This is a genomic window from Stenotrophomonas pavanii, from assembly GCF_900101175.1.
GTDB classification, from domain to species: domain Bacteria; phylum Pseudomonadota; class Gammaproteobacteria; order Xanthomonadales; family Xanthomonadaceae; genus Stenotrophomonas; species Stenotrophomonas pavanii.
Window position 1 is genome coordinate 279418 of sequence record NZ_FNFQ01000001.1, and the last position, 458860, is coordinate 738277.

At 67.6% G+C, this 458860-nt stretch carries 394 protein-coding genes, 6 tRNA genes, 3 pseudogenes and 2 riboswitches (2 of these 405 running past the window's edge); of the genes and pseudogenes, 162 read left to right on the forward strand and 241 right to left on the reverse strand.

Annotation, left to right across the window (positions count from 1 at the left end; translation table 11 throughout):
* The 6 genes from pheT to thrS all read right to left on the reverse strand — a co-directional run.
* On the reverse strand, positions 1-789 hold the 5' end (the start) of the coding sequence (gene pheT, locus BLS66_RS01380; RefSeq protein ID WP_064239672.1) for a phenylalanine--tRNA ligase subunit beta. The gene continues 1608 nt to the left of window position 1, outside the view; 789 of the gene's 2397 nt are visible here — the first part of the coding sequence; the start codon lies at positions 787-789; its stop codon lies beyond the left edge, outside the window.
* Between the two features lie 102 nt (positions 790-891).
* Positions 892-1887, reverse strand: coding sequence for a phenylalanine--tRNA ligase subunit alpha (locus BLS66_RS01385; protein ID WP_049466965.1), 996 nt, complete (start codon positions 1885-1887; stop codon positions 892-894).
* Positions 1888-2080: 193 nt separating this feature from the next.
* On the reverse strand, positions 2081-2440 hold the full coding sequence (gene rplT / locus BLS66_RS01390; protein ID WP_005410435.1) for a 50S ribosomal protein L20: 360 nt from the start codon (positions 2438-2440) through the stop codon (positions 2081-2083).
* 11 nt (positions 2441-2451) lie between these two features.
* Positions 2452-2649 (reverse strand): 50S ribosomal protein L35, encoded by a 198-nt coding sequence (gene rpmI, locus BLS66_RS01395; RefSeq protein ID WP_005410436.1) that lies wholly within the window; start codon positions 2647-2649, stop codon positions 2452-2454.
* Positions 2650-2914: 265 nt separating this feature from the next.
* Positions 2915-3457: a translation initiation factor IF-3 gene (gene infC, locus BLS66_RS01400; RefSeq protein ID WP_005410437.1), complete on the reverse strand. Its 543-nt coding sequence runs from the start codon at positions 3455-3457 to the stop codon at positions 2915-2917.
* A gap of 48 nt (positions 3458-3505) precedes the next feature.
* Positions 3506-5407 (reverse strand): threonine--tRNA ligase, encoded by a 1902-nt coding sequence (thrS, locus tag BLS66_RS01405; protein ID WP_049466967.1) that lies wholly within the window; start codon positions 5405-5407, stop codon positions 3506-3508.
* Between the two features lie 428 nt (positions 5408-5835).
* On the opposite strand from thrS, the gene BLS66_RS01410 reads away from it, so the two are divergent.
* Genes BLS66_RS01410 through BLS66_RS01420 form a run of 3 tightly spaced genes read left to right on the forward strand, consistent with a single transcriptional unit; the run spans position 5836 to position 7965 of the window.
* Positions 5836-6132: a hypothetical protein gene (locus BLS66_RS01410; protein ID WP_064238922.1), complete on the forward strand. Its 297-nt coding sequence runs from the start codon at positions 5836-5838 to the stop codon at positions 6130-6132.
* Positions 6132-6395 carry a hypothetical protein gene (locus tag BLS66_RS01415; protein WP_049469462.1) on the forward strand — a complete coding sequence of 88 codons (264 nt, stop codon included), beginning with the start codon at positions 6132-6134 and terminating at the stop codon, positions 6393-6395. The genes BLS66_RS01410 and BLS66_RS01415 overlap by 1 nt, the downstream gene beginning before the upstream one ends.
* A 10-nt stretch (positions 6396-6405) precedes the next feature.
* A complete protein-coding gene (locus BLS66_RS01420) occupies positions 6406-7965 on the forward strand; it encodes a PepSY-associated TM helix domain-containing protein (RefSeq protein WP_074724926.1) in 1560 nt (519 codons plus the stop codon).
* A gap of 24 nt (positions 7966-7989) precedes the next feature.
* Here BLS66_RS01420 and BLS66_RS01425 read toward each other — a convergent pair whose 3' ends face one another.
* Complete coding sequence (locus BLS66_RS01425; RefSeq protein WP_074724927.1) at positions 7990-8394, reverse strand: VOC family protein; 405 nt, start codon at positions 8392-8394, stop codon at positions 7990-7992.
* Positions 8395-8488: 94 nt separating this feature from the next.
* Entirely contained in the window at positions 8489-9679 is a 1191-nt protein-coding gene (locus BLS66_RS01430) for a glycoside hydrolase family 18 protein (RefSeq protein WP_074724928.1), read from the reverse strand.
* Positions 9680-10078: 399 nt separating this feature from the next.
* Between BLS66_RS01430 and BLS66_RS01435 the strand changes: the two genes are divergently transcribed.
* Complete coding sequence (locus BLS66_RS01435) at positions 10079-11146, forward strand: serine hydrolase domain-containing protein (RefSeq protein WP_083348126.1); 1068 nt, start codon at positions 10079-10081, stop codon at positions 11144-11146.
* Here BLS66_RS01435 and BLS66_RS01440 read toward each other — a convergent pair.
* The 28 genes from BLS66_RS01440 to BLS66_RS01575 all read right to left on the reverse strand — a co-directional run bounded on the left by BLS66_RS01440 (position 11115) and on the right by BLS66_RS01575 (position 40290).
* Positions 11115-12677, reverse strand: a complete 1563-nt coding sequence (locus BLS66_RS01440; protein ID WP_074724929.1) for a winged helix-turn-helix domain-containing protein — start codon at positions 12675-12677, stop codon at positions 11115-11117. The genes BLS66_RS01435 and BLS66_RS01440 overlap by 32 nt on opposite strands.
* 128 nt (positions 12678-12805) lie before the next feature.
* The gene (gene pnp / locus BLS66_RS01445; protein ID WP_049469447.1) at positions 12806-14914 is read right to left on the reverse strand and encodes a polyribonucleotide nucleotidyltransferase; all 2109 of its coding nucleotides are present in this window, start codon (positions 14912-14914) and stop codon (positions 12806-12808) included.
* 151 nt (positions 14915-15065) lie between these two features.
* Positions 15066-15326: a 30S ribosomal protein S15 gene (rpsO, locus tag BLS66_RS01450; RefSeq protein WP_005417886.1), complete on the reverse strand. Its 261-nt coding sequence runs from the start codon at positions 15324-15326 to the stop codon at positions 15066-15068.
* Positions 15327-15500: 174 nt separating this feature from the next.
* Complete coding sequence (gene truB, locus BLS66_RS01455) at positions 15501-16409, reverse strand: tRNA pseudouridine(55) synthase TruB (protein WP_074724930.1); 909 nt, start codon at positions 16407-16409, stop codon at positions 15501-15503.
* 91 nt (positions 16410-16500) lie between these two features.
* Positions 16501-16884 (reverse strand): 30S ribosome-binding factor RbfA, encoded by a 384-nt coding sequence (rbfA, locus tag BLS66_RS01460; protein WP_049469441.1) that lies wholly within the window; start codon positions 16882-16884, stop codon positions 16501-16503.
* Between the two features lie 150 nt (positions 16885-17034).
* Complete coding sequence (gene infB / locus BLS66_RS01465; RefSeq protein WP_053460943.1) at positions 17035-19680, reverse strand: translation initiation factor IF-2; 2646 nt, start codon at positions 19678-19680, stop codon at positions 17035-17037.
* 92 nt (positions 19681-19772) lie between these two features.
* Positions 19773-21284, reverse strand: a complete 1512-nt coding sequence (nusA, locus tag BLS66_RS01470; protein WP_014647859.1) for a transcription termination factor NusA — start codon at positions 21282-21284, stop codon at positions 19773-19775.
* Positions 21285-21288: 4 nt separating this feature from the next.
* Positions 21289-21879, reverse strand: a complete 591-nt coding sequence (rimP, locus tag BLS66_RS01475; protein WP_019660578.1) for a ribosome maturation factor RimP — start codon at positions 21877-21879, stop codon at positions 21289-21291.
* A 367-nt stretch (positions 21880-22246) separates the two neighbouring features.
* A tRNA-Met gene (locus BLS66_RS01480) sits at positions 22247-22323 on the reverse strand.
* Between the two features lie 82 nt (positions 22324-22405).
* Positions 22406-22482, reverse strand: a tRNA-Met gene (locus tag BLS66_RS01485).
* 127 nt (positions 22483-22609) lie between these two features.
* Positions 22610-24070, reverse strand: a complete 1461-nt coding sequence (nuoN, locus tag BLS66_RS01490) for an NADH-quinone oxidoreductase subunit NuoN (RefSeq protein ID WP_032957446.1) — start codon at positions 24068-24070, stop codon at positions 22610-22612.
* A gap of 15 nt (positions 24071-24085) precedes the next feature.
* Positions 24086-25594 (reverse strand): NADH-quinone oxidoreductase subunit M, encoded by a 1509-nt coding sequence (locus BLS66_RS01495; RefSeq protein WP_019660580.1) that lies wholly within the window; start codon positions 25592-25594, stop codon positions 24086-24088.
* Positions 25595-25617: 23 nt separating this feature from the next.
* Positions 25618-27786, reverse strand: a complete 2169-nt coding sequence (gene nuoL, locus BLS66_RS01500) for an NADH-quinone oxidoreductase subunit L (RefSeq protein WP_032957444.1) — start codon at positions 27784-27786, stop codon at positions 25618-25620.
* A 7-nt stretch (positions 27787-27793) separates the two neighbouring features.
* Positions 27794-28099 carry an NADH-quinone oxidoreductase subunit NuoK gene (gene nuoK, locus BLS66_RS01505; RefSeq protein WP_074724931.1) on the reverse strand — a complete coding sequence of 102 codons (306 nt, stop codon included), beginning with the start codon at positions 28097-28099 and terminating at the stop codon, positions 27794-27796.
* Positions 28096-28752, reverse strand: coding sequence for an NADH-quinone oxidoreductase subunit J (locus BLS66_RS01510; protein WP_049470676.1), 657 nt, complete (start codon positions 28750-28752; stop codon positions 28096-28098). Before BLS66_RS01510 ends, nuoK begins: the two co-directional genes overlap by 4 nt.
* Positions 28753-28761: 9 nt before the next feature.
* Entirely contained in the window at positions 28762-29250 is a 489-nt protein-coding gene (gene nuoI / locus BLS66_RS01515; protein ID WP_005417924.1) for an NADH-quinone oxidoreductase subunit NuoI, read from the reverse strand.
* A gap of 4 nt (positions 29251-29254) precedes the next feature.
* Complete coding sequence (gene nuoH, locus BLS66_RS01520; protein WP_074724932.1) at positions 29255-30349, reverse strand: NADH-quinone oxidoreductase subunit NuoH; 1095 nt, start codon at positions 30347-30349, stop codon at positions 29255-29257.
* The gene (gene nuoG / locus BLS66_RS01525) at positions 30346-32580 is read right to left on the reverse strand and encodes an NADH-quinone oxidoreductase subunit NuoG (protein WP_074724933.1); all 2235 of its coding nucleotides are present in this window, start codon (positions 32578-32580) and stop codon (positions 30346-30348) included. Before nuoG ends, nuoH begins: the two co-directional genes overlap by 4 nt.
* On the reverse strand, positions 32577-33917 hold the full coding sequence (gene nuoF / locus BLS66_RS01530) for an NADH-quinone oxidoreductase subunit NuoF (RefSeq protein WP_005417934.1): 1341 nt from the start codon (positions 33915-33917) through the stop codon (positions 32577-32579). The genes nuoG and nuoF overlap by 4 nt, the downstream gene beginning before the upstream one ends.
* Positions 33918-33921: 4 nt before the next feature.
* Positions 33922-34449: an NADH-quinone oxidoreductase subunit NuoE gene (nuoE, locus tag BLS66_RS01535; protein ID WP_014647867.1), complete on the reverse strand. Its 528-nt coding sequence runs from the start codon at positions 34447-34449 to the stop codon at positions 33922-33924.
* Between the two features lie 97 nt (positions 34450-34546).
* Positions 34547-35854, reverse strand: coding sequence for an NADH-quinone oxidoreductase subunit D (locus BLS66_RS01540; protein WP_049470672.1), 1308 nt, complete (start codon positions 35852-35854; stop codon positions 34547-34549).
* Positions 35851-36600, reverse strand: coding sequence for an NADH-quinone oxidoreductase subunit C (locus BLS66_RS01545; protein WP_014647869.1), 750 nt, complete (start codon positions 36598-36600; stop codon positions 35851-35853). Before BLS66_RS01545 ends, BLS66_RS01540 begins: the two co-directional genes overlap by 4 nt.
* A 33-nt stretch (positions 36601-36633) precedes the next feature.
* Entirely contained in the window at positions 36634-37188 is a 555-nt protein-coding gene (locus BLS66_RS01550; RefSeq protein WP_005417936.1) for a NuoB/complex I 20 kDa subunit family protein, read from the reverse strand.
* Positions 37179-37535 (reverse strand): NADH-quinone oxidoreductase subunit A, encoded by a 357-nt coding sequence (locus BLS66_RS01555; protein WP_005417937.1) that lies wholly within the window; start codon positions 37533-37535, stop codon positions 37179-37181. Before BLS66_RS01555 ends, BLS66_RS01550 begins: the two co-directional genes overlap by 10 nt.
* A gap of 111 nt (positions 37536-37646) precedes the next feature.
* Positions 37647-37731: transfer RNA gene (locus BLS66_RS01560), tRNA-Leu, on the reverse strand.
* 51 nt (positions 37732-37782) lie between these two features.
* The gene (gene secG / locus BLS66_RS01565) at positions 37783-38220 is read right to left on the reverse strand and encodes a preprotein translocase subunit SecG (RefSeq protein WP_014647871.1); all 438 of its coding nucleotides are present in this window, start codon (positions 38218-38220) and stop codon (positions 37783-37785) included.
* Positions 38221-38251: 31 nt separating this feature from the next.
* Positions 38252-39007 carry a triose-phosphate isomerase gene (tpiA, locus tag BLS66_RS01570; protein ID WP_053460948.1) on the reverse strand — a complete coding sequence of 252 codons (756 nt, stop codon included), beginning with the start codon at positions 39005-39007 and terminating at the stop codon, positions 38252-38254.
* Between the two features lie 305 nt (positions 39008-39312).
* Complete coding sequence (locus BLS66_RS01575) at positions 39313-40290, reverse strand: isopenicillin N synthase family dioxygenase (RefSeq protein ID WP_049470666.1); 978 nt, start codon at positions 40288-40290, stop codon at positions 39313-39315.
* Positions 40291-40443: 153 nt separating this feature from the next.
* On the opposite strand from BLS66_RS01575, the gene BLS66_RS01580 reads away from it, so the two are divergent.
* The 3 genes from BLS66_RS01580 to BLS66_RS01590 are packed head-to-tail and all read left to right on the forward strand — an operon-like array spanning position 40444 to position 44337.
* Positions 40444-42321 (forward strand): DUF3413 domain-containing protein, encoded by a 1878-nt coding sequence (locus BLS66_RS01580; protein ID WP_074724934.1) that lies wholly within the window; start codon positions 40444-40446, stop codon positions 42319-42321.
* Between the two features lie 20 nt (positions 42322-42341).
* Complete coding sequence (locus BLS66_RS01585) at positions 42342-43487, forward strand: glycosyltransferase family 4 protein (protein WP_049470661.1); 1146 nt, start codon at positions 42342-42344, stop codon at positions 43485-43487.
* Positions 43480-44337, forward strand: a complete 858-nt coding sequence (locus BLS66_RS01590; RefSeq protein WP_064238930.1) for a polysaccharide deacetylase family protein — start codon at positions 43480-43482, stop codon at positions 44335-44337. Before BLS66_RS01585 ends, BLS66_RS01590 begins: the two co-directional genes overlap by 8 nt.
* Positions 44338-44417: 80 nt before the next feature.
* On the opposite strand, the gene glmM is transcribed toward BLS66_RS01590, so the two are convergent.
* From glmM to trpB, 5 genes are all read right to left on the reverse strand, one after another.
* On the reverse strand, positions 44418-45779 hold the full coding sequence (glmM, locus tag BLS66_RS01595; RefSeq protein ID WP_049470657.1) for a phosphoglucosamine mutase: 1362 nt from the start codon (positions 45777-45779) through the stop codon (positions 44418-44420).
* Positions 45779-46654, reverse strand: a complete 876-nt coding sequence (gene accD, locus BLS66_RS01600) for an acetyl-CoA carboxylase, carboxyltransferase subunit beta (RefSeq protein ID WP_005410473.1) — start codon at positions 46652-46654, stop codon at positions 45779-45781. Before accD ends, glmM begins: the two co-directional genes overlap by 1 nt.
* A gap of 215 nt (positions 46655-46869) precedes the next feature.
* Positions 46870-47679, reverse strand: a complete 810-nt coding sequence (gene trpA, locus BLS66_RS01605; RefSeq protein WP_074724935.1) for a tryptophan synthase subunit alpha — start codon at positions 47677-47679, stop codon at positions 46870-46872.
* 1 nt (position 47680) lies between these two features.
* On the reverse strand, positions 47681-48361 hold the full coding sequence (locus tag BLS66_RS01610; protein WP_074724936.1) for a hypothetical protein: 681 nt from the start codon (positions 48359-48361) through the stop codon (positions 47681-47683).
* A complete protein-coding gene (gene trpB / locus BLS66_RS01615; RefSeq protein ID WP_053460952.1) occupies positions 48358-49575 on the reverse strand; it encodes a tryptophan synthase subunit beta in 1218 nt (405 codons plus the stop codon). The genes BLS66_RS01610 and trpB overlap by 4 nt, the downstream gene beginning before the upstream one ends.
* A gap of 97 nt (positions 49576-49672) precedes the next feature.
* Here trpB and BLS66_RS01620 point away from each other — a divergent pair, with 97 nt between their 5' ends.
* Entirely contained in the window at positions 49673-50560 is an 888-nt protein-coding gene (locus BLS66_RS01620) for a LysR family transcriptional regulator (RefSeq protein WP_074724937.1), read from the forward strand.
* A gap of 296 nt (positions 50561-50856) precedes the next feature.
* Positions 50857-50994, forward strand: coding sequence for a hypothetical protein (locus tag BLS66_RS20705; protein WP_167357697.1), 138 nt, complete (start codon positions 50857-50859; stop codon positions 50992-50994).
* A 277-nt stretch (positions 50995-51271) separates the two neighbouring features.
* Here BLS66_RS20705 and BLS66_RS01625 read toward each other — a convergent pair whose 3' ends face one another.
* The 8 genes from BLS66_RS01625 to prmB all read right to left on the reverse strand — a co-directional run bounded on the left by BLS66_RS01625 (position 51272) and on the right by prmB (position 59467).
* Positions 51272-51928 (reverse strand): phosphoribosylanthranilate isomerase, encoded by a 657-nt coding sequence (locus tag BLS66_RS01625; RefSeq protein WP_049414718.1) that lies wholly within the window; start codon positions 51926-51928, stop codon positions 51272-51274.
* Positions 51925-52695: a tRNA pseudouridine(38-40) synthase TruA gene (gene truA, locus BLS66_RS01630; protein WP_064238937.1), complete on the reverse strand. Its 771-nt coding sequence runs from the start codon at positions 52693-52695 to the stop codon at positions 51925-51927. The genes BLS66_RS01625 and truA overlap by 4 nt, the downstream gene beginning before the upstream one ends.
* Positions 52696-52727: 32 nt before the next feature.
* A complete protein-coding gene (locus tag BLS66_RS01635) occupies positions 52728-53090 on the reverse strand; it encodes a VOC family protein (RefSeq protein WP_074724938.1) in 363 nt (120 codons plus the stop codon).
* Between the two features lie 26 nt (positions 53091-53116).
* Positions 53117-55141: a FimV/HubP family polar landmark protein gene (locus tag BLS66_RS01640; RefSeq protein WP_074724939.1), complete on the reverse strand. Its 2025-nt coding sequence runs from the start codon at positions 55139-55141 to the stop codon at positions 53117-53119.
* A 147-nt stretch (positions 55142-55288) separates the two neighbouring features.
* On the reverse strand, positions 55289-56317 hold the full coding sequence (locus BLS66_RS01645) for an aspartate-semialdehyde dehydrogenase (RefSeq protein ID WP_053460962.1): 1029 nt from the start codon (positions 56315-56317) through the stop codon (positions 55289-55291).
* A 90-nt stretch (positions 56318-56407) separates the two neighbouring features.
* Positions 56408-57445 (reverse strand): 2-hydroxyacid dehydrogenase, encoded by a 1038-nt coding sequence (locus BLS66_RS01650; RefSeq protein WP_074724940.1) that lies wholly within the window; start codon positions 57443-57445, stop codon positions 56408-56410.
* A complete protein-coding gene (gene aroC, locus BLS66_RS01655) occupies positions 57438-58541 on the reverse strand; it encodes a chorismate synthase (protein WP_074724941.1) in 1104 nt (367 codons plus the stop codon). The genes BLS66_RS01650 and aroC overlap by 8 nt, the downstream gene beginning before the upstream one ends.
* The gene (prmB, locus tag BLS66_RS01660) at positions 58538-59467 is read right to left on the reverse strand and encodes a 50S ribosomal protein L3 N(5)-glutamine methyltransferase (protein WP_049470635.1); all 930 of its coding nucleotides are present in this window, start codon (positions 59465-59467) and stop codon (positions 58538-58540) included. Before prmB ends, aroC begins: the two co-directional genes overlap by 4 nt.
* 122 nt (positions 59468-59589) lie before the next feature.
* On the opposite strand from prmB, the gene BLS66_RS01665 reads away from it, so the two are divergent.
* On the forward strand, positions 59590-60240 hold the full coding sequence (locus BLS66_RS01665; protein WP_053504827.1) for an SCO family protein: 651 nt from the start codon (positions 59590-59592) through the stop codon (positions 60238-60240).
* Positions 60237-61079 (forward strand): archaetidylserine decarboxylase, encoded by an 843-nt coding sequence (gene asd / locus BLS66_RS01670; RefSeq protein ID WP_064238940.1) that lies wholly within the window; start codon positions 60237-60239, stop codon positions 61077-61079. Before BLS66_RS01665 ends, asd begins: the two co-directional genes overlap by 4 nt.
* A 91-nt stretch (positions 61080-61170) precedes the next feature.
* On the opposite strand, the gene BLS66_RS01675 is transcribed toward asd, so the two are convergent.
* Positions 61171-61518 (reverse strand): ribonuclease E inhibitor RraB, encoded by a 348-nt coding sequence (locus BLS66_RS01675; RefSeq protein ID WP_053460967.1) that lies wholly within the window; start codon positions 61516-61518, stop codon positions 61171-61173.
* 23 nt (positions 61519-61541) lie between these two features.
* On the reverse strand, positions 61542-63152 hold the full coding sequence (locus BLS66_RS01680; RefSeq protein WP_049470625.1) for a transglycosylase SLT domain-containing protein: 1611 nt from the start codon (positions 63150-63152) through the stop codon (positions 61542-61544).
* Between the two features lie 122 nt (positions 63153-63274).
* Here BLS66_RS01680 and BLS66_RS01685 point away from each other — a divergent pair, with 122 nt between their 5' ends.
* Both BLS66_RS01685 and greB read left to right on the forward strand, forming a co-directional pair.
* Positions 63275-64780: a helicase HerA-like domain-containing protein gene (locus BLS66_RS01685; protein WP_074724942.1), complete on the forward strand. Its 1506-nt coding sequence runs from the start codon at positions 63275-63277 to the stop codon at positions 64778-64780.
* Between the two features lie 88 nt (positions 64781-64868).
* On the forward strand, positions 64869-65375 hold the full coding sequence (gene greB / locus BLS66_RS01690) for a transcription elongation factor GreB (protein ID WP_049470619.1): 507 nt from the start codon (positions 64869-64871) through the stop codon (positions 65373-65375).
* Positions 65376-65532: 157 nt separating this feature from the next.
* On the opposite strand, the gene BLS66_RS01695 is transcribed toward greB, so the two are convergent.
* Positions 65533-66369 (reverse strand): DUF3025 domain-containing protein, encoded by an 837-nt coding sequence (locus BLS66_RS01695; RefSeq protein ID WP_074724943.1) that lies wholly within the window; start codon positions 66367-66369, stop codon positions 65533-65535.
* A complete protein-coding gene (gene rimO, locus BLS66_RS01700; protein ID WP_074724944.1) occupies positions 66366-67727 on the reverse strand; it encodes a 30S ribosomal protein S12 methylthiotransferase RimO in 1362 nt (453 codons plus the stop codon). Before rimO ends, BLS66_RS01695 begins: the two co-directional genes overlap by 4 nt.
* Before the next feature lie 204 nt (positions 67728-67931).
* On the opposite strand from rimO, the gene BLS66_RS01705 reads away from it, so the two are divergent.
* Genes BLS66_RS01705 through BLS66_RS20710 form a run of 3 tightly spaced genes read left to right on the forward strand, consistent with a single transcriptional unit; the run spans position 67932 to position 69205 of the window.
* A complete protein-coding gene (locus BLS66_RS01705; RefSeq protein WP_074724945.1) occupies positions 67932-68603 on the forward strand; it encodes a dienelactone hydrolase family protein in 672 nt (223 codons plus the stop codon).
* Positions 68600-69022, forward strand: coding sequence for an HIT domain-containing protein (locus BLS66_RS01710; RefSeq protein ID WP_014037994.1), 423 nt, complete (start codon positions 68600-68602; stop codon positions 69020-69022). The genes BLS66_RS01705 and BLS66_RS01710 overlap by 4 nt, the downstream gene beginning before the upstream one ends.
* Before the next feature lie 15 nt (positions 69023-69037).
* On the forward strand, positions 69038-69205 hold the full coding sequence (locus BLS66_RS20710) for a LiaI-LiaF-like domain-containing protein (protein ID WP_005418011.1): 168 nt from the start codon (positions 69038-69040) through the stop codon (positions 69203-69205).
* Between the two features lie 68 nt (positions 69206-69273).
* On the opposite strand, the gene dcd is transcribed toward BLS66_RS20710, so the two are convergent.
* Both dcd and apbC read right to left on the reverse strand, forming a co-directional pair.
* On the reverse strand, positions 69274-69846 hold the full coding sequence (gene dcd, locus BLS66_RS01715; protein WP_014037995.1) for a dCTP deaminase: 573 nt from the start codon (positions 69844-69846) through the stop codon (positions 69274-69276).
* Positions 69847-69924: 78 nt separating this feature from the next.
* Positions 69925-70779: an iron-sulfur cluster carrier protein ApbC gene (gene apbC, locus BLS66_RS01720; protein WP_057493244.1), complete on the reverse strand. Its 855-nt coding sequence runs from the start codon at positions 70777-70779 to the stop codon at positions 69925-69927.
* Between the two features lie 214 nt (positions 70780-70993).
* Between apbC and BLS66_RS01725 the strand changes: the two genes are divergently transcribed.
* From BLS66_RS01725 to BLS66_RS01760, 8 genes are all read left to right on the forward strand, one after another.
* Positions 70994-73783 (forward strand): TonB-dependent receptor plug domain-containing protein, encoded by a 2790-nt coding sequence (locus BLS66_RS01725; RefSeq protein ID WP_074724946.1) that lies wholly within the window; start codon positions 70994-70996, stop codon positions 73781-73783.
* 401 nt (positions 73784-74184) lie between these two features.
* On the forward strand, positions 74185-77091 hold the full coding sequence (locus tag BLS66_RS01730) for a TonB-dependent receptor domain-containing protein (protein ID WP_049470608.1): 2907 nt from the start codon (positions 74185-74187) through the stop codon (positions 77089-77091).
* Positions 77092-77198: 107 nt separating this feature from the next.
* A complete protein-coding gene (locus BLS66_RS01735; RefSeq protein ID WP_064238945.1) occupies positions 77199-79193 on the forward strand; it encodes an alpha/beta hydrolase family protein in 1995 nt (664 codons plus the stop codon).
* 129 nt (positions 79194-79322) lie between these two features.
* A complete protein-coding gene (locus tag BLS66_RS01740; protein ID WP_057493235.1) occupies positions 79323-80150 on the forward strand; it encodes an SEL1-like repeat protein in 828 nt (275 codons plus the stop codon).
* 188 nt (positions 80151-80338) lie between these two features.
* Positions 80339-82441: a M13 family metallopeptidase gene (locus tag BLS66_RS01745; RefSeq protein WP_049470601.1), complete on the forward strand. Its 2103-nt coding sequence runs from the start codon at positions 80339-80341 to the stop codon at positions 82439-82441.
* Between the two features lie 255 nt (positions 82442-82696).
* Positions 82697-84706 (forward strand): M13 family metallopeptidase, encoded by a 2010-nt coding sequence (locus tag BLS66_RS01750; RefSeq protein ID WP_049470597.1) that lies wholly within the window; start codon positions 82697-82699, stop codon positions 84704-84706.
* Positions 84707-84831: 125 nt separating this feature from the next.
* Positions 84832-85326 (forward strand): VOC family protein, encoded by a 495-nt coding sequence (locus tag BLS66_RS01755; RefSeq protein WP_074724948.1) that lies wholly within the window; start codon positions 84832-84834, stop codon positions 85324-85326.
* Positions 85327-85401: 75 nt separating this feature from the next.
* Positions 85402-86985, forward strand: coding sequence for a phytoene desaturase family protein (locus tag BLS66_RS01760; protein ID WP_074725078.1), 1584 nt, complete (start codon positions 85402-85404; stop codon positions 86983-86985).
* 50 nt (positions 86986-87035) lie between these two features.
* On the opposite strand, the gene BLS66_RS01765 is transcribed toward BLS66_RS01760, so the two are convergent.
* The 7 genes and pseudogenes from BLS66_RS01765 to BLS66_RS01795 all read right to left on the reverse strand — a co-directional run bounded on the left by BLS66_RS01765 (position 87036) and on the right by BLS66_RS01795 (position 92525).
* On the reverse strand, positions 87036-87707 hold the full coding sequence (locus BLS66_RS01765; protein ID WP_014647919.1) for a rhomboid family intramembrane serine protease: 672 nt from the start codon (positions 87705-87707) through the stop codon (positions 87036-87038).
* A 93-nt stretch (positions 87708-87800) separates the two neighbouring features.
* Positions 87801-88229 (reverse strand): MGMT family protein, encoded by a 429-nt coding sequence (locus tag BLS66_RS01770; protein WP_244152936.1) that lies wholly within the window; start codon positions 88227-88229, stop codon positions 87801-87803.
* A complete protein-coding gene (locus BLS66_RS01775; protein WP_019660628.1) occupies positions 88136-89056 on the reverse strand; it encodes a DMT family transporter in 921 nt (306 codons plus the stop codon). Before BLS66_RS01775 ends, BLS66_RS01770 begins: the two co-directional genes overlap by 94 nt.
* A 100-nt stretch (positions 89057-89156) precedes the next feature.
* The gene (gene gorA, locus BLS66_RS01780) at positions 89157-90515 is read right to left on the reverse strand and encodes a glutathione-disulfide reductase (RefSeq protein ID WP_057493247.1); all 1359 of its coding nucleotides are present in this window, start codon (positions 90513-90515) and stop codon (positions 89157-89159) included.
* An 18-nt stretch (positions 90516-90533) separates the two neighbouring features.
* A pseudogene (locus tag BLS66_RS20860) lies at positions 90534-90660 on the reverse strand (amino acid dehydrogenase); the annotation flags it as partial.
* Between the two features lie 38 nt (positions 90661-90698).
* Positions 90699-91943, reverse strand: coding sequence for a DUF418 domain-containing protein (locus BLS66_RS01790; protein WP_074724949.1), 1245 nt, complete (start codon positions 91941-91943; stop codon positions 90699-90701).
* A gap of 99 nt (positions 91944-92042) precedes the next feature.
* Positions 92043-92525, reverse strand: a complete 483-nt coding sequence (locus tag BLS66_RS01795) for an FKBP-type peptidyl-prolyl cis-trans isomerase (RefSeq protein WP_014647924.1) — start codon at positions 92523-92525, stop codon at positions 92043-92045.
* A 111-nt stretch (positions 92526-92636) separates the two neighbouring features.
* Between BLS66_RS01795 and BLS66_RS01800 the strand changes: the two genes are divergently transcribed.
* Both BLS66_RS01800 and BLS66_RS01805 read left to right on the forward strand, forming a co-directional pair.
* Positions 92637-93176 (forward strand): C40 family peptidase, encoded by a 540-nt coding sequence (locus BLS66_RS01800; protein ID WP_014038010.1) that lies wholly within the window; start codon positions 92637-92639, stop codon positions 93174-93176.
* 131 nt (positions 93177-93307) lie between these two features.
* Positions 93308-94081, forward strand: a complete 774-nt coding sequence (locus tag BLS66_RS01805) for a C40 family peptidase (RefSeq protein WP_053091670.1) — start codon at positions 93308-93310, stop codon at positions 94079-94081.
* A gap of 306 nt (positions 94082-94387) precedes the next feature.
* Here BLS66_RS01805 and BLS66_RS01810 read toward each other — a convergent pair whose 3' ends face one another.
* Complete coding sequence (locus BLS66_RS01810; protein WP_005410518.1) at positions 94388-95722, reverse strand: dicarboxylate/amino acid:cation symporter; 1335 nt, start codon at positions 95720-95722, stop codon at positions 94388-94390.
* 153 nt (positions 95723-95875) lie between these two features.
* Here BLS66_RS01810 and BLS66_RS01815 point away from each other — a divergent pair, with 153 nt between their 5' ends.
* The 5 genes from BLS66_RS01815 (at position 95876) to BLS66_RS01835 (ending at position 101123) form a co-directional block, all read left to right on the forward strand.
* Positions 95876-97582 carry an alkaline phosphatase gene (locus BLS66_RS01815; RefSeq protein ID WP_053460981.1) on the forward strand — a complete coding sequence of 569 codons (1707 nt, stop codon included), beginning with the start codon at positions 95876-95878 and terminating at the stop codon, positions 97580-97582.
* Positions 97579-98124: a WG repeat-containing protein gene (locus BLS66_RS01820; protein WP_074724950.1), complete on the forward strand. Its 546-nt coding sequence runs from the start codon at positions 97579-97581 to the stop codon at positions 98122-98124. Before BLS66_RS01815 ends, BLS66_RS01820 begins: the two co-directional genes overlap by 4 nt.
* Positions 98125-98671: 547 nt before the next feature.
* Entirely contained in the window at positions 98672-99958 is a 1287-nt protein-coding gene (gene tilS / locus BLS66_RS01825; RefSeq protein WP_208596504.1) for a tRNA lysidine(34) synthetase TilS, read from the forward strand.
* Positions 99959-99994: 36 nt separating this feature from the next.
* On the forward strand, positions 99995-100255 hold the full coding sequence (locus BLS66_RS01830) for an exodeoxyribonuclease VII small subunit (protein WP_005410522.1): 261 nt from the start codon (positions 99995-99997) through the stop codon (positions 100253-100255).
* On the forward strand, positions 100245-101123 hold the full coding sequence (locus BLS66_RS01835) for a polyprenyl synthetase family protein (RefSeq protein WP_074724952.1): 879 nt from the start codon (positions 100245-100247) through the stop codon (positions 101121-101123). The genes BLS66_RS01830 and BLS66_RS01835 overlap by 11 nt, the downstream gene beginning before the upstream one ends.
* A gap of 91 nt (positions 101124-101214) precedes the next feature.
* Here the strand turns inward: BLS66_RS01835 and BLS66_RS01840 are convergent, their stop codons facing one another.
* The gene (locus BLS66_RS01840) at positions 101215-101586 is read right to left on the reverse strand and encodes a DUF4870 domain-containing protein (protein ID WP_049467833.1); all 372 of its coding nucleotides are present in this window, start codon (positions 101584-101586) and stop codon (positions 101215-101217) included.
* Between the two features lie 87 nt (positions 101587-101673).
* Entirely contained in the window at positions 101674-103041 is a 1368-nt protein-coding gene (gene pmbA, locus BLS66_RS01845; RefSeq protein WP_053460986.1) for a metalloprotease PmbA, read from the reverse strand.
* Positions 103042-103109: 68 nt separating this feature from the next.
* Between pmbA and yjgA the strand changes: the two genes are divergently transcribed.
* A complete protein-coding gene (yjgA, locus tag BLS66_RS01850; protein WP_074724953.1) occupies positions 103110-103697 on the forward strand; it encodes a ribosome biogenesis factor YjgA in 588 nt (195 codons plus the stop codon).
* A 41-nt stretch (positions 103698-103738) separates the two neighbouring features.
* Here yjgA and tldD read toward each other — a convergent pair whose 3' ends face one another.
* Genes tldD through BLS66_RS01870 form a run of 4 tightly spaced genes read right to left on the reverse strand, consistent with a single transcriptional unit; the run spans position 103739 to position 111219 of the window.
* Positions 103739-105184 carry a metalloprotease TldD gene (gene tldD, locus BLS66_RS01855; RefSeq protein WP_049467842.1) on the reverse strand — a complete coding sequence of 482 codons (1446 nt, stop codon included), beginning with the start codon at positions 105182-105184 and terminating at the stop codon, positions 103739-103741.
* A 58-nt stretch (positions 105185-105242) separates the two neighbouring features.
* Positions 105243-109100, reverse strand: coding sequence for a YhdP family protein (locus BLS66_RS01860; RefSeq protein WP_074724954.1), 3858 nt, complete (start codon positions 109098-109100; stop codon positions 105243-105245).
* A gap of 30 nt (positions 109101-109130) precedes the next feature.
* Positions 109131-110618: a ribonuclease G gene (gene rng, locus BLS66_RS01865; RefSeq protein WP_019662105.1), complete on the reverse strand. Its 1488-nt coding sequence runs from the start codon at positions 110616-110618 to the stop codon at positions 109131-109133.
* Positions 110611-111219: a Maf family nucleotide pyrophosphatase gene (locus tag BLS66_RS01870; protein ID WP_074724955.1), complete on the reverse strand. Its 609-nt coding sequence runs from the start codon at positions 111217-111219 to the stop codon at positions 110611-110613. Before BLS66_RS01870 ends, rng begins: the two co-directional genes overlap by 8 nt.
* A 130-nt stretch (positions 111220-111349) precedes the next feature.
* On the opposite strand from BLS66_RS01870, the gene BLS66_RS01875 reads away from it, so the two are divergent.
* The 4 genes from BLS66_RS01875 to arcD all read left to right on the forward strand — a co-directional run bounded on the left by BLS66_RS01875 (position 111350) and on the right by arcD (position 117528).
* The gene (locus BLS66_RS01875) at positions 111350-112087 is read left to right on the forward strand and encodes an SIMPL domain-containing protein (protein WP_049412455.1); all 738 of its coding nucleotides are present in this window, start codon (positions 111350-111352) and stop codon (positions 112085-112087) included.
* Between the two features lie 215 nt (positions 112088-112302).
* Positions 112303-112953: an energy transducer TonB gene (locus BLS66_RS01880; RefSeq protein ID WP_057494615.1), complete on the forward strand. Its 651-nt coding sequence runs from the start codon at positions 112303-112305 to the stop codon at positions 112951-112953.
* 200 nt (positions 112954-113153) lie between these two features.
* Positions 113154-115949, forward strand: a complete 2796-nt coding sequence (locus BLS66_RS01885; protein ID WP_053460991.1) for a TonB-dependent receptor — start codon at positions 113154-113156, stop codon at positions 115947-115949.
* Between the two features lie 157 nt (positions 115950-116106).
* Positions 116107-117528, forward strand: coding sequence for an arginine-ornithine antiporter (arcD, locus tag BLS66_RS01890; protein ID WP_057494616.1), 1422 nt, complete (start codon positions 116107-116109; stop codon positions 117526-117528).
* Between the two features lie 49 nt (positions 117529-117577).
* Here arcD and BLS66_RS01895 read toward each other — a convergent pair whose 3' ends face one another.
* The 9 genes from BLS66_RS01895 to BLS66_RS01935 form a co-directional block, all read right to left on the reverse strand.
* Positions 117578-118504, reverse strand: a complete 927-nt coding sequence (locus tag BLS66_RS01895) for an alpha/beta hydrolase (RefSeq protein WP_425513285.1) — start codon at positions 118502-118504, stop codon at positions 117578-117580.
* A gap of 174 nt (positions 118505-118678) precedes the next feature.
* A tRNA-Asn gene (locus BLS66_RS01900) sits at positions 118679-118755 on the reverse strand.
* 22 nt (positions 118756-118777) lie between these two features.
* Positions 118778-119248, reverse strand: a complete 471-nt coding sequence (rlmH, locus tag BLS66_RS01905; protein WP_014647944.1) for a 23S rRNA (pseudouridine(1915)-N(3))-methyltransferase RlmH — start codon at positions 119246-119248, stop codon at positions 118778-118780.
* Between the two features lie 64 nt (positions 119249-119312).
* Positions 119313-119723, reverse strand: coding sequence for a ribosome silencing factor (gene rsfS, locus BLS66_RS01910; protein WP_005410536.1), 411 nt, complete (start codon positions 119721-119723; stop codon positions 119313-119315).
* 58 nt (positions 119724-119781) lie between these two features.
* Positions 119782-120447 carry a nicotinate-nucleotide adenylyltransferase gene (nadD, locus tag BLS66_RS01915; protein ID WP_049468604.1) on the reverse strand — a complete coding sequence of 222 codons (666 nt, stop codon included), beginning with the start codon at positions 120445-120447 and terminating at the stop codon, positions 119782-119784.
* Between the two features lie 3 nt (positions 120448-120450).
* A complete protein-coding gene (gene holA / locus BLS66_RS01920) occupies positions 120451-121488 on the reverse strand; it encodes a DNA polymerase III subunit delta (RefSeq protein ID WP_074724956.1) in 1038 nt (345 codons plus the stop codon).
* 12 nt (positions 121489-121500) lie between these two features.
* On the reverse strand, positions 121501-122079 hold the full coding sequence (locus BLS66_RS01925; RefSeq protein ID WP_074724957.1) for an LPS-assembly lipoprotein LptE: 579 nt from the start codon (positions 122077-122079) through the stop codon (positions 121501-121503).
* 136 nt (positions 122080-122215) lie between these two features.
* A complete protein-coding gene (gene leuS / locus BLS66_RS01930; protein WP_074725081.1) occupies positions 122216-124957 on the reverse strand; it encodes a leucine--tRNA ligase in 2742 nt (913 codons plus the stop codon).
* Between the two features lie 105 nt (positions 124958-125062).
* Entirely contained in the window at positions 125063-125662 is a 600-nt protein-coding gene (locus BLS66_RS01935) for a DUF998 domain-containing protein (RefSeq protein ID WP_064238957.1), read from the reverse strand.
* A gap of 251 nt (positions 125663-125913) precedes the next feature.
* On the opposite strand from BLS66_RS01935, the gene trxA reads away from it, so the two are divergent.
* From trxA to BLS66_RS01960, 5 genes are all read left to right on the forward strand, one after another.
* Entirely contained in the window at positions 125914-126771 is an 858-nt protein-coding gene (trxA, locus tag BLS66_RS01940) for a thioredoxin (protein WP_064238958.1), read from the forward strand.
* Positions 126772-126878: 107 nt separating this feature from the next.
* Complete coding sequence (locus tag BLS66_RS01945; RefSeq protein ID WP_074724958.1) at positions 126879-128579, forward strand: FecR family protein; 1701 nt, start codon at positions 126879-126881, stop codon at positions 128577-128579.
* The gene (locus BLS66_RS01950; protein ID WP_049468592.1) at positions 128576-130201 is read left to right on the forward strand and encodes a CHASE2 domain-containing protein; all 1626 of its coding nucleotides are present in this window, start codon (positions 128576-128578) and stop codon (positions 130199-130201) included. Before BLS66_RS01945 ends, BLS66_RS01950 begins: the two co-directional genes overlap by 4 nt.
* A 75-nt stretch (positions 130202-130276) precedes the next feature.
* Positions 130277-130729 carry a DUF4442 domain-containing protein gene (locus BLS66_RS01955; protein WP_049468590.1) on the forward strand — a complete coding sequence of 151 codons (453 nt, stop codon included), beginning with the start codon at positions 130277-130279 and terminating at the stop codon, positions 130727-130729.
* Between the two features lie 47 nt (positions 130730-130776).
* Complete coding sequence (locus BLS66_RS01960) at positions 130777-131493, forward strand: hypothetical protein (RefSeq protein ID WP_074724959.1); 717 nt, start codon at positions 130777-130779, stop codon at positions 131491-131493.
* A gap of 8 nt (positions 131494-131501) precedes the next feature.
* Here BLS66_RS01960 and BLS66_RS01965 read toward each other — a convergent pair whose 3' ends face one another.
* The gene (locus BLS66_RS01965) at positions 131502-132818 is read right to left on the reverse strand and encodes a hypothetical protein (protein WP_074724960.1); all 1317 of its coding nucleotides are present in this window, start codon (positions 132816-132818) and stop codon (positions 131502-131504) included.
* Positions 132819-132894: 76 nt separating this feature from the next.
* Between BLS66_RS01965 and BLS66_RS01970 the strand changes: the two genes are divergently transcribed.
* From BLS66_RS01970 to rnfB, 9 genes are all read left to right on the forward strand, one after another.
* Positions 132895-133578 (forward strand): DUF502 domain-containing protein, encoded by a 684-nt coding sequence (locus tag BLS66_RS01970; protein ID WP_049427719.1) that lies wholly within the window; start codon positions 132895-132897, stop codon positions 133576-133578.
* The gene (locus tag BLS66_RS01975; RefSeq protein WP_053461001.1) at positions 133575-134360 is read left to right on the forward strand and encodes a queuosine precursor transporter; all 786 of its coding nucleotides are present in this window, start codon (positions 133575-133577) and stop codon (positions 134358-134360) included. The genes BLS66_RS01970 and BLS66_RS01975 overlap by 4 nt, the downstream gene beginning before the upstream one ends.
* 94 nt (positions 134361-134454) lie before the next feature.
* Positions 134455-136395 (forward strand): DUF885 domain-containing protein, encoded by a 1941-nt coding sequence (locus BLS66_RS01980; protein WP_074724961.1) that lies wholly within the window; start codon positions 134455-134457, stop codon positions 136393-136395.
* 16 nt (positions 136396-136411) lie between these two features.
* Positions 136412-137482 (forward strand): serine hydrolase domain-containing protein, encoded by a 1071-nt coding sequence (locus BLS66_RS01985; protein WP_074724962.1) that lies wholly within the window; start codon positions 136412-136414, stop codon positions 137480-137482.
* An 8-nt stretch (positions 137483-137490) separates the two neighbouring features.
* On the forward strand, positions 137491-137895 hold the full coding sequence (gene gloA2 / locus BLS66_RS01990) for an SMU1112c/YaeR family gloxylase I-like metalloprotein (protein ID WP_057494626.1): 405 nt from the start codon (positions 137491-137493) through the stop codon (positions 137893-137895).
* Positions 137896-138327: 432 nt separating this feature from the next.
* Positions 138328-138771 carry a DUF2147 domain-containing protein gene (locus BLS66_RS01995; RefSeq protein WP_049465074.1) on the forward strand — a complete coding sequence of 148 codons (444 nt, stop codon included), beginning with the start codon at positions 138328-138330 and terminating at the stop codon, positions 138769-138771.
* Between the two features lie 100 nt (positions 138772-138871).
* Positions 138872-140953: a methionine--tRNA ligase gene (gene metG / locus BLS66_RS02000; RefSeq protein ID WP_064238965.1), complete on the forward strand. Its 2082-nt coding sequence runs from the start codon at positions 138872-138874 to the stop codon at positions 140951-140953.
* A gap of 78 nt (positions 140954-141031) precedes the next feature.
* Positions 141032-141622 (forward strand): HAD family hydrolase, encoded by a 591-nt coding sequence (locus BLS66_RS02005; protein ID WP_049465076.1) that lies wholly within the window; start codon positions 141032-141034, stop codon positions 141620-141622.
* A gap of 26 nt (positions 141623-141648) precedes the next feature.
* The gene (rnfB, locus tag BLS66_RS02010; RefSeq protein WP_049465097.1) at positions 141649-142062 is read left to right on the forward strand and encodes an Rnf electron transport complex subunit RnfB; all 414 of its coding nucleotides are present in this window, start codon (positions 141649-141651) and stop codon (positions 142060-142062) included.
* Between the two features lie 50 nt (positions 142063-142112).
* Here the strand turns inward: rnfB and BLS66_RS02015 are convergent, their stop codons facing one another.
* Entirely contained in the window at positions 142113-142460 is a 348-nt protein-coding gene (locus BLS66_RS02015; protein ID WP_049465077.1) for a RidA family protein, read from the reverse strand.
* 194 nt (positions 142461-142654) lie between these two features.
* Between BLS66_RS02015 and mprF the strand changes: the two genes are divergently transcribed.
* Entirely contained in the window at positions 142655-145219 is a 2565-nt protein-coding gene (gene mprF, locus BLS66_RS02020) for a bifunctional lysylphosphatidylglycerol flippase/synthetase MprF (RefSeq protein WP_053506551.1), read from the forward strand.
* A gap of 96 nt (positions 145220-145315) precedes the next feature.
* Here mprF and BLS66_RS02025 read toward each other — a convergent pair whose 3' ends face one another.
* The 4 genes from BLS66_RS02025 to BLS66_RS02040 all read right to left on the reverse strand — a co-directional run bounded on the left by BLS66_RS02025 (position 145316) and on the right by BLS66_RS02040 (position 148178).
* Positions 145316-146662 (reverse strand): virulence factor family protein, encoded by a 1347-nt coding sequence (locus BLS66_RS02025; RefSeq protein ID WP_074724963.1) that lies wholly within the window; start codon positions 146660-146662, stop codon positions 145316-145318.
* A gap of 78 nt (positions 146663-146740) precedes the next feature.
* Positions 146741-147358: a DUF998 domain-containing protein gene (locus BLS66_RS02030; protein WP_074724964.1), complete on the reverse strand. Its 618-nt coding sequence runs from the start codon at positions 147356-147358 to the stop codon at positions 146741-146743.
* Positions 147355-147528, reverse strand: coding sequence for an oxidoreductase-like domain-containing protein (locus BLS66_RS02035; protein ID WP_074724965.1), 174 nt, complete (start codon positions 147526-147528; stop codon positions 147355-147357). Before BLS66_RS02035 ends, BLS66_RS02030 begins: the two co-directional genes overlap by 4 nt.
* Positions 147529-147575: 47 nt before the next feature.
* Positions 147576-148178, reverse strand: a complete 603-nt coding sequence (locus BLS66_RS02040; RefSeq protein WP_053461010.1) for an HD domain-containing protein — start codon at positions 148176-148178, stop codon at positions 147576-147578.
* Positions 148179-148408: 230 nt separating this feature from the next.
* Between BLS66_RS02040 and BLS66_RS02045 the strand changes: the two genes are divergently transcribed.
* On the forward strand, positions 148409-149569 hold the full coding sequence (locus BLS66_RS02045) for a transglutaminase domain-containing protein (protein ID WP_074724966.1): 1161 nt from the start codon (positions 148409-148411) through the stop codon (positions 149567-149569).
* Between the two features lie 7 nt (positions 149570-149576).
* Here BLS66_RS02045 and BLS66_RS02050 read toward each other — a convergent pair whose 3' ends face one another.
* Positions 149577-149912: a zinc ribbon domain-containing protein YjdM gene (locus BLS66_RS02050; protein WP_010482882.1), complete on the reverse strand. Its 336-nt coding sequence runs from the start codon at positions 149910-149912 to the stop codon at positions 149577-149579.
* 175 nt (positions 149913-150087) lie between these two features.
* On the opposite strand from BLS66_RS02050, the gene BLS66_RS02055 reads away from it, so the two are divergent.
* The 3 genes from BLS66_RS02055 (at position 150088) to BLS66_RS02065 (ending at position 152167) form a co-directional block, all read left to right on the forward strand.
* Positions 150088-151449: an Hsp70 family protein gene (locus BLS66_RS02055; RefSeq protein ID WP_074724967.1), complete on the forward strand. Its 1362-nt coding sequence runs from the start codon at positions 150088-150090 to the stop codon at positions 151447-151449.
* A gap of 230 nt (positions 151450-151679) precedes the next feature.
* Positions 151680-151973 carry a YkgJ family cysteine cluster protein gene (locus BLS66_RS02060; RefSeq protein ID WP_053462562.1) on the forward strand — a complete coding sequence of 98 codons (294 nt, stop codon included), beginning with the start codon at positions 151680-151682 and terminating at the stop codon, positions 151971-151973.
* An 11-nt stretch (positions 151974-151984) separates the two neighbouring features.
* A complete protein-coding gene (locus BLS66_RS02065) occupies positions 151985-152167 on the forward strand; it encodes a hypothetical protein (RefSeq protein WP_005410566.1) in 183 nt (60 codons plus the stop codon).
* Positions 152168-152216: 49 nt separating this feature from the next.
* Here BLS66_RS02065 and BLS66_RS02070 read toward each other — a convergent pair whose 3' ends face one another.
* From BLS66_RS02070 to BLS66_RS02080, 3 genes are read right to left on the reverse strand one after another with little or no spacing between them, the layout of a single operon-like run.
* A complete protein-coding gene (locus BLS66_RS02070) occupies positions 152217-153098 on the reverse strand; it encodes a DUF4097 family beta strand repeat-containing protein (protein WP_049465089.1) in 882 nt (293 codons plus the stop codon).
* Positions 153099-153108: 10 nt separating this feature from the next.
* Complete coding sequence (locus tag BLS66_RS02075) at positions 153109-153642, reverse strand: hypothetical protein (protein ID WP_074724968.1); 534 nt, start codon at positions 153640-153642, stop codon at positions 153109-153111.
* Complete coding sequence (locus BLS66_RS02080) at positions 153639-154217, reverse strand: RNA polymerase sigma factor (RefSeq protein WP_053506545.1); 579 nt, start codon at positions 154215-154217, stop codon at positions 153639-153641. Before BLS66_RS02080 ends, BLS66_RS02075 begins: the two co-directional genes overlap by 4 nt.
* A 126-nt stretch (positions 154218-154343) precedes the next feature.
* On the opposite strand from BLS66_RS02080, the gene BLS66_RS02085 reads away from it, so the two are divergent.
* On the forward strand, positions 154344-154523 hold the full coding sequence (locus BLS66_RS02085) for a hypothetical protein (protein ID WP_049465095.1): 180 nt from the start codon (positions 154344-154346) through the stop codon (positions 154521-154523).
* A gap of 34 nt (positions 154524-154557) precedes the next feature.
* Positions 154558-155151: a mechanosensitive ion channel domain-containing protein gene (locus BLS66_RS02090; RefSeq protein ID WP_080355517.1), complete on the forward strand. Its 594-nt coding sequence runs from the start codon at positions 154558-154560 to the stop codon at positions 155149-155151.
* A gap of 517 nt (positions 155152-155668) precedes the next feature.
* On the opposite strand, the gene BLS66_RS02095 is transcribed toward BLS66_RS02090, so the two are convergent.
* Both BLS66_RS02095 and BLS66_RS02100 read right to left on the reverse strand, forming a co-directional pair.
* Positions 155669-155935 carry a DksA/TraR family C4-type zinc finger protein gene (locus BLS66_RS02095; protein ID WP_074724969.1) on the reverse strand — a complete coding sequence of 89 codons (267 nt, stop codon included), beginning with the start codon at positions 155933-155935 and terminating at the stop codon, positions 155669-155671.
* 170 nt (positions 155936-156105) lie between these two features.
* Positions 156106-156663, reverse strand: coding sequence for a DUF2058 domain-containing protein (locus tag BLS66_RS02100; RefSeq protein ID WP_057493167.1), 558 nt, complete (start codon positions 156661-156663; stop codon positions 156106-156108).
* A gap of 62 nt (positions 156664-156725) precedes the next feature.
* Between BLS66_RS02100 and BLS66_RS02105 the strand changes: the two genes are divergently transcribed.
* The 3 genes from BLS66_RS02105 to BLS66_RS02115 all read left to right on the forward strand — a co-directional run bounded on the left by BLS66_RS02105 (position 156726) and on the right by BLS66_RS02115 (position 159639).
* Positions 156726-157226, forward strand: a complete 501-nt coding sequence (locus tag BLS66_RS02105) for a M48 metallopeptidase family protein (protein WP_043035443.1) — start codon at positions 156726-156728, stop codon at positions 157224-157226.
* Positions 157227-157273: 47 nt separating this feature from the next.
* The gene (locus tag BLS66_RS02110) at positions 157274-157972 is read left to right on the forward strand and encodes an RNA pseudouridine synthase (RefSeq protein ID WP_057493166.1); all 699 of its coding nucleotides are present in this window, start codon (positions 157274-157276) and stop codon (positions 157970-157972) included.
* Between the two features lie 98 nt (positions 157973-158070).
* Positions 158071-159639, forward strand: coding sequence for a phospholipase D family protein (locus BLS66_RS02115; RefSeq protein ID WP_049467913.1), 1569 nt, complete (start codon positions 158071-158073; stop codon positions 159637-159639).
* A gap of 3 nt (positions 159640-159642) precedes the next feature.
* Here BLS66_RS02115 and BLS66_RS02120 read toward each other — a convergent pair whose 3' ends face one another.
* Entirely contained in the window at positions 159643-160719 is a 1077-nt protein-coding gene (locus BLS66_RS02120; RefSeq protein WP_074724970.1) for an HDOD domain-containing protein, read from the reverse strand.
* Between the two features lie 277 nt (positions 160720-160996).
* Between BLS66_RS02120 and BLS66_RS02125 the strand changes: the two genes are divergently transcribed.
* Positions 160997-162094: a Glu/Leu/Phe/Val dehydrogenase dimerization domain-containing protein gene (locus tag BLS66_RS02125; protein WP_049467908.1), complete on the forward strand. Its 1098-nt coding sequence runs from the start codon at positions 160997-160999 to the stop codon at positions 162092-162094.
* Between the two features lie 46 nt (positions 162095-162140).
* Here BLS66_RS02125 and BLS66_RS02130 read toward each other — a convergent pair whose 3' ends face one another.
* On the reverse strand, positions 162141-164984 hold the full coding sequence (locus tag BLS66_RS02130) for an autotransporter serine protease (RefSeq protein ID WP_074724971.1): 2844 nt from the start codon (positions 164982-164984) through the stop codon (positions 162141-162143).
* Positions 164985-165166: 182 nt separating this feature from the next.
* Here BLS66_RS02130 and BLS66_RS02135 point away from each other — a divergent pair, with 182 nt between their 5' ends.
* From BLS66_RS02135 to BLS66_RS02145, 3 genes are all read left to right on the forward strand, one after another.
* Complete coding sequence (locus BLS66_RS02135; protein ID WP_057493162.1) at positions 165167-166342, forward strand: thiolase family protein; 1176 nt, start codon at positions 165167-165169, stop codon at positions 166340-166342.
* 122 nt (positions 166343-166464) lie between these two features.
* Positions 166465-166806 carry a hypothetical protein gene (locus BLS66_RS02140; RefSeq protein ID WP_049467903.1) on the forward strand — a complete coding sequence of 114 codons (342 nt, stop codon included), beginning with the start codon at positions 166465-166467 and terminating at the stop codon, positions 166804-166806.
* Positions 166807-166963: 157 nt separating this feature from the next.
* Positions 166964-167374: a hypothetical protein gene (locus BLS66_RS02145; RefSeq protein ID WP_074724972.1), complete on the forward strand. Its 411-nt coding sequence runs from the start codon at positions 166964-166966 to the stop codon at positions 167372-167374.
* 168 nt (positions 167375-167542) lie between these two features.
* Here BLS66_RS02145 and BLS66_RS02150 read toward each other — a convergent pair whose 3' ends face one another.
* Positions 167543-169180, reverse strand: a complete 1638-nt coding sequence (locus tag BLS66_RS02150; RefSeq protein ID WP_074724973.1) for an acyl-CoA dehydrogenase family protein — start codon at positions 169178-169180, stop codon at positions 167543-167545.
* Between the two features lie 113 nt (positions 169181-169293).
* Between BLS66_RS02150 and BLS66_RS02155 the strand changes: the two genes are divergently transcribed.
* The 4 genes from BLS66_RS02155 to pdeM are packed head-to-tail and all read left to right on the forward strand — an operon-like array spanning position 169294 to position 174983.
* Positions 169294-170292 carry a ligase-associated DNA damage response exonuclease gene (locus tag BLS66_RS02155; RefSeq protein WP_053506374.1) on the forward strand — a complete coding sequence of 333 codons (999 nt, stop codon included), beginning with the start codon at positions 169294-169296 and terminating at the stop codon, positions 170290-170292.
* A complete protein-coding gene (locus BLS66_RS02160) occupies positions 170289-171896 on the forward strand; it encodes an ATP-dependent DNA ligase (protein ID WP_074724974.1) in 1608 nt (535 codons plus the stop codon). Before BLS66_RS02155 ends, BLS66_RS02160 begins: the two co-directional genes overlap by 4 nt.
* The gene (locus BLS66_RS02165) at positions 171893-174352 is read left to right on the forward strand and encodes a ligase-associated DNA damage response DEXH box helicase (RefSeq protein ID WP_074724975.1); all 2460 of its coding nucleotides are present in this window, start codon (positions 171893-171895) and stop codon (positions 174350-174352) included. Before BLS66_RS02160 ends, BLS66_RS02165 begins: the two co-directional genes overlap by 4 nt.
* Positions 174342-174983: a ligase-associated DNA damage response endonuclease PdeM gene (gene pdeM, locus BLS66_RS02170; protein ID WP_074724976.1), complete on the forward strand. Its 642-nt coding sequence runs from the start codon at positions 174342-174344 to the stop codon at positions 174981-174983. Before BLS66_RS02165 ends, pdeM begins: the two co-directional genes overlap by 11 nt.
* A 1-nt stretch (position 174984) precedes the next feature.
* Here the strand turns inward: pdeM and BLS66_RS02175 are convergent, their stop codons facing one another.
* The 9 genes from BLS66_RS02175 to rlmD form a co-directional block, all read right to left on the reverse strand.
* Positions 174985-175254: a hypothetical protein gene (locus BLS66_RS02175; RefSeq protein ID WP_049467888.1), complete on the reverse strand. Its 270-nt coding sequence runs from the start codon at positions 175252-175254 to the stop codon at positions 174985-174987.
* 180 nt (positions 175255-175434) lie between these two features.
* The gene (locus BLS66_RS02180) at positions 175435-176703 is read right to left on the reverse strand and encodes an FAD-dependent oxidoreductase (protein WP_074724977.1); all 1269 of its coding nucleotides are present in this window, start codon (positions 176701-176703) and stop codon (positions 175435-175437) included.
* 101 nt (positions 176704-176804) lie between these two features.
* Positions 176805-177011: a cold-shock protein gene (locus tag BLS66_RS02185; protein ID WP_005410590.1), complete on the reverse strand. Its 207-nt coding sequence runs from the start codon at positions 177009-177011 to the stop codon at positions 176805-176807.
* An 88-nt stretch (positions 177012-177099) separates the two neighbouring features.
* A complete protein-coding gene (locus BLS66_RS02190) occupies positions 177100-177846 on the reverse strand; it encodes an S-methyl-5'-thioinosine phosphorylase (RefSeq protein ID WP_049467884.1) in 747 nt (248 codons plus the stop codon).
* Between the two features lie 82 nt (positions 177847-177928).
* A complete protein-coding gene (locus BLS66_RS02195; protein ID WP_005418223.1) occupies positions 177929-178483 on the reverse strand; it encodes a hypoxanthine-guanine phosphoribosyltransferase in 555 nt (184 codons plus the stop codon).
* Entirely contained in the window at positions 178483-179490 is a 1008-nt protein-coding gene (gene nagZ / locus BLS66_RS02200; RefSeq protein ID WP_053506378.1) for a beta-N-acetylhexosaminidase, read from the reverse strand. The genes BLS66_RS02195 and nagZ overlap by 1 nt, the downstream gene beginning before the upstream one ends.
* Before the next feature lie 163 nt (positions 179491-179653).
* A complete protein-coding gene (locus tag BLS66_RS02205) occupies positions 179654-180349 on the reverse strand; it encodes a DsbA family oxidoreductase (protein ID WP_074724978.1) in 696 nt (231 codons plus the stop codon).
* A gap of 113 nt (positions 180350-180462) precedes the next feature.
* Complete coding sequence (locus tag BLS66_RS02210; protein ID WP_074724979.1) at positions 180463-180948, reverse strand: CYTH domain-containing protein; 486 nt, start codon at positions 180946-180948, stop codon at positions 180463-180465.
* Positions 180949-180982: 34 nt separating this feature from the next.
* Positions 180983-182317, reverse strand: a complete 1335-nt coding sequence (rlmD, locus tag BLS66_RS02215; protein ID WP_053461033.1) for a 23S rRNA (uracil(1939)-C(5))-methyltransferase RlmD — start codon at positions 182315-182317, stop codon at positions 180983-180985.
* 127 nt (positions 182318-182444) lie between these two features.
* On the opposite strand from rlmD, the gene BLS66_RS02220 reads away from it, so the two are divergent.
* Complete coding sequence (locus tag BLS66_RS02220) at positions 182445-183173, forward strand: response regulator (RefSeq protein WP_074725082.1); 729 nt, start codon at positions 182445-182447, stop codon at positions 183171-183173.
* A 540-nt stretch (positions 183174-183713) separates the two neighbouring features.
* Here BLS66_RS02220 and recO read toward each other — a convergent pair.
* The 9 genes from recO to rpoE all read right to left on the reverse strand — a co-directional run bounded on the left by recO (position 183714) and on the right by rpoE (position 192362).
* Positions 183714-184433, reverse strand: coding sequence for a DNA repair protein RecO (gene recO, locus BLS66_RS02225; protein WP_074724980.1), 720 nt, complete (start codon positions 184431-184433; stop codon positions 183714-183716).
* An 18-nt stretch (positions 184434-184451) separates the two neighbouring features.
* Positions 184452-185348: a GTPase Era gene (gene era, locus BLS66_RS02230; RefSeq protein WP_005410599.1), complete on the reverse strand. Its 897-nt coding sequence runs from the start codon at positions 185346-185348 to the stop codon at positions 184452-184454.
* Entirely contained in the window at positions 185345-186025 is a 681-nt protein-coding gene (gene rnc / locus BLS66_RS02235; RefSeq protein ID WP_074724981.1) for a ribonuclease III, read from the reverse strand. The genes era and rnc overlap by 4 nt, the downstream gene beginning before the upstream one ends.
* On the reverse strand, positions 186015-186398 hold the full coding sequence (locus tag BLS66_RS02240) for a DUF4845 domain-containing protein (RefSeq protein ID WP_049464366.1): 384 nt from the start codon (positions 186396-186398) through the stop codon (positions 186015-186017). Before BLS66_RS02240 ends, rnc begins: the two co-directional genes overlap by 11 nt.
* Before the next feature lie 37 nt (positions 186399-186435).
* The gene (gene lepB / locus BLS66_RS02245; RefSeq protein ID WP_049464368.1) at positions 186436-187230 is read right to left on the reverse strand and encodes a signal peptidase I; all 795 of its coding nucleotides are present in this window, start codon (positions 187228-187230) and stop codon (positions 186436-186438) included.
* Between the two features lie 55 nt (positions 187231-187285).
* Positions 187286-189079: a translation elongation factor 4 gene (gene lepA, locus BLS66_RS02250; protein WP_049435304.1), complete on the reverse strand. Its 1794-nt coding sequence runs from the start codon at positions 189077-189079 to the stop codon at positions 187286-187288.
* Between the two features lie 179 nt (positions 189080-189258).
* Complete coding sequence (locus tag BLS66_RS02255; RefSeq protein WP_064238984.1) at positions 189259-190791, reverse strand: DegQ family serine endoprotease; 1533 nt, start codon at positions 190789-190791, stop codon at positions 189259-189261.
* Between the two features lie 72 nt (positions 190792-190863).
* Positions 190864-191745: a sigma-E factor negative regulatory protein gene (locus BLS66_RS02260; protein WP_057493447.1), complete on the reverse strand. Its 882-nt coding sequence runs from the start codon at positions 191743-191745 to the stop codon at positions 190864-190866.
* Positions 191742-192362, reverse strand: a complete 621-nt coding sequence (gene rpoE / locus BLS66_RS02265; RefSeq protein WP_014038091.1) for an RNA polymerase sigma factor RpoE — start codon at positions 192360-192362, stop codon at positions 191742-191744. The genes BLS66_RS02260 and rpoE overlap by 4 nt, the downstream gene beginning before the upstream one ends.
* A 235-nt stretch (positions 192363-192597) precedes the next feature.
* Between rpoE and BLS66_RS02270 the strand changes: the two genes are divergently transcribed.
* The 4 genes from BLS66_RS02270 to BLS66_RS02285 all read left to right on the forward strand — a co-directional run bounded on the left by BLS66_RS02270 (position 192598) and on the right by BLS66_RS02285 (position 197748).
* On the forward strand, positions 192598-194661 hold the full coding sequence (locus tag BLS66_RS02270) for a 3-hydroxyacyl-CoA dehydrogenase NAD-binding domain-containing protein (RefSeq protein ID WP_049466844.1): 2064 nt from the start codon (positions 192598-192600) through the stop codon (positions 194659-194661).
* Between the two features lie 727 nt (positions 194662-195388).
* Positions 195389-196252 carry a pirin family protein gene (locus BLS66_RS02275; RefSeq protein ID WP_049427674.1) on the forward strand — a complete coding sequence of 288 codons (864 nt, stop codon included), beginning with the start codon at positions 195389-195391 and terminating at the stop codon, positions 196250-196252.
* Between the two features lie 121 nt (positions 196253-196373).
* Positions 196374-197093 (forward strand): aquaporin Z, encoded by a 720-nt coding sequence (aqpZ, locus tag BLS66_RS02280; RefSeq protein ID WP_057493448.1) that lies wholly within the window; start codon positions 196374-196376, stop codon positions 197091-197093.
* A 196-nt stretch (positions 197094-197289) separates the two neighbouring features.
* Positions 197290-197748, forward strand: coding sequence for a hypothetical protein (locus BLS66_RS02285; RefSeq protein ID WP_049467474.1), 459 nt, complete (start codon positions 197290-197292; stop codon positions 197746-197748).
* Between the two features lie 128 nt (positions 197749-197876).
* Here BLS66_RS02285 and BLS66_RS02290 read toward each other — a convergent pair whose 3' ends face one another.
* Positions 197877-198728, reverse strand: coding sequence for a pirin family protein (locus BLS66_RS02290; protein ID WP_049467476.1), 852 nt, complete (start codon positions 198726-198728; stop codon positions 197877-197879).
* 215 nt (positions 198729-198943) lie between these two features.
* On the opposite strand from BLS66_RS02290, the gene BLS66_RS02300 reads away from it, so the two are divergent.
* Both BLS66_RS02300 and BLS66_RS02305 read left to right on the forward strand, forming a co-directional pair.
* Positions 198944-201025, forward strand: a complete 2082-nt coding sequence (locus BLS66_RS02300) for a carbon starvation CstA family protein (RefSeq protein ID WP_074724983.1) — start codon at positions 198944-198946, stop codon at positions 201023-201025.
* A complete protein-coding gene (locus tag BLS66_RS02305; RefSeq protein WP_049467479.1) occupies positions 201025-201249 on the forward strand; it encodes a YbdD/YjiX family protein in 225 nt (74 codons plus the stop codon). The genes BLS66_RS02300 and BLS66_RS02305 overlap by 1 nt, the downstream gene beginning before the upstream one ends.
* 203 nt (positions 201250-201452) lie before the next feature.
* Here BLS66_RS02305 and BLS66_RS02310 read toward each other — a convergent pair whose 3' ends face one another.
* From BLS66_RS02310 to BLS66_RS02320, 3 genes are all read right to left on the reverse strand, one after another.
* The gene (locus BLS66_RS02310) at positions 201453-202703 is read right to left on the reverse strand and encodes a DUF819 family protein (RefSeq protein ID WP_057493449.1); all 1251 of its coding nucleotides are present in this window, start codon (positions 202701-202703) and stop codon (positions 201453-201455) included.
* A 113-nt stretch (positions 202704-202816) separates the two neighbouring features.
* On the reverse strand, positions 202817-204103 hold the full coding sequence (locus tag BLS66_RS02315; protein WP_049467484.1) for a sensor histidine kinase: 1287 nt from the start codon (positions 204101-204103) through the stop codon (positions 202817-202819).
* A complete protein-coding gene (locus BLS66_RS02320; RefSeq protein WP_053461045.1) occupies positions 204090-204803 on the reverse strand; it encodes a response regulator transcription factor in 714 nt (237 codons plus the stop codon). The genes BLS66_RS02315 and BLS66_RS02320 overlap by 14 nt, the downstream gene beginning before the upstream one ends.
* Before the next feature lie 113 nt (positions 204804-204916).
* Here BLS66_RS02320 and BLS66_RS02325 point away from each other — a divergent pair, with 113 nt between their 5' ends.
* The 4 genes from BLS66_RS02325 (at position 204917) to BLS66_RS02340 (ending at position 211816) form a co-directional block, all read left to right on the forward strand.
* A complete protein-coding gene (locus tag BLS66_RS02325; RefSeq protein WP_414615309.1) occupies positions 204917-206638 on the forward strand; it encodes an ArnT family glycosyltransferase in 1722 nt (573 codons plus the stop codon).
* Between the two features lie 111 nt (positions 206639-206749).
* Positions 206750-207517: a phosphatase PAP2 family protein gene (locus BLS66_RS02330; RefSeq protein ID WP_074724985.1), complete on the forward strand. Its 768-nt coding sequence runs from the start codon at positions 206750-206752 to the stop codon at positions 207515-207517.
* On the forward strand, positions 207514-209163 hold the full coding sequence (locus BLS66_RS02335) for a phosphoethanolamine transferase (protein WP_074724986.1): 1650 nt from the start codon (positions 207514-207516) through the stop codon (positions 209161-209163). Before BLS66_RS02330 ends, BLS66_RS02335 begins: the two co-directional genes overlap by 4 nt.
* Positions 209164-209851: 688 nt before the next feature.
* Positions 209852-211816, forward strand: a complete 1965-nt coding sequence (locus BLS66_RS02340; RefSeq protein ID WP_074724987.1) for a M2 family metallopeptidase — start codon at positions 209852-209854, stop codon at positions 211814-211816.
* 119 nt (positions 211817-211935) lie between these two features.
* On the opposite strand, the gene BLS66_RS02345 is transcribed toward BLS66_RS02340, so the two are convergent.
* The 3 genes from BLS66_RS02345 to BLS66_RS02355 form a co-directional block, all read right to left on the reverse strand.
* Entirely contained in the window at positions 211936-212328 is a 393-nt protein-coding gene (locus BLS66_RS02345) for a hypothetical protein (RefSeq protein ID WP_074724988.1), read from the reverse strand.
* A gap of 82 nt (positions 212329-212410) precedes the next feature.
* Positions 212411-213307 (reverse strand): siderophore-interacting protein, encoded by an 897-nt coding sequence (locus tag BLS66_RS02350; protein ID WP_049468831.1) that lies wholly within the window; start codon positions 213305-213307, stop codon positions 212411-212413.
* 141 nt (positions 213308-213448) lie between these two features.
* The gene (locus BLS66_RS02355; protein WP_074725083.1) at positions 213449-214675 is read right to left on the reverse strand and encodes a multidrug effflux MFS transporter; all 1227 of its coding nucleotides are present in this window, start codon (positions 214673-214675) and stop codon (positions 213449-213451) included.
* Between the two features lie 300 nt (positions 214676-214975).
* Positions 214976-215078, forward strand: a riboswitch (glycine riboswitch).
* A gap of 62 nt (positions 215079-215140) precedes the next feature.
* Here BLS66_RS02355 and gcvP point away from each other — a divergent pair.
* Positions 215141-218008 carry an aminomethyl-transferring glycine dehydrogenase gene (gcvP, locus tag BLS66_RS02360; RefSeq protein WP_074724989.1) on the forward strand — a complete coding sequence of 956 codons (2868 nt, stop codon included), beginning with the start codon at positions 215141-215143 and terminating at the stop codon, positions 218006-218008.
* 88 nt (positions 218009-218096) lie between these two features.
* On the opposite strand, the gene BLS66_RS02365 is transcribed toward gcvP, so the two are convergent.
* The 3 genes from BLS66_RS02365 to BLS66_RS02375 form a co-directional block, all read right to left on the reverse strand.
* Complete coding sequence (locus BLS66_RS02365) at positions 218097-218507, reverse strand: VOC family protein (RefSeq protein WP_053461053.1); 411 nt, start codon at positions 218505-218507, stop codon at positions 218097-218099.
* A gap of 103 nt (positions 218508-218610) precedes the next feature.
* Positions 218611-219978: an amino acid permease gene (locus BLS66_RS02370; protein ID WP_049468828.1), complete on the reverse strand. Its 1368-nt coding sequence runs from the start codon at positions 219976-219978 to the stop codon at positions 218611-218613.
* A gap of 82 nt (positions 219979-220060) precedes the next feature.
* Positions 220061-220783 (reverse strand): helix-turn-helix transcriptional regulator, encoded by a 723-nt coding sequence (locus BLS66_RS02375; RefSeq protein WP_074724990.1) that lies wholly within the window; start codon positions 220781-220783, stop codon positions 220061-220063.
* Between the two features lie 114 nt (positions 220784-220897).
* Between BLS66_RS02375 and BLS66_RS02380 the strand changes: the two genes are divergently transcribed.
* Positions 220898-222988, forward strand: a complete 2091-nt coding sequence (locus BLS66_RS02380) for a catalase (RefSeq protein ID WP_049468823.1) — start codon at positions 220898-220900, stop codon at positions 222986-222988.
* A 22-nt stretch (positions 222989-223010) separates the two neighbouring features.
* Positions 223011-223514 carry a hypothetical protein gene (locus tag BLS66_RS02385; RefSeq protein ID WP_074724991.1) on the forward strand — a complete coding sequence of 168 codons (504 nt, stop codon included), beginning with the start codon at positions 223011-223013 and terminating at the stop codon, positions 223512-223514.
* Positions 223515-223522: 8 nt separating this feature from the next.
* On the opposite strand, the gene BLS66_RS02390 is transcribed toward BLS66_RS02385, so the two are convergent.
* Positions 223523-224224: an alpha/beta fold hydrolase gene (locus tag BLS66_RS02390; RefSeq protein WP_049468820.1), complete on the reverse strand. Its 702-nt coding sequence runs from the start codon at positions 224222-224224 to the stop codon at positions 223523-223525.
* Between the two features lie 134 nt (positions 224225-224358).
* Here BLS66_RS02390 and BLS66_RS02395 point away from each other — a divergent pair, with 134 nt between their 5' ends.
* Positions 224359-224646, forward strand: coding sequence for a hypothetical protein (locus BLS66_RS02395; RefSeq protein WP_074724992.1), 288 nt, complete (start codon positions 224359-224361; stop codon positions 224644-224646).
* A gap of 86 nt (positions 224647-224732) precedes the next feature.
* Here BLS66_RS02395 and BLS66_RS02400 read toward each other — a convergent pair whose 3' ends face one another.
* Complete coding sequence (locus tag BLS66_RS02400) at positions 224733-226856, reverse strand: methyl-accepting chemotaxis protein (RefSeq protein WP_074724993.1); 2124 nt, start codon at positions 226854-226856, stop codon at positions 224733-224735.
* Positions 226857-227072: 216 nt separating this feature from the next.
* On the opposite strand from BLS66_RS02400, the gene BLS66_RS02405 reads away from it, so the two are divergent.
* The 4 genes from BLS66_RS02405 to BLS66_RS02420 all read left to right on the forward strand — a co-directional run bounded on the left by BLS66_RS02405 (position 227073) and on the right by BLS66_RS02420 (position 231526).
* Positions 227073-228422 (forward strand): McrB family protein, encoded by a 1350-nt coding sequence (locus BLS66_RS02405; protein ID WP_074724994.1) that lies wholly within the window; start codon positions 227073-227075, stop codon positions 228420-228422.
* Positions 228409-229791: a hypothetical protein gene (locus tag BLS66_RS02410; RefSeq protein WP_057493460.1), complete on the forward strand. Its 1383-nt coding sequence runs from the start codon at positions 228409-228411 to the stop codon at positions 229789-229791. The genes BLS66_RS02405 and BLS66_RS02410 overlap by 14 nt, the downstream gene beginning before the upstream one ends.
* A 90-nt stretch (positions 229792-229881) precedes the next feature.
* Positions 229882-230838 carry a L,D-transpeptidase family protein gene (locus BLS66_RS02415; RefSeq protein WP_074724995.1) on the forward strand — a complete coding sequence of 319 codons (957 nt, stop codon included), beginning with the start codon at positions 229882-229884 and terminating at the stop codon, positions 230836-230838.
* A gap of 4 nt (positions 230839-230842) precedes the next feature.
* The gene (locus BLS66_RS02420) at positions 230843-231526 is read left to right on the forward strand and encodes a M23 family metallopeptidase (RefSeq protein WP_074724996.1); all 684 of its coding nucleotides are present in this window, start codon (positions 230843-230845) and stop codon (positions 231524-231526) included.
* A gap of 404 nt (positions 231527-231930) precedes the next feature.
* On the opposite strand, the gene BLS66_RS02430 is transcribed toward BLS66_RS02420, so the two are convergent.
* The 4 genes from BLS66_RS02430 to hflK form a co-directional block, all read right to left on the reverse strand.
* The gene (locus BLS66_RS02430) at positions 231931-233223 is read right to left on the reverse strand and encodes an adenylosuccinate synthase (RefSeq protein WP_049468806.1); all 1293 of its coding nucleotides are present in this window, start codon (positions 233221-233223) and stop codon (positions 231931-231933) included.
* 321 nt (positions 233224-233544) lie between these two features.
* Positions 233545-233730, reverse strand: coding sequence for a DUF2065 domain-containing protein (locus tag BLS66_RS02435; protein ID WP_005410640.1), 186 nt, complete (start codon positions 233728-233730; stop codon positions 233545-233547).
* Between the two features lie 68 nt (positions 233731-233798).
* Complete coding sequence (gene hflC, locus BLS66_RS02440; protein WP_014648031.1) at positions 233799-234662, reverse strand: protease modulator HflC; 864 nt, start codon at positions 234660-234662, stop codon at positions 233799-233801.
* Positions 234659-235792, reverse strand: coding sequence for an FtsH protease activity modulator HflK (hflK, locus tag BLS66_RS02445; RefSeq protein ID WP_057493463.1), 1134 nt, complete (start codon positions 235790-235792; stop codon positions 234659-234661). The genes hflC and hflK overlap by 4 nt, the downstream gene beginning before the upstream one ends.
* Before the next feature lie 153 nt (positions 235793-235945).
* Here hflK and BLS66_RS02450 point away from each other — a divergent pair, with 153 nt between their 5' ends.
* On the forward strand, positions 235946-236941 hold the full coding sequence (locus tag BLS66_RS02450; RefSeq protein ID WP_057493464.1) for a YhdH/YhfP family quinone oxidoreductase: 996 nt from the start codon (positions 235946-235948) through the stop codon (positions 236939-236941).
* 88 nt (positions 236942-237029) lie between these two features.
* Positions 237030-237401 (forward strand): twitching motility response regulator PilH, encoded by a 372-nt coding sequence (gene pilH, locus BLS66_RS02455; RefSeq protein ID WP_005410644.1) that lies wholly within the window; start codon positions 237030-237032, stop codon positions 237399-237401.
* 85 nt (positions 237402-237486) lie between these two features.
* Here the strand turns inward: pilH and BLS66_RS02460 are convergent, their stop codons facing one another.
* Positions 237487-238374, reverse strand: coding sequence for a DnaJ C-terminal domain-containing protein (locus BLS66_RS02460; RefSeq protein ID WP_057493465.1), 888 nt, complete (start codon positions 238372-238374; stop codon positions 237487-237489).
* A gap of 262 nt (positions 238375-238636) precedes the next feature.
* Between BLS66_RS02460 and BLS66_RS02465 the strand changes: the two genes are divergently transcribed.
* Positions 238637-239119, forward strand: a complete 483-nt coding sequence (locus tag BLS66_RS02465) for a peroxiredoxin (RefSeq protein WP_049468797.1) — start codon at positions 238637-238639, stop codon at positions 239117-239119.
* Positions 239120-239148: 29 nt separating this feature from the next.
* Positions 239149-239724: a ferritin-like domain-containing protein gene (locus tag BLS66_RS02470; RefSeq protein ID WP_049468795.1), complete on the forward strand. Its 576-nt coding sequence runs from the start codon at positions 239149-239151 to the stop codon at positions 239722-239724.
* Positions 239725-239801: 77 nt separating this feature from the next.
* Here the strand turns inward: BLS66_RS02470 and pbpC are convergent, their stop codons facing one another.
* The 9 genes from pbpC to prpB form a co-directional block, all read right to left on the reverse strand.
* A complete protein-coding gene (pbpC, locus tag BLS66_RS02475) occupies positions 239802-242183 on the reverse strand; it encodes a penicillin-binding protein 1C (RefSeq protein WP_074724997.1) in 2382 nt (793 codons plus the stop codon).
* 49 nt (positions 242184-242232) lie between these two features.
* A complete protein-coding gene (locus tag BLS66_RS02480) occupies positions 242233-247140 on the reverse strand; it encodes an alpha-2-macroglobulin family protein (RefSeq protein WP_074724998.1) in 4908 nt (1635 codons plus the stop codon).
* A 162-nt stretch (positions 247141-247302) separates the two neighbouring features.
* Positions 247303-248763, reverse strand: coding sequence for a bifunctional 2-methylcitrate dehydratase/aconitate hydratase (locus tag BLS66_RS02485; RefSeq protein ID WP_074724999.1), 1461 nt, complete (start codon positions 248761-248763; stop codon positions 247303-247305).
* A gap of 71 nt (positions 248764-248834) precedes the next feature.
* On the reverse strand, positions 248835-250013 hold the full coding sequence (prpF, locus tag BLS66_RS02490; protein ID WP_074725000.1) for a 2-methylaconitate cis-trans isomerase PrpF: 1179 nt from the start codon (positions 250011-250013) through the stop codon (positions 248835-248837).
* A 23-nt stretch (positions 250014-250036) separates the two neighbouring features.
* A complete protein-coding gene (locus BLS66_RS02495; RefSeq protein WP_064239011.1) occupies positions 250037-250363 on the reverse strand; it encodes a type II toxin-antitoxin system RelE/ParE family toxin in 327 nt (108 codons plus the stop codon).
* Positions 250350-250607, reverse strand: a complete 258-nt coding sequence (locus tag BLS66_RS02500; protein WP_019338677.1) for a type II toxin-antitoxin system ParD family antitoxin — start codon at positions 250605-250607, stop codon at positions 250350-250352. The genes BLS66_RS02495 and BLS66_RS02500 overlap by 14 nt, the downstream gene beginning before the upstream one ends.
* 100 nt (positions 250608-250707) lie before the next feature.
* Entirely contained in the window at positions 250708-253326 is a 2619-nt protein-coding gene (acnD, locus tag BLS66_RS02505; RefSeq protein ID WP_074725001.1) for a Fe/S-dependent 2-methylisocitrate dehydratase AcnD, read from the reverse strand.
* Positions 253327-253423: 97 nt separating this feature from the next.
* On the reverse strand, positions 253424-254581 hold the full coding sequence (gene prpC / locus BLS66_RS02510) for a bifunctional 2-methylcitrate synthase/citrate synthase (protein ID WP_005418357.1): 1158 nt from the start codon (positions 254579-254581) through the stop codon (positions 253424-253426).
* A 35-nt stretch (positions 254582-254616) separates the two neighbouring features.
* Positions 254617-255510, reverse strand: a complete 894-nt coding sequence (gene prpB, locus BLS66_RS02515; RefSeq protein WP_074725002.1) for a methylisocitrate lyase — start codon at positions 255508-255510, stop codon at positions 254617-254619.
* Positions 255511-255664: 154 nt separating this feature from the next.
* Here prpB and prpR point away from each other — a divergent pair, with 154 nt between their 5' ends.
* Positions 255665-257248, forward strand: coding sequence for a propionate catabolism operon regulatory protein PrpR (gene prpR, locus BLS66_RS02520; RefSeq protein ID WP_074725084.1), 1584 nt, complete (start codon positions 255665-255667; stop codon positions 257246-257248).
* A gap of 56 nt (positions 257249-257304) precedes the next feature.
* On the opposite strand, the gene BLS66_RS02525 is transcribed toward prpR, so the two are convergent.
* From BLS66_RS02525 to pdxH, 3 genes are read right to left on the reverse strand one after another with little or no spacing between them, the layout of a single operon-like run.
* Positions 257305-257664, reverse strand: coding sequence for a YqfO family protein (locus tag BLS66_RS02525; protein ID WP_049468786.1), 360 nt, complete (start codon positions 257662-257664; stop codon positions 257305-257307).
* Entirely contained in the window at positions 257661-258122 is a 462-nt protein-coding gene (aac(6')-Iak, locus tag BLS66_RS02530; RefSeq protein ID WP_074725003.1) for an aminoglycoside N-acetyltransferase AAC(6')-Iak, read from the reverse strand. Before aac(6')-Iak ends, BLS66_RS02525 begins: the two co-directional genes overlap by 4 nt.
* Complete coding sequence (pdxH, locus tag BLS66_RS02535) at positions 258119-258718, reverse strand: pyridoxamine 5'-phosphate oxidase (protein ID WP_049468783.1); 600 nt, start codon at positions 258716-258718, stop codon at positions 258119-258121. The genes aac(6')-Iak and pdxH overlap by 4 nt, the downstream gene beginning before the upstream one ends.
* 40 nt (positions 258719-258758) lie before the next feature.
* Here pdxH and BLS66_RS02540 point away from each other — a divergent pair, with 40 nt between their 5' ends.
* Positions 258759-259586 carry a kinase gene (locus BLS66_RS02540; protein ID WP_074725004.1) on the forward strand — a complete coding sequence of 276 codons (828 nt, stop codon included), beginning with the start codon at positions 258759-258761 and terminating at the stop codon, positions 259584-259586.
* A gap of 6 nt (positions 259587-259592) precedes the next feature.
* Here the strand turns inward: BLS66_RS02540 and BLS66_RS02545 are convergent, their stop codons facing one another.
* On the reverse strand, positions 259593-259796 hold the full coding sequence (locus tag BLS66_RS02545) for a dodecin family protein (RefSeq protein WP_005410663.1): 204 nt from the start codon (positions 259794-259796) through the stop codon (positions 259593-259595).
* 98 nt (positions 259797-259894) lie between these two features.
* On the opposite strand from BLS66_RS02545, the gene BLS66_RS02550 reads away from it, so the two are divergent.
* The 5 genes from BLS66_RS02550 to mdtD all read left to right on the forward strand — a co-directional run bounded on the left by BLS66_RS02550 (position 259895) and on the right by mdtD (position 264484).
* Positions 259895-260437, forward strand: coding sequence for a shikimate kinase (locus BLS66_RS02550; protein ID WP_049468779.1), 543 nt, complete (start codon positions 259895-259897; stop codon positions 260435-260437).
* A complete protein-coding gene (gene aroB, locus BLS66_RS02555) occupies positions 260434-261546 on the forward strand; it encodes a 3-dehydroquinate synthase (RefSeq protein WP_074725005.1) in 1113 nt (370 codons plus the stop codon). The genes BLS66_RS02550 and aroB overlap by 4 nt, the downstream gene beginning before the upstream one ends.
* A gap of 87 nt (positions 261547-261633) precedes the next feature.
* Complete coding sequence (locus tag BLS66_RS02560; protein WP_049468776.1) at positions 261634-261873, forward strand: WGR domain-containing protein; 240 nt, start codon at positions 261634-261636, stop codon at positions 261871-261873.
* 26 nt (positions 261874-261899) lie between these two features.
* Positions 261900-262982, forward strand: coding sequence for a uroporphyrinogen decarboxylase (gene hemE / locus BLS66_RS02565; RefSeq protein WP_049468774.1), 1083 nt, complete (start codon positions 261900-261902; stop codon positions 262980-262982).
* A gap of 92 nt (positions 262983-263074) precedes the next feature.
* A complete protein-coding gene (gene mdtD / locus BLS66_RS02570; protein WP_143025120.1) occupies positions 263075-264484 on the forward strand; it encodes a multidrug transporter subunit MdtD in 1410 nt (469 codons plus the stop codon).
* Positions 264485-265135: 651 nt separating this feature from the next.
* Here the strand turns inward: mdtD and BLS66_RS02575 are convergent.
* Together BLS66_RS02575 and BLS66_RS02580 are read right to left on the reverse strand one after the other, a co-directional pair.
* Positions 265136-268663 carry a hybrid sensor histidine kinase/response regulator gene (locus BLS66_RS02575; protein ID WP_057493478.1) on the reverse strand — a complete coding sequence of 1176 codons (3528 nt, stop codon included), beginning with the start codon at positions 268661-268663 and terminating at the stop codon, positions 265136-265138.
* A gap of 96 nt (positions 268664-268759) precedes the next feature.
* Complete coding sequence (locus BLS66_RS02580; RefSeq protein ID WP_074725007.1) at positions 268760-272302, reverse strand: sensor histidine kinase; 3543 nt, start codon at positions 272300-272302, stop codon at positions 268760-268762.
* Between the two features lie 164 nt (positions 272303-272466).
* Between BLS66_RS02580 and BLS66_RS02585 the strand changes: the two genes are divergently transcribed.
* The 3 genes from BLS66_RS02585 to BLS66_RS02595 are packed head-to-tail and all read left to right on the forward strand — an operon-like array spanning position 272467 to position 274256.
* Complete coding sequence (locus BLS66_RS02585) at positions 272467-273111, forward strand: YceI family protein (RefSeq protein WP_053506781.1); 645 nt, start codon at positions 272467-272469, stop codon at positions 273109-273111.
* Positions 273108-273680, forward strand: a complete 573-nt coding sequence (locus tag BLS66_RS02590) for a cytochrome b (protein ID WP_074725008.1) — start codon at positions 273108-273110, stop codon at positions 273678-273680. Before BLS66_RS02585 ends, BLS66_RS02590 begins: the two co-directional genes overlap by 4 nt.
* A gap of 3 nt (positions 273681-273683) precedes the next feature.
* On the forward strand, positions 273684-274256 hold the full coding sequence (locus tag BLS66_RS02595; RefSeq protein WP_021202032.1) for a YceI family protein: 573 nt from the start codon (positions 273684-273686) through the stop codon (positions 274254-274256).
* A 141-nt stretch (positions 274257-274397) separates the two neighbouring features.
* On the opposite strand, the gene BLS66_RS02600 is transcribed toward BLS66_RS02595, so the two are convergent.
* A complete protein-coding gene (locus BLS66_RS02600; protein WP_049465668.1) occupies positions 274398-274628 on the reverse strand; it encodes a glutaredoxin family protein in 231 nt (76 codons plus the stop codon).
* A 100-nt stretch (positions 274629-274728) separates the two neighbouring features.
* On the opposite strand from BLS66_RS02600, the gene BLS66_RS02605 reads away from it, so the two are divergent.
* Together BLS66_RS02605 and BLS66_RS02610 are read left to right on the forward strand one after the other, a co-directional pair.
* Positions 274729-276111 carry an L-serine ammonia-lyase gene (locus BLS66_RS02605; protein WP_074725009.1) on the forward strand — a complete coding sequence of 461 codons (1383 nt, stop codon included), beginning with the start codon at positions 274729-274731 and terminating at the stop codon, positions 276109-276111.
* 211 nt (positions 276112-276322) lie between these two features.
* Positions 276323-277318 carry an alpha/beta fold hydrolase gene (locus BLS66_RS02610; RefSeq protein WP_074725010.1) on the forward strand — a complete coding sequence of 332 codons (996 nt, stop codon included), beginning with the start codon at positions 276323-276325 and terminating at the stop codon, positions 277316-277318.
* A gap of 55 nt (positions 277319-277373) precedes the next feature.
* Here BLS66_RS02610 and BLS66_RS02615 read toward each other — a convergent pair whose 3' ends face one another.
* Genes BLS66_RS02615 through metX form a run of 3 tightly spaced genes read right to left on the reverse strand, consistent with a single transcriptional unit; the run spans position 277374 to position 280701 of the window.
* Positions 277374-278441: a homoserine dehydrogenase family protein gene (locus BLS66_RS02615; RefSeq protein ID WP_057493482.1), complete on the reverse strand. Its 1068-nt coding sequence runs from the start codon at positions 278439-278441 to the stop codon at positions 277374-277376.
* Positions 278438-279673 (reverse strand): O-succinylhomoserine (thiol)-lyase, encoded by a 1236-nt coding sequence (locus tag BLS66_RS02620; RefSeq protein WP_057493483.1) that lies wholly within the window; start codon positions 279671-279673, stop codon positions 278438-278440. The genes BLS66_RS02615 and BLS66_RS02620 overlap by 4 nt, the downstream gene beginning before the upstream one ends.
* Positions 279670-280701: a homoserine O-succinyltransferase MetX gene (gene metX / locus BLS66_RS02625; RefSeq protein ID WP_049465649.1), complete on the reverse strand. Its 1032-nt coding sequence runs from the start codon at positions 280699-280701 to the stop codon at positions 279670-279672. The genes BLS66_RS02620 and metX overlap by 4 nt, the downstream gene beginning before the upstream one ends.
* Positions 280702-280778: 77 nt before the next feature.
* Positions 280779-280897, reverse strand: a riboswitch (SAM riboswitch).
* 148 nt (positions 280898-281045) lie between these two features.
* Here metX and BLS66_RS02630 point away from each other — a divergent pair.
* The 4 genes from BLS66_RS02630 to BLS66_RS02645 all read left to right on the forward strand — a co-directional run bounded on the left by BLS66_RS02630 (position 281046) and on the right by BLS66_RS02645 (position 286455).
* Positions 281046-281930 (forward strand): M23 family metallopeptidase, encoded by an 885-nt coding sequence (locus BLS66_RS02630; RefSeq protein ID WP_074725011.1) that lies wholly within the window; start codon positions 281046-281048, stop codon positions 281928-281930.
* 66 nt (positions 281931-281996) lie between these two features.
* A complete protein-coding gene (locus BLS66_RS02635; protein WP_074725012.1) occupies positions 281997-283601 on the forward strand; it encodes a peptide chain release factor 3 in 1605 nt (534 codons plus the stop codon).
* 160 nt (positions 283602-283761) lie between these two features.
* Positions 283762-284400, forward strand: a complete 639-nt coding sequence (trhA, locus tag BLS66_RS02640) for a PAQR family membrane homeostasis protein TrhA (RefSeq protein WP_049465643.1) — start codon at positions 283762-283764, stop codon at positions 284398-284400.
* Positions 284401-284481: 81 nt separating this feature from the next.
* Positions 284482-286455, forward strand: a complete 1974-nt coding sequence (locus BLS66_RS02645; RefSeq protein ID WP_074725013.1) for an AsmA family protein — start codon at positions 284482-284484, stop codon at positions 286453-286455.
* Positions 286456-286941: 486 nt separating this feature from the next.
* Here BLS66_RS02645 and BLS66_RS02650 read toward each other — a convergent pair whose 3' ends face one another.
* The 3 genes from BLS66_RS02650 to mtgA form a co-directional block, all read right to left on the reverse strand.
* Entirely contained in the window at positions 286942-287373 is a 432-nt protein-coding gene (locus tag BLS66_RS02650; protein WP_049469311.1) for a CBS domain-containing protein, read from the reverse strand.
* Positions 287333-288352, reverse strand: a complete 1020-nt coding sequence (locus BLS66_RS02655; protein ID WP_074725085.1) for a glycosyltransferase family 2 protein — start codon at positions 288350-288352, stop codon at positions 287333-287335. Before BLS66_RS02655 ends, BLS66_RS02650 begins: the two co-directional genes overlap by 41 nt.
* A 63-nt stretch (positions 288353-288415) precedes the next feature.
* Positions 288416-289165 carry a monofunctional biosynthetic peptidoglycan transglycosylase gene (gene mtgA, locus BLS66_RS02660; protein ID WP_049469305.1) on the reverse strand — a complete coding sequence of 250 codons (750 nt, stop codon included), beginning with the start codon at positions 289163-289165 and terminating at the stop codon, positions 288416-288418.
* Between the two features lie 77 nt (positions 289166-289242).
* On the opposite strand from mtgA, the gene hslO reads away from it, so the two are divergent.
* The 3 genes from hslO to BLS66_RS02675 all read left to right on the forward strand — a co-directional run bounded on the left by hslO (position 289243) and on the right by BLS66_RS02675 (position 294367).
* Positions 289243-290136 (forward strand): Hsp33 family molecular chaperone HslO, encoded by an 894-nt coding sequence (gene hslO / locus BLS66_RS02665; protein ID WP_049469301.1) that lies wholly within the window; start codon positions 289243-289245, stop codon positions 290134-290136.
* Between the two features lie 116 nt (positions 290137-290252).
* A complete protein-coding gene (locus BLS66_RS02670) occupies positions 290253-291101 on the forward strand; it encodes an XOO1806 family protein (protein WP_057493486.1) in 849 nt (282 codons plus the stop codon).
* A 383-nt stretch (positions 291102-291484) separates the two neighbouring features.
* A complete protein-coding gene (locus BLS66_RS02675) occupies positions 291485-294367 on the forward strand; it encodes a TonB-dependent receptor (protein ID WP_074725014.1) in 2883 nt (960 codons plus the stop codon).
* A gap of 138 nt (positions 294368-294505) precedes the next feature.
* On the opposite strand, the gene BLS66_RS02680 is transcribed toward BLS66_RS02675, so the two are convergent.
* Entirely contained in the window at positions 294506-295108 is a 603-nt protein-coding gene (locus BLS66_RS02680; protein ID WP_005418411.1) for a TetR/AcrR family transcriptional regulator, read from the reverse strand.
* A 152-nt stretch (positions 295109-295260) separates the two neighbouring features.
* Between BLS66_RS02680 and BLS66_RS02685 the strand changes: the two genes are divergently transcribed.
* The 3 genes from BLS66_RS02685 (at position 295261) to BLS66_RS02695 (ending at position 299195) form a co-directional block, all read left to right on the forward strand.
* Entirely contained in the window at positions 295261-296178 is a 918-nt protein-coding gene (locus BLS66_RS02685) for an alpha/beta fold hydrolase (RefSeq protein WP_074725015.1), read from the forward strand.
* Entirely contained in the window at positions 296175-298652 is a 2478-nt protein-coding gene (locus tag BLS66_RS02690; RefSeq protein WP_053506718.1) for an acyl-CoA dehydrogenase, read from the forward strand. The genes BLS66_RS02685 and BLS66_RS02690 overlap by 4 nt, the downstream gene beginning before the upstream one ends.
* A 75-nt stretch (positions 298653-298727) precedes the next feature.
* A complete protein-coding gene (locus tag BLS66_RS02695; RefSeq protein ID WP_064239027.1) occupies positions 298728-299195 on the forward strand; it encodes a hotdog fold domain-containing protein in 468 nt (155 codons plus the stop codon).
* A 490-nt stretch (positions 299196-299685) separates the two neighbouring features.
* Here BLS66_RS02695 and BLS66_RS02700 read toward each other — a convergent pair whose 3' ends face one another.
* Positions 299686-300036, reverse strand: a complete 351-nt coding sequence (locus BLS66_RS02700; protein WP_049469749.1) for a DUF1304 domain-containing protein — start codon at positions 300034-300036, stop codon at positions 299686-299688.
* Between the two features lie 76 nt (positions 300037-300112).
* Entirely contained in the window at positions 300113-301441 is a 1329-nt protein-coding gene (locus tag BLS66_RS02705; protein WP_049469753.1) for an NTP/NDP exchange transporter, read from the reverse strand.
* A gap of 284 nt (positions 301442-301725) precedes the next feature.
* Here BLS66_RS02705 and BLS66_RS02710 point away from each other — a divergent pair, with 284 nt between their 5' ends.
* Positions 301726-303126: a serine hydrolase domain-containing protein gene (locus BLS66_RS02710; protein ID WP_049469759.1), complete on the forward strand. Its 1401-nt coding sequence runs from the start codon at positions 301726-301728 to the stop codon at positions 303124-303126.
* 141 nt (positions 303127-303267) lie between these two features.
* Here BLS66_RS02710 and BLS66_RS02715 read toward each other — a convergent pair whose 3' ends face one another.
* Complete coding sequence (locus tag BLS66_RS02715) at positions 303268-304026, reverse strand: SDR family NAD(P)-dependent oxidoreductase (RefSeq protein ID WP_074725016.1); 759 nt, start codon at positions 304024-304026, stop codon at positions 303268-303270.
* Between the two features lie 114 nt (positions 304027-304140).
* Here BLS66_RS02715 and BLS66_RS02720 point away from each other — a divergent pair, with 114 nt between their 5' ends.
* Entirely contained in the window at positions 304141-305064 is a 924-nt protein-coding gene (locus BLS66_RS02720; RefSeq protein WP_074725017.1) for a LysR family transcriptional regulator, read from the forward strand.
* A gap of 119 nt (positions 305065-305183) precedes the next feature.
* Here the strand turns inward: BLS66_RS02720 and BLS66_RS02725 are convergent, their stop codons facing one another.
* The 10 genes from BLS66_RS02725 to nudE all read right to left on the reverse strand — a co-directional run bounded on the left by BLS66_RS02725 (position 305184) and on the right by nudE (position 312630).
* Positions 305184-305678 carry a hypothetical protein gene (locus BLS66_RS02725; RefSeq protein ID WP_049469766.1) on the reverse strand — a complete coding sequence of 165 codons (495 nt, stop codon included), beginning with the start codon at positions 305676-305678 and terminating at the stop codon, positions 305184-305186.
* 775 nt (positions 305679-306453) lie between these two features.
* Positions 306454-306849: a glycine cleavage system protein GcvH gene (gene gcvH / locus BLS66_RS02730; protein ID WP_049469771.1), complete on the reverse strand. Its 396-nt coding sequence runs from the start codon at positions 306847-306849 to the stop codon at positions 306454-306456.
* Between the two features lie 94 nt (positions 306850-306943).
* A complete protein-coding gene (gcvT, locus tag BLS66_RS02735) occupies positions 306944-308056 on the reverse strand; it encodes a glycine cleavage system aminomethyltransferase GcvT (RefSeq protein WP_074725018.1) in 1113 nt (370 codons plus the stop codon).
* A 131-nt stretch (positions 308057-308187) separates the two neighbouring features.
* Complete coding sequence (locus tag BLS66_RS02740; protein WP_064239032.1) at positions 308188-308631, reverse strand: NfeD family protein; 444 nt, start codon at positions 308629-308631, stop codon at positions 308188-308190.
* 1 nt (position 308632) lies between these two features.
* On the reverse strand, positions 308633-309592 hold the full coding sequence (locus BLS66_RS02745; RefSeq protein WP_049469781.1) for an SPFH domain-containing protein: 960 nt from the start codon (positions 309590-309592) through the stop codon (positions 308633-308635).
* A gap of 66 nt (positions 309593-309658) precedes the next feature.
* Positions 309659-309961: an Mpo1-like protein gene (locus BLS66_RS02750; protein WP_049469782.1), complete on the reverse strand. Its 303-nt coding sequence runs from the start codon at positions 309959-309961 to the stop codon at positions 309659-309661.
* Between the two features lie 125 nt (positions 309962-310086).
* Positions 310087-310416, reverse strand: coding sequence for a YnfA family protein (locus BLS66_RS02755; RefSeq protein ID WP_049395784.1), 330 nt, complete (start codon positions 310414-310416; stop codon positions 310087-310089).
* The gene (gene mazG / locus BLS66_RS02760) at positions 310413-311252 is read right to left on the reverse strand and encodes a nucleoside triphosphate pyrophosphohydrolase (protein ID WP_064239034.1); all 840 of its coding nucleotides are present in this window, start codon (positions 311250-311252) and stop codon (positions 310413-310415) included. The genes BLS66_RS02755 and mazG overlap by 4 nt, the downstream gene beginning before the upstream one ends.
* Positions 311253-311266: 14 nt before the next feature.
* Positions 311267-312070, reverse strand: coding sequence for a 3'(2'),5'-bisphosphate nucleotidase CysQ (gene cysQ, locus BLS66_RS02765; protein WP_049469789.1), 804 nt, complete (start codon positions 312068-312070; stop codon positions 311267-311269).
* On the reverse strand, positions 312067-312630 hold the full coding sequence (nudE, locus tag BLS66_RS02770; RefSeq protein ID WP_053506078.1) for an ADP compounds hydrolase NudE: 564 nt from the start codon (positions 312628-312630) through the stop codon (positions 312067-312069). Before nudE ends, cysQ begins: the two co-directional genes overlap by 4 nt.
* Before the next feature lie 77 nt (positions 312631-312707).
* Between nudE and bioA the strand changes: the two genes are divergently transcribed.
* From bioA to BLS66_RS02790, 4 genes and pseudogenes are all read left to right on the forward strand, one after another.
* Complete coding sequence (bioA, locus tag BLS66_RS02775) at positions 312708-314099, forward strand: adenosylmethionine--8-amino-7-oxononanoate transaminase (RefSeq protein WP_244152939.1); 1392 nt, start codon at positions 312708-312710, stop codon at positions 314097-314099.
* A complete protein-coding gene (locus BLS66_RS02780) occupies positions 314090-314827 on the forward strand; it encodes a 16S rRNA (uracil(1498)-N(3))-methyltransferase (RefSeq protein WP_074725020.1) in 738 nt (245 codons plus the stop codon). The genes bioA and BLS66_RS02780 overlap by 10 nt, the downstream gene beginning before the upstream one ends.
* Before the next feature lie 157 nt (positions 314828-314984).
* Positions 314985-315098, forward strand: a pseudogene (locus BLS66_RS02785) (16S rRNA (uracil(1498)-N(3))-methyltransferase); the annotation flags it as partial.
* Positions 315099-315252: 154 nt separating this feature from the next.
* Positions 315253-315366 (forward strand): annotated as a pseudogene (locus BLS66_RS02790) (16S rRNA (uracil(1498)-N(3))-methyltransferase); the annotation flags it as partial.
* Positions 315367-315467: 101 nt separating this feature from the next.
* Here BLS66_RS02790 and BLS66_RS02795 read toward each other — a convergent pair.
* From BLS66_RS02795 to pilG, 7 genes are all read right to left on the reverse strand, one after another.
* A complete protein-coding gene (locus tag BLS66_RS02795; RefSeq protein WP_049468090.1) occupies positions 315468-315932 on the reverse strand; it encodes a chemotaxis protein CheW in 465 nt (154 codons plus the stop codon).
* Positions 315929-317254, reverse strand: a complete 1326-nt coding sequence (locus BLS66_RS02800; protein ID WP_074725021.1) for a chemotaxis protein CheB — start codon at positions 317252-317254, stop codon at positions 315929-315931. The genes BLS66_RS02795 and BLS66_RS02800 overlap by 4 nt, the downstream gene beginning before the upstream one ends.
* Positions 317241-323969, reverse strand: coding sequence for an Hpt domain-containing protein (locus BLS66_RS02805; RefSeq protein ID WP_074725022.1), 6729 nt, complete (start codon positions 323967-323969; stop codon positions 317241-317243). Before BLS66_RS02805 ends, BLS66_RS02800 begins: the two co-directional genes overlap by 14 nt.
* A 100-nt stretch (positions 323970-324069) precedes the next feature.
* Positions 324070-326106 carry a methyl-accepting chemotaxis protein gene (locus BLS66_RS02810; RefSeq protein WP_049468083.1) on the reverse strand — a complete coding sequence of 679 codons (2037 nt, stop codon included), beginning with the start codon at positions 326104-326106 and terminating at the stop codon, positions 324070-324072.
* A gap of 41 nt (positions 326107-326147) precedes the next feature.
* Complete coding sequence (locus BLS66_RS02815; protein ID WP_057494963.1) at positions 326148-326678, reverse strand: chemotaxis protein CheW; 531 nt, start codon at positions 326676-326678, stop codon at positions 326148-326150.
* Complete coding sequence (locus BLS66_RS02820) at positions 326678-327040, reverse strand: response regulator (RefSeq protein WP_005410717.1); 363 nt, start codon at positions 327038-327040, stop codon at positions 326678-326680. Before BLS66_RS02820 ends, BLS66_RS02815 begins: the two co-directional genes overlap by 1 nt.
* Positions 327041-327058: 18 nt before the next feature.
* The gene (pilG, locus tag BLS66_RS02825) at positions 327059-327460 is read right to left on the reverse strand and encodes a twitching motility response regulator PilG (RefSeq protein ID WP_005418455.1); all 402 of its coding nucleotides are present in this window, start codon (positions 327458-327460) and stop codon (positions 327059-327061) included.
* A gap of 240 nt (positions 327461-327700) precedes the next feature.
* On the opposite strand from pilG, the gene gshB reads away from it, so the two are divergent.
* Together gshB and BLS66_RS02835 are read left to right on the forward strand one after the other, a co-directional pair.
* Complete coding sequence (gshB, locus tag BLS66_RS02830; protein WP_057494962.1) at positions 327701-328648, forward strand: glutathione synthase; 948 nt, start codon at positions 327701-327703, stop codon at positions 328646-328648.
* The gene (locus tag BLS66_RS02835) at positions 328648-329532 is read left to right on the forward strand and encodes an energy transducer TonB family protein (protein ID WP_049468077.1); all 885 of its coding nucleotides are present in this window, start codon (positions 328648-328650) and stop codon (positions 329530-329532) included. Before gshB ends, BLS66_RS02835 begins: the two co-directional genes overlap by 1 nt.
* A 214-nt stretch (positions 329533-329746) precedes the next feature.
* On the opposite strand, the gene tsaB is transcribed toward BLS66_RS02835, so the two are convergent.
* From tsaB to mrcB, 4 genes are all read right to left on the reverse strand, one after another.
* A complete protein-coding gene (gene tsaB, locus BLS66_RS02840; protein ID WP_074725023.1) occupies positions 329747-330460 on the reverse strand; it encodes a tRNA (adenosine(37)-N6)-threonylcarbamoyltransferase complex dimerization subunit type 1 TsaB in 714 nt (237 codons plus the stop codon).
* Between the two features lie 9 nt (positions 330461-330469).
* Positions 330470-332518 (reverse strand): DNA repair helicase YoaA, encoded by a 2049-nt coding sequence (yoaA, locus tag BLS66_RS02845; protein WP_057495230.1) that lies wholly within the window; start codon positions 332516-332518, stop codon positions 330470-330472.
* A gap of 559 nt (positions 332519-333077) precedes the next feature.
* The gene (locus tag BLS66_RS02850; RefSeq protein ID WP_080355539.1) at positions 333078-333614 is read right to left on the reverse strand and encodes a hypothetical protein; all 537 of its coding nucleotides are present in this window, start codon (positions 333612-333614) and stop codon (positions 333078-333080) included.
* Positions 333611-336037: a penicillin-binding protein 1B gene (mrcB, locus tag BLS66_RS02855; protein WP_064239043.1), complete on the reverse strand. Its 2427-nt coding sequence runs from the start codon at positions 336035-336037 to the stop codon at positions 333611-333613. Before mrcB ends, BLS66_RS02850 begins: the two co-directional genes overlap by 4 nt.
* A 96-nt stretch (positions 336038-336133) precedes the next feature.
* On the opposite strand from mrcB, the gene BLS66_RS02860 reads away from it, so the two are divergent.
* Positions 336134-338233 carry a glycosyltransferase gene (locus BLS66_RS02860; protein ID WP_074725024.1) on the forward strand — a complete coding sequence of 700 codons (2100 nt, stop codon included), beginning with the start codon at positions 336134-336136 and terminating at the stop codon, positions 338231-338233.
* On the opposite strand, the gene BLS66_RS02865 is transcribed toward BLS66_RS02860, so the two are convergent.
* On the reverse strand, positions 338230-339795 hold the full coding sequence (locus BLS66_RS02865) for a hypothetical protein (protein WP_074725025.1): 1566 nt from the start codon (positions 339793-339795) through the stop codon (positions 338230-338232). The two genes, BLS66_RS02860 and BLS66_RS02865, sit on opposite strands and share 4 nt — an antisense overlap.
* Positions 339796-339826: 31 nt before the next feature.
* Positions 339827-341983 (reverse strand): RelA/SpoT family protein, encoded by a 2157-nt coding sequence (locus BLS66_RS02870; protein ID WP_049466499.1) that lies wholly within the window; start codon positions 341981-341983, stop codon positions 339827-339829.
* Positions 341984-342113: 130 nt separating this feature from the next.
* Between BLS66_RS02870 and BLS66_RS02875 the strand changes: the two genes are divergently transcribed.
* Entirely contained in the window at positions 342114-342638 is a 525-nt protein-coding gene (locus BLS66_RS02875) for a hypothetical protein (RefSeq protein WP_049466497.1), read from the forward strand.
* A gap of 74 nt (positions 342639-342712) precedes the next feature.
* Here BLS66_RS02875 and hrpA read toward each other — a convergent pair whose 3' ends face one another.
* Positions 342713-346795: an ATP-dependent RNA helicase HrpA gene (hrpA, locus tag BLS66_RS02880; RefSeq protein ID WP_074725026.1), complete on the reverse strand. Its 4083-nt coding sequence runs from the start codon at positions 346793-346795 to the stop codon at positions 342713-342715.
* Positions 346796-346881: 86 nt separating this feature from the next.
* Between hrpA and BLS66_RS02885 the strand changes: the two genes are divergently transcribed.
* From BLS66_RS02885 to BLS66_RS02910, 6 genes are all read left to right on the forward strand, one after another.
* Positions 346882-347430, forward strand: coding sequence for a Dps family protein (locus BLS66_RS02885; protein WP_005410730.1), 549 nt, complete (start codon positions 346882-346884; stop codon positions 347428-347430).
* Positions 347431-347945: 515 nt separating this feature from the next.
* On the forward strand, positions 347946-349748 hold the full coding sequence (recQ, locus tag BLS66_RS02890; protein WP_074725027.1) for a DNA helicase RecQ: 1803 nt from the start codon (positions 347946-347948) through the stop codon (positions 349746-349748).
* A 154-nt stretch (positions 349749-349902) separates the two neighbouring features.
* Positions 349903-350286, forward strand: a complete 384-nt coding sequence (locus tag BLS66_RS02895; protein WP_074725028.1) for a CopL family metal-binding regulatory protein — start codon at positions 349903-349905, stop codon at positions 350284-350286.
* Positions 350287-350361: 75 nt separating this feature from the next.
* Positions 350362-352173 carry a copper resistance system multicopper oxidase gene (locus tag BLS66_RS02900; protein ID WP_074725029.1) on the forward strand — a complete coding sequence of 604 codons (1812 nt, stop codon included), beginning with the start codon at positions 350362-350364 and terminating at the stop codon, positions 352171-352173.
* On the forward strand, positions 352170-353156 hold the full coding sequence (locus BLS66_RS02905; protein WP_074725030.1) for a copper resistance protein B: 987 nt from the start codon (positions 352170-352172) through the stop codon (positions 353154-353156). Before BLS66_RS02900 ends, BLS66_RS02905 begins: the two co-directional genes overlap by 4 nt.
* 81 nt (positions 353157-353237) lie before the next feature.
* A complete protein-coding gene (locus BLS66_RS02910) occupies positions 353238-353750 on the forward strand; it encodes a GNAT family N-acetyltransferase (RefSeq protein WP_074725031.1) in 513 nt (170 codons plus the stop codon).
* 75 nt (positions 353751-353825) lie between these two features.
* On the opposite strand, the gene BLS66_RS02915 is transcribed toward BLS66_RS02910, so the two are convergent.
* Complete coding sequence (locus tag BLS66_RS02915) at positions 353826-354134, reverse strand: TFIIB-type zinc ribbon-containing protein (protein WP_074725032.1); 309 nt, start codon at positions 354132-354134, stop codon at positions 353826-353828.
* A 149-nt stretch (positions 354135-354283) separates the two neighbouring features.
* On the opposite strand from BLS66_RS02915, the gene BLS66_RS02920 reads away from it, so the two are divergent.
* Together BLS66_RS02920 and BLS66_RS02925 are read left to right on the forward strand one after the other, a co-directional pair.
* Positions 354284-355051, forward strand: coding sequence for a CPBP family glutamic-type intramembrane protease (locus BLS66_RS02920; protein ID WP_074725033.1), 768 nt, complete (start codon positions 354284-354286; stop codon positions 355049-355051).
* Between the two features lie 94 nt (positions 355052-355145).
* Positions 355146-355568, forward strand: a complete 423-nt coding sequence (locus BLS66_RS02925; RefSeq protein ID WP_049469893.1) for a response regulator — start codon at positions 355146-355148, stop codon at positions 355566-355568.
* Between the two features lie 56 nt (positions 355569-355624).
* On the opposite strand, the gene BLS66_RS02930 is transcribed toward BLS66_RS02925, so the two are convergent.
* Positions 355625-356563 carry an alpha/beta hydrolase gene (locus BLS66_RS02930; RefSeq protein ID WP_074725034.1) on the reverse strand — a complete coding sequence of 313 codons (939 nt, stop codon included), beginning with the start codon at positions 356561-356563 and terminating at the stop codon, positions 355625-355627.
* 86 nt (positions 356564-356649) lie between these two features.
* Positions 356650-357498 carry an alpha/beta hydrolase gene (locus tag BLS66_RS02935; protein WP_074725035.1) on the reverse strand — a complete coding sequence of 283 codons (849 nt, stop codon included), beginning with the start codon at positions 357496-357498 and terminating at the stop codon, positions 356650-356652.
* Positions 357499-357972: 474 nt separating this feature from the next.
* Between BLS66_RS02935 and BLS66_RS02940 the strand changes: the two genes are divergently transcribed.
* Together BLS66_RS02940 and BLS66_RS02945 are read left to right on the forward strand one after the other, a co-directional pair.
* Positions 357973-359052, forward strand: coding sequence for an acyltransferase family protein (locus BLS66_RS02940; protein WP_074725086.1), 1080 nt, complete (start codon positions 357973-357975; stop codon positions 359050-359052).
* A 310-nt stretch (positions 359053-359362) separates the two neighbouring features.
* Positions 359363-359671 carry a hypothetical protein gene (locus tag BLS66_RS02945; protein ID WP_049469885.1) on the forward strand — a complete coding sequence of 103 codons (309 nt, stop codon included), beginning with the start codon at positions 359363-359365 and terminating at the stop codon, positions 359669-359671.
* Positions 359672-359744: 73 nt separating this feature from the next.
* Here the strand turns inward: BLS66_RS02945 and BLS66_RS02950 are convergent.
* A tRNA-Lys gene (locus BLS66_RS02950) sits at positions 359745-359820 on the reverse strand.
* A 167-nt stretch (positions 359821-359987) separates the two neighbouring features.
* On the opposite strand from BLS66_RS02950, the gene BLS66_RS02955 reads away from it, so the two are divergent.
* Positions 359988-360941: a DUF2268 domain-containing putative Zn-dependent protease gene (locus BLS66_RS02955; protein WP_074725036.1), complete on the forward strand. Its 954-nt coding sequence runs from the start codon at positions 359988-359990 to the stop codon at positions 360939-360941.
* Positions 360942-361011: 70 nt separating this feature from the next.
* Here the strand turns inward: BLS66_RS02955 and queC are convergent, their stop codons facing one another.
* From queC to aspS, 18 genes are all read right to left on the reverse strand, one after another.
* Positions 361012-361677, reverse strand: coding sequence for a 7-cyano-7-deazaguanine synthase QueC (gene queC / locus BLS66_RS02960; RefSeq protein ID WP_049465521.1), 666 nt, complete (start codon positions 361675-361677; stop codon positions 361012-361014).
* Positions 361678-361754: 77 nt separating this feature from the next.
* Entirely contained in the window at positions 361755-362456 is a 702-nt protein-coding gene (gene queE / locus BLS66_RS02965) for a 7-carboxy-7-deazaguanine synthase QueE (RefSeq protein WP_049465524.1), read from the reverse strand.
* A 109-nt stretch (positions 362457-362565) separates the two neighbouring features.
* Entirely contained in the window at positions 362566-363384 is an 819-nt protein-coding gene (gene ybgF, locus BLS66_RS02970) for a tol-pal system protein YbgF (RefSeq protein WP_049465527.1), read from the reverse strand.
* Between the two features lie 3 nt (positions 363385-363387).
* Entirely contained in the window at positions 363388-363906 is a 519-nt protein-coding gene (gene pal, locus BLS66_RS02975) for a peptidoglycan-associated lipoprotein Pal (protein WP_049465529.1), read from the reverse strand.
* 64 nt (positions 363907-363970) lie between these two features.
* A complete protein-coding gene (tolB, locus tag BLS66_RS02980) occupies positions 363971-365290 on the reverse strand; it encodes a Tol-Pal system beta propeller repeat protein TolB (RefSeq protein WP_074725037.1) in 1320 nt (439 codons plus the stop codon).
* Positions 365291-365572: 282 nt separating this feature from the next.
* Complete coding sequence (tolA, locus tag BLS66_RS02985; protein ID WP_053461156.1) at positions 365573-366628, reverse strand: cell envelope integrity protein TolA; 1056 nt, start codon at positions 366626-366628, stop codon at positions 365573-365575.
* Entirely contained in the window at positions 366618-367046 is a 429-nt protein-coding gene (gene tolR / locus BLS66_RS02990) for a protein TolR (RefSeq protein WP_005410751.1), read from the reverse strand. Before tolR ends, tolA begins: the two co-directional genes overlap by 11 nt.
* Positions 367047-367070: 24 nt before the next feature.
* Positions 367071-367850, reverse strand: a complete 780-nt coding sequence (tolQ, locus tag BLS66_RS02995; RefSeq protein ID WP_005410752.1) for a protein TolQ — start codon at positions 367848-367850, stop codon at positions 367071-367073.
* A gap of 10 nt (positions 367851-367860) precedes the next feature.
* Positions 367861-368292: a tol-pal system-associated acyl-CoA thioesterase gene (gene ybgC / locus BLS66_RS03000; protein ID WP_049465537.1), complete on the reverse strand. Its 432-nt coding sequence runs from the start codon at positions 368290-368292 to the stop codon at positions 367861-367863.
* A complete protein-coding gene (gene ruvB, locus BLS66_RS03005) occupies positions 368282-369322 on the reverse strand; it encodes a Holliday junction branch migration DNA helicase RuvB (protein ID WP_049465540.1) in 1041 nt (346 codons plus the stop codon). The genes ybgC and ruvB overlap by 11 nt, the downstream gene beginning before the upstream one ends.
* A 126-nt stretch (positions 369323-369448) precedes the next feature.
* Entirely contained in the window at positions 369449-371368 is a 1920-nt protein-coding gene (locus BLS66_RS03010; protein WP_049465542.1) for a potassium transporter Kup, read from the reverse strand.
* A 49-nt stretch (positions 371369-371417) separates the two neighbouring features.
* On the reverse strand, positions 371418-372011 hold the full coding sequence (ruvA, locus tag BLS66_RS03015; RefSeq protein ID WP_005418517.1) for a Holliday junction branch migration protein RuvA: 594 nt from the start codon (positions 372009-372011) through the stop codon (positions 371418-371420).
* 13 nt (positions 372012-372024) lie between these two features.
* On the reverse strand, positions 372025-372546 hold the full coding sequence (gene ruvC / locus BLS66_RS03020; RefSeq protein ID WP_049465546.1) for a crossover junction endodeoxyribonuclease RuvC: 522 nt from the start codon (positions 372544-372546) through the stop codon (positions 372025-372027).
* Positions 372547-372651: 105 nt separating this feature from the next.
* On the reverse strand, positions 372652-373383 hold the full coding sequence (locus BLS66_RS03025) for a YebC/PmpR family DNA-binding transcriptional regulator (RefSeq protein ID WP_074725038.1): 732 nt from the start codon (positions 373381-373383) through the stop codon (positions 372652-372654).
* A 177-nt stretch (positions 373384-373560) separates the two neighbouring features.
* Positions 373561-374193 carry an esterase/lipase family protein gene (locus tag BLS66_RS03030; RefSeq protein WP_074725039.1) on the reverse strand — a complete coding sequence of 211 codons (633 nt, stop codon included), beginning with the start codon at positions 374191-374193 and terminating at the stop codon, positions 373561-373563.
* Between the two features lie 75 nt (positions 374194-374268).
* Positions 374269-374790, reverse strand: a complete 522-nt coding sequence (locus tag BLS66_RS03035; RefSeq protein ID WP_049465553.1) for a GNAT family N-acetyltransferase — start codon at positions 374788-374790, stop codon at positions 374269-374271.
* 31 nt (positions 374791-374821) lie between these two features.
* A complete protein-coding gene (locus BLS66_RS03040) occupies positions 374822-375142 on the reverse strand; it encodes a hypothetical protein (RefSeq protein ID WP_049465555.1) in 321 nt (106 codons plus the stop codon).
* A 16-nt stretch (positions 375143-375158) separates the two neighbouring features.
* Positions 375159-376910 carry an aspartate--tRNA ligase gene (gene aspS, locus BLS66_RS03045; protein WP_053505063.1) on the reverse strand — a complete coding sequence of 584 codons (1752 nt, stop codon included), beginning with the start codon at positions 376908-376910 and terminating at the stop codon, positions 375159-375161.
* Between the two features lie 158 nt (positions 376911-377068).
* Here aspS and BLS66_RS03050 point away from each other — a divergent pair, with 158 nt between their 5' ends.
* Complete coding sequence (locus BLS66_RS03050; protein ID WP_053461161.1) at positions 377069-377806, forward strand: DUF3011 domain-containing protein; 738 nt, start codon at positions 377069-377071, stop codon at positions 377804-377806.
* A 100-nt stretch (positions 377807-377906) separates the two neighbouring features.
* On the opposite strand, the gene BLS66_RS03055 is transcribed toward BLS66_RS03050, so the two are convergent.
* The 4 genes from BLS66_RS03055 to blaL2 all read right to left on the reverse strand — a co-directional run bounded on the left by BLS66_RS03055 (position 377907) and on the right by blaL2 (position 382489).
* Positions 377907-378548 (reverse strand): hypothetical protein, encoded by a 642-nt coding sequence (locus tag BLS66_RS03055; protein WP_064239061.1) that lies wholly within the window; start codon positions 378546-378548, stop codon positions 377907-377909.
* Between the two features lie 60 nt (positions 378549-378608).
* The gene (locus BLS66_RS03060) at positions 378609-380165 is read right to left on the reverse strand and encodes an ArnT family glycosyltransferase (protein WP_074725040.1); all 1557 of its coding nucleotides are present in this window, start codon (positions 380163-380165) and stop codon (positions 378609-378611) included.
* Between the two features lie 104 nt (positions 380166-380269).
* Positions 380270-381499, reverse strand: coding sequence for a cation:proton antiporter (locus BLS66_RS03065; protein WP_064239063.1), 1230 nt, complete (start codon positions 381497-381499; stop codon positions 380270-380272).
* Positions 381500-381583: 84 nt separating this feature from the next.
* Positions 381584-382489: a L2 family extended-spectrum class A beta-lactamase gene (blaL2, locus tag BLS66_RS03070; protein WP_074725041.1), complete on the reverse strand. Its 906-nt coding sequence runs from the start codon at positions 382487-382489 to the stop codon at positions 381584-381586.
* 175 nt (positions 382490-382664) lie between these two features.
* Here blaL2 and ampR point away from each other — a divergent pair, with 175 nt between their 5' ends.
* Positions 382665-383531 (forward strand): LysR family transcriptional regulator AmpR, encoded by an 867-nt coding sequence (gene ampR, locus BLS66_RS03075; protein ID WP_049465574.1) that lies wholly within the window; start codon positions 382665-382667, stop codon positions 383529-383531.
* Positions 383532-383690: 159 nt separating this feature from the next.
* Here the strand turns inward: ampR and BLS66_RS03080 are convergent, their stop codons facing one another.
* Positions 383691-385556 carry an ABC-F family ATP-binding cassette domain-containing protein gene (locus BLS66_RS03080; protein WP_032958937.1) on the reverse strand — a complete coding sequence of 622 codons (1866 nt, stop codon included), beginning with the start codon at positions 385554-385556 and terminating at the stop codon, positions 383691-383693.
* A gap of 334 nt (positions 385557-385890) precedes the next feature.
* On the opposite strand from BLS66_RS03080, the gene BLS66_RS03085 reads away from it, so the two are divergent.
* Together BLS66_RS03085 and ybaL are read left to right on the forward strand one after the other, a co-directional pair.
* The gene (locus BLS66_RS03085; RefSeq protein WP_049467960.1) at positions 385891-388278 is read left to right on the forward strand and encodes a TonB-dependent receptor plug domain-containing protein; all 2388 of its coding nucleotides are present in this window, start codon (positions 385891-385893) and stop codon (positions 388276-388278) included.
* Between the two features lie 200 nt (positions 388279-388478).
* Positions 388479-390176 (forward strand): YbaL family putative K(+) efflux transporter, encoded by a 1698-nt coding sequence (gene ybaL / locus BLS66_RS03090; RefSeq protein WP_049467962.1) that lies wholly within the window; start codon positions 388479-388481, stop codon positions 390174-390176.
* A 411-nt stretch (positions 390177-390587) separates the two neighbouring features.
* On the opposite strand, the gene BLS66_RS03095 is transcribed toward ybaL, so the two are convergent.
* Positions 390588-391874 carry an O-acetylhomoserine aminocarboxypropyltransferase/cysteine synthase family protein gene (locus BLS66_RS03095; protein WP_074725042.1) on the reverse strand — a complete coding sequence of 429 codons (1287 nt, stop codon included), beginning with the start codon at positions 391872-391874 and terminating at the stop codon, positions 390588-390590.
* A 180-nt stretch (positions 391875-392054) separates the two neighbouring features.
* Between BLS66_RS03095 and BLS66_RS03100 the strand changes: the two genes are divergently transcribed.
* From BLS66_RS03100 to BLS66_RS03110, 3 genes are all read left to right on the forward strand, one after another.
* Entirely contained in the window at positions 392055-392792 is a 738-nt protein-coding gene (locus BLS66_RS03100; RefSeq protein WP_057494719.1) for a winged helix-turn-helix domain-containing protein, read from the forward strand.
* A complete protein-coding gene (locus tag BLS66_RS03105) occupies positions 392789-394078 on the forward strand; it encodes an ATP-binding protein (RefSeq protein ID WP_074725043.1) in 1290 nt (429 codons plus the stop codon). The genes BLS66_RS03100 and BLS66_RS03105 overlap by 4 nt, the downstream gene beginning before the upstream one ends.
* 140 nt (positions 394079-394218) lie before the next feature.
* Positions 394219-395019, forward strand: coding sequence for a MipA/OmpV family protein (locus BLS66_RS03110; RefSeq protein WP_053506521.1), 801 nt, complete (start codon positions 394219-394221; stop codon positions 395017-395019).
* A gap of 39 nt (positions 395020-395058) precedes the next feature.
* Here the strand turns inward: BLS66_RS03110 and BLS66_RS03115 are convergent, their stop codons facing one another.
* The 3 genes from BLS66_RS03115 to BLS66_RS03125 form a co-directional block, all read right to left on the reverse strand.
* Complete coding sequence (locus BLS66_RS03115) at positions 395059-395604, reverse strand: hypothetical protein (protein WP_210240849.1); 546 nt, start codon at positions 395602-395604, stop codon at positions 395059-395061.
* 93 nt (positions 395605-395697) lie between these two features.
* On the reverse strand, positions 395698-398283 hold the full coding sequence (gene clpB, locus BLS66_RS03120; protein WP_012481080.1) for an ATP-dependent chaperone ClpB: 2586 nt from the start codon (positions 398281-398283) through the stop codon (positions 395698-395700).
* 181 nt (positions 398284-398464) lie between these two features.
* Entirely contained in the window at positions 398465-399286 is an 822-nt protein-coding gene (locus BLS66_RS03125) for a DUF3014 domain-containing protein (RefSeq protein ID WP_074725044.1), read from the reverse strand.
* 168 nt (positions 399287-399454) lie between these two features.
* Here BLS66_RS03125 and BLS66_RS03130 point away from each other — a divergent pair, with 168 nt between their 5' ends.
* Positions 399455-400165, forward strand: coding sequence for a glutathione S-transferase (locus BLS66_RS03130; RefSeq protein ID WP_074725045.1), 711 nt, complete (start codon positions 399455-399457; stop codon positions 400163-400165).
* A gap of 79 nt (positions 400166-400244) precedes the next feature.
* Here BLS66_RS03130 and BLS66_RS03135 read toward each other — a convergent pair whose 3' ends face one another.
* The 4 genes from BLS66_RS03135 to BLS66_RS03150 form a co-directional block, all read right to left on the reverse strand.
* Positions 400245-401849, reverse strand: a complete 1605-nt coding sequence (locus BLS66_RS03135) for a SulP family inorganic anion transporter (protein WP_049467574.1) — start codon at positions 401847-401849, stop codon at positions 400245-400247.
* A gap of 554 nt (positions 401850-402403) precedes the next feature.
* The gene (locus BLS66_RS03140; protein ID WP_057494714.1) at positions 402404-404122 is read right to left on the reverse strand and encodes a thiamine pyrophosphate-dependent enzyme; all 1719 of its coding nucleotides are present in this window, start codon (positions 404120-404122) and stop codon (positions 402404-402406) included.
* A gap of 108 nt (positions 404123-404230) precedes the next feature.
* Positions 404231-405088, reverse strand: coding sequence for an SH3 domain-containing protein (locus BLS66_RS03145; protein ID WP_074725046.1), 858 nt, complete (start codon positions 405086-405088; stop codon positions 404231-404233).
* A 36-nt stretch (positions 405089-405124) separates the two neighbouring features.
* Entirely contained in the window at positions 405125-405607 is a 483-nt protein-coding gene (locus BLS66_RS03150) for a DUF3574 domain-containing protein (protein ID WP_053461179.1), read from the reverse strand.
* Positions 405608-405822: 215 nt separating this feature from the next.
* On the opposite strand from BLS66_RS03150, the gene BLS66_RS03155 reads away from it, so the two are divergent.
* The 4 genes from BLS66_RS03155 (at position 405823) to otsA (ending at position 412331) form a co-directional block, all read left to right on the forward strand.
* Positions 405823-408258, forward strand: coding sequence for a TonB-dependent receptor plug domain-containing protein (locus tag BLS66_RS03155; protein WP_074725047.1), 2436 nt, complete (start codon positions 405823-405825; stop codon positions 408256-408258).
* A gap of 130 nt (positions 408259-408388) precedes the next feature.
* The gene (otsB, locus tag BLS66_RS03160) at positions 408389-409147 is read left to right on the forward strand and encodes a trehalose-phosphatase (protein WP_053461181.1); all 759 of its coding nucleotides are present in this window, start codon (positions 408389-408391) and stop codon (positions 409145-409147) included.
* Between the two features lie 41 nt (positions 409148-409188).
* Positions 409189-410970, forward strand: a complete 1782-nt coding sequence (locus BLS66_RS03165) for a glycoside hydrolase family 15 protein (protein ID WP_074725087.1) — start codon at positions 409189-409191, stop codon at positions 410968-410970.
* Positions 410967-412331 (forward strand): alpha,alpha-trehalose-phosphate synthase (UDP-forming), encoded by a 1365-nt coding sequence (gene otsA / locus BLS66_RS03170; protein WP_074725048.1) that lies wholly within the window; start codon positions 410967-410969, stop codon positions 412329-412331. Before BLS66_RS03165 ends, otsA begins: the two co-directional genes overlap by 4 nt.
* 72 nt (positions 412332-412403) lie before the next feature.
* On the opposite strand, the gene BLS66_RS03175 is transcribed toward otsA, so the two are convergent.
* Genes BLS66_RS03175 through rluD form a run of 4 tightly spaced genes read right to left on the reverse strand, consistent with a single transcriptional unit; the run spans position 412404 to position 415102 of the window.
* Positions 412404-412841 (reverse strand): thiol-disulfide oxidoreductase DCC family protein, encoded by a 438-nt coding sequence (locus BLS66_RS03175; protein WP_053461182.1) that lies wholly within the window; start codon positions 412839-412841, stop codon positions 412404-412406.
* On the reverse strand, positions 412816-413322 hold the full coding sequence (locus BLS66_RS03180; protein WP_083348124.1) for a DUF4166 domain-containing protein: 507 nt from the start codon (positions 413320-413322) through the stop codon (positions 412816-412818). Before BLS66_RS03180 ends, BLS66_RS03175 begins: the two co-directional genes overlap by 26 nt.
* A gap of 20 nt (positions 413323-413342) precedes the next feature.
* The gene (pgeF, locus tag BLS66_RS03185) at positions 413343-414113 is read right to left on the reverse strand and encodes a peptidoglycan editing factor PgeF (protein ID WP_049437910.1); all 771 of its coding nucleotides are present in this window, start codon (positions 414111-414113) and stop codon (positions 413343-413345) included.
* Complete coding sequence (gene rluD, locus BLS66_RS03190) at positions 414113-415102, reverse strand: 23S rRNA pseudouridine(1911/1915/1917) synthase RluD (protein WP_053461185.1); 990 nt, start codon at positions 415100-415102, stop codon at positions 414113-414115. The genes pgeF and rluD overlap by 1 nt, the downstream gene beginning before the upstream one ends.
* A gap of 113 nt (positions 415103-415215) precedes the next feature.
* Here rluD and BLS66_RS03195 point away from each other — a divergent pair, with 113 nt between their 5' ends.
* Positions 415216-416103 (forward strand): outer membrane protein assembly factor BamD, encoded by an 888-nt coding sequence (locus BLS66_RS03195; RefSeq protein WP_032960726.1) that lies wholly within the window; start codon positions 415216-415218, stop codon positions 416101-416103.
* Between the two features lie 171 nt (positions 416104-416274).
* Positions 416275-417477, forward strand: coding sequence for a lipase family protein (locus BLS66_RS03200; RefSeq protein WP_074725050.1), 1203 nt, complete (start codon positions 416275-416277; stop codon positions 417475-417477).
* A 210-nt stretch (positions 417478-417687) separates the two neighbouring features.
* Here BLS66_RS03200 and BLS66_RS03205 read toward each other — a convergent pair whose 3' ends face one another.
* The 3 genes from BLS66_RS03205 to sucC form a co-directional block, all read right to left on the reverse strand.
* Complete coding sequence (locus BLS66_RS03205) at positions 417688-419322, reverse strand: NAD+ synthase (protein WP_074725051.1); 1635 nt, start codon at positions 419320-419322, stop codon at positions 417688-417690.
* Positions 419323-419462: 140 nt separating this feature from the next.
* A complete protein-coding gene (gene sucD, locus BLS66_RS03210) occupies positions 419463-420338 on the reverse strand; it encodes a succinate--CoA ligase subunit alpha (RefSeq protein WP_005418610.1) in 876 nt (291 codons plus the stop codon).
* A 24-nt stretch (positions 420339-420362) separates the two neighbouring features.
* Entirely contained in the window at positions 420363-421532 is a 1170-nt protein-coding gene (gene sucC, locus BLS66_RS03215; RefSeq protein ID WP_005418614.1) for an ADP-forming succinate--CoA ligase subunit beta, read from the reverse strand.
* Positions 421533-421937: 405 nt separating this feature from the next.
* On the opposite strand from sucC, the gene BLS66_RS03220 reads away from it, so the two are divergent.
* Both BLS66_RS03220 and BLS66_RS03225 read left to right on the forward strand, forming a co-directional pair.
* Complete coding sequence (locus tag BLS66_RS03220; protein ID WP_049471427.1) at positions 421938-423551, forward strand: sensor histidine kinase; 1614 nt, start codon at positions 421938-421940, stop codon at positions 423549-423551.
* Between the two features lie 54 nt (positions 423552-423605).
* On the forward strand, positions 423606-424979 hold the full coding sequence (locus tag BLS66_RS03225; RefSeq protein ID WP_074725052.1) for a sigma-54-dependent transcriptional regulator: 1374 nt from the start codon (positions 423606-423608) through the stop codon (positions 424977-424979).
* Between the two features lie 240 nt (positions 424980-425219).
* Here the strand turns inward: BLS66_RS03225 and pilB are convergent, their stop codons facing one another.
* The 3 genes from pilB to BLS66_RS03240 all read right to left on the reverse strand — a co-directional run bounded on the left by pilB (position 425220) and on the right by BLS66_RS03240 (position 428092).
* Positions 425220-426950 carry a type IV-A pilus assembly ATPase PilB gene (pilB, locus tag BLS66_RS03230; protein ID WP_074725053.1) on the reverse strand — a complete coding sequence of 577 codons (1731 nt, stop codon included), beginning with the start codon at positions 426948-426950 and terminating at the stop codon, positions 425220-425222.
* Positions 426951-427174: 224 nt separating this feature from the next.
* Entirely contained in the window at positions 427175-427582 is a 408-nt protein-coding gene (locus BLS66_RS03235) for a pilin (protein ID WP_074725054.1), read from the reverse strand.
* Positions 427583-427684: 102 nt separating this feature from the next.
* Positions 427685-428092, reverse strand: a complete 408-nt coding sequence (locus BLS66_RS03240) for a pilin (protein ID WP_074725055.1) — start codon at positions 428090-428092, stop codon at positions 427685-427687.
* Positions 428093-428448: 356 nt separating this feature from the next.
* Between BLS66_RS03240 and BLS66_RS03245 the strand changes: the two genes are divergently transcribed.
* Genes BLS66_RS03245 through coaE form a run of 3 tightly spaced genes read left to right on the forward strand, consistent with a single transcriptional unit; the run spans position 428449 to position 431202 of the window.
* Entirely contained in the window at positions 428449-429708 is a 1260-nt protein-coding gene (locus tag BLS66_RS03245) for a type II secretion system F family protein (protein ID WP_074725056.1), read from the forward strand.
* A 7-nt stretch (positions 429709-429715) separates the two neighbouring features.
* Positions 429716-430579, forward strand: coding sequence for a prepilin peptidase (locus BLS66_RS03250; protein WP_049416956.1), 864 nt, complete (start codon positions 429716-429718; stop codon positions 430577-430579).
* 11 nt (positions 430580-430590) lie between these two features.
* Positions 430591-431202: a dephospho-CoA kinase gene (gene coaE, locus BLS66_RS03255; protein ID WP_074725057.1), complete on the forward strand. Its 612-nt coding sequence runs from the start codon at positions 430591-430593 to the stop codon at positions 431200-431202.
* A gap of 815 nt (positions 431203-432017) precedes the next feature.
* Here the strand turns inward: coaE and BLS66_RS20465 are convergent.
* From BLS66_RS20465 to BLS66_RS03310, 9 genes are all read right to left on the reverse strand, one after another.
* A complete protein-coding gene (locus BLS66_RS20465; RefSeq protein ID WP_143025121.1) occupies positions 432018-432662 on the reverse strand; it encodes a hypothetical protein in 645 nt (214 codons plus the stop codon).
* A 1417-nt stretch (positions 432663-434079) separates the two neighbouring features.
* A complete protein-coding gene (locus BLS66_RS03275) occupies positions 434080-434466 on the reverse strand; it encodes a hypothetical protein (RefSeq protein ID WP_074725059.1) in 387 nt (128 codons plus the stop codon).
* Between the two features lie 539 nt (positions 434467-435005).
* On the reverse strand, positions 435006-436376 hold the full coding sequence (locus tag BLS66_RS03280; protein WP_049466038.1) for a sensor histidine kinase: 1371 nt from the start codon (positions 436374-436376) through the stop codon (positions 435006-435008).
* Positions 436339-437016: a response regulator transcription factor gene (locus tag BLS66_RS03285; RefSeq protein ID WP_005410804.1), complete on the reverse strand. Its 678-nt coding sequence runs from the start codon at positions 437014-437016 to the stop codon at positions 436339-436341. Before BLS66_RS03285 ends, BLS66_RS03280 begins: the two co-directional genes overlap by 38 nt.
* 162 nt (positions 437017-437178) lie before the next feature.
* Positions 437179-437640: a hypothetical protein gene (locus BLS66_RS03290; protein WP_049466036.1), complete on the reverse strand. Its 462-nt coding sequence runs from the start codon at positions 437638-437640 to the stop codon at positions 437179-437181.
* 115 nt (positions 437641-437755) lie between these two features.
* Entirely contained in the window at positions 437756-438226 is a 471-nt protein-coding gene (locus BLS66_RS03295) for a hypothetical protein (RefSeq protein ID WP_049466034.1), read from the reverse strand.
* Between the two features lie 97 nt (positions 438227-438323).
* A complete protein-coding gene (locus BLS66_RS03300; protein ID WP_049466032.1) occupies positions 438324-438803 on the reverse strand; it encodes a hypothetical protein in 480 nt (159 codons plus the stop codon).
* 258 nt (positions 438804-439061) lie between these two features.
* Positions 439062-439940 (reverse strand): 30S ribosomal protein S6--L-glutamate ligase, encoded by an 879-nt coding sequence (rimK, locus tag BLS66_RS03305; protein WP_005418651.1) that lies wholly within the window; start codon positions 439938-439940, stop codon positions 439062-439064.
* 97 nt (positions 439941-440037) lie between these two features.
* A complete protein-coding gene (locus BLS66_RS03310; protein ID WP_049466030.1) occupies positions 440038-440280 on the reverse strand; it encodes a hypothetical protein in 243 nt (80 codons plus the stop codon).
* A gap of 146 nt (positions 440281-440426) precedes the next feature.
* On the opposite strand from BLS66_RS03310, the gene BLS66_RS03315 reads away from it, so the two are divergent.
* Positions 440427-440930 (forward strand): hypothetical protein, encoded by a 504-nt coding sequence (locus BLS66_RS03315; protein WP_143025122.1) that lies wholly within the window; start codon positions 440427-440429, stop codon positions 440928-440930.
* Positions 440931-440979: 49 nt separating this feature from the next.
* Here BLS66_RS03315 and BLS66_RS03320 read toward each other — a convergent pair.
* Together BLS66_RS03320 and BLS66_RS03325 are read right to left on the reverse strand one after the other, a co-directional pair.
* A tRNA-Gly gene (locus BLS66_RS03320) sits at positions 440980-441053 on the reverse strand.
* Between the two features lie 161 nt (positions 441054-441214).
* Positions 441215-443050: an autotransporter domain-containing esterase gene (locus BLS66_RS03325; protein ID WP_074725060.1), complete on the reverse strand. Its 1836-nt coding sequence runs from the start codon at positions 443048-443050 to the stop codon at positions 441215-441217.
* Positions 443051-443257: 207 nt separating this feature from the next.
* Between BLS66_RS03325 and thiS the strand changes: the two genes are divergently transcribed.
* The 4 genes from thiS to BLS66_RS03345 all read left to right on the forward strand — a co-directional run bounded on the left by thiS (position 443258) and on the right by BLS66_RS03345 (position 447014).
* Positions 443258-443458 (forward strand): sulfur carrier protein ThiS, encoded by a 201-nt coding sequence (thiS, locus tag BLS66_RS03330; RefSeq protein ID WP_074725088.1) that lies wholly within the window; start codon positions 443258-443260, stop codon positions 443456-443458.
* 152 nt (positions 443459-443610) lie between these two features.
* Positions 443611-444405: a thiazole synthase gene (locus BLS66_RS03335; protein ID WP_074725061.1), complete on the forward strand. Its 795-nt coding sequence runs from the start codon at positions 443611-443613 to the stop codon at positions 444403-444405.
* Positions 444405-445139 carry a tRNA (guanosine(46)-N7)-methyltransferase TrmB gene (gene trmB / locus BLS66_RS03340; RefSeq protein WP_005410814.1) on the forward strand — a complete coding sequence of 245 codons (735 nt, stop codon included), beginning with the start codon at positions 444405-444407 and terminating at the stop codon, positions 445137-445139. The genes BLS66_RS03335 and trmB overlap by 1 nt, the downstream gene beginning before the upstream one ends.
* A gap of 27 nt (positions 445140-445166) precedes the next feature.
* A complete protein-coding gene (locus BLS66_RS03345; protein ID WP_049466020.1) occupies positions 445167-447014 on the forward strand; it encodes an SLC13 family permease in 1848 nt (615 codons plus the stop codon).
* A gap of 194 nt (positions 447015-447208) precedes the next feature.
* On the opposite strand, the gene BLS66_RS03350 is transcribed toward BLS66_RS03345, so the two are convergent.
* Positions 447209-447544: a Rieske (2Fe-2S) protein gene (locus BLS66_RS03350; protein WP_049466019.1), complete on the reverse strand. Its 336-nt coding sequence runs from the start codon at positions 447542-447544 to the stop codon at positions 447209-447211.
* Between the two features lie 178 nt (positions 447545-447722).
* On the opposite strand from BLS66_RS03350, the gene BLS66_RS03355 reads away from it, so the two are divergent.
* The 4 genes from BLS66_RS03355 (at position 447723) to BLS66_RS03370 (ending at position 450850) form a co-directional block, all read left to right on the forward strand.
* A complete protein-coding gene (locus BLS66_RS03355; protein ID WP_049466016.1) occupies positions 447723-448004 on the forward strand; it encodes a hypothetical protein in 282 nt (93 codons plus the stop codon).
* Positions 448005-448079: 75 nt separating this feature from the next.
* The gene (locus BLS66_RS03360) at positions 448080-448796 is read left to right on the forward strand and encodes a fumarylacetoacetate hydrolase family protein (RefSeq protein WP_074725062.1); all 717 of its coding nucleotides are present in this window, start codon (positions 448080-448082) and stop codon (positions 448794-448796) included.
* A 54-nt stretch (positions 448797-448850) separates the two neighbouring features.
* Entirely contained in the window at positions 448851-449255 is a 405-nt protein-coding gene (gene mscL, locus BLS66_RS03365) for a large-conductance mechanosensitive channel protein MscL (RefSeq protein WP_049412700.1), read from the forward strand.
* A gap of 173 nt (positions 449256-449428) precedes the next feature.
* Complete coding sequence (locus BLS66_RS03370) at positions 449429-450850, forward strand: M28 family peptidase (RefSeq protein WP_049466012.1); 1422 nt, start codon at positions 449429-449431, stop codon at positions 450848-450850.
* A gap of 126 nt (positions 450851-450976) precedes the next feature.
* On the opposite strand, the gene BLS66_RS03375 is transcribed toward BLS66_RS03370, so the two are convergent.
* The 6 genes from BLS66_RS03375 to BLS66_RS03400 form a co-directional block, all read right to left on the reverse strand.
* Positions 450977-452428 carry an alanine/glycine:cation symporter family protein gene (locus BLS66_RS03375; protein WP_074725063.1) on the reverse strand — a complete coding sequence of 484 codons (1452 nt, stop codon included), beginning with the start codon at positions 452426-452428 and terminating at the stop codon, positions 450977-450979.
* A gap of 10 nt (positions 452429-452438) precedes the next feature.
* Positions 452439-453425 carry a hypothetical protein gene (locus BLS66_RS03380; RefSeq protein WP_074725064.1) on the reverse strand — a complete coding sequence of 329 codons (987 nt, stop codon included), beginning with the start codon at positions 453423-453425 and terminating at the stop codon, positions 452439-452441.
* A 166-nt stretch (positions 453426-453591) separates the two neighbouring features.
* Positions 453592-454425 (reverse strand): TrmH family RNA methyltransferase, encoded by an 834-nt coding sequence (locus BLS66_RS03385; protein WP_049404371.1) that lies wholly within the window; start codon positions 454423-454425, stop codon positions 453592-453594.
* A complete protein-coding gene (locus BLS66_RS03390; protein WP_057494690.1) occupies positions 454426-455937 on the reverse strand; it encodes an alanine/glycine:cation symporter family protein in 1512 nt (503 codons plus the stop codon).
* 210 nt (positions 455938-456147) lie between these two features.
* Complete coding sequence (locus BLS66_RS03395) at positions 456148-456744, reverse strand: GNAT family N-acetyltransferase (protein WP_074725065.1); 597 nt, start codon at positions 456742-456744, stop codon at positions 456148-456150.
* A protein-coding gene (locus BLS66_RS03400; RefSeq protein ID WP_074725066.1) for an efflux RND transporter permease subunit crosses the window boundary here: on the reverse strand, positions 456737-458860 show its 3' portion. The gene runs 1002 nt beyond the window's last position; the window shows 2124 of its 3126 coding nt (coding positions 1003-3126); its start codon lies off the right edge, out of view; the stop codon is at positions 456737-456739. The genes BLS66_RS03395 and BLS66_RS03400 overlap by 8 nt, the downstream gene beginning before the upstream one ends.

The window sequence follows — 458860 nt, forward strand, 5'->3', positions numbered from 1 at the left end:
CATCGGCTGGCCGAGTTCGAGCATCACGTACTGGGTGATGTCGACCAGCAGCGAGACCGGGCGCACGCCGCTGCGGCGCAGGCGTTCGGCCATCCACAACGGGGTCCTGGCCGCGGCGTTGACGCCTTCGATGACGCGCCCCAGGTAACGCGGCGCCTCGGCGCCCGCGTCGAGCTGGATGCTCAGCTCGCGGCTGCCGACCGCCGGAATGGCATCGGCGGCGAAGTCCAGCACTTCACTGCGGGTAGCGGCGGCGACATCGTAGGCAATGCCGCGCAGGCTGAAGCAGTCGGCGCGGTTCGGGGTCAGCTTGATCTCGATGCTGGCGTCCGGCAGGCCGAGGTAGGCGACCAGGGCCTGGCCGACCGGGGCGTCATCGGGCAGCTCCAGCAGGCCGGAGGCATCGTTGTCCAGGCCCAGTTCCTTGGCCGAGCACAGCATGCCGTTGGACTCGACGCCGCGCAGCTTGGCCGGCTTGATCTTCAACTCGCCGATCTGCGCACCGACCATCGCCAGTGGCGCGACCAGGCCCGGGCGGGCGTTCGGCGCACCACAGACGATCTGCAGCAGCTCGCCCTGCCCGGCATCGACCCTGCACACCTGCAGGCGGTCGGCTTCCGGATGGCGCACGGCCTCGACGATGCGTGCCACGACCACGTGATCGAGGCCTTCGCCCAGCGCGGTCACGTCTTCCACTTCCAGGCCGATGGCGGTCAGCACCGCACTCAGCTCATCACGCGAAGCGCGGGTCGGGACGTGGCTGCGCAGCCAGTTTTCGGAGAATTTCATGGTGTCATCCTGGTGGGCCCGGCGCATGCGCCTGGGCCTGCGAATTTGGGAGCAGTCGTTTCAGGAGCAGCCGGGCATGGCCCGGCTCTACAGGGTTGCGGCTTACGCGAACTGTTTCAGGAACCGCACATCGTTCTCGAAGAACGCGCGCAGGTCGTTGACGCCGTAGCGCAGCATTGCAAAGCGCTCCACGCCCATGCCGAAGGCGAAGCCGGTATAGCGCTCCGGATCGATGCCAACGTTGCGCAGCACGTTCGGATGGACCATGCCGCAGCCCAGCACTTCCAGCCAGCGGGTGCTGCCATCGGGCTGCTGCCAGGCGATGTCCACTTCCGCGCCCGGTTCAACGAACGGGAAATAGCTGGGGCGGAAGCGCATCTCGAAATCGCGCTCGAAGAAGGCACGCACGAACTCGGCCAGCGTGCCCTTCAGGTCGGCGAAGGTCGAATGCTCGTCCACCAGCAGGCCTTCGACCTGGTGGAACATCGGCGAGTGGGTCTGGTCGCTGTCGCTGCGGTACACCTTGCCGGCGGCGATCATGCGCAGCGGCGGCGCGTGGTCACCCATGTAGCGCACCTGCACGCCGGAGGTATGCGTGCGCAGCAGGCGGCCATCGCCGAAGTAGAAAGTGTCGTGCATGGCGCGCGCCGGATGGTGCGGCGGGAAGTTCAGCGCCTCGAAGTTGTGCCAGTCGTCCTCGATCTCCGGCCCTTCCGACAGCTCGTAGCCCAGCCGGCCGAAGATGCCGGTGATGCGCTCCAGGGTGCGGGTGATCGGGTGCAGGCCGGCGCGCTCGCCGTTGCGGCCCGGCAGGGTGATGTCGATGGCTTCGGCCGCCAGGCGCGCATCCAGGGCCGCGTCTTCCAGCAGCGCCTTGCGCTCGCCCAGCGCGCGGGTCAGCGCGTCGCGGGCCTGGTTGATCGCTTCACCGGCGGCCTTGCGCTCGTCGGCCGGCAGGGCGCCGAGCTGCTTGAGCTGCGAGGTGATGCTGCCGCTCTTGCCAAGCAGGGCCACGCGCAGCTGTTCCAGCGCATCGGGGCTCTGTGCGGCGGCCACATCGGCCAGCGCCTGGGTGGTGAGGGATTGGATGTCGCTCATGGGGGGCCGGAACTCCAGTCGATCTGCCATCGCGATGCGCGAAGGGCCGACCCCTGTCGCCACCGCCGTCCCCGCGCTGCCGCTGTGGCCGCGCCGGGACCCAAAAAAGAATGGGGAAGGACTTGCGCCCTTCCCCATGCATTGCCTTGACCTGACACCGTTCCGAGTGAACGGTTACGGCATCGGGAAGGACTTATGCCGCCAGCGCGCCCTTGGCCTTTTCGGCCAGCGCGGCAAAACCGGCTGCGTCGTGCACGGCGATGTCAGCCAGGACCTTGCGATCCAGGGTGATGCCGGCCTTCAGCAGGCCGTTCATGAAGCGGCTGTAGCTCAGGCCGTTGATGCGGGCAGCCGCATTGATGCGGGTGATCCACAGCGAACGGAAGTTGCGCTTCTTCTGCTTACGGCCGATGTAGGCGTACTGCTGTGCCTTGATGACCGCCTGCTTGGCAACGCGGAAGACCTTGCGACGGGCGTTGTAATAGCCCTTGGCGAGATCCAGAATCTTCTTGTGGCGGCGACGCGCCTGTACGCCACGCTTAACTCGTGCCATTTTTCAGTTCCTCAGAGGTAAGGGAGCATGCGGTCCAGACGGCCTGCGTCTTCTGCACGGACATGGCCCGTCTGACGCAGATTACGCTTACGCTTGGTCGCTTTCTTCGTGAGGATGTGGCTACGGTTGGCGTGGCCGCACTTGTACTTGCCCGAGGCGGTCTTGCGGAAACGCTTGGCCGCTGCCCGGTTGGTCTTGATCTTGGGCATTGCAATGTCCTTGATGGGATTTGACCCTGGTTTCTGACTGATCTGGCGGCGGCCTGGGCCGCTCTTTCCGTCCTGCCATGATCGGCGTACGACCCGTCCTGGGTGGGTCGAGCCAGGCATGATACAGGCAAAACCGCCCTGCTGCCAGCCCCTGCCCCGCTTTCACCGGCAACCCGCGGCCTGCCGGAAAAGCAAAGGGACGCCAGCGGCGTCCCCTTACCCTGAACCATTCAGCCAGGCGCCCCGGAAGGCGGCCCGTCAGGCCTCAGGTCTTCTTCTTCGGCGCGATCATCATGACCATCTGACGCCCTTCCAGGCGCGGACGGGATTCAATGACGATGTCCTCGCCCAGATCGGTCTCGATCCGGTTGGCCATTTCACGACCCAGTTCCTGGTGGCTCATTTCGCGGCCACGGAAGCGGATGTTGACCTTGATCTTGTCACCATCCTCGAGGAACCCACGCATCTTGCGCAGCTTGATCTGGTAGTCGCCCTCGTCCGTGACCGGACGGAACTTCACTTCCTTGATCTCGACCTGCTTGGTCTTCTTCTTGGCCTCGCTGGCCTTCTTCTGCGCTTCGAACTTGAACTTGCCGAAGTCCATGATCTTGCAGACCGGCGGGTCGGCCTGCGGCTGGATCTCGACCAGGTCCAGGCCTTCATCTTCGGCCATGGACAGCGCTTCGTCGCGCGACAACACGCCGATCATTTCTCCGTCACTGCCGATCACGCGGACGCGCGGCACACGGATTTCCTGATTCTTGCGGTTCTGTTTGTTGTCAGGGGTGCTGATATTACGTTCTCCCAAGGGTATCGAACCGGCCCGGGTGCCTGTGCCCCCGGACCGGACCTTTGCTTACGCGCCCTCGGCGTGGAGCCGCTCGATGAAGGCCTGCAGGCTCATGCTGCCCAGGTCTTCGCCAGAACGCGTACGCACCGCCACAGCCCCATTCTCCTTCTCGCGGTCACCGATGACCAGCAGGTAGGGCACGCGCTGCAACGTATGCTCGCGGATTTTATAGCCGATCTTCTCGTTACGCAAATCCGAGCTGACGCGGAAGCCTTGCTCCGCAAGGGTTTTGGTCACGCCCGAGACGTAATCGGCCTGGGCGTCGGTGATGTTGGCCACCACCACCTGGGTCGGCGCCAGCCAGGTCGGGAACTGGCCGGCATGGTGCTCGATCAGGATGCCCAGGAAGCGCTCCATCGAGCCGACGATGGCGCGGTGCAGCATGACCGGGTGCTTCTTCTGGCTGTTCTCGTCCACGTACTCGGCGCCGAGGCGGCCCGGCATCATGAAGTCGACCTGCATGGTGCCCAGCTGCCAGGTGCGGCCGATGGCGTCCTTCAGGTGGTACTCGATCTTCGGGCCGTAGAAGGCGCCCTCGCCCGGCAGCTCCTGCCATTCCACGCCACAGCTGGACAGCGCCGAGCGCAGGGCGCCTTCGGCCTTGTCCCAGGTGGCGTCATCGCCAAGGCGCGATTCCGGGCGCAGCGCGATCTTGATCTGGATCTCGTCAAAGCCGAAGTGCTTGTAGACCGCCAGCGCCTGCTGGTGGAACGCGGTCACTTCCGACTCGATCTGGCTCTCGGTGCAGAACACATGGCCGTCGTCCTGGGTGAAGCCGCGCACGCGCAGGATGCCGTGCAGCGCGCCGGACGGCTCGTTGCGGTGGCAGGAACCGAACTCGCCGTAACGGATCGGCAGGTCGCGGTAGCTGTGCAGGCCCTGGTTGAACACCTGCACATGGCCAGGGCAGTTCATCGGCTTGACCGCGTAGGTGCGCTTCTCCGACTCGGTGAAGAACATGTTGTCCTGGTAGTTGTCCCAGTGGCCGGACTTCTTCCACAGGCTCACGTCCAGGATCTGCGGGCAACGCACTTCGCCGTAGCCGCTGCTGCGGTAGACCTTGCGCATGTACTGCTCGACCACCTGCCACAGTGCCCAGCCCTTCGGGTGCCAGAACACCAGGCCCGGCGCCTCTTCCTGCAGGTGGAACAGGTCCTGCTGCTTGCCGATGCGGCGGTGGTCGCGCATCTCGGCTTCCTCGATGCGCTTGATGTACGCCTCGAGCTGCTTCTTGTCGGCCCAGGCAGTGCCGTAGATGCGCTGCAGCTGTTCGTTCTGCGCATCGCCGCGCCAGTAGGCACCGGAAATGCGGGTCAGCTTGAAGGCCTTCAGGAAGCGGGTATTCGGCACGTGCGGGCCGCGGCACATGTCCACGTATTCCTGGTGGTAGTACATGCCCATCGCCTGGATGTCATCGGACATGTCCTCGATCAGGCGCAGCTTGTAGTCCTCGCCACGGGCCTTGAAGATCTCGATCACTTCGGCGCGCGGGGTCATCTTCTTGATGACGTCGTAGTCCTGGGCGATCAGTTCACCCATGCGCTTCTCGATCGCGGCCATGTCGTCCGGGGTGAACGGGCGCTCGGAGTAGATGTCGTAGTAGAAGCCTTCGGCGATTACCGGGCCGATGACCATCTTCACATCCGGGTACAGCTGCTTGACGGCATGGCCGACCAAGTGGGCGCAGGAGTGGCGGATGATCTCCACGCCCTCCTCGTCCTTGGCGGTGATGATGCGCAGGCTGGCATCGTGATCGATGACGTCGCTGGCATCGACCAGCACGCCATCGACCGAACCGGCGATGGTGGCCTTGGCCAGGCCGGCGCCGATCGACTGGGCGACGTCCATGACGCTGACGGGGTTTTCGAACTCGCGGCGGCTGCCGTCGGGAAGGGTAATGTTGATCATCGCAGTGGCTTCGTGCGGGGCCCGCGGGGCGGGCTGGAAAGCGTTCCCGGGCCGTTGCCCGGGCAATAAAAAAGCGCCGCGAGGGCGCCTGCAACACAGGGCCTTCGGGGGCAGGTCAACAGTGGGCGGGGGTAGTGCTCATGTCGCACGCTCGGCCGGCGCTGGGCGCGGGCCACCTTGTTCCGGTCAGGGTTCTGCGGTGATCTTAAACCAGCGCACGGGAAAGCCCAAGGGCTGCCGTACGGTCCGCTGAATGGCGAGTGCTGGCGGCGTGAAAACGCAATGATTACCATGTCCGCGCAGCCCGCCCCGTGCCAGCCTGCCCGCTTTCCCCAGGACCTCGTGATGCGCCACCCGCTCCGACCGGCCCCCGCCGGCCCCGCCCGTGCCCCGCGTTCGCCGGCCCGCTGCCACGGCGGCCGCCCGCGATGATCACCGTCGGCCTCTCCACGCTGGGCTTCTGCAGCCTGGGCATGCTGGCGGCGATGTTCTCGGCACTGGCCTTCTATGCCGCCTCGCCGCACTGCCGCTGGCCCCGCCTGCGCCGCGCCGGCCGGCTCGGCCGCCAGATCGGCGTGGTCGCCGCTGCGGCCGCATTGTGGTTGTGGATGGCCGAGCTCGGCGTGGCCGCGGGCCTGGTGGCGATGCTGTGCACCTGGATGCTGGCCGCGATGCTGCTGCCGGCGCTGGCCGCCTGGCATCGCCCGGGCACGGAGTCACCCTGATGTGGCCGCGCGCCTTTGCCGGCATCATCGCCGGCTTCCTGCTCGCAGCCGCCGTCACCGGCCTGCTGGCCTGGCTGCCACCGGGCCCGTGGCAGCGTGCGCTGGTGCCGACCCTGATTGCCTTCATCCCGCTGTGGATGCTGGCCGCCCTGTGGGCGTTCAGCTTCCGCAGCGCACTGCGCGCCTGGCTGGTGCTGGGCGGCAGCGCCGCCGTTGGCTTCGCCGTGCTCGCGCTGCTGCGCCTGACCGGCGCGGTGCAATGAGATCCCTGCCATGAAGTTCAGTTCGCAGACCCTGCGCACGTTCACCACCCTGCACACCTGGGTCGGCCTGGTCGCCGGCTTCGGCCTGTTCGTGGCCTTCTACGCAGGTGCGCTGACCCTGTTCCATCACGACCTGCCGCTGTGGCAGACCCCGGGCGCAGCCACGGCGTTGCCGGCCGGCCTGGATGACGCGCAGTACCTGCTGGAAGACGTGCTGGCGGCCCATCCGGAAGCGCGCCGCCACGTGGGCATGACGTTCCCCGGCGCCGAGCACCCGCAGCCACTGGCGTACTGGCAGGCCGACGACGGCAGCTGGCGCTATGCCTGGCCGGGCCAGATCGCCGGCAGCCCGGCCCCGCCGCAGACCGGACTGGCAGAACTGGTCAACGAACTGCACTACAGCCTCGGCCTGCCGGTGGCCGGCGTCTACGGGATGGGTATCGTCAGCCTGCTGTATGGCATGGCGCTGCTGAGCGGGCTGGTGATCCATCTGCCGAAGCTGTTCGGCGACCTGTTCGCGCTGCGGCCGGGCCGCAACCTGAAGCAGTTGTGGCAGGACGCGCACAATGTGATCGGCGTGCTCAGCCTGCCCTTCCACCTGATGTTCGCGGTCACGGGCGCCCTGCTCTGCCTGGTGTTCGTGCAGATGGCCCTGCTCAATCCGCTGATCTACGACGGCAAGGCCCTGCAGGCGGTACCGACGGCGATGGACACCGCGCCGGTGCGCGAGGCCAGTGGCATTCCGGCGCCGCCGGGCAGCCTGCGCGTGCTGCATGCGCGCGCACTTGAAGTCGCCCGCGCACAGGGCGTGGCCAACTTCGAGCCGGCCTACCTGAAGCTGGCCAACGCCGGCGACGCCAACGCCACCATCGAGATCACCGGCGAGGCCAGTGGCACCCTCGGCCCGCTTGGCGCCGTGGCGTTGGATGTGGCCAGCGGCGACCTGCTGGCTTCCCAGCTGCCGGGCCAGCGCGATGCCAACCACGCCACCCTCAGTGCCGCCTATGCACTGCACTTCGGTGAGTTCGGCAACGGCGTGGTGGTCTGGCTGTACTTCCTGCTCGGCCTCGGCGGTGCGTTCCTGTTCTACTCCGGCAACCTGCTGTGGATCGAGTCGCGGCGCAAGCGTCGCCAGCCGCACCAGCCGCGTGCCGGTGTGAACATGGCGCGGGCCACGGTCGGCGTCTGCATCGGCCTGTGCGTGGCGATCTCGGTCGCGTTCGTCACCGCACTGGTGCTGGAGCGGCTGGCACCGTCGGCCGTCGACCACGGCATCCGCTGGGCCTGCTTCGGCAGCTGGGCGGCCTGTGCGCTGTGGGCCGCGCTGCGTCGCCCGGCGCAGGCCGCACGCGAACTGCTGTGGGCCGCGGCGATCAGCACCGCGCTGGTGCCGGTGCTGCACGGCGCGCTCAATGGCGACTGGCTGTGGCGCGCGGCCGCGCGGGGGCACTGGCCCCTGTTCTGGGTCGATGCCATCGCGCTGGCGATGGCCTTCGGCTTCGCCCGCCTGGCCGTGGCCAGCCAGCGGCGCGCCCGCAACGGCGACCCCAACAGCGTCTGGGCCAACTAAGCTTTCGCCGGGTATGGCCCGGCGCTACCGCTGCGGGTGTTCTTCGCCCGGGTAACGACTTATTTCGATCAGGTTGCCATCCGGGTCGCGGACGTACACCGATTCGATCGGCCCCAACGCACCGGTGCGTGCGACCGGCCCCTGCTCCACCGCCACGGCATGCGCCCGCAGGTGTGCCAGCACATCGGCCGTCGCTGTGCGCGTGACCAGGCACAGGTCGGCACTGCCCGGCGTCGGCCGCAGCGCGTGCGGTTGCAGCGGTGCGCTGGCCGGATGCAGGTTGATTTTCTGCTGGCCGAACTGCAGCGCGGTGCGACCGGCACCGAAGCGCACGATCTGCATGCCGAGCACGCGCTGGTAGAAATCACAGCTGCGTTCGATGTCGGCGACGGTGAGGACCAGGTGGTCCAGGCGTTCGAGAGGGATCATGCGCAAAGCGTAGCGCCGCCGGCGTCGTCGCAATGTGCGGTGTCGGGCCGGTGGCGTTGCCGCACGGCGCCGGGCGTGACCCGGCGCCGCCGACTCAATCGCCGATGCGCGCTTTCTGCCACGGGCCGAGCATGGCGTTGAGCAGGCTGGCCTGCCCGTCGTCGCCGGTCAGTTCCCACATGAACACCCCGGCCAGGCCCTGCTCGCGGGCGAACCGGGCACGCAGGCCGATCGAGCGCGGGTCTTCATAGCTGATGAAGATCTTCTGCCCGGCGTTGTACAGCCACGGGCTCTGCGCCTGCGGTTGCCAGTGCTTGGTCCAACCCGGCTGGTCGAGATAACGCGCTTTGATCACCCGCCAGTCGCCGGCATCGGCGGGTGCGCTGTAGGGCTGATACAGGCCATCCGGCGCATCACCGGTAACCTTGAAGCCGCGCCCGTAGAAAGGCACGCCCAGCACCAGCTTGTCGGCCGGCACGCCGTGCTCGCGGTAGTACTGCACCGCACCGGCCACGTTGTTCCAGCGCCGCAGTTCCGGCGCCAGCGGATCGGCCGGCACTTCATGCAAGGGCGCATTGAAGGTCGACACCGAAGAGAAGCCGGTGCCCATGTCGTAGCTCATCAGGTTGATGAAATCCAACACCTTGGCCAGCGCCGGCAGGTCGTAACTCGCGGCCGGATCGTAAGGACCGTCGGTCTGCAGGCGTCCGGCGGCCAGCGCGGCAGTCAGTAGCATCGGCTGTCCCGCCTTGCGGCCGCGCGCGTCGAGTGCCTGGCGGAACGCCTGCGCGAGCAGGGTCAGGTTGGCGCGATCCTGCGGGCGGTGCGCCAGCTCCTTCGGCCCGCCACTGACCGGAAATTCCCAGTCGATGTCGACGCCGTCGAAACTGCCCGCGTGGCGATCGAAGAACAGCGCCATGCACGAGTCGACCATGCGCCTGCGGCTGGCCTCGGTCAGTGCCGCATCGGAGAACCCGCCTGCGCCCCAGCCCCCAATCGAGATCAGCGTGCGCAGGTGCGGATGCGCCCTCTTGAGCTCGGCCAACGCGGCGAAGTTCCTCGGCGCTTCCGCGCCGACCGTGCAGCGCCCGTCCTCGAGGGTGGAGAACGCATAGAACAGGTGCGTCAGCCGCTCGGCCGGAATGCTCGAGACCGGATAGCGCTCGGCCGAACCGCCCGGGTAGTAAGCGCCGAAGATCGGCGGCTGTGCGGGCCGCGCATGCGCGGCGATGGGCAAGGCACCGGCAATCAGCACGGCAAGGACGGCCACGGTCTGGCGGAACATGGGATCTCCCGGTTCGAAGGCGCAGCCACGTTAGCAAACGGATGGGGCGTCGGGACGCATGTCGCGACATGTCGTCCCATGGACAGGCGGCCACCCATGAAAGCTGTCACAGGCCTGGCCAGCCAGCGGCAAACGCCGGTCACGACAGGACAACAGTGCGACCCGCGCAGGCGGTCAGGGCACGGGTTCTCACCGGCTCACGGTCACCCCCCCCCCACCTGCACTACGCGCACCGGGGCCGTGGAGCCGAACCAACCTGGCGTTGGCGGTCCCGTCAGGCGTGTAACCCTCCGGTCGACGAGCCTTGTGGCACAAGGGCTTCAGAATTCTTCAGGCCGGCTTCCAGCACTTCAGATGGTCCGCAGGCCCAATCGGGGCCCCTTTCGGTGGAGCCCGATGATGCGTTCGATCCTGTCCGTCCTGACCCTGCTGCTCTGCGTCACCTGTGGCGCGCCCCTCGCCGCCCGCGCCACGCCACCGGACCCGGCCCGGCTGGTGGCGCTGGAGCGTGCGATCGCCAGCAACGAGCTCAAGCAGATCCGCAGCGTGCTGCTGCAGGTCGATGGCAAAGTGGCCTATGAAGGCTACTTCAACGGCGCAGACGCCGAGACCCTGCATGACGTGCGTTCGGCCAGCAAGAGCGTGACCGCGCTGCTGGTCGGCGCCGCCATTGGCGAAGGGCGATTGGCCGGGGTCCAGGCCAAGGTCTACGACTCGTTCCCAGACTTCACCGCACGCCACCAGGTCGACCCGCGCCTGCGTGCCACCACCGTGCAGGACCTGCTGACCATGAGCAGCCTGTGGGAATGCGATGACGAGAATCCATTCTCGGCTGGCCACGAAGAACGCATGTACGTCAGTGAGAAGTGGCTGGACTTCGCGCTGGCGCTGCCGGTGAAGGGCTTTGCGCCGTGGATGCAACGGCCGGAGAACAGCCCGCATTGCCGTGCGTTCGCCTACTGCACCGCCAATTCGTTCGTGCTCGGCGCCGTGCTTGAGCGGGCCACTGGCCAGCCCCTGGCCGACTACGCCGCGCGTGTGCTGGAGCAGCCGCTGGGCATCACCCGGAGCCAGTGGAATCGTTCGCCGGAGGGAATCGGCATGGGGGGCGGTGGCACGCGCTATCGCACGCGCGACCTCGCGCGCATTGGGCAGCTGGTGCTCGACGGTGGCCGCTGGCAGGGGCGGCAGCTGGTACCGAAGGACTACATCGAGGCAATGATTCGGGCGCAGGCAACTACTGCGGATGGCAGTGACTACGGCTACCAGTGGTGGGGCCTGAAGCTGGACGTCCAGGGCTCAGCCCGCACGGTGTGGGCGATGTCCGGCAATGGCGGCAACTATGTGTTCGTGATGCCGGAGCAGCGCGTGGTCGCGGTGGTCACCAGCCAGGCATTCAACCGCAGCATTGCGCATCCGCAGTCACGACGGATCCTCACCGAGTTCCTGCTACCGGCGTTGCACTGAGGGCGGCCAGGTCGGCGGGGCGCCAGTCCGCGGCCAGCACCTGCGCGCGCTGGCGGGCAATGTCGGCATCAAGTCGGTCAAGGAGCGCCGCCCAGCCCGGGGTGTCATGCAGCAACACGAACAGTGGCGTGGCGCGCAGCCACGCCACATCGCGGAAGCCGTCATCAGCGGCCCGGTGCAGAGCTGCAACGGCATCGTTGGCGCGCCCGTCGGCCTGCAGCAGCAATGCCTGCTCCAGCGCAGCGTCGGGCCAGCCATCGCCGTCGTCGGCGGCGAGCCTTTGAAGTCGCTCAGCAATCCATGCAGGGTCCACCGGCTGCGGCCCGTGCAACACCGCCAGCACCTGGCCCAGCGACTGCCGGGGACGCAGCTGGCGGCCACGCTCGAAAGCCTCGCCGGCGGCAGCGTGGTCGCCGGCCAGCAGCGCCAGTTCGCCCTGCAGGCGCAGCAGCTGCGGATGCGGCGTGCCACGTGCGAGCGCTTCGTCCAGCACCTGTCGCGCCTGTTGCGGTGCCCCCGCCACGTACAGGCTGCGCGGCCAGGCGATGTTGGAGAAAACGTTGTCCGGGTAAAGCTGGAAGTTGCGCGCATGGCGTTGCGCAGCCACCTGGGTGAAGCCCAGCAGCTCCAGTTCGCGCGCAACCTGCACCTCCCGGAACCGCACGCGCTCGGGCGCTTTCAGCGACAGGTTTCCGCGCAGCGCGGTCACCAGCTGTCCGCGCTCCTGCTGCAGGTAAGCCAGCGACGCGCGGCTGCGCTCGTCGTCCGGGTCCAGTTCGATGGCACGCACGTAGCCGTCGATGGCCAGGCGCATGTTGCCCGCGCAGTCCTGCGCATAGCCCCACAACGCATGGGCGGCCGCATCGCGCGGCGCGCGCTGGCGCTCGTGCTCGGCCAGGGACATCGCTTCGCTCAGCTGCCCGGCCGTACCGTTGAACAGGCACCCCTGCGCCGACAGTGCCCGTGACAGGCCACGCCGCGCCGCCGTGGAATCGGGGTCGGCCTGCAATGCCTGCCGATACAGCTGGATGGCCCGTTCGTTGTTGCTGGCCTGGCCGATACCGGCGTAGTAATCGGCGCGCTGCAGGAACGACTGTCCACCGGCCTGCGGCGGCGGCGGTGACCACGGCAGCAGCGCCGACGCCAGGCCCAGCGCCACGACAGCCGCTGCGCCCCAGCCGAAGCGGTGATACCCGCCTGGTCGTGCCGCCGGTAAGGCGGCGGGCAGCGGCGGTGCGCACAGCTGATAGCCACGGCCGCGAACCGAACGGATGTAGCGCGGGCGCCGGCTGTCATCGCCCAAGGCCTGCCGCAACAGCTTGACCCGCTGGCTGACCGCATCTTCGCCGACCACCGCCGGTGCCCAGACCTGCGCCGCCAGCATGTCGAAATCCACGACGTCGGTGCCATGTGCAAGCAGCACGTCCAGCAGGGTCCAGCTGAGGCCGCTGACCGGCAACGTCTCACCGTTGCGGCTGACGCGCTGCGCCGGGCGATCGATGTCCAGGTCGAGCAGGCGCAGGGTATCCATGGCCGAAGCATAGCGGTTGGAAAGCGCCGGCGGACAGGCAAAGAAAAAGCGGGCCGGAGCCCGCTTTTTCATTTTGCGAAAGCGTGAGGACCAACGGTCCTCACCCACCGCACAATCCGCCGTACCGATTACTCGGCGCTGACGGCGTCGCCTTCTTCCACGGCCTTCATCGACAGGCGGATACGGCCCTGCTTGTCGACTTCCAGCACCTTGACCTTGACCACATCGCCTTCCTTCAGCACGTCGCCGACCTTCTCGACGCGATCGCTGGAGATCTGCGACACGTGGACCAGGCCGTCCTTGCCCGGCAGGATCGTGACGAACGCACCGAAGTCCATGATCTTGGCGACCTTGCCTTCGTAGATGCGGCCCGGCTCGACGTCCGAGGTGATCTGCTCGATGCGGGCCTTGGCGGCCTGGGCAGCGATGGCATTGACCGAAGCGATGACGATGGTGCCGTCATCCTGGATGTCGATCTGGGTGCCGGTTTCCTTGGTGATGGCCTGGATGGTCGAACCGCCCTTGCCGATCACTTCGCGGATCTTGTCCGGGTGGATCTTGATGGTCAGCAGGCGCGGCGCGTAGTCCGACAGCTCTTCACGCGGCGCGGTCAGGCCGTGGGCCATTTCGCCCAGGATGTGCAGGCGGCCAGCCTTGGCCTGCTGCAGGGCCTGCTTCATGATCTCTTCGGTGATGCCTTCGATCTTGATGTCCATCTGCAGGGCGGAGATGCCCTCAGCGGTACCGGCCACCTTGAAGTCCATGTCGCCCAGGTGATCTTCGTCACCCAGGATGTCGGACAGGACGACGAAGCGCTCGCCTTCCTTGACCAGGCCCATGGCAATACCGGCCACCGGTGCCTTCACCGGCACGCCGGCGTCCATCAGGGCCAGCGACGAGCCGCAGACCGACGCCATCGACGAAGAACCGTTCGACTCGGTGATTTCCGAGACGACGCGGATGGTGTACGGGAACGATTCCAGCGACGGCATGACAGCCAGCACGCCACGCTTGGCCAGGCGACCGTGGCCGATTTCGCGGCGCTTCGGGCCCATCATGCGGCCGCACTCACCCACCGAGAACGGAGGGAAGTTGTAGTGGAACAGGAAGTTTTCCTTGTACTCACCGGCAACGGCGTCGATGACCTGGCCGTCACGGGCGGTGCCCAGCGTGATGGTCACGATGGCCTGGGTTTCGCCACGGGTGAACAGCGAGGAGCCGTGGGTACGCGGCAGCACGCCGGTCTTCACGGTGATCGGGCGGACGGTGTCCAGCGCACGGCCGTCGATGCGGACCTTGGTGTCCAGCACCGAGTCACGCATGGTGCGGTATTCCAGTTCGCCGAATTCCTTCGACAGCTCGGCCGGGTTCCAGCCTTCGGCGGCCACGCGGCCGGCCAGGGCTTCGAACACGTCCTTCTTGATCGCCGAGATGGCGTCACGGCGCTGCAGCTTGTCACGCACCTGGAAGGCTTCGCCCAGGCGCGGGCCGATGGCCTCCTTCAGGGCGGAGATCAGCGCGTCGTTCTTGGCCGGGGCTTCCCAGGTCGACGGCTTGGTGCCGGCTTCGACGGTCAGTTCGTTGATCGCGTTGATGACCTTCTGCATTTCGCGGTGACCGAAGGTCACGGCGCCCAGCATCACTTCTTCGGACAGCAGCGCGGCTTCGGATTCGACCATCAGCACGGCGTTGGAGGTACCGGCGACGACCAGTTCCAGCTGCGAGTCAGCCAGTTCGCTGACGGTCGGGTTGAGGATGTACTCGCCGTTCTTGTAACCGACCTTGGCAGCGCCGATCGGACCCATGAACGGGGTGCCGGCCAGGGCCAGGGCAGCCGAGGCACCGATCAGGGCCGGAATGTCACCGTCCACGTCCGGGTTCAGCGACATCACCGTGGCGATGATCTGCACTTCGTTCTTGTAGTCTTCCGGGAACAGCGGGCGGATCGGACGGTCGATCAGACGCGAGATCAGGGTTTCCTTCTCGGTCGCACGGCCTTCACGCTTGAAGAAACCACCCGGGATACGGCCGCCGGCGTAGAACTTTTCCTGATAATCGACGGTCAGCGGGAAGAAGTCCTGGCCTTCGCGCGCGCTCTTGGCGGCGACGGCGGTGACCAGCAGTACGGTGTCGTCCATCTTGACGATGACGGCGCCGCTGGCCTGACGGGCGACTTCGCCGGTCTCAAGCGTGACGGTGTGCTTGCCGTACTGGAAGGTTTTGGTGATTTTTGCCACGGAGGGTGTCCTTGGGGATGCTGTCTGCGAATTTGGACCGTCGGCGACCCTTGCCGCCAGCGGGTGGCCGGATCGTTCCGGCCTGAATCGGGGATTGCGGTACTACAAAACAAAACCGCGGCGCATCGCTGCGCCGCGGGGGATTCGTTGCTTAGCGACGCAGGCCAAGCTTCTCGATCAGGGCCTTGTAGCGCTCGACGTCCTTCTTCTTCAGGTAGTCGAGCAGGCTGCGACGGCGGTTGACCATCTGCAGCAGGCCGCGGCGGCTGTGGTGGTCCTTCTTGTGGGTCTTGAAGTGGCCGGTCAGCAGTTCGATGCGGGCGGTCAGCAGGGCCACCTGGACTTCCGGGGAGCCGGTGTCAGCGGCGCTGCGCTTGTTGTCTTCAATGACCTTCTGGGTGTCGATCGACATTTTCTTTTTTCTCTGTGATGCGTGGCCGGCAGGAACGCGCTTCGCGCACCGCCAGGCTCGCCGTGGACTACAAGGATGAAACCTGCGCGGGGCAGGCTGCCGGAAAACGGCCGCGAAATTGTAACGGCCGGGGGCTTCCGGGACAAGGACCGGGGCTGAACCGGCAGGCCCGGGTCAGAGGTTGAAACGACGCTGCGGGGCCAGCAGGCCACTCTCATCGACCTGGCCCAGGCCCTGGACAGCATCGTCCGGTCCAAACACGGCCACCAGGCCACGGGGCCAGGACAGGTCGCGCTGGCGCTGGCCGACGCAGAACCGGTGGGCCTGCTCGGCATCGAGGTCGACCCGGGGGTATTCCGCCAGGCCGGCCGCCAGCGGCAGCAGCAGCGCGTCCATGCCTGCCTCGTCCCCAGCCTCGGCCATCGCCCGCAGCTGGTCCAGGGTGACCATGGCCGGCCCGCGGAACGGCTCGACCCACAGCCGGCGCAGCGCACTGATATGGGCGCCACAGCCCAGGCGTTCGCCGAGGTCGCGGGCCAGGCTGCGGATGTAGGTACCGGAGCCACAGGTCACGCGCAGCCGCAGCCGTTCCGGCTGCTGCTCGAGTACGTCGATGGCGTGCACCTGCACCTCGCGTTCGGGCGCCTCGATGACGTCACCGCGGCGGGCCTTCACATACAGCGGTTCACCGCCCTGCTTCAGCGCCGAATAGATCGGGGCACGCTGGCGGATGTTGCCGGTCAAAGGCGCCAGCGCCGCCTGCAGGGCTTCGGCGCTGATTGCCGGCACCGGGCGCTGCAGCAGCACCTGGCCTTCGGCATCGTCGGTATCGGTGGTCTGGCCGAGCACGATCTCGGCATCGTAGGCCTTGGCCGACCCCAGCAGCAGGCCAGCGATCTTGGTCGCCTCGCCGAAGCACAGCGGCAGCAGGCCGGTGGCGAGCGGGTCGAGGCTGCCGGTGTGGCCGCCCTTCTCGGCGCGGAACAGGCGGCGCGCCACCTGCAGGGCGGCGTTGGAGCTCATGCCGGTCGACTTGTCGAGCAGCAGGATGCCATCCAGGCGGCGGAACTGAATTCGGGTCATGACAGGATTGTGTAGCGCCGAGCCATGCTCGGCTTCCGCAGCGATGCGCGAGATCAAAAGCAGCCGAGCATGGCCCGGCGCTACAGGAACATTATTCGTCGTCGCTCTCGCGACGCTTCTCGGCGGCCAGCGTATCGGGCAGGTCGCGCAGGATGTTGTCGATGTGCTCACCACGGTCGACCGAGTCGTCGTAGTGGAAGTGCAGTTCCGGCACGTGGCGCAGCTTCATCGCACGCGCCAGGTCCATGCGCAGTCGGTAGCCCAGCTCCTTCAGCCCGGCCACGGCCTCGGCGGAGCGCTCGGGCATCAGCGCGGTGACGAACACCTTGGCATGGGCCATGTCACGGGTGATTTCCACGTCGGACACGCTCACCGAGGGCAACCCATGCTCGCGCACGGCGTTGTGCACCAGGGTGCCGAGTTCACGGCGCAGCTGGGCGGAGACACGGTCGGTTCGATGGAAAGTCTTGGGCACGAGGGGCTCTTGGTTCAGTTGTCGCCCGACCAACGGTCGGGCGCTACATCTACATGGTACCCGACCGTGGGTCGGGTTCTACAGCATGGCAGGGCCCCACCGGGCTCTACCAGGGCAGGGCCCGACCGCTGGTCGGGCCACCGTGCAGCATTACAGGGTGCGCGGCACTTCGATGCGCTCGAAGCACTCGATCTGGTCGCCCGGCTTGACGTCGTTGTAGGCCTTCACCGCGATACCGCATTCGGTACCGTTGCGGACTTCCTCGACGTTCTCCTTGAAGCGGCGCAGCGATTCCAGTTCGCCCTCGAAGATCACCACGCTGTCGCGCAGGACGCGGATCGGCTTGTTGCGCTTGACCACACCCTCGATGACCATGCAGCCGGCGACGGCACCCAGCTTCGAGCTGCGGAAGACGTCGCGGACCTCGGCGATACCGATGATCTCTTCGCGGATTTCCACGCCCAGCAGACCGGAAGCCACCTGCTTCACCTGGTCGATCACGTCATAGATGATCGAGAAGTAACGCAGGTCGACACCGTTGGATTCGATGATGCGACGCGCCGAAGCGTCCGCACGCACGTTGAAGCCGATGACGGTGGCCTTCGACGCGGCTGCCGAGTTGGCGTCCGACTCGGTGATGCCGCCCACGCCGGAGTGGATCACGTTGATGCGGATGTCGTCGTTGGACAGCGCGACCAGTGCCTGGCTCAGGGCCTGCACCGAACCCTGCACGTCGGCCTTGATGACCAGGTTGAGGACCTGCTGGCCCTCGCCCTTGCCCAGGGTCGCCATGATGTCTTCCATGCGGCTGCCGGCAGTAGCGACCAGGCGCGATTCACGGCGCTTGGTCTCACGCTGCTGGGCCACGTCCTTGGCCAGACGCTCGTCCTCGACCACCACGAAGTCGTCACCCGCTTCGGGCACGCCGGACAGGCCCAGGACCTGCACCGGAATGGACGGGCCGGCGAACTCCGGCTGCTTGCCGGTCTCGTCGAACAGCGCACGCACGCGGCCGTACTGGATGCCGCACACCAGGTAGTCGCCCTTCTTCAGGCGGCCCTGCTGCACCAGCACCGTCGCGACCGGGCCGCGGCCCTTGTCCAGCGACGATTCGATCACCACGCCCGAGGCGCGGCCTTCATCGACCGCCTTCAGTTCCAGCAGTTCGGCCTGGATCGAGATGGCGTCCAGCAGGTCGTCGATGCCCAGGCCGGTCTTGGCCGAGATCTCCACCATCTGGGTGTCACCACCGAAGTCTTCGGCCACGACCTGCTCGGACAGCAGTTCGTTCTTGACCCGCATCGGATCGGCGTCGGACTTGTCGATCTTGTTGATCGCCACGATCAGCGGCACACCCGCCGAACGGGCGTGCTGGATCGCTTCCTTGGTCTGCGGCATGACGCCGTCATCGGCGGCCACGACCAGCACCACGATGTCGGTCAGCTTGGCGCCGCGCGCACGCATCGAGGTGAAGGCGGCGTGGCCCGGGGTGTCCAGGAAGCTGATTACGCCCTTGGGCGTGTCCACGTGGTAGGCACCGATGTGCTGGGTGATGCCGCCCGCTTCGCCGGTGGCGACCTTGGTGCGGCGGATGTAATCCAGCAGCGAGGTCTTGCCGTGGTCGACGTGGCCCATGATGGTGACCACCGGCGGACGCTGGGTGGCCTCGCCCTGGTTTTCACCGGCGGAGGCCAGCAGTGCGTCTTCGGCGTCGTTGTCGTTGGCACGGATCGCCTTGTGGCCGAGTTCTTCGGTCACCAGTGCGGCGGTGTCGTGGTCGATGGACTGGGTGATGGTCGCCATCACGCCCATCTTGAACAGCGCCTTGACCACCTCGCCGCCCTTCAGCGCCAGCTTCTGCGCCAGGTCGGCCACGGTGATGGTGTCGCCGATCGCCACTTCACGCACCACCGGTGCGGTCGGACGCTCGAAGGCGTGCGGACCGGCATTGTTGCCACCGCGCGACATGTCGCGACGGCCACCGGCCTGGTTGCGGCCGCCCGGACGACCCCGGGTGTTGCTGTTGTTGCTGTTGCCACGACGCGCACGATCGGCGGCCGACAGGTGCATCTGGCCGGCGAAACGGTCACCCGGGCCACGCTCGTTGCGCGGCGCGCTGCGGTTGTTGCGGTCGTCGTTGCGCGGCGGCGGCGGTGCACCACGCGGCGCAGCCGGGGCTGCGGCCGGGGTACGCGGCGGGCGCGGCGCGGTTTCGTCGATCGGAGCACGCTTGGGCTTGCTGGCAGCCAGCGTCTCGGCCGCCTTGGCGGCAGCCGCAGCTTCCTCGGCGGCCTTCTTCTCGGCCTCGGCGCGTTCCTTGGCGGCGGCCTCTTCTTCACGGGCACGGACGATGGCTTCGTCGCGCAGACGATCCTTTTCGGCCAGGGCCTGCTGTTCGGCGAGGTTGCGCGCGCGCGACTCTTCCAGCTTGCGCAGGATGTCGGCGCGCTCTTCGTCCGGCGTCATGGCGCGAGCACCATCCTTGACGTAGGTCCGCTTCTGGCGCACCTCTACATTCACGGTCGTCTTGCTGCGACCGGAATTGACCGTCACTTCCTGCTGCTTCCGGCGGTTGAGCGTGATCTTCTTTGCAGACTGATCGGTCTCTTCCGGGGCCTGCTCGGGCTTGCCGTGCGAACGACGAAGGAAGCCCAGGAGCTTCACCTTCTCGGAGCTGGTCACGACCTGGTCGGGACCGCTGAACTTCATGCCGGCACCGGCCAGCTGTTCCAGCAGTTTTTCGACCGGCGTGTTGACCAGTTCGGCAAGCTTGCGGATGGTGGTTTGCTGCGACATTCGGATCCTATGATCTTGTGGGCGCCCCCCCGCATCTGGAGGTGGCGCGGATTCTACGCCCTGAGCGGCTCAGGGCCCTGTTCATTGCCGGCTCATTCGCCGCGTTCCAGTCGGGCGATCTCCTCGGCACGGGCGGCCAGGATCAGCGCAGCGGCGCGCGCCTGATCCAGTCCTTCGATGCCGAAGTCCATGACCTCGTCGGCGGCCAGGTCGGACAGATCCTCGCTGGTACGCACGCCGTGGCCGGCCAGCGCGTATGCGGTGGCTTCGTCCATGCCCTTCAGGGACAGCAGGTCCTGCGCCGGCTGGCCGTCTTCAAGGCCTTCTTCGACTGCCAGGGCCTCATTGAGCAGCGCATCGCGGGCACGAGCGCGCAGCTCTTCGACGATGTCCTCGTCGAAACCTTCCACGGCCAGCAGTTCGCCGACCGGGACATATGCGATTTCCTCGACGGTGCCGAAGCCTTCGCTGACCAGGATGCCGGCGATTTCCTCGTCCACTTCCAGCTTGTCCATGAACAGCTGGCGGGCGGCAGCCTGCTCGGCCTCCGACTTGGCGGTGACCTGGTCCTGGGTCATCACGTTGAGCTGCCAGCCGGTCAGGCGGCTGGCCAGGCGCACGTTCTGGCCGCCCTTGCCGATCGCCTGGGCCAGGCGGTCTTCGGCAACGGCCAGGTCCATCGAGTGCTTGTCTTCATCGACGATGATCGACTGCACTTCGGCCGGTGCCATCGCGTTGATGACGAAGTTGGCCGGGTTGTCGTTCCACAGCACGATGTCCACGCGCTCGCCATTGAGCTCGTTGGACACGGCCTGCACGCGCGAACCGCGCATGCCGATGCAGGCACCGATCGGATCGGTGCGCTGGTCGTGGGCCAGCACGGCGATCTTGGCGCGGTCGCCCGGGTCACGTGCACAGGCCTTGATTTCCACCAGGCCCTGGCCGACTTCCGGCACTTCCAGCTTGAACAGCTCGATCATGAATTCCGGCGCGGCGCGGCTGATGAACAGCTGCGGGCCACGCGGCTCGGAACGCACTTCGGCCAGGTAACCACGCACGCGGTCACCGGCGCGCAGCACGTCGCGCGGGATGCCCTTGTCCTTCGGAATGAAGCCTTCGGCGTTGCCACCCAGGTCGACATAGATGTTGCCGCGCTCGGCGCGCTTGACCACGCCGGTGATCAGTTCACCCACGCGGTCCTTCCACGCATCCACGACCTGCTGGCGCTCGGCTTCGCGCACGCGCTGGACGATGACCTGCTTGGCCGCCTGGGCAGCGATGCGGCCGAAATCCGGGTTCTCGATCTGCTCTTCGATGTAGTCGCCGACCTCGACGCCCTCGGCTTCGTCGACGGCGTCCATCAGGCGGATCTGGCGGTCGGGCGATTCCATGACCACGTCATCGGCCACCACTTCCCAGCGGCGGAAGGTCTCGTAGCTGCCATCCTTGTGGTCGATGACCACGCGGGTCAGCACTTCCTCGTCGGGATAGCGCTTCTTCGCTGCCGAGGCCAGGGCGGCCTCGATGGCATCGAAGATCACTTCACGCGGCACGCCCTTCTCGTTGGCGACTGCGTCGACTACCAGCAACAGTTCCTTGCTCATTGGCTCACTCCGCGCGCGGCTTCTTTGCCGCCGGCTCGTTGGAAGAAGAATTCGTGTTCGGCTTCGGACGCTTCGGTGCCGGACCGGTCGGCTTGCTCGGGGCCAGCCCCAGCGCCACCCAGTCGGGCATGATCCGTGCCTTGTCGATGTTGTCGGCCGACACGACCACTTCGGCCTTGTCGACGATGAACGTGATGGTCCCCGCCGCCTCGTCGGTCGCCTCGATACGACCCTGCAGGCGACGACGGTTGTCCTGCGGCAGCTTCAGCGTGACCTTGGCCGATTCGCCCTGGTGGCGGGCAAACTGCTCCAGGTTGAACAGCGGCCGGTCCACGCCCGGCGAGGACACTTCCAGCGTGTAATTGCCGCTGATCGGGTCCTCGACGTCCAGCTGCGCCGACACTTCGCGGCTGACCCGCTCGCAGTCGTCGACATTGATGATGCGCTCGGGCTGTTCAGCCAGCGGCACGTCGATGTAAAGGCGCAGGGTCGCACCGCCGGGGGCCGGCAGATACTCAACGCCCAGCAGCTCCAGGCCCAGCGACACAACGGTCGGGGCGAGCAGATTCGCGATGTCGGTTGCCTTGTCGCTCACAGCCTGCCTTGATCTCTATGGTTGGGTGCCGGCCTTGGCCGGCGTGGAAACATGACGCCCCGGAAACGACAAAGGGCCCGCTGGGCCCCTTTTCCGGAAAGACTCCGGTGACTGGATTCCGGTTGCAACCTGCATGGCCTGCCGGTTGCGGCCCTCCTTCCGGATCTGGACTCCCGCCGGGAGACCGCCTTCAGGGGTACTGCTAGGCCGCTGATGATAGCGGCTGCACCGCGCTGGTGCAAGGTGCGGACCCGGGGTCAGATCCCTTTTGCCGTGGAAGAGGGATCTGACCCCGATCACGCGGAAACGACGCAGACCCCAAAGAAAAACGCCTCCGAAGCAGGGCTTCGAAGGCGATTCCTTTACTTGGTAGCGGGGGCAGGATTTGAACCTGCGACCTTCGGGTTATGAGCCCGACGAGCTGCCAGACTGCTCCACCCCGCATCAGAAGCGGAATTATGAGCGATTGCTTCGAAACATGCAAGCGATCCCTCATTCATCAAACCGGTTGGCGCCGATCCGACGTTGGTAGCGGGGGCAGGATTTGAACCTGCGACCTTCGGGTTATGAGCCCGACGAGCTGCCAGACTGCTCCACCCCGCACCGGAAGTACTTGAACTGCTGCCCCACCCTTTCGAGGGAGGCTGCCGCAACGATGTTCTGGCTGAACCGCTGCAGTGACAACTCAGGCTGCGCATATTACACGAATCGCGCAGCTTTGTGTCAACTTTTATGCAAGATGCGCAAATGCCTGCTGGCACCAGACCATGATCGGGTTCCAGGCAAGGCCCAGCGCGAGCAGCGCCAGGGCATTCACGCCCAGCACCACGCCCAGCACGCGGTCGTTGCTGCGCGGCATGGCCTCGCCCACCGGCTCATCGAAGTACATGACCTTGATGACGCGCAGGTAGTAGAAGCAGCCGACCACGGCGCAGAGCACGCCGAGGATGGCCAGCCACAGCAGGCCGCCGTTGACGGCCGCGCCCAGCACCGCCAGCTTGGTCCAGAAGCCCAGGAACGGCGGGATGCCGGCCAGCGACGCCATGATGCACAGCACCAGGCCGGCCATCCACGGGTTGCGGGCGTTCAGGCCCTTGAAGTCCTCGATGTTCTCGGCTTCAAAGCCGGCACGCGACAGCGCGATGATCGCGCCGAAAGCCGCGGTGGACATGATCGCGTAGGCCAGTGCGTAGAACAGCGCGGCGGCGTAGCCCTGCGAACCGCCACCGGCGATGCCCATCAGCAGGAAGCCGATGTGCGAGACAGTGGAGAACGCCAGCATGCGCTTGAGGTTGCTCTGCGCGATGGCCATCAGGTTGCCGATGACCAGCGATACCGCGGCCAGGCCGGCGATCAGCAGCTGCAGTTCGGTCGACAGCGGACCCACGCCCATTTCCAGCAGGCGGTAGGCCATGCCGAACGCGGCCAGCTTCGGCGCCGAGCTGATGAACAGTGCGATCGGTGCCGGGGCACCCTGGTACACGTCCGGCAGCCACATGTGGAACGGCGCGGCACCCAGCTTGAAGGCGACGCCGGCGATCATGAACACCGCACCGGTGATCAGCAGCACGCGCTCTTCCGAGTGCGGGATGGCCTCACGGATCACATCCAGGTGCAGGCTGCCGGTGGCGCCGTAGATCAGCGACATGCCGTACAGCAGCAGGCCCGAGGCCAGCGAACCCAGCACGATGTACTTCATCGCCGCTTCCGAGGCCAGGCCGCTTTCGCGGTTGCTGGCGACCAGGGCGTAGGAGCACAGCGCCAGCAGTTCCAGGCCCAGGTAGACCATCAGCAGGCTGCCGGCCGAGACCAGGATCATCATGCCGGCGGTGCCGAACAGGATCAGCACCGGGATCTCGCCCTGGAACAGGTCGCGGTCACGCAGGTAGCGCCAGCCGTAGACCAGGGTCAGGCCGCTGAGCAGCACGATCCCGGTCTTCATCACGTCCGCGGCGGTATCGCGCACGAACATGCCATGGAAGACCTCGCCCTGCCCGCCCACGCCGGTGGCCAGCATGAACAGCACCACGGCCAGCGCTGCGAGCGAGAACAGGTGGGTGACGATCTTGTTCCGGTTGCTGACGAACAGGTCGAGGATCATCAGGGCGAAGGCGCTGCCGATCAGCACCAGCTCGGGAGCGAGCGGTGGCAGGTCAGCGGCGGTCAATGGCAGCAGCGGCGAGGTGGTCATCATCAAATCCTGGAATTACAGCAGCTTGCTGGATGCGATCTGCATCGCCAGCTTCGCGATCGAGGGCTCCATCAGGTCGGTCAGCGGCTTGGGGTAGATGCCCAGGGCCAGCACGCCGATGGCGAACACGCCCAGCACCAGCCATTCGCGGCCGTTGATGTCCTTCAGTTCGGCAACATGGCTGTTGGCCACTTCACCGAAGAAGATGCGCTTGTACAGCCACAGGGTGTAGGCGGCGCCGATGATCAGGGTGGTGGCCGCGCCCAGGGCGATCCACGGATTACGCTGGAAGGCCGACAGGATGACCATGAACTCGCCAACGAAGCCGCTGGTACCCGGCAGGCCCGCGTTGGCCATGAAGAACAGCATCGCGAAGGTGGCGAACCACGGCATCACGTTGACCACGCCGCCGTAGTCGGCGATGCGGCGGCTGTGCATGCGGTCGTACAGCACGCCGACGCAGGAGAACATCGCGCCGGACACGAAGCCGTGCGAGATCATCTGCACCATGGCGCCCTGCAGGCCCAGGCGCGCGGCATCGGCGTTGCCGGCTTCACGCACCAGCCACAGCGCGATGAAGGTGCCCAGGGTGACAAAGCCCATGTGCGCGATCGACGAATAGGCGATCAGCTTCTTCATGTCGTCCTGCACCAGGGCGACCAGGCCGACGTAGATCACCGCGATCAGCGACAGTGCGATCACCAGCCAGGCCCATTCCTGCGACGCGTCCGGGACGATCGGCAGGTTGAAGCGCAGGAAGCCGTAGCCACCGATCTTCAGGGCGATCGCGGCCAGGATCACCGAACCGGCGGTCGGCGCTTCCACGTGGGCGTCCGGCAGCCAGGTGTGGACCGGGAACATCGGCACCTTGACCGCGAAGGCGATCAGGAAGGCGAAGAAGATCCAGGTCTGCTCCTTGGCCGACAGCGGCAGCGCGTACAGGTCGGCCAGCTGGAAGCTGCCGCCCTTCATGTACAGGTAGATCAGCGCCACCAGCATCAGCACCGAGCCGAGGAAGGTGTACAGGAAGAACTTCAGCGCGGCGTAGATGCGGCGCGGACCGCCCCAGACACCGATGATCAGGAACATCGGGATCAGCATCGCTTCGAAGAACACGTAGAACAGCATCGCGTCCGTCGCGGCGAAGATGCCGACGGTGACGCCTTCCAGGATCAGGAAGGCCGCCACGTACTGGTTGACGCGCTTGTCGATGGCGCTCCAGGCGCCGATCAGGGCAAGCACGCTGACCAGGGTGGTCAGCAGGATCAGCGCCACGGCAATGCCGTCCACGCCCAGGTTGTAGCCGATCTTGTACGCCGGGATCCAGGCATGGGTCTCGACGAACTGCAGACCATCGACGCCTGCGTTGTAGCCGCTCAGCAGCGAGAGGCTCGCCACGAACGTCAGCACCGCTACGCCCAGCGACGCCCAGCGGGCGGTCTGCGCATCACGGATCGCAAGGATCAGGGCACCACCGATGATCGGCAGCCAGATGAGGACACTGAGTAGAGGCCAGTTCGACACGTCTTCTTATTCCGTACAGGTCATCAACGCAGGTAATGCATCAGCACGCCCAGCAGGGCAATCAGGCCGATGATCATCGCGAAGGCGTAGTGATAGAGGAAACCGGATTGGGTACGACGCAGCACGCCGGCTGCGACGTCCACAACACGTGCCGAGAGATTGACCACGCCGTCGACGATGTTGCTGTCGATCCAGCGCGAGACCTTGCCCAGCTTGACGCTGCCACCAGCAAAGCCATCGATCCACAGCTTGTCGAAGCCGTACTTGTTTTCCAGTACCGACACCAGCGGAGCGAAGGTCTTGCGGGCCTTGCCCGACAGGTCCGGCTTCCACAGGTAGAACAGCGCGGCCAGCAGGAAGCCCGCAACGGTCAGCATGAACGCCGGAGCCATCATGCCGTGCAGCGCGAAGGCGACCGGGCCATGGAACTCCTCGCCCAGGAAGCCGATGGTGTTCTTGGCCGGATCGTAGAAGTCGACGATGCCGGTGAAGAACGTGTGCGCCTGGCCCTTGATGGCATCGTGCGCGTGGTTGCCGGCCCAGTCGGTGCCGTACAGCATCGGGCCGATGCTGAAGAAACCGATGGCGATCGACGGGATGGCCAGCAGGATCAGCGGGAGGGTCACCACCCACGGGGTTTCGTGCGGCTCGTGCGGACCGTGGCCATGGCCGTGGTCGTCATGATGCGCATCGCCGTGGTGGGCGTCGGCGGCGTGGTGATCGTCATGGCCGTGGCCATGGGCGTGGTCATCATGCGCGTCGCGGAAACGCTCCTTGCCGTGGAAAGTCAGGAACAGCAGGCGGAAGCTGTAGAAGCTGGTGACGATCACGCCACCCAGCACCGCCCAGTAGCCATAGGTGGCCACCCAGCTGTTGGACAGGTGCGCGTGCAGCTCGGCGGCCTCGATGATGGTGTCCTTCGAGTAGAAGCCGGAGAAGAACGGCGTGCCGACCAGCGCCAGGGTACCGATCCACATGGTGATGAAGGTGATCGGCATGTACTTGCGCAGGCCGCCCATCTTGCGCATGTCCTGCTCGTGGTGCATCGCGATGATGACCGAGCCGGCGCCCAGGAACAGCAGGGCCTTGAAGAAGGCGTGGGTCATCAGGTGGAACACGGCGGCCGAATAGGCCGACACGCCCAGCGCAACCGTCATGTAGCCCAGCTGCGACAGGGTCGAGTACGCGACCACGCGCTTGATGTCGTTCTGCACGATGCCGATCAGGCCGGTGAAGAACGCGGTGGTGGCACCGATGAACAGCACGAAGTTCAGCGCGGTCTGCGACAGCTCGAACAGCGGCGACATGCGGGTGACCATGAAGATACCGGCGGTCACCATCGTCGCGGCGTGGATCAGTGCCGAGATCGGGGTCGGGCCTTCCATCGAGTCCGGCAGCCACACATGCAGCGGGACCTGGGCCGACTTGCCCATGGCACCGATGAACAGGCAGATGCAGATGACGGTGGCGATCGACCAGATCACCGGCTCGTTCAGCAGCTGCATGCCCAGGATCGTGCCGTCCCAGATCTGCAGCTGGGCGCGCGGGTCAGCCAGCATGCCGGCCTGCGAGAACACCTGCGAGTAGTCCAGGGTGCCGAACACCCACAGCACGCCGGCGATGCCCAGCAGGAAGCCGAAGTCACCGACGCGGTTGACCAGGAACGCCTTCATGTTGGCGAAGATCGCGGTCGGGCGCTTGAACCAGAAGCCGATCAGCAGGTACGACACCAGGCCCACCGCTTCCCAGCCGAAGAACAGCTGCAGGAAGTTGTTGCTCATCACCAGGGTGAGCATCGAGAAGGTGAACAGCGAGATGTAGCTGAAGAACCGCTGGTAGCCCGGATCGTCCTGCATGTAGCCGATCGTGTAGATGTGGACCAGCAGCGACACGAAGGTCACCACCACCATCATCATCGCGGTCAGCTTGTCGACCATGAAGCCGACGTGCGCCGAATACTGGCCCACTTCGAAGAACGTGTAGATGTTCTGGTTGAACGGCTGCGCACCGCCCCACAGCAGCTGGTAGAGCGTGTACATCGACAGGCCGCAGGCCACCGCGACGCCGAGGATGGTGATGGTCTGCGCGCCGAAGCGCTTGACCTGGCGACCGAACAGGCCGGCGATGATGCTGCCGAACAGCGGTGCGAGCACCACTGCGATCAACAGACTCTTGGAGAGAGTGATTTCCATCTGTGGATCAGCCCTTCAACGAATCGACTTCGCCGACATTGATCGTGCGGCGTGTACGGAACAGGGTCACCAGGATCGCCAGGCCGATGGCGGCTTCCGCGGCGGCGACGGTCAGGATGAAGAACACGAACAGCTGGCCGGACGGATCGCCCAGCTGACGCGAGAAGCCGACGAAATTGATGTTCACCGACAGCAGCATCAGTTCGATCGACATCAGCAGGACGATGACGTTCTTCCGGTTGAGGAAGATGCCGGCCAGGCTGATGGCGAACAGCGCCGCGCCCAGCGCGAGGATATGGCCAAGGGTGATCACGGCTGGGTCTCCTCGCCGGCGACCGGCTTGCTGTTGCTGTGCACGACCGGTGCTTCGGCACCCATCTTGACCATGCGCAGGCGCTGGCCGGCCTTGACCATGGTCTGCTCGCCCGGGTTCTGGCTCTTCACGCCGGTACGGCGACGCAGGGTCAGCATCACGGCGGCAACCACGGCCACGGTCAGGATGACGGCGGCGAACTCGAACGGCAGCAGGTACTCGGTGAACAGCGTGCGTGCCAGCCAGGTGATGTTGGAGCTGTCGGCGGCGACCGCAGCGGCGTTGTCGGCCGGGAACGGCGTGACCGAACGCGCCTTGACCCCGATCAGGATCAGCATCTGCGCCAGCATCGCGACCGCGACAATCAGGCCGACCGGCAGGTAGCGCACCCAGCCCTCACGCAGCTTGGTGGGGTCGATGTCCAGCATCATCACCACGAACAGGAACAGCACCATCACCGCGCCGACGTAGACCAGCACCAGCGCCACACCGAGGAACTCGGCGCCCACCAGCAGCCACACGCAGGCGATGGAGAAGAAGGTCAGCACCAGGCAGAGCACGGCGTGAACCGGGTTGCGCACGCTGATCACCGCACCGGCCGAAACCGTTGCCGCGATGGCGAACACCCAGAAAGCGATATTTACCCAATCCATCTCTCGACCTCAGCGGTAAGCGGCATCGGCGGCGCGACGCTCGGCGATCTCGGATTCGAGACGGTCGCCCAGGGCCAGCAGCTGCGGCTTGGTAACGATGTTTTCGCCACGATTCTCGAAGTGGTACTCGAGGATGTGGGTTTCGACGATCGAGTCCACCGGGCAGCTCTCTTCACAGAAGCCGCAGAAGATGCACTTGAACAGGTCGATGTCATAGCGCGTGGTGCGGCGGGTGCCGTCCTCGCGCTTGGCCGAGTCGATGGTGATGGCCAGCGCCGGGCACACCGCTTCGCACAGCTTGCAGGCGATGCAGCGCTCTTCGCCGTTGGGATAACGGCGCAGCGCGTGCAGGCCACGGAAGCGCGGCGACTGCGGGAACTTCTCCATCGGGTACATCATCGTGTACTTCGGCTTGAAGCTGTACTTCAGCGTCAGCCAGAGGCCCGCCAGCAGTTCGAGCAGCAGCAGGCTCTTGAAGTAATGGGTAATCCTGTTCATCACTTTAGACGCCCTTTTGAATCACGCCGAAGAACACCATGACGGCGGTAACCGCGATCCACAGAATGGCCAGCGGGATGAAGACCTTCCAGCCCAGGCGCATGATCTGGTCGTAGCGGAAGCGCGGGAAGCTGGCACGGAACCAGATGTAGGCACTGGCGAAGAAGAACACCTTGACGAACAGCCACGGCGCGCCCCCCTTCCAGATCCAGTCGACCAGCGGCGAGACTTCGCCGAAGTTGACCCAGCCCTGGACCGGGCTCAGCCAGCCGCCGAGGAAGAAGATCGAGATCAGGAAGCTGATCAGGATCATGTTCGCGTATTCGGCCAGGAAGAACAGGGCGAAGGCACCGCCGGAGTACTCGACCATGTGGCCGGCGACGATTTCCGACTCGCCTTCCACCACGTCGAACGGCGCGCGGTTGGTTTCAGCCACGCCCGACACCCAGTAGATGACGAACAGCGGGAACAGCGGCAGCAGGAACCAGTCGAAGAAGCCGGAACTGCCGGCCTGCGCCATCACGATGTTGCTCAGGTTCAGGCTGCCCGAGGCGATCATCACGCCGACCAGGGCGAAGCCCATGGCGATTTCGTAGCTGATCATCTGCGCCGAGGCGCGCATCGCACCCAGGAACGCATACTTCGAGTTGGATGCCCAACCGGCCAGGATGATGCCGTAGATGCCCAGCGAGGTCATCGCCAGCAGGTACAGCAGGCCGGCGTTGGCGTTGGACAGCACGATCTGCGAATCGAAGGGCACCACCGACCAGGCCGCGAAGGCCGGGGCCAGGGTGATCAGCGGGGCCAGCAGATAGATCGCCTTGTTGGCGCTGCTCGGCTGGACCACTTCCTTGAACAGCAGCTTGAAGACGTCGGCGAAGGCCTGGAAGATGCCCATGCCCACGTACATCGGGCCGTGGCGGACGTGCATCCAGCCGATCAGCTTGCGTTCCCAGACCACGTAGAAGGCCACCGAGATGATCACCGGAACGGCGATCACCAGGATCTTCAGGATGATCCAGATCAGCGCGCCGATGTCACCGAGGCCCAGCAGCCACTGGTGCAGCGGGTCGACCGCGTTCAACAGCAATTCGTTCATGCAGCCACCACCGATACGCGAGCGGCACCCAGCGGCGCGGTCGCGCCGTGGCCCGATTCAATCCAGACCGAACCCGCAGCGACGCGGGCGTCGACCACCACCGGCAGGGTGGCCTTGCCGGCATCGGTGCCGACCTTGGCCATCTGCCCTTCCCGCAGCTGCAGGCGAGCGGCATCTTCTGCGTTCAGCACGATGCGCGGGGCGTTGTTGAGCGGATGCGACTGCAGTGCCGGGGCGCGACGGACCACCGCATCGGTGCGGTAGATCGCGGCGGTCGAAGCCACTTCCAGGCCTTCGCCGGCAACTACCGGCTGCGCCGAAGCGGCAACGGTGACCGACACCGGGGCCAGGCTGGCGCGCAGGCCGGCCAGGTCGGTGAAGTCGAAACCGGCCACGGCCAGCTCGCCGCCCAGGGCGCGCAGCACGCGCCAGCCCTCACGGGCCTCGCCCGGCAGCTTGCCGCCGGCACGGGCGGACTGCTCGCGACCATCAAGGTTGGTCAGGGTGGCGTCGATTTCCGGCAGCGCACCGATCGGCAGGATCACATCGGCGACGTCGCGGGTCGAGGCACAGGCGAACTGGCTGAAGGCCACCACCTGGGCGCCGACCAGCGCCTTGCGCGCGGCAGGGGCATCGGCGAAGTCCAGGCCCGGCTCCAGGCCGTACACCACGTAGGCCTGGCGCGGCTGCGCCAGCATCGCGGCGACGTCCTTGCCGGCCGGCAGCACGCCGGCGCGGGTCAGGCCAACGGCATTGGCGCCCTGCGGGATGCGGCACAGCTTGGCACCGGTGGCGGCGGCGAACTCACGCGCGGCAGCGCGGATCGCGGCAGCCTGCGGGTGGTTTTCGGCGATGCCACCGACGATCAGCACGGTGTTGTTGCCGCCCTGCACTGCCGAACGCAGCTCGGCGTTGGCCAGCGCGTCGACGAACTTCGACGGCGCAACGATCTGCTTGCCGGCGATGCTGAAGGCGAAGTCGAAGTCCACCGGATTGACGACGTGGATCTTCGCGCCGTTGGTGGTCTGCGCCTTGCGCAGGCGGGCGTGCAGCAGCGGCAGTTCGTGGCGGATGTTGCTGCCCAGAACGACGATGCGGTCGGCGCCTTCGATCTCGGCCAGCGGCAGGCCGAACACTTCGGCGGTTGCGGCGTCGGAGAAATCGCGGTTGTTGATGCGGTGGTCGATGTTGCTCGAGCCCAGGCCCTTGGCCAGGCGGGCCAGCAGCGCACCCTCCTCGTTCGAGGTGGACGGATGCACCAGCACGCCCAGGTTGTCGCCCTGGTTTGCCTTGAGGATCTCAGCGGCCGCGGCCAGGCCTTCGGCCCAGCTCACTTCCTTCCACTCGCCATTGACCTTGCGCAGCGGCTTGACCGCACGGTCTTCGCTGTACAGGCCCTGGTGCGAGTAGCGGTCACGGTCGGACAGCCAGCACTCGTTCACCGCTTCGTTGTCGCGCGGCACGGTGCGCAGCACTTCGCCGCGACGCACGTGCAGGAACAGGTTCGAACCCATCGCGTCGTGGTAGCCCAGCGATTCGCGCGCGGTCAGTTCCCACGGGCGGGCGCGGAACTGGAACACCTTGTTGGTCAGCGCGCCGACCGGGCAGACGTCGACGACGTTGCCGGACAGCTCGGTGGTCAGCGGCTTGCCGTCAAAGGTACCGATCTGCAGGTTCTCGCCGCGGTACATGCCACCCAGTTCATAGGTACCGGCAACGTCGGCGGTGAAGCGGACGCAGCGGGTGCACTGGATGCAGCGGGTCATCTCGGTGGCGACCAGCGGGCCCATGTCCTCGTCCGGCACCACGCGCTTGCGCTCGTTGAAGCGGCTGACCGAACGGCCATAGCCCAGCGAAACGTCCTGCAGCTCGCACTCGCCGCCCTGATCGCAGATCGGGCAGTCCAGCGGATGGTTGATGAGCAGGAACTCCATCACCGAGCGCTGGAACTTCAGTGCCTTCTCGCTGCGGGTGGCGACCTTCATGCCGTCCATCACCGGGGTGGCACAGGCCGGCGCCGGCTTCGGCGACTTTTCCACGTCCACCAGGCACATGCGGCAGTTGGCGGCGATCGGCAGCTTCTCGTGGTAGCAGAAGCGCGGAATCGGAATGCCGGCCTTGTCGGCCGCCTGGATGATCATCGAACCCTTGGGCACGACCAGCGACTTGCCATCGATCTCGATGGTCACGTGATCCGGTGGCACGTTCGGGTTTACGGGTTGCGCGCTCATGCGGCGGCTGCCTCCACCTTCTTGCCGTCAACCATCGAATGACCGTTGACGATGTAGTACTCGAATTCGTCCCAGAACTGGCGCAGGAAGCCCTGGATGGGCCATGCAGCCGCTTCACCGAACGCACAGATGGTGTGGCCTTCGATCTGCCCGGCCACCGCCTTCAGCTGGTGCAGGTCCTCCATCGTGGCCTTGCCGGCGACGATGCGCTCCAGCACGCGGTGCATCCAGCCGGTGCCTTCACGGCACGGGGTGCACTGGCCACAGGATTCCTTGTGGAAGAACTGGCTGATGCGGCAGGCGAACTTGACGCAGCACACGCTGTCGTCGAGCACCACGATCGCACCCGAGCCCAGGCCGGAGCCCAGCGCACGGATGGTGTCGTAGTCCATCGGCAGGCCCTTCAGCTCGGCCGCGGTCAGCACCGGCATCGACACGCCGCCGGGGATCGCGCCCTTGAGCTTGCGGCCCGGACGCAGGCCACCGGCCATTTCCAGCAGGTCGTCGAAGGTGGTGCCCAGCGGCACTTCGAAGTTGCCGCCGTTCTGCACGCAACCGGACACCGAGAAGCACTTCGGGCCGCCATTGGCGGTCAGGCTCAGGCCCTTGAACCACTCCGGACCGTTGCGGATGATCGCCGGCACCGAACCGTAGGTTTCGGTGTTGTTGATCGTCGACGGCTTGCCGTAGAGGCCGAAGTTCGCCGGGAACGGCGGCTTGTAGCGCGGCTGGCCCTTCTTGCCTTCCAGCGATTCCATCAGCGCGGTTTCTTCGCCGCAGATGTAGGCGCCGGCGCCCAGCGCGCCGTAGATGTCGATGTCCACGCCGCTGCCGAGGATGTTCTTGCCCAGCCAGCCGTTCGCATAGGCGTCGGCCAGGGCCTGCTCGAAGTGCTCGAACGGCTCGTGGTGGAATTCACCGCGCAGGTAGTTGTACCCCACGGTCGAACCGGTGGCGTAGCAGGCGATCGCCATGCCCTCCACCACCGAGTGCGGGTTGTAGCGCAGGATGTCGCGGTCCTTGCAGGTGCCCGGCTCGGATTCGTCCGAGTTGCAGAGGATGTACTTCTGCATGTTGCCCTTGGGCATGAAGGACCACTTCAGGCCGGTCGGGAAGCCTGCGCCACCGCGGCCGCGCAGGCCCGAGGCCTTGACCATCTCGATGACCTGCTCCGGCGGGATCTTCTCTTCGAGGATCTTGCGCAGGGCGGCGTAGCCACCGGTCTTCAGGTAGCTTTCGTACGACCACGGGGTGTCGTAATGCAGGGTGGTGTAGACCACCTGGTGCGGCAGCGGCGCCGGGCCGACCGGACCCTTGGATTCGTGGTGATGTGCCATGCCCTTACTCCAGCCCGTCCAGCAGCTCGTCGACCTTTTCCAGGGTCAGACGCTCATGGTAGTGACCGTTGATGACCATCATCGGCGCGCCGCCACAACCGGCCAGGCACTCTTCCTCGCGCTTGAGGTAGACGCGGCCGTCCGGGGTCGATTCACCGTGCTTGATGCCCAGCTTCTTCTCGCAATGGCGGACGATGTCCTCGGCGCCATTGAGCCAGCAGCTGATGTTGGTGCAGATGGCCACGTTGTTGCGGCCCACCTTCTCGGTCTCGAACATCGAGTAGAAGCTGGCGACCTCGTAGGCCCACACCGGCGGCAGGTCGAGGTACTTGGCGACGGCGGCGATCAGCTCGTCGGTCAGCCAGCCCTGGTTCTGCTCCTGGGCCGCATGCAGGCCCTGCAGCACGGCAGAGCGCTTGCGGTCCGGCGGGAACTTGGACAGCCAGTGATCGATGTGAGCGCGGGTCTTGTCGCTCAGCACCACCATCGGGTCGACGTCGCGCGCCGCCTCGAAATTACCTGTCGCCTTCATCGGCCGACCTCAGCGAAATGCATAACGTGAAATTCCAGAAACTGCGGCGCCGGCTTGCGCCGGCTGCCTGCAGCGGGCGTTGGCGTGGCGGACGGCATTACCGGTCAACCTCGCCGAACACCAGGTCGTAGGTACCGATCATCGCCACCACGTCGGCCAGCATGTGGCCGCGTACGATCGAATCGATCGAGGACAGGTGGGCGAAGCCCGGTGCGCGCAGGTGCACGCGGAACGGCTTGTTGGCGCCATCGGAGACCAGGTAGCAGCCGAATTCGCCCTTGGGCGCTTCCACGGCCGCATAGGTTTCACCCGCCGGTACGCAATAGCCTTCGCTGAACAGCTTGAAGTGGTGGATCAGCGCTTCCATGTCGTCCTTCATGTCCTCGCGCTTGGGCGGAGCGACCTTGAAGTTCTTGACCATGACCGGGCCGGGGTTGGCCTTCAGCCACGCCACGCACTGCTTGATGATGCGGTTGGATTCGCGCATTTCGGCGACGCGGACCAGGTAGCGGTCGTAGCAGTCGCCTTCCTTGCCCAGCGGGATGTCGAAATCGACGGCATCGTACTTGGCGTACGGGCGCTTCTTGCGCAGGTCCCAGGCGATGCCCGAGCCGCGCAGCATCACGCCGGTCATGCCCCACTGGTGGGCCAGTTCCGGAGTGACCACGCCGATGCCGACGGTACGCTGCTTCCAGATGCGGTTGTCGGTCAGCAGGGTTTCGTATTCGTCGACGCGCTTGGGGAACTCGACGGTGAAGTTTTCCAGGAAGTCGAGCAGCGAGCCTTCGCGCGAAGCATTGAGCTGCTTCAGCGCCTTGCCCTTGTGCCAGCGTGATTCCTTGTACTTCGGCATGTGGTCCGGCAGGTCGCGGTAGACGCCGCCCGGACGGTAGTACGCCGCGTGCATGCGCGCGCCGGAGACCGCTTCATAGCAGTCCATCAGTTCTTCGCGCTCGCGGAAGGCATACAGCATCACCGCCATCGCACCCAGGTCGAGCGCGTTGGAGCCCAGCCACATCAGGTGGTTGAGGATGCGGGTGATTTCGTCGTACATGGTGCGGATGTACTGCGCACGCTCCGGCGCTTCGATGCCCATCAGGGTCTCGATCGCGCGCACGTAGGCGTGCTCGTTGCACATCATCGACACGTAGTCGAGGCGATCCATGTAGCCGATCGACTGGTTGAACGGCTTGGACTCGGCCAGCTTCTCGGTGCCACGGTGCAGCAGACCCACGTGCGGGTCGGCACGCATGATGGTTTCGCCGTCCATTTCCAGGATCAGGCGCAGCACACCGTGAGCGGCCGGGTGCTGCGGGCCGAAGTTCATGGTGTAGTTGCGGATTTCCTGCCGGCTTTCGGCGGCGTTGCTGGCGAACGCTTCGCCGGCCTGGTGTACGTGGCTCACTTCACTGCCTCCTGCGCGCGCTCACCGGCTGCGGTCTGCAGACGGGCGTCGTCACGGATCACGCGCGGCACGCCGACACGCGGCTCCACCGAGGTGACCGGTTCGTAGATCACGCGCTTCTTTTCTTCGTCGTAGCGGACTTCGACATTGCCGATCAGCGGGAAGTCCTTGCGGAACGGATGGCCGACGAAACCGTAGTCGGTCAGGATCCGGCGCAGGTCCGGGTGGCCTTCGAAGATCACGCCGTACAGGTCGAACGCTTCGCGCTCGAACCAGTTCAGGCCCGGCCACACGCTGGTCAGCGAGGACACCACCGGCAGCGCTTCGTCAGGGGCGAAGCAGCGCAGGTGCATCATCAGGTTGTGCTGGTACGAACGCAGCTGGGCGACCACGGCGAAACGCTGGGTCGGCATGTGCTGCGGGCGGGCACCGTCGGCACCGTTTTCCTCGGTGGGGAACTCGCCCCACGCGAAGCGGCCCTGGGCCTTGCCTTCGACGCCACGGCTGAAGCCCTGCGAGGACACGTCGGCGGTGTCCCATTCGTCGGAGCCATAACCGAGGTAGTCGACGCCGCACAGATCCACGGCCTGCTCGAAACCAAACTCGTCACGCAGCGCCAGGGCGGTGGCGTGCCACTCGGCGGCAGGCACTTCCAGCGTCACTTCGCCGCGGGGTTCGACCACGATGACCTTCGCACCAGCGAAACGTGCGGAGAGTCGGTCGATGAAGGATGCTTGCTCTGCCATGGGGGCTTGGCGCGCTCTTGTCAGGTGAAGGGGTCAGCGGGCGATGGTCTGTGTACGCCAGATCTTCTTCTGCAGCTGCAGGATCCCGTACACCAGCGCCTCGGCGGTCGGCGGGCAGCCCGGGACGTAGACGTCCACCGGCACCACGCGATCACAGCCGCGCACGACAGAATAGGAGTAGTGGTAGTAGCCACCGCCGTTGGCGCAGCTGCCCATCGAGATGACCCACTTCGGGTCCGGCATCTGGTCGTAGACCTTGCGCAGCGCCGGGGCCATCTTGTTGACCAGGGTACCGGCCACGATCATCACGTCGGACTGGCGCGGCGACGGGCGGAACACCACGCCGTAGCGGTCAAGGTCCAGGCGCGCGGCGCCGGCGTGCATCATCTCGACCGCGCAGCAGGCCAGGCCGAAGGTCATCGGCCACATCGAGCCGGTGCGCGCCCAGTTCAGCAGTGCGTCGACGCTGGTGGTGACAAAGCCCTTTTCCAGCAGCGGGTTGTCGCCTTCCGGCCGCAGGATGTCATCAACCCGGCCTTCCGGCGACGGGTTGTTCATCAGGCCATCGAGAGTCTGAATCACTCCCATTCCAGCGCTCCCTTCTTCCAGACGTAAATGAAACCGAGGAACAGCATGCCGACGAACAGGCCCATGGTGACCAGCGAACGGGCGCCCAGCTCCATGAAGACCTGGGTCCACGGCACGATGAAGATGATTTCCAGGTCGAAGACGATGAACTGGATCGCGATCAGGTAGTAGCGCACATCGAACTTCATGCGCGCGTCTTCGAAGGCCTCGAAGCCGCACTCGTACGGCGAGAGCTTTTCCAGATCGGGGCGGCGGGGACCGAGGAATCGACCAACCAGCATCAGCGTAACGCCGATACCGGTGGCAACGATCAGAAACAGCAGAGAAGGCAAATATTCGGCCAGCACAGCGATTCTCTCTTGCCTCTGCCGCCGCGCCTGCAGGCGCTTTGGCATGGGGGAGTGGACGGGAACCTGCCTGGCGCCTTGCGCGCCAGACGAACCCGCTTTACTTACAAATGGTGCCCAAGAGGGGACTCGAACCCCTACGACTTGCGTCGCTACCACCTCAAGGTAGTGCGTCTACCAATTCCGCCACCTGGGCAAACGATCACATCAGACTATCTTCCCGATGCGCCGCGTATTGTAACCGGCTTCAGTGTTTCTGGGAGCCTTCCGAAGGCTTTTCTTCACCAGAAACCGAAGATTCCGCCTGAGCCGGCACATTCGCCGCCGGAACCGGGGCGGCCGGGACCGGATCGGCCTTCGGAACGGCCGGCAGTTCGCCCGCCGGAGCCGCCGGCGCGCTGGCCGCCGGGGCGGACATCAGGCCCAGGTCCTGGTCGGCCGCCGGACGGGTGCCGTGACCGGCATACCAGGCCATGAAGAGACTGATGCCGAAGAACACGACTGCCAGCCACTTGGTCGACTTGGACAGGAAGTTCGAGGCGCCACGCGCACCGAACACCGTGCCCGAGGCGCCGGCACCAAAGCCCGAACCCGCCGCCGCACCCGAGCCACGCTGCATCAGGATCAGCGCGATCATGGCCACAGCGACCAGCACGTAGACGACATTGAGGATCAACATCAGCATTGGAAACCGCCCTCGGACAATACTTCTAGGATTAGTTCGCGGCCGCCGCCCGTGCGATGGCCAGGAAGTCCGCGGCCACCAGAGAGGCGCCGCCGACCAGCCCACCATCGACATCCGGCTGCGCGAACAGTTCCCCGGCATTGTCGGGCTTCACGCTACCGCCGTAAACAATGGGCAGTGAATCAGCAATTCTAGCATCGAAGCGCGCGACTTCGCCACGGATGAACGCGTGCACCTGCTGCGCCTGCTCCTTGCTGGCGGTACGCCCGGTACCGATGGCCCACACCGGCTCATAGGCGACCACGGCCTGGGCGAAGCCGGCCGCGCCGGTCAGTTCCAGCACCGGCGCCAGCTGGCTGGCGATGACCGCTTCGGTCTGCCCGGCCTCGCGCTGCTCAAGGGTTTCCCCCACGCACAACACCGGCACCAGCCCAGCGTGCAGGGCCGCGGCGAACTTGCGCGCGACCAGTTCGCTGCTCTCATGATGGTACTGGCGGCGTTCGGAATGACCGACCAGGCCATAGCGGGCCCCCACCTCGACCAGCATGGCGGCGCAGACCTCACCGGTGTAGGCGCCCTTCTCGTTGCTGCTCACGTCCTGCGCGCCAAAGGCCAGGCCGGTCTGGCCGAAGTCCTCGACCAGCTCGCCCAGGTACGGCAGCGGCGGCAGGATCACCACATCCACCCCATCCACCGGCAGCCCGGCGGCCACCTGCCCCAGCAGTTCATTGGCGAATTGACGGCTGCCATGCAGCTTCCAGTTTCCGGCGACGATCTTGCGGCGCATGAGCGGGTGGCTCCTGTGTGAAGTCAGCCGATCATGATACCCGTTACGGCAAAAATCCGTTTCCGTGTAAGCGGTTACATCGATTTTCAGCCAACGGCGCAGCCCCTCGTGGCGGGGGTCTGGTTGGGCTGGGCGCGGAAAGCCCGGTTGGATGGGTGGGCTTGGCCGGGCGGGTGGGGATGGCGGGGGACGCCGTAACCCGTCCGTTCTGGCCGTGGACTTGCCGGCCAGCGGCCGGCACTACCGCGGCTGCAGGGCGCCGCCCTGCAAAGACAAAGGCCGCCTTTCGGCGGCCTCGCGTCTCATTACTTCAGCTTGATCTCGCGCAGGCGTTCCTCGAGGAAGCCGTGGGCGGTGATCGGCTCCGGATACCGGCTCGGGTTCTCCGGGGTGATGCACGAGGGCAGCACGTCGATCAGGAAGTCCGGGTTCGGGTGCAGGAAGAACGGCACCGAGTAGCGCGGCTGGCGCGCCAGTTCGCCCGGGGGGTTGACCACGCGGTGGATGGTCGACGGATACACGTGGTTGGTCAGGCGCTGCAGCATGTCGCCGATGTTGACCACGATGGTGTCCGCGTCCGAGGTGAACGGCACCCACTCGCCATCATGCGACTGCACCTCCAGGCCGGCGGCACTGGCGCCGACCAGCAGGGTGATGAAATTGATGTCGCCATGGGCGCCGGCGCGCACGTTCGGAATGTCGTCGGTGGTGATCGGCGGGTAGTGGATCGGGCGCAGGATCGAATTGCCGAAGTTGGTCTTGTCGGCGAAGAAGTTCTCCGGCAGGCCGATGTGCAGGGCCAGCGCCGACAGCACGCGCGACCCCAGGTTGTCCAGCGCCTGGTACAGGCCGTAACCGCGCTCACGGAACCCCTCGACCTCGGTCGGCCACAGATTCGGCGCCATCACGTCACGGTACTTGGAGTCGTCGGCGATCTCGCGACCGATGTGCCAGAACTCCTTCAGGTCGAAATGCTTGGAGCCCTTGGCGGTTTCCACGCCGAACGGGGTGTAGCCGCGGGCGCCACCGCTGCCAGCGACGTGGTACTTGCGCTTGACCTCTTCCGGCAGGGCGAAGAAGGCCTTGAAGGCATCGTAGGCCGCGTCGATGTCGGCCTGCGGAATGCCGTGGTTGCGGATGCCCGCGAATCCCCATTGGCGGTAGGCCGCGCCCAGCTCGGCCACGAAGGCCTCGCGGTCGCTGTCAAAACGGGTGATGTCGAGGGTGGGGATCTGGCTCACAGCGGTTCCTGGCTTGTCGTTGGGTCTGGGGGGCCAGCGCATTCATGGCCCGCCTGAACATTGTGACAGATCGCCCGGAGGACGCCACTCGATACGAAGAAACAAACCGATACAATGCGCGACCCGCGCGTGGCGCAACGCGGCCATCACGTTGCCGCCGCTCCCCGTTCCCGCGCTCCCCGAACCCGCCCCGCCATGCCCGCCGCTGTCTCCGCCGCCCCTGTCGTCGAAGGTCCCGCCCAGCGCTGGCGCCGGCTGGCCTGGTGGTCGCTGTTCATCGCCGGCAACGCCGTCCTGGCGGCGGCGATCGCGCTGGGCAACGTGCCACTGCGTGACAATCCGGGCGGTGCCACGGGCCTGGCCTATCTGGCGATCGCCCTGCCCGGCCACCTGCTCGCGTTCGGCGCGCTGGCCGGCCTGCTGCCACTGCTGCTGGGCCTGTGGCCGCGCCGGGCGCGCACGTTGAGCGTCAGCGCCGTACTGCTGCAGGGGCTGTGGCTGTGCCTGCTGCTGGTCGACGCCAAGGTCTTCACCCTGTACCGCTTCCACCTCAATGCCATGGTCGTGAACATGGTGTTCGGCGGCGCCCTGCAGGACCAGGTCGCCCTGTCCTGGAAGACCTGGCTGCAGGTCGCGCTGCTGGTCGCCGCGGTCTTCACCGCCGAAGGCCTGCTGGCCTGGGCATGCTGGAAGCTGCTGCCGGCGGCATCGCATCGGCGCCGGGTGCTGCAGGCCTGGGCGGCGGTCGCGCTGCTGATGGGCGGCGGCCAGCTGGCCACGGCCTACTACGACGCGCGCGGCGACCGCGATGTGATCGCACAGTGGAACTACCTGCCGTGGGCACAGCCGATCACGGCCAAGAGTTTCATGCGGCGCCTGGGCGTGGTCAGCCAGCAGCAGGCCGGCCTGCCCGACCCGCGCCACGCGCAGCTGCTGTACCCGCTGCATCCGCTGCGCTGCCAGAGCCCACATCGCCCGAACGTGCTGATGGTGGTCCTGGAATCGCTGCGCCACGATGCGCTGACACCACAGCTGATGCCCCATACGTCGGCGCTGGCGCAGGACGCGCGCGTGTTCGACCACCACTTCAGTACCGGCAATGCCACCCGCTACGGCCTGTTCGGGCTGCTCTACGGCCTGCCCGGCGGCTACTGGCCGAGCATGCTGGACGAGCAGCGTGGTTCGCAGCTGTTCCAGGTGCTGGGCCAGCAGGGCTACGACCTGCACCTGTACGGCAGCGCGCCGATGTACAGCCCCGAATTCGATCGCACCGTGTTTGCCGATGTGCGCGACCAGCTGCACCAGGGGCCATCGGCGCTGAAGTCCGACGGTCGCGACCGCGCGATCGTCGGCGCGCTGCAGCAGGACATCCGCGCCAGCCAGGCGGCAGACCACCCGTGGTTCGGGTTCGTGTTCCTCGACTCCACCCACGCGCCCTACCACATGCCCGAGGGCTATCCGCCGGTGGCCACACCGATGGCCGCCGACATCGACTTCCTCAAGTTCGGCCCGGAGCATGACCCGACGCCGGAGCTCAACCGCTACCGCACCGCCGTGCACTATGCCGACAGCCTGATCGGATCGCTGCTGGACGACCTGCGCGCGCAGGGCCTGGCCGAGGACACCATCGTGCTGGTCACCGGTGACCATGCCGAAGAGTTCAACGACCTCGGGCTGAACTACTGGGGCCACAACGGCAACTTCTCCGACTACCAGCTGCAGGTGCCGTTCGTGCTGCATTGGCCGGGCAAGGCCGCTGGCCACGACGCACGCACCAGCTCGCACGAAGACTGGGTGCCAACACTGATGCGCCACGCGCTGGGCTGCGAGAACGCACTGGCCGACTACAGCACCGGCCAGGACCTGCTGGCCGAGCCACAGGGCCAGCGTGCGCTGGTGGTCGAAAGCTGGTCGCAGCGCGCGGTACGCCATGGCGATGCGATCTATGTGTTCGACAAGTTCGGCAACGCCACCGCCCTGGACCTGCACTATCGCCCGCTGCCGCAGCAGGTGCCCGATGCCGCCGCCGTACGTACCGCATGGGAAGCGCTGACCCGCTTCCGCAATCGTTGACCTTCAAGGATCGATCCCGCATGAACCGTCCGTTGCGCATCCTGCACACCGAAGCCGCCAAGGGAATGGGCGGGCAGGAGATCTACATCTTCCGCCACATGCAGGTGATGCGCGCGCGCGGCCACGAGGTGGCCCTGCTGTGCCAGCCCGAAGCCCGCTTGGCTACGCTGGCCCGCGATGATGGCTTCACTGTCCACACCCTGCGCATGGGCGGCCTGCTGCGCCTGCTGCGTGGCATCTGGTCGGTCTCGCGGCTGGTCCGCCGCGAGCGCTACGACGTGGTCAACACCACCAGCCGTCGTGACGCGCTGATCGCTGCCGCCGGCGCCCGCCTGGGCGGCACGCCGCTGGTGGTGCGCTCGCGCCACCTGATGAGCCCGGTCAATTCGCTGCTGACCTATACCGGCCTGCCGCACCGGGTGCTGACCGTCAGCAGCTTCGTCAAGCAGCTGCTGACCGAGCGCGGCATTCCGGCCGAGCGCATCGGTATCGTACCGCCCATCGCCGTGCCGCCGCGCTGGAGCGAGATCCGCAAGGCCGATCCCTGGCAGTGCCTGCAGGAGGTGCGCGCGGACGTGCGTGCCGAACTCGGCTTCGGCGAACAGGACATCGTGGTCGGCTGCGTGGCGGTGCTGCGCGAGCCCAAGGGCCACGCCGACCTGCTGCAGGCGATGGTGCCGCTGTGCAGGACGCATCCGAACCTGCACCTGGTGGTGATCGGCGATGGCCAGCCGGTCATGGATCGGCTGCAGGCAATGCGCGACGAACACGGGCTGCAGCAACAGGTGCATCTGCTGGGCTACCGCGATGGCGCCTGCCGGCTGATGGCCGGTTTCGACATCTTCGCGCTGGCGTCGCACAAGGAAGCGGCCGGTACCGTGTTCCTGGAAGCGGCCTATGTCGGCGTGCCGATCGTGGCCACCCGCGTTGGAGGCGTGCCGGAGATGGTGGTCGATGGCAGCAATGCGATCCTCACCCGGCTGGGCGACAATGCAGCCCTGACCGGTGCCCTGCGCCTGTTGGTGGACGATCCGGAACGGCGCCGGCAGATGGGCCGCGCCGGGTGGGACTGGATGCGCAGCGCGCACCGCTTCACCCCCGACGGCCACGGCGAGACCACCGAACACTATTACCACCAGTGGCTGAAGGAGCTGGGACATGGCTGATGCCCGAACCGTACCGGTGCTGATGCACCACCACGTCAGCCCGTCGCCGGGCATGATCACCGTGTCGCCGGAGAATTTCGAAAGCCAGATCGCCTGGCTGGCCGGCAACGGCTGGACTTCGCTGACACTGGACCAGTACGCCGGTTTCCTGGCCGGCCGGCCGGTGCCGCGCAAGTCGATCGTGATCACCTTCGACGATGGCTACCTGGACAACTGGGTGTATGCGCACCCGATCCTGCAGAAGTACGGGATGCACGCGGTGGTGTTCGTGGTCACCGGCTGGATGGGCGAAGGCCCGCAGCGGCCGCATGCGGGGATGGCCGGCGCAACGCTGCCCACCACGCCCGACCACCGCGGCTGCGAAGCGGCGATCTACGAGCAGAACCGCAGCGACGACGTGATGATGCGCTGGAGCGAAGCGCGCGCGGCCATTGCCGCTGGCACTTTCGAAGTGCATTGCCACACCCATACCCACACCCGCTGGCTGCGCCGCGACGACCTGGACCGCGCGCAGCGCCGTGCCGGCCTGAGCCGGGACCTGGCAGTCTCGCGCGAGGTCCTGAAGGAAAAGCTGGGCGAGGTGTCGGACACGCTGTGCTGGCCCTACGGCGATTTCGACCAGGATCACATCGAGGTGGCCCGCGAGCAGGGCTTCCGCTACCTGCACACCACCCACCCGTTCGGTCGCAACGTGGTGGGCGGCGACCCGGAACGCATCTACCGCTTCGCGATCCGCAACCGCCCGGCCAGCTGGCTGCGCAAGCGCATCGCGCAGAGCTACAACCCTCTGATCGCGCCGCTGTTCAATGGCTTCAAGGCACGCCAGAAGAAGATGGTGCCGGGCCCGTAAGCGTTACGCTGCCCTGTCGCGTGAACGAAAAACGCCCCGGCTTTTCGGGGCGTTTTCCGTTTGCTGAAGGTGCAGCCGCCTCAGGCAGCGGCTTCACGCACCGCTGCGGACAGGCGATCCAGCGTGTCCTGCATCAGCGCTGCGTCATCGGCCTCGACCGTGACCCGCACCACCGGCTCGGTGCCGGACGGGCGCAGGAACGCACGGCCGCGACCGGCCACCGACTGCTGCGCGACGGCCAGTGCGGCCTGCACGCTGTCGGCCTGCACCGTGGCCTTGGCCGAGACATTGCCCAGCCGCACGTTGACCGTCTTCTGCGGCACCCGCACCAGCCCCTTCAGCGCCTGGCGCAGGGTCTGGCCGCTGTTGCGCAGCGCCACCAGCACCTGCAGCGCGCTGACGATACCGTCACCGGTGGTGGCGCGGTCCAGGCACAGCAGGTGGCCGGAGGCCTCCCCGCCGAGCACGCCACCGCCTTCGATCAGCGCCTGGTGCACGTAGCGATCACCGACATTGCTGCGCACGAACGGAATCTGCAGGTCGGCGAACGCCTTCTCGATGCCATAGTTGCTCATCAGCGTGCCGACCACCGGGCCGCGCAGGCGGCCTTCGTCCTTCCAGGCACGGGCCAGGATGTACAGCAGGTCATCGCCGTCGACCGGATTGCCCTGGTCGTCGGCCATCAGCACGCGGTCGCCGTCGCCATCGAAGGCGATGCCGAGATCCGCGCGGGTCTCGCGGACCTTGGCCGCGAGGTTGTCGATATGGGTCGAGCCCACGCCGGCATTGATGTTGACGCCATTCGGCTCGGCACCAATGCCGATCACCTCGGCGCCCAGTTCGCGGAACAGCAGCGGTGCGATCTGGTAAGTGGCACCGTGCGCACAGTCCAGCACCAGACGCACGCCACGCAGGTCGAACGCGCGCGGTACGCTGGCCTTGCAGAACTCGATGTAGCGGCCGACCGCCTCGCGCGCGCGCGCGGCCTTGCCCAGCTTTTCCGATTCGGCGGTGGTGAACGGAACGTCCAGCGCCGCTTCCAGGGCCAGCTCGGTGGCATCGTCGAGCTTCTCGCCCTGGGCGGAAAAGAACTTGATGCCGTTGTCGTAATGCGGATTGTGCGAGGCGCTGATGACGATGCCGGCATCCACGCCCAGCGTACGGGTCAGGAATGCCACCGCCGGGGTCGGCATCGGTCCCAGCAGCTGCACGTCGGCACCGGCGGCGACCAGGCCGGCTTCCAGCGCCGCCTCGAACATGTAACCGGAAATGCGGGTGTCCTTGCCGATCACCACGATCGGCCGCCGCCCATCCTGGCCGCGCTGGGCGACCAGGACGCGACCCAGGGCGTTGCCCAGGCGCAGCACGAAGTCGGCCGAGATCACGCCCTGGCCGACCCGGCCTCGGATGCCATCAGTACCGAAGTACTTGCGGCCTCCCATCAAGCCACCTCCGGCGCCGGCTGGCGACCCAGCATCGCCAGCAGGTCGGACAGGCGGTCGCGCATTTCGCGGCGGTCGCAGATCTGGTCGATGGCACCGTGCTCGAGCAGGAACTCCGAGCGCTGGAAGCCCTCCGGCAGCTTCTCGCGCACGGTCTGCTCGATCACGCGCGGGCCGGCGAAGCCGATCAGCGCCTGCGGCTCGGCGATGTTGATGTCGCCCAGCATCGCGAAGGAGGCCGAGACGCCACCGGTGGTCGGATGGGTCAGCACCGAAATGTACGGCAGGCCGGCTTCACGCAGCTTGCCCAGCGCGGCCGAGGTCTTGGCCATCTGCATCAGCGAGAACAGGCCTTCCTGCATGCGGGCGCCGCCGCTCTGCGAGAAGCACACGTAGGGCGCACCGATCTCGACTGCGGTTTCCGCAGCCAGTGCGAAGCGCTCGCCGACCACCGAGCCCATCGAGCCGCCCATGAAGGCGAAGTCGAAGGACGATGCCACCAGCGCACGGCCCTTGAGCAGGCCGCGCATGGCGATCAGCGCGTCGTACTCGCCGGTGTTCTTCTGCGCGATCTTGATGCGCTCGCTGTACTTCTTCTGGTCCTTGAACTTGAGCAGGTCGGTCGGCCCCAGGCGCGCACCGATCTCGGTGGTGCTGTCGGCGTCGAACAGGGCGGCCAGGCGCGCGCGCGCGCGGATCGCCATGTGATGGCCGCACTTCGGGCAGACTTCCAGGTTCTCTTCCAGTTCCGGACGGTACAACGCGCTGCCGCAGTTGCTGCACTTTTCCCACAGGCCCTCGGGGACGCTGCGCTTCTTGCTGGGGGTGTTGTCGGTGCGGATGCCGGACGGCATCAACTTGCTGAGCCAACTCATGCGGGAGGACACTTCCGTTCAGGGCGGCCCAGGGGCCGCAAAGGCGGACAGTCTAGCTCCGCTTTCCCCGCCCGTGCACCCCCTTGCCAGCGGCGGGGCAGCCGGAAAAAACCATGCTGGGACGTACGTTTAGGTGCTGGGCGGTGCCCGCCGCTGGCCGGCAGCCCTTGCACGCGCGCCCTCAGGAGGATGCCGGCCGGCGGCCGGCACGACCATTACGCGTCCAGCGCCTGCCGCAGCGGGGCCAGGAAAGAACGGGCACGCTGCGCGGCCTCTTCAGCCGAGCCCGCTTCGGCCAGCGCCGCCACCAGCGCGCTGCCCACCACCACGCCGTCCGCCTGCCGGGCCATGGCTGCGGCACTGGCGGCATCCTTGATGCCGAAGCCCGCCACCACCGGCACCGACGCACGCGCGCGCAACGCCTGCAGGCGGGCACTGGCGGCATCACTGTCCAGGCGCTCGGACGCGCCGGTGACACCGGCAAAGCTGACGTAGTAAAGATAGCCACGGGCCAGCGCCAGCAGCTTGTCGGCACGTGCTTCGCTGGTGGTCGGCGATGCCAGCAGAACCAGCGCAAGGCCGGCGGCGTCGAACGCCTGCTGGGCCTCGCCCGCCTCTTCCGGCGGCAGGTCGACCAGCAGCACGCCGTCCACGCCGGCGTCGACGGCGGCCTTGGCGAAGGCCGCGTAGCCGTGGATCTCCACCGGGTTCAGGTAGCCCATCAGCACCACCGGGGTCTGCGCATCGCGCTCGCGGAACTGCGCCACGGCCTGCAGGACGTAGCGGCTGCCTGCACCGCGGGCCAGCGCGCGCTCGGAGCTGCGCTGGATGGTCGGGCCGTCGGCCATCGGGTCGGAGAACGGCACGCCCAGTTCGATCACGTCGGCACCGGCCTCGACCAGCGCGTGCATGACCGGCACGGTGGCCTCCAGCGAGGGATCACCGGCCGTGACGAAGGGGATCAGCGCCTTGCGCTGCTGTTCGCGCAGACGCTGGAAACAGGCATCGAGTCGGGATACGGACATTTCAGGCACATCCTTCAATCAGTTCAATCGCATCGCTGGTTCCCCAGTACATCCGGGTAACCTTCCCTTCAAACAGTTCCACGCGGATACCCAGGTCCGAACCGGGGTCCTGCCAGGTGAGGTACTCGCCCTGGTCACCGTCGTAGGCATGCGGGCTGGATACCGGCGGCCTCGGGAACTGGGCCATGGCCTGGGCGCGGGTCATGCCGACGCGCAGGCCGAACGGACCGGGCTGCGGCGTGGGCGCGCCGCTCTCCGGATCCCGTCCGAGGTCGAAACGGACGACGCGATCTTCATCGGTCATCATCGACACGCCGGGCGGCAGCCCCTTGCCGTCGTAGTACTCGCAACTGCCGCCCATGGCTTCGACGGCGCCCTGTGCCGTCCACGGCCCGAGGGCCTGCAGATCGCTCATGTGCTGGCCGATCAGCACCTCGCCGGCATGGTCCAGCGCCACTGAGGCCACCGCGGGCGCATCATCGCCGTCCGTGCCTTCCACCGGTGGCGGATCGACAATCGGCGTGCGTGCGATCGGGTCGAGGTCGTCGTTGGCGGCCGGCTGCTGTGCCGGCTGCGTGGTGGCCCTGGCGGCCGGCGCCAGCACCGGCGGTTCCGGCGGCTGGCACGCGGCCAACCCCAGCGCCAGCAGCAGCACGCCACTGTTGCGCAGCAACGCGCTCACAGCACCAGCCCTTCGCGCGCGGCGATGGTGTGCACGTCCTTGTCGCCACGGCCGGACAGATTGCACAGCACGATCTGGTCACGCGGACGCTCGCGCGCCAGCTTGATCGCCTGTGCCAGCGCATGGCTGGACTCCAGTGCCGGCAGGATGCCCTCGGTATGCGCCAGCAGGTGGAACGCCTGCAGCGCTTCGTCATCGGTGATGCCGAGATAGCGGGCGCGGCCGGTGTCGGCCAGGAACGCGTGCTCCGGGCCAACGCCCGGATAGTCCAGGCCGGCCGACACCGAATGGGTCTCGATGATCTGGCCGTCGTCGTCGCACAGTACATAGGTGCGGTTGCCATGCAGCACGCCAGGGCGACCGGCAGCGATCGATGCGGCGTGGCGCCCGGTGCTGATGCCGTCACCGGCGGCCTCGGCACCGACGATCTCGACCTGGCGGTCGTTGAGGAAGGCATGGAACAGGCCGATGGCATTGCTGCCGCCACCGACGCAGGCGGTGATCGCATCGGGCAGGCGGCCATACTCGGCCAGCATCTGCTCGCGTGCCTCGCGGCCGACGATGGCATTGAAGTCGCGCACCATGCGCGGATAGGGATCCGGGCCGGCGACCGTACCGATGATGTAGAAAGTGTCCTGCACGTTGGTCACCCAGTCGCGCATCGCTTCGTTGAGCGCATCCTTCAACGTGGCCGAACCGGAAGTGACCGGCACCACCGTCGCGCCGAGCAGCTTCATGCGGTAGACGTTGATCTTCTGCCGCTCGATGTCGGTGGCGCCCATGTACACCACGCACTCCAGGCCCAGCCGCGCGGCAACGGTGGCGCTGGCCACGCCGTGCTGGCCGGCACCGGTCTCGGCGATGATGCGCTTCTTGCCCATCCGCGCCGCCAGCAGCGCCTGGCCGATGGTGTTGTTGATCTTGTGCGCGCCGGTGTGGTTCAGGTCTTCGCGCTTGAGCAGGATCTGCGCACCGCCCACATGGTCGCTCAGACGCTGGGCGTGGTAGATCGGGCTCGGCCGGCCCACGTAGTGGGCCAGGTCGCGGTCGTAGGCCGCCTGGAACGCCGGGTCCTGGCGGGCCTGGTCATAGGCCTGGGCGAGTTCCTGCAGCGGGCCGACCAGGGTTTCGGCGACGAAGCTGCCACCGTAGCGGCCGAAATGGCCGTGGGCATCCGGGAAGGCGTGGTAGTCGGCAATGGGGGAGGCAGACATGGAAGCGACCGCTGGTTCGAGACAGGTGGATACTCTAGCGCACGGTTCATGACCGGAAAATGGATATTATCTGGCGCATACCGTCAGGAAATCTCACATGAGCCGTTCCCTGCTACCACCGCTCAATGCGCTGCGCGCGTTCGAGGCCACCGCCCGTCTCGGCGGCGTTGGCCGCGCCGCGCAGGACCTGCATGTCACCCACGGCGCGGTCAGCCGGCAGCTGAAACTGCTGGAAGACCACCTCGGCCTGGCACTGTTCCAGCGCGCCGGTCGTGGCCTGCGCCTGACCGCTGCGGGCACGCGCCTGCAGGCAGCATGCAGCGACGCGTTCGGCGGCATCGAAGACTGCGTGCGGGAACTGCGGCGACCGGCGGCGGCCCCGGCGCTGGTGCTGGGCTGCAGTGGCAGCGTGCTGGCACGCTGGATGATCCCGCGCCTGCCTGCGCTGCAGGCCGCCCTGCCCGGCGTGCGCCTGCAGTGGTCGGCACTGGATGGCAGCTTCACCGAGGCGCAGGCAGCGCTGGATGCGGTGCTGCTGCTGGCCCAGGGGCCGTGGCCGCGCGGTTGGCAGGTGCGTGAGCTGGCGCCGGAACGGGTTGGCGTGGTGGTGGCGCCATCGCATCCGGCTGCGCAGCGCCTGCGACATGTACCGCCCTCGGCACTGCTGCAGGAGACGCTGCTGCACACCAGCTCACGACCGCAGGCGTGGCCAGCGTGGGCGCAGGCACAGGGTCTGGACGTGTCGAAGCTGCAACTGGGCAGCGCGTTCGAACATCTCTACTACTTGCTGGAAGCCGCCGTGGCCGGGTTGGGCCCGGCGATCGCACCGGAGCCACTGGTGGCCGAGGACCTCGCCGCGGGACGGCTGATCGCCCCGTGGGGATTTGCAGCCACCGGTGGCTTCTGGGTGCTGGCACGGCCGGATGGCCCTGCCGATGCGCGCGTGGACGCGGTGGCCGATTGGGTGGCCGCGCAACTGCGCTGAGAGGAGGCCCGCGCGGCATCACCGCCCGGAGCCCGCAGCCCGGGCCTGAGCGACCGCTTGTCGCAATCCGTTGCTGCTCCTCGCGCACCTGCTGCAGGCGCAACGGGCCTCCCAGCAGATGGGCACTGGCCTGCTCCAGCGACGCCGGGGCCTGGGCCAGGTCAGCCGAGTGCGGAAGCCCGGCGTCGTGCCCATCACGAAGGCCTTGCCATCCTGCACCGCCATGCTCTGCAGCTTGTCGGCCCCGTCGATGCCGTTCTGCTTTGCATGCAGGGGGATAGTGCAGCTGCGGCAGGTTGACGGCCCTGCACACGCCCCGCCGCGAGGGCAGCAATGGTCTGGCAAGCAACGATTCCATCGGCGGCCAGTGCCTGCTGTTTCCGCAACGCGATCACCGCTTCGCCGGTGTGGTCACCGAAACGGCCGTCGTCTGACGATCACGCACGCTGAGCCGGTCGAGGGACCGCTGCTGGGCCTGCACGTCGTTGCCACGCAGCCCCCTGCTTGATCACCTGGCTGGCCGCCGCGTTGGACGCAGTCGGCTGGCCAGTAGCGGCAGGCCGGGACAGCGCGGTTCACCCTTGCCATGCAGCGGCGCGGAGCAGGAATTCGGAGTTCAGTGTCAGCGCAGCAACGATGCGGGTGCTTCCGCCGTCCCGGCATCCGCCTGGACGGATGGTGACTTCCGCGCGCAGTGTGCTTCGACGTGGGTCACTCCAGAACCGCGCAATCGGCCCGGCGCACTTCTTCGACAAAGGTGCGCATCCTGTAGCCGTCCTTGATCCCCGGCTCCAGCTCGATGCCACTGGAGACATCCACGCCCCACGGCAGGGTGGCCAGCACCGCGTCATAGACGTTTTCCGGGTTCAGGCCGCCGGCAAGCAGGAACGGCCGATGCAGGCCGGTCGGGATCCGTCCCCAGTCGAACGCCACGCCGGTACCGCCACCGCCGCCCGGCGCGTGGCTGTCGAACAGGAAGCCCGCGGCGCTGGGGTAGCGCAGCTGCAGCGTGCGGGCGTTGATCTCTTCACGCCCGCCCATGGCGATCGCCTTCAGGTAGGGCATGTTGAAGCTGCGGCAGAAGCTCTCGTCTTCCTCGCCATGGAACTGCAGCAGGGTCGGGCGCACCGTGCGCAGCACCTCGCGCACCTCTTCCTTGCTGTTGTTGCGGAACAGTGCCACCACGTCGACCATCGGTGCGATCGCCTGGCGCATCGCGCGTGCCTCGGCCGGGGCGACCCGGCGGCTGCTTTCACGGGCGAAGATGAAACCCACCGCGTCCACGCCCAGTTCGCCGGCCAGGCGGACGTCGCCGGCCCGGGTCATGCCACAGAACTTGATGCGCGTGCGGTAGTAGGAGCGGCTCATAGCGTGACCTCGGCGGGCAGATGCCAGTTGTCGGGGTACAGGGGCCCAAGGAACACCAGGCCCTGCGGCGGTGCGGTGGGACCGGCTACGGTGCGATCGCGCCCGGCCAGCAGTTCGGCGATCCATTCCACCGGCTTCTCGCCACTGCCCACCAGGATCAGCGATCCGACGATATTGCGGACCATGTGATGAAGGAATGCATTGCCCTGCACGGCGACCTCGATCACCTCGCCCTGGCGGGTGACCTGCAGTGACTGCAGTTCGCGCCGCGCATGCAACGCCTGGCACTGCACCGAGCGGAACGCGCTGAAGTCGTTCTCGCCGAGCAGGGCCTGGCCGGCAGTGTGCATCAGCGTCTCGTCCAGCGCGCGGCGCTCCCAGCTGAGCGTCTGCCGCTGCAGCGCCGGCCGCACCTCGCGGTTGAGCAGGCGGTAGCGGTAGCGGCGCGCACGCGCCGAGAAACGGGCATGGAAGTCGTCGGCCACCGGCACGCACCAGCGCACCGCGACTGAGCGTGGCAGGCGGGTGGTGGTGCCCAGCATCCAGGCGCGCGGATCACGCGCCACGTCCGTATCGAAATGCACGACCTGGCACTGGCCGTGCACGCCGGCGTCGGTGCGGCCGGCACAGACCACCTGCAGCGGCGCGTCTGCGACCGACGACAGCGCCTGCTCCAGGCTGGCCTGCACGCTGGGGCCACCCTCGCCCAGGTTCTGCCAGCCCCTGAAATCGCTGCCGTCGTACTCGACGCCAAGCGCGTAACGCATGTGCTACCTCGATGTTGCGGGTGGGGCGGCGCTCAGGCCGGGTCGCGTTCGGACCAGACCGCCAGTTCGTTGCCACCAGGCTCGGCGAACTGGAAACGGCTGCCCCCGGGGAAGGAAAACACCGGCCGCACGATCTCACCGCCGGCATCGCGCACCGCCGCTTCGATCGGCGCAAGCTGGTCGGCGTACAGCACCAGCAGCGGCGCACCGCAATCGCTGGCACGCTGTGGCTGGCCGCGGAAGAAGCCGCCCTGCAGGCGGCCGTCGTCGAAGGCGGTGTAGTCGCTGCCGTAGTCGACGAACGACCAGCCGAATGCCCTCTCGAAAAAGGCGCGACTGGCCGCAGGATCCGTCGAGGCGAATTCAACATAGTCGATGCGGCGCTCGCGGCTCATGGCAGGGTCCTTGTGGGCGGAATCGGTCACGGCAGCCGGGCCAGCAATTCGCGGGCCTGGGCCTGGCAGTGCAGGTCGCCGCCGTCTGCGACTTCCTGCAGCAGCGTACGCGCGGTCTGGGCATCGCCCAGGTCGAGATAGGCGATGGCCAGTTCCAGGCGCTCCTGCCCGGCCCGTGGTGTCCAGCCGGCATCACCGGCCGATGCAGCAGTGCCTTGTTCATGCACCGGTGCGGCCGGCGCGTCCTCCGGCACCGTCGGCGCATCCTCGCTTCCAGGATGCTCGGCCGGCAGGTCGAACACGCCGCGGAACTGCGGCTGCTGCTCGGCGTGCAGCGCGTAGTCCGGCACGGCCACCTCGTCAGCGGCCGCGTGCGCGACCGGCTCATCCTGCACGGCGTCGGCCGGCACGGAGTCGTCCTGCGTGGCCGCCGGCTCATCCCAGCGCGGCAGCTCGGTCACTGCCTCGGGCAGCGCCACCACCTCGTCATCGCGCAGCGTCTGCGCCTGCCAGTCCGCCTGTGCGTCCAGGTCGGCAGCGGAGGCGGCAGCCACTTCATCCTGCGCCGCGCGCTCGCTCGCCCAGGCCGGCATCGCCGGCTCCTGGCGCGCCTCCTCGGTCGCCACCGAGGACCATGAGGACTGCTCGGCCAGTGTATCCAGCGCAGCGCCCGCCGGAACCGCAGCGGCCAGGCCGGCGGCATCGTCTTCTTCGCGCAGCGGCGGCAGCGGCGACGGCTTGCGTCGACGCAGCAGCCAGGCCGCGCCAGCCGCCAGCAGCAGCACCGGCAGCCCCAGCCAGTACCACGGTGTTGCCGCATCGCGGGCACCCGGTGCCTGCGCCAGGCGCTGCTGCGCGGCGGCCAGGTCGTTGTCCTTCATCGCGATCAGCGACTGCTGCTGTTCCTTGAGTTTTTCCAGGTCGGCCACGCGCTGCTTGAGCTCGCCGATCTCGGCATCGCGGGTCGCGATGTCCTCGCGTGCCTGGCGCAGTTGTTCGTTGCCCAGCATGTCACCCTCGCTGCCGGCTGCAGTGCCGGTGGTTGTGCCCGCATGCGCGGCGTCGGAGGCCAGCGCCGGAGCGATTTCAAGTCGTGCCCCATTGGCCGCAGCCGGGGAAGAAGCGTTCGCGGTCGCCGCCGTGGCGGCCGGGGCGACGCTGCCCGCCGGTTGCGGCACGGTGCGCGCCTGCCGCCACTGTGCGGCATGCTCACGCACCAGCGCGGCGGCCTCGGCGGCATCGACGGCCGCCAGTGCATCGCTACCGGGCATGCGCAGCACGGCGCCCTGTCTGAGCAGGTTGACGTTGCCGCGGATGAAGGCTTCCGGGTTGGCCCGCAGCAGGGCGATCATCGCGCGGTCGCGGCTGACCTGGTTGCCGCGGGCCACCGCGCTGGCGATCTGCGACAGGGTCTGCCCGCGCTGGACGGTGACGCTGCCATCGGCCGCCGGCGCCGTGACCGGCGCAGCCGCTGCACGGGGGAGCGGAGCGGGCACCGGCGCAGCGGCGGTGGACGGTGCAGGCGCGCGGGCGTCGTCCGCAGGGGCAGGCGCCGCGGTCGGCTCGCGCGCGATGGTGTTGGACAGGCTGCCGGCCGGCGCGACGATTTCCGGTTCGGCCACCGCCAGTGCACTGGAGGGTGCATCGACCAGCGCCGAGTACTCGCGGACCAGCCGGCCCTGGCCCCAGTCGGCCTCGATCAGGAAGCTCAGCGACGGCGTCTCGACCGGCGTCTGCGAGGTCACCCGCACCACTGCCCTGCCCTGCGCGTTGCGGGTCAGCTCGAACTGCAGTTCGCTGACCAGCCCGGTCGGGCGCTGCAGGCCGACGCGTTCGAAGGTGACCGGAGAGGCCAGCGCGACACGCAGGTTCTCCAGCTCGGACGGATCGGCCGAGACCACCGGGATCTCGGCCAGCAGGGGCTGGCCCGGCTTGGACAGGACGCGGATGTCGCCCAGGCCCAGGGCCAGCGCCGAACTGCTGGCCAGGGCCAGCAGTGCAGTGGATAGATAGAGGAGCGGGCGCTTTGCGCCCCTGGCCCGTTTATTCATGGGCGACACTATAAAGCGTGCGGACCGGGGTCCGCACCCATCGAGGGGGACCTTCGGCAGTGCCGGCCGCTGGCCGGCAGACATGCACGTCCCCATCACGGCAATGCCGGCCAGCGGCCGGCACTACCGGTGAGGCAACCGCTGTGATCAACGCTGCTCGGCGGCGACCAGCTCGGCCAGCTGCACCGCGTTCAGGGCAGCGCCCTTGCGCACGTTGTCCGACACGATCCAGAGGTTGAGGCCGCGCGGGTGCGACAGGTCCTCGCGGATGCGGCCGACGTACACCGCGTCGGTGCCCGAGGCATGGGTGACCGGGGTCGGGTAGCCACCGGCCTCGTGGCGATCCACCACTTCGACGCCCGGCGACTGCTCCAGCAGCGCGCGCGCTTCGGCCACGGTGACCTTGTCGCGGGTCTCGATCGCCACCGACTCGGAGTGGCCGTAGAACACCGGCACGCGCACTGCGGTCGGGTTCACCAGGATGCTGTCATCGCCGAGGATCTTGCGGGTCTCCCAGATCAGCTTCATTTCTTCCTTGGTGAAGCCGTTGTCCTGGAAGTCATCGATGTGCGGGATCAGGTTGAAGGCGATCTGCACCGGGAAGCGCTGCGGATCGATCTCCTGGAAGCTCAGCAGCTGGCCGGTCTGCTTGCCCAGTTCCTCGGTGGCCGAACGACCACCGCCGGACACCGACTGGTAGGTGGAGACGTTGATGCGCTCGATGCCGTACTTGCGGTGCAGCGGCGCCAGCGCCACCAGCATCTGCATGGTCGAGCAGTTCGGATTGGCGATGATGCCGCGCGGACGGTTGGCGACCTGCTCCGGATTGACCTCGGACACCACCAGCGGCACGTCATCGTCGTAACGGAAGGCCGAGGAGTTGTCGATCACCACCGCGCCGGCGGCGGCGAACTTCGGTGCGTATTCCTTGGACACGCTGCCACCGGCCGAGAACAGCGCGATCTCGACGCCGGCCGGATCGAAGGTAGCCAGGTCCTGGACCTTGACCTTCTGGCCGTTGAACTCGATCTCGCCGCCGGCCGAACGCTCGGAGGCCAGGACGCTCAGGGTACCGACCGGGAAATCACGCTCGGCCAGGATCGACAACATGGTCTCGCCAACAGCACCGGTGGCACCGACGACGGCGACGTGGAAACTGCGCTGTGCATTGCTCATGGGGGAACTCTCACGAAAACGGGAATGGGGAAAAACACGCACGACAGCTGGGTTCGGGGAACCTCCTCAAGCGGGGCGCGCGGAGGTTCCCTATCGTTTCCCGGTTTTTTTGCCCAGCGTCACGCGCGCGGCCATCGCCGCGTCAGCGTTGATCGCGCTCGGCATCCGCGACGGGCCGCCGTCCAGGCCGAGCCCGGCAAGCAGATTATCCACGGCCAGCTGTACCATCGCCGTGCGCGTGGCCAGCGAGGCACTGCCGATGTGCGGGGTCAGCACCACGTTGCGCAGCGCCAGCAGTTCCGGGCGCACCTTCGGCTCGCCCTCGTACACGTCCAGGCCAGCGGCAGCCAGGCGTCCGTTGGCCAGCGCGTCGGCCAGCGCGATCTCATCGACCAGGCCACCGCGGGCGATGTTCACCAGCGTTGCCGACGGCTTCATCTTCGCCAGCGCGGCGGCATCAATCAGGTGGTGCGAGGCCGGGGTATACGGCAGCACCAGCAGCAGGTGGTCGGACTGTGCCAGCAGCGTGTCCAGGTCCACATAGGTTGCGCCCACTTCCGCTTCGGTCGCCGCCGGCAGCTGCGAACGATTGTGGTACAGCACCTTCATGCCGAAACCGTGCGCGCCGCGGCGGGCGATGCCCTGGCCGATGCGGCCCATGCCAAGGATGCCCAGCGTGCTGCCGTGGATATCGGCACCGAGCATGGTCTGGAACGACCACTGCTGCCACTGGCCGTCGCGCAGCCAGCGCTCGGATTCAGTGATGCGGCGCGCGGTGGCCATCAGCAGCGCGAAGCCGAGATCGGCGGTGGTTTCGGTCAGGACATCCGGCGTGTTGCTGGCCAGGATGCCGGTCGCACTGAGCGCGTCGACATCCAGGTTGTTGTAGCCGACGCCGACATTGGCGATCACCTGCAACTGCGCGGCGTCGGCCACCTGGGCCGCACCGATGCGCTCGTTGAGGGTGATGATCGCGCCGTCGGCGCGGGCCAGCTGTCCGGCGATCTGGTCCGGCGACCAGGCGGTGACGGTGTCGGTGCCGCGCAGCTGCACGCGATCGCGCAGCGGCGCGATGGCCGCGTCGATCAGCGGCTGGCTCACCCACACGGTCGGCCGCGTGTCAGCCATCGATCTGCCCGGGAATGCGCGGGGTGATCGTGCCGACATCGCCGCACTGCGCGCGGTGGCGCAATGCCTGGTCCATCAGCACCATCGCCACCATGGCCTCGGCGATCGGGGTGGCGCGGATGCCGACGCAGGGGTCGTGGCGGCCGGTAGTGACCACCTCGACCACGTTGCCAGACGTATCCAGCGACGGGCCCGGCAGGCGCAGGCTGGAGGTCGGCTTGAGGACGATGGACGCGACCACCGGCTGGCCGGTGGAGATGCCACCGAGGATGCCGCCGGCATGGTTGCTGGCGAAGCCCTGCGGGGTCAGCAGGTCGCGGTGTTCGGTGCCCTTCTGCGCGGCGCTGGCGAAACCGTCGCCGATCTCCACGCCCTTCACCGCGTTGATGCTCATCAGCGCGGCAGCCAGCTCACCGTCAAGCTTGCCGTAGATGGGTTCACCCCAGCCCGGCGGCACATTGTCGGCCACCACGTCCACGCGCGCACCGACCGAATCACCGGACTTGCGCAGCGCATCCATGTACGCCTCCAGCGCGGGCACCTGTTCGGCGTGCGGCCAGAAGAACGGATTGTCTTCCACGGCCGACCAGTCGAAACCGGCCGGGGTGATGTCGCCCAGCTGTGACAGGTAGCCACGCACGATGACGCCGAAGCGCTCGGCCAGCCACTTCTTGGCGATCACGCCGGCGGCCACGCGCATGGTGGTCTCGCGCGCCGAGGAACGGCCACCACCGCGCGGGTCGCGGATGCCGTACTTGTGCCAGTAGCTGTAGTCGGCATGGCCCGGGCGGAACTGCTGGCCGATGCTGGCGTAATCCTTGCTGCGCTGGTCGGTGTTGCGGATCAGCAGCGCGATCGGGGTGCCGGTGGTCAGGCCCTCGTACACGCCCGACAGGATCTCGACCTCGTCGGCCTCGCGCCGTGCCGAGGTGTGCCGGCTCTTGCCGGTGGCGCGGCGCTGCAGGTCGTGGGCGAATTCGGCCGCGTCCAGCGCCAGCCCCGGCGGGCAGCCATCGACCACGCAGCCGATGGCCGGCCCGTGCGACTCGCCGAACGTGGTGACGGTGAACAGCTTGCCGAACGAATTGGAGCTCACGGGCGCTGCGCCGCCAGTTCGGTGATGCGTGCGCTGTGGGCGATCAGCTCGCGGCATTCGACCGCGAAGATGCCCATCTGGCCGACCTTGAATTCGATCCAGGCGAAATCGACTTCAGGCAGCAGCTTGACCAGGTGCTGTTCGGATTCGCCCACTTCGCAGATCAGCAGGCCGTCTTCGCTCAGGTGCAGCGGCGCGTCACGCAGGATCTTCAGCACCAGGTCCAGGCCATCGTCACCGGCACGCAGGCCCATTTCCGGCTCGTAGGAGTACTCCTGCGGCAGGGCATCGGTCTCGTCGTTGGTGACGTACGGCGGATTGGTGACGATCAGGTCGTAGTGGCGGCCGGTCAGGCCGTTGAACAGGTCCGACTTGATCAGGGTGACGTTGTGCGCCTGCAGGCGCTCCTTGTTTTCTTCGGCCAGCGACAGTGCATCGTCGCTCAGGTCGACGCCGTCCACTTCCCAGTTCGGGTAGTAGTGGCCCATGGCGATGGCGATGCAGCCCGAACCGGTGCACAGGTCCAGCGCACGGCTGACATCGCGGCCGGCCAGCCACGGCTCGAAGCCGCATTCGATCAGTTCGGCGATCGGCGAGCGCGGTACCAGGGCGCGCTTGTCGCTCTTGAAGCTCAATCCTGCAAACCAGGCCTCACCGGTCAGGTAGGCGGCCGGGATGCGTTCATCGATGCGGCGCTGGAACAGCTCCAGCACGCGCAGCTTTTCGGCCTGCAGCAGGCGCGCCTGGCCGTAGGCCGGGCCCAGATCGTGCGGCAGGTGCAGGCTGTGCAGCACCAGCTGGGTCGCCTCGTCCAGCGCGTTGTCATAGCTGTGCCCGAAGGTCAGCCCGGCTTCGTTGAAACGGCTGGTGCCGTAGCGGATCAGATCGATGATCGTGTGGAGTTCGGCGGCCGTTTCAGCGGTCATGGCGGTACTGCGGGCAAAGTGGCCCCCGATTATAGGGGCTGGCGCCGGCGGCGGCATCCGTTGCGGCGGAAACGATCCGGCCTCACCCGGTATGATGGAGCCCATTTCGCGCGGGAGCCTCCATGTTCAATCGCAACGCCGGCATCATCCTGCTGATCGCCCTGGCGGCGGGACTGGGCCTGCTGGCCGCCCAGCAGGTGTTCGCGCCGAAGCCGCCGGCCAACGCCCCGGCCACCGAAGCCATCACCCTGTACCCCACGCCGCGAGAGCTGCCCGACTTCAACCTGACCCAGTCCGACGGCACCCGGCTGATCCCGGGCGAGCTGAAGGGCCACTGGACCCTGGTGTTCCTCGGTTTCACCTTCTGCCCCGACGTCTGCCCGACCACCCTGGCCGAACTGGCCGGCGCGCAGAACCAGTGGGAAGCCCTGCCCGACAGCCTGCGCCCGCGCGTGCTGTTCATCTCGGTCGACCCGGACCGCGACAGCGCCACCCGCCTCGGCGAGTACGTGCACGGCTTCCACAAGGACACCCTGGCCGCCACTGCTGACGTTCCCTCGCTGGAGCGCTTTGCCACCTCGCTGGGCTTCGTGTTCCAGAAGGTGCCGGGCAAGCATTTCGACGAGAACCCCGAGGATTACACCGTCGAGCATTCGGCCAGCCTGGCCGTGCTCGACCCGCAGGGCCGCCTTGCCGGCCTGGTACGCCCCCCGTTCAACGCGCCGGCGATCGCCCGCGACCTGCAGAAGCTGACCGAGAAAACCGCCCCATGAGCCTCACCACCGCCCTGACGTACGCCCTGCCCCACCGCCTGCTGTCTTCGATGGCGCGTTCGCTGGCGTACTCGGACGATCCGCGCGTGTCGCGCTGGCTGATCGACACGGTCACCCGCAAGTTCAACGTGAACCTGGACGAAGCGGCCAACCCGGACCCGCGCAGCTATGCGACCTTCAACCAGTTCTTCACCCGCGCGTTGAAGCCGGGCGCCCGCGTGGCCGACGCCGATCCGCGCAGCCTGGTGATGCCGGCCGACGGCAGGATCAGCCAGCTCGGCAGGATCGAGGCCGGCCGCATCTTCCAGGCCAAGGGCCAGTCGTTTACTGCCGCCGAACTGCTGGGCAGCGCCGAGGATGCCAAGCCTTACAACGATGGCCTGTACGCCACCGTGTACCTGTCCCCGCGCGACTACCACCGGGTGCACATGCCGTGGACCGGCATCCTGCGCGAGACCGTGCACGTGCCGGGGCGCCTGTTCAGCGTCGGCCCGGCGGCGGTCAACGGCGTGCCTCGCCTGTTCGCACGCAACGAGCGCCTGGTCTGCCATTTCGACACCAGCTTCGGGCCGATGGCCAGTGTGATGGTGGGTGCGCTGCTGGTGTCCGGCGTGGAAACCGTCTGGAGCGGCGAGGAGATTCCGCACTACGGCGATCGCATCACCCGCAAGGACTACCGCGGCCAGGGCATCAGGCTGGAGCGTTTCGCCGAGATGGCGCGCTTCAACTACGGCTCGACCGTGATCGTGCTGCTGCCGCCGGGCGTGGCCGAGTTCGCCCCGCACCTGGACGCCGAAAGCCCGGTGCAGCTGGGCCAGGCGCTGGCGAAGCTGCGCTGAGGCTTCGGGAGTGCCGGCCACTGGCCGGAATCTCCGTTGATCCAATGCGTCGGGCATTGCCGGCCAGCGGCCGGCACTACCGGTGCGCGCGTTACTGCAGGGCCGGGGCCGGGCCGACGTCCATGCCGTCGTAGTCCTCCACGCCCTTTTCCTTGGCCAGCGCTGCGAATTCCTGGTTGCGGCGATCCAGCGACGCTTCGTCGTGGATTTCCACGCGCTCCACGTGCAGCACGTGGAACGGCGCGTCACCCTCTTCCGGCTCCTGCTCGAACAGTTCCACGAAGGTGTAGCCCTGCGCCTGCAGGTGCCCGGCCAGTGCCTGCAACGGCTCAGCGGTGGAGTGCACGAAGAAGTAGCCCCACAGCAACGGGCCGTTGATGTCCCAGTCGGTGTTTTCGCGGAGGTTGGCGAACAGGTTGCGGGTGTCTTCGAGATCCATGTGGGTTCCAGGGGTCGGGGGGATTACTTGTCGCAGCCCTGCAGCTTCAGCGTCTGGCCATGGCGCAGGCTGTAGGCCGGCGCCTTCAGGCCGTTGGCGCGGGCCAGCGTCGGCACGTCGCACTGGAACTTCGCCGCGATGGCACCCAGGGTTTCACCGCGGCCCACCTTATGGCTGCGCACCGGCTTTGGCCGCGCAGCCGGTGCCGGGCGTGGCGTCGACACCGGCGCCACCGGCGCGGTCGGCACGCTGGTGGAGGCCGCCGCATCGGCCACCGGCACCACGCCGCCCACCGCCACGCTGCCGGTGTAGCTGGCCGCGGTCGGGCGCTTGATCGCAGCATTCAGATCGGCGGTGATCAGGGTGCGGGCCAGGTCGGCACGCGGGCCACTGATGCAGTTGCGCTGGTACAGGCCAGCGATGCGGGTGGTGGCATTGATCAGGGTGCCGGCCGGGATCCAGCCATCGGCTTCATAGCGCGGGTTGAGGTTGCGCAGCGCGCGCATGTAGCCGTCGCGGGTGCCGTGGCTGCCCAGGCAGATGGTCAATTCGTAGATGGTGGTGGACTTGGCCAGGCGCAGCGTGGCCGGCTGCGCGCTGATCTTCGGGAACTCCACGCCATACTGCTGCGGGTGCAGGAAGATCCAGGCCGCGGCAATCACCATCGGCACATAGTCCTTGGTTTCACCCGGGAACTGGTTGTAGACGCTGTCGGTCCAGAAGCTCTGGCCGGCGCTCTGCTTGAACACGCGTGCGGCACGGCCTTCACCACCGTTGTAGGCGGCCACCGACATTTCCACGTTGTTGTTCAGTTCGCGCAGGCGTTCGTTGAGGTAGCTGGCGCTGGCTTCGGCGGCACTGCGTGCATCGAAGCGGGTGTCGAACCCGGTGCCGTCCGGGCCGAGGCCGAAGCGGCGGCCGGTGGCCGGCATGAACTGCATCAGGCCGGCGGCGCCGGCGCGCGAGGACGCATGCACGCGGCCGTTGGATTCCTTGGCCATGATGCCGAACAGCAGTGCTTCGGGCAGGCCGCGCTTTTCCCACTCCGGCCACATCACCGCGCGCAGGTTCTGGTAGTTCTCGTAGCTGGTCAGCAGCGCCGGGCGCATGTCGGTCAGCCAGCGGCGGATGCCGGCCTGCACCGCCGGGTTGTATTCGACCATGCTGTCGAAGGCGTGCCGCTTGTCGTTCAGCAGCGCGGCAGCGCGCGCGGCCTCGGGCACGTCCGCGGTGAGCGGGCCGATGTGGTCGGGGTCGGCTTCCAGGCGGTCACCGCCCTCGTCGGCCACCTCATCGCTGGCGGCCGCATCGGCGTCGTGCTTGAGCAGGCGCTTGTAGCTGGCCAGCAGGGTGCCCATCTGGCAGCCCTTCTGCTTCACGCAGTCGTTGAGGACATCTTCCATGTCCTCCAGCGCGGCATCGGCCTCGTTGCTGCCCTTGGGATCGGCATTGGAGACCAGCAGCAGGGCGTCGCTGTAGCGCTTCTCGGCGGCGGTCATGCGCTGCTGCAGCGCATCCACCTTCACCTTGTCCCGGGCCGAAACCCGCTGTGCGTGGGCGTCGGGCGCCAGGGAAACCAGGCCGGCCAGGGCCAGCAGCGGCCAACCGCGGGAAATCAGGACAGGAACGGGCATTGATGGCACTGTGTGCGAAACAGGCAGGCAGAGTAGCGGCGCCGCCAAGGTCCGGGCAAGCCGACCTTCGGACCGTCACTGCCGGCGGTTAACATTGGGCTATTCATCACAAGGGCTGGACCATGGATCCGATTCTGCTCGGCAAAGGCATTACCGACGATATTGCCGTCACCCTGCTGCCGAAACTCGGCAACCGCCACGGCCTGGTGGCCGGCGCCACCGGCACCGGCAAGACGGTGACCCTGATGACGCTGGCCGAGGGGTTTTCGCGACTGGGCGTGCCGGTGTTCCTGGCCGATGTGAAGGGCGATGTGTCCGGCCTGGCGGTGCCCGGCAGCGGTGCCGAGAACCTGCTGCAGCGTGCCGCCGAGATCGGCGTGGCCGACTATGCGCCGGCCGCCAGCCCCGCCATCTTCTGGGACCTGTACGGCAAGCTCGGCCATCCGGTGCGCACCACGGTCAGCGAGATGGGCCCGACCCTGCTGGCGCGCATCCTCGAATTGAACGACACCCAGGCCGGCGTGCTCGACATCGTGTTCAAGCTGGCCGACGACCGCGGCCTGCTGCTGCTGGACATGGACGACCTGCGCGCCCTGCTCGGCCTGGTCGCCGAGGAGCGCAAGGACATCTCCACCGAGTACGGCCTGGTCAGCGCGCCGTCGATCGCCGCGATCCAGCGTTCGGTGCTGCGCCTGGCACAGGACGGTGGCGAGCATTTCTTCGGCGAACCGGCGCTGGAGCTGGCCGACATCATGCGGGTCAACCACGACGGCCGCGGCGTGATCGGCATCCTTGCCGCCGACCAGCTGGTACTCAAGCCCAAGCTGTACTCCACCTTCCTGCTGTGGCTGCTGTCGGAGCTGTTCGAGCAGCTGCCGGAAGTGGGCGACCTGGACAAGCCGAAGCTGGTCTTCATCTTCGACGAGGCGCACCTGCTGTTCGATGACGCACCGCCGTCGCTGGTGCAGCGCATCGAGCAGGTGGTGCGGCTGATCCGCTCCAAGGGCGTGGGCGTGTACTTCTGCTCGCAGTTCCCCGACGACGTCCCGGGCAACATCCTTGGCCAGCTCGGCAACCGCGTGCAGCACGCGCTGCGTGCGTTCACCCCGCGTGACCAGAAGGCGGTGAAGACCGCGGCCGAGACGTTCGTGCCGAACCCGAAGCTGGACGTGGCCAAGGTGCTGAGCCAGCTCGGCACCGGTGAGGCACTGGTCTCCACGTTGCAGGACAAGGGCATCCCGATGCCGGTGCAGCAGACCCTGATCGCGCCGCCGCGCTGCAGGATGGGCCCGATCACCGAGGCCGAGCGCGCCCAGGTGCGTGCCGGCAGCCCGGTCGGCAGCCGCTACGACACCGCGGTCAACCGCGAATCGGCCGCCGAGCTGCTGGCCCAGCGCGCGCAGAAGAGCGTCGAGAAGGCACAGGCGCCGGCCGCGCGCAGCCGCGAGCAGGACGACGCACAGGAAGGCGGGTTCGGCCAGGCGATCAAGGACGCGATCTTCGGCACCAAGCGCCGCCAGGGCATGATCGAAACCATGGCCAAACAGACCACGCGCACCGTCGGTACCAAGCTGGGCAACCAGATCGTGCGCGGCATCCTCGGCGGCATCTTCGGCGGCAAGCGCTGATCTGCCACGGCCGGGGTCAGAGCCCTTTCCGCTGGAAAGGGATCTGACCCCGCTTCCCGTTCGTCATCCAGAAAAGAAGCCGTATTGCATGTCGCGTTGGCGTCCCCCCGCAGAAAAAAGCACGGCCCTGATCACCGCCTCCGGGCATGCGCGGCTGAAGGCCGAACTGGACGAGCTGTGGCGCGTGCGCCGTCCGGAGGTGGTGAAGGCACTGGCCGCCGCCGCCGCAGAAGGCGACCGTTCCGAGAACGCCGAATACACCTACCGCAAGAAACAGCTGGGCGAGATCGACCGCCGGGTTCGCTACCTGACCAAGCGGCTGGAATCGCTGCGCGTGGTCGATACCACGCCAACCGATCCACAGGCGGTGTTCTTCGGTGCGTGGGTGGAACTGGAGAACGTGGACAGCGGCGATACCAGCCGCTACCGCATCGTCGGGCCGGATGAAACCGATGCCGGCCTGGGCTGGATCAGCATCGATTCGCCCCTGGCCAGGGCACTGCTGAAGAAGCGGCTGGACGATGAGTTCTCGGTGGAGCTGCCCGGCGGCCAGTTCACCTTTGCGGTGATCGGGGTCGAGTACGCGCCGTTGTAGAGTCGACTGTCGGTCGACTAGCGCGCGAAGCGCGGCACAAACCTCCGCAGCCGGACGGCAAACGCACCGCGATCCTCATCGCCGCTGATGACTCGCCGGAGCCATCTGTCAGGCGTCCACGGCCTCGGAACGAAGCGCAGTCGACTGACAGTCGACTCTACATGGCCCCGTGCAATGGTGGCGGGTACGTGCGCCCCGCACGCAGCGGGCGGAAGTAGTCGGCATTGCGATAGAAGGCGGAATCCTGCACGTCGTGCCAACCCGGGATTCCAGCCAACGGCAGCGGACGCAGCTGCAAGGGATCGGTCACTGCCCGGCCCTCGGCGATGGCCGCGGTCACCGCGTCAACACAGGCCGCATCGGCATCGCTTTGCACCACCACGCACTTGCCCACCAGCAATCGCCCCGGCAGCAGCGCCTGCTCCATCAGCGCATGCCCGAACACCGCCACGATGGCGATGTCGCCGCTGTGCCAGCGCATCGGCTCGAACACTGCAGGCCAGTCATGCCCATCCCACGCGCGCAGCATCGTGCCATCGCGCACACGCACGATCACGCCGGTCTCGTCGAACTGGGTCAGGGCGGCCTGCGCACGGTTGCGCTGGCCGGGTGGCATGGCCTCGATATGCCGGCACTGCTGCACGTTGAGCGCACGTTTCAGCTGCGGGTAGGCAGCCCACACCAGCGCATTGAACAGGTCGTGCCAGTTGTCGGCGCGGGTGGCGATGCACCCCCGCGCGATGCGGGTTTCGTAGTGCAGCCCATCGGCCAGCAGCGCGGCATCCTGTTCGACCAGGCGCTTGCCCGGCACGGCCAGGCGTGCATCCAGCGCCGCGACGGATGGCCATGCAGTGGCGTCCAGCAGGTCACGGAAGCCCTGCAAGCCGGCGAACAGCGGATGCTCGAAACGCCGTGCAGCCACCGCCGCACGTGGCGGCGGGACGAAGCGCCGTGAACCGCCGCCGTCCCCGGTGGCGGTCGGCGCCAGGGTCACAGCACCTTGAGGTCGAATGCCGGGCGGGTAGCGGCGGGCAGCGCGTCACCGTACAGGTCGTGCTCGTCGCTCTCGGTGATTTCCACGTCGACGAACTCGCCCACGCGCAGCGGCACCTGGTCGGCGTTCTGGATGTGCACCAGGCCATCGATCTCCGGCGCATCGGCCCTGGAACGGGCCACGGCGATATCGCCTTCGATGGCGTCGACCAGGCACTGCTGCACGGTGCCGATCCTGGCCTCCAGGCGTGCGGCGGAGATCTGCGCCTGCTTCTCCATGAAGCGGGCCAGACGCTCCTGCTTCACTTCCTCCGGCACCGCATCGGGCAGATCGTTGGCGGTGGCCCCCTCGACCGGCGAATAGGCGAACGCGCCGACGCGATCCAGCTGCGCTGCGTCGAGGAACGACAGCAGTTCTTCGAACTCGGCCTCGGTCTCGCCCGGGAAGCCGACGATGAAGGTCGAACGCACGGTGATGTCCGGCGCGATACGGCGCCAGTTCTGCACGCGCTCCAGGGTCTTCTCGACCGCGCCGGGGCGCTTCATCATGCGCAGGATGCGCGGGCTGGCATGCTGGAACGGGATGTCCAGGTACGGCAGGATCCGGTTCTCGGCCATCAGCGGCACGATCTCGTCCACGTGCGGGTACGGGTAGACGTAGTGCATGCGCACCCATGCATCGAGTTCGGACAGGCCTTCGCACAGCGCTTTCAGGCGGGTCTGGTAGGCCTTGTTGCGCCACATCTTCTCGGCGTACTTCACGTCCACGCCGTAGGCCGAGGTGTCCTGCGACACCACCAGCAGCTCACGCACGCCGCCACGCACCAGGCGCTCGGCTTCACGCAGCACCTCATCCACCGGGCGCGAGACCAGCTTGCCGCGCATCGACGGAATGATGCAGAAGCTGCACGTGTGGTTGCAGCCTTCGGAAATCTTCAGGTAGGCGTAATGGCGCGGGGTCAGCTTGATGCCGTAGTCGGGCACCAGGTCCACGAACGGGTCGTGCTTGGGCGGCAGTGCTTCATGCACCGCCTCCATCACGCTCTGGTAATCCTGCGGACCGGACACCGCCAGCACGTTGGGGTACGCCTCGCGGATCTGCTCCGGGCGCTTGCCCAGGCAACCAGTGACGATGACCTTGCCGTTCTGGTTCATCGCCTCGCCAATGGCATCCAGCGACTCGGTCACCGCCGAATCGATGAAGCCGCAGGTGTTGACCACCACCACGTCGGCCGAGTCGTAGGACGGGACGATGTCGTAACCTTCCGAGCGCAGCTGGGTGAGGATGCGCTCGGAATCGACGAGGGCCTTCGGGCAGCCAAGGCTGACGAAGCCGACTTTGGGGTTCAGCTGGGACATGGAATCGCGGGACTCTGGGGGCCTGGGCCCCTGCCGGCGTGGCAGGGGTTCCTGGGGGCCGGGGCCTGAAAGGGCGCCAGTATACCGGGGTTGGCGGCCATGCTCTGAACGGCCAGCCGCCCGATCACGCACAGCCGCTGACATCGTGCTAACCGGCACAGCACCGACAATGCAGCTCTGTTCCCAGCAACGAGGAAGATGACGATGGCCGAGTGGATCACCCTGGATACGCATCACGGCCCGGTACGGGCCTGGCAGGCCCTGCCGGACGGCAGCGCGCGTGGCGGCCTGGTGGTGGTGCAGGAGATCTTCGGCGCCAATCCGCACATCCGCAGCGTGGCCGAGCGCTTCGCGGCCGAAGGCTATGCGGTGCTGGCGCCTGCGTTCTTCGACCTGCTGGACGGCACCGACGCCGATCCGGACGCCCTGCCGTACGACGCCGAGGGCGTGAAGCAGGGCCTGGAACGGGTCGGCGCACTGGGCATGGAGCGGGCGCTGGAAGTGGTCCGGGCCGCCGCAACCCGGCTGGCCCCTCATGGCAAGGTCGGCACGGTCGGCTACTGCTGGGGCGGCACGGTGGCGTTGCTGTCGGCACTGCGCCTGGGGTTGCCGTCGGTCAGCTATTACGGTGGGCGCAACGTGCAGTTCCTCGACGAAGCGCCCAAGGCCCCGGTGATCTTCCACTTCGGTGCGCAGGACCGCAGCATCCCGCCGGAAGCGGTCCAGGCCCACCGTGAGAAACTGCCGCAGATGGCCACCTACGTCTATCCGGCCGACCACGCCTTCAACCGGGAGGTCGGACATGCGTATGATCCAGACAGCGCCGCCCTGGCGCTGCAACGCACCCTGGACTTCTTCTCGGAGCATCTTGGATGAGCGAATTCGAACTCGATTCACGCCTGGCCACCGATAGCGTACTGGTGGCGGAAGGACCGTTGTCGCAAGTGCGGCTGATGAACGACGAACGATTCCCCTGGCTGGTGCTGGTACCGCGCCTGGCCGGGGTGACCGAGTGGATCGAGCTGGATGGCGAGCAGCAGGACAAGCTGCGCACCGAGCTCAACCGCGCCTGCAAGGCCCTGAAAGGCTCCGACGGCGTGGAGAAGATCAACATCGGGGCGCTGGGCAACATCGTGCGCCAGCTGCACTTCCATGTGATCGGCCGCCATGACGGCGATCCGGCGTGGCCGGGCCCGGTCTGGGGCAGCGGCCCGGCGCATCGCTACGAGCCAGCGGCGCTGGACCAGCATGTCGCCTACTGGAAGGAACGGCTAGGATATCCGGCCCAGTCCTGAGCGTTTGCCGACCCGATGCGATTCAACCTCGTTGCCGCCGTCCTGCTGATCCTGATCGGCCTGTTCATGCTCGCCAGCAACCTCGGCTGGACGCACCTGAACCTGTCCAAGCTGCTGCTGACCTGGTGGCCGGTGGCACTGGTGGGCGTCGGCATTGCGATGCTGTTCGGTCGCGGCAAATAAGCAAAGGCGGCGCAAGCGCCGCCCTCTGCCCTGCCAGGAAGCCGAGCATGGCTCGGCTCCATAACCGATCAGGTCCGCGGCAGGGTCACGCCGGTCTGGCCCTGGTACTTGCCGCCTCGATCGCGGTACGAGGTCTCGCAGACGTCATCGGCGGCCGCCTGGAAGAACAGCATCTGCGCCACGCCTTCATTGGCATAGATGCGCGCCGGCAGCGGCGTGGTGTTGCTGAATTCCAGGGTGACGTGGCCTTCCCATTCCGGTTCCAGCGGGGTCACGTTGACGATGATGCCGCAGCGCGCGTAGGTGCTTTTGCCCAGGCACACCACCAGGGTGTCGCGCGGGATGCGGAAGTACTCCACCGTGCGCGCCAGCGCGAAGCTGTTCGGCGGGATGATGCACTCGTCGGCGGTGATGTCGACGAAGCTGCCCGAGTCGAAATGTTTGGGGTCGACAATCGTCGAGTTGATGTTGGTGAACACCTTGAACTCGCGCGAGCAGCGCACGTCGTAGCCATAGCTGGACGTGCCGTAGCTGACGATGCGCTGGCCGTTGGCCTGCTTGACCTGCCCGGCCTCGAACGGCTCGATCATGCCGTGCTGCTCGGACATGCGGCGGATCCAACGGTCACTCTTGATGCTCATGCTTTGTCCTGGGGGTACGAGGGGGCGCGAGGATTCTAGCAGGGGCCCGGCCTCGGCCGACGGCCCCTGCCCCGGCGCTTACAGCAGCGACGACAGGATCGGGATCGAGGCCCGCGGACGCTTGCCGACCTCCTCGATCAGGCGCTGCGCGGCGTGGCGGTAGGCCCGGGCCGGCGCCGAATCCGGCTGGGCCACGGTGATCGGGGTGCCTGCGTCGCCCTGTTCGCGGATGCCGATCTGCAGCGGCAGCGACCCCAGCAGCGGCACGCCGTACTGCGCGGCCATGCGCTCGCCACCACCTTCGCCGAACAGGTGCTCGATGTGCCCGCAGTTGCTGCAGGTGTGCACGGCCATGTTCTCGACGATGCCCAGCACCGGCACCTCGACCTTCTCGAACATCTTCAGCGCCTTCCTGGCGTCCAGCGTGGCGATGTCCTGCGGCGTGGTGACGATCACCGCTCCGGCCAGCGGAATCTTCTGGGTCAGGGTCAGCTGGATGTCACCGGTGCCCGGCGGCAGGTCGATCAGCAGGAAATCCAGGTCATCCCACAGGGTGTCATTGAACAGCTGGGTCATCGCCGAGGTGGCCATTGGCCCACGCCAGATCATCGGCGTGTCCTCTTCGATCAGGTAGCCGATCGACATGGTGTCCACGCCGAACGCGCGCAGCGGCTCGATGCTCTTGTTGTCCGGGCTTTCCGGGCGACCGGACAGGCCCAGCATGGCCGGCACGCTGGGGCCGTAGATGTCTGCGTCGAGCACGCCCACGCGGGCGCCAAGCTGCTGCAGCGCCACGGCCAGGTTCACCGCGGTGGTGGACTTGCCGACGCCGCCCTTGCCCGAACCGACCGCGATGACGTTGCGGATGCGGGCATGCGGCGTAAGTCCCTTCTGGACCTGGCTGGCATGGGGACGGCGGGGGGAACTGTTCACAACGAGCACCGGCAGGGTCAAGGGGATAACCCAACATCATACAAGCTGGATGCAACCTGACTGAAATTCAGGATTGCGACGGATTCGTGCACAGATTGTTAAGTTCATGTTACGTTCGATGAGCACTGTTTTTGAGCTGCGGAGCCCGCTGTTCCGGCCCGCGCGATGGCGCATGCGCAGTGCCGTTTTTGTTTTTGCTCTCCATTGGAACTTCATGAAACACGTCAGCAATACCGCACGTCGCAACACGCTCGCCGTCGCCCTGATTTCCGCTCTGATGGCCGCCGCCCCGGCAATGGCCCAGGACAAGGCGACCAACCTGGACAAGATCACCGTCACCGGTTCGCTGATCCCGCAGACGCAGATCGAAACCCAGACCCCGGTGATGTCCATTACCGCCGAAGACATCCAGACCCGCGGCTTCAGCAGTGTTGCTGAAGTGCTGCAGCAGTCGTCGCTGACCACGGGCGGCCTGCAGGGCGGCCAGACCTCGGGTGCGTTCACCCAGGGCGCCGAAGCGGCCGGCATGTTCGGCCTGAACCCGGGCTACACCAAGTACCTGATCAACGGCCGCCCGATGCTTTCGTATCCGGCGCTGTACAACGGCAGCGAGTCGTTCAACAACATCAGCGGCATTCCGATCGACATCGTCGAACGCATCGAAGTCCTGCCGGGCGGCCAGTCGTCGCTGTATGGCTCGGACGCGATCGCCGGCGTGGTCAACATCATCCTGAAGGAACGCATGGACGGCGGCACGATGTCGATCCGTGGCGGCACCTACACCGAAGGTGGTGGCAGCAACATCCGCTTCAGCGCCGCCAAGGGCTTCAACGCATTCGACGACCGCTTCCACGCGCTGGTCAACGTGCAGATCGAAAACGGCAGCCCGATCTGGGGCTACCAGCGTGACATCACCAAGCAGAACAACCCGGTCGGCTACACCGCGCAGCTGCCGTCGAACGACTTTGCCGTCATCGGCAACGCCGACAACAAGCTGTACATGATGGACCCGACCCGCTGCGGCAACGTCGCAGGCCTGTACGACGGCACCACCACCGTCGGCAAGCGTGCATCGGGCGAATCGTGCGGCTCGGTGTACAGCGCCGGCTACAAGACCCTGAAGAACGGCAAGAACAGCGGCCAGTTCTACTCGTCGATGACCTTCGACGTGAACGACAACTTCCAGCTGTTCGCCGATGTGCTGTACAGCAAGGAGAAGACCGAGTTCACCTCCGGCTCCAGCGCCCTGTGGTGGGGCACCAAGTCGGTGATGGGCGGCTTCTACGACCAGGGCCTGGGCAAGGTCGTGAACCTGCAGCGCGCCTTCGCGCCGGAAGAAATCGGCCCGGGCCACTACAACAACATCCTGAACTCCGATGAGAGCCGTTCCTACCAGGTCACCCTGGGCGGCAAGGGCATGGTCGGCGATTGGGACTACAGCGCCAGCTTCACCCGCGGCGAATACCGCCTGGACCAGAACCGCTTCGCACGCTGGAAGGACAAGATCGAAGGCTTCTTCGGCGACACCGTGCTGGGCCCGCGCCTGGGCACCACCGCTGATGGCTTCGGCATCTACAACCCGGACTACACCGCGTTCTACTCGCCGATCACCCCGGACCAGTTCGCCAGCTTCACCGGCTATGGCACCCATCGCAGCAAGACCTGGCAGAACCTGGGTCGCGTGCAGGTGACCAACGGTTCGCTGTTCTCCCTGCCGGGCGGCGACGCCGGCCTGGCCGTGGTGCTGGAAGGCGGCAGCGAAGGTTGGGACTACTCGCCCGACCAGGCCTTCGTCGATGGCAACGCCTGGGGCGCCACCGCCGTGGCCGGTGCCGGCCACCGCAGCAACTACGCGGTGACCAGCGAACTGCGCATGCCGGTGTTCGAATCGCTGACCATCAGCGCCTCGGGCCGCTACGACGCCTTCAAGATCGCCGACAAGACCGTCGACAAGGCCACCTACAGCATCGGCCTGGAATACCGCCCGGTTGAAAGCCTGCTGCTGCGCGGCAAGTACGGCACCGCATTCCGCGCGCCGACCCTGTCCGACGCCTTCCAGGGCATGAGCGGCTCGTTCGCCTCCGGTCAGAACGACTACTACCGCTGCAGCCAGATGGGTTATGCGCTGCGTGACGAAGCCTGCTCGTTCTACAAGACCACCTCGGTGTACAGCGAAAAGTCCGGCAACCCGGACCTGAAGCCGATCACCGCCGACGTGTGGAGCGCGGGCGTGGTGTGGGCCCCGGTGAGCAACTTCTCGCTGTCGGTCGACTACTACAACTGGAAGATCAAGAACGAGGTCAAGACGCTGAGCACCGACCAGCTGCTGCTGGCCGAGTACCAGTGCCGCAACGGCCTGCCGAACAACACCTCGGCCAGCTGCCAGAACGTGACCGACTGGGTGTCCCGCGACGCCGCTGGCAACCTGACCCGCGTGTACACCCCGAAGCTCAACGTGGCCAGCCAGAACCTGGAAGCGGTGACCGTCGGTGCCAAGTACCAGCAGGACCTGGGCCGCTTCGGTTCGCTGATGTTCTCGGGCAACTACACCAACATGCTGAAGCGTGAAGTGGTGCCGCTGCCGGGCGCGCAGAAGCTGGATCTGCTGAGCGATCCGTACAACATGTGGTACTACGACAACTTCGCCAAGGTGCGCGGCGATGTGTCGGTGGGCTGGGCCATCTCCAAGTTCACCACCACCGTGTACGCCAACTACGTCGGCAGCACCCCGAACTACCTGGCCTACACCGGCCGCAGCTATGACTACGTCCACGCCTCTGGCGCCAAGGCCGGCAAGTGGGGCTCGTACACCACCTACAACATGAGCCTGAACTACCAGGCGCAGGACGATCTGACCCTGTCGCTGATGGTCAACAACGTGTTCAACAAGCTGCCGGAAGGCCAGCGCTACAACTACCCGGGCAACGAATCGACCCCGTTCAACGACGGCTTCTACAGCGTCTACGGCCGTCAGATCTCGGCCCAGGTCAAGTACGACTTCTGATCCCGTCGTATTCCGGACTGCGTGTCTGGACCAGGCCCCGCTTCGGCGGGGCCTTTTTTTTGGCCGGTCGCGCGCGATGCAGCGGAGCACCGCCCGTCGCCGACCACTCCAGCCTGAATGCATGGCTAATGCACCTCACGGAGCGCCGGGGACGGGCCTCACCGCCCCATATGAGAAAAAAACATAAGAAATCAATGACATGGCAAAAGGCTGATACTCAACCCGGGTTTGCCGAATCCGCCATTATGACGAGAGCATGAATGGTTGACAGGCCAAGTTAAGTCTGTGTTAACGTTGGATCGTCGGCTTGTGAAGCCGGTGAAACGTGGGCAATGCCCACCAGGGACGGCGGCGGCTGCGACAGGCGCCGACCGAGGTTTGATTCATCAGGGGATCCACATATGACCATCCGCAAGGCACTCATCCGCCACCCGCTGAGCTTTGCGCTCACCACGGCCCTCCTGGCAACCGGCATCGCCCCCGCGTTCGCCCAGGAAGCCGGCAACGAGGCAGGCGGCAAGAACAGCAGTGCCACCAATCTTGATCGCGTCTCGGTCGTTGGCTCGCGCATCAAGCGCGCCGACGTCGAGGGCCCGGCACCGGTCACGGTGATCACCCGCACGGATATCGACCGTGAAGGTTTCCAGACCGTTGGCGACATGCTGCAGACGTTGACCCAGAACACCACCTCGTCCTTCACCGGCGACCTGGCGGTGACCGGCTTCACTCCGAACGCACAGGTGGTCAACCTCCGCAACCTGGGCCCCGGCTACACGCTGACCCTGGTGAACGGCCGTCGCCCGGCGCAGTACCCGCAGCCGTACAACCGCGACAACAATGTCGCCAACATCAACTCGATCCCGAGCAGCATCGTCGAGCGCGTGGAAGTCCTGACCGGCGGCGCCTCGGCCATTTACGGCTCTGACGCCGTGGCCGGCGTGGTCAACATCGTGCTGCGCGAGCATTACGACGGCAACCTGGTCCGCCTGACCACCGGCACCACCGCAGAAGGCGGCGGCGACACGGTCAACCTGGAACTGACCGGCGGCCGTACCGGCGATCGCTGGAGCGCGGTTTGGGCCCTGCAGTACAGCGATCGCGAGGCTGTCTACGCCAACCAGCGCAAGTTCCTGTCGGATCTGCGTGAGGGCCCGCTGGGTTCGACCGCAACCCCGGGCCTGTCGCTGATCGCGATCCGCGGCCTGGCCTCGGCCAATGGCCGGGTCAACCAGAACGCCTACTATCCGGGCCAGGCCAAGTGCGATGCACTGGGCTTCACCACGGTGACCACCGCCGCCCGTGGCACCTACTGCGGTTCGTACGACAGCAACGCGGCGCGCTCGATCTCCAACCAGCGCCAGTTCTACTCGGCCTACGGCTACGGCACCTTCGACTTCACCGACACCACCCAGGGCTGGGCCAGCGTCAACTATTACACCACCAGCGCCAAGGCCAGCGCCGGCACGGAGTTCTGGGGCACCTCGGGCGACAAGTTCAACATCCTGTCCAATGGCACCACCAGCGCGTACTACTACGATGCCGGCCTGCGCGACATCGTGCAGTTGCAGCGTGTCTTCACCGCCGCCGAACTGGGTGGCAATGAAGCGGCCAGCACCAAGTACGACGAATACACCTACGACTTCGCTGCCGGCGTGCGTGGCACCTTCGCCGACCGCTTCGACTGGGAAGCCACCGGTGGCTACGGCTACTACAACTACAAGATGGACCGCCCGCGCCTGCTCGCGAAGTCGGTGCATGACTACTTCCTGGGACCGGTGCTGGGCTACAGCAACGCCACCGGCACCGGTGCAGGCGTCTACCCGATCCACCGCCTGAACCTGGATCGCTGGTCCTCGCCGATCACCCCGGAGATCTACCAGTCCTTCGCGACCCGCGTGATCAACCGCTCCGAAACCAGCGTGGCGAATGCCGCCTTCAACGTCAGCGGCGACCTGTTCGAACTGCCGGCCGGCGCTGTTGGCTTCGCCAGCGTGCTGGAATGGAACCGCCAGAAGATGGACATGGTGAGCGACCCGCGCACCGACCAGCTGCGTCCGATCGACGGCCAGACCATCTACAACCTCACCAGCTCCGGTGAGACCCACGGCACCCGCGACCGCTACGCCGTCGGCGCCGAGTTCCGCGTGCCGATCTTCAGCAATCTGAGCGTCAACGCTGCGGCGCGCTATGACAAGTACGACGACATCTCGTCGGTTGATGCATCCACCACTTACAACCTCGGCCTGGAATTCCGCCCGTTCAGCAACCTGCTGCTCCGCGGCAGCTATGCCACCAGCTTCCGCGCGCCAGACATGCAGCTGATCTACGCCGGCGGTGCCGCGTCCTACACGACCGAACTGGACGAATACTCCTGCCGCTCCGGTACCGGTCCGGGCGCTGCCCAAGGCCCGCGTACCCGCACCCAGTGCAACACGCCGACGAGTGACCCGACCAAGTACTCGGTGCAGACCCTGGTGGCCGGCAACCCGAACCTGACCGAGGAAAAGGGCAAGTCGTGGGGCGCAGGCTTTGTGTGGGACGTTACGGATGGCATGTCGCTGACGGTCGACTACTACCGCATCCGCCTGGAGGACGCCGCCGCCCAGCTGAGCAACGACTACCTGCTGCGCGCTGAGGCGGCCTGCCGCCTGGGCACCGCCAGCGACGGTCGCGCGGTCCCCAGTGCTTCGGTCTGCCAGAACGTGCTGGGCCTGATCACGCGCACCAACCTGCCCGGCTCGCCGGACGATGGCCGTATCCAGCGCATCAACAACGCCTACATCAACACCGCACTGCAGGACACCAGCGGTATCGATGCAACCTACAAGTACGCGCTGGACACCGACCGCTGGGGCCGTTTCAACGTCGACCTGGGTTACTCGCTGACGCTGACCAACAAGTACAAGCAGACCGCCGACGACGACCTGATCGATTACCGCGACCTGCCGCCGGAGTACTTCAACCCCGAGCGCAGCCGCGCCCGCGGCAGCCTGACCTGGACCAAGGGCGACTGGGCCACCACCGTGTTCGGCACCCGCTACGGCTCGGCCTTCAGCTATGCCGAAGCTGATGGCACCAACAGCGCGGGCGGTGCCTACTCGCGTCGCCTCGCGCCGTACTTCCTGTGGAACCTGAGCGTGGGCAAGAAGTTCGGCGAGAACGTGCTGGCCACCTTCCAGGTCGTCAATGTGTTCGACAACCAGTATCGCAAGGACAACAGCAACACGACGTACCCGTTCTACAACCCGTTCATCGGCGCAGACCCGCTGGGCCGTCGCTTCTACGTGAGCCTGCAGTACAAGTTCTGATCCTCGCTGCATGAGGTAGGAACGCATGGGAAAGCCCGGGTCTGAACCGGGCTTTCCTTTTTTGAACCGGCCGTAGCTACCGCTGGCCAGGACAAGGACCCCTGATCATGAAGAAGACCTCGCTGTTGACGCCGTTGGCCCTGGCGCTCGCCGCCGCCCTCCCCGCTGCCTTGCCGGCCGCCGCTGCGGGCGCGGCGACGCCCTATTCGATCGAAGACTTCGCCAGGCACGCCAGCTACAGCTCGGCCAGAATCTCACCGAGCGGCGCCTACCTGGCTATCAGTGTCGATCTGGGCGACCAGGACGTGCTGACCATCCTGCGCACCAGTGACCTGAAGGTACTCAAGGTCAACCAGCTGCCGGACAAGAAGAGCGTGGGCAGCTTCCACTGGATATCGCCGGAACGGCTGATGTTCAACGCGGTGAAAAAGCAGGGCGGCTACGCCCAGCCCTTCCCCACCGGGGAATGGTTCGCGGTCAACGCCGACGGCAGCCAGGCCCGCCCGGTGATCTTCTACGGCACCCGCGATGCCACCCAGCGCAGCAAGAGCGTGGGCAACGAATCCTATTCGTTGCTGGACACGCTGCGCGGCGATGACCAGAACGTGATCATGCAGGTCCGCTACCCGCGCTCTTCCGAAGGCGCAGGCACCCAGGTGGTGAGCGTGGACACCATCAGCGGCAGGCGCACGCCCTTGGCGCGCGCACCCAAAGAGAACTGCGACATCGCACTGGATGGCGCCAAGGAACCGCGCTTCGCGGTCTGCAGTTCCAGCCGCGATGAGAGCGGCGAATATGATGAGCGCAGCGAGCTGTACCGCCGCGACGGCACCACCTGGACGTTGATCAACGCCTCCAAGTCCGACGGCCAGCATCTGCGCGTGCTGCGCACCAGCGCCGACGGTACCGTCTACGCCGAACAGGATGATGGCAAGGTCCCATCGGCAATCGGCACGCTGGACACCGGCAGTGGCCAGTTCCAGAAGCTGTTCCAGGATCCTGTCAGCGAAGTCTCGCAGATGATGTGGAGCACTGATGACAAGCGCCTGATCGGCGTGGTCAACCAGGCCGGCAGCCCCAAGGTCACCCTGCTGGATGAGGACCACCCCGATGCCGCGCTGTACCAGTCGCTGGCCCAGGCATTTCCCGGGCAGATGGTGCAGTTCTCCAGTTCCACCGAAGATGGCAACCGCATCCTGGTGTCGGTTTACAGCGACACCAATCCAGGGGAGCTGTACCTGTTCGACCGCAAGACCGGCCAGGCCCGTTTCCTGCTGCAGGGCCGCGACTGGCTTGATCCCAAGCGCATGGCCAGCGTCACCCCGTTCACCGTCAAGGCACGGGACGGCCAGCTGCTGCATGGTTACCTGACCGTTCCGCAGGGGGCGCAGGGCAAGCGCCTGCCAATGATCGTCAACCCGCACGGCGGCCCGATCGGCCCGCGCGACAACTGGGGCTTCAATCCCGAGGCGCAGCTGCTGGCGAGCCGTGGCTATGCCGTCCTGCAGGTCAACTTCCGTGGCTCTGGTGGCTATGGCAAGGCCTTCGAGAACGCGGGTCACCGGCAATGGGCCGACGGCATCCAGAACGACATCCTCGATGCCACGCATTGGGCCATCGACCAGGGGGTGGCTGACAAGGACCGCCTGTGCATCTATGGCGGCAGCTTCGGTGGCTACTCTGCACTGATGGCGCCCATCCGCGAGCCAGGCCTGTTCAAGTGTGCTTTCGGCTACGTCGGGGTATACGACGTGGACATGCTGTTCAAGAAGGGCGATATCCCGCAGCGCGAGTCCGGTCAGCGCTATCTGCGCCGCACCCATGGCACCGACGTGGCCGAATGGAACAAGGTCTCGCCCGCCCGCCGGGCCGGTGAGGTCAGGATTCCGGTATTCCTGGCCGCAGGTGCCCGCGACATGCGCGCCGTGCCCGAACAGACCGAGCTGATGGCCAAGGCACTCACCGATGCCGGCAACCCTCCGGAAGGCGTGATCATCCAGTCCGGTGAAATGCATGGCTTCTACGACGTTCCGGCCCGGGTAAATCTGTACTCGAAGATGCTCGACTTCTTCGGCCGGCATATCGGCACGCCCGCACGCTGAACGAACCGGGGCAGCACGCCTGCCCCGTGTTTCCTTTGGCACAATGACCTACGCCGCATGTCCCGAAGCGCGCTCCGCCCGATGATTGGGGGCACGCGGTCCCCTTGCTGCCATCACGGATTGATGAACATGAAACTGCATTGGCTTTCGCCACTCCCTCTCCTGGTCGCGTTGGCCTCGCCGGCCATGCTGGCGGCGGCGCCTCCAGCGCCTTCCACGGCCCCGCTGCCCAGCGATCCAACCGATGATCCGCTGATGATCAGCGCGGGCTTCCTGAACGGTCATCCCGACCTGCGCTTCCGCATGCTGGGCATGGAAAAACAGCGCGCCAACGACCTGCCCGCTGCATTTGCGTTCTTCCAGCGCGCCGGCTTCTACGGGGACAAGGTCTCGCAGGCACGGGTCGCTGAAATGCTGTGGAACGGCACTGGCACGGCGGTCGACCGCCCGCTGGCCTACGTCTGGATGGACCTGGCTGCCGAGCGTGGCTACAAGGGCTTCGTCGAACTGCGCGAACGCTACTGGGCCGCGCTGGATGAACACCAACGCAACCAGGCCATCGGCCAGGGCGAAGCGGTGTATGCACGGTTTGGAGACGCTGCCGCCGAGCCACGCCTCGCATTGGCAATGCGGCGTGAACAGAAGCGCATGACCGGCAGCCGCACCGGCTTTGCGGGCAACGTCAAGATTCTCGTGCCGGGCCCGAATGGCACGACTGAACAGATTGATGGCAGCAAGTTCTACGACACCCGTTACTGGGACCCGCAGCTGTACCGGCAATGGCAGGACAGCATCTGGTCGACACCGCGGGTGGGACGCGTGGAGATTGGCAACGTGGCCCCGGTTTCCACCGAAAACCAGGCGCGTAGCCGAATCCCCGATGTTGCTCCACAGGTTGACGCCCCCGAGCCGGTGACCGGGGACGAACCGCCCCAGCCAACCCCTGGCCTGCGCTGAGGGCGCACCGCGCCCCCCAACGGACCATGCCGATCCTGCCTGCTGGCGACCGACCACCGCCAGGGCAGGCCGGCTTGCCATTGACCATGACCTTCGACACCCTTGCAGGTCTGGCCGGCGGCGTATCGTTCGGCCCACGGTCGCACCTGCGGCCACTCCCTGACTCACTCGGCCCGGAGGCCATTCAAGTGACCCGTACTCCCAAGATCGTGCTGCTGACCCTGGCCGTTTCGGCCGCGCTGGTCGGCTGCGGCAAGACTGAAGCCCCGGCCAAGGACGCCGCCGCCTCCGCCCCGGCCACGGCCGAAGCCACCACCTATAAGCTGGACGAGAGCAAGCTGCCGGCCTACAACGCCTTCCAGCCGAGCGACCTGGACACCACCAAGGACGCCTGCACCGCCTTCGGCGACTACGTCAACAGCAAGTGGCTGGCCGCCAATGAAATCCCGGGCGACCGCACCAGCTGGGGCGCGTTCACCATCCTCGACGAGCGCTCCGTGGCCGTGCAGCACCAGCTGGCCGAACAGGTCGCGCAGGTCAAGAACCCGAACCACATCGAGAAGATCGTCGGCGACCTGTGGGCCACCGGCATGGACGAAGCCAAGATCAACGCACAGGGCATCGAGCCGCTGAAGGCCGACCTGACCGCGATCGACGGCCTGCAGGACAAGGCGGCGATCGCCGACTACCTGCGCACCAGTGCCGCCAAGGGCGACAACCTCCTGTTCGGCTTCGGTGCCGAAGCCGACTTCAAGAATTCGGCCGTGAACATGGCCTACGCGAGCCAGGGCGGCCTCGGCCTGCCGGATACCACCTATTACACCGACGCCAAGAACGCCGACAAGCTGAAGGCCTACCAGGCGCACGTGGCCAAGGTGCTGGAACTGTCCGGCGTCGCCGCTGCCGATGCCGCCAAGCAGGCGGAAGAGGTCGTCAAGTTCGAGACCCGCCTGGCCAAGGCCTCCAAGTCGCGCGTCGAGCTGTCGCGCAATGTCGAGCTGTACTACAACCCGGTCACCCTGGCCGACGCCGACAAGCTGACCCCGAACTTCAGCTGGACCGAATTCTTCAAGTCGCAGGGCGTGGCCGCACCGGAGAAGTTCTCGCTGGCCATGCCGGCCTTCCATGAGGAAGTGAGCAAGGCGCTGGGCGACACCGATCCGTCGGTGTGGCGCGCCTACCTGCGCTTCCACACCGTGGACAGCGCCTCGCCGTACCTGGCCGACGCGTTCGTGCAGGAGAACTACGAGTTCTACGGCAAGACCCTCAACGGCCAGAAGGAACAGAAGCCGCGCTGGAAGCGCGTGCTGGGCACCATCGAGAATGACGCCGGCGAAGCCTTCGGCCAGCTGTACGTGAAGGTGGCCTTCTCGCCGGAAGCCAAGGCGAAGATGGAAGAGCTGGTGAAGAACCTGGCTGCCTCGCTGAAGGACCGCATCCAGGGTCTGAGCTGGATGAGCGAGGAAACCAAGGCCAAGGCCATCGCCAAGTGGGAAACCTTCACCCCGAAGATCGGTTACCCGGACAAGTGGCGTGACTGGTCGGGCCTGCAGACCCAGCGCGACAGCTTCCTGGGCAACGTGCGCGCGGCCAACGAGTTCAACTACAAGTTCAACCTGTCCAAGATCGGCAAGCCGGTGGACAAGACCGAGTGGGGCATGACCCCGCAGACCGTCAACGCCTACTACAACCCGCTGCAGAACGAGATCGTGTTCCCGGCCGCCATCCTGCAGCCGCCGTTCTTCGACCCCAAGGCCGACGACGCGCTGAACTACGGCGGCATCGGTGCGGTGATCGGCCATGAGATGACCCACGGTTACGACGACCAGGGTGCGCGCTTCGGGCCGACCGGCAACATGGAAGACTGGTGGACCCCGGCCGACAAGAAGAACTTCGAAGGCCTGACCGGCAAGCTGGTCAAGCAGTTCGACCAGTACAAGGTCGACGGCCAGGCGGTGAACGGCCACCTGACCCTGGGCGAGAACATCGCCGACCTGGGCGGCCTGGCCACCGCCTACGACGCCCTGCAGAAGGCCACCGCCGGCAAGGAAGATGCCAAGGTCGACGGCTTCACCCGCGACCAGCGCTTCTTCTTCAACTGGGCCACCGTGTGGCGCACCAAGTACACCCCGGAAAACGCCAAGGTCCGCCTGGCCACCGACCCGCACGCCCCGGCGCAGTTCCGCGCCATGGGTGCGCCGTCGAACCTGCCGACCTTCGCTGCCGCGTTCCAGTGCAAGGCCGGTTCGCCGATGGCCCGCACCGGCGAGCAGCAGGTGGTGATCTGGTAAGCCACGGCTGACGCTGCGGCAGACCTGCAAGGGCCCGGGACTTCCCGGGCCTTTGCTTTTTTGCGATGCCCGCCGTCCACGCAAGGCGTGGCACCCCTGCCGACCACGCCGTGACGCGTGCATGTCGCGCGCCTCCCCGCGCCCGGTGGCAGCGCCGCGCGATGCCCGGCAGACGGCGCGTGATGTGTGCATGCCGCGCCCATGCCCGGCTTGCTATAGTGCGCGCGCCCTCAATCCATCACGGATTCGTTCCACATGCCCAATTTCCGTCCGCTTGCCATCGCCCTGGGCATCAGCCTGGCGACCCTGGTCCCGACCCACGATGCGTTTGCTGCCGCCAAGAAGAAGGCCGCTCGCGCCCCGGCCGTCAGCGCCCAGTGCAGCGACTTCTACGACGCCACCAATGCAGGCTGGCTGAAGGCCAACCCGGTGCCGCAGACCGGCGCCACCACCGCGCTCGGCCAGCTGGTCGAGCGCAGCCGCCAGCAGCAGCGTGAACTGCTCGACGCCGCGATGAAGTCGCCGCAGGGCAACGTGCAGAAGCTGCTGGGCGACTTCTGGGCCAGCGGCCTGGACGAGGCAGCGGTGGAAGCAGACGGCTCCAACCCGATCGCGCCGCTGCTGACCCGCATCAACGCCATCAAGAAGGCCAAGGATGTGCCGGCGTCGATCGCCGCGCTGCACCAGGTCGGCATCCCGGTGGCCTTCAACTTCGGCCCGGACGTCGATCTGAAGGCACTCGATCGTCACATCGGCTACTTCATGCAGGGTGGCATGGGCCTGCCGGATCCGGCGTTCTATACCCGCACCGACGCCGACACCGTGGCTCTGATGGGCCGCTACCGGACCTACGTGAAGCAGATCCTGGCACTGACCGGCACGCCGGCGGCCAAGCTCGATGCCGAGTCGCAGTCGGTGATCGCACTGGAGACCGAGCTGGCGCGCAACGCGCAGTCGCTGGCCGGGATCAACAACCCGTTCAACAACTACGCGCCGATCTCCACCAAGGAGCTCAACAGCCGCTACCGCAACCTGCAGCTGGACGCGTTCCTGAAGGCCCAGGGCGTGGACGACGACCTGGTTTCGCTGGCCGACCCGGGCCTGTTCAAGCAGCTCGATGGCATGGTCACCAAGCTCAAGCCGGACCAGTGGAAGGCCTACCTGCGCTGGCGCGTGGGCGACTCGATGGCGCCCTACCTGTCCAAGGCCTACCGCGACGCGGAGTTTGAGTTCCGTGGCCGCGTGCTGCGTGGCGAAACGCTGCCGCCGCAGCGTTGGGAAGATGTGCTGGAGGCGATCAACGTGGCCGCCGGTCCGATGCTCGGCCGCGAATACGCGGCCCGTTACCTGTCGGCCGAAGACCGTCGCCAGGCCGCATGGATCGTCGACAAGGTGCGCGAAGTGCAGATCGAGGCGGTCAAGAACAGCAGCTGGATGAGTGCCGAAGCCAAGACCGAAGCGCAGTCCAAGCTGGCCGCGCTGAAGATCGAGATCGGCACCCCGCTGCGTGATCTCGACTACAGCGTGCAGCCGATGGGCCGCGGTTCGTTCGGCGGCAACATGCTGATCGCGTCGACCTGGCGCCACCGCGAGGAAATGAAGCGCATCGGCAAGGGCAACGCCGACCGCCGCTGGGACGTGCTGCCGCAGCAGCCGTCGCTGGCCTACGATCTGGCGCAGAACCGCCTGATCGTCACCGCTGCGATCCTGCAGGGCCCGGTGTTCAACGCCAAGGCCGATGCCGCCGACAAGTTCGGCAGTTTCGGTGGCCTGGTCGGCCATGAGCTGACCCGTGCGATCGATGCCAAGGGCGCACTGGTCGATGCCAAGGGCGAACTGCGCAGCTGGTGGACGCCGGCCGACAAGACCGCCTGGACCCTGCTCGGCAACCGCGTCGCCGCGCAGTACAGCGCCTACGATTTCCCGGGCGTGAAGGGTGCCAAGGTCAACGGCACGCTCACCCAGGAAGAGAACCTGGCCGACATCGCCGGCCTGGAACTGGCCTGGGCCGCATACACCGCGCAGGAGCCGAAGGCCAAGCCGGCACAGCAGCAGGGCTTCTTCCGCGCCTGGTCGGCGTTGTGGGCGCAGCAGCTGTCGCCGAACGAGGCCGCGCGCCGCTTGACCGCCGACATCCGCGCGCCGGGCCTGTGGCGCAGCAATGGCACGCTGGCCAATCTGCCGGCGTTCGGCGCCACCTTCAGCTGCAAGGCCGGCCAGCCGATGCAGCGCAGCGAAGCCGAGCAGATCAAGGTCTGGCGCTGAGCCTTCAGCGGCCGTGGTAACGCAAAGGGCGCCTTCGGGCGCCCTTTTTTTTGCGGGTGCAGCACGATCCCGGGTTAACACCGGGCATGCTATCGCTGCGGCTTCGTCCATCGCGGAGCCCCGACATGGCACACAAGAACACGATCTGCCTCTGGTACGACAACGACGCGCTCGAGGCCGCCACCTTCTATGCCGGCATCCTGCCCGACAGCGCGGTGACGGCCGTGCATCATGCCCCGGGCGACTACCCGGACGGCGAGGAAGGCGACGTGCTGACCGTTGAATTCACGGTCTGCGGCATCCCCTGCGTCGGGCTCAACGGCGGACCTGCGTTCAAGCACAGCGAAGCGTTCTCGTTCCAGATCCAGACCGACGACCAGGCCGAGACCGACCGCCTCTGGGATGCGATCGTCGGCAATGGCGGACAGGAGAGCCAATGCGGATGGTGCAAGGACCGCTGGGGCATCTCGTGGCAGATCAGCCCACGCGTCCTGATCGAAGCGGTGACCAGCCAGGACAAGGCGCTGGCCAAGCGCGCCTTCAACGCGATGATGCCGATGAAGAAGATCGACATCGCCACCCTCCAGGCCGCCATCCAAAAAGGGGACGGAGGGGATTAAGTCGTTTCTCCCCACCGCTGCTGACCCCGTGCGAATTGCGACTTAATCCCCTCCGTCCCCTTTTTCGAGGTGCTGATGTCCTGGGATGCGATCATCATCGGCGGTGGCCACAATGGCCTGGTCTGCGCGGCCTACCTGGCACGCGCCGGAAAGAAGGTGCGGGTGCTGGAGCGTCGCGGCGTTCTCGGCGGTGCTGCGGTCACCGAGGAGTTTCATCCAGGCTTCCGCAACTCGGTGGCGTCATACACCGTGTCGCTGCTGCAACCGAAAGTGATCGACGACCTGCAGTTGCATGCGCATGGGCTGCGCATCATCAATCGCCCGGCCAACAACTTCCTGCCGTTGCCCGACGACCGCTACCTGCTGTCGGCACCGGGCCGCACCCAGGCCGAAGTCGCCAGATTTTCCGAGCGGGATGCGCAGCGCCTGCCCGCCTACGAAGCGCGCCTGGAGATGTTCGCCGACGTGCTCCGCGCATGGGCCCTGCGTGCACCGCCGGATCTGGGCGTGGCCGGCGGTTGGCGTGCCCTGCCCGCACTGTGGCAGATGGGCCGCCTCGGCCGCGAGCTGGCGGTGCTGGATCCATCGCTGCGGCAGGAACTGCTGGACCTGTTCACGCTGTCGGCGGCCGAGTACCTGGACCGCTGGTTCGAGAGCGAGCCGATCAAGGCCCTGTTCGGCTTCGATGGCATTGTCGGCAACTATGCAAGCCCGTATACACCGGGCAGCGCCTATGTCCTGCTGCACCATGTGTTCGGCCAGTGCAATGGCCTGAAGGGTGCGTGGGGCCATGCGATCGGCGGCATGGGCGCAATCAGCCAGGCCATCGCCGCCGCTGCACGCGCGGCTGGCGCGGAACTGCAGGTGGACGCCGGCGTGCGAGGCGTACTGGTTGAACACGGCAGTGCTGTGGGAGTGGAACTGGCCAACGGTGAAATCCTGCGTGCACGCGCGGTGATCGCCAACGTCAATCCGAAGCTGTTGTACGAGCAGATGCTGGCCCCGGCACAGGTACCGGACGCGACCCGCGAACGCATGGCGAACTGGCGCTGCGGTTCCGGCACGTTCCGGATGAACGTGGCGCTGTCGCGGCTGCCGGACTTCCGCGCCCTGCCCGGCCCCGGCGATCACCTCAGCGCCGGCATCATCATGGCACCCAGCCTGGACTACATGGACCGCGCCTGGCTGGATGCGCGCCGCGACGGCTGGTCGCGCGAACCGATCGTGGAGATGCTGATTCCCAGCACGCTGGACGCTTCGCTGGCGCCGCCCGGCCGGCATGTGGCCAGTTTGTTCTGCCAGCACGTGGCACCGGTGCTGCCCGATGGACGTCACTGGGATGATCACCGCGACACCGTAGCCGATCTGATGATCGCGACCGTCGACCGGTATGCACCGGGCTTCGCCGACAGCGTGCTTGGCCGACAGGTGCTGTCGCCGCTGGACCTGGAACGCACCTTCGGCCTGGTCGGCGGTGACATCTTCCACGGCGCACTGAGCGCCAACCAGCTGTTCTCGGCACGGCCGATGGTCGGCCAGGCCGGCTATCGCGGCGCCCTGCCCGGGCTGTACCTGTGCGGTTCGGGCACACACCCCGGCGATGGCGTCACCGGTGCGCCGGGACACAACGCGGCGCAGGTGGTGCTGCAGGATCTGTAGAGGCGTGCCGACCAACGGTCGGCACCTACAACGTCAAATGATCCTTCCGATCATTTGACGCTGCGCAGATGGTTGGGGCGCTTCGGTGGGCCGGGCGGGCGGCGCTTGAACGGCGGCTGCCCGCGCCAGTAGCGGATCAGCAACCAGCCGAACAGCATGCCGCCCAGGTGCGCGAAGTGGGCCACGCCCGGCTGCCAGCCGGTCATGCCCAGCACCAGTTCGCCCACGCCAAACAGGATCACGAAGGTGCGCGCCTTCATCGGGATCGGCGGGAACAGCAGCATCACCCGCTGGTTCGGGAACAGCATGCCGTAAGCCAGCAGCAGGCCGAACACGCCGCCGGAAGCGCCCAGCACCGTGGCAGGGTTTTCCAGCAGCGTACCCACCAGCAGCTGGCAGACACCGGCACCGGCCACGCAGACCAGGTAGTACAGCAGGAAGCGCTTCTCGCCCCAGGTCTGCTCCAGCGGCGCGCCGAACATGAAGACCGCCAGCATGTTGAAGAACAGGTGGCCGAAGCTGCCATGCAGGAAGCCATAGGTCAGCAGCTGCCACGGCTGGAAGTTGCCGCCGGGGGAGAACGCGTCGAAGCCCTGCTGCAGCGGTTGCAGCATGAACGGCTCGAAGGTCTGCATGCCGAGCAGGAACGGCTGCTGCAGCAGGAACAGGATCGCGTTGGCGATCAGCAGGGCCTTGGTGACGGTTGGCAGTCGCGGGAACATGGGAGCACCGGCATGGAACGGCCTCCATCATAGCCGCAGCACCGTGTGATGTTGGCGCGCCCCCGGAATGCCCTGTTCAGTCGCCAGCGATGCTCAGCCAGGCCCCCACACAGCAGCATCCAGCGCCGCCGCCGGATCGGCTGCTGGCATCCGCACGCGGCCGTTTTCCACCTGCACGCCCTCGGCACGCAAGCGCTGCGACTGCTCGCGCCAGCCGGCCGACCCTTCCGCCAGGGCGATGCGCCCATCCGAGCGCAGCACACGGTGCCAGGGCAGGTCGGGATCGTCGTTCTGGCCCAGGATGCGCGCGGTCAGGCGCGCACGCCCGGGCAGGCCAGCGCGCATCGCGACCTGGCCATAGCCCATCACCTGCCCCGCCGGGATCGCGCGGATCACCGCCAGGATGCGCGCACGCGCCTGCTCCGGGGTCAGCGCCGCAGCCGGGTCACCAGCAGCACGCCGATCAGCACCAGCACGGTGCCGGCGATCTGCGCCGGCCCCATCGGTTCGTCGAGCAGCCATAGGCTCATCACGATGGTGGAAACAGGGCCCAGCATACCGACCTGTGCGGCCAGCGACGAACCCACGCGCTGCACCGCCAGCATGATCGCCAGCACCGGCAGCACCGTGCACACCGTGGCGTTGACCAGCGACAGCCACTGTACCGGCGCCGGTGCCTGCCACAGCAACGGCAGCGGATGGGTCACTGCGAAATGCAGCAGCACCAGCACGCTGGCCACGCAGCTGGCATAGGCGGTCAGCCGCACCGCACCGATGCGCGCGACCACCTGCCCGCTGCCGAACAGGTACAGCGCATAGCTGAGCGCACTGCCCAGCACCAGCAGGCTGCCGACGATGATCTGGCCGCCCTCGCGCTGCAGGTCGTGCCCGAAGGCCAGCAGCACGCCGAGGTAACTCAGCACCAGCGCACCGATCTGCCAGCGGCCCGGCCGCTGGCGCGCCAGCAGCACGTTGATCAGCAGCACCAGGGTCGGGTTCAAGTACAGGATCAGCCGCTCCAGGGTCACGCTGATGTACTGCAGGCCCTGGAAGTCGAGCAGGCTGGACAGGTAGTAGCCGGTAAAGCCCAGCCACAGCACGCGGGCGCGATCAGCCCAGGACAGCGGCTCGGCCCGGCGCGCGGCCCACAGGGCCATCAGCACGAACAGCGGCAGCGCCATCAGCATGCGCAGCGCGAGCAGCGTGGTGGCATCGACGCCATGGCGCAGGCCGAGCTTGACGATGATCGCCTTGCCCGACGCGGCAATGGCGCCGATCGCGGCGAGGCCGATGCCGCCCAGCGCAATGCGCGGGGAAGCAGTGGCGATGCGGGAAGCGGGAGTGGACATCAGGACGACGGCGGGCCGCGCAGGGCGGCCCGGTAAGGCGTGGGGACGCCCATTGTCGCATGGGGGCGCCCGCTGCCCTGTAGAGCCACAACGGCCCGGCTCAGCGCATCAGCACCACTTCCTCGGCCGAGGTCGGGTGGATCGCCACGGTGTCGTCGAACTGGGCCTTGGTCGCGCCCATCTTCACCGCCACGGCAAAGCCCTGCAGGATCTCGTCGGCCGCTTCGCCCAGCAGGTGGATGCCCACCACGCGTTCTTCCGGGCCGGCACAGACCATCTTGAACAGGCTGCGCTGGGTGCCGTTGGCCAGCGCCTGCAGCATCGGGCGGAAGCGGCTGTGGTAGACGCTCACCTGGTCGAAACGCCGGCGCGCTTCTTCCTCGCTCATGCCCACCGCGCCCAGCGGCGGATGCGAGAACACCACGCTGGCCACGTTCTCGTAATCCATCTTCGACTGCGGGCGGCCCCCGAACAGCCGGTCCATCAACCGCCGCGACGCGGCCACCGCCACCGGGGTCAGGCCGACCTTGCCGGCGATGTCGCCGACCGCGTGCACGCTCGGCACACCGGTCGTCTGCCACTCGTCCACCTGCACCTGCTCATGCTCGCCAATGCCGATGCCGAGCGCTTCCAGACCCAGGCCCCGGCTGTTGCCGCGGCGGCCGGCAGCGAAGAACACCGCATCGAACACACTGTCCATCGGGCCGTCATGGCCGAACGCACGCACGCGCTCGCCATCGCGCTGCAGTTCGCGCAGGCGATAGCCGAAGTGGATCCGCACGCCCTGCTGTTTCAGGTTCTCGGCCAGCTGATCGGTCAGCTCGTAATCGAAGCGCTCCAGCAGGCGCTGCCCCCGTACCAGCAGGCTTACCCGGCTGCCCAGTGCCTGCAGCAGCCCGGCCAGTTCCACCGCGATGTAACCGCCACCGATGATCGCGACCTCGGCCGGTGCCGCGCGCAGATCGAAGAAATCATCGGAGACCAGGCCCAGTTCCGCGCCGGGAATCTCCGGGCGCAGCGGGTGCGCGCCGGTGGCGATCAGGATGTGCTCGGCGCTGTAGCGCACGCCGTCGCTGCAGGCCACGGTATGCGCGTCGAGCAGATGGCCGCGCGCCGGAATCCGTACCACGCCGGTTTCATCCAGGCGCTTGTGGTAGCTGGTGTGGATGTTGCTGATGTAGGCCTGCCGATGGATCACCAGTTCCTTCCACGACAGCGCCGGGCGTGCCTCGACATCGAAGCCCATCGCGTTGGCCAGGCCGATGCGCTCGTGCAGGTCGGCCGCCAGCCACATCGCCTTCTTCGGCACGCAGCCGACGTTGACGCAGGTGCCGCCCAGTTCACCCGGCTCCAGCAGCGCCACGCGCCGGCCATGCTGGGCCGCGCGGATCGCACCGGCCAGGCCGGCGGAGCCGCCGCCAAGGACGATCAGGTCGTAATCATAGGGTGCAGTGCTCATCGGAATCGCTCGGTCGGTAGGGGCAGGATCGATCACCAGCGCGCGGCCGCAGGACGTGATCGGCGATCCGCTGGCCGCCACCGGTGCTCATGCTGATGCCGAGCATGCCATGCCCCGCCGCAAGCCAGGCGTGAGGACGCACGGGGCCGCGACCGATCAGCACAGCGCATGCGCGCCCATCGCTCAGCCCTGCTCCGCCCTTCGCCGCATCGGTGGCCACTGCCGGTAGGTCATCGCACGCCACAGCCATTCCATCGGACCAAAGCGGAAGCGCGCCAGCCACGCGTGCGAAACAGCCACCTGCGCTGCGAACACCAGCAACGCGAACAGCAACTGCACGCTGCGCGGCATCCGCTCGAACCCGCCCAGGCCATAGTGGTAGAACAGCCAGGTACACAGCAACGACTGGGCCAGGTAGTGGGTCAATGCCATGCGCCCGACCGGCGCCAGCCATCCCAGCCGCGCGCGCCAATGCACGATCCACGCCAGGTAACCCAGGCACATCGGCAGCCCGCCGATCGTCACCAGTGCCATCGCTGCGGTCACCGGCAGGTCGTAGGCGCCCGGTGCCAGATACGGCTTCCAGGCAACGCCGAGCAGCGTGACCGCCAGGCCCAGCGGCAGAGCCACCCAACGCAGCAGCGCGTACAGCCGTGGGAAGCGCTCGGGTGATGCCAGTGCGCCGCTGGCGGTGAACCAGCTGCCGATCAGGAACATGCCCAGCACTTCCGGACCGGTGATCAGCAACGCGCCCATCGACGATCCGAACTCGTGCAGGCGCTGCGCGGTGGCCTGCATCCAGCTGCCGTGGCCGTAGACCAGGCGCTGCTGCGCGATGGCCTGCTGTGCTTCGGCGAGCATCTTCTGCACATCCTCCGCCGAAGCCATCGACACCATCGCGCCCACCAGCAGCATCATCGCCACGCCGCCCAGGTAGACCGTCACGCCCATCCACGGCAGCCAGCTGCGCGGCGCCTCGCGGCAGGCCAGCAGCGGCAACGAGACCAAGGCGTACATCACCAGGATGTCGCCGGACCAGACCAGCAGCGCGTGGCACAGGCCGATCAGCAGCAGGCCAGCGCTGCGGCGCAGGTAGAACGGCGTGAACGCGCGCCCGGCCACCTCGGCGCGCTGCGCCATCACTGCGAAGCCGGCGCCGAACAGCAGCGAGAACAGGGTGAAGAACTTGCCCTGTACGAACACGTAGACCAACGCATCGGCCCAGGAGTCGATGCCCTGCCAGTGCGTGTCGATGCCGGTGAAGGCCAGGTCCAGCGGGCCGCTGAAGGCCTCGATGTTCATCAGCAGGATGCCCAGCAGTGCCGCGCCGCGCAGTACGTCCAGCACCGCGATGCGTTCGCCGGAGGCCATCGGCTGCAGGGAAGGAGAAACAGCGTTCACGGGGCGTCCGTCGGGCAGGTCCACCATTATGCCGCCGGCCCGCGCGGCATGGACGCCCGCGTCGTGGCCCGGAAACACAACGGCCCGCCGAAGCGGGCCGTCGCTGCCATCACGATCGCGCTGCGATCAGTGCTGGTGACCACCGTCGCCATGGACGTGGCCGTGGTCCAGCTCTTCCTTGCCGGCTTCGCGCACGTCGACGATTTCGACGTCGAAGTGCAGGTCCTTGCCGGCCATCGGGTGGTTCAGGTCGACGTCGACGACGCTCATGCCGACCTTCTGCACGGTCACCGCACGCGGGCCGAAGTTGGTCTGCAGCACCACCTGCTGGCCCGGAGCCAGCTTGGTGTTGCCGAAGTGCTTCTTCGGCACGCGCTGGGACAGGCCCTCACGGCGCTCGCCGTAGGCGTCGGCCGCCTTGACGTCGACGTTGAACGTCGCGCCGGCTTCCTTGTCCATCATGGCGTTTTCCAGGCCCGGGATGATGTTGCCGTGGCCGATCAGGATCGCCAGCGGCTCGCCGCGGTCCTTGGACGATTCGATCGGCTCCTGGCCGACTTCGGAAACGGTGTAGTGGAAGCGGACAACGCGGTCTTTTTCGATCTTCATGCGCAACTCTGTCTGGATCTGCCGGAGGCAGGCGGGTTGGGGCGGGTTGTCGCCCGACGGGGACGCCGCCATCATGACGGCCAATCCAAGGTGGCGCATTATCCGGAGATCATGCACATCACGCCAGTTTCGTCCGGCCCGCGCCGGTTCCTTGCCCCGGCCCTGCTGCTGGCCCTGCCCCTGCTGATGACCGCCTGCGGCGGCGGCAAGGCCACCCGTCCGGCCCCGCCGCCGCCGACGGCGAACTGGCCAAAGACCGTGCCGGACAACCCCGAGGCCGCCAACTCGGTGCTGATGCGCGCCATCAGCCTGGTCGGCACGCCCTACCGCTATGGCGGCAATACCCCGGACTCGGGCTTCGACTGCAGCGGCCTGGTCGCCTATGTCTACCGCGAGATGCTGGACCTGCGGCTGCCGCGCACCTCGCGCGACCTCGCTGCGGTACAGGGCCCGAAGATCGATCCGCAGCGCCTGGCCACCGGCGACCTGGTGTTCTTCGGCAGCCGCGGCAGCGTCACCCACGTCGGCATCTATGTAGGTGAAGGACGCTTCGTGCACGCGCCGAGCACCGGCGGCACGGTGCGCCTGGACTCGCTCAGTGGTCCTTACTGGAAGGACCACTACACAGGGGCGAAACGCGTCCTTCGCTAAAATGAACAGGCGATATGTTCAAAACTGTGACGAGAATCACCATGCAACTAACGAATTACTAACGGAATTTTTAACTTATCCGCGCTTTTACAGGGCATGATGCCCCATCGTTTTTTTCCTGTGACCGACGCGTGACGACTGACGACCTGAAAAGCGAAGGCCAGACTTCCGTATCTTCACGTGGTGCCCGCCCGCTGCTGCTTGGCCTGGCACTGTGCCTGACCAGCCTTCCGGCCTGGTCGCAGACGGTTCCGAACCGTTCCGATGCACCCGCGGCCCCGGTGGCCGAGAGCACCGCCCGACCGGCCGCCAAGGCCGAGGCTGCCGCTCCCCAGCGCAGCCGCGTCGATGCCGCCGCCAGCGCCACGCTGGCCGCGCTGCTGCCGCACCTGGCCGCCAACGACACCATTCCGCTGATGGACCGCTCGGCCGTGGTGGCTGGTGACCTCAGCCGCCTGCTCGCCAATTACGACACCAGCAGCGCCGCCAATGGCAGCGTCGTCGGCACCGCCGCGGACAACGGCAAGGTGCAGTCGCTGCTGCGCCGCGCGATGACCCTGCTGGGTACCCCCTACCGGTGGGGTGGCAGCAATCCGGACAGCGGCTTCGACTGCAGCGGCCTGGTCGGCTACGTGTTCCGCTCGGCCCTGGGCATCGAGCTGCCGCGTGTCTCGCGCGAGATGGCGCACGATGACAACGCCGAGCTGATCAACGACCGCACCGCGCTGGCGGCCGGTGACCTGGTCTTCTTCGGCCGCAAGGGCCGCGTCGACCACGTCGGCATCTACGTCGGCGACGGCCGCTTCCTGCACGCACCGAGCTCGGGCAAGGACGTGCGCGTGGACACCCTGCTCAGTGGCTACTGGGGCAACAAGTTCATGCAGGCCCGCCGGGTCGACCTCTGACCGGCTGGCGCCACGGCGCCGCCTGATACGCAAAGCACAGCCGCTGCCCTGCAGCGGCTTTTTTGTTGGGCCCGCGTAATGGTGGGTCGCTGCCGACCTGGGTCGGCACCGCCCTCATCCACGCATGGCGTGGATCTACTGACCTCTGGTGGGGGCTGACCTTTGGTGGGTGCCGACCTGGGTCGGCACCGTCTCCATCCACGCATGGCGTGGATCTACCAGGCCCGGCTTGACCGCCACCGCGCAAGCCATCTCCCAGACAAGAAGCCCGCCGGGTCAGGGCGGGCCTTTCATCTCCACGCAACCTCAGCCGCGTGGGGGTGTCGGGTCGGGGTCGTCCACGCCCACGTTGCTGGACGGGTTGTCATACACCGCCTGGTCCAGCAGCCCGGTCTCCTTGGCCACGATCACCGGCACCAGCATCTGGCCCGTCACGTTCGTCATCGTGCGCATCATGTCCAGGATGCGGTCGATGGCGTACAGGTAGCCGATGGTCTCCAGCGGCAGGTTCGCCGCGCTCAGCACCACCGTGGCCATGATCACCGCGGTCCCCGGCACGCCGGCCGTACCGAAGCTGCCCAGCACCGAAGCGATCAGCACCACCACGTACTGCTCCGGGGTCAGCGGCACACCGCTGTACTGCGCGATGAACACCGCGCACAGCGCCGGATAGATCGCGCCGCAGCCGTCCATCTTGATGCTGGCGCCCAGCGGCACCGCGAACGAACCGTAGTCCTTGTTGACGCCCAGGTTGTGGGTGATCGAACGCAGCGCCACCGGCATCGCGGCGAAGCTGGACGAGCTGACGAAGGCCACCTGCATGCCCGGCGCCGCGCCGCGGAAGAACTTCAGCGGGTTCAGGCCGTGCGCCAGCAGCAGCGCGCTGTAGACCACCACGATGTGCAGGGCGCAGGCCACGTACAGGGCCAGCACGAAATGGCCCAGCGGCAGCAGCTTCTCGAAGCCATAGCTGCCGACCAGGCCGGCGATCAGGCCGAAGGTGCCGATCGGGGTGACTTCCAGCACGAAGCGGGTCACCTGGATCATGATGTCGCTCATCTGCCCGACCAGCTTGCGCGCCTCGGTCACCTTCTCGCCGAGCTTGACGATGGCAAAGCCGACCAGCCCGGCGAAGAAGATCACCGGCAGGATCGAGCCACGACCGGCCGCCAGCACGGTCTCACCGGCCGCGTTGACCTTGGTGCCGATGCCGGACAGCGCGTAGAAGACATTGGCCGGCACCACGTCCAGCAGCACCTGCACCACGCTGGGCACTTCACGCGGCACGTAGTTGCTGGCCATCGTCAGCTGCAGGCCACCGGCGCCGGGCTGCAGCACGGTGCCCACGCCCAGCCCGACGCACACCGCCAATGCGGCGGTGATCACGAACCACAGGAAGGTACGGCCACTGAGCGCGGCCACCGACTTCTGCCCGTGCAGCGACGAGATCGCGTTGATGACCGCGAAGAACACCAGCGGCACGGCGATCATCTTGATCAGGGTGACGTACAGCTCGCCGAGCGGGCCGAACCACGTTTCCGCGGCGGGGCCGAGCGCCCAGCCGGCCAGCGCACCGAGCACGAAGCCACCGACCACGCGCTGCCAGAATGGAATCCGCAGCCAGGCAGAGACCAGCTTCATAGGCAATCCAGAGGGAAGGAAGGGATGCTGGCACGATAGCCCAACGCGGCCTGCGGAACGACCGCCCGACCGGCAAATCAGTGTGTCATCGGCGTGCCTTGCGAGGGCGGGCATAATGAATGTCCCGTTACAGTTTGTGAGATCCCAGCGTCCATGCGCCGTTCTGTCTCCCTGTTGGCCGCCTGCGCCACCACCCTGCTGCTCGGCGCCTGCGCCAGCACCTCCCCTGCCTCCGCTCCGGCCGGCCTGAAGGTCGCCGTCGACCCGGTCGCCCACCCGGCCGGCGAAACCCCGCAGTGGTGGTACCGCAGCGGCGCCGCCCAGGCCGCCGCCAACGGCGCGATGTCCGGCAAAGCCAGGAACGTCATCCTGTTCCTCGGCGACGGCATGAGCCTGACCACCGTGGCCGCCTCGCGCATCTACGAGGGCCAGCAGAAGGGCGGCTCGGGCGAAGAGAACCTGCTGTCGTGGGAGCGCTTCCCGGCCACGGCGTTCAGCAAGACCTACAACACCGATTCGCAGACACCGGATTCGGCCGGCACCATGACCGCCATCACGACCGGCGTGAAGACCCACATGGGCGCGATCGGTGTCAGCGCCGGCAGCCGTACCGACTGCGCCGACAGCCTGTCCAAGGGCCTGCTGACCTGGCTGCAGCTGGCCGACAGCGCTGGCCTGGCTACCGGCGTGGTATCCACCGCGCGGCTGACCCATGCGACCCCGGCCGCCACCTACGCGCACTCGCCGGAGCGCAACTGGGAAAACGACACCGACCTGACCGAGGCAGCCAAGGCCGCGGGCTGCAAGGACATCGCCCAGCAGCTGCTGTCGACCTCGCGCTACGGCCGGGGCCCGCTGGTCGCCCTGGGGGGCGGCCGCGGTGAGTTCACCACCGTCGAAGAGCGCGATCCGGAGTACGACGACAAGGTCGGCCAGCGCCTGGATGGTCGCAGCCTGGTGCAGGAATGGCAGCAGGCGCACCCGCAGGGCGCCTACGTGTGGAACAGCAAGCAGCTGGCCGCTGCCGCCAATGCACCGGCCATCCTCGGCCTGTTCGAGCCGGACCACATGCGCTACGAATACGAGCGCCCGCAGGATCCGGGCGGCGAGCCGAGCCTGGCCGAACTGACGGCGGCAGCGATCAGGAATCTGTCGAAGCACCCGGAAGGCTACGTGCTGATGATCGAAGGCGCGCGCATCGACCACGCCAACCACAGCGGCAACGCCTACCGTGCACTGACCGAGACCGTGGCGCTGTCCGACGCGGTGCGCGTGGCCAACGAGCTGACCTCGGCCGACGACACCCTGATCATCGTTACCGCCGACCACTCGCACACGCTGAACTTCGTCGGCTACCCGGCGCGCGGCAACCCGATCCTGGGCAAGGTGAAGGACAAGGGCGGCGAAGATGGCGCCGGCAAGCTGGACTACGCGCTGGATGGCACCGGCCAGCCGTACACCACGCTGAGCTATGCCAACGGCCCGGGCCATACCGGCAGCAGCAACCAGCAGCCGGCCGGCCCGAAGCGCTACCCGCACAACCCGAGCAGCTTCGAACCGGCCAACGGCCGCCCGAACCTGCGCGAGGTCGACACCGAGCATCCGGACTACATGCAGGAGGCGCTGGTGCCGATGAAGTCCGAGTCGCACGGCGGCGAGGACGTCGGCATCTGGGCGCGCGGCCCGGGCAGCAAGGCGATCCGCGGCACGCTGGAACAGAACGCGATCTACCACATGATCGTGCAGGCCACCCCGGCCCTGCGCGAGCGCCTGTGCCAGGCCGGCACCTGCGATGACAAGGGCGTGCCGGTACAGCTGCCGGTGCCGACGGCATTCGAACGCAAGGCCGAGGCCAAGTGATCGCACGGCAGGCCCGCCCTGCCCCTGCCAGCAGCCGCTTCGCGCGGTCGTTGGCCCTGCTTGGCGTGCTGGCCAGTGCCAGCGCGCTGGCACAGGCACCGGCATGCCAGCTGCTGACTGACGAACACGGGTTGTGGCCGCTGCCCGGCTGCGAGGTGGTCGATCATCGGCCGAAGATCAGCGCCGGCACGTTGAAAGACCTGAACTACGACGACCACGGCCTGGCCGTGGTGTACGCCGAGCAGGGCTTCCACTACGTCGACCGCAAGGGCCGCAGCCTGCCGGTGCTGACCTGGGACAACGGCCCGGAAACACCGCAGGAAGGACTGCTGCGCGGCCGCATCGGCAAGCGCATCGGCTACTTCGACCTGACGTTCCGCCAGGTGGTACCCGGCACGTTCGATTTCGGTTGGCCGTTCCAGGATGGCGTGGCCGAGGTCTGCAACGGCTGCCGTCGTGGTACGCCGGATGCCGATGGCCACACGCCGATGGAAGGCGGAGAGTGGTTCCGCATCGACCGCGCGGGCCGCCGGGTGAAGTAGGGTTTCGGCAGGGCTGCGCCCTGCACCTGCCGATGCAACGGCAACGGCCGAAGCAACAGCAACAGCAACAGCGTGCGTTCCGTGGGATGGCGGGGCGGTGTGGGTGGGCAGGACACGCCGTAAACCCGTCCATGGGGGCTCGATGGCGCCATCCATGGCGCCAACGGTCCTGCCCACCCACACCGCCCCACCTCTGACAGATCTCCCCGGCTGTTGGTAGGTGTCGACCTTGGTCGACACATCTGTCAGATATCGAAATAAATTGGGGTCAGATCCGTTTTCCGCAGGAAAACGGATCTGACCCCATGAGGAACCCGACAGTTCGCAGGAAACTGTCGAAGGCGGGGTGGGTCCGGTTGCGGGAGTGTCCGCGGCATGGATGCCGCGGCCAAGCCCCCAAGGACGGGTTTACGGCGTCTCCCGCAACCGGACCCACCCCGCCAACCTTCAGGAAACCAGCTTCTGCCGTTGCTGTTGCTGTTGCTCTGGCCCGTAGCGGGTGCAGGGCGCAGCCCTGCCAAGTAAACCCCACCCTATACTTGCCGCCGTGACTGCCTTCCCCGCCCCTGTTGCGCTGGATGTGCCGCTGCTGGTGGGCTACAGCGGCGGTGTCGACTCGACCGTGCTGCTGCACTGGCTGTGGCGCTGCGCACAGCTTTCCGGCACGGCACTGCGTGCGGTGCACGTGCACCATGGCCTGCAACCGGCCGCCGATGACTGGGTGCTGCATTGCCAGCAGCAATGCGCAGCACTGGGCATCGAACTAGCCGTGCATCGCGTGCAGGTCGACAACCGCGCAGGCCTCGGCCTTGAGGGCGCAGCGCGGCAAGCCCGGCGTGCGGCGTTCGCGGCCGAGCTGCGCGACGGCGAAACGCTGGCACTGGCACAGCACCAGGACGACCAGGCCGAGACTTTCCTGCTGCGTGCGCTGCGGGGGTCCGGCGTCGATGGCCTGGCCGCGATGTCGGCGCACAGCCACCTTGGCCAGCATCCGCTGTGGCGGCCGCTGCTGGCGGTCCCGCGCAGTGCACTGCTCGACTACGCGCGCCAGCACGCGCTGCCGTGGATCGAAGACCCCAGCAATGGCGACGACCACGCCGATCGCAACTTCCTGCGCCTGCAGGTGCTGCCGCTGCTGCGCCAGCGCTGGCCGCATGCCGCTGCGGCGCTGGCGGGCAGCGCGGCGCACTGCGGGCAGACCCGCCAGCTGCTCGATGAGGAGGACGCCGAGCTGATCGCGCACCTGGAAGTGGCACCGCGCGTGCTGTCGATGCCATTGCTGCGCCAGGTCTCGCCCGGGCGCGCCGCGCGGGTGCTGCGTGCCTGGGTGGTCGGCCACGGCGCCGCCCCACTGCCGGCGAAGGTGCTGCAGCAGGGACTGGACGAACTGCTGCCGGCCGGCAACGATCGCCAGGCCCGGCTGCGCTGGCGCGATCATGCCATCCGGCAATGGCGCGACCATGCCTATCTGCTGCCCGCGCAGCTGCCGGCGCTGCCCCGCCAATGGCAGGCCGACTGGGATGGGCATGCCCCCCTGGCGTTGCCTGATGGCGGCCAACTGCGCCTGCAGGGCGCCGCCGGCTTCGAACGGCCACTGCAGGTCCGGGCACGCGTGGGCGGTGAGCGCATCCTGCTGCCCGGTCGCCCGCATTCGCATGCGCTGAAGGACTGCCTGCAACGCGAACACCTTGCCCCCTGGCGGCGCGCCCAGCTGCCGCTGCTCTTCGATGGACCACAGCTGCTGGCCGCCGCCGATGTGGTCATCGGCGCGCCGCTGCAGGCCTGGTTGCAGGCCCATGGCGCGCAGCTGCTGTGGCGTCCCGGCGGCTGGTGAATTGACCCCCGCGCGCGGCCCGTCCACACTTGCCGCATGGCCAAGAAGTCCCCCGAAAACGCCTCCCCGGTCGCCCAGTTCGAGCAGTCGCTCGAATCGCTGGAACAGCTGGTGGAGCAGATGGAAACCGGCGAGCTGAGCCTGGAAGCTTCGCTCAGTGCTTACGAACGCGGTGTCGGTCTGTACCGCCAGTGCCAGCAGGCGCTGGAACAGGCCGAACTGCGCGTGCGCCTGCTCAGCGATCCGGCGCAGCCGGAAGCATCCGAACCTTTCGATCCGCCCAGCCATGACGGCTGAGGTTCTGTTCGCGCGCTGGCGCGACCGTATCGAAAGCCAGCTCGACGCCGCCCTGCCCTCGCCTGCCGAAGCACCGCAGCGCCTGCACCAGGCCATGCGCTATTCGGTGCTGGGCGGCGGCAAGCGCATGCGCCCGCTGCTGGTGTACGCCAGTGGCCACCTGTTCGGCGCGCAACCGGAACACCTGGACGCGGCGGCGATGGCCGTCGAGCTCATCCACGCCTATTCGCTGGTGCATGACGACCTGCCGGCGATGGACGATGACGCGCTGCGCCGCGGCAAGCCGACCACCCACATCGCCTTCGACGAAGCCACCGCGATCCTCGCCGGTGACGCCCTGCAGGCCCGTGCCTTTGGCCTGCTGGCCGATGCGCCGCTGCCGGCCACGCTGCGCGTGGCCTGCCTGCAGACCCTGGCCCACGCGTCCGGTGCCTCCGGCATGTGCGGCGGCCAGGCGCTGGACATCGATGCCACCGGCCAGCAACAGACCCTGGCGGCACTGACCCGCATGCATGCACTGAAGACCGGCGCACTGATCCGCGCGGCGGTGCGCATGGGTGCGCTGTGCGGCCAGGCCCACGAACCGCAGCTGGCCCAGCTCGACAGTTTCGCCGATGCACTCGGCCTGGCCTTCCAGGTCCGCGATGACATCCTCGATGTCGAAGCCAGTTCCGAACAGCTGGGCAAGACCGCCGGCAAGGACCAGGCGCAGGACAAGAGCACCTTCCCCGCGCTGCTCGGCATGGACGGTGCGAAGGCCCAGCTGCACGAGCTCGCGGCGCGCATGCAGGCGATCCTGGCCGGATACGGCGAAGAGGCCGATGCACTGCGTGCGCTGGCGACGCTGGCGGTCGAACGCGATCATTGATCGCTGCTCGCTCGTCGGCCCCCCGTCGCTCCCCGCACATGAAAACGCCCGGCAATGCCGGGCGTTTTCAGTTCCGCATGCAGCCCCGGTCTTACTTGATCAGGCGCAGGGTGAACGGGTAGCGATAGGCTTCGCCGTTGTTGGCCTTGACTGCGGCAATGATGCAGAACACCAGGTTGACGAGGCCCACGATCGGCGCCAGGATGCCGCCGATGATCACCACCATCAGGATGATGCTGATGACCATCGCGATGGTCACGGTGATCTGGAAGTTCAGCGCTTCCTTGGCCTGGTCGGTCACGAAAGCCTTGCTGGCGTCATCCTTGTTGATCAGCCAGATGATCAGGGCGCCGATGAACCAGGTGAAGATGCCCAGCAGGTGCGCAGCCAGCGCCATGGTGCGCTGGTCGGCCGGGGCATCCGTGGTTGCCGGCGGCGGCGGGACGTTATCGAATTCGCTCACGACAAAACTCCTTTTCATTGGGTGGTCTTGACCCACCAGCACCAAGCTGGTTGCGTCAGGCGGGCATAGCTTACGCCATCAACGCCATCAATCATTACCCGCGATGGTCATCCGCCCCAGCAGGATCGAGCCGGTCCGGATGTGCGAGCGCGGGTCGACGTCGCTGCCGACCGCCTCGATGCTGCTGAACATCTCGCGCAGGTTGCCGGCAATGGTGACGCCGTCCACCGGGTACTGGATCTCGCCGTTCTCGACGCGGAAACCGCCGGCGCCCCGCGAGTAGTCGCCGGTCACCCCATTGACGCCCTGCCCCATCAGTTCGGTCACCAGCAGGCCATCGCCCATCTGCCGGGCGATCTCTTCCAGCGAGCCGGCATTGGCCGCCAGCTGCAGGTTGTGCACGCCGCCGGCATTGGCGGTGGTCTGCAGGCCCAGCTTGCGTGCCGAATAGCTGCCCAGCACGTAGCGCTGCAGGACGCCGTCGCGCACCAGTGCCGAGGCACGGGTCGCCACGCCATCGCCGTCGAAGGCGGCCGAACGCAGGCCACGCCGCAGGTGCGGCAGCTCGTCGATCTGCATCCATTCCGGGAACAGGCGCTGCCCCACGCTGTCCAGCAGGAAACTGGCCTGGCGGTACAGCGCGCCGCCGGACACCGCCGACAGCAGGTGGCCGACCAGGCTGCGCGCCACTTCCGGGGCGAACAGCACCGGCATGCTGCCGGTGGCCAACGAACGCGGCTGCAGGCGGGCGATGGTGCGCTCGGCGGCACGACGCCCGACCCGGCCCACTTCCTCCAGGTCCTCGCGGGCCAGTGCGCTGGTGTACCAGCCATCACGCTGCATGCCGTCGCCCTGCCCGGCGATCAGTGCACAACCGATCGAATGGTGGGTGCCGCGCTCGCGGCCGATGAAGCCATGCGAATTGGCGTAGACCGACAGGCTCTGCATGCTCGACACCGAAGCGCCATCGGAATTGCGGATCTGCGCGTCGGCCTCGCGCCCCGCGTTCTCGCAGGCCAGCGCCAGGTCCACCGCCTCATCGGCCTGCAGCGCCCACGGGTGCCAGCCGTCCAGGTCGGGGAAGTCGGTGGCCATCAGCGCGGCCTCGGCCAGGCCGGCGGCCGGGTCGTCCTCGGTGTGCCGGGCGATCGCGCAGGCCTGCTCGACCGTGGCGGCCAGGCTGGCCTCGTTCAGGTCACCGGTGCTGGCGCTGCCCTTGCGCTGGCCGAAATAGACGGTCACCGCGATGCCACGGTCGCGGGTGGACTGCACGGTCTCCACTTCGCCAAGGCGGACATTGACCTCCAGGCCACGATCCTCGCTGCAGCTGACCTCGGCCTGGCTGGCGCCCAGCGCGCGGGCACGGTCGAGCAGTTGCTGGGAGAGGTCGGCCAGCCGTTCCAGCCGGGCCGGGCTGTCGTCGCCGACGGCCACTTCAGGGGCGATCACGTTCAATGCTTTATCCTGTACAGGTTGGGCCCGGCATCACGCCGGGCGACTTTTTTTGAGATCAGGTAGGGACGATGCGCGGACGCGACGAAGAAACCGGTGAATTCCACGACAAGAGCCGCAGCCAGAACCGGCGCGAAGCGCTCGACGTCCTGGCCCTGGGCGAGAAGCTGGTGTCGTTGACTCCGGCCCAGCTGGCGCGCCTGCCGATCCCGGAAGACCTGCTGCCGCATATCGCCGAGTGCAAGCGCATCACCGCCCACATCGCCCACAAGCGCCAGCTGGCGTTCCTGGCCAAGCACATGCGCCGCGAGGACGAGGCAACGCTGGACGCGATCCGCGATGCGCTGGACGCCAACAGCGAGACCGGCCGCCGCGAAGTGGCGATGATGCACCGCGTGGAGGACTGGCGCGACCGCCTGTTGGCCGACGGCGACAAGGCGCTGGCCGCCCTGCTTGACGACTACCCGCAGGCCGACCGCCAGCAGCTGCGCACCCTGGTACGCAACGCGCAGACCGAAAAGGCGAAGAACAAGCCGCCGCGCGCCTACCGCGAGATCTTCCAGGTGCTGCGCGCGCTGATGCTGCCGGCGGCGCTGGGCCTGAAGACGGCGGGCGACGAACACGCCGGCGATCCGGTCGACGAGGCCGACGAGGACTGAGCCCGCGCCGGCCCGGGCGGTGGCCGCGGCCATCGCCACGCTCAGGCCTGCGTACCGCCGACGGTGATGCCCTCGATCAACAGCGAGGGCTGGCCGACACCCACGGGCACACTCTGCCCGTCCTTGCCGCAGATGCCCACGCCCTCGTCCAGGGCCAGATCGTTGCCGACCATGCGCACCTTCTGCATGGTTTCCGGGCCGTTGCCGATCAGGGTCGCGCCCTTCACCGGGGTGGTGATGCGGCCATCCTCGATCAGGTAGGCCTCGGTGGCCGAGAACACGTACTTGCCGCTGGTGATGTCGACCTGGCCACCGCCGAAGTTGACCGCGTACAGGCCCTTCTTCACCGAACGGATCATCTCCTGCGGGTCGTGCTCGCCGGCGCGCATGTAGGTGTTGGTCATGCGTGGCATGGTCAGGTGCGCGAACGATTCGCGGCGCCCGTTGCCGGTCGGGGCCATGCCCATCAGCCGCGCGTTGAGGCTGTCCTGCATGTAGCCGACCAGGATGCCGTCCTCGATCAGCGGGGTGCACTGGCTCGGGTGGCCTTCGTCGTCGATGTTCAACGAACCGCGGCGGCCGTCCAGGGTGCCATCGTCGACGATGGTCACCCCGGGCGCGGCGACGCGCTCGCCGATGCGGCCGGCGTAGACACTGGTGCCCTTGCGGTTGAAGTCGCCTTCCAGTCCGTGGCCGACCGCCTCGTGCAGCAGCACGCCCGGCCAACCCGGGCCCAGCACCACCGGCATCATGCCGGCCGGCGCCGGCACCGCGTCCAGGTTCACCAGCGCCTGGCGCAGTGCTTCCTGAGCCAGGGCTTCGGGGCGACCGCTGGCAAACAGATCTTCATAGCCATAACGGCCACCGCCACCGGCGTAGCCGGACTCGCGACGGCCGTTGTGCTCGACAATGACCTGCACGTTCAGGCGTACCAGCGGACGCACATCGGCGGCCAGCACGCCGTCGCTGCGGGCGATCAGCACCGTATCGACGCCGCCGGACAGGCTCACCATCACCTGCTTCACGCGCGGGTCGGCGGCACGCAGGTAGCCATCCAGGCGCTTGAGCACCTCGACCTTGGCCTCGTTGCCGATGCCGTCGATCGGGTCCAGCGCCGGATACAACGCGCGCGCATTGCCGCGCAGCAGCGAACGTCCGGTCTGCGCACCGCCCTCGCGCGAGATCGCGCGCGCCGACTGCGCCGCCGCCAGCAGCGCATCGGCATGGATGTCATCGGAATAGGCGAAGCCGGTCTTCTCCCCGGAAATCGCCCGCACGCCCACGCCCTGTTCGATGGAATGGGCGCCGTCCTTGACGATGCCATCTTCCACGCTCCAGCTCTCGCGGCGGGCGTGCTGGAAGTAAAGGTCACCGAAGTCGACACCGGGGCCGAGCAACTGCCCGAAGGTGCGCTCCAGGCCGGCGGTATCCAGGCCGCCGGGGCGCAGCAGGCGGTCTTGGGCAAGCGTCAGGGCGATGTCAGTCATGGTCTCGATCTGGGGGTGCGGGGGCGCTCAGGCAAGCCCCGTGGACAGGAAGCCGCGCTCAGCGCGAGCGCGGCAGGTCGGTGACGGTCGGCGGGATGGCTGGCGCCGGGCTGGGCGTGGGCGGCGGCGGGGTCTTGTCGCGGCTGCGCTCGATCACTTCCACCTTCGGTTCCTTCCACGGGCCGGTCACCTTGTAGGTACGGGCACCGATCTCGCCCAGCGGCTTGGACAACACCGCATTGGTGGCTGCACCCAGCGCGGCCCCCACCGGGCCACCGGCCACCGCACCGACCACGGTGAGCAGGTTGCCCGCGCGCGGGTTGACGTCGATGGTCTGGTCGAACTGCTGGTTGCGCAGGTCGGCCTGGCCACGGATGGTGATGTTGGCCGCCGGGCCTTCGATCAGCACCTTGTCGGTGCGCGCCATGCCCTGCCCGAACTGCATGCTGCCGTCGATCTGGTTGAATGCGAAGCCCTTGGAGAAGAAGTCGCGGAAATCGAACATCAGGCGCCGCGGCAGCTGCGCGACGCTGAGCAGGCCCAGCACGCGCCCGGCGCCCGGCTCCAGCTCCAGCAGCTGGCCATTGCGCGCATGCAGGTCGAGGCTGCCCTGCAGGTTGCCCAGCTGGAAGTCCGACGGCCCCCCGCTCCAGGCCGCCTGCAGCTGCGCCTGGCCGGAACCGCCGCGCAGCTGGCCGCCGTAATCGAGGTTCTGCATCAGCCCGCCCAGGTCCTCGCTGCGCACCTGCGCGGTCAGTTCGGTTCGGGCGCCGCCCGTGCGGCCGAGCCAGCGGCCGGTGATGTCGATTTCCTGGTCCGGCGCGCGGAAACGCAACGCGTCCACGTTCAGGCCGTTGGCCAGCGGCCGCGTGCGCAGCACCGCCTGGCCCAGCACCACCTTGCCGAACTTCAGGTCGGCGATGTCCAGCGCGAACGGCGGCAGCTTGGCCGGGTCCATGTCATTGGCGCCGGCCTGTACCCGCGCCGGCGCGGCGGCGGCACCCGGTGCCGCCGGCAGTGACTGCCAGTGCACGCGGTCAAGCTGGCCGCTGATGGTGCCACCGTCGGCGTTGGGCACGGTCAGGCGGCCGGCCAGCGACGGCCCGTCCAGGCGCACGTCCAGTGCCTGCGGCCCCGGGTGCAGCTGCAGCCGGGTCTGCTCGAACACTCCGCCGATCAGCTTGAGCTGGCCGACCTGCACGTCGACCGCGCGCAGCGGCATCGCGTCGTCGTCACTGCCACCGCGCGCCAGGCTGATCCACTCCAGCGCATCCAGGGTCGGGCTGCGGCCATTGACCGTCAGTCCGCTCGCCGGCGGCTCGCGGTCGACATGGTCGCTGCCCAGCGTGACCTGCACGCCGGTCTGGTTGTTGTGGCTGCGCGCGGCCAGGGCCAGGCGCTGGCCGAAGGCCACGTCGATGCGGCCGGCGCCCATCGGCAGCTGCGCGGCCACCGTGGTCGCCAGCGGCTCGGAGGCCGGCTTGTCCAGCGGCGCCGGCAGGTCGAGCCGGGTGCCGACCAGGTCCGAGCTCAGTCGCAGCTCGCTCGGCGGCGCAGGGGCGCCTGGCGCCACCTTGGGCAGGTTGACGCCGATGGTCCAGGCCGAATTGCCGGTGATGTAAGGCTTGAGCCAGGCCATCTCGGGGGCACGGTCAATCAGCACGCCGGCATCGAGGCGGGCGCTCAGCTGTGACTCGAAGGCGCGCGTGCTGTCATGCACGTAACCGCCGGCACGCAGGCTCAGCCGTCCCTCCTGGCCGAGGTGGCGCACCGCCAGTTCTTCGGCGCCGAAACCGCCGTTGCTGTAGCGCGCCTGCCCGTGCATGTTGTCAAAGGTCAGCTGGAAGCGCTTGTCGACCAGCTTCACCCCGGCCAGATCGACCGTGCCCTGCAGGTGGCCCTCGCCTTCATCCTGATGCAGCGGCTGCAGCAGGTCGAAGGTCACATGGGCCGGACCGCTGGCGACCAGATTGTCCAGCGTATCGCCGTAGTCCTTGTGCAACGGGCTCTGGCGCAGCATCGCCAGCAGCTTGCCGGCCTCGCTCGGCGCATCGGCACGCACGTACAACGGCTGGTGCCCGAAGTCCGGAATGCCCGCTTCGAATCTCTGCACCGCCACGCCGGCAAGATCACCCCGTCCACGCATGTCGAAGCCAGGGCCGATGAAGGCAATGTCGGCGTCGACCTGGCTCATCAGCGGCCAGTCGTGCTGGAAGCGGATGTCGCCATTGGTGATGTGGCCGGTGGCCTCGAAGCGGCCATCATTGTTGTCGAACGGCCAGTCGTCCAGGTCGCCGGTGACCAGGCCGACGCCATTGCGCACCTGGCCACCGGCCAGCGCCATGTCCAGCCAGTCGGTGGCGCCCTTGCTCATCTTGGAATGGATCCAGAAGCGCTTGGCCGCCGTCATCGGCACGTCGTCCAGCTTCGCGGCCAGCTGCAGCCACGGCCGCGTGCCGTCGCCCTGGAACCAGACCCCGCCGCGCACGTCGGCCGCGTAGTCGGTACCTTCCACACGCATCGCCGGCGTTCCGATCCGCCAACCGCCGCCCTCGTCGCGCCAGCCCACGATCTGGCCAGCCAGGTGCAGGTCATGGCGCACACCGAAGCCGGTCGGCCAATCGAACTGCAGCTGCCGTTGCGGTTGCAGCTGCAGGCTGAAGCCGTCGGCGTCGCCTTCAAAGCGCCCGCCCAGGCCGCGCAGGCCGGGCGAGTTGCCCACGCTGGCGAAACCCAGCGACTGCAGTTCCCCCTGCGCCCACAGGGGGCCATCGCGTTCGCCCGACAGCTGCAACGCGCGCACGTCCAGCTGCGGCCTGGACAGGAACAGCCAGCGGCGCAGGCCCACCTCAAGGCGATCACTCAGGGCCAGCGCACGCAGTGCGATGCCGGCCTGCACGTCGCCGGAACGGACCCGCAGCTGTTTGCCGACCTGCAGCTGCAGGCCATCGAGGCGCTGCTCGCCGTCTTCATTCTTCAGCCGCAGCCGCGGAACCTGCAGCGCCCAGCCCTCGGCCTGGCGCTGCCAGCGCAGGCGGGCCTGCAGTCGCTGCAGCTGCAGCTGCGGCGCCGCCATGCCGGGTATCGGTGCGCCATCGATGCGCACGTCGCGCAGGTCCGAATCCGTGGTCAGCGCCACCGGCGCGAAATCGCGCAGGGTCAACCACAGGTTCAACTCGCCCTTGCCCTCGCGCAGGCGCACGCCGCCAGCCGCCAGCAAGGGCGCCCAGGCGTGGAAATCGACCGGGTCGGCGCCCAGCCAGGCCTCGCCGTTGCCGCGCGCGCGGTCAACGTCCAGCACCGCGGTCAGCGGCAGCGCTTCGGGCTGCGCCCAGGCGCGCACGCCCACGCGCAGCCGATCCCCATTGACCCGCAGGCGCAGATCGATGCGCGGCAGCGTGCTGTCGATGCCCAGCGCCGGCGCGTGCACGCTCAGGCGGCCGCCGATCACCTGCAGCTCGCCCAGCCGGCGCAGCGCATCGAGGGGATCACCACCGTTGTCGGACTGCGGCAGCCCGCGCACCGACCAGCGGCCGTGTTCATCCTGCTGCAGGTCCAGCGCCAGGCCGCGCAGGCGCAGCTCGGTCAACGAGTGGCCGGGCAGCAGCCCGCTGTACATCGACACCAGGACTTCGGCCTCGCCGATCGGCAGGCCCTGCCCGGCGCCGATGCGCAGGCCCTTCAGCTGCAGCAGCGGGCCACGCCGGGTCCAGGCGGTCTGCAGCTGGTCGAAACGCACCGGCTGGCCGGCACGCTCGCTCAGCCAGGCGGCAATCTTCTCCGGATGGCGCTCGGCCAGCGGCAGCAGCTGGCTGAGCGTGCCCACCAGCAGTGCAAGCCCGACCAGGCCCACCGCACAGGCGGCAATGAAATGACGGCGGATCCTTCGCAGTCGCAGGCGCGGCGGCGCGCTCATCGGCCACCGCCGGCCTGCGGCCGGCGACGATCAGAGCAGAACGACATCGAATTGCTCCTGCAGGTACTGCTCGTCCGCCTGGAAGCGGATGCTCTTGCCGAGGAATTCCTCCAGTTCGGCCACCGCCGCGGACTCCTCGTCGGTAATGCGCGCGACCACCTTGGTCGACGCGATCACCAGCAGGCGCGCGGCATCGAACTGTCGCACCGCGCGGGTGATCTCGCGGAAGATCTCGTAGGTCACCGTCTCGGTGGTCTTGATGCTGCCGCGGCCACTGCACTGCGGGCACGTTTCCGACAGCTGGCGCTCCAGGCTTTCCACCGTGCGCTTGCGGGTCATCTCCACCAGGCCCAGCGGCGAGAAATCATAGACCGTGGTCTTGGCGTGGTCGCGCGCCAGCGCCTTTTCCAGCGTGCGCAGCACCTGCCGGCGATGCTCGGCATCATCCATGTCGATGAAGTCGATGATGATGATGCCGCCCAGGTTGCGCAGCCGCAGCTGCCGCGCCACCGCCTGCGCAGCCTCCAGGTTGGTGCGGAACACCGTTTCTTCCAGGTTGCGCTGGCCGAGGAACGAACCGGTATTGACGTCGATGGTGGTCATCGCCTCGGTCTGGTCGATCACCAGGTAGCCACCGGATTTCAACGGCACCTGCTTGTCCAGCGCGCGGCCGATCTCGTCCTCCACCCCGAACATGTCGAAGATCGGGCGATCGCCGGAATACAGCTCCAGCTTCTCGGCCAGCACCGGCATGTACTTGGCGACGAAGGCCTGCAGCTGGCCGAAGGTCTCCTTCGAGTCCACCTTCACCTTGTCCACATCCTTGCGGATCAGGTCGCGCACCGAACGCAGCGGCAGGCTCAGGTCTTCATAGATGATGCTGCACGAGGGCGCTTCGCGGCCACGGCGCTCGACCACGTTCCACACGCGCGACAGGTAGGCGATGTCTTCGGCGATGGCCTCGGCCGGCTGGCCTTCGGCGTTGGTGCGCACGATGTAGCCGTAGCCGCCGTGCTGCGCCGACAGCTCGGTCACCAGCGCCTTCAGGCGGGCGCGCTCGGCTTCGTCTTCGATGCGCGCCGACACGCCCACCACCTTGGACTGCGGCAGCAGCACCATGTAGCGCGAAGGAATGCTGATCTGCGTGGTCAGGCGGGCGCCCTTGGTGCCGATCGGGTCCTTCACCACCTGCACCACGATGTCCTGGCCGTCGCGCAGCAGCTCGACGATCGGCACGCTGGCCGGCGGCGGCAGCGTGGTGTTCTCGGTGTCGGCACTGGCCACCGGCGCCGGCCGCACCACGTCGTTGGCGTGCAGGAACGCGGCGCGCTCCAGCCCGACCTCGACGAAGGCGGCCTGCATGCCGGGCATGACCCTCTGCACCTTGCCCTTGTAGATGTTGCCGACCACGCCACGGCGCCAGCCGCGCTCGATGTGCAGTTCCTGCAGCATGCCGTTCTCGATCACCGCGACCCGGGTCTCGCGCGGGGTCACATTGACCAGGATTTCCTCAGACATCGGCAGCCTCCCTGGCGGCATCGGCAATGGGGGCTGGCACGCCACAACGCGCCAGCAGACGATCGGTGTGCAGCAGCGGCAGCCCCATCACGCCGGAGTAGCTGCCGGAAAGATGTTCGATCCAGCGCTCGGCCCCACCCTGGATGGCGTAGGCGCCGGCCTTGTCCAGTGGCTCGCCGCTGGCGACATAGGCGGCAATGCTGGCGGCGTCGATCGGGGCGAAGGTCACCTCGGAAATGACCAGCTCACTGTCCAGGCCGCCCGCGCCGACCACCACCACCGCGGTCATCACCTGGTGGGTGCGCCCGGCCAGTCGCGCCAGCATCGCCCGCGCGTCGGCGGCATCGACCGGCTTGCCGAAGACCTCGCCGTCCAGCACGACCTCGGTATCCGAACCGAGCACCCGCGCCTGCGGGTCATCGGCCAGCACCTGGGCCAGCCCGGCGCGCGCCTTGTCGGCGGCAACCCGGCACACATACTGTTCGGCGCTTTCAGTGGCCGCGCGCTGCTCGACGACCTCCAGGTCAAGGGCCTGGAAGGGGCGTCCGAGTCGGGACAGCAGCTGGTTGCGTCGGGGGGAGCGGGAAGCAAGATAGAGCATCGGCACAGCATAACCTGAGGCCACCGCCTGAATCGTCGGCAACCCGTTACGGAACCGCTGCAACCCCGATCAGGCTCACAGCGCGTTCATCGCTACGACACCACCCTCACCGCCACAACAAGGAGATCCCATGCGCCTGACCGCCACCCCGCTGCTGCTCGCCCTGTCCCTCGCCCTTGGAACCTCGATGACCGCCCATGCCGCTCCGCCGTCGCCGCCGATCGCCGCCCCGGCCGAAGGCACCCTGCTGAACATCTCGGCCAACGCCGAAGCCACCCGTGTACCGGACGTGGCCACGCTGTCCGCCGGCGTGGTCACCCAGGCCGCCGACGGCAACAGCGCCATGCGCCAGAACGCCCAGCAGATGGACAAGGTGCTGGCCGCGATCAAGGCCGCCGGCATTGCCGAGCGCGACGTGCAGACCAGCGGCGTCAGCCTCAATCCGCAGTACCGCTACGCCGACAACGAAGCGCCGAAGATCACCGGCTACCAGGCCAGCAACACGGTCAGCCTCAAGGTGCGCGACATCGCCAAGCTCGGCAAGGTGCTGGACGCGCTGGCCGCGCAGGGCGCCAACCAGATCAACGGGCCCAGCTTCGAGATCGACCAGCCCGAGCCGGTCTATGACGAAGCCCGCCTGGCCGCCCTGAAGAAGGCCCAGGCCCGCGCCCAGACCTACGCCAGGTCGCTGGGCCTGCAGGTGCGCCGCATCGTCAGCATCTCCGAGAACAGCAACGGCGGTTTCCGCCCGATGCCGATGATGCGCACCATGGCGGCCGGTGCGGCGATGGACAAGGCCACTCCGGTCGCGCCGGGTGAATCCACCGTCTCGGTCAACCTGGACGTGGTGTTCGAACTGGGCCGCTGACCGCGTCTGCCCTGGCCGACAGAGGCGGGTCCCGCTGGGGCCCGCCTTTTTCATGCGTTCCGACGGCGCTGGCTGAAGGCCAGCCCAACACCCCTGCCCCTGCCTCTATGCAGTGGCGGCCCGGCCGCGCTACTGATGCAGTGCCAGCCGCGTGCGGCAACCCCGCCACGGACCCTGGTGCGTTGAGGACTTCGTCACTGGCATGGAGGTGGATCATGGTTCGTACGTACCCCGTTGCATCCCTGCATTTCGACCCCGCCCGGGTGGCCGCCTGGAGCGCGGCGATCGCCCTGCACCTGCTGGCCTTCCTGTTGCTGCTCATCCCTGCGACCTACCAGGCCGTGCAGGTGCCGCGTGAAAAGACGCCGGTCCGGCTGATCGAGAAGATCCCGCCCCCGCCGACGCCGCCGGTGCCGGTCCCGCCCAAGGAGATCGTCCAGGTGGTGCCGAAACCGCGAACGCAGCCGGTGGTACCGCCACTGCCCGCGCCCACCGCGACCGTGGAGGAGACCCAGGGCATCGCGCTGCCGGCCGCCGAACCGGCTCCGCCGCAGCTGGCGCCCAGCATCGACGCGTCCACCCCGTTGGCCGGCGCCCAGCTGCAGTACCGCAGCGCCCCTCCGCCGGCCTACCCGATCCAGTCCCTGCGCAACCACGAACAGGGCACGGTGCTGTTGCGGGTGGAAGTGGACAGCCATGGCCAACCGGTCGCGGTCAGCGTCGAGCGCAGCAGTGGCTCGCGCAACCTGGACCAGGCCGCCCGCCAGCAGGTACTCCGGCACTGGCGCTTCGAGCCCGCCCAGCGTGACGGCATGGCCGTTCCGGCCATCGGCCTGGTACCGGTGCAGTTCTCGCTGCCCGACTGAGCCCCACCACCGGCCCGGCCTCGCGCCGGGCCGCCCTCCTCCGGGGCCTGCGCCCGGAATGCGGACGGGGCGGGACCAAGCGTTACTGATTAAGCAAAATTTCACGACTTCGTCACCTGCAGGAAACCTAGATTGGCGCGTCCCGGCATCGATCCGGCGACAGCCCTCAACGCTACGGTTTTCCAGTTAGGAGAGAAGCTGTGAAACACCCGATCCAACGGCCCGCCAGCCGCCGCCGCAGCACCCTGGCATCGTCCATCACCCACATCCTCACCGGCGGCGCCCTGCTGCTGGCCGGCGCCGTCGCTTCCTCCTCCGCCTTCGCGCAGGAAAAGGCCACCAACCTCGACCGCATCACGGTCACCGGCTCCAACATTCCGCGCACCAACACCGAGACACCGTCGCCGGTGCAGGTGGTGACCCGCCAGGAAATCGACCGCACCGGCAAGACCTCGCTGGCCGAGTACCTGCAGACCATCACCGCCGATGGCGCCGGCTCGATTCCCAAGACCTTCGGCAACGGTTTCGCCGGCGGTGGCGCCGGCATCTCGCTGCGTGGCCTGGGTGCCGGCTCGACGCTGGTGCTGTTGAACGGCCGCCGCATGGCCACCTATGGCCTGGCCGATGACGGCCAGAAGGTCTTCACCGACCTCAGCACCATTCCGCTCGATGCCGTCGAGCGCGTGGAAGTGCTGAAGGACGGCGCCTCGGCCATCTATGGCTCCGACGCCATCGCCGGCGTGGTCAACATCATCCTGCGCAGCGACTTCCAGGGTGCCATCCTGCGTGGCTCCTACGGCCTGTCCGGTGACAGCGATGGCGACGCGAAGAAGGCGACCCTGACCGCCGGTACCGGCGATCTGGCCACCGACGGCTGGAACGCATTCTTCAGCCTGGACGTCGGCAAGACCGACGCGATCAAGATCAGCGACCGCAAGAACCGCAAGTGGATCGGCACCGGCGACACGCGCCCGTGGGGCTATGACAAGACCGCCCAGTTCCTGGGCGGTGCATATACCCGTGGCGGCACCTCCGGCGGTTCCGGCCCGAACGGTTCCTACCTCGACGCCACCGGCCACCTGGTGCCGCTGCCGGGCTGTACCGGCCTGACCACCATCGGTGGACAGACCCCGGCCAGCATCGCCGCCGATGGCTGCCTGTGGGATCCGGCGCAGCAGTACCGCGACCTGATTCCGGAAGAGAAGTACGTCAACGTGTTCGGCCGCGCCAGCTTCGCCTTCGGTGAAGGCGGCGAGATCTACACCGAGATCGGCTACTCGAAGAAGGAAACCATCTTCAGCAACACCCCGTCCGGCGTGTCGGGCGGCTGGGGCTACCCGGGCGGCCCGGTCAACGCCAACAGCGGCGACGGCGCGACCGTGCTCGGCCCGAACCACCCGGACAACCCGACCCCCGGCACCGCGCGCCGCGTGCGCTACTCCGCCTGGGATGTCGGCCCGCGCGTCACCGACAACACCAATGAGTTCAACCGCTTCCTGGTCGGCGTCAAGGGCAACTGGGGTGACTGGACCTACGACACCGCCTACCTGCACTCGGGCACCGACCTGACCAACAAGCGCACCGGCTTCCTGCGCTACAGCGCCGTTCGCTGTGCGCTGGGCAATGCCAACTGCGCCGGTGGCGTGTGGCGCATCGGTGACGATGCGGGCAAGAACTCGCAGGCCCTGTACGACTACATCTCGCCCACGATCAGTGCCCGCGCCAAGTCCAGCCTGGACATGTTCGACTTCACCGTCTCGCGCAGCCTGGCGGACCTGAAGGGTGGCCCGCTGGGCCTGGCGATCGGTACCGAATGGCGCAAGACCAGCAACAGCCTGACCCCGCAGACCTACACCGACCAGGGCGACATCATCGGCCTGGGCTACTCGGCCTATGACGGCACCCAGAACGTGTATGCCGGCTACGTCGAACTGTCGGCACCGGTGCTGGAACAGCTGGAACTGTCCGGTGCTGTGCGCTATGACAAGTACGAAAGCGGTGAAGGCAAGGCCACGCCGAAGCTGGGCGTGAAGTGGACCCCGGCCGACTGGATCGCCCTGCGCGCCAGCTACGCCGAAGGTTTCCGCGCGCCGAACCCGGCCGAGAACGGTGACGGTGGCCTGGCCGCCTTCTCCACTGCGGTCGACCCGGTGCGTTGCCAGATCAGCGGTGGTGCTGCCAGCGAGTGTGGCGCCAACTCGGTGGCGATCATCACCAAGCCGAACAAGCTGCTGAAGCCGGAAGAGTCCAAGAGCTACTCGGTCGGCATCGTGCTGCAGCCGACCTCGACCACGTCGATGACCGTCGATGCCTGGCAGATCAAGCGCACCAACGAGATCGTGCAAGGCAGCACCTCGGCGGCGATCCTCGCCGGCAACGTGCTGCGCGACAGCAACAATCTCAATGGCGTGGCCAACAGCGGCACGATCCTGGCAGTCAACACCGGCTACGTGAATGCCAGCTCGTCGCGTGTCCGCGGTATCGATACCGACATCCGCCAGACCTTCGAGATCGGCCCGGGCCAGCTCGAGCTGGACCTGCAGTGGAGCCACATCCTGAAGTTCGAGCGCACCGAAGGCGGCGACACGGTTGATTACGTGGGTACCCACGGCAACTGCGACGTCACCAACTGCATCGGTACCCCGAAGGACAAGGTCAACTTCGGCACCACCTGGAAGCAGGGCCCGTGGAGCGTCAGCGGCATCGTCAACTACATCAGCAAGATGGACAACACCGACAGCCGCGGTGGCAGCTACCTGGCCTTCTACGCTGACGGCACGCCGGTGACGAAGATCTCCTCGTTCACCACGATGGACCTGTCCGGTCGCTGGAGCATCAACGACTCGTTCGAACTCAACGCCTCGGTGGCCAACGTGTTCGACCGCATCGCCCCGCTCGACCCGACCACCTACGGCGCAGTGAACTACAACCCGATGCACTTCTCCGGTGCGCTGGGCCGTTACTACACCGTCGGCTTCAAGTACACGTTCAAGTAAGTCCGGTTGCAGTGTCACCCTCGAAGGCCCGGGCCATTGCCCGGGCCTTCGTCGTTCCGGCACGGACGGGCGCCAGCGGGCCAGGCCTTTCTTGCAGGCCTGTTCACAGGTACACGGCTACCGTGTCCCTGCGGCATCGCCGCCGCAGGGGATCTCCATGGCCGCAACATCGCAACGGCTGGGCCTGCCCGCGCTGACCGCACTGGTGGTCGGCTCGATGGTCGGCGCCGGCATCTTTTCGCTGCCGCAGAACGTCGCGCGCAGTGCCGGTCCGGCCGCCGCGCTGATCGGCTGGGCGGTCAGTGGCGCCGGCATGCTGATGCTGGCCTTCGTGTTCCAGGCCCTGGCCAATCGTCGGCCGGATCTTGATACCGGCATCTACGCCTACGCGCGCGAAGGCTTCGGCAACTACATCGGCTTCTCCGCGGCGTGGGGCTACTGGGTGGCCTCGGTACTCGGCAATGCCAGCTTCTTCGTGCTGATCTTCAGTGGCCTGGGCCACTTCATGCCGGTGTTCGGTGAAGGCAACACCCCGGCCGCCGTGGCGGCATCGTCCGTGCTGCTGTGGACCGTGCACCTGCTGGTGTTGCGCGGCCTGCGCACGGCCGCCATCGTCAACGGCCTGGTGACGGTGGCCAAGCTGCTGCCCATCGCACTGTTCCTGGTCCTGGCCGCAGGCGCATTCCGCATGGACGTGTTCCGGGCCGATTTCCTCGGCACGCCCGCCCTCGGCGATCTCGGCCAGCAACTGCGCGGCATGATGCTGGTCACCGTGTGGGTGTTCATCGGCATCGAAGGCGCCAGCATCTACTCGCGGCGCGCGGCACGGCGCGCCGATGTCGGCCGTGCCACCGTGATCGGTTTCCTCGGGGTCTGGCTGCTGCTGGTGCTGGTCAGCCTGCTGTCGATGGGCGTGCTGTCGCAGGCGGAACTGGCCGGGCTGCCCAACCCATCGATGGCCTACGTGCTGCGCGCCATTGTCGGCGAATGGGGCGCGACGGTGATCATCATCGGTTCGATCGTCTCCGTACTCGGCGCATTGCTGGCCTGGGTGCTGCTGTGTGCCGAAGTGCTGTATGCCGCCGCCGGTGATGGCACCATGCCGGCCTTCCTCGGCCGCGAGAACGCGCGTGGCGTGCCGGCCAATGCACTGTGGCTGAGCAATGGCCTGATCCAGTTGTTCCTGCTGCTGGTGCTGGTCAGTTCGGGCAGCTACACCGGGCTGGTGCTGCTCGCTGCGTCGATGAGCCTGGTGCCCTACTTCCTGTCCACGGCGTTCGGCGTGCAGCTGGCCTGGCGCGGGCAGGCCTACGCCGATGAGCCCGGTGTGCGCTGGCGTGATTTCGCGGTCGCATTGCTGGCCAGCGCCTACGCGCTGTGGCTGGTGTATGCCGGCGGCCTCGACAACCTGCTGTTGTCGGTGCTGCTGTACGTGCCCGGCGTGGTGCTGTTCGCACTGGCCCGGCGCCAGCGCGGCGAGCCGGTATTCACGCGTTGGGAATGGGTGCTGTTCGGCGCGATCCTGGCGGTGGCGATCGCCACGCTGGTCGCGTTCTGCAGGGGCCAGCTGGCACTGTAGAACCGAGCCCACGCTCGGCTTCGCACAGGCAGCCGAGCATGGCTTGGCTCTACAACCGGCGTTCCGCCAGCATGCCGATATCCTGCATCCAGCGCTCGGCCAGCTGCGTCCACGCCGCGACCGGTGCATCCTTCATGCGCAGCCCGAACGCGTGGCCGCCGCGTGCGAACAGGTGCATCTCCACCGGCACGCCCGCGTCCACCAGGGCACGGTAATAGGCCAGCGATTCGCGCACGTCATCGGTGCGATCGTCGGTGGCTTGCGCGATGAACGTCGGCGGCACGTTGTCATCCACGGTGATGTCGCTGACCAGCGACAATCCGCTCCCGTGCCCCGCCCACAGGTGCCCGGAATACATCACCATCGCGAAATCGGGACGGCTCGGCTGCTCATCCGCAGCATCCACCGGCGCGTAGCTGCGCAGCGCGTGCGTGCTCAGTCCAGCCACCACGTAACCACCGGCGGAAAAGCCGATCACCCCGATCCGCTTCGGATTGATTGACCAGCGCTCGGCCTGTGCGCGCAGCAGGCCCATTGCACGCTGTGCATCCTGCAGGGCCATCGGCACCTTCGGAATGTCGCGGCAGTTGCACTCCGGGTCCCAGTTCGGCCCGGATGCGGGCACCCGGTATTTCAGCAGTGCACAGGTGATGCCCTGTGCGGCCAGCCAGTCGCAGATCTCGCTGCCTTCCAGGTCCATCGCCAGCACCCGATAGCCTCCGCCAGGCACCACCATCACCGCGGTGCCGGTGGCCGGCCCCTTCGGTGGAAACACGGTGAGGGTCGGCGCAGCGACGTTCTGCAGCATCATCCAGTGTTCGCCACTGGCTTCGGAGGTCACTTCGCTGATCTGCTCGGGCCCCTTCAACTTCGGCGGCGCGCTCACCGTGCCCTGCGGCCACAACGGAAGCTCGGTGGTGCCCTGTGGCGGATGCCAGGTGGAAGGGGCGGCCTTCGTTGTGGCGAACGGCGCCATCGCCAGCAGCAGGAAGCTCGAGGACAGGAGCGCACGCATGATCGGCATCCATGGTTGCAGCGGAAGAGTGTAGCGCCGGGCCCATGCTCGGCTTCGAGAAGGCAGTCGCGCGCGGACTCGGCGCTGCAACACGACAAAAAAAAACCTGCATCTCGCGATGCAGGTTTCTCAAGGTGGCGCCCGAAGTTGGACTCGAACCAACGACCCCCTGATTAACAGTCAAGTGCTCTAACCGGCTGAGCTATTCGGGCAGACGACTAGTATAACCCCTCTTCACGCGCGATGGTAGGGGTGATTGGCAATCATTGCGGCGGCGCGATAAAGCTGCTCGGCCACCACCAGGCGCACCAGCATGTGCGGCAGCGTCAGCGGCCCGATCGACCACTTCTCGTCGGCCAGCGCGGACACCTCCGGCGAATGCCCTTCCGGGCCACCGATCAGGAACGCCAGGTCCCTGCCCTGCCCGCGCCAGTGTTCCAGGCGCTGCGCCAGCTGTTCGGAGCTCAGTTGCCGCCCTGGCACATCCAGCGCCACCACATAGGCGTTCTTCGGCAGCGCGGCGATCACACGCTTGCCTTCCTCTTCGGTGGCGCGCCGCGGATCACGCCCCTTGCCGCGCAGGCCGGGCTCGATCTCCACCAGCTCGAACGGCAGCCAGTGCGACAACCGCTTCTGGTATTCGGCGAAGCCCTGCGCGACCCAGCTGGGCGCGCGTTCACCGGTGGCGATCAGGCGGGCTTTCATCAACGGTCCTCCAAAACGTCGACGGCGCCATCGGCGCCGTCGAAGGGATGCATCAACGTGCGGCTCAGGCCACTTCGTCGTCGCTGGATGGCGGCTGGTCGCCGACGGTCCACAGGCGCTCGAGGGCGTAGAACTCACGCACGCGCGGCAGCATCACGTGGACGATCACATCGCCCAGATCGACCAGCACCCATTCGGCTTCGCGCTCGCCTTCGACACCCAGCGGCATCACGTCGAGGTTCTTGGCGAAGCGCACGACTTCATCGGCGATCGACTTGACGTGGCGGGTCGAAGTACCCGAGACGACGATCATGTAATCGGCAACGCTGGACCGGCCGCGCACATCGATCTCGACCAGGTCCTTGGCCTTCAGGTCTTCGGTGGCTTGGCGGACGCTGGCCAGCAGTTCCGGCACGGACGGCGGCGGGCTGGGCAGATCGACCTTGATGGTCTGGGGCTGGGTCTGGTTGCTCAAAGTGGATCGACTCGGTAAACGTGGGGGCGATTATACGGGGATGGCGCGGCCGCGCCATTCACGCTGTGGCCGGGCGGTACAGGCCGTGTGCAGCGACATAGTCGGCCACGGCCGGCGGCAGCAGCGCGCGCCAGGGGCCACCGGCGGCGATCTGCGCACGCACGGTGCTGGCCGATTCTTCGCGCAGCGGGTGGTGCAGGCGCAGGATGCGCCCGGCCGGGCTGGCGAACAGGGCCTGCTCGTTGTCGGCCCAGCGCCCTTGCAGGGCACGCCCCAGCGCGCCGTCGACCGCCCCCTGCAGGGGGCTGCCCGGCCGTTCGGCCACGACGAAGTGGGCCAGCCCGAACAGGGCCTCCCACTCGTGCCAGGCCGACAGGCCCAGCAGGCTGTCGGCGCCGACCAGCCAGGCCAGCGGCCGGCTCGGGCCCAGCTCGGCACGCAGTTCGCGCAGGGTGTCGACGGTATAGGACGGGCGACCGGGAAAGCGGCTGGCACGGTCCAGCTCGCGATGGTCCAGCAGAAGGCCGGGTTCATCGCCGATGGCCAGAGAGAGCATGGCAAAGCGCTGTTCAGCGGTTGCGCCCGGCACCGCGCGATGCGGCGGATCGGCCGCCGGCAGCATGCGCACGGCCACCTGCAGTTCGTCGCGGGCGGCCCGCGCGATCGCCAGGTGCCCCAGGTGCACCGGATCGAAGGTGCCCCCGTAATAGATCCGCAGGCTCATCGCTCAGGCCCGTGCCAGCAGGCGCACGGCACGCGGCTCGGCCACCGCCACCAGCAGGCGCTCCAGCGCCAGCCAGGCATCGCCGTCGGCCCGCCCCTTGGCGATGCGATCGACCAGCCCGGCTTCGGCCACGAAGCGCTCCCAGCGCTTGCCTTCCGGGTGACGTTGCAGCGCGCGCTTGTAGGGCGCCTGCCGCGATTCCCAGATGCCACGCGATTTCATCTCGGCGGCCAGGTTGCCGCCACGCGCCTGCACGCGCGCGAGGCCGGCACCCGCCAGCAGTTCGCGGATCACGATCGGCATCAATGCAGCCACCGCCTCGCCTTCACCGCGCAGGCCGGCCAGCATGCGCAGCACGGCCGGTGGCTGGCCGGAGAACGTCGCCTCCACCAGCCGGAACACGTCGTAGCGGGCGGCGTCAGCCACCAGCGACTCCATCCGTTCCACATCCAGCGGCTGGCCGTCGGCCAGCAGCGCCAGCTTGTCGATTTCCTGGGCCGCGGCCAGCAGGTTGCCTTCCACCCGCTCGGCCAGGCGCTGCACGGCGGCGGGATCGGCACGCAGGCCCTTGCCGCGCAGGCGGCGTTCGATCCAGTCCGGCAGTTCGTGCGGCTTGATCGCCCAGGCCACCGACAGCACGCCGATGCGGCTGACCGCCTCGGCCCACTTGCCCTGATGGGCCTTGCTCCATTCATTGGCAGTGATCATCAGCACCACGTCCGGCGCCGGGTTGGCGCAGAACTGGCTGATCACCTCGGCACCGTCCTTGCCCGGCTTGCCGCTGGGCAGGCGCACCTCGACCAGGCGGCGGGCACTGAACAGGCTGGGCGCGTTGAAGCTGGCGTCGAGCTGGTTCCAGTCGAAGTCACGGCCGTCGGCGTCGAACACCTCGCGTTCGCCGATGCCCGAGGCGCGCGCGCGCGCGCGGATGGCATCGGCCGCCTCCAGCACGCGCAGGGTCTCCGGGCCTGCGATCAGGTACACCGGCGCCAAGGGGGTGTCAGCGCCCTGGCTGGCCAGCTGCTCCGGACGCAGTTCCATCGTCGCTGCCGCTCAGTGCTTGGCGTCGGCGGCCGGCACGGCCGGCACCGCACCCTCGATCGGCTTCGGCGCGGACAGGCTGCCCCCCTTGTCGAGCTCGGCGCGGACCACGCTGTCGATGCGGCGGATGATCGAGGCGGACATTTCCCGGCGCAGCTCCGTGGCCAGGATTTCGCGTTCGGTGGTGGTACCGGTAGCGTCGGTCGGCGGCGACACGTAATCGCGCGACAGCTCAATCACCTGCTGCGGCACCAGCTCGCTGCCATCCTCGCGGCGGAAGATGAAGATCACCGCGTAGCGCAGGCTGTATTCCTGTGCGCGGCCCTGCGAGTCGATGGCGATCGGCAGGTCACCCCAGCGCTCGGACAGCACCTGCAGCTGGGCACTGGGCTCCTTGCTGTCTTCGTCGGCGAGCCTGGCGCCGGAGGCCAGCAGGCTGCGGTTGAGCAGCTTGACCAGTTCGCTGTACGGAGCGGTGGATACCACCTTCACCGGGGCGGTGTCGGTCGGCAACATCAGCTTGTTGCGCAGATGGAAGCCGCAGCCGGCAAGGCCGAGGACAAGAACGAGGGCAAGCAGGATTCGGGTCATGGAGACAGTCTGGCGGAGCCGGGCGATCACGGCAACACACAGCCTGCCCGAAGCCGCGTGAATGCAGGGCCATCAACCGCCTGGCCCTGCACCGGAAAGGCACCGTCCGCCACGCGGGCGGACGGTGCGGGGTACATCAGGCGGCGACGATGTTCACGATCTTGCCCGGCACGATGATGATCTTGCGCACCGTCAGGCCTTCCATGAACTTGGCCGCGTTGGGCTCGGCCAGGGCCAGTGCCTCCACCTGCTCGCGCGCGGCGTCGGCCGCGACCTCGATGGTGCCACGCAGCTTGCCGTTGACCTGCACCGCCAGGGTCAGCGCATCGCGCACCAGCGCGCTGCTGTCGGCCTGCGGGAACGGCTGGTCTTCCAGCAGCGTCTCGCCGTGGCCCAGTACCTGCCACAGGGCGTGGCTGGCATGCGGGGTGATCGGGTTCAGCAGCAGCACGATGGCCTGCAGCGCTTCCTGGCGCACCGCGCGGCCCTGCTCGCTGCCGTCCTCGAACTTGGCCAGTGCGTTCATCAGCTCCATCACCGCAGCGATCGCGGTGTTGAAGCTGTGGCGGCGGCCGTAGTCGTCACCGACCTTGCCGATGGTTTCGTGGGTCTTGCGGCGCAGCGCCTTCTGGTTGGCGTCCAGCGCAGCAACGTCCAGCGCCGGGGCGGCGCCGTCGGCGGCATGCTTCTGCACCTGGGCCCAGAGGCGGCGCAGGAAACGCGCCATGCCGTCCACGCCGGCCTCGTTCCACTCCAGCGACTGCTCCGGCGGCGCGGCGAACATCGAGAACAGGCGCACGGTGTCGGCGCCGTACTTGCCGACCATCGCCTGCGGGTCCACGCCGTTGTTCTTCGACTTGGACATCTTCTCGGTACCGCCCACCACCACCGGCTGGCCATCGGCGATCAGGGTGGCACCCGTGATGCGGCCGCGCTCGTCGCGCTGCACTTCCACATCGGCCGGGTTGATCCAGTCCTTCGAACCGTCCGGGTTCGGGCGGTAATAGGTTTCGGCGATCACCATGCCCTGGCACAGCAGGTTGCGTGCCGGTTCGTTGCTGTCCACCATCCGCGCGTCGCGCAGCAGCTTGTGGTAGAAGCGGAAATACATCAGGTGCAGGATCGCGTGCTCGATGCCGCCGATGTACTGGTCGACCGGCAGCCAGTAGTTGCCGCGCTTGTCGACCGCATCACGGGCACCCGGCGAGGTGTAGCGGGCGTAGTACCAGCTCGACTCCATGAAGGTATCGAAGGTATCGGTCTCGCGCTCGGCGGCGCCGCCGCAGTCCGGGCAGGTGGTCTTGCGCCATTCCGGGTCGGTCTTGATCGGCGAACCGGTGCCGGAGAACGCCACGTCCTCCGGCAGCACCACCGGCAGCTGTTCTTCCGGCACCGGCACTGCGCCGCACTTGGCGCAGTAGATCACCGGAATCGGGCAGCCCCAGTAGCGCTGGCGGCTCACGCCCCAGTCGCGCAGGCGGTAGTTGACGCGGCGCTGGCCCTGGGCCTTGCGCTCGAAACGTTCGGCCAGCGCTTCGAAGGCGCCCTGGAAGTCCAGGCCGTCGAATTCGGCCGAATTTACCAGAATACCCTTGTCACCAAATGCCTCCTTGGTGCACTTGGATTCAAAGTCCTTGATCGTGTGCTCGAACATGCCTCGCTGATCGGTCGGCACAGGATCCCGCGGAGCTGAAGCCCCCAGCCTGTCTACGTCAGCTGCAAACGCAACGCCACTGGACAGAGCTTCCCGAGCTGCCACAACTTCTGCGGGCTCAACCACGATCTTGATGGGCAATCCGTATTTCTGGGCGACTTCAAAGTCGCGCTGGTCATGGCCCGGCACCGCCATCACCGCGCCGGTGCCGTAGCCCATCAGCACGAAATTGGCGACCCACACCGGGACCGGCTCGCCGGTGACCGGGTGCAGCGCGCGCAGGCCGGTGTCCATGCCGCGCTTTTCCTGGGTCTCCAGCTCGGCCTCGGACACACCGCCCTGCTTCAGGTCGGCCAGCAGCGCGGCCAGTTCCGGATTGTTCTTCGCCGCGTGCAGCGCCAGCGGGTGTTCGGCGGCGATCGACACGAAGGTCACGCCCATCACCGTGTCCGGGCGCGTGGTGAACACGCGCAGCGGGTCCAGCGCGCTGCCGTCGACATCGCGCACGTCGAACTGGATTTCCAGGCCTTCGGAACGGCCGATCCAGTTGCGCTGCATGGTCTTGACCGATTCCGGCCAGCCGTCCAGCTCGTCCAGGCCATCCAGCAGCTCCTGGGCGTAGTCGGTGATGCGCAGGAACCACTGCGGGATCTCGCGCTTCTCGACCAGGGCGCCCGAGCGCCAGCCGCGGCCGTCGATGACCTGCTCGTTGGCCAGCACGGTCTGGTCGACCGGGTCCCAGTTCACCACGGCATTGCGACGATAGGCCAGGCCCTTGCGCATCAGGCGGGTGAACATGCGCTGCTCGTGGACGTAATAGTCCGGGCGGCAGGTGGCGAACTCGCGCGACCAGTCGATGGCATAGCCCAGCGACTTCAGCTGGCTGCGCATGTGGTCGATGTTCTTGTAGGTCCACGCCGCCGGCGCGGTCTTGTTCTTGATCGCGGCATTTTCCGCCGGCAGGCCGAACGCGTCCCAGCCCATCGGCTGCAGCACGTTGTGGCCGGTCATGCGCTTGTAGCGGCTGATCACGTCGCCAATCGTGTAATTGCGCACGTGGCCCATGTGCAGCGCACCGGACGGGTACGGAAGCATCGACAGGCAGTAGTACTTCGGCTTGTCCGAAGTCTCGTCGACCTCGAAGGCACGGGTGGCGTCCCAGTACTGCTGGGCGGCGGATTCAACCTGCTGCGGGTCGTAGGCGTTGGTTTCAGCGCTGGTCATGGAACACGCGGATGCGGCGGCAAAGCGGTACAGCGTACCGCAGTGCGGCAAACGTCTCCAATCCTGCCCGCCGGACAGCAGCGTCGCCGCGCTGCCGAGGCCGTCTCAGCGCAGGCGCGACAGCGGCAGGGCCGCAGCCAGCCAGACCGCCCAGCAGGCAAACGCCAGCCGTTGGGCCAGCGGCGCCGGCAGTACGCCCTGCAGGGCAAACGCCGCCAGCGCGGCCAGCACGCCGCAGCCCAGCGCCAGGACGCCCAGAGCGCGGCCATGCGCCTGGCGCAGACCGGACACGGCCAGCAGCACGCTGCCGGCGACGAAGCCCAGTACCCAGATCATCCAGGCACTGGCATGCAGCTGGCTGGCCGGCCCATGCAGGTCGTCCACGTCCAGCGGCAGCGCGCCCATTGCGGCAAACGCCAGGCCGGCCAGCAGCAGCATCTGGCTGCCGACCCGCGGCGCCCAGCCGGCCCCGGTCGGCAGGGTGCGCCGCAGGCGTTCAGCCACCCCCGCCGCCAACAGTCCGGGCAGCACGAAGCCGACGAGATTGAAGGCCAACGCATGCGGCACCCCGCGCGCGCCCAGCAGCGCCACCGGGTGGCGGCCCTGGGCATAGCCGTCCAGGCCAGCACCAAAGCCGGCCACGGCAAGGACGAACGCGACTGCAGCAAGCAGCCCCAACCACCGATCAAGCCGGACCACAGACATCGCGCGCAAACACCCGGAACAGGAATGGACCACCGCATTGTCGCGGCAGCGGCACGAAGCGCCAAGCGGTCGTGCGTTTCAGCATCGGCAGGTGGGTGAGCCACGCGCGGTACTGCGTGCCGCGCCCCTGGGGCCGTCACCGCGGGCCTGTGGGCCCGCCGCGCGGGTGCGCGGGATGTGATGGCAGGGTTGAGACCGACATCGATCGTCACCATAGAATCGGTCTCCAGAGACCAAGCGATGCCTCCCCCATGACCGAGACGACCTACGTATTCGACGCCACCACTGCGACCTTCGAGGCCGAAGTCCTGCAGAAGTCGCTGCAGACGCCAGTGCTGGTCGACTTCTGGGCCACCTGGTGCGGGCCGTGCAAGACCCTGGGCCCGATGCTGGAAAAGCTGGCCGCCGAGTACAACGGCGCCTTCGAGCTGGCCAAGGTCGACGTCGACAAGGAACAGCAGATCGCGGCGGCCTTCCAGATCCGGTCGGTGCCCACCGTGTTCCTGGTCAAGGGCGGCCAGCTGGTGGATGGATTCCCCGGCGCGATTCCGGAAGGCCAGCTGCGTGAGTTCCTGGCCCAGCATGGCGTCGTGCCGGCCGATCTCGGCGATGCCGCCCCCGAAGACGACACGCCGCTGGACCCGCAGGCGCAGGTCGACGTGCTGCGCGCGCAGATCGCCGCCGAACCGGACAAGGATGAGCTGAAGCTCGACCTCGCCCTGGCCCTGCTGCAGATCGGCGGCGTCGACGAGGCTGGCACCCTGATCGACGGCCTGCCGGCCAATCTGGCCACCGACGACCGTGCCGTGCGCGCGCGCGCCCGTCTGGCCTTCGCCGCCGCGCTGAAGGACGCCCCGCCGGCCGAGGTGCTCGACGCGCGCATCGCCGCTGATGGCAAGGATCTCCAGGCCCGCCACCTGCGCGGCGTGCAGCTGCTGCTGGGCGGCCATGACGAAGCCGCGCTGGCCCAGTTCCTGGAAATGCTGCGGATCGACCGCGGATTCGAGGACGGCCTGCCGCGCAAGGCCCTGATCGACGCCTTCAATGTGATCGCCGACGAGGACCTGGTTGGCCAGTACCGCCGCCGCATGGCGTCGCTGCTGTTCTGAACAGGAGCCCGCTCCGTTCAGAATCCCTGCACTGAACGCGGGCAATAATGCGCGCGCTGGCGGCCATGCGGCCGCCACGATCCGTTCGGGGGGATGAGGTCGGGGCCATGGGGTCTTGCAGCTGCACCCCCGCATTGCCGGGATTGCAAACTGTGACCGTCGTCCGCTCTCTGTCGTTCGCCAAGCGTTTCACGGGCGCCCTGCTGTGCGCCCTCTTCGCGCTGCCCGCCCTGGCCGGCGCCCAGGACTGGAACTACCGGGTCCGCCCCGGCGATACCCTGTGGGACCTGGGCGGGCTGTACCTGAAGCCTTCGGTACGCTGGCAGCAGCTGCAGCAGCACAACCGCATCGACAATCCCTACCAGTTGCCGCCGGGCCAGCTGCTGCGCTTCCCGATCAGCTGGCTGCGCACGGAGCCGGCGCCGGCACGGGTGCTGTCCGTGCGGGGCAAGGTCGAACTGTCCGGCGCCGATGGCAGCGCGACCCGCGCGCTCCGGGCCGGCGAGCAGCTGCACATCGGCGACACGGTGGAAACCGAAGGCGATTCCAGCATCACCCTGGAGTTCGCCGACGCCTCGCGCCTGCAGCTGCGCGAATACTCGCGGCTGCGGCTGGACCAGTTGAGCCGCTACGGCCACACCGGCATGGTCGATACCCGCCTGCGCCTGCAACAGGGGCGGGCCAGCAACCGGGTGACGCCGGCGCGCGGCCCCGCCTCGCGATACATCATCGATGCGCCCACCGCGACCAGCAGCGTGCGCGGCACCGTGTTCCGGGTCAGCGCCGGCGATGCCGGCCACGTCGGCGCCACCGAGGTGCTGCAGGGCAAGGTGCAGGTCGGCAACCTCCGTGGCCAGCGCCTGGTCCAGCCAGGCCAGGCCACCCGCAGCAGCAGTGTCGACGCGGCCCCCACCGCCGCCGTCGCCCTGCTGCCGGCACCGCAGCTGCGCACCGGCGAGCTGCGCCTGGCGCCACTGCCGACCCTGCTGGCCTGGGAGCCGGTCAGTGGCGCCGCGCACTACCGGGTGGAAGTGGTGCAGGCGGCAATGCCGGAGATCCTGCTGTTCGCTGCCACCACCGCCGACACCCGGCTGGCGATCGGCGACCTGCCACCGGGCCAGCTGCGCATCCTCCTGCGCGCGGTCGATGCGCAGGGCGTCGAAGGCCTGGACGCCAGCGCCGATTTCGAGCTCAACGACCAGCCACCGCCGCCGCTGACCGTGTCGCCGCTGCATGGGCAGACGATCAACAGTGACCGCCCGCGTTTCCGCTGGAGCCAGGCCCCCGGGGCGCGCAGCAGCGTGCTGCAGATCGCCGCCGACGCCAGCTTCGTGCAGCCCCTGCAGGAACAGACCAGCACCGGCACCGACCTGCGCCTGGCACAGCCGCTGCGACCGGGCCAGTACTACTGGCGGGTGGCCTCGCGCGATGCCAACGGCCACCAGGGTCGCTACGGCCAGGCGCTGCCACTGCACCTGAGCGATGAGCCAGTGGACCCGGCACTGCAGCCGCCCGAAGCCGCGCATGGCGAACTGACCCTGCGCTGGCAACCGGGCAGCGCAGGCCAGCGCTATCGGGTGCAGGTGGCGCGCGGCGCGGACTTCAAGGCGCCGCTGGTCGACGAAACGGTGTCCGAGCCACAGGTCAGCTTCAAGCGCCCGTGGAGCGGCACCCTGCACGTGCGCGTGCAGTACATCGACGATGACGGTCACGCGGGCGCGTTTTCCCCTGCCCAGCAGATCCCGCTGCCCTGCCGCCTCTGCTACGGTGCCGGCGGCGGTGCCCTGCTGCTCTGGTTGTTGTTGTGAGGCGTTCGCCGCTGCCGTGGTCGAAGCGGATCCTGCTGGCCCTGCTGGCCGGCGTGCTGACCCTCGTCGCCAGCCAGGGACAGTGGCTGTGGCGGCAGGACGAAGCCGCCTATGACACGCTGGTCGGCACCTGGGATTACCGCCCCGACCCCAGCGTGCTGATCGTGGCCATCGACGAAGGCAGCCTGCAGCGCATCGGCCAATGGCCCTGGCCGCGCTCGGTGCACGCGCGCCTGCTGGACCGGCTGACCGATGCCGGTGCCGAACGCGTCGCGCTGGACCTGATGCTGTCCGAACCGGACCGGCGCGACAGCCGCCAGGACGATGCGCTGGCGGCCGCGATCCGACGCAACGGCCGGGTGGTGCTGCCGGTGCTGGCCGCACCTGCGGCCGGCGACCGCATGGCCGAGGAGATGCTGCCGATTCCCCAGATCGCCGCCAGTGCCGCCGCCATCGGCCATACCGATGTCGAGGTGGATGGCGACGGCGTCGCCCGCGGCGTCTATCTGCGCGCCGGTATCGGACGGCCGCACTGGCCGGCGCTGGGCCTGGCACTGGCCGATCTGCCTGCAGGCGCGGTACGTGGCCTGCCCGATCCCGACCCGGACGTGGGCTCGCCCTACCAGTGGCGCCGCGACGATTACGTGCGCGTGCGCTACGCCGGCCCGCCCGAGCGGCTGCCACAGGTGTCCTATGCGGACGTGCTCGATGGGCACGTGGACGCCGCGATGCTGCATGGCCGCCGCATCGTGGTCGGCATGACGGCCAGCGGCATCGCGCCTCGCCTGCTGACCCCGACCACCCGCGAGTTCTGGATGAGCGGCAGCGAATACCAGGCCAACATCGCCTCGATGCTGCTGCAGCACAAGCAGATCGACGTGCTGCCGCACGCCTGGCAGCACGCCATCAGCGGCGTGCTGGTGGCGCTGTGCGTGATGCTGCTCGGCCTGCGCCTGCCGTGGCTGGTCGCGCTGTGTTCGCTGCCGATGCCGCCCCTGCTGAGCTGGCTGCTGCTGCGCACCGGTGACCTGTGGTGGGCACCGGCCAGCGCGATGCTGGGCGTGGCGCTGGCACTGCTGGTCTGGGCGGTGTGGCGGATCTCGGCCTGGCACCGCCAGGCCAACCGCGACGCCCTCACCGGGCTGGGCAACCGCCTGCGCTTCGAGCAGTCGCTGCAGCAGGAATGCGATGCGGCGCGGCGCACTGGTAAGCCTCTGAGCCTGGCCCTGATCGACGTCGATCACTTCAAGCGTCACAACGACCGCCACGGCCACCAGGTGGGCGACCGCGTGCTGCGCGATGTCGCCCGCCTGATCGGCGCGCATGCGCGCCGCCCGCGCGACATGGCGGCGCGCTACGGGGGCGACGAGTTCGCGCTGGTGTTGCCGGATACGCCGGCCGAAGGCGCGCGCCAGGTGGTCGAGGACCTGATTGCCTGCGTGCGTGCCCTGCCGGCGCCAGGCGATGACGGCAACGACGCCGTGACGCTCACCATCGGCGTGTTCACCCGTATCCCCGACGGCGAACTGCAACCGCACCATTTCGTCGAAGGCGCCGACACCGCCCTGTACCAGGCCAAGGCCAACGGCCGCGACGGATACACGATCGACGGCGGGGCATGACATCCCGGCCCCGGGTGCAACATACGCCTGCGAATGGTTAGACTGGGCGCCCCCGCCCTGTGCTCCCGGATCTGCATGAACGCCCGCCTGTTCCGCGTCGGCATCAACCTCTGGCCACCGTTCCTGTTCACCGGCATCCACGTCACCCGGATCACGCCCGACTACCGGCAGATCGACGTGGAACTCCGGCTGCGGCCCTGGAACCGCAATTACGTGGGGACGCATTTCGGCGGCAGCCTGTTTGCGATGACCGATCCGTTCTGGATGCTGGGCCTGCTGCACATCCTCGGCCGTGACTACTACGTGTGGGACCGGGCCGGTGCGATCGATTTCCTCAAGCCGGGCCGGGGCACGGTGCGCACCTCGTTCCGCATCGACGACGCACTGCTGGCGGAACTGCGTGCCGAAGCCGCTGGCGGCGAGAAGGTGCTGCGCTGGTTCAGCAATGACGTGGTGGATGAATCCGGTGAAGTGGTCGCCCAGGTACGCAAGCAGGTCTACCTGCGGTTGAAGCCACACGTACGCTGATCCAGAGCGCCGGCGCTATCCTCTGCCTCCCTGCCATGGAGGCTCCGATGCGCCCGTATGCGCTTGCCACACTGCTGATCCCCCTGCCCTTCACCGCCCACGCACTTGACCTGCCACCGGTGCAGTATCCGACGCTGCCGGCCCAGGCGGCCCATGCCGCTGGGTTCGTCCCCCAGGGCTGGACACTTGAATCAAGTGTCGAAGGCGATCTCGACCAGGATGGCCGCGCGGACCTGGTACTGGTGCTGCGCCAGCAGGAGCCGCGCAACATCATCGAGCACGATGGCTTCGGCCCCTCGCCGTACGACAGCAACCCGCGCATCCTCGCCGTGGCGTGGTCGCGCCCGTCCGGCTACGTGCTGGCGGTGCAGGACCACCGGCTGATACCGCGTCCCGACAATCCGGTGATGAGCGACCCGCTCGAAGACGGCGGCGTCAGCATCCAGCGCGGCACCCTGAAGGTCGCACTGTTTTCATTCGCCAGCGCGGGAAGCTGGTCAATGGGCACGACCGTTTTTACCTTCCGCTGGCAGGACGATGCCTTTGCGCTGATCGGCTACGACCAGAACTCGGTGATGCGCAATTCCGGGCAGACCGAATCGGTGAGCGTGAACTTCTCCACCCGCAGGGTAAAACGGAGCGAAGGCAGCATCGAGGACGACAAGGAGAGCGTGCGCTGGGAGCCGCTGCACAGCCGCCGCCGCTGGACGCTGCAGACCGTCGGTGATGGCTGGGCGTTCGATCCGCTGGCGGGCAGCGACTGAGCCACTGGTCAGTCGCGCACAGCAGCGCCCGGGGCGTTCTCCATCACCAGCGGCACCGACAGCCACGGGCTCTCGTCGCTGCTGCGCGCCGGTGAACGCCGCGGCACCTGCAGGCGGCGGCCATCGGCCGACAGCTGCGGTGCCCGCACCGGTGAGCGGAACCGGTCCGGCAGGTGCTGCAACGCATCCACCGGGTCTTCGGCCTGCTGCCGCAACCAGCGCTGCGCGCCGATCAGCCGCACCATCGCCGCGGCATCCTGGGGCCGCGACGCGTACGCGGGATAGGCCGGGCCGGCGATATCGGTCAGCACGCACCCCATGAGATTCGACAGGCAGCCGAAGTCGTGCTGCGGCGGCGCAGGCACCGGCAGTGGGCGGTCCGCTTCCAGCGCGGCCGTGGCCGCGGCTCCACAGGCCCAGCCCATGTTGCCGGCGGCGCGTGCCAGGGTGCTGTTGCGATCCAGTACCAGCACACCGCCGAATGCCTGCGCCGAGGTTTCGATCGCCGCCCGGGCCATCGCGTACTCGCCCTGCATCGCCCGGCACAGGCTCTGTTCGGGGGCCAGCATCGGCCGCATCGCCTGCTCGCATTCGGCCGGCAGCGGGTGGTCGGCCGGCAGTTCGACCAGCATGTCGGCCAGCAGCTGGGCATTGGCCTGCACCAGGCTGGCGCCGACGATGCTGTCCACCAGGTAGCTGCCGCCGGTCAGCAGCCGGCGCCCCAGCTGCAGGCCGCGGCAACTGCCGCGCAGGGCGCCGTCGATATCACCCTGCACGAACGCCAGCGCGCGTGCGCTGGTGGCATCGATCATCAGGCCATAGGTCGGCAACGGCACCAGGATGGCCTCGCCCCGGGGCTGGAACGGCGATGCGAAGTGGTCCGCATCGGCCAGCTGGTCCAGGCGCGCATGCAACTGCTGGTGGCCCGCGTGGGCATCGATGAAGCGTTGCGGATCGGCGCGCACCTGACGCAGGCAGTCGCTGGCGGTCGGTCCGCAGCTGGCTGCCGGCCGCGATTGCAGCGCGTGGTGATCCTCTGCCAGCTGCGGACGGGCGACGTTTTCGCCACGCTCATCCGCCTCCCAGCGTCGCACATCCCCCGCCAGCGCCTGTTCGCGCTGGCGCGTGTCGAGATCATCGAACGCGAGCGTCCACAGCAGCGCAAAACCGTTGTGGCCCTGGGTTGGCAGGCGCGCCTGCAGGCGCTGCTGGGCCTGCAGCCGCGATTCCGGCACCGGCCACATGCGCGAGGCGCCCCACACCACGATGGCCAGCACCAGCAGGCCGGCCACGGTCCAGCCCAGTCCGCGCAGAATCTTCAACACAGCTTCCCTTCCATGTGTCGTTGCCGCAGTCGATTCCCCAGCGTAATCGACCGGCCGTGGCCGCTACAATGCGCGCATGTCGCTCGAAGCCCCCGCCCTGGTCCCCCGCCCTTCCCTGCAGCGCCTGTTCCTGACCGGCCTGCTGACCCTGCTGCCGATCTGGCTGACCTGGGTCGTGGTCAAGTTCGTGTTCGTGCTGCTGTCAGGCATTTCCAGCCCGCTGGTGGTGCCGCTTTCCGAGCAGATCGCGACGAGCTTCCCGCATTACCTGGGCTGGGTGCGTGCCGAGTGGATCCAGGACACCATCGCCCTGCTGGCCACCCTGCTGGTGATCCTGGCGGTGGGCGTGGCCAGCCGCCGCGTGCTCGGCCAGCGCCTGCTGCGCTGGGTCGGTGCGGTCATCAAGCGCATTCCGCTGGCCAGCATCATCTACGACAGCGCCAAGAAGCTGCTGGACATGCTGCAGACCGAGCCGGGCAGTACCCAGCGCGTGGTGCTGATCGACTTCCCGCACCGCGACATGAAGTCGGTCGGGCTGGTCACCCGCGTGATCAAGGAACACGGCACCGACCGTGAGCTGGCTGCGGTATACGTGCCAACCACGCCGAACCCGACCTCGGGCTACCTGGAAATCGTGCCGGTGGAGCTGCTGACGCCAACCGACTGGACCGTCGACCAGGCCATGAGCTTCATCATTTCCGGCGGCGCGGTCGCGCCGTCCAGCGTACCGTTCACCCGCGCCGGCGAACGCGCCGAATGACCACCGCGCCGATCGAGCGCCCGCTGCAGGACCGTGCGGTGCTGCTGTTCATCGTGCTGGCCGCGTTCTTCTGCGGCAATGCGGTGCTGGCCGAGCTGATCGGGGTGAAGATCTTCGCGCTGGAAGACACGCTCGGCATCGCCCCGCTGAACTGGAACCTGTTCGGCCAGACCGGCTCGCTCAGTTTCACCGCCGGCACCCTGCTGTGGCCGGTGGTGTTCATCATGACCGACACCATCAACGAGTTTTTCGGCAAGCGCGGCGTGCGCTTCATCTCGTGGCTGGCCGTGGTCCTGATCGCCTACGGCTTCCTGTTCGCCTTCGCAGCGATCTCGCTGGCGCCGGCCAGCTGGTGGGTCACCTCGATGGACGGCCACGGCGTGCCGGATTACCAGGCCGCATTCGCGGCGGTGTTCGGCCAGGGCATGTGGACCATCGCCGGTTCACTGGTGGCCTTCCTGCTCGGCCAGCTGATCGACGTGGCGGTGTTCCATCGCATCCGCCAGGCCACGGGCGAGCGCCACGTGTGGCTGCGTGCGACCGGATCGACCGCGATCTCGCAGGTGGTGGACAGTTTCGTGGTGATCTGGATCGCCTTCGTGCTCGGCCCGCAGCACTGGCCAACCTCGCTGTTCCTGGCCGTCAGCAGCGTCAACTACATCTACAAGATGGGTTTTGCGATCGCGCTGATTCCGCTGCTGTACCTGATGCGGCGGGCGATCACCCGCTATCTGGGCGCCGACCGGGCCGCCGCGCTGCGCGCCGCGGCCGCGGCTGACTGAAGCCCCAGCGGCGAAAAGCTGACTGCGCCTTCACGCTGGCCGTACGCGGCCGGATCGTGCAAGCTCCACGGTCTGTGTTCCACGGAAGCTCCTGATGCCGCATCCCACCCGCGTCCTGGCCGCCGCCATCGCCGCGTTGTTCCTGTTCAGTGCCGTGCCGTCGGCCGAGGCAGCGAAGAAGAAGGCCAGCCGCCCTGCCGCCGCGCAGACCCGCCAGGCCGCCAAGCCCAAGGCCAGGCCCGCGCGCGCCACCGCGCCGACCCGCGGCAGTTCGGCGCGCCGCGCCGCGCCGCGTCCGGTCGCACCGGCCCGCGCCGTGCCCAAGCAGGTGCAGCTGGAGCGCCTGTACGATGAATACTGGGATGCCTCGATGCGGTTGAACCCGCTGCAGGCCACGTTCCAGGGGGAGTCGCGCTACAACGACCAGCTGCCCAACATCCTGTCCGCCGCCTGGCGCCAGCAGTCGCACGACTTCACCACGCAGTGGCTGGGCAAGGTCGAAAAACTCGGCAGTGACGGCCTGCAGGGCCAGGACCTGCTCAGCTACGAGATCTTCGTGCGCGACGCGCGCGCCTCGCTGGCCGCCGAACGCTACCCGAGCTGGATGATGCCGATCAGCCAGTACTACAACATCGGCAGCATCATGGCGATCCTCGGTTCCGGTGCCGGCGCGCAGCCGTTCAACACCGTGCAGGACTACGACACGTGGTCGCGCCGATCGCTCGGCATTCCCGAGCTGTTCGACCAGGCCATCGACAACATGCGCCAGGGCATGAAGGCCGGCGTGGTGCAGCCGCGCGACCTGATGGAAAAGGTGCTGCCGCAGCTGGATGCGGTGATCAAGCCGACCGCCGAAGAGAGCATCTTCTGGTCGCCGATCCGTACCATGCCGAACACCATCACGGCCGAGGACAAGGCGCGCATCAGCGCCGAATACAAGCGCATGATCGAGCTGCGCATCATGCCGGCCTACCGCGCCCTGCGCGGCTTCATCGCCACCGAATACCTGCCCGCCACGCGCGCCAGCAGCGGGCTGGGTGCACTGCCCGATGGCCAGGCCTGGTATGCCAACCTGATCGTGCAGACCACGGCCAGCGAACAGACCGCCACGCAGCTGCACGCGCTGGGCGAACAACGCGTGCAGGAGCTGCAGGCGCAGATCGCCACGGTGATGAAGGACGCCAGGCTGCGCGGCACACCGACCAAGCTGCTGCGCAGCATGCGCAACGACCGCCAGTTCCAGTACGGCGATGCCAGCGCGCTGATCAACCGCTACCGCCAGGTGCAGCAGCAGGTCAACGCACGCCTGCCACAGGTGCTCGATACGTTGCCCAAGTCGACGCTGGACGTGCGCGCGGTGGAACCGGAGCGTGCGCTGACCGCCGCCGCGGCGGCCTATCAGCCGTCTGCGGCCGGGCAACCGGGCGTGCTGTACGTGAACACCCGCGACCTGCCCAGCCGCAAGCGCTGGAACGTGCCGGTGCAGTACCTGCACGAAGCCATTCCCGGCCACCACGTGCAACTGGGCCTGCAGCAGGAGCTGGCCAAGCTGCCGCGCTTCCGCCGCCTCGGTGGCGATCTCGCCTTCGTCGAAGGCTGGGGCCTGTACGCCGAAACGCTGGGCGAAGACCTGGGCATCTACACCGATCCCTACGACCGCATCGGCTACCTGTACTCGCGCCTGCTGCGTGCCGCCCGCGTGGTGGCCGATACCGGCGTGCACGCCCAGGGCTGGAGCAAGCAGCAGGCCGTCAGCTACCTGCAGAAGACCGTGGACATGAGCAGTGACGACGCCAACGCCGAGGTGGAGCGGATCATGGCCCAGCCCGGCCAGGCGCTGTCCAACGTCGCCGGCCTGACCACCATCGTCGCCCTGCGCGACAAGGCCAGGGCACGGCAGGGTGCAGCCTTTGACCTGCGCCGCTTCCACGCCGAACTGCTGAAGGACGGCTCGATGCCGCTGGACGTGCTGGACCGCAAGATGGAACGCTGGATGGCACAGCCGGCCACCGCCACGCCCGCCCCTTCACCCTGACCGCTGCGGAGCCACCATGCGCCCTGCCGTCGCCCTGTTCGCCGCCGTGCTGGGACTGCTGCCTCTGGCCGGTACCGCCGCGCCGGTGCTGACCCCACCGGACGCCGGCGTCGACGGCCTGATGCAGGCCTACGATGGCCAGGTGCCCGGCGCCGCAGTCCTGGTGCTGCACGACGGGCAACCGGTGTTCCGCCGTGGCTACGGCCTGGCGGTGGTGGAGGACGGCACCGCCGTCACCCCCGCAAGCAACTTCCGGCTGGCCTCGGTCAGCAAGCAGTTCACCGCTGCGGCGGTGCTGCTGCTGGTGGAAGACGGTCGGCTCGGGCTGGACCAGCCGGCCCGGCGCTGGCTGCCCGAACTGCCGCCGGCTACCGCCGCCATCACGATCCGCCAGCTGCTCTCGCACACCAGCGGCCTGCTCGACTACGAAGACCTGATGGATCCGGCCGACAGCCGTCAGGTGCACGACGCCGATGTACTGGCCCTGCTGTCGCACCAGGACCGGCTGAACGCCGCGCCCGGCACGCAGTATCACTACAGCAACAGCGGCTATGCGCTGCTGGCACTGATCGTCGGCCGCGCCTCCGGCCAGGACTTCGCCGCCTTCCTGCAGCAGCGCATCTTCCGCCCGCTGGGCATGGCCCATACCGTGGCCCACCAGGACGGCGTCGACACCGTTGCCGCGCGGGCCTACGGCTACAGCTGGCTCGAGGGCCGCTGGCAGCGCACCGACCAGAGCACCACCAGTGCCGTGCTCGGTGATGGCGGCATCTATTCCTCGCTGGACGACCTGGCCCGCTGGGATGCGGCGCTGTACGACGACCGCCTGCTGTCGAAGGCCTCGCGCCGCGCGATGTTCAGCCCGGCCACGTCAACGCCCGAACCGGATGTGCCGCACTACGGCTTCGGCTGGCGCCTGAATGGCCCGGTGCAATGGCACAGCGGCGAGAGCATCGGCTTCCGCAACGTGATCGTGCGCCATCCGGAAAAGCACCTGACCGTGATCGTGCTGACCAACCGCAATTCCCCCGAGCCCTACCCGCTGGCGCAGAAGATCGCCCAGCGCTGGCTGGACGTGCTGCAATGACCGCTGCAATGGACATCGAATCCGACGCCCTGCTGGGCATCCACCACGCCGCACTGATCTGCAGCGACTACGCGCGCTCGAAGGACTTCTACGTGCGCATCCTCGGCCTGCGCGTGCTGGCCGAGAACCATCGCGCCGCGCGCGATTCCTGGAAGCTGGACCTGGCCCTGCCCGACGGTGGCCAGCTGGAGCTGTTCTCCTTCCCCTCGCCGCCGCCCCGTCCCAGCCGCCCCGAAGCGCAGGGGCTACGCCACCTTGCGTTCCGGGTCGCCACGCTGGAGCCGTTCATCCAGCGCCTGTCAGCGCATGGCGTGGCGTGCGAACCGATCCGCGTGGACGAATACACCGGCCGCCGCTTCACCTTCTTCGCCGACCCCGACGGCCTGCCGCTGGAGCTGTACGAAGTGGGTTGACGTTCCTGGGGGTCAGATCCCTTTTCCGACGGAAAAGGGATCTGACCCCATCGCCGCCACCGGAAACGTCATCCATGCGTGGCATGGATCTGTGTCGACCAAGGTCGACATCTACCCACAGCCGCAGAAATCTGTCAGAGGTGGGGCGGTGTGGGTGGGCAGGACCGTTGGCGCCATGGATGGCGCCATCGAGCCCCCAGGGATGGGTTTACGGCGTGTCCTGCCCACCCACACCGCCCCGCCATCCCACGGAATCCCGCCGCTGCCGTTGCGGTTGCCGTTGCCGTTGCCGTTGAGGTTGCCGGCCAGCGGCCGGCACTACCGCAGGTGCAGGGCGCAGCCCTGCAAAGACCCTCTTCCCCATACCCCGCCGAATGGGTATACAGTCGACCCGTACCGGCACCGTGCCGGAATGAACCCTGGGAGGGGACCATGCGCAACACCTTCAAGACCCTGCTGCTGGCACTGCCGCTGTGCCTGGCCGCCCTGTCGGCGCAGGCCGCCGACGGCGCCGCCGGCCGCTGGAAGACCATCGACGACAAGACCGGCAAGGTGAAGTCGATCGTCGAGATCACCCAGGCCGCCAACGGCACGCTGAGCGGCAAAGTGGTCGACATCCTGCACTCGGACAAGGGCCCGAACCCGGTCTGTGACGGCTGTGAAGGCGCCAACAAGAACAAGCCGGTGAAGGGCATGACCATTCTCTGGAACCTGAAGCCCGACGGTGCCAACAAGTGGTCCGGCGGCACCATCCTCGACCCGGCCAACGGCAAGACCTACAAGTCGAAGATGGAACTGCAGCCTGGCGGCACCCGGCTGGACGTGTCCGGCTGCATCGCCTTCATCTGCCGCGCGCAGACCTGGCAGCGCGAGTAAGCACCCGCCCGCGCTTCATTCCCGTGACCCGGCCCCGGCCGGGTCACGCCGTTGCGGGCGTGCGATAATCTGCGGTTCCCCTTGGATCCACCCCGCGACCATGACCCGTACCGCGCTCGTCACCACCGCCCTGCCCTACGCCAACGGCCCGCTGCATCTGGGCCACCTGGTCGGCTACATCCAGGCCGACATCTGGGTGCGTGCGCGGCGAATGAGCGGCGGCAAGACCTGGTTCGTCTGCGCCGACGACACCCACGGCACGCCGATCATGCTGGCCGCGGAAAAGGCCGGGGTCACCCCGGAAACCTTCATCGCCAACATCCAGGCCAGCCACGAACGTGACTTCGCTGCCTTCGGCGTGGCCTTCGACCACTACGACTCGACCAACTCGGCGGCCAACAAGGCGCTGACCGAGCAGTTCTACCTGAAGCTGGAAGCGGCCGGCCACATCAGCCGCCGGTCGGTGGCGCAGTTCTATGACCCGGCCAAGGGCATGTTCCTGCCCGACCGCTACGTCAAGGGCATCTGCCCGAACTGCGGCAGCCCCGACCAGTACGGTGACAACTGCGAAGTGTGCGGCGCGACCTATGCGCCGACCGACCTGAAGGAGCCGCGTTCGGTCATTTCCGGCGCCACGCCGGAAATGCGCGATTCGGAACACTTCTTCTTCGAGGTGGGCCACTTCGATGCGTTCCTGCGCGAATGGCTGGCCGGCGATGTCGCCCTGCCGGGGGTGAAGGCCAAGCTGGGCGAGTGGCTCAACGCCGAAGGTGGCCTGCGCGCATGGGACATCTCGCGCGATGCGCCGTACTTCGGTTTCCAGATTCCCGGCCAGCCGGGCAAGTACTTCTACGTCTGGCTGGATGCGCCGATCGGCTACCTGTCCAGCTTCCAGACCCTGTGCGGCAAGCTCGGCGAGGACTTCGACGCGCACCTGCGCGCCGGCACCGCCACCGAGCTGCACCACTTCATCGGCAAGGACATCGTCAATTTCCACGGCCTGTTCTGGCCGGCGGTGCTGCACGGGACCGGCCATCGCGCGCCGACGCGCCTGCACGTGAACGGCTACCTGACCGTGGACGGTGCCAAGATGAGCAAGTCGCGCGGCACCTTCGTGATGGCCCGCACCTTCCTCGACGCCGGCCTGGAACCGGAGGCGCTGCGCTACTACTACGCCGCCAAGTCCGGCGGTGGCGTCGACGATCTTGACCTGAACCTGGGTGACTTCATCGCCCGCGTCAACGCCGACCTGGTCGGCAAGTTCGTCAACCTGGCCAGCCGCTGCGCCGGCTTCATCAGCAAGCGCTTCGACGGCCAGCTGGCCGCGCAGCTGCCCGACGCGGCGCAGTACCAGCGCTTCGTCGACGGCCTGGCGCCGATCCGTGAAGCCTACGAGCGCAACGACCCGGCCGCGGCGATCCGCCTGACCATGACCCTGGCCGACGAAGCCAACCGCTACATCGACGACGTCAAGCCGTGGGTCATCGCCAAGCAGGAAGGCGCCGACGCGCAGCTGCAGGCCGTGTGCAGCCAGGGCCTAAACCTGTTCCGCGTGCTGGTCACCGCATTGAAGCCGGTGCTGCCGGCCACCGCCGCGCAGGCCGAGGCCTTCCTGGCCGCGCCGGTCAATGACTGGACCGAACTGGCACAGCCGCTGCTGGGCCACCGCATCACCGACTACACCCCGCTGTTCACCCGTATCGACCCGAAGAAGATTGACGCCATGATCGACGCCTCCAAGGACACCCTGCAGCCGGCCGCCGCGGCCGCTCCCGCCGCCAGGACCGAAGCGGTCAAGCCGGCCGCACCGGCACCTGCCAAGGACGAAGCCAAGGGCGCCGACGCCCCGGCCTACATCGGCATCGATGATTTCGCCAAGCTCGACCTGCGCATCGGCAAGGTGCTGGTGTGCGAGTTCGTGGACGGTTCGGACAAGCTGCTGCGCTTCGAACTGGACGCCGGTGAACTGGGCAAGCGCCAGATCTTCTCCGGCATCCGTGGCAGCTACGGCGAGCCGGAAAAGCTGGTCGGCCGCAGCGTGGTGTTCATCGCCAACCTGGCCCCGCGCAAGATGCGCTTCGGCCTGAGCGAAGGCATGATCCTGTCGGCCGGTTTCGACGGTGGCGCGCTGGCGCTGCTGGACGCCGACAGCGGCGCGCAGCCGGGCATGCCGGTGCGTTGATGCCTGCAGCGGGCGTGGCCAGGGCCGCGCCCGCCGGTGCCCATGGCCAGCGGAGGCAACGTGATGGAAGGCGACGGAATGGAACTGGCGCTGTTCGACTTCGACCACACCGTGACCACCTGCGATACCTATGGCCGTTTCCTGCGCCGTGTGGCCACTGCCGAACAGCTGGCGCAGGCGTGGTGGAAGGTCGGTCCGTGGCTGGCGGCGTACAAGCTGAACCTGATCTCGGCCGAACGCATCCGCGCACGCGTCACCCGCCTGACCTTCAGCGACCGCCACAGCGATGACATCGCCACGCTCGCGACCGGCTTCTCGCGCGAGGTTTTGCCCGAGGTGGTGCGACCGGAGATGCTCGAACAGATCCGCTGGCACAAGGAACAGCAGCACACCGTGGTGATCGTGTCCGGCTCGCTGGACCTGTACCTGCGGCCGTGGTGCGAGCCGCTGGGCCTGCAGCTGATCTGCAACCGGCTGGAAAGCCAGGGGGGGCGCCTGACCGGCCGTTACGCCGGTGGCGACTGTGGCCCGCGCAAGGTCGAGCACATCCGACGCCAGTTCGATCTGTCGCGTTATGTGCGCATCCATGCCTACGGCGACAGTTCCGAAGACAAGCCGATGCTGGCGCTGGCGCATGAGCGCTGGTTCCGTGGCAAACCCCTGAAGTGACCCTGACGCGCAGCCTTTCGCCACGCATGAGCCTGATCCCGCCCCTCACCGAACGCCTCGACCGCCTGCTGCCGCAGACCCAATGCGGGCAATGCGGCTATGACGGCTGCCGCCCCTACGCGCAGGCGATGGCGCGCGGTGAGGCCGGCGTGGACCGCTGTCCGCCGGGCGGCGATGCCGGTGCACGCGCGCTGGCCCAGGTGCTGGGTGTCCCGGCGCTGCCCTTCGACCGTTCGCGCGGCGAGCACAAGGCGCCGCAGGTGGCGTTGATCGTGGAAGCCGACTGCATCGGCTGCACCAAGTGCATCCAGGCCTGCCCGGTGGATGCCATTGTCGGCGGTGCCAAGTACATGCACACGGTGATTGCCGAGCTGTGCACGGGCTGCGAACTGTGCATTCCGCCGTGCCCGGTGGACTGCATCGAGTTACTGCCCCTATAACAGGGGTCAGATCCCTTTCCGCAGGAAAGGGATCTGACCCCATCCCGCAGTTACGGCACCGCTGCCGTCACCACGATCTCGACCTTCCACTCGGCATGGGCCAGCTTGGCCTCGAAGGTTGCGCGGGCGGGAGTCGCACCCTCGACCACCCACTCGTCCCACGCCTTGTTCATGCCCTCGAAATCGGCGATGTCGGCCAGGAACACTTCCGCGCGCAGCACGTGCTGGCGGTCGCTGGCGACCAACGCCAACAACTTGTCGATCTCTGCCAGCACCTGACGGGTCTGCCCGGTGATGTCCTGGCTGGTGTCTTCCGGGATCTGGCCGGAGAGGTAGGCGACCTTGTTGTACACGGTCATTTCGGACATGCGCGGTCCGACGTCGTAACGCTCCATCATGGGCGTGGCTCCTGCGGGTGATCAGGCCTGCATTGTCCTCCAAACCGGTCAACGATGGGTGCAGGGGCGAGCGGCCACGCAGCCGCACTACCGCACTCCGACACGGCCGCTGGTCAAATGGCGGCAACAGGCGCAGGATGCGCCACGCCCCGCGTTGACACCGCACTCGCCCTCCCTGACGCACCCTTGCGCCGATGACCGCCCCCACCGAATCCACCGCTGCTCCTTCCACGCCCACCTGGAAGCGGGTCGCCACCATCGTCATCCCGTTGCTGATCCTCGCCCTGGCGCTGCACGGCCTGGCCAGCGAGTTCGATGAGAACGGCTACCGCGCCATCCGCCACGCCTTCCGCCAGCTCAGCGGCACCCAGATCGCACTGACCGTGGTGCTGGGGCTGGCCAGCTACGCCTGCCTGATCGGCTTTGATGCCATCGGCCTGCGCCGCAGCGGCATCCGCGTGCATCCGGCCCGCATTGGCATCACCGCTTTCCTGGCCCACACCCTTGGCCAGACCGTGGGCTTTGCCGCGCTGACCGGTGGCGCGGTGCGCCTGCGCGGCTATCGCACGGCCGGCCTCGATCTGGCGCAGATCGGCCAGGTGGTGCTGATGAGCACGCTCGGCTTCGTGTTCGGTGCGTGGCTGCTGATCAGTGTGGCGCTGTGCATGGAACCGGCGGCGGCGGCACTGGCATTGCCACTGGATCCCGATGCCGTGCGCATCGTCGGCATCGTCGCCCTGCTCGCCTATGTCGGCACGGTGCTGCTGGTCGGCCGCAATGGACGGCAGTTCAGTGTGTTCGGCCATGCGTTGTGGCTGCCCGACCGCCGCACCATGCTCGGCGTCACCGTGCTCAGCGTGATCGAACTGGTGCTGGCCAGTGCCGCGTTCTACGTACTGCTGCCGGACTCCACGCCAACCGGCCTGCCCGGCTTCGTCGGCCTGTACCTGGTCGCGGTGCTGGCCGGCCTGGTCTCGACCGTGCCGGCCGGCCTGGGGGTGTTCGAGTGGAGCCTGCTGAAACTGTTGCCGCAGGTGGCGCCGGCGGCGGTACTGGCGGCGGCGCTGATCTACCGCGTCACCTACTACGTGCTGCCGCTGGTGCTGGCCACGCTGCTGGCGCTTGCACCCGCGCTGCGGCAGCCGCTGCAGGCCAGTGCCGGCGCGACCCGGGCCGGCTGGAACGCACTGCGCCCGTGGCTGCCGCAGATCATCGCACTGGCGGTGTTCAGCATCGGCGCGGCGCTGGTCATCGACGGCACACTGCCGACGCCGCGCCGTCACCTGGTGAACGCCTCGCTGCCGATCCTGGAAACCTCGCACCTGATCGGCAGCCTCAGTGGCGTGGCGCTGCTGCTCATCGGCCAGGGCCTGGCCCGGCGCAGCCATGCGGCCTGGATGCTGGCGATGGCGGTGTGCGTGGTCACCCCGCTGCCGCTGTGGCTGCGCGGTGGCCAACCGCTGATCGCCGTCTCGGCCGTACTGGTGGCGATGGCGCTGTGGGCTGCACGGCGCGAGTTCTACCGCCAGGGGGCACTGCTGGATGAAGCCTGGTCATGGCCATGGCTGCGCAACCTCGGCCTGGTGCTGGTGGCGGTCACCTGGCTGCTGTTCTTCACCTACAGCCATGTCGAATACCAGAACGAGCTGTGGTGGCAGTTCGCGCTGTCCGGCAACGCGCCGCGCGCGCTGCGTGCCCTGCTGGTGGTGGCCATCGCGCTGGTGATGTTCGGCCTGGCACGGCTGCTGCACAGCACGCGCAGCCCGCTGCCAGCCGCCGATGAAGCAACGCTGCAATCGCTGGCGCCGGTCCTGGCCGGTGCCACCGACACCCAGGCCTGCCTGGTGCTGACCGCTGACAAGGCGGTGCTGCGCGATGATGCCAGGCAGGGCTTCGTGATGATGCAACGCTACGGCGGCTCGCTGATCGCGATGGGCGATCCGGTCGGCCCCCCCGACGTGGCGCGCGCGCTGATCTGGCGCTTCCGCGAGGAAGCCGACCGGCTTGGCCTGCGCCCGGTGTTCTATCAGGTGGGCGAGACCTACTGGCAGACCTATCTCGACCTGGGCCTGGGCCTGGTCAAGCTGGGCGAAGAAGCGATGGTGCCGCTGCACGACTTCGGCCTGGAAGGCCGCGAACGCGCCGACCTGCGCCAGGCCTGGAACCGCGGCAAGCGCAGCGGCCTGTCGTTCCGCGTCGCGCCGGTGGAGGAAATCCCCAGCCTGCTGCCACGCCTGCACGCCATCTCCAACGCCTGGCTGGAAGACAAGGCCGGCGACGAAAAAGGCTTCTCGCTCGGCAGCTACGACCCGGATTACCTGGTGCGCTTCCCGGTGGCGCTGGTGGAGGCCGAAGGCCAGATCGTGGCATTCGCCAACCTGTGGCAGGCGCCGGCCGGTGCCGAGCTGTCGGTGGACCTGATGCGCCACGTCAACGAAGCACCGAAGGGCACGATGGACTTTCTGTTCATCGAGCTGTTCCTGTGGGGCCGGGCGCAGGGCTATGCGCGCTTCTCGCTGGGCATGGCGCCGCTGTCCGGGCTGGCACAGCATCGGCTGGCCGGCCGTTGGAACCGCCTGGCCGGCCTGCTGGCGCGGCATGGCGAACGCTTCTATGGGTTCAGTGGCCTGCGCCGCTTCAAGTCGAAGTTCGACCCGCAGTGGCGGCCACGCTATCTCGCGGCACCCGGCGGCATGCACCTGCCGGCGGCGCTGCTGGACGCCACGCGCCTGATCTCGCTGGACCCGCGGCGCAATTGACGCCCCATACCGCCGGGCATGCCCGGCATCACCTGCCGCCCGGTAGGTGTCGACCTTGGTCGACACGTCGGCGACAGCCGTCGGCATGGCTTGACGCTACATGCCGCCCTTGAGGATCACTTCGGCCAGGCGATCGTAGTCACCACCGAAATGGTGGTCACCCGGCAGCTTCACCTTCTTCACGCCGTCATTGGCCGGCAGGTCCGGGCACAGTGCGTCCTCATCCTTGTCGCCGTACACGCACAGCGTTTTTTCCGCCGGCAGCCTGGCCACTTCCGGCGCGATCGGCAGGCCATCGCCGCCGCCGCCCAGCCAGTTGCTGACATGGAACTCGAAGTCGGCCTTCTTGCCCACCGACAGCAGCACGATACGCTCCAGCGCTTCACGGGTGCCGGCGTCGAGCTGGTTGATGGTGGCCGGCAGCACGTCGGCGCCCTGCGAGAAACCGATCAACATGACCTTGTCGCGGTGCCACTGCTGGCGGTAGTGGTCGATGATCTTCTGCAGGTCGGCGGCGAAGCCTTTCGGCGTGCGCTCGCTCCAGAAGTAGCGCAGCGAGTCGATGCCGACCACGGCCACGCCGTGCTCGTTGAGCGACGACGCCACGTCCTTGTCCAACCCGGCCCAGCCGCCGTCGCCGGACACGAACACGGCCAGCGTGTCACCATTGCCGCTCGCCGGCATTTCCACTATCGGCAGGCCCTTCAGCGCGGCCGGTGGCGGTGCCAGGCTGACACCCGCCTGCGCACCGATCACGCGCGCCGCGGCGACCAGGCCCGGCGACGCATCACCGCGCGCGGTGCGCTTGAATTCGCGCGCCATCGCCACCTGCTGCACGAACTGGCTGGCCTCGCCCACCTTGCAGCCGTGGTCACCGGCTGCACTCAGCCACGGAAAGTTCAGTTCGGCCGGCTGCAGCCGGTTGTGCTTCACGCCATCGCCGCAGACCATGCGCTCATGGGCGTGGTCCGGGCAGAAGCCGGTGGTCAGCAGGCCAGCGAACACCTGCGTATCGGCCTGCGCAGCCAGCGCATAGGCCATTTCAGCGCCTTCGCCATCGCCGCCAACCAGCGGCAGGTGGTACCCGGGCAGATGCAACGAGGCCTGCAGCCAGCGCGAGAAATTCTCGACATCGCCGGAACCGAACGAACAGGTCGGGTTGCCTTCGCGCTTGAGCACGCCGCGCAGGTGCGCGATGTCCACGGCGGCGACCATCGCGCCGTCGGCACGCAGGGCCTCGATCGGCAGACGACTGGTATCGCCACCGGGAGTCGGTTCGTGGAACCAGATCACCACCCGCTGCGGGGTACCGGCCGGCATGTGCACCGGAATCTGCTCGAACCGCCCATGGCTGAACTGCTGCACGGCCGCTGCCGCTGTTGCCGGCAGCGCCGCCAGCGCCAGCACCACACCCATTGCCCTGCCCAGCCCTGCACGCTTCATGTCGCATCCCCGATGGAATGCGCACACGATACGCTGCCTCCACGTGCACGGCACGTACCGGTGCAGGCCGTTGGGGTTTCAGCAGGCAGCGGTGCGCCGGCTGCGACGGTACAGGGCCAGCGCCAGGTACAGCAGCCAGCCCACGATCACCACGATCACGGCCTTCTGCCCCAGCCCACGGGGCGGACCCCCGCGCCACAGTACGTGCAGCCACAACAGCACGAAGGCCAGCCAGGCCCAGCCCCAGAGCAGGCCCGCGGCAGACTGCCAGCCCGGTTCGCGGCGCAGGTACCAGGCCTGCAGCAGCATGCCGACGCTGGCGCAGAGGAATGCGGTGTTGGCCGCCAGCCCATGGATGAACGGCGCCAGCAGTGGCTTGGCGTCGGGCAGCCAGCTGTCACCGATGGCGACCGTGGCCAGACCCAGCGCCGAGACGGTGAACAGCAGCGGCGCCGCCGCGCTGCGCCGCGGGCCGATGCTGTCGCGATACAGGGCGATGCCGAGCAGCGCGATCGCCGCTGCCAGCACGCAGTAGGCCGCGCGCAACGCCAGCCCCCAGGGCCCGTGCAGGTAGAGGCTCAGCGTGGCCCGCACCCAGTCCAGGTCGGTGCGGACGAACTGGGTCCACAGCGCGGTCGCCAGGAACAGCAGCAGCGCCGCCGTCGCCAGCAGCGCCGCCGGACGCGCGCGGCTCATGGGGACGCCTCCGGGTGCCGTGCCTGCCACTCGGCCAACGCCTTTCGATAACGCTGCAGCTCGTCGGCATACAGATCCAGCACGCACAGCGGGCAGCCGCTGCCGCAGCATTCGTTGGGACCGGGCTCTTCGGGTGGCTGCGGACGGGGATCGGGATCAGGGACGGACACGGTGGGAAGGCAATCGGTGGAAACGGGCGCCAGTGTAGCGGGCGGACTCAGCGATCCAGCTGGCGGCGCAGGTTGTCGCGGGCAGCCGCATCCAGGCGTTGATGGAAGAAATCACTGAGGAAAATGCGGGGTGCACGCAGCAGCCCCTGCAGGAAACGACGGCGGCCGGCCCGGTACAGGAAGCCTGGCACCACGCCCTTGTACTCCTCGGCCACGCCACGGTCATAGGCGGCGAACACCGGCTCGGGCGCTGCCAGGATCGCCATGTCGCAGTCCAGGAACAGCGCCGCCTCGGCATCGACATCATCCGGACCGAGCTCGCCATGGCGGGCGGTCAGCAGGATCAACTGCTCGACCCGGGCGGCATCGACGGTCGCCAGTTCCGGCGCCTGCGCGATCACCTGCAGCGCCAGTTGCGCCGAACGCGCCTCGTTGTCCTTGCGTCCCGCCACGTAGATCGCGTCGTGGTAGAGCACGGCCAGGTAGACCTCGGCCGGGTGCTGCCAACCGGGGCCGTCGGCGACCTCCTGGCAGTGCTGCAGCACCGCGCGCACGTGGCCGAAGTGATGGTAGGCGCGTGGTGGCGTTGCATAACGGTCCTGCAGCGCCTGCCACTGCGCCGGAGCAAGCGTCAGCGGGGAAAAATCCATGCCCCGATCATCCCGCCTGCGTCGGCGGCGGGCAAGCGGGCGATTTTTTCACCAGCCGCTCACAATGCTTGCCCGGCCAGGCCTGGACGCGGTTGTCCACAGCTTTGTCGAGCACTGGTCCACACCGGTTGTGGATGAACATCCGGCCCGACCAGCGGTCACCGCAACGGTGCGTGCACAGGTCTACACTCGCCCTCAGGCGGAAGCGCCCGCCGCTGCCGGGAACCGTCATGTGCCGTCCTGCCGCCCGATCCGTACTGCTCGCCTTGGCCGCCTTGGCCGCCTTGGCCGCATCCCCTGCAGTCGCGCAGGAGCGTGCGGCGACCGCAGCCCCCGTGGTCGCGGCCAGCCCTGTCGCGCCGACGATTCCGACGCCGCCGCAGGTGTTCGCGATCCCACCGGCGATGCACGACATGCTGCGCACGCAGGTGATCAATCGCAGCTACTCGCGCGAGCAACGCCTGCAGGCCCTGGTGGAGATGATCTTCGACCGCCATGGCCTGGACCTGCAGTACGACGCAGACGCGACCCTCACCGTCAGCGAAATCTGGCAGCAGCGACGCGCCAACTGCCTGGCGTTCACCCTGATGTTCGTCGCGCTGGCCCGCGAGGCCGGCATCCAGGCGCGCGTGCAGGAAGTCGGCCAGGTGGTGTCGTGGTACCAGGACCAGGCACAGGGGCTGGTCTACAGCGTGGGCCACGTCAATGCCGGGGTCGGCTTCGCCGACCGCTTCGCCACGGTCGACCTGGACCGCAACGTGCTGTACGACCGCCGCGGGCCGCTGCCGATCAGCCAGGCACGGGCCTTGGCTCACTTCTACAACAACCGTGGCGCCGAACGCATGGCCAGCGGCGATCTGACCGGCGCACGTGCCTTCTTCAACACGGCGCTGGCGCAGGACGCCGGCTTTGCCGCCACCTGGAACAACCTGGGCGTGCTGGAGAACCGGATCGGCAATACGGCCGCTGCGCGCCGGGCACTGGAAACGGCGCTGCGCCTGGACGGTCGCCAGGATGCGGCACTGACCAACGCCAGCGCGCTGTACCGCAGGCTGGGCATGAACGTGCAGGCGCAGGCGCTGGAGCAGCGGTTGCAGTCGGTGCAGCGCGAGGACCCGTTCGCGCAGTACATGCTGGGCGCCGAAGCCGAGCGAGCCGGCCAACTGGACCAGGCGATCCGCCATTACCGGCAGGCCGTGCGCCTGTACGACACCGCGCATCAGTTCCACTTCGGGCTGGCGCGGGCCTATTTCCTGGCCGGCCAGCTCAAGCGCGCCGATCGTGAGCTGCTGCGCGCGCAGGAACTGGGTGGGGCGCCGCAGCAGGCGCGCTACCAGGCCAAGCTGGACAGCCTGGCCCGCTGGCGCGCGCAGCAGCAGGCCAGGCGCTGACGGCCGGTCAGGCCTTCTTGAGGAAACAGGTCTTCAGGACCAGGCCCTTGATCTTGTCCGAGTTGCCTTCGATGTGCTCGGCATCGTCCTCGACCAGGCGGATGTTGCGGATCACGGTGCCCTGCTTGAGCGGAATCGAGGAGCCCTTCACCTTCAGGTCCTTGATCACGGTGACGGTGTCGCCGGCCTGCAGGGTGTTGCCGTTGCTGTCGCGCACGACCAGGGTGGAACCGGCGCTTTCCTCGGCGGTCCATTCGAAACCGCAGTCGGCGCAGATCCACAGCGCGCCATCGGCGTAGGTGTTTTCCAGCGTGCACTGCGGGCAGGCGGGGGCAGAAGACATCAGCAAGTACCTCAAAGTGAATCAACAGCCGCCATTGTAACCGCCCGGCTCCCCGGGCCTTTGCGCGCGGCGGCCGGCGGCCCTGCCTGCGCCGGCACCAGAGGCTGCGGAAACTTGCAGTCGGCGGCGAACTGCAGCAGAGTGCGCGGCCCCTGATCGCCCCCCGGAACTCCCCATGCGCCTCGGCATCGACTTCGGTACCAGCAACTCCGCCGCCGCCATCGTGCATGAGGGGAAACTGCTGCCGATCCGCTTCGGCGACGCCGAACAGTTCCGTACCAGCGTGTATTTCCCCGGCGTGGTACCCGACCCGGACGATTTCCAGCTCGATGACGGACAGGAACACCAGCTGCAGCAGATGATCGACAGCGCCGCGCGCGCCGCCCGTGCCGCCGGCCAGCAACGCACGCCGCAGGCGCTGCGCCGCGAAGCCCTGCGCGCCCTGCGCCGTGAATGGATGGAAGCCCGCGCCGGCAAGGAACGCAGCGCCAGCGACCTGCTGCAGAACGCGGTCTATGGCGACGACGCGCTGGACGCCTATTTCGAGGAACACGAAGGCAACCTGGTGCAGAGCCCGAAATCGATGCTGGGCTACAACCTGCACCCGCGCGCGAAGCAGACCATCACCGGTATCGCCGCGCACATCCTCGAACACATCCGCCTGACCGCCAGCGCCCAGCTCGGCCAGCCGCTGCGCGCCGCCCTGCTCGGCCGCCCGGTGCAGTTCCGCAGTTCGATCGGCGCAGCCGGCAACGACCAGGCGCTGGACATCCTGCGCGACGCCGCCACCCAGGCCGGTTTCGACCAGATCGATTTCCTCGAGGAACCGGCTGCGGCCGCCATGCATTACCACGCCGAAAGCCGCGAGCGGCACCAGGCGGTGATCGTCGACATCGGTGGCGGTACCACCGACATCGCCCATGCCGAAGTCGGCGGCGATGACGCGCCGCGCATCCACCGCGCCTGGGGTATCGCCCGCGGCGGTACCGATATCGACCTGGCGCTGAGCCTGTCCAGCTACATGCCACTGTTCGGCCGCGGCGTCACCCGCGTGCCCGCCCACCACTATGTCGAAGCGGCCACCGTGCAGGACATGACCCGCCAGCGCGAGTTCCGCCTGCACAAGTACGATCACGTCGACGCCCCGTGGGGCGCGCGCCTGCAGGCCCTGCAGGACACCGGCAACACCGCCCGCCTGTACCGCGACGTCGAGCGCGCCAAGATCGCGCTCAGCACCGCCAGCGAGCACCGCAGCACGCTGGACTACATCGCCCGCGACCTGCATGCCGACAGCAGCGCCGACGGCCTGGCCGCCGCCGCGCATGGCTACCTGGAGCAGATCCGCGAGCTGCTCGCCCAGGTCCGCAGCGACATCGACGGCGACCCGGACGCGGTGTTCCTGACCGGCGGCATGTCCCGCGCCGGGTACCTGCGCCAGGCGGTGGCGCAGGCCTTCCCGGGGGCCCGCGTGGTCCATGGGGAGCCTTCGTTGGGCGTGGTCCAGGGCCTTGCTCTGGCGGCAGCCAGCCGGGATTAACAAAACGTTACGGGGTCTAAGTTACCCTTGGTCGGCTAGAACCACCGCTGCACCTTCCACTGGCCACGCCGGTGTGTGTCCACAGTGCAGCCTGGCCCGTCCTGCGGGCCTAGCGGCCATGCCTTCCTGGCTCGTTCATGGTCCGCGTACTACCGGAGCCGCCATCGAGACCCGCTTTGGGCACCCGCCAGGCCCCCGTGGCCTTACAACCTGACGCAGCACCTGCACCCATCGACTGCCGCCGTTGTGACGCGGTCTGTTGCCGGTTGCCGGTACTGCTGCAGCCCGGCGACCACGTGCCCGGCCAGTTCCTGTCACGCGACACCCACGGCCGTGCCGTGATGGCGCGCAACGAGGAAGGCTGGTGCGCGGCGATCGATCCCTATCACCTGCGCTGCACGATCTATTCGCAGCGCCCGGCGATCTGCCGCCAGTTTTCGATGGGCGGCGATGACTGCCGCCGCGAGCGGCAGGACTACCTGCGCCAGGCCGACGCCTGGGCGCTTTCCTCCCCTTCCACCTGACAGGAGCAACCATGCCCCGCAAGGCAAAGACCCCCGCGAAGGCCAGCAACAGCATCCGCAGCGAACGCAAGGGCGCGGCCGCCAGCACCGTGGTCAGCAGCGATTCGATCGCTTCGGACCTGGCAGCGTTCCGCAAGGCCGGTGGCAAGATCGAAGTCCTCGGCACCACCTGGGCGCTGAAAAAAGCCAGCTGACCCCGCTCCGACCGCGGCGGCGCTGCCGCCGCGGCCTGCCGGACCGCGCTCAGCGATCCAAGCGCACCTGCACACTGCCCGAATGCGACTGGATGCGGATGTCACCATCGCCGCTGCCCAGGCGCGTGTCCAGATGGCTGCCCGGCCCGTAGCGCGGGCGCTCCACCTGGCCGGCATCGCTGTTGATCGAGCCACTGAAGCTGTTCACCGACAGCTGCGCCGAGACCGTGCGTGGCAGCCGCAGGTTGACCGACGCACTCACCGATTCAACATTGATGCGACCGCCCGGCGCCAACCCGGCCGCCGACAGGTCGATGCTGCCCGATACGGTTTCCACCGCCAGCCGCTGCACCCGGCCGGCATCGACCTCGACCCGCCCGGACACGGTCTGTGCGCCGATGTCGCCGGACACGCCGCCGCCTGCGTCGATACGGCCACTGACCGTGTTCACATCCAGCTTCGGCGTCTGCAGGCGGGCGCTCACGCTGCCGCTGACCGTGTTGAGCTTGCTGTCGCCACTGCGGCCCGCCGCGCTCAGGCTGCCGCTGACGGTGTCGGCCTGCAGCCGACGCACGTCGATGCCACTGATGTCCTGGCTGGCACTGACCGTGCTCAGCAGCAGCTCCACCGAGCGCGGCACGTTCAGCACCAGCGTCGCGCCGCCATTGTTGCTGCGGCGCGGATACTCGATCTCCCAGCGCACGCGGTTGGCACTCTTCTCCTGGCGCAGCTGCAGGCCGTCGCTGAGCGTGCCGGTGAGCTGCACGTCGTTGCGGTCCCAGCCACGCACGGTCACCTTGCCGGCCACGTTGCTCAGTTCGATGCGGCCGCCCGCAGCCAGGTTGTGACGCTCGTCGATCCGGGTGTCAGCCAGGGCCACTACGGGCACCAGCAACAGTGCCGCACAGCAGGTCATCAGGGTTCGGGTCATGGGGGTCTCCTCAGGTCGTCAGGCCGGACTCGGCGGCATAGGCCGCCTGCCGGGTCAGTTCCAGCCGCAGCGCGTAAGTGCGCCTGAGCTGTCCAAGCAGGTGGGGCGCTCGCGGGTCCTGCGCCAGCGCGGCACGGATCTGCGCCGCGCTTTCATCCAGTTCGTGCAACGCCGGCTGCCACTCCGGCGCGCGGCCATCGGGCAGCGAGGCGACGGCCTGCTGGTACTGCTCGGTCATGGCCGCCGCCTGCAGCTGCAGGGTGGATGGCACCGGCGCGTCTGGCTGCGCATGGCGCCAGGGTGCCACGGCGTAGACCGCCAGGCTGGCCGCCAGGGCAGCGCCGACCGGCAGCCACCCGCGTCGGCGCGAGCGCGTTGGCAGGGCCACCACGTTGTCCGTTGGCGCAGGTGCTGCCTGCGGTTCACGCGGCGGCAGCTGGGCCGACAGGCGTGCCCAGCCATCGGCGGGCACATCGCGCTCGCTGGGCAGCGCGCGCAAGCGTGCCACAAGGTCGTGGTCGGAATCGTGTTCGTGTGTACTCATGTCATGTCTCCCAGCCGTGCGCGCAACAAGCCGCGCGCACGATGCAACTGTGCCTTCGAACTGCCGACGGCCATCTGCAGCTGCTCGGCGATTTCCTGGTGTTTCCAGCCTTCGATGTCGTGCAGTACCAGTACCGCACGGGCCCTCGGCGGCAACGTCGCGAGGGCGCGCTCCAGGTCGCGCTCGGTACCGGCACAACGGTCGTGCACCGCCAGCTCCTGCAGGCCGCCGTCGACTTCGTCCAGGCTGTCGTGGTCCTGCCCGGCAGCGCGCCCGCGCAGCTCCATCAGTGCGGCGTTGACGCCCAGACGGTGCAGCCAGGTCGACAGGCTGCTTTCGAACCGGAACCCCGGCAGCGCCTTCCATGCCTGCAGGAACGCTTCCTGCAGGGCATCTTCGGCACGTGCCTGCTGGCCGCCACACAGCCGCCACAGCACGGCGAACACGCGTGGTGCATGGCGCCGGTACAGATGTTCGTACGCTGCGGTATCGCCGGCGGCCGCCGCCCGCACCAGGGCGGGTTCGTCGATGGCGTCGTGGGCGGCAGGCGGTGCTGGCATGGTGGTGTCGAGCATATCGCTTGGATGCGGCAGCCCCGGAAAAGGTTTAGAGCCGATCGTCGCGGCGGGCGATGCAACCTTTTCGGCGGCTGCTGCATCCATGGAAGGTCCTTCGCGAAAACGTCGTCCGGGAGTCCTGCCATGTCCAGCCCTGCCTGCGCCGCCCTGCTGGTGATCGCCACCTGCGCCGTACTCCAGGCATTGGGGCTGTCAGTGCAGCTGCGCCCGGACCACGGCCGCGCCTGCCTGCAGCAGCATCGCCAGGCGCTCGTCTGCCTGGCCTGGACCCCGGCGGTCGAATCCCCTGCACGCGCCGGGTAACATCGGGGGCCGTTTCTCGCTCTGTCGTCGCCCCATGATGTTGTCGCTGAAGGATCACCTGCCCCCCTGGACCCACCCCTGGCTGCATGACGTGGGCATCGCCGTGAAGATCCTGCTGACCCTGCTCGCCGCGTGGCTGCTGCGGGTGCTGGCGCGGCGCCTGATCCGTCGTTTCGCCGAGCACTACACGCTGCCGCCCGAGATGGCGATGGGCGCCCGCCGGATCAGCAGTTTCGTGGTCTATTTCAGCGCCCTGCTGTACATCCTCAGCCTGCTTGGCGCGTCGCCTTCGGTGCTGTGGACGGCGTTCACCGGCTTTGCCGCTGTCGGTGCCGTGGCCTTCTTCGCGGCGTGGAGCGTGCTGTCCAACATCTTCTGCACGCTGCTGATCTTCACCACCCGCCCGTTCCGCCTGCACGACTACATCGAGGTGCTGGAGAACGGCGAGAAGCCCGGCCTGAAGGGCCGGGTGATCGACGTGAACCTGATCTACACCACGCTGCAGGAAACCGGCGACGGCCACGAAGGCACGGTGCTGCAGTTGCCGAACAACCTGTTCTTCCAGCGCACGGTGCGCCGTTGGCGCGACCCGGCACAGGCGCCCGGCGGCATCCAGGGCGACGGTTGAGGGTGGCTTTGCAGGGCTGCGCCCTGCACCTGCCGAATCAACATCAACCGCCAGTGCAACAGCAAAAGCCAGCATTTCGTGGGCTCGCGGGGTGGGGCCAGTTGAGGGGGACGCTGCAAGTACGTCCATGTAAGCTCGGTCGCCGCATCCATGCGGCTCACGCCCCCTCAACCGGCCCCACCCCGCCTTCGACAGATTTCCGCGATCTGTCCATTCTTCTGTAGAGCCGAGCCATGCTCGGCTCAAAAATCGTTCCGATATCGAAATTTTCGATTTCGATGGAGATTTATCCACGCACGGCGGGATCTCCCGATCGCGGAAATCTGTCAGAGGCGGGGCGGTGTCGGAGTGCGGGGTGTCCGCGGCATGGATGCCTCGGCCAAGCCCCCATGGACGGGTTCACGGCGTCCCCGCACTCCGACACCGCCCTGCCAACCCACGGAATGCCAGCTGTTGCTGTTGCCGGCCAGCGGCCGGCACTACCGCGGGTGCAGGGCGCAGCCCTGCCGAACACCCCTTACCTCAACTGGCTGTCCTTGCTGCCGCGCCGGTTGTAGCCGGCATGCGCCTGCGCTTCGTCGTCATGCGCCTGCTGGCACGTCACGCACAGCCGTACGCCGGGCACGGCGCGGCGCCGCGCCAACGGGATCGGCGCGTCGCATTCCTCACAGTGTTCCAGACCGGGGCCGTCGCGCAGCTGGCGCCGCGCGCGGGCGATCGCATCATCGACGGTGGCGTCGATCTGGTCCTGGACCGCGCCATCTCCTGCCCAACCGGTGGCCATGGCTATCCTCCGCAGGTGTGTCGCCCGATATGGGGACGATACACCCCGGCAAAAAGGAAGGCCTTCATGTAGAGCCGAGCCATGCTCGGCTGCGCTTCAGGATGCCAAACAGAACGCGGACGGATCCGATCAGGCCGATTGCGACTTAATCCCCTCCGTCCCCTTTTTGCTTACCAGACCAGGTCGTCGGGCACCTGGAACTGCGCGTAGTAGGCGTCGTCTTCGGCGTTGCCGGTGGAGATTTCGGCGGTCGAGCCCGGCTGGCCGTGGTCGACGATGATGGCTTCGGGTGTGCGTTCACGCACCTTTTCGGCGGCGGCGCGGGGCAGCAACGCATAGCCGTCGCCGTGGGCGACGATGACCAGCACGCCCACCGACAGCGCCTTGCGCAGCTTGGGATCGATCAGCAGCGTACGGATTGCGGCGCCGTCGCTGAAGCGGTACTCATCGTCGCCCTTGTACGGCACCGCGTGGGCCGTGATGATCTGCCGGGCCTGGGCCTTCTGTTCCGCCTGCCTGGCCTGGGCGTTGCGCTCGGCGGCGAGTGCGCGGTCGCGCTCGACCTTTTCGGCACGGGCGCGTTCAGCCTCGCGCTGGACCTCGGCCGAGGTCGATTCGGCCTTGCCCTGGCGGGCCTTGGCCTGCTCGCGTGCGGCGGCGCTGGCCTGCGACTTCTTGGCCAGGCCGGCCTTGAGCAATTGTTCCTGCAGCGCGTTGGGCTTTGCCATGGTCGGTGCGTACCGCGTGTAATCTTGGATGCCCCATTCTACCGACGCCCCGCCGGCCCTGCATGGCAGTCCTGAAGTACCTCACCGGTTATCCCGAACCCCTGGTCGCCCAGGTCAGCGAGCTGCTGGCGCAGGGCAAGCTCGGCCCCTGGCTGCAGCAGCGCTATCCCGATCCGCACGAGGTGCGCAGCGATCGGCAGCTGTACGACTACACCCAGGAGCTGAAGGACCGTTACCTGCGCAAGTCGGTGCCGCTGAACAAGGTCTGCTACGACAACACGCTGGAAGTGATCAAGCACGCGCTGGGCACCCACACCGCGATCTCCCGCGTGCACGGTGGCCGCCTCAAGGCCAGCCGCGAGATCCGCATCGCTACCGTATTCCGCCAGGCACCCGCGGCGTTCCTGCGCATGATCGTGGTGCATGAGCTGGCCCACCTGAAGGAAGCCGACCACAACAAGGCGTTCTACCAGTTGTGCCAGCACATGGAGCCGGACTACCTGCAGCTGGAGTTCGACACCCGCCTGTACCTGACCGAGCTGGCCAATCGCGGCCAGCGCTGACCGGCCGCAGCAGCTACACTGCGCGCCCCCTGCCCGACCTGCCTGCCATGGAACCGATCCGTCTCGACAAACGCCTGTCCGCCCTGCTCGGCATCCCGCGTGGCGAAGCCCGGCGCTACATCGAGGGCGGCTGGGTCACGGTCAATGGGGAGGTGGTGGAACAGCCGCAGCGGCCGGTCGACGACAGCGCGGTGATCGTGGTGGCCGAGCAGGCCAGCGATGAAAAGGCCGAACGGGTCAGCATGCTGCTGCACAAGCCGGCCGGCGTCGCCGCCGAAACCCTGTGCGGCCTGGTCAGCAGTGACAGCCGCAGCGAACTCGACGCCAGCGACATCCGTCCGCTGCAGCGGCATTTCCACGGCCTGCAGCTGGGCGCTTCGCTTCCGGCCAGCGACAGCGGCCTGGTCGTGGTCAGCCAAGACCCGGCCACGCTGGCCCATCTGCAGCGCAACTTGGGGCGCACCGAACAGGAATACCTGATCGAGGTGGCCGAAGGCGGCCCCGAGCGCGGCCCGTGGCTGCTGGCGCGGCTGCAGCAGGAATCCGGTGGCGCGAAGGTGAGCTGGCAGAGCGAACAGCGCCTGCGTTTCGCCGGCAAGGGCCTGACCGCCAAGGGCCTGCGCGTGGCGGTGACGGCTGCCGGCCTGCAGGTGACGGCGGTGCGCCGCCTGCGCATCGGCCGCGTGGCGCTGGGGCCGCTGCCGCCGGGGCAGTGGCGCTACTTGGGCAGCGACGAGCGGTTCTGAGGTGTGCGGGTCAGATCCCTTGCCGCAGGCAAGGGCTCTGACCCCCTATCGATCCTGCAGGCATTCCTTCACGCATGGCGTAGCTCTACCATCGGGGAATGAGCCTGCCCAAGCCGCTGTGGCGACGCCTGCTGCGTGTTGCTGCGATCATCCTCGCCGCGCTGGTGCTGCTGGTCCTGTCCGGACTGCTGCTGGCCGACCATCTCACGCCGCAGGCGCATGGCGCGCCTTCGCACGTGCTGCCGCTGCAGCCGGCACAGACCCGCATCGACCAGCAGATCGTGCCACTGCAGGCGGCCCATCCCGGCCAGTCGGGCGTGGCCTTCCTCAGCGATGGCATGGATGCCTTCGCCGCGCGCGCGATGATCACCACCCAGGCCGGGCGCAGCCTGGACCTGCAGTACTACATCTGGCACGACGACCTGATCGGCCACCTGATGGCCAAGGCGCTGTATGACGCCGCCGAGCGCGGCGTGCGCGTGCGCATCCTGCTCGATGACATGAATGCCAAGGACAAGGACGCGCTGATGATGGCGCTCGATGCCCATCCGAACATCGAGATCCGCCTGTACAACCCGTTCCGCAACCGGACCGGCATCCTGCGCATGGTGGAGATGGTGCAGCGCTTCTTCAGCGTGAACCACCGCATGCACAACAAGAGCTGGATCGCCGATGGCCGCGTCGCGATCGTCGGTGGCCGCAACATCGGCGAGGAGTATTTCAGCGCGCGCACCGATGTGAACTTCCAGGATCTGGACCTGCTGGTCGCCGGCCCCGCGGTGGAGCAGGCCAACCGGATCTTCGACGACTACTGGAACAGCGAAACCGCCATTCCGGTATCCGCGCTTGCCTTCCATACCGACGCACAACTGCGCCTGCTGGTGCGCGAATCGGACCATGAGGCGCAGCGGGACGTGGCCCGCCCGTACCTTGCGCGCGTGGCCGAATCACGCCAGCGGCAGCGCCCGAGCCCCGAGCCGTTGCACTGGAGCGGTGCAGTGCGCATCGTGTCGGACCCGCCGATGAAGCACCGCAGGGATGATCGCGCCGCCTGGCTGGTGTCGACCCTGATCAGCGAGCTGCAGGCCGCCCGGCACAAGGCCCTGTTGATCTCGCCCTACTTCGTGCCTGGCAACGAGGGCCTGGATGGCTTTTCGGCGATGGCCGGGCGGGGCGTGCAGGTGGGCGTGGTCACCAATTCGCTGGCCGCCAACGACGTCGCCGCCGTGCACGGGGGCTACATGGGCTACCGCGTGCCGCTGCTGGAAGCCGGCGTCCACCTGTACGAGCTGAAGGCACAGGGACAGTCCGGCGATGCCGGCGTGTTCGGCAGCAGCGGCGCGAGCCTGCATACCAAGGCATTCCTGATCGATGACCGCCGCGGTTTCGTCGGCTCCTTCAACCTGGACCCGCGCTCGGCCTACCTGAACACTGAAATGGGTGTGTTGTTCGACGATCCGGTGCTGGGTGCACAGCTGCGGGACGAATACCTGCGCCTGGCTGACCCCAGGCACAGCTGGTGGCTGGCGCTGGACGACCGCCGCCGGTTGCGCTGGCTGGAGCGCGAACCGCCGCCACACTGGGTCGAGGCCGAGCCAGGGGCAACAGCGCGCAAGCGCTGGTTGTCGCGCGTGATCAGCTGGCTGCCGGTCGAATCGCAGCTGTAGCGCTCAGCGCGCGGTGCCGGCCGGCGCGTGCCCGGCGTCATCCAGCGTCTCCACGCTGCGCCCATGCAGGCGTCGCCAGATCCAGCGCAAGGCGTGCGGCGGCGCGGTCGGCAGCTGTTCCAGCAGGGCCAGCATGCGGCTCTGGCTGGCATGCCCATGGCGGCACAACAGGCTGGCCGCTGCAGCAGCGCTGGCCAGGCGCAGGCTGTCGGCCAGCGGTCCCTGTGCATCCACCGCCAGGGCCTGGTGCACCGGCTCAGGCAATTCCCACGCAGCGGCGACGCGCTGCGCCAACGGCAACGACCACTGCTGCAGCAGCTGCAGGGCCAGCGCCGGCTCCACGGCCTCGCCGCGGGCCTGTGCCTCCTGCAGCAACTGGCGCATCACCAGGGCAGCGCCCAGCCCCTGTACCAGGCCCAGCCACTGCGCGGCGAAGGCATCGCCGAAGGTCACCGTGCGCGCATGGTCGGCCGCGGCGCGTGATGCCAGCAGCGCGTGCTCCCAGATGATCGTGCTGAACTGCGGGAACACCTCGCATTGCACCTGCATCACCGGCTGTACCAGCACCGCGCTGATGATCTGCCGCACGCCTTCGGTGCCGACCAGCGTCACCGCCCGCTGCAGGGTCTCGACCGGGCGCTCGTGGACCTTGTAGGCCGGGCTGTTGGCGATGCGCAGCAGGTTGCCGGTCAGCACCGGGTCCTGGCCGATGATCGCGGCCATCACCCGTGCCGAGGCGGCATCGTCGTTGACGGTCTGGATCAGCTGCGGCAGCAGCTGCGGCCGGCGCGGCAGCTGCCTGGCCGCCCAGTCGCGGTCCTGCAGCGCGCGCGCCACCGCCTCGCCCAGGCCCGGGTCGTGCACCGGCGTCGGCTCGCCGGCCAGCCGCGGATACAGCGCAAGCGCATGCAGCCCGCGTTGCAGGTGGCCAGCGATTTCCGCCGATGGCAGCGGCTCGCCCTGCAGGCTGGCCGCTGCGGCAGCCACGGCCTGGCGGGACGCAGCGACCAGCCGCGACGGTGCCGTCCCGGTGGAACGCGACAACCAGCTGCGCAGCGACCGCCACCAGGCCCGTGTCATCGCCGCCCGACCTGTCGTTGTAGTGCCTTTGCCGTCACTGACCGCCTGCCTCTTCACGCCCGTCCGGCCACCCGCCGTCGTCGCAGCATCGGCCGCACTTTCATCTTCTTTAACCGAAAGCCCGCCAACCTCGACGGCATCGGCCGGGGGAATGGACTAGAATGGCGCCGCGCGACCCGTCCCCCTGCCATGACGACGTCGCTTTTTTTGTTTTGGGACCCTACCGTTCACTGGCCGTTCGCTGCAGTTCGCCGCTGTTCGCGCCATCGGAGACGCCATGCTATTCGAAACCCTCGCCACCACCGGCCACGAACAAGTGGTGTTCTGCCACAACCACGATGCCGGCCTGCGGGCGATCATCGCCATCCACAACACCACCCTGGGCCCGGCCCTGGGCGGCGTGCGCATGCGTCCCTACGCCAGCACCGACGAGGCGCTGGCCGATGTGCTGCGCCTGAGCCGGACGATGACCTACAAGAACGCGCTGGCCGGCCTCAACGTTGGTGGCGGCAAGGCGGTGATCATCGGCGACCCGAAAGTGGACAAGACCGAGGTCCTGTTCCGCGCGTTCGGCCGGTATGTCGACTCGCTGGGCGGGCGCTACATCACTGCCGAGGACGTCGGCACTGACGTCAACGACATGGAGAACATCTACCTGGAGAGCCAGTTCGTGACCGGCGTGCACCAGGTCCATGGCGGCTCCGGCGACCCGGCGCCGTTCACAGCCTACGGTGCACTGCAGGCGCTGATGGCGGCGATGCGCTTCAAGTTCGGTCATGAGGAAGTGGGCAAGACCAGCATCGCGGTGCAGGGCCTGGGCCACATCGGCATGGAACTGGTGAAGCTGCTGCGCGATCGCGGCGCCAAGCTGTATGTCACCGACCTGGACAGCGCGCTGGTCGACCGTGCAGTCAGCGATTTCGGCGCCGAAGCCGTCAAGCCGGACGAGATCCACGAAGTGAACGCCGATGTGTTCGCACCGTGCGCGCTGGAAAGCGCGATCAACGCCGACACCCTGCCGCGCATCAAGGCCAGGATCATCTGCGGTACCGCCAACAACCAGCTGTCGAGCCTGGAGATCGGCGATGAGCTGCACGCACGCGGCATCCTCTACGCACCGGACTATGCGGTCAACGCCGGCGGCGTGATGAACGTGTCGCTGGAGATCGACGGCTACAACCGCGAACGCGCGATGCGCCTGATCCGCAGCATCTACCACAACCTCACCCGCATCTTCGAACTGTCGCAGCGCGAGAACATCGCGCCGCAGCGTGCGGCCGACCGCATCGCCGAAAGCCGCATCCTGTCGATCGGCAAGCTGAAGATGCCGCTCGGCCGCAGCACCCCGCGCCTGGGCAACCTGCGCGGCGGCTGAGCCTGCGATGTCGCGCCGGGGCTTTCGACCCGGCGCGACCGCCCGTTCAGAACCCGGTGCTGTAGCGCAACGCCGCCTGGCGCGCGCCTTCACCGCCGACGCGCTGGTCGAAGCCCAGGCTCAGGCGGCCAGTGCGGCCCCACCACGACTCCAGCGCCACGCCGAACAGCGCACTGCCGCGCGGCGTGTTCCATCCCGCCAGCGGCGCCCAGGCATCGACTCCCACGAAGCTGGCCTGCCAGTCCGCATCGGCACCGTCGAGCCGCTGCTGCCACTCGGCGTGCCCGCGCAGGGTCCAGCGGCCCCAGCCGCGTTCGCCACGGATACCGGCCAGCATCTGGCTGCGCTGCACGCGGTTGGCCTCACCGCGCAGGCCAAAGCCGAAACCGCCCCGCTCGTTGAAGGCATCGGTGTCCACGCGCGTGGTGCTGGCGCCCAGGTACGGCGTCAACGACGCGCCCGCGCGGCCGAAGCGGTAGCCGCCTTCAACGCTGGCGCTGCTGAAGCGTCCGCCATAACGCGCGGAAACACCGTACGCGCCCGCGCCCAGCAGCAGCTGGCGATCCAGCGCACGGGTGAACTGGCCGCTGCCGACCTGGGCCAGCGCATAGCCCCGGCCCAGGTTCCAGCCGGCGTACAACTGCGCCTGCGCCTGGCGATCACGGCCACGATCACCGCCGAAGCTGTTGCCACCGTTGCTGCGGGTTTCGCCAAAAGCCACGCCCATCAGCCCAGCGCTGCCCAGCGGCAGGTCCTGGCCGGCCATCCAGCCACGGCTGTCGGCCGCGTTGCCGGCGAAACTGCCCTGCCCGGCCTCGCCGAGCGCACTCTGCCAGGCCCCGCGCAGGCGTGGCGCCGCCTGCACGCGATCGAAGCGCTCGGCGATCGCACGGCGTGACATGTCGATGCTGTCGAAGGTGGCCGACTCGGCCCGTGCATGGGCCTGCCCGGACAGGCTCTGCAGGCTGGCCGCCAGGCCTTCGCTGCCGCCGCCGGTCCACTGCAGCGCACCGGCCGCCGTGCCGAAGGCCGAGCCCTGCAGGGCGGGACTGCCATCGAGCGCGCCGAATGCGCTTTCCACGCGTTGCGCGGCGGACTGCGCCGAGGCCGTGAGCCCGGCCGCCGCTGCGGTGACGCTGACCTGGGTCAGGTTCAACCAGGCCGTGTTGCTGTCATAGCCGTAGCTGCTCTGCAGCAGCGACAGGCCCTGCAGGCCGCTGGAGGTGGCAGGGCTGCTGAAGGTGCCGCTCAGGCCACCGGCGGCGTGGATCAGGTCCTGGCGGCTGCCGTTCTGCGGCACATAGCCGGAAACGAAGCCATGCACGCGCACGCCGCCATTGAGCGTGGCGTTGCCGGTGACCTGCAGCGCATTGGCACCGAGCGCGATCATCAGCTGTGCGCCCGCCTGCTGGGTGTAGTTGCCCTCGATGGTGCCGGTGGTGTTGCCGGTGGTCAGGAACACGCTGCTGCCGTTGACCACGTTGCCGATCACGCGCGGCGTCCCCCCATTGAACTGCAGGCCGGTCGAATCCGGATCGGGCTGCGCCAGGATCGTTACGTTGGAACGGATCACGCTGCCGTTCTGCAGCGACAGGATGCCGCGCTCGATGCGGGTGGCGCCGCTGTAGCTGTTGTTGCCACCCAGCACCAGGGTGCCCCCGCCTTGCTTGACCAGGCCACCGCTGCCGACGATGTCGTTGCTCCACAGCGAGCCACTCGACGGCGCATCGACATTGGCCACCACATCGCCCCAGTCGAAGCGCCCTGGCCCCTTGATCGCCCGCGAGATGTCGAGCAGGCCGTAGCCGAACACCGCATCCACGCCGGGCGCCCCGATGTCCTTGGCGGTCCCCAGCAGGGTCTGCCGGACCAGGTTGTTGTCGAAATACGGATAGCGCTGCCAGACCAGTGCGGCGGCGCCGGAAACCAGCGGCGCGGCGAAGGACGTACCGTAGTTCCAGTAATAGGTGCTGCCATTGGCATCGGGATAGACCGCGCTGCCCGGCGCGGCCAGGCAGTAGCGCGCGGCCTGGCCGCACGCGTTGGCATAGCTGGCCAGCGTACCGGGCGTGTAGGGGTCGACCGCGGTCGCCACCAGCCAGCCGCGCTCCAGGTCGGCCGCCGGCAGCGAGCCGGCAACGCCCTGCTGGCTGGGCAGTGCGGCCAGGCTGCTCGGTTCGGCGCGCGCATCATTGCCGGCGGCGAACACCACCAGGCCGCCATGGTTGATGACGAACGGACGGTACTCGGCCGCCACCTGGGCCGTGGTCGGCAGGTCGGTCCAGTACAGGCCGCCCCAGGAGTTGTTCATCACCTTGACGTTGTAGCTGATCAGGTCCTGGTGGACCTGCGCCACACCCAGCGGACCGCTGAAGGAATTGCCCTTGCCGCTGCCGTCATCGACCGGCGGCTTGTCGGCGATGATCCGCGCCGAAACGATCTGTGCGCCGGGGGCGATGCCGCCCGGCCAGGAGCCCACCGACGCACCAGCGGCCAGGCTGGCCACCGCCGTGCCATGGCCCACCACGTCGTCGACCTGCAGGTTGTTGCGGGCGGGATCGATGTAGTTGAGGTTGGCCACCACGCGCCCGTTCAGCGCCGCCGCGTTGCGCTGCACGCCCGAATCGACGATGCCGATGCGCACCCCCTGCCCGGTCAGGCCGGCGGCCTGTGCGGCACGCGCATTGGTCACCGACAGGTGCGCGTCGAACGCCGGCTCCTGCGGCTTGGCCGGCGGCGGTGTCGTCGGCGGAGGCGTGGTCGGGGGTGTCGGCGTGGTCGGAGGAGGATCAATGCGGACGTTGCCGCCGCCCCCGCCTCCCCCGCATGCCGTCAACGCCATCGCCATCGCCGTTGCCAGCGCGGATTTCACCCTCATCGTGCGTTCCATCGATTCCTTCCCATGAACGTTGGCCTGCCTACATCCCGGCAGGCGTGCGGCGCTGCCCAGCGGCAGCCCTTCCCGACCCTCTATACTTGGGCCGACCCCCACGCAGTCTGCCGGGAAACCGGGGCGCTTCCAACGTCCACGGTCTCCTTTCCGAACATTGCTTACGCATCAACGAGATTGCCATGTCCAACATCGTCATCGCCGCCGCCAAGCGCACTGCCATCGGCTCCTTCCTCGGCCAGTTCAACGGCGTGCCGACCCCCACCCTCGGCGCGGCCGCCATCGCTGCCGCCCTGGAACAGTCGGGTGTCCCGGCCAGCGACGTCTCCGAGGTCCTGATGGGCTGCGTGCTGCCGGCCAACCTCGGCCAGGCGCCCGCCCGCCAGGCCGCGATCGCCGCCGGCATTCCGCTGTCGACCGGCGCCACCACCCTCAACAAGGTGTGCGGCTCGGGCATGAAGACGATCATGCTCGGCCATGACCTGATCAAGGCCGGCTCGGCCAGCATCGTGGTCGCCGGCGGCATGGAATCGATGTCCAACGCCCCGCACCTGCTGCCGAACTCGCGCACCGGCAACCGCTTCGGCAACTTCCAGGCGGTCGATCACATGGCCCACGACGGCCTGGTCAATGCCTACGACGGCAAGGCCATGGGTGAATTCGCCGAGTGCGCCGTGGACAAGTACCAGTTCAGCCGCGAGGAGCAGGACGCCTACGCGATCGAATCGGTCAAGCGCGCGCAGGCCGCGCAGGCCAGCGGCGCGTTCGCCGACGAGATCGTCGCGGTCAAGGTCGCCACCCGCAAGGGTGACGTGGAGGTCGCCACCGACGAACAGCCGGGCCGCTCCGACATCGCCAAGATCCCGACCCTGCGCCCGGCCTTCAAGAAGGATGGCAGCGTGACTGCAGCCAGTTCCTCCAGCATCTCCGACGGTGCCGCTGCGGTGGTCCTGCTGACCGAGGAAGAGGCTGCCGCGCGTGGTATCACGCCGCTGGCGCGCATCGTCGGCCACGCCACCCATTCGCAGGAACCGGAGTGGTTCACCACCGCCCCGATCGGCGCGATCCACGCGCTGCTGGCCAAGACCGGCTGGTCGCTGGACCAGATCGACCTGTTCGAAATCAACGAAGCCTTTGCCGTGGTGGCGATGGCGCCGATGCGCGAACTGGGTATCCCGCACGACAAGCTCAACGTGAATGGCGGCGCCTGCGCACTCGGCCATCCCATCGGTGCCTCCGGTGCGCGCCTGGTGGTGACGCTGGTCAACGCCCTGCGCACGCGCGGTGGCAAGCGCGGCATTGCCACCCTGTGCATTGGTGGCGGCGAAGCAACGGCAATTGCCATCGAATTGATTTAAAACGATTTAACGATGATTTCGCAAAAATGAATGCGGGATCGCTTGACACCCAATCTTGGCTTGTCATCATGTTGTCGGCGCGCAGTTGCGCGTTGCCTAATCTAACGACGAGGATTCACACAATGAGCATCAACAAGCTGCTGGTCGCGATGTCCCTGGCTCTGGCCCTGGCCGCCTGCTCGAAGCAGGAAGCTGCCCAGGACGCCGCTGCTTCGGCCAACGAAGCCGCCACCGAAGCCCAGGCTGCTGCCGACCAGGCCGCCGCTGCCGGCGCCCAGACCGCCGCTGCTGCCCAGCAGGCCGCTGACACCGCCGCCACCGCTGCTGACGCTTCGGTCGACGCCGCTGCCCAGACCGCCGCTGCTGCCACCGACGCCGCTGCTGGCGAAGCCAAGGACGCCGCCAAGGCTGCCGAAGCTACCGCTGAAAAGGCCAAGGACGCTGCTGAAGAAGCCAAGAAGTAATAACTTCTTTCTTCACGCTGTTCTGGAAAAGCCGCTGGTTCGCCAGCGGCTTTTTCTTTGTAGCGATGCCGGCGACCACGCCGCTGCATCGCGACCCCGTCTTCACAACGGCATGAATAGGCTGGCGTCCCCATCCATTGCAGCACCGGAGACCGCCATGAAGATTCGCCCGATCACCACGCCTCTGCTGGCTGCTTCCCTGCTGCTGGCGCTGGCTGCCTGCAAGGGCCCGGAAGCCGAACAGACCAAGCAGGACGCGCAGCAGGCCGCCGACAGTGCCGGCGCTGCCGCCCGCGACGCCGTGGACAAGGCCGCCGCCGCGACCCGCGAAGCCGCCGACAAGACGGCCGCCGCCTCCGAGCAGGCCGCGGCCGACACCCAGCAGGCCCTGGACAAGGCCGCAGACGCCACCGCCAACGCCGCCGACAAGGCCAAGGACGCGGCGACCGATGCCGCTGCCCACGCCAGTGACGCAACTGCCGATGCCGCGCAGAAGGTCGCCGACAAGGCACGCGATGTCGCCAATGACGCGAAGGCGAACGCCGCCAAGGAAGAAGCCAAGCACTGAGGCGCTTAGCGACGTCGTATCAGCCGGGCATGGGCCCGGCGCTACAGGAAAGCCGCGGCGCCGCCGCGGCTTTTCTGCTTTTCGCTCTCTGCCCGCGGGCAGGTGGCGCAGGGGCGCAAGCGGCATGGATGGCGCGCCCGGGCCTGCACGGACGTATGCACGGCGCCCCTACGGCAGCGCACGCGCCAGCATTGCCGACAGATCCACGCCCGCCGGCAGCGTACCGAATGCCAGGCCATGCTCCCCCTGCAGCCGACTGCGCACGAACGCCTCGGCCATCGGGCTGCGCGCACGCAGCAGCAGCGCCGCCTGCAGCAGCAGCGCAGTGCGCTCGCAGAACGTCCGTGCCTGCGACTCGTCGGGCGCCGGCGCCGCTGCCCAACGCTGCAGCGCCGCCGCGTAGCGCGCATCACGATCGGCCACCGCCGCCAGCTCAGCGCGCAGCGCCGCCAGCGTCTCCGGTTCGCGTGCCAGCGCGCGCAGCACGTCCAGGCACTGGATGTTGCCGCTGCCTTCCCAGATCGAATTCAACGGTGCCTGCCGGTACAACCGCGGCAGCATTGATTCCTCCACATAGCCTGCTCCGCCCAGGCATTCCTGCGCTTCGTTGACGAAGGCCGGTGCGCGCTTGCACAGCCAGTACTTGCCCAGTGCCGTTCCCAGCCGCGCCAGCGCGGCCTCGCTGGCATCCACGGCGGCGCGGTCCACCGCACGTGCGATGCGCATCGACAGCACCGTGGCTGCTTCCGATTCCAGCGCCAGGTCGGCCAGCACGTTGGTCATCAACGGGTGCTCGACCAGCAGCTTGCCGAAGGTGCGGCGATGGCGTGCGTGGTGCAGCGCCTGGGCCAGCGCCATGCGCATTTCCGCTGCGGCGCCCAGCATGCAATCCAGGCGGGTCATCATCACCATGCCGATGATGGTGGCGACGCCGCGCCCTTCGTCGCCCACACGCCAGGCCTGCGCACCGCAGAATTCGACTTCGCTGGAGGCATTGGCCCAGTCGCCGAGCTTGTCCTTCAACCGCATCAACCGGAATGCGTTGCGGTCACCGTCGGCCAACCGGCGCGGCATCAACAGGCAGGTCAGCCCGCCCGGCGCCTGCGCCAGCACCAGGAAGCCATCGCACATCGGTGCGGAAAAGAACCACTTGTGGCCGACCAGGCGATAGCGCTCGCCATCGATCGGTTCGGCGCGCGTGCTGTTGGCGCGCACATCCGAGCCGCCCTGCTTCTCGGTCATGCCCATGCCCAGGGTGATGCCGCCCTTGTCGGCCACCGGCACGTCGCGCGGGTCATAGACCGGCGCCGCGGCCTTGCGTGCCCACTCGGCCAGGTGCGGCTGCGTGCACAGCACCGCCACCGCAGCGTGGGTCATCGTCAGCGGGCAGCTGGTGCCGGCCTCGGCCTGGTGATGCAGGTAGCTCAGCACCGCACGCGCGACGTGCGCGCCAGGCTGCGGCTCGTGCCAGGACAGTCCGGCCACGCCGTGCGATTTGGCCGTGCCCATCAACTGGTGATAGGCCGGATGGAACTCCACCGTGTCGATGCGATGGCCCTGCGCATCATGCGTACGCAGGCGCGGGCGATCGCGGTTGGCATCGAAGCCGAGCCGGTACAGCTCGTCACCGGCCAACCCGCCATAAACATCCAGTCGCGGTGCGAAGCTGCCAGCGCCCTCGCGCTGCACGGCTTCCATCAGCGCCACGTCGTCGGTCCACAACTGGCGCCCCGCGAACGGCGGTGGCTGGTTCAGCACCACATGCGTTTCAAACGGCGCGTTGCTGTCGAAGCGGGGTCCACTCATCCGGTCCATCCTGGCGCCAAGAAGTCTGCGGCCCGATTGTGCCGCATGATCCGCCAAGCCCGTGTTCAGGCCGGTTCTCACTGCGTGCACGAGGCGCAGGCCACAGTGGGCCCATGGCAGGCAATGACGATCTGGTGGTGCTGCGCCCGGAGGGGCTGTACTGCGCCGCCGGCGATTTCCATATCGATCCCTGGCGACCGGTGCCGCGTGCGGTGATCACCCATGGCCACGGCGATCACGCACGCCCCGGCATGGGTGAATACCACTGCAGCGAAGGCAGCCTGCCGATCCTGCGCTGGCGCCTGGGCGACGTGCAGGTGCAGGCGCATGCCGAAGGCGTGCCGTTCGGCCTGGGCCAGGTGCAGGTATCGCTGCATCCGGCCGGACACGTGCTCGGCTCCTCGCAGGTGCGCATCGACGACGGCCGGCAGGTCTGGGTGGCCTCGGGCGACTACAAGCGCCAGCCCGACCCGACCTGCGCGCCGTTCGAGGTGGTGCCCTGCGATACCTTCATCACCGAAGCCACCTTCGCCCTGCCCATCTACCGCTGGCCGGACACGCCGGCGGTGGCGGCCGAGATCGTGGCGTGGCGCCGCGAATGCGAACAACGCGGCGAGGCTGCGATCCTGCTGTGCTACGCGCTCGGCAAGGCACAGCGCGTGCTTGCCGAGCTGCTGCCGCTGGACGACCGCCCGGCCTGGCTGCACGGTGCCATCGCCAACGGCGTGGCGGTCTACCGGCAGGCGGGCGTGCCCCTGCTGGAGACGCACACGGTTGCCGAACAGGGACGCCAGCCGGATGCGGCCGGCCAGCTGATCCTGGCGCCGCCGTCGGCGGCAGGCACGCCGTGGATGCGTCGTTTCGGCCGCCACCAGCTCGGCTTTGCCTCCGGCTGGATGCAGCTTCGCGGCAACCGGCGGCGTCGCAATGTCGATCGCGGCTTCGTCATTTCCGATCACGCCGACTGGCCGGCGCTGCTGCAGACCATTGAACAGACCGGCGCGCGCCGGGTGATCGCCACGCACGGCAACACCGATGCGTTGATTCCCTTCCTGCGCGAGCGCGGCGTGGCCGCCGAAGCCTTCCGCACGGATTTCGGGAGCGAGGAATGAAGGCCTTCGCTGCGCTTTACCAACGGCTGGACCGCAGCACCGCCACGCTGGACAAGCGTGCGGCGCTGGTCGATTACTTCCGCCAGGCAGGGGCGCATGACGCGGCATGGGCGCTGTACCTGCTCAGCGGTGGCAAGGTAGGTGGCGCACGCCGCAAGATCGCCGCCAGCGGCGAACTGCGCGCCTGGATCGCCGACGCATCGGGGCTGCCCCCGTGGCTGGTGGAAGACAGCTATGCGCAGGTGGGCGACCTGGCCGAAACGCTGACCCTGCTGCTGGATGATCCGAAACAGCCGGCGCCCGACCGCCCCCTGGCCGAATGGATCGAACAGCACCTGCTGGCGGTGGCCAACCAGCCCGAACCGGTCCGCCGTGCGGCGGTCGTCGCGGGCTGGACGCAGCTCTGCAGCAGCGAACGCCTGGTGTTCAACAAGCTGTTGACCGGCGCCCTGCGCGTAGGCGTTTCGCAGCGACTGGTGCAGCAGGCGCTGGCCGAGTGGTCCGGCCTGGACATAGCACGCATCGCCCAGCGCATGCTCGGCGAGTGGGTGCCCTCGCCCGGACTGCTGGCTCAGTTGCTGTCACCGGACGAGCTGCCGCTGGACCGGCAGCAGCCCTACCCGTTCTTCCTCGCCTCGCCACTGGAAAGCGAACCTGCGGAGCGCCTCGGGCCGATCGGCGATTGGCTGCTGGAATGGAAATGGGATGGCATCCGCCTGCAGCTGCTGCGCCGGCGTGGTGAGGTCGCGCTCTGGTCACGCGGTGAGGAGCGGCTGGATGGCCGCTTTCCCGAGATCGAGCAGGCGGCGCTGGCGCTGCCCGACGGCTGCGTGCTGGACGGTGAGCTGCTGGCCTGGGACGAGGCCGCCAACCTGCCGCGCGCATTCACCGCACTGCAGACCCGCATCCAGCGTCGCAAGCCCGGTGCAGCGACCCTGCGCAACACGCCGGTGCGCGTGCTGGCCTATGACCTGCTGGAACAGGATGGCGTTGACCTGCGTGAGCTGCCCCTGCAGGAGCGGCGCACCCGGCTCGCCAGCGTCCTCGGTGCGCTGGCGGATGCGCGGATCCAGCTGTCGCCCGAGGTTGCCGCTGACGACTGGCCGCATGCCGCCGCACTGCGCGACGTCGCGCGCGAACGCGGGGTGGAAGGACTGATGCTGAAGCGGCGGCTGTCCGCTTACCAGGCCGGCCGCCGACGCGGCGACTGGTGGAAGTGGAAGGTCGATCCACTCACGATCGATGCGGTGCTGCTGTACGCCCAGGCCGGGCACGGGCGGCGCAGCACGCTGTATACCGACTACACCTTCGGCGTGTGGGACGGCGAGATGCTGGTGCCGGTGGCCAAGGCGTACTCGGGGCTGGACGACAAGGAGATTCTCGCGCTCGATCGCTGGATCCGCGCCAACACGCGCGAGCGCTTCGGACCGGTGCGAAGTGTGCGCGCCGAACAGGTGTTCGAACTGGGCTTCGAGGCAGTCAACCGCAGCAGCCGCCACAAGTCGGGCATCGCCGTGCGTTTTCCGCGCATCCTGCGCTGGCGCCAGGACAAGCCGGCCAGCGAGGCCGATCAGCTGGCCACGCTGCAGGCGCTGGCCCGATGAAGCGCAGCCAGGCGCTGCGCCGGCTGGAAGACTGGTTCGCGGCCCAAGGCTGGCGTTCGCTGCCGTTCCAGCGCGCAATGTGGCGGCACTACCTTGCCGGCGAATCCGGATTGCTGCATACGCCCACCGGCAGCGGCAAGACGCTGGCGATGTTCGGCGGCCCCCTGCTGCAGGCGATGATCGATCCACCGCCGCTGCCACGGCGCGCAAGCGCGGTGCGCCCGCTGCAGGTGCTGTGGGTAACGCCCCTGCGCGCGTTGGCCAGTGACACCGCACGCGCGCTACAGGCGGTCGTCGACGGGCTGGGACTGGGATGGCGCGTGGGACTTCGCAGCGGTGACGCCAGCAACCGCGAACGGCGGCAGGCACGCGAGGGCCGCATCGACGTCCTGGTGACCACGCCCGAATCGCTGGCGCTGCTGCTGAGCTATCCCGATACGCTCGCACGCATGCGCCAGCTGCGCTGCGTGGTGGTGGACGAGTGGCATGAGCTGCTGGGCAACAAGCGGGGTGTGCTGCTGCAGCTGAACCTGGCGCTGCTGCGCGACACCGCCCCCGCGCTGCAGCTGTGGGGGCTTTCGGCCACGCTGGGCAATCTGGATGAAGCCCGTGACGTGCTGCTGCCCGGGCAACCCGATGCACCGATCGTGCAGGGTGTACGCCCGCGTGCGACCACGGTGCGCAGCCTGCTGCCCGAACCCGGTGAACGCTTTCCCTGGGCCGGGCACCTGGGCCTGGCCCAACTGCCGCGGGTGCTGGACGCATTGATGCAGGCACGCAGCAGCCTGCTGTTCACCAACACCCGTGCACAGGCAGAACTGTGGCATCAGGCGCTGGCGTCGGTCTGGCCCGAGCAACAGGACACGCTCGCGCTGCACCACGGTTCGCTGGATCCGGTGCTGCGCCAGCAGGTGGAAGACGGGCTGCGTGCAGGCACGCTGCGCTGCGTGGTCGCCACCTCCAGCCTCGACCTCGGCGTGGACTTTCCCGAGGTCGAACAGGTGCTGCAGCTGGGCAGCCCGAAGGGCGTCGCCCGCCTGCGCCAGCGCGCCGGACGTGCGCGCCATCGTCCCGGTGCCAGCGGCGCGATCCTGTGCGTGCCGAGCCATGCGCTGGAACTGGCCGAGTACGCAGCCGTGCGTCGTGCACTGGCCGAAGGCGTGGTCGAAGCACGCAGGCCGCCGACGCTGTCGCTCGACGTCCTGGCCCAGCATGCGGTCAGCCGCGCCCTGGCCGGTGGCTTCCACGGTGATGCGCTGCTGGCGCAGGTCCGGCGCACCCATGCATTCGCATCCCTGGCCGAGGACCAGTGGCGGGCCGTGCTGACCTTCATCGTGCAGGGGGGCCAGGCCCTGGCCCAGTACCCTGACTTCCACAAGGTCGTGCAGGACGCCGATGGCCGTTACCGGATGCACGACCGGCGCCAGGCACTGCGCCACCGTCTGTCGATCGGCACCATCAGCAGCGATGGCAGCGTGCGCGTGCAGTTCCTGCGCGGGGCCAGCCTCGGCGCCGTGGAGGAACAGTTCGCCAGCCGCCTGCGCCGCGGAGACCGCTTCCAGTTCGCCGGGCGCCTGCTGGAACTGGTGCAGCTGCGCGACATGACCGCTTTCGTGCGATTGGCACGCGGGCGCGGTGACGGTGTCGTGCCCCGCTGGCAGGGAGGCCAGCTGCCGCTGTCGATGGCACTCGGCAGCGAACTGGAGTCGGTGCTGTCAGGCGCCGACGACAGTGCCGAAGCGCGCTGGCTGGCACCGCTGCTGGCACTTCAGCAGCAGGTGTCGGCGCTTCCCGGCCCGGACCACGTGCTGCTGGAAGACGTACGCCGCCGCGAAGGCCAGTTCCTGTTCGTCTATCCCTTTGCCGGACGCCACGTGCACGAGGCGCTGGCCGCCCTGTTGGCACTGCGGTGCACCCGCCAGCAGCGCAACAGCATCGGCTATGCCGTGAATGATCACGGCCTGGTGCTGGCACCGGCGCAGGCGATCGACCTGGACGCGGCGCAATGGCATGCGCTGTTCAGCCCCGATCAGCTGCTGGACGATCTGCGTGCGGCGGTGAACCTGGGCGAGCTGGCGCGGCGCCAGTTCCGTGGCATCGCGCGCGTCGCAGGCCTGCTGGTACCCAGCCTGCCCGGAGGCATGCCACGATCGCTGCGCCAGCTGCAGGCCTCAGCGGGCCTGCTGTACGACGTACTGCGCGAGCATGACCCCGAGCACCTGCTGCTGGCGCTGGCCGAACGCGAAGTGCTGCATGACAGCCTTGATCTGCCGGGGCTACGCCAGGTGCTGGTCCGGATCGGCGCGCGACGCATGTCGATGCAGCGCCCTGCATCGCTCTCGCCCCTGGGCTTTCCACTGTGGGCCGAACGCCTGCGCGGGCAGTTCAGCAACGAAGACTGGCGCACCCGCGTGCAACGCGCGGCGCAGCAGCTCGAGCGCCGCCATGGCCGATGAACTATCGCTGCTGCTTGCCGGCGAACCGGTGACCCTGGCGGGCGCGCGCGCACTCTACTGGCCGGCGCGGCAGGCGCTGCTGATCGCGGATCTGCACCTGGGCAAGGCCGATGTGTTCCGCCGCGCCGGCATTGCGCTGCCCCGCGGCGGTACCGGCGAAGACCTGCAGCGACTGCAGTCACTTCTGGACAGGTACGCCTGCCGCGAACTCTGGATCCTCGGCGACATCCTGCATGGACCGGCCCATCGCGCAGCGTGGTACCAGCAATGGCTGGGCTGGCGCGAACGCAATGCCGCGCTGGAGGTGCATGTGCTGCGCGGCAACCACGACCGCCAGCTGCCGCATGCCCAGCTGCAGGTGCAGATCCACGAGGAGGTGCGGCTGGCACCGTTCCTGCTGCGCCATGAACCGTGCGCAGACCCGGCGTGGCACGTGATCGCCGGCCACCTGCATCCACAGGTCGCACTGCCCGCATTGCGCCGCCGCTTCCCGGCCTTCTGGCTGCGCGAACGAATGACGATCCTGCCGGCCTTTTCCGCGTTCACGGCAGGCATCGTGCCAGTGCCCGTCCGCGGCGAACAGATGATCGCCTGCGTGGACAACGGCGTGGTGACCTTGCCAGTGGCGTGAATCAGGCCGGGCGGATGTCCAGCTGCGGCATCACGCGGAACACGGGTGTGTCATCGCCGCGTCGCCGCGGCAGGGCCCGGATGGCTGCCAGCATCTCCTGGGCGCAGGCGCGGATGCGCGGGTGGTGTTCCGGCGATGCATGGCTGATCAGGCTGCCGACGTGGAACTCGAAGACATCCTCCAATACGTCGGGCTGGTCCTCGTGCAGCATCTGCAGCAGTCCGCGCAGCTTGCAGATTTCCGATTCCAGCTCCTCGACCGCGAACAACATGGCATCCTCCTCGTCAACATCAGCGGCGCATCCGGGCCGCAGCGGGCTGCAACGGCAGCGCCGCCCGGGGCCATGCGCGATGTTGATCACGGAAAGGAAAACGGGCGACGCGCAATCGCGTGCCATCCACTTCTCGCATATCCGCGGTGAGATAACCGTTAATTCACGTGACGGAGCAGTTCACGCATTGGCGGCGATCGCACTGATGGGAGGCGCGTCCGCTGCGGTGGCCAGTGCATCGATGAAGGCTGGATCCAGTGCGAGTGAACCGAACCAGCCGTGCTGTGTTCCGCTCAGCACGCGCAGCATGTGGCCGCGGCCGCCGGGCAGGCGCCCCATCGGGCCCAGCAGGACGTCGCGCGCCTTCGCCCACGCATCGCGATCGGACTGGAACAACGGCGTCAGCCAACGGCTCCAGCGCTGATAGACCGCCACGTGCGCCCGCCGTTGCGCCTGGTACGCCTGCAACGCTTCGCCCGCTGCGCCATGGGTGCGCACGGCATCGCGCAGCGCCACTGCATCGAGCAGCGCCATGTTCACGCCCTGCCCCAGCTGCGGGCTCATCGAATGGGCGGCATCGCCGGCCAGCACCATGCGGCCCTGGTGCCAGCGTGTCATCACTGCATCCCGGTAGACCGCCCGCGCCAGCTGGCTGGCATCCCGCAGATGAGCGAAGCGCGCACTGGCCTGTGGCCACAGCGCGTGCAGCTCGTCCAGCCAGGGCGCCATGCCATCGGCCTGCCAACGCTCGAAGTCGGCGCGCGGCAGGCTCCAGAAGAAGCTCAGGCGCGGCGTATCGTCACCGGGCCGGGTGCCTACCGGCAGCAGCCCGATCATCTTGCGCGCGGCCACGTAGCGCTGCCGCAGTTCCTGCAGGTGCGGCCAGTCCTCGGCCGGCAGCAGGCACCACAACGCCCCCCACGGATACACGCGATCCAGGCCGGTACCGCCTTCGATCGTGCCGCGCAGCGTCGAGGCCGCGCCGTCGGCGGCCACCACCAGGTCGAACGGGCCGTGCACGCGCCCCTCGCTGTCGCGCAGGCGGCCCTGCCCGGCATCCACCGTGGCGATGGTGGTCCCGGCATGCAGCTGGCCCGCGCCCGCACGTGCTTCGTCCAGCAGCGAGAACAGCGCACCGCGCTGCATGCCGAGCCCGTGCAGGCGCGCGTCCAGGCCCTCATAGCGCATGTCCATCACGGCGCGTTCGCACGGCGTATCGCCGTACAAGCGGTGCACCGGCGCGGCATGCGCACGCACCGCATCCAGCAGGCCCATCTGCCACAGCACCTGCAGGCCGCTCGGCTGCAGCAGGAAGCCGGCCCCGACCGGCCCGGGCGCGGGCACGCGTTCAAAGATCTCCACCTCGTGGCCGTCACGGGTGAGCAGGATGGACACAGCCTGTCCAGCGGTGCCGTAGCCGATCACGGCGATGCGCAGTCGTTCCTTCATGGTTGCATTGTGCCCGAGGCCGGTGGATCGCGAACGGACTGCGTGCACCCGGCAAAAAAAAACCCCGCCGGAGCGGGGTTTTCAACGCACTGTCGAGTGGGTCACTCGGCCGGCGTGATGTTCGAAGCCTGGGCGCCCTTCGGGCCCTGGGTCACGTCATAGGTGACACGCTGGCCTTCCTGCAGGCTGCGGAAGCCCTTGGAGTTGATGGCGGAGAAGTGCGCGAACACGTCGGCGCTGCCATCCTCCGGCGAGATGAAGCCAAATCCCTTGGCGTCGTTGAACCACTTGACGGTACCGTTCGGCATGGTGATGCGAGACCTTATGCAATGAATGGGTGGTGTACGCTGAACCCGCGCACAAGCTGAGTATGCAAAGCTTGCTCGGGGAAGACAATCACCCCCGTGCCAATTCGCCCACCAGTTCCGGAAGTCCGTTGCTGGCCGCCTGGACGTTGGCCAGCACTTCGGCCATCGTGATTTCCTCGCCATCACCGCAGCCGGCGGCCCAGTTGGCGACGATCGCCAGGCAGGCGTAATCCAGCCCCAGCTCCCGTGCCAGCGCGGCCTCCGGCATGCCGGTCATGCCCACCAGGTCGCAGCCGTCGCGGCGCATGCGGGCGATCTCGGCGATGGTTTCCAGGCGCGGGCCCTGCGTCGCGCCATAGCAGCCACCGTCATGGACCGTGACGCCGGTCACTCTGGCCGCGGCCAGGATCTTGCTGCGCAGCATCGGCGTGTACGGATGGCCGAAATCGACGTGGACCACGTCGGTGCCTTCTTCTTCACAGATCGTGCTGATGCGGCCCCAGGTGTAGTCGATGATCTGGTCCGGGCAGGCCAGCACGCGCGGACCAAAGTTCTCGGTGATGCCACCCACCGTGTTCAATGCCAGCACCCGCTGCGCGCCCAGCTGCTGCAGCGCGGCCAGATTGGCGCGGTAGTTGACCTTGTGCGGCGGCAGTGAATGGCCCTCGCCATGCCGCGCCAGGAACGCCACGCGATGGCCGAGCAGCGTGCCCACGCGCACCGGGCCGGACGGGCGGCCAAAGCGGGTGTCGACCTCGTGGGTCTGCACGTCGTCGAGCTTGGCCAGGTTGTAGACACCGGTACCGCCGATCACGGCCAGGGCGATCTGTTGCATTCAAAGCACTCCAGGGAAAGACGAACGCCGGCACCCGAGGATGCCGGCGGTGGAAGAAGACGCGTCGCAGGCAGCTGCGCCGTTACTCCTTCATTGCGTAGATCGCCGGCACGCAGCGCAGGGTCTCGTTGACGTCCATGCCGAAGCCGAAGACGTAACGGTCCGGCAGTTCGATGCCGGCGTAGTCGGCGGTGACGTCCGGCAGCGCGCGGTCGTGCTTCTTCACCGTCATCGCCGCGATGCGCACGTCGGTCGCGCCCTGTTCCAGGCACCAGGTGCGCACGCCCTGCAGGGTGTAGCCCTCGTCGAGGATGTCATCGACCAGCAGCACGCGGCGGCCGAACAGCGACGTGGCCGGCTTGTGCTTCCAGACCAGGTCGCCGCCGGTGGTTTCGCCGCGGTAACGGGTGGCATGCAGGTAATCGAACTGCACGTCCTGGCCACGCGCGCCCAGTTCCAGCGCCAGCTGGCCGGCGAACGGCAGCGCACCGTGCATGATCGACAGGAACAGCGGCACCTCGCCCTTGTAATCGCGCGCGATGGCGTCGGCGATCGCTGCGATGGCCTTGTCGATGGTGGGGCGGTCGACCAGCAGGTCAGCCTGGGCCAGGGCCTGGGAAATGGTGAGGTTGGGCATCAGACGGTTCTTCCAAGGGTTTCAAGCAGACGGGATTGGGTGTCGCCATGGCGGGCATCGGCCAGCAGGCCGTCCCAGCCGAGCGCGCCGCGGCCCAGCAGGCCCAGCAGCGCAGCAGTGTTCAGAGCGCGTCCCTGCACGGCGTGCAGGGCTTCGTCGACCAGTTCCGGGTGGCAGACCAGCACCACGTCGCAGCCCGCATCCAGATGCGCGTGCACGCGTGCCGGCACGCCACCGGCGCTGTGCGAGGCGGCCATGCCGATGTCATCGGAGAACACCACGCCACGGAAACCGAGCTCGCCACGCAGGATGTCCTGGATCCAGCGCGGTGAGTAGCCGGCGGGCTCCGGTGCCACCTGCGGATAGATCACGTGCGCCATCATCACCGCGTCGGCACCGGCGGCGATGCCGGCCTGGAACGGCACCAGGTCCTGGGCGCGCAGTTCGTCCAGCGCGCGCGGATCGATCGCGGTATCGACGTGGGTGTCTTCCAGCACGGTGCCGTGGCCGGGGAAATGCTTGAGCGTGGCGGCCATGCCGACCGCGTGCATGCCGCGCACATAGGCGGCGGTGAACGCGGCCACCACCTGCGGGTCTTCACTGAAGGCACGGTTGCCGATGGCGCGGTTGCCACGGCCCAGGTCGACCACCGGCGCGAAGCTCAGGTCCACGCCGCTGGCGCGCACTTCGCTGGCCATCAGCCAGGCGTGTTGCTCGGCCAGCGCCAGCGCCTGCTGCGGATCGGTGGCGTACAGCGCCCCGATGTCCTGCAGCGGCGGCAGCGCGCTGTAGCCCTCGCGGAAACGCTGCACCCGGCCGCCTTCCTGGTCCACGCAGATCAGCTGCGGGCGCGGGGCAGCGGCACGGATCGCCGCACTCAGATCGGTCACCTGCTGGCGCGAGGCGAAGTTGCGCTTGAACAGCACCACTCCGGCCACGGCATCGTGCTGCAGCCAGTCGCGTTCCTGGGCGGTCAGTTCGGTGCCGGCAACGCCGATCAGCAGCATGGTCGATCTCCACAACACGCGCCCGCATGGCGCAGTGCCGCATTGTCGCAGAACCGGCCGACAGGCGCAGGGGTCAGAACAAGGGGGAGGCGTGTGGGGTCAGAGCCCCTGCGGGGATCTGACCCCGGGGCCGGATCCCCGCAGGGCGCTGCCCCCGATCTGCTCAGACCTTGCAGCCGTCCGGGCCGCAGGCCTCGTCGCCGACCGCCGGGGTGGCCGCAGCCCCCTGCTCGGCGGCGATCTGGCGCAGCGCGTTGGCGAAGGCCTCGGGCGGCTGTGCCCCGGAAATGGCCCACTTTCCATCAATGACGAAGGTCGGCACCGAGGAAACGCCCAGCGCATGGGCCTGGCCGAGCTTGGCTTCGACCTCGGCCAGGCCGCGGTCAGAGGCCAGCATCTGCGCGATTTCGCCAGCGTCGAGGCCACCTGCCACGCCGGCCTTGATCAGCACCGAGGGGTCCGCCAGGTTCTGGCCATGTTCGAAGTGGGCGCGGAACAGCGCCTCGCCGACCGCGTCCTGCACGCCATGCTCGCCCGCCAACCACAGCAGCCGGTGGGCCGGCAGCGTGGTCACCCGCACCTGGCCACGGCTGAAGTTCATCGGCAGGCCCTCGGCCCGCGCGGTGGTCTGGGTCTGGCCGAGGATCTGCTCGGTGCGCTCGACGCCACCGAACTTGCGCACGTATGCCTCGCGCAGCGGCACCGGGGTAGCGTCCGCATCCGGGTCCAGCTGGAACGGCTGCCAGTGGATATCGAGGTCAGGCGCGTTCTCGCCCAGCAACTGCACGCCCTGCTGGAAACGATGCTTGCCGATCCAGCACCAGGGGCAGACCACGTCGGAGTAGATGTCGATTCTCATCCCCACCACATGGGGCCCGTCGCCCTCGAAAAAAGGGGACGGAGGGGATTAGGTCGTTTCCCGCACAGGCGGGGTAAAGACGACTTAATCCCCTCCGTCCCCTTTTTGGGGGTTCACCACTGTGAATAGGGGCGGCTGGCCAGCGCGACGTTGTAGTAGCGCGCATCGTCGGTCACTTCGGCGCCGACCCAGTCCGGCAGGTCGATCGCCTGGTCGGCGCTGTCCAGTTCGACCTCCGCCACCACCAGGCCAGCGTTGTCACCGAGGAACTCGTCCACTTCCCAGGTCAGGCCGGCGTGTTCGACCAGATGGCGGCGCTTGTCGATCAGGCCACCGACGCACAGCGCCAGCAGGGCGCGCGCATCCTCCACCGGAATCGGATAGTCGAACTCCTGGCGGGTATGGCCGATCGTGCGCGACTTCAGGTTCAGCGCGGCGTGGTCGCCTTCGATGCGCACGCGCACCGAGGCGTTCTGGGTGCCGCGGTCGAGCGCGCCCATGTCGTTGATGTAGCCCTGCGCCATCGGGATCACCCGATGCGCGGCGGTGCGCCAGCCCTCACTGCTGACGAGGAATTTGCGTTCGATTTCGATGCCCATGGCGCAATTATGCGCCACGGGTGATGACCGCCGCTCAGCGCTTCTCGAATACCGCGATGCTTTCCACGTGCGCGGTGTGCGGGAACATGTCCATCGCACCGGCACTGACCAGGGTAAAGCCCTGTTCGTTGACCAGATAGCCGGCATCGCGTGCCAGCGAGCCCGGGTGGCAGCTGACGTAGACGATGCGCTTGAACTGCTTCAGCGGCAGCTGCTGCAGCACTTCGATCGCCCCTGAGCGCGGCGGATCCAGCAGCAGCTTGTCGAAGCCCTGGCGCATCCACGGGGTGCTGCGCTGGTCCTGGGTCAGGTCGGCGCTGAAGAACTGTGCGTTGGCCAGGCCGTTGCGCTCGGCGTTCTCACGCGCACGCGCGACGAGGCCGGCATCGCCCTCCACGCCCACCACCTCGCGCACACGGCGGGCCAGCGGCAGGGTGAAGTTGCCCAGGCCACAGAACAGGTCCAGCACGCGCTCGTCCTCGCCCGGCTGCAGCAGGTCCAAGGCATGGGCGATCATCTTCTCGTTGAGCTTGGCATTGACCTGGATGAAATCCAGCGGGCGGAACGCCAGCTCGACGTCCCACGGCGCCAGCCGGAACGACAGCGGCACGCCCTGCCCGTCCAGCGGCTGCACGGTGTCCACGCCGCCGGACTGCAGGTAGATCACGAACCCATGCTGCTGGCCGAAGGCCGCCCAGGCCGCGCGGTCCGCATCGCTGAGCGGTTGCAGGTGGCGCACGGTCAGCACCACCGCCTGGTCACCGGCGATGAACTCGATCTGCGGGATGTCGCGCTTGCCATCGAGCGATTCGATGAAGGTGGACAGCGCCTCGACCTTGGTGCCGATCTCCGGAATCACCGTCAGGCATTGGCTGAGGTCGGCGACAAAACGCGGATCCTGTTCACGGAAGCCGACCAGGGTCTTGTCCTTCTTCTCGACCCGGCGCACCGAGAAGCGGCCCTTGCGGCGGTAACCCCAGCTCTCGCCGACCAGCGGCGGCAGCACGGTGCCCGGCTTCACATGGCCGATCCGCTCCAGGTTGTCCATCAGCACGCGCTGCTTGGCGACGATCTGCTGGGCCTCGTCCAGGTGCTGCAGCACGCAACCGGCACAGGTGCCGAAATGGGGGCACTTCGGCGTCACCCGCTGCGGCGAGGCCTGCAGCACCTCCAGCGTGCGTGCCTCGTCGAAATGTCGGCTGCGGGCGGTCTGTTCAGCCTTCACCACCTCACCGGGCAGGGCGCCGCTGACGAAGGTGACCTTGCCGCCCTCGCCTTCACGGCGGGCGACGCCGCGACCATCATGGCTGAGGTCGAGGATCTCGGTCTGGAACGGGGTACGGTCGGTGCGGGAGCGGGATCGGGCCACGTGGCAACAGGCTGCGGGCAAAAATGGGGGCGTATTGTCGCAGATCCTGACTGATGGGGTCCGGACCCGCTTGCGCCGGTGGCCGTCGTGCTTGATGATTGGGCCAGCTGACATGGAGGCAGCCCTGATGCAGATGACCCCGCGGGCCGCACGGCCCCGCTTCCTGCTTGTCGAGGACGACATCATCAGCCGCGGTTTTTTCAAGGCGGCGTTGGAAACGTTACCGGCGGATGTGGACACCGCAGATTCGCTGGCCAGTGCGCTGGCCAGTGCCGAACCCGGTGCGCATGATCTGTGGCTGATCGACGTCAACCTGCCGGACGGCAATGGCGCGCAGCTGCTGCGCGAGCTGCGCCGATCCCATCCGGACACGCCGGCGCTGGCGCATACCGCCGACGGCGATGCCGCCATCCACGCCCGCCTGCGCGAAGCCGGCTTCAGTGACACGCTGGTCAAGCCCCTCGGACGCGACCAGCTGCTGAAAGCGGTGCGCCGCGCCCTGGTCAACAGCCCGGCGGGAATTTTCGTGGCGCAGGCCCCGGCCGCCGTCGAACTGCAGGTGCAGGACTGGGACGAGACTGCGGCGTTGGCCGCGCTCAATGGCCAGCGCAACCATCTGATCGCCCTGCGCGAGCTGTTCCTGGCCGAGTTGCCCGGTGTGCGCGACGCGGTCGAGCAGGCGGTGGACCAGCACGACGAGCGCCAGCTGCGCAGCCAGTTGCATCGGCTGCAGGCGAGCTGTGGCTTCGTGGGGGCGGCCCGGTTGGGCCGGGCCGTGCGCCAGCTGCATTACGCACCCGACTCCGGGCAGGCCCAGGACGGCTTCCGCGCCGCGGTGGCAGCCCTGCTGCACTGAGGGTTGGTCGGCAGGGCTGCGCCCTGCACCTGCCGAGGCATCAAACCAAGGCGACAGCAAAAGCAACAGCAAAAGCAAAAGCTGGCATCCCGTGGGTTGGCGGGGCGGTGTCGGAGTGCGGGGACGCCGTGAACCCATCCATGGGGGCTTGGCAGCCGCATCCATGCGGCTGACACCCCGCCCTCCGACACCGCCCCACCTCTGACAGTTTTCCGCGATCGGGTAGATCCACGCCATGCGTGGATGAATTTCTGTCAGATATCGAAATCAATCTGGGGTCGGATCCGTTTTCCTGCGGAAAACGGATCCGACCCCGTCGGCATGTCCAACAGCTCGCGAGAAACTGTCGAAGGCGGGGTGGGTCCGGTTGAGGGGGCGTGAGCCGCATGGATGCGGCGACCGAGCTTACATGGACGTACTTGCAGCGCCCCCCTCAACCGGACCCACCCCGCCTACCCACGGATAGCCAGCTTTTGCCGTTGACGTTGACGTTGATTCGGCTTCGGCAGGTGCAGGGCTGCAAGCCCTGCCGAACACCCCCTACCTGCGGGGCGCAAGCTGCTCGAGCATTTCCCAGGACTTCAGGCCGCGCGGCCCGAGATGATGGGCCAGGACCCGCCGCATCGGCAGGCGCAGGCTGGCCAGATCGGCGGCATCCGGCTCTTCGTCGGCCGCCAGGGCCAGCAGCGCCGAGCCAGTGGCCGCCGCCCGGCGCTCCCCGCCACGCTCGCTCAGCAGGCGCTGCGCCCCCTCCTGCGGGTCCAGTTCGTAGCGCGCCGCCGGGTCGATGGGCTGGCCGTCGCTGGCACTGTCCAGCGCAAAGCCCAGGCCCAGCGCGGCCAGCAGCTCGCGTTCGTAGCGGCGCAGGGTCCAGGCCAGCCCGGCACCTATCGCCAGCCGTGCGCGTGCTTCGCCGTAAGCCAGGTACAGCTCCGGCAGCGGGTCCTGGCGCGGGGCCAGGCGCAGGGTCAGTTCACTCAGGTAGAAGCCGGCCAGCATCGCCTGGCCGACCAGGCGTGGCGCCGCATCCAGCGCTTCGGCACCCCGCAGCTGGGCCAGTTCACCGCGCTGCTGGGCACTGAAGCGGATCCACTGCAACGGCTGCAGGGCCGCGCGCAGCACCTGGCCCTTGGCGGTGGACACGCCGCGCGCGAGCAGTCCGATACGGCCGTGCTGCGCGCTCAACACTTCGACCAGCAGGCTGGTCTCGCGGTAGGCCCGTGCGTGCAGCACGAAGCCGGTGTCGTCCTCGATCATCATCGAAGCGACCGCGACCGCTTACTCGTAGCCGAAGGCCTTCAGTGCGGCCTCGTCGTCGGACCAGCCTTCACGCACGCGCACCCAGGTTTCCAGGAACACCTTGGCTCCGAACAGGCGTTCCATCTGCAGGCGCGACTTGGCGCCGATCTCCTTCAGGCGAGCGCCGCCCTTGCCGATCACGATGGCCTTCTGGCCCTCGCGCTCGACCCAGATCACCGCACCGATGCGCAGCAGATTGCCGTCTTCGGTGAAGCGCTCGATCTCGACCGTGGTGGCGTAAGGCAGTTCCTCGCCGAGCTGGCGCATCAGCTGCTCGCGCACCAGTTCACCGGCCAGGAAGCGCTGGCTGCGGTCGGTGATCTCGTCCTCGCCGAACATCGGCGGGGCTTCGGGCAGCAGCTTGAGCACGTCGCGCACCAATGCTTCCAAGCCGTTGCGCTTCTGCGCCGAGATCGGGTGCACCGCGGCGAAGTCGCGGCCTTCGGTCACCTGCTGCAGGAACGGCAGCAGCGCGCCCTTTTCCTTCAGGCGATCGATCTTGTTGACCACCAGCACCACCGGGATGCCGGCGTCGCGCAGCACGTTGAAGGCCAGGCTGTCCTCTTCGTCCCAGCGGCCGGCTTCGATCACCAGCAGGCCGGCGTCGACGCCTTCCAGCGAGCCGCGCGCAGCGCGGTTCATCACCCGGTTCATCGCCCGCTTCTGCACCTTGTGCAGGCCGGGGGTATCGACCAGCACCAGCTGGCCTTCCGGATAGGTGGCGATGCCCAGCAGGCGATGGCGTGTGGTCTGCGGGCGGTTGGAGACGATGCTGACCTTGGCGCCGACCAGGGCATTGGTCAGGGTCGACTTGCCCACGTTCGGGCGGCCGATGACGGCCACGCTGCCGCAATGATGGGGAGTTTGTTCGCTCACTTGGAATCCAGTTGTTCTAGGACGGCCGCAGCCGCCTGTTGTTCGGCAAGCCGCCGCGAGGGGCCTTCGCCCTCGGTGCTGGCGGCCGGGTCAGCTACGTTGCAGCGTACCCGGAAATGTTTGGCGTGGTCGTCACCGGATTCTGACACCAGTTCGTACTGCGGCAACGCCTTCTGTCGGGCCTGCAGCCATTCCTGCAGGCGGGTCTTGGGGTCCTTCTCGGGCCGGCCGGAGGCCGGCAGTGCCTCGATCGAAGCGCTGAACCAGGGCAGTACCACCGTCCGGCAGGCCTCGAAACCGGCATCCAGGTAGATCGCAGCCACCACGGCTTCCAGCGCATCGGCCAGGATCGAATCGCGGCGGTGGCCGCCGGACTTCATCTCGCCCGGCCCCAGCGTCAGGCGTTCGCCCAGCTGCAGCGTGCGGGCGATCAGCGCCAGCGCCCCCTCGCGCACCAGCTCGGCGCGGGCGCGGGTCAGCGCGCCCTCGTCGGTCTTGGGCCAGCGCTGGTACAGCGCTTCGGCCACCATCATGTTGACGATGCTGTCGCCCAGGAATTCCAGGCGCTCGTTGTGCGGCGCGCCGGCACTGCGATGGGTCAGCGCCTGCGTGAGCAGCGCCGGGTCGCGGAAGGGATGACCGATCAGGTCGCCACGTTGGAAAGGTTTATTCGGCACCGCTTCGGGTCAGGTCCTGGGATGAATCGAATTTGCCAACCACATCCAGGTTGCCGACCAGCGGACGGCGCACTTCGTAGTTGACCTTGAGGGTCCAGCCATTGTCGCGACGGTCGAACTTCACGTTGGCCGGCTTCACGTTTTCCGAGTAGTTGATGTACAGGCGCTTGAAGAACAGATCCTGGATCCGGGCCGGCTCCATGCTGCCCACGCCCGGCTCGTTGGCCAGGCTCTTCATCGCCGAGCGCACCGCGTAATACTCCTGGTACATCGGGAACAGCTTCATGCCGATGTACAGGAAGAAACCGACCACGATCAGGACCGTCAGGAACGAGGTCAGGGTCATGCCACGCTGCGTGTTCATCGTCTTCATTGCGTTCTCCCCAGATACGCGTTGGATGTGAAGGTACTCAGTTGATGCCCGAGCCGATCCGCGACGGCTCGAAGCCATCCTTGCAGAACCAGCCCTGGCAGTTCAGCCAGATCAGGAAGGCCTTGCCGCGCAGGTTTTCTTCCGGCAGCAGCCCCCAGAAACGGCCATCATCGCTGTTGTCACGGTTGTCGCCCATCACCAGGTACTTGCCGGCCGGCACGGTCCACTGGCCCTGGCCACGCGGGTAGTCGGTCTCCAGCACGGTGTGGGTGCGGCCCGGCAGGTGCTCGACCAGCAGGTTGGCACCCTCGCCCTGGCCCTTGTGCCCGGCATAGATGCCCTTGTTGTCGTACTTCAGCGGCTCGCCGTTGAGGATCACGCCGTCGCCTTCGAAGACCACGGTGTCACCCGGCACGCCGATCACGCGCTTGATGAAGTTCTCGCCCTTGGCCGGATCGTTGTCGCTGTGGCCGGGGAAGTGGAACACCACCACGTCACCGCGCGACGGCTCGCCAAACGGCACGATCTTGGTGTTGCTGATCGGCAGGCGCAGGCCGTAGGAGAACTTGTTGACCAGGATGAAATCGCCGATCAGCAGGTTCGGCATCATCGAGCTGGACGGGATCTTGTACGGCTCGGCGATGAAACTGCGCACGATCAGCACGATCGCCAGCACCGGGAAGAACGCACGCGAGTAATCCACCAGCACCGGCTCGGAGTCGAGCAGGCCCGCGCGCTGGGCGCGACGCTTGGCGAGGTACAGCTTGTCCGCGAGCAGGATCAGGCCCGAGGCCAGGGTCAGCACGACCAGGAGGATCTCAAACAGTTTCATTCAGGGTCCTTTGCAACGTCACCAGACGACCGGCCCCGCAGGGCCGGTGCGGGCCTTACTTGTTGTCCATCTGCAGGACGGCCAGGAACGCTTCCTGCGGAATCTCCACGCGTCCGACCTGCTTCATGCGCTTCTTGCCTTCCTTCTGCTTTTCCAGAAGCTTCTTCTTGCGCGAAACGTCGCCACCATAGCACTTGGCCAGCACGTTCTTGCGCATGGCCTTGACCGTGGTGCGGGCGATGATCTGCGAGCCGACGGCAGCCTGGATGGCCACGTCGAACATCTGGCGCGGGATCAGGTCCTTCATCTTCTCGCACAGTTCGCGGCCACGGCGGTCGGCGTGGCTGCGGTGCACGATCAGCGACAGCGCATCGACCTTGTCACCGTTGATCAGCACGTCCACGCGCACGAACGGGCCCGCGTCGAAGCGCACGAAGTGGTAATCGAGCGAGGCATAGCCGCGGCTGACCGACTTCAGCTTGTCGAAGAAGTCCAGCACAACCTCGGCCATCGGCAGCTCGTAGCTGATCTGCACCTGGCTGCCCAGGTAGTTGATGCCGATCTGGCTGCCGCGCTTTTCTTCGCACAGCTTGATGATGTTGCCGATGTACTCCTCGGGGGTGAGCACGTTGGCGCGGATGATCGGCTCGCGGATCTCCTCGACCTGGTTCACCGGCGGCAGCTTGGCCGGGTTGTCCATGTTGATGATCGAGCCATCGGTCTTCAGGACCTCGTACACCACCGTCGGCGCGGTGCTGATCAGGTCCAGGTTGTATTCGCGTTCCAGGCGTTCCTGCACGATTTCCATGTGCAGCATGCCCAGGAAGCCGCAGCGGAAGCCGAAGCCCATCGCTTCGGAGCTTTCCGGCTCGAAGCGCAGCGCGGCATCGTTCAGGCGCAGCTTGTCCAGCGCTTCGCGCAGGTCCGGGTAGTCCTCGGCATCGACCGGGAACAGGCCGGCGAACACGCGCGGCTGCATTTCCTGGAAGCCCGGCAGCGGCTTGGGCGCCGGGTCGCCAGCCAGGGTGAGGGTGTCGCCGACCGGCGCACCATGCACGTCCTTGATGCTGGCGGTGACCCAACCCACTTCACCGGCACGCAGCGCCGGCAGCACTTTCCGCTTCGGCGTGAACACGCCGACGTTGTCGACCTGGTGGTTGCGGCCGGTCGACATCACCTGCAGCTTGTCACCGGCCTTGATCTCGCCCTGCATCACGCGCACCAGCGACACCACGCCGAGGTAGTTGTCGAACCACGAGTCGATGATCAGCGCCTGCAGCTTGTCGGTGTCGCGCGGCGCCGGCGGCGGAATGCGGTGCACGATCGCTTCCAGCACGTCCTGCACGTTCAGGCCGGTCTTGGCACTGACCGGCACGGCGTCGGAGGCATCGATGCCGATCACGGCCTCGATCTCGGCCTTGGCGCGCTCGATGTCGGCGGTCGGCAGGTCGATCTTGTTGATCACCGGCACCACTTCCAGGCCCTGCTCCACGGCGGTGTAGCAGTTGGCCACCGACTGGGCTTCCACGCCCTGCGCCGCATCGACCACCAGCAGCGCGCCTTCGCAGGCGGCCAGCGAGCGGCTGACTTCATAGGAGAAGTCGACATGCCCGGGGGTGTCGATGAAGTTCAGGTGGTAGGTCTGCCCGTCCTTGGCCAGGTAGGGCAGCGACACCGACTGTGCCTTGATCGTGATGCCACGCTCGCGCTCGATCGGATTGGAGTCGAGCACCTGCGCTTCCATCTCGCGGGCCTGCAGGCCACCACAGAGCTGGATGATGCGGTCGGCCAGCGTGGACTTGCCGTGGTCGACATGGGCGATGATGGAGAAGTTGCGGATGTTCCGCATCGAATCAGAAGACATAGGTGGCGGCGGCGCGCGGCGTCGTCAGGGTAACGGTCGATTATCGCATGCCCGGCGCCCCGCCGCGAAAACGGCCGCGTCGTACCCGCCCTGGAACGGCCGAAGCCCCGCCGGGGCGGGGCTTCGGGGGGAGACGCAGGCCGCCGGAGCGGCCCCGGCGGGCCTTACTGGCCGGCCTTGACCGCCACGAAGGCGCTGTTGCCGTTGGCCGTGCGGACCAGCAGCATCACCACGTCGTCCTTCTTGAAGCTGGACAGCGCCCGGTTCAGGGCATCCACGCTGCCGACCGCGACCCGGCCAACCTGCAGGATCACCATGCCCGGCGACAGCCCGGCATCACGCGCGGCCTGGCCCTTGACCGCGGTGATGCGCACGCCTTCGTTGCTGTTGAGCCCGAACTGCTTGCGCTGGGCCGCGCTCAGGTCGCTCACGTCCAGCCCCAGCAGGGCATTGACGCCGGTCTGCGGCGCCGCCTCGGCCCCGCCGGCCGCCGGCCCGCGGGCAGTGGCCTGGCCGTCTTCACTCAGTGCGGTCAGGGTCGCGCTGAGGTCATGCGGCTTGCCGTCGCGGTACACCACCAGGTTGACCTTGCTGCCCGGCGCCATTGCACCGATCAGCGGCGGCAGATCGGACCAGCTGTTGACCGGGCTGCCGTTGACCGAGCGGATGACATCACCCACCTGCACGCCCGCCTTGGCGGCCGCACTGCCGGCCACGATCTGGTTGACCAGGGCGCCACGGCTGTCCGGCAGGCCCAGGCCCTGCGCCTTCAGCGAATCGATCGGCTCGACCACCGCGCCGAGCTGGCCCCGGGTGACCTTGCCGCTCTTCTTGATCTGCTCGACCGCACTCATCGCCAGATCGATCGGAATCGCGAAGCTGATGCCCATGTAGCCGCCGGAGGCGGAGAAGATCTGCGAGTTGATGCCGACCACCTCGCCGCGGGTATTCAGCAGCGGGCCACCGGAATTGCCCTGGTTGATCGCCACGTCGGTCTGGATGAACGGCACGTAGCGCTGGTCGGGCCCCCCCGTACTGCGGCCGACGGCGCTGACCACGCCCGCGGTAACGGAATGGTCGAGGCCGAACGGAGAGCCGATCGCGACGACCCATTGGCCCGGCTTCAGGGTGTTGGAATCCCCCACGCGCACGGTCGGCAGGTTCTTGCCGTCGATCTTCAGCAGCGCAACGTCGTACTGCTGGTCGCTGCCCACCACCTTGGCGGTGAACTCACGGCTGTCGCCCAGCTTGACCTTCACGTCACTGGCGTCGGCCACCACGTGGTAGTTGGTCAGCACATAACCATCTGGCGAGATGATGAAGCCCGAGCCCATGCCACGGCCCTTGATGCTGGGGCCACCGTCCGGCCCACCCGGCCCCTGGCCCGGCATCGGGAAGTCGGGACCAAAGAAGCGGCGGAAGAACTCCGGCATGTCATCGTCGCCCATCGGGCCGCGCGCGGCCTGGCGGTTGTTGCGGACGATGGTGGTATCGACGTTGACCACGCCCGGGCCGACCTGTTCGACCAGGTTGGTGAAGTCGGGCAGGCCACTGACCAGCGGCTGCGCCGGTGCCCGCGCGGCCGCGGCTGGCGCGGGCTGGGTCTGCGCGACGGGCGCCGGCGCCTGCGCGCAGGCCGCCAGGGGAAGGGTCAGGGCCAGCAGGCCAATGGCCTGCGTGCGAAGTCGGGGAATCATCGGACGGCAACCTCCGGGTCGGATGGAAAGAGGAATACGGGCCCCGCCGACGGCGGGGCGTGAAGGCCCGGCTCAGTCGCGCGGGCGCGGCGGCACCGGCAGCTCGTCCTGCAGGCGCGGCTCGAACGGATAGAACGCCGCGCCGCCGGCATGGGCCGGGAAGCTGGCATTGAGTGCGCCACCGGCAGCGGGCGCCAGGCTGGAGCGCGGCCACGGCCGGGCCTGCAGTCCGCCCACCTCGCCGAACGGCAGGTTGCGATTGGCGTTGGCCGGCACGGTCGGGGTCAACGGCGCCGGCGCTGCGGCGATGGCCCGTTGCGGGGCCTCATCGCGCTGCGCGGCACGCCCGGCCTGCTGGGTACGCGTGGCGCTGGCACGGCGGGCGTCCTGGCGGCGGCTGGAGGCGGCCATCGCCACGGCCGGCGCAGCAGCCACGGCCATCGCGGCCGTATCCACCGACGCCTCGGTCACCGCAGCCGGTGCGGTCGGTGCCGGCGCCAGTTCCGCCTGGCTGGCGATCACCTGCGGCGCCAGCGGCTCACCCGGCGTCGCCTCCTTCAGTTTCTCACCGCCGATGAACAGGGCGACGGCGGCCACCGACGCGGCCAGGGCGGCGCCGCCGCCCCAGGCCCGCCAGCCACCGCGGCGCACCTGGCGACGCGGCTCGGACGGTGGCACCGGCTCGGCGGCAATGGCAGCGGCCACGGCGGCGCTGAAGCCGGCCGGCGCCAGCGCCGGGGCCTGCCCGCGCATCACGTCGCCCAGCAGCTGCCAGCGCTCCTGGCAGCCGGCCAGTTCGGGGTCGTGCTCCATCCGGCGCAGCAGGAAGCGCGCTTCATCGGCGCCCAGCTCGCCATCGACCAGCGCCGACAGCTGCTCGCGATGGCGCTGGTCCAGGCGCTGCCCGGCGGGCGATTGATGGTTCTGCGATTCGTTGAACGGGTTACTGGTCATACGCGGCTCTTCTCACGGGTGGCGCTGCCGATGTCCAACAGCGGCCGGAGTTCGGTGTCGATCGCCTCGCGCGCCCGGAAGATCCGTGAACGCACGGTGCCGATCGGGCACCCCATCTTCTGCGCGATATCCTCGTAGCTCAGGCCTTCCACCTCGCGCAGGGTGATCGCCGACCGGAGTTCTTCCGGCAGCGCGTTGACGGCCTTCATCACCGTCTGTTCCAGTTCCTGGCGCATCAACTCGCGTTCGGGCGTATCGGTGTCGCGCAGGCGGGTACCGCTGTCGAACTGTTCGGCATCGCCGATGTCGATGTCATCGGTCGGCGGCCGTCGATTGTGTGAAGCCAGGTAGTTTTTGGCGGTATTCACGGCGATTCGATGCAACCAGGTTGAGAACTGGGCATCGCCACGGAAACTCCCGATCGCGCGGTAGGCACGGATGAAAGTGTCCTGGGCGACGTCCTGACATTCGCTCCAGTCGGCGATGTAGCGACCGACCAGAGCCACGACCCGATGCTGATACTTGCGCACCAGAACATCGAACGCGGCACTCTCGCCGTGCTGCACGCGCCGGACCAGCTCCAGATCCAGCTCCTGAGGTGTATCAACATCGGCCATGAGGGGCCGCACTCCTGTCAGCCCAACCGACGTCGGGCAATGAGACTGCCAATCCCGGGAAAAGTTCAGTCGCCGATCACCTGGCGCCGCACCAGCTTTTAACCACCGTTCCGTTAGCGTTCCGGTCCACGGCCATGGATCCGGGGACGCCACACCCCTGCTATTGGGATTTGACGCGGGGGAAACAACCTCTGGATCATAGCCGCTTCTCCATACACAACCGGATGGAACGTCCATGCTCTCAGGCTTCGATGGTCTCCGCTTCAGCCACTGGCACCCCGAGATCCGCGACGACGGCGTGGTGGTTCTCTCCCTGGATCGCCAGGACAGCAGCGTCAATGCGATGTCGCAGGACGTGCTGCTGGAACTGGGCGACCTGCTTGAGCGCATTGCCCTGGACCCGCCCAAGGGCGTGGTCATACAGTCGTTGAAGAAGGCCGGCTTCATTGCCGGTGCCGACCTGAAGGAGTTCCAGGAATTCGATCGGCGCGGCACCGTCAACGACGCGATCCGTCGCGGCCAGGCCACGTACCAGAAGCTGGCCGAGCTGCCCTGCCCTACGGTGGCGGCCATCCACGGCCACTGCCTGGGCGGCGGCACCGAGCTGGCGTTGGCCTGCCGCTACCGTGTGGCGTCCAATGACAGCAGCACCCGCATCGGCCTGCCGGAAACCCAGTTGGGCATCTTCCCCGGCTGGGGCGGCAGCGCGCGCCTGCCGCAGCTGGTGGGCGCTCCCGCAGCGATGGACATGATGTTGACCGGCCGTACCCTGTCGGCCTCGGCCGCGCGTGGCATCGGCCTGGTCGACAAGGTGGTGGCACCGGCAGTGGTGCTCGACACCGCCGTGGCGCTGGCCCTGTCCGGCACCACCCGCCCGTTCAAGCAGCGCGCCACCGCGTGGGCCACCAACACCTGGCTGGCGCGCACGCTGCTGGCCCCGCAGATGGTCAAGCAGGTCGCGCGCAAGGCGAAGAAGGACCAGTATCCGGCGCCGTATGCGCTGATCAGCACCTGGCAGCGCAGCGGCGGCAAGCCGATCCAGGCCCGCCTGGACGCCGAACGCCGTGCGGTGGTGAAGCTGGCGAGCACGCCGACCGCGCGCAACCTGATCCGCATCTTCTTCCTGACCGAACGCCTGAAGGGCCTGGGCGGCGGTGATTCCGGCATCCGCCACGTGCACGTGGTCGGTGCCGGCGTGATGGGCGGTGACATCGCCGCATGGGCCGCCTACAAGGGCTTCGAGGTGACCCTGCAGGACCGCGAGCAACGCTTCATCGACCCGGCCATGGAGCGCGCGCAGGCGCTGTTCGCCAAGAAGGTGCGCGATGAAAGCAAGCGCCCTGCCGTGGCCGCGCGCCTGCGCGCCGACCTGGAAGGCCACGGTGTGGCCGAGGCCGACCTGGTGATCGAAGCGATCATCGAGAACCCTGAGGCCAAGCGTGCGCTGTACCAGACGCTGGAACCGAAGATGAAGCTGGACGCGCTGCTGACCACCAACACCTCGTCGATTCCGTTGGTGGAACTGCGCGACCACATCCAGCGCCCGGCGCAGTTCGCTGGCCTGCACTACTTCAACCCGGTCGCGCAGATGCCGCTGGTGGAGATCATCCACCACGACGGCATGGCGCCGGAAACCGAGCGCCGCCTGGCCGCGTTCTGCAAGGCGCTGGGCAAGTTCCCGGTGCCGGTGGCCGGCAGCCCGGGCTTCCTGGTCAACCGCGTGCTGTTCCCGTACATGCTGGAAGCGGCCACCGCCTATGCCGAGGGCATTCCGGGCCCGGTGATCGACAGGGCTGCGGTGAAGTTCGGCATGCCGATGGGCCCGATCGAGCTGATCGACACGGTCGGCCTGGACGTGGCCGCCGGCGTCGGCCGCGAACTGGCGCCGTTCCTGGGCCTGCAGATCCCGGCCGCACTGCAGACGGTGGAACCGGACAAGCGCGGCAAGAAGGATGGCCAGGGCATCTACACCTGGGAGAACGGCAAGCCGAAGAAGCCTGACGTGGCCAGTGACTATCAGGCCCCGGCCGATCTGGAGGACCGCCTGATCCTGCCGCTGTTGAACGAAGCGGTGGCCTGCCTGCACGAGGGCGTGGTGGCCGACGCGGACCTGCTGGATGCTGGCGTGATCTTCGGTACTGGTTTCGCGCCGTTCCGCGGCGGTCCGATCCAGCACATCCGCGCGGTCGGTGCCGATGCGATCGTCGAGCGGCTGAAGGCGCTGCAGCAGCGCCACGGCGACCGCTTCGCCCCGCGCCCGGGCTGGGACAACCCCGCCCTGCGCGAACCGGTGGTCTGAGTTCATCGGCCGGGCCTGCGGACCGGCCCCCGCAGAGGCAACGTCAAGTTCCACAGCAGAAGCCAGAGCCAAAGCGGCTCTGGCTTTTCTGTTTGTTGGGCGGGGCGGTGTCGGGTTGCGGGGACGCCGTAAACCCGTCCTTGGGGGCTTGGCCGCGGCATCCATGCCGCGGACACCCCGCAACCCGACACCGCCCCACCCCTGACAGTTTCCCGGTGACGGTGGGTGAACTGCGATGGCTGTAGGTGTCGACCTTGTTCGGCACGGATCATTACGAACTGGTGGGTGTCGACCTTGGTCGACACCAGGAGCGAAGCGACCCGCGTTTGATTTTGATTTTCTTTTTTCTTCTCCGTGGCTGGACGCACACGGAAACTGTCAGAGGTCGGGCGGGTGGGTTGCGCAGGACCGTTGGCGCCATGGATGGCGCCATCGAGCCCCCATGGGTGAGGGCGCTTTGCTTGCGAAGCACTGCTTCGCAAGCGCCCGAACGCACAGCCGCCAGCGGCTGGGCCGGACCGCGGAGCGGGGTTTACGGCGTGTCCTGCGCAACCCACCCGCCCGGCCAAGCGCGGCTTTTGATCTTGCTTCCGCCTTCAGCGACCACCCCCACAGCCACGAGGGGCTGCGCCGTTGGCTGGAACAACCTGTTACCCATACGGGGAATGCCCCCGTCACAGCTGCATGCGATGCTGACCGCCTGATCCCTGCCAGCGAGAACGCCCGCATGACCACCATCATCGCCCCGCGCGTGCACGACATCGGCGGCCTGGAAGTCCGTCGCGCCGTCCCCACCCTGCAGGCGCGCAGCATCGGTTCGTTCGTGTTCGTCGACCAGATGGGTCCGGCACTGATGCACCCGGGCACCGCCATCGACGTGCGTCCGCACCCGCACATCGGCCTGGCCACCGTCACCTACCTGTGGTCGGGCGCGATCGGGCACCGCGACACGCTGGGCTCGGATCAGGTGATCCGCCCCGGTGACGTCAACTGGATGACCGCCGGCCGCGGCATCGCCCATTCCGAGCGGACGCCGCAACCGGACCGCGACCATGACAATCCGATCCACGGCATGCAGACCTGGGTCGCGCTGCCGAAGTCGCACGAGGAAATCGAGCCGGCGTTCTACCACCATGCCGCTGCCACCCTGCCCGAGCAGCGCCGCAACGGCGCCTGGCTGCGTGTGATCGCCGGCCGCGCCTACGGCGAGGAATCGCCGGTGAAGGTGTTCGCCGACACCCTCAACGTGGCCATCGATCTCGACCCCGATGCCGAAATCGATATCGACGACGGCCACCGCGAGCGCGCGCTGTACATCCTCGAAGGCGAGGCGCAGCTGGATGGCGTGGACATTCCTGCGCAGCACCTGGTGATTCCCGAGGCCGGCGCACGCGGCCGCCTGCGCGCGAAGACGCCGGTGAAGGCGATGCTGTTTGGCGGTGAGCCGCTGGATGGCCCACGCCACCTGTGGTGGAACTTCGTGTCCAGCTCGAAGGAGCGCATCGAGCAGGCCAAGCACGACTGGGAGGCCGGTCGCTTCGGCACCATCCCCGGCGACGACAAGGAATTCATCCCGCTGCCGCAGTACTGAACATCGCGTGTTGCACACATCCGAAGGTGTATCCCTGCACCCGGCGTTGACGCTACAGTCACCCGCTGATCACTGAAATGTGACATAAATCACACTTTAGACCGTCAAAGGAGTGCAACACATGAGCATGGGTAAACGCTTGTCCGCCGAATTCCTCGGCACGTTCTGGCTGGTTCTGGGGGGCTGTGGCAGTGCGGTGCTGGCCGCCAAGTTCGGTGGCGACGGCAATCCGCTGGGGATCGGCTTCCTGGGCGTGGCGCTGGCCTTCGGCCTGACCGTGGTGACCGGCGCCTATGCGTTCGGCCATATCTCCGGCGCGCACTTCAACCCGGCAGTCAGCGTCGGGCTGTGGGCCGGTGGTCGTTTCCCCACCAGGGATCTGGTGCCGTACATCATCGCCCAGGTTGCCGGCGGCCTGCTGGCCGGCTTCATCCTGCTGCAGATCGCCTCCGGCGCCAGTGGCTTCGCCATCGATGGCAGCCAGGCGGGTGCGTTCGCCAGCAATGGCTATGGCGCGCTGTCGCCCGGTGGATACAGCGTGGCAGCCGCCTTCCTGTGCGAAGTGGTGCTGACGGCGGTGTTCCTGATCGTGATCATGGGTTCCACCCACGGCAAGGCACCGGCCGGTTTCGCCCCGCTGGCCATCGGCCTGTCGCTGACCCTGATCCACCTGATCAGCATTCCGGTCACCAACACCTCGGTGAACCCGGCCCGCTCCACCGCCGTGGCCTTCTTTGCCGGCAGCGGCGCGGTCAGCCAGCTGTGGCTGTTCTGGGTCGCCCCCCTGCTGGGCGGCGCGATCGGCGGCCTGATCTACAAGTGGATCGGCAACGACCGCTGATCCATGAGGCACCCATTGCGGCCGCCCTGCGGCCGCAATGGTTACGTCTGTAACCGCGAATTGTGCGATTGCTCACGTTCCGTTAAGGTTGAGTTGACCATCCGTGCACATGCCGGAAGGGGCGGCATCCGGGGATGGGATGCCATGCCGCCGGGCCTGCTGGCGGAGCCAAACAACTCATCACCTTGGGGGATGCATGAAGTTCGTGCCTGTCATCTTGTCGAGCCTGTTGTTCGCCGCGGCCCAGGCCGCCGCGCAGGCACCGTCCGAATGTCCTTCGCTGCCGGCCAGCAGTGGCCTGCAGTGGCAGCAGCAGGTGCAGGCCGATTTCCTGGTCTGCCGCGCCAGCACCGCTGACGGTCGCGAAGTGCTGAGCCTGATGCTCAGCGCGCGTGATCCCGCCATTCCGTTGAACCGCTCGCTGCGCCAGGAAAAAGGCAGCTTCGGCGGTGAATCGCTGTACTGGTACCAGCCCGACCTGGGCGGCCAGCAACCGCCGGGTTACGCCGAACGGCGCATCAGCGTGGTCAAGATCGACAAAGGGCGTTACGCGCAGATTGCGCTGTATCCGGACAGCGCGCAGGAGCTGGGCTCACTGCAACAACTGGCGCAGGGCATGAGCCTGACGCCGTCGGCCGTGGCCGCCGGGCGCTGAAGGTGACGGGGATGACTGCCTGGCAGCATCCCCGCAATACACCTCGATCCGCAGGTAGTGCCGGCCGCTGGCCGGCAAACCCTTCGATCCTGATCAAAAGCAGTTGCCGGCCAGCGGCCGGCACTCCCTCAGAACCTGCCTTCCTGGAAATCGACGAAGGCCTGCATCAGTTCCTGCCGCGTGTTCATCACGAATGGGCCGTGCCGCATCACCGGCTCGCGCAACGGACGGCCGGCCACCAGGATCAGCCGCGCGCCTTCGCTGCCGGCCGACACGTGCAGCTGTTCGCCACCGCCCAGCACCGCCAGTTCCTGGCGCGCGACATCGCGGGCGGCATCCTGCTCGCCCACCGTCAGCGCACCTTCGAACACGTAGGCAAAAGCGTTGTGGCCCTCCGGCAGCGTGTAGGTCCAGGCGCGGTCGGGCGACAAGGTGATGTCGAGGTAGAGCGGCTCGGTGGCCGGCTGCACGATCGGGCCGCGGGTGCCATCGACCGTGCCGGCGATCACCTTCACTTCCACGCCGGCGGCCGGCTGCACCACGGGAATGCGCTCGGGCGCGAACTCCTGGTACTTCGGCGCGGTCATCTTCTCCTTCGCCGGCAGGTTCACCCACAGCTGGAAGCCGCGCATCTGCCCGCTTTCCTGCTCGGGCATCTCCGAGTGCACCAGGCCGCGGCCAGCGGTCATCCACTGCACGCTGCCCGGGGTCAGCAGGCCTTCGTTGCCGTGGTTGTCGCGATGCCGCATGCGTCCATCGAGCATGTAGGTAACGGTCTCGAAACCGCGATGCGGGTGTTCCGGGAAGCCGGCGATGTAGTCCTCGGCCCGGTCGGTGCCGAATTCATCGAGCAGCAGGAACGGGTCCAGGTCCGGCAGCGTCGGGCCGCCGATGACACGTGTCAGGCGCACGCCGGCACCGTCGGACGTGGGCATGCCACGGATGGTCCGCAGCACGCGGACCGGTTCGGGAAGGCTCATGGCGACTCCTGTTGGATGGATGCCGGTCAAGATGGACGCCACGCGGCCTTACGCCAATGGATGGCACCGCAACCGATTGTTCCATCCCTGATGTTCGCTGCACGTCAGCACCACCGTCGTACGACCAAAGTACTACCGCCGATTCGTCCTGTGCCAATTGACCCTGTCGAGGGCACGCGGGACTCTTTGACTGTCTTTCCGGGAGAGAGCACCTCATGAAAGGGTTTTCCAAACTGGGCTGGGCGGTACTCGCCCTGCTCGGCGCATTCTGTCTGGGCACCGTGGCCCTGCGCCGCGGCGAGCACATCAACGCACTGTGGATCGTGGTGGCCGCGGTCTCGCTGTACCTGGTCGCCTACCGCTTCTACAGCCTGTTCATCGCCAACAAGGTGATGCAGCTGGATCCGACCCGGGCCACCCCGGCGGTGATCAACAACGATGGCCTGGACTACGTGCCGACCAACAAGCACGTCCTGTTCGGCCACCACTTCGCCGCCATTGCCGGTGCTGGCCCGCTGGTCGGCCCGGTGCTGGCCGCGCAGATGGGCTACCTGCCCGGCCTGCTGTGGCTGGTGGTGGGCGTGGTGCTGGCCGGCGCAGTGCAGGACTTCATGGTGCTGTTCCTGTCCAGCCGTCGTAACGGCCGTTCGCTGGGCGACCTGGTGCGCGAAGAGATGGGCCAGGTGCCCGGCACCATCGCGCTGTTCGGCGCGTTCCTGATCATGATCATCATCCTGGCGGTGCTGGCGATGGTGGTGGTCAAGGCGTTGGCCGAAAGCCCGTGGGGCATGTTCACGGTGATCGCGACGATGCCCATCGCGATCCTGATGGGCGTGTACATGCGCTACATCCGCCCCGGCAGGATCGGCGAGATCTCGGTGGTCGGCCTGATCCTGCTGCTGGCCGCGATCTGGTACGGCGGCAAGGTCGCCGCCGACCCGGTGTGGGGCCCGGCGTTCACCTTCACCGGCACCCAGATCACCTGGATGCTGATCGGCTACGGCTTCGTCGCTTCGGTGCTGCCGGTGTGGCTGCTGCTGGCCCCGCGTGATTACCTGTCGACCTTCCTCAAGATCGGCACCATCATCGCGCTGGCCATCGGCATCCTGGTGGTCATGCCGGAACTGAAGATGCCGGCGCTGACCCAGTTCGCCGCCAGCGGCGATGGCCCGGTGTGGAAGGGCGGCATGTTCCCGTTCCTGTTCATCACCATCGCCTGCGGCGCGGTATCCGGTTTCCACGCGCTGATTTCCTCCGGCACCACGCCGAAGCTGCTGGCCAATGAAGCGCACATGCGCTACATCGGCTACGGCGGCATGCTGATGGAATCGTTCGTGGCGGTGATGGCACTGGTGGCGGCCTCGATCATCGATCCGGGCATCTACTTCGCGATGAACAGCCCGGCGGCGGTGATCGGTGCCGATGCGGCCTCGGCGGCGCACTACATCACCAACAACTGGGGCTTCACCATCACGCCCGAGCAATTGACCGCGACCGCGGCGGCGATCGGTGAACCGACCATCCTGCATCGTGCAGGTGGTGCGCCGACCCTGGCGGTGGGCATCGCGCAGATCCTGCACGAAGCGATACCCAGTGGCAGCGACGCGATGATGGCGTTCTGGTACCACTTCGCGATCCTGTTCGAAGCGCTGTTCATCCTGACCGCAGTGGATGCCGGCACCCGTGCGGGCCGCTTCATGCTGCAGGACCTGCTGGGCAACTTCGTGCCGGCCCTGAAGAAGACCGAGTCGTGGACCGCCAACATCATCGGTACCGCCGGCTGCGTGGCGCTGTGGGGCTACCTGCTCTACACCGGCGTGGTCGACCCGTTCGGCGGCATCCAGACCCTGTGGCCGCTGTTCGGCATCTCCAACCAGATGCTGGCCGGCATCGCGCTGATGCTGGGCACGGTGGTGCTGTTCAAGATGAAGCGTGACCGCTATGCCTGGGTCACCGCGGTACCGGCAGTGTGGCTGCTGATCTGCACCACCTACGCCGGCTTCATCAAGATCTTCGACAGCAACCCGGCGCAGGGCTTCCTCGCGCAGGCACACAAGTTCCAGGCGGCGCTCGCCAGCGACACCATCACGGCACCGGCCAAGTCGGTGGCGCAGATGAAGCAGATCGTGGTCAACGCCTACGTCAACACCGGCCTGACCGCGCTGTTCCTGCTGGTGGTGGGTGCGGTGCTGGTGTATTCGATCAAGACCATCCTGGCGGCACGCCGCAATCCGCAGCGCAGCGACCGCGAGACCCCGTACGTGGCACTGAAGCCGCATGAAATGGTGGACCTGTGATGAGCACGCAACTGGTTCCCGTGGGGCAGTACCAGGCGCACCGCCGCATCTGGCGGCGCCTGGTGCAGACCGCACGGCTGTGCTGTGGCATTCCCGATTACGACAACTACGTCCGGCACATGCTGGAAAAGCACCCGGACCAGGAGCCGATGGACTACAAGACGTTCTTCCGCGAGCGTCAGGAAGCGCGCTACGGCGGACGCAACGGTGGCCGCTGCTGTTGAGGAGTGAGGTGGGTACCGGGCTTGCAGCCCGGCCCCCACCTTCGACAGATTTCCGGTGACGGCGAGAAGCATCAGGGGTCAGATCCGTTTCCTCCGGGAAACGGATCTGACCCCTTCTTTGTTCATGGGTCTCGATGAAGTGCATCCACGCATGGCGTGGATCTACCCCCGGTCGCGGGAAAGCGCAGCCAGGGCCGCCTCACTCAGCCGTTGGCCATCCACTTCAGGATCAGGCCGGTGACATACGCCAGCCCGGTACCGGTGGCATAGCCCACGGTACCCAGCAGCACGCCCACCGGCGCCAGCGTCGGATGGAACGCCGCTGCGACCACGGGGGCCGAGGCGGCCGCGCCGATGTTGCCCTGCGAACCGATCGCAAAGAAGAACAGCGGCGCGCGCAGCAGCTTGGCTACGCCCCACAGCACCAGCACGTGCGTGGCCATCCAGATCGCGCCGAGCAGGAACAGCCACGGCCGATCCAGCAGCGACAGCAGGTTCATCTGCATGCCGATGCAGGCGATCAGGAAGTACAGGAACACCGTGCCCAGTCGCGAAGCGCCTGCTGCTTCCAGCCGGCGCGCACGGGTGAAGCTCAAGCCCAGGCCCATCGCCGTGGACAGCAGGATCACCCACACGAACTGGCTGTCCAGGCTGAACTGGCTGGCCCAGCTGACGTTGGCCTTGAACCAGCCCGACAGCGGTGCGGCGATGGCGTGGGCCAGGCCGACGCCCCCCAGTGCCACGCCGACGATCACCATCAGGTCGGTCATGCTGGGAATGCGCGCGTTCTGTGCCTCGTAGGCGCTGATCCGTGCCTTCATCTCGTCGATGGCGCGGGTATCGGCCCCGTTGCGGGTGTCGATCTGCTGCGCGCGGTTGGCCAGGAACAGCAGGATCGCCATCCACAGGCTGGCACAGGCCACGTCGACCACGGCGAACTGGCCGAAGGTAGTGGCGTCGGTGCCGAACACCTCGCGCATGGCCACCATGTTGGCGCCCCCCCCGATCCAGCTGCCGGCCAGCGCGGCCATGCCGGCCCAGGTATCACCGGCCACGGTTTCCGGGTGGATCAGCTTCATCAGCTGGAACGAGACGATCGCACCGAGCATGATGCCGGCCGTACCGGCGCAGAACACGATCAGCAGTTTCGGGCCGAGCTTGGCGATGCCTTTCAGGTCGATCGACAGCGTCAGCAGGACCAGCGCGGCCGGCAGCAGCACGTCACGCGCGACCGGGTTGTACAGCGAGGTGTTGTGGCCATCGATGACACCGGCGGTGTTGTAGATGGCGGGGATGAAGTAGCACAGCAGCAGGGCCGGCACCCAGGCGAAGATCTTCTTCAGCAGCGGCGTCGGACCACTGGCGGCCCAGAAGATCAGGGCCAGGGTGGCGGCAATCAGGCCCAGTCCAACGATGTCGTTGCTGATCAGGGCAGGAGCGGGTTCGGTCGGCATGCGATCCTCTGTCGATCGAAAGAGCGGAAAAAAAAAGCGCCGCATAAAGCGGCGCAGGTTGAGATTAACATTGTCTTCACGCCGGGTCATGCGGCAGTGCGCAGCGGGCGGGATCAGGCGGGGCGCGAAGCGCCGAAGTCCAGGGTGACGCGCGTCCCGCGCGGTTCGCAGGGGTGCAGCTGCAGGGTCCAGCCCAGGTGTTCGCACAAGCGCGCAATCAGGTCCAGCCCGATACCGCCGCCACGATCGGCGCGTCCGCCACGGGCCATGCGCGCGTGGATGGCAGCGATTTCCTCCGGGCTCATGCCATGGCCCGGGTCCTGCAGGGTCAGCACCGCCGACGGACTCAGCTGCAGTTCGATATGGCCGCGACCGCTGTTCTCGATGGCATTGCGCAGCAGGTTGCCGATCGCCGCCTGCACCACCGCCATCGGCGCGACGATATCCACCGGCGCGGCCTGGATGCCGATGCTCAGGTCCTTGTCGCCGAGCAGGTGGCGATGGTCGTCGACGATTTCCGGCAGCAGCTGGTCCAGCGCGATACGCTCGGCACGCGCGGCCAGGCGCGCCGGGTCACGTGCCAGCACCAGCAGCAGCTCGATCAGCTGCTCCACGCTCTGCGCGGTGCGCAGCACCCGCTGCATCTGCTGGCGGGCGCGCTCGGGCAGGCCCGGTTGCTCCAGTGCCAGTTCGGCGGCACCGGTCATCACCGCGATCGGCGTGCGCAGTTCGTGGCTGGCGGTGCTGATGAAGACCCGCTCGCGCTCGACGAACTGCTCGTTGCGGTCAAGGTAATCGTTCAACGCATCGGCGATGGTGTGCAGCTCGGAACTGCCGCGCGGGTCGACCTCGATACGCTGGCCCTGCACCCCTGGGCGCAGGGCGCCGATGTGCTGGGCCAGCAGGCTCAGCGGGCGCACCATGCGCTCCATGCCGAACGACGCCATCAACACGGTGACGAAGATCATGATCACCCCGGCCAGCATCACCCAGCGCGTGGCGAACTGCTCCAGGTCGTGGAAGTCGGAGATGTCCAGCGCCAGCGCCACCCGCCCCATCGAGCCGGTGTCGCGCACCATCACTGCGGTCTGCCGGTCCTTGATCGGCACGCCGTCGTGCAGCCCCGGGTGCAGCGTGCGCACGCTCTCGGGCATGTTGCCCTCGTCGAAGCGGAACAGGCTGAGCGTGTCCGAGTCCTGCCAGCGGTAATGGGGCTCGTGCTCGGTGTGGTCGACAATGCTGTCCAGTTCGGAATTGAGCAGTGCGCGCCAGGCCGCATGCTCGGCGTGCTCGTGCACGTAGTTGCCAACGCTGAACACGGCGATCGACAGCAGGGCCAGATAGCCCAGCAACCACCACACCACGCGCCGGTACAGCGGGCCCGGCTTACGCGCCTTCATCATCGTCCTTGCCTGCATCACTGGCGGCGGTCACCGCCAGGCGATAACCGACCCGCGGCAGGGTGTGGATCAGCTTGTCGGCGAACGGGCCGTCGACGCTGCGCCGCAGCTCGTAGACATGTGAGCGCAGCAGATCGCCATCGGGTGGCTCGTCGCCCCACAGGGCGAACTCCAGCTGCTGGCGGGTCACCGCGCCCGGGCTGGCCCGCATCAGCACCTCCAGCAGCTTGCGGCAGGCCGGGTACAGATGCAGCACCTGGCCGCCACGCTGGGCCTCCAGGGTCGCCAGGTCCAGCACCAGGTCGCCGACCTGCAGGCGCTTGCGCGGATTGCGGCCCTGCGCACGCGTCAGCAGTGCCTCCAGCCGCACCTCCAGTTCGGGGAGGGCGAATGGCTTGGTGAGGTAATCGTCGGCCCCCGCGCGGAAGCCGGTGATCTTGTCCGGCAGCTCGTCGCGCGCGGTCAGCATGATCACCGGCACCTCTGAAGCATGCTCGGCGCGCAGGCGGCGCAGCACCTCCGGCCCCTCCATGCGCGGCAGCATCCAGTCCAGGATCACCGCGTCGTAGGGGTGGCTGCCGGCCAGGTGCAGGCCGGTGATGCCGTCCGGGGCCACGTCGAGCACGTGCCCGCGCGACTCGAAGTAGTCGAACAGGTTGGCCACCAGCTGGCGGTTGTCCTCGATCACCAACAGACGCATGCACGAAAGATCCACGGAAGTTCGTACCATGGTAGCGCTGACCATGTCGGAATGCGGTCGCCGTGCGCCCGCTCCGACGCCTTTCCTACCCCTGCCACGTCAGAGTGGCCGTTTTGCTCCCGGAGCCTGCCGTGCCCGTAGCCCTGCCCCGCCATTGGCGCCTGCCCCTGTTGTGGCTGCTGATCATCGCTGCGTTGGCCGCCGGCATCGGCCTGCGCCAGCCGCAGCCGCCGGACGAGCCGCGCTTCGTGCTGGCGGCCCGCACCATGGTCGAAAGCGGGGAATGGCTGCTGCCGCACCGGGGCGTGGAGCTGTACGCGGAGAAGCCGCCGGTCTTCATGTGGCTGCAGGCGGCCGCCTACGAACTGGTCGGCAGCTGGCAGTGGTCGTTCCTGCTGCCGTCGCTGCTGGGCGCCCTGCTCAGCCTGTGGCTGGTTTCGGACCTGGCACGGCGGCTGTGGTCACCCCGGCATTCCCTGTATGCCTTGGCGGCGCTGTTCTGCACCCTGCAGTTTGGCCTGATGGCCAAGCGCGCGCAGATCGACATGGTGCTGGTGGGCATGACCACGGTGGCCCTGTGGGGCCTGATGCGCCACCTGTGCGAGCGCCGCAACCTGCCCGCACTGTGGCTGGCCGGCTTCGCGGCGGGCCTGGGCACGGTGACCAAGGGTGTGGGTTTCCTGCCGCTGCTGATGGTGCTGCCGTGGTTCGGCTGGTGGCTGTACCAGCGTCGCCGCGGCCACCGGGTGGACGGTCCGCACCCGGCAACGCTGCTGTGGCTGATCCCGGCCTTCCTGCTCGGCGTGGCGGTATGGCTCGCCCCGCTGGGCTGGGCCCTGTTGCATGAGCCCAGTGCGGCCCTGCAGTCGTATGCCCACGAACTGTTGTTCAAGCAGACCGGAACGCGCTATGCCAACGCCTGGCACCACCGCCAACCGGCCTGGTATTACCTGCAGGTGATCCTCACGCTGTGGCTGCCGGGCAGCCTGCTGCTGCCGATGCTGTTCAAGCCTTGGTGGCGCCGCATCCGCCGTGGCGACCGTCGCCAGTGGCTGCTGCTGGGCTGGGCCGTTCTGGTGCTGGTGTTCTTCAGCGCCAGCCCGGGCAAGCGCGAGGTCTATGTACTGCCGATGCTGCCGGCAATGGCGCTGGCGGTGGCCCCGTTGTTGCCAGGGCTGCTGCGCCGGTTGTGCGTGCGGCGCTACCTGTTCGGCTACAGCGTCGTGCTGATGCTGGCCACCGGCGTGCTCGGCGTGCTTCTGCTGACCGAACACCCCTGGGCCCTTGCGCAGCTTGAGCGCCGGGCAATGCCGGATACGCTGCTGCCGGTGCTCGGCGATGGCCTGCTGACTTTCGCCATCGCCCTGGCCACGCTGATCGTGTGGCTGCGGGTGCGCCGTGCGGCAACCCTGGTGCTGTTGGCCCACGGCATGCTGTGGATGCTCTACGGCCTGGTGCTGATCCCGGCGCTGGACCCGTACGCGTCGGCGTCCGCGGTGATGCGCCGGGTGGGCGCGAGGATCGGCCCCGATGCAGAGCTGGCGCTGGTCGCCTGGCGTGAACAGAACCTGCTGCAGGCCGACCGCCCGGTGCGCGAGTTCGGCTTCAAGCGGCCCTGGGCCGAGCAGTGGCACGATGCCGGCCCCTGGCTGGCCGAGGCGCCGGACACGCGCTGGTTGCTGGTGCTGGACGAGGCAATGAGTCCCTGCGTGGACCCGGCCAAGGTGATCGATATCGGCATCGCCAACAGGAATCGTTGGCAACTGCTTCCCGGCTCCGCATGGAACCCGGAATGCCACGCCGAGCGGACAGGATCGACCGCAGACGAAGACTGAACGTTGACATGCACCGGGGAATCATTAACCCGGCGCGAACGAGCGTCCGACCCTTCTCCGACATCAAGGTGACGAGCATGACTGCGGATTCCCGAACCGCCTTCCCTCAGCATGCCCGTTCGTCCCATTGATGCGGTTGCGCCGCCTGCGACATCGCCACTGGCGTCAAGATTCGCCGTAACTCACTTCTGGCTGCCTGTCGCGATCGGTCTGCCCCTGTTTACGCTGCTGATGGGTTTCGGCGGGGATCAATGGGTGGCCGATCACCTGTTCCGCCTTGAAGGTGGCCACTGGGCGTTGCAGGACGCCTGGGTCACCCGCACGGTGGTGCACAAGGCCGGCAAATGGCTGAGCACGTCGGCGGCGCTGGTCGCGATCCTGTTGTGCGTGCACCACTGGCGCAAGGGAGGCGATCGCACCCTGCGATGGGCGCTGCTTTATGTCGTAATTGCCATGGCGCTGGGGACGGGCGTGATCTCCCTGCTGAAGGCCCTGGTGCCGATGGAATGTCCCTGGGACCTGCTGCGCTACGGTGGCCATCAGCCCTATATCGGCCTTTTCACGCAGCGCCCGGCCGGGATGGCCGCCCAGGCGTGCTTCCCTGCCGGCCACGCCAGCGCGGGCTATGCGTGGCTGTGCCTGTACTATTTCGCCCTGCTGTGGCGCCCGTCGTGGCGCTGGGCTGGGTTGTGGATCGGCCTCGGCACCGGCCTGGTGTTCGGCATCAGCCAGCAGCTCCGGGGGGCGCATTTCCTTTCGCATGACGTTGCCACTGCATTGATTTGTTGGCTGCTTTCGCTGGGCCTGTACCTGATCGTCAAAGGCATCCTGATCCGCCATCCGCTGGACCGTCCCAACCGCCAGGAGGCAAACGCATGAGTGCATCGGTCCAACGCCCCGCCCGCCCGTCTGCGCTGGCGGGTCTTCGCCACTGGCGGCCACAGCTGTCCACCGAAGCACTGATCGCGTTCACCAGCCTGTTCTTCGCGGTGGCCGGCAACGGCCTGTTCTGGCACAGCGCGATGGCCAGCCATCCGGGCAGCCTGCGCTACGCGCTGTCGCTGCTGCTGTTGCTGCTGGGTGCGCACGGCGTGCTGCTCGGCATCCTGGTCTGGCGCTGGAATGCCAAGGTGGTGATCAGCCTGCTGCTGCTGGTGACCGCGTTCGCCGCGCATTACATGGGCCGCTACCACATCTACCTGGATGCGGACATGCTGCGCAACGTGCTGGCGACCGACCCCAAGGAAAGCCGCGAGCTGATGACCGTGTCGCTGATATGGCCGGTACTGCTGCTGGCGGTGCTGCCGATGCTGGTGCTGTGGCGCGTGCAGCTGCGCCGGCGCAGCTGGGGCCGCAGCCTGCTGTGGCGGCTGGGCTTCCTTGCAGTAGCCGCAGTGGCCGCCGTCGGCGGCGCGTTGATCTCGTTCCAGGATGTCTCGGCACTGATGCGCAACCAGCGCGAAGTGCGTTACCTCGCCACGCCCGCCAATGTGCTGCTGGGCATGCCGCGTGCACTGCGTGGCGACAACCCGGTGCAGCGCGCACCGAAGTTGCCGATCGGAACCGATGCCAAGGCCACGCCGCGGGCGCCGGCCAGCAAGCCGCGCCTGCTGGTGATCGTCATGGGCGAAACCGTGCGCGCGCAGAACTGGGGACTCAATGGCGGCCGCAACACCACCCCGGAACTGGCGCAGGCCAGCGTGATCAATTTCCCGGACATGCATTCGTGTGGCACCAGCACCGAGGTTTCGCTGCCGTGCCTGTTCTCGCCGTGGGGGCGCCACGATTACGACGAGAAGAAGATCCGCGCACACCAGTCGCTGCTGCACGTGTTGAACCGCGCCGGCATCGCGCCGTTGTGGCGTGACAACCAGTCCGGCTGCAAGGGCGTGTGCGAGGGCCTGGACTTCCAGTCGCTGTCCGATGCCACCACGCCGGGCCTGTGCGCCGACGGGCGCTGCATGGACGAGATCCTGCTGCAGGACCTGGCCACCCAGGTACGGGCCAGGCCCGGCGACCGGGTGGTGGTGCTGCACCAGCTGGGCAACCACGGACCGGCCTACTTCGAGCGCTATCCGCCTGCATTCCGTCGCTTCACCCCGACCTGCGATACCCGTGACATCGGCCGCTGCTCGCGCGAAGAGATCACCAACAGCTACGACAATGCCGTGCTGTACACGGATCACTTCCTGACCAAGACCATCGGCACGCTGCAGGGCATGCAGGACTACGACACGGCGATGATCTACCTGTCCGACCATGGCGAGTCGCTGGGCGAGAAGGGCCTGTTCCTGCACGGCGTGCCCTACGCCATCGCCCCGGCCGAACAGACCCGGGTACCGATGACGATGTGGTTCTCCCCGGGTTTTGCCAGCAGCCGCGGGTTGGACCTGCAATGCGTGCGCAAGCGTTCGGCGGCCTATACCGACCACGACAACCTGTTCCCGTCGGTGCTGGGCCTGATGCAGGTGAAGACCTCGCTGTACGAGCGCGACCGCGACGTGTTCGCCAGCTGCGAAGGTTGAGGGGTGTCCGGCAGGGCTTGCAGCCCTGCACCCGCGGTAGTGCCGGCCGCTGGCCGGCAGCCTCGACAGCAACAGCAGAAGCGGGTTTCCTGAGGGATGGCGGGGTGGGTCCGGTGGCGGGAGACGCCGTAAACCCATCCTTGGGGGCTTGGCCGCGGCATCCATGCCGCGGACACTCCCGCCACCGGACCCACCCCGCCTTCGACAGTTTTCCGCGATCTGTTGGACATGCCGATGGGGTCGGATCCGTTTTCCGTAGGAAAACGGATCCGACCCCATTTTGATTGTCGATATCTGACAGATGTGTCGACCAAGGTCGACACCTACCGACAGCACACGGAATCTGTCAGAGGCGGGGCGGTGTCGGAGTGCGGGGTGTCAGCCGCATGGGCCCGAGGCATGCCTCGGGCGGGTTGGGCAGGACGCCCAACCCCGGTCTTGCCGTGTGCGCAGGAAAGCGCACACGAGCAAGCGGCTGCCAAGCCTACACGGACGTACTTGCGGCGTCCCCGCACTCCGACACCGCCCCGCCAAACCAAGAATAGTCCGCTGTTGCTGTTGCTTCTGCCTTTGCCCTTGCTTGAAGGCCTCTGCGGGTGCCGGGCGCCGCCCGGCCGACTTCCGCCACTTGCGGTGGCAGCGGCTGCCCACTAGCCTTCGGCCGTCGTTCACCACCCAAGGATCGCCCGTGAAACACCGTCATCTCCTGCTGGCCTCGGCAATCGCCGTTGCCACGCTGGCCCTGGCTGCCTGCAAGAAGGAAGCTGCCCCAGGCACCGATACCGCCGGCAGCAGCGCCCCGGCCGGCGAAACCGCCGACCAGTTCGTGGCCCGCATCAATGCCGAGTTCAAGGCCGCCTACCCGGAGATGACCTCGGCGCAGTGGTTGTCCTCCACCTACATCAACAGTGATTCCGAGCGCATCGCGGCCAAGGCCAACGAGCGCTCGCTGACCCAACTCAACAGCTGGATCGAACAGGCTGCGAAGTTCGACGGCCAGCCGATGAGCGAGGACAGCAAGCGCGCGATCCACCTGCTGAAGCTGATGTCCTCGATGCCGGCGCCGCGCGATCCGGCCAAGCTGGCCGAGCTGACCCAGATCGCCACCCGCATGGAAGGCAGCTACGGTGCGGGCAAGTACTGCACCGACGCCAACGATCCCAACTCCTGCCGCCAGCTGGGCGAGCTGGAGCAGGTGCTGGCGCGCAGCCGCGACTACGACAAGCAGCTCGACGCCTGGCAGGGCTGGCACAGCACCACCAAGGCCATGCGCGGCGACTACCAGAAGTTCGTCGGCCTGGTGAACGAAGGCGCCAAGGGCATGGGCTTCACCGATGCCGGCCAGATGTGGCGCAGCGGCTATGACATGCCACCGGAGCAGATCGGCCCGGAAACCGATCGCCTGTGGGAACAGGTCAAGCCGATGTACGAGCAGCTGCACTGCTACGCGCGCGGCAAGCTGGACAAGACCTATGGCAAGGACAAGGCCGAAGTGGGCAACGGCCTGATCGCCGCGCACCTGCTGGGCAACATGTGGCAGCAGGACTGGTCGAACCTGTGGGACCAGCTGGAACCGTACCCCGGCGCCGGCAGCCTGGACATCACCGCGGCACTGGAGAAGCAGTACCAGACCAACCTGAGCGCGGCGCTGGCCAAGGCCGGCAAGGACGCCAACGTCGCCGCGCAGTACAAGGCGCAGCGCGAGGCCGAACTGCGTACCGCCAGGCAGATGACCGAACGCGCGCAGGACTTCTACGTGTCGCTGGGCATGCCGTCGCTGCCGCAGTCGTACTGGGAGCGCACCCAGTTCATCAAGCCCGATGACCGCGACGTGGTCTGCCACGCCAGCGCCTGGGACATGAACATGGAAGGCGACGTGCGCACCAAGATGTGCATCAAGCCGAACGAAGAGAACTTCACCACCATCTACCACGAGCTGGGCCACATCTATTACGACCTGGCCTACAACCCGCTGCCGCCGCTGTTCCAGGGCGGTGCCAACGATGGCTTCCACGAAGCGATCGGCGACACCATCGTGCTGGCGATGACGCCCAAGTACCTCAGCTCGATCGGCCTGGTCGATGCGCCGACCGAAAGCCGCGAAGCGGTCATCAACAACCAGATGCGCATGGCGCTGTCGGGCGTGTCGTTCCTGCCGTTCGGGCTGATGATCGACCGCTGGCGCTGGGGCGTGTTCGATGGCTCGATCACCGCCGACAACTACAACAAGGCGTGGTGGGACCTGAAGGCCAAGTACCAGGGCGTGGCCCCGGCCAGCACCCGTGGCGAAGAATTCTTCGACCCGGGCGCGAAGTACCACGTGCCGGGCAACACCCCCTACACCCGCTACTTCCTGGCGCGCATCCTGCAGTTCCAGTTCTACAAGGGCCTGTGCGATGCGGCCGGCTACAAGGGCCCGCTGCATGAGTGCACCTTCTACGGCAACAAGGAAGCCGGCCAGAAGTATTGGGCGATGCTGAGCAAGGGTGCCAGCCAGCCGTGGCAGGCCACGCTGAAGGAGCTGACCGGCACCGACAAGCTCGATGCCGGCCCGATGATCGAGTACTTCACCCCGGTCAACGAGTGGCTCAAGCAGCAGAACGAAGGCCAGATGTGCGGCTGGCAGGCCAACGCGGCCCCGGCGGCGAAATGAGAAGAGGGGCGGATCCGCGAGGATCCGCCCCTTTCTGGTCGTGCCGGCCGCTGGCCGGCAACTGCACGGTGGAAATCCGTCTGGCAGCCGGCCAGCGGCCGGCGCTATCCCAACAGCGATCAGCTGTCCTTCTTCGCGGCCATCGCCGCAGCCAGCTCCGCCTTGAACTCCTCAAACGTCTTGCCCTTCTCCTTCGCTTCGGCCTGCGCGGCATCACGCAGTGCATCGGAGTACATCAGGCGCACCGGCGTGCCATTGCGTTCGTGCAGCTCACCGGCCTGCATGATCAGCGCCAGGACCTGCGCGGCGGAGTCACTGTGGCCGGCGATACGGCCATCCATGCCCAGCACCCATTCGCCGTCGCGGCGCACGACACCGGCCAGCAGGGTGCGCTGCGCGTCGCGCAGTTCGGCATGCGGCTCCACCGGCGACGCCTGGGCGGCGGCCTTGTTGGCGGCCTGCTTTTCCTGGCGACGGCGCTGGTCGCGGCGGATCTTGGAGGTGGTGGACATGGTGCGGTACCGCGGCGAGGGGGGCGCAAGGATAACCCACCCCGCCGGCCAGGCCGTTTCACGCGGCCCCGGTTCGACACGGTCAATCCAGCACCCTGCCCTGCCGCCAGTAGCCCATGAAGGTGATCGCGCGGCGATCCAGCCCGCACGCGCGCAGCAGGTGGCGCCGGATCGCCATCACCGCCCCCGCCTCGCCCGCCACCCAGGCATACAGCGGACCGGCCACGCGGGAATCGGCCTGTTCCCAGAGGATCTGCGTATCGACGTCGATCTCCTCCAGCGCCTCCCCCGCTACCCCGCCGGGAGCGGCGGCCAGGCGCGCCTGGACCGCCTGCAGCAGCGGCTGTCCGTAGCTGGCCCGCCCGCGCGGCAGCCAGACCAGCTCGGCCGTGGCCGGTGCCTTCAGGCGCACCGCGTCGCCGGCCTGGGCCACTTCCAGCAGCGCCAGCGTGCGCGGCGGATCCACCCTGGCCGCCAGTTCCTCGAGGATGCCGGCCACCGCCGGTAGCGCGGTTTCATCGGCCACCAGCAGCACCTGGCCGACGCCGACCGGCGGTTTCCATTCCCAGCCCTCGCTGCTGTCGGCGCAGTCGGCGTCCGGGGCCAGCAGCAGCACCCGGTCGCCCGGGCGTGCGTGGATCGCCCAGCGCGACGCTGGCCCGGTCTCGCCGTGGAGGACGAAATCGACGTCGACCTCGCCCTGCTCGGCGCGCAACTGGCGCAGTGTGTAGGTGCGCATCGGTGGGCGCTGATCATCCGGCAGCGCCCGGTAGCGCCGGTACCAGTCGGCACCGCTGGGGACCTGCGGCACCCGCTGGCCAGGCAAGGGGAAGAACACCTTGATGCGCTGGTCCGGGCCTTCGGTCTTCATCCGCGCCACGTCGGCACCGGTGAACACCATGCGATCCAGGGAAGGGGAAAGAACGCGGCGCTCCTTCAGCGCCACCTCGAACAGGCGGTAGGTCTGCTGCGCAGCCATCGGGAAACCTCATGCAACGGCATCGGATCGGCTGGCTGTGGTGCATCCGCGCACCGGCTGGCTGGAGTGCCCAGCCTAGCCCGGTGATTTCCCGTCGCAAGCGTTGCGGGCGCCACCGCCCGCCCTACCCCTGCGTGCTGCTCAATGGCCCGTGCAGGCCGCCTGCGCCGCGCGTTCGCGCTGGTGTTCCCAGTACCAGAACACGAAGCCGGCGCCGAAGAACCCGGCCTGGCCCAACGCCAGGTGCAGCGGGCTGGCACTCAGCAGCGGCGACACCACGCCGGCCACCACGGTGCTGATCATCAGCTGCACGAACGCCTGCAGCGACGAGGCCAGGCCGCGCTGGTGCGGGTACATGTCCAGCACCGCCAGCGCCAGGATCGGGAAGATCAGCGCCATGCCCATGCCACCGAGGAAGATCGGCAGCACTGCCCACGGCAGCACGAACTGCGGCGACAGCGCCACGTAGCCGACGTTCAGCAGCACCGACAGCGCGCACAGGCCGAAGCCGATGGACACCTGCCGGGTGGGCGTGGTGTGCCCGGCCATGCGCCCGGACAGGAACGAGCCGGTGGTCATGCCGCCGATGGTGGGAATGAACAGCCAGGCGAAGCCGCCCTCGCCCAGGTGCAGGTGCTGCATCACGAACACCGGCGCCGAGGAGATGTAGAGGAAGATGCCGCCGAAGCCGATGCTGCCAGCCAGCGCCAGGCGCAGGAAGCGTGGGTTGAAGCCGATGCGCACGTAGTCGCGCAGCAGCATGCGCGGCGACAGCGGCACGCGTGCTGCAAGCGGATGGGTCTCCGGCAGGTAGCGTGCGGTGGCGACCAGCAGGACCAGCGAGAACACCACCAGGAACCAGAAAATCAGCGGCCAGCCCGCGCCACTGAGCAGGATCCAGCCGCCGATGATCGGCGCGATCGCCGGTGCGATGCCGAACAGCATCGATACCTGGCTCATCAAGCGCTGCGCATCGTGGCCATGGTAGAGATCGCGGATCACCGCGCGGCCGACGATCATGCCGACGCCCGCGGACAGGCCCTGCAGCGCGCGGAACGCCAGCAGCGTGGTCAGGTCGGTGGACAACGCGCAGCCCACCGAGGCGCCGGCGAAGACCACCAGGCCACCGAGGATCACCCGCTTGCGGCCCCACGCATCGGACAGCGGGCCGTGCGCCAGGCTCATCAGGCCGTAGAACAGCAGGTACACGCTGATGGTCTGCTGCACCGCCACCTCGTCCACCGCCAGGCGCTGCGCCAGCTGCGGGAAGGCCGGGAAGATGGTGTCGATCGAGAACGGGCCGAACATGGCCAGGCCGGCAAGCAGCAGGGCCATGCGGCGGGTGGAGGGAGCAGCAGCGGCGGTCATGATGAAGGCGTCCGGCAGGGCCATGCGTGGCACGCACAGCGGGCGCCGGTCCCCCTTCTGCAGGGACGGCGCCAGATGAATTCGGGTATCCGGCCATGATAGGTGGGGATTGCGCCCGATGCCATGCAGCGGTGCACAAAACGCATGGCCGGGCCATCGGCCATTCAGGCGCGGCGGCCGGCCCCGGAGGCGGCCGGCGGGCCCGCAACGGGCTATAATCGGCGGGCAACACGGTGGGAGAAGCGGAACACCGCTGCCGAAGGCGCAACGCCCGTAATCGCTCAGGCCCGATACCACCCGTAACAGAACTCTGGAGAGACCGGTTCGATCCGGCGCCGAAGGGGCACGAAGCCGCGGTTTTCCGCGCTTCCAAACTCTCAGGCAAAAGGACAGAGGGGCGCCCCGCAGACCGCCGACCGGCGGCTTGTGCCCGTGCGTGTGCCCTTTCCTGACGGATCCTTCGCCATGTCCCAGAACACCCCTTCCCTGCGTGAGCTCGAGCACCACAATGCGTTCGTCGAGCGCCACATCGGCCCCAACGATGCCGAGATCGCGCAGATGCTCGACGTCGTCGGCCACGCGTCGCTGGATGCGATGACCGATGCCATCGTGCCGGCCAAGATCAAGTCGCCGGCACCGCTGGCACTGCCCGAATCGATGACCGAAGTGCAGGCACTGGCGAAGATCCGTGCGATCGCCGACAAGAACACCGTGCTGCGCAGCTTCATCGGCCAGGGCTACTACGGTACCCACACGCCGAACGTGATCCTGCGCAACATCCTGGAAAACCCGGCCTGGTACACCGCCTATACCCCGTACCAGGCGGAAATCTCGCAGGGCCGCATGGAAGCGCTGATCAACTTCCAGACCCTGTGCGCCGACCTCACCGGCATGGAAATCGCCAACGCGTCGCTGCTGGACGAAGCGACCGCAGCGGCCGAAGCGATGACCCTGGCCAAGCGTTCGGCCAAGTCGAAGTCGGACACCTTCTTCGTGCACGATGCCGTGCACCCGCAGACCCTGGAACTGCTGCGCACCCGCGCCGAGCCCATGGGCATCGTGCTGCGCGTCGGCACCCCGGCCGAGGCACTGGAAGCAGAAGCCTTCGGCCTGCTGCTGCAGTACCCGGACACCTTCGGCCAGATCGGCGATTACAAGGCCCTGGTCGAGGCCGTGCACGCACGCGGCGGCCTGGTGGCCGTGGCCACCGACCTGCTGGCGCTGACCCTGCTGGCCGCACCGGGCGAATGGGGCGCGGACATCGTGGTCGGCAACAGCCAGCGTTTCGGCGTGCCGTTCGGCTTCGGCGGCCCGCACGCCGCGTTCATGGCCTGCCGTGACGCCTACAAGCGCTCGATGCCGGGCCGCCTGATCGGTGTCTCCATCGATGCCCAGGGCAACCCGGCCTATCGCCTGACCCTGCAGACCCGCGAGCAGCACATCCGCCGCGAGAAGGCCACCTCCAACATCTGTACCGCACAGGTCCTGCTGGCGGTGATGGCCTCGATGTATGCCGTCTACCACGGCCCGGAAGGCCTGACCCGCATTGCCCGCCGCACCCACCGCCTGGCCTCGATCCTGGCCGCGGCGCTGCGCAAGGCCGGCGTGCAGGTCGGTGGCGACTTCTTCGATACCCTGCACATCAGCGGCGTGCATGCCGATGAGATCCACGCCAAGGCTCGCGCCGCCGGTTACAACCTGCGCGCGATCGACAGCGACTCGGTCGGCATCAGCCTGGACGAGACCGCCACCCGCGCCGACGTGGTCGCGCTGGCCGCCGTGTTCGGCGCGCAGGCCGACATCGATGCGCTGGATGCCAGCACCGCCGACGCACTGCCGGCCGGCCTGCTGCGCCAGTCCGCGTTCCTGACCCATCCGGTGTTCAACACCCACCACAGCGAGCACGAACTGCTGCGCTACCTGCGTTCGCTGGCCGACAAGGACCTGGCGATGGACCGCACGATGATCCCGCTGGGCTCGTGCACGATGAAGCTCAACGCCACCGCCGAGATGATCCCGGTGACCTGGCCGGAGTTCTCGCAGATCCATCCGCTGGTGCCGGCCGACCAGGCGCTGGGCTACAAGGAACTGATCGACTCGCTGGAAGCGATGCTGGTCGAATGCACCGGCTACGATGCGGTCAGCCTGCAGCCGAACTCGGGTGCACAGGGTGAGTACGCCGGCCTGTTGGCGATCCGCGCCTACCACCGCTCGCGCGGCGAAGGCCATCGCGACATCTGCCTGATCCCGGACTCGGCGCACGGCACCAACCCCGCCTCGGCGCAGATGTGCGGCATGAAGGTCGTGGTGACCAAGACCGATGCCAACGGCAACGTCGATGTCGAAGACATCCGCCTCAACGCCGAGAAGTACAGCGACCGCCTGGCGGCGATCATGATGACCTACCCGTCCACGCACGGCGTGTTCGAGGAAGAGGTGGTCGAGATCTGCGAGATCATCCACAAGCACGGCGGCCAGGTGTACACCGACGGCGCCAACATGAACGCGCTGGTCGGCGTGGCCAAGCCGGGCAAGTGGGGTTCGGACGTATCGCACCTGAACCTGCACAAGACGTTCTGCATCCCGCACGGCGGTGGCGGCCCGGGCGTCGGCCCGTGCGCGGTCAAGGAGCACCTGGCGCCGTTCCTGCCGGGCAAGCTGGGTGACAACGGTCCGGTCGGCATGGTCAGCGCGGCCAGCTTCGGCAGCGCCTCGATCCTGCCGATCAGCTGGATGTACATCGCGATGATGGGCCGCGAAGGCCTGCGCAAGGCCACCCAGGTCGCGCAGCTCAACGCCAACTACATCGCCAAGCGCCTGGCGCCGCACTTCAAGACGCTGTACACCGGCCGCAACGGCCTGGTGGCGCACGAGTGCATCCTCGACGTGCGCCCGCTGGAGAAGACCAGCGGCATCGGCGCCGAGGACGTGGCCAAGCGCCTGATCGACTTCGGCTTCCACGCCCCCACCCTGAGCTTCCCGGTGGCGGGCACGCTGATGGTCGAACCGACCGAGAGCGAGTCGCTGCACGAACTGGATCGTTTCGTCGACGCGATGATCCAGATCCGCGAGGAAATCACCGCGATCGAAGACGGCCGCCTGGACCGCGAGGACAATCCGCTGAAGAACGCGCCGCACACTGCCACCGCGGTGACCGCCAGCGAGTGGACCCACGCCTATCCGCGCGAGCTGGCCGCCTTCCCGCTGGCCAGCCTGAAGCAGAGCAAGTACTGGCCGCCGGTGGCGCGCGTGGACAACGTGTACGGCGACAAGAACGTGATGTGCGCCTGCATCCCGGTCGATGCCTACAAGGATGATGAAGTCGAGGCGTGATTCCTCGCTGCATCGGATGACAAAACGGCCCGCGAAAGCGGGCCGTTTTTCATAAGGGCGTGTGGACCAAGGTCCACACCCACAATAATCACGGGTCCGGCATCTGCCCCAGGCTCAACTGCCACGATACGCCGAAGCGGTCCTGCACCCAGCCGTAGCGGTTGCTGAAATCGTACTCGCCCACCGGCATCAGCCAGTGCCCGCCCTCGCCCAGCACGCGTGCCGCGCGCTCGAACTGTTCGGCACCGGAACACTCGACGAACAGCGAGATCGACGGCGAGAAGGTGAAATCGTGCACGTCCAGGCTGTCGAAGCACAGGTAGTGGGTGCCGCCGAGCAGGAAGATGGCCTGGCGGACCTGGCCGGACACGCCAGCGCCGGCACCGTCAGGATGGCGCTGCAGGGCCAGCAGGCGGAAATCGGCAAAGGCTTCGGCGTACAGGGCCAGCGCGGCCTCGGCCTGGCCGGTGAACATCAGGAAGGGACGGCTGCGCAGCATGCGGTACTCCTGGTCGACAGGCCGTTGACGGCCTACACGATCAGGATGGCACGGCGGATGTGCAGCCCCCGTGGTAGTGCCGGCCGCCGGCCGGCACCCCCCATCAAGCCTCGCGCATGCGCCGGGCGATGGCGCTGCCGGCGGCGATCGTGGCCGTCAGCGCCACCATCGACAGGAACTGCAGGCGCGTGTGCGATTCACTCAGCAGCAGGCCGAAGATCAGCGCCAGAATCGCCAGTGCACAGCAGGTCAGCCACGGGAAGCCGGCCATGCGGAACGGCAGCCGGGTGCCACGCCGATCCGCGCGGCGGCGCAGCACCAGCTGCGACACCAGCGACAGCGTCCACACCAGCAGGCAGGTGGAACCGACGATGTTCAGCAGCACCGGCAGCACCCGGTCGGGGAACAGCAGTTCCATCACCGTGGCGGCGAAACCGAACAGCACGCTGGCCAGCACGGCAATCACCGGCACCTGGCGCGGATCGGTCCAGCCCAGCACGGCCGGGGCCTCGCGGCGCTGCGCCAGCGAGTACATCATGCGCGAGGCGCCGTAGAGGTTGGCATTGAGCGCCGAAAGCAGCGCGATCACCGCGATCAGGGTGATGGCGGTGCCCGCGCCCGGAATACGGGCAATGTCCAGCACAGCGGCGAAGGGCGACTTCAGCGCCTCGCTGGTCCACGGGACCACCGCGATGATCACGCTCAGCGAGCCGATGTAGAACACCAGGATGCGCCAGGCCACGGTGCGGATGGCCCGGGCGATGCTGCGCTCCGGGTCTTCGGTCTCGGCTGCGGCAACGGCCACGATCTCGGTGCCGCCGAAGGCGAACACCACCACCAGCAGCGCCGCGCCGATACCGGCCAGGCCCTTCGGTGCAAAACCACCGTGTTCGGTGAAGTTGCTCAGGCCCGGGGAGGTCACCTGCGGCAGCCATCCCATCAGCAACGCCACGCCAATGGCGATGAACGCCAGGATCGCCGCGACCTTGAGGATGGCAAACCAGAATTCGAACTCGCCGAAGTTCTTCACCCCCAGCAGGTTGATCGCGGTGAAGAACAGCATGAAGGCCAACGCCGCCATCGGCACCGGTACGGCCGGCCAGACCGTCGCCAGCAGCCCGGCCGCGCCCACCGCTTCGGCGGCGATCACGATCACCAGCTGCACCCACCACAGCCAGCCGACCGTGGCGCCCGCGGTGGCGCCCATGGCATCGGCGGCATAAACCGAGAACGCGCCACTGGTCGGCTTGGCCGCCGCCATCTCGCCCAGCGCGTTCATGACGATGATCACCAGCGCGCCGGCCACCAGATAGGACACCAGCACCGCCGGCCCGGCGGCCTGCACTCCCACGCCCGAGCCGAGGAACAGGCCGGCGCCGATGGCGCTGCCCAGGCCCATCATGATCAGCTGGCGGGGCTTGAGCGAATGTCCGAGGCGGGACGGCGAAGCGGTCGGAATCGAGTTGGGCATCGGCGGGGCTGGCGGCGGGCTACAGGGGCGACACCTTACCCTGTCCCGTGCCTGCCCGGATAGGCACAGCGCAGCAGCCGGCTCAGGCCAGCGCCGGCTCGCCGATACCACCGCCGATACGGGCGCGATAGGCACGCGGCGAGAAACCGGTTTCAGCCTTGAACTTGCGGGTGAACGCGCTCTGGTCGCTGAAACCGCAGGCCTGGCCGATGCAGGCAATGCTGTCGTCGCCATGCAGCAGGTGCATGGCCATCTGGATCCGAAGCCGGGTCAGCACTTGCTGCGGGGTCATCTGGAACACCTTGCGGAAGCTGCGCTCCAGCTTGGACAGCGAGAAGCCGGTGATGTCCAGCAGCGTCTGCATGCGCACGTTCTCGGCGTAGTGCGCGTTGAGATGGGCCAGCGCCAGCCGCAGCTGTTCGTACTGGGTGCCCAGGCTGTCCTTCTGGCCCAGGTCGCGGGAAATGCCGATCAGGCCCTCGATGGCGCCATCAACCACCAGCGGACGCTTGCAGGTCAGGCACCAGCCCGGTTCGCGGTTGGCGAACAGGTGCAGCTCCATCAGGTTCTCGATCACCTCGCCGGACAGGACGCGGGCGTCCTGGTCGACGTAGTCGGCGCTGAGGCCGGTCGGGTAGATCTCGGCTGCGGTACGCCCGATCACGTCCTTGCGCGCGCGCAGGCCCAGCCGCCGCAGCATGGTCTGGTTGACGTGGGTGTAACGCCCCTGGCGGTCCTTGATGAAGAACAGCACGTCCGGGATGGCGTCGAACAGGGCTTCGATGTCGGCGGGCTCGACTCGCATGCGGCAAGCATACCCGAGCCTGCTTTTGCCCGTACGTTCACCTTTGCCGGACCGTGGTTTAACGGGACCGGTCCCAGTGTGGTGGCTCCCCTTGACGATCCGGAGCCACCGTCCATGGCCGCCAGCAAGCCCACCGGCAAGCGCGCAACTGCCCATCCCGAAGACCTGCATCGCGGCCAAGGCGGCGAGCTGCACCTCCAGGCCGGCGGCAGCCACCCGGCAATGACCACCGACCAGGGCATTCCGGTGGCAGACAACCAGAACTCGCTGCGGCAGGGACCGAGGGGTCCTACGCTGCTGGAGGACTTCATCCTCCGCGAGAAGATCACCCACTTCGATCACGAACGCATTCCCGAGCGCATCGTGCATGCCCGCGGCAGCGCCGCGCACGGCTACTTCGAGTTGACCCGTTCGCTGTCGCGCCATACCCGCGCGCGCATCCTCACCGAGGTGGGAGTGAAGACGCCGGTGTTCACCCGCTTCTCGACCGTGGCCGGTGGCGCAGGCTCGGTGGATACCCCACGCGACGTGCGCGGCTTTGCGGTCAAGTTCTATACCAAGGAGGGCAACTGGGATCTGGTCGGCAACAACATCCCGGTGTTCTTCATCCAGGACGCGATGAAGTTCCCGGACCTGGTGCACGCAGTGAAGATGGAGCCGGACCGCGCCTTCCCGCAGGCCGCTTCGGCCCATGACACCTTCTGGGACTTCATTTCGCTGATGCCCGAATCGATGCACATGATCATGTGGGCGATGAGCGACCGCGCCATCCCGCGTTCGCTGCGGATGATCGAAGGCTTCGGTGTGCACAGCTTCCGCCTGCTGAACGAGGCCGGCGAGTCGACGTTCGTCAAGTTCCACTGGCGGCCCAAGCTGGGCATCCAGTCCACGGTCTGGGACGAAGCGTTGAAACTGCAATCGGCCGACAATGACTTCCATCGCCGCGACCTGTTCGAGGCCATCCAGCGCGGCGACTTTCCCGAATGGGAGCTGGCGGTGCAGCTGTTCACCGAAGAAGAAGCCGACGCCTTCCCGTTCGATCACCTGGATCCGACCAAGATCATTCCCGAATCGCTGGTGCCGCTGCAGGTGATCGGGCGCATGGTGCTGGACCGCTGGCCGGACAACTTCTTCGCCGAGACCGAGCAGGTGGCGTTCTGCCCGGCCAACGTGCCGCCCGGCATCGACTTCAGCAACGACCCACTGCTGCAGGGCCGCCTGTTTTCTTACCTGGACACCCAGCTGCTGCGCCTGGGCGGCCCGAACTTCCACCAGATCCCGGTGAACGCGCCGAAGTGCCCGTTTGCCAATCATCAGCGCGATGGCCACATGCAGATGCAGGTGCCCAAGGGCCGGGTGGCCTACGACCCCAGCTCGCTGCAGGACGACACCCCGCGCGAGACGCCCACCGGCTTCCGCAGCCACGCCAGCGCCGACGATGGCCGTAAGGGCCGCACCCGCGCAGAGAGTTTCGCCGACCACTACAGCCAGGCCCGCATGTTCTTCCGCAGCCTGGAAAAGCCGGAGCAGGCGCACCTGGCATCGGCGCTGGTCTTCGAGTTGTCCAAGGTGGAAACGCTGAAGGTGCGGGTGCGCACGGTCAGCCACCTGCGCAACATCGATGACACGCTGGCGCAGCGCGTGGCCAATGGCCTGGCCCTGCCTGCACTGCCCGACCCCGCGCCCACCGCTACCCCGGTGCGGGACATGCCGCCGGCCCCGGAAGTGCGCGTGATCGGTCGCAACAAACCCACCCTGCAGGGTCGCTGCATCGGCATCCTGTTCGACGAAGGCTCCGACGCGCGCGTGATTGCCAGCCTGAGCAAGGCGGCCCGGAAGGCAGGTGCAGACGTGAAGCTGGTTGCACCAAAAGTGGGAGGCGCCACGCTCAGTGACGGCAGCGTACAGGCCGCTGATGGGCAACTGGCCGGCACGCCATCGGCCGTGTTCGATGCGGTGGCCGTGGTGCTGAGCGTAGAGGCATCAAAGGCGTTGTCGAAAGAGAGCGCCGCCCTGGAGTTCGTCAGCCAGGCGTGGGCACACCTGAAGGCCATCGCCAGCGACGCGGGCGGCCAGGCGCTGCTGAAGGCGGCGAGGGTCGGCAACGACCCCGGCATCGTCGAAGCAGAAGACGCCAAGGCATTCCTGGCGGCGGCCGCCACCCGCCAGTGGGCGCGTGAGCCCAAGCTGCGCCTGCTGGCCTGACCACAACGACAGGAGAATCGTCATGCCCCGTGGTGACAAATCCGCATACACCGAAAAGCAGAAGCGCCAGGCCGAGCACATCGAGGAAAGCGAACGTGATCGCGGCGCGAGTGAAGGCACCGCCGAGCGCATTGCCTGGGCCACCGTGAACAAGCAGGACGGCGGCGGCAAGCGCGCCGGCAGTGCCCGCAAGGGCGCGAAGAAGGCGACCAGCAAGAAGGCTGCCAAGAAGGCGCCTGCCAGGAGGTCGGCCACAAAGAAGGCCGCAACCAAGGCGACGGCGGCGAAGAAGGCGCCTGCGAAGAAGGCAGCTGCGAAGAAGGCGGTGGCGAAGAAGGCACCGGCTCGCAAGACCGCGACAAAGAAGGCAGCAAAGAAGACGGCGAAGAAGGCTGCGGCCAAGAAGGCGGGTACGGCCGCCTCGCGGAGCGCCGCCGCGAAGAAGGCAGCCAAGACGCGGGCCGCGAAGAAGACCGTGCGCAAGGCGGCGGCGAAGAAAGCTGCGCGTACCCGCGCGCGCGACTGAAGCGTTGGTCAGGAGGGGAGCGTCCTCATCCATGCAGCAACTTCGGCTGCGGCTGCGTGAGCACGGGCCTGCAGCAGCAGATGGGGCCCTTCCAGCGATACGTGCCGGGCGTCGGGCAACAAGAGCTGCAGCTCGGCCACGCTGGGCGGCCACAACAGGTGGTCCTGTCGTGCATGCAGGCATAGCGTCGGCAGCGTGAGCTTCGGCAACTGCGCGCGGACATCGATCTGCAGTGTCGCCGCAGCGCGCTGCCGCAGCATCGCGGCCGGCGCCGCAGCGATCGCATGTCGCAGCTCGCGAAGGTTCATGCGTGTCCGCCAATGCCCCAGCAGAAGCCGGGCCAGCAACGCCAGCGGCGGCCGTGGCCATGCGGGGGCAAGCAAGCGTGCGCTCGCCGCTGGCAGCGGCACCGGTCGCCGCGCGAAAGTCGTACTCAGTATCAATCCGCGCAATCCCGGCGGTGAAGCCGCCGCCAGTTCGATGGCCAGTGGCCCGGCAAACGATTCAGCCAGCAGCACAAAGGGAGCGATGGGAAGCTGCGGACGCAGGATCGACGCCAACGTAACGTAGTCCTGTGGCCCCTGCATGGGTAGCGGCAGCACCTGCACGGTAACTCCCTGGCCCTGCATCGCCTCCACGAAGCATGTCGACAGCAGGCCGCTGCCATCCAGCCCCGGCAGCATCACGATCGGGAGCATCACGGCGCTCATCACATTGCTCACCTTCCAGGCCCCTTCGCACGATTCCCTGCCCCGCAGCTTCGCTTATCGGCTCGACCCAGGGAAGTGCACGCCGCTGATCGCGGCGCTACCCTGATGGCCCCTGACGGAACAGAGAAGGTGGCATGCGCAAGCCCCGCTGGCTCAGCTTGACCGGCATCGCCCTATGCGCGCTCTATCTCGCGCTGACCGCCTGGCTGGTGTTCGATGCCCGGTCCAACAGCGACCCCAAGAGCGCCTACATCCTCATGCAGCTGCCGGTGATGCTGCAGACCGCAGCACTCAACGCCATCGGCGTAGGAAGCTGGCTTTCCGGAATGACCTGGATGACCGTCTACCTCCTGGTGATTCCCCCCACGCTTGCCGTGCTTTACGTGCTTGGGGCCGTGCTCGGCAGCGTCCTGGAGCAGTGAGGGCGATCCTCCCTGCTGCCTGAGCGGGCGATGGCAATACGGCCGCTCAAGGCGGCCGTATTCTTGTCACTGCACTGGCAGCCCGCTCAGGCTGCGCGACGGGGCACAGCAGAGACCGCCGCGCCTTCCACCTTGAATACCGCCACCGACGTGGTCAGCGCATGCGCCTGTTCTTCCAGCGCGCGGCTCGCGGCAGTGGCTTCTTCCACCAGCGCCGCGTTCTGCTGGGTCACCTGGTCCATCTGCACCACCACCTGGTTGACCTGCTCGATACCGGCGGCCTGCTCCTTGCTGGCCGCTGCGATGTCGCTCATCAGCTGGGTGGTACGCGAACTGGCCTGGGCCACGCGCGCGATTGCAGCTTCGGACTCAACGGTCACCGCCAGGCCACTCTTCACCTTGGCAGCAGCGTCTTCGATCAGCTCCTTGATTTCCTTGGCGGCGACACCGGCACGCTGCGCGAGCGTACGCACCTCGCTGGCGACCACCGCAAAGCCGCGCCCCTGCTCACCCGCGCGCGCGGCTTCCACTGCAGCGTTCAGTGCGAGGATGTTGGTCTGGAACGCGATGCCGTCGATCACCGTCGAGATTTCCGAAATGCGTGCCGAAGACTGATCGATCTCGCCCATCACCGAGGCCATCTGTGCCATCGCCTGCTCGGTCTCGCGCACGGCGGCACCGGCGGCATGCGCTTCACTGTCGGCCTGCCGCGCCAGTTCGGCGTTCTGGCGCACGGTCGAGGTCAGTTCCTCCATTGACGCGGCGGCCTCCTCCAGGTTGGCCGCCTGCTGTTCGGTGCGGCGCGAGAGGTCGTTGTTGCCGGCCGCCAGTTCCTGCGCGGCATTGTTGATGCTGTCGGCGGCGGCCTGGATGCCCTGCACGATGCCGGTCAGCTGCGCGGTGGTGGTATTGGCGTCGTCACGCATGCGGGCGAACACGCCGTCGTACTCGCCATCCATGCGCGCGGTCAGGTCGCCGTGCGAAATCGCGCGCAGCACGTCGGAGACATCGGCGATGCTGGCCTGCGAACTGGCCATCATACCGTTGAGGTGCTCGACCATTGCCTTGAACTGGAACTGGAACGCAGCGGCATCACCACGCATGCTGAAGTCACCGGCGCGAGCGGCGCGGGCCAGTTCATCAATCTGCGCGTTGATCGCCATCAAGCTCTGCTTCACTGCAGCCAGCGTACGGGTCAGCGTGGCCTTCTCGCCCGGGTAATCAGGCAGATCACGGCTGAGGTCACCGATGGCGTAGCGCTGCATCACCTCGGCCATCAGCAGTTCCACCTCAACGTGCGATTCGACCAGGCTGTTGGTCGCCTGCACCATGCGGCCGAAATCGCCGGGGAAGGCGCTGGCGTCCATGCGATAGCGGATCGCACCGGCCTCGTGCTGCTCGGCCATCTGCAGCTGCGCGCCGATCGCCGCCTGCACGCTCTGGCGGACGCTGGCCATGGCCTCGCCCAGCTGGGTCAGTTCGTCGCGGCCACCGAGGCGGAACTCCTGGTCCAGCTGCCCCTTTGACAGCCGCTCGGCCAGGTTCACCGCGCGCGCCAGCGGGCCGGTCAGGCTGCGGCCGATCATCACCGAGGCAGTGATGCCCGCCAGCAGCGCGACGCCGCCCAGCACCAGCAGCTGCAACAGGCTGCGCTCGCCCAGGCGGATCGCTTCGGCAGCAGCCTTGCGGCTTTCCTTTTCCTCGAAGTCCACGCCGTCCGACAGCGCCTTGTTCCAGCCGTTGGCCGCGTCCTGCACCGGGCCCAGGGTCAGCGCCACGGCACCCGGATAGTCGCCCTGCTCCATCAGCTCGCTGGTCTGCTTGTTGAGCGGGCGTGCGATGGCTCGCTTGGCGGCGATGGTTTCCGCAATGGCTTTGCCTTCGGCATCACCCGGAAGCGCCTGGTAGGCGGACCAGCTGGCCTCGTAGCGCTTGACCAGATCGGCAATGCGCTTCTCGTCGCTGCTGCGGTCGTCACCTTGGCGGATCAGCATCTCGCGGCGCACCACCATCATCTGGTTGTTGGCATCGAGCATCTGCGACAGCAGGCGCACCTTGGCCACGCTGATATCGACCACCTGCTGCATCGCGCGCTTCTGCACGACGCTGGCGGTGGCCCCGGTGGCGACCACGGCGGCAACCAGCAGCAGCAACAGGCCAAAGCCCAGCCCAAGACGCCAGGCAACCCTGACATTCCTCAAGTAGTTCATCGGTACATCCAAAACGGGGGGATGCGCCCTTATCGGCGTGGCCCGAAGCGCCTTGATGGGAGCTGCCACGCTCGTCCGGGTGCGGTTCAGAGAGGTGATGGCGTCAATTCCTGGCGCTAGCGACCCTAAAGTTCCCTTCCATGCTGCCAAGGGTGCCCGCCTACATCGTGGCCCCTTAGAATCGAATCGATCCTTGAAGATGAATGGATACATCTGATGAGCCACGATCTTCCCCACCAGTTGATTATTTTCGGCCCACCGGGAACCAGCAAGAGTTACAAGGCCCGGCATGAGAAGACGCCGATGCTCGGCATTCGCCCCGACGAGGTCATCCCCGTGACGTTCCACGCCGAGTTTGGTTACGGCGATTTCGTCTCCCGCCTGTTGCCACTGTCCGAGGGCAACAAGGTCCATTACCAAGTGCATGCCGGCCCCTTCATCCGCGCGTTGGCACTTGCCCTACACCGTTCAGAGCATGGCACGGCCGATTCGCCGCCTCGCAACGTTGTCCTGCTCATTGACGAAATCAACCGCGGCAACTGCGCGGAAATCTTCGGCGACATCTTCCAGCTGCTGGACCGTGACGATGACGGGCAATCCAGCTATTCCGTCTGTGCCTCGAAACTGACGGTGCAGGCGCTGATCAACGAGATCCGCGAACTTGAAGCTCGCGATGACAGAGACTCCTCCACGCTGATCGGTCGTATCGAAGATGAGCGCATGCTGAGACTTCCGGCGAATCTCTACCTGATCGGGACCATGAACACTGGCGACGAATCGATCTTCTTCATGGACTCTGCATTCAAGCGCCGCTGGAATTTCCAGTTCAGTCCAGCCGAGTTCAATGCAGTTCCCGCTGCGCAGGCCAATGCAACGATCGAAGGCCACCCATCGGTTACCTGGAAGATGCTGGTGGATGCTCTCAATGCGATGATCGTCGAGAAATGCACCTCTCCGAATCTCGACGACAAACTGATCGGCCCCTGGTTCATCAAGGCGCGGGCCATCGCTGCAACAACACCACCCGCGACGCTCGAACAGACGCACGCTGCATCGATTGCCGAACTGCGCAAGCTTGCCCCAGGGGCTGCGGAGTACATGCAGGGCGCGGACTACAGCCAGAGGTTCGACGATGCATTCTGCAAGCTCCGGAAATCCTGCAATGCCGAGACCTTGAAGGCAATCGACACACTCTCGGGCTTTGACGAGTCCGCCAAGCGCAAATTGAAGACTATTGCCTTTGCCATCAGCGGCTCATCCCCCTACTACAAGTCAAAGATAAACTTCCAGAAGACCAAGGACGGGATGCTCATTGAGGATTTCGTCGAAGCGCTTGCCGTGACACAGGAAGTCCATCCCATTGCCCACCATATCGCCGCCAGTGATATCGAGGGAAAGCTATTCCTCTACCTGTGGGACAACGTCTTCGAAAGGGACAAGTCCCCACTTGCAGAATGGCTGCGTATTCCCCCGGAATCACTGAGGACCTTCGGACAGTTTTCCGCCCGACGCGATGACTTCATCCGCAGCTTCACTGTTTCGGAAGATCTGCATGCAGCTGCATGACGTCAGCGTCGTCGCGGCTGGGTCCAGCGCTGTGGGCCTGTTCGTGGAAGATGGGCGCACCGAGCTTCGCGTGCCGCATGGCATGCCGACCTCCACCGCGCCCCGCGACGCATTCCGTCTGCTCTACCTGGCTTTCGCCGCTTTCAGGAATGTCCAATCAGATCTCGGACATGCACCGCAGCAGGACGGCGTTGAGGCAGACACGCATGGACGTGGACTTGCAGCGGCCCCCGCTTCGTTCGTCGACGCCATTGCCATCGACTCGCTGTTCAACCATTCCAATCCACTTCGACTGCTTTCACTTCGCTCACAGATGGCGCGGCGGCAGGATGGCAATCTGAAGTACGCTGACCGCCAGCTTCACCATGCATTGTTCAACGACGACGACGCCCCCTTCTTTCCGAAGCTTCCCACCCGGCGAAGCGTATGCGAACGCGGGACCGCCGACATCGTCGGCCTGTATTTTTTTCTCGCTGACGACTTCTATCGCAACCTGCTGCAGATCGATCCCGGCATCATCTGGGGACGCTTCACCATGGATGCCGTACAGCGCGCAACGGACTTCCGCCATCGCCATCTGCGCGAGGGTGACTCGCTGCATGAAGGTGATGCCTGGGCACAGGAGCTGCTGCTGCGGCGACTCCAGCAACTCCTGAGAACGTGCTACCGGCAGGCAACGCTGCGCAGCGCGGAGTTTCTTTCGCTGCATGCAGCACTGGAACGCTACCTTCATCCCGCGCTCGCAGGTAGTGTGCAGCAGGGCCAGGTCTGGGGCATGCGGGATTTCTGGCCTGTCTGGGAATCCATGTGCCTGCATGATGCCCTGCAACAGGCGAGCGACACGCACGGCACATCCGTCCTCACCTGTGACAGTACTTATCTCCCATCCCACCCCATCGCCATCGAGCAACGGGACACCTGGGGACAGCGACAGCATTCAATGTTCGCCCATAACGGACTCTGTCGCCGTCCCGACCTGTTGCTGCAACGCGGCTCCGCGTACACCGTGGTCGATTTCAAGTACTACCCCATCGCACCCGACTGGCATCAGCGAAGCCGTCGCGACGAAGACGAGAAGGCGCCCTCCTTGAAGGAGAAAGCGCAGAAGGATCTGGACAACATTGAGTTGTATGGACTTCTGCTGCACCGTCACCTTGCTGAGGTGGAGCAGGCATCGGCAACGATCACCCTGGAGTTCTGGCTCCCCGGAGGCGAAGCGCAGCGGATTCACATCCGCAGCTCGCCTGCCTGGAACCCACCACTCGAGGTAGTGACTCTTCCTCTGCCGGACATGATCAGGCGCTACGGAGAGCGACATGCCTTCAGCATGCGCGGCAACCACGCGCATACAGTTGCCAAAGCTGCGTGAAGACAGACTGCTCAGGTGTGGGTCAGGCTTTTCACGCGGGCTGCTCGTGCTCCGCTGGCATGGTGGACGGGCATCCCCTTGGAGCCGCCCATGCTTTCAGCCCGCGTCGCTTTGCTGTCCCTCACCTTGCTGGCACCTTCTGTCTTTGCGCAGGCTGCGCCTCTTGGCCTTCCCGCCCCGATCGCTGAAAAAGCCGGGCCGGACACCGCAGCACGCTCCGCCCTGCACGCCCAGGTGCTGCTGGATCGCGCGAATTTCTCGCCCGGCCAGATCGACGGCGAAGTGGGCAGCAACCAGCGGCGCGCGGTGTCGGGTTTCCAGGCGGCGCACGGCCTGACCGTCACCGGTGAACTGGACGACGCGACCTGGAAGGCCCTGCAGGCTGATACGGTCCCCCCCCTGGCCAGCTACACGCTGACCAGCGAGGATGTCGCCGGGCCGTTCCAAGCGGTGCCGAAGGGCCCCGCCGCACAGGCCAAACTGAAATCGCTGGGCTTCAACAACGTCGAAGAGTCGCTGGGCGAACGCTTCCACGCATCCCCTGAGCTGTTGAAGCTGCTCAATCCGGGCGTGGATCTGAGCAAGGCCGGCAACCGCATCCAGGTGCCCAACATCGCACCATCGGCACTGCCGAAGGCAGCCAAGGTGGTCGTCGACAAATCCGACTCGACCCTGCAACTGCTGGATGTCCAGGGCAAGGTGATCGCGCAGGTGCCTGTCTCATCCGGCAGCCAGCATGATCCGCTGCCGATCGGCGAATGGAAGATCCTGGGCGTTTACCGCGACCCGCCATTCCACTACAACCCCAAGCTGTTCTGGGATGCGCGCAAGGGCGAAAAGAAGGCGACGCTGCCGCCGGGTCCGAACAATCCGGTCGGCCGGGTCTGGATCGACCTGTCCAAGCCACACTACGGCCTGCATGGCACGCCCGAGCCCGGGCATGTCGGCAAGACCGAGTCACATGGCTGCGTGCGCATGACCAACTGGGATGCACTGCGCGTGGCCGACGCAGTAGACACCTCGGTACCCGTGCTGATGCAGGAGTGAGCCGATGCGCCTTTCTCAGCTGATCGTGCTGGGCGTGCTGCTGGGACTGGGGGCCGGCTGGTGGCTGCACCGCGATGCAGGCGAGCCGGTAGCCGCCTCGCTGCCGGAAGCACAACCGGCAGCCGCTGTGGCGCCGGCGAAGGAATCCGTCGCGCCGCTCGCCACGGCCCCTGTCCCCGCCCCAACCGCACCGTCAGCCGCGCGGGCTGCGGATGCGCCGTCCGGCCTGCTGCTGCCGGTGCAGGGCGTCGCGGCCTCGCAGCTGCGCGACACCTTCACCGATGCGCGCAGCGAAGGCCGTGTGCACGATGCCATCGACATCCTGGCCGATGCCGGTACGCCGGTACTCGCGGTGGCCGATGGCACGGTGGAAAAACTGTTCGACAGCAAACGCGGCGGCTTGACGATCTACCAGTTCGAGCCCAGCGGACGCTGGTGCTACTACTACGCGCATCTGCAGCGCTATGCCGACGGCCTGGCGGAAAAGCAGGTGATCAAACGCGGGGAGGTGATCGGCTTCGTCGGCAGCACCGGCAACGCCAGCGCCGAGGCCCCGCACCTGCACTTCGAGGTGCATGTGCTGGGGCCGGAAAAACAGTGGTGGAAGGGAGAGTCGATCAATCCCTATCCGCTGCTGAAATCGGCGGCACTGATGCCCGGCGCTGCCAGCGCCGCAACGCCAAAGTGATGACAGCCAACGCAGCCCCAGGAATCAGCAGCAACAGCGACGCCCTCTTCCAGAGGAAGAACGGCCACAGCCAGAGGTAATCGAGGTCGGTCAGCTTCAGCAGATCCAGCGGAGGCTGCAGCTCGATGTCTGCCGGTTGCCCCGCCAGCGCCGGATCGACCTCCAGCACGGTTATCCGCAACCATGAGCGGCCGCGTGGCAATGCGTCGCCGCGGCCGTGAAGTCTCCATGATCGGTGGGCGTATCGATGCGCAGCAGCACCCCTGGGTCCGCCCCTGTAGCGCACGTTGACACCCTGGTCATCGCGTCGCTTTCCCGCTGGCCCCTGCCGCTCAATAACGAAAAAGCCCCGCTTTCGCGGGGCCTTTTGCGGTCACCTATGCCGGAAAGCGCCCGGCGTTACCTCAGGCGAACGGATCCTGCAGCACCATGGTGTGGTCGCGGTCCGGGCCGGTGGAGACGATGCTGATCGGGCAGCCGGCCAGCTCTTCCAGCGAACGCAGGTAGGCGCGTGCGGCCGGCGGCAGGTCGTCCCACTGGGTGATGCCGTGGGTGTTCTCGCTCCAGCCCGGGAACTCCAGGTACACCGGGGTGCATTCTTCCCAGCCCTGCGCGTCCAGCGGCGCGTACTCGGTGCGCTTGCCGTTGTATTCGTAGGCGATGCAGACCTTCAGCTTTTCCATGCCGTCCAGCACGTCCAGCTTGGTGATGCACAGGCCGCTGATGCCGTTGATGGCCACCGCACGCTTCAGCGCGACGATATCCATCCAGCCGCAACGACGCGGACGGCCGGTCGACGCACCGTACTCGGCGCCGCGGTCACGGATGCCCTGGCCGATTTCGTCGTCCAGTTCGGTCGGGAACGGGCCACCGCCGACGCGGGTGGCGTAGGCCTTGGCGATGCCCAGCACGTAGTCGATCGAATCAGCACCGACGCCGGAACCGGCCAGTGCACCACCGACGGTGGTGTTGGAGCTGGTGACGTACGGGTAGGTGCCGTGGTCGATATCCAGCAGCGCACCCTGCGCACCTTCGAACAGCACGCGCTTACCCTGCTTGCGCAGGTCGTGCAGGATGCCGGCCACGTCGGACTTCATCGGCTGCACGTATTCGCCGAAGGCCAGTGCTTCGTCGAAGGTCTTCTGGAAATCGACCGCATCGGTATTCAGATACTTGGTCAGCACGAAGTTGTGGTAATCCAGCGCGGTGCGCAGCAGTTCTTCCAGCTGCTTGGGGTAATGCAGGTCGGCGATGCGGATGCCGCGACGCGCCACCTTGTCTTCGTAGGCCGGGCCGATGCCGCGCCCGGTGGTGCCGATCGCCTTGCCACCGGCGGCGCGCTCGCGCGCCTGGTCCAGGGCGATGTGGTACGGCATGATCAGCGGCGCGGCCGGGGAGATCTTCAGGCGCGAACGCACTTCCACGCCGGAGGCTTCCAGCTCGGCGATTTCCTTCTGCAGCGCAGCCGGCGAGATCACCACGCCGTTGCCGATCAGGCACAGCGCGTCGTCACGCAGGATGCCCGACGGGATCAGGTGCAGGACGGTCTTCTTGCCGTTGATGACCAGGGTGTGGCCGGCGTTGTGGCCGCCCTGGAAGCGCACGACGGCGCCGATTTCCTCAGTGAGCAGATCGACGATCTTGCCCTTGCCTTCATCGCCCCACTGGGCACCCAACACTACGACAGACTGACCCATGACGGGCTCCTCGATTTGTTGCGGCCATCGGGGCCGCGGACGGGTAAACCGTGGCGGGGCTGGCCACCACCTGGAGGGCGGCTCCAAACGGGGAGCGGCCGGCGATGGAAGGCCCAGACACGGAAAAAGCCGAACGGGGAGGCCCGTCCGGCTTTTGTGCATTATCCGGGTTTCCGGGGTCCGCTGCCACCTTTCCGACGGACGGCTTCACCGGCCGGTCAGCCGCCCCGCCCGGTCGTGCCGGCCGCTCAGGCCCCGCCCGGTAGTGCCGGCCGCCGGCCGGCAATCCCGGGATGCCGGCCAGCGGCCGGCACTACCCTGCTAGTGGCGCGCCCACCACAGCAGGCTCAGGCCGGCCAGCAGCACCAGCCCCCCGAAGCTGCGCAGGGCCGGGCTGGGCAGGTCCAGCAGGCGTTCGGCCATGCGCTTCCAGGCAAACGGCGCAACGAACAGGAACAGGCCTTCCAGCACCGCCACCAGGCAGACGGCGGCGAACAGATCTTTCATGGGGGAACTCCGGAAAAAGCACGGGGCCCGGCAGTTGGCCGGGCCCCGTGGGGTAATGCCCTGCGACCTCAGCGGTCGTTCTTCAGGTATTGCAGGAACGGGTCGTTCTTGTCGAGCACGATCACGCCGTTGCCGTCGGTCATGGAGCCGCGGTACGCCTCCAGGCTGCGGTAGAACGCGTAGAACGACGGATCAGCCGAACCGGCCTTGCCGTAGATGCGGGTGGCTTCCGCGTCACCTTCACCGCGCAGGCGCTGTGCATCGCGCTCGGCCTCGGCGATCAGCACGGTGCTGTCACGGTCGGCCTGGGCGCGGATGGTCAGCGACTGCTCCTCGCCTTCCGCGCGCAGCTTGGCTGCTTCCTGCTTGCGCTGGGCACGCATGCGCTCGTACACATCGTTGATGACCTGGCTGTCGGTCGGCAGGTCCACCTGCTTGATGCGCAGGTCGATCATCTGCATGCCCAGGCCCGCCACGGCCTCGTTGATCCCCTTCAACTGCTCGGCGATCAGCTCGCTGCGGTCGCCGGACACCAGCTGCTGCAAGGTGCGCGAGTTGATCTGGTTGCGCAGCGAATCGGTGATGATCGGCGCCAGGCGGGCGTTGGCCACGCGCGGGTCGCCGCCGGTGGCGCGGAAGTAGTCACCTACGTTGGAGATGTAGCCGATGGCGAAGAAGTCGACGCTGACGTCCTTCTGCTCGGCGGTGAAGTAGCGCGCCGGCGCGGTGTCGAGCACCTGGAAGCGGCGGTCGAAGACCTTCACCGTTTCCACCACCGGCACCTTGAAGTGCAGGCCCGGCTTGATGTCCGAACGCACCACCTTGCCCAGGTTCAGCACCATGGCGGTCTGGTCCTCGCGGACCACGTACACCGAGCCGAGCAGGCCCAGCACCACCGCCACGATCACGGCGATCCAGATTGGACTCTTCATCGGCTGCCCTCCTCACGGCCGCTCGGTCGCCCGGTCGGGCGGCCCACCGGCCGGCCCGGATCACGGGAAGCTTCCACCGCTGCACCCGGCAGCGACGGCATGACCACGTCCGGGTTGGCCACGGCGGCCGGAGCCGACGTGCTCGGACGGGTATCGCCGGTCATCGGCACGTAGATCAGCTGGCGTCCATCACCACCGATCACCTTGCGGTTCTCGCTCAGCACCTGCTGCACGGTCTCCAGCCACAGGCGCTTGCGGGTCACTTCCGGCGCGTCCTTGTACTGGGCCTGCAACAGGCTGAAGCGCTGTGCATCACCTTCGGCCTTGGAGACCACGGCCTGCTTGTAGCCTTCGGCGGTGGTACGGGCGCGCGAGGCCTGGCCACGGGCCTCCGGCACGACCTTGGCGGCGTACGCCTGGGCTTCGTTGATCAGGCGCTCCTTGACCTGCTGGGCACCGTTGACCTCGTCGAAGGCCGGCTTCACTTCTTCCGGCGGACGGGCATCCTGCAGGGTCAGGCCGGTCACGGTGAGGCCGGTCTTGAATGCCTTCAGCAGCGCCTGCAGGCGCTCCTCGGCGGCCACGGCCAGCGGGCCGCGGTTGTTCAGGACGGCATTGAGGTCGGCGCGGCCGACTTCCTCGCGTACCGCGCTCTGCGCCGACTGCTCCAGTACCTGGTTGGCATCGACGGTGCCGAACAGGTACTGCTGCGGATCGTCGATGCGGTACTGGACGTTCAGCGACACGTTGACGATGTTCTCGTCGCGGGTCAGCACCGGCACCTGGATCGAGAACGTCTTGATCTCGGTGGCGTTGACCTTGGTGACCGATTCGATCGGCCACGGCAGCTTGAAGTTCGGGCCGGGCTGCAGGATGCGCGAGAACTGGCCGAAGCGCAGCACCACGCCGCGCTGCTGTTCGCCGATCAGCTGGAAGCTGGAGAACAGCACCAGCAGCACCACGGCGGCCACCACCCAACGCACGATGCCGCCGTCGAACAGGTCCTTCAGCGGCCCGGGCAGTCCGCCCCAGCCACCACCATTGCCACCGCCGCGCGACCCGAACGGCCCGCGTCGATTGTCCTCGGGGCCTTGTCCGCCCTTGTTGCCGCCGGGTGTATTCCAGGCCATGCACGCTCCATCAAGATGTGGGCTGCGGCGCGGGCCCTTCCCGCGGCGCCAGCCGTGAAACCATCACCGATCATACAAGATGGGGCGGATCGGCAGGATCGAAAGGGGGCCGACGGGGTAAGGTGGCGTTTTCCTCGAAGTCAGGCAACGCCGATGGCCCCCACCACCCCGTTCACCGCCTTCCGCATCGAAAACGACGACGCCGGCTACCGCAGCGGCCTGGCCCAGCTCCGGATCGACGACCTCAATCCCGGGCAGGTGCTGATCCGCGCCCAGTGGTCTTCGGTCAACTACAAGGATGCCCTGGCCGGCACCGGCAAAGGGAAGATCCTGCGCCGCTTCCCGCTGGTGGGGGGTATCGATGTGGCCGGCACGGTGGTTGCCAGCACCGATCCGGACTGGCGTGAAGGCGATGCCGTGCTGGCCACCGGCTGCGGCCTCAGCGAGACCCGCGACGGCGGCTACAGCCAGTATGTGCGGCTGGAGTCGCGTGCAGTGATCGCGCAGCCGGCCGGGCTGAGCGCGCGCGAGGCGATGGTACTGGGCACCGCTGGATTCACTGCGGCGCTGGCCCTGCTGCGCATGCAGGACAACCGGCAGACCCCGGCGCTCGGCCCGCTGGCGGTCACCGGCGCCAGCGGCGGTGTCGGTGCGCTGGCCCTGTCGATCTTCAGCCGTGCCGGTTACACGGTGCATGCGGTCAGCGGCAAACCGGACCAGGCCGACTTCCTGCGCAGCATCGGCGCCACCGAGGTACTGCCGCGCGAAGCGCTGGCCGATACCGCTGCGCTGCAATCGGCGCGCTTCGGCGGGGGCCTGGACAATGCGGGCGGCGCGATGCTGGCCGGCCTGCTGGCGCAGACGGTGCCCTATGGCAGCGTGGTCAGTGCGGGCCTGGCGGCCAGCCCGGCGCTGGACATGACGGTGATGCCGTTCATCCTGCGCGGCGTATCGCTGCTAGGCGTGTCCTCGGCCAATGCACCGCGCAACCTGCGCGAGGACGTGTGGGCACGGCTGGGAGACGAGTGGAAACCGCAGCACCTGGACCGCATCTGCACCGCCGAGGTGGGCCTGGATGGCCTGCCGGCGGTGTTCGAGCGGATGCTGTCCGGTGGTTCGCTGGGGCGCACCGTAGTGCGGATCGACTGAACGTCGCAGGCAGGCGACGGACGGCAATCGCGCCCCTCCCGCCGATAAGGTGCCCGCACTACACTGCGGGCATTACATGGGGAACAACATGGCACGCATTCTGATCGTCGACGACTCACCGTCGCAGCTGTTGGGGATACAGCGCATCGTCGAGAAGCTCGGGCACCAGATCCTGACCGCCACCGATGGCGCCGCAGGGGTCGAAACCGCCAAGGCCGAACTGCCCGACCTGGTCCTGATGGACGTGGTGATGCCCAACCTCAATGGTTTCCAGGCCACCCGTACCCTCGCCCGCGACGAGGCGACCCGGCATATCCCGGTGATCCTGGTGACCACCAAGGACCAGGACACCGATCGCATGTGGGGCATGCGCCAGGGCGCCAAGGCCTACATCACCAAGCCGTTCTCGGAAGACGAGCTGTCCGAGGTGCTGGAGCGCGTGTTCGCCGGGCAGGGCTGAATGCGCGGTGGTGCCGGCCGCTGGCCGGCAACCACGCATCGCCGTCCAGGGCAATGAAGTTGCCGGCCAGCGGCCGGCACTACCTTCAAATGGCCTCGCCGAACGCCTTGGCCAGATTGCGGTAGGCCTTCTTCTGCGCCTCGTCGGTCGCCGCCGGCGCCACGATCTCGATTTCGACGATCTGGTCGCCCTCCGGGTTGCCCGGCAGGCCACGCCCGCGCAGGCGCAGCTTGCGGCCGGCATCCGAATCGGCCGGGATCTTCAGTTCCACCGCGCCGCCCAGGGTCGGCACGCTGATGCTGGTGCCCAGCGCGGCCTGCCACGGCGTGAGCGGCAGCGTATAGAGGATGTTGCGGCCATCGACTTCGAACTGCGGGTGCGCGGCGTACTCCACCTCCAGCAGAAGGTTGCCGCCATGGTTGCCCTGCCCGGCCAGGCGGATCACCTGGCCCGGGCGGATGCCCTTGGGCACGCGCACGTCCAGCTGCTTGCCGTTGACGGTGATGCGCAGGCTGTCGCCGTTGTAGGCCGCTTCCAGCGGCACCGACAGCTTGGCGCGGGTGTCGCGGTTGGGCGCGTGGCCCTGGCTGCTGAAGCCCGGGCCCGGGCCGGCACCGCCGCGCTGGCGCGCGAACAGGCTTTCGAAGAAGTCGCTGAAGCCGCCGTTGGCGCCACCGCCACCGAACACTTCCTCGAAATTGAAGCCTCCGGCACCGCCGTAGTTCGGCGGCACGTTGAACTCCTCGCCCGGCCGATAGCCCTGTGCGCGCAGCTGGTCGTAGGCCGCGCGCTTTTCCGGATCGCGCAGTGCCTCATAGGCCTCGTTGACCGCCTTGAACTTGTCCTCGGCCCCGGCCTCCTTGCTGACGTCCGGGTGGTACTTGCGTGCCAGCCGGCGGTAGGCGGTCTTGATCTCCGCCTCGCCCGCGCTCGGTTCCACCCCCAGGGTGGCGTAGTAATCCTTGAATTCCATCCAGCTACCTCGATTCGCTTCGGCCGCGCCGGTGGCGCCGCCCCGGGTTCATTCTACGCGCCGGCGATGCTACGCCGCCCCTCGTGCGGCCCCGGTGAGGCCGACTGATCCTGCGCAATGCCGCTGCCCTGCCGATGCACCACGCTAGGGCTGGAAGCCCCCGCCACGAGGCCTGAAGATGGGGCCTGCACACCGGGTTTCCAATGTCTTGACGCCCCTGTCCCATCCGGCCCACTAGCCTGCCCCCAGCAAGGAGTTCACCATGACCATCCATGTCGGCGACCGCATTCCGGAAGTGACCCTCAAGCGCATCCGCGAGGGCATCGAAACGCTTGATACGCATTCGCTGTTCGACGCCCGCAAGGTCGTGCTGTTTGCGGTGCCCGGCGCGTTCACGCCCACCTGCTCGGCCCGCCACCTGCCCGGCTACGTCGAAAAATTCGAGGCCTTCCGCCAGCGCGGCATCGATGTCTACTGCATGGCGGTCAACGACCCGTTCGTGATGAAAGCCTGGGCAGCCGACCAGAAGGTGCCCGACGGCCTGCTGATGCTGTCCGACGGCAATGCCGAGCTGACCCGCGCATTGGGCCTGGAGCTCGATGCCAGCGCCTCGGGCATGGGCATCCGCTCGCGGCGCTTCGCGCTGTACGTGGTCGATGGCGTGGTGCGCGCCGCCTGGATCGAACAGCCCGGCCAGTTCGAGATGTCGTCCGCCGAATACGTACTTGAACACCTGCCCACCTGACCCCCCATTGCAAAAGGAAACGGCCAGCCATGTCCAGCAAGCCAGCCAAAGCCAGCAAGCCCGCCGCCGGGATTCCCGGCATCAGTGACCGCCAGACCCTGCGCGAGCGTGCTCGGCACAACATCGAAGACGGCGCGATCACCGACAGCTACAGCGCCGACCGCAAGGTCGTGATCAAGCTGCTCAACGATGCCCTGGCCACCGAGTACGTGTGCGTGCTCCGCTACTACCGGCACTATTTCATGGCCAAGGGCATGCTGGCCGACGCGGTCAAGGCCGAGTTCCTGGAGCATGCGCAGCAGGAGCAGGCGCACGCCGGCAAGCTGGCCGAGCGCATCGTGCAGCTTGGCGGCGAGCCGGACTTCAATCCGGACACGCTGACCGCGCGCTCGCACGCCGAGTACAAGGAAGGCAGCGACCTGCGCGACATGGTGCGCGAGAACCTGGTCGCCGAGCGGATCGCCATCGACAGCTACCGCGAGATGATCAACTTCATCGGCGACCGCGATACCACCACCAAGCGCATCCTTGAAGAGATCCTGGCGCAGGAGGAAGAACACGCCGACGAGTTCGCCGACCTGCTGGAAGGGTGGATCGGGGAATAGCGGCGCGGCGCTCCCTGTAGAGCCGAGCCCATGCCCGGCTGCACAACGGCGTGGCCGGCCCCGACCAGGGCCGGCACCTACCGGAGGACGTTGAACCTGACCTGCGTCCACGCGCCGTCGGCCGCCAGCGCGGTCAGGGTATGTGCGCCCGGCTCGGCGAACTCGCGCTGCATCAACTGCGCGCCGTGGGTCTGCGCGATCCAGCGGCCATCCAGCAACCAGTCCACGGCCTGCTCGCTGCCCAGCGCGCGCAGCTGCAGGCGCACCCCGTGTTCGGCATTCGGCGCGCGCGCCAGCGTCGCGCCGTCATTGAGCCCGTCCACGTGCAGCGCCACGCTGGCCTCGCGGCCGTCGTCGCGGCAGTCCGGTGACAGCGCCGGCAGCTGTGACGCCTCGCGCGTGGCCCTGGACAACCACGGCGAGAGCAGTGCCGGCCAGCGTGCAATCTCGCGCGCCACTTCCTCATGCGGAAGACGGCAGTCAGCGGACACGCGCAGGCCGGTCCGCGCATCGGCCAGGTAGCGCTGCCGGCCCGGTTGCCACCGCCGCGCCTCGCGCTCGGGGAAGGTCGGCGGTGCTGCGCCTTCCAACAGATAGGCCGACATCCGCCGCTGGCAGAGTGCCGCCGGCAGGCCCTCGGCACGTTCGCCGGTGGGCCAGCAGACATCCTCCTGGCTGACGCTGGCCGGCATCGGCGCGGCCGCCGAGTCACCCCGCTGGCGCGGCAGGCTGTCCACCACTTCGAACATCAGCGGCAGCGCGGTGACCGCGCCGTACTGGCCCGGCAAGGGTGTGCCGTCCGGCCGGCCCACCCACACGCCCACGGTGTAGTGGCGGGTACTGCCGATCGCCCACGCATCGCGATAGCCATAGCTGGTACCGGTCTTCCAGGCCACGCGTGGGCGGCCACCGACATCGAACGTCCCTGCGCTGTATCCCGGGCGCGGGTTCGATTCCAGCATCTCGCGCACGATCCAGCTGGCACCCGGCGAGGCCAGGCGCCGCTCGATCATCGGCTCGTCGTCGGTGTAACGCACGCGGCCGGCAATGCCGTTGCGGTTGAGCGCGGCGAACGCGCCGACCAGGTCTTCCAGGCGTGCGCCGGTTCCGCCCAGGATCAGCGACAGATTGGGCGTACTGCCGGGCGGGAAGCGCAGCTGGATGCCCGCGTGCGACAGGCGTGCGGCGAAGCGCGCGGCGCCGACCCGCTGCAGCAGGTCAACCGAGGGCACGTTCAGTGACAACCGCAACGCGCTGGACGCGCCGATCGGGCCATTGAAGGCCATGTCGAAGTTGCCGGGGCGATAGCTGCCGAAACTCTGCGGCGCGTCGACCAGCAGGCTTTCCGAATGGATCAGGCCATCGTCCAGCGCCATGGCATACAGGAACGGCTTGAGCGTCGAGCCCGGCGACCGCCAGGCCTGCACCATGTCCACGTGGCCCAGCCGCTGGCGGTCACCGAACGCCAGCGTGCCGACATAGGCACGCGCCTGCAGGGTCTGGTTGTCGACCACCAGCAGGGCCGCCGAGGTACGCTCGGGCAGCGTCGAGAAATAGCTGGCCACGCGCTCTTCCAGCGTGCGCTGCAACCCGACGTCGATGCTGCTCTGGATGCGTGCCTGGCCTGGATGGGCCGAGTGCAGGCGCTGTGCCAGCAACGCGGCATGCAGCGGCGGCCGCAGCGAGCGTGCGACCACGTTCTCGATGCGCGCATCTTCCACGTCTTCCGCCGTCCACGCGCCCAGTTCGGCCATGCGGGACAGCACCTTGTCGCGCGCCTTCTGCGCTGCTTCCGGATGGCGGTCCGGGCGCAGCCGGCTCGGCGCCTGCGGCAGCACTGCCAGCAACGCGGCCTCGGCATGTGACAGCTGCGCCGCCGGCTTGCCCAGATAGGCCCAGCTGGCGGCCTCCACACCCTCGATGGTGCCGCCGTAGGGCGCGCGCTCCAGATACAGGGCCAGGATCTGCGGCTTGCTCAGGTGCACTTCCAGCTGCAGCGCGCGCAGCATCTGCTTGAGCTTGCCCCACGGCGTGCGTGAGTGCGGGTCGAGGATGCGTGCCACCTGCATGGTCAGGGTCGAGCCACCGGAAACGATGCGGCCCCCACGCAGCAGCTGGCCGCCGGCACGCACGATCGCCACCGGGTTGATGCCCGGATGGCGCCAGAACCAGCGGTCTTCGTAGGTCAGCAACGCCTGCAGGTACAGCGGCGAAACGCTGTCGATCGAGGCCGGATAGCGCCACACGCCCTCGGCATCGGCGAACGCACGCAGTGGCGTGCCGTCGGCAGCCACCACCAGGGTGCTGGTATCGCGTTGTTTCGGCAGCGGCGGTGGGAAGGCGAAATCCAGCACCAGCAGCAGCGCCAGCGTGGCGGCCGTGCCCCAGCGCAGCCATGGCCACAGCGGCCGCAACCGGCGGCGCAGCGCCGCCAGCCGGGTCGTCATCGTGTTCTTCATTGCAGGTTGCCAGCAGGACGGGCCGCGCCGCCGCGGCCCGTCCGCGCGGTCACGGCTGTACCACCGTGATCGTGGTCGGGTTGCTGCGGCCCACCCCACGCAGCTGCGGCCGGTACATGTCCTCCACCAGCGGCGGCGGCACCGAGTAGGTTCCCGGCGTCACCGCGCGTACCAGGTAGAACACGTTGGCCTTGCTGCCACGCGAGAGCTTCAGCGCGGCCACATAGCGGTCATCGCGGAACTCCTCGTGCTTGGTGTCGGCGGCCTCACCACGGTCGCTGATGGTGATGCCATCGACCACCACGTCGGCCCACTGCTTGGCGTCGCCCAGGTTGAAGTTCTCGATTTCCAGGCCCGCCGGCAGCAGGTCGGTCAGCAGCGCATCGGGCATCGTGGTGTCCGCAGTCACTGTGACGCGCACGATCAGCGCTTCGCCTTCCTTCAGCGGCCGCGGCGACCACGGCTTGCCATCGGTGCCGTAGTAGCTGCGCTCGACGCCAAGCACGCTGTTGTCCGGTGCGGGTGCGCTGCGCGGAATGCCGGCCACATCGATGCTGGCGAACATCGGCGGCTGGCCCTGCGGGGTGAAGCGCACGCCGCTGGCCAGTTCGCTGGCGCTGAAGTTGCGGCCGAACAGCTTGCGCTCGCCGATGGCTTCGGTGTTGCCACCGATCACCAGCTCACCGGCCACCAGCGCCTTCTGGTTGGCAGCGAGCGCCTTGCCGAGACGTGCAATCGCCACCTGTTCCTGCGTGCTCAGCCACATCCAGCCGGCGTTGCGGCGCGCATCCAGGCCACGGCCAAGATCGACCGCACGCGCATCCCAGGCCGGCTTGGCCAGCTTGTTCTCGTGGGTCAGCGCGATCATCAGCGCGTCATCGCGGATGGCGCTGCCGTAGTCGCCGAAGTACGACGGGCGTTCGCTGCTGGACTTGGCGAAGGCCGCCGCCAGCGCGGCCTGGCCACGCTTGGCATCGCCCTGCAACGACAGCGCCACGCCCAGATGGACCAGCGACAGGCCGCCAACCGCCTTGCTGCGCTCGTTGTCATACAGCGTGCGCAGGGTGCCCAGCGGCGCACGGTTGACCCGGGCCAGCACGTAGCCCGAATACGCCTGGTTGGCAAACTTCAGCTTCTCGCGATCCTCCTGGCCATAGAACTGGTTGCCGCCGGACAGCAGATCCTCGCTGAGCCGGTTGAGCGCCTTCTGCAGCACGTTGTCGGGCACCGCAAAACCGGCGTCCTTGGCATCGAGCAGGAACTCGGTGATGTACGGGGTCAGCCACGGGTTCACGTAGCCGTCGTCACCCCACATCGAGAAGTTGCCATTGGCCACCTGCATCGACGCCAGGCGACCGAACGCACCCTCCATGCGCTCGCGGCGGGTCTTGGCATCCAGCCCGTCGGCGCCGAGCATCGACGAGGTGGCCTGGTCCAGGATCAGCGCGGCATAGCCCTTGCTGGTGGTCTGCTCGGCACAGCCATACGGGTAGTTCAGCGCGCCCTGCAGCGCGCTGGCGAACGGGATCGGCGGCAGCGGGCTGACCAGCAGGCGCGCATTCACCGACTCGGCCATCAGGCCATCGGTCAGGCTGTTGTCGAGGCTGACCGCGGCCAGCGGGTCAAGCGTACGCACCTGCGAACGCAGCACCTGCGGCCAGGCCGCGCGCACCGGCAGGTCATAACGGCGATCGGCCTTGAAGCCGTTGCCGTCCACCCGCACCCGCACCTTGGCCACGCTGTGGCCCTCGCGTGCCGACAGCGGGAAGCTCAGCGTGGTCTTGGCATCGGCATTCAACTGCACGCTGCGGCTGCCCTCGCCCAGGTTCAGCGGACCTTCGGTATCCACCTTCACGTTGAACTGGCCCGGCTTGCCGGTGAAGTTCTGCACATCCAGGGTCACGGTGCTGCGGTCACCCGGGGCGAGCACCCGCGGCATGCTGGCCTCGGCCAGGATCGGCGCGCGCACCACGGTCTCCACGTCGCGCTTGCCGTACTGGTCATCGCTGTAGACCAGTGCCGACACGCGCAGGGTGCCGTTGAAGTCCGGCACCTTCAGGCGGATGCGGGCATTGCCCTTGGCATCCAGCTGCACCGGGCCGGAGAACAGGTCCACGGTCTGTACGCGCGCGGTCGGGCGCTTGGCCTGCGGCAGCGCCTGCAAGGCCATGTCGCCGCCGAACTTGAGCTTGCCACTGCCGCCGTCGAAGCTCTCGATCACCCGGCTGTAGATGTCATAGGCGTCGATGCCGAGACGGCGCTGGGCAAAGAAGTGCGCGCCGGCATCGGGCACCGGGAAGCGGGTGATGTTGAGGATGCCCACGTCCACCGCCGAGACGGTGACATGCGCCGTCTTGCCGGCCAGCTGCGGCGCGCTGACCGTCACCGGCAGGTCCTGCTCCGGGCGCATCTGCTTGGGCGCGACCAGGCCGACGGCCACGGTGCGGCCCTTGCGGTCCATCGGCACGTGCACCACGCCCACGGCACGGGCCGGGGTGATCTTGCTCGGCGCACTGCCGCCACGGAACACCAGCGCGGTGATGTAGACGTCGTGCCGCTCCCAGTCGGCGGTGACCGGGATCTTGAAGGTCGAACCCGGCTTGGCGTCGATGTCCTGCACGTACAGCATGCGGTCGGTCTCGACCATCAGGATGCCCTTGCCGGCGTGCGGCGGGGTCACCGTCACTTCCAGGGTGTCCCCGGCCTTGTAGCCGGTCTTGTCCAGGCCCAGCTTGATCTTGTCCGGGCGCGCGTCCAGGCCACGGTTGTCATCGCCCCAGCTCCAGCCGGCGCGGAACGGGTAGCGGCTGGTCAGGCCGGTGGACGGATCGAACACGTCCACCCGGTACTCGCCCCACTCCACCGGGAAATCGAAGGCGACCGCACTGCTGCCGGCATCGACGGTACGGGTTTCCTTGTTCTCGAAACGGCGGGTGAAATCGTAATCCCAGCGGTTGTCGTTGAAGGTCCAGTGGTAGTCGCGCAGTTCCCGCACCAGGGTGATCTTCAGGCCCTTGGCTGGCTGCGGTGTGCCGGCGGCATCCACGCGCATCAGTTCGAAGCGTGCGTTGCCGTTGGAATCAGCACCATCGTCGGGGTTGAACAGCGGCCGCACGCCGACCAGCGCGTTGGCCGGCCACATCACCCGCTTCAGGGTACGGGTGACCGTGCGCCCGCCGGTTTCATACAGGCTGCCGGACAGCACCACGGCGATCGGCGCCTTGGCCTTGGCCGCTTCTTCCGGCAACGCCACGTCCTCACGCAGCTGGCCGTTGGCCGGCAGCGTGGTATCGATCACGTCCTTGGCCTCGCGCGGCAGCTGCAGGGTCGGGTCACCGAAGAAATAGCCCGGCAGGCCCTCCACCGGCTGCTGTTCGGCAGCCACCGCCATGCGCGCGGTGAAGCGGTTGCCGTCGGCCGGCGCCCCGTACAGATAGGCGCCGTTGGCCTGCAGGCGCAGGTCCTCGCCCGGCTTCAGCGTCTTCTGCGCGCTGTCCAGGTCCAGCTTCATGCGCTCGGGCAGGAACTCCTCGATGCGCAGGGTCATGCCCTGGATCGCTTCCTTGCTGGCCGGGTCGGTGCGGAACTCGACCTGCCAGCGCCCGGTCGGCGCCTCGGCCGGGATGACCTGCTCGAAACTGATGTAGCCCTGCTCGCCCGGCTGCAGGCGGGTCTCGCGGAAGGTCTTGCCGTCGGGCTGCTTCAGGCGCAGGAACACCGGTTGCGCCTTGACCGGCTTGCCGTCGTTGTCGCGCAGCAGCGCGGACAGGCGCACGGTCTCGCCCGGGCGGTACAGGTCGCGGCCGGACCAGGCGTAGACGTCGAACCAGGCGTTGTCACGACCGGCCACGGCGAATTCGCTCAGGTCCAGCGCCGGCTGGTTGAACGGCAGGAAGCTGGTGTCCTTGCCGCTGCTGGCGACCAGCACGTGGGTGGCATCCAGGGTGTAGTTCAGCAGCGCATTGCCATTGCCGTCGGTGCTGCCCTTGAGCACCACCTCGCCCTTGGCGTCGAGCACGCGCAGGTCGATGCCCTTCAGCGGCGCGCCGTCCTTCAGGCCGGCGGTGTGCACGAACAGCTTGTCCTTGTAGGCACGGGTATGCAGGCCGATGTCGCTGACCGAGAAGAACGCGGTATCGAACTCGCCTTCGTAGTCACCGGTGCGCTTGAGCAGGGCGAAGTACAGGCCCGGCTCCTGCAGTTCCTTGATGTCCTGGGTCGGCAGGTAGGTCAGCACCCGCTCGTTCTTCTTGCCGCCCAGGATGAAGCGGTTGACGTAGACCGGCTCGGCCAGCTTGTTGATCGGGCTGCGCTCGTAGTCGCTGCTCAGCTCCCAGCTGCCGCGGCGACCGCCGCGCTGGTACTGGCTGAAGAAGGTCGGCAGGTCCTTCTCGCGCACGCGCAGGAACTCGACGTCAACCTCCGGCACGTTCACCGAAACCACCGGCAGGCCACGGCTGTCCTTGGCCGGCAGTACGCTGCCCTGCGAGGCGAAGCCGACCACCGGCTTCAGCTCGCCGCTGAACACCTTCTGCTTCAGTTCCTTGCCCAACCGGCTGCCGTCGGCGGCCAGCAGGTCCGGCGACACCACCAGGCTGAACTCCTTGCCGGCCTCGACGAACGGGTAGCGCAGGGTCAGGCCGTCATCGGACAGGGTCCAGCTGCTGTCGTCGGTGCCGACCTTCTCCTCGAAGCGCACCAGCGTGTCGAAATCCTGGGTGCCGACCAGGGGGCGCGAGAACTCCAGCGCCAGCGACAGGCCGTCATTCTTCTGGTCCGGGTAGGCGCGCAGCAGGGTGAATTCCTTCACCTGCTCGGCCTTGGTGGTGATGGCCTCGCCACTGGCCTTGGGCAGCTGCCCGCTGTCATTGCGACAGCCGGCCAGGCCCAGCAACAGGCCTCCTGCCAGTACGGCCGCCGCCCATCCCCACCGCTTCCGCCGTGCCGGACCGCTCATGTCGTCACTCCTTGATCGAGGCGGCCATTATAGGCAGGCCACGTCAAGGTGTTGACGCGAATTCGGCAATCGCCCCAAGTGCGGGAAGTGCCGGCGCCGGCCGGCAACCGGCATGGCAGGTTGGATGGAATTGCCGGCCAGCGGCCGGCACTACCGATCGCCCTACCCCGGCAGGTACAGGTCCACGTAGTCGGGCACCGGCATTGCCGCCAGGGCCACCGGGTCCAGCGATGCGGCCAGGATGCGCTGTTGCTGGACGGTCGGGAAGCGATGGGCCAGGTGCCGGCGGAACTTGTCCATCAGCAGCGGGATTCCCTCCTGGCGGCGACGCGCGTGGCCGAGCGGGTATTCCACCAGCACCTCCGGCAATGCGGTGCCATCGATGAAGCGCACTGTCAGGCCGTTGGCGATGCTGCGCTTGCCCGGGTCCAGGTAATCGGCGCTGAGCTGCGGGTCCTCATGGCAAGCCATCTTCGCGCGCAGCGCGTCGATGCGCGGGTCGGCCGCGACGTCATCCTCGTAGTCCTCGGCCACAAGCCGCCCGTGCAGCAGTGCGATGGCGACCATGTACTGCACGCAGTGGTCGCGGTCGGCCGGATTATGCAGCGGTCCCTGCTTGTCGATGATGCGGATGCAGGCTTCCTGGGTCCGGATGGCGATATGCGCGATGTCCTCGACCCGTCGCCCCATCGCGCGCAGCTGCTGGTGCAGCGTGATCGCCGCCTCCACCGCCGTCTGCCCGTGGAACTCGGCCGGGTAGCTGATCTTGAACAGCACGTTCTCCATCACATAGCTGCCCAGCGGTCGCCCCAGCGTCAGGGCCCTGCCGTGCATCGATACCGCTTCAAAGCCCCAGGTCGGCGCACTCAGCACGCTGGGGTAACCCATCTCGCCGCTGGCCGCCATCAGCGCCAGTCGCACGCCACGACTGGTCGCGTCGCCGGCCGCCCAGCTCTTGCGCGAGCCGGTGTTGGGCGCATGCCGGTAGGTGCGCAGCGCCTGGCCATCCACCCAGGCCAGCGACAGTGCATTGAGCATGTGTTCGCGGTCGAGCCCAAGCAACTGCGCGACCACCGCGGTGGTGGCGACCTTGACCAGCACCACGTGGTCCAGCCCGACGCGGTTGAAGGAATTCTGCAGGGCCAGCACGCCCTGGATCTCGTGCGCCTTGATCATCGCCAACAGCACGTCGTGCACCGTGGGCACCGGGCGGCGCAGGGCCTGCGCGTTGCGCCCCAGCCAGTCGCAGACGGCGAGGATGCCGCCCAGGTTGTCCGAGGGGTGACCCCATTCCGCGGCCAGCCAGGTGTCGTTGAAATCCAGCCAGCGCCCCATCGCGCCAAGGTTGAAAGCCGCCTGCACGGGGTCCAGCACGTAATGCGTACCCGGCACGCGCGCACCGTTGACCACGCTGATGCCCGGCACCAGGGGGCCGAGCAGCTTGCTGCAGGCCGGGAAGGACAGTGCTTCCAGGCCGCAGCCGAGCGTGTCGAGCAGGCAGTGGTGCGCGGTCTGGAACGCCAGCGGCGAGTCGATGCGCGCGTCGCGTACGTAATCGACGATGTCCACCAGCAGCGCATCCCACGCTGCACGCTCGTTGGATCGGGTGTGGCTGTCGGACATCGTGGCCCTCCTCGTGGGAGTGCACGGTTGCCCGTGCACCATGCCAACCCCGGTTGGCGGTTACCCGAGCATCACTCGGCCGGCACACGCACCTTGCCCTCCATCAGCACGCGGGCGCTGCGGCTCATGATGGCCTTGGTCACTGTCCACTGGCCGTCAACGAGACCGGCCTGCGCACCCACGCGCAACGTGCCGGAGGGATGGCCGAAGGTCACCGCTTCGCGTTGTCCACCACCGGCCGCGCGATTGACCAGCGTGCCCGGGATCGCCGCCGCGGTACCGATTGCAACCGCGGCAGTGCCCATCATCGCGTGGTGCAGCTTGCCCATCGACAGCGCCCGCGCGTGCAGGTCGATGGCCGAGGCCGGGATGGCCTTGCCACTGGACGACACGTAGTCCTGTGCCGGCGCCACGAAGGCCACCTTCGGCGTGTGCTGTCGGGTCGCGGCGTCCTCCAGCTTCGAGATCAGGCCCATGCGCAGCGCACCGTGGGCGCGGATGGTCTCGAATTTCTGCAGCGCCGCCTTGTCTTCGTTGATGGCAGGCTGCAGCTCGGTGCCGGTGTAGCCCAGGTCGGCCGCATTGAGGAAGATGGTCGGAATGCCGGCGGTGATCATGGTCACCTCGAAACGACCCACGCCCGGCACGTCCAGGATGTCGACCAGGTTGCCGGTCGGGAACATGGCACCCGCATCGCCGTCATCGGACGGATCGATGAACTCCAGCTGGATCTCAGCGGCCGGGAAGGTCACGCCATCCAGCTCGAAATCGCCGATCTCCTGCACTTCGCCGTCGCGCATCGGCACGTGGGCGATGATGGTCTTGCCGATGTTGGCCTGCCAGATGCGCACGGTGCACAGGCCATCACGCGGCACGCGGGCCGGATCGATCAGCCCGTTGGCGATCGCGAACGGCCCCACTGCCGTGCTGAGGTTGCCGCAGTTGCCGCTCCAGTCGACGAAGGCGGTGTCGATCGAGACCTGGCCGTACAGGTAGTCGACGTCGTGGTCGGGCACCGAAGCGGCGGAGATGATCACGCACTTGCTGGTGCTGGACGTTGCACCGCCCATGCCGTCGGTCTGCTTGCCATACGGATCGGGCGAGCCGATCACGCGCATCAGCAGCGCATCGCGTGCGGCGCCCGGCACCTGCGCGGCCTCGGGCAGGTCCTGCAGGCGGAAGAACACGCCCTTGCTGGTGCCACCGCGCATGTAGGTGGCGGGGATACGGAGTTGCGGGAGGAAGGTCATCGTCGAATCCACGCGTTTGAATTTCAGGAAATGTCTTGCGTCAGCGCGTCAAGACCACGATCAACGCACCACACACGCATGATGTCCACACGGTCCGGTCGATCGAGGTAATAAACGAGGTAGCGTTCGAAGCCCGGAACCAGCATGAAGCGCAACGGCACCGGCAGCTGTGCTGCGAGGTCGGCGTGCCGGGTGGAACCCGAGCCAGGAAACACCGCGATGCGTTGAAGCGTGGCTTCCAACTCGGCGAGAAAGCGCCGACCCAGTACCAGCCCACCCTGCCGTGCGAACCACAGCGCGGCATCGGCTGCGTCGGCTTCGGCCTTGGGCCGCCATTCAATCGCCTTCACGCTCCATCCTTTCGGTCAGTTCGCGACGCATGCGCTCGAATGTGTCGGCCGTCACCGGGACGCCAGGCCCAGAAGCCAGCCCCTCGGCTATCAACTGCTTGAGCAGCTCTTCCGCCTTGCTGCGCTGGCGCTGGCGGATCAGGTCACGCACGTAGTCCGACGTACTGGAGTAGCCGCCTTCGCGCACTTCCTCGTCCACGAACTGCTTGAGCGGGTCGGTCAGCGAAATGTTCATGGTGGCCATGAGACTCTCCATTGGCAGTTTTTGCCAAGTCAGTGTGCGCCCTGCCCGGGTGTCGGACAAGCCCGCCCCCGGCCTCCGGGGGCAGGCATTCAGGCCGGTATCACGCCACCTTGGCGCCTTCCAGGAAGTCCTGGGCGAAGCGCTGCAGCACGCCACCGGCTTCGTAGATCGCCACTTCCTCGTCGCTGTCCAGGCGGCAGGTCACTGGCACGATCACGTCCTGGCCGTCGCGGCGGTGGATGACCAGGGTCAGGTCGGCGCGCGGGGTGCGCTCGCCGATCACGTCGAAGGTCTCGGTACCGTCGATGCCCAAGGTCAGGCGGGTGGTGCCCGGCTTGAACTCCAGCGGCAGCACGCCCATGCCGATCAGGTTGGTGCGGTGGATGCGTTCGAAGCCTTCGGCCACGATCGCTTCCACACCGGCCAGGCGTACGCCCTTGGCGGCCCAGTCACGCGAGCTGCCCTGGCCGTAGTCGGCACCGGCGATGATGATCAGCGGCTGCTTGCGGTCCATGTAGGTCTCGATCGCTTCCCACATGCGCATCACCTTCCCTTCCGGCTCCACCCGCGCCAGCGAGCCCTGTTTCACGCTGCCGTCGTCGTTGCGCACCATCTCGTTGAACAGCTTCGGGTTGGCGAAGGTGGCGCGCTGCGCGGTCAGGTGGTCGCCACGGTGGGTCGCGTAGGAATTGAAGTCCTCTTCCGGCAGGCCCATTTTCGCCAGGTATTCACCGGCCGCACTGGATGCCAGGATCGCGTTGGACGGCGACAGGTGGTCGGTGGTGATGTTGTCCGGCAGCACTGCCAGCGCGCGCATGCCCGACAGCGTGCGCTCCCCGGCCAGCGCGCCTTCCCAGTAGGGCGGGCGGCGGATGTAGGTGCTCTGCGGGCGCCAGTCGTACAGCGGGCTGACCGCCGCACCGTGCTCCACGCGCACGTTGAACATCGGGTTGTACACCTTGCGGAACTGCTCCGGCTTTACCGCGGCCTTCACCACCGCGTCGATCTCGGCATCGCTCGGCCAGATGTCCTTCAGGCGCACCTCATTGCCGTCGGCGTCCACGCCCAGCACGTCCTTCTCGATGTCGAAACGCACGGTGCCGGCGATGGCATAGGCGATCACCAGCGGCGGCGACGCCAGGAAGGCCTGCTTCGCATACGGGTGGATGCGGCCGTCGAAATTACGGTTGCCCGACAGCACGGCCGTGGAATACAGGTCACGGTCGATGATCTCCTGCTGGATCGCCGGATCCAGCGCGCCACTCATGCCGTTGCAGGTGGTGCAGGCGAACGCCACGATGCCGAAGCCGAGCTTCTCCAGGTCGGGCAACAGGCCGGCTTCTTCCAGGTACAGCTGCACCGCCTTCGAGCCCGGCGCCAGCGACGACTTCACCCACGGCTTGCGCAGCAGGCCACGTTCATTGGCCTTGCGTGCCAGCAGGCCGGCGGCGATCACGTTGCGCGGGTTGGAGGTGTTGGTGCAGCTGGTGATGGCGGCGATGATCACCGCGCCATCCGGCATCAGGCCCTGGGCCTGCTCGGCCTTGCCCGCTGCCAGCTTGGCTTCGTCGGCGATGCCGCGCTCGGCCAGCTCGGCGGTGGCCACGCGCTTGTGCGGATTCGAGGGGCCGGCCATGTTGCGCACCACGCTGGACAGGTCGAAGCGCAGCACGCGCTCGTACTGCGCGGTGGCCAGCGCGTCGGCCCACAGGCCGGTGGTGCGCGCGTAATTCTCGACCAGCGCCACCTGCGACTCCTCGCGGCCGGTCAAGCGCAGGTAGTCGATAGTCTGCCCGTCGATGTAGAACATCGCGGCGGTGGCGCCGTATTCGGGGCACATGTTGGAGATGGTGGCGCGGTCACCGATGGTCAGTGCCGCCGCTCCCTTGCCGAAGAATTCAAGGTACGCGCCGACCACGCGCTCCTTGCGCAGGAACTCGGTCAGCGCCAGCACCACGTCGGTGGCGGTGATGCCCGGCTGCGGCCTGCCCGTCAGCTCGACGCCGACGATATCCGGCAGGCGCATCCACGACGCGCGGCCCAGCATCACGTTCTCCGCTTCCAGGCCGCCAACACCGATCGCGATCACGCCCAGCGCGTCCACGTGCGGGGTGTGGCTGTCGGTGCCCACGCAGGTGTCCGGGAAGGCCACGCCGTCCTGCACGTAGATCACAGGCGACATCTTCTCCAGGTTGATCTGGTGCATGATGCCGTTGCCCGGCGGAATCACGTCCACGTTCTGGAACGCCTGCTTGGTCCAGTCGATAAAGTGGAAACGGTCTTCGTTGCGGCGATCCTCGATGGCGCGATTCTTCTCGAACGCCTGCGGATCGTAGCCACCGCACTCCACCGCCAGCGAGTGATCGACGATCAACTGCACCGGCACCACCGGATTGACCTTGGCGGGGTCGCCGCCCTTGTCGGCGATCGCATCACGCAGGCCGGCCAGGTCCACCAGCGCGGTCTGGCCGAGGATGTCGTGGCACACCACGCGTGCCGGGAACCACGGGAAGTCGAGGTCGCGACGGCGCTCGATCAGCTGCTTCAGCGAATCGCCGAGCGTGGCCGGATCGCAGCGGCGCACCAGGTTCTCGGCCAGCACGCGCGAGGTGTACGGCAGGGTGGCGTAGGCGCCGGGCTGGATCGCATCGACCGCGGCGCGCGCGTCGAAATAGTCCAGCGCGCTGCCGGGGAGGTTCTTGCGGTAATCGGTATTCATGGGCTGGCGGAGTACTTGGGGCGGGCCGGGTGCCGGCGGAGCGGCGGCGAGAGCATCCGGCCGGCACGCGGCCGGCCGGATGGGGACAGCAGGAGGATCAGACGCGCTTGTCGATGGCGACGAAGTCGCGGTCTTCCGGGCCGATGTAGTTGGCGCTCGGGCGGATGATCTTGCCGTCGATGCGCTGCTCGATGATGTGCGCGCTCCAGCCGGCGGTGCGCGCGATCACGAACAGCGGGGTGAACATCGCGGTCGGCACGCCCATCATGTGGTAGCTGACCGCACTGAACCAGTCCAGGTTCGGGAACATCTTCTTGATGTCCCACATCACCGATTCCAGGCGCTCGGCGATGTCGTACATCTTCATGCTCGACTGTTCCTCGGACAGCTCGCGGGCCACGTCCTTGATCACCTTGTTGCGCGGATCGGAGACGGTATAGACCGGGTGGCCGAAACCGATCACCACTTCCTTGCGCTCGACGCGCGCCTTGATGTCTTCCTCGGCCTCATCCGGGTTGTCGTAGCGCTTCTGCACTTCGAACGCCACTTCGTTGGCGCCGCCATGCTTCGGGCCACGCAGCGCCCCGATGCCACCGCAGATCGCGCTGTACATGTCGCTGCCGGTACCGGCGATGACACGGCAGGTGAACGTCGAGGCGTTGAACTCGTGCTCGGCGTACAGGATCAGCGAGGTGTGCATCGCCTTCACCCACGAATCCTGCGGCTTTTCGCCATGCAGCAGGTGCAGGAAGTGGCCGCCGATCGAATCATCGTCGGTTTCCACGTCGATGGCGCGGCCGTTGTGGCTCCAGTGGTACCAGTACAGCAGCATCGAACCGAGGCAGGCCATCAGCTTGTCGGCGATGTCACGCGCGCCCGGGTGGTTGTGGTCGTCCTTCTCCGGTGCCACGCAGCCGAGCACGGACACGCCGGTGCGCATCACGTCCATCGGATGCGCCGACGGCGGCAGCTCTTCCAGCGCGGCCTTCACCGCGGCGGGGATGCCACGCAGCGACTTCAGCTTGGCCTTGTACGAAACCAGCTCGGCGCGGGTCGGCAGCTTGCCGTGCACCAGCAGGTAGGCGATTTCCTCGAACTCGCTGGTGTTGGCCAGGTCCAGGATGTCATAGCCGCGGTAGTGCAGGTCGTTGCCGCTGCGGCCCACGCTGCACAGCGCGGTGTTGCCGGCCGCGGTGCCGGACAGGGCGACGGACTTCTTCGGCTTGAAGGTCGGGGTTGCGGTCGTATCGTTCATGTTTCCCTCCGAAACTTGATGGTGCAGGGTACTGCTTATTTCTTGGCGGCGAACAGCGCATCGAGCTGCTGCTCGAAGGCGTGGTATCCGATGCGGTCGTACAGCTCTTCGCGGGTCTGCATGGTCTCCACCACGTTGCGCTGGTGGCCATCGCGGCGCACCGCCTGGTAGACGTTCTCGGCCGCCTTGTTGGCCGCGCGGAACGCCGACAGCGGGAACAGCTGGATGGCGACGCCGGCCGAGGCCAGTTCATCGCGGCTGAACAGCGGGGTGGCACCGAATTCGGTGATGTTGGCCAGCACCGGCACCTTCACCGCGTCCACGAAGCGGCGGTAGGTGTCCAGATCGTAGGCGGCCTCGGCGAAGATGCCGTCGGCACCGGCCTCGACGCAGGCGATGGCGCGCTCGATCGCCTTGTCCACGCCGTCCACCTGGATGGCATCGGTACGCGCGATCAGGAAGAAGTCCGGATCGGTTTTGGCATCGGCCGCAGCCTTCACACGGTCGACCATTTCACCCTGCGAGACGATCTCCTTGCCCGGACGGTGACCGCAACGCTTGGCACCGACCTGGTCCTCGATGTGGCAGGCGGCCGCACCGGCCTTGATCAGCGACTTCACGGTGCGCGCGATGTTGAACGCGCTCGGGCCGAAGCCGGTATCGATGTCGACCATCAACGGCAGGTCGCAGACATCGGTGATGCGGCGCACGTCCACCAGCACGTCTTCCAGCGTATTGATGCCCAGGTCCGGCAGGCCCAGCGAGCCTGCCGCAACCCCGCCACCGGACAGGTAGATGGCGTGGAAGCCGGCGCGCTTGGCCAGCAGGGCATGGTTAGCGTTGATGGCGCCGATCACCTGCAGCGGCGATTCGGCAGCCAGCGCCTCACGGAAGCGGGCACCGGCGGAGAAAGGGGCGGAAGCGGTCATGCGGCAATCCAGGTTGAAGTCCAGAAACGAAGGCGCAAGCACCGTGCCAAGCTGCAAGCTGTTGATTTCACGGGCATGACTGACCGGCCAAAGTGAAACATATGAAACATTGAAACGGATGTATCATGAAACATTCCGACCGATGGCTGCCGTCATGTACCTGCCCCGCTCGCCCCTGCGCCACGCCGATGCCGACCCCGGCCGCCCGATCATCTGGACCGTCAGCGTTTCGCGCCTGACCGGCCTGCTCGGTGACGTCATTCCCGAGTTCGACCGTCGCGCGCGCATCGAGCAGATCAGCCTCGGCTTCGAGGAAGCGGTGGCCGTGATCGGCCAACGCCTGCGCCGGGAACACTGCGACGTGGTCATCGCCGGCGGCTCCAATGCGGCGTGGCTGCGTGGCCGGCTGGAGCTGCCGCTGGTGCCGATCCAGGCCAACGGCTTCGACCTGATGGAAGCGCTGGCGCGCGCGCGGCGGATCGCCAGCCGCATCGGCCTGGTCACCCACGCCAGCGACGTACCGGTGTTCAGCAACTTCCAGCAGAGTTTTGGCCTGGAGATCGAGCACCGTCGCTTCGTCACCCGCGAGGACGCACGCGACTGCATTGCCGACCTGCGTGCCAACGGCATCGAAGTGATCGTCGGCACCGGCATGGCCATCGACCATGCCGAGCAGGCCGGCCTGCCCGGCGTGCTGCTGTACTCGGCCGATTCGGTACGGCAGGCGTTCGAACACGCCCTCGAACTGACCCAGGCCCTGGCCCGCTCCACGGGCAGCCGGCCGCCCCTGCGCCGGCGCCCGGCAGTGCGCAGCGACGCGCATGAACTGCTCGGCGACAGCGACGCGATGGCACAGGTGCGTGCGCAGATCGCGCTCTACGCGCCGCATGACAGCACCGTGCTGGTCAGCGGCGAAACCGGCACCGGCAAGGAACTGGTGGCGCGCCAGCTGCATGCGGCCAGTGGCCGTCGTGGACGCTTCGTGGCGCTGAACTGCGGCGCGATCAGTGAGTCGCTGCTGGAAGCCGAACTGTTCGGCTACAGCGACGGCGCCTTCACCGGCGCGCGTCGCGGCGGCCGCGTCGGCCTGGTCGAAGCGGCCGACGGCGGCACCCTGTTCCTGGATGAAATCGGCGAGCTGCCGCTACCGCTGCAGACCCGCCTGCTGCGGGTGCTGGAGGAACGGGAGGTGCTGCGCGTCGGCGCCACCGAACCGACCCCGGTCGACCTGCGCGTGGTGGCCGCCACCCTGCAGTCGCTGGAGCAGCGCGCGGCGACCGGCAGCTTCCGTCGCGACCTGTACTATCGGCTGGCCGCGCTGCGCATCACCCTGCCCGCGCTGCGCGCGCGACGTGGTGACATCCCGTTGCTGGCACAGCACTTCTTCCGCCAGCTGCGTGGCATCGACGCGCCATTGGATGAGGAGGCACTGGCGGTACTGAGCGCGGCCGAGTGGCCGGGAAACGTGCGCGAACTGCGCAATCTGGTCGATCGGCTGCGCATCCACTGGCAGCCCGGTGAAGGGCTGATCGATGCGGCGCGGCTGCTGCAGCTGGCACCCGAGCTGGTGCATGAAGGTGTCGCGACGTTGCCGCTGGAAAGCAACGGCAAGCGGCCACCGCGTGCGCAGCTGGAAGCACTGCTGCGGGAACACCGGCATGATCGTGAGGGCATGGCGCAGGCGCTGGGGGTATCCCGCACCACGCTGTGGCGCTGGTTGCGCGCTGAAGGCCTGTAAAGCCGAGCCCATGCTCGGCTGATGTTCGCGCGAAAGCAGCCGGGCATGGCCCGGCTCTACAACCGCCGCCCGTCAGCGAGCAGCAGCTCGATGTCCTCCACCTGCACCACCGGTACCTGCCACGGATGATGCGGCACGATGCCCTGCTCGAAGATGCGCTGCAGCCGCTGCGGATCGCGCGGCAGGCAAAATTCCAGGCGCACGCTGTCGACCACTTCGGTGCGACCCGCTTCACCCTGCACGGGCGACGCCCCCATGCGTGGGCGGAACTGCTCGAATCCCGGCGCCGACCACCACATGCCATGCTCGTAGTCGCCGGCCGCGAGCGCATCCACCGCGAGGATGCCCCGCTTCACTGCGTCCAGCGCGGCCGATGGAACAAACACCACCACGCGGTACAGCGCCACGCGATTCACGCCGATGGCTCCAGTGGCATGCGGAAATAGACCACCCGTTCGGTCTCTTCGAAGCCGCAGGCCCGATGCGCGGCGTGAGCCTGCACGTCTTCCACGCGACTGTCCGAAGCCAGTTCGCGGCAGCCCGCGTCGCGCGTCCATGCCCGCACCGCCGCCAGCAGGGCGCGGCCCACGCCGCGGCCTTGCCACTGCGACTGCACGTACCAGCCCTCCAGGAAGCCCACCGGCGAGGAATCGGTGCCGTTCACGTAGTCATGGCGCAGGCGCACTTCGGCGAAGCCGATCGCCTGGCCACCCGCTGCACACGCCAGGAAAACCGCACCTGCGTCCTCGGCCAGCGCCGCCACCAGCGTCTCCAGCGGATCATCGGCATCGGGCCACAGGCCCAGACGCAGCTGCGCCCACGCGACCGCATCGGCCGCCGTGGCCGGGCGGATCGTGGCCGCGCTGCCGGTCACGGGTACAGCAGGCGCTTGCTCCAGCGCCCTTCCGCACCGGCTTCATAGCACCAGCGCTCGTGCAGGCGGAACTGCGCGCCGTACCAGAACTCGATGCGGTCGGGCACCACGCGCAGGCCGCTCCAGCCTTCCGGGCGCGGCACGTCCTTGCCTTCGAAGCGCGCTTCGACCTCGGCCACGCGCGCGTCGAACTCCTCGCGGGTTGCCAGCGTCTTCGACTGCTGCGAGGCCCAGGCGCCGATCTGGCTCATGCGCGGGCGGCTGGCGAAATAGGCGTCGGCCTCGGCGTCGGCGACCTGCTCGACACGACCCTCGATGCGCACCTGGATGCCGGCCTCGCGCAGGCTGCGCCACAGGAACAGCAGCGCGGCCTGCGGATTGGACCGCAGCTCACGGCCCTTGTGGCTGTCCAGGTGCGTGTAGAAGACGAAGCCGCGCTCGTCGAAGGCCTTCAGCAGCACGGTGCGCGCCGATGGGCGCCCCTGCGCATCTGCAGTCGCCACGGTCATCGCGTTGGGCTCGACCTCGCGGCTCTGTTTGGCCTCCTCGAACAGGCGGGCAAACGTGGACAGGGCTTCGGCGTACAGGTCGCTCATGATGGCGTTGTTCTCACACGGTTTGGGCTATTGTGGCTGCATGGCCGCTGCTGCGTATATGCCCCAGGTGAAAGGATTCCCCGAAACATTGGCCGAACAGGCGCTGGACGATGCACTGTCCAGCGGTGCAGCGGTTCCAGTATTGGCGATCAGCGGCCTGCAGGGGAGCGGCAAATCGACGCTGGCCGCACAGGTGGTCGCACGCGCCCGGGCCCGCGGCCTGTGCGCGGCCAGCCTGTCGATCGACGATGTCTACCTGACCCGTGCGCAGCGCCAGCGCCTGGCGCGCCAGGTGCATCCGCTGCTGATGACCCGCGGCCCACCCGGTACCCATGACCTGACGCTGGCGCACAGCGTGCTGGACGCCGTGGCAGCGCGCCGCCCCCTGGCGATGCCGCGCTTTGACAAGCTGGCCGATGAACGCTTGGCCGAGGCGCAATGGCCGCACCTGGGCACGCCACTGGACCTGCTGGTGTTCGAGGGATGGTTCCTCGGTACGCCCGCGCAGGATGACGCTGCGCTGGACGCCCCGTTGAACGCGCTGGAACGCGAAGCCGACAGCGACGGCCGCTGGCGCCGCTGGTGCAACCAGGCGCTGGCCCGCGACTACCCCGCGCTGTGGCAGCGTTGCGACCGCCTGTGGTTCCTGCAACCGCCGGATTTCGCGGTCGTACCGCGCTGGCGCTGGCAGCAGGAGCAGAACCTGCAGGCCGCGCAGCCGGGCCGGCACGGCATGAGCCGGCCGCAGCTGGAGCGTTTCGTGCAGTACTACGAGCGGGTCAGCCGGCAGGCACTGCGCACGCTTCCCACGCTCGCCGACCACGTCGTGGTCCTGGACGGCCAGCGGCAGGTGCAGGCCGTGCGCTGAGCGCGGCTATTCCACCAGGAAGGTCACCCGCAGGTTGACCCGCCATTCGGTGATCTCGCCGCTGCCGTTGGTGACCACCTTGGTCTCGTTCACCCAGGCGCCCTGGATGCCCTTGACCGTCTCGGAAACCTTCTTCAGTCCGCTGCGCACCGCATCCTCCACGCTCTTCGGCGAGGAGGCGGTGATCTCGATGACCTTGGCGACCGTCATGACCTGTGCTCCGGTTGGCGCGGGAACCCCCGCAGGAATGCCCACCCTGACGTGAAGAACGTAAAGGCCAGGGCACGGAGGTGTTAGCATCAGAGGGCATGAATCCTGCTCCGAACCTGATCCTGATCGGCCCGATGGGCGCCGGCAAAACCTGCATCGGCCGCCGCCTGGCCGAGCGCTTCACGCTGGACTTCGTCGATGTCGACCAGGCCATCGTCGAGGCTGCCGGCGCCGGCATCCCGACCATTTTCGAGCATGCCGGCGAAGCCGGTTTCCGCCACCATGAACGCCAGGCCCTGGCCCGCGTGCTGGAAGGCCGCGGCCAGCTGGTTTCTACCGGCGGTGGCGCGGTGCTGGATCCGGACAACCGTGCACTGATCGCCCAGCGTGGCTTCGTGGTCTACCTGCGGGTCAGCGTGGCCGCGCAGCTGGAACGCCTCGCCCGCGACAAGGGCCGGCCGCTGCTGCAGCGCCCGGACCGCGAGCAGGTGCTGCACGATCTGGCCGCGCACCGCGACCCGCTGTACCGCGAACTGGCCGACCTCACCCTCGATACCGACCCGTACACCGCTGCCGACGCGACCGCCCAGCTGGTGGTCAAGCTGGCCACGCAATGGCAGCGCCAGGACCTGAACGCATGACTTCTCCCGCCTTGCTGCAGGTCGCCGTTGGCGGCGACCGGCCCTACTCCATCACCATCGGCGCAGGCGCGCAGGCCGACGGCGCCGCGCTGGCCGCGCATGTGCGCGGCCGCCATGTGCTGCTGCTCAGCGACAGCGAAGTGGCCCCGCGTTATCTGGCGCCGGTGAAGCAGGCGCTGCTGGCCGCGCGCCCCGACCTGATCGTCGGCGAGCATGTCCTCGCCGCGGGCGAAGCGTCCAAGACCCTGGCCGAATTCGGCCGCGCGATCGAAGCGCTGGCTGCGCTCGGCGCCACCCGCGATGCCTGCGTGTTCGCGCTCGGCGGCGGCGTGGTCGGTGATCTCGCCGGGTTTGCCGCGGCCTGCTGGATGCGCGGCGTCGACTGCGTGCAGCTGCCCACCACCCTGCTGGCGATGGTCGATTCGTCAGTCGGTGGCAAGACCGCGGTCGACATTCCGGCCGGCAAGAACCTGGTCGGTGCGTTCCATCCGCCGCGCGCGGTCATCGCCGATACCCGCGTGCTGGCCACCCTGCCGCCGCGCGAGCTGCGTGCGGGCCTGGCCGAAGTGGTCAAGTACGGCGCGCTGGGTGATGCCGTGTTCTTCGAATGGCTGCAGCAGCATGCCGATGCGCTGCTGGCCGGCGAGGATGCCACGCTGGCCGAAGCCATCGCGCGCAGCTGCCGGCACAAGGCCGCGATCGTCGAGCGCGATCCGTTCGAGAAGGGCGAACGTGCCCTGCTCAACCTCGGCCACACCTTCGGCCATGCCATCGAAACCGAGCAGGGCTACTCCGCGCCCGGCCGCGATGCGCTGAACCATGGCGAGGCGGTGGCGGTGGGCATGGTGCTGGCGGCGAAGCTGTCCACCGAGCTGGGGCTGGCCGACGATGCCGACCGCGTGCGCCTGCAGGCGTTGCTGGAACGCCTGGGCCTGCCCGTGGCGATCCCGGCCGGGCTCGACCCGCAGGCCCTGCTCGGCCGCATGCGCCTGGACAAGAAGAACGTGGCCGGCCGCCTGCGCCTGGTGCTGTGGCGCGGCATGGGGCGTGCCGAAGTGGTGCCGGACGTGGATGAGGCGGCGGTGCTGAAGGTGCTGTCGGCCCGGTAGAGCCGGGCTGCGCGGCAGGATTGCCAGCCAGCGGCCGGCACGACCGCGTTGCGGCCGGGGTCACCCTGGCCCCGCTACAATCGGCCCATGCACGTCTACCTGCAACATCCCGACGCCGGTGCGCAGGCACCGCGCTTCCTGCGCCTGAGCCTGCAGCCGGACCTGTTTGGCGGCTGGGAGCTGCTGCGCGAGAGCGGCCGCGTCGGCAGCCGCTCGCAGTTGCGGCGCGAGCTGTTCCTGCACGCTGACGAAGCCCGCCACGCCTTCGAGAAGGCCCGCGATGCCGAACTGCATCGCGGTTTCCAGATTCTCTCGCACGGCGACTGACGCCGCTGCCAACTTTCGCCCAAGGAATGCCCATCGTGACCAGCCCTCTCCGCAACGATCGCCTGCTGCGCGCCCTGCGCCGCGAACCGGTGGACTGCACCCCTGTCTGGCTGATGCGCCAGGCCGGCCGCTACCTGCCGGAGTACCGCGCGACCCGGGCCAAGGCCGGCAGCTTCCTGGCCATGGCCAAGACCCCGGAGATTGCCTGCGAAGTCACCCTGCAGCCGCTGCGCCGCTTCCCGCTGGATGCGGCCATCCTGTTCTCGGACATCCTCACCATTCCCGATGCGATGGGCCTGGAGCTGTACTTCGTCGAAGGCGAAGGCCCGAAGTTCCGGCACCCGGTGCGTGACGAAGCCGCCATCGCCCGGCTGGCGGTGCCGGACATGGAACAGGACCTGGGCTACGTGATGGATGCGGTGCGCCTGATCCGCCGCGAACTGGACGGCCAGGTGCCGCTGATCGGCTTCTCCGGCAGCCCGTGGACACTGGCCTGCTACATGGTGGAAGGCGGTGGCAGCAAGGACTTTGCGCGCATCAAGGCCATGGCACTGAACCACCCGCAGGCCCTGCACCGCCTGCTGGAGGTCACCACCGACGCCGTGATCGCCTATCTCGGCGCGCAGCGCGCGGCCGGTGCACAGGCGCTGCAGGTGTTCGACACCTGGGGTGGCGTACTGTCGCCGTCGATGTACCGCGAGTTCTCGCTGCGCTACCTGCAGCGCATCGCCGAGGAGCTGGAGCGCGGCGAAGGCAGCGAGCGCACGCCGCTGATCCTGTTCGGCAAAGGCACCGGCCTGCACCTGGAAGCGCTGTCGCACACCGGTGCCGATGCGCTGGGCCTGGACTGGACGCTGGACCTGGACGAGGCACTGCGGCGCACTGGTGGCCGCGTCGCCCTGCAGGGCAACCTCGACCCGACCACGCTGTACGCCTCGCCGGATGCGATCGCCGCGGCCGCCGCACGCGTGCTCGACACCTATGCCGCTGGCAACGGCGGCTCGCGCGAGGGCCATGTGTTCAACCTTGGCCACGGCATGTCGCCGGACATGGACCCGGCACACGTACAGGTGCTGGTCGACGCGGTGCACGCGCACAGCCAGCGCTGAGCATTCCGCAGGCCATCACGGCGCGACCTTGATCGCGCCGTGACCCGCAGTGCGCGATCATGGCGGCCCCCATGCTGCACCGGCCGCACGCCATGCCTACATCGTCATCGACCTACAACCGCCACCGCCCCCTGCTGTGGCTGGTGTCCCTGGCGATCTTCATGCAGATGCTGGACTCGACCATCGTCAACACGGCGCTGCCGGCGATGGCGGCCAGCCTGGGCGAGAGCCCGCTGCAGATGCAGTCGGTGGTGTTCAGCTACGCGCTGGCGGTGGCCACCTTCATTCCCGCCTCCGGCTGGATCGCCGACCGCTACGGCACCCGCCGCACGTTCCTGGTGGCGATCATCCTGTTCACCCTCGGCTCGCTTGCGTGCGCACTGGCCCAGCACCTGCACCAGCTGGTCGGGGCGCGCGTGCTGCAGGGCATCGGCGGCGCGATGCTGCTTCCCGTGGGCCGCCTGGCAGTGATGCGTTCGGTGCCACGCGAGGATTTCCTGCGCGCGATGAGCTTCATCGCCATCCCCGCGCTGGTTGGCCCACTGATCGGCCCCACGCTGGGCGGCTGGCTGGTCGAGATCGCCTCATGGCACTGGGTGTTCCTGATCAACCTGCCGATCGGCGTGATCGGTTTCATCGCCGCGATGAAGATCATGCCCGACCACTACGCCAGCCATCGCACCCGTTTCGACCTGCGTGGCTACATCATGCTGGCCTTCGCGATGGTGGTGCTGTCGCTGGCGCTGGACGGCATCTCCGGCCTGGGTACGCCACATGCGCTGGTGATGCTGATGACCGTGGCCGGCCTGGCTGCGCTGGTGGGTTACTGGCTGCACGCCGCCAACTCCACCGCACCGCTGTTTTCGCTGGCTTTGTTCCGTGTGCCCAGCTACCGCATCGGCATCCTGGGCAACCTGTTCTCGCGCATCGGCAGCAGTGCCATGCCGATGCTGATCCCGTTGCTGCTGCAGGTCGGCCTCGGCCTGGGCCCGATGAACGCCGGCCTGATGATGGTGCCGGTGGCGGCGGCCGGCATGGTGTCGAAGAAGCTGGCGGTGAAGCTGGTCGAGCGCTATGGCTACCGCCGCGTGCTGATGGTCAACACCGTGCTGGTGGGCCTGGCGATGGCCAGCTTCATCCTGATGACACCGGGCCAGCACCTGGCCTGGCGCCTGCTGCAACTGGCCTTCTTCGGTGCGGTCAATTCGCTGCAGTTCACCGTGATGAACACCGTGACCCTGCGCGATCTGGACCGCGAATTCGCCAGCTCCGGCAACAGCCTGCTGTCGATGGTGATGATGCTGGCCGCCGGTTTCGGTGCCGCAGCCGCCGGCAGCCTGCTGGCCGCGTTCGGCAATCACCTGGACAGCAACAGCGCCACCGCAGCGCTGCACGCGACATTCCTGTGCGTCGGCGCGATCACCCTGACCTCGACGATGATCTTCTGGCAGCTGCCCGACACCATGCCCGAACCGCGGCAGGTCGAGCACGTCGCGGAGTGAAGGGGTTCGGCAGGGCCTGCGGCCCTGCACCCGCGGTAGTGCCGGCCGCTGGCCGGCAACAACAACAGCGAGCATTCCGTGGGTTGGCGGGGCGGTGTGGGCTTGCAGCACACGCCGTAAACCCCGCTCTGCGGTCCGGCCCAGCCGCTGGCGGCTGGGCGTTCGGGTGCTCGCGAAGCAGTGCTTCGCAAGCAAAGCGCCCTCACCCCTGGGGGCTCGATGGCGCCATCCATGGCGCCAACGGTCCTGCAAGCCCACACCGCCCCACCTCTGACAGGTTCACGCGGCTGTGGGTAACAGCGACTGTTGGAACGCGCGGTTGTTGGTAGGTGTCGACCTTGGTCGACACATCTGTCAGATCTCGAATTCCAGATTGGGGTCAGAGCCCGTTGCGCAGCAACGGGATCCGACCCCGTGCTCCGACAGATCGCGGAAAACTGTCGAAGGCGGGGTGGGTCCGGTTGCGGGAGTGTCCGCGGCATGGATGCCGCGGCCAAGCCCCCATGGATGGGTTTACGGCGTCTCCCGCAACCGGATCCACCCCGCCATCCCACAGGAAGCCAGCTTTTGCTTCTGCTGTTGCTGTTGCTGTTGCTGTTGCTGTTCCTCCGGCTTGCAGCAGGTGCAGAGCCGCAGGCCCTGCCGAACTCCCTACCTGCCCATCACCCTGGCAATCGCGTCCACCAGCAGCTCGCCGGTCACCGGCTTGCGCAGGAAGCCACCGATGCCGACCGCTTCCACCTGCTGCTGCAGGTCCGGGTCGGTCCGTGCGGTCACCGCCAGCAACGGCAGCATGTAGCCCTGGTTGCGCAGGTGCTGGGCCAGCTCGAAACCGCTCAGGCCCGGCAGGTCCAGGTCCAGCAGGCCGACGTCGAAATCGCCCGCACTGATCTCGCGCAGCGCCGCCAGCGCATGGCCGGCGTGCACCACCTCGTGGCCACGCGCACTCAGCAGTCCGCGCACCACATCGGCCACGGTGGCATCGTCTTCGACCAGCAGCACCCGCAGTGGCGGCACGTTGGCCGCCTCGTCACGATGCCCATCGGCGGCGCCCTCGGCATCACTGTCCACCACCAGCGGCAATGGCAGGGTCACGCCGAAACAGGTGCCCCGGCCCAGCTGGCTCTCCACCTGGATGCGCCCCTGCATCGCGTGCGCCAGCTCGCGGCAGATGGCCAGGCCGAGGCCGCTGCCGCCGTACTGCGCGGCAGTACGTGCACCGTCGGCCTGCTCGAAGCGGCGGAACAGGCGCTGCTGCTGTTCCTGGCTGATGCCGGGGCCGGTGTCACGCACTTCGAAGTGCAGTGCGCGCAGTTCGCCATCGCAGCGCGCGTGCAGGGTGATGGTGCCACGGCTGGTGAACTTCACCGCGTTCGACAGCAGGTTGAGCAGGATCTGCCGCACGCGCATGGCATCGCCGGTGGCCTGCAGCCCCGGCGGCAGCTGGTTGTCGAGGGTGAAGCGCAGGCCCTTCTGCGCGGCCAGCGGGCCCATCAGGGCCGCCAGGTCGTGCAGCAGGCCGTTCAACGCAAAGGTCTTCGACTGCAGCTCCAGGCGACCGGACTCGATCCGCGCCAGGTCCAGCGCATCGTTGACCAGGTGCAGCAGGTGCTCGCCGGCATGCCGGATCGACTGTGTGTAGCCGCGCTGTTGCGGGTCCAGTGGCGACGCCAGCAGCAGCTCGCTCATGCCCAGCACACCGGTCATCGGCGTACGGATCTCATGGCCCAGGTTGGCCAGGAAACGGGTCTTGGCCGCTGAAGCCTGCTCGGCGAGTTCCTGCTTGTGCAGCGCCAGCTGGTAGGCATGGCGCCGCTGCAGGCGGCGCCGGTACAACCAGGCGAACCAGCTGGTCAGCAGCAGCCCGACCGACGCCAGCACCAGCAGGCCGGACAGGCTGCGCCACCACGGCGGCTGCACGCGGAATTCCAGGCTCTGCACCCGCGACCACACGTGGTCGGCCGACCGGGCCTGCACTTCCAGCCGGTAGCTGCCCGGCGCCAGGCGCGAGAACAGGCGCTCACCGGCCGGGCCGACTTCGACCCAATCGGGGTCGTAGCCGGCCAGGCGGTAGCGGTAGGTATTGGACGCCGAGTCGGCGAAGGACAGCAGCCGCGCGACGATGCGCAGGTCGCGGTCGCCGTCGGCGATCTGCAACGGCGCATCGTGGGTCATGTCCAGCACCTGCTCGTTGCGGCGCACCTCCACCCGCTCGATCACCAGCGGGGCCCGACGCACCGAGGGCCGCACCTGCTCCGGGTCGAACACCACCGCACCTGCCGCCGTTCCGGCCACCAGATGGCCGTCGCCCGCCGCGATCAAGGTGTGGTCGCGGAATTCCTGGCTCGGCAGGCCGTCGTGCACGCCATACAGGCGCACGCTCTGCCCATCCGCACTGACACGCACCAGGCCGCGTGCGCTGGTCGCCCACGCCACGCCCTGGGCATCCACCACCAGGCCGGTCGCGGAGATTGCCGGATAGCCCTGCTCGGCCCCCACCACCGCCTGTCGTTCCAGGCGCCCCTGGCTCCAGCGGTAACGCGACAACCGGCCATCCTCGGACAGCCAGACCTGGCCATCCCGGCCCACGTGCAGCGCGTGGATGGCGGTCGCCGGCGCACCCGGCACCGGCTGGAAGCGTTCGCTTTCCGGCAGCCACTGCAACAGGCCGCGACTGCTGGCCAGCCAGATGTGGTCCTGCGGTCCGCATTCCACGTCGAGGTTGAGCTGGCCCTGCTGCAGCCCGCGCTGGCCATTGTCCAGCTGGCGCCGCAGGTGTCCGTCAAGGTCGCGCTGCTGCAGGCCGGCGGGCAGCATCAGCCAGAGGCTGTCGCCGTCACAGGTCATCATCGATTCGATGACCCCTTCCATCGCCGCATCAGCACCGGCATCACGACCCCAGCGACGCAGCTCGCGCCGCTGCGGGTCATAGCGCACCAATGCGTCGTTCGATCCAATCCACACCTGCCCGCGCCGGTCCTCCCTCACCGACGTCAGCCAGTGCATGCCGTTGACCCAGGTGCGGTGCTGCTCGATCCGGCCCGTCTTCGGATCGAAGCGATCCAGCGCACCGTGGCTGCCCACCGTCCAGACGCCGCCGTTGCTGGACGGGCTGGTGCCCAGCACCAGCGCATTGCGCAGCGAGGTGGGGTCGTCCTCCAGGCGCGACAGCACCGAGAACTGCCACCAGCGCGGCAACAGGTGCCACAGGCCGGCGTTGGTGCTGGCCAACCAGATGCCGCCTTCCCGATCCTCATAGGCACCGGTCCAGTTCGGCCGTACCGGGCCGCGTGCGATGACGCTGTACAGCGGCACGGTCTGGTACTGGCCATCCACCGCACGTCCCAACCCGGTGCGCGTGTCCAGCCAGTGCCCGCCCTGCTCGTCGCGCAGCATCATGCCCAGCACCTGCTCGCCCGGTGGCAGCTTCCACGGCGGTGCCTCGAAGCGGCCGTCCGGGCGGCGCACGGTGGCCCCGGCCATCGTGCTGATCCACAGGCTGCCGTCCGGCTCGGTGGTCAGGCCGTTGATCAGCAGGCTGGGAATGATGTCCGTGCCGACGCGCTCGAAGTCGGTCCCGGTCCAGCGCGCCACGCCATGCTTGGTGCCGATCCACAGGCTGCCATCAGGCAGCGTGGCCAGATAGGGCACCGACGACGACGGCAGGCTGCGCGGATTGTTCGGCTCGGGCAGGAAGCGCTGCAGGCGGTCCTGGCTGTCCAGGCGGTACAGGCCGCCCTCGTGGGTACCGAACCAGATCGAGCCGTCGGGCGTGCTGGCCAGGCTCCAGACCGTGTTGGTGCCCATCAGCGGCTGGCTGCTGCGGTCGTAGAAGTGCAGCTGCCTGCGGTCGGCCGACATGCGTACCAGGCCTGCGTTCTCGGTGCCTATCCACAACTGGTTGCGGGCATCGACCAGCACCGTCCAGATGCGGTTGTCACGCAGCCCGTCCTCGGAACGCCACACCCGGTAGGTACGCCCGTCGTAGCGGGCCAGGCCATCGTTGGTGGCGATCCACAGGTAGCCGTAGCGATCCTCGGCCATGCGGTTGACGGTATTGGACGGCAGGCCGTCGAACACCGTCACCTGCCGTGGGCTGGGCGGCACCGGCTGTGCCGCAACGGGCAACGCGCAGCACAGCAGGACCAGCAGCAGCATCGCCGCCCGCAGATACACCACCGATTGCCTCCTCACGCTGGTCCTGATGATTCCCGCGCCGCGGGCGTCGGCATGGTAAACCGAAAGTCGCACCGTTCACGCCCGGCGCCGGCGCGGTCACGCAGTCGCCTGTCGCTTCGCACGCGCCTGGGCGATGGCCGCCACCAGCAGGTCGCCGGTCACCGGCTTGCGCAGGAAGCCATCGAAGCCAGCCGCCAGCACCTGGGTTTCGGCATAGGCATCGGAACGGGCGGTCACCGCCACAAGGGGCAGGTCATAGCCCATCGTGCGCAGCTGGCGGGCGATGGCCGTACCATCCAGCGCGGGCAGATCGAGATCGAGCAGGCCCACGTCGAAGCCGTCGGTAGCGATCTCCGACAACGCGCCCAGGCCGTGCAGCACGTGCACCACCGTGTGCCCGCGCACGCGCAACAGGCCGGCGATGACCTCGGCCACCGTGGCATCGTCCTCCACCAGCAGGATGCGCAACGGTGGCAGTACCGGCAGCACTGCCGCCTCGCCCGCCGGGCTGACAGCCTGCCGCGTCCAGGGCAATGGCAGGCGAACGCGGAAACGCGCGCCCCTGCCGGACTGGCTGACCACATCGATACGCCCGCCCATCGCCACCGCCAGCTCCTGGCAGATCGCCAGCCCCAACCCGCTGCCCCCGTAGCGCGAGGCAGTGCGCGGGCCGTCAGCCTGCTCGAAGCGATGGAACAGGCGCTGCTGCTGCTCGGCATTGATGCCCGGGCCGCTGTCATGCACTTCAAAGCACAGCCCGCCCTTTTCTTCCAGGCGGACGGCCAGGCCGACGTGGCCACGTTCGGTGAACTTGATGGCGTTGCCGAGCAGGTTCAGCAGGATCTGGCGCACCCGCATCTCGTCGCCACTGACCGTGATCGGCCCGGGCGGGTCCTCGCCGCGCCGGAATTCCAGCTGGCGCTGCTGCGCCATCGGCTGCATCAGGCCCTGCACCTGGTCGAGCAGCTCCCCGAGGTCGAACGGGCGCAGGTCCAGTTCCAGCCGCCCGGCTTCGATGCGGGCCAGGTCCAGCGCATCATTGACCAGCCGCAGCAGGTGGCTGCCGGCCTGCTGGATCGAGCCGGCATAGCTGCGCTGTACCGGGTCCAGCGGGGTGGCCAGCAGCAGTTCGCTCATGCCCAGCACGCCGGTCATCGGCGTGCGCACTTCGTGGCCCAGCGTGGCCAGGAAACGGCTCTTGGCCTGCGAGGCCTGTTCGGCCAGCTGTTGCTTGTGCACCGTCAACTGCCACTGCTGGCGACGCCGCAGCCGCGCCCGGATCGACCAGACCAGGATCACCAGCAGCAACGACCCCAGCAGGATGTAGCCGAAGATCGCCATGCCGCTTCGCCACCACGGCGGCAGCACCTTCACCTGCAACTGCTGCGAAGGCGTCCACGCGCCCCGGGCAGTCGCGGCCTGTACCTCGATGAGGTAGCTGCCGGTCGGCAGCCGCGACAGGGTGCGCTGGCCATCACCGCCCTGCTCCACCCAGTCCTGGTCGTAGCCCTGCACGCGGAACCGGTAGCGGTTGCCCTGCGGGCTGGCGTAGGACAGCAGCCGCGCATCGATCTGCAGGTCGCGGTCATCCGGCCCCAGCAGCAGGGTGCCGGTGAGCGGCAACGGCTGCCAGCCGCGGGCGTCGTCGCGGCGCACCCGCACTTCGGCGATCACCAGCGATGACGCCGGCAGCACGGTGTCGTCGGCGTTCACATCGAAGGCAACCAAACCGGTCTGGGTCACCGCCAGCACGCGACCATCGGCGTTCACCGCCGGTGGCCGGCCCGTGAACTCCGCGTCGGACAGGCCGTCGCGCTCGTTGAACTGCTGCAGGCGCCGCGTCTTCGGATCCCAGCGCAGCAGGCCGCGCGGCGTGGTCGCCCACAACTGGCCGTTGGCGGCCAGGGCCAGCCCCCCCATGGTCAGCGGTGGCACGCCGGCGCCGCCGTCGATGCGCTGGATCAGGCGCAGGCTCATGCCGTCCCACTGGTAGCGCTCGAAAGCGCCTTGGCGCGCCAGCCACAACTGCTGCGGATCGATCCACACCAGGTCGTAGATCGGCCCCCGCGATACGCCCGGCACCGCCTCGAAGCGTCCGGCCTGCTCACGCCAGATGCCCATGTCACCCATCACCCACGGCCGGCCGTGGGCGTCGAAGCGGATCTGCTCGATCGGCGCATCGGCGGTACCGCGGAAATACTCCAGCGGATAGCGGTGCAGCAGCCGGCCCTCTGCACTTCGCTGCTGCAGTTCCAGGCCCATCACCGACACCCACACCGTACCGTCAGGGGCCTCGCGCATCAGATCGATGCGCTGGCGCAGGTCGGCACTGCCGTCGATCCGCAGGTCACGCAATGCACCGGAGGCCGGATCGTAGAGGGTGATGCGGCCGCCGCGCCCGAGCCACAGGCGACCGTCCGGGCGCGGCAGCACCGACCACACCACGCCGTTGCCCAGCTGCCGATCGGTGGCCAGCAGGCGCAGCGTGCCCTGCGCATCCAGCTGGTAAACCCCGCGCGCCGAGCCGACGTAGTAATTCTTCCCGTCGCTGGCCGCACTCAACAGGTACTGGCTGTCCAACGGCTTGCCGTCGAGCTGGTTCCAGATCGAGAAGCGCCGCCAGTCCGGTGGCAGATAGGCCAGGCCCTGGGTCAGCAGGGCCACCCACAACCCACCCTCGTGATCCTGCAGCAGATCCAGCACACCGCTGTGCGCGGTCAGGAAGCCACTGCCGCGGTCGCCCTCCAGCCGGCGCAGCGCGGCCGCGTCGCCCCGCAACAGGCCATCGGAGGTGCCGGCCCAGTAGCCCCCCTGGCGATCGGCCAGCACCAGCGCCGAGCGCAGCTGGGCACTGTCGGCCCATCGCGGGCGACTGACCCGATCCTGCGCATCGATACGGTACAGCCCGTCGTTCTGGCTGCCGACCCAGATCGAACCGTCCGCATCACGGCTCAACCGCAGCACGCTCAGCGTTCCCAGCTGGGACGCGGCCACCGGCTCGAATCCGCTGCCATTCCATCGCGCCACACCGGCTTCGGTGCCCACCCACAGGCGCCCCTGCGCATCGACCAGGCTGGTGAAAATGCTGTTGCTGGGCAGCCCATCCGGGTGCGCTGGATCATGGGTGTAGAGGCGCACGCTACCGTCTTCGCCCAGGCGGCAGACGCCGTGGTTGTTGGTGCCGATCCACAATGCATCGTCGACATAGGCCAGTGCCCAGAACTGCCCCTGGCAGGTGGCATTGACCTTGTCGAAGGTCCGGAAGTGCTCGCGGTCGGCATCCAGGCGGGCCACGCCCTTGCCGTTGATGCCCACCCAGACGCGGTCCAGCGGATCGATCAGCAGGGTCTCGATTTCGTTTCCCGGCAGCGCGCCCGGCTGTTCCGGGTCGTGCTCCCAGACCCGCAGGCTGTTGCCGTCGTAGCGGGCGAGCCCGCCATCGGTGGCGGCCCAGATATGGCCCTGCCGGTCCTCGGCCAACGCCACCACCATGCGCGACGGCAAGCCTTCGGCGGCACCGAAGCGGCGCAGGCGCGGTGTTTCTGCGATATCCAGGGTCGCAGCCGCCGTGGCCAACGCCATCAGCAGCAGTCCCATACCCGCGATGCCACGGCACCACCGGCGCCAGCCGCTCGTCATCCTGAACCCCCTGTCCTGGCCCGATTGTCACACAGGGCCGGGTTCATGGCTGCAACAGCCTGTTTCCAGCGATGGCGCCACCACGAACTGTTGCAGCCATGTACGCAACGTTGTCGGGGGGCTGTGCGTATGATCGCAGCGTCCCCTTCCGGAGCCCGCCATCGATGCGTCCCTGCCTGGCCCTGCTGCCGATGCTGCTCGCCACCGCTCCTGCCTGGGCGGCCGCTGATACCTACCGCCTCGATCCGGTGCATACGCGGGTGCTGTTCTCGATCGACCATGCCGGCTACTCGCAGGCCATGGGCACGGTGTCCGGCAGCGAGGGTCGAGTGCTGTTCGATCCCGACAACTGGCGCGATGCGACCGTGGAAGTGGACATTCCGGTGTCGCGACTGGACCTTGGTGACGCCAAGTGGAACCAGGCCACGCTGGCGCGCAGCCTGCTCGACGGCGAGCGCCATCCCACGGCACGCTTCGTCTCCCATCGGGTGGAACCGATCGACGCCCGACACGCGCGCGTGATCGGCACGCTGACCCTGCGCGGGGTCAGCCAGGAGGTCACTCTGGAAGTGACCTTCAACGCGCTCAAGCGCTATCCGCTCCCGCCGTTCCGGCGCACCGCCGGGTTTTCCGCCAGCACCACGCTGAGCCGGCGCGCGTTCGGCATCACCGCCTGGCCGGGCGTCATCGGTGATGCGGTGCAGGTGCGGATCGAGGCCGAAGCCACCCTCGACCGCAACGACGCCCCGGGAACTCCGGCTCCTGTTTCCCACTCCGACCACACGACGGCCCCCAAGGACCCTTCATGACCGCCAAGAACACCCCCGCCGCGTGGGGAAGTGTCAGCCAGATCCTGCATTGGTTGATCGCACTGCTGATCCTCGCCCTCGGCGTGGTCGGCCTGACCATGGGCGAACTGCCCAAGACGCCCAAGTACTTCTGGGTGTACACCGCGCACAAGTCGATCGGCATCACGGTCCTGGCCCTGGTGCTGTTCCGTCTCGGCTGGCGCCTGTATGCCGGTGCGCCGAAGCCGGTGCCGGGCGTGCCCAGCTGGCAGGAGCGCATCGCCAGCGCCACCCACGTGCTGCTGTACGTGCTGATGTTCGCCATTCCGCTGTCGGGCTGGTTGTACGATTCGGCCAGTGGCCTGCGCCCGTTCCGCTGGTTCGGCCTGGTTGACGTGCCCAAGCTGAGCGCGCCGGATCCGCAGGTCGTCGCGGTGTCCCATGCCCTGCACGAATATGGCTTCTGGCTGCTGATCGCGGTGGTGCTGGCACATTCCGGCGCTGCCTTCTACCACCACCTGTTCCAGCGCGATGCAACACTGTCCCGCATGTTGCCACGCGGTTGGCTCGCCTCCCCTCAGAAGGACTGACCGATGAACCTGAAACTGACCACCCCGGCCGCTGTGGCCGCCGCCCTGGCCGGCATGCTGGCCACTGCCCCGGCGCTCGCCGCCGACTATGCGCAGGCCCCGGGTGCCGGCTCGATCCTGGTGTTTGCCACCAAGTACGACGGTGAAGTGTTCACCGGCAGCTTCCCCGGCTTCGCCACCAAGCTCAGCTTCGACCCGGCCAATCCGGCCGCCGGTTCGCTGGACGTGGTGATTCCGCTGGCCGGGGCCAAGAGCGGCAACAGTGACCGTGATTCGACCCTGCAGGGCGCCGACTTCTTCAATGTCGGCAAGTTCGCCACGGCGCGCTACACCGCCAAGGGTTTCCGCGCGGTGGGCAACGACCAGTTCGCCGCCGATGGCACGCTGGAACTGCGCGGCGTCAGCAAGCCGGTCACGCTGACCTTCACCTGGAAGCCAGGCACCCAGCCGGTGCTGACCGGCAAGGCCACGGTCAAGCGACTGGACTTCGGCGTCGGCGGCGGTGACTGGGCCGACACCAAGACCATCCCGGATGAAACCGCGATCAGCACGATCGTGAAGTTCGACGCGAAGTAAATCGCGTCTGGACCGGGCATTGCTACGCATCGGGTAGTGCCGGCCGCTGGCCGGCATCAACGGGCATCGCAACGCATGGGGTAGTGCCGGCCGCTGGCCGGCGTCACCGGGAACAGAGGGGTTGCCGGCCAGCGGCCGGCACTACCGGTCGGCGGCCAACCACGCCTGCACCGCGGCCGCGTCGAACGGCCAGTCCAGCTCGCGGTCGCCGCGCTCGTCACGCAGTACCGGCACCCGCGCGCCGTAGCGGGCCTCCAGCGCCGGCTGGTCATCCAGGAACACCGATTCGAACTCCGGCGCCCGCGCCCTGGCCAGCTCGGCCAGGGCCATATCGCACAGGTGGCAATCGTCACGCTGGATAAGGATCAACACCGGCCGGGCTCCCGTGGCGGAAATGCTGCGCCGCAGCCATGGAACTGCGGCGTGAACCGCTAGAATAGCGGTCTCTTCCGGTACCCGCAGTACGGCAACCATGGCTGTCAGCACGTTCGACGTTTTCAAGATCGGCATTGGCCCGAGTTCCTCGCACACCGTCGGGCCGATGAAGGCCGCCGAGCGATTCATCCATCGCTGGCTGCTCGACCCGGGCTGCCTGCACGAGGTCGCGCGCATCCGCGCCGATGTCTACGGCTCGCTGGCGCTGACCGGCCGCGGCCACGGCACCGACAAGGCGATCCTGCTCGGCCTGGAAGGCCAGCGACCGAACCTGATCGACCCGGACATCATTCCGGCCACGCTGGAGCGCATCCGCAGCAGCAAGCGCATCCAGCTGATGGGCCAGCACGAGATCGCCTTCGACGAGAAGCGCGACCTCGGCATGAACAAGCGCCAGAAGCTGCCCTACCACACCAATGGCATGCGCTTCACCGCGTACAACGCCGAGGACGAAGTGATCGCCACTCGCGATTACTACTCCGTCGGGGGGGGCTTCGTGGTCAACCAGGACGATGCGGCCGATGACCGCATCGTGCCCGATGAGACCCCGCTGCCCTACCCGTTCAAGAGTGGCGACGAACTGCTGGCGCAGACCGCGCGCAGCGGCCTGAGCATCGCCCAGCTGATGTTCGAGAACGAGAAGTGCTGGCGCAGCGAAGACGAGATCCGCGCAAACCTGCGCGAGATCTGGAGCGCGATGCAGTCCTGCGTGGCGCGCGGCATCCGCGAGGAAGGCGTGCTGCCCGGTGGCCTGAAGGTCGGCCGTCGTGCACCGGCGCTGTACCGCGAGCTGTCGTCGAAGCCGGAAGCGGCGATGCGCGACCCGCTGACCACGCTGGACTGGGTCAACCTGTATGCGCTGGCGGTGAATGAAGAGAACGCGGCCGGCGGCCGAGTAGTGACCGCGCCGACCAATGGCGCCGCCGGCGTGCTGCCGGCGGTGCTGCATTACTTCGATCGTTTCTGCCCCGGCGCCAATGAGCAGCGCGTGTTCGACTTCCTGCTGACCTCGGCGGCGATCGGCATCCTGTACAAGGAAAACGCTTCGATCTCCGGGGCCGAAGTGGGCTGCCAGGGCGAAGTGGGCGTGGCCTGCTCGATGGCCGCCGGCGGCCTGGTCGCGGCCCTGGGTGGCAACCCGAGCCAGATCGAGAACGCCGCGGAGATCGGCATGGAACACAATCTCGGTCTGACCTGCGATCCGATCGGTGGCCTGGTGCAGATCCCCTGCATCGAGCGCAACGCGATGGGTGCGGTGAAGGCGATCAACGCCTCGCGCATGGCGATGCGCGGCGACGGCAAGCACAAGGTATCGCTGGACAAGGTCATCAAGACCATGCGCGATACGGGCCGCGACATGCAGGACAAATACAAGGAAACCAGCCGCGGTGGCCTGGCGGTGAACGTCATCGAGTGTTGAGGGCGGCCGGCTCCGGCGCGATGGCGACGGGCCACGGGCCACGGATAGAGTCGACTGTTAGTCGACTATCGCGCGCAGCGCGGGATTTTCACGGCCTGAGGGAAGAGCAGTCGACTAACAGTCGACGCTACCCCGCCCACCCTGGCCCGCACGGGCGACATCGTCACCGCGTTGCGGTTAGGCTCGGGGTTCCCCCGCCCCGGATTGCCCCATGCGCGTGATCGCCGCCGCCCTGCTTGCCTGCCTTCCGCTGCCTGCCCTGGCCGCGCCCACCTACGGGCCGCGGCTGGAGGGCTTCGACTATGGCTATCCGGTAAAGACCTTCGCGCTGGAATCGCAGCGCCAGCCACTGGAGATGGCCTACCTCGACATCGCGCCGAAGAAGGCACCGATCGGCGTGGTGGTGCTGCTGCACGGCAAGAATTTCTGCGCGGCCACCTGGAAGGAATCGATCAAGCCGCTGGTCGCCGCCGGCTACCGGGTGATCGCCCCGGACCAGGTGGGCTTCTGCAAATCCAGCAAGCCCGAGCGCTACCAGTATTCGTTCGCGCAACTGGCCGCCAACACCCATGCCCTGCTGCAGCAGTTGCAGCTGGGCGAGGTACCGGTGCATCTGGTGGGCCACTCGATGGGCGGCATGCTGGCGGTACGCTACGCGCTGATGTTCCCGCAGGACCTGCGCAGCCTGTCGCTGGTCAACCCGATCGGGCTGGAGGACTGGAAGGCGCTGGGCGTTCCGTGGCGCAGCGTGGACGCGTGGTACGCCGGCGAAATGAACATCAGCTATGACAGCATCCGCCGCTACCAGCTGGAGGTGTACTACGACGGCAAGTGGAAGCCGGCCTACGAACCGTGGGCGCGGATGCAGTCGGGCATGTACGAAGGGCCGGGCAAGCAGGCTGTTGCATGGAGCCAGGCGCTGGCCTCGGACATGGTGTTCAACCAACCGGTGGTTTACGAGCTGAAGCACCTGCAGGTGCCGACCACGCTGTTCATCGGCCAGAAGGATCGCACCGCGATCGGGCGCGACCTGGCGCCGCCGGCGGTGAAGGCGACGCTGGGCAACTATCCGGCGCTCGGCAAGGCGGCGGCCGCGGCAATTCCCGGGGCGGCCCTGGTCGAGTTCGCCGAACTGGGCCATTCGCCGCAGGTGCAGGACCCCAAGCAATTCAACACCGCGTTGCTGAAGTCCTTGAAGTCACGCTGACCGGTTGTGCTCCTGTAGAGCCGAGGATCGGCTCGGCTCTACAGGCACCCTGCGATCAACCCACGATCCGCAGCACGTCATCCAGCAGCGCGGCAGCGGTGACTTCCGCACCGGCACCCGGTCCCTGGATCAACAGCGGCTGGCGCTGATAGCGATCACTGTGGATCGCCACGCGGTTGTCGGTGCCTGCGCCCTGCGCCAAGGGGTGATCGGACGGCAGTTCGCGCAGGCCGACCTGTGCACCCTGGCCGTCAACACGGCCCACGAAACGCAGCACGCGGCCGTTGTCCCGTGCCTGTTGCCAACGCGCCTGCAGCGGTGCATCCAGCTGCTCCAGTGCAGCCACTGCATCCTCCAGCGGCAGCGCTGCCAGCGCGTCCGGGACCAGTGAATCCACCTGCACCTGCGCGGCATCCAGGGCCAGCCCGCTGCTGCGCGCCAGGATCAGCAGCTTGCGGCGCACGTCCTCGCCGGACAGGTCCAGGCGCGGATCGGGTTCGGTGTAGCCGGCCGCCAGCGCCTCGCGCACCGCCGCCGAGAACGGCGACTGCCCGTCGTAGCGGTGGAACAGCCACGCCAGCGAACCGGACAGCACGCCCTCGATGGCATGGATGTGGTCGCCACCGGCGACCAGCGCGCGCAGGCTGCTCAACAATGGCAGGCCGGCACCGACGGTAGCGCTGTCGCCATAACGCGCACCACTGTCGGCGCAGCTCTCGGCGATGGCCGTGGCGCGCGCCAGCTGCGCGCCGCGGCCGAGCTTGTTGGCGGTGACCACATGCACGCCCCGCGCCAGCCACTGCACGTGGCGCGCGGCCACCTCTTCGCTGGCGGTGGCATCAACCACCACATCACCCCGTTCCAGGCCTTCGGCGCTGGCCCAAGGCGGCGAACTGAGGCCATCGCGCGGTGCGCGGCGCGCCAGTTCCAGCGGCAACGCCAGATCGCGGTCGATCGCCAGTGCGGTGCGCGAGTTGGCCAGCCACTGCACGCTGGGCAGTTCCAGCCCGCGTGCCTGCAACGCCTGGTAACGCTGCACGAAGGCCGACCCGACCGTGCCGGTGCCGAGCAGCGCCAGCCGCCCTGTGCCCAGCGCGGGAATTTCAGCGGCGAGCGCGCTCATGCGTCCACCACCTGTTTGCGGCGTGCGGCCGCGTCGATCACCGCTTCGGCGCGCTGCAGCGCGGCGCCGAGATCGGCCAGCAGGTCACGCTCAGCCTCGATGCCGATCGACAGGCGCAGCAGTCCTTCACTGATGCCGGCCGCCGCACGCGCTTCGGCGCTCATCGCCGCATGGGTCATGGTCGCCGGATGGGCGATCAGGCTTTCGACGCCGCCCAGCGATTCGGCCAGGGTGAAGCAGCGCAGGCCATCGACGAACGCGCGCACCGCCGCATGCGGATCGTCACCGGCGCAGTGCGCCAGTTCGAACGACAGCATCGCGCCGAAACCGCTTTGCTGGCGCGCCGCGATGGCGTGGCCCGGATGATCGGCCAGGCCCGGGTAGTACACCCTGCCGACGGCCGGATGCTGGTCCAGCAGGGCAACGATCGATGCGGTGTTCTCCTGGTGCACGCGCAGGCGCGCGTCCAGCGTGCGCAGACCGCGCAGGGTCAGGAAGGCATCGAACGGCGAACCGGTCAGGCCCAGCGCATTGCCCCACCACACCAGCTGTTCGTGCAGCGCCGGATCGCGCGCGACCACGGCGCCGCCGACCACGTCACTGTGACCATTGATGTACTTGGTGGTCGAATGCAGCACCAGGTCCGCACCGAACGACAGCGGCTGCTGCAGGGCCGGCGACAGGAAGGTGTTGTCGACCACGACGAGGGCACCGGCCTTGTGCGCGGCGTCGATGACGAAGCGCAGGTCGGTGATGCGCAGCAGCGGGTTGGACGGGGTTTCCACCAGCACCAGCTTCGGCTGGGTCGCCAGTGCCTGGGCGAGCGCACGCGGGTCGGTCAGGTCGGCAGTGACCAGTTCGAAGTGTCCCTTCCGGGCCAGCGCATTGAACAGGCGCCAGCTGCCACCGTATGCATCGTGCGGCACCACCAGCGTATCGCCCGGCTGCAGCAGCGCGTTCAGCACCAGGTTGATTGCTCCCATGCCGGTGGCGGTGATGACGCCGCCGGCGCCGCCCTCCAGTTCCGCAAGCGCCTCACCCAGCAGGTCGCGGGTCGGGTTGCCACTGCGCGTGTAGTCGTACTGGCGCTTGTTGCCGAAGCCTTCGAAGCTGAAGTTCGACGACAGCACGATCGGCGGCGTGACCGCGCCATGCGCGGTGTCCCGATCGATGCCGGCACGGACGGCGGCAGTGGTGCGACTACAGGACGGCTCGTTTGCGTGCAGGCTCATGCGGACTCTCCAGAAGTGCGGAAGGCGGTGGCGAGGATCGCGTCGATGCGATCGGTTTCTTTGAGGAAGGCGTCATGGCCGTAAGGCGAGCGCAGCACGCGCAGGCTGCCGCGCGGGCCCAGCCCTTCGACCAGGCCGACCAGGTCGGCCAGCGGCACCAGGCGGTCACCCTCCACGGCCACCACCACGGTCGGCGGCAGGATCGCGGTGGGGTCGACACGATGCAGGTCGATCGATTCGGACAGGCGCAGGTAGGCGGTCACCGGCGTGCGCGCGACGTACTGCGCACCGGCCGCGTCGAGGTAGTCTTCGGCGGCCACGCGTACGCGGCCGTTGATCACTTCCGGCGCGGCATCGAAGCGCTCGCCGAATTCTTCCGGCGTGCGGTAGCTGAGCATGGCGAACTGCCGCGCCAGGGCCAGGCCGTGGTCTTCGCCGCACTGCAGCTGGCCAAGCGCGACCGCACGGCGCTGCAGCGCGCGCCAGGCGGCGGCATAGGGATGCGGGCGATGCGCGCCGCTGGCCAGCACCAGCTGGCGCACGCGGGCCCGGTGCCGGATCGCGAACTGCTGGCCGACCAGCGCACCATACGAATAGCCCACGAACGCCTTCAGCGCACGGATGCCGAGGTGGTCCAGCAGCAGCGCCAGCGCATCGGCCTGGTCGGCGGTATCGATCGGCACATCCAGCGCACCGTCGGCACCGATGAAGTCGAAGGCCAGCACGCGCAGTTGCTGCGGATCCAGCGCGCGCCCGCTGCCCACCAGGTCTTCGGCCCAGCCCTTCTCGCCGAACTGTGCATTGGACGCCACGTGGCGGTGCGCGGAGATGCCACCGGCCAGCACCACCACCGGTGCATCGGCCGGGCCGACCCACTCATAGCGCAGGCGCACCGGGCTGGGGCCGGCGTGGCGCATCGACAGCACCGCGGCGAACTCGCCGCGCTCGGCATGCACGCGGTCTTCGACCGGCACGCTGACGGGGACAAAGGACTCGGAGCGAATGGCGGTACTGGCGGCGAAGCTCATGGCGGGATCCGGTTGGGGAATCGGCCATCGAGCCTTCGCGGGGCCCGCGTTCGAGATGCACGTGGGGTGCATGGTTCGAACCATCTTTCGGTGGACGCCACGGTCCCCGCAGGATTTGGCACCTACGCAGACGCTTGCGCGCCTGCGGGCTGCCCCGGCTTCAAAGGGCCTGTCCCTCTGCCGGTCTCGATGGTGGAGCCACGATGCCAGCCCTTTCCGGCACTGTCAATCCCTTCATGCGGATAAAGCGATGAATATTTTCAGGTCCACACTGCGCAGTCCGTTCCGGTCGCCCCGTTCAGGATCGGGTACAGTCCCGGCGGTCCATTCCGCTGGAAACGCCGATGTCGCGCCTGCCCCTGTCCTGCCTGCTGTTGTCCCTGCTGGCGAGCGCGAGCGTGCACGCCGACAACTGGCGCCAGGGCTGGGGACTGGTTCCCCCGCCTGGCCAGGCGACGCCCGCAGGCGGGTCCGCGGGCGCCGCCCCCATGGCCCAGCTGCGCCTGCAGCCGGTCGGCGGGCAATGGCATGCACGCATCGACAACGCCCTGGCCGGGCCGCTGCAGATCGAACTGCGCGCGGCCCCCGGTCACCCGGTCGACGGCCTGCCGGTGCAGTCACTGATCCAGGGCGACAGCAGCCTGGTGGTCGGCCACCTGCCCGCCCCGATCGATGGGCGCACGCTGGACCTGCGCCTGCAGTCGGTGCCGGGCAACCCGGCCGCGCAGGCCGAGGATGTTGCCTATCGCCTGCCCTTCGATGCAGCCCGCCTGCGCGTGGACCAGGCGCCGCAGGGACGGTTCAGCCATGGCGACGAGGAGAACCACGATGCAATCGACTTCGCACTGCCGGAGGGCACCCTGGTGCTGGCCGCGCGCGAGGGCACGGTGATGCAGATCCAGGATGGCTTCCGTGGCAACGGCCAGGACCGCGAGCGCGATGGCGCCCGCGCCAACTTCATCCGCGTGCTGCACAGTGACGGCAGCATGGCCCTGTACGGCCATCTGCAGGCCGGCGGCATGCGCGTGCGTCGCGGCCAGGCCGTGGGGGCCGGGCAGCCGATCGGCCTGTCCGGCAACAGCGGCTACAGCAGCGCGCCGCACCTGCACTTCGTGGTGCAGGTCAACCGCGGCATGGGCCTGCGCTCGGTGCCGGTGCGCATCTTCGCCGAACAGGGCCAGCTGCAGTTCGCCCGCCACGGCGAAGCCGACGGCGGGACCGGGCGCTGACCGGCCCCGGCCGGTATAATCGGGCGCTTATCTCTTTGAAAAGCGCCCCGGGCGGGCGCCACTGCCATGTCCGAAGTCGCCAACGAAGCGTCGCGTCGCCGCACCTTCGCCATCATTTCCCACCCTGACGCCGGCAAGACCACGCTGACCGAAAAGCTGCTGCTGTTCGGAGGCGCGATCCAGATGGCCGGTTCGGTGAAGGGCCGCAAGGCCGCCCGCCATGCCACCTCCGACTGGATGGCACTGGAAAAGGAGCGCGGCATCTCCGTGACCTCCTCGGTGATGCAGTTCCCGTACGAGGACAAGATCGTCAACCTGCTCGACACCCCCGGCCACGCCGACTTCGGCGAGGACACCTACCGCGTGCTGACCGCGGTGGACTCGGCGCTGATGGTGATCGACGTGGCCAAGGGCGTGGAAGAGCGCACCATCAAGCTGATGGAAGTGTGCCGCCTGCGCGACACCCCGATCATGACCTTCATCAACAAGCTCGACCGCGAGGGCAAGGACCCGATCGAGCTGCTGGATGAGGTTGAAACCGTGCTCGGCATCCAGTGCGCGCCGGTGACCTGGCCGATCGGCATGGGCCAGCGCCTGAAGGGCGTGGTCCATCTGCTGACCGGTGAAGTACACCTGTACGAGCCCGGCCGCAACTTCACCCGCCAGGACTCGACCATCTTCCCGTCCATCGATGCCCCCGGCCTGGCCGAGAAGATCGGTGCACAGATGCTGGCCGACCTGCGCGACGAGCTGGAACTGGTGCAGGGCGCCAGCCACCCGTTCGACCTGGACGCCTACCGCGCCGGCAAGCAGACCCCGGTGTTCTTCGGCTCCGGCGTGAACAACTTCGGCGTGCAGCCGCTGCTGGACTTCTTCGTCGAGCACGCACCGTCGCCGCAGGCGCGTTCGACCACCGGCCGCGAGATCGCCCCGGAAGAGAACAAGCTGACCGGCTTCGTGTTCAAGATCCAGGCCAACATGGACCCGCAGCACCGTGACCGCGTGGCCTTCATGCGCGTCTGCTCCGGCCGTTTCAGCGCCGGCATGAAGACCTTCCACGTGCGCACCGGCAAGGAAATGAAGCTGGCCAACGCGCTGACCTTCATGGCCAGCGACCGCGAGATCGCGGCCGAGGCCTGGCCGGGCGATGTGATCGGCATCCACAACCACGGCACCATCTCCATCGGCGATACCTTCACCGAAGGCGAAGCGGTGACCTTCACCGGCATCCCCAACTTCGCGCCGGAACTGTTCCGCCGCGCCCGCCTGCGCGACCCGCTCAAGCTCAAGCAGCTGCAGAAGGGCCTGGCCCAGCTGTCCGAGGAAGGCGCGACCCAGTTCTTCCGCCCGCTCACCAGCAACGACCTGATCCTGGGTGCGGTCGGTGTGCTGCAGTTCGACGTGGCCGCGTACCGCCTGAAGGACGAGTACGGCGTGGAAGCCACCTTCGAGCCGGTCAGCGTGACCACCGCGCGCTGGGTCCACTGCAGCAACGAGAAGAAGCTGGAAGAGTTCCGCGAGAAGAACGCGCTGAACCTGGCCCTGGATGCCGCCGGGCACCTGGTCTACCTGGCGCCGACCCGGGTCAACCTGCAGCTGGCGCAGGAGCGCTCGCCGGATGTCCGCTTCTCGGCCACGCGCGAAGCCGCCCATACCGTTTCGGCGGGCTGAACAACGGGGTCAGGTCCCTTTCCGCAAGGAAAGGGCGCTCCCCCTACCGGCGCAGGCCGGTAATTCATCGACCATACGGTGACGGGCGTGCACATCCCGCCCATCGCGGCGATGATAGGGGGGCGCGGGTCCCCACCTCCCCGCGAACGATGCCTACGCCATGTCCACGACTTCCGTTGCTTCGATCCGCGAAGAAATCGCAAGTGCCTTGACCCACGGCCTGGGTGCCGTGTTCGCGCTGGGTGCCGGCGCGGTCCTGATCACCCTGGCCGCGATCTACGGCGATGGCTGGCAGCTGGCCGGTGCCATCGTGTTCGGCATTGCGCTGCTGCTGCTGTACACCGCCTCGACCCTGTACCACGCCATCCAGCACCCGGTCGCCAAGGGGCGACTCAAGGTGTTCGACCACTGCGCGATCTACGTGCTGATTGCAGGCACCTACACCCCGTTCACCCTGATCGGTCTCCGCGGCCCGTGGGGCTGGGGCCTGTTCGCCGCAATCTGGACCCTGGCCCTGGCCGGTGTGGTGTTCAAGCTGTTCTACACCGGCCGCTTCAAGCGCCTGTCCACGGCCATCTACGTCGCCATGGGCTGGCTGGTGATCGTGGCGGTCAAGCCGATGCTGGCTTCGATCGACGGCTGGACGCTGGGCTGGCTGCTGGCCGGCGGCCTGTCGTACACACTGGGCACCTATTTCTACCATCGCGAATCGATTCCCTATTCGCATGCGATCTGGCACCTGTTCGTGATCGGTGGCAGCGTCTGCCACTTCGTCGCAGTGACCATGCAGGTGCTGTAGACCGGCGTCCGCGCCGCTTGTGCACGCCACGCACATGGACGCTTCGCGCCCCGTCCACGATGAGGGGGCAACCATGGCAGCGTGAATGCTGCCGCCTCCCCTGCTGCACGGCGCTCGCCCCGCTGGCGCCTCCGCCGCCCCGGTCCCCGGGGCCGCCGCTGGCTGACCGTGCTGGTCTTCCTGCTCGCGGCGGTGCTGGTGTTGATCGCGCTATGGGACTGGAACTGGTTCAAGGGCCCGGTTGAACGCGCGGTGCAGGCCCGCACCGGCCGTGCGCTGCAGATCGGAAATCTCGACGTCGACCTCGGCCGCACCAGCACCCTTCGCGCCGATGCGATCACCTTCGCCAATGCCCGCTGGGCAAAGCAGCCGAACATGGCCACGGCCGACCGCGTCGAGATCGACGTGCGGCTCTGGCCACTGCTGCGCGGCCGCGTGGAACTGCCCGAAGTACGCCTGACCCGGCCGGACCTGCTGCTGCAGACTGCCCCGCGCAAGGGTGAGCCCGGCAACTGGGATTTCCTCGGTGACAGCGCTGGCGGGACACGTCCCCAGCTCAAGCGACTGCGCATCGACGACGGTCGTCTGCAGTTCCTCGACGCGCTCGGCCGCACGGATATCCGCATGGAGATACGCAGCGGCCAGCCGAAGCAGACCGACGGCGCGCCGCCGCTGCTGGTGCAGGGCAAGGGACGCTGGCAGGGCAACCCGTTCACCCTGCGCGGTGGCACCGAATCCCCGCTGGAGCTGACCGACAGCGACCACCCGTTCCGCATCCACCTTGACGGCCGCGCCGGCGCTACCCACGCCGTCGCCACCGGCACGCTCACCAACCCATTCCAGCTGCGCGTGTTCGACCTACAGTTCGCGCTGAGCGGGCAGGATCTTGCCGACCTCTACCCGCTGCTCGGCATCGCCATCCCGCCCTCCCCGCCGTATGCGTTGAACGGCCGCCTCAAGCGTGACCACGACACCTGGCGCTACGAGCGGTTCTCCGGCAAGGTCGGCGACAGCGACCTGGGTGGCAATCTGCAGTTCGACGTGGGCGGCGCTCGCCCGCGATTGACCGCCACGCTGGAATCCAGGCGCCTGGACTTCGATGACCTGGCCGGCTTCGTTGGCGCCCCGCCAAAGACCGGCGGTGGCGAAACCGCCAATGCGGAGCAGAAGGCCGAGGCGGCGCGGGTAGCTGCCCGTGCGCGCGTGCTGCCCGATACGCCCTACAACCTCGGCAAGCTGCGGGCGATGGATGCCGACGTGCGCTGGAAAGCCCATCGCATCAACGCTCCGTCGCTGCCGCTGGATGACATGGATGCGCACCTGCTGCTGGATGACGGCCTGCTGCGGCTGGACCCGCTGAACTTCGGCGTCGCCGGCGGCGATATCCGCAGCACGGTCCGCATGGACGCGCGGCAACCGCAGATCAGCACCGCACTGAAGGCCAGCGTGCGCGGCGTGCAGCTGGGCCAGTTGTTCCCCGACGCCAAGCTGGCCGAGCAGGCCAAGGGCGGCATCGGCGGCGAAGTGGACCTGAGCGGCCGTGGCAATTCGATCGCGGCAATGCTCGGCAGCAGCAGCGGCAAGGTCGGCCTGGCGATGGGCCGCGGCCATGTCGGCAACCTCGTGATGGAGCTGGCCGGCCTGGACATCACCGAGTCGCTGAAGTTCCTGGTGACCGGCGACAAGCAGATTCCCCTGCGGTGTGCCTTCGCCGACTTCGGCGTGCGCGACGGCCTGATGACCAGCCAGGCACTGGCGGTGGACACCACCGACACGATCCTCATCGGCGAAGGCACGGTGAGCCTGCGCGACGAGACCCTGGACCTGCTGTTGAAACCGCGCCCGAAGGACAAGAGCATCCTGGTGCTGCGCTCGCCGCTGCACATCGCCGGTACGTTCAAGGACCCGTCGTTCCGCCCGGACTTCAAGGCGCTGGGCATCCGCGGCGCGGTGGCCCTGGCGCTGGGCAGCATTGCCCCGCCAGCGGCGTTGCTGGCAACGATCGAACTGGGGCCGGGCAAGGACGCCGACTGTGGTGGGCAGTATGCGAAGTAGGATTACAGCGTTGTTCGCGGCGCCTCCTTTCCCGCGCGTAGAGCCGGAGCAAGGCGACAGGCAGGACACGCCGCAAATACGTCCCTGTAGGCTCGGTCGGCGCATCCATGCGCCTCACGGTCCTGCCTCCGTCACCCGTCCCCCTCCTGACGGTTTCCTGCGCGCGCGGAACGAGAGCGGAAATTCAAAGTCAAAAGAAGAAAGCAAAGTCAAAAGCGGTTGCCGACCAAGGTTGGCCGCTACCAAAGGCGAGGCACCGCGCATGTACGCACCGCGCTCGCGGTGATGTATCCAGAGGCGGAGGGCATGGCCGTGCAGGACCGTTGGCGCCATGGATGGCGCCATCGAGCCCCCATGGATGGGTTTACGGCGTGTCCTGCACGGCCATGCCCTCCGCCTCCCGACGTATCAGATTGGCGCTGCTTGAGGCTTTGGCCTTTGGCTGCAAAATGCGGGCCGGCGGGCCGCAGGCCCGCCAGCGAAAACTCACCCCGCCACGATGTACTGCTGCAGCTGGTCCAGCTCCCGCCGCTGCGCATCGATCACCGACTTCACCAGGTCGCCGATGGAGATCACCCCCAGCACCTGCGCGCCCTCCACCACCGGCAGGTGGCGGATGCGGTAGTCGGTCACCAGCTGCAGGCAGTGCTCCACCTGCTCGCCCGGCGACACCGTCACCACCTGTGCCGTCATGATCTCCGCCACCGCGGTATCCCGCGACGAACGATCACGCAGCACGATCTTGCGCGCGTAATCACGCTCGGACAGGATCCCGACCAGTTTCGGCCCGTCCATCACCAGCACCGCACCGATGCCTTTTTCCGCCATCAATCGGATCGCATCGATCACCGCCGCTTCCGGCGCGACCGCATGTACTTCAGGAGACTTGCCGTCCAACAGTTGCCGTACCGTGGTCATCTGCCTGCCCTCCGAGGGTGGGTTGCAGGGCCGAGTCTGCCACGGCGGATGCTAGCCAGGCGTCAACCAGGTACAGCGGCCGCTGCTTGGACTCTTCGTACAGCCGCCCCAGGTACTCGCCGATCAGGCCCAGCGCGATCAGCTGCACCCCACCCAGGAACAGGATCACCGCCATCATCGTCGGCCAGCCCGCCACCCGGTCGCCATACAGCGCCGCTTTGACGATCACCCACAGGCCGAACAGGAAGGCGACCGCTGCCGTTGCCAGCCCCAGGTAGGTGGCCGCCCGCAGCGGCACGGTGGAGAATCCAGTGATGCCCTCCAGCGCGAAATTCCACAGCCGCCACAGGCTGAATTTGCTGGTGCCGGCCACGCGCGCGTGGCGGTGATAGGGCACGGCGATCCGCTTGAATCCGACCCAGCTGAAAAGCCCTTTCATGAAGCGGTGGCGCTCACGCATTCCACGCAGGGCGCTCAGCGCGCGCGGCGACAGCAGGCGGAAGTCCCCGGTGTCGGCCGGAATCGGTGTACGCGACAGGCGGCCCATCACCCGATAGAACATGGCTGCCGTGGCGCGCTTGATCCAGGCCTCGCCATCGCGGGCCATGCGCGTGCCGTAGACGTTGTCATGGCCCTCGCGCCAGCGGGCGACGAACTGCGGCACCAGCTCCGGCGGGTCCTGGCCGTCGGCATCCAGGATCATCGCCGCGCCTTCGTGCACCAGGTCCAGGCCCGCCGTCAGCGCCGCTTCCTTGCCGAAGTTGCGCGACAGCTTCAGCGCCGATACGCGCGCATCGGCCTGCGCAAGCCCGGCAATCACCTCCCAGGTGCCGTCGTGGCTGCCGTCGTCCACATAGAGGATGTGACCCTCGATGTCGGGCATGCCGTCGAGCACCGCGCACAGCCGCGGATGCAGCAGCGACAGTGCCAGGGCCTCGTTGTAGGCGGCGATGACGAAGGTGAGCCGTTCGCGGGTCATGCCCGGATTGTACGTTGCCGGCACGCACGCGGCCGGTCGCATGACGATCACGCCGTATGCACCTCAGTCCTCCGACAGGTAGGACGCGCCCCCCAGCTGGCGCGCCTGGCGCTGGATCCAGGCGGCACGCCGCTGCACGTAAGGCCCGGGCGCGGCCGCGTTGTAGCGCCGCGGTGCCGGCAGTACCGCAGCCAGACGCGCACTCTCGGCCGGGCTCAGCCGGGCCGCGTCCTTGCCCCAGAATTTCTGCGCCGCCGCCTGTGCCCCGTACACGCCATCACCGAACTCGGCGATGTTGGCGTACATCTCCAGGATCCGCTCCTTCGGCCACAGCGCCTCGATCAGCACCGTGTACCAGACTTCCAGGCCCTTGCGTATCCAGCTGCGGCCCTGCCACAGGAACAGGTTCTTGGCCACCTGCTGGCTGATCGTGCTGGCGCCGCGCAGGCGCCCGCCCCTGGCGTTGTGGTCGCGGGCCTTTTCGATGGCCTGCAGGTCGAAGCCGTTGTGGTCGGGGAAGCGCTGGTCCTCGGCGGCCACCAGCGAGATCGGCAGGCTCGGCGCCATCTGGTCGAGGTCGCGCCACTGGTAATGCAGCCGATAGGACCAGTCCGCCTCGCCCAGCGCTTCGCCGTAGCGCCACAGCATCACCGTGGACACCGGCGGGTCGATGAAGCGCAGCACCAGCACCTGCAGGCAGCTGAAAGCAGCCAGGAGCACCGGCAGCCACAGCAGCCGCTTCCAGCGCCAGCGCCGCCGGCGCGGCGCGGTGGCCGCCGCCTCTACCTTGTGCTGCTCTCCCGCTGCCCCCATTACTGGTGCATCCTTCTTCTGTCTGGTTGTCGGCGCATTATCCGGCAACCGCCCCCGTTTACGCGCGATGTGAGCCGATGACCGCCAACCCCGATTCCCTGATCCGCTTCCTGCTCCCCGCCGCCGGCGTCCGCGGCGTGCATGTGCACCTGCAGGCCACCTGGCAGGAAATCCTGTCCCACGCGGCGTACCCGGACGCCGCTGCCGAACTGCTCGGCGAGGCGTGCGTCGCTTCGGCACTGTTCACCGGCCACACCAAGATCGACGGCCGCCTGTCGGTGCAGCTGCGCAGCAGCACCGCGCTGCGCACCCTGTTCGCCGAATGCACCGCCGCTGGCACGCTGCGCGGTATCGCCCAGCTCAGCGAGGGCGCCGACGCGCCGCGTGACCTGTCCAGCCTCGGCGATGACGCCATCCTCGCCATCACCATCGAGAACCCCGGCCTGGACCCGCGTGAGCCGCAGCGTTACCAGAGCCTGGTTGCGCTGGCCGCGCCGGAACTGGACGAGGCCTTCGAAGACTATTTCCGCCAGTCCGAACAGCTGCCGACCCGCCTGCTGCTGGCCGCCGACCGCAACGGCGCCGCCGGCCTGCTGCTGCAGAAGCTGCCGGGCGACGAAGGCGACGAGGACGGCTGGGCGCGTGCCAGCGCCCTGTTCGAAACCCTGGGCAAGGCCGAACTGCTGGCCACCCCGGCCGAAGCGCTGCTGCACCGCCTGTTCCACGAAGAGCGGCCGGAACTGCTGGGCAGCAAGCCCCTGTCCTTCGCCTGCTCCTGCTCGCGCGAGCGGGTGGCCGGCATGCTGCAGTCACTGGGCGAGGAAGAAGCCCGTGCGGCCGCCGAGGACACCGGCGCGGTCGAGGTGCGTTGCGAATTCTGCGGGCGTGAGTATCACTTTCCATTGACGGAGTTCGGCATACTGTTCCACGGCGCCCAGGGGGCTGTACCGGCGCCTGAACGGCTTCAATGAACGGCAGTCTTGTACCTGGGGAGGATCAAGGCTTGTTAAGAATTCATAAACACCCTAGGATCAAGTTCCCGTCCCCACGGGAACTTCCGTTGTCTGTCCCTGTCTGAACTGGTCCGATGCGTACCTTCCTGCGTCTACCGCTGGCCCTGCTGATCGCCCTTGGCGCGATCACGGGCGCGCATGCGCAGAGCAAGGACACCCGCACCGTGCTGCCGGTATGGAACAAGGGCAGCGGCAAGGTGGAGGCGCTGCTGTACCTGGAGCCGACCGGCGAACAGGCGGCCGGCGCCCGCTGGCATTTCGGCCGCAATTCCCTGGACGCGGCCTTTGGCCTGTCGTCCGGCGATTCGCTGGGCCTGCTCTGCAACAGCAGCAGCGGCACCAGCATCAGCGGACTGGCCAGCCACTGCATGCTGGCCAGCCTGGGCGACGACGATGACCTCAACAGCCGCCGCTTCACCGGCACTGCGGCACTGAACCGTGGCAACAGCCGCCTGGGCATCACCGCCGGCACCGGCCGTGAAACCCTGCCGGCCTGGTTGTCGGGCCCGAACAAGACGCCCTCCCTGCGTGCCGAGCAGAACGATCTGACCGTGTTCGCGCAGAAGAACATCGGGCGCGAAGGCTTCGTGTCCATCGCCGGCACCTATGCCAAGGCCCGCCTGGTCCCGCTGGCCGACGCCTCGCCGGCCCTCGTCGATCGCTGGGACAGCAAGAGCCTGAGCCTCGGTGCCGGTTACGGCAACTTCACCGGCAGCATCATCGGCCGCGTGGTCGACGTCCCGGGCAAGCCCGGCAAGTGGGAAGGCCTGGGCATCGGCCTGACCTGGCGGACCCCGTGGTCGGGCCAGCTCACCGTCGGCGCCGAGAACGTGATCAGCCGCGGCAAGAACCCGTTCTCCCCGCGCAATGAAAGCAACGACGACGGCACCGTGCCGTATGTCCGTTACGAACAGGATCTCTGATCCCCGCAGTCACGCTGTGCAGCGACAGACCCGAGGGCGCCGAAAGGCGCCCTTTGCATGTGCGTGCCGGACGCATAAAGACGCGTTCGCAATGGTCGCTGGGAAATGAAACACAACGCGCCGAAATACTCGGATACATAACAACGGAAACTTTTTTCATCATTCCTTGTTAACAAACGAGGCATGACGAATTGACCCTGCCGGCAACTCTTTGACTGGGTTGGGAAAAGTTGATTTTTACCAGAATCACAGTCTGGATTAACACAGCTTTAATTCTTGGCGAACGCCCGTTACTATCGGGTCAGCCTCGCGATTTGGGAGCGCTTTTTCGCTCCCCCGCCGGGCATTAACCCCAGCCAAGATTTCTTGGAGAGAGAGAGCCAATGAAACTCAAGTCCAGCCAGCTGCGTGACGCAGTTGTGATCGCGCTTGTTGCCGGTGCCACCACCGCAACGGCCCACGCCCAGGAAGCCACCAACCTCGACCGTATCGAGGTCACCGGTTCGCGCATCCGCCAGGTCGATACCGAAACTGCACAGCCGGTGTTGAGCCTGAGCCGCGCCACCATCGAAAAGAGCGGCTTCAAGACGGTCGCTGACGTGCTGCAGAACATTTCTGCCGCCGGCAGCCCGGCCATCAGCCGTTCCGAACCGCTGTCCTCCGGTGAGATGGTCGGCGGCTACTACATCGACCTGCGCAACCTGGGTGCACAGCGCACCCTGATCCTGGTCGATGGCAAGCGCCTCGGCGCCAGCGTCAGCGGCTATCAGGACGTGTCGCAGATCCCGTCGGCCATCGTCGAGCGCATCGACGTGCTGAAGGACGGCGCTTCCTCGGTGTACGGTTCCGACGCCATGGCCGGCGTGATCAACATCATCACCCGCAAGAACTTCGAAGGCCTGGAAGTCAACGCCTACACCGGGCAGTACAGTGAAGGCGACGGCCAGAAGCAGAGCGCCGATTTCGTGGCCGGCTTCACCGGCGATCGCGGCTCGATCACCATCGGTGCCGAGTACTCCAACGAAAAGGCGGTGTGGGCCAAGGACCGCTGGTTCTCCGAATCGTCGCGCACCAATCGCCATCCGACCGCTGGCTGGACCTCGGTCAGCCAGTGGGGCTCGGTGTACGACCCGACCGATCCGGACGCACCGTCGCTCACCCTCAATCGCGGCGGCAATCCGTACAACGCGGCGGACTTCCACGAAACCGACCTGACCCCGATCACCGGTGACGTGAGCAACTCCAACCAGCAGATGCAGCTGCTGACCCCGACCAAGCGTCGCAGCGTATTCGCCAACCTGCAGTACGACCTCACCGACAATGTCCGTTTCAGCGGTGACCTGCTGTACACCCGCCGCGAATCGGAAGCGCAGGTGGCCGGTTACCCGCTGCAGTCCGAAGCCTACGCCAACCTCGGTTCCATCTGGTCGGCCGACAGCTACTACAACCCGTTCGGCCAGGACATGGCGTATGTCCGCCGTGGCTGGGAAGTGCCGCGCGTTTCCAACAACAAGCTGACGACGTTCCGCTTCAGCGGCGCGCTGCAGGGCTCGTTCCAGTTCAAGGACAAGTACTTCGACTGGGAAGCCGGCTACCTCTACCAGAACTCCGAAAACAACCAGAGCCAGACCGGCAACTACAACGTCCTGGCGGCCAACGCCGCCACCGGGGCCTCGTTCTACAACCCGGCAACCGGCCGCGTGGAGTGCGGAACCGCTGCGGGCCTGGCTGCGGGCACCAACCCGGCCTACGGCCCCGGCGCCGGCGGCTGCATCCCGTGGAACCCGGCCATTCCGTTCGGCCGCACCGGTGATGGCGGCTTGACCGGCAATCCGGACCTGCAGCAGTTCCTGTTCCCGACGACGCACAACGTCGGCGAAACCACGATGACGTCCTACTACGCCAACATCGCGGGCAGCATCCTGACCCTGCCGGCAGGCGACCTGGGCTTCGCCCTGGGTTACGAGTACCGCGAAGAGAAGGGCAACTTCAATCCGGACGCACTGTCGCAGTCGGGTTACTCCACCGACCTGGCGGCTGGCCCGACCGGCGGCAAGTACGACGTCAATGAAGTGTACCTGGAGCTGAACGTACCGATCCTGGCCGACCTGCCCGGTGCCAAGGAACTGAGCCTGAGCGCAGCCACCCGCTTCTCCGACTTCAGCACCTTCGGCAACACGACCAACAGCAAGTTCGGCCTGAAGTGGCGCCCGATCGATCAGCTGCTGGTCCGCGCGACCTACTCCGAGGGCTTCCGCGCGCCGACCATCGCCGACCTGTACGGCGGCAGCTCGCAGTCCTTCGAGTACTTCACCGATCCGTGCGATACCTCGTTCGGTCTGGCCGCAACCGATGCCGCCACGGCCCAGCGATGCGCTGCCGCCCTGGGTGCACTGGCCCCGAACTTCCGCCAGCTGAAGCAGGGTTACGTCCCGGCGGAAGGCCCGGATGAGCAGAGCCCGGTGCCGTTCACCTCCGGCTCCAATCCGAACCTGACTCCGGAAACGTCCAAGTCCAAGACCGTTGGCCTGGTCTGGAGCCCGACCTTCGCCCCGGGCCTGAACCTGAGCCTGGACTGGTTCAACATCAAGATCGAGAACACGATCGTTTCCGATACCCCGACGGATCAGCTGAACGACTGCTACGTTCTGGGCATTGCTGAGCGCTGCAGCACCTTCACCCGTGACGCCACGCTCGGCTACGTCAACAACCTGACCTACGGCAGCCGCAACGCCGGCTTCATCGAAACCGAAGGCTTCGACTTCGATGCAAGCTACCGCTATGCGACCGACACCTGGGGCAGCTTCAACTTCAACCTGCAGAACACCTACGTCACCAAGAACGTCCTGAAGACGGCCAATGATGACTCCCCGGTGCAGATCTACAATGGCTTCGGCAGCAACTTCCGCCTGCGTTCGAACCTGACCGTTGGCTGGGAATTCGGCGACTTCGGCATCACCTGGGGCACCCGCTACTTCTCCAGCGTGAAGGAGCGTTGCTACTACGCCACCGAGTGCTCGCTGCCTGACTACGGCTCGCCGGATCCGGCCCGCAACCAGGCGCAGAACAAGCGCGGCGCCACCACCTTCCACGACGTCCAGGTCTCCTGGAACGCGCCGTGGAATGCGACCATCGCGGTCGGTGCACGCAATGTGTTCGACCACTACGGCCCGCAGATGTACTCGGCGCCGAACTCGCAGTACTCCTACTACGGCGGCTACGACATCGGTCGCCTGATCTACATGCAGTACAAGCAGAAGTTCTGATCGGTACTCCGATCAGCTGATGCCGCAACGGCCCCGCAAGGGGCCGTTGTTCGTTATGCCGCCTGGAAAGGGGCTGCGCCGCCTGAAAAAAAAACCGCGGCATCGCCGCGGCCTTTGTTCACCCTGATCCCGGGGCGCTCATCCGTTCGGAATCAGCGTCTCGATCAGATGCTCGACGTACGCTTCGAAGTCCTCGCGCGCCTGCTTGGGCTGCTGCAGCTGCAGCGACAACTGCAGGAAGCCGACGTAGGCGGCATAGGCCAGGCGCGCGCGATGGCGTGCATCGGTCGAGCTGAGGCCGGCCTGTCGGAACGAGGCGACCAGATAGTCGAGGCGACGCTGCGAGACCCGGTCGATCACCGGCCGCACCATCGGATGGTCCAGCGCCTTCAGCAATTCGCTGTAGATGATGTGCGGCTGCACTTCATGCGCCACCATCTGGAACAGCTGGCGCAGGCGCACGCGCGGATCCGGCACGTCTTCCAAGCTGCCGAATACCTGTTCCTGCTCAAACAGTTCCCAGCGTTCCAGTGCCGCCTGCAACAATGCGTCGCGCGAGGGGAAATGCCAGTAGAAACTGCCCTTGGTGACACCCAGTCGCCGAGCCAGGGGCTCCACCGCGACGGCGCCGACACCTTGTTCAGCAATCAGATCGAGGGCCGCCTGGGCCCAGTCTTCGGCACTCAGGCGGCTGTTGCGGCCGGCGCGCGGTTCGCCGGCGGAAGCGTCAGGTTGATTCATGGACTGATTTAACCATACGCCGGGGTTCGTTGCAGTACGCGGTTGCGGTCGAAACCGTCACAGGGTCCCGTGAGCCCCTCTCCAGGCACCTTCCGCAGCGCACCATACCATGCAGTATTGACATCCCTCGGAAGCGATCCATACTAGCAAGTATGGTTACGTCCCCAACTCCCGCTGCGTTTCATGACCTGCGCTTGGACGCCGCCCATGGCGCTCGCCTGGCGGCGACCGTAAGCGACCATGGCCGGCGCGACCGGGTGCTGTTCGCGCATGGCTTCGGCCAGACCCGCCACGCCTGGAATGCCACCGCCCGCGCACTGAACGCGGCCGGCCTGCAGACGCTGGCCTACGACGCGCGCGGCCATGGCGATTCCGACTGGAATGGCGCCGACCTGCCCTATCACGGCGAACAGTTCGCCGACGACCTGATCGTGCTGGCCGGTGAACAGCCGCGCCCGCCGGTACTGGTTGCCGCCTCGATGGGCGGGCTGTTCGGGCTGCTGGCCGAGTCGCGCTGGCCGGGGCTGTTCTCGGCGATGGTGCTGGTCGACATCACCCCGCGCTGGGATACCGCCGGTGTCGAGCGCATCCTCGCCTTCATGACCGCCCATCCCGACGGCTTCGCCTCGCTGACCCAGGCCGCCGACGTGATTTCGGCCTACATGCCGCACCGTCCGCGCAAATCCGAGCAGTCGCTGCGTGCGCTGCTGCGCGAGGACGGCCACGGGCGTTGGCGCTGGCACTGGGATCCGCGCCTGGTGGCCGAACTGGCCCGCGACAGCGAGCAGCATCAGGATGCGCTGGCCGACGCAGCGCGCCAGGTGAAGTGCCCGCTGCTGCTGGTCAGTGGCGGCCGCAGCGACCTGGTCACGCCACAGACCGTGGCCGAATTCCTGGCGTTGGCGCCGCACGCTCGCCATGTACAGCTGCCGCAGGCCACGCACATGGTCGCCGGCGATGACAACGACGCCTTTACCGCTACTGTGTTGGACTATCTGGACGTGTTGCCCGCAGCGGACGCTGCGGCTTCGTCCGCCACAAACGAGCACGTCACCGGAGCACGCTCATGAGCATCGTTCTTCCCTTCCTCGCCCTGCTGCTGGCAGGCGCGTTCGTCGCCTACCACCGCATGCGGCTGGTTACCTGGACGCTGATCAGCGTGGCCCTGCTGGTCGCCTGCTGGTTCATTCCCTACGTCAACCAGACCGCCACGATCGTTGCCGCAGCGGTGCTGGCCGTCATCGCCGTGCCGCTGCTGCTGCCGTTCATCCGCAAGCCGCTGTTGACCGGCCCGATGATGAAGGTGTTCCGCAAGGTGCTGCCGCCGCTGTCGCAGACCGAGCGCATCGCGCTGGAAACCGGTTCGGTCGGTTTCGAGGGCGAACTGTTCACCGGTGATCCGGACTGGAACATCCTGCTGAACTACCCCAAGCCGCAGCTGACCGCCGAAGAGCAGGCTTTCCTCGATGGCCCGGTGGAAGAGCTGTGCGCGATGGTCAACGACTGGGAAATCACCCATGTCCATGCCGACCTGCCGCCGGAGCTGTGGGCCTTCATCAAGAAGAACAAGTTCTTCGGCATGATCATCCCGAAGGAATACGGTGGCCTGGGCTTCTCCGCGCTGGCCCACCACAAGGTGATCCAGAAGCTGGCCTCGGTGTCCTCGGTGGTCAGCTCCACCGTCGGCGTGCCCAACTCGCTGGGCCCGGGTGAACTGCTGGTGCATTACGGCACCCAGGAACAGAAGGACCAGTACCTGCCGCGCCTGGCCGATGGCCGTGAAGTGCCCTGCTTCGGCCTGACCGGTCCGTTCGCCGGCTCCGATGCCACCTCGATTCCGGACTACGGCATTGTCTGCAGGGGCGAGTGGAACGGCGAGCAGGTGCTCGGCGTCAAGCTGACCTTCGACAAGCGCTACATCACCCTGGCTCCGGTCGCTTCGCTGATCGGCCTGGCCTTCCGCATGTATGACCCGGATGGCCTGATCGGCGACACCCGCGACATCGGCATCACCCTGGGCCTGCTGCCGCGCGACACCGCCGGCGTCGAGATCGGCCGTCGCCACTTCCCGCTGAACTCGACGTTCCAGAACGGCCCGATCCGCGGCAAGGACGTGTTCATTCCGCTGACCCAGCTGATCGGTGGCGCGGCCATGGCCGGCAAGGGCTGGAACATGCTCAACGAGTGCCTGGCCGTGGGCCGCTCGATCACGCTGCCGTCCACCGCCAGTGGTGGTGCCAAGGCCGGTGCTGCCGTCACCGGCGCCTATGCCCGCATCCGCAAGCAGTTCGGCCTGTCGGTCGGCCGCTTCGAGGGCGTCGAGGAAGCACTGGCCCGCATCGGCGGCAAGGCGTACAAGATCAGCGCACTGTCGCAGGCTACCGCTGCCGCGGTCGACCGTGGCGACGTGCCGTCGGTGCCGTCGGCGATCGCCAAGTACCACTGCACCACCATGAGCCGTGAAGTGATCTCGGACATGATGGACGTGATCGGCGGCAAGGGCATCATCCTGGGGCCGCGCAACTTCGCTGGCCGCAGCTGGCAGGCCGCGCCAATCGCGATCACCGTGGAAGGCGCCAACATCATGACCCGCAGCCTGCTGATCTTCGGCCAGGGTGCGATCCTCTGCCACCCGTGGGTGCTGAAGGAAATGAAGGCCGCGCAGGATCCGGATACCCGCGCCGGCCTGCAGGAGTTCGACCGCAGCCTGTTCGGCCACATCCGCTTCGGCATCTCCAATGCCGTGCGTTCGTTCTGGTTCGGCCTGACCGGCGCGCGCTTCGGTGCCGCCCCGGGCGACGCCTACACCCGCCGCTACTTCCGCAAGCTGGATCGCTACTCGGCCAACCTGGCGCTGATGGCCGACATCTCGATGATGACCCTGGGCGGCAAGCTGAAGTTCAAGGAATCGCTGTCCGGCCGCCTGGGCGATGTGCTGAGCCACGTCTACATGACCAGCGCCATGCTCAAGCGCTACCACGACGAAGGCGCACCGCAGGCCGACCAGCCGCTGCTGGCCTGGGCCTTCCATGACAGCGTGCACAAGATCGAAGAGTCGCTGTCGGCCGCGCTGCGCAACTTCCCGATCCGTCCGATCGGCTGGCTGATGTGGGCGCTGATCTTCCCGCTGGGCCGTCGTGCCGAGGCTCCGGGCGACCGCCTGAGCCGCCGCGTCGCCGCCCTGCTGATGGCGCCGAACGAAGCCCGCGACCGCCTGGCCAGTGGCGTGTTCCTGACTCCCTGCGAGAACAACCCGGGTGGCCGCATCAACAGCTACCTGAGCAAGGCGATCATGGCCGAGCCGGTGGAGCGCAAGTTCCTCAAGGCGCTGAAGAGCAAGGGCATCGAGGCGCTGGATTTCAAGGCACAGCTGGACGAGGCCGTGGCCGAGGGCGTGATCACCCAGGACGAGCGCAGCCTGCTGGAAGAGCTGCGCACGCTGACCCTGGACACCATCACCGTGGACGACTTCGACACCCACGAACTGCGCGCGGCCAGCTACTACGACCGCCAGCACAAGGATCCGCATTCGCAGGCCGCCTGATCGGCCGCGATACGCGTTGCCTCGACGGCGGGCCTCGGCCCGCCGTCGCTTTATCCGCCCACCGGAATACCCACCATGTCCACGCCCCTGCTCTCGCTCTACAACCGCCTGCAGCGCTGGCCTGCCGGCAACTGGCTGTTCTCGCGCGCGGTGTGTTTCAAGGCGCCCTACTTCGCCAGCATCGCGCCGCGCATCACGCGCCTGGAACACGGGCGCTGCGAAGGCACGCTGGCCGACCGCCGCAGGGTCCGCAACCACATCGGCACGGTGCACGCGATCGCGATGTGCAACCTAGCCGAACTGACCGCCGGGTTGATGGTCGATGCATCGCTGCCGAAGGGGATGCGCTGGATTCCGAAGGGAATGCAGGTGCAGTACCTGGCCAAGGCACGGGGCACGCTGCAGGCGGTGGCGTTGCCGGCGCAGCCGATTGTCGTTGCGGCCGAGGGGTATGCGCTGCCGGTAACGGTCAGCGTGCGCGACCGCGCAGGGACGGAGGTGTTCAGCGCGGTCATCGACATGTGGATGTCGCCGGCGAAGTAGTGTTCCCGCGAACGGCGCAGCCCCTCGTGGGTAGACGGTTGATCGCGGAAAGCCCTGGCTGGGCTGGGGACGGTGGGTTCGCGGGGGACGCCGTGAACCCATCCCTGGGGGCTTGGCCGCGGCATCCATGCCGCGGACGCCCCCGCGAACCCACCGCCCCCAGCCTCGGACGGATCTCTGCGGCGCCCACCCACGCGAGAGAAAAAAGAGAGCAGAAGCAAAAGCAAAAGCGGCCCACCGGCCGCTTTTTGCTGTTGCTGTTGCTGTTGCTGTTGCTGTTGATCTTCTTTTTCTTCTCCGTGGGCTGGCCGCGCCCTGAAACTGTCAGGGGTGTGGCGGGTGGGCCGTGCAGGGGCGTTGGCGCCATGGATGGCGCCATCGAGCTTGCATGGACGTACTTGCAGCGTCCCCTGCACGGCCCACCCGCCACACCCAACACATGGCCCGCTCCACGCGACCACCCACGAGGGGCTGCGCCGTTGGCTGGAAACTACGCCAGCGCGCGAAACACCAACGCCAGGATCGCCGGCACCGCCTGGATCATGAAAATGCGGCGGCTCACGCTGTAGGCGCCATAGCACCCCGCCACCACCACACAGGCCAGCGAGAACGTCACCAGCACCGGCTGTGCCATCGCCAGCCCCACCCCGATGCCTGCCGCCAGGAAGCCGTTGTACAGGCCCTGGTTGGCCGCCAGCACGCGCGTGGTCTCGGCCTTCTCCGGCGTGTTGCGGAAGGTCTTCAGGCCCAGCGGGCGGGTCCACAGGAACATCTCCAGCACCAGGAAATAGACGTGCAGCAGTGCGACCAGCAGGGTCAGGGCGAGTGCGATCCAGTACATGGGCGGTTCCTTGGACAGGGAAGGAGAATGGGGTCAGCGCCCTTTCCCCGCGGGAAAGGGCTCTGACCCCGGCAAATCAGCGGTCGCGCGGCAGTTTCTTTTCTTCGCGCAGCACGCCGAATGCGGCAGCGGTCATGCACGCGGCCACCACCACGCCACCGATGAACACGACGTGCGATCCGAACAGGGACAGGCCCTTGTGCAGCCACGCGAAGCTCAGGTCCGCGCCGCGGTAGACCACGGTGTCGATCGCGGCGCCCGCCTTGTAGCGCCACTGCCGGTCCACGCGCGTGTAGATGGTCTCGCGCGCCGGCTTGGCCAGCGCGAACTCGCTGGCGCGGGTCATCACCTGCACCACCGCGACCATCAGCGGCATCGGCGAGGCCGCCAGCACCGAGAAGCCGATCAGGATCGCGAACCCGGGAACCAGCAGCGCCGGCGCGATGCCATGGCGCGACAGCAGCCAGCGGGTCAGGCCCAGCTGCATCAGCAGCGCCAGCGCGTTCACCGCCAGGTCGATGCGCGAGAAGAACGCGGTACTGGCCGCCGGGTCGGTGAAGGCCGCACGCACGATGCTGGCCTGCTGGTTGTACAACAGCGTGCCGACGCCCACGCCGAACACCACCATCACCGCCAGCCAGCGCAGCAGCGGCTCGCGCACGATCAGTTTCAGGCCATCCAGTACGCTGCCGCCCATCGGCTGCTCGCCGGACACCAGTTGCTGCTCGCGTTCGCGCAGCACCGCCCAGTGCCGCAGCCGCCAGATGCTCAACAGACAGATGGCGAGGAAACCGGCCGAGACCAGCATCAGGTTGGCGATGCCCACGCGTTGCACCAGCGCACTGGTGATGATCGGGCCGAGGAAGGCCCCGATGGTGCCTGCCGCGCCGATGTAGCCGTAGAAGGCGCGTGCCTGCGCGTTGGAGAACACGTCGGCCATGAAGCTCCAGAACACCGCCACCGCGAACAGGTTGAAGACCGTGATCCAGAAGAAGAACGCCATGCCGCGGCCCGGCACGCCGCTGTCGAACATGACATAGAAGCCCAGCAGGGTAACGATGAAGAAGCCATACACCGCGGGCAGGAACACGCGCCGCGGGAAGCGGCTGACCAGCCAGCCGTAGACCGGCTGCAGCACCAGCATGATCACGAACACGCAGGAGAACAGGAACTGCAGGACGAAATCCTTCAATGCGATGCCATGGCTCTGGAACCAGGCAATCAGCACGGGCGGAAACACCGTTTCCAGGTCGGCGGAAGCGGCCATCGCCTCGCGCACCGGGCGCAGCACGTAGTAGCCGCTGAGCAGGCAGAAGAAGTACAGGAACGACCACCACAGCGCCGGCGACTCGCGCAGCGCCGTCGTCAGTCCGCGCAGTGCCCCCTTGCCCGGTGCCGCGCTCACACAGCGGCCCTCGCCCGCAGACGGCGGTTGGACAGCGGCATGGCAGGCTCCGGGGGGCAGTGAAGCGCGTACGTTAGCCAATGCACCGCAACAGCGCCAGCGTGCCCCGTCCTGCCGCCTGCGACGGCGCAGGACGCAGCCCAGCGGCGACACGTTCCGACACACTTTCGGGGCGTCAAAATTCCAACTTTTTCAACGAGATGCGCATTCATCTTCGCTTTGTTTGTGCACAGAGGAAAAGCGGCGCTAGAATCGCCATCAGCAGTCGCGCACGGGTCCAACCGATGAAAAAGAACAGCCTGCGTCGTCCGATACGTTCGGCGGCTACCGGTTTGCTGGGCATGTTGATGCCCGTTGCCTTGTCCACCACCGCGCAGACCCCGCCGGCGTTGCCACCGATGCCGGCCAACATTGAATCGGCCGCCACCAGCGCCGTGCCGCACACCCAGCCAGCGGCCTACCGCACCGGGCTGGTGCCGCATGTGCAGGCGCCGGCCCCCGGCTTCAACGTCGCCAACATCGAGTCGATGGCGCAGCAGCTCACCTATGGCGAGCGCGTGCCGGGCATGGCGGTGGCGATCGTGCAGGGCGGCCGCATCCTCAGCGCGCGCGGCTATGGCGTTACCGACGTCAACAATCCGCAGCCGGTCGATGCGCACACTGTGTTCCGCCTGGCCTCGCTGTCGAAGGCGTTCGCCGGCACCATGGCCGGCCTGCTGGTCAACGACGGTACGCTGCGCTGGGACAGCAAGGTCACCGACTACGTGCCGGGCTTCCGCCTGAGCTCGCCGGAAGCAACCGATCGGCTGACCGTGGCCGATGTGCTCAGCCACCGCGTCGGCCTGCCCTACAACGCCTATGACCGCGATATCGAAGGCAACGCCGAGTACTACGCGCTGACCCAGAAGCTGGCCAACACCAGCCTCAAGTGCCTGCCGGGCGACTGCTACGCCTACCAGAACGTGGCCTTCAGCCTGATCGGCGACGTCGTCTATGCCGCGTCCGGCAGCTTTTACGAGCAGTCGGTGGAGCGCCGCATCTTCAAGCCGCTGGGCATGAACGATGCCAGCCTGGGCCTGGCCGGCATCCAGGCCAGCTCGCGCTGGGCGCGTCCGCACGTGCGCAGCCGCAATGGCTGGGTCTCGCTGACGCCGAAGCCGACCTACTACCGCGTGGCGCCGGCGGCCGGCGTCAATGCCAGCGCCAGTGACATGGCGCAGTGGCTGCTGGCCCATACCGGCCATCGCCCCGACGTGCTGCCGGCCCCGCTGCTGGCCACGCTGCATTCGAGCCTGATCAACACCCCGGGCGAAATGCGTTCGGGGTGGCGTCGCGAGCGCCTGCACTCGGCGGGCTACGCCCTGGGATGGCGCACGTTCGACTACGCCGGCCACGACGTGGTGTTCCATGCCGGCGCCGTGCAGGGCTATCGCGGCCTGGTCGCGCTGGTGCCGGAACGCGACCTCGGCATCGCCATCCTCTGGAATGGCGAAAGCGGCCTGCCCAGCGGCCTGCTGCCGACCGTGCTCGACTCTGCGCTCGGCCTGCCGGCGCAGCGCTGGCTGGACGTGGACACCGACTTTGGCAGCGACAACCTGATGGCCGAGGGTGCGAGCCCGGCGCAGCAGGACAAGCGCAAGGGCAAGGGTGCCTCCGGCAATCGCGCGGTTGCCTCGCCGCGCTGATCGGGCGGGCTCGACCGTGAGCCTGAAGGGCGGCCTGCGGGCCGCCCTTTTTGTTGTTGTGTTGAGCCGAGCCACGCTCGGCAGAGCGGCATCGTGGCGAAAAACCGCCGAGCATGGGTTCGGCGCTACAGCTCCGCAGCGCTAGTGCGCAAAGTAGTGCATGCCACCGTCCACCGGGATCACCGCACCGGTGATGTAGCCAGCCAGCGGCGAGGCCAGGAACGCCACCAGCGGCGCCACTTCCTCCGGCTCTCCGAAGCGTCCGATGGGGATGTTGCGCGCAATGAACTCGCGCCGGCTGGCTTCGGTGGGATGCAGGCGATCCAGGATCTGCGCGCTGTTGATACGCCCCGGCGCGATCGCATTCACCGTGATGCCCTGCCCGGCCAGCTCCGATGCCAGCCCCTTGCTCCACAGATGCAGTGCCGCCTTCGCCGCGGTAGCGGCATTGACCGCGCGTGGCTCCATCGAACCGCTGAAGTTGATCACCCGCCCCCATCGGCGCGCCTGCATGTCCGGCAACAGTGCCTGGGTCATCCGTCGCGCAGCGGAGAAGTTCAGGGCGATCGCCTCGTCCCATACCTCGTCAGCGGCGTCCACCGTGGTCGGACGCGAGCCTCCCGCCGCATTGACCAGGATGTCGATGCGCTGCAACGCGGCCCGCGATGCCTGTGCGACATGCAGGACGTCCTCGGCAACGGTGAGATCGCCGGCCACGACGACCGGTGCTGCGCCGCCGTCGGCTTCGATCCGTGCGGCCAATGCCAGCAGCGGTTCCTGGCGCCGCGACGTGATGGCGACGTGCACGCCCTGCGCCGCCAGCTGCCTGGCGACGGCGGCACCGATGCCGCTGGCCGCGCCCGTCACCAGTGCGGTACGGCCTGCAAGATTCAAGTCCATGGGGGTCTCCTGTCAGTGGGGCCGGTGCATCCGGCCGGTGCAGGACAGGCTGTACGATCACCCCTGATTGATAAACTCCGCGCAGGTTTCAGCATTCAACACCGGGGGTGTCAGATGAACCTGCTGGAAAGCATGCAGGTCTACGTGCTGATCGTGGACAAGGGCAGCCTCAGTGCGGCCGCGGCGGCGATGGAGATCTCCGCGACGATGGCGGGCAAGCACCTGCGTGCGCTGGAAGCCCGGCTGGGGATGCAGCTGTTGAGCCGTACCACCCGGCGCCAGCACATGACGCCATTCGGCGAGGACTACTACACGCGCTGCAAGGAGATCCTGCGCCTGGTGGAGGAGACCGACGCGCAGGCGCAGCACCAGCAGCTCTCACCGGCGGGCACGCTGCGCATCAGTGCACCGGTGATCTTCGGTACACACGCGCTGGTGCCGGCGCTGGCCGAGTACATGGCGCGTCATCCGGATGTCCGCGTCGAAGCCACGCTGACCGATCGTGTGGTCGACCTGGCCGAAGAGGGCTTCGAAGCGGCACTGCGCATCGGAACGCTGGCCGACAGCAGCGTGCTGGTTGCGCGTGCGCTGGCGCCCTATCGCCTGATGATGTGCGCCTCGCCCGCGTACCTGGCCCGGCATGGCACGCCACACAGCGTGCAGGCGCTTGCGCGGCACCAGTACAGCGTGCAGGCGCTTGCGCGGCACCAGTGCCTGTCGTTCGAACCGAGCGCGCTGGCACAGTGGCTGCAGGGCGATGCTGGCGGGCTCGACCGCGTTCCCGACGGGCGGCTGCAGATCAACAATGGCGAAGCGCTGCGTTCGGCGGCGCTGCATGGCCTGGGCATCGTCCTGCAATCGACGCTGCTGCTGGGCGCCGATGTCGACGCCGGACGCCTGGTGCAGCTGTTCCCCGAACACGGCCAGGCCGGTCGGCCGATGCACGTGGTCTACGCCCACGACCGTTACCGTTCGACCCGCCTGCGCAGCTTCCTGGATTTCCTGGTGGAGCGCTTTCCACCGGCGCCGCACCGATAACGTCGACCGTTTGAAAAGCCGTCGGGCATGGCTTGACGCTACAGGCGGCCCCATAAAAAAACCCCCTCCCCGCTGGGCAGCCAGGGAAGGGGTTTCAGGATGCGGCTATCGGGAAGTACTTAGATCAGCGGCGCCGGGGTTGCCGGCAGAGCGACCGGAGCGGCCTTCTTCTTGCGGGCGGCCGGCTTGCGCTTGGCAACCTTCTTCGCCGCCTTCTTCGGGGCAGCCTTCTTGGTGGCCTTCTTCGCGGTCTTCTTCACTGCCTTCTTGGCGGTCTTCTTGACGGCCTTCTTGGCAGTGGCCTTCTTCGCGACCTTCTTGGCAGGCTTGCGGGCCGTTGCCTTCTTGGCGGTCTTCTTGGTGGCCTTCTTGGCTACCTTCTTCGCGGCCTTCTTGGCAGTGGACTTCTTGGCGACCTTCTTTGCCGCCTTCTTCACTGCCTTCTTCGCAGTGGCCTTCTTGGCGACCTTCTTCGCCGCCTTCTTCACTGCCTTCTTGGCGGTCGCCTTCTTCGCGACCTTCTTCACTGCCTTCTTGGCAGCGGCCTTCTTCGCGACCTTCTTCACCGCCTTCTTGGCGGCGGGCTTTTTCTTCGCAGCTTTCTTGGTTGCCATGGGATGGCTCCTCGTCAGTGATAGGGAGTTGAAACGCCCAGGTGGATCAAACCCGCGGATGCTGCGTGCGGGGACCGCCGGCGCGTCAGGCGCGCCGTTACGGATGCGGCAATGCCCGCCTCGATCGGCGGAGCGGGCACTGGAACGGAAGGTGCCTTGCATTTCTCCGGGGGAAGCGGGGCCGTGTCCACCGTCATCAGGGTCGCGGTGGTCTTGAGGGGGCTGCTTCGCATCGGACGATTGATTCTGCGCACTCGGTTGGGCAGGCAAGGTCTGCTGAGGCGAAACCTAATCACGGTTTTTTTTACTGTCAACAACCCCCGCGAAAAATTTTCACATCCGCGCCATCCCGGACACCGCCTGCGCCGCCGGCACGCACGGCCTGCAATGGCGGTTGACGCGGTGACCACGTGCGCCGCAACGACCAGCGCCGATGCACACGTTGAACAAAAACCACTTGAAATAAGCACTCCGCGCAATCATGCGCAGTGCCGCCGCGCGCGTGCGCGTGCTTCGCCGATGGTTGCTGGCACCGCCGCCAACGCCAGCACAACGGGGCCGCAACGGGGGGCGAAAAGTTTTCACATCCGACTGCGTCGGAGCGGGGCGGAAACGTGGATTTGCGCAAAACTGCGCACGCCTGTCGGCACCGTTCGTCTGTCTGCTGATGCCGCGCCGAGGGCGCGCAGCGAACCGGCCGGCATGAGTCCGATGCGGTCGTCAAAACAAAAACGGCCACCCGAAGGTGGCCGTTCCAGAACCCGGAGGCGACGACTCAGTGGTCGTCGTTCTCCAGGGCTTCGGCGTACGCGTCCGGATCGAGCAGGTCGTTGATCTCTTCGGCGTTGGTCAGTTCGACCACGAACATCCAGCCTTCGCCGTAGGCATCTTCGTTGATGGTTTCCGGCTTGTCGGACAGCGCCGCGTTGACCTCGACGACCTTGCCGCTGACCGGGCTGTAGACGTCCGAGGCGGCCTTCACCGACTCGACGACGGCGATCTGCTCGCCGGCCTTGGCATCGGCGCCGACTTCCGGCAGTTCGACGTAGACCAGGTCACCCAGCAGGCCCTGGGCGTGGTCGGAAATACCGACGGTGACGCGGCCATTGCCTTCGACACGGGCCCACTCATGGGACTTGAGGAACTTGAGGTCGCCGGGGATCTCGCTCATGGGACTGCTCCAGAGATATGCAGGGGGTGGAAAAAACGGGGCTAGTGTAACCAACCGGCCGCCACTGCTGGCAGTGACGACCGGCATGTCCGGATCAGGCGTCGGCGAGCACGCCGGGCTGGGCCTGGCCTTCGCGCACGAACGGGAACTTGACCACGCGCACCGGCACCTGCCGACCGCGGATATCGACGGTGACTTCGCCGAGCTCACCGGCCGGCACACGGGCGAAGGCGATGCCCTTGGCCAGGGTCGGCGAGAAGGTGCCGGACAGGATCTCGCCCTGGCCACTGGCCGTGGTCACCGCCTGGCCGTGGCGCAGCACGCCCTTCTCGTCCATCACCAGACCGATCATCTGCCGCGCGGTGCCGGCGGCCTTCTGCGCCTCCAGCACGTCGCGGCCGATGAAGTCGCGGCCTTCGTCCAGCGACACGGTCCAGGCCAGCGCCGCTTCATACGGGCTGATCTCTTCATCCATGTCCTGGCCATACAGGTTCATGCCGGCTTCCAGGCGAAGGGTGTCGCGCGCGCCGAGGCCGGCCGGCTTCACCCCTGCCGCCAGCAGGCGGTTCCAGAACGCGACCGCGGCATCCTGCGGCAACAGGATCTCGAAACCATCTTCACCGGTGTAGCCGGTGCGCGCGACGAACAGCTCGACGCCATCATCGGACTGCGCCTGCAGGGCGGCGAAACGCCCCAGCTTGGTCAACGCGGCACGGTCGGCTTCGCGGGCCAGGCCGATCACGATGTCGCGCGCCTTCGGGCCCTGCACGGCGAGGATCGCCAGGTCCGGACGCTGCTCGACCGAAACGCCGAACGGCGCGGCCTGCTCGCGCAGCCACGCCAGATCCTTCTCGCGGGTGGATGCGTTGACCACCATGCGGAAGAAATCTTCGTCCAGGTAATAGACGATCAGATCGTCGATGACACCGCCGCGCGGATTCAGCATGCACGAGTACAGCGCTTTGCCGGTCACCTTCAGCTTGTCGATCGAGTTGGCCAGCAGGCGACGCAGGAACGGCTTGACCTGGTCACCGCGCAGGTCGACCACGGTCATGTGGCTGACGTCGAACACGCCGGCGTCGCGACGCACCAGATGATGCTCGTCCAGCTGCGAGCCGTAGTGGATGGGCATGTCCCAACCCCCGAAATCGACCATCTTGGCGCCGAGGGCGCGGTGGGTATCGTTGAGCAGCGTCTTCTGGGTCATGACCGGGTCCGGCAGCAGAGGAAACAAGAATCCCCATTATCCCAGATCGGTCGCCCGCAGGCGTGCCGCAGCGCAGCGCCGGAGCGCAAGCGCCGAGCCCACGCCCGGCGCCCGCACGAAGCGGCCCGGCTCTACAAGGAGCGGCCCGCAGCCTCGACCTGCAGCGTGCTGCCCTGCACCGCCACCACCCGCACCCACGTACCCGCCGGCAGCTCCGGGCCGCTCACCGGCCAGGACGCATCGTCGATGCTGACCCGTCCCTGGCCATCGACGATACCCTGCTGCAGTACCACCTCCCGGCCGACCAGCTGCTCGGCGCGGCGGTTGAGCAACGGCGCATCGCTGGGCCGTGCCCGCGGCCGTCCCCAGCGCCGGTAGCACTGGATCGACACCACGCTCAGCAGGACGAAGGCGATCACCTGCCACAACAGCGGAATGTCGCTGAATACCGCAACCAGCACGAACACGGCGGCCGCGCCAATGCCGATCCACAGCATGAACGCACCCGGCGCCAGCGCTTCGGCCGCGAACAGCAGCAGCGCCAACGCGCCCCAACCGACGACTTCCCAGCGCATGTCAGCCTCCGAGCGGCGGCGGCCGCTTGCCCGCGGCCTTGTTGTCCTGGCTGGCCAGCGCCTGCTTTGCCAGTTCGGCCACGCCTGCGATCGATCCGATCACCCCGCTGGCCTCCATCGGCATCAGCACCAGCTTCTGGTTCGGCGAACTGGCCAGTTCCTTGAACGCTTCCACGTACTTCTGCGCGACAAAGTAGTTGATCGCCTGCACGTCACCCTCGGCGATCGCCGCCGACACCACCTTGGTGGCCATCGCTTCGGCCTCGGCCAGGCGTTCGCGCGCCTCGGCATCGCGGAACGCGGCTTCGCGACGGCCCTCGGCCTCCAGGACGGTGGCCTGCTTTTCGCCATCGGCGCGCAGGATCTCCGACTGGCGTGAACCCTCTGCCTCGAGGATCTGCGCGCGCTTTTCGCGCTCGGCCTTCATCTGCCGCGCCATCGCGTCCAGCAGATCGCGCGGCGGCTGGATGTCGCGGATCTCGATGCGGTTGACCTTCACGCCCCAGGGATTGGTGGCATGGTCGACCACGCTCAGCAGCTGGGCATTGATGACCTCGCGCTGGCTGAGCGATTCATCCAGGTCCATCGAACCGATCACGGTACGGATGTTGGTCTGCACCAGGGCGATCATCGCCACTTCCAGGTTGGCCACCTCATAGGCGGCCTTGGCCGCATCCAGGACCTGGAAGAACACCACGCCGTCCACGCGCACGGCGGCGTTGTCCTTGGTGATCACTTCCTGGCTGGGCACATCCAGCACCTGCTCCATCATGTTCACCTTGCGTCCCACGCCGTACACGATCGGGATCAGGAAGTGCAGGCCGGGGCTCATGGTGTGCGTGTACCGCCCGAAGCGCTCGACGGTCCATTCGTAGCCCTGCGGTACCATCCGTACGGCCTTGAACAGGATGACCACGGCCACGAAAGCCAGTACCGCGGTGAAAAACATGGTCGGGAACATCTCGCTTTCCTTATCTGTGACGTCCAGGCCCCAGCATAGCGCGTGAAGGCCACATTCACAGGGGAACTACCAGGGCACGCGCCCGCGCAGGATGTCGGCGAACATCACCCAGTCGCCCATGAACGAGTACAGCGGGTGCTGGAATGTCGCCGGGCGGTTCTTCTCGAAAAAGAAATGACCGACCCAGGCGAAGCCGTAACCGCAGACCAGGGCGGCCAGCACGAGGATGGCTTGCCCGCGCAGGATTGCCGCCGCAACCAGCAGCAGCACCCCGCAGCTGCCGATGAAGTGCAGGCGGCGCGACACCGGGTGGCGATGCTCGCTGAGGTAGAACGGATAGAACTCGCGGAAGCTGGCGAAGCGGGACATGCGCGTGCTCCGGGAACCTGGGTCGTCGCCATCATGCACCATCGCCGACCTTGTGGCGCCGAGCCATGCCCGGCTTGCGCGCGCCAGCGCGGTCGGCAGGAAGCGCAGCCACGCATGGCCCGGCGCTACCCTGAAGAGGTGCGCGGCCCGAACATGATCACCGCCATGCCGGCCAGGCACAGCGCAGCGCCCAGCAGGTCCCAGCGGCTGGGGCGGATGCCGTCGACCAGCCACAACCAGAACAGCGCGGTGCCGATGTACACGCCACCGTAGGCCGCATAGACCCGCCCACTGGCGGTCGGGTGCAGCGTCAACAGCCACGCGAACAGGGCCAGGCTGGCCGCGGCCGGCAACAGCAACCAGACGCTGCCGCCCTTGCGCAGCCATACCCAGGGCAGGTAGCAGCCGACGATCTCGGCCAGCGCGGTCAGCAGGAACAGGCCCAGCGTCTTCACGCTTTCTCCGCCGCCTTGGCCTGCTGCCACAGCGCTTCCTGCGCATCCAGGTCCAGTGCGGGCAATGCGCTGCCCTGTGCTTCGGCCTGCGCCTCCATCGCACGGAAACGGCGCTCGAACTTGTGGTTGGCGCCGCGCAGGGCGGCGCCCAGGTCGACATCGGCATGGCGTGCCAGGTTCGCGCAGACGAACAGCAGGTCGCCGAGCTCTTCCTGCAGCCGCGCCTTGTTGCCCGCGATATCGCCGCGCTCGAACTCCTCGCGCAGCTCCTGCAGCTCCTCGGCCGCCTTGTCCAGCACCGGCAGCGGACCTGGCCAGTCGAAACCGACCTTGGCCGCGCGCGACTGCAGCTTCACCGCACGTTGCCACTCCGGCAGGCCGCGCGAGATGCCGGCCAGTGCGGAGGTGTCCTGCTCGCCCTTGGCGGCACGCTCGGCCCGCTTGATCGCCTCCCAGTTGCGCATCACCCCATCGGCATCGTCGACGCTGACATCGGCGAACACGTGCGGGTGGCGGCGCTGCATCTTGTCACTGATCGCGCGGGCGACGTCGGCGAAGCCGAACGCGCCCTGCTCCTCGGCCATGCGCGCATGGAACACCACCTGCAGCAGCAGGTCGCCGAGCTCGTCGCAGAGATCGTCGAGGTCGCCGCGGTCGATCGCATCGGCCACCTCGTAGGCTTCCTCGATGGTGTACGGGGCAATGGTCGAGAAGTCCTGCTCCAGGTCCCACGGGCAACCTCCCTGCGGGTCGCGCAGGCGCGCCATGATGACCAGCAGGCGTTGCAGTTGATGGCTTGCCTCGCTGCCGGCGGCAGGGGTGTCGTGCGCGCTCATGCGGCCTCCAGGAATCAGTCGGACAACCAGTCCCGCCACGGCAGGCTGGTATCACCAAGGGCGATGAAATCGCCGTTCAACAGGGTTTCGCGGCGGTTGTAGCGGAACGGCTTGCCGGTCGCCGCCGACAGCACCGCACCACCAGCGGCGTGCAGCACGCACTGGCCGGCCGCGGTATCCCACTCAGAGGTCGGGCCGAGCCGCGGGTAGACATCCAGGCCGCCTTCGGCGATCCGGCAGAACTTCAGCGACGAGCCCTGCGCGATGGTCTCGATGCGGCCCATGCGCGCCAGCAGCGCCTCGGTTTCCGGCGAACGGTGCGAGCGGCTGGCGGCAACGCGCAGCGGGGCGGTGGCCGGCGTGCGGGTACGCAGCACGGTGTCGTGCAGGCCCTGCCGCCGGTAGGCCAGCTCGCCACGCATGGCATGCCAGACGATGCCGGTGACCGGCGCCAGCACCACGCCGAAGGCCGGCGCGCCCTGGTAGATCAGCGCGATGTTGACGCTGAACTCGCCATTGCGCTTGACGAATTCACGGGTGCCGTCAAGCGGGTCCACCAGCCAGTACGCGCCCCAGTGGCGCCGTTGTTCCCACCCCACCTGTGCCGATTCCTCGGACAGGATCGGCAGGTCCGGGGTCAGCTGGCGCAGGCCCAGTTCGATGACCTGGTTGGCGGCCAGGTCGGCAGCGGTGACCGGGCTGTCGTCGTCCTTGATCTGCACCTCGAAGCCATCGGCGTACACCTGCATGATGGCCTGTCCGGCTTCCTGGGCGATGGCGATGGCGGTCTCGCGCAGGTCCGTGGTCAGCTTGATCATCGCGTTCCCTGCAGCCACTGTCGGGCGATGAACAGCGCCGCCAGCGAGCGTCCCTCGGAGAAGTCCTCGCGCAGCATCAGCTGGTCCAGATCGGCCAGCTTCCACGGCACCACTTCCAGTTCTTCCGGCTCGTCGCCGGCCAGCTTTTCCGGGTACAGGTCGCGCGCCACCACCAGCCACGACTGGTGGCTCATGTAGGTCGGGGCCAGGGTCATTGCGCGCAGCACGTCGACCCGGCGCGCACCATAACCGGCCTCTTCTTTCAGTTCGCGGTCGGCGGCCTGCTCGGGGGTCTCGCCGGCGTCGATCCGGCCCTTGACCAGCCCCAGCTCGTAGCGGTGCATGCCAGCGGCGTATTCACGTACCAGCAGCACGGTTTCGTCGTCGAGCATCGGCACCACCACCACCGCACCATGCCCACGGCTGACCAGCCGCTCAAAGCGGCGGCGTTCGCCGTTGGAGAACTCCAGGTCCAGATGCTGGCGCTGGAAGGGGCCGTTCTCCTCATCGGTGATCCGATGGATGATCGGCAAGCGACGGCCGGCACGGTCATCGTTCATGCGGGATCTCCGCGGCGACCGGCGGCTGTGCCGGGGCCGATAGAATGTGCAGGCAGCAACATGTTCATGAGCCCGAAATGCTAGCAGACCCAACCCGTTCCCCGCTGGCCAGCCATTGGCGGCAGCGCGACCTGCAGGTGCTGTGGCACCCGTGCACGCAGATGCGTGAGCATCCGGACACCCTGCCCCTGGTGCCGATCGCCCGTGGCGAAGGGGCCTGGCTGATCGACCACGATGGCAATCGCTACCTGGACGCGGTCAGCAGCTGGTGGACCAACCTGTTCGGCCACGCCGAGCCGCGCATCGGGGGCGCCATCGCCGCCCAGGCCGGGCAACTGGAACAGGTGATGCTGGCAGGCTTCGGCCACGAGCCGGCCATTACCCTGGCCGAACGCCTGCTGGCACTCGCGCCACGCCAGGCCGGCCGTGCACCGCTGGCCAAGGTGTTCTACGCCGACAACGGTTCGGCCGGCGTGGAAGTGGCGCTGAAGATGGCCTTCCAGTACTTCCAGAATCGCGGAGAGTCCCGGCGCACCCGCTTCATCGCGCTCGAGAACGGCTACCACGGCGAAACCCTGGGCGCGTTGGCGCTGGGTGACATCCCGCTGTATCGCCGGGTCTATGCGCCGCTGCTGGCCGAAGGCCTGTTCGCCCCCTCGCCCGATGCCTACCTGGCCGAACCGGGCCAGAGCGCGGCCGATCGTGCGCGGCAGGCGGCCGATGGCCTGGCCACGCTGTTCGACCAGCACCCGGGAGAAGTCTGCGCGGTGGTGCTGGAGCCACGGCTGCAGTGTGCCGGTGGCATGCGCATGCATGATCCGGTCTACCTGCAGCGCGTGCGCGAACTGTGCGACGCGCACGGCGCGTTCATGATCGCCGACGAGATCGCCACCGGCTTCGGCCGCACCGGCACCCTGTTCGCCTGTGAGCAGGCCGGGGTGATGCCGGACCTGATGTGCCTGTCCAAGGGCCTGACCGGCGGCTTCCTGCCGCTGGCCGCAGTGCTGGCCACCCAGGCGCTGTACGACGCCTTCCTCGACGACACGCGCGAGCGTGCGTTCCTGCATTCGCACAGCTACACCGGCAACCCGTTGGCCTGCGCAGCCGCGCTGGCGACGCTGGACATCTTCCGCGACGACGATGTGATCGCCCGCAACCGCGGCATCGCTTCGGTGATGGGCACGCTGGCGGCTCCTTTCAGCGACCATCCGCACGTGGCCGACGTGCGCCAGGCGGGCATGGTGGTCGCCTTCGAACTGTCGCGTGACGGCAACCGGCGCACGCCGTTCGACCCGGCCCTGCGGCTGGGCCTGCACGCGTACAAGGCCGCGCTGAAACGTGGCGTGGTGCTGCGCCCGCTGGGCGACGTGCTGTACTGGATGCCACCCTATTGCGTGGACGACGAACAACTGGAGCTGCTGGCGCATGCGACGCTGGCAGCCATCGACGAGGCGATTGCATGCGCGTGACCCGCTGCCCCATCGACCTGGCGCTGCACAGCGGCCAGACCGTGACCCTGCCGGAAGAGACGGCCAACCACCTGGTGCGGGTGATGCGCCTGCGCGAGGGAGATACCTGCGTACTGTTCAATGGCGACGGCCATGACTACAGCGCGACGCTGACCGTGGCCGGCAAGCGCGAGGTCCAGGCCCGCATCGACGCGGTGCAACCCGTCGACAACGAATCGCCGCTGGCCATCACCCTGCTGCAGGGCATCGCCCGCGGCGAGAAGATGGACCTGATCCTGCAGAAGGCCACCGAACTGGGCGTGGCGGCGATCATTCCGGTCAACGCCGAGCGGACCGAGGTGAAGCTGGATGCGGCACGGGCCGAGAAGCGCGTGGCGCACTGGAACAACGTGGTGACGTCGGCCTGTGGCCAGTCCGGGCGTGCACGCATCCCGCGGGTGGGTTCGCCGCTGTCGCTGGCCCAGGCCGCCACGGCGCTGCCGGCCGATACGCTGCGCCTGACCCTGGACCCACTGGGCGCGCATCGGCTGTCGACGCTGCAGGCTGCGCCGGCAGGCGGCATCGTGATCGCGATCGGCCCGGAGGGCGGCTGGTCACCCCGTGATCGCGATCAACTGGCTGCGGCCGGCTTCCAGGGGCTGCAGCTGGGCCCGCGGATCCTGCGCACGGAAACGGCCGGGCTGGCCGCGATTGCCGCATTGCAGGCGCGGTTGGGCGACCTGGGGTGAGGCTGATGCGCGGCAATGCCGACCGCTGGCCGGCATCCACGGGAACATGAGGTTGCCGGCCAGCGGCCGGCACTACCAGCTACCCGACCGGCGGATTACCGATCAGGCCGCCAGCGAATGTCGACGCAGGAAGCCGCTCCCGCTGGCGGCATCGTGATTGCAAGCGGCAGGGTTCCAGGGGCTGCAACTGGGGCCGCGGATCCTGCGCACGGAAACGGCCGGACTGGCCGCGATCGCGGCGTTGCAGGCGCGGTTGGGCGATCTGGGGTAAGGCTTCGTGGTAGTGCCGGCCGCTGGCCGGCATCCACGGGATCATGGGGTTGCCGGCCAGCGGCCGGCACTACCGGGAACCCGACCGGCGGATTGCCGATCAGGCCGCCAGCGAATGCCGACGCTGGAAGCCGCTCCCGCTGGCGGCATCGTGATTGCAAGCGGCCGGCTTCCAGGGGCTGCAGCTGGGCCCGCGGATCCTGCGCACGGAAACGGCCGGGCTGGCCGCGATTGCCGCATTGCAGGCGCGGTTGGGCGACCTGGGGTGAGGCTGATGCGTGGCAATGCCGACCGCTGCCGGCATCCACGGGAACATGACGTTGCCGGCCAGCGGCCGGCACTACCGGGAACCTGACCGGCGGATTCCCGATCAGGCCGCCAGCGAATCCAGCGCCGCTTCCAGGGCATCCAGGTTCGGCAGCAGGGCGCTCTGCTCACCCAGCAGCACGCGCATGTGCACGGTCTGCGGCAGGGTTTCCTCGGAGGCGTCGGCCAGCAGGCCATCGCGTGGCACCGAGATCAGCTGCGGGAAGTTCTGCGTCAGCAGCGCGTAGTACGGGCGCTGCGCGTTGCCGCTGAGGGACTTCAGCACCACCACCTTGTTGTGGCCGGCCACCACCTCTTCGCCCAGCCCCGAAAGCCGCGCGAACGACACCAGCGGCACCTGCCAGCCATGCCAGCCGATCTCGCCGACCAGCCAGCGCGGCGCATCGGAAACCGGCTGCACCGGCACCCGCGACATCATTTCGGCCACGGTGGCATTGGGCAACAGCACGCGCTCGTTGCCGGCCTGGATCAGGACGCCGCGGATTTCGTCATTGCTGGCGTAGCTCATGGTGCCTCTCCGTTCTCATGCTGTTCGCCCCAGCGCGCGGCAATCGCCTGCGCCAGTTCCTGCGGCTCGCCGGCCACCATGCCGGCAGCGACCACTGCGGTGGCCGCAGCCGGGTCATAGCAGCCCTCGCCCACCTGCCCGGCCACCCATGCACCGGCGGCCGCCAGATCCAGTGCCGGACCGACGTGGGCCAGGTCGGCACCACTGAGCAGCACCAGCGCGGTGTGCCCTGCCGGCAGCGAAGCGAGCGAAATGCCCTGGGCATCGCTCTGGAAATGCAGGCCATCACCGGCCGCGCGTACGCCGATGTCATCGGCCAGCACGTGCACCTCGCCCGGTACGGCGCGCTGGCCAGCCTCGGCCAGCTGCACCGGCAGAGGCGAAACGCGCGACATCTGCTTGACCAGGTTGCCGTAGCGGCCACCGTCCAGGCGCATGTGCACCAGTACCGGGACACTCAGCGACGCAGGCAGCGCGCCGAGCAGGCGACGCAGTGCATCCGGCCCGCCAATGCCGGCCAATACCAGCAGCGAGGCGGCCCGCGCACCGACCGGTGCCGCGGCGTCCAGGTCGACCAGGCTCAAATGATCGGTATCAAAGGCCGGCTGCGTCGCGGCCACGGGCGCCGCCACGGCGGCCGGTGCCGGGGACTCGCTGGATTCGTCGACCAGCGACCAGGCGGTGTGATCGAACGAAACCGGTGGTGCCGCGGGCGCCGCCGGCTCGGCCAGCGGCGGCGGATCCAGCGGCGCCGGCACGACCGGCTGCAGCGCCGCCAGGGCCTGTTCGAGCGCGATCGGCTCGTGCAGGTGCGTCGGCGGCGAATACAGGCCGTCGGCCGGGACGTCATCGGCCCAGCTCAGCGCCTGTTCGAGGTGCGGCTGCAGGGCTTCTTCCTGTGGCGCCGGCGCGGGCGCCGGATGACCGGGCTCCAGCTGCAGGCCCGGTTCGTCCTCGGCACCCGGCGGCAACACCTGCTGGTGGCCGTGCAGCTTGGCGGCCAGATGCCGGCCCCAACGCTGGGCCTCCCAGCCATCGCGGCGTGCGGCCAGCTCGGCTTCATCGAACACCAGGGTCAGCCCGGGGGCGGAGAGGACGGCTTCCAGGCGTTCCAGCGCGTCCTCGATCGCCGCTTCCAGCGCGATCACCACGAACTGCGGGTCCGCAGCCTGCAGGACCTGTGGCTCCAGGCCGTTCGGATCATCTTCCAGGACCAGCTGCACATCCGCATGCGACAGCGCTTCGCGCAGGCGCTCACGCGCCGCGCCGGGGCGCGCCAGCAGGGCAACGGCCGGGGCCGGATGGGCTTCACTCACGGACACGGGCGATCCCCAGCAGGTCGTACACGTTACGCATCAGGTCCAGTTCCTGGTACGGCTTGCCCAGGTAACGCTGGACACCGATCTCGAAGGCGCGCTGGCGGTGCTTGTCGCCGCTGCGCGAGGTGATCATCACGATCGGCACATCCTTGTAGCGCGGGTCGGCACGCATCGCGGTGGCCAGCTCGTAGCCGTCCATGCGCGGCATCTCGATATCCAGCAGCATCAGGTCCGGCACGCGCTCTTCCAGCCGCTCCAGTGCTTCCACGCCATCGCGGGCGACGCTGACTTCGAAGTTGTGCCGTTCGAGGATGCGACCGGTCACCTTGCGCATGGTCAGCGAATCATCGACCACCATCACCAGCGGCACCTGGCGTTCGTCACGCGGCGCATTGGCCAGCACCGGTGCGGTCGGATTGGCCAGGAAGCGGCGCACCAGCGGCGCGACGTCCAGGATCACCACCACGCGGCCATCGCCGGTGATGGTGGCACCGTAGATGCCCGGTACCGAGGCGATCTGCAGGCCGACTGGCTTGACCACGATTTCGCGGTTGCCCAGCACCTGGTCGATGGCCACGGCCGCGCGCAGGTCACCGGCGCGGACCAGCAACAGCGGCACCTGGTCCTGCCCATCCGCCCGCGCCGGGGCCTGCCCGACCAGGCTGCCCAGGTCATACAGCGGATAGTCTTCGCCGCTGTAGCGGTAGCTGCTGTCGGCGGCCTCGAAACGCTCGCGCGACAGACGACCGATGCCACTGACCGAGGCCACCGGCACGGCAAAGGTGGTGTCGCCGATCTGCACGAACACCGCTTGGGTGACAGCCAGCGTCTGCGGCAGGCGCAGGGTGAAACGCACGCCCTGGCCGCGCACTGACTGGATGTCGACCGAGCCGCCGAGCTGGCGCACTTCATTGCGCACCACGTCCATGCCCACGCCGCGGCCGGCCAGCTGGCTGACCTGATCGGCGGTGGAGAAGCCGGAGGCGAAGATCAGGTTGTCCAGGTCCTGCTCGCTGGGCTGCGCATCGGCTGCCAGCAGCCCGCGATCGATGGCGCGCCGGCGGATCGCTTCGCGATCCAGGCCCGCGCCGTCATCGGCCACTTCCAGCACGATTTCCGAGCCTTCGCGATGCAGGCGGATGGCGACCTCGCCCTCTTCCGGCTTGCCGGCGGCGCGACGCTGCTCGGGCGCTTCCAGGCCGTGGGCCACGGAGTTGCGCAGCATGTGCTCCAGCGGCGCGACCATGCGATCCAGCACGTTGCGGTCCAGTTCGCCGTGGGTGCCTTCCAGGGTCAGGTGCACCTGCTTGCCGGTGTCCATGCCGGACTGCCGGACCACGCGACGCAGGCGCGGCACCAGGCCGTCGAACGGCACCATGCGCGCGCGCATCAGGCCATCCTGCAGTTCGGAACTGACACGCGACTGCTGTTGCAGCAGCGAGTCGTACTGGCGCGACAGATCGTCGAGCACGCCCTGCAGGCCCCCGAGGTCGGCCGCCGATTCGTTCAGCGCCCGGCTCAGCTGCTGCAGGGTGGAGAAGCGGTCCAGTTCCAGCGGATCGAACTTCTGGTCGGCCTGGTCCTGCTCACGCTGGTAGCGGGCGACGATCTGCGCTTCGGTTTCCAGATCCAGGCGGCGAAGCTGGTCGCGCAGACGCGCGTTGGTGCGCTCCAGTTCGCCCATGGCACCACGGAAGGCACCCAGCTGCTGTTCCAGCCGCGAACGGTAGATCGCCACTTCACCGGCATGGTTGACCAAGCGGTCGAGCAGATCCGCGCGCACGCGCACCTGTTCCTGCTGCGGGCGTGCCAGCGGATCTTCATCGCCCCCGCCTTCGGCCGGCAGCGGCGCCGACAACGGCGCATCGAGCAGGGCCGGTGCCGGGACCGCGTCCGGTGCCTGCGCCGTTTCGGCAACAGTGGCTTCGTTCGCGGCTGCCGCTGCGGCTGCGGACGCCGCCGCAACGGCGGCGATGTCGGTGGTGGTGCGCACTTCGAACGCGTCCAGCAGGTCCTGCGCCGGTTCCACCACGCGGTGGTCGCCGGTGCGGGTCAGCAGCTGGTGCAGGCGATCGAACCCGCGCTCCAGCAACTGCACATCGCGGCGTTCGATGTCGGTGCGACCGGCGGCAACGGCTTCCAGCAACGATTCGATGCTGTGGCCCAGATCGCCGATGGCATTGATGCCGGCCATGCGTGCACCACCCTTCAGGGTGTGCAGGTCACGCTGCAGGCCGGCCAGCACCTCGCGGTCCTGCGGCGCATCGCGCAGTTCGCTGATCAGGCCGTCGCAATGGTCGAGCAGGTCCTTGCCTTCCTCGACGAAGATGTCGACCAGTTCGCGATCATAGACGCTGAAGTCAAGTGCATCGGCACTCTCTTCCGCCACCGTCGCGGCAGCAGCCTCGGCTGCCTCGGGTTCAGATGCAACGCCTTCGGCCGCATCGGCTTCCACGTCATCCAACGCGGTGACCGCCCCGGCGTTGCCGATGTCGGCGTGGCCTTCGGCCTGGCCCGGCGCGTCTTCCATTTCGAAGAAGCGCACCGGTTCGGCGATGCCCGGCGCTGCGTCCGCGGCCGCCTGCTCGTTCACCGTCGCCGGGGACGGCTGATCGGCGCTCTCTCCTTCACCGATCGCCGCCTCCCCGCCGACGTCCGCATCCTCGGCAAAGGCTTCCGCCTCGCCCGGCGCGAGTTCGCTGGCCTGCAGGCCGAGCACGGGCCATTGCCCGTCGTCGGCCAGGGGCTGCTCTTCGTCGATCACGTGCAGGCCGGCCTCGAGCGCGGCTTCCAGCGAGACCGGTTCTGCAAACCCCGGCGCAGCCATTTCATCCTGCAGGCTCGACAGCTCGCTGTCGAGTGGCAGTGCAACAGGCGTCTCGAACTCCACCGCGTCGGCGAGGTCTGCACGCTCCGGCGCTGCCCCATTCAGGTCAGGGGCGACGGATTCGGCAGTCGTCTGATCTTCTTCCGCATCGCGGTCGTCGACAGGCAGCGCACTGGCGTCCAGGTAGGGCGACAGATCGTCGACGACGGTCAGCCCCGCCTCGTCGGACAACGGCGACACGCGCTCGGCCTCCGCCTCGACCTCATCCGCCGCGGCCTCCTGTGCCACCTCCGCGGCCTGGATCGATTCACCCTCCGGCAGGCCCAGCTCGCCCTCGCCCGGCGCGGACGGCCATTCCGCATCGAAATAGCGCGACAGGTCGTCGCTGGCCGTCAACTCGCCCACCTCCAGCCCGGCCTCGATCGCTGCGTCGGCCACTGCGGTAGCCCCAGCATCGGCAAGCGCGTCGTGCTCCGGTACCGGTTCGGCAGGCGACAGCGACAGGGCATCGGTTTCGACGTCGACGGGCGCCGATGCGTCCGCCTCCGATTCCGCCGCCGGTTCGTCCTCCAGCGCCAGCTCGTCGTCGTCGGCTTCCAGGCCGACCATCGGCCAGCGCGCTTCCGGCAGCTCGCCGGCCAGCGCCTGCAGGCGCTGCGCCAACACCTGCTGCGGCGCGATGCGCGGCTGTTCGGCCTGCAGCGCTTCCATGGTGGCGGTGATCGCCTGCGCGGTCGCATCCAGGGCGGCCACGGCGTCTTCGCCCGGCACCACCTCGGCCGCCAGGGCGCGCTTGATGTAGGACTCGGCCCCGCCGGTCACGGCGGTGATCTCGGGCACTTCGGTCATCGCGAAGGCGCCGTTCATGGTGTGCACCGCGCGCAGCAGTGCATCGCTGACCGGCAGCGGCGCCTGCTGCGCCGAACGCAGCCAGTCCTGCAGCGTGGCCTGGTGGACTTCCACCTCGGCCTCGAGAATCTCGCGCAGCACGCTGTCGATGTTGGCCGGCGTGCCGATGGCCTCGGCCTCGGCGGTTTCGCCCGCTTCCGGACCTGCAGCCTCGGCCTCGAGAATGCGGCTGATCTCGTCTTCGGCGTCGGCATTGCTCTCCGCCGCCACCGGTGCCGCAGCGCCCGGCAGCGGTACGTAGTAGGTTTCCTCGCCTGCACCGACGCGATCGGCGATGGCCTGCATGGCCTGCAGGTCGACGCTGATGCGCTGGCCGTGGCGCAGCGCCGCGTTCAGCTGTGGCAGCGCCGCATGGGCGTTGTCGACCATGGCCAGCACCGCCGGCGACGCGGCGCGGCTGCCATCCAGCACGCGGTTGAGCATGCCTTCGATCTTCCAGGCGAACTCGCCCAGGGTGCGCGCGCCGACCAGGCGGCCGCTGCCCTTGAGGGTGTGGAAGATGCGGCGGATCGGACGCAGCCGGTCCATGTTGTCCGGCTGCATGCGCCACGCTGGCAGCAGCGTGCCGAGGTTGGCCAACTCATCGTCGAACTCTTCCAGGAACACCTCGCGGATGTCCTCGTCGATGTTCTCGGCATCGTCGTCAAAGCCGGCGTCGAAGCCCGCATTTGCGTCGGCGTCGGCCGCATTCGCAACCGCCGTTTCCGGGGTTGCAGCCGCGGCCATCGCCTGCGGATTGAAATCGGCAGCCGCCGCACTCAGCTCGGCGAAGAACTGGGCATCGGCTTCGCTGAAATCGATCGGCGCGATGGTGTCGATATCGATCACCGACACGGCCGGAGCGGACGCTTCTGCAGTCGCAGCCGCCTCTTCGGGCGTCGGCAGCGCAATGGATGGTGCCGGCGGCTCATCCGCGGCCGCATCCATCCCGGGCTCCGTCGCCGGCACGGCATCGGCCTGCGGCGGCATCACCGCATCGTCAAACTCCAGCGAAGCCGGCAACCCGGCGTCGTCATCCAGCGACAGCGTCTCCATCGCATGCAGCGACAGGACATCGTCAGCGTTGTCCAGTGCGTCGGCGTCGAAGCGGAACACCACGTCATCGGCCACCGCAACCGCATCCTGTTCCGCGGCGACCGGATCGAACGCCGGTGCAGCATCGAACTCGGCGACGGAGGCCAGCACTGCGTCGGTCGGCTCGTCGCTGGCAGGCGCATCGACATCCTCAAGCACCTGTGGCGCCTCGGACAGCGACCACTGCGGTGCACCGGCGTGATCGCTGTCGGCCAGTTCGAAGCTGACGGGATCGAAACTGGCGAACGTCGGCGCGCGTTCGTCGGCGGTCGCGAGCGCTTCGGCTTCGGGGTGGAACGGCGCCAGCTCCCACTGCGGGACATCCGGCGCAGGTGCGCTGGACGCGGCAAAGACCAGTGCTGCCTCGGCATCTTCCTGCGTTGGCAGCGGCGAGGCGCCAGCATCCAACGGGCTGGCGGCCACGACGCCTGCGGTGCCCAGCGCGCCGAACATCAGGCTGTTGTCGGGCACCCTCGGTGCCGGCGTGGCCGGCGGCGGATCGAAGGTGAAGTCCGGCAGCGGTACCGGCACGTCGCCGGCCGCGGGCGCAGCAGGCTGCACCGGCACCTCGATACGCTCGGGCCGCAGCGGCTCGGCCTGCAACGCAACCGGCTCGCGTTCAACCGGCAGCAGTGCCGGCGCTTCCGGTGCGGCAGCGTTGCGTTCGGGCAGCGGCCAGTAGCGCAGTGCCTCGAGGCTGCTGCGGGTGATTTCGAGGATGTCTTCGCGACCCGGGCGGCGGTCGCGCAGCGCTTCCAGGTAGTACTCCAGGCTGGCCATGGCATCGGCCAGGGTGTCCAGCTGGCGGCCGCTGGGTACGCGCTGGCGGCCGATCAGCTCGGCCTCGATGTACTGCTGCACGCCGCGCAGGTAGTCGGCGGCAGTACCCAGGTCAAGCATGCGCAGCGCGCCGGACACATCGCCCAGCAGGCGTGGGACATCCTGCAGCTCGGCATGGTTCCAGCTGGTTTCGATGAAGGCGACGAAATGCTCGCGCGCGGCGGCGAAGTTGGCGATGGCTTCATGCGCCAGCACCTCCACCGTGCGCCGGTTCTCGACCGCGCTCGGGTCGTCCTCGCCACTGCCGCCGGCGCCCAGATGGGCGACCTGATCGTCCAGCGACGCATCGACGTACAGCAGCGCACCGGCGATATCCAGCAGCAGGTTCTCGTCGATCTGCTGGCGGCCTTCGACCACGCCACGCAGCGCGTCGCGCTGCTGCACGACCACGCCGCGGGCCACGCCCAGGCCCATCATGCCCAGCGTGTCGGCCACGGCGCCGAGCTCGTTGGCCTGGGTCTGCAGCTGTTCCGGCGCACCGCCGGTGCGCAGGTGCAGGTCCAGCGCATCCTTGATGCGCAGCAGTTCTTCCTTCACCGCGCTGCCGACCGTGTCGAGCAGTTCGCGGTTGCGCCCGCTCAGGCTGCCCCGGGCATGGTCCAGCTCGGCCTCGGTGGCGGTGACGCTGTCCGGCGCAAAGGCCAGCAGCACGCTGTCATTGACGCCTTCTTCGCCGCGCGACGCACGGATCTCGTTGAGCAGCGGCATCAGCACGATCGGAATGTCGCGATGGCCGTTCTGCAGGCGCTCCAGATAGTCAGGCAGCAGCACGCTGCCACGCATCAGGGTCGCGCAGGCTTCGTCCCGGTCGGCCACCTGGCCGGCGCCGATGGCATTGGCCAGCTGCTCCAGCTCTTCGGCCACCATCGCCGGGGCATACAGCTCGACCATGCGCAGGGTGCCCTGCACCTGGTGCAGGTAGCCGGCGCAGATGCGCATGCGGCTGGCATCGCTCGGGTCTTCCGCGTAGTACTCGACCTCGTTGCGCACCTGGCGCAGGGTCTCGTCCAGCTCGGGCTTGACCCAGCCCAGTGCTGCGTGGCTCATCGCATCGCGCAGACTGCTCATGGACGCGCTCCGTTCGCCGCCGCGCGGTGGCCGCGCGGATTCTGGCGTGGGGAATGGAAATGCTTCATCGACTGGTTCCTTGCTCGCCGCCCTGCCCGCGTCACGCCGGCAGCTTGAAGTCGGCGACCGAACGGCGCAGGTCCGCCGCCAGCTGCGCGAGGTGGCCGATCGACTCTGCGGTCTGCCCGGCACCCTGCGAGGTCTGGCCGGTGATCTGCCGGATCACGCCCATGGTGCGGGTAATGTCCGAGGCCGCGGCCGACTGCTGCTGGGCGGCGATGGAGATGTTCTTGATGAGGGTATTGAGGGCGTTGGACACGCGCTCGATCTCGGTCAGCGCGGTACCGGCGTCCTCGGCCAGGCGCGCACCGGATACCACTTCGGCCGTGGTCTGCTCCATCGAGGTGACCGCTTCGTTGGTATCGGCCTGAATGGCCTGGACCAGGTTTTCGATGCGTCGGGTCGCACCCGAGGTACGTTCTGCCAGGCGCTGCACTTCGTCGGCCACGACCGCGAAGCCCCGGCCGGCTTCACCCGCCGACGCAGCCTGCACCGCCGCGTTCAGCGCCAGGATGTTGGTCTGCTCGGAAATGTCATTGATCAGTTCCACGATCGAACCGATTTCCTGCGACGACTCGCCCAGGCGCTTGATGCGCTTGGAGGTTTCCTGGATCTGGTCGCGGATCTGGTCCATGCCCTGGATGGTCTCGCGCACCACGCCGGCACCTTCGGCGGCGATCACCACCGAGCGCTGTGCCACGTCGGCCGACTCGGCCGAGTTGCGCGACACCTGCTCGATGCTCGCTGCGATTTCACCGATGCGGTCCGAGGCGGAGGTGATCTGGTTGGCCTGGTGACCCGCCGCCTCTGCCAGCTGCATCGCGGTGGCCTGCGTTTCCTGGGTGGACATCGCGACCTTGGCCGAGGTGTCGTTGATGGTGGTCACCAGGTGGCGCAGTTCGTCCACCGCATAGTTGATCGCGTCGGCGATCGCGCCGGTCATGTCCTCGGTCACCGACGCCTTCACCGTCAGGTCACCCTCACCGAGCGAGGAGATTTCGTCCAGCAGCCGCATGATCGCCTGCTGGTTGCGGCTGTTGAATTCCACCTGGGTCTGGTAGCGCAGTTCCTGCTCGCGCGAGCGGCTGCGCACGTTGGTAGAGACGAAGCCGATGATCGCGATCAGCGACAGCGCGCCGGACACCACGCCGATCCAGAAGTTCGGGAACAGGCGGGTGTCGGAGACCGAGCCGAACGAGGAGAACGCATCGAACAGCTTTCGGCTGTCGTCCAGCATGTGGGCCGAGCCCTGGCCCAGCGCGGTGGCGGCGGACTGCGCCGCGAACAGCTGGCGCGAGCTCGCCAGGATCGCGTCGGCGTCCTGCTTCATCGCTTCCCACTTCTGCTGCGACTGCTCCAGTGCGGCCACGGCGGCGCCGCCGCGCACGGCGGTGATGCCCAGTTCCTCGTTGCCGTTGCGCAGGCCGTCGAGCACCTGCGAGAACACGGTGATGTCACGCGCCAGCGCATCACCGGAGGTCGCTGCGGCGCTGCCACCGGCACGCATTTCGGTCACGCGGCGCGCCATCGAACCGGCCACCACCACCTGCTGCAGTGCGCTGTACACCTGCGACGAAGGGGCGCCGGAGGCGGACATCGCGCGCACCAGCTCGTTCAGCTGGGCCTGCAGGCCCGGTACCGCGCCGGTGAAGTTGTTGGCATTGCCGGCCAGCGCCAGCACCGCCGGCTCGCTGGCCACCAGCTGCCCGGCCTGCTTGCCCAGCGGCGCCCAGGTTTCGCCCAGGGTGGCGATGGCGCCGGACACGCCCGGCTCCTTGCCATAGCGGCCCTGCAGCGTCGACACGTTCTGTTCGATCGCGTTGCGGGTGGCCTTGAAGGCGGTGAAGGCCTGGGCATTGCCGCCGACCGCGTCACGTCCCTGGTTGGCCAGCTGCTGCGACAGCACCTGCAGGTCGGCGGCCTTGGAACCGGCGTCGGCGAGGCGACTGCCCTGCCAGGTGGCGACGCCGGTATTGACGCCGAACAGGATCATCGATGCCAGCAGCAGGAACAGCCAGAGGTTGCTGCCGCCCAGCCGCAGCTTGCCGGTCTTGGTGGCGTCCGAAGCAGTACTCATCGTTCAACCTCGATCTTCAATGCAGGGGGCGATGCCCGGCCTCAGGCCGCGGCTTGCCGGAATTCAGGGGTGCGCGACAGCAGCGAGAGCGAGAACACGCCCCAGTCGTGGCCGTCGGCATGGAAGGCACGGTCAACGAAATGGCCGTAGCGACCTTCGGCCAGCGTGCCCGCTTCGATCTGCTGGTCGAGCTCGAAGCTGCGCTGGCCGAACAGTTCATCGATGGTCAGTGCGACGTCGCCACCGGCCTGGCGCATGATCAGCACGCGCTGGCCTTCCTGCTGCACGGTGCGCGCGCCTTCCAGGAAGTACTTCAGGTCGACCACCGGGAACAGGTTGCCGCGCAGGTTGCCCACGCCCAGCAGCCAGGGCTGCGCGCAGGGTACCGGGGTCACCGGCGGCATCGGCACGATTTCCACCACTTCGCGGAAATCGGACACCAGCCGGCGCTGGCCGACGCGGTAACCCACGCCACGCCACAGGTCCTGGGCGAACTGCCGCCCGGGCAGCTGCACTGCATGGGCCAGGCTGCGTCGTTCGTAGGCTTCAAGAATGTCGAAGGGCGAGCGCATCAGGCCACCAGTTCGTTGATCCGCGCGATCAGTTCATCCTCGCGCGGCGGCTTGACGATGTAATCGGCCGCGCCCTGGCGCAGGCCCCAGGCCTTGTCGGTTTCCATCGCCTTGGTGCTGACGATGATCACCGGGATGTGCTTGATCGCCGCATCGCGGGCCATCGCCCGGGTGGCCTGGAAACCGCTCATGCCGGGCAGGACCACGTCCATCAGCACCAGCTGCGGCACCTGGTCGCGGACCAGCTGCAGGCCATCCTCGGCGTTGTCCGCTTCCAGCACCTCGTGGCCGGCACGGCGCAGCCACTGGGTGAACACCGCGCGGTCGGTCGGTGAATCCTCGATCAGGACGATACGAGCCATTGTGCCTTTCCCCCCTGGTCAGGCGTTGACGTATGTGCGGATGGCACCCAGCAGTTCTTCGCGCGTGAAAGGCTTGGTCAGGTATTGCTCCGAGCCGACGATGCGCCCCCGCGCCTTGTCGAACAGACCATCCTTGGATGACAGCATGATCACCGGGGTCGCCTTGAACAGCTGGTTGCCCTTGATCAGCGCACAGGTCTGGTACCCATCCAGGCGCGGCATCATGATGTCGACGAAGATGATCTGCGGTTGCTGGTCTGCGATCTTGGCAAGCGCCTCGAAGCCGTCGGTGGCGGTGACCACCTCGCAGCCTTCGCGCTTGAGCAGCGTTTCCGCAGTCCTGCGGATGGTCTTCGAATCATCGATGACCATCACCCGGAGTCCTGCGAGTTCCCCGCCCGCAGTCGTGTTTTCAGTCATTGCCTATCCCCAAGCGCACGGCCCAATCTCTGGCGGGAGCCGCTGCGAAAGCGTATCTATATCGCACTTTCCGCGCCCGCTTCAAGGCCGGCCTGCCGCGCAGGGGGTAGCACCGGGCTGAACGTGACCGGGTTCGCAATGACTGCGCCGCCGGCAGGCGGACGCTGCGTTGCAGTCCGCCGGGGAGGCGCGCGGCCAGCGTTGCCGCTACCATCAACGCCTTGCCTGACAGGTGCGCCCATGCCGTTGAACGTCATCGTGGTGATGGATCCCATCGCCCACATCAAGATCGCCAAGGACACCACCTTCGCCATGCTGCTGGAAGCCCAGCGCCGCGGCCATGCCCTGCACTACGTGCGACCGGGCGGCCTGGCGCTGGAAGGTGGCGTGGCGGTCGCCCAGACCGCGCCGCTGCAGGTGCGCGACGACCCGGCCGGCTGGTATGAGCTGGGCGCGTTCAGCCGTACCGCGTTCGGTCCCGGCCAGATCGTGCTGATGCGCAAGGACCCGCCGGTCGACGCCGAGTACGTCTATGACACCCAGGTGCTGGACGTGGCCGCCGCCGCCGGCGCCTGCGTGGTCAACAACCCGCAGGGGCTGCGCGACTACAACGAGAAGCTGGCCGCCCTGCTGTTCCCGCAGTGCTGCCCGCCGACCCTGGTCAGCCGCGATGCCAAGGCGCTGAAGGCCTTCGCCCTGGAACACGGCCAGGCCGTGCTGAAGCCGCTGGACGGCATGGGCGGCCGCTCGATCTTCCGCAGCGGCCAGGGCGATCCGAACCTGAACGTGATCCTGGAGACCCTGACCGACGGCGGTCGCAGGCTGGCGCTGGCCCAGAAGTTCATTCCCGACATCACGGCCGGCGACAAGCGCATCCTGCTGGTCGACGGCGAACCGGTCGACTACTGCCTGGCGCGCATCCCGCAGGGTGACGAGTTCCGCGGCAACCTCGCGGCCGGCGGCCGCGGCGAAGGCCGCCCGCTGAGCGAGCGTGACCGCTGGATCGCCGCCCAGGTCGGGCCGGAGATGAAGCGCCGTGGCATGCGCTTCGTCGGCCTGGACGTGATCGGCGATTACCTGACCGAAGTCAACGTGACCAGCCCGACCTGCGTGCGCGAGCTGGACGCGCAGTACGGCCTGAACATCGCTGGCACCCTGTTCGACGCGCTCGAGGCCGGCCTGCGCTGATGGAGGCCGCACCCGCCGTCCTGCCGCCGCCGCGGCGCGAAGCGCAACGGCTGGGCGCCACCGTTGCGTTGTCGGTCGTGGTCCACGCCCTGCTGATCCTGGGCGTGGGCTTTGCGGTGAAGGGCGATGCACCCCTGGTGCCGACGCTGGAGGTGATCTTCAGCCAGACGCGCACTGCGCTGACGCCCAAGCAGGCCGACTTCCTTGCCGCGGCCAGCCAGGAGGGCGGTGGCGAGCACGACCGTGCGCAGCGCCCACGCGACAACCAGGCCGGCATCGTGCCGCAGGCCCAGGCCGGACTGAGCCCGGTACCGCAACAGCAGCAGTCGGCCGCCCCGGCGCCCCCGCCGCAGGCGCGGGTGGTCAGCAGCCGCAACGGCGAAGAGGCGGTGGCCCAGGCGCAGGCGCGCCCGACACCGGAGCAGCCGGAACCGGATGCACCGCTGACGGCACGTGAGCAGCGTGATGCCGAAATGGCGCGGCTGGCGGCCGAGGTGCATCTGCGCTCGGCGCAGTACGCCAAGCGCCCGAACCGCAAGTTCGTGTCGGCCAGCACGCGCGAATATGCCTACGCCAATTACCTGCGCGCCTGGGTCGACCGCGCCGAGCGCGTCGGCAACCTGAATTACCCAGACGAGGCCCGGCAGCGCCGGCTCGGCGGCCAGGTGGTGATCAGCGTCGGCGTGCGCCGCGATGGCAGCGTGGAGAGCAGCCGGATCCTGCGTTCGAGCGGGACGCCGTTGCTGGATGAGGCGGCGTTGCGGGTGGTGCAGCTGGCCCAGCCGTTCCCGCCGTTGCCGAAGACCGAGGACGAGATCGACATCCTGCAGGTCACCCGCACGTGGGTGTTCCTGCCGGGTGGCACCCTGCACGACGACCGGTAGGGTTTTGTTGCCCGGGCCTGCGGCCCGGGACCCGCTGGACGTCAACGTCAACGTCAAAAGCGGCGGTTGGGCTTTGGGTTTGGCGGGGCGGTCTGGGCTTGCAGGACACGCCGTAACCCCCCCTCCGGGGTTCACGGCGTCCCCCGCGAACCCACCCCGCCCGGCCAAGCGCGGCTTTTGATTTACGCGATCAACCAGCCCCGCCACGAGGGGCTCAGCCGTTGGCCTTCGCCTTCGCCTCGCGCGCGGCTTGCTGCTCGACCAGGGTCAGTGCCACGTTGTCGCGCAGGTAGGCCGGCTCGACCTTCTCCGGTGCAATGGCTTCGCCGCGCGCGAACGCCGGCACCGCCAGTGCGAGCACGTCCGACGCACGCGGCAATGCCGTGGCGTCGAAACCGCGCAGGCCTGTACCGAGCTGCGCGACCAGCGCACCCTCGGCTGCGGCGAAACCGGTACCCACACCGTAGACGGACAGCCCTTCCGGCAACGCCACCGCCGCCGGCGCGCAGACGCGCTCGGCATCGCGCGCCACCGGCAGGCCGTCCACGCGCTCGAAGCGGGCGACATACAGTTCGCCCATCCGCGCATCGATCGCCGACAGGAGCTGCGTTTCCCCGGCCGGTGCGCGCAGCGCCAGCACCTGCAGCGTCGAGACCGGCAGCAGCGGGCGGTCCAGCGCGAGGGCGATGCCCTGGGCGATGGCAATCGCCAGGCGCACGCCCGTGAATGCACCCGGGCCGCGACTGAGCGCGATGCCATCGAGCTGGCGACGGCTGATGCCGGCGTCGGCCAGCAACGCCTCGGCCCACGGCAGGCTCAGCTCGGCATGCCGGCGCGGGGCGATCTCGAACCGTTCCAGCGCCTGCCCATCGACATGCAGGGCAACGGAACAGGCTTCGGTGGCGGTTTCAAAGGCGAGCAGTTTCATCGGATCGGGTCAGAACAGGGGGAACGTGGCACCGTGAGTGGGCTCCGGGCCCGCCACGGTGGCCGCCGGAGCAGCCGCATCGTCGGCCACGGGCGCCCATTGTGGCGCAAAGAAGGCCTGCACATCGGCCAGGCTGCGGGTGCGGCGGAACGGCGGCAGTGAATCCAGGAAGACCCGGCCATACCCCCGGTTGAGCAGGCGCGGATCGCACAACACCAGCACACCACGATCGCTTTCGCTGCGGATCAAGCGGCCGACGCCCTGCTTCAGGGCGATCACCGCCTGCGGCAGCTGTTCGTCGCGGAACGGATTGCCGCCCTGGCTGCGGATCGCCTCCAGCCGCGCTTCGTAGACCGGATCGTCCGGTGCCGCAAACGGCAGCTTGTCGATCACCACCACGCTCAGCGCTTCGCCGACGACGTCCACGCCTTCGCGGAAACTGGCCGAACCGAGCAGCACGCCGTTGCCCGACTCGCGGAAGCGCTGCAGCAGTGTTGCGCGCGGCGCCTCGCCCTGCACGAACAACGGCCATGGCCCATCCCGCAGTGCCTCGGCGGCCTCGCGCAAGGCGCGGTGCGAGGCGAACAGCAGGAACGCCCTGCCCTGCGAGGCCTGCAGCACCGGCCGCAGGGCCTGGATCAGCGCGGTGCCGAATCCGCGCGCCGCCGGATCGGGCAGGCCTTCGGGCAGGTAGCACAACGCCTGCTCGGGCCAGTTGAACGGGCTTGGCTGGACCAGCGTGTGGGGATCGTCCAGGCCCAGGCGCGTGGCGATATGGTCGAAACCACCGCCCACGGTCAGCGTGGCCGAGGTGAAGATCCACGCCGCACGGCTGCGTTCGCGATGCTCGCGCAATGGGCCGGACACATCCATCGGCGTGCGCTGGCAGCGGAACCCGCGCGGCGTGAGTTCGTACCACAGCACATCGGCGGGACTGGCAGCGTCGGCCGGGTCGGTATCGAAATCGAGCGCTGGCGCATCATCGCCCAGCCAGCGACCGAGCCGCGAGACCGCCTCGCGCGCCCGCGCATGGCAGGCATCCAGGCCCGCCGCCGCTTCGCGCAGCGGCTGCAAAGCCTGCTCGAGCGTCACCAGGCCGGCCATCACCGTATCGAATCCGTCGCGGACCTGCGGCATGGCCAGCGCACGCCACTGCGTACCCCGCAGCGGCAGCCCTTCCATCGCCGAACGCAGCGCCAGCAATGCCTGCTGCAGCTGATCCACCGGTTCCTGCAGGGCCGACTGCGCGCCCCCTACGCCGCGCGCCTCGGCCAGGCAGTCGCGGCCCAGTTCCTGCCATGGGCGCATGCCGAACCCCTCGCCGAAGAACTGCGCAGCCAGTTCGGGCAACTGGTGTGCCTCGTCGATGACAAAGGCCTGCGCCCCCGGCAGCAGTTCGCCGAAACCGTCCTGCTTCAGGGCCAGATCGGCCAGCAGCAGGTGATGGTTGACCACCACCACATCGGCGGCCTGCGCACGTTGCCGCGCACGCACCACGAAGCAGTCATCCCAGAACGGGCAATCGGTACCCAGGCAGTTGTCGACGGTGGAGGTGACCATCGGCAGCAGCGGCGAATCATCGGCCAGGCCGTCGAGCTCAGCGATGTCACCGAACTCCGAGCGACCGGACCAGGCCAGGATGCGCTGGAACTGCGCGGCCTGTTCGGGGCTGGAGAACCGCGGTTCGCCGCGGGCCTGCTGCAGGCGGTAGCGGCACAGGTAATTCGCGCGCCCCTTCAGCAGTGCACTGCGCAGGCCGACGCCGAGCGCCTGGCGCACGCGCGGCAGGTCGCGATGGTAGAGCTGGTCCTGCAGCGCGCGGGTACCGGTGGAGATGATGGTGCGCAGCCCGGAAAGCAGCACCGGCACCAGGTAGGCGAAGGTCTTGCCGGTGCCGGTACCGGCCTCGGCCAGCAGCAGGTCACGCTGCTGCAGCGCGTCGGCGATGGCTTCGGTCAGGTGCAGCTGTGCTGGACGCGGGACAAAGGCATCCAGGTGCGAGGCGAGCGCGCCGCCGTCGCTGAGGGCTTCGCGGCTGGCATGGACAAGGTCGGACATCAGAGGGAGAGGATACCCGGCCGGGCGCTGCCCGGCACCCGTTTCAAGCCAAGGCAACAGCAACGGCAACGACAGTCATGGCTCTGGGTTGCACTGAGGGCGGGCGGGGGACTGTGAGTTTGCGGGGACGCCGTAAACCCGTCCTTGGGGGCTTGGCCGCGGCATCCATGCCGCGGACACCCCGCAAACCCACAGTCCCCCGCCTTCGACAGTGTCCCGGTGACGGAGGCACGCGCGTCGTAGAGTCGAGCTTGCTCGGCTGGGATGTCAAAAGCGGTGGAGGGAACGGGGAAAGAGGATGAATTACCGCGCGCGCGCAGCGTGCGACCCGCTTTTGATTTTCTTTTTCTTTTCCGTGGCTGGACGCACACGGAAACTGTCAGAGGCCGGGCGGGGTGGGTTCGCGGGGGTGTCCGCGGCATGGATGCCGCGGCCAAGCCCCCAGGGACGGGTTCACGGCGTCCCCCGCGAACCCACCCCGCCCGGCCAAGCGCGGCTTTTGCTTCTGGCTTCAACGACCAACCCACAGCCACGAGGGGCTGCGCCGTTGGCTGGAAATTCAGTACCGCTTGATCCCCGGCACCGTGCAGCCTTCAATCTGCGCGTGCGCCGACACCGCATTCTCCTTCTCGCCCCGCGCCAGGCGCGACTGTTCGATCGTCGCCCAGTGCCGGCGGCACAGCGGCCCGGTCTTCGAGCCCAGATCCACCGCCTTGCGTGCGAACGTCTCCGCCTGCGCCCACTGGCCCTGCAGCAGCGCCAGTTCAGCCCGCTCCTGCAGCACGGCCGGGTCCCCGGCCACGATGTCGAGCGCATGGTCCAGGCTGCTGGCGGCACCGGCCAGGTCGTTGGCCTGGCGCTGCGCCTGTGCGGTCAGCCGCAGGTCTTCCACCTGCGAATCACGCAGCGGCTGCACCGACAACTCCTTGTCATCCGGGCCCGCGGCCGCGTCCACCGCGGCCAGCCGCTGCGCCGGCGTCGTGGTATCCACCGGCTTGACCACCGGCGGTGCAGTACTGACGCAGGCGGCCAGGGCCAGGCTGAGGCCGGTCAGGGCAAGGGGCTGCAGCAGGATTCGCATGTTCATCGGCATCATCGGCTTGGCGGAGGAGAGGCGGCGGCAGGCTCGGCAGGGGCGTCCGGCTTGCGGTCCAGGCCGAACCAGCTGCGCCAGCCACCGCCCTCGCCTTCAGCCTCGCCCTGCCCGTCCGGCGGCGCGGCCGGTGCACACGGGGCGTAGGCCGGGGCATAGCCCACCACGAACGGGAAACGGCGCGCGCCGGGGCAGCCTTCATCGGTGCTGTTGAGGCCGGTCGGGGCGACCGACTGCCAGTCCAGGCCCTTGTTGCTGACCCGCAGCGGCGCGCTCGGCAGGCGCTGGAAGATGCCCGACCAGACCCGCATCGCACCGGTGGCGCCATACAGGCCGGCCTGCTCGTTCTGGTCGTTGCCGATCCAGATCACCGCCAGGTGATCGCCGGTGTAGCCGGCGTACCAGCTGTCGCGCCCGTCGTTGGTGGTACCGGTCTTGCCGGCCGGCTGCAGGCGGCCAAGGCCGTCGGCATTGAGCCGCTGCGCGGTGCCGCTGGCGACCACCTGCTGCAGGCCGACACTGATCAGGTTGGCGGCAATCGAGTCGCCTTCCTGTGCCGGTGCCGGCGTCTTGTCGTAACGCTTGAGCAGCTTGCCCTGCGGATCGAGCACGCCACGCACCGCGTGCAGCGGCTGGATCTCGCCGCCGGACGCCAGGAACTGGTACAGCTGCGCCATCGCGTACGGGCTCTGGTCGGTCGAGCCGAGGATCACCGCCGGGTTGGCGTCGGCCTTGATGCCGGCCAGGACATGGATCAGCTGGGTCACGCGCTCCGGGCCGACCTGCATGCCCACGCGCACCGTGGCCTGGTTATAGGAATGCGCCAGTGCGTCGATCAGGCGCACCGTGCCGTGGCTGCGGTTGTCCGCGTTGCCGGGGCTCCAGTTGCGGCCGCGGCCGAGCTGCACCGTCACCGGCGAGTCATCGACCCAGCTGGCCAGCGAGTAACGGTCCGGCTGCGCCAGGGCCAGCAGGTAGACGAACGGCTTGAGCAGCGAACCGACCGGACGCTGCGCCTCGATCGCGCGGTTGAAGCCGACCTCGGACACCTCGCGGCTGCCGATCACCGCCAGCACGTCGCCGTTGTGCACGTCGGTCAGCACCATGCCGGCCTGCAGCTCGGGGCGGCGCTTGCTTTCCAGCGACTTGATGGTGCGGGTCACCGCGCCTTCGGCGTAGGCCTGCGCGGACGGCGACATGCCGGTCATCACGCTCAGGCCCGCACCCTGCAGCGCCGATTCCGGGTAGTCATGGCCGAGCTGGCGACGGACCAGGTCAACGTAGGCCGGGAAGCGGTTGGCCGCCACCAGGCCCGGCGTCTTGGGAACGCCCAACGGTGCCTTCAGTGCGCGCTGGTACTCGGCGTCGTCGATCAGCGTGGCCTCGTGCAGCTTGCCCAGCACGAAGTTGCGGCGATCCAGCGCGCGCTCCGGGTTGCGCCGCGGGTCGTAGAAGGACGGTCCCTTGACCAGGCCGATCAGCAGGGCGATCTGCTCGGTCTCCAGCGACTGCAGGTCGCGGCCGAACCAGAACTCGGCACCGGAGGACATGCCATGGATCGCCTGGCTGCCGCGCTGGCCCAGGTACACCTGGTTGAGATAGGCCTCGAAGATGGTGCGCTTGTCGTAGCGCGCTTCCATGATCAGCGCGTACAGCACTTCGTTGAACTTGCGGGTGATCGTCTGTTCCTTGCCGATGCCGAGCAGGCCGCTGCGGGCCAGCTGCTGGGTCAGCGTCGAAGCGCCCTGGCGGCTCTGGCCACCGGAGCGGATCGTCACCCACACGGCGCGCGCGATGCCGGACAGGTCGATGCCGTGGTGGCGGTTGAAGTCCTTGTCCTCCACCGCCTGCAGGCCGGTCACCAGCAGGTCCGGCGCCTCGTCCATGCGGATCAGCCGGCGTTCTTCCTGCTTCTGCCCATAGAGGGTGGCGATACGCGCCGGATCCAGCCGCGCCGCCTTCAACGCCTTGCGGCTGTCGGCGTCACGCAGCGAGGCCACGCCGCCATCGGCCAGCGTCAGTTCCACCCGGCGCGGGGCCACCCGGCCGTCAACGTCGTTGTAGCCGCGGCTGGCGATCACGAAGCGCCCGCCGTTCACCGCGTAGGTGGCCGGCTCCTTGCCCTGGCCGTCATCGCGGTAGGCCGAGGCGGCCAGCTCGGTCTTCAGCGTGGACGCATCCATCGCCTTGCCGGGGGTCAGTACCAGCGGGCGCGCGTACACGCGCGTCGGGATCTGCCAGCGCAACTCGCCGAAACGCTGGGTCACCTGCTGGTTCAGGTACAGCGTATAGGGAATGAGGAACCCCAGCCCCAACGCGACCGCAGCCATGCTCCAGGTGATCAGCCGGCGCCGCCACAGCGGACCGCTGTCCTGCTGGTCGTCGTCGAAATCGTCGATGTCGTCGGAATCGTAGCGTCGGGGCACGGGAATGCGAGAATGTAGGGTCTGGCGAGTCTACCCCAGCCGCTGCGGCTGGCGGGTTCTCCCGGGTTCCCCTGCTTAAGCTGGAGTTGCAACCGGATGGCGATGTCCCTGGCCGAGATCCGATACCTGATCAACCGCCTGTCGGGCCTGGCCCGCCGGAGCCTGGCAAGCCTGCGCACCCGTGGCTGGCGGGCCACCTGGCAACGCATCCGCGTGCACACCCAGCGCGCCGTTCCCGCGCCGCGCACGCCGCTGTTCCTGCCGCCGGCCCAGGAGTTCGCCCCCTTCGCGGTGCCGTTCAGCGCGTCGCCGGAGGTGAGCATCATCATTCCGGTCTACAACCATGTCGACCACACCCTGGCCTGTCTGCGCGCGCTGGCGGCGCACCCGCCGGCGGCCGCCTGCGAGATCCTGGTGGTGGATGACGGCAGCAGCGATGCCACCGTGCAGTGGATGCCGCAGGTGGCCGGGCTGCGCTATGAAGTACGCGAGCACAACGGCGGCTTCATCGACGCCTGCAACGATGGGGTGTCGCGCGCACGCGGCCGCTACGTGGTGCTGCTCAACAACGATACCGTGCCGCAACCCGGCTGGCTTGATGCCCTGCTGGATACCTTCGGCAGCGTGCCCGGCGCCGGCCTGGTCGGCAGCCAGCTGCTGTACCCGGATGGCCGCCTGCAGGAGTCGGGCGGCGTGATCTTCACCGATGGCAGTGGCTGGAGCTATGGCCGCTTCGAAGCGGCTGACGATCCGCGCTTTGCCAGCCTGCGCGACGTCGACTACTGCTCCGGTGCGGCGCTGATGCTGCCGCGCGCGCTGTGGCAGCAGCTGGATGGCTTCGACACCCGCTACAGGCCGGCGTACTACGAGGACACCGACCTGGCCTTCCGCGTGCGTGCACACGGCCTGCGCGTGCTGGTGCAGCCGGCCAGCCGGGTGGTCCACGACGAAGGCACCAGCAACGGCACCGACACCGGCAGCGGGGTGAAGGCCTACCAGGTGCGCAACCAGGCCATCTTCGCCGCCCGCTGGGCCGCCGAACTGGCCCGCCACCCGGCGGTCGGCGACGTGCCGTCGCCGGCGTTGCTGCTGCGCGGCCGGCGCCAGGTGCTGATCCTGGACGAGGAAGTGCCGCAGCCGGATCGTGATTCCGGATCGCTGCGCCAGGTCAATCTGATCCGCCTGCTGCTGCAGGGCGGTGCGCATGTGGTGTTCGTGCCGACCCGGCGCGAGCATGCCGGCGCGGCGACCGAAGCGCTGCAGCGGATGGGCGTGGAAGTCTGGTACGCACCGTTCCTTGACGGCGTGGCCGGCTGGTTGCGCAGCCACGGCTCGCGGTTCGACGTGGCGATGCTGGTGCGCCACCACGTCGCCCACGAGTGCCTGCCCCTGCTCAAGCGCTATGCGCCGCAGGCACGCACGGTGTTCGACACCGTCGACCTGCACTACCTGCGTGAACGCCGCGGTGCCGAAGTGGCCGGCGATGCGGCCCTGCTGCGCGCCGCAGAACGCACCCGCAGCAGCGAACTGGCCGTGATGGAACAGTGCGACATCACGGTGCTGGTCAGTGCCGCAGAGCGCGAGCAGCTGCAGGCCGATGCGCCACGGGTGCGGGTCGAGCTGATCTCCAACCTGCACGAGGTTGCCGGTGCCGGCGCGGCGTTCGAGCAGCGCCACGACCTGGTGTTTGTCGGTGGCTTCCGCCATCCGCCGAACCTGGATGGCATGCAATGGTTCATCGGCGAGGTCTTCGCGCGCATCCGTGCCCGCCTGCCGGAGGTACGCCTGCACTGCATCGGCGCGGCGGCCCCGGAATCGCTGCTGGCACTGGCCGCGCGCCAACCCGGCGTGCAGATGCACGGCTTCGTCGAAGACATCACGCCCTACATGGACGGCGCGCGCATCGCCATCGCACCCCTGCGGTTCGGCGCCGGAGTGAAGGGCAAGATCAACCTGAGCATGGCCCATGGCCAGCCGGTGGTCGGTACCACGTGCGCCGTGGAAGGCATGCACCTGCACCCGGGCAAGGATGTGCTGGTGGCCGACGACGCCGAAGGATTCGCCGATGCGGTGATCCGCCTGTACCAGGATCCGCAGTTGTGGCAACAGTTGTCCGACGCCGGTCTGGCCAATGTCGCCGAGCATTTCTCGCTCGAAGCCGCCCGCGCAACCGTGCAGCGCGTGTTCTTCGACTAGTCCACCCGTCCACCGGCGCGGCGCAGGCGATCTTCAAACGCCGGCAGTTCGGCCAGGTCCGGTTGCAGCAACCGCGCCTGTTCGGCGGCATGTTCGGCAAAGGCCAGGTCGCCGCTGCCGAGCCGTTCGCTGCCGATCGCCAGCCAGCGCTGGGCCAGGCGCAGCCGCGCCGAGGGCAACCCCGACGCAGTCGGTGACAGGGTCTGCCAGGCCTGCAGGCAGGCACCTGCGGCCTGTACGCGGTTCTGCCGCAGATTGTCGTCGAAGCAGCGGCGACTGGCGGGCAGCAGGCGCGCGGCAGCGGCCTTCACCCGCGCGTCGCGGGGCGCCAGTGACTGGGCTTCGCGCAGCGCGTCGAACGCGCTGTGTCCCGGCGGGCTGATCCACTGTCCTGCACGCTCGGCGCGCTCGATCTTCCGCAGGTGGTCGCGCAGCTGGCGTTCGCGCTGCGCACTGCTGACCGCAGGCTGCTGCAGGGCCTGTTGCGCCTGCCGCGCGCGCTGCAGGCGTTGCGTCAGCTGCTGCTGCACTGCCTGCGACGCCCCCAGCTCCACGGCCAATGCCGCATCACGTTGCGCCGCGTCGAACTGGAAATCGTCGGCGAGCTTCTGGCTGCGCGCCACCACCGCCTGCAAGGCCTGCTCACGCCCGCGCTGGGCGTTGGAATCATCGGCGGCCACCGCCAGCACCGCCAGGAAGCCCCTGGCCGCTGCGTCCAGCTGCTGCCGTTGCAACGAACGCTGCGCCTGCCGAAGGCGCTGGTCGACCGCGCGCGCCAGGGCTTCCTCGCTGGCTGGCAGATCGGCATGCCCGGCATCGAACTGACGGGCGCGGCGCAGGATCGCCGCTGCGTCGGCAAGCTCCCCTCGCCCGGCCCGCATGCGCGCCTGCTGCAGCAGGTCGCTCAATGCGTCTTCGCGCCCTTCCAGTGCGGGCAGGTTGTCCGGCTGCAGGGCCAGGATGCGTTGGAACAGGGGCAATGCACTGCTCTCGCCGTCATCCAGGCGCCCGGCCGCGAACGCATTGCGCGCCTGTGCCAGCAATGCCCCGATTCCCGCACCGGCACTGCGTCGCGCCTGCAACTGACGGGCAACCGCTTCGGCTTCAGCCTGCGGCACCTGCAGTTCGCGGGCCAGTGCCAGTGCCCGTGCACTGCCCTCCAGGTCATCGGCCTGCAGGCGGTCGCGGGCCTGTTGCAGCGCTGCCGCGCCGGTATTGGCCAGGCCCTGGCGCGCCTGCGGCCGATCGCCATCCAGTGCCAGCACTGCCTGGTAGCGCTCGCGTGCACCGCTGCCATCAGCATCGCTCAGGCGCCCGGCGGCCAGCGCCCGATCCCCTTCGGCCAGCAGCTGTTCGATCTGCGGCTCATCCCAGAACCAATCGGCCAGCGGCTTGCGCAGCAGGACCAGCAGCACGAACACCGCCAGCGCTGCCAGCAGCGCCCAGCGCCAGATCCGGCGCGCATGGCGCGCCTGCAGCCACCACCAACGCCCCTCGCGGCGGACGCGGTCCAGCGCCGGATGTTCAGCGCCATGCGGGCGATGCGGGGGCTCGCGTTCCATGCGTGCAAGGGTAGCCGGGGCAGCGTGAAGCTCAGCCGAGGCGACGCGCCTCGCTCACGCCCGGCAGCGCATCGAGCTTGCCCAGCAGGGTCGACAGCTGGCCGTAATCGCTCACCTTCAGCCGCAGCCGCAGGTGCGCACGGCCGCTGTTGCGCACGTTGTCGCTGTGGATGTCGAGCACGTAAGCGTCCTCCTGGGCGATCAGGTTGGTGATGTCCTTCAGCAGCCAGCGGCGGTCGACGGCGTCGACCACCACGTCCACTTCATAGCCACCGCCGGCCTGGCCCCATTCCACCGGCAGGATGCGCTGCGGGCTGGTGGCCGCCAACCGGGCCAGCGCTGCACAGTCTGCACGATGCACGGTGACACCCCGGCTACGGGTCAGGTAGCCGACGATCGGCTCGCCGGCCACCGGTTGGCAGCAGCGTGCCAGCTGCACCAGCAGGTTGCCCACGCCCTGCACCGTGAACTTCGATTTGCCCAGATTCTCGCGACGCGCGGTCGGCCGCGGCAGGGTCGGCGCCGGCGGCGGCTGGCTTGCGGCGCGCTCCGCCTCCAGCAGCGCGCGGCTGACCTGGTTCGGGCCGGTATCGCCCAGCGCCACCTGGATGTACAGGTCATCGACGCTATCGGCATGGAATTTCTTTGCCGCGATGGCGAGGTCCGAGTGCTGCAGGCCCAGCCGCTTCAGTTCGCGCTCGAGCAGCTCGCGGCCGGCCTGCACGTTGCGCGCACGGTCCAGCTTGTGGAACCAGCTGCGCACCTTTTCGCGCGAGCGGTTGCTGGCCAGGAAGCCGTTGGCCGGCATCAGCCAGTCGCGACGGGGGTCGGCCTCCTTGCCGGTCAGGATCTCGACGCGGTCGCCACTGCGCAGGCGATAGGTCAGCGGCACGATGCGGCCGTTGACCTTGGCACCGCGGCAGCGGTGGCCGACCATGGTGTGCACCTGGTAGGCGAAATCAAGCGGGGTGGCGCCCTGCGGCAGGTCCAGCACCTCGTCCTTCGGGCTCAGTGCATAGACCCGGTCCTCGGTCAGCTCGGCATCGAGCGCCCCGGCCAGTTCATTGCCCTGCCCGTCCTGGGCCTGCTCCAGCAGCTGGCGCATCCAGGTGATCTTGCGATCGAAGGCCTTCTCGGCACCCTTGCCGCCTTCCTTGTACTTCCAGTGCGCGGCGACGCCCAGCTCGGCCTGCGAGTGCATTTCATGGGTCCGGATCTGCACTTCGATGGTGCGCCCTTCCGGACCGACCACCGCAGTGTGCAGCGAGCGGTAGTCGTTGGCCTTGGGCCGTGCGATGTAGTCGTCGAACTCACTCGGTACCGGTGCCCACAGTGCGTGCACCACGCCCAGCGCGGCATAGCAGGCAGCGACATCGTCGACCATCACCCGCACTGCGCGGATGTCATAGAGCTGGTCGAAGGCCAACCGCTTCTTCTGCATCTTCCGCCAGATGCTGTAGATGTGCTTCGGCCGGCCACTCACTTCGGCCTTGATGCCCTGCGCGACCAGTTCGCGCGACAGCACCTTCTTGACGTTCTCGACGTAACGCTCGCGGGCGATGCGGGTTTCGTCCACCTCGCGGGCGATGCGGCGGTAGGTCTCCGGTTCCAGGTGGCGGAACGCCAGATCCTCAAGCTCCCATTTCAGCTGCCAGATGCCCAGGCGGTTGGCCAGGGGTGCGTGGATGTCACGGGTCAGCTGCGCCAGTGCGCGGCGCTGCCCGTCGTCCAGCTTGTCGGCTGCACGCATCCGCGCCAGCTGGCGTGCCAGCAGGATCGGCACCACGCGCAGGTCACGGATGATCGCCAGCAGCAACCGGCGCAGGCCTTCACTGTTGCGCCCGGCCTCGCGGCCGGCATGCAGTGCCCACACCGGATCGGCGGCATCCTGGCCGTCGAGCAGGCCGATCACCGCCGCCTTGTGGTTGCCCAGCGGCAGCTGGTCCAGGCTGGCACGCAGGCCCGGCAGGTCAAACAGCAAGGCGGCCACCACCGCGCCTTCGTCGGCCGAGAGCATCGCCAGCGCGTCGAGGGTGTCGCCCAGTACCGACCAGGTGGCACGCATCTGGTGGTCGCACGCTGGCGCTTCCCAGTGCTCGCGCAGGGCCTGGCGCAGCGGAGCAGGCAGCACCGCTGCCGAAGGACGGTTCAACAAGGCATCCAGGCCGGGGACGGAAGCGCGGTTCACAGCATCGAGCAGGCAAGACAGAGGGCCCTACACTAGCGCCGGTACCGTTCAGGGACAATCACTGCGGCCACCACCACCCGGCATGAGGACATGCCGCTACACTCGCGAACATACCCAGGAGAGACCCGCCATGCCTTCGATTGCCCCGCGCGTCCGTCCACGGCTGCTGGCCTGTGCCGCCGTGCTGCTGTCCCTGTCCGCGCCTGCGCTGGCCCAGCGCGTGGTGGAGGGCGATCTGCAGCAGCAGATGTCGCCCGCCGAGTTCAAGGCCGCCGGCCTGGACAAGCTCAGTGCCGGTGAACTGGCCACGCTCAACCGCTGGCTGCAGGGCAAGGTCGAGGCGGCCACCACCCAGGCCGTCGCCGCCGCGCGCGAAGAAGGCCGCCAGGAAGTGATCAAGAAGAACCGCGGCTTCCTCGACTTCGGCAGCAGCGAGCCGATCGAAAGCCACCTGCAGGGCGAGTTCCGTGGCTTCGGCCAGGGCCGCCGCTACGTGTTGCAGAACGGCCAGGAATGGGAGCAGATCGATGCCACGCAGTACTCCGGCGGCCGCAAGGATGCCCCGAAGGTCAGCATGCGCCCGGGCGTGATGGGCGCCTGGTACATGAAGGTGGACGGCGTGAACGTGCAGCCGAAGGTACGTCGCACCAAATAGCGCCCGGGCAATCCGGCCGCGCCGGATTATGCCTGGCCGCCAGGGTCGCCGGATGGGGCGACCCTGGCGCCCGATCAGGCCTGGCGCAGCGCGGCCACCCGCTGCGCCAGCTTCTTCGCCGAGATGCCGGTGCGCGCGCCCAACTCCTGCGCGAACAGCGACACCCGCAGCTCTTCCAGATCCCAGCGCAGCGCCTGCCATTGCGGGCGATCACGCAGGCCCTGCTGCTCGCCCGCCTCCAGCGCTTCCAGGAACGGATGCAGTTCCAGCATGCGCGCCTGGTCACGCGGCGGATCGCGTTTGGCGCGTTCGGTGCGCAGGATCATCGCCTTCAGGTAGCGCGGGTACTGCGCCAGCGCGTCGGCCGGCGTGTCGCGCAGGAAGCCGGGGTGGATCAGCCCGGCCAGCTGCGCTTCCATGTCGTCCAGGTTGCCGCGCGCCCAGCCCATCAGCGGCGCCTCCAGCATCGGCTTCAGTTCGGCCACCAGCGCCAGGATGGTCTCGGCCAGCTTCAGCCGCGACATCGCCTCGCCAAACAGGGCCTTGGCAGCGTGTTCGCGACGCTGCTCGAACGCCGTCGCATCGCGGATTTCCTCCAGGCCCTCGGCCAGCACGGCATTCATCGCCGCATCGACCAGGTCGCCGCGCAGCCGCTCCTGCGATTCGATCGCCGCGTAGAGAAGACCGGTCTTGGCACCGACCGGCAACTGCTTGCGGGCCTGCTTCACCTTGTCGGCCAGGGCAATCTCGAGCAACCGGCGCACACCCAGCGGGTGCGCTTCCTGCGCCTGCTGGCGGTCGGCGAAGATGCGCAGCGCCACGCTGTCGCCTTCGACGAGCAGCGCCGGATAGGCCGGCACGCCGGCTTCGCCAGGCACCTGCAGCGGGATCGGCGTGGCCGGGAACGTACGCAGGCCATCGGCTGCCATCTCGCGCCCAGCGCGTGCAGCGAAGGCATCGCCGGCACGGCCACCGAATTTCGCGCGCAACGCATCCAGATCCCGCGAGGTTGCCAGCACCTTGCCCTGCTCGTCGCGCAGGCGCAGGTTCATGTGCAGGTGCGGCTCGATCGCACCAGGCTCGAAATCGAGCGCAGTCACCGTGGCACCAGTGGCGCGTGACAGGAAGCGCGCCAGCTCACCGGTGATGGCATCCGCGCTGGGCTGCGGAAACGCTTCGTAGAACGCGCGGCCAAAATCCGGCGCCGGCACGTAGTTGCGGCGCAGCGCCTTGGGCAGGCTGCGGATGAGTGCCGAGGCTTTGTCGGCGACGAAGCCCGGTGCCAGCCAACCCAGCTGCACCGGGTCCAGCGCGTTGAGCAGGTGCAGCGGTACGTCCAGGGTCACGCCATCATCGTCGGCGCCCGGCTCGAAGCGGTAATGCAGCGGCAGCCGCGCCTGGCCCAGCGCCAGGTACTTCGGATAGCGCTCCTGTTCGCTGCCCTCGCCTGGCAACAGATCAACCAGCGACCAGTGCAGGGACTTGCGCTGTTCCGGCGCCAGCCCCTTCCACCAGGCATCCAGGCCGGCGGCCGAATGGATCTGCGCGGGTACCCGGTCCAGGTACCAGCGCGCCTGCCAGTCCTCGTCGGCAACGATGCCGGCGCGGCGCAGCTTGGCTTCTTCCTCGCGGGCGATCTCCAGCACTTTCTGGTTGTCGGCCACGAAACTGGCGCGGGTATTGATCTCGCCGGTGACCAGCGCCTGGCGCACGAAGATGTCATGCGCTTCGCCCGGTGCGATGCGGCCGTAGTGCACCGGTTTTTTCGGCGCCAGCACCAGGCCGAACAGGCTGATCTGCTCGGACGCCAGCACCTGGCCCTGCGCGCGCGACCAGTGCGGGTCGAAGTGCTTGCGCAGCAGCAGGTGTGGCAGCTCTGCAATCACCCAGTCCGGCTCGATCGCGGCCAGGGTCATGCCCCACACCTTCTGCGTATCCAGCAGGTTGGCCACCAGCAGCCACGGCGGCGGCCGCTTGGACAGCGCCGAACCCGGGAACGGCAGGAAGCGACGCTGGCGCGGCGCCTGGAAATCGCCCTTCTCGGTGCGGTGGCCGATCTGCGTCGGCAGGCCCGCCACCAGCGCGCGGTGCAGGGTCTGGTAGGCAGCGGCACGCACACGCTCGCTGAAACCCCCTCCCGCCGGTGCCTGCTCCTTCTGCGCACGCACGGCCACCGGGGCCGGTGCGGCCTCGGCCTTGCCTTCGCGGGCCAGGCGTGCGGCGCGGTGCAGCTGGCCACGGGTCGCCTTCACCGCCGCCGCGTCATCGCGCGCCGGGGCCGGTGCACTGCTGCCAGCCAGCAGCGGCGCCATCGACGCCTCGCTGGCCTCTTCCTTCCAGCCCAGTTCCTCGCACAACAGGCGCAACTGGCGATGCAGCTCGCGCCACTCGCGCATGCGCAGGAAGCCGAGGAAATGACGGCCGCACCAGTCGCGCAGCTTGGACTGGGTCAGGTCTTCATGGGCCTGCCGATAGGCATCCCACAGGCGCAGCACGCCAACGAACTCGGAACGGCCATCGGCGAACTGCGCATGCGCGCTGTCGGCCGCGCCGCGTGCTTCGGGCGGACGTTCGCGCGGGTCCTGGATGCCCAGGAACGAGGCGATCACCAGCATCGGCCGCAGGCAGCCGGCGGCCTGCGCGGCGACCAGCATGCGCGCCAGCTTCACGTCCACCGGCAGGCGTGCCATCTGCTTGCCGATGGTGGTCATGCGTCGCTCGGCGTCGATCGCGCCCAGTTCGGTCAGCTGCTGCCAGCCATCGGCTACCGCGCGCTCGTCCGGCGCTTCCAGGAACGGGAAGTCCTCGATGCGGCCCAGGCCGAGCTGCAGCATGCGCAGGATCACCCCGGCCAGGCTGGAGCGGCGGATTTCCGGATCGGTGAACTCCGGCCGCGCCTGGAAATCGGCTTCGGCGTACAGGCGGTAGCAGATCCCCTCGGCGATACGACCGCAGCGGCCCTTGCGCTGGTTGGCGCTGGCCTGCGAGATCGGTTCGATGTGCAGGCGATCCAGCTTGTTGCGCGGGCTGTAGCGCTTGACGCGGGCAAAGCCCGGATCGACCACGTAACGGATGCGCGGCACCGTCAGCGAGGTTTCCGCCACGTTGGTGGCCAGCACGATGCGCCGGTTCGGTCCGGGATTGAACACCCGGTCCTGGTCCTGGTTGGACAGGCGCGCGTACAGCGGCAGCACCTCGGTATTGCGGTACTTGCGCCGTTCCAGCGACTGGTGCGCATCGCGGATCTCGCGCTCGCCGGGCAGGAAGATCAGCACGTCGCCGCGCGCATCCAGGCGGGTGATCTCGTCAATGGCCGACACGATGGCGTCGTTGACGGTGCGTTCGCCCTGGTCTTCGCCCTCGCCTTCCAGCGCGCGGTAGCGCACTTCCACCGGGTAGGTACGGCCTTCCACGCTGATCACCGGCGCATTGTCGAAATGCTGGGCGAAGCGTTCGGTATCGATGGTGGCCGAGGTGACGATCAGTTTCAGGTCCGGGCGCTTGCGCAGCAGCTGCTTCAGGTAGCCCAGCAGGAAGTCGATGTTGAGGCTGCGTTCGTGCGCCTCGTCGACGATGATCGTGTCGTAGTTCGACAACCAGCGGTCGCTGGCGATCTCCGCCAGCAGGATGCCGTCGGTCATGAACTTGATGCGGCTGTCTTCGCTGACCTTGTCGTTGAAGCGCACCTGGTAGCCGACCAGCTGGCCCAGTTCGCTCTGTAGTTCCTGCGCCACGCGGCTGGCCACCGCACGTGCGGCAATCCGTCGCGGCTGGGTGCAGCCGATCATGCCGGCCTGGCCACGGCCTGCGGCCAGGCACAGTTTCGGCAGCTGGGTGGTCTTGCCCGAGCCGGTTTCACCGGCGATCACCACGACCTGGTGGTCGCGGATCAGCCCGACGATGGCATCGGCTTCACGCGCAATCGGCAGCTGCGGGTCCAGAGTGATGGACGGCTGCTGCTGCGCCCGCACCTGCCGGCGCTGCACCGACGCCTGCAAGGCCTGCTCGAAGGTGGCGGCCAGCGCCGCATCCTGTGGCTTGGCCTGGCAACGCGAGAGCATCCCCAGCAAACGGCCCCGGTCGCGGCTCATGGCACCGTCGATGGCGGCACGCTGTTGGCGCAGGCGAGGCGACGGATTTTTATCGATAGAGTTCATCAATCGGTTCGTTCAAAACTTTGAAAGCGACCAGTCATCACGACCGGTTTATTGTGAAGGCCAACGATTCCACAAGGAGGAACCCCATGGCGAAGACCAAGAGCACGACCAAGGCCAAGACCGGCAAGCAGAAGCTTGCAGCGGCGGCACCGTCGGCGCCGAACATCGATATCGGGATCACCCAGGGCGACCGCAAGAAGATCGCCGACGGTCTGTCGCGCTTCCAGGCTGACGCGTTCACGCTCTACCTGAAGACGCACAACTTCCACTGGAATGTGACCGGGTCGATGTTCAACTCGCTGCACACCATGTTCGAGACGCAGTACACCGAGCAGTGGGCGGCACTGGACGATGTGGCCGAGCGCATCCGCGCGCTGGGCTTCAATGCCCCGGGCTCCTACCGGGAATTCGCTGCGCTGACCTCGATCGCCGAGGAACCGGGCCTGACCGACAGCGCGGACTGGCGGGAAATGGTACGCCAGTTGGTGGTCGCCAACGAAGCGGTCTGCCGTACGGCACGTGAAGTGCTGGAGGTGGCGGCCAAGGGTGACGACGCCCCGACCGAGGATCTGATGACCCAGCGGCTGCAGACCCACGAGAAGTATGCCTGGATGCTGCGCTCGCTGCTGCAGTAAGAGTTTGGGGGGCTCGGCAGGGCTGCGCCCTGCACCCGTGGTAGTGCCGGCCGCTGGCCGGCAACAGCAACAGCAGAAGCGGGTTTCCTGAGGGATGGCGGGGTGGGCCCGGTGGCAGGGGACGCCGTAAACCCGTCCTTGGGGGCTTGGCCGCGGCATCCATGCCGCGGACACCCCTGCCACCGGACCCACCCCGCCTTCGACAGATTTCCGCGATCTGCCGGCAAAGCCATTGGGGTCGGATCCGTTTTCCGACGGAAAACGGATCCGACCCCATCTTGTTTTTCGATATCTGACAGTTTTCATCCACGCATGGCGTGGATCTACCCGCCACCGGGCCAGGTCTGGGGGAGAGCCCCCTGAGTCAGGGGGCGGACGCGAAGCGGCGGGGGTCTGGGAGCTGGTAAGTGGGGCCCGCGTTTCGCGCAGCGAAGCGTGGGAGCGGCAGCGCGCATGCGATGGCGCGTTCCCAGGGCGCAGCCCTGCCGACTCCCCCGCCGGGGTAAACTAGCCGGATGCCTTCCCGTCCCGCGCACGACCTGCTCCAACGCGTCTTTGGTTACGACGATTTCCGTGGTCCCCAGCAGGACATCGTGGAGCACGTCGCTGCCGGGCACGACGCCCTGGTGCTGATGCCCACCGGCGGCGGCAAGTCGCTGTGCTACCAGGTGCCGGCCCTGCTGCGTGACGGTTGCGGCATCGTCATCTCGCCGCTGATCGCGCTGATGCAGGACCAGGTCGAAGCCCTGCGCCAGCTGGGCGTGCGCGCCGAGTACCTGAATTCAACCCTGGATGCCGAGACCGCCGGCCGCGTCGAGCGCGAACTGCTTGCCGGCGAGCTGGACATGCTCTATGTCGCCCCCGAGCGGCTGCTGACCGGCCGCTTCCTGTCGCTGCTGTCGCGCAGCCGCATCGCCCTGTTCGCCATCGACGAAGCGCACTGCGTGTCGCAGTGGGGCCATGACTTCCGCCCCGAATATCGCCAGCTGACCGTGCTGCACGAGCGTTGGCCGCAGATCCCGCGGATCGCGCTGACCGCCACGGCCGATCCGCCGACCCAGCGCGAGATCGCCGAGCGCCTCGACCTGCAGGAAGCGCGCCACTTCGTCAGTTCCTTCGACCGCCCCAACATCCGCTACACCGTGGTGCAGAAGGACAATGCCCGCAAGCAGCTGACTGATTTCCTGCATGGCCATCGTGGCGAGGCCGGCATCGTCTACTGCATGTCGCGGCGCAAGGTCGAGGAGACCGCCGAATTCCTCTGCGGCCAGGGCTTCAACGCCCTGCCCTACCACGCCGGACTGCCGCCGGAGGTGCGCGCCAACAACCAGCGCCGCTTCCTGCGCGAGGACGGCATCGTGATGTGCGCCACCATCGCCTTCGGCATGGGCATCGACAAGCCGGACGTGCGCTTTGTCGCGCACACCGACCTGCCCAAGTCGATGGAAGGCTACTACCAGGAGACCGGCCGCGCCGGCCGCGATGGCGAATCCGCCGAAGCGTGGCTGTGCTACGGCCTGGGCGACGTGGTGCTGCTCAAGCAGATGATCGAGCAATCCGAGGCCGGTGAAGAACGCAAGCAGCTGGAGCGGGCCAAGCTCGACCACCTGCTGGGCTACTGCGAATCGATGCAGTGCCGTCGCCAGGTGCTGCTGGCCGGCTTCGGTGAGACCTATCCCCAGCCCTGCGGCAACTGCGACAACTGCCTGACCCCGCCAGCTTCGTGGGATGCGACCATCCCGGCGCAGAAGGCGCTGAGCTGCGTCTACCGCAGTGGCCAGCGCTTCGGCGTCGGCCACCTGATCGACATCCTGCGTGGCAGCGAGAACGAGAAGGTGAAGCAGCAGGGCCACGACAAGCTCAGCACCTATGGCATCGGCCGCGACCTGGATGCACGCACCTGGCGCAGCGTGTTCCGCCAGCTTGTGGCGGCCAGCCTGCTGGAAGTGGACAGCGAGGGCCACGGTGGCCTGCGCCTGACCGACGCCAGCCGCGACGTGCTGACCGGCCGGCGCCAGATCAGCATGCGCCGCGACCCGGCCAGCAGCAGCGGTCGCGAGCGCAGTGCGCAGCGCACCGGCTTGTCGGTGCTGCCGCAGGACCTGGCCCTGTTCAACGCGCTGCGCGGCCTGCGCGCCGAACTGGCACGCGAACAGAACGTGCCGGCCTTCGTGATCTTCCACGACAGCACCCTGCGCAACATCGCCGAGCAGCGCCCGACCAGCCTGGATGCGCTGGCCCGGGTCGGCGGCATCGGCGGCACCAAGCTGAGCCGTTACGGCCCGCGCCTGGTCGAGATCGTGCGCGAGGAAGGGTAACGCCGGGCGCCGTGCAGGGCCGAGCCCACGCTCGGCTACCGTTGCCGCAGAAGCCGCCTAGCGCGGGCTTGGCGCTACATTGGTGCAGGTCCAATCTTGAACACGACATTCAGCAACAAGTGCATCCGCGCCCGCTTGCGGCTAAATTGACGGCATGTCCCTTGCCTCGACCCTGCTGCGTGTCGTGCTCATGCTCAGCCTGTTGCTCAACGGGCTGAACGCGGCCATGGCCGGTGGCCACGAGGACATGGGGCGGATGGCGCACGCCATGGCCGCCGCTGCGGTGGACAGCGGGGCCGACTGCCATCACCACGCCGGCATGCAGGCCGACCCGGCCCCGCAGGCCAAGGCCCCCGCCCACGACGCCCACTGCCAGATCAAGGACTGCGTGCGCAGCTGCGCCCAGCACCCGCTGCTGGTCGTGCAGCCGTTGCCGTTCATGGCTGGTCCCGCGTTGTCGCTGGCCCCGCAGCCGATCCCGGCCAGCGGGCGTCCGGCGCCGCCGCTGCCGCCGATCTCGCGCCCTCCCATCGGCTGATTCCACACGCATCGTGCGCCCTGCGCACCGCAGCCGGCCGCCTGCCGGCGTCTTCACGTGTCTGGAGTCACCACCATGAATACCCGCATTCCCCCCGGTCCGGGCGATGTGCCCATGCCGTCGCGCCGCCTGTTCGTGCAAGGCCTGGCTGCTGGCGGCGTGGTCGCTGGCATCGCCGCCGTCGGCGTGCCGCAGCGCGCGCTTGCCGCCGCCCGCGCCACGCCTCGCCTGGCCGGCGCCCCCGCTGTCCTCAGCGACACCCGCATCGAACTGGCCATCGGCGAATCGCTGGCCAACTTCACCGGGCGCACCCGCCCGGCGATCACCGTCAACGGATCGCTGCCGGCACCGATCCTGCGCTGGCGCGAAGGCCAGACCGTGGACCTGTTCGTGCGCAACACGCTGGAGCGCCACCCGACCTCGATCCACTGGCACGGCATCCTGCTGCCGGCCAACATGGACGGCGTGCCCGGCCTGAGCTTCAACGGCATCGGCCCCGGCGAGACCTACCACTACCACTTCCAGCTGAAGCAGTCGGGCACCTACTGGTACCACAGCCATTCGATGTTCCAGGAGCAGGCCGGCCTGTACGGTGCACTGATCATCGATCCGGCCGAGCCAGCGCCGTACCACCACGACCGCGAGCACGTGATCCTGCTGTCCGACTGGACCGACATGGACCCGGGGGCGTTGTTCCGGCGCATGAAGAAGCTCGCCGAGCACGACAACTACTACAAGCGCACCCTGCCCGACTTCCTGCGCGATGCGAAGCGTGACGGCTGGTCGGCCGCGCTGTCCGACCGCGGCATGTGGGGCCGGATGCGGATGACGCCCGCCGACATCTCCGACATCAACGCGCACACCTACACCTACCTGATGAACGGTACGGCGCCCGCCGGCAACTGGACCGGGCTGTTCCGCAGCGGGGAAAAGGTACTGCTGCGCTTCATCAATGGCGCCTCGATGACCTACTTCGATGTGCGCATTCCCGGCCTGAAGATGACCGTGGTCGCCGCCGATGGCCAGTACATCCATCCGGTCAGCATCGATGAGTTCCGCATCGCTCCCGCCGAAACCTACGATGTGCTGGTCGAGCCCACCGGCCAGGACGCGTTCACCATCTTCTGCCAGGACATGGGCCGCACCGGCTTCGCCGCCGGCACGCTGGCGGTAAGCCATGGCCTGCAGGCGCCGATCCCTGCACGCGACCCGCGCCCGTTGCTGACCATGAGCGACATGGGGCATGACATGGGCAGTGGCGGTCATGGCGGGCACGACATGGCCGCGATGAAGGGCATGGAAGGCGGCTGCGGCGCCAGCATGGGCCACGGTGCGCATGGCGGCGGTGATGCCGCCAGCAAGGCGCCAAAGCACCCGCCCAGCGAGCGCAACAACCCGCTGGTGGACATGCAGAGCTCGGCGACCGAACCGAAGCTGGACGACCCTGGCATCGGCCTGCGCGACAACGGCCGCAAGGTGCTGACCTACGGCGCGATGCGCAGCCTGTTCGAGGATCCGGATGGCCGCGAGCCGGGCCGCGAGATCGAGCTGCACCTGACCGGGCACATGGAGAAATTCTCCTGGTCGTTCGACGGCATCCCGTTCGCCAGCGCCGAACCACTGCGGCTGAACTACGGCGAGCGCATGCGCATCGTGCTGGTCAACGACACCATGATGCAGCACCCGATCCACCTGCACGGCGTATGGAGCGATCTGGAGAACGCGCAGGAGGAATTCCAGGTGCGCAAGCACACCATCGACATGCCGCCCGGCACCCGCCGCAGCTACCGCGTGCGTGCCGATGCGCTCGGCCGCTGGGCGTACCACTGCCATCTGCTCTACCACATGGAAGCGGGCATGATGCGCGAAGTGAGGATCGAAGAATGAGCCGCTCACTGCTTTCCCCCAGCCTGCTGGCCCTGGGCCTGGCTGCCGCGTTGCCGGCGTTCGCGCAATCGCATGCCGGGCATGACATGGGCGCGATGGAGCCACCGGCGAAGACCGCAGGAACGCCGGCCGAACAGGTCGATCCGGTCGATCATTCGAAAATGGACCATTCGACGATGGACCATTCGACGATGGATCACTCCACGATGGACCACGCAGCGATGGGTCACGCCTCGCCCGCCTCGCCCGCCTCGCCCGCCTCGCCCGCGTCCACCGAACCGCGCGAACCCATCCCGGTGCCCACCGATGCTGACCGCGCTGCGGCCTTCCCGCCGATCGCCCATGGCGCGATGGAGCACGCGCCGGAGATCAACAGCCTGCTGCTGATCGACCGCCTCGAACACTGGGACGGCAAGGACAGCACGGGCCAGGCCTGGGAGGCCACCGGGTGGGTCGGTGGCAACATCAACCGCCTGTGGCTGCGCACCGACGGCGAACGCAGCAAAGGCCGCACCGAGTCATCGGCGGTTGAAGCCCTGTATGGCCGCAGTGTGTCGCCGTGGTGGGACGTGCTGGTCGGCGTGCGCCAGGACTTCCGGCCGGCCGACTCACGCACCTGGGCAGCGCTCGGCATCCAGGGCCTGGCGCCGTACAAGTTCGAGAGCTCGGCCACGCTGTACATGGGTTCCGGTGGCCAGGTGCTGGCCAAGGCCGAGGTCGAGTACGACGTGCTGCTGACCAACCGCCTGATCCTGCAGCCGCTGCTGGAAGCCACCGTGGCGGCCAAGGATGAACCGGAGTACGGCATTGGTCGTGGCCTGAACAAGGTCGAAGCCGGGCTGCGCCTGCGCTATGAGTTCAGCCGCCGCTTTGCGCCGTACATCGGCATCAGCCACGAACGCACGTTTGGCGACACCGCCGACTATGCCGGGGACCACGCGCGCGACACGCGCTGGGTCGCCGGCGTGCGCATGTGGTTCTGAGCAGCGGTTCGCAGGCAGTGGCCAGCCCCGGCAGCCGCTGGGGCCGGCTACACTGCGCCACGCTCCATTGCAGGCACCCCCATGTCATTGCAGATCCGCCGCGCCACCCTGGCCGATGTCGACGCCCTGTCGGCCATCGCGATCGCCACCTACAACGAAACCTGGGGCGATTCCTATCCGCCGCAGGAGCTGCATGATTTCCTGCAGACGCACTACAGCAGCGAACCGCAGCGCACCGAACTGTCCGACCCACGCAGCGCGATCTGGCTGCTGATGGACGGTAACGCCGTGGTCGGCTATCTGGCTGCCGGCGCCAACACCCTGCCCCATGCCGATGCATGCGAGGGCGACATCGAACTGAAGCGGTTCTACATCCTGGCCGCACACCAGAACGGCGGCCATGGTGCACGCCTGATGGACGCGTTCATGGCCTGGCTGGACCAGCCGCAGCGCCGCACCCTGTGGGTGGGCGTATGGGAAGAAAACTTCGGCGCGCAGCGCTTCTACGCGCGATACGGCTGCAGCAAGGTCGGCGAGTACGACTTCATCGTCGGTGACACGCACGACCGCGAGTTCATCCTGCGGCGGCCATGATCGCGTCTCTGTAGAGTCGAGCCACGCTCGACCATCGGCGGCAACATCCAGTCGAGCATGGCTCGACGCTGCAAGCTAGAAATCGAACAGCTCCGACAGGAAGCTGTCCTTCTTCTTTTTGCGGTAGCCCTGGCCCCGGTTGTCCTCGTAGCGCTGGCCGAGGTGGCGGGTATCACGGTGCATTACCGGTGGCGGCGCGGACGCCGGCGGAGCCTGCACGGGCGCTGGCGGAGGTACTGCAGCAACCGCACCCGCACGCTCGATGATCTTGTCCAGCTCGCCACGATCCAGCCATACCCGCCGGCAGCTCGGGCAGTAGTCAATCTCGATGCCATGGCGTTCGGCCATCTGCAGGGTCTGGGTCTTGCACACGGGGCACAGCATCGGCGTCGCTCCTGTCGGTGTGGTAACGACTCTACCTGCGCGGCGATGACTCTGCGGCAACACATGACCGATGGCACAAGGACTTCCGGCGCGTGCCAGCCCACCTGCCGCGCAGCACACTGCGGTCTCGTTCCGCCGGAGGTGCGTGCATGACTGTGCTGTCCCGCCAGCCCGCCGCCGTACGCGTGCTGCTGGTCCTGCTCGGCGTCGGCCTGGGCCTGAACCTGCGCGATATCGCCGCGGCCATCGGCACACCGATCCCGGCGCTGCCGATCCCCTATGGCGGCAGCCTGCTCGACAACGCACTGGCGGTGCTGATGGCAGTGCTGTTGGCCCTGCTGCTGCGCCCCCGCGGCATGGGGCTGCTGGCCAGCCTCGGGCTGCGCGGAAACGGCTGGGGCGGACCGTTGTGGGTGCTGCTGGCCAGCCTGACCTGCTGGCTGGGACTGGCGCTGCTCGGCACGCCGAACACCGCGCTGACCGCGTTGGACGCCACGATGCTGGCGGTCCTGTTCCCACTGGCCGAGGAAGTGCTGTTCCGCGGCCTCGGCTTCGTGCTGCTGGTGAAGATCGTGCGCGCCCCCTGGCCATGGCTCGCGCTGCCGCAGGCGCTGTTGTTCGGCATGGTGCACTGGCTCGGATTCGGCGGGCTTGATGGTGGCGGCACCGCACTGTTCGTCGGTGCGGTGATCGCCCTCGGTGGCTTCATCTTCGCCTGGCTCGACCACCTCGACGGCGACACCCTGTGGTGCGGCCTGGTCCTGCACGTTTCGATGAACCTTGCCTGGAATGTGTTCAGCCTCGACGACGCCGTCGCACTGGGCTGGCAGGCCACCGGCCTGCGCATCGGCACCGCCCTGCTGGCGGTCGCGGTCCTGGCCTGGCAGGTGCGCCGCCGGCGCCAGACGCACCTGTAACGCCCACTTAGCTTGCCGTGCACGCCGGTATCACCCCCGGCTTGCGCATACTTGCGCGCCTTTCGCTCCCCCTGTTGTCCGGAGTTGCCGCGTCATGTTGCTGTCCAAGCGCCACGTTGAGCCCCGCGTCCTGTTGATCGAGGACGCAGAAGAAACCCGTGAACTGAGCCGCTTGGCGCTGGAAAGCCAGGCGTGCCATGTGGTGGGCGTGAGCTCTGCCGAAGCGGCACTGGGCCTGCTGGCAGCCGGCGAACGTTTCGACCTGCTGTTCACCGATGTCAACCTGGGCCCGATCAGCGGCATCGAGGCCGCCAACCGGGTCCGCAACCTCCACCCCCAGCTGCCGATCCTGGTGACGTCGGGCATGGACCAGCACGCGGTGCTGCCCCAGTTGCGCGACGGCATTCATTTCCTGCCCAAGCCCTACAACATGAGCGAACTGCTCGATGCGATCCGGCTCTGCTTCCGGCACGCCGATGTGGGCGTATTGACCGGACCGGATGCACAGGCAGCCTGAAGCATTCATCCACACCACACCCCGACATCCATGCCATGCGTGGATGCCACCGGCCATCAACCGCCGGTATACGGCCCCTCGCCCGGCATCACTTCCAGCAGCGCACGGGTGATCGCCCGCGGGTAGACGGTCAGGTGGTCCTCACCGTCGATCACCACGTTGTCCACCTTCAGCTTGCGGCCACTGCGCTGAAGCTGGGCGGTGAAGTCGGCGGTCTGGCGCAGCATGTCGTTGCCGGTTGAATAGCGCGGCCCGGGCTTGTCCGTTTCATAGCTGCCCACCGACAACAGCACGCGCGTGGGCTGCGCCGGGATGACGGCGGCGTCCTGCATGCGTGGCAGCAGCAGCTGGTCGAACCACAGCGACGGACTGGACAGGATGTAGGTGCTGAACAAGTCCGGCTGGGTGGTCAGCACATAGGCGCCGAACAGCGCGCCATAGGAGTGGCCGGCGAACATGCGGCGGGTGGGATCGGTGCGGTAGCGCGCATCGACCATCGGCAGCACCTGCGCCGCCAGGAAATCGCGGTAGTGCGCGGCCCCGCCGTAGGAGACGTCGTCGCTGTAGTAGCCATCGACCGTACGCGCCGGGGTGCTGGGCGTGTAGTCGCGCGAGCGGCTCTGCTTGGAGGTCAGCCCCTCCTGCGGCGGCAGCCCGACCAGGATGAAGTTCTCGATGTTGACGCCCTGCTGCCCCACCAGGTTGCGCACGCTGCGCACCAGCGGAAAACTGTACAGCGCATCGGTCACGTACAGCACCGGATAGTGCTTCTCCGGATGCGCGGCGTAGTCGGCCGGCAGTGCGACCCAGATCGGGTAATCGCGCCCCGCCGGGTCATGCACGCGCAGCGCTTCGGTCTCCGGCAGCACCACGCCCGTGGCGACCGTGGCTGCGACCTCCTTCGCTCCAGGCTGGGTTGCTGGCGACGCCACCGACATCGCACAGCCACTCACGGCCAGGCAGGCCGCCACACTCCATCCACGCACACGCTGCATCCACACGCTCCCATTGCGGGCGGCGCACCGGATGGCGCCGCTGCCGCATCCTCACATGGCATGCCGCGGCACGCCAATCCTCCGGATCAGGGCGAGGCCGACGGCGGCGCCGGGAACAGCGTGCGCAGCGCCTGCAATGCGGCCGGATGATAGATCGTGGCGTGGGTTTCCTCCGGCAGCGGCAGGTACTTCACCAGCGGCGACGGCGAGGCCTGCTGCAGGATCTCGGCCAGTCGTGCAGTGGATGCGGCCAGTTCCGGCTGCCCGCTGCTGGCCAGGAACACGCGCGGCCGTGCGCGCGTCACCGCCGGCAGCTGTCTGGCCGCCCCGGCCAGCATTGCACCCTGGTTCCACCACAGGCTGGGGTCCAGCGCGATGTAGCTGTTGAACAGCGCCGGCTCCCGCAGCAGCGTCTCGACCACGAACAGTCCGGCCAGCGACTCGCCGATCAGCGCGCGCTCTTCGGTGGTCGGGTAGCGCTGCCGTACCTGCAGCATCAGTTCATCGCGCAGGAAGCTGCGGTAAGCCGCCGATCCACCAATGCGTGGCGCGATCTTCTGGTCCTGCGGATCACTGCTGGGGCCGGTCATGTCGCGGCGGCGCTCGGTGTTCTCGATGCCGACCAGCAGGAACGGGCGCATGCTGCCGTTGCCGCTCAGCACCTGCACCAGCCCGGCCACGTGCAGGAAGTCCTCGCCGATGCCGCCGTCGGGCATGTACAGCACCGGCAACGGCGCCTTCGGGTCCAGGCCCCACGGCTGCGGACGGTAGACATTGATGCGGCGGGTTTCGCCCAGCGCCTTCGACTCGATGGTGAAGGTTTCGCCGATCACCAGTGGGGTTGCGGCAGCCTGTGCGGATGGCGCGGGTTCTGCCGCCTTCAGAGGTGCTGTGGAGACAACCGACAACAACAGTGACAGCACGATCAGGCGCATGACGGGCCCCTTCCTGGGAAAGACGCCGAGCATAGCGTCAAGGCCAGGGCATTGGCGACTCCGCATGCCTGCACGTGTACAACGGCACTGCGCGATGCTTGAAGTCCCTCAAAGAATGGCTGGCATCCGGGTGCTACCCTGCATCGTTTCCTGCAAGGGGTTCGGATATGGGAGGTTTCAGCATTTGGCACTGGATCATTCTTCTGGCCGTCGTTCTCATCCCGGTCGGCATCGCCGCCGTCATCGCAGCGATTGTTCTCAAGCGAAGGTAGTAGCTTCTCAGCTGCGGCCTCCCTTGTTCGCAGGGGGGCTGCGCCGCGCTGCACGCCATCAGCGCGTGGCCCGAACCTCCGGTTCTGCGGGTCGGCCAAGCGTCGCACACAGTCGTGCAAGCCAACCCGACGCACTGGCCGGTCCGGTGCCGCCCCAGGACGGGACCGGGTCAGTACAATGCGCGGCAGCAGGGGAGAAAAGATGAGCCAGCACGCCAGTCCACACCGCTTTCTGTCGCTGCAAGTTCTACGCGGCGTCGCAGCGCTGGCCGTGGTCGTGTTCCATCTTCGGGGTGTCGAGATCAAATATCTGCCTGGTGAGGCGATCCTCGACGGGATCGGGCGCTACGCGGACGCCGGCGTGGATCTGTTCTTCGTGTTGTCCGGCTTCGTCATGACCACCCTCACCGCCGGTCGCGAGGGAGGAATTGCCGCCGCCGGCACCTTCCTGGCCCGGCGTGCGTGGCGGGTGCTGCCGCCGTACTGGATATTCACTACCTTGGTGGTGGTGTTGATGGCCCTGGTCCCGACGATGGTGAACTCGTCTTACCACGACCAGAGCATACTGGCCTCCTATCTGTTGATTCCGCACCAGCAACTTCCAGTGTTGACGGTAGGGTGGACTCTGGTGCACGAGGCCTACTTCTATCTGATGTTCGCCGTGGCGATCGCCTTTGTCCCGGCTCGAGCCCTGACCACGTTCCTGCTCGGGTGGGCCGCTCTGATCGGCGCCGCCCATCTGTTTGCACCGGCGGCCACTTCGCCAGCCCATGTGCTGGTCATCAATCCGCTCACCTTCGAATTCATTGCGGGTGCGCTGCTGGGCCTGCACTGGCGCTACCTTCCGCGCAGCCTTGGCTGGCCCTTGGCACTTGGCGGGGGAGCACTCGCGGTGGCCGCAGCCAGTCTTCTGCCCACCGAAGGCCCGTCGATCATGCCGGTGTGGACCCGGGTCATGCTGTTTGGCACGGCCAGCGCGCTCCTTGTCGCCGGGGCAGTGCTGATCGAAGCGCGTGCACGGCGAGCGCCACCGAACAGCCTGATCCTGTTGGGCGATACGTCCTATGCCCTGTATCTGTCCCATATCTTCGTGATCTCGGTCGCCGGCCGCCTATGGTCGATGCTGCTGCCCACAGGGGCCTGGTGGAATCACGGCCTCTTCGTTGCTGCGACCCTGCTGGCATGCTGCGTGGTCGGCTATCTGGTGCATCGCGTGGTCGAACGGCCGTTGCTGCTGTTGCCGCAGCGGATGGCACAGCGCGGGCTCAGCAGGCCTGCATAGTTCCAGGCCTTGCCGGGACAGGCGCCTGGGAAAGTGTCGTCTTTGAATCGTCACTGACGGCACGCACAGCGAATGGCATACAAAGCCAGAACGACACGTGCGTACATCCGCCATTGATGGCGGACGCGGAACTCGCCTCATGCCCCTCCGTTCGGGCCGGGTCATCCGCATTCCGCGCTTTGCGCCGTGCCCGACCCCAGCCGCCGGGCGCCGGGCGCCGGACGCCGAAGCAGGAACACTGCGCCATGATCCGGGCCATGCTCGGCCTGGTTCCTTCTCGGACCCCATCCAGACTTGCAAGGAGGTTCACATGCTGAATGCCGTGATCATGACCGCGCTGGCCGCCGGCTCGCCAACCTACGCCGATTGCCTGCTTGGCAACATCCAACCCGGGTTGTCCGACCCTGCGGTACAACTGATACAGCAGGCATGTGCTGCGAAGCATCCGGAGAGCTTTGCCGCAGCGATGGAGCTGGAACGCAGGTTCAGTGAACAGCGGCAGGCCGACTTCGCGGCGGTCCAGGCGCAGGCGGCACGTTCTGCGAATGCGGCAGCGACGGCTGCACAGCAAGCTGCCGACGTGGCGGCCGCCAAAGCGAAGGCGGCAGGGACGCAGTAAAGGCGGCGAACAGGTGCAACAAAAAAGCACCGCCAAGCGGTGCCTTTCGGAATGATCTGGATACCGGATGCAATGGTGGGCCGTGAAGGATTCGAACCTTCGACCAAAAGATTAAAAGTCTTCTGCTCTACCGACTGAGCTAACGGCCCAATGCATCGCCCCGGCCTTTCGGCGGGGTGGGCATTCTACCCTATTTTGGCCGGTCGCGTGGAACCCTGGTGTGTCGGGGTTGCCGGCCAGCGGCCGGCACTACCAGCGGGATTAAACCTTTGGCGCCACTGGCGCATCCCATCCGTGGTCCTGTCTGGAGCCATGGATGCGTCTGATCGTCAGCCTGCTTGCCGCCCTGCTGCCCTGCGCAGCCCTGGCCGCCCCATCCCAGGTCGTCACTGACGACATCGCCCGCTTCTGGGCCACCTATGACGCGGTGCGCGCCGAACCCGATGCCGAACGCCGGGTGGCGCTGGTCCAGCAGCGCTACATCGATCCGGGTAGTCCCGGCCTGCATGCGCTAATGCAGGTGCGCCACTACACTGCCCGCGAATACGCCGAGGCCATGCAGTCATGGCCACGCTTCTGGACCTCGGTACGGCCGTTGACTGCGAATGCACAGCAGGCCAGCGCCACGCTGGAGCGCGATCTGGCCGCCTTCCGGGCGCTTTATCCGGCACTGCGCCCGGCCACCATCACGTATGCAGTGGGCGTGCTGCGCACGGGCGGCACCACGCTGGGCGACAAGGTATTGATCGGTGCGGAGATGGCGCTGGGCGATGAGCGCGTGGACGTGAGCGAGCTGCCCGCGCCGATGCGCAGCCGGCTGCGGATCTTCTACGACAGCCGTCCGGGTGCGAACAACGCGCAGAACAACCTGCACGAGTACGTGCATACCCACCAGCGCGAAACCACCGGCAGCCTGGCCCAGTACACAGTGCGCGAGGGCGTGGCCGAATACGTGGCGGAGCGCATCAGCGGGCGTCGTCCGGCACTGCCGCTGTACACCTATGGGCCCGCGCACGAGGCAGAAATCCGCGCGCGCTTCCTTGCCGAGATGCACGGGGACAACCTCGACAACTGGCTGTACAACAGTGCGCGCAATCCGTTCGGGGTAAGCGATCTGGGCTACTACGCCGGCTACCGCATCGCGCAGGAGTACATGCGCCGGCAGGCCGATGAGAAGGCCGGTATCGCGCGGATGATCGAGCTGGACTATGCCGATCCGAAGGCGGTGACCGACTTCATCGAGGCATCGGGATGGTTGCAGGCCCGGTAGGACAAGGAGTGCGAACCCGCGGTCCGCACCTACAGTGAAGCCGGCCAGCGGCCGGCTCTACCAGACGCGGTCAGGCGTACAGCGTGGGGTCGGGCACGCCGGCTTCGGCGAAGCCCTGCGCGCGCAGGCGGCAGGCGTCGCAGTGGCCGCAGGCGGCGCCGTTGGCGTCGGCGTTGTAGCAGGACACGGTCAGGCCGAAGTCCACGCCCAGGCGCACGCCTTCGCTGACGATCTGGCCCTTGCTGAGGAACTGCAGCGGCGCATGCACCTTGATGCCCGCCCCCTCCACGCCGGACTTGGTGGCCAGGTTGGCCAGTGCCTCGAACGCAGCCACGAACTCGGGGCGGCAGTCCGGGTAGCCGGAGTAGTCCACTGCGTTGACGCCGCAGAAGATGTCGTTGGCGCCGAGCACTTCGGCCCAGCCCAGGGCCAGCGACAGCATGATGGTGTTGCGCGCCGGCACGTAGGTGACCGGGATGCCGGCACCGCCGGCCTCGGGCACGTCGATGTCGTCGGTCAGCGCCGAGCCGCCAATGCTGCGCAGGTCCACGTCCACGGTCTTGTGCGCGACCACGCCCTGGGCCTTGGCCACGCGGGCGGCGGCGTCCAGTTCGGAGGTGTGGCGCTGGCCGTAGCGCACGCTCAGGGCGTGCACGGCGAAGCCCTGTTCCTGGGCCAGGGCGATGACGGCGGCTGAATCCATGCCGCCGGAGAGAAGCACGACTGCCTTCTTCATGGGAAATCTTCCGGTTGGGAGGGGAAAGCCAGCACGCTGTCCCGCGCCGGAGCTACATCAGGGAACGCTGCACCGGCTCATCGGCCGGGCTCGTCGTTCCACAGGATTTTATGCAACTGCATCTGGAAGCGCACCGGCAGCCGGTCTTCGACGATCCAGTCGGCCAACTGCCGTGCGGTGATCTCGCTCTTGCTGGGCGAGAAGAACACGGTGCAGCGCTTTACCAGATCGTGCTCGGCCAGCAGGGCCTTGGCCCAGTCGTAGTCTTCGCGGCTGCAGATGACGAACTTGATCTGGTCGCGCGCGGTCAGCAGCGGCAGGTTTTCCCAGCGGTTGCGCGCCACTTCGGCCGAGCCCGGGGTCTTGATGTCCACTACCCGCGACACGCGCGGGTCCACCGCGCTGACGTCCAGTGCGCCGGAGGTTTCCAGCGAGACGTCCATGCCGGCATCGCAGAGCTTCTGCAGCAGCACCAGGCAGCGCTTCTGCGCCAGCGGCTCGCCGCCGGTCACGCAGACGTGGCGCACGCCCTGGGCCAGCACCTCGGCCACGATATCGTCGATATCCCACCAGGTGCCGCCGTGGAAGGCATAGGCGGTGTCGCAGTACTGGCAGCGCAGCGGGCAGCCGGTCAGGCGCACGAACACGGTCGGCCAGCCGGCGGTATCGGCTTCGCCCTGCAGCGAGGTGAAGATCTCGGTGATCTTCAGGCGCGGCAGGGGCGATTGCACGATGTCGCTGGGCGTGGCGACGGCGTTGGACGGGGTAACGGCGGTCATGGCAGGCAATTCTTCAGGGGCGGGCGACCGGTGTATCGGCGCCGGAAACGAAAGCAGCCGAGCATGGGCTCGGCTCTACGGGGTGCGCAGTGTACGCCCGTCAGGCAGGTCAGCGGATCTGCTTGCCCAGCCGGATCGACTGCAGGCGGTCCTGCGCGGTGCGCGCGGCGTCCGAGCCGGGGTACTGCGCCACGACGGCTTCCAGCGTCTGCTGGGCCTGGTCGACCTTGCCCTCGCCGTATTGCGAGAGGCCAACCTTGAGCAGGCCGCCAGCGGCCTTGTCGTGGGTCGGATAGCGCGAGAGCAGTTCACGGAACTGGGCCTCCGCCATCGGGAAATTGCGGGTGGCGTAGTAGCTCTCGCCCAGCCAGTACAGCGCGTTCGGCGCATAGACGCCGTTCGGGTACAGCTGCAGGAAACTCAGGAACAGCTGCGCCGAATCATCGTACTTGCCGGCCTTCAGTGAATCGAAGGCGACGTTGTAGGAGGTGCGCTCGTCGCCGGTGGCGGCAAGGCTGCCCGCATCACCGTGGACGGAAGGCGGCCGCTCGGAAGTGGCCGCCGCTGCGGGTGTTGCCGGGGCCGGGGCGGCCTTCGGCGCGCTCGCCGGAACGGGCGGCAGGGCCGGGGCGGCATTGCCCCCTTCCAACCGGTTCAGGCGGCTGTCCAGATCCAGGTACTGATCCTGGGCGGACTGCTTGAGCTGGGCATTGTCGTGCTGCAACTGCTCGATCGAGGCCTGCAGGCTGGTGACCTGCTGCCGCAGCTGATTGATCTGGTTCAACAGGTCCTGGTTGGCACTGTTGTTGTACATCTGCTGCTCGAGCGCGCCGACACGGTCGGCCAGGCTCTGTCGCTGTGCGTGCGCCGGTGCGGCAGCCACGAGGGCTGCCGCAACGACCAGCATCAGTTTGATGCCGATGCGCATGGATTACTGCGCGGTGTAGACGATTTCGACGCGACGGTTCTGCGACCAGCAGGACTCGTTCGACTCGGTGCAGACCGGACGCTCTTCACCGTAGGACACGACGGTCAGCTGCGAAGCCGAGCCACCGTTGGCCTGCAGGGCCGAGCTGACGCCGTTGCCACGACGCTCACCCAGGGCCTGGTTGTACGCACGCGAACCGCGCTCGTCGGTGTGGCCCTGCAGGGTGATGCGCGAGGACGGACGGTCACGCAGGTACTTGGCGTGGCACGCCATGATGGCCTGGAATTCCGGCTTCACGTCTTCCTTGTCCAGGTCGAAGTAGACAACGCGCTGGCGCAGGCAAGCGTCGGTGTCCAGGTCGCCCGGGCCGTACAGGCCGGAGGTCGACGGGCCGGTCGGGGTGGTGGTCGAGGTGCCGGTGTCGACCGAAGCCGGCACTTCTTCCTTGACCTTCTTCGAGCAACCGGCCAGGACGGCCACAGACAGCAGGGAAACAAGCAGAACGCGGGTGGACTTGTTCATGGCGATACCTTTGTGGCTCCTAAGCCGATGAGGGGTTCAAGACAGCGAAAATATTAACACTCTTTTAGCGCTGGGTACGGTATGGGGACCATGCCGGTTCGCGCACATCTCCGTCAGCCAGAACCAACCGCTGGCGCACGCGCGCATCGGCGGAAACGGCATACAGCACACCACGGCCACCCTCGCGGGCGGCGTACAACACCATGCTTGCGTTGGGCGCAAAGCTCGGAGATTCATCCAGCGAACCCGGGGACAGCGTGCTCCAGCGGGGCGAGCCCAGCGAGCTGTCCATCATCGCGATCTTGTAGCTGTTGCCCGAGCCCTGGGCGACGGCGATCTTCTTGCCATCGTAGGACACCGAGGGCTTGGCATTGTAGTTGCCCTGGAAGGTCACGCGCTCGGCGCTGCCGCCACCGGCACCGACCTTGTAGACCTGCGGACGGCCGCCGCGGTCGGAGGTGAAGTAGACGGCGCTGCCATCCGGGGCCCAGGTCGGCTCGGTATCGATGGCGAAGTGGTTGGTCAGCTGGGTCAGCTGCTTGCTGCCCAGGTCCATCACGTAGATCTCCGGGTTGCCCGAGCGCGACAGGGTCAGGGCCAGCTTGCGGCCGTCCGGCGAGAATGCCGGGGCGCTGTTGATGCCACGGAAGCTGGTCACCAGCTCGCGTGCACCGGTGCCGATGTTCTGGATGTAGATCGCCGAATTGCCACGCTCGAAGCTGACGTAGGCCAGCTTGCTGCCATCCGGGCTCCACGACGGCGACAGCAGCGGCTCGGCCGAACGCACGATGGTCTGCGGGTTGTAGCCATCCGAGTCGGCCACCATCAGCGCATAGCGCATGGCGTAGCCCTTGCCGCTGGCGGTCACGTAGGCGATGCGGGTCCAGAAGGCGCCGCGGATGCCGGTGATCTTCTCGTAGATGGCGTCGGCCATCTGGTGGGCAACGTCGCGCATGGCATTGCCACGGGCGGTCATTGCCAGGCCGAGCAGGCGCTCGCCCTTGGGCACGTCGAACAGTTCGTACTCGACGCGGTAGGCGCCGGCACCGGCATCGAGCACGCGGCCGACCACGATGTAGTTCTGCTTCAGCGCGCGCCAGGTGGCGAACTGGATGTCGCCGCCGCGCACTGGCTTTTCGACGATCTGCGCTTCCGGCAGCGTGCGGAACTGGCCCGAGCGCTCCAGGTCGGCGCGGACCACGCCGGCGACGTCGGTCTGCGGAGCGGCCGACGAACCCTGGTAGGGCATCGGCACGATGGTGATCGGCAGGGCGGAGGCATTGCCGCCGATGATGTCGATATCCAGCCCCTTCTGCTGCGCGACGGCAGCAAAGGGCAGCAACAGGGCCGCAAACACGGCAAGCCAGCGAGGCATCTTTTTCATGGAGCGCTCAATAGGGGGAAACCGGAACGAGGGATAACAAAGCGGCGGTGAACCGCTTCGCAATCATGAACCAAGGGTACGTGAATTCCGGGTCAGTTCCAGCCCGTCCTCTCACACACCGTTAACGTCGTGGCTAACATCGCGCCGCCTGCCCCGGTCACCGCCCAGCGCTACGGTGCCCGACGACCGCCCACAGCCTGTCGGGTCAAGCCCCGGTCCGCCAGCGGCAATCGCGACATCAGTCGGCGCGGGCGGCCCGAGAGCCGCCCTGCCCTCCCCGTCTCAGCGATCCTGGGCGGTAAAGGTGAAGTTGAGCGTGCGTGCGAACACCGACTCGAAGCCGCGGTACGGCAACGGCTGCGCGTTGAGCACGGCGGCCTCGATCGAACGCTTGCCGGCCTCGTCGTAGGGGCAGTTCGGGCTGACCTTGGCCTGCATCACCGTGCCGCCCGGAATCTGGGTAATGGTGATCTGGCAACGCTGGCCCAGCGGCACCGTATCCGGGCGCACCCACTGCGACAGCACCTTGGCCTGGATCGCTGCGGCGTACTTGGCTGAAAGATCGTCGCTGCTGCCGCCACCACCGGCGGCCGGCTGGGACGCGCCGCTGGCACCGGCGGCCGCACTGCCGGCGGCATTGCGCGCGGCGGCGACCTGGCGCAGCTTCTGCTCGGCCAGCTTGGCTTCCTTCTCGGCCTGCTCGCGGCGGGCCCGGATCTCGGCGATCTTCTTCTGCTTCTCGGCCTCGGCCTTGTCGGCGGCCACGCGTTCCTGCTCGGCCTGCTTCTTCTTCTCGTCCGCTTCCTGCTGCTTGGCCAGGCGCAGCTTCTGCTCCGCTTCTTCCTGGCGCTTGCGCTCGGTCAGGTCGATCTGCTCCTGGCGGCGCTTGGCTTCCTGCTCCTGCTTGGCCTTCTCCTGCGAGATGGCCAGCGCGCTGACCGCTTCCTGGTCCTTGGTATCCGGCTGCGCGACGCGCTCCTGCGCCTGTTGCTGCTGCGGCGTGGGGGCGTCCTGCGGGCGCGGTTCGGGAATCGGCTGCGGCGGCGGGATGGTGTCTTCCGGCACCGGGATCGGCTCGGCGACCGGCGGCGGCAGGTCCTCCAGCTTCTCCGACTGGCGCAGCGCCTGGCGCGCGGCGGAGGCCTCGGACGCGGACAGCGCCAGGCTGGCCTCGACCGAAGGGTCACCGGCGGCGGCGTCGGTATTGCGCTGGGGCGACCACAGCCAGGCCACGATGAAGACCAGCGCGACCAGCAGGTGCACCAGCAACGCCAGCGCCAGGGGCAGGCCCCAGCCGGGTTCGCGCTGATGCGGGGGTGGCAGGGCGTCAGCGTGCATCGGTGGCCAGGCCTACCTTGTCTACCTTGGCGCGCTTGATCACGTCCATCGCGGCAATGACCTTCTCATAGGCCACGGCGCGGTCGGCGGCGACGATCACGCGCACGCCCTTGTCCTGGGCGGCGATGCCGGCCAGGCGGCCTTCCAGTTCCTCGGCCGACACGGCGGTCGGTTCCTTGGCGTCGGGCAGCTTCAGGCTGAGCTGGCCGTCCTGGCGCACCGAGACGATCACCGGGTCCTGCTTGCTCTCCAGCGCCTTGGCATTGGACTGCGGCAGGTCGACGTCGAAGCTCAGGGTGAGCAGCGGCGCGGTGACCATGAAGATGATCAGCAACACCAGCATGACGTCGATGTAGGGAACGACGTTGATTTCCGATTTCAGCTTGCGGCGCTTGCGGCGACCGATGGCAGCGGACATGGCTTGGACTCCCGGGTCAGGCGCTTACTCGTCGCCAGCGCTCTGGCGCTGCAGGATGGAGCTGAACTCTTCGGCGAAGGTCTCGAACCGCACCGACATGCGCTCGACGCGGGTGGTGAAGCGGTTGTACGCCCACACCGCCGGGATCGCCACGAACAGGCCGATGGCGGTGGCGAACAGGGCTTCGGAAATGCCCGGCGCGACGGCGGCGATGCCGGCCTGCGCACCGCTGCTGATCATGTCGTGCATGGTCACCATGATGCCGAACACGGTACCGACCAGGCCCACGTACGGCGCGGTGGAGCCGATGTTGGCCAGCAGCTCCAGGTTGCGCTCGAGCTGGTCCACTTCACGGGTATAGGTGGTGCGCATGGCGCGCTGGGCGCCTTCCAGCTGCGCGCGGCCATCCAGGCGGCGCTTGTCGCGCAGGCGGGTGTACTCGCGGAAGCCGGCTTCGAAGATGGCTTCCAGGCCGGTCACGCTGCGGCTGCGGTCGGTGGCCGCGCTGTACAGCTTGCCCAGGTCGGCACCGGACCAGAAGCGGTTCTCGAACTCGTCGGCTTCGCGGGTGGCCTGCTTGAACACGCGGGCCTTGCGGAAAATGATCACCCAGCTGACGAACGAGCCGACCAGCAGCAGCAGCACGATGATCTTCACCGGCAGGCTGGCCTTCGCCATCAGTTCGAGGTAGTTGATGCCGCCGCCGGTGGTGGCCTGGGCAAGGGTCTGTGTCGCGGCGTTGCTGACGTCGGCCGGCAGTGCCTCGGTGACCGTGGCCTGCAGGGCCAGGAGCGTTGCGATCATCCGTTGTTCCTCAGTGTTCGGATTCGGGGTGGAGGTGGGGTTGCAGCACGGCAAGGACGGCCTCGTCCATGCCACGCGGGCGGAAACTGGCCGCTTCCAGTGCGGCGATGCGGACCTGGGCCGACAGCAGCAGCTCGCCGTCGCGCAGGATCTGCTGATCGAAGACCATGCTGGCCTTCTTCAGCTGGACCAGGCGGGCAGTCACCTGCAGGGTGTCATCCAGCCGTGCCGGCCTGATGAAATCCATCTGCATCGAGCGCACCGCGAAGACCATCCCGTGCTCGGCGCGCATGCGCTCCTGGCCGTAGCCGAGCGCGCGCATCCATTCGGTCCGGGCCCGTTCCATGAAGGCCACGTAGCGGGCGTGGTAGACCACGCCACCCGCGTCGGTATCTTCCCAGTAAATGCGTGTCGGCCAACTGAATCGCGGCTCAACCGACATCGGGAACCTCCGCGAACAGGTCCTGCGGCGGATTCTTCGGCTTCAGGCCCATGTGCCGGTAAGCCTTGTGGGTGGCCATGCGGCCGCGCGCGGTACGCACCAGGAAGCCCTGCTGGATCAGGTACGGCTCGACCACGTCTTCCAGCGTGCCACGTTCCTCCGACAGCGCCGCGGCCAGCGATTCGATGCCGACCGGGCCGCCGTCGAAGTAGTCGACCAGGGTCTTGAGCAGGCGCCGGTCCAGCTCGTCGAAGCCCTCCGGGTCGACCTTCAGCATCTTCATCGCGGCCTGTGCCACCGCCTCGTCGATATGGCCGCCGGCCTTCACCTGGGCGTAGTCACGCACGCGGCGCAGCAGGCGATTGGCGATACGCGGGGTGCCGCGCGCGCGGCGCGCGATCTCGCCGGCGCCATCGGCGGTGCAGTCGATGCCGAGGATGGTGGCCGAGCGGCGCACGATCCGGGTCAGTTCTTCAACGCTGTAGAACTCCAGGCGCTGGACGATGCCGAAGCGGTCGCGCAGCGGTGCGGTCAGCAGGCCGGCGCGGGTGGTGGCCCCGATCAGGGTGAACGGGGGCAGGTCGATCTTGATCGAGCGGGCGGCAGGGCCCTCGCCGATCATGATGTCGATCTGGAAGTCTTCCATCGCCGGGTACAGCACTTCCTCGACCACCGGCGACAGGCGGTGGATCTCGTCCACGAACAGCACGTCGTGCGGCTGGAGGTTGGTCAGCAGCGCTGCGAGGTCGCCGGCCTTCTCGATCACCGGGCCGGAGGTCACCCGCAGGGCCACGCCCAGCTCGTTGGCGATGACGTGGCTGAGGGTGGTCTTGCCGAGGCCGGGCGGCCCGAAGATCAGCACGTGGTCGAGCGCGTCGCCGCGGGCCTTGGCCGCTTCGATGTAGATCTCCAGCTGCTCGCGCACCGGGGCCTGGCCAAGATAGTCGGCCAGGCGCTTGGGGCGGATGCTGGCGTCGGCGGCGTCATCCTCGCGGGTGGCGCCGGCGCCGATGATGCGGTCGTCGGTCATACCGTGATTATGCGGTAAATGGTTGCATTCCGGGGCCGGAAGCACGGTAGTGCCGGCCGCTGGCCGGCAACCCCATGAACACCAGTGGTGCGGCGGATGCCGGCCAGCGGCCGGCACTACCAGACCTCAGATCTCGACCTGGGCCCCGAGTTCCACCAGGCGGTTGCCCGGAATCCGGAAGAAGCCGGTGGCCGGGGCGGCGTTGCGATGCATCAGCGCGAACAGCTTGTCGCGCCAGATCGGCATGCCGCGGTTGGCGGTGGCCACGATGGTCTCGCGGCTGGCGAAGAAGGTGGTGTCCATCGGGTCGAAGTAGATGCCGCCGTGGTCACACGAACGCATCAGCGCCAGCGGCACGTCCGGGGTCTCCATGAAACCGAAGCGCACGTAGACCCGGTAGAACTCGTCGCCCACCGATTCGATCTTCAGCCGCTGCCCTTCCATCGCATAGGGGATCGGCAGGGTTTCCACGTGCAGGAACACGTTGCGCTCGTGCAGCACCTTGTTGTGCTTGAGGTTGTGCATCAGCGCATGCGGCGCCACGGTCGGGTCGGCGGTGAGGAACACCGCGGTGCCCGGCACGCGTACCGGCGGGGCCAGCATCAGGCCCGGCAGGAAGGTATCCAGGCGGATGCCGTCCTTGCGGATCTCGTCGCGCAGCAGCTCGCGGCCACGGCGCCAGGTGCGCATCATGGTGAACAGGAAGATGCCCAGCACCACCGGGAACCAGGCGCCCTGCAGCAGCTTGGCGCCGTTGGCGATGACGAAGCCGAGGTCGATGATGAAGAACACCACGCACAGCGGCAGCAGCCAGCCACGCGACTTCGGCCACAAGGTGCGCGCCACCACGGCCAGCAGCAGGGTGTCGATCAGCATCGTGGCCGACACCGAAATGCCGTACGCCACGGCCAGGTTGGACGAGCTGCGGAAGGCCAGCACCAGGCCGAATACCATCACCGCGATGCCCCAGTTGATGCCCGGGATGTAGATCTGGCCAATGGTGTCGTGCGAGGTGTGCTTGATGCGCATGCGCGGGATGTAGCCCAGCTGCATGGCCTGGCGCGAGACCGAGAATGCGCCGGTGATGACCGACTGCGACGCGATCACCGCCGCCATGGTGGCCAGGATGATCATCGGGTACAGCGCCCACGAGGGCACGGCCTCGAAGAACGGATTCTTCAGCGCCTCGGGGTGGTTGAGTACCAGCGCGCCCTGCCCCAGGTAGTTCAGCACCAGGCACGGCAGCACGAAGAAGTACCAGGCATGGCGGATCGGACGCAGGCCGAAGTGGCCCATGTCGGCGTACAACGCCTCACCGCCGGTCACCGCCAGCACCACCGCGCCAAGGATGAAGATGCCGTGCCAGCCATGCTCCATGAAGAAGCGGATGCCCCACCACGGATTGAACGCCTTCAGCACCTCCGGTGCGTCGACGATGTTGTAGATGCCGATCGCCGCCAGCGACAGGAACCAGATCGCCATGATCGGCCCGAACGCCTTGCCGATCTTCTCGGTGCCGAAGCGCTGCGCGGCGAACACCGCCAGCAGCACCACCAGGGTGACCGGCACGATGAAGACATGCAGGCCCGGCGCGGCCACCTCCAGGCCTTCCACCGCGCTGAGCACGGACATCGCCGGGGTGATCACGCCGTCGCCGAAAAACAGCGAGGCGCCGAAGATGCCCAGGATGCCCACCACGTACGCCGAGCGCGAGCCGTTGCGCAGCGTGCGCTGGGTCAGTGCCATCAGCGCCATGATGCCGCCTTCGCCGTCATTGTCGGCGCGCATGATGATGGTGACGTACTTCAGCGTCACCACCAGGTTCAGCGCCCAGAAGGCCAGCGACAGCACGCCCAGCACGGTGTCGTGGTCGCTGTTGAGCCCGTAATGCGGCGAGAACGCCTCCTTCAGGGTGTACAGCGGGCTGGTGCCGATATCGCCGAAGACCACGCCGATCGCACCGATGACCAGCGCCAGCCCTCCAGCGGAGGGAGCGTGGCCGTGGCCGCCGGGCGCGGCTGCGTGCGGGGTTTGACTGCTGGACATGGGACTCCTGGCGAAGCTCAGGCGGTTCGTTGAGGGAAAGGAAGGCCGTTCAGCGCAGCGCCGACTGCAGCGCCTTGCGGATCACGGTGGCCACTTCGTCGCCTTCATTGAAGGCATCGCGGGCCATGCGGGCCGCTTCGGCCGGCTTGTAGCCCAGCTGCTGCAGGGCCACGGTGGCATCGGACAGCGGATCGGCCGGCGCCGGGCCGCTGCCGGTGGGCAGCGCGCCGCCGGCACCGAACTGGGCGGCACGGTCACGCAGTTCCAGCACCATGCGCTCGGCAGTCTTCTTGCCGATACCCGGGATGCGGGTCAATGCGGTGATGTCGCCGGCCTGGACCATCCGCGCGAATTCCTCGACGCTGACGCCGGACAGCACGGCCAGCGCGATCTTCGCGCCGATGCCGCTGACCTTCTGCACGTCGCGGAACAGGCGCCGCTCGCCCTCGCGCAAGAAGCCGTACAGCGAGACGCTGTCCTCCTTCTGCGCGTAGTGGGTGTACAGGGTGACCTCGCGGCCGAGCTCGGGCAGGTCGTAGAAGGTGCTCATCGGCGCCTCCAGTTCGTAGCCCACTCCGTTCACGTCCACCACCAGCCACGGCGGCGCCTTGTAGGCGACGATGCCGCGCAGTCGACCGATCATTGCGTGCAGCTCCTCATTTGCGGCCCCACGCCTGGCGGGCACTGAGCCCCAGGCGGTTTGCCGTTGCCCTTACGTGGGCATGGGTGATCGCCACCGCCAACGCGTCGGCCGCGTCGGCCTGCAGCTTGGTTTTCAGGTTGAGCATGAGCCCGACCATGTGTTGAACCTGTTGCTTTTCGGCGCCACCACGGCCCACCACGGCGAGCTTGATCTCGCTGGCAGCGTATTCGTGCACCGGCAGGTCGCGCAGCACCACCGCCGAGATCGCCGCGCCGCGGGCCTGGCCCAGCTTCAACGCCGAATCGGGATTGCGGGCCATGAACACCTTTTCGATGGCCACTTCGTGCGGCTGGTACTCGCGGCACAGGTCGGCCAGGCCCAGCACCAGCAGTTTCATGCGCTGCGGGAAGTCGTCGGCACCCAGCAGCACCAGCGGCTGGTGGTGCACGTAACTGACGCGGCCGGCAGCATCGACATCGATGATGCCGACCCCGGTCCGCTGCGAACCGGGATCGATGCCGAGGATGCGGGTCATGCCGCGCTCCTGGCGGGGCGGAACGGAGTGCGCTGGCAGGCGTATGGGCTCATGACTGTCCGCGGTGACCGTTCAACGGCCCGCGCCCAGGCCGTCGGGGACGGCTCAGGCGTAGGCGTCGGCGCCGAGTTCGGCGTTGGAATACACGTTCTGCACGTCGTCCAGGTCTTCGAGCATGTCCAGCAGCTTCTTGACCTGCAGGGCGACCTCGCCCTCGACCTTGATGTCGTTGTCGGCGCGGAAGGTGATCTCGGCGTGGTCGGCGACATGCCCGGCAGCGGCCATCGCGTCCTTGACCGCGTTGAACGCGTCAGGGCTGGTGACCACGTCGATCGAACCGTCGTCGGGATAGACCACGATGTCGTCGGCGCCGGCCTCTATGGCCGCTTCGGTGATCATTTCCTCGTCGGCGCCGGGGGCGAAGCTGAGCACGCCCAGGCGCTTGAACATGAAGGCTACCGAGCCTTCGGTGCCCATGTTGCCGCCGCACTTGCTGAACGCATGGCGGACGTCGGCCACGGTGCGCACGCGGTTGTCGGTCAGGCAGTCGACGATCACGGCCACGCCACCCGGGGCATAGCCCTCGTAGCGGATTTCCTCGTAATCGACGCCTTCCAGTTCACCGGTGGCCTTCTTGATGGCGCGCTCGATCACGTCCTTGGACATGTTCACGGCCAGGCCCTTGTCCACCGCCACGCGCAGGCGCGGGTTGTTGTTGGGGTCGCCTCCACCGCCGCGCGCGGCAACGCCGATCTCGCGGATGATCTTGGTGAAAATCTTGCCGCGCTTCGCGTCGGACGCGTTCTTGCGGGCTTCGATGGAGGGGCCTCTACCCATGGGTGCTACCGTTTGGCTGCTTCAGGATCAAGGCGCGGATTCTACCTGATCGGGGGCGGCAACCGTGTCTAGGCCCCCTATTGTTGTAGCGCCGAGCCAATGCTCGGCTCAATCGGCCCGACGGAATGCCGCCGAGCATGGGCTCGGCGCTGCAAGGCGGCCCTGCGTTCCCTGCCGCTAGGCCGCCGCCGCGTCGCGGCTGTGGTCGAAGTGGCCGTGGCGCAGGAAATGCGCGGTCTGCCGCGCGGCATCAGGCGACACCACCAGGCCGCTGTGGCTGGTGCGGACCACGCAATGGTCGGCCAGGCCCGGCAGCCGCGTCTCGGCCAGTGCCACGGTGCCGTCGGACGCATCGTCGATCGCGCCCAGCAGGCTGCCCAGCCCATGCGGCACCGATCCGGCGATCAGCCCGACTTCGGCATCGCCCTGCCAGTCCGGCAGGCCATCAAGCAACAATTCGCTGCTGCGCCCCAGTGCCAGGCCCCAGCCGTGCTCGGACAACGAGCGCGCGGTCCCACTGCCGCGCAGCGGCGAACCGAGGCAGACCACGCGCTGCACCGGCAGTTCCGGGTTGCGCCGCAGCGCCTCCAGCGCCAGCAGTCCGCCCAGGCTGTGGCCGACCAGCGACAACGGGCCGGCGTCGGCCAGCCGCTCCAGCAGCTGCGGCACGGCCACGTCGGGGCCGCCGAACACCGAGGAGTAGCCGAACGCATGCACCTGGAAGCCGCGCGCGCGCAGGCGCCAGGCCAGCGGCCCGACCCAGGCGCGGGCATTCCAGATGCCATGCAGCAGCAGTACGGGGGGAGTCATGCAAACAGCCTGGCGGTCAGCGGGGCAGGAACGTGGGGTGATTGAACACGCGCGCGCAGCAAGCCGCGGTGAACGTCAGGACGCGCGCGGTGCGCGGCGCAGGATGAATTCCAGATCGTTGGTATCGCCAACCGGGAACAGGTACTCGCCGGCCTTCTCGAAACCGTAGCGTGCATAGAAGCGCTGCGCGCCGAAGTTCTCCGACCATACCCCCAGCCAGAGCGTGCGCGGGCCTTCGTGCTCCAGCCAGGCCAGTGCGGTTTCCAGCAGGCGGCTGCCCCAGCCGCAGCTCTGCTGGGTCTTGATCAGGTACAGGCGCTTGAGTTCGCCGTCACCGGGTTTCACCTCCGGATGCGGCAGGCCGCAGGGGCCGGCGGCGGCATGGCCGACCGCCTCCCCGTCCAGTTCCAGCAGCCACACCGCGTAATCGGGGTGGGCCAGGATCACGCGCTGGCGCTCGACCGAGTAGGCCTCTTCGAGGAAGGCCTGCAGGTCCTGCGGCGGGTACAGATGGCCGAAGGTTTCGGTGAACGTGCGGGCGGCCAGCGCCGACAGGGTCGGCGCGTCGTCCACGGTGGCGCGGCGGATCGAATACATGCAGGAAGTTGACGCCAGGGCGAAGCGCCGGTCAAGCCTTTTCAGGCGATTCCGCTTCTTCGTCTTCGTCCTCGTCCTCTTCCTCGTATTCCTCTTCGTCCTCTTCTTCCTCGCCGTCCTCGTCCTCGTCGTACTCTTCCTCTTCGTCGTCCTCGTAATCCTCGACGCCGAAGTCCTCACCGTCCCAACGGCCTTCGCCGTCGGCGACGAAGGTCAGCGCCATCGCCGCCGGGTTGGTACCGACACGGACCAGCCAACCACCGAACACGCGTGCGCGCTCGGTGACCAGGGTGGCCTCGGAGCCTTCATTGCCCAGCTTTTCCCACTCCAGCGAAAACGCAAATTCGGTCATTGCCTGGATCTCCTGATCAGTTGGTCTTGGGGCGAACCTGGATGTGCACTTCGGCCAGCTGCGCGTCGACGATCGGCGACGGCGCGTCGGTCATCAGATCCTGTGCACCGGTGGTCTTCGGGAACGGGATGACGTCGCGGATCGACTCCGTGCCGGCCATCAGGGCGGCGATGCGGTCGATGCCGAAGGCGATGCCACCGTGCGGCGGCGCGCCGTAGTTCAGCGCGTCGAGCAGGAAGCCGAACTTGGCGCGGGCCTCTTCGGCACCGATGCCCAGCAGTTCGAAGACCGCACTCTGCATGTCCGGACGGTGGATACGGATCGAACCGCCGCCGATTTCATTGCCGTTGAGCACCATGTCGTAACCGCGCGAGACGGCGGTACGGGCATTGGCGCGCAGGTCGGCGATGTCGTCCACGGCCGGTGCGGTGAAGGGGTGATGCAGGGCGACGTAGCGCTGTTCTTCCTCGTCCCACTCGAACATCGGGAAGTCGGTGACCCACAGCGGCGCCCAGCCGTCGGCGACCAGGCCGAAGTCCTTGCCGGCCTTCAGGCGGAGCGCGCCCATGAAGTCGGAGACCTTGTTGTAGCCACCGGCACCGAAGAACACGATGTCGCCGTTGCCGGCACCGACATGGGCCACCAGCGCGGCGAAGCGCTCTTCGCTGAAGAACTTCTGGATCGGCGAGCTGACTTCGCCGTTGTCGGCGATCTTGATGTAGGCCAGGCCCTTGGCGCCGTACTTGGCGGCATGCGCGGCGTACTCGTCGATCTGCTTGCGGCTCAGCGACGCGCCGCCCGGGATGCGCAGCGCGGCGACGCGGCCTTCGGCATCGTTGGCCGGACCGGTGAACACCGGGAACTCGCTGTCCTTGACCAGTTCAGCCACATCGACCAGTTCCAGCGCGATGCGCAGGTCCGGCTTGTCCGAACCATAGCGACGCATCGCCTCGGCCCAGGTCATGCGCGGGAAGCTGGCATCCAGCTCGACATCGACCACCTCCTTGAAGATGGCGCGGATCATGTCCTCGACGAAGTCCTGCACGTCGCGCTCGCGGACGAAGGCGAACTCCATGTCCAGCTGGGTGAATTCCAGCTGGCGGTCGGCGCGCAGCGCTTCGTCGCGGAAGCAGCGCGCGATCTGGTAGTAGCGGTCGAACCCGGCCACCATCAGGATCTGCTTGAACAGCTGCGGGCTCTGCGGCAGGGCGTAGAACTCACCCGGGTGCATGCGCGCCGGCACCAGGAAGTCGCGTGCGCCTTCCGGGGTGGCCTTGGTCAGGATCGGGGTCTCGATGTCCTGGAAGCCCTTTTCGTCCAGGTGGCGGCGCAGGGCCTGCACCAGCTTGATGCGGGTGCGCTGCATGCGCTGCATTTCCGGGCGACGCAGGTCCAGGTAGCGGTACTTCAGGCGGGTTTCCTCGCCCGGGTTCTCGTGGGCGTGGAACGGCAGCGGCGCGGCCTTGTTCAACACGGTGATGGCCGTGGCGATCACTTCCACCTTGCCGGTGCGCATCTTGTCGTTCACCGCATGGCGGGCGCGCACGACGCCTTCCACCTGCAGTACGTCCTCGTAGCCCAGCGACGCGGCCACGGCGAACACTTCGGCGTTGTCGGCCTCCACGGTCACCTGCACGATGCCTTCATGATCCCGGAGATCGATGAAGCAGACGCCGCCCTGGTTACGGGCCACGTCGGTCCAGCCGGCGAGGGTGACAGTCTGGCCAATCAGGGTCTCGTCGACCAGGCCGCAGAAGTGGGTACGCATGGGGGGAAGCTCCGCTGGAGAACGCCGGCACCGGATGGGGGCCGGAAAGCCTCGTATTCTGCGGCCGAGGCCCCGGCCGGGGCAAATCCGGGCAGTCACACCGGCTTGATCGCCCCGGTCCCTATAGTCGGGCACCTGCCACCGTATGGGATGCCGCCATGAAATCGTTGTCCCTGGCCAGCCTGGCCATGACCCTGAGCACGCTGGCCGTGCTCGCCCTGCCCTCTGCTCCGGCCGCTGCGCAGGACGGGGTGATCCGCTGCGAAAGCCAGAACAATCGTGAACGTGTCTGCAGCACCGGCTGGCGCAATGCGCAGCTGGTCCGCCAGCTGTCCGGCAGCGCCTGCGACGAGGGCCGCACCTGGGGCAGCCGCAATGGCAGCATCTGGGTCAGCAATGGCTGCCGCGCCGAGTTCGTTGAAGCCCGCGGCGGCTGGGGCGGCGGCAATGGCGGTGGCTGGGGCGGCAACAACGGCCGTCCCGGCGAAACCATCCGCTGCGAGAGCCAGAGCAACCGTGAGCGCAGCTGCCCGGTCGGCTGGCGCAACGCCCGCCTGGTCCGCCAGCTGTCCGGCAGCCCCTGCGACGAAGGCCGCACCTGGGGCGTGCGCAACGGCGCGGTCTGGGTCAGCAACGGCTGCCGCGCCGAGTTCGCCGAGGCCCGCGGCTGGGGCGGCGGCGGCGGTGGCTGGGGCGGCGGCAACAGCAATTATTCGATCACCTGCAGCAGCAACAACAACCGCACGCAGAACTGCGACTGGGATGAGCGGCAGGGCCGGCCGGTGCTGCAGCAGCAGCTGTCCGGCAGTGCCTGCCAGGAAGGCCGCAGCTGGGGCTATTCGCGCGGCCAGGTGTGGGTGAGCAACGGCTGCCGGGCGCGCTTCGGCGCGCGCTGAGCCCCGCGGTCGGATCCCTGGCCGACGGCCAGGGCGCTGCCCCCCGGTCAGGTATCCCGCATCCACGCATGGCGTGGATCCACTGGGGATCTTTCCGGGGTCAGGGTGCGGGTGCCTTGTCGTCACCCCACGGTGGCGGCGGCAGGTCGACCGGCCTGCTCAGGTCGAACTTCACGCGGAAGCGCCGGCCTTCCGGTCGCGTCAGTTCGTAGACGAAGGTCTGGTCCGGATCGATTTCCATCGCCCAGGTGTTGAAGGTGGAGGCCCGCATGTCGGCACGACGGAACATCGCCACGGAATCGGTGTCGGCCGGGAACTGCTGCCGCTCGGCGGTGCCCGGCGGCGTGCTGTCGCCGCCATAGAGGGTGATCGCATCGGCGCTGCCATCCGGGTGGCGATGATCGTGCTTCAGCCGCAGGCCATTTTCGGTACGGGTCAGCACCCACGTGCGCGAATGGTCATCACCGACATGGAAGGGGATCCGCAGCTCATGGGCCGGGTCGGCACAGCCGCGCACATGCATGACCAGGCGCTGGCCGGCGAACGGGTCCTTGCCGGTGGGTGCCGGCGTGTCCTCCACCACCCGGCCCTCGAAGGCCTGGCCGCAATGCGCGGCGATGGCCGCCATGAAGGCATCGGCCGGTGCGGTCGCCAGATCATGGGCGACCGAATCGGAACGCTGCGAGCAGGCAGCAAGGGTGAGCAGGAGGGCGGAAGCAGCAGCAACGGCAGGCAGTTTCATGCCCCCAACCCTAACGACCCGGGCCGGTGCGCGCAAACCCTGCGCACCGGCCACGTCACCTCATCGGTGCAGCCAGACCTCGCAGCCGCCGATCTCCTGCTTCTGGCCACCGGCGGCATAGCGGCGGATGATCTCCGCCTGCCACTGCACGCGTCCGGGGCTGCTTCCCACCTGGCTGGGGCAGTTGACCAGTGCGGCCAGCGGCAGCCCACCCAGCGCGGCGTCGTCGGCGGCCAGCGACGCGAGCACCTCGTCCGACGCCCAGTCTGGAATCATCACCGCGCGGCGGCCGGAGAAGTACGGCAGTTCGGAGGACCAGTCCTGCCCGAACGCGACCACCACGCCCTGCGCCGTCGTGCCGGTACGGATGGCCTCGGCAATCTGCGAAACCGCTGTCGGCTCGCGCGCTTCCCTGATGTCCTTCAGCGACTTCACCAGGCCGAAGCCCACCGACAGCACGCACAGGACGATCGCCAGCGCGACGCCGCGGCGCGGCTTGCCCGCCGCTTCGGCCGCCAGCACCGTCGACCACAGCACCAGGCCGATGATCGAGGTGGCGAACACGATGTTGGCCGCCTGGTAGTAGGGATGGGCGATGTGCAGGTTGGTGAAGACCAGGAACGGCGCCAGGTAGGCCAGCAGCAGGATCCCCACCGCTGCGCGCGTGCGCTTCTGCCACAGCCCGGCGATGACGAAGATGAGGAAGATCCAGTTGGAGCCGATCGCACCGGAGAAGCGCTTCTTGAACACCGTGCCCCACCAGGTGGCCGGATCCAGGCGCTGCTGCAGGGTGCCGTAGTTCCAGGTGGACAACGCATCGGAGGTGATCTGCCGGCCCAGCGCCGACTGCGCCTTCAGCGCGTCGGCATGCTGCAGCCACAGGGTGAGCGTGGCCAGCACGGCAAGTGCGGACAGGCCACCCCAGAACAGCAGGCGCCAATGCTGCCGCAGCCACTGCGGGCGCCAGCCATGTTCACGCAGCACCAGCCACAGGAAGGCCAGCGCAACGAACGCGGCAAAGCCGAAGAACGAGGTGACCTTGATGGCCGCCGACAGGACCGCGGCGACGATGGCGACCAGGCCCACCCACGCGCGCGGCTGGCTGCGCAGGCGCGCCATCGCCCAGACAAAGAGCAGGCCGAAGAACACGGCGCAGGACTCCATCATCACCGAGCGCCCCCAGAACTGCGCGTACGGCGAGACGGCAAACGCGCCGGCCACACACAGCGCCAGCGTGCGGTCGGGGCGCCACGCCAGCAGCGTGCGGTAGACCAGCCACACGCAGCCGACATGGAAGAGCGCAGACACCAGGCGCCCGCTGTTGTCGGCGCTCATGCCGGTGAGGCTGGACAGCAACGCCGCCAACCACTGGTAGAACGGGAATTCGAAGGGAATCGACCAGGGCGCGCCCAGCACCGGGGTCACGTAGTCCAGCCAGGGGCCGCCGCGCAGCAACCAGTCGATCGACAGTGCAGTCTGCGTCTGCCGGAAACCGGAGGCATCGACCGGGGGCATCGACCAGCTGCAGGCCAGCAGGATCAGCAGCGCGGCCGCCGAAAACCACAACAGGATCTTGCCCGGCAACAGGCTGCGGTCTGGGTTGCTTTCCTGGGTCACGCCTGTTGCTCCTGACAGTGGCCGCCCACGGCAGGGCGCGCTTCACGGGCGCGCAGTGTCTGCGTTGGCGCACCGGAGTGCAAGCCGCTGCACGCGGCTGCGGCTCAGCCCGGCGGTGGCAGTGGTGCCTTCAGCGGCTCGGCATGGCCGCCGTCGGTGGCCGCGACCGGTGCGATTTCGCCCTCGCCCGCAGGTTCCTGCTCGACCGGATCGACGTCGAACGGCGTGCGGAACACCAGCGACGGCAACAGCGTGGTCAGTGCGGCGTACAGCAGCAGCGCGCCGAACAGCACCGCCGGAATCTGGAAGCGCTCGCGCATGATCGCCGCCAGCACCAGGGTGAAGATCAGGGTCGGTGCCAGCGCCAGCGAGACGCGCAGGCTGCTGCGGAAGCTCTCGCCGAACATCACCCGGCGCTGCAGCCACACCACGCCGATGCGCAGCGGCAGTACCACCAGGGTGATCACGATGCCCAGCCCCAGCGCCTCGAAACTGAGCGCTTCGCTGGGCACCTTGGTGCCAGCGTTGAAGAAGTAGAACGGCACGAAGAACGAGGCAAACAGGCGCAGCGCATGCAGGTTTTCGTGCGAGGCCAGCAGCGGCATGCGCTGGTGCAGCAGGCGCGCGACCAGGCCGGCGATGAAGGCGCCTACCAGGTAGTACACGCCCAGCAGGTAGGTGATGTAGGCGGCCACCATGCCCACCATCACCAGCAGCGAGAACTCCGAGCCCGGCGCGTGCGGCGCCACCCAGCGGCCCAGCGCGATGAACAGCAGCGGCAGGCCCACCATCATCGCCAGCAGGGCCAGGCTGGACAGCGCCATGTGGCCCGGGTCGCCGGCCTGCAGCACGATGAACAATGCCGCCAGCGCCAGCAGTTCGCCGGCGATGGCCTTGCTGGTGACCCAGAACCGCTCGTCTTCGCTCAGGCCCAGCCGCGACAGCGAGTCCATGATGAAGCCGGTGGACGGTGTCAGCAGTGCCAGCGCCAGCAGTCCGGCCGCCTGCCACGGCAGGCCCGCGTAGCGCCAGGCCAACCAGCCGACCCCGAACAGCGTGGCACTGCGGATCACCAGATGCGCCAGCAACGGCCACATGCCGCGCCGCAGCGCCTGCAGATCCACCTCCAGGCCTGCGAACAGGAACAGCGAGGAAATCCCCAGCGTGGCCAGCAGGCCGATCACCGCGTCATGCGCCTGGTCGCCCAGCCACAGCATGCCGATGATGCCGAACAGCAGGCAGGTCAGCGGTGCGGGCAGGCTGAAGCGCTGCAGCGCGCGCGGGATCACCAGCAGCGCGAAGATCAGCAGCAGGTAGATCAACTCATGGCTCATCGGGGTCTTCCGTGGGGTTCGAACGCGCGCAGGATGCGCGTGCCCGACCGATCCGGCAAGCCATTTCGAATGACCCCGGTTACCTCATCCAATCATTGCATCGGCCAGCGCGCCCACCCGTGCAAGCACCGCTGCGCGCTGGTCGTCATCGACCGACGCGCCCTGCAGATAGGCGGTGACCACCCACGCCGCGCCGCCCGCATGCGGCCACAGCACGGCGATGTCGTTGCGCGTGTCATCACCGTTGCTGCCGGTCTTGTCCCCCACCCGCCAGCGCGTGCCCAGCCCGGCGCGCAGGCAGGCATCGCCGGTCTGGTTGTCGATGAGCCAATCGGCGAACTGCTGGCGCGATGCAGGCTGCAGGCCATTGCCCACCGCGAAGCGGGCCAGGCTGGTGGCCATCGCGGCCGGGCTGGTGGTATCGCGCGGGTCTCCCTTCACGAACAGATTCACGTCCGGCTCGTTGCGGTCATTGCGGGTAATGCTGTCGCCCTGCCCGCGCAGGAATGCCGTCAGCGCCGACGGCCCGCCCACCACCTCCAGCAGCAGGTTGGCCGCCGTGTTGTCGCTGGTGGTCAGCGTGCCCCGGCACAGGTCGCGGACAGTCAGGTCCTTGCCCACATGGCGGCGCGCCACCGGGGCGTAGGACAGCAGATCCTTCGCGGCGATGGGCACACGGGTGTCGAGCGAAACGCGGCCTGCATCGGCAAGGCTCAGCACATGGGCAACCAGCAGCGACTTGAACGTGCTGCACATCGGGAAGCGCTCATCCTGCCGATGCCCGCCGATGCGACGGCCGTTACCGGTATTCAGCACGGTGACGCCCAGGCGGCCACCGCTGGCTTTCTCCAGCGCGGCGAAATCGGCGGCGCCGGCAATGGCGGCGGGTATGCCGGACGCTGGGGAAACAGCTCGCGCCAGCGCCGGGGCAAGCAGCGAGGAAGCAACGGCAGCACCACTGAACTGCAGGAATCGGCGACGGGCGAGCATAGGGGTTCTCCTGGTGACCGCTCGATTATTGGCGCCTCCCCTGCGACCGACCAGCGCGAAAAATCAGGGCAACCCATAAGTTGAATTCATGCCTGGCGCGATCAACTGTTTGAGATTTACGAAATTCCTCATTGAACGGGTAGGATCAGCCATCACCCTGGCTCACGGCTCTCCGATGCTGCACCCCACCCTGCCACTGAACGCGCTGCGTGCGTTCGAGGCGGCCGCCCGCCACCAGAACTTCACCCGAGCCGCGCTGGAGCTGTGCGTCAGCCAGGCCGCACTGAGCCACCAGATCCGGGGCCTGGAAGACCGGCTCGGCATCCGCCTGTTCCATCGCCTGCCGCGCGGCGTGGCGCTGACCGACGAGGGCGCGGCGCTGTATCCGGTGCTCAACGAATCGTTTGAACGCATCTCCGCCAGCATTGCGCGCTACACCGGCGGGCCGGCCCGGGAAGTACTCACGCTGGGCGTGGTCGGTACCTTTGCCACCGGCTGGCTGCTGCCACGGCTGGCCGCGTTCGAGGCGGCGCACCCGGACATCGAGCTGCGCCTGCAGACCCACAACAACCGCATCGACCTGGCCGGCGAAGGGCTGGACCTGGCGATCCGCTTCGGTGATGGCGACTGGCAGGGACAGGCCTGCACGGCGATCCTGGATGCCCCGTTCGCGCCGCTGTGCGCACCGGCATTGGCGCGGCGGCTGAAGCAGCCGCGCGACCTGGCCACACTGCCGTTGTTGCGCTCCTACCGCAGCGACGAATGGCCACGCTGGCTGCAGGCGGCCGGCGTCAGCGGTGTGGAAGCGCGCGGGCCGGTGTTCGATTCCTCGCTGACCGTGGCGATGGCCGCCGCAGGGGGAGCCGGCGTGGCGCTGCTGCCCCTGCGCATGTTCGAGCAGGAACTGGCCGAAGGCCGCCTGCTGCAGCCGTTCGGCACCACGCTGGAGCTGGGCCGCTATTGGCTGACGCGATTGCGTTCGCGCGCCGAACGCGAGCCGGCCAAGCGCTTCCGCGAGTGGCTGCAGGCGCAGGGCGCGTAGGTAGTGCCGGCCGCTGGCCGGCAACCCCTGGATCCTTGTGAGCGCATCGCGCTGCCGGCCAGCGGCCGGCACTACCGATCAGAAAGAAACGGGGACGGAGGGGATTAAGTCGTTTGTGGCACAAACGACTTAATCCCCTCCGTCCCCTTTTTTGCGTGCTCAGGACTCCAGCAGCTCCATCCACGCTGCCTCAGCTTTTTCCAGCTGCGCCGCGGTGGTTTCGCGGTCACGTCCGATCACCGCCATGCGGGTCGCATCGGCGTAGTTGGCCGGATCGGCCAGCTGGCGGTCGAGCTCGGCCAGCGCGCTCTCCAGTTCGGCCACCTTGGCCTCGGCAGCCGCCAGCTTGTGTGGGTTCACCGGCTTCTTCTGCACCACCTGCGCCACCGGTGCGGTCTTGACCACCACCGGCTCTTCCACCTGCTCCATGCGCGCCTTGGTGCCCTGCGCCTGCGGGCGGGTGCGCAGCCACGCGGCGTACGCGTCCAGGTCGCCATCGAACGGTTCGACCACACCATCGGCCACGCGCCAATAGGTATCGCAGACCAGGCCGATCAGGTGGCGGTCATGCGAGACCATCACGATCGCGCCTTCGAAGGTGGCCAGCGCTTCGGCCAGTGCTTCGCGCATTTCCAGGTCAAGGTGGTTGGTCGGTTCGTCCAGCAGCAGCACGTTCGGCTGCTGCCAGGCGATCAGCGCCAGCGCCAGGCGCGCGCGCTCGCCACCGGAGAAACCATCAACCGGCTCGAATGCACGATCGCCCGGGAAGTTCCACTTGCCGAGGAAATCGCGGAAGGACTGGTTCGGTGCGTCCGGGGCGATCTCGCGGAAGTGCTCCATCGGCGATTGGCCTTCGTGCAGCGATTCCACGGTGTGCTGGGCGAAGTAGCCGATCTTCAGGTCCGGGTGCGCCATGCGCTCGCCGACGATCGGTGCGAGTTCGCCCACCAGGGTCTTCACCAGGGTGGTCTTGCCCGCACCGTTCGGCCCGAGCAGGCCGATGCGCTGTCCCGCTTCCAGGCCGAAGCCGACGTTGTGCAGGATCACCGCGTCCTTGCCGTAACCGGCCTCGACGTGGTTCAGGCGGATCAGCGAGAACGGCAGCTTGGCCGGCGGCGCGAACTCGATGCGGAACTCGCGCTCGGCGCGCACCGCTTCGGTGCCGGCCAGCTTGGCCAGGCGCTTCATGCGGCTCTGCGCCTGCGCGGCCTTGCTGGCCTGCGCCTTGAAGCGGTCGATGAAGCTCTGCAGGTGGGCGCGCTCGGCCTGTTCCTTCTCGTGCGCGATCTGCTGCTGGCGCAGCTGTTCGGCGCGCTGGCGCTCGAAATCAGTGTAGCCGCCCGGGTAGAGCTTGGCGCCGCCGCCGTGCAGGTGCAGGGTGTGGGTGGCCACGTTGTCGAGGAACTCGCGGTCATGCGAGATCAGCAGCAGGGTGCCCGGGTACTTCAGCAGCCACTGTTCCAGCCAGTACACCGCGTCCAGATCCAGGTGGTTGGTCGGTTCGTCGAGCAGCAGCAGGTCGCTGGGCATCATCAGCGCGCGGGCCAGGTTCAGGCGCACGCGCCAGCCGCCGGAGAACGAGGACACCGCGCGGTGGTGCGTCTCGGCAGGGAAGCCGAGGCCGTGCAGCAGCTTGCCGGCACGCGCTTCGGCGTCGTAGGCCCCCATCTCGGCCATCTTGGTGTGCGCGTTGGCCACCGCCTCCCAGTCTTCGCGGGCGGTCGCCTCGGCCTCTTCGGCCAGCACCGCGGCCACCTCGGTATCGCCGCCCAGCACGAAGCTCAGCGCCGGATCCGGCAGCGACGGGGTTTCCTGGGCCACGCTGGCGATGCGCACCTTGCCGGGCAGGTCGACGTCACCCTTGTCGGCCTCCAGCTCGCCCTTCACCGCCGCGAACAGGCTGGACTTGCCAGCACCGTTGCGGCCGACCACACCTACCCGGTAACCGGCGTGCAGGGTCAGGTCGACATTGGACAACAGCAGCCGCTCGCCGCGGCGCAAGGCGAAATTACGAAGGGAGATCATCGGGGGAGGGGTCCATATAACCGAATGGAATGTGCTGGTGAGCACTGTTCCTGCGACGCAATTCTAGCGTTAACGAATACTTGACGCGTCCCGGGATGCGCAGTGGCCGACGTTCCTCTCTCCCACGTCCCCGCCGCGCGCGTCCCGGGGTCCCTTCCTGCCAGCGCTGATCCGGGCTAAATGGTTGCTGCTGCAACGTTTTTTCTGACGCCTGGCATTTGACAGGCACTGAATATCCCGTTAATTGCTGTATTGCGCACCGCAACAACCGCCGTCCGCCTCACGCTCGTGATGTCGATTCCGGTGCCGCCCCCGCCAACCGGAGCCCATCCCGATGACCCGCAAGACCCGCCTGATCGCCGCCGCCGTCGCTGTCGCACTCGGTGGCTCTCCGTTCGTCGCCGCTGCACAGCAGGCCGGCACCGCTGCCAACACCCTGGACACGGTGATCGTCACCGGCACCCGCGTGGCCGACCGTACGGTCGCCGAATCGCAGTCGCCGATCGACATCATCACCCCCGAAGTGCTGCAGTCCACCGGTACCAGTGAACTGGCCACCGCACTGTCGCGCGCCCTGCCCTCGCTGAACTTCCCGCGCCCGGCGCTGACCGACGGCACCAGCGGCGTGCGCCCGGCGCAGCTGCGCGGCCTGTCGCCGGACCAGGTGCTGGTGCTGGTCAACGGCAAGCGCCGCCACACCTCGGCGCTGATCAACGTCAACGGCAGCATCGGCCGTGGCTCGTCGGCGGTGGACATCAACGCGATCCCGATCGCCGCGATCGAGCGCGTGGAAGTGCTGCGCGACGGTGCCTCGGCACAGTACGGCTCGGACGCCATCGCCGGCGTCATCAACATCGTGCTCAAGGGCAGCGGCAGTGGCGGCAGCCTGGCAGTGGACTACGGCCAGTACTCGGCCGGCGACGGCAACAAGTACCAGCTGTCCGGCGACACCGGCGTCGAGTTCGGCAACGGCCGCGGCCGCGTGCACGTGGCCGGCCAGATCAGCCAGCAGGACGAGAGCAACCGCGCCGGCCCGTACCGCGGCACCACGCCGAACACCGGCAACTTCCCCAGCATCGGCCAGAAGACCTTCATCGTCGGCGACCCGCGCGTGGATGCCACCGCGGCCTCGGCCAACGCCAGCTTCGACTTCAGCGACCACGTGACCGGCTACGCCAGCGCGCTGCTCAGCAACCGCGACATCACCTCGTTCGCCTTCTACCGTTCGCGCAACCACAGCGGGCAGAGCGCGCTGCTGGCGCAGACCTACCCGGACGGCTACGTGCCGGAGATCAACCAGTATTCCAAGGACCGCTCGCTGGTGGCCGGGGTCAAGGGCAACACCGACAACGGCTGGACCTGGGACCTGAGCCTGAACCACGGCGAGAACACCCTGGACTTCCACACCCGCAACAGCATCAACTACAGCCTCGGTGCGACCAGCCCGCGCTCGTTCTACGACGGCACGCTGAAGTACCAGCAGGACATCTTCAATGCCGATCTGACCAAGTCTCTGGACTGGGGCCTGGCCTACCCGGTCACGCTGTCCTTCGGCGGCGAGTACCGCAAGGAGAAGTGGGACCAGAACCCGGGCGAACTGAACTCGTACACCGGCAGCGGCGCGCAGGGCTTTGCGGGCTTCACCCCGACCAATGAAGTGCATGCCGACCGCCACAACTACGCGGTCTACGCCGGCCTGGAAGCGGACCTGACCGAGAAGTTCTCGGCCGGCATCACCGGCCGCTACGAGGACTACTCGGACTTCGGCGACCGCTTCTCGGGCAAGCTGTCGGCGCGCTACGCGTTCACCGACAAGGTGGCGCTGCGGGCCACCGCCTCCAGTGGCTTCCGCGCGCCCTCGCTGGCCCAGCAGGGCTACCAGGCGGTGACCAGCCAGTTCCTCAATGGCGTATTCGTCGAGCGCGGCACCTTCCCGACCACCAGCCAGGCCGCGCAGGCGCTGGGCGCCTCGCCGCTGAAGGCCGAGACCTCCACCTCCTACAGCCTGGGCCTGGTGCTGCAGCCGGTCGATCGCCTGTACATCACCGTCGATGCCTACCAGATCGACATTGACGACCGCATCGCGTTGTCCTCCAGCATCACCACCAACGCGGCCACCAGCGCGCTGCTGGGCACCCTGGGCCTGCCGCAGGTGACCGCGTTCTCCTACTTCACCAACGGCCTGGATACGCGCACCCGTGGCGTCGACTTCGTCTCCAGCTACACCGTACCGTTCACCGCCAGCAGCCTGGAGCTGACTGCGGCCTACAGCTACAACGACACCGAAGTGCGCCGCGTCGGCGGCACCCCGGCGGTATTCGGCACGCTGGGCCTGACCCAGTCGCTGATCGGCCGTGATGAGATCGGTCGCATCGAGGACAGCTACCCGCGCGACAAGGCGATCCTGAGCGGCACCTGGCGTTCGGACCACTGGGAGCTGGGCCTGGCCGCCACCCGCTACGGCAAATTCACCGTGCGCAACTCGGCCACCGCGCTGCGTGACCAGACCTACGGCGACGCCTGGGTGGTGGATGCCTCGGCCAGCTACAAGCCGAGCAGCAACTGGACCCTCACCGTGGGCGCCGACAACCTGCTCGACAAGTACCCGGACCGCACCGAAGACCTGCAGAACTCCACCTTCGGCATGCTGCCGTACAGCAACTACTCGCCGTTCGGCTTCAACGGCGCGTATGTGTACGGGCGGATCAAGTACACCTGGTAAGGGGTACTGCCGGCCGCTGGCCGGCATAACCCGGGCCGCGTCTGGAGGAGAGCCCCTTCTTGTTGAAGGGGCGCGCCGAAGGTGTGGGTTGAAGAGGAATGCGTGGGCAAATCCGCCGGCCACGGCACGTGGCCGGCGGATTTGCCGTATCTGGCCTCATCGGTGAAAATCGGGATACCCCCGATTGCCTGCGAGTGCCGATGCACCATGACACCGACCTGATCAACATCGTTGCCGTTGGCCTGGGGCTCGCCTTCATCTTCGGCGCGCTGGCCAACAAGCTCCGCTTGTCTCCCCTGGTCGGTTACCTGGTTGCTGGCATCTGCGTAGGCCCGTTCACCCCCGGCTTCGTCGCCGACCAGGCACTGGCCAACCAGTTGGCCGAACTGGGCGTGATGCTGCTGATGTTCGGCGTCGGCCTGCACTTCTCGTTGAAGGACCTGATGGCGGTCAAGGCGATCGCCATCCCCGGCGCCATCGGCCAGATCGCGGTCGCCACCCTGCTCGGCTGGGGCGTGGCCTCGCTGATGGGCTGGCCGGCCATCCATGGCGTCATCTTTGGTTTCTCGCTGGCCACCGCCAGTACCGTGGTGCTGCTGCGGGCAATGGAGGAACGCCGCCTGCTGGAAACCATGCGCGGCAAGATTGCGGTCGGCTGGCTGATCGTGGAAGACCTGGCCTGCGTGCTGGCGCTGGTGATGATGCCGGTAATGGCCGGCGTGTTCGGTCCGGACGCGTCCAAGGAATCGCACTCGCTGGGCAGCGTGCTGGCCGACATCGGCTGGACCTTCGTGCAGCTGGGCCTGTTCGTGGCGGTGATGCTGGTGGTCGGCCGGCGGGTCATCCCGTGGATCCTCGAGCGCATCGCCGGCACCGGTTCGCGTGAGCTGTTCACCCTGTCCGTGCTGGCGATCGCGCTGGGCGTGGCGTTCGGCTCGGCGATGCTGTTCGGCGTCTCGTTCGCGCTGGGCGCGTTCTTCGCCGGCATGCTGCTCAACGAATCGGAGCTGAGCCACAAGGCCGCGCATGATTCGCTGCCACTGCGCGATGCGTTCGCGGTGCTGTTCTTTGTCTCGGTCGGGATGCTGTTCGACCCCAACATCCTTGTCCAGCATCCGTGGCAGGTGCTGGCCACCGTCGCCATCATCATGTTCGGCAAGTCGGCGGCGGCATTCTTCATCGTGCGTGCATTCGGCCACCCGACCAGCACTGCGCTGACCATCTCGGCCAGCCTGGCGCAGATCGGCGAGTTCGCCTTCATCATCGCCGGCCTCGGCGTGGCCCTGCAGATCCTGCCGAAGGAAGGCCAGTCGCTGGTGCTGGCCGGTGCGCTGGTGTCGATCATGCTCAACCCGCTGGTGTTCGGCCTGCTGGACCGTTGGCAGGCCAAGCAGGAGCAGTCGCCGCAGGCGCCCGAGCCGCCCGAAGCGATCGGCCCGTCGCGCGACCTGCATGACCACGCCATCGTGATCGGCTATGGCCGGGTCGGCAGCGAACTGGCGCAGGTGCTGCGCGACCGTGGCGTGCCGGTGCTGGTGATCGACGACAACAAGGAACACGTCGAGGAAGCCCACGCCAAGGGCCTGGCGGCGATCCGCGGCAGTGCGGCGGCCGACCGGGTGCTGGCCGAGGCGCATCCGGAGCGGGCCAAGATCGCGGTGCTGGCGATTCCGCAGCCGCTGGAAGCCGGTGAAGCACTGGCCAAGCTGCGGGCGATCAATCCGGACCTGACGCTGCTGGCGCGTGCGCACAGCGATGCCGAGGTGAAGCATCTGCTGGAACATGGTGCCGATGGCACGGTGATGGCCGAGCGCGAGCTGGCCTATTCGCTGGCGGAGATGATCATGTCGACGCCGCCGTACCGGAACCTGGGGCAGCACAGCATCCCGGTGGTGTGAGGGGTCTGCGGCAGGGCTTGCAGCCCTGCACCGGCTGAATCAACTTCAACGGCAACGGCAGAAGCAAAAGCTGGCATCCCGTGGAATGGCGGGATGGGTCCAGTTGCAGGAGACGCCGTAAACCCTTCCATGGGGGCTTGGCCGCGGCATCCATGCCGCGGACACTCCCGCAACCGGACCCACCCCGCCTTCGACGGTTTTCCGCGATCTATCGGAAATACTCCTGGGGTCAGATCCGTTTTCCGCAGGAAAACGGATCTGACCCCGGAAACAGAAAGATCCCCGGTCGACCCGCATCGACCGGGGATCTGGATCGCCACGTTGCCACTGCCTTGGAGAGGCAGTTCCACCGTAACGCATCGCTCGGCCCGTGGTGATCGCCTGTGGCGATGACGACCAAGCGCGTGGCTATCAGGCGCCGGCCAGGGCCTGTTCCAGGTCGGCGCGCAGGTCGCCGATGTGCTCGATGCCGATGGACAGGCGCACGGTGTCCTCGCTGACCCCGGCCTTGGCCAGTTCGGCGGCATCCAGTTGGCGATGCGTGGTCGAGGCCGGGTGGGTCGCCAGCGACTTCGCATCCCCCAGGTTGACCAGGCGGGTGAACAGCTTCAGCGCATCGAGGAAGCGTGCGCCGGCTTCACGGCCACCGGGCAGGCCGAAGGTCAGCACGCCCGACCCATGCCCGCGCAGGTAGCGCTGCGCGGCGGCATGCTCGGGATCGTCAGGTAATCCCGCATAGCGCACCCAGGCCACCTTGGCGTGCGCCTTGAGGAACTGCGCCACAGCCAGCGCATTGGCGTTGATGCGTTCCATGCGCAGGGCCAGGGTCTCGATGCCCTGCAGGAGCAGGAACGCATTGAACGGCGACAGCGCTGCGCCGGTATTGCGCAATGGCACCACCCGCGCGCGGCCGATGTAGGCCGCCGGCCCCAACGCTTCGGTATAGACCACGCCGTGGTAACTGGGGTCGGGCTGGTTGAGCCGCGCGAAGCGCGTGGGTTGCGCCGCCCAATCGAAGCGGCCGGAATCGATGATCGCGCCGCCCAGGCTGTTGCCGTGCCCGCCCAGGTACTTGGTCAGCGAGTGCACCACGATGTCGGCGCCGTGCTCGAACGGGCGCAGCAGGAAGGGCGTGGCCACCGTGTTGTCGACGATCAGCGGCACCCCGGCGGCATGCGCGACCTCGGCGATGGCGGCGATGTCGGTGACATTGCCGCGCGGGTTGCCGATGGATTCGACGAACACCGCCTTGGTGCGTTCGTCGATCAGCGCGGCGAACGCGGCCGGGTCGGCCGGGTCGGCGAAGCGCGCCTGGATGCCGTACTGCGGCAGCGTGTGCGCCAGCAGATTGAGGCTGCCACCGTAGAGCGCGCTGGAGGCGACGATGGTGTCACCGGCTTCGGCGATGGTCTGGATGGCGTAGGTGATCGCGGCCTGCCCCGAGGCCAGCGCCAGCGCGCCGATGCCGCCTTCCAACGCGGCCAGGCGCTGTTCCAGCACGTCGGTGGTGGGGTTCATGATGCGGGTGTAGATGTTGCCGGGCACCTTCAGGTCAAACAGGTCGGCGCCGTGCTGGGTGTCGTCGAACGCATACGCCACGGTCTGGTAGATCGGCACGGCCACTGCGCGGGTGGTCGGGTCGGGACGGTAGCCGCCGTGCACGGCCAGGGTTTCCAGTTGCCACTGCGGGTCGCTCATCGGGCCAGGCTCCATCCGGGGAAACGGCCACCATAGGCCAGCCGCGGGCCGCCGCTGAAAGCCACTGGCGATGACGGCCGTACCCACGGTTATCAGGTTGGTCGCGATTCAGGCAGTCGTCATGGACCGTTGCTAGGCTTCGCCGCCGGGCGCTCCTGCCCGGGCACGGAGGCCCCTCGCATGCAGCCATCTTCCTGGACCCCTGCGCCCAGCCACTCACCCACCTCGGTGCTGCTGGTGGAGGACGACCGCCGCCTGGCCGAACTGGTCAGCGATTACCTCCACGAGCATGGCTTTGCCGTGCGGCATGTGGCCCGCGGTGACCTTGCGGGCGCGGCCTGCCGCCAGCACGTGCCGGAGCTGGTGGTGCTGGACCTGATGCTGCCCGGCCTGGGCGGCATCGATGTGTGCCGGCAGATCCGCAGCTTTTCCGATGTGCCGATCCTGATGCTGACCGCCTGCGAGGACGACATCGAACAGGTGCTGGGCCTGGAGTCGGGTGCCGATGACTATGTGCACAAGCCGATCGAGCCGCGCCTGCTGCTGGCCCGCCTGCGCGCCCTGCTGCGCCGCCGCCATGGCAGCAGCACCACCGGCACGCCCAGCCGGCTGATGCACGGGCAACTGCTGATCGATCGCATGCAGCGCGAAGTGCACCTGCACGGCGCGGTGGTGGACGTGGGCACCACCGAATTCGAGATCCTGTGGCTGTTGGCCAGCCAGCCCGGACAGATCCTGTCGCGTGACCAGATCCTGCAGGCGGTGCGCGGCATTGGCTTCGACGGCCTGGACCGCAGCGTGGACGTCTGCATCGGCAAGCTGCGCCGCAAACTCGGTGACGACGCACGCGAACCGCGGCGTATCAAGACCGTGTGGGGACGCGGCTACCAGTTCAATCCTGCGGCCTGGTCGGAATGAAGCGGCTGTTCCTGTGGCTGTGGTTCGTCACCGGTGCCTGCTTCCTGGCCTCGGTGTTCTTCCTCAACCACACCCTGGATGGCATCTACACGCCCGTGCAGGATCGCGTTTTCGTCCAGCAGGTGCGCGGGCAGGTGTACGCCCTGCGCAGCGGCCTTGCGGGCCTGGACGCGGGCCAGCAGCGTGAGCGCCTGCGGCAGTGGCAACCCCACTACGGCATCGCCTTGACCCTGCTCGACGGTCCTCCCGCGCTCGATCGGCAGGAACAGGCGGCCGTGCAGGCCGATGGCTTCATCGTGCGCGATCAGTACCAGCAGGTCCTGCTGCCCATCGAGGGGGTCGATGGTCGCTGGCTGCACCTGCGCCTGCCTGGGGCCGTGCAGATGACCACGTACATGACCCTCGCCGCCTACCTCAGCATCCTGCTGCTGGTGGGCGCCTGCCTGTATGCCTGGGTACGCCTGCTCTGGCGCGATCTCGAAGCGTTGCGCCTGCATGCCGACCGCATCGGCGCCGGTGATCTGCAGGCACGCGCCCAGGTCTCGCCGCGCTCGCAGATCCGCGTCATCGTCGACCATTCCAACCGCATGGCCGCGCGCGTGGCCGAACTGGTGCAGCGCCAGCGCGATCTCACGCATGCCATTTCGCACGAACTGCGCACGCCCATCGCGCGCGTGGCCTTCGGCCTGGACCTGATGCAGGACAGTGATGATCGCGAACGCCGCGCGCGACTGGCGGAGGGGCTGCATGGCGACCTGGCCGAACTCAACCGGCTGGTCAGCGAACTGCTGGCCTACGAACGGCTGGAGCATCCCAGCGAAGGCGAGCCGATGCAGCGCATCGAAGCCAATGACTGGCTGCAGGCCTGCCTGGCCGATGCGCGCCGTGATGCCGAACGCGCCGGCCTGGTGCTGCGCGTGCAGCCCAGTGCGTTGCCACGGGTGGATGCCGAGCCACGCCTGCTGCAGCTGGCGCTGAGCAACCTGGTCGGCAATGCGCTGCGCCACGCGCGCTCGCAGGTGGAAGTGTCGCTGGTCGGTGTGGGCGGACGCGCCTGCCTGCGCGTGGACGACGATGGCCCCGGCATCGCCGAGGCCGACCGCGAGAAGGTGGTCCGCCCGTTCACCCGACTGGATGACAGCCGCAGCCGTGACACCGGCGGCTTCGGCCTGGGCCTGGCGATCGTCGGCCGCATCGCCGCGCGCCACCACGGCGAACTGCGCATCGGCCGCGCCACCCTTGGCGGCGCACGCCTGGAAATGCACTGGCCGCTGGCTGCCAGCTGAACGCCCACGGGCGCGCTTACAGTTGGTTACAACTCCCGCACAACTGCGGACGGATCGGTCGCCGGCGTATCGCCACGCTGGCAACCCTGCAGCGCGCGCCGGATGCGCGTGCTGCTTTCCTCCCATTGTCGAGAGTTTCCATGTCCCCGCTTCGCCGTTCCCCTGCCCTGCTCTGCCTGGCCCTGCTGCCGGTGTTCGCCGCCCCGATCGCTTACGCCAAGGATGACCACTGGACCTTCGAGCTCGCCGCCGGGGGCGGCGTGGCACCACGCTACAGCGGCAGTGAGGAGTATCGTGCAACGCCCTCGCTGTCGTTCGATGCCACCGCGCCGGGGGGCTGGTTTCTGGGCACCAGTGGCATCGGCTGGGGCACCTCCCTCGGCGAGCACACCCGCGTGCGGGCCTATGTGGGTGCCAGTGGTATCCGCAAGGACAAGGACTCGCTGCTTGGCGGTTCCGACTTCCTGCGCGGCATGGGTGATATCGATGCCCGTCCCCTGGTCGGCGTCTCGGCGGGTTATACGCTGGGCGAAGCCGTGCTGAGCGGCTCCTGGCAGTTCACCCGCAAGGATGAGGACAAGGCCGAGAATGGCCTGGCCACCCAGCAGATCCATCTGAACCTGACCCTGCCGCTGTTCGACCTGGCCGGCGGCGTGGTCAGCGGCAGCGTCTCCACCGACTACGGCAACCGCGGTTACCTGCAGACCTGGTACGGCGTCAGTCCGGCCCAGGCGGCGCGCACCGGCTTTGCCGAACACACGCCGAAGGCCGGCCTGGTCAGCGCCGGTGTCGGCCTGAAGTGGAGCCACCGCGTCGGCCGCAATGGCAACTGGTACATCTCGGCCGAAGGCACGCGCCTGCTCGGCGATGCGGCCGACAGCCCGATCGTGCAGAAGGCAAACCAGTTCGGGCTGATGAGCGGTTACACCCACCGCTTCTGATGCATGAAGGGCGCCGCTGGGCGCCCTTTCCTTCTGCGGTCAGCGGCAGGCCGGCGCGTCGCCGCTGCCGCACAGCCCGACCTCGCGCAGCCAGCCGATCCACTGCACGACGTCCTCCTTCTCCGGCTCGGAGCGGAACGACTTCTGCACGGTGTGGAAGCCCTGCCTGCCCTGCATGCCCTTGATCCAGGTGAACTCGGGCTTGCCTGTCCCCGGATTCTGCGGGCAGCCGAGCATCAGCAGGGCGAAGGGCCGTCCCCCTTCTTCACCTTCGCGGATCCAGTGGCTCTGCGCCGCCGGACAGGCGATGCGCCACCCCGCCTCGATGATGCCGAGGAACTCACGCGGACTCACATGGCCACTGTTCGGCGCATCGTTGACGGTGACCATGTCGGTCCAGTCGTGCACGGTCTGGCCCTGTGGCACGTACTCGGTGATGCGGTTGCCTTGCGCGTCGGTGCTCTGGTGGGCCTGCTGGTAGCCCTTCATCGGCGGCAGCTGGACCTGTTCGGCGGCCGCAGCGTGTCCACAAACAGCAGCCAACGCCAGCGTCATGCAGAGTGAAGCCCTGCGGGCAACGTCCATGCGGTTCTCCTCATCCTTGCGAAAGTGAAACAGGACCATCGTGCGCTGCCAAGGCTCGGATGGCGCCCCAGCCATGGCCGGGGCGCCACCGGTTCAAGCCTTGGCGAAGACCAGGCGACCACCGTCGTTGCCGACTTCGATGGTATCGCCGTTGACGAAGGCGCCGGACAGGATCTGCTGCGCCAGCGGGTTTTCCAGCTGCGACTGGATCGCACGCTTCAACGGGCGCGCGCCGTACACCGGATCGAAGCCGACGTTGCCGAGCAGGTCGAACGCCGCATCGGAGACCGCCAGCTTCAGCCCGCGCTCGGCCAGGCGCTTCTCCAGCCCGCGCATCTGGATGCGCGCGATCTGCTTGATCTGCTGCTTGTCCAGCGGGTGGAACACCACGATGTCGTCCAGGCGGTTGATGAACTCCGGACGGAAGTGCGCCTGCACCACGCCCATCACTGCTGCCTTCATCTGCGTGTAGGCCTCCGGACTGTCGTCGGCGCTCATGTCCTGGATCTGGTGCGAGCCCAGGTTGGAGGTCATCACGATGACGGTGTTGCGGAAGTCCACGGTGCGGCCCTGGCCATCGGTCAGGCGGCCATCGTCCAGCACTTGCAGCAGGATGTTGAACACATCCGGATGCGCCTTCTCCACTTCGTCCAGCAGGATCAGCGAATACGGGCGACGACGCACCGCCTCGGTCAGGTAGCCGCCTTCCTCGTAGCCGACATAGCCCGGGGGCGCACCGATCAGGCGGGCGACGCTGTGCTTCTCCATGAACTCACTCATGTCGATGCGGATCATCGCGTCGGCGCTGTCGAACAGGAATTCGGCCAGCGACTTGCACAGCTCGGTCTTGCCGACGCCGGTCGGGCCAAGGAACAGGAAGGAACCGGCCGGGCGATTCGGATCGGACAGGCCTGCACGCGAGCGGCGCACCGCATCGGAGACGACCTTGATCGCTTCCTCCTGGCCGACCACGCGGTTGTGCAGCACCTCTTCCATGCGCAGCAGCTTGTCGCGCTCGCCTTCGAGCATCTTGTTGACCGGAATGCCGGTCCAGCGCGATACGACCTCGGCGATCTCCTCGTCGGTCACGCGATCCTGCACCAGCTTGAAGTCCTTGTGCTCGGCTTCCTGGGCCGCGGCCAGCTGCTTTTCCAGCTGCGGCAGCAGGCCGTACTGGATCTCGCTCATCTTGGCGAAATCCTGGCGGCGCTGCGCGGCCTCCAGCTCCAGCTTGGCCTGCTCGACCTGTTCCTTGATCTTGGTGGCGCCCTGCAGCGCGGCCTTCTCCGACTTCCAGATTTCATTGAGGTCGGAGAACTCGCGCTCCAGCCCGTCGATGTCGTTTTCCAGGTCGGCCAGGCGCTGCCGCGAGGCCTCGTCCTTCTCCTTCTTCAGCATCTCGCGCTGGATCTTCAACTGGATCACCCGGCGCTCCAGCCGATCCAGCTCCTCCGGCTTGGAGTCGATCTCCATGCGCAGGCGCGAGGCAGCCTCGTCCATCAGGTCGATGGCCTTGTCCGGCAGCTGGCGGTCGGTGATGTAGCGGTTGGACAGCGTGGCGGCGGCCACGATGGCCGGGTCGGTGATCTCCACCCCGTGGTGCACGGCGTACTTTTCCTTCAGCCCGCGCAGGATCGCGATGGTGTCCTCCACCGACGGCTCACCGACGAAGACCTTCTGGAAGCGGCGCTCCAGCGCAGCGTCCTTCTCGATGTACTTGCGGTATTCGTCCAGCGTGGTCGCACCGATGCAGTGCAGCTCGCCGCGTGCCAGCGCCGGCTTCAGCATGTTGCCGGCATCCATCGCGCCGTCGGCCTTGCCCGCGCCGACCATGGTGTGCAGCTCATCGATGAACAGGATGATCTGGCCTTCGTTCTTGGCCAGGTCGTTGAGCACACCCTTCAGGCGCTCCTCGAATTCGCCGCGGAACTTGGCCCCGGCAATCAGCGCGCCCATGTCCAGCGACAGCACGCGCTTGCCGCGCAGGCCTTCGGGTACTTCGTCGTTGATGATGCGCTGGGCCAGCCCTTCCACGATCGCGGTCTTGCCCACGCCGGGCTCGCCGATCAGCACCGGGTTGTTCTTGGTCCGGCGCTGCAGCACCTGGATGGTGCGGCGGATTTCCTCGTCACGGCCGATCACCGGGTCGAGCTTGCCGCTCTCGGCACGCGCGGTCAGGTCGATGGTGTACTTCTCCAGCGCCTGCCGCTGTTCCTCGGCATTCTCCGACTGCACGTTCTCACCGCCACGCAGCTTGTCGATCGCCGCCTGCAGGCGGGTCTTGTCGGCACCGGCGGCGCGCAGCGCCATGCCCAGCGTGCCGCCGTCGTCCAGCGCCGCCAGCACGAACCACTCGCTGGCAATGAAGGCGTCCCCGTGCTGCTGCGCCAGCTTGTCGGTCTGGTTCAGCAGGCGCCCCAGATCGTTGCCCATCGAGACGTTGCCGGCCTGGCCGGATACCTTGGGCAGTGCGTCCAGCGCCTCGGTCAGGCGCTCGCGCAGCACCGGCACGTTCACCCCGGCCTGGGCCAGCAGTGGGCGCGTGCTGCCACCCTGCTGGTCCAGCAGCGCGCTGAACAGGTGGACCGGTTCGATGATGCTGTTGTCGCGGCCCACGGCCAACGACTGTGCGTCTGCCAGCGCCTGCTGGAAACGCGAGGTGAGCTTGTCCATCCGCATTGCGAATCCTCATCGGTCATCAGGGCCGGCCTGGGCCGGCAATGCTGGAAAGATGCGGTTGCCCCACCCGGTTTCAAGGGTGGCTGCGACTGCACCCCGGGGCCAGTCAGCCTGCGGCCAGCATGCCGGAGCGGGTGTGGTCGGCGCGTTGATCCCGATCAGTCCGGGGCGGCGGACCGGCTCAGCGGGTGATCGCGGTGCGGATCGCCCGCAGCTGCTGCTTGACCGCATGCACCTGGGCTGCGTCCATGCGCAGCAGCGCCTTCTGGCCGACCGAGCGCGACTGCAGGGTGGGATCGACAAAGCGGTAGCGGCCGCGCGCATCGCGCTGCACCGCCGGGGGCTGCGCCAGTTCCGGGGTCTCCAGCAGGTGGTCGATGACTGCTACCAGACGGTCGTTGAAGTAACCCTCGGGCCGGCCCAGGTCGACGTAGGCCTGCTGGATCAGCGGATAGAAGCGCTTGTAGGCGGTGGCCGTTGCCGCCGGGTCGAGCGCGGTGAAGGCCTGCACGTAGGGCGCGTAGCGCGCCGCGTTGCTGGCGGCGATGCGTTCGCCGCCCTCGGCGGGTTCAACCTGCAGGCTGCCCGGCAGCGGTCGCGCGGCCAGCGCGGTCGGCGGCACGCTGGGCGTGTCCAGGTTGTCGAGCTGGGTAACCAGGCGCTGGATCAGGTGGTCGCGCAGCAGCAGGGTCAGTGGCCCCTCGCCCTGGAACAGCTGGCTCAATGCGCCCCAGGCCGCCGCATCGCTGTCGGCCAGCGTCGGCAGCGCCGGGTCAGCCGCAGCCTCGGTATCCAGCGGATGCCTGATCGGCGGTGGTGCCGGCGCGGGCTGCGCGGCCGCCTGCGGTTGTGGCGGCGCGCCGGTACTGGCGGGGGTTGATTGCACGGGTACCGCAACACCGTCTGCCATGTGCTTCAGCTGATCGCGGAACAACCAGCCGCCCGCACCACCGATCACCACCACACCCAACACCCAGGGCCAGACCGCCTTTCCGCTCTGCATGATGCAGCACCTCGTATCACACGCATGGAAAGGGTGTGACCCCCACGGTTGCAACGGGTTCCCCGCCTGTTCCGCTGCCGTTGGGGTTCGCCTGCACCCGTGTCGCGCTCACGCCTGCTTTGCATGCTTCGCGCGAGGCTGTACGCCTTGCACTGTGGAGGCACCACCATGCAGTACGCGCTGTATTACTGGACCGGCATCCAGGGCCGTGGCGAGTTCGTGCGGCTGGCGCTGGAAGACGCCGGCGCCGACTACATCGACATGGCGCGCGTGCACGGCGATGCAGTGATGCAGCCGTTCCTGGAGGGCCGCAGCGAAGGGGCACAGCCCTTCGCGCCGCCGTTCCTCAAGGCCGGTCGCCAGGTCATCGCGCAGGTCGCCGCGATCCTGGATTTCCTCGGCCCGACGCTGGACCTGGTGCCGCAGGCCGCATCGCGGCGGATGCAGGCGCTGCAACTGCAGCTGACCATCGCGGATCTGGTGGCCGAGGTGCATGACACCCACCATCCGATTGCCGCGTCGAAGTACTACGAAGAGCAGAAGACCGAAGCCAAGGCACGTGCCGCGTCACTGCGCAGCGAGCGCCTGCCGAAGTTCCTCGGCTACTTCGAACAGGTGCTGGCCGCCAACGGTGGCCGCCATGCCCTGCGCGAGCATTCGTATGTCGATCTGTCGCTGTTCCAGCTGCTGAGCGGGCTGGACTACATGTTCCCGCGGCGCATGCAGGCGCTCGGCCCTACCGTGCCCCTGCTGCGGGCGTTGCAGGAGCGGGTGGCGAAGCGACCGAACATCGCCGCCTATCTGGCGTCGGAGCGGCGGTTGCCGTTCAACACCAACGGCATCTTCCGCCATTACCCCGAACTGGACGCCGAACGGTAGTGCCGGCCGCTGGCCCGCAGCTGCACCCTCCGCCCGAAGCCCACGACGGTGCCGGCCAGCGGCCGGCACTACCGGGGGGTCAGCTGTTCCCACCCAGCGGCTGCACCGGCTGTTTCTGCAGCGACAACAACCCCAGCAGCAGTGCCAACGCCACGTAGGCACCGGCAAACTGCCAGCTGATGATGCGCGCCAGGCCGTCCAGGTCCCATGGCAGGTAGATGCCACCGCGCGGATCCACCGAATGGATCAGGCCGAACAGGGTCAGCCCGGCGGCCACCAGCAGGACGCCACAGGCACGGCGCAGGCGGCCATCGACCATCGCCGCCACGGCCGAGATCCACAGCATCGAGGTGATGATGAAGCCATTGCCCAGGGTGAAGATCACCGCCAGCTCCGGCAGACCGTGGCCGTCAAGCTTGGTCAGCAGCTGCGGCAGCTGGTCCGGTGCGATCCAGCCGGGCGCCTTGATCGCCAGCAGGTAAGCCACCGACGGCAGGAAACCGAACACCATCGCGCCGGTGTGGTGACGCGGCGTCGCCTGGAAGGCCTGGGTGGTGATGTCGATGGCCACGTACACGATGATCGGCGCCAGCACCGCCAGCGGCAGCCATTGCACCAGCCCGGAGATGATGCCAAGCATGCCGCCGATACCGACGAACAGGCCGGTCAGCAGCGTGTAGCCGCTGCGCGCGCCCATGTGCTTGTACGCCGGCTGGCCGATGTACGGTGTGGTCTGCGCGACGCCGCCGCAGATGCCGGCCACCAGCGTGGCCACCGCTTCCACCAGCAGAATGTCGCGGGTGCGATAGTCATCACCGGCCGCACGCGCGCTTTCAGAGACGTTGATGCCACCGACCACCATCAGCAGGCCGAACGGCAGCAGCAGCGGCAGGTAGGTCATCGCGGTGGGCAGGCCGTCGAGGAAGCCCAGCGTCGGCAGCGGCAGCACCACCTGCGGCGGCACCCACTCCGGCACATGGAAGCCGGGCGCGCCCAGCCCGGCCAGGCCGAGGCCGTAATACAGCACGGTGCCGAACACGAAGGCCAGCAGCACGCCCGGACCACGCACCGGCAACTTGCCCTTGGCGATCAGCACATACAGCAGCAGGCCCAGCGTGGTGAAGCCGACCAGCGGCGAGCGCAGCGTTTCCAGCAGCGGCAGCAGGCCCATCAGCACCAGCGCAATGCCGGCAATGGAGCCCAGCAGCGCCGCACGCGGCAGCGCGCGGGTGACTGCTTCGCCGAAGAACGACAGCACGAACTTGAGCACGCCCATGATGACCAGCGCGGCCATGCCCAGCTGCCAGGTGGCGATGCCTGCGGCATGCGGATCCATGCCCTGCTGCTTGAAGGCGATGAAGGCCGGGCCGAGCACCAGCAGGGCCATGCCGATGCTGGTGGGGGCATCCAGGCCGAGCGGCATGGCGGTGACATCGTCGCGGCCGGTACGCGCAGCCAGCCGACGCGCCATCAGCGTGTACAGCAGGTTGCCGACCAGCACGCCGAAGGCCGTGCCGGGGAACATGCGGCCGAATACCACGTCGGCGGGGAACTGGAAGATCCCGACCAGGGCCATGGCGATGAAGCCGAGGATGGAGAGGTTGTCGACGACCAGGCCGAAGAAGCCATTGAAGTCGCCGGCGACGAACCAGCGACGCGGTGCGGCGGAAGCGGGAGCGGACATGGAAGGGGCGGAGGGGGTGGGGAGCGCCGATGGTAGGCCCAGCAGGGCCCGGGCGCCAATTCCGCGGTGGAATGATGGGTTCCAGCGGACGGCGGGGCCCCTCTTGGCTGGTCGCGGGTAGAGTCGACTGTCAGTCGACTGGCATTGCGCGTTGGGCCGGTCGGGGTGGGCAGCGCAGGACGCGCCGTAAACCCGTCCTGGGCTCGATGGTGCCATCCATGGCGCCAACGGTCCTGCGCGGCCCATCCCGACCGGCCCCTCACAGTTTCCTGCGCGTGCCAGCCACGGAAGAACATCAAAAGATCCAAAGCCAAGCCAGGCTCTCGCTGCAGTGCCGGGCCCATGCTCGGCTGCTGTACGCGAAGCCTCTGAGCCGAGCATGGCCCGGCTACAGAAGATCATTCCGATCATTCTTTCGTTCATCCACGCATGGCGTGGATCTACCGTGTCGACCAAGGTCGACACCTGCCCACGGATGGCCGCCGTTGCTTCCGAGGTGGCCGGCCCGCGGCCGGCACTACCGCGGGCGCAGGGCGCAGCCCTGCATCCTCGCCCTACTTCTTCAGGAAGTTGTCCACCAGCAGATGCTTCACATCGTCGAAGCGGCCATTCAACACCGCCTTGGCGGCATACAGCGCCGTACCGGCCACCTGCTTGGCCTCGATCTGCGGTGGCATCACCAGTTCAGCGCGACTGGTATGCACGTCCAGCAGCGCCGGGCCGCGCTGGGACAGGAAATCCAATACCGCCTCTTCCAGATCCTCGCTGCGGGTCACCGTGCGGCCGTGGAAGCCGATCACCTCGGCCAGGCGGCCGAAGTCCGGGTTCTTCAGGTCGGTGTAGTTGTCCAGCAGGCCTTCCACCTTCTGCTCCAGCTCGACGAAGTTCAGCGAGCCGTTGTTGAACACCACCACCTTGATCGGCAGGTTCTCCTGCACTGCTGTGAGCAGGTCACCCAGCAGCATCGCCAGGCCACCATCACCGGACAGCGAGATCACCTGCCGCCCGGGGAAGGCCTTCTGCAGGCCCAGCGCCTGCGGCATCGCGTTGGCCATCGTGCCGTGCAGCAGGCTGGTCAGCGTGCGGCGACGGCCGTTGACGCGGATGTGGCGCAGCACCCACACCATCGGCGAGCCGCCGTCAGCAGTGAACAGCGCATCATCGCTGGCGTGCCTGGACAGCAAGGCGGTCAGGTGCTGCGGGTGGATCAGTTCACCCTCGCCCGGTTGTTCTTCCTGCTCGCGCGTCTTCAGTGCCTTGTCGCGACGCTCGATGCATTCGTCCAGGAAGCTGCTGTCCTCGCGCGGCGGCAGCATCGGCAGCAGCGCGTCCAGGGTCGGTGCGATGTCACCGACCACGCCGAGGTTCACCGGATGGCGGCGGCCGAGGTGGCTGCCATCGCGGTCGACCTGGATGATCGTGGCCTTGTCCGGGTAGAACTGGCCCCACGCGAAGTCGGCGCCGAGCAGCAGCAGCGTGTCGCACGCCATCAGCGTATGGAAGCCGGATTCGATGCCGAAGATGCCGGTCATGCCCATGTTGTACGGGTTGTCCGGCTCGACGAAATCCTTGGCGCGCGAAGTATGCGCAACCGGCGCCTGCAGGCGCCGGGCCAGTTCCAGCAGCTGCGCGTGTGCGCCCTGGCAACCGGCACCGGCGTAGATGCCAATGCGCTTGCCCTGCCCCAGCAGTTCGGCGATGCGCTGCAGTTCGGCATCCGCCGGACGCAGCACCGGCTGGGTGTAGTGCACCGAGAACGGCACATCGTGCTTCACCTCAGCCTGGCTGATGTCGGCCGGCAGGATCACCACCGCCACGCCCCGGCGGCTGATCGCCGCCTGGCAGGCCAGGGCCACGACGCGCCGCGCCTGCTCCGGGCTGTGCACCTGTTCGCAGAACACCGTACAGCTGCCATAGACCGCCTTGAAATCCACTTCCTGCGGAAATTCCATGCCCAGCTCACTGGTCACCACCTGGCTGGCGATCAGCACCATCGGTGCACGGTTGCGATTGCTCTCGAAGATGCCGTTGATGAAGTGCAGGCCACCGGGACCACAGGAACCCGCACAGGCGGTCAACTCGCCGCTCACCAGCGAATCGGCGCCGGCAGCGAAGGCGGCCACTTCTTCGTGGCGTACATGTACCCAGTCGATTTCACTGCGGTGCAGGGCATCGGTGACGTGATTCAAGGTATCGCCGACGATGCCATAACAGCGGCGGACGCCCGCCTGCTGCAGGGTATCGACAACGATCTCGGCAACGCGCTTGCTCATCGGAGACATCCTCGAGGGGAGAACATCCGAGGCTAGACCCGAAGAAGTGATGCCTCCGTGGGCAAGGCGCACATCACCTCGATAGGCAAACTACCGGCGGAGATCGAGTCAATCGTTGACGTTGATCCAGCCCACCACCTCACCCTGCCTGGGGTTGCGGTAGCACAGCTTCACCCAGCCGTCCCGTTCATCCAGCAGTTCCACGCGGTCGCCCTGGACCAGGTAACGCCTGGTGCTGGATGCGCCGGGTTGGTCGAACAGGAACAGGCGCGCGGGTGCCACCGCGGCCTGCCGACCACGCAACGGTCCATCCGGCGGAGCACCCAGGCCATCGGCGATGGCACTTTCCAGCACGCGGCCGGCGGCATCATAGGTGCGCCAGACCGCCAACGGCCCGTTCTCTTCGCGTTGTTCCCACTGCAGCGCGGCGTTCAACGTATCGCCCAGCATCAGCACGCGCTCGGCGCGGTACAGATGGAGTGTCGCGCCTGCAAAGCGATACTGGTCGGTGTACCACATCGGGCCGCTGCGGCAGCTGCTGGTCAGCGTGCGGCTCGGACGGTCGACCGTCAGCCCCATCAGCTCACCGCAGCTGTCCTTGCCGTGGGTCTCGGCCTGCAGCACGCGGAATGCCTCAACGGCCGGATCGAACCGGTATACCGCCACCGCTTCGTTGACCATGCCTACCGGAGCGCGTGCGACCAGTTCCGGGTAACCATCGAAATCGACATCTTCGAGCGACCATCGCGAATTGCCGTCGGCATCGGCCGCGCCGGCCAGCGTCTGGCGCTTGCCCGAGGGTGACAGCTGCAGCGCGATGCTGCCGTCCTGCTGCGGATCGGCATGCGCCTGCACATGCGCGGCCACCTGGAAGCGCAGCGTTTCTCCGTCGTCCCCGCCCGCCTGCGCCGTCGGTGCCAGTACGCCTGCCAATGCCAGGCCCAGCAGGCATTTCCTGTAGTTCATCATTGCTCCCTGCGGCACCGCGGCGGCACCTTCAACTCAGAACGATACCTCGACCGCCTGCCGCGACCACAGCACCGACTGATGCCTGGTCTGCTGCTTCCACGCCAGGCGGATCGCCTCAATGTCGGCGCGGCGCTGCGGGGTGTCCTCGTGCAGCACCACCAGCACCTTGGTGCGCAGGCGGTTGGGCGCGGCATCGCCGCGGAACAGCCACTGGCCATAGGCATCAAACACGGTCAGGCCGTCCGGGAAGCGCGGCGTTACTTCCTTGTCCAGGAAGGCGCGCCACTGCGCGTCGCTGATGGTGTCGGCCTGCGGGCGGTTGCCGGCCCCCTGCTCCTCGCCCACCCCGAAGTACAGCTCGCTGCGCACCCAGCCATGGCCGGCGGAAGGGCGGGCGGCATCGCCCTTCAGTTCGGCGGTGGTGGCCGTGGCATAGGCGCTGGGCGCCTGCGAAGACAGGCTGGCGCAGCCACTGGTGGCCAGCAGCACGGCGAAGACGAGGCCAAGGTGTTTCATCGGTACAGCTCCGGGGAAGGGGGACAGGGCGAGCCGGCAGCGTACAGCGCCACCGGCCCGGCGTGCTGATGCCAACCGGGCATCAGCTCATGCCGGACCGGCAGGGGCTTGCATCGGCACCGGCCATCACGCGAAGATAATATATCGCTTCATCCGGATGGATGTAAGTGAAACCATCTCCCCCTTCCCCGTCGTCGTTGTTGCTGGAGCCCCCCATGTCCGCCCGCCTGCCCGCGTCGCCGCTCGGCCTCGCCATCGCCCTCGCGCTTTCCTCCGCTGCCATCCCGGCCCTGGCCCAGGACGCCACCAACCTGGACACCGTGATCGTCACCGGCACCCGTGCCGCCGACCGCACCGTGCTCGAATCCACCTCGCCGGTGGATGTGCTCACCGCGGAGGACATCCGCAAGGCCGGCGTGGTCAACGGCGAACTGGGCAGCGCGCTGCAGGCGCTGCTGCCGTCGTTCAACTTCCCGCGCCAGTCCAACTCCGGTGGCGCCGACCACGTGCGCGCGGCGCAGTTGCGTGGTCTGTCGCCGGACCAGGTGCTGGTGCTGGTCAACGGCAAGCGCCGCCACCACACCGCACTGGTCAACACCGACAGCAAGATCGGCAAGGGCACCACGCCGGTCGATTTCAATTCGATCCCGGTCAGCGCGATCAAGCGCATTGAAGTGCTGCGCGATGGTGCCGGTGCGCTGTACGGATCGGACGCCGTGGCCGGCGTGATCAATGTGATCCTCGACAACGGCGGCGACGGTGGCGAGATCGAGGCCAGCTACGGTGCCAACCACACCGACCTCAAGCCGATCGGCCGCACCGTCACCGACGGCCAGACCGGCAACGTCAGCGCCAAGGTCGGCACCTCGCTGGGCGAGGACGGCGGCTTCCTGCGCGTCGGCCTGGAATACAAGCACCGCAACGGCACCAACCGCGCCGGCTTTGACCAGGTTCCGCCGTGGGACCAGACGCCGGACAACCTGGCGCTGCAGGGCAAGCGCAACTACGTGCTGGGCGATGGCAAGAGCAAGGACATCAACCTGTGGCTGAACACCGAGATCCCGGTGGGACAGACCTCGACGTTCTACGCGTTCGGTACCTTCAACCAGCGTGACACCGAAGGCGCCAACTACTTCCGCTATCCCGATGGCGAGGCCAACTGGAAGCAGGTCTATCCGAACGGTTACCGGCCCATTTCCGAAGGCGAAAACCGCGACGTGCAGGCCGTGGCCGGCGTGCGCGGGCAGTGGGGCGAATGGAGCTACGACGGCAGCCTGGATTACGGCCAGAACGACTTCACCTACCGCCTGCGCGATTCGCTCAACGCCTCGCTGGGCCCGACCAGCCCGACCCGCTTCAAGACTGCCGATTACCAGTACGCACAGACGGTGGGCAATCTCGATCTGAGCCGCGTGTTCACCCAGAGCGACAGCATCAGCCACACGCTGGGCCTGGGCGTGGAAGCGCGCCATGAGCGCTACCAGACCCGCCCCGGCGACCCGGCCAGCTATGCGGCCGGCCCGTACACCGACCGCCCGACCGGTTCGCAGGCCGGTGGCGGCCTGACCCCACAGGACGCCGCCACCCTGTCGCGCGACGTGGCCAGCGCCTATGCCAGCCTGTCCAGCCAGTTCGGCGACCACTTCTCCAGCGATCTGGCCGCCCGCTACGAGCACAACGACGACTTTGGCGGCGAACTGACCGGCAAGCTCGGCCTGCGCTACGAATTCACCCCGGCGTTCGCATTGCGCGGTGCCATCTCCAACAACTTCCGCGCGCCGTCGCTGGCGCAGATCGGCTACGAATCCACCTCCACCGGTTACAACGCCGGCGGCCAGCTGGTGCAGGGCCGCCTGCTGTCGGTCAACAATCCGATCGCGCGTGGCCTGGGTGCGCAGAACCTGAAGCCGGAGAAGTCGATCAACACCTCGCTGGGCTTCACCAGCCGCATCGGCGAGCACTTCGACCTGTCACTGGACTTCTTCCAGATCGACATCGATGACCGCATCGCGCTGTCGGAGAGCATCACCGGTGACGCATTGACCGATTACGTGGCCGCCAACTACGGCGTCAGCGGACTGCAGAGCGCCAGCTTCTTCGTCAATGCCGCCGATACCCGCACCCGTGGCGCCGAGCTGGTAAGCAACTGGCGGCAGTCGCTGGGCGATGGCCAGCTGCTGCTGACCGGCACCTACGCCTACACCAAGACCACGCTGAAGAATATGCTGGCCACGCCGGCGCAGCTGCGCGCCCTGAACCCGGACTACGTACTGTTCGGCATCGAGGAAACCAACACCCTGACCGATGCCACCCCGCGCACGCGTGGCAGCTTCTCGGCCGCCTGGAGCAACGACCACTGGTCGCTGAGCACCCGCGTGAACCGCTACGGCAGCGCCACCCGCGTGTTCAATTTCGGCGATGGCTACATCCCGCGCCAGACCTACCAGGCCGAGTGGCAGCTGGATGCCGAAGTGGAGTACCGCATCACCCCGCGCTGGAGCGTGGCCATCGGCGGCCAGAACCTGACCGACAACTACCCGGATCGATCCAACAACGACATCTACTACTTCGGCAACCTGCCGTACGACGTGCTGTCGCCGATCGGCAGCAACGGTGCGTATTACTACGGCCGGGTCCGCTATACGTTCTGATTCACCAGTCTGGTAGGTAGTGCCGGCCGCTGGCCGGCACCCTGAGGGTGCCGGCCAGCGGCCGGCACTACCCCGATCAGTAGCCTGTCCTCGACCCCACGTACACGCCCGCGCTGGCAGGCTGGGCGTCATGGCTGAATCGCTCCCCCTGCGTCCGCCACCGCCATTGCTGGACGACGCCTGTGCGTTGTTTCTCGATGTCGATGGCACCCTTATCGAATTCGCTGCACGACCGGATGCCGTGCAGCTCCTGCCGGATGTGCGTGAAGCCATCGGCCGCATCAGTGACCGCCTGGAAGGCGCCGTGGCACTGGTCAGTGGCCGACCGCTTGAACAGCTGGACCAGCTGTTCGCTCCCCTCCAGCTGCCTGCCGCCGGCCTGCATGGGCATGAGTTGCGCGGCCACGATGGTCGCGTGCTGCGCGACGAACACGATGACGACACCGCCGAATGGCTGCACGCACTGCACCAGCAGGCGATGCGCTTCGCCCACGGCCATCCCGGCGTGCTGGTGGAGGACAAGGGCGTCGGCCTGGCCCTGCACTGGCGAGGCGCGCCACACGCGGCCAGCGACGTGCGCACCTTTGCCAACCGCCACGTGCGCGGCCGGCCCGGTTACCGCCTGCAGCCGGGCGACCACGTGGTCGAATTCGTTCCGGTAGGCAGCGACAAGGGGCGCGCCGTGCGCCGGATGATGCAGTACCTGCCCTTCCGCGGCCGTCTTCCGGTCTTCCTCGGCGATGACCTCACCGATGAATTCGGCTTCGACGCCGCCAACGTCCAGCACGGCTGGAGCGTGCTGGTGGGTGAACGTGAACCCAGCGCGGCGGTGTTTGCGCTGCCCGACATACGCAGCGTGCACGCCTGGCTGCGTGAGAATGCCTATTGACCCGGCCAACCCCCACGGCCGCAACCGAGATGTACCGCGTGATGACCCAACCCGATCTTGATCTGGGCGTGGTCGGCAACGGCAGCTTCGGCGCCCTGGTCGACAAACATGCCCGCGTCGTCTGGAGCTGCCTGCCCACCTTCGACGGCGACCCCACCTTCTGCGCCCTGCTCGGCCCCAACCAGCAGACCGGCGGCGACTTCGCCATCGAACTGGAAGACTTCGCCGGCAGCGAGCAGGAGTACCTCACCAACACGGCGATCCTGCGTACCGTCCTGCGCGACGCGCACGGCGGCGAGCTGGAAATTCTCGACTTCGCCCCACGCTGGCGGCAGAACGACCGCTTCTATCGGCCGGTCAGCCTGATCCGCCAGGTACGCCCGCTGGCCGGCAGCCCACGCATCACCGTGCGTGCGCGCCCGCTGGCTGACTGGGGCGCACGCGTGCCGGAGTCGACCTGGGGCAGCAATCATGTGCGCTGGATCCTGCCCGAGCACGTGCTGCGGCTGACCACCGATGTGCCGGTGCGCTTCGTGCGCGATGGCCTGCCGTTCGTGCTCAACCATCCCATCCACCTGATCCTGGGCGTGGATGAGTCGCTCAACCGCTCGATCAGCGGTTATGTGCAGGAAGCCTTCCAGCGCACCCGCGACTACTGGCGCGAATGGGTGCGCTACCTGTCCATCCCGCTGGAATGGCAGGACGCGGTGATCCGCAGCGCGATCACCCTGAAGCTGTGCCAGTACGAAGACAGCGGCGCGATCATCGCGGCGATGACCACCTCCATTCCGGAAGCGCCGGGCAGCGTGCGCAACTGGGACTACCGCTACTGCTGGCTGCGCGACGCGGCCTTCGTGGTGCGGGCGCTGAACCGTCTCGGCGCGACGCGCACGATGGAACAGTTCCTCGGCTACATCTTCAACCTGGCCACCACCGACGGCACGCTGCAGCCGCTGTATGGCATCGGCTTCGAAGCGAAGCTGGACGAAGATGAGGTTCCCACCCTGTCCGGCTACCGCGGCATGGGCCCGGTGCGCCGTGGCAACCTGGCCTGGGTACAGCGCCAGCACGATGTCTACGGCAGCGTGGTGCTGGCCTCCACGCAGCTGTTCTTCGACCGCCGCCTGCAGGATCCCGGCGACGCCCACACTTTCGCCCGCCTCGAACCGCTGGGCGAACAGGCCTTCGCCCTGCATGATGTGCCCGATGCAGGCTTGTGGGAGTTCCGTGGCCGCACCGAGGTGCACACCTACACCAGCGCGATGTGCTGGGCGGCCTGCGACCGCCTGTGCAAGATCGCCGTGCGCCTCAAGCGCGATGACCGTGCGCACTATTGGCGCGAGCGCGCCGACACCATCCATGCGCGCATCATGGCTGAGTCCTGGAATGAGGAACTGGGCCACTTCACCGATACCTTCGGCGGCCATCGCCTGGACGCCTCGCTCCTGCTGCTGGCCGACATCGGCTTCATCGACGCGATGGACGCCCGCTTCATCGCCACCGTCGATGCGATCGGCCGCGACCTCAAGCATGGCAATTCGCTGTACCGCTATGTCGCGCCGGATGACTTCGGCGAACCGGAGACCAGCTTCACCATCTGCACGTTCTGGTACATCGATGCGCTGGCGGCGATCGGGCGCATGGACGAGGCGCGCGAGATGTTCGAGCTGCTGCTGAAGCAGCGCAACCACCTGGGCCTGCTGTCGGAGGATCTGGCCTTCGACAGCGGCGAGGCCTGGGGCAATTTCCCGCAGACCTATTCGCACGTCGGCCTGATCACTGCCGCGATGCGCCTGTCGCGGTCCTGGCAGGAGGCATCGTGAGTCGTCTGGTCGTGGTTTCAAATCGTGTGGCCGTACCCGGCGAGAACCGCGCCGGCGGCCTGGCTGTCGGCCTGCTGGCCGCCCTGAAGGAACGCGGCGGCCTGTGGTTCGGCTGGAGCGGCAAGACGGTAAAGGACGGCAGCGGTACGCTGCACCGGCAGAAGGACGGTGACATCGACTACGTCACCATGGACCTGAGCAAGCGCGAGGTGGACGGCTACTACAACGGCTTTGCCAACCGCACGCTGTGGCCGCTGCTGCACTTCCGCCTGGATCTGGTCGACTACGACCGTGCCACCCGCGAGACCTACCACAAGGTCAATGCGCTGTTCGCCGACAAGCTCGCGCCCTTGCTGCGCGAGGACGACATCGTCTGGATCCACGACTACCACCTGATCCCGCTCGGTGCACTGCTGCGCGAGCGCGGCATCGGCTGCCGCATCGGCTTCTTCCTGCATATCCCGATGCCCTCGGCCGACCTGCTGCAGGCGATGCCGGATCACCTGCGGTTGTTCTCCGCGCTCTACGCGTATGACCTGGTGGGCTTCCAGACCCAGCGCGATGCCGATCGCTTCCAGACCTACCTGCGCCTGTTCGGCGGCGGTCGCGTGCTCGACAACGGCACGCTGGAAGCGCCGGGCGGGCGTCGTTTCCGCGCAGCGGCGTTCCCGATCGGCATCGACACCGAGCTGATCGCACGCCAGGCCGCCACCGCGGCGACCAAGACCGCGGTGAAGAACCTGCGCAACAGCCTGCGTGACCGCCAGCTGGCGATCGGCGTCGACCGTCTGGATTATTCCAAGGGCCTGCCCGAGCGCTTCCTCGGCTTCGAACGGTATCTTGAGCGCCATCCCGACCAGCGCGGCTCGCTGACCTACCTGCAGATCGCCCCGGTCTCGCGCGGCGATGTCACCGAGTACCGGCAGCTGCGAAGCCAGCTGGAACAGATCGCCGGGCACATCAACGGTGGCCACGCCGAACCTGACTGGACACCGCTGCGCTACGTCAACCAGAACTTCACCCATGCCACCCTCACCGGCTTCTACCGGGCGGCGGCGGTGGGGCTGGTCACGCCGCTGCGTGATGGCATGAACCTGGTGGCCAAGGAGTACGTGGCCTCGCAGGACCCGGAGGATCCCGGCGTGCTGGTGCTGTCGCTGCTGGCCGGCGCCGCCGACGAACTCAAGCAGGCACTGCTGGTGAACCCGCACGACCTGGATGGCGTTGCCGACGCCATCGCCACCGCGGCGACGATGTCGCTGCGCAAGCGCAAGGAGCGCTGGCACGCCATGATGGAACACCTGCGCACCTACGACATCAACCACTGGCGCCGCAGCTACCTGGACGCGCTGGAGGGCTGAAGGAAAAAAGGGGACGGAGGGGATTAAGTCGTTTGTGCACAAACGACTTAATCCCCTCCGTCCCCTTTTTCTTCAATCCAGAAATCGCGCGGCCTGCTCCGGTGCAGGCAGGTGGCAGGCGTCATGCCGGCCGAACCAGCGATAGCGGTTCCGTGCGAGCGCGCGATAGGCTGCATCGCGCCAGCGACGCGGCACCATCCGCATTACGCCGCTCAGGCGCCATGCACCGCCCAGCCCGGCCAGTACACGCAGGATCGCATCGGTATCGGTCCACGCGCCCTGCGCGTCCAGCAGCAGGAACGACGCCGGGTCCTGCGGGTCCAGCCCGTGCGCGCGCAGCAGCGCACTGCCCCGCTCGCCCTGCATCGCTGCAAAGCGATAACGTTGCTTGCGGTCGAAACGCAGCAGGAAGCGCACCCAGCGATTGCACAGGGCGCATACGCCATCAAACACGATCACCGGATTGCCCGCCCCGGCGGCGGCCTCACTGCGGTTCGAGCCAGCCTTCATAGCGGATCAGGGCTCCCACCCAGGGCAACGTCACATCAACCCGGAAAGTGTAACGCTCGCCCTCCCCGGCCTCCCGACACTGCACGCCCGCAAACCACCGTGCCGGCAGCGGCAGCAGCCCGAACGCCCAGACCCGCCGCACCGACCAGTCGATGCCACCTTCGCGGGCCTGCAGCGCGAACTCGAAACGCACCGCGCCCAGCTGCTCGCGCAGATGCCCCTCATGCGCCCACAGCCGCGACACCATCGGCCAGCGGCCGAACCGTCGCGCCCACCGCTCGCCCTGCCGGTAGTGGTTGAACGCCACCTCGGTGGGCAGCGCGTCACCGTCCTGTGGCAACCGCGCCAACGCAGCCAGCAGCGGCACCAGCCTGTGCCGCCCCCTCACGATGCGCGCCTGTCCCACGTAGCGGCAGGGCAACGGCGCGGCGTGCAGCGCCTGCACCGGCCCTGCCAGGGTGGCGAAGGCCGGCCCCAGCACGCGCGCGAACAGCGGCGTGGTCAGGGCGCGATCCAGGCCAGGGTCGCCATGCGCCCGGTACGACGGTCGCGCCGGTGCGAATACAGGTCCGGATCGGCCATGGTCGACACCGTGCCGCCATACACCTGTGCCGGGTCCATCCCCGCAGACTGCAGGCGCTGCCGCGCCAGCGCGAACAGGTCCACCTTCCAGTGGCCTGCGCGGGTGGCCACGAACGCCGCCTCGGCGGCCGGATCATGGCCGACGAAGGCGTGATAGACCTCCTCGCCGATCTCATAGTCGGCCGGCCCGGCGGCCGGGCCCAGCCAGGCCCGCAGCTGCGCCGGCGGCGTCTGCAGGGCGGCCACCGTGGCCTCCAGCATGCCGTCGGCCAGCCCCCGCCAGCCGGCATGGGCCGCGCCCACCTCGCTGCCATCGGCCGCGGCAAACACCACCGGCAGGCAGTCGGCGGTCAGGATCGCCAGCACCACACCCGGCACCGAGGTTACCGCCGCGTCGGCCACCGGCTCGCTCGCGCCGGGCACCGGCGGTGCATCGAAGCGCAGCACGGTGCTGCTGTGCACCTGGCGCAGCCAGTGCGGCGCCGACGGCAGTGCCAGCCCCTGTTGCAGCAGCTGGCGGTTGTGCTCCACGTTGGCCGGGGTATCCCCATCGGCCGCGTGCCGGTTGCCCAGGTTGAACTGCGCGAACGGCGCCGGCGAGATGCCCGCGCCGTGCCGGCGCGTGGTCAGCGCATGGACGCCTGCGGGCGCCGGCCAGTCGGCCTGCAGCAACGGCAGCGCGGCTGCCATCACCAGCGGTCCCGCTCGCGGGCGGCGAAGGCTTCGCTGTCTTCGCGCAGCACCTTCATCAGGTGCAGCATGTCCTCCGGCACCGGCGCGGTATTGCGCACCGGCTCACCGGTGATCGGGTGCGTGAACTCCAGGGTCTCGGCGTGCAGTGCCTGGCGCTTGAAGCCGCGCAGCGCGGCGACCAGTTCGTCGCTGGCGCCCTTGGGCAGCTTCAGCGCGCCGCCGTACAGCGGGTCGCCGATGATCGGATGGCGCACGTGTGCCATGTGCACGCGGATCTGGTGGGTACGGCCGGTTTCGAGGCGGCACTCCAGCGCGGTGTGTGCCCGGAAGCGCTCGCGCAGGCGGTAGTGGGTCACCGCTTCCTTGCCGTCCTCGCGCACCGCCATCTTCAGGCGGTCACGCGGGTGGCGGTCGATCGGGGCATCGGCAGTACCACCGGCCACCAGCGCGCCCATCACGATGGCCAGGTACTGGCGGTGCACGTCACGTGCCGCCAGCTGCTCGACCAGCGCGGTCTGCGCTTCCAGGGTCTTGGCCACCACCATCACGCCGCTGGTGTCCTTGTCCAGGCGGTGCACGATGCCGGCGCGCGGAAGCACCGCCACCGACGGGTCGCGGAACAGCAGCGCGTTGACCAGGGTACCGCTGTGGTTGCCGGCACCCGGATGGACCACCAGGCCGACCGGCTTGTTGATCACCAGCACGTGCTCGTCCTCGAACAGCACGTCCAGCGGGATGTCCTCCGGCAGCGCGTCGGTCTGGGTTTCCAGCACCACATTGAGGGTCACGACCTCGCCGCCGCGCAGGGGATCGCGCGGGCGCACCTGGGCACCGTCCAGCAGGACCTCACCGGCCTTGATCCACTCGGTCAGCCGCGAACGCGAGTATTCGGGGAACAGTTCGGCCACGACCGCGTCGAAACGGCGGCCGGCGGCGGTGTCGGGGACGATGGCCTGGCGGGCCGATTCAGAGGGTTGTTCAGACATGGCAGGGGGCATTCTTTGAAATTTTGGGGTCCCGGCGGCCGGTTTCAGTCGCTGGACAGGACACTAGGCTATCATCGACCCTTCGTATTCCAGCCGCGTCCCGCCTCGACCCCATGATCCGACGCTCCGCCATGCTCTCCGCGCCCGTCCGCCTCACCGCCCTGCTGCTGGTGCTGGTCATCGCCGCAACCGGCTGCCACCGCGGCGCCAAGAAGGGTGATCGCCCCGACGAAGGCGTGCCGGTCGAACAGCTGTACGAGAAAAGCCACAAGCTGATGCAGGGCGGCAACTGGAGCGGCGCCGAAGCCAGCTTCCGTCGCCTGGTGGCCCAGTATCCCTACGGCCCGTACACCGAGCAGGCGATGATCGAAACCGCCTACGCCCAGTACAAGGCCGGCAAGCACGATGACGCCGTGTCCAGCATCGACCGCTTCATCCGGACCTACCCGACCCACCGCAACATTGCGTACCTGTACTACCTGCGCGGCCTGGCCAACTCCAACCGCAGTACGGTTTTCCTGCGCCGCGTATGGTCGCTGGATGCCAGCCGCCGCGACCTGTCCACGCCGCACCAGGCGTACTCGGACTTCAACATCGTGGTCGACCGCTACCCGAACAGCCGCTACGCGGCGGATGCGCGCCAGCGCATGCTGGAGCTGCGTGACGTGTTCGCCCAGCACGAACTGGACAACGCCCTGTACTACATGCGTCGCGGCGCCTGGGTGTCGGCCGTGGGCCGCGCCAACTACCTGCTGGAAACCTACCCGCAGAGCGCCTTCCAGTATGACGCCGTGGCCGTGCTGGCCGATTCCTACACCCACCTGGGCAACAAGACCCTGGCCGACGACGCCCGCCGCGTCCTGCAGCTGAACCAGCCGGACCACCCGTGGCTGGAAGGCAAGTGGCCGAAGTACCCGTGGATGATCCGCAAGCTGAACCCGTTCGCCGGCGAGAAGTCTGCCAGCACCGGCCAGCGCAACGCGCGACTGGAAAAGAAGTAAGAGAGGGCCCCGGAAGGGGCCTTTTCTTTGTCGGTCGATCCACGCCATGCGTGGACCACGACACTCGGAATGCTACGAATCCCCGGCGGTTGCGACGGCGGTCGCATCCTGCCCGGGCGTGGGTGTCCACACTGCGGCGCTGCGGCCACACCGGCCATCACGGAGCGCCCCATGCCGACACAGCCCTGTAGTTTCCGTTTCCTGTCCTGCCTTCTCGCCAGCGCCCTGCTGGCGCTCACCCTGGCGCCCGCGGCCTTCGCGCGGGGCGCACCGGGCGATCTGCTGTCTGCCGCGCCCTATCGCGCGCCCTGGGTGCCGTCCAGGGCCGCCCAGGCGTTCAAGCTGCACTACCGCACCCCGGATCACCACGGCGCGCTGGCCGAAGGCACCGGCCTGCTGTACCTGCCCGCCGGCACGCCGCCCATCGGCGGTTGGCCGGTGGTGTCGTGGGCGCATGGCACCCAGGGCATTGCGGATCGTTGTGCGCCCTCGGTCTCCGGCCCCACCCATGCCGAACGCGACGGGCGCTTCCTGGACGTGTTCCTGGCCCACGGCTATGCCGTCGCCGCCGCCGACTACCAGGGCCTGGGCAGCCCAGGCCGCCATGCCTACCTGCACGTGCGTACCGCGGCGCGCAACACCATCGACATGGTCAAGGCGAGCCGGCAGTACCTGGGCGCAGCAGCGTTGTCGCCGCGCTGGGTCTCGGTAGGCTATTCGCAGGGGGGCGCAGCCGCGCTGGTCGCCGGCCACCTGGCGGCTTCCCATGGCGGGCCCTCACTGCAGTACCGCGGCAGTTTCACCGCCGGAACGCCGACCGCCGTCGAACTGACCGCGCTGGTGATGAAGCCCGACAACCGCACTGCCAATCCTGGCGCGCTCAACGCGTATCACGCGTACCTGCTCGACGGCCTGCTGCAGGTTGCGCCGCAGGTCGACCGGGTACTGAGCGACGCCGGGCGCGCCCGCATTGCCCTGGCACGCGAGCAGTGCCTGGGTGATCTGGCCAGCACGCTCGACGGCATGGATACCGGAAGCATGTTCACTGCACCGCTGACCGGCGTGCCGGGCATCTGGACGGTGCTGCATGACTACCTGGGCGTGCCGCGCCGCGGCTTCAGCCAGCCGCTGATGCTGGCCCATGGCAGCGAGGACCGCGATGTCCCCTATCTGACGACCCTGCTGTATGCCGCTGGCCTGGCCCTGCGCGGCGAGCCGGTCGCGTTCCGGCGCTATCCGGTCGACCACCGCGGCACACTGGACGCAGCGGCGGCCGATGGCCTGGCGTTCGTGCATGCGCGACTGGAGGACGACCCCTTCAACGACACTGCGGAGATCGCAGGCCTCGAACAAATGCTCGACGAAGCCCGGTAGATTCACGCCATGCCGGATACGCGATCCAGGACGTTGCCGGCCAGCGGCCGGCACTACCGACCGCGGTAGATCCACGCCATGCGTGGATGCGCGGGATACGGGCTGCCGGCCAGCGGCCGGCACTACCGAACACGGTAGATCCGCGCCATGCGTGGATGCACGGGATACGGGCTGCCGGCCAGCGGCCGGCACTACCTGTCAACGGCTCCCTCAGCCCTTGTAGCCGTTGCTGATCGGGTAGCGACGCTCGCGGCCGAACGCCCGGCGCGAGACCTTCGGCCCCGGCGCGGCCTGGTGCCGCTTCCACTCGCTGATGCGCACCAAGCGCAGCACGCGATCGACCACGGCCGCGTCGTAGCCGGCGCCCACGATCTCCGTGCGCGACTGCTCCTGGTCGATGTAGCGGTACAGGATGCCGTCCAGCACGTCGTAGGCCGGCAGCGAGTCCTGGTCCAGCTGGTTCTCGCGCAGCTCGGCCGATGGCGGGCGGCTAATCACCGCCGGTGGAATCACCGGTGCGCCGCCCACGGTATTGCGCCACTTGGACAGGCCGAACACTTCGGTCTTGTACAGGTCCTTCAGCGGCGCATAGCCACCGCACATGTCGCCGTAGATGGTGGCGTAGCCGACCGCGTACTCACTCTTGTTGCCGGTGGTCAGCAGCAGGCCGCCGAACTTGTTGGCCAGCGCCATCAGGATCACGCCGCGGCTGCGCGATTGCAGGTTCTCTTCAGTCACGTCCGGCGCGCTGCCTTCGAACATCGGCGCCAGCGATTCCATCAGGCCCTTGAACGCCGGCTCGATCGACACGGCCTCAAGCTTCACCCCCAGCGCCCGGCACTGCTCGGCGGCCAGGTCGTTGGACAGGCCGGCGGTGTAGCGCGACGGCAGGCGCACGGCGGTCACGTTCTCCGCGCCCATCGCATCCACGGCCAATGCCAGCACCAGGGCCGAGTCGATGCCACCGGACAGGCCCAGCCACACCTTCTTGAAGCCGGTCTTGCGGCAGTAATCCTGGATGCCGCGCGTCACCGCGCGCCAGGCCAGCGCGTCCATGCTTTCGTCGCCGTCGTCCATCCACACGTGCGGCATGAAGCGGCGGCTGTCGCCGTCGTACTCCACCACCAGCCACTGGTCGACGAAAGCGGCGGCGGCCGGGTGCACCGTGCCATCACCGTCGGCCACCACCGAGGCGCCATCGAACACCAGCGCGTCCTGGCCACCGACCACGTTGAGATAGGCGATCGCCGCCCCGCTCTCGCGGGTTCGTGCGGCCAGCACAGCATCACGCTGGGCGTGCTTGCCACGCTCGTACGGCGAAGCATTGGGCACCACGACCAGCTGCGCACCGGCGCGCACGGTGTCGGCCAGCGGTTCGGCAAACCACAGGTCCTCGCAGATCAGCAGCCCGACCGGAATACCGTTGACCTCGAACACGCAGCTGCCGCCATCCGGATCGACGTCGAAGTAGCGGCGTTCGTCGAACACGGCGTAGTTGGGGAGTTCGCGCTTGCGATAGGTCTGCTCCACCAGGCCATCACGCAGCACGCTGGCGGCGTTGTAGACCACCGCGCCAGCCGCCTGTGGCCAGCCAACCACGGCGGTGATGCCACGGCAGGCGGCGGCGATGCGGGTCATTGCCTGCTCGCACTCGTACAGGAAGCCCGGGCGCAGCAGCAGGTCTTCCGGCGGATAACCGCTCACCGCCAGCTCGGGGAACATCACCAGCTCGGCGCCGTACTCGTCGCGCGCCTGGCCGATCATCTCGATGATGCGCTCGGTGTTGCCGGCGACATCGCCAACCGGGAAGTCGAACTGCGCCATCGCGATACGGATCGAAGCCATGGGATTCCAGCCTGTGGTTGCAATGCCGCCATTGTAACGCCGGGGTCAGACGCAGAAAGGCCGCCCGGAGGCGGCCTTTCTGTTTCAAGCAGCCGGCCAGCGGCCGGCGCTACAGCGTCGTCTGCCGGAGGCAGTCGATCTTATTTCACCAGCTTGGCGATGGCAGCGCCCAGGTCGCCCGGCGAACGGACGGTGACGACGCCCGCGGCTTCCATCGCGGCGAACTTGCCTTCCGCAGTGCCCTTGCCGCCCGAGGCGATCGCACCGGCGTGGCCCATGCGCTTGCCGGCCGGAGCCGATGCACCTGCGATGAAACCGACGACCGGCTTCTTCACGTGGTTCTTGATGTACTCGGCGCCGGCTTCTTCGGCGTCACCGCCGATTTCGCCGACCATGATGATGCCTTCGGTCTGCGGATCTTCGTTGAACAGCTTCAGGCAGTCGACGAAGTTCAAGCCGTTGATCGGGTCACCGCCGATGCCGATGCAGGTGGACTGGCCCAGGCCGACTTCGGTGGTCTGCTTGACCGCTTCATAGGTCAGGGTGCCCGAGCGCGACACGATGCCGATCTTGCCCGGCTTGTGGATGTGGCCCGGCATGATGCCGATCTTGCACTCGCCCGGAGTGATGACGCCCGGGCAGTTCGGCCCGATCAGTACGGTGTCCGGGTAGGAGCGGGTCAGCACGTTCTTGACGCGCAGCATGTCCAGCACCGGGATGCCTTCGGTGATGCAGACGATGACCTTGATGCCGGCAGCCGCGGCTTCCAGGATCGCGTCGGCCGCGAACGGCGGCGGCACGTAGATGACCGACGCGTTGGCGCCGGTGCTCTGCACGGCGTCGGCAACGGTGTTGAAGACCGGCAGGTCGATGTGGGTGGTGCCACCCTTGCCCGGGGTCACGCCGCCAACAACCTGGGTGCCGTACTCGATCATCTGAGTGGCGTGGAAGGTGCCCTGCTGGCCGGTGAAGCCCTGCACGATCACCTTGGTGTTCTTGTTAATCAAAACAGACATGGGAATTTCCTTCGGTGTCGTGGATCAGGCGGCGTTCTTGACCGCTTCAACGACCTTCTTGGCGCCGTCGTTGATGTTGTCAGCCGGGATGATGGCCATGCCGCTGTCACGCAGCAGCTGCTTGCCTTCTTCCACGTTGGTGCCTTCCAGGCGCACCACGACCGGAACCTTGACGCCCACTTCCTTCACGGCGGCGATGATGCCTTCGGCGATCATGTCGCAGCGGACGATGCCGCCAAAGATGTTGACGAAGATGCCTTCGACCTTGTCGGAGGACAGGATCAGCTTGAACGCTTCGATGACGCGCTGCTTGTTGGCACCGCCGCCCACGTCCAGGAAGTTCGCCGGCTCGCCGCCGTTGAGCTTGATGACGTCCATGGTGGCCATGGCCAGGCCGGCGCCGTTCACCATGCAGCCGATGTTGCCGTCCATGGTGACGTAATTGATGTCCAGCTCCGAAGCAGTCACTTCGGTTTCATCTTCCTGGGACTTGTCGCGCATGGCGACCAGTTCCTTGTGGCGGAAGTTGGCGTTGTCGTCGCTGTTGAACTTGCCGTCCAGTGCGTACAGGTTGCCATCGTCCAGGATCGCCAGCGGGTTGATCTCAACCAGCGCCAGGTCCTTTTCGTTGAAGATGCGGTACAGGTTCACCATGATGTTGGCGAACTGGCCGGCCTGCTTGGCGGTCAGGCCCATCTTGAAGCCGATGTCACGGCCGTGGTAACCCTGCACGCCCTCGACGAAGTCCACGTTCAGGGTGTGGATCTTGTCCGGGGTCTCGGCAGCGACCTGCTCGATTTCCATGCCGCCTTCGGAAGAGGCGATGTAGCTGATGGTGCGGGTGCCGCGATCCACCAGGACCGACAGGTACAGCTCCTTGACGATCTCACCGGCGGTGGTCACCAGCACCAGGTTGATCGGCAGCTCGACGCCGGCGGTCTGGTAGGTGGCCATCTTGGTGCCGAGCATCTTGGCGGCTGCGGCCTTCACGTCGTCGACGGTCTTGCAGAACTTGACGCCGCCAGCCTTGCCGCGGCCGCCAGCGTGGATCTGCGCCTTGACCATCCAGGGGCCCTGGCCCAGCGACTGGGCGACTTCAACCGCCTCGTCCGGGGTCGCCGCGACCTTGCCGGCCGGGACCGGGATGCCGTATTCGGCAAGCAGTTGTTTTGCCTGGTATTCGTGGAAATTCATGCGTCACCGTGGGAATAGGAACGACCGCACGCAATTCCTCAGGGCCCCTGGAAGAGGCACCGGCACGGACCGCGGCGGGCCCACTATTGTGGCCGAGCCGGCGCCGGGGCGCAAAGAAGTCTGTACAAAACGCCACACCCGGCCAGATTTCCGCCGTCATTCAGGCAGTTGCGCCCGGGCGCACGCTGGCTACCGGTATCCATCCCGAGCCAAATGCGCGATCCGAACCGCGCCGGCGGCGTCCTGCCGGGGGCCCTATACTGGTCAGCCAGGGTGTGTCGCGTCGGGGTTGCTCGACCGCGCCCCCCAGGCCACATCGAAGCGACGTGCCCGCCCGGCCTCAGGGGACGCCGGGCAGGCCCGCCGCAGATTCCAGACCCAGGCAGCCAGAAGGGGAGTTCCGGCGTGTCACCGAGTGCTTCATTGATCGACCGCATCGAATCGATTCCGCGGCGTGAGCTGTATTTCTTCGCGCTGTACCGGGTGCTGATCGCCTCGGTCATCGCCGCCCTGCTCTACAGCCCGCTGTCGGCCATGGTCGGCGAAGCGCACCACCCGCGGCTGGCCGACACCGTCGCGGCGATCTACCTGGGATTGTCACTGCTGGCGCTGGTGATCGGCCGCAACGAACGCTGGCTGCGCCCGATCGTGGTCAGCGGCGTGCTGGTGGACATCGTCGCCGCCACCCTGCTGTCACATGCCCTGCCCGGTGCCAGCGCCGGCATCTCGATGTCGCTGCTGTTCAACATCGCCGCCGCCGCCACCCTGCTCCCGCTCAGCCTGGGGTTGGGCCTGGCGCTGGCCGCCAGCCTCGCCACCGGCGTCGAATACACCTGGAAGCTGCTGGAAGGTGGCGACCCCACCCGTACCCTGGCCGAACTGGCCATGTTCGCCACCAGCTACCTGGCTCTGGCCTTCATCAGCTACCAAGTCGGCAGCCGCGCGCGCCGCAACCAGCAACTGGCCAACCAGCGCGGCGACGAAGTGGCCAACCTGTTCCAGATCAACGAGCTGATCATCCGCCGCATGCGCACCGGCGTGCTGGTGGTCGACGCCGACAACCGCGTCACCCTGGCCAACGAGGCCGCCTCGATGCTGCTCGGTGACAGCGACGGCAGCGGCGAAAGCGGCCGCCTGGACCTGGCCAGCGCCGCCCCGGAACTCGCCCGCCGGCTGCAGCGCTGGCGCAACGGCTGGGCGCAGGACGAACTGCCGCTGCAACTCAACCCCGACCAGCCCGAAGTGCAGCCGCGCTTTGCTCGCCTGCTGGCCGGCAGCGACCTGGCCCTGGTGTTCCTGGACGACTCCAGCGTGGTCTCGCGCCGCGCCGAATCGCTCACCCTGTCGGCGATGGGTCGCTTCTCGGCCAGCCTCGCCCACGAGATCCGCAACCCACTGGCCGCGATCAACTACGCGGTGCAACTGCTGGAAGAAGGCACCGGCTTCAACGAAAGCGACCGCCGCCTGCTGCAGATCATCCGCCAGCAGTGCCAGCGCACCAACGGCATCGTCGAAAGCGTGCTGGGCCTGGCCCGGCGCGAGCGCGCCACGCCCGAGAACGTCGACCTGGCCGCCTTCGTGCGCCGCTTCGTGCTGGAGTACAAGCAGGGTCAGACGCTGGAGACCGACAGCATCGAGCCGATCATCAGTGACACCTCGGTGCTGGCCCAGGTCGACACCAAGCACCTCTACCAGGTGCTGACCGTGCTGGTGCACAACGCGCTCAAATATGGCCGCATCGGCCAGCAGCCGGCACGGGTGCGCCTGCGCGTGGCGCAGCACGAGCGCAGTGCGGTCATCGACGTGATGGACCGTGGCCCCGGCATTCCCGAGAGTGTGGCCGCACAGTTGTTCCGGCCCTTCTTCACCACCTCCGAGCACGGCACCGGGCTGGGCCTGTACATCGCCCGCGAGCTGTGCCGGGCCAACCAGGCGCGGCTGGACTACATCCCGGTTCCGGCCGGTGGCTCCTGCTTCCGCCTGGTGCTGCCCGGCCCGCATACCCTGCTGCCGAGCTGATTCCGTGCGTCAAACATTTGTCGCTTCCAGCCCCCTCGTTTATCTTCTCCGCCCATGAACGAAACCCGCAGCGCCCTCGTCGTCGACGACGAACGCGACATCCGCGAACTGCTGGTACTGACGCTCGGCCGCATGGGGCTGCGCATCAGTACGGCAGCCAACCTTGCCGAAGCGCGCGAACTGCTGGCCAGCAATCCGTACGACCTGTGCATCACCGACATGCGCCTGCCGGACGGCAACGGCATCGAGCTGGTCAGCGAGATCGCCCACCACTACCCGCGCACGCCGGTGGCGATGATCACCGCCTTCGGCAGCATGGACCTGGCCGTGGAAGCGCTGAAAGCCGGCGCCTTCGACTTCGTCAGCAAGCCGGTGGACATCGCCGTGCTGCGCGGCCTGGTCAAGCACGCGCTGGAACTGAACAACACCGAGCGCCCCGCGCCCGGCCCCGCCGCCGAACAGGGCGCACGCCTGCTGGGCGATTCGCCGGCCATGGACGTGCTGCGTACCACCATCGGCAAGGTCGCGCGCAGCCAGGCGCCGGTCTACATCCTCGGCGAATCCGGCGTGGGCAAGGAGCTGGTCGCACGCACCATCCACGCCCAGGGCGCCCGCGCGGCCGGCCCGTTCGTGCCGGTCAACTGCGGCGCCATTCCCGGCGAGCTGATGGAGAGTGAATTCTTCGGCCACCGCAAGGGCAGCTTCAGCGGCGCCCACGCCGACAAGCCCGGGCTGTTCCAGGCCGCGCACGGCGGCACCCTGTTCCTCGACGAAGTGGCCGAGCTGCCCCTGCAGATGCAGGTGAAGCTGCTGCGCGCGATCCAGGAGAAGTCGGTGCGCGCGGTGGGCGCTGCCACCGAAGAACCGGTGGACGTGCGCATCCTCTCGGCCACCCACAAGGACCTGGCCGAACTGGTCGAGGACGGGCGCTTCCGCCACGACCTCTACTACCGCATCAACGTGATCGAGCTGAGGGTGCCGCCGCTGCGCGAGCGTCGCCAGGACCTGCCGGAACTGGCCGCATCGGTGCTGGCACGGCTGGCCCGCAGCCATGGCCGCCCGACGCCGCTGCTGGCGCCGTCGGCGTTGGACGCCCTGGCCCAGTACGCCTTCCCCGGCAACGTGCGCGAACTGGAGAACATCCTGGAACGCGCGCTGGCACTGGCCGAGGAAGATTGCATCGGCGCCGACGACCTGCGCCTGCCGCAGCATGCCCCGCGCACGCCCGGCAGCGCAGCGCCCGCCGAAGCCGTGGTGGACCTGCAACCCGGCAGCGCCGCCCTGACCTCGTACATCGAACAACTCGAGCGCAGCGCCATCCAGCGCGCGCTGGAAGAAAACCGCTGGAACAAGACCCGCACCGCCGCGCAGCTGGGCATCACCTTCCGCGCGCTGCGCTACAAGCTGAAGAAGCTGGGGATGGAGTAAGGACAGGGCCCGAAGCGGGCCCACCAACGGGTAGTGCCGGCCGCTGGCCGGCAACCTCATGCATCGCGGCATCCACGCATGGCGTGGATCGACCCACCAAATGGTAGTGCCGGCCGCTGGCCGGCAACCTAATGCATCGCGTCATCCACGCATTTGGTGGATCGACCCACCAAATGGTAGTGCCGGCCGCTGGCCGGCAACCTAATGCATCGCGTCATCCACGCATGGCGTGGATCGACCTCAATCCTTGGTAACGCGGTTGATCTCGGCCAGGCTGGTGATCCCGGCCGCCGCCTTCTTCAACGCCGACTGGCGCAGGTCGTTCACCCCGATCTGCTGCGCGGCCTCGGCAATCTGCAACGCATTGCCACCGGCCAGCACGATCGTGGCGATCTCGTCGGTCATCGGCATCACCTGGTAGATACCGGTACGGCCCTTGTAGCCCTCGGTGCATTCGTCACAGCCGACCGCCTCGTACAGCTCGGTACCCGCATCCAGCTGCGCCTGGGTGAAGCCTTCAGCCAGCAGCGCGTGCTCCGGCAGGTTGGCCGGGCGCTTGCAGTTGTTGCACAACCGGCGCGCCAGGCGCTGGGCAATCACCAGCGTCACCGAACTGGTGATGTTGTACGGCGCAATGCCCATGTTCATCAGGCGCGCGATGGTCTGCGGCGCATCGTTGGTATGCAGCGTGGACAGCACCATGTGGCCGGTCTGGGCCGCCTTGATCGCGATCTCGGCCGTCTCCAGGTCGCGGATTTCGCCGACCATGATGATGTCCGGGTCCTGTCGCAGGAACGAGCGCAGTGCCGCGGCAAAAGTCATGCCGCGCTTGTTGTTCTGCTGCACCTGGTTGACGCCGGGCAAGCGGATTTCCACCGGGTCTTCGGCGGTGGAGATGTTGCGCGTTTCATCGTTGAGGATGCCCAGCGCGGTATACAGCGACACCGTCTTGCCCGAACCAGTCGGGCCGGTCACCAGCACCATGCCATAGGGCTTGTGGATGGCGTCCAGGAACAGCTTCTGCTGGTCCGGCTCGTACCCCAGCTTGTCGATGCCCAGCTTGGCCGCGCTGCCGTCCAGGATACGCAGCACCACCTTCTCGCCGAACAGGGTCGGCAGGGTGCTCACGCGGAAGTCGATCTGCTTGGTCTTGGACAGGTTGAGCTTGATGCGTCCGTCCTGCGGCACGCGCTTCTCGGCGATGTCCAGCTGCGCCATCACCTTCAGGCGTGCGGCGATACGCTGGTTCAGCTTCACCGGCGCGCGCGCGACCATCTTCAGCAGGCCATCAATGCGCAGGCGCACGCGGTAGTCGTCTTCATAGGGCTCGAAGTGGATGTCCGAGGCGCCCTTGCGGATCGCGTCCACCAGCACCTTGTTGACGAACTTCACCACCGGGGTGTCGTCGCCCTTGGCGTCGATGCCGGAGTCGCCGCCCCCGGAAATGTCCTCGTCACCGCCGGACACATCCAGGTTGCCAATGCCATCGTCGTCACCGCCCAGCGCGTCGCCCAGCGTGTCATGGCTGGCATGCCACTGCTCGAGCGTGCGGCGGATCTGGTCTTCATCCACCAGGATCGGCTCCACCACCAGGTTGGTGTGGAACTTGATCTCGTCCAGCGAATGGGTCGGATTGCTGGTGCCCACGAACAGCTTGCCGCCGCGTTTGAACAGCGGCAGCACGTTGTGCTTGCGCAGCAGTTCCTCGCTGACCAGGCTCATTGCGTTCTGGCTGGCGTCGAACGTGGACACGTCGAACAGCGGCATGCCGAACTCGACCGCGTTGGCCGCCGCCAACTGGGCCGCCCCGACCACCTTGTTCTGCGCGAACCAGGTCGGCAGCGGCTGGCGGGCCGCAGCGGCCTTGGCCATGGCGTCGCGGGCAGAAGCCTCGTCCAGGGCGCCATCCTGGACCAGGCGACGGGCCAGGCCGGTGATGCCGACGAGATTGGCGGTGGTTACGGCGTTCATATCAATCCTTGGCTCATCATGGGTCAGGCAGTGCGGAGCACCTTCCAAGGGCACCGCACAGGGCAGCAGAACCTGCCGCGACCCGCTGGCCGACGACGACGCCAATCCTTCAGCTTGACTGCCTCGCCCGGCACTCCCAGCCCGGCAGGCACGATCCTGACTCCCCCGGGGATGATAGCCCCGTCAACGGCCCGCCAACATCCCATTGGCAGGCCGAAGTGTGATCAACAGCCGGTTGGGCGATAGCGCGCTTCGAAGGCGCTACCGTCGCAGGTCCAGGTGCCGTCGACTGCGCGGCGGAGGATGAGATCTTTGCCGTTGATTGGCGGAGCTCCTCCTACGGTACACGTCACGTTGCCCACGCCCGAGGATGCAACTGCCGCATCAAGAGCGATGCAGCGCTCCGAAACCCTCAAGCCAATGTAGTCGGCAGTAATCAAACTGGCGTCACGGCTATCTTGAACGACCGTCTCAATTGTGGTCTTGCCTGGCCTGATTTCGGCAAGAGCGGACGTCAATTGGGACTTCGCCACGTAGTCCTGATACATCGGCAAAGCGATCGCCGCCAAGATCGCGATGATCGCAACTACGATCATCAATTCAATCAATGTGAAACCTCGAATTCTACGCATTCCTCACTCCCCCTGAGTGCGATGAGCTCCGTGGCGCCGTCAACGCCACCAAAAAAGAGGCCCCGACTTAGCGGGGCCTCTGTACAGCTGTGAGCTACCTAATTAGGCGCTCTTGCAGCCGCTCGGAATGTACTTGGCTTCCGTGATCGAGGTGGTGCAAGTCCAGGTGCCGTCGGTATCAGCACGCTTCAGGGTGATGGTTGCGTCCTTGATCTTCGGGCTGCCCGCCAGCTTGCAGGCGATGCTGCCATCTGCACCGTCGGTGACAGTGATAGCGGTGCAACGATCCGAAACCTTCAGGCCGATAGCAGCTGCGTTGGCAACAGCCTTGCCTTCGTTGATGGCGACTTCGAACTGGGTCTTGCCCGGGGTGATTTCAGCCAGGCCAGCAGTGACCTGCGACTTGGCCACATAGTCCTGGTACATCGGCAGGGCGATGGCGGCCAGGATGGCGATGATCGCGACGACGATCATCAGTTCGATAAGGGTGAAGCCCTTCTGGTTCTTCATTTTGGTACATCCCCAAGATAAGTGGTGGTTGATTTCAGAGCACAGGATCGGTCTGGCCGGCGGCCAGCTGAGCGGGTCCTGCCCCCTGCGGGTGGATCAACGCAGGTTGCGTGCCAACCCCGGCACGCCCCCCCCTGGATTTCCCCGCGCCCATGATGGCAGCTATTTCACGGATGGGAACCCCCCGGATGCGAATCTGCGATGGACGCGGCAATGTGACGCAGTGCGTCACCTTTGGTCGGCAGCCGGCACGAATTCGCATCACGAGCCCCTTGGCAACTGCCCAGACGGGCATGAACCCGCTACCATCGACGGCTAGACGCCCGCCTGGGGATGGCGGGTCTTGGGGAGCCGATATGTCTGTCAGTCGCAGTGCGATCAAGAAAGAGCCCGTGGCGCGCAGCACCACGGAGCTGCAGCCGTTTGTCTGGGAGGGGACCGACAAGCGGGGCGTGAAGATGAAGGGAGAGCAGGCCGCGAAGAACGCGAACCTGCTACGGGCCGAGTTGCGCCGCCAGGGAATTACCCCCGGCGCCGTCAAGCCAAAGCCCAAGCCGTTGTTCGGTGCGGCCGGCAGCAAGATCTCACCGAAGGACATCGCGTTCTTCAGCCGACAGATGGCCACCATGATGAAGTCCGGCGTGCCGATCGTTGGTGCACTGGACATCATCGCCAGCGGGCACAAGAACCCGCGCATGAAGAAGATGGTGGAGTCGGTCCGCACCGACATTGAAGGCGGCTCGTCGTTGTACGAGGCCGTCAGCAAGCACCCTGTCCAGTTTGACGAGCTCTACCGCAACCTAGTACGGGCTGGTGAAGGCGCCGGTGTGTTGGAAACGGTACTTGATACAGTCGCCACCTATAAAGAGAACATCGAAGCCCTGAAGGGCAAGATCAAGAAGGCGATGTTCTATCCCGCTATGGTGCTGGCGGTTGCCCTGCTGGTCAGTGGCATCCTGCTGGTCTGGGTAGTCCCGCAGTTCGAGGACGTGTTCAAGGGCTTTGGCGCGGACCTGCCCGCCTTCACCCAGATGATCGTGAACATGTCTCGGTTCATGGTCTCGTGGTGGTGGCTGATCCTGCTGGTCATCATCGGATCGATCGTCGGCTTCATCGCGGCCTACAAACGGTCGCCGAAGATGCAGCACAGCATGGACCGACTGGTCCTGAAGCTGCCGGTCATCGGGCAGATCATGCACAACAGCTCGATCGCCCGCTTTGCCCGTACCACCGCTGTCACCTTCAAGGCCGGCGTGCCTTTGGTGGAGGCCTTGGGCATCGTGGCCGGCGCCACCGGCAATACGGTTTACGAGCATGCCGTATTGCGCATGCGCGACGACGTCTCGGTCGGGTACCCGGTCAACATGGCCATGAAGCAGACCGCCCTGTTCCCGCACATGGTCATCCAGATGACCGGCATCGGCGAAGAGGCCGGCGCCTTGGACGCCATGCTGTTCAAGGTGGCCGAGTACTATGAGCAGGAGGTCAACAATGCCGTTGACGCCCTGAGCAGCCTGCTGGAACCGATCATCATGGTGATCATTGGTACCATCGTCGGCGGCATGGTCATCGGCATGTACCTGCCGATCTTCAAGCTCGCTTCCGTCGTCGGATAATCACTACATGGCATTTCTCGACCAGCATCCCGGCCTCGGCTACCCCGCCGCGGCCGCCCTGGGGCTGCTGCTGGGCAGTTTCCTCAACGTCGTCATCCTGCGCCTGCCCAAGCGGCTGGAGTGGCAGTGGAAGCGTGATGCGCGCGAGGTCCTGGAAGAACCGGACTTCTACGAGCCCCCACCACCGGGGATCGTGGTCGAGCCCTCGCATTGTCCGCACTGCAAGCACAAGCTGAGCTGGTACGAGAACATCCCGCTGTTCAGCTGGATCATCCAGGGCGGCAAGTGCCGCCATTGCAAGGCGCCGATCTCGCTGCAGTACCCGCTGGTCGAGGCCCTGACCTCGGTGCTGGTGCTGGCCTGCGTCTGGCAGTTCGGCTTCGGCTGGCAGGGCTTCGGCGCCATCGTGCTGACCTGCTTCCTGATCGCCTTGTCCGGCATCGACCTGCGCACCCAGCTGCTGCCCGACCAGTTGACCCTGCCACTGATGTGGCTGGGCCTGATAGGCAACATCGACAACCTGTACATGCCGGCCAAGCCTGCCTTGGTCGGCGCGGCGGTGGGCTATCTGTCGCTGTGGATGGTCTGGTGGCTGTTCAAGCAGCTGACCGGCAAGGAAGGCATGGGCCACGGCGATTTCAAGCTGCTGGCCGCCCTCGGCGCGTGGTGCGGGCTGAAGGGCATCCTGCCGATCATCCTGCTGTCGTCGGTGCTGGGCGCCATCATCGGTTCGATCTGGCTGTACACCCGGGGCCGTGACCGCGCCACGCCGATCCCGTTCGGCCCCTATCTGGCCATCGCGGGCTGGCTGTACTTCATGTGGGGCGCGCCCGTGGTGGAGCAGTACCTGGTGATGAGCGGACTGCGCTGAGGGGAATCCCCATGAGCCGCTATGTGGTCGGCCTGACCGGCGGCATTGCCGCCGGCAAGAGCGAGGTGACCCGGCGCTTCGAGGCGCTCGGCATCGTGGTGGCCGACGCCGACCTGGCCGCCCGAGCAGTGGTCGCTGCCGGCAGCCCCGCTCTGGGCCGCATCGCCGAGCGCTTCGGCGCCGGCATGCTGTTGGCGGACGGCAGCCTGGACCGGGCGCGCCTGCGGGCCCATGTCTTCACCGACCCGACCGAACGGGCCGCGCTGGAAGCGATCACCCACCCGGCCATCCGCCTGCTGATGCAACAGCAGTGCGCGCAGGCCATCAGTGCCTATGCGATTGCCGCCATCCCGCTGCTGACCGAGGTCGGTGGGCGGCAGGCCTACCCGTGGTTGGACCGGGTATTGCTCGTGGATGCGCCCGAAGCGGTGCAGCACGCGCGGCTGATGCAGCGCGACGGCATCGACGCCGCGCTGGCCGACAAGATGATCGCCGCCCAGGCCAGCCGCACGCAGCGGTTGGCACTGGCCGATGATGTGGTGGTCAACGATGGCCACCCCGAGGACCTGCAGGCGCAGGTGGAAGCGCTGCATGAGCGGTATCTGGGGTTGGCTGGGGGTTGAGCGGTCCGCATTGCGCGGAACCGTTTTCACGCACAACTTGGATCTCCTGAGATATTTCACCCACTCATCTGGATCGGCCCGGGCGACCCTTTTTCCGTCTACGCCTTTCCGCAGATCCTTTTCCATGCCAAACCACAACGGAAGCAAAAGTGAACATCACTCCCGCGACAATCCAGGAAAATCCCATCAACTTATTATAAGCCGACTGCCCGAACAAACGAATCAAGGCGCTATAAAGACCGCAGTTGGCCCGGCAAGGACCCGTCCCAATCAGTGCATCGTCCATGACTGCAATGCCATAGACGACCATCAGCACACCCACGAGACATCCGAAAAGACGCACGGCAACCATCCATCTTCCTGTGTGCGCACCAAAGACTCTGCCATGGGCGCGAAGAACCCCAATCTCTTGGGGGATGAATCAAGCTCCTCAGCTCTACAGCTCAAGAATTCCTGATCGCCCTCGCTCGATCAAAGTGAAGTCGTACTCAGCGTCTGCACAGTGCAGTAGACCGAATCCAGGCGCTCGCAACAACGCACCTCGTCCGAGGTACCGCCACTCTTCCGCGGAAAAGCCAACTGCATAAGACTCATCATCGATCACGGCAACCACGATCCCGCGCGTTCCGCCACCAAGATCAACGGTGTCGCCAAGTAACACCTTTTCCCCATGTGGGTAGTTCATAGGAAGCACTCAGGAAAGTCCATGAATGTCGACGAGATCAGAGCGGGCTTCGAGCTCAAGCATGCCTTCGGATAGCGCCATACGGGGCGGCCGATTCGGATCTCCATTGTCGGCCACCAACAGGATCGAGCTAGACATACGGATCGAAATCCAATGAGACTCCACTAGACGCCATCAGTCTGATCACGTCACAAGAAAGATTGAAACCCGGCCACACCCCGCGCTGACTCGATAGGCGTACTCCCACCTCCAGCGCCCACACCTTCGCCTCACCCTCCACCCTCTCAAGGCCACGCTGCAACGCTTCATGAACTCCCCCCTGGATGTCGCCAGCTCTGTACTGCTGGCGCTCGACTCTGGAAAGGATGACTTCTTCACCACTTACAGGAGATTCACCAACGAGAACGACAACCAGCTCAGGTCGCGTCGATGGAGCACTTTCCTCCTCCAATTCCAATTCATCCGCGCCGCCGTCTCCAGTCAACTCGGGATCAAAATTCAATGAGGCAGATATAGATGCCATCTTTTCAAAGGCTGCGGAAGAGAGGTTTAGACACGCCCTCGCCCCCTCGCCAATCCGAACTCGCACATCGACCTCAAGAGACTGATGGGTCGACTCTGTCAGGCTTACCGCACCTCGACAATCAATGACTTTCCTGATCAGACCATCCGCAGCATCCAGCTCATTCACTTCGCGCGACAGATGCACCATCAAGCCACAGCTCGTACAACCAGCTACCGAAGACGTCAACTTCACTTCAATCTCAGGATGCATCACTTCCACCGATGATTGGTGACTTCCACGAACAGAGCAGCAAATTATACGAACAACAGAGTGATGCAAATTGGCATGCGCGCGCTGCAATCAAGGCACATCTACGAGTTCAACTCCATATAGCGAAGGCGTCCTTGCAAGCCACAAAAGTCTCGCACTTTCAGCCCCCCCTAGCCCTATATCTACCAGATCACCATCACTCAGGCCCGCCGCGCACGGTAGTCGGCACCGGGGAAATGATGCGGCGATCAACGACGAACATGATGTTGCCCTTCAGCTCGGCATTCAACAGGGCGGGCCTGAATCAACATTCAATTCAAACTCCAGCTAGAGACAAGTCCCCTCACCGAATGACCCAAATCCAGACCAACGGAATCAACACGACGAGATAAGTAGAGAATGACAGCCAGAATACTGCAAGAAGCAACCTTCGGGCACCAGAAGCCATCCAGAACACCCGCTGCCACCCACAAAATGGATACTTCCGCATCAAGTGATCCCGCTCCAGAATCGCAGGCCTTCCAAGTGAGATCCAAAGCTCCGGCGAATTTATTTTTAACTCCCAAACAAGAATGAACCTTGAAGCGATCGCGATCACCAGCATCACGACCGCCAATACACAAAGCAATTCGAATATGGACTCTAAGGGCATCCGCAGCTACTCCATCTGACGCAAGTTGCCAAGAGACTGCTTTGCCCTATGACGTAACTCGCCTTGGCATCCCATCTCCTTTGTCCACCGATTCTCGCTAACGAGACCGCACCAATTTCATAGTTGAATGGGAGAGCCCCCACCGAAGCTCGGCATCCGCCTCATAAGGCCTTGAGAAATACCTTTCGTAGCAGTCTCTCGTTACCCGCTCCTGAGCGTCTGCATTGAGTGAGAAGATCCCACCTAGCATCGGGATCAAGTCAGGAAATCCGAAAGCCGTTGCAGTCCGGCATGGATGCGCAACCCGATCTTTCAATGAGGCGCCCGCGGAGGTCTGTCGCGTCGTTGCGGCTAGCGCGCATCCGGTCGAATCTAAACACAGAACCGCCACAACCACCTCCCTGTGGAAAAAAGCGAAAGAAAGCAACGCTGTAAGAGCGCGCGCAAGTCCAAGCAGCCTTCTGATGGTCTGTACACAGCTTCCTTCAGACTCTACACAGGAGACGCTTCCTGTGAAAGCTGGGTGCCGCATCCAGACGCAGAGCATTGGATTGTGGCAATTGAGCTGCAATCCCCTCCCGCCTCATCGTGGCAAGCGAGTTCATCGCATCTGCCCATCGTTAGGGGTAGCACGACATAACAGCAGTTTGTGCCCCCCCCCCCCCCAAGCAGCGCGCGAAGCGCGCCGCAAGCGGACTACAAAAAGCGTACGCGCGACCCAAGGCAGTTGCGGCAGCAGCTCGCGCATCCACGCATTGGGTGGACCTACTCCAGCTGCAGGCGGGCATAACGGGCCAGTTCCCGGGCGCCAAGCAGCAATCCGTCGACCACATCCGGGCTGAGCTGCTGGTGGGCGCCGCCCTGTTCGCGGGCGGCTTCGGCGGCGTGCAGCACCTGCATGAGTGCATTCAAGCCGGCCAGGGTGCGGCTGAGGCCGGCCATGGTGGCCGCCTGGGCAGGGCTGAGGCCCTGTGCTTCCTGGCGCCGCCCGTCGGCTGCATCGCGACCGTCCATGCGGGCAAGCAACGCAGGCAGCAGATCCTTGGGATCGTCGAGCAGGGTTTCGATGCGCTCGGCGAGGTCGGCCGGCAGCAGGTTGGCGGCTTCGCCGATCAGGGCATGCAGTTGGGGGAACAAGGGGCGTGCGGACATGGTGAATCTCCTCGCAGACGACGAGCCACCTGCGGATGCGAGGTGGCGGACGGTGCGGGTTGGCGTACCGGAGACCCAACAACTCAAGCGCGAGGAAAAAGACTCCAGCGGATTCTGATGAATCCCCACGCACCATCCGCCGAAACGAGGCAGGCGATGCATTTTCCATGATGAGCCGCAGCCCACCCGGAGCGCTTGAGTTGAAGGTTTTTTTCAGGACGCCAATCCCGGCCAGGGCACCTGCCCCGGCCGACCCATCTGGCCATCACGTAGCGCTGTGATCTGTAAGGAAATTCTCAAGCCGCAGTTGGGTGTACGAATGCGTGCATGCGGACACGCACGCTACGTGGCAACGGTCACGGTGATGTCGCGTTGGGCTTCTGGCCCATCACGTCCACTAAGTTAATTCGATGGCACAAGCGACACAGGACGCGACACGAACCCGCTGCAGAGCCGAGCCTATGCTCGGCTCCGGAAAGCCACGGCAGCCGAGCGCAGGCTCGGCTCTACAAGTGGAACACCCACCAAAGCAGGTGGCCTTACAACGGCTTCGGCGAGAACGTCAGCGTGGCGATCACGCCGCGCTCGCCACCGGGGCGCACGCTGACCTGCCAGCCGTACAGATCGCACAGGCGGCTGACGATCGACAGGCCGATGCCACCGCCCTGTGAATGACCGGCGTGCGTACCGCGATAGCCGCGCTGGAACAGCTTGGCGGCGTCCTCTTCGCTCAGGCCCGGGCCGCTGTCGGTCACCGACACCGAATTGCTGCCGACAAAGACGCGCACCTCGCCATCCTGCGAGTATTTCACCGCGTTGCCGATCAGGTTGCCCAGCGCAACCGACAAGGCCGCCTCCGGCGCATCGATCACCAGGTTGCGCTCGCCTTCCAGTACCAGCTCCAGCGGCTTGCCGCCCAGCTGTGCGCGGTGCGCATCCAGCAGCTGTTCGGCCACGCGGGCGACGTTGCTGGTGCCCTGCCCGCGTTCGTTGCGCGACAGCAGCAGCAGCGCGCCGATCAGGTCGCTGCACTGCTGTTCGGCACGCTGGATGCGCTGCAGACGCTGCAGCACCTTCTCATCCAGGCCGGGTCGGGTCAGCAGCAGCTCGGTGGCGCCACGGATCACCGCCAGCGGCGTGCGCAGCTCGTGGCTGACGTCGGCATTGAACTCACGGTCACGCTGCACCACTTCGGTCAGCCGCGACGAATAGTCATCCAGCGCCTGCGCCAGCTGCCCCACCTCGTCATCGGGGAAACGCGGCGCCAGCGGCTCGGGCTCGCTGGTGCCGCCGCGATAGGCGCGCAACCGCGCAGCCAGGTCCGAGACCGGCTTCATCACCTTCGATGCCGACCACCAGCCCAGCACCAGCGACAGCAGGCTGAACACCAGCACCGACAGCACCAGCGCGCGGTTGAGCTGCTGCCCACCGCGCACGCTGTCGGTCATGTCGTAGGCCAGGAACGCCCAGGCGTCGGGTGTTTTGCGCACGGCCAGCTTGTACGCATAAGGTTGCCCGCGCTCGTCCACGCCAGAGATGTTGTGATTGCCATCGGGCAGCGCGGCCCAATCCGGCTCCTCTTCGCGCAACGCCTCGAACTTGTCAGGCTTGACCAGGCGCGCACGCATCTGCTGCACGGGCAGGTCGGGGTTGCGGTCGGGGCTCTCGTAGAACCGCCGCACGTACTCGTTGATGTTGCGGTTCATCACGTCTTCGACCAGCTGGTTTTCCACGCGCATGCGGGCCCAGTTGGTGGCGAACGCGAACAGCGTCGTCAGGCAGAAGCCCAACAACACGAACGAGACGATGATGCGGCTGCGCAGGCGCCGCCGGTACGGCGAACGCCGGCGCTCCCCCTTGGTTGCCACGGAATCAGGCTTCCGGGGTGGCGATGCGGTATCCGATGCCATGGCGGGTCTGGATCAGCGGCACTTCAAACGGCTTGTCGACCACTGCACGCAGGCCGTGGATATGGACGCGCAGCGAATCCGAGTCGGGCAGCTCTTCGCCCCAGACGCGGGTCTCCAGCTCCTGGCGGGTGACCACGGCCGGCGCGGCTTCCATCAGGGCCTGCAGGATCTTCAGCGCGGTCGGGTTGAGCTGCAGCAGCTTGCCCTGGCGACGCACCTCCAGCGTGTCCAGGTTGTATTCCAGGTCGCCGGTTTCCAGCACGCGGGTCTGCACGCCCTTGCCGCGGCGCGACAGCGCGTTCAAGCGCACTTCCACTTCCTGCAGCGCGAACGGCTTGATCAGGTAGTCATCGGCACCGGAATCGAAACCGGCCAGCTTGTTGTCCAGCGAGTCGCGGGCGGTCAACATCAGTACCGGGGTCTGCTTGCGCGCTTCGTTGCGCAGCTTGCGGCACACTTCGATGCCATCCATGCCCGGCAGGTTCAGGTCCAGCACGATGGCGTCGAACTCGTGGACCACGGCCAGATGCAGGCCGGTCACGCCGTCGGCGGCGAAGTCCACGGTGTGGCCACGATCCTCAAGGTAGTCGCCAAGGTTGGCGGCGATGTCGCTGTTGTCTTCGATTACGAGAATGCGCACTGGGACCTCTGGTTCTTGAAGGGTCGTCGGGGGGCCAGGCCCACCCGCTCAGGATGCCCCTGTGCGGGTGGACGCGACGTCTACCTGCTGAACGATACAGGTTCCATTCTTAACATTTCGTACCGACGGGGCGACACCGGGCGAGGCCCCTGCGGCGGCGGGTCAGCGGCTGATGCGCTGCTGGTCGGTCAACGCCTGGCGGCTGTCTTCCTGGGCCTTGCGACGCTGGGCCACGGTCAGGCAGACACTGGTCGGCATGTTGCTGCCGGTGAGGCGCTCGCGACGGCAGATCATGCGGCTGTCGGCCTGGGCACGGGTCATGATGGTATTGACGATCTCCTGCTCGTTGAACAGGTCGTTGCGCTCCTGCGCCGCCAGCTCATCCACCTTCTCGCGGCCATTCATCTTGATCCGGATCCGGTTCAGCGCCTGCTGCACGCGACTCTTGTCCTCCAGCCCGATTTCACTGTAGTCCTCGCTGCCCATGGCCGTTTCGACGCGGCGGATCTGCTCGGACACCGGGGTGAAGGAATCCATCTGCACGGTGTCCTTCTGCGCCTTGGCCTGCACGGTGGCCACCAGGCCGAGCGACAGCATCAGGGCGAGCGTAGTGTTGCGGTACATGACGAGCTCCATGTTCGTCCATGAATAGGGTCTCGACTTTACGGTTCCGCCGATGCGTCCACAAGGGACGCACGGCAGGGTGACCGATGGCCGCGCGCGGCCCGCGCGACAGTGCTCAGGGCTTGTAGTTGTTGAAGCGCTGGCCGTCGTTGAGCGCCTTGCGGCTGTCTTCCTCCGCCTTGCGGCGCTGGGCCACGGTCAGGCAGACGCTCTGCGGCATGTTGCTGCCGGTGGTGCGCTCGCGACGGCAGACCATGCGGCTGTCGGCGTGGGCGCGGGTCATGATCGTGTTGATCACTTCCTGGTCGTTGAAGATCTGGGTGCGGTCCTGCGGGCTGACCTGTTCGATGCGTTCGTGGTCGCCCATCTTGATCTTGATGCGGCCCAGCGCCTGCTGCACGCGGCTCTTGTCTTCCAGCCCGATCTCGCTGTAGTCCTCGCTGTTGATGGCCGCCTCAACGCTGCGGATCTGTTCGGCCACCGGTGCATTGGCGTCGAACTTCACCTGTGCCTTCTCGGGCTTGGCGTGGGCGGTGGTGGCCAGTGCCAGGCCCAGCATCAGGGCGACGGGAATCATGCGCTGCATCGTTACCTCCAGGTTCTTCCATGAGTGGAAATCGATCCTGCGCTATCGCCGATGCGCCGTCACGGCACGGTCGGCGAGACCACAGGCCAGTGCGCGCTCAACGCCCGGCGGGCGGTGGGCTGAGCATGTTGTAGCTGCGCTGGTCGTTGATCAGCGCCTTGCCCTTCTCCTCGATCCGGCGCCGTTCGGCCACGGTCAGACAGCGGCTCCTGGGCATGTTGCTGCCGGTGGTGCGTTCGTACTTGCAGATCTGCCGGCTGTCTTCGTGGCCGCGCGCCAACAGGGTGTTGATGCGTTCCTGCTCGTTGAAGACCTCGGCCTGCAGCTGCGGCGGCAGTTCCTGCACGGTCTGGCGCTCGCCCAGGTGCTGACGGATGCGCGACAGCGACTGCTGCACCTGGCCGCGATCCTCGGCAGACAGTTCGGCATAGTCGGGGGCAGCCAGGGCGGTTTCCACCTGGCGCATCTGTTCGGCGACCGAGCCCTGCCGGTCCATCTGTACAGCGGCTTTCTCCGGCTTGGCGGCAACAGCGCCAGACAGGCCCAGCAGCAACGCGATCGTCATGATGCGGTACATCGCCAACCTCCCGATCCATCCCGGAACGAAGGGCCAACTCTACGACCGTCACGCGGCCTCCACAAGAGACCTTGGGCACGGGGCCGACCGGCATAAAAAAGGCCCAGGCGGTGCACCCGCCTGGGCCTGAAGTCGTATCCCGATACCGATCCTGCTGAGAGGCAGAGCTGCGGTTCGCTGAAGCCTACGCCGGGGTCGATTAAAGCCTCGTTAAAGCCGCGGATCATTTACCCATGAGAATCACAACCCCATGAATAATCAGGGCTTTTTGATCTTCTCTACGTGCTCGATGATCCGCGTGGCCACGTCGACCCCGCAGGCCGCTTCGATGCCCTCCAGCCCGGGCGTGGAGTTGACCTCCAGCACCAGCGGGCCGCGCGCGGAGCGGATCAGGTCCACGCCGCAGACCGACAGGCCCAGTGCCTTGGCCGAGCGCACCGCCACCTGCTGCTCGGCACGGCTGGCCTTGGCCGCCACGGCGGTGCCGCCGGCGTGCAGATTGGAGCGGAAGTCGCCCTCCGGTGCCTGCCGCTGCATCGACGCCACCACCTGGTCGCCGACCACGAAGCAGCGCAGGTCGGCCCCCTTGGCCTCGCCGATGAATTCCTGCATCAGGAAGTTGGCATACAGACCGCGCAGGGCCTCGACGATGCCGCGCGAGGCACTGGCCTTTTCGGTCAGGATCACGCCACGCCCCTGGGTGCCTTCATTGAGCTTCACCACATGGGGTGGCGGACCGAGCATGGACAGCAGGTCGACGGTGTCATCAGGGTTGTCGCCGAACACGGTGACCGGCATGTCGATGCCCTTGGCCGCCAGCAGCTGGTGCGCACGCAGCTTGTCGCGCGAACGCAGGATGGCGTCGGACGGGTTGGGCGTGCGCGCGCCCATCAGTTCGAACTGGCGCAGCACGGCGGTGCCGTAGCGGGTGATGGAGGCACCGATGCGCGGGATGACCATGTCCACGCCGGTCATCGGCCGGCCCTTGTAATGCATGGAAAAGCCATCGGCGGCGATGCGCATGTAGCAGCGCAACGGGTCCAGGATGCGCACAGTGTGGCCCCGCGCGCGTGCCGCCTCGACCAGCCGACGGGTGGAATACAGAGAGCTGTTGCGGGACAGGATGGCGAGCTTCATCGCAGTGGGATCGGTCGGCAGGCGCGCAGCATAGCGCGGGCGTGTGGCGGGCGGATGATGCCCGTCGCCGACGATCACCAACGTTGTGGATGAAGCGTCAGCTGTCCCGTCCAGCGCTGGCCTGGAAGCCGTGGGCCGCTTCGCCCAATGCCGCCACGCAGGCCATCTGCAGGGCGGAATTACTGAACGCCTGCTGGTAGATCTGCTCGATCAGTTGCGCGGCCTTGGGGCCGCCTGCACGCCCGAGCGCGCGCACCGCCTCAAGCTGCTTGTTCGAGCCGACGCCGGCGGAAAGAAAGATTCTGTGGATGCGCTCGACGACGTCGTCCCGGCAGTTCATGGAAGGCAGCTCCTGATCAATATCCGCGCACGCTAGTCGGTCAGTGCCGGCCTGCCCATGGGAAAAGTTTGAAGCGTTACGCGCCACCGCCGCAGCACTTCTAGGAGTTCTACGAAAATGTCGCTTTCGGCTGGAAGCGAGCAAGCGTGCCGATCACCATGGAAGCCCGCCCCAAAACGGAAATTCCGATGTCGAAAATGGAGCAACTCGCACAGAAGCTGCAGCAGTCCGCACACGCGGAACAGGCCCGGGCCATCGCGGTCGAAAAACAGTACCAGGACTGGATCCAGTCGCTGCATGTGCTGTTCGACACCATCGAGCTGTGGCTGCAACCGTTGGTGCAGGCACAGGTGGCCACGCTGCGCCGGGACACGGTCACCATCACCGAGAATCCGTCATCCGGGGAACTGAAAACCTACGCGGCCCCCGCACTGACCCTGAGTGTCAATGGCAAGGCCGCCGCGATCAAGCCTCTGGCCCGCTTCTGCTTTGGCTGCCAGGGACGGGTGGATATTCTGGCCCGGGAAAACCAGTGGCACCTGACACGGCACTTGGAGCCGGACGAGGTCTGGTACCTGCACACGCATGATCGCGCCCAGGGACGCGTGCTGGACGCGGACGCGTTGGCCGCGGTGTTCGCGGCGTACTGAGGCAGTCTGGAGGAACCCGCGCGGCGGAATGCGGCGCGGTCATGAAGGATGGAGCGGGCGATGGGAATCGAACCCACGTCAGTAGCTTGGGAAGCTACAGCTCTACCATTGAGCTACGCCCGCAGTGCGCGGTGAAAGTCTATGCGGTTGGGCCAGTGTTGCGCAATGGCAGCATGCCGCAAAAGGGGTCAGAGCCGTTTCCTGGCGGAAACGGATCCGCCCCCTGGCGCAACAGGTCGGAGCCCTTTCCCTGCGGAAAGGGCTCCGCCCCCGGCGGTTGCTGCTTAGAACGTGCCGCTGAAGTTGGCGAACAGGGTGGCGTCCTGCGCGCGCTTCTGGCCGGTCGACGCGCTCAGGCCGAAGTTGCTCTGCAGGCCGAACAGTTCGGTGCGGGCACCCAGCACGACGGTGGCGTAGTTCTTGTCGAACTTCAGGCCCGGCACGCGGTAGCTGCCCAGTTCCGGCAGGGTCTGCAGCCAGGCGCTGGCCTGCTTGGTGTCCTCGAACTCGTGATCGTAGGTCACCTGGGCATACGGCTTGAGGGTGCCGCCATCGAAGCGGGCCTGCCAGCCGATGCGACCCACGGTCGAATCGACGTTCTGGCGGTCGTAGCCCAGCGCGGTGGCCAGGGTGCCGGCCGCAGCGCTTTCGGTGTAACCGTCGATCTTCACCTTCTGCCAGATCACCGAGGCGATCGGGCCGTGGCGGAAGCCACCTTCGGTGCCGAACTCGTAACCGGCGTTCAGCGCGGCGGTCAGGTTGCTGCCGTCCGGCGAACCACCATGCTCACGGGTGGCCGGGCCCAGCTGGACCTTGCGGTTCACGTCATAGGACAGCCAGGTGTAGCTGACCTGGCCATTCACCCAGATGCGGTCGCCATACCAGCCTGCGAACAGACCGGCGGTGGTGTCCTTCTGGGTGAAGTCGCCACGGCTGTTGCCGAAGTCGGCGTTGAGGCGACCGAAGCCGGCGAAGCCGCCGAACACCATGCCGTCGCGGGCCCAGTCGATACCGAACAGGCCGGCCGGGGCCAGGCCGTCGTACAGGTCGGCGTGGTCGTAGCGCTGCAGGTCGCCACGCACGCCGCCCCACCAGGACAGGCCGTCGGCCGGACGACCGCCGAGGTGCATGCTGACCTGGTCGGCACGCGAACGACCGATGGTCTGCGCCGAGTGGCTCAGCACCTGCTGCAGGCGCGGGGCTTCCAGCACCGACACCGCATACTGGCCCAGCAGCTGGTGGCCGGCGGTGGTCGGGTGCACGCCGTCGGCGAACAGGTAGGTGTTGGCCGCATCCGGACTGACGTAGCTGGTCGGGTTGCAGGTCAGGATGCTCTGCGTCGAGTTGGCCGGGTCGATCCTGCAACCGGTGCTGGTGACGTTGGTGAAGCCGTACATGCCCGGGTTGGCGGCGACTTCGCCCAGCACGGTGAAGGTATCGAGCGGGATGAACGCGATGCCGGCCTGCTTCAGGCCGCCGTACAGCGCCTTGTTGTAGCCGGCCGACAGCGCGGTGGCGGCGGCGGCATTCGGACCGCGGAAGGCCGGGGTCAGGCCGACGTTGGGCAGGTTCGGCACCAGCACGTACTCGGCACCGGCCTGCTTCAGCGCGCCGACCAGGGCGATCTGATCGGTGACGGCGGCGCCGATGATGGCCTGTGCCTGCGCCGGCGCAGCGGCGGCCGCGAACAGGTCATTGGCACCACCCCACACCGTGTACAGGACATTGGCGTCAGCCTTGCCGCCATTGGCAGCCAGATAACGCGCCGCCTGCGACTTCAGCGACGGGATGGTTCCCATCGGGCTCGCCACGTCCACGCCGACGCGGGCACCGCCGACCGCGTAGTTGTCGCCGCTCTGGCCGTTGCCGTTGGCGGCGCCGTTGAGGCCGTAGTAGTTGGCGACCTGCTGCGCCCACACCCAACCGGGGTTGGTGGTGAACTGGCCGGTCACCGGACGCACATCGGCCGGCAGCAGCGGGCGGAAATAGCCGGCATCGGTCAGGCTGTCGCCGAAGAACACGGCCTTGGAATACGGGGATTCGCCTGCCATGGCCGGAAGCGCGGCCAGCGCGATCGCGGCCGCCATCAGGGAGCGGATCGGGCGTTTGCTGAGCAGCATGTAAAAAACTCCTGTGGGGATATCGTTGAGGACCCGGCGGACGTACGCCGGCGCACGGTGAATGGTTTCACTGCGCCGCGTTTTGCTCACGCTGCGCCGCCGCATGGATTGTCGCCCGAGGGCGCTGGACCCCGCTGTGCCGGGGCTGGCGATCAGCGACATTTGCAAGGGTTCCGATCCGCGCAGGCCATCGGCGACAATGCGGTGATGAACATCCAGCTCAACGGCGAACCCCGTACCCTGCCCGCCTCGACGACCCTCCACGATCTGCTGCAGGCCGAGCAGCTGCTGCAGCGCCGGGTCGCGGTCGAGGTCAACGGCGAGATCGTCAGCCGCAGCCGCCATGGCGAGCACGTCCTGGCCGAAGGCGACGTGGTGGAGATCGTGCACGCGCTGGGCGGCGGGTGAGGCTGCGCGGGTAGTGCCGGCCGCTGGCCGGCAATCCGACGCTGTCAGGCACCCTGCATTTGCCGGCCAGCGGCCGGCACTACCCTCGCCCTCCTGCGGACAGCACCGCCTTGCATGACCCCATCTTCAGGCGGATAAGCGATAATCGCGCCATGAACGTTCATGTCTCCCCCGATTCGCTGGTGATCGCCGGCAAGACCTATGGCTCGCGGCTGCTGACCGGCACCGGCAAGTTCAAGGATCTGGAAGAAACCCGCCTGGCCACCGAGGCTGCCGGCGCCCAGATCGTCACTGTGGCCATCCGCCGCACCAACATCGGGCAGAACCCGGGCGAGCCGAACCTGCTCGACGTGCTGCCGCCGGAGCGTTTCACCATCCTGCCCAACACCGCCGGCTGCTACACCGCCGAGGATGCCGTGCGCACCTGCCGCCTGTCCCGTGAACTGCTGGACGGCCACAACCTGACCAAGCTGGAAGTGCTGGGCGACCAGAAGACCCTGTACCCGGACGTGATGCAGACCCTCAAGGCTGCCGAACAGCTGGTCAAGGACGGCTTCGAGGTGATGGTCTACACCTCCGACGACCCGATCCTGGCCAAGCGCCTGGAAGAGATCGGCTGCGCTGCGGTAATGCCGCTGGCCGCGCCGATCGGTTCGGGCCTGGGCATCCAGAACAAGTACAACCTGCTGCAGATCATCGAAGACGCCAAGGTGCCGATCATCGTTGATGCCGGCGTGGGTACCGCCTCGGATGCCGCAATCGCGATGGAGCTGGGTTGCGACGGCGTGCTGATGAATACCGCCATTGCCGGTGCGCGCAACCCGGTGCTGATGGCCAGTGCGATGCGCAAGGCGGTCGAGGCCGGCCGCGAGGCGTTCCTGGCCGGACGCATCCCGCGCAAGCGCTACGCCAGCGCTTCTTCGCCAGTGGACGGGCTGATCGGCTGATGACCAATCCTTTCGACAGCGCCGGTTCCAAGGCCCCGCCCAAGCCCTTCACCGTGAGCGAAGGCCGCCGCGAGGTGCGCAGCTTCGTGTTGCGCCAGGGTCGTTTCACCCCGGCCCAGCAGCGCGCGTTCGACGAACGCTGGCCGCGCTTCGGCCTCGACTACACCGGCCAGCCGCGTGACCTGGACGCCACCTTCGGCCGCCCGGCGCACAAGGTGCTGGAAATCGGCTTCGGCAACGGCGCCGCGCTGCGCTTCGCTGCGCAGCACGATCCGTCGCGCGACTACATCGGCATCGAAGTGCACGCCCCGGGCGTGGGCCGGCTGCTCAACGCGCTGGCCGACGACAACGCCGACCACGTGCGCCTGTACCACCACGACGCGGTGGAAGTGCTGCAGAACGAGATCGCCGACGGCGCCCTCGATGAAGTGCGCATCTACTTCCCGGACCCGTGGCACAAGAAGCGCCACAACAAGCGCCGCCTGCTGCAGCCGGCGTTCGCCGAACTGCTGGTGCGCAAGCTGCGCCCGGGTGGCCGCCTGCACTGCGCCACCGACTGGGAAGACTACGCCGAGCAGATGTGGGACGTGCTCGATGCCACCGCCGGCCTGGTCAACCGCGCCGGCCCGCGTGGCAGCGTGCCGCGCCCGGACTGGCGCCCGCAGACCCACTTCGAGACCCGCGGCCAGAAACTCGGCCATGGCGTCTGGGACCTGTTGTACGACCGCACCTGACGATCGCCTGAGGACGCCGCGCCCCACATGGATACCGCGCTGACGCTGACCAACGACATGAAGCTCGTGCTCGGGCTGGTCGGCTTCACGATGGCGATGTTCCTGTTCGAGCGCATCCGCGCCGACGTGGTCGCGCTGGTGGTGCTGGTGGTGCTCGGTGTCACCGGGCTGATCGCGCCGGAGGAGATCTTCGGCGGTTTCTCCGGTAACGCGGTGATGAGCATCATCGCCACCACCATCCTCGGCGCGGGCCTGGACCGCACCGGGGCACTGAACCGGCTGGCCGCGTGGCTGCTGCGGCGTGGCCATGGCGTCGAGCAGCGGCTGCTGATGATGACCACCGCCATTGCCGGCCTGAATTCGTCCTTCATGCAGAATCCATCGGTGATGGCGCTGTACCTGCCGGTCGCCTCGCGGCTGGCGGCGCGCACGGGCCTGACGATGCAGCGCCTGCTGCTGCCGATCTCGGCGGCGATCGTGATGGGCGGTGCGCTGACCATGGTCGGCAACTCGCCGCTGATCCTGCTGAACGACCTGCTGGCCTCGGCCAACAACAACCTGCCCTCGGGCCTGGCCACCATCGAGCCACTGCGCATGTTCGCGCCGCTGCCGATCGGCGTGGCGCTGCTGGTCGCCTCGCTGCTGTATTTCCGCTACTACGGCGACCGCAAGCTGATCGAGGAAGAGAACCTGGTCAACGACGGGGTCACCCCGGCGCGCACCGAAAGCTACTTCGCCAAGACCTACGGCATCGAAGGCGACGTGTTCGAGCTGGTGGTGAGCGCGGAAAGCCCGCTGGTGGGCATGACCCTGGGCGAGGCCGAGAACCTGCACGACGCGCCGTTGCTGCTGGCGCTGAAGACCGGCAACGACACCCGCCTGGCGCCGCCAGCAGAGATGCGCATCTGGGTCGGCAGCGTGCTCGGTGCGATGGGCCCGCGCCAGCAGATCAGCGACTTCGCGCAGAACCAGTTCCTGCGCATGTCCTCGCGCCTGAAGCACCTGGGCGACCTGTTCAACCCCAGCCGCGCCGGTATTTCCGAGGCGGTGGTGCCGCCGACCTCGAATGTGATCGGCAAGAGCGCGGCCGACCTGCGCCTGCGCAAGGAGCGCGGCATCAGCCTGCTGGCGATCAACCGCGACAAGCAGGTGATCCGCGAGGACGTGCGCGACGTGCAGCTGCGCGCCGGTGACATGCTGGTGTTCCACAGCATCTGGACCGACCTGGCGCAGGCCGCCAAGAGCCGCGACTTCGTGGTTGTCACCGATTACCCCACCGGCGAGCAGCGACCGCACAAGTTCAAGATCGCCATGGCGATCTTCGCGCTGACCATCCTGATCGCGCTGACCAGCAAGCTGCCGGTGGCGCTGACGCTGATGACCGGCGTGGCGGGCATGCTGCTGACCGGCGTGCTGCGCATGGACGAGGCGTATGCCTCGATCAACTGGAAGACGGTATTCATGATGGCCGGGCTGATTCCGCTTGGCTGGGCGATGGATTCCAGTGGTGCGGCGGCGTGGGTGGCCGGCCACACCATCGACAAGCTGCCGACCGGCATTCCGGTGTGGGTACTGGAGGTGGCACTGGCACTGCTGACCACAGCGTTCTCGCTGGTGATCAGCCACGTGGGCGCGACCATCGTGATGGTGCCGATCGCGGTGAACCTGGCGCTGGCGGCAGGCGGCAACCCGACCGCGTTCGCACTGATCGTGGCGCTGTCGGCGTCCAACAACCTGATGACGGCCTCCAACCCGGTGATCTCGATGATCACCGGCCCGGCCAACTACACCCCGCGCGAGATGTGGCGGGTCGGCGGCCCGTTGTCGCTGATCTACACCTGCGTGGTGGTGCTGATGATCAACCTGATGTTCTGAGGGTTGGGGTTTGTTGGCAGGGCTGCGCCCTGTCCCCCGGTAGTGCCGGCCGCTGGCCGGCACGGATCTCGTTCTGGTAGCTGCCGACCTCGGTCGACACGGCTTTTGTAGCGTCGAGCCATGCTCGACTGCTCCTGGCTTGATGGGGTCAGAGCCGTTTTCCTGCGGAAAACGGATCCGCCCCCCAGCCGGCCTCAGGCCAGGTAAACCTGCCCGTCGCGCACGTCCACCGGCACTGCGCGCAGGCGGTCGCCCTTGCACGGGCCGGCGATGCAGTCGCCACTGTCCAGCGCGAACGAGGCGCCGTGCGCGGCGCAGACCAGATGCCCCTCGCGGCTCTTCAGGAACTGGCCCGGTGCCCAGTCCAAACGGCGGCCGGCATGCGGGCAGATGTTCAGGAACGCGCGCACCTGCGCACCGTCGCGATACAGCACCAGCGATTCGGCATCGCCATCGACCAGCGCTTCGACCTCGGCAAACGCGCCATCGGCGAGGGCATCCAGGGCGATCAGGGCGGCAGCGGCAGTCATGGCGAAGGCTCGTACGGTAAACCCGCATTGTCGCATGCCCACTCAGGTGACTGGCTGCGACATGAACACAAGTCATTGATCTGTAATAAGCACAGGCTATATTTAACGAGTTTTTCACTCAATGACAGTGGCGCGTCCCGATACTCTGCTTTCGCTGATCCCAGCCTATCGAGCCGCCATGTTCAATCGCGCATCCGCCTTCAACCAGTTCCGCACCCTGTTCGCGCCGCGCAAGCCGCGTCACCCGCTGGTGCGCGTTGCCGTGGGCCTGCTTGGCCTGGCGATCCTGGCCGCGATGGTGTTCATCGGCGTGTTCGTCGGTGCCGCGATGATCCTGGTGGGCCTGGCATGGAAGCTGCTGGCCTCGCGCAAGCCGGGGACTGCACGCCCGGTCGACCCGACCGTGGTCGAGGGCGAGTACCGCGTGGTACGCAAGCCGGTGTTGCCGGCCTCGCGCTGATCCACCTCCTGCGCGCCCGCTGACGGCGGGCGCCATGCGTTCTAGACTGCGGGCACGCCCTTCCTGGATGCCCGCATGTCCGATGTCTCCGATGTGATCCCTGCCGTAGCCCTGCCGCGTGTGCCGGTAGCCGGTGGTGGCAGTTTCCCCGTGCACCGCATCTACTGCGTCGGCCGCAATTTCGCCGACCACGCCCGCGAAATGGGTGCCGCGGTGCCGGCGGCCGATGACCGTGGCCGCCCGATGTTCTTCAGCAAGCCGGCCGACGCGATCGTGGTCGGCCACGACGATGCCATTCCCTACCCGCCGGCGACCGCCAACCTGCACCACGAAGTGGAGCTGGTGGTGGCGATCGGACGCGATGCGCCCGCCGGTGAGCTGGCCGTCGCTGACGCCGATGGGCTGATCTACGGCTACGCCGTCGGCCTGGACCTGACCCGCCGCGACCTGCAGGCCGCGGCCAAGGACAAGGGCCACCCGTGGGATGCGGCCAAGGGCTTCGATGCCTCCGCGCCGATCAGCGAGATCGTCCACGCCGAAGAAGTGGGCGACCTGGCTGCGCTGAACCTGTCGCTGGAGGTCAACGGCGAGGTGCGCCAGCAGGCGCTGCTCGACCAGATGATCTGGAACGTGCCGGAAATCCTGCACGAGCTGTCCAAGCTGTGGCAGCTGCGTGCCGGCGACCTGGTGTTCATGGGTACCCCATCCGGGGTGGCTGCGCTGAAGCCCGGCGACCGTTTCAGTGCCCGCCTGGAAAACGTGGCCGAGCGCCACGGCGTGATCGCCGGCTGACATCACCTGCGCTACCCTGCGCGCTGTCCACTTCCCCACCGGAGAAAAACAACAATGGGAATGCTCACCGAGTTCAAGGAATTCGCGATGCGCGGCAACGTCATCGACCTCGCCGTCGGCGTGGTGATCGGCGCGGCCTTCGGCAAGATCGTGACGGCGCTGGTCGAGAAGATCATCATGCCGCCGCTGGGCCTGCTGATCGGCAAGGTGGACTTCTCGCAACTGGCCTGGACGTTGTCACCGGCCCGGCTCGGCCCCGATGGCAAGGAAATTCCGGCGGTAGTGATCGGCTACGGTGACTTCATCAACACGCTGATCCAGTTCGTGATCGTGGCCTTCGCCATTTTCCTGGTGGTCAAGGCGATCAACCGCCTGTCGCGCAAGAAGGAAGCGGCACCGGCCGCGCCGGCCGAAGAAGTGGTGCTGCTGCGCGAGATCCGCGACAGCCTGAAGAAATAAGGCCGCAGAACGGTCGTGCCGGCCGCGACTGCACGAAAGCCCCGCTCCGGCGGGGCTTTCGCTTTGCTGCATCTGGCGGAAAACAGCATCCGCGCCAGCCATGACCTCCCGCCCATGCGCCGGGCTGAACGACTGTTAAGCTCCAAGGCTTAGGTCCCTTCCCGGAGTTGTCCATGCGTCGCCGCGTCCTTGCCATCGCATCCTCCCTCGCCCTGCTGGCCGCCCCGGCCTTCGCGGCGCCGCGCACCACCACCCTGCCCCCGGCGTCGCTGGCCACCGCCGCACAACTGCGCGACCAGGCGCTGGCCGATGACACCGGCTGGAAGGTGGTCGAGTCGCTCACCACCGAGATCGGTCCGCGCATCGCCGGCAGCGAAGCCGACGCCCGCGCGGTCGCCTGGGCCGAAGCCAAGTTCAAGGCCCTGGGCTTTGACAAGGTCTGGAAGGAGCCGGTGACGTTCCCGAAGTGGGAACGCCGCAGTGAACACGCCGCCGTGACCGGCAAGAACCCGCAGCCGCTGCAGATCACCGCACTGGGCGGCAGCCCGGGTGGCACCGTGGAAGCCGAGGTGGTGCGCTTCGCCGACCTGGCCGCGCTGCAGGCCGCGCCGGCGGGTTCGCTGAAGGGCAAGATCGCCTTCGTCGATTACCAGATGCTGCCGTTCCGCGATGGCCGCGACTACGGCCGTGGCGGCGCGATCCGCAGCAAGGGCCCGTCCGAGGCGATCCGTAAGGGCGCGGTCGGCTTCCTGATGCGCTCGGCCGGTACCGACTCGCACCGCGTGCCGCACACCGGCATCACCCGTTTCGATGACGGCCTGACCCCGGTGCCGTCGGCCGCGCTGTCGGTACCCGATGCCGACCAGCTGGCGCGCCTGCTGGCGCGTGGCAGCACCACGGTGAAGGTGGCGCTGGACTGCGGTTGGGATGGCACGGCCACTTCGTACAACGTGATCGGCGAGATCACCGGCCGCAGCCTGCCGAAGGAAGTGGTGGTGATCGGCGGTCACCTGGATTCGTGGGACCTGGGCACCGGCGCTGTCGATGACGGCGCAGGCGTGGGCATCACCATGGCTGCGGGCCACCTGATCGGCCAGCTCAAGCAGGCACCGAAGCGCACCATCCGCGTGATCGCCTTCGCCAACGAAGAACAGGGCCTGTATGGCGGCAAGGCCTATGCCGAAGCGCACGCCAAGGACGTGGCCCTGCATCAGCTGGCCGCCGAGAGCGACTTCGGCGCAGGCCGCATCTACGCCTTCAATACCGGTTCGCCGAACCCGGAAGGCTCGCGCGAAGCGACGAAGCAGATTGCCGAAGTGATGAAGCCGCTGGGCATCGAGTACCAGGCCGACAAGGGGGGCCCGGGCCCGGACGTCGGCCCGCTGGCCGCCAAGGGCGGTGCGTGGGCGTGGCTGGCGCAGGACGGCTCGGACTACTTCCACCTGCACCACACCGCCGACGACACGCTGGACAAGATCGACCCGAAGGCACTGGCGCAGAACGTGGCCGCCTACACTGTGTTTGCCTACCTGGCGGCGGAAGCCGATGGCAGCTTCGGCAGCGAGGCCAAGGCGACCACGCCACCGAACGAGTGATGCGCTGGCGCCGGGCCATGCCCGGCGAGTGCATCGGGAAGAGCGGTGCGAACCGAGGTTCGCACCCACCGGGCAATGGCGTGGGTCAGAGCCCTCGCCCTGGCGAGGGATCTGACCCCGATCCTGTCAGCCTTCCCACACGCTGGTGTTGCGCACGCCCAGCAGTTTCGGGTTGAACAGCGGATCCTTGCCGGCCTGGCGATGCTGCTCGTAATCGCGCAGCGCGGCCAGGGCCGGTTTCTGCAGCAGCAGGATGGCGATGATGTTCAGCCAGCTCATCAAGCCAACGCCGATGTCGCCCAGCGACCAGGCCACTGTGGCACTGTTCACCGCCGAGTAGCCGGTCGCTGCCAGGAACAGCAGCTGGAACACGCCCATCCGCCACGCCGTCGGCCGATCGCGGCACAGATAGCTGACGTTGGTCTCGGCCATGTAGTACAGCGCGAGGATGGTGGTGAACGCGAACGGCAGGATCGCCAGCGCCACGAACGAACGGCCGAAGCCCGGCAGCGCCGATTCCACCGCATGCTGCACGAAGCGTGGCCCGGCCTCGACGCCGGGCAGATTGCCCAGCAGCAGGCGCGCGTCATCGGGAATGCCGTTCACCGCCGGGTCGTAGACGTTGTACAGGCCGGTGGACAGGATCAGGAAGGCAGTCGCACTGCACACCACCATCGTGTCGATGTAGACCGAGAACGACTGCACCAGGCCCTGCTTGACTGGATGCGAGACTTCCGCGGCGGCGGCCGGGTGCGCCCCACTGCCCATGCCGGCCTCGTTGGACAGCACGCCGCGACGCACGCCCCACTGGATGGCAGTACCGATCATCGCGCCGAACGCTGCATCCACGCCGAATGCACTGCGCAGCACCAACATGATCACCTCCGGCAGCTTCTCCGCGTTGAGCACCATCACCAGCGCCGTGACCAGCAGGTAGGCCACGGCCATCAGCGGCACCACCCATTCGGCCACGCGCGCAATGCGCCGCACACCGCCGATGAGGATGGCGCCCAGCACCACCAGCAGAACCGCGGTGGTGGTCATCACCGGTACGTCCCAGGCTTCGTTCACCGCACTGGTGATCGCATTGGACTGGGTGCCGGCCAGCATCGCGCCCGCCAGCACCGTCACCAGTGCGAACAGCACGGCATACCAGCGTTGGCCGAGGCCCTTCTCGATGTAGTACGCCGGGCCGCCCCGGTACTGCCCTTTGCCGTCGCGATCCTTGTAGATCTGCGCGAGCGTGGATTCGATGAAAGCACTGGACGCGCCGAGGAAGGCGACGATCCACATCCAGAAGATCGCGCCGGGGCCGCCGAAGGCGATGGCCATGGCGACGCCGGCGATGTTGCCGACGCCCACCCGGCTGGACAGCGAAAGGGACAACGCCTGGAACGGCGACACCCCGGCATCGGAGCGCTCATGGCGGAACATCAGGCGCAGCATGTCCGGCAATGCACGCAGCTGGATGAAGCGCGTGCGCACACTGAAGTACAGGCCGGTGAGCAGGCACAGCACCACCAGGTAGGGGCTCCAGACGACGCCGAGGATCGTGTTGACGATGGATTCGATGTTCATCGGCGACCTCCTAGAAGAACATGCCCAGGGCAATCTGGGGGCTGACGATATGGCGGGTGTTGCGACCCGCCACGCTGAATTCCACGCCGGCGATCAGGCCCAGCGTCGGGCTGAAGTGGTACTCCACGGCCGGCGCCAGGGTGACGCTGCGGCTGGCCGGGCGATGTTCCTCGATGCGCTCGACGTGGCCGCTGGCGTTACGCGCGAAACCACTCAGGCGCTGGCCGGTCTCACGGCTGGCGGCCACTTCCATCACGCCGACCCAGCGCGGATTGAAGCTGTACTCGGCCCCCACCGACAGGCCCAGCACCGAACCGCGGGAGATGTGTCCCTGGAAGCTGTCATCGGTGCCGTAGACGCTGGCCCCGGAGATCGCCGTGCGCGACGGCGCCGGCCCCGCGCTGAGCTGGGCGCGCCAGCGCAGCGGGCGGTAGTTGCCCAGCCAGACCACCTGCTGCACGCCCACTGCGGCGGTGGTGCGCTGCACGCCGTCGCCCTGCGCATCGAGCGGATTGCCGGTGATGCGGTCATGGCTGCCGGTACTGAAGCGCTGCACCAGCGCGACCGAGATGGCCGGACGCGTGCCATCGGCATTGGGCGCCTGCAGCAGGTACTGCAGGCGCGCAGTGGTATCGCCGGCGCGGAAACCACTGCTGCGCGCGCTGCCCTGTTCGGCACGCGATGCACTGAGATTGACCTGGCCCATCACCCGGTCGCTGAAGCCGTAGATGATCGGCACCACCGTGGCCCACGCACCGCCGTGCTGCGCGCTGCCGCGGCGATGGCCGCCATCGTCATACTGATCGCGGCTGTCGACCCGCACCAGGTAGGGTTCGATGTACCAGTTGCCATGCGGCAGGCCGGCCGGATTGGGGGTGATCAGCGGACCGGTGAAGTTGACCCCGTCCAGGCTGCGTTCGCCGGCTGCGGCACGGCCGTTGGCAAGGACGCTGGTCAGGACCAGCAATGCGATGAGGATACAGCGTGGGTGATGCATGGCAGCCTCTTCTGGACACCGTGGGATGGAGTTCCACCCTGCGTTGCCGGAAGCGGCTGACCAATAAGGAAACTTTCAAAACGTCATGCGCGCTTGACGCAATGACGAACCCTGGAAGGGGTCGGAGCCCTCGCCCGCGGCGAGGGATCCGATCCGGGATACCAGATCAGCTGCGGCGGCTGGCCCACTGCGCCAGCAGCACCGCCGTGGCCGAGGCCACGTTCAGGCTCTCCACTGCGCCGCTGCCGGGAATCGAGACCTGCAGGTCGCACGCCCCCGCCAGGCCACGGTCCATGCCCTCGCCTTCGGCGCCCATCACATACACCAGGCGTTGCGGCAGCGCGGTGCGGAACACGTCGTCACCGCCCTCCACCAGGGTCGCGGCCAGGCCGAAACCGGCGGCACGCAGCTGTGCCATCGCCTGGGCGGTCTCCGGCAGCTGCACCAGCGGCACCGCCTCGGCACCGCCCTCGGCCACGCGCGCGGCGGCACCGGACAGCGCCAGCGTGCTGCCGGCCGGCAGCAGCAGCGCCTTGGCACCGAAGTGCGCGGCCGAGCGCAGGATCGCGCCGAGGTTGTGCGGGTTGCCCACGCCATCCAGCCACAACGCCAGCGCCGGACCGTCACCGACCTGCTCCAGCCACTGCGACAGCGGCAGCGCCGGTGCGCGCAGCACATCGGCCACCACACCTTCATGATGAGTGGTGCCGGCAAGCTTGTTCAGATCGCCGTCTTCAACCACGCGATACCCCACGCGGTTGGCCACGCACCACTTCAGCAGCGGCTGCAGGCGCGGAATGCGCGCCTCCAGCAGGTACAGCTTGCGCAGCGCCTGCGGCCGCGCTTCGAACGCGGCCAGCACGGCATTGAGGCCGTACAGGCGCAGCTCGTCGCTGCCACCGCGCCCACCGCCGCCCGTGGCCGGCACCTCCGGACGCGGCAACGGCGTTGCGCGCGGCGGACGGGCGGACGGGCGGCGGTTGTTCCAAGGGTTGTTCACTTACACACTCTCCTGCTTGCGCTGGCGCCAGAAATCGGCGTTCTTGATGCCCAGGGCATCAGGGTCGAACACCGGATCCAGGCCGAGCTTCTTCTGTCGTTCGTAGTCACGCAGGGCCAGCATCGCCGGCTTCTGGATGATGAGGATGGCAATGATGTTCAGCCAGGCCATCAGGCCCACGCCGATGTCACCCAGCGCCCAGGCCAGGGTTGCATTGTGGAACGCGCCGAACACCACCATGCCGATGATGCCCAGGCGCAGCACCAGCACCGTCAGCGGGCGCTTCTTGTTGTGGTTCACATAGCTGAGGTTGGTCTCTGCCATGTAGTAGTACGCCATGATGGTGGTGAAGGCGAAGAAGAAGATGGCGATGGACACGAACGCCGAACCCCAGCCCGGCAGCACGGCTTCCACGCCGGCCTGGGCGTAACCGGCGCCTTCGGGAATGCCGGCCAGGCCCTGGAAGATCGGCGGGGCGCTGGCGCCTGCAGGCGAGTAGACGTTGTAGGTGCCGCTGGCCAGGATCAGGAACGCGGTAGCGGTGCACACCATCATGGTGTCGAAGTAGATGGCGAAGGCCTGCACGTAACCCTGCTTGGCCGGGTGCGAGACTTCCGAGGCAGCCGCTGCATGCGGGCCCGAACCCTGGCCGGCTTCGTTGGCGTAGATGCCGCGCTTGATGCCCCACTCCACCGCCAGGCCCATCATCGCGCCGAACGCGGCGTGGGTGCCGAAGGCGCTGCTGAAGATGATGTTGAACATCTCCGGCACGCGGTCGTAGTTGATGATCATGATGACGATGGCCATCAGGATGAAGCCGGCGGCCATGAACGGCACCACCACTTCGGCGAAGTTGGCGATGCGCTTGACGCCGCCGAAGATCACCACGCCCAGCAGCAGCGCCACCACGATGCCGATGCCCAGCTTCAGCGCCTGCACCGATTCCATGCCGAAGGCCTGGCCATCGAGCGGACCGCACAGCGCGGTGCCACGGCAGGCGTTGATGATGCTGTCGGCGATCGCGTTTGCCTGCACGCCCGGCATCAGGAAGCCGGCGGCGATGATCGTGGCGATGGCGAAGGCCAGCGCGTACCACTTCAGGCCCATGGCCTTTTCGATGTAGTACGCCGGGCCACCGCGGTAGCGGCCTTCGGCGTCCTTGGTCTTGTAGATCTGCGCCAGGGTGCATTCCACATACGACGTGGACGCGCCGAGGAAGCCCATCACCCACATCCAGAAGATCGCACCGGGGCCGCCGAAGGCGATGGCGGTGGCCACGCCGGCGATGTTGCCGATGCCCATGCGGCCGGCCATCGACATGGCCAGGGCCTGGAATGAGGACACACCGGCGTCGGATTTCTCACCCTTGACGGTGAGGCGGCACATCTCGAAGAAGCCGCGGATCTGCATGAAGCGCGTGCGCAGGCTGAAGAACAGGCCGGCGCCCAGGCACACGAAGATCAGTGCCTTGCTCCAGATGATGCTGTTGATGAAGTGTACGGTTGCTTCCACGCGCGCTCTCTCCAGTCGGCGGGTTGTAAGGACGTCCCGTCGGCTGGAGGGGACCGGTCGATTCTCCCTGATCGCAGGCCGCTGCGGTAGCGCCAGAAGACAAGGGGTCGGATCCCTTGCGCAGTGCGCGGGGGCTCCGGCCCCGGTTCGCCCGTTTGAGAGGTTGGGGTCAGCGCCCTTTTCTGGCGAAAGGGATCTGACCCCGGGGGTTCACGGCAGCTGCGTGCGTACCCGGGCGAAGCGGCGCAGGTCGTGCAGCACGCCACGCTTGTAGACGGCGCAGCGCTCCACGCCCTCCTCCTGGAAGCCATTCTTTTCCAGCACCCGCGCCGAGCCGAGGTTGAAGTCCACCACCGTGGCCTGCAGCCTGAACAGGCGCAGCTGGTCCATCACCCACGGTGCGAACAGGCCGACCACACGGGTCATCACGCCCTTGCCCCAATGCGCCTGGCCCAGCCAGTAGCCCAGTTCGGCGGTATGCCCTCGCTCGGCCACGCCCTGCTGGGCGCTGACGCTGCCGCAGGCCTGGCCGTCGATCTCGATGGCCACGTTCAGGGTGCCGGGGGCCAGTACGCGGCCCGCGAGGAAGGCCTCGCCATCGGCGCGCGTGTACGGGTACGGGAAGCGGTCGCGCAGGCCACGCGACACCTCGGCGTCGTTGGCGTGGCGCAGCAGGGATTCCAGGTCTTCATTGCGCCAGGGACGCAGTCGGAAACCTTCACCCTGTAGTGGCGGGGTCAGAGCCCTTTCCGTTCCGGAAAGGGATCCGACCCCTGGCCCGACCCCGCCGGCGTGCCGGTCAGGCATGGCCGCCCACCGACGGCGACGCTGCTTCCTGCGTCTCCAGCTCGCGCTTCACCGCTTCCGGCGAACGGGTGTACGGGGCCAGCCGCGCGTAGAACGCCGGCACCACGAACAGCGACAGGAACGTCGAGAGGGTTACGCCGAAGATGATCACGATACCGATCGTGCCACGGCTGGCCGAACCGGGGCCACCGGCCACCACCAACGGAATGGCGCCGACCACGGTGGCGATCGAGGTCATCAGGATCGGGCGCAGGCGCACCATCGCCGATTCGATGATCGCCTCGCGCACGCTGCGGCCATCGTCGCGCAGCTGGTTGGCGAATTCGACGATGAGGATGCCATTCTTCGCGGCCAGGCCAACCAGCATGACGATGCCGATCTGGCTGAACAGGTTCACCGTGCCGCCACTCACCCACAACCCGACCAGCGCGCCGAGCACGCCCAGCGGCACCGTCAGCATGATGGTCAGCGGATGGATGAAGCTCTCGAACTGCGCGGCCAGCACCAGGTAGACCACCAGCAGCGCCATGGCGAAGGTGAGCAGCACGGCGCCGCCGGCGCTCTGGTACTCACGCGACTCGCCCTTCCAGTTCACCTGCGCGTACTGCGGCAGTTCTTCCTGGGCCACGTTCTGTGCCCAGGCAATGGCCTCGCCCAGCGGATAGCCCGGCGCCAGGCCGGCACTGATGGTGATCGAGCGCAGGCGGTTGAAGCGGTTCAGCGTGCCGGCCTCGGCCACTTCACTCAGCGTGACCAGGTTGGACAGCGGCACCAGCTCACCGGAGTTGGCGCGCACGCGGATCGCGGCCAGGTCGGCCGGGCTGGCACGGCCATCGCGGCCGGCCTGCACCAGCACGTCGTACTCCTCGCCGTTGTCGACGAAGGTGGTGACGCGACGCGAGCCCATCATGGTTTCCAGCGCCGAACCGATCGCGGTCACCGGCACCCCAAGGTCGGCCGCACGCTGGCGATCGATGTTCACCCGCATCTGCGGCCGGGTTTCCTTGTAGTCCGAGTCCGCGCCGACCAGCCCGGGGTTGTCGGCCATGCGCAGCAGGATGCGATCGCGCCACTGCGCGATCTCGGCATATTCCGGGCCACCCAGCACGATCTGGAACGGCTGCCCGCCGCTGCGCACCAGGCCACCGCCGACCTGCGTACGCACGCGCACGCCGCGGATGGTGTCCAGTTCCTTCTGCAGTTCGTTGGCCACGTCCGGCGTGGCCTCGCTGCGCTGGCGCCACGGCTGCAGGAAGATGCTGACGCGACCGGTGTGCATCTCTTCGCTGGCCCCGAAGCCGCCGGGCACGCGCGGATTGGCGCGCACGATCGGCTTGTCCGGGCCCACATGCGGCGCCAGCAGCGCTTCCACCTGCTGCACCTGCTGCACGGTGTAGTCGTAGCCGGCGCCTTCCGGGCCGTCGATCATGATCTGGAACGAGCCGCGGTCTTCGGCCGGCGCCAGTTCCGACGGCAGCAGCTTCAGCAGGCCCCAGCTGGCAGCCAGCGCGGCGAGCATCACCAGCAGGTAGATCCAGGTGCGGTCGACATGGTGATCGAGCACCCGCCCATAGGCGCCGGCAAGGCGTTCCAGGTTGCGGTTGATGAAGCCGTGCAGCCCGCGTGGTGCCTGCCCGGTGTGCGGCTTGAGCAGCTTGGAGGCCATCATCGGCGTCAGCGTCAGTGCCACGAACGCGGACAACGCGACCGCCGCCGCCAGTGCCACCGCCAGCTCGCGGAACAGGCGCCCGGTGTTGCCTTCCAGGAAGCCGACCGGCAGGAACACCGCCACCAGCACGGCGGTGGTGGCGATCACCGCGAAGGCGACCTGCGCGGTGCCGCGCTTGGAGGCCACCAGCGGTGGCTCGCCCAGGTCGATGCGGCGCTGCACGTTCTCCACCACTACGATCGCATCGTCCACCACCAGGCCGATGCACAGCACCAGTGCCAGCAGGGTCAGCAGATTGATCGAGAAGTCGAACGCGTACAGCGCGATGAACGCCGCGACCAAGCACACCGGCACCGTCACCGCCGGGATCAACGCGGCGCGGAAACTGCCGAGGAACAGCCAGATCACCGCCAGCACCAGGATCATCGCTTCCACCAGCGTGGCGTA

Excerpts from the sequence above, each read along its gene's own strand:
- BLS66_RS01385 (WP_049466965.1), bottom strand. The coding sequence starts at position 1,887 with ATGAGCGACATCCAATCCCTCACCACCCAGGCGCTGGCCGATGTGGCC.
- rplT (WP_005410435.1), bottom strand. The coding sequence starts at position 2,440 with ATGGCACGAGTTAAGCGTGGCGTACAGGCGCGTCGCCGCCACAAGAAG.
- rpmI (WP_005410436.1), bottom strand. The coding sequence starts at position 2,649 with ATGCCCAAGATCAAGACCAACCGGGCAGCGGCCAAGCGTTTCCGCAAG.
- thrS (WP_049466967.1), bottom strand. The coding sequence starts at position 5,407 with ATGATCAACATTACCCTTCCCGACGGCAGCCGCCGCGAGTTCGAAAAC.
- BLS66_RS01410 (WP_064238922.1), top strand. The coding sequence starts at position 5,836 with ATGATCACCGTCGGCCTCTCCACGCTGGGCTTCTGCAGCCTGGGCATG.
- BLS66_RS01415 (WP_049469462.1), top strand. The coding sequence starts at position 6,132 with ATGTGGCCGCGCGCCTTTGCCGGCATCATCGCCGGCTTCCTGCTCGCA.
- BLS66_RS01420 (WP_074724926.1), top strand. The coding sequence starts at position 6,406 with ATGAAGTTCAGTTCGCAGACCCTGCGCACGTTCACCACCCTGCACACC.
- BLS66_RS01425 (WP_074724927.1), bottom strand. The coding sequence starts at position 8,394 with ATGATCCCTCTCGAACGCCTGGACCACCTGGTCCTCACCGTCGCCGAC.
- BLS66_RS01430 (WP_074724928.1), bottom strand. The coding sequence starts at position 9,679 with ATGTTCCGCCAGACCGTGGCCGTCCTTGCCGTGCTGATTGCCGGTGCC.
- BLS66_RS01435 (WP_083348126.1), top strand. The coding sequence starts at position 10,079 with ATGCGTTCGATCCTGTCCGTCCTGACCCTGCTGCTCTGCGTCACCTGT.
- BLS66_RS01440 (WP_074724929.1), bottom strand. The coding sequence starts at position 12,677 with ATGGATACCCTGCGCCTGCTCGACCTGGACATCGATCGCCCGGCGCAG.
- rpsO (WP_005417886.1), bottom strand. The coding sequence starts at position 15,326 with ATGTCGATCGACACCCAGAAGGTCATTGAAGACAACAAGCGCAGCGCC.
- truB (WP_074724930.1), bottom strand. The coding sequence starts at position 16,409 with ATGACCCGAATTCAGTTCCGCCGCCTGGATGGCATCCTGCTGCTCGAC.
- infB (WP_053460943.1), bottom strand. The coding sequence starts at position 19,680 with ATGTCGCAGCAAACCACCATCCGCAAGCTTGCCGAACTGGTCAACACG.
- nusA (WP_014647859.1), bottom strand. The coding sequence starts at position 21,284 with ATGAGCAAGGAACTGTTGCTGGTAGTCGACGCAGTCGCCAACGAGAAG.
- nuoN (WP_032957446.1), bottom strand. The coding sequence starts at position 24,070 with ATGACCACCTCGCCGCTGCTGCCATTGACCGCCGCTGACCTGCCACCG.
- nuoL (WP_032957444.1), bottom strand. The coding sequence starts at position 27,786 with ATGGAAATCACTCTCTCCAAGAGTCTGTTGATCGCAGTGGTGCTCGCA.
- BLS66_RS01510 (WP_049470676.1), bottom strand. The coding sequence starts at position 28,752 with ATGGATTGGGTAAATATCGCTTTCTGGGTGTTCGCCATCGCGGCAACG.
- nuoI (WP_005417924.1), bottom strand. The coding sequence starts at position 29,250 with ATGAACAGGATTACCCATTACTTCAAGAGCCTGCTGCTGCTCGAACTG.
- nuoH (WP_074724932.1), bottom strand. The coding sequence starts at position 30,349 with ATGAACGAATTGCTGTTGAACGCGGTCGACCCGCTGCACCAGTGGCTG.
- nuoG (WP_074724933.1), bottom strand. The coding sequence starts at position 32,580 with ATGAGCGCGCAACCCGTAAACCCGAACGTGCCACCGGATCACGTGACC.
- nuoF (WP_005417934.1), bottom strand. The coding sequence starts at position 33,917 with ATGGCACATCACCACGAATCCAAGGGTCCGGTCGGCCCGGCGCCGCTG.
- nuoE (WP_014647867.1), bottom strand. The coding sequence starts at position 34,449 with ATGAAGGCGACAGGTAATTTCGAGGCGGCGCGCGACGTCGACCCGATG.
- BLS66_RS01545 (WP_014647869.1), bottom strand. The coding sequence starts at position 36,600 with ATGGCAGAGCAAGCATCCTTCATCGACCGACTCTCCGCACGTTTCGCT.
- BLS66_RS01550 (WP_005417936.1), bottom strand. The coding sequence starts at position 37,188 with ATGGGAGTGATTCAGACTCTCGATGGCCTGATGAACAACCCGTCGCCG.
- secG (WP_014647871.1), bottom strand. The coding sequence starts at position 38,220 with ATGCTGATGTTGATCCTCAATGTCGTCTACGTGCTGGTCGCTGTGGCC.
- tpiA (WP_053460948.1), bottom strand. The coding sequence starts at position 39,007 with ATGCGCCGCAAGATCGTCGCCGGAAACTGGAAGCTGCATGGCAGCCGT.
- BLS66_RS01575 (WP_049470666.1), bottom strand. The coding sequence starts at position 40,290 with ATGCGCTGGCCCCCCAGACCCAACGACAAGCCAGGAACCGCTGTGAGC.
- BLS66_RS01580 (WP_074724934.1), top strand. The coding sequence starts at position 40,444 with ATGCCCGCCGCTGTCTCCGCCGCCCCTGTCGTCGAAGGTCCCGCCCAG.
- BLS66_RS01585 (WP_049470661.1), top strand. The coding sequence starts at position 42,342 with ATGAACCGTCCGTTGCGCATCCTGCACACCGAAGCCGCCAAGGGAATG.
- BLS66_RS01590 (WP_064238930.1), top strand. The coding sequence starts at position 43,480 with ATGGCTGATGCCCGAACCGTACCGGTGCTGATGCACCACCACGTCAGC.
- glmM (WP_049470657.1), bottom strand. The coding sequence starts at position 45,779 with ATGGGAGGCCGCAAGTACTTCGGTACTGATGGCATCCGAGGCCGGGTC.
- accD (WP_005410473.1), bottom strand. The coding sequence starts at position 46,654 with ATGAGTTGGCTCAGCAAGTTGATGCCGTCCGGCATCCGCACCGACAAC.
- trpA (WP_074724935.1), bottom strand. The coding sequence starts at position 47,679 with ATGTCCGTATCCCGACTCGATGCCTGTTTCCAGCGTCTGCGCGAACAG.
- trpB (WP_053460952.1), bottom strand. The coding sequence starts at position 49,575 with ATGTCTGCCTCCCCCATTGCCGACTACCACGCCTTCCCGGATGCCCAC.
- BLS66_RS01620 (WP_074724937.1), top strand. The coding sequence starts at position 49,673 with ATGAGCCGTTCCCTGCTACCACCGCTCAATGCGCTGCGCGCGTTCGAG.
- BLS66_RS01625 (WP_049414718.1), bottom strand. The coding sequence starts at position 51,928 with ATGAGCCGCTCCTACTACCGCACGCGCATCAAGTTCTGTGGCATGACC.
- truA (WP_064238937.1), bottom strand. The coding sequence starts at position 52,695 with ATGCGTTACGCGCTTGGCGTCGAGTACGACGGCAGCGATTTCAGGGGC.
- BLS66_RS01635 (WP_074724938.1), bottom strand. The coding sequence starts at position 53,090 with ATGAGCCGCGAGCGCCGCATCGACTATGTTGAATTCGCCTCGACGGAT.
- BLS66_RS01640 (WP_074724939.1), bottom strand. The coding sequence starts at position 55,141 with ATGAATAAACGGGCCAGGGGCGCAAAGCGCCCGCTCCTCTATCTATCC.
- BLS66_RS01645 (WP_053460962.1), bottom strand. The coding sequence starts at position 56,317 with ATGAGCAATGCACAGCGCAGTTTCCACGTCGCCGTCGTCGGTGCCACC.
- BLS66_RS01650 (WP_074724940.1), bottom strand. The coding sequence starts at position 57,445 with ATGGCTGACACGCGGCCGACCGTGTGGGTGAGCCAGCCGCTGATCGAC.
- prmB (WP_049470635.1), bottom strand. The coding sequence starts at position 59,467 with ATGACCGCTGAAACGGCCGCCGAACTCCACACGATCATCGATCTGATC.
- BLS66_RS01665 (WP_053504827.1), top strand. The coding sequence starts at position 59,590 with ATGTTCAATCGCAACGCCGGCATCATCCTGCTGATCGCCCTGGCGGCG.
- asd (WP_064238940.1), top strand. The coding sequence starts at position 60,237 with ATGAGCCTCACCACCGCCCTGACGTACGCCCTGCCCCACCGCCTGCTG.
- BLS66_RS01675 (WP_053460967.1), bottom strand. The coding sequence starts at position 61,518 with ATGGATCTCGAAGACACCCGCAACCTGTTCGCCAACCTCCGCGAAAAC.
- BLS66_RS01680 (WP_049470625.1), bottom strand. The coding sequence starts at position 63,152 with ATGCCCGTTCCTGTCCTGATTTCCCGCGGTTGGCCGCTGCTGGCCCTG.
- BLS66_RS01685 (WP_074724942.1), top strand. The coding sequence starts at position 63,275 with ATGGATCCGATTCTGCTCGGCAAAGGCATTACCGACGATATTGCCGTC.
- greB (WP_049470619.1), top strand. The coding sequence starts at position 64,869 with ATGTCGCGTTGGCGTCCCCCCGCAGAAAAAAGCACGGCCCTGATCACC.
- rimO (WP_074724944.1), bottom strand. The coding sequence starts at position 67,727 with ATGTCCCAGCTGAACCCCAAAGTCGGCTTCGTCAGCCTTGGCTGCCCG.
- BLS66_RS01705 (WP_074724945.1), top strand. The coding sequence starts at position 67,932 with ATGGCCGAGTGGATCACCCTGGATACGCATCACGGCCCGGTACGGGCC.
- BLS66_RS01710 (WP_014037994.1), top strand. The coding sequence starts at position 68,600 with ATGAGCGAATTCGAACTCGATTCACGCCTGGCCACCGATAGCGTACTG.
- BLS66_RS20710 (WP_005418011.1), top strand. The coding sequence starts at position 69,038 with ATGCGATTCAACCTCGTTGCCGCCGTCCTGCTGATCCTGATCGGCCTG.
- dcd (WP_014037995.1), bottom strand. The coding sequence starts at position 69,846 with ATGAGCATCAAGAGTGACCGTTGGATCCGCCGCATGTCCGAGCAGCAC.
- BLS66_RS01725 (WP_074724946.1), top strand. The coding sequence starts at position 70,994 with ATGAAACACGTCAGCAATACCGCACGTCGCAACACGCTCGCCGTCGCC.
- BLS66_RS01730 (WP_049470608.1), top strand. The coding sequence starts at position 74,185 with ATGACCATCCGCAAGGCACTCATCCGCCACCCGCTGAGCTTTGCGCTC.
- BLS66_RS01735 (WP_064238945.1), top strand. The coding sequence starts at position 77,199 with ATGAAGAAGACCTCGCTGTTGACGCCGTTGGCCCTGGCGCTCGCCGCC.
- BLS66_RS01740 (WP_057493235.1), top strand. The coding sequence starts at position 79,323 with ATGAAACTGCATTGGCTTTCGCCACTCCCTCTCCTGGTCGCGTTGGCC.
- BLS66_RS01750 (WP_049470597.1), top strand. The coding sequence starts at position 82,697 with ATGCCCAATTTCCGTCCGCTTGCCATCGCCCTGGGCATCAGCCTGGCG.
- BLS66_RS01755 (WP_074724948.1), top strand. The coding sequence starts at position 84,832 with ATGGCACACAAGAACACGATCTGCCTCTGGTACGACAACGACGCGCTC.
- BLS66_RS01760 (WP_074725078.1), top strand. The coding sequence starts at position 85,402 with ATGTCCTGGGATGCGATCATCATCGGCGGTGGCCACAATGGCCTGGTC.
- BLS66_RS01765 (WP_014647919.1), bottom strand. The coding sequence starts at position 87,707 with ATGTTCCCGCGACTGCCAACCGTCACCAAGGCCCTGCTGATCGCCAAC.
- BLS66_RS01770 (WP_244152936.1), bottom strand. The coding sequence starts at position 88,229 with ATGGCTGCTCGACGAACCGATGGGGCCGGCGCAGATCGCCGGCACCGT.
- BLS66_RS01775 (WP_019660628.1), bottom strand. The coding sequence starts at position 89,056 with ATGTCCACTCCCGCTTCCCGCATCGCCACTGCTTCCCCGCGCATTGCG.
- gorA (WP_057493247.1), bottom strand. The coding sequence starts at position 90,515 with ATGAGCACTGCACCCTATGATTACGACCTGATCGTCCTTGGCGGCGGC.
- BLS66_RS01790 (WP_074724949.1), bottom strand. The coding sequence starts at position 91,943 with ATGGTGGACCTGCCCGACGGACGCCCCGTGAACGCTGTTTCTCCTTCC.
- BLS66_RS01795 (WP_014647924.1), bottom strand. The coding sequence starts at position 92,525 with ATGAAGATCGAAAAAGACCGCGTTGTCCGCTTCCACTACACCGTTTCC.
- BLS66_RS01800 (WP_014038010.1), top strand. The coding sequence starts at position 92,637 with ATGCACATCACGCCAGTTTCGTCCGGCCCGCGCCGGTTCCTTGCCCCG.
- BLS66_RS01810 (WP_005410518.1), bottom strand. The coding sequence starts at position 95,722 with ATGAAGCTGGTCTCTGCCTGGCTGCGGATTCCATTCTGGCAGCGCGTG.
- BLS66_RS01815 (WP_053460981.1), top strand. The coding sequence starts at position 95,876 with ATGCGCCGTTCTGTCTCCCTGTTGGCCGCCTGCGCCACCACCCTGCTG.
- BLS66_RS01830 (WP_005410522.1), top strand. The coding sequence starts at position 99,995 with ATGGCCAAGAAGTCCCCCGAAAACGCCTCCCCGGTCGCCCAGTTCGAG.
- BLS66_RS01835 (WP_074724952.1), top strand. The coding sequence starts at position 100,245 with ATGACGGCTGAGGTTCTGTTCGCGCGCTGGCGCGACCGTATCGAAAGC.
- yjgA (WP_074724953.1), top strand. The coding sequence starts at position 103,110 with ATGCGCGGACGCGACGAAGAAACCGGTGAATTCCACGACAAGAGCCGC.
- tldD (WP_049467842.1), bottom strand. The coding sequence starts at position 105,184 with ATGACTGACATCGCCCTGACGCTTGCCCAAGACCGCCTGCTGCGCCCC.
- BLS66_RS01860 (WP_074724954.1), bottom strand. The coding sequence starts at position 109,100 with ATGAGCGCGCCGCCGCGCCTGCGACTGCGAAGGATCCGCCGTCATTTC.
- rng (WP_019662105.1), bottom strand. The coding sequence starts at position 110,618 with ATGTCTGAGGAAATCCTGGTCAATGTGACCCCGCGCGAGACCCGGGTC.
- BLS66_RS01870 (WP_074724955.1), bottom strand. The coding sequence starts at position 111,219 with ATGCTCTATCTTGCTTCCCGCTCCCCCCGACGCAACCAGCTGCTGTCC.
- BLS66_RS01875 (WP_049412455.1), top strand. The coding sequence starts at position 111,350 with ATGCGCCTGACCGCCACCCCGCTGCTGCTCGCCCTGTCCCTCGCCCTT.
- BLS66_RS01880 (WP_057494615.1), top strand. The coding sequence starts at position 112,303 with ATGGTTCGTACGTACCCCGTTGCATCCCTGCATTTCGACCCCGCCCGG.
- arcD (WP_057494616.1), top strand. The coding sequence starts at position 116,107 with ATGGCCGCAACATCGCAACGGCTGGGCCTGCCCGCGCTGACCGCACTG.
- BLS66_RS01895 (WP_425513285.1), bottom strand. The coding sequence starts at position 118,504 with ATGGCGCCGTTCGCCACAACGAAGGCCGCCCCTTCCACCTGGCATCCG.
- rlmH (WP_014647944.1), bottom strand. The coding sequence starts at position 119,248 with ATGAAAGCCCGCCTGATCGCCACCGGTGAACGCGCGCCCAGCTGGGTC.
- nadD (WP_049468604.1), bottom strand. The coding sequence starts at position 120,447 with ATGAGCCTGCGGATCTATTACGGGGGCACCTTCGATCCGGTGCACCTG.
- holA (WP_074724956.1), bottom strand. The coding sequence starts at position 121,488 with ATGGAACTGCGTCCGGAGCAGCTGGCCAGCCAGGGCGCTGACACCCCC.
- BLS66_RS01925 (WP_074724957.1), bottom strand. The coding sequence starts at position 122,079 with ATGACCCGAATCCTGCTTGCCCTCGTTCTTGTCCTCGGCCTTGCCGGC.
- leuS (WP_074725081.1), bottom strand. The coding sequence starts at position 124,957 with ATGACCAGCGCTGAAACCAACGCCTACGACCCGCAGCAGGTTGAATCC.
- BLS66_RS01935 (WP_064238957.1), bottom strand. The coding sequence starts at position 125,662 with ATGTCTGTGGTCCGGCTTGATCGGTGGTTGGGGCTGCTTGCTGCAGTC.
- trxA (WP_064238958.1), top strand. The coding sequence starts at position 125,914 with ATGACCGAGACGACCTACGTATTCGACGCCACCACTGCGACCTTCGAG.
- BLS66_RS01945 (WP_074724958.1), top strand. The coding sequence starts at position 126,879 with ATGGGGTCTTGCAGCTGCACCCCCGCATTGCCGGGATTGCAAACTGTG.
- BLS66_RS01955 (WP_049468590.1), top strand. The coding sequence starts at position 130,277 with ATGAACGCCCGCCTGTTCCGCGTCGGCATCAACCTCTGGCCACCGTTC.
- BLS66_RS01960 (WP_074724959.1), top strand. The coding sequence starts at position 130,777 with ATGCGCCCGTATGCGCTTGCCACACTGCTGATCCCCCTGCCCTTCACC.
- BLS66_RS01970 (WP_049427719.1), top strand. The coding sequence starts at position 132,895 with ATGTCGCTCGAAGCCCCCGCCCTGGTCCCCCGCCCTTCCCTGCAGCGC.
- BLS66_RS01975 (WP_053461001.1), top strand. The coding sequence starts at position 133,575 with ATGACCACCGCGCCGATCGAGCGCCCGCTGCAGGACCGTGCGGTGCTG.
- BLS66_RS01980 (WP_074724961.1), top strand. The coding sequence starts at position 134,455 with ATGCCGCATCCCACCCGCGTCCTGGCCGCCGCCATCGCCGCGTTGTTC.
- BLS66_RS01985 (WP_074724962.1), top strand. The coding sequence starts at position 136,412 with ATGCGCCCTGCCGTCGCCCTGTTCGCCGCCGTGCTGGGACTGCTGCCT.
- gloA2 (WP_057494626.1), top strand. The coding sequence starts at position 137,491 with ATGGACATCGAATCCGACGCCCTGCTGGGCATCCACCACGCCGCACTG.
- BLS66_RS01995 (WP_049465074.1), top strand. The coding sequence starts at position 138,328 with ATGCGCAACACCTTCAAGACCCTGCTGCTGGCACTGCCGCTGTGCCTG.
- metG (WP_064238965.1), top strand. The coding sequence starts at position 138,872 with ATGACCCGTACCGCGCTCGTCACCACCGCCCTGCCCTACGCCAACGGC.
- BLS66_RS02005 (WP_049465076.1), top strand. The coding sequence starts at position 141,032 with ATGGAACTGGCGCTGTTCGACTTCGACCACACCGTGACCACCTGCGAT.
- rnfB (WP_049465097.1), top strand. The coding sequence starts at position 141,649 with ATGAGCCTGATCCCGCCCCTCACCGAACGCCTCGACCGCCTGCTGCCG.
- BLS66_RS02015 (WP_049465077.1), bottom strand. The coding sequence starts at position 142,460 with ATGATGGAGCGTTACGACGTCGGACCGCGCATGTCCGAAATGACCGTG.
- mprF (WP_053506551.1), top strand. The coding sequence starts at position 142,655 with ATGACCGCCCCCACCGAATCCACCGCTGCTCCTTCCACGCCCACCTGG.
- BLS66_RS02025 (WP_074724963.1), bottom strand. The coding sequence starts at position 146,662 with ATGAAGCGTGCAGGGCTGGGCAGGGCAATGGGTGTGGTGCTGGCGCTG.
- BLS66_RS02030 (WP_074724964.1), bottom strand. The coding sequence starts at position 147,358 with ATGAGCCGCGCGCGTCCGGCGGCGCTGCTGGCGACGGCGGCGCTGCTG.
- BLS66_RS02040 (WP_053461010.1), bottom strand. The coding sequence starts at position 148,178 with ATGGATTTTTCCCCGCTGACGCTTGCTCCGGCGCAGTGGCAGGCGCTG.
- BLS66_RS02045 (WP_074724966.1), top strand. The coding sequence starts at position 148,409 with ATGTGCCGTCCTGCCGCCCGATCCGTACTGCTCGCCTTGGCCGCCTTG.
- BLS66_RS02050 (WP_010482882.1), bottom strand. The coding sequence starts at position 149,912 with ATGTCTTCTGCCCCCGCCTGCCCGCAGTGCACGCTGGAAAACACCTAC.
- BLS66_RS02055 (WP_074724967.1), top strand. The coding sequence starts at position 150,088 with ATGCGCCTCGGCATCGACTTCGGTACCAGCAACTCCGCCGCCGCCATC.
- BLS66_RS02065 (WP_005410566.1), top strand. The coding sequence starts at position 151,985 with ATGCCCCGCAAGGCAAAGACCCCCGCGAAGGCCAGCAACAGCATCCGC.
- BLS66_RS02070 (WP_049465089.1), bottom strand. The coding sequence starts at position 153,098 with ATGACCCGAACCCTGATGACCTGCTGTGCGGCACTGTTGCTGGTGCCC.
- BLS66_RS02075 (WP_074724968.1), bottom strand. The coding sequence starts at position 153,642 with ATGAGTACACACGAACACGATTCCGACCACGACCTTGTGGCACGCTTG.
- BLS66_RS02080 (WP_053506545.1), bottom strand. The coding sequence starts at position 154,217 with ATGCTCGACACCACCATGCCAGCACCGCCTGCCGCCCACGACGCCATC.
- BLS66_RS02085 (WP_049465095.1), top strand. The coding sequence starts at position 154,344 with ATGTCCAGCCCTGCCTGCGCCGCCCTGCTGGTGATCGCCACCTGCGCC.
- BLS66_RS02090 (WP_080355517.1), top strand. The coding sequence starts at position 154,558 with ATGATGTTGTCGCTGAAGGATCACCTGCCCCCCTGGACCCACCCCTGG.
- BLS66_RS02095 (WP_074724969.1), bottom strand. The coding sequence starts at position 155,935 with ATGGCCACCGGTTGGGCAGGAGATGGCGCGGTCCAGGACCAGATCGAC.
- BLS66_RS02100 (WP_057493167.1), bottom strand. The coding sequence starts at position 156,663 with ATGGCAAAGCCCAACGCGCTGCAGGAACAATTGCTCAAGGCCGGCCTG.
- BLS66_RS02105 (WP_043035443.1), top strand. The coding sequence starts at position 156,726 with ATGGCAGTCCTGAAGTACCTCACCGGTTATCCCGAACCCCTGGTCGCC.
- BLS66_RS02110 (WP_057493166.1), top strand. The coding sequence starts at position 157,274 with ATGGAACCGATCCGTCTCGACAAACGCCTGTCCGCCCTGCTCGGCATC.
- BLS66_RS02115 (WP_049467913.1), top strand. The coding sequence starts at position 158,071 with ATGAGCCTGCCCAAGCCGCTGTGGCGACGCCTGCTGCGTGTTGCTGCG.
- BLS66_RS02120 (WP_074724970.1), bottom strand. The coding sequence starts at position 160,719 with ATGACACGGGCCTGGTGGCGGTCGCTGCGCAGCTGGTTGTCGCGTTCC.
- BLS66_RS02125 (WP_049467908.1), top strand. The coding sequence starts at position 160,997 with ATGCTATTCGAAACCCTCGCCACCACCGGCCACGAACAAGTGGTGTTC.
- BLS66_RS02130 (WP_074724971.1), bottom strand. The coding sequence starts at position 164,984 with ATGGAACGCACGATGAGGGTGAAATCCGCGCTGGCAACGGCGATGGCG.
- BLS66_RS02135 (WP_057493162.1), top strand. The coding sequence starts at position 165,167 with ATGTCCAACATCGTCATCGCCGCCGCCAAGCGCACTGCCATCGGCTCC.
- BLS66_RS02140 (WP_049467903.1), top strand. The coding sequence starts at position 166,465 with ATGAGCATCAACAAGCTGCTGGTCGCGATGTCCCTGGCTCTGGCCCTG.
- BLS66_RS02145 (WP_074724972.1), top strand. The coding sequence starts at position 166,964 with ATGAAGATTCGCCCGATCACCACGCCTCTGCTGGCTGCTTCCCTGCTG.
- BLS66_RS02150 (WP_074724973.1), bottom strand. The coding sequence starts at position 169,180 with ATGAGTGGACCCCGCTTCGACAGCAACGCGCCGTTTGAAACGCATGTG.
- BLS66_RS02155 (WP_053506374.1), top strand. The coding sequence starts at position 169,294 with ATGGCAGGCAATGACGATCTGGTGGTGCTGCGCCCGGAGGGGCTGTAC.
- BLS66_RS02160 (WP_074724974.1), top strand. The coding sequence starts at position 170,289 with ATGAAGGCCTTCGCTGCGCTTTACCAACGGCTGGACCGCAGCACCGCC.
- BLS66_RS02165 (WP_074724975.1), top strand. The coding sequence starts at position 171,893 with ATGAAGCGCAGCCAGGCGCTGCGCCGGCTGGAAGACTGGTTCGCGGCC.
- pdeM (WP_074724976.1), top strand. The coding sequence starts at position 174,342 with ATGGCCGATGAACTATCGCTGCTGCTTGCCGGCGAACCGGTGACCCTG.
- BLS66_RS02175 (WP_049467888.1), bottom strand. The coding sequence starts at position 175,254 with ATGTTGTTCGCGGTCGAGGAGCTGGAATCGGAAATCTGCAAGCTGCGC.
- BLS66_RS02180 (WP_074724977.1), bottom strand. The coding sequence starts at position 176,703 with ATGAAGGAACGACTGCGCATCGCCGTGATCGGCTACGGCACCGCTGGA.
- BLS66_RS02185 (WP_005410590.1), bottom strand. The coding sequence starts at position 177,011 with ATGCCGAACGGTACCGTCAAGTGGTTCAACGACGCCAAGGGATTTGGC.
- BLS66_RS02190 (WP_049467884.1), bottom strand. The coding sequence starts at position 177,846 with ATGCAACAGATCGCCCTGGCCGTGATCGGCGGTACCGGTGTCTACAAC.
- BLS66_RS02195 (WP_005418223.1), bottom strand. The coding sequence starts at position 178,483 with ATGCCCAACCTCACCATTTCCCAGGCCCTGGCCCAGGCTGACCTGCTG.
- nagZ (WP_053506378.1), bottom strand. The coding sequence starts at position 179,490 with ATGCTGCTGATCGGCGTTGCCGGCACCGAACTGACCGCCCAGGAACGC.
- BLS66_RS02205 (WP_074724978.1), bottom strand. The coding sequence starts at position 180,349 with ATGAGAATCGACATCTACTCCGACGTGGTCTGCCCCTGGTGCTGGATC.
- BLS66_RS02210 (WP_074724979.1), bottom strand. The coding sequence starts at position 180,948 with ATGGGCATCGAAATCGAACGCAAATTCCTCGTCAGCAGTGAGGGCTGG.
- BLS66_RS02220 (WP_074725082.1), top strand. The coding sequence starts at position 182,445 with ATGCAGATGACCCCGCGGGCCGCACGGCCCCGCTTCCTGCTTGTCGAG.
- recO (WP_074724980.1), bottom strand. The coding sequence starts at position 184,433 with ATGATGATCGAGGACGACACCGGCTTCGTGCTGCACGCACGGGCCTAC.
- BLS66_RS02240 (WP_049464366.1), bottom strand. The coding sequence starts at position 186,398 with ATGAAGACGATGAACACGCAGCGTGGCATGACCCTGACCTCGTTCCTG.
- lepB (WP_049464368.1), bottom strand. The coding sequence starts at position 187,230 with ATGAAACTGTTTGAGATCCTCCTGGTCGTGCTGACCCTGGCCTCGGGC.
- lepA (WP_049435304.1), bottom strand. The coding sequence starts at position 189,079 with ATGCGGAACATCCGCAACTTCTCCATCATCGCCCATGTCGACCACGGC.
- BLS66_RS02255 (WP_064238984.1), bottom strand. The coding sequence starts at position 190,791 with ATGATTCCCCGACTTCGCACGCAGGCCATTGGCCTGCTGGCCCTGACC.
- BLS66_RS02260 (WP_057493447.1), bottom strand. The coding sequence starts at position 191,745 with ATGACCAGTAACCCGTTCAACGAATCGCAGAACCATCAATCGCCCGCC.
- rpoE (WP_014038091.1), bottom strand. The coding sequence starts at position 192,362 with ATGGCCGATGTTGATACACCTCAGGAGCTGGATCTGGAGCTGGTCCGG.
- BLS66_RS02270 (WP_049466844.1), top strand. The coding sequence starts at position 192,598 with ATGCTCTCAGGCTTCGATGGTCTCCGCTTCAGCCACTGGCACCCCGAG.
- BLS66_RS02275 (WP_049427674.1), top strand. The coding sequence starts at position 195,389 with ATGACCACCATCATCGCCCCGCGCGTGCACGACATCGGCGGCCTGGAA.
- aqpZ (WP_057493448.1), top strand. The coding sequence starts at position 196,374 with ATGAGCATGGGTAAACGCTTGTCCGCCGAATTCCTCGGCACGTTCTGG.
- BLS66_RS02285 (WP_049467474.1), top strand. The coding sequence starts at position 197,290 with ATGAAGTTCGTGCCTGTCATCTTGTCGAGCCTGTTGTTCGCCGCGGCC.
- BLS66_RS02290 (WP_049467476.1), bottom strand. The coding sequence starts at position 198,728 with ATGAGCCTTCCCGAACCGGTCCGCGTGCTGCGGACCATCCGTGGCATG.
- BLS66_RS02300 (WP_074724983.1), top strand. The coding sequence starts at position 198,944 with ATGAAAGGGTTTTCCAAACTGGGCTGGGCGGTACTCGCCCTGCTCGGC.
- BLS66_RS02305 (WP_049467479.1), top strand. The coding sequence starts at position 201,025 with ATGAGCACGCAACTGGTTCCCGTGGGGCAGTACCAGGCGCACCGCCGC.
- BLS66_RS02310 (WP_057493449.1), bottom strand. The coding sequence starts at position 202,703 with ATGCCGACCGAACCCGCTCCTGCCCTGATCAGCAACGACATCGTTGGA.
- BLS66_RS02315 (WP_049467484.1), bottom strand. The coding sequence starts at position 204,103 with ATGAAGGCGCGTAAGCCGGGCCCGCTGTACCGGCGCGTGGTGTGGTGG.
- BLS66_RS02320 (WP_053461045.1), bottom strand. The coding sequence starts at position 204,803 with ATGCGTCTGTTGGTGATCGAGGACAACCGCCAGCTGGTGGCCAACCTG.
- BLS66_RS02330 (WP_074724985.1), top strand. The coding sequence starts at position 206,750 with ATGCCCGTTCGTCCCATTGATGCGGTTGCGCCGCCTGCGACATCGCCA.
- BLS66_RS02335 (WP_074724986.1), top strand. The coding sequence starts at position 207,514 with ATGAGTGCATCGGTCCAACGCCCCGCCCGCCCGTCTGCGCTGGCGGGT.
- BLS66_RS02345 (WP_074724988.1), bottom strand. The coding sequence starts at position 212,328 with ATGTCCACCACCTCCAAGATCCGCCGCGACCAGCGCCGTCGCCAGGAA.
- BLS66_RS02350 (WP_049468831.1), bottom strand. The coding sequence starts at position 213,307 with ATGGCTGCGCAGCAGACCTACCGCCTGTTCGAGGTGGCGCTGAAGGAG.
- BLS66_RS02355 (WP_074725083.1), bottom strand. The coding sequence starts at position 214,675 with ATGACCGCCGCTGCTGCTCCCTCCACCCGCCGCATGGCCCTGCTGCTT.
- gcvP (WP_074724989.1), top strand. The coding sequence starts at position 215,141 with ATGTCCCAGAACACCCCTTCCCTGCGTGAGCTCGAGCACCACAATGCG.
- BLS66_RS02365 (WP_053461053.1), bottom strand. The coding sequence starts at position 218,507 with ATGCTGCGCAGCCGTCCCTTCCTGATGTTCACCGGCCAGGCCGAGGCC.
- BLS66_RS02370 (WP_049468828.1), bottom strand. The coding sequence starts at position 219,978 with ATGCCCAACTCGATTCCGACCGCTTCGCCGTCCCGCCTCGGACATTCG.
- BLS66_RS02375 (WP_074724990.1), bottom strand. The coding sequence starts at position 220,783 with ATGCGAGTCGAGCCCGCCGACATCGAAGCCCTGTTCGACGCCATCCCG.
- BLS66_RS02380 (WP_049468823.1), top strand. The coding sequence starts at position 220,898 with ATGGCCGCCAGCAAGCCCACCGGCAAGCGCGCAACTGCCCATCCCGAA.
- BLS66_RS02385 (WP_074724991.1), top strand. The coding sequence starts at position 223,011 with ATGCCCCGTGGTGACAAATCCGCATACACCGAAAAGCAGAAGCGCCAG.
- BLS66_RS02390 (WP_049468820.1), bottom strand. The coding sequence starts at position 224,224 with ATGAGCGCCGTGATGCTCCCGATCGTGATGCTGCCGGGGCTGGATGGC.
- BLS66_RS02395 (WP_074724992.1), top strand. The coding sequence starts at position 224,359 with ATGCGCAAGCCCCGCTGGCTCAGCTTGACCGGCATCGCCCTATGCGCG.
- BLS66_RS02400 (WP_074724993.1), bottom strand. The coding sequence starts at position 226,856 with ATGAACTACTTGAGGAATGTCAGGGTTGCCTGGCGTCTTGGGCTGGGC.
- BLS66_RS02405 (WP_074724994.1), top strand. The coding sequence starts at position 227,073 with ATGAGCCACGATCTTCCCCACCAGTTGATTATTTTCGGCCCACCGGGA.
- BLS66_RS02410 (WP_057493460.1), top strand. The coding sequence starts at position 228,409 with ATGCAGCTGCATGACGTCAGCGTCGTCGCGGCTGGGTCCAGCGCTGTG.
- BLS66_RS02415 (WP_074724995.1), top strand. The coding sequence starts at position 229,882 with ATGCTTTCAGCCCGCGTCGCTTTGCTGTCCCTCACCTTGCTGGCACCT.
- BLS66_RS02420 (WP_074724996.1), top strand. The coding sequence starts at position 230,843 with ATGCGCCTTTCTCAGCTGATCGTGCTGGGCGTGCTGCTGGGACTGGGG.
- BLS66_RS02430 (WP_049468806.1), bottom strand. The coding sequence starts at position 233,223 with ATGGGTCAGTCTGTCGTAGTGTTGGGTGCCCAGTGGGGCGATGAAGGC.
- BLS66_RS02435 (WP_005410640.1), bottom strand. The coding sequence starts at position 233,730 with ATGAAAGATCTGTTCGCCGCCGTCTGCCTGGTGGCGGTGCTGGAAGGC.
- hflC (WP_014648031.1), bottom strand. The coding sequence starts at position 234,662 with ATGAAGAGTCCAATCTGGATCGCCGTGATCGTGGCGGTGGTGCTGGGC.
- hflK (WP_057493463.1), bottom strand. The coding sequence starts at position 235,792 with ATGGCCTGGAATACACCCGGCGGCAACAAGGGCGGACAAGGCCCCGAG.
- BLS66_RS02450 (WP_057493464.1), top strand. The coding sequence starts at position 235,946 with ATGGCCCCCACCACCCCGTTCACCGCCTTCCGCATCGAAAACGACGAC.
- pilH (WP_005410644.1), top strand. The coding sequence starts at position 237,030 with ATGGCACGCATTCTGATCGTCGACGACTCACCGTCGCAGCTGTTGGGG.
- BLS66_RS02460 (WP_057493465.1), bottom strand. The coding sequence starts at position 238,374 with ATGGAATTCAAGGATTACTACGCCACCCTGGGGGTGGAACCGAGCGCG.
- BLS66_RS02465 (WP_049468797.1), top strand. The coding sequence starts at position 238,637 with ATGACCATCCATGTCGGCGACCGCATTCCGGAAGTGACCCTCAAGCGC.
- BLS66_RS02470 (WP_049468795.1), top strand. The coding sequence starts at position 239,149 with ATGTCCAGCAAGCCAGCCAAAGCCAGCAAGCCCGCCGCCGGGATTCCC.
- pbpC (WP_074724997.1), bottom strand. The coding sequence starts at position 242,183 with ATGAAGAACACGATGACGACCCGGCTGGCGGCGCTGCGCCGCCGGTTG.
- BLS66_RS02480 (WP_074724998.1), bottom strand. The coding sequence starts at position 247,140 with ATGAGCGGTCCGGCACGGCGGAAGCGGTGGGGATGGGCGGCGGCCGTA.
- BLS66_RS02485 (WP_074724999.1), bottom strand. The coding sequence starts at position 248,763 with ATGTCCGACAGCCACACCCGATCCAACGAGCGTGCAGCGTGGGATGCG.
- prpF (WP_074725000.1), bottom strand. The coding sequence starts at position 250,013 with ATGACCTTCCTCCCGCAACTCCGTATCCCCGCCACCTACATGCGCGGT.
- BLS66_RS02500 (WP_019338677.1), bottom strand. The coding sequence starts at position 250,607 with ATGGCCACCATGAACATTTCGCTGACCGACCCGCTCAAGCAGTTCGTG.
- acnD (WP_074725001.1), bottom strand. The coding sequence starts at position 253,326 with ATGAATACCGATTACCGCAAGAACCTCCCCGGCAGCGCGCTGGACTAT.
- prpC (WP_005418357.1), bottom strand. The coding sequence starts at position 254,581 with ATGAACGATACGACCGCAACCCCGACCTTCAAGCCGAAGAAGTCCGTC.
- prpB (WP_074725002.1), bottom strand. The coding sequence starts at position 255,510 with ATGACCGCTTCCGCCCCTTTCTCCGCCGGTGCCCGCTTCCGTGAGGCG.
- prpR (WP_074725084.1), top strand. The coding sequence starts at position 255,665 with ATGTACCTGCCCCGCTCGCCCCTGCGCCACGCCGATGCCGACCCCGGC.
- pdxH (WP_049468783.1), bottom strand. The coding sequence starts at position 258,718 with ATGAGCGACCTGTACGCCGAAGCCCTGTCCACGTTTGCCCGCCTGTTC.
- BLS66_RS02540 (WP_074725004.1), top strand. The coding sequence starts at position 258,759 with ATGGCCGCTGCTGCGTATATGCCCCAGGTGAAAGGATTCCCCGAAACA.
- BLS66_RS02545 (WP_005410663.1), bottom strand. The coding sequence starts at position 259,796 with ATGACGGTCGCCAAGGTCATCGAGATCACCGCCTCCTCGCCGAAGAGC.
- BLS66_RS02550 (WP_049468779.1), top strand. The coding sequence starts at position 259,895 with ATGAATCCTGCTCCGAACCTGATCCTGATCGGCCCGATGGGCGCCGGC.
- aroB (WP_074725005.1), top strand. The coding sequence starts at position 260,434 with ATGACTTCTCCCGCCTTGCTGCAGGTCGCCGTTGGCGGCGACCGGCCC.
- BLS66_RS02560 (WP_049468776.1), top strand. The coding sequence starts at position 261,634 with ATGCACGTCTACCTGCAACATCCCGACGCCGGTGCGCAGGCACCGCGC.
- hemE (WP_049468774.1), top strand. The coding sequence starts at position 261,900 with ATGCCCATCGTGACCAGCCCTCTCCGCAACGATCGCCTGCTGCGCGCC.
- mdtD (WP_143025120.1), top strand. The coding sequence starts at position 263,075 with ATGCCTACATCGTCATCGACCTACAACCGCCACCGCCCCCTGCTGTGG.
- BLS66_RS02580 (WP_074725007.1), bottom strand. The coding sequence starts at position 272,302 with ATGACGAGCGGCTGGCGCCGGTGGTGCCGTGGCATCGCGGGTATGGGA.
- BLS66_RS02585 (WP_053506781.1), top strand. The coding sequence starts at position 272,467 with ATGCGTCCCTGCCTGGCCCTGCTGCCGATGCTGCTCGCCACCGCTCCT.
- BLS66_RS02590 (WP_074725008.1), top strand. The coding sequence starts at position 273,108 with ATGACCGCCAAGAACACCCCCGCCGCGTGGGGAAGTGTCAGCCAGATC.
- BLS66_RS02595 (WP_021202032.1), top strand. The coding sequence starts at position 273,684 with ATGAACCTGAAACTGACCACCCCGGCCGCTGTGGCCGCCGCCCTGGCC.
- BLS66_RS02605 (WP_074725009.1), top strand. The coding sequence starts at position 274,729 with ATGGCTGTCAGCACGTTCGACGTTTTCAAGATCGGCATTGGCCCGAGT.
- BLS66_RS02610 (WP_074725010.1), top strand. The coding sequence starts at position 276,323 with ATGCGCGTGATCGCCGCCGCCCTGCTTGCCTGCCTTCCGCTGCCTGCC.
- BLS66_RS02615 (WP_057493482.1), bottom strand. The coding sequence starts at position 278,441 with ATGAGCGCGCTCGCCGCTGAAATTCCCGCGCTGGGCACAGGGCGGCTG.
- BLS66_RS02620 (WP_057493483.1), bottom strand. The coding sequence starts at position 279,673 with ATGAGCCTGCACGCAAACGAGCCGTCCTGTAGTCGCACCACTGCCGCC.
- metX (WP_049465649.1), bottom strand. The coding sequence starts at position 280,701 with ATGAGCTTCGCCGCCAGTACCGCCATTCGCTCCGAGTCCTTTGTCCCC.
- BLS66_RS02630 (WP_074725011.1), top strand. The coding sequence starts at position 281,046 with ATGTCGCGCCTGCCCCTGTCCTGCCTGCTGTTGTCCCTGCTGGCGAGC.
- BLS66_RS02635 (WP_074725012.1), top strand. The coding sequence starts at position 281,997 with ATGTCCGAAGTCGCCAACGAAGCGTCGCGTCGCCGCACCTTCGCCATC.
- trhA (WP_049465643.1), top strand. The coding sequence starts at position 283,762 with ATGTCCACGACTTCCGTTGCTTCGATCCGCGAAGAAATCGCAAGTGCC.
- BLS66_RS02650 (WP_049469311.1), bottom strand. The coding sequence starts at position 287,373 with ATGACCACGGTACGGCAACTGTTGGACGGCAAGTCTCCTGAAGTACAT.
- BLS66_RS02655 (WP_074725085.1), bottom strand. The coding sequence starts at position 288,352 with ATGACCCGCGAACGGCTCACCTTCGTCATCGCCGCCTACAACGAGGCC.
- mtgA (WP_049469305.1), bottom strand. The coding sequence starts at position 289,165 with ATGGGGGCAGCGGGAGAGCAGCACAAGGTAGAGGCGGCGGCCACCGCG.
- hslO (WP_049469301.1), top strand. The coding sequence starts at position 289,243 with ATGACCGCCAACCCCGATTCCCTGATCCGCTTCCTGCTCCCCGCCGCC.
- BLS66_RS02670 (WP_057493486.1), top strand. The coding sequence starts at position 290,253 with ATGCGTACCTTCCTGCGTCTACCGCTGGCCCTGCTGATCGCCCTTGGC.
- BLS66_RS02675 (WP_074725014.1), top strand. The coding sequence starts at position 291,485 with ATGAAACTCAAGTCCAGCCAGCTGCGTGACGCAGTTGTGATCGCGCTT.
- BLS66_RS02680 (WP_005418411.1), bottom strand. The coding sequence starts at position 295,108 with ATGAATCAACCTGACGCTTCCGCCGGCGAACCGCGCGCCGGCCGCAAC.
- BLS66_RS02685 (WP_074725015.1), top strand. The coding sequence starts at position 295,261 with ATGGTTACGTCCCCAACTCCCGCTGCGTTTCATGACCTGCGCTTGGAC.
- BLS66_RS02690 (WP_053506718.1), top strand. The coding sequence starts at position 296,175 with ATGAGCATCGTTCTTCCCTTCCTCGCCCTGCTGCTGGCAGGCGCGTTC.
- BLS66_RS02695 (WP_064239027.1), top strand. The coding sequence starts at position 298,728 with ATGTCCACGCCCCTGCTCTCGCTCTACAACCGCCTGCAGCGCTGGCCT.
- BLS66_RS02700 (WP_049469749.1), bottom strand. The coding sequence starts at position 300,036 with ATGTACTGGATCGCACTCGCCCTGACCCTGCTGGTCGCACTGCTGCAC.
- BLS66_RS02710 (WP_049469759.1), top strand. The coding sequence starts at position 301,726 with ATGAAAAAGAACAGCCTGCGTCGTCCGATACGTTCGGCGGCTACCGGT.
- BLS66_RS02715 (WP_074725016.1), bottom strand. The coding sequence starts at position 304,026 with ATGGACTTGAATCTTGCAGGCCGTACCGCACTGGTGACGGGCGCGGCC.
- BLS66_RS02720 (WP_074725017.1), top strand. The coding sequence starts at position 304,141 with ATGAACCTGCTGGAAAGCATGCAGGTCTACGTGCTGATCGTGGACAAG.
- BLS66_RS02725 (WP_049469766.1), bottom strand. The coding sequence starts at position 305,678 with ATGGCAACCAAGAAAGCTGCGAAGAAAAAGCCCGCCGCCAAGAAGGCG.
- gcvH (WP_049469771.1), bottom strand. The coding sequence starts at position 306,849 with ATGAGCGAGATCCCCGGCGACCTCAAGTTCCTCAAGTCCCATGAGTGG.
- gcvT (WP_074725018.1), bottom strand. The coding sequence starts at position 308,056 with ATGACCCAGAAGACGCTGCTCAACGATACCCACCGCGCCCTCGGCGCC.
- BLS66_RS02740 (WP_064239032.1), bottom strand. The coding sequence starts at position 308,631 with ATGCGCTGGGAAGTCGTCGGTTGGGGCGCGTTGGCGCTGCTGCTGTTC.
- BLS66_RS02745 (WP_049469781.1), bottom strand. The coding sequence starts at position 309,592 with ATGTTCCCGACCATGTTTTTCACCGCGGTACTGGCTTTCGTGGCCGTG.
- BLS66_RS02750 (WP_049469782.1), bottom strand. The coding sequence starts at position 309,961 with ATGTCCCGCTTCGCCAGCTTCCGCGAGTTCTATCCGTTCTACCTCAGC.
- mazG (WP_064239034.1), bottom strand. The coding sequence starts at position 311,252 with ATGAGCGCGCACGACACCCCTGCCGCCGGCAGCGAGGCAAGCCATCAA.
- cysQ (WP_049469789.1), bottom strand. The coding sequence starts at position 312,070 with ATGATCAAGCTGACCACGGACCTGCGCGAGACCGCCATCGCCATCGCC.
- nudE (WP_053506078.1), bottom strand. The coding sequence starts at position 312,630 with ATGAACGATGACCGTGCCGGCCGTCGCTTGCCGATCATCCATCGGATC.
- bioA (WP_244152939.1), top strand. The coding sequence starts at position 312,708 with ATGCTAGCAGACCCAACCCGTTCCCCGCTGGCCAGCCATTGGCGGCAG.
- BLS66_RS02780 (WP_074725020.1), top strand. The coding sequence starts at position 314,090 with ATGCGCGTGACCCGCTGCCCCATCGACCTGGCGCTGCACAGCGGCCAG.
- BLS66_RS02795 (WP_049468090.1), bottom strand. The coding sequence starts at position 315,932 with ATGAGCTACGCCAGCAATGACGAAATCCGCGGCGTCCTGATCCAGGCC.
- BLS66_RS02805 (WP_074725022.1), bottom strand. The coding sequence starts at position 323,969 with ATGAGCAGTCTGCGCGATGCGATGAGCCACGCAGCACTGGGCTGGGTC.
- BLS66_RS02810 (WP_049468083.1), bottom strand. The coding sequence starts at position 326,106 with ATGAGTACTGCTTCGGACGCCACCAAGACCGGCAAGCTGCGGCTGGGC.
- BLS66_RS02815 (WP_057494963.1), bottom strand. The coding sequence starts at position 326,678 with ATGCGCTCGCCCTTCGACATTCTTGAAGCCTACGAACGACGCAGCCTG.
- BLS66_RS02820 (WP_005410717.1), bottom strand. The coding sequence starts at position 327,040 with ATGGCTCGTATCGTCCTGATCGAGGATTCACCGACCGACCGCGCGGTG.
- pilG (WP_005418455.1), bottom strand. The coding sequence starts at position 327,460 with ATGACTGAAAACACGACTGCGGGCGGGGAACTCGCAGGACTCCGGGTG.
- gshB (WP_057494962.1), top strand. The coding sequence starts at position 327,701 with ATGCCGTTGAACGTCATCGTGGTGATGGATCCCATCGCCCACATCAAG.
- BLS66_RS02835 (WP_049468077.1), top strand. The coding sequence starts at position 328,648 with ATGGAGGCCGCACCCGCCGTCCTGCCGCCGCCGCGGCGCGAAGCGCAA.
- tsaB (WP_074725023.1), bottom strand. The coding sequence starts at position 330,460 with ATGAAACTGCTCGCCTTTGAAACCGCCACCGAAGCCTGTTCCGTTGCC.
- yoaA (WP_057495230.1), bottom strand. The coding sequence starts at position 332,518 with ATGTCCGACCTTGTCCATGCCAGCCGCGAAGCCCTCAGCGACGGCGGC.
- BLS66_RS02850 (WP_080355539.1), bottom strand. The coding sequence starts at position 333,614 with ATGATGCCGATGAACATGCGAATCCTGCTGCAGCCCCTTGCCCTGACC.
- BLS66_RS02860 (WP_074725024.1), top strand. The coding sequence starts at position 336,134 with ATGGCGATGTCCCTGGCCGAGATCCGATACCTGATCAACCGCCTGTCG.
- BLS66_RS02865 (WP_074725025.1), bottom strand. The coding sequence starts at position 339,795 with ATGGAACGCGAGCCCCCGCATCGCCCGCATGGCGCTGAACATCCGGCG.
- BLS66_RS02875 (WP_049466497.1), top strand. The coding sequence starts at position 342,114 with ATGCCTTCGATTGCCCCGCGCGTCCGTCCACGGCTGCTGGCCTGTGCC.
- hrpA (WP_074725026.1), bottom strand. The coding sequence starts at position 346,795 with ATGAACTCTATCGATAAAAATCCGTCGCCTCGCCTGCGCCAACAGCGT.
- BLS66_RS02885 (WP_005410730.1), top strand. The coding sequence starts at position 346,882 with ATGGCGAAGACCAAGAGCACGACCAAGGCCAAGACCGGCAAGCAGAAG.
- recQ (WP_074725027.1), top strand. The coding sequence starts at position 347,946 with ATGCCTTCCCGTCCCGCGCACGACCTGCTCCAACGCGTCTTTGGTTAC.
- BLS66_RS02895 (WP_074725028.1), top strand. The coding sequence starts at position 349,903 with ATGTCCCTTGCCTCGACCCTGCTGCGTGTCGTGCTCATGCTCAGCCTG.
- BLS66_RS02900 (WP_074725029.1), top strand. The coding sequence starts at position 350,362 with ATGAATACCCGCATTCCCCCCGGTCCGGGCGATGTGCCCATGCCGTCG.
- BLS66_RS02905 (WP_074725030.1), top strand. The coding sequence starts at position 352,170 with ATGAGCCGCTCACTGCTTTCCCCCAGCCTGCTGGCCCTGGGCCTGGCT.
- BLS66_RS02910 (WP_074725031.1), top strand. The coding sequence starts at position 353,238 with ATGTCATTGCAGATCCGCCGCGCCACCCTGGCCGATGTCGACGCCCTG.
- BLS66_RS02915 (WP_074725032.1), bottom strand. The coding sequence starts at position 354,134 with ATGCTGTGCCCCGTGTGCAAGACCCAGACCCTGCAGATGGCCGAACGC.
- BLS66_RS02920 (WP_074725033.1), top strand. The coding sequence starts at position 354,284 with ATGACTGTGCTGTCCCGCCAGCCCGCCGCCGTACGCGTGCTGCTGGTC.
- BLS66_RS02925 (WP_049469893.1), top strand. The coding sequence starts at position 355,146 with ATGTTGCTGTCCAAGCGCCACGTTGAGCCCCGCGTCCTGTTGATCGAG.
- BLS66_RS02930 (WP_074725034.1), bottom strand. The coding sequence starts at position 356,563 with ATGCAGCGTGTGCGTGGATGGAGTGTGGCGGCCTGCCTGGCCGTGAGT.
- BLS66_RS02935 (WP_074725035.1), bottom strand. The coding sequence starts at position 357,498 with ATGCGCCTGATCGTGCTGTCACTGTTGTTGTCGGTTGTCTCCACAGCA.
- BLS66_RS02940 (WP_074725086.1), top strand. The coding sequence starts at position 357,973 with ATGAGCCAGCACGCCAGTCCACACCGCTTTCTGTCGCTGCAAGTTCTA.
- BLS66_RS02945 (WP_049469885.1), top strand. The coding sequence starts at position 359,363 with ATGCTGAATGCCGTGATCATGACCGCGCTGGCCGCCGGCTCGCCAACC.
- BLS66_RS02955 (WP_074725036.1), top strand. The coding sequence starts at position 359,988 with ATGCGTCTGATCGTCAGCCTGCTTGCCGCCCTGCTGCCCTGCGCAGCC.
- queC (WP_049465521.1), bottom strand. The coding sequence starts at position 361,677 with ATGAAGAAGGCAGTCGTGCTTCTCTCCGGCGGCATGGATTCAGCCGCC.
- queE (WP_049465524.1), bottom strand. The coding sequence starts at position 362,456 with ATGACCGCCGTTACCCCGTCCAACGCCGTCGCCACGCCCAGCGACATC.
- ybgF (WP_049465527.1), bottom strand. The coding sequence starts at position 363,384 with ATGCGCATCGGCATCAAACTGATGCTGGTCGTTGCGGCAGCCCTCGTG.
- pal (WP_049465529.1), bottom strand. The coding sequence starts at position 363,906 with ATGAACAAGTCCACCCGCGTTCTGCTTGTTTCCCTGCTGTCTGTGGCC.
- tolB (WP_074725037.1), bottom strand. The coding sequence starts at position 365,290 with ATGAAAAAGATGCCTCGCTGGCTTGCCGTGTTTGCGGCCCTGTTGCTG.
- tolA (WP_053461156.1), bottom strand. The coding sequence starts at position 366,628 with ATGCACGCTGACGCCCTGCCACCCCCGCATCAGCGCGAACCCGGCTGG.
- tolR (WP_005410751.1), bottom strand. The coding sequence starts at position 367,046 with ATGTCCGCTGCCATCGGTCGCCGCAAGCGCCGCAAGCTGAAATCGGAA.
- tolQ (WP_005410752.1), bottom strand. The coding sequence starts at position 367,850 with ATGATCGCAACGCTCCTGGCCCTGCAGGCCACGGTCACCGAGGCACTG.
- ybgC (WP_049465537.1), bottom strand. The coding sequence starts at position 368,292 with ATGTCGGTTGAGCCGCGATTCAGTTGGCCGACACGCATTTACTGGGAA.
- ruvB (WP_049465540.1), bottom strand. The coding sequence starts at position 369,322 with ATGACCGACGACCGCATCATCGGCGCCGGCGCCACCCGCGAGGATGAC.
- BLS66_RS03010 (WP_049465542.1), bottom strand. The coding sequence starts at position 371,368 with ATGTCCAGCAGTCAAACCCCGCACGCAGCCGCGCCCGGCGGCCACGGC.
- ruvA (WP_005418517.1), bottom strand. The coding sequence starts at position 372,011 with ATGATCGGTCGACTGCGCGGCATCGTCGCCTACAAGGCGCCGCCGTGG.
- ruvC (WP_049465546.1), bottom strand. The coding sequence starts at position 372,546 with ATGACCCGCATCCTCGGCATCGATCCCGGTTCGCAGCGGACCGGGGTC.
- BLS66_RS03025 (WP_074725038.1), bottom strand. The coding sequence starts at position 373,383 with ATGGGTAGAGGCCCCTCCATCGAAGCCCGCAAGAACGCGTCCGACGCG.
- BLS66_RS03030 (WP_074725039.1), bottom strand. The coding sequence starts at position 374,193 with ATGACTCCCCCCGTACTGCTGCTGCATGGCATCTGGAATGCCCGCGCC.
- BLS66_RS03035 (WP_049465553.1), bottom strand. The coding sequence starts at position 374,790 with ATGTATTCGATCCGCCGCGCCACCGTGGACGACGCGCCGACCCTGTCG.
- BLS66_RS03040 (WP_049465555.1), bottom strand. The coding sequence starts at position 375,142 with ATGACCGAATTTGCGTTTTCGCTGGAGTGGGAAAAGCTGGGCAATGAA.
- aspS (WP_053505063.1), bottom strand. The coding sequence starts at position 376,910 with ATGCGTACCCACTTCTGCGGCCTGGTCGACGAGACCCTGATTGGCCAG.
- BLS66_RS03050 (WP_053461161.1), top strand. The coding sequence starts at position 377,069 with ATGAAATCGTTGTCCCTGGCCAGCCTGGCCATGACCCTGAGCACGCTG.
- BLS66_RS03055 (WP_064239061.1), bottom strand. The coding sequence starts at position 378,548 with ATGAAACTGCCTGCCGTTGCTGCTGCTTCCGCCCTCCTGCTCACCCTT.
- BLS66_RS03065 (WP_064239063.1), bottom strand. The coding sequence starts at position 381,499 with ATGAGCCATGAGTTGATCTACCTGCTGCTGATCTTCGCGCTGCTGGTG.
- blaL2 (WP_074725041.1), bottom strand. The coding sequence starts at position 382,489 with ATGCTCGCCCGTCGCCGATTCCTGCAGTTCAGTGGTGCTGCCGTTGCT.
- ampR (WP_049465574.1), top strand. The coding sequence starts at position 382,665 with ATGCTGCACCCCACCCTGCCACTGAACGCGCTGCGTGCGTTCGAGGCG.
- BLS66_RS03080 (WP_032958937.1), bottom strand. The coding sequence starts at position 385,556 with ATGATCTCCCTTCGTAATTTCGCCTTGCGCCGCGGCGAGCGGCTGCTG.
- BLS66_RS03085 (WP_049467960.1), top strand. The coding sequence starts at position 385,891 with ATGACCCGCAAGACCCGCCTGATCGCCGCCGCCGTCGCTGTCGCACTC.
- ybaL (WP_049467962.1), top strand. The coding sequence starts at position 388,479 with ATGCACCATGACACCGACCTGATCAACATCGTTGCCGTTGGCCTGGGG.
- BLS66_RS03095 (WP_074725042.1), bottom strand. The coding sequence starts at position 391,874 with ATGAGCGACCCGCAGTGGCAACTGGAAACCCTGGCCGTGCACGGCGGC.
- BLS66_RS03100 (WP_057494719.1), top strand. The coding sequence starts at position 392,055 with ATGCAGCCATCTTCCTGGACCCCTGCGCCCAGCCACTCACCCACCTCG.
- BLS66_RS03105 (WP_074725043.1), top strand. The coding sequence starts at position 392,789 with ATGAAGCGGCTGTTCCTGTGGCTGTGGTTCGTCACCGGTGCCTGCTTC.
- BLS66_RS03110 (WP_053506521.1), top strand. The coding sequence starts at position 394,219 with ATGTCCCCGCTTCGCCGTTCCCCTGCCCTGCTCTGCCTGGCCCTGCTG.
- BLS66_RS03115 (WP_210240849.1), bottom strand. The coding sequence starts at position 395,604 with ATGGACGTTGCCCGCAGGGCTTCACTCTGCATGACGCTGGCGTTGGCT.
- clpB (WP_012481080.1), bottom strand. The coding sequence starts at position 398,283 with ATGCGGATGGACAAGCTCACCTCGCGTTTCCAGCAGGCGCTGGCAGAC.
- BLS66_RS03125 (WP_074725044.1), bottom strand. The coding sequence starts at position 399,286 with ATGCAGAGCGGAAAGGCGGTCTGGCCCTGGGTGTTGGGTGTGGTGGTG.
- BLS66_RS03130 (WP_074725045.1), top strand. The coding sequence starts at position 399,455 with ATGCAGTACGCGCTGTATTACTGGACCGGCATCCAGGGCCGTGGCGAG.
- BLS66_RS03135 (WP_049467574.1), bottom strand. The coding sequence starts at position 401,849 with ATGTCCGCTCCCGCTTCCGCCGCACCGCGTCGCTGGTTCGTCGCCGGC.
- BLS66_RS03140 (WP_057494714.1), bottom strand. The coding sequence starts at position 404,122 with ATGAGCAAGCGCGTTGCCGAGATCGTTGTCGATACCCTGCAGCAGGCG.
- BLS66_RS03145 (WP_074725046.1), bottom strand. The coding sequence starts at position 405,088 with ATGAACTACAGGAAATGCCTGCTGGGCCTGGCATTGGCAGGCGTACTG.
- BLS66_RS03150 (WP_053461179.1), bottom strand. The coding sequence starts at position 405,607 with ATGAAACACCTTGGCCTCGTCTTCGCCGTGCTGCTGGCCACCAGTGGC.
- BLS66_RS03155 (WP_074725047.1), top strand. The coding sequence starts at position 405,823 with ATGTCCGCCCGCCTGCCCGCGTCGCCGCTCGGCCTCGCCATCGCCCTC.
- otsB (WP_053461181.1), top strand. The coding sequence starts at position 408,389 with ATGGCTGAATCGCTCCCCCTGCGTCCGCCACCGCCATTGCTGGACGAC.
- BLS66_RS03165 (WP_074725087.1), top strand. The coding sequence starts at position 409,189 with ATGACCCAACCCGATCTTGATCTGGGCGTGGTCGGCAACGGCAGCTTC.
- BLS66_RS03175 (WP_053461182.1), bottom strand. The coding sequence starts at position 412,841 with ATGAAGGCTGGCTCGAACCGCAGTGAGGCCGCCGCCGGGGCGGGCAAT.
- pgeF (WP_049437910.1), bottom strand. The coding sequence starts at position 414,113 with ATGGCAGCCGCGCTGCCGTTGCTGCAGGCCGACTGGCCGGCGCCCGCA.
- rluD (WP_053461185.1), bottom strand. The coding sequence starts at position 415,102 with ATGTCTGAACAACCCTCTGAATCGGCCCGCCAGGCCATCGTCCCCGAC.
- BLS66_RS03195 (WP_032960726.1), top strand. The coding sequence starts at position 415,216 with ATGATCCGACGCTCCGCCATGCTCTCCGCGCCCGTCCGCCTCACCGCC.
- BLS66_RS03200 (WP_074725050.1), top strand. The coding sequence starts at position 416,275 with ATGCCGACACAGCCCTGTAGTTTCCGTTTCCTGTCCTGCCTTCTCGCC.
- BLS66_RS03205 (WP_074725051.1), bottom strand. The coding sequence starts at position 419,322 with ATGGCTTCGATCCGTATCGCGATGGCGCAGTTCGACTTCCCGGTTGGC.
- sucD (WP_005418610.1), bottom strand. The coding sequence starts at position 420,338 with ATGTCTGTTTTGATTAACAAGAACACCAAGGTGATCGTGCAGGGCTTC.
- sucC (WP_005418614.1), bottom strand. The coding sequence starts at position 421,532 with ATGAATTTCCACGAATACCAGGCAAAACAACTGCTTGCCGAATACGGC.
- BLS66_RS03225 (WP_074725052.1), top strand. The coding sequence starts at position 423,606 with ATGAACGAAACCCGCAGCGCCCTCGTCGTCGACGACGAACGCGACATC.
- pilB (WP_074725053.1), bottom strand. The coding sequence starts at position 426,950 with ATGAACGCCGTAACCACCGCCAATCTCGTCGGCATCACCGGCCTGGCC.
- BLS66_RS03235 (WP_074725054.1), bottom strand. The coding sequence starts at position 427,582 with ATGCGTAGAATTCGAGGTTTCACATTGATTGAATTGATGATCGTAGTT.
- BLS66_RS03240 (WP_074725055.1), bottom strand. The coding sequence starts at position 428,092 with ATGAAGAACCAGAAGGGCTTCACCCTTATCGAACTGATGATCGTCGTC.
- BLS66_RS03245 (WP_074725056.1), top strand. The coding sequence starts at position 428,449 with ATGTCTGTCAGTCGCAGTGCGATCAAGAAAGAGCCCGTGGCGCGCAGC.
- BLS66_RS03250 (WP_049416956.1), top strand. The coding sequence starts at position 429,716 with ATGGCATTTCTCGACCAGCATCCCGGCCTCGGCTACCCCGCCGCGGCC.
- coaE (WP_074725057.1), top strand. The coding sequence starts at position 430,591 with ATGAGCCGCTATGTGGTCGGCCTGACCGGCGGCATTGCCGCCGGCAAG.
- BLS66_RS20465 (WP_143025121.1), bottom strand. The coding sequence starts at position 432,662 with ATGCATCCTGAGATTGAAGTGAAGTTGACGTCTTCGGTAGCTGGTTGT.
- BLS66_RS03275 (WP_074725059.1), bottom strand. The coding sequence starts at position 434,466 with ATGTCCGCACGCCCCTTGTTCCCCCAACTGCATGCCCTGATCGGCGAA.
- BLS66_RS03280 (WP_049466038.1), bottom strand. The coding sequence starts at position 436,376 with ATGGCATCGGATACCGCATCGCCACCCCGGAAGCCTGATTCCGTGGCA.
- BLS66_RS03290 (WP_049466036.1), bottom strand. The coding sequence starts at position 437,640 with ATGTACCGCAACACTACGCTCGCCCTGATGCTGTCGCTCGGCCTGGTG.
- BLS66_RS03295 (WP_049466034.1), bottom strand. The coding sequence starts at position 438,226 with ATGCAGCGCATGATTCCCGTCGCCCTGATGCTGGGCCTGGCACTGGCC.
- BLS66_RS03300 (WP_049466032.1), bottom strand. The coding sequence starts at position 438,803 with ATGTACCGCATCATGACGATCGCGTTGCTGCTGGGCCTGTCTGGCGCT.
- rimK (WP_005418651.1), bottom strand. The coding sequence starts at position 439,940 with ATGAAGCTCGCCATCCTGTCCCGCAACAGCTCTCTGTATTCCACCCGT.
- BLS66_RS03310 (WP_049466030.1), bottom strand. The coding sequence starts at position 440,280 with ATGAACTGCCGGGACGACGTCGTCGAGCGCATCCACAGAATCTTTCTT.
- BLS66_RS03325 (WP_074725060.1), bottom strand. The coding sequence starts at position 443,050 with ATGCTGCTCAGCAAACGCCCGATCCGCTCCCTGATGGCGGCCGCGATC.
- thiS (WP_074725088.1), top strand. The coding sequence starts at position 443,258 with ATGAACATCCAGCTCAACGGCGAACCCCGTACCCTGCCCGCCTCGACG.
- BLS66_RS03335 (WP_074725061.1), top strand. The coding sequence starts at position 443,611 with ATGAACGTTCATGTCTCCCCCGATTCGCTGGTGATCGCCGGCAAGACC.
- trmB (WP_005410814.1), top strand. The coding sequence starts at position 444,405 with ATGACCAATCCTTTCGACAGCGCCGGTTCCAAGGCCCCGCCCAAGCCC.
- BLS66_RS03345 (WP_049466020.1), top strand. The coding sequence starts at position 445,167 with ATGGATACCGCGCTGACGCTGACCAACGACATGAAGCTCGTGCTCGGG.
- BLS66_RS03350 (WP_049466019.1), bottom strand. The coding sequence starts at position 447,544 with ATGACTGCCGCTGCCGCCCTGATCGCCCTGGATGCCCTCGCCGATGGC.
- BLS66_RS03355 (WP_049466016.1), top strand. The coding sequence starts at position 447,723 with ATGTTCAATCGCGCATCCGCCTTCAACCAGTTCCGCACCCTGTTCGCG.
- BLS66_RS03360 (WP_074725062.1), top strand. The coding sequence starts at position 448,080 with ATGTCCGATGTCTCCGATGTGATCCCTGCCGTAGCCCTGCCGCGTGTG.
- mscL (WP_049412700.1), top strand. The coding sequence starts at position 448,851 with ATGGGAATGCTCACCGAGTTCAAGGAATTCGCGATGCGCGGCAACGTC.
- BLS66_RS03370 (WP_049466012.1), top strand. The coding sequence starts at position 449,429 with ATGCGTCGCCGCGTCCTTGCCATCGCATCCTCCCTCGCCCTGCTGGCC.
- BLS66_RS03375 (WP_074725063.1), bottom strand. The coding sequence starts at position 452,428 with ATGAACATCGAATCCATCGTCAACACGATCCTCGGCGTCGTCTGGAGC.
- BLS66_RS03380 (WP_074725064.1), bottom strand. The coding sequence starts at position 453,425 with ATGCATCACCCACGCTGTATCCTCATCGCATTGCTGGTCCTGACCAGC.
- BLS66_RS03395 (WP_074725065.1), bottom strand. The coding sequence starts at position 456,744 with ATGCCTGACCGGCACGCCGGCGGGGTCGGGCCAGGGGTCGGATCCCTT.